This is a genomic window from Herbaspirillum sp. DW155, from assembly GCF_037076565.1.
Taxonomy (GTDB): Bacteria; Pseudomonadota; Gammaproteobacteria; order Burkholderiales; family Burkholderiaceae_D; genus Herbaspirillum.
This window is the reverse complement of the sequence record NZ_AP029028.1, coordinates 3,383,185-3,844,557: the sequence shown is the minus strand read 5'-3', so window position 1 is coordinate 3,844,557 and position 461,373 is coordinate 3,383,185. Positions and strand designations below refer to the sequence as shown.

The following is a 461,373-nucleotide window of genomic DNA, read 5'->3' as shown; positions in this document are numbered from 1 at the left end:
GCCGAAGCCCGCAACAAGCTCTGGCGCGGACGCGGCACGGTGCGCAGCTTGCAGGCGGGATCGCGCTTCGCCTTGATGCAGGGACCGTTGGCCGGGCAGGAACGTGACTATGCCGTGCTCTCGGTGCTCGGTGTGGGCGTCAACAATCTGCCTGCGCAGACCGAAGCGGCACTGGCCGAATTGTTCGGCCCCTTGCCTGTCCTGCTGGACGAGGCCATCGCTGCCTGCCTCAAGACCACCGGGACGGCAGCGACTCTGGCCAGCGATCAGGACTTGATCGCGCTGGCGCGCCGCATGGGATACGCCAATGTGTTCGAAGCAATCCGCGCCGACATCCCCTGGCGCCCCGTGCTGGCCGATGGCACGGGCCTGGAGCGCCGGCCTCATGCATTGGCGCAGGGCAGCCAGAGCGCCATCGTGGTCGGCGACCGGGGGCAGACTCAGCCCAACGGTCCCGATGAACTCTGCTGCGACCGGCTGGGCCGCGTGCGCATCCGTTTCCACTGGCAGGGACGGCACGATGATGCGGCCGCGACCTGCTGGGTACGGGTGGGCCAGCGCTGCGCCGGACCGGGCATGGGGATGCAGTTCCTGCCGCGCATCGGGCAGGAAGTCCTCGTGCAATTCATCGAAAACGACCTGGAGCGACCGATTGTGCTCGGTGCCCTCTACAACGGCCGTGGGGAGGGCGGTGTCGCTGCAACGCCCGGTGGCGAGGTGAAGGTTTCTGCCGAAATCCAGATTTTTCAACAAGCCGGCGATACCGCCATCAGCGGCCAGGGCAATCTGGCGGGCGGTCACGCGCCGACCTGGCATGGTGCCAGTGCCGATCTCGACGGGCATCGCAATTCTGCTGCGCAATGGGGCATCCGCTCCAAGGAGTTTGGTGGCTGGGGATACAACCAGCTGCTCTTCGACGACAGCAACGACCGTGGCCGCATCCAGCTCAAGACCACCCAGGCCGGCACCGAACTGAACCTGGGTCACCTGATCCACAGCGCCGACAATTATCGCGGCAGCTTCCGTGGCACGGGCGTGGAATTGCGTACCGATGCCTATGGGGTGATACGTGCGGGACGCGGCATTCTGTTCTCCAGTTATCGGGTGGAACATCGCGCCCAGCATCGTGACCCCGCTGGAGACAACATGGGCCAGCGGGCGATGGCACGACAGGCTGCACACCTCAGCAAGACCTTCGGCGAGGCAGTCCGCACACATCGCACGGTGGGCATGGCAGAGGGACCCGATGCGATGAAGCAGGCCATTGACGGACAGGCCGAGATCGCGCAGCAGGAACTGCCTGCCACCAGCACGCCGCTGATCCAGATCGCTGCAAAGGAAGGACTGGGCGTGGTGGCCGGACAGCATCTGCAGATGGCCAATGGCGGGGGCGTCAGCCTGATCGTCGGACAGGATGCCCAGCACGTCAGTGGTCAGCAATTCCGGCTGCGCACGCAGCAGGCCATCGGATTGCTGGCCGGGGCAACTGCTGCCGGCGACCAGGGCATCGGCCTGCAGATGATCGCTGCACAGCGCGACATCGATGTGCAGGCACAGTCCGGCGGACTGGCCGTGCAGGCGCGTGATCAGTTGCGGATCGTCAGCGCCAATGCGGGCGTGAACTGGGCAGCGGCCCGCAGGATCACGCTGGCCACGGCGGGTGGGGCCAGCATCGCCATCGAGGGTGGGAACATTACGGTGTTGTGTCCGGGGAAGATCACCATCCATGCCGCGCAAAAGCTGTTTGATGGGCCGATCCGGGGCAACGTCATCTTGCCGCAGATGCCCGGTGAGGTGTGCAGGGAATGCCTCTTGAAAGCCGCCCGTCAGGGCGCACCGGGGGTGTTGAAATGAGCGAGGACATCTTTGGCCTCCTGCATTGGAGTGATTGCTGCATTGAACGTCGGCATTACGCGTATCTGCTCATCGATGGCGCGCTCAACGAGGGCCAGCATCGCAGGCTGCAAGTCATGGGTATCCGTTTCACGTCCTTGTTCGAGGGTACTGCGGAAGAACACTTGCCGGACGTGGCGCCCTGGTTGATCGAGTTGACAGGGCTTGCTCTCCCACAGCGCCAGAGGCTGATCCAATGGGCCAGCGTCCTGGCGCGCAAGCTGCCTTGTCTGAGCTGGTATGAGAGTTCCGGTGCCATCGATGATTTCGCCCGGCACCTCCGTCATTTTCACTGCGTCGGATTGAGTGACCACCAGACCATGCTGATGCGCTGGTATGACACCCGCATCCTGCCGGTCTGGATGGAGGTGCTGACCGGGCCGCAACGCGCACTGTTCACTCGTGGCATGCAGTCGGTCGCCTGTGTCGATGCGGACGGTGCTGTGCGCGATCTCTACGCCAGCCCGACAGGGCAGGCCAGCGGTGCAGCAGGGGTGCCGGACATGCCGATGCTGATGCTGGATGACCGGCAGTTCGCCCTGCTGCTCGAAGCCCGGGCGCTGGATACGCTGATTCATGAGATTGGCTTGCGTGCACCGGGCCGTTGGCATCGCATAGCACAGGCCCGCAAGCTGGATTTTGTGGCCCGTCATCGCGACGCGGCGCTATGTGCCGGCGTAAAGGATTCTGAGCGTCAACTGTATTACGTGCTGCTGGCCGTCTTCACGTCGGGAAAGGCCGCGCAGCATCCGGCCGTGATGGCGCTGATGCAAGCGCCGCCTGAAGCGCTTCCCGATTTCATCGACGCGATCCGGCAACTTCCGGGAGAGGTGTTTCTCACGGGTGAGCCGTTGTGGATGACCGAGCCGATAGAGGACGAAGCGGGAGGGATGGCATGAGCCCTGTCGTGTTGTATCGATGGAGCGCGAGGACGGCAATGCCGTCTTTGTTCGGCAGGCTCTTGCTGGTGATCGTCGCGCTGTGGCTCGCCGCTTGCGATGCTCGCGGACCTGCTGAGCGTGCGCAAGAGCATGACAGCGTGACGGTATCGACCGATGCGGTGAACTACATGCACGATTGGGGCTTGGGCTACACCTTGTTCAATCAGGCGGATAACCAGCCTGTCGGTGGCGGCATCCTTGGATTTCTGGAAGGGCCGGGCGGAAAGGGATGTTGCTTGAAACTTCCGAAGAAATGGAAGCCAGGCATGCAGGTCAGGGTGGAGTGGCAGAAGTCGGACAAGAAGATGACGGAGGAGACCATGCGGATCAAGGTCTTGGAAATTCCTGAGTACGACAAGCCGGGTGATCTGTATGTCGCCTTCTATCCGGGCGACGAGCTTGAGGTGGTGGTTTCGTGGGTTGAACCTGGACATCCAGAATGGAGAGGGCGAGAACGGGAGCTTCCATATGAAGCATGTCTATCGAAGATGCCGAAGAAGGTATGCGAAAAGGAACTTCCTAAATATCCTCCGATGTCGCATGAGCGCATGGTGTCCTCGATAAGGAAATCCTGCCAACCAGAAATGCTTATGAAATCTCCCGATCCAATTGGTTATTCGGCTAGATGCCAGACTTGGGTGCAGGAATGCAAACTTGAAGGAAATGTTGATAGAAAAATGTGCGAGCTTGATTACGTGGAGGAATAAATGAATGCAAGATTTACGGAAGTGTCGAGGGAGAATTTCTCTGACATGCATGTTCCTGAGAGGTTTGAAGAGCGCAAGAACTTGAATATTCCTCTAGAGATAGCCTGCGAAGAAGACCTCTTCCTAGGCTTCTTCTTCGACGGAACCAACAGCAATAAATACCGCGACACCCCCACCTTCGCCAGCAGCAATGTCGCCCGGCTCTACGAGGCTTGCTTCGGCCATCTAATACCACTCCAAATGCGACGCTGTGAGATGAGCGTGCTCGCTCGAATATCGCTCAATCTAAGGATTTCGGTATGAAAATAATTTATAAAGTTTTTTGTCTTCTTCTCCTTGCAGGCTGTGGTCGCGAAGAAGCCAACCTCACAAATTTAGCTGATCCGGAAAGCGTGACGGTATCGACCGACGCCGTGAACTACATGCACGACTGGGGCCTGGGCTACACCTTGTTCAATCAGGCGGATAACCAGCCTGTCGGTGGCGGCATCCTTGGATTTCTGGAAGGGCCGGGCGGGAAGGGATGTTGCTTGAAACTTCCGAAGAAATGGAAGCCAGGCATGCAGGTCAGGGTGGAGTGGCAGAAGTCGGACAAGAAGATGACGGAGGAGACCATGCGGATCAAGGTCTTGGAGATTCCTGAGTACGACAAGCCGGGTGATCTGTATGTCGCCTTTTATACGGGCGACGAGGTTGAGATCGTGGCTTCATGGGTTGAACCTGGACATCCTGAATGGAGGGGGCGAGAACGGGAGCTTCCATATGAAGCATGTCTATCGAAGATGCCGAAGAAGGTATGCGAAAAGGAACTTCCCAAATACCCACCTGGTTCAGCTGAACACGCAGCACTGAGGATGCGACGCGCATGCAAGCCTGAACGACTACAAGCCGAGGCTGATCCAGTTGATGCAGAGGCTATTTGCCAGCTATGGGTAGTGGAGTGCAAAAAAAGAAAATTCGTTGAAGAAAAAATGTGCGAGTTAGATTTTGAGGAGGAATGAAATGTATGCGCGATTTTCCGAGGTATGTCCTACGACTTGTCTTCAGCTCTCATCACGTCAAGATTATGAAAAAAATTTATCTCTCCAATTCTCTCAACTAGGGAAATGCGAAGAAGACCTCTTCCTAGGCTTCTTCTTCGACGGCACCAACAACAATAAATACCGCGACACCCCCGCCTTCGCCAGCAGCAATGTCGCCCGGCTCTACGAAGTCTTCCCCGGTCATCCCACCGTTCCCCAACTGCAACTCGGCAAGGTCGGCACCCCCACGCCCGACCTTCCACCGGCCTGGCCCACCCGTGTTTCGGCAGAGGCCCGGCCTTACTATCGCAAGACCTATGTGCCAGGCGTAGGCACGCCCTTCATCGAACTGGGCGACAGCGGAACGGGAACCGACGAAACCCTGGGCCTGGCCATGGCCGCCCACGGGCAGGCCCGCATCGACTGGGCCTTGCTGCAGGTCGGCAATCACGTTGCCGCCGCCTTGCTCGGCCATCCCATGAGTTCGCCCTTGCAAGACGACAACCTGAAGGTCATTGCGCTGACAGGCAGTGGTATGCACCGCAAGGAAGCGGCCTGGGCGCTCAGGCATGGCATCCACCAGCTGCGCGAAGAGCGACTGCGCCAGCTCATCGGGGTACGCCTGAAGAACAAGCCCACGGTACGCAAGATCCGTCTGTCCGTCTTCGGTTTCTCGCGCGGTGCTGCGGAGGCGCGCGTCTTCTGCAACTGGGTGCTGCGCTATCTCGGCAGCCACTATGCCGGGCTTGCGTTGGTGATCGATTTCCTCGGCATCTTCGATACCGTGGCGTCGGTCGGTCTGGCCCATTCCTTCCCGCTGATGGACGGGCATTTCGCCTGGGCCACCCCGGACGACCTCGCCATCCATCCCGCCATCGGGCGCTGCGTGCATCTGGTGGCAGCGCATGAGGTGCGCGGCTCCTTTCCGCTGGATGCGGCCTCGGGCGAGAACGTCAAGGAAGTGGTCTATCCCGGTGTGCACTCCGATGTCGGCGGTGGCTATCCGCCCAATGACCAGGGGCGCGCCATCGGCGAGGGCCGGGCAGGCGATGCGCGCAAGCTGTCGCAGATTCCATTGGCGCAGATGTACCGCGAAGCACTGATCGGTGGCGTGCCCTTGCTGGATGAGGCCGAGATGATCGATCTGCGCAAGCGTATGTTCCACGTCGATCCCGCCACGCTATCGGCCTTCAACGCCTACGTGGAAGCGACCCGCCAGGGGAGCGGCAAGCCCGAAGGCCCATTGTGGCTGGTGGAGACGCAGCCGCAGGAATCGCTCAAGACCATCATCCGCCGCCACTACGGCATCTACCTGCGCTGGCGCAAGAGCATGCTGGGACAGATGCACCAGTTGCCGGGGCTGACGCAATCCTTTGATCCACCCCACAAGAAAGCCCAGGACATCAACGACCAGAAGATCGTCGACGGCGATCTGCTCAAAGAGCTGGGATTGATGCAGACGATGCGTGTAAGCGGCAGGGATCAGGTCTTGCCCTATCCGGGCAAGCGCAAGGACTGGGAGGACGGCGTATCACAGGCGTGGTACGCCAATACGCCCGTCAAGCCGGCCGAGAAACTGTTGTTCGAGACCCTGGTACACGACTCGCGTGCGTGGTTCAAGCCGCTGGGCGCCGATGACAAATTGAGCAATCTGCGCAAATATCAGGCCCAGACTATGCGCGAGGTTCAGGATCATCTGGATGAAATTTCTCTGGAGATACGTGCGTTGGAAGAGAGGCAGGCCAGCCAGCGGCTGCTCCCCGCACAGGCCGGCAGGCTGGACGAGTTGAAAAAAGAAAGACAGCGCGAGCAGGATCGCCTGAGCGCCCTGCAACAGAACAAGACCTATGTCATCGCCGACGGCGGTCATGAATATCATTGGATGTGGGGCTATCTGCGCTGGCGGATGATCTATTCCGGTAATCATCCCCGATCCCGCGAACAAAAGCCGAAACCCCGTACCTCCTCCGTGAACCGCTCTGCGCGCAGTGCGACAAGCGCTTCCTCTTGATGCAGTCAGCTACCCCAAAACGAAGAGGCCGCCCGCTACTGGCGGCCGGCCTCTTCGGATGACCATCAGGTGCAACGAAGTGAGGCTTACTCCTTCACCGCCCCCGTCATCCCCGACACGTAATACTCCACAAAGAACGAATACACCACCGCCACCGGCAGCGAGCCCAAGAGCGCGCCGGCCATCAGCGCACCCCAGTGGTAGACGTCGCCTTCCACCAGTTCGGTGACGATCCCCACCGGCACGGTCTTGACCTCGGAAGAGGAAATGAAGGTCAGCGCATAGATGAATTCATTCCACGACAGCGTGAAGGCAAAGATGCCCGCCGAGATCAGTCCGGGTACCGCCAGCGGCAGGATGATCTTGACCAGGATTTCCCAGCGGGTGGCGCCGTCGATGAGCGCGCACTCTTCCAGCTCATAGGGAATCGAGCGGAAGTAACCCATCAGCAGCCAGGTGCAGAACGGGATCAGGAAGGTCGGGTAGGTCAGGATCAGCGCCCAGCGCGTATCGAACAGCCCCAGCTTGAACACGATCGCCGCCAGCGGAATGAACAGGATCGAGGGCGGGATCAGGTAGGCCAGGAAGATGCCCAGCCCGACCTGCCTGGAACCCTGAAAGCGCAGCCGTTCGATCGCATAGGCGGCAAAGACGCTGGCGGCCAGCGAGGCGAAGGTCGATACCACCGATACGATCACCGTGTTCAACAGCCAGGCCGGATACTGAGTATCGAACAGCAGCTTCTTGAAATGCGCCAGCGTCGGCGCGACCACCCAGAACGGGTTGCCGGTCTGCGAGAGCAATTCATTGTCCGGCTTGAAGGCCGTGATCACCATCCAGTAGAACGGGAACAGCAATACGAACAGGAAGATCAGCAGCGGAATGTAGATCGTCACCCACTTGCGCGGAGTCGATTGCAGGAAATCCATGCCCTGGGTTTCCTGCTGGTCGTCTTTTTTCTTGGCCATTATTTGTCACCTCCTTGTTGCCAGCCGCGACGTTGCAGGCCGAAATACGAGAACATGATCGCCGCCAGCAGGAAGGGAATCATGTAGGTTGCCAGCGCCGCGCCTTCACCCAGCGCACCGCCCGGAATGGCGCGCTGGAAGGAGAGCGTAGCCATCAGGTGCGTCGCATTGAGCGGACCGCCACGAGTGAGCACATAGATCAGCTGGAAGTCGGTGAAGGTGAACAGCACAGAGAAGGTCATCACCACGGCGATGATGGGTGTGAGCAGCGGCAGCGTCACGTGGCGGAACTGCTGCCAGGGCGTGGCACCGTCGATGGCCGCTGCTTCATAAAGCGAAGGCGAGATCGTCTGCAGGCCGGCCAGCAGCGAAATCGCCACGAAGGGAATGCCGCGCCAGACGTTGGCAAAGACTGTCGACCAGCGTGCATTCCACGGGTCGCCGAGGAAGTCGATGTAGCGGTCGATCAGGCCCATCTTGTGCAGGGCCCAGCTGATGACGGAGAACTGCGCGTCATACAGCCACCAGAAGGCCAGCGCCGACAGGGCGGTGGGCACGATCCAGGGCAACAGCACGATGGCGCGGAAGAAGGTCTTCAGCGGTACGTTCTTGTTGAGCAGGATGGCCAGCCACAGGCCAAGCGCGAATTTCAGGATGCTGGCGCTGATCGTGTAGAACACGGTATTGAACAGCGACAGCTGCGCCAGCGAATCGCCGGCCAGGTAAGTGAAGTTGTCCAGGCCGATGAAGTTGCCTTCGCCGCCGATCTTGGTATCGGTGAAGCCCAGCCAGATGCCCAGGCCCAGCGGGTAGGTCAGGAACACCACCAGCAGGATCACGGCCGGGGCCATGAACAGCATGCCCAGGACGTTACGGTTGTTCAGGAATCGGGATAGCATGATGTGCCTCGATGAAAGGGCTGCAGGCCAGGCCCGCAGCCGGTACTGGAGTAACGCTTCGCGCTGCGCCAGCGCTGCGGTACCGGGCTGGCAGGCCCTGACAACCTGCCCCTTGCCCGCTGTCCCGAGGGAACCCGGTCCGCGTTGCTGACGTTCAGACCGATGGCATCAAGTCTTGTAGTAGCGCTTGGCGCGTTCGGCGGCGCGGTCGATGGCCTGCTGCACGGTCTTGGCGCCGGAGGCCGCCTCGGCCACCATGTCCACCACCACGTAGTCCGCCATGCAGGCCGCCGAGGCTTGGCCCAGCGGGCCTTCGTGGCCATGGTCCAGCATCAGCGAGGCGGCATCGCGGTAGACCGTGGCCTTGGGATCTTCGGTCCAGACCGGGTTCTTCTCGTAGGCCTTCAGCGGTTGGCTGACATAGCCGATGGACGCCTTCACCCACGGGTTGTACTGGTCCGGCTCGAACATGAACTGCACGAAAGCCTTGGCCGCGTTGGGATACTTGGTGTGCTTGAACACCATCATCTGCGTGATCTGCATCAGCTCGGTGGGCTTGCCGACCGGGCCGATGGGGAAGTGCGCGTGCTGGGTATCCCTGGCGATGTCCTGCAGCTTGGGATCGGGCGAGTTCTTGGCGGCGTAGTACACCGAGATACCGTTGGCCGTCATGCTGATCTGGCCATCCAGATAGGCCTTGTTGTTGGATGGATCTTGCCACGACAGTGTGCCGGGTACGAAGGTGGCATAGAGCTGCTTGGCGTATTCCAGCGCGGCGCGGGTCTCGGGCGAGTTGATGGCGACCTGGCCGTTCTTGTCCACCAGCTTGCCGCCGTGCGACCACAGCAGCCAGTGCGCCCAGTTGTTGGCGTCACCGACGGCCTTGCCCAGGGCGAAGCCGACCGGCGTGTCCTTGGCCTTCAAGGCCTGGCACAGCTTGAGGAAGCCGGCCGTGTCCTTGGGAATGGTATCGAAACCGGCCGCCTTGAGCTGGCTTTCACGATAGACCAGGGCATTGCCGATCACGCCCAGCGGCAGGGCGATCCACTTGCCATCCTTGGTGCCGTACTTGCGGCAGACGTCGTACCAGCCGCCATAGCGCTTGCCCAGCGAATCGGCCAGGTCGGTCATGTCGACCAGCTTGGTCGGATACTGCTGCGGATCGTCGAACCAGCCCAGCACGATGTCCGGACCGCTGCCCACGTTGGCGGCCACGGCCGACTTGGGGCGTACGTCTTCCCAGCCTTCGCTGTCGGTACGCACGGCCACGCCGGTCAGTTCGGTGAATTTCTTGACGTTGGCGTTCCACAGGTCTTCGTCGCCCTGGACGAAACGCTTCCATCGCAGGATGCGCAGGCTCGCGCCCTGTTCGATGGGGTACTTGATGCTGTCGGCGCCGGCCGCGCCGGGGCCTGCCGCAAAGGCGTTCACGCCCATGCTGGAAGCGGCTGCGGCGGCAGCACTGGTGACCAGGAATTCGCGTCGTGTCAGCTTGCTCATGTCTCCTACTCCTTCGGTTGAAAGTCGAATGGACCGCTCTCGAACGGATGTTCTTGCGGATGGACTCTTGTTGTTGTGATGCTGCGCTACTGGTGTTGCCTGGGACTGCAGTGATGGTGCGGTGGATCAGCGGGCCGCCAGCGACTTGCCCGATTCGGCATCGAAGAGATGCGTGCGGCTGTGGTCGGGCACCAGGTGGATCACATCGCCCGCGCTGAAATCATGACGCTCGCGGAAGATCGAGGTCAGGCTGGTGTCGCCAAAGCGCGAGAACACTTCCGTATCCGCGCCGGTCGGTTCCACCACGATGACCTTGGTGGCGATGCCTTGCCCGGCCGCGCCGATGGAGAGGTGTTCGGGACGCACGCCATAGGTCACCTTCTGTCCGTCGCTGCCCTGCAAGGCGCTGCCATACGGCGCCGGCACGCGGGTGCCATCGGCGAACTCGACCTCGGCCGCACCGGCGCCCCGGCGCAGGGTGGCGGGAATGAAGTTCATCGCCGGCGAGCCGATGAAGCCGGCCACGAACAGGTTGGCCGGATGGTCGTACAGATCCAGCGGACGGCCGCGCTGTTCCACCAGGCCATCACGCATGACCACGATCTGGTCAGCCATGGTCATGGCTTCGATCTGGTCGTGGGTCACATAGATGGAGGTGGTCTTCAAGCGCTGGTGCAATTCCTTGATCTCGGTGCGCATCTGCACGCGCAGCTTGGCGTCGAGGTTGGAGAGCGGTTCGTCGAAGAGGAACACCTGCGGATCGCGCACGATGGCGCGGCCCATCGCCACACGCTGGCGCTGGCCACCCGAGAGCTGGCGCGGATAGCGGTCCAGCAGCTGGTTCAGGCCGAGGATGTCGGCGGCCTTCTTGACGCGCTCGTCGACGAAGGATTTGTCCTTCTTGGCCAGCGTCAGCGAGAAGGCCATGTTGTCGCGCACGGTCATGTGCGGATAGAGCGCGTAGTTCTGGAACACCATGGCGATGTCGCGGTCCTTGGGCTGGACGTTGTTGACCACGGTGCCGCCGATGAGGATCTCGCCGCCGGTGATTTCCTCCAGCCCGGCCAGCATGCGCAGCAGCGTCGATTTGCCGCAGCCGGACGGGCCGACCAGCACCGTGAATTCGCCATCGGCGATATCGATGTCGACGCCCCGGATGATCTGGGTGCTGCCGAACTGTTTCTTGACTGCGCGAATCTGTACTGATGCCATCAAATGCTCCTCGTCTCTATCCTCGAATCGACGCTGCGGAACCGGTTCCAGACGGAGCCGTTCGCAACGCGCTTGGTTCAGGCACGCCCTGTGGAGGGACGCACGGGAGATCCTGGTGGTCTCCCTTCTTCTGTTGTCTACATTGATGCAGCGCCGGCTGGCGGCCGGCGCGGTGCTGCGTTGGCGCCCCGTTGCCGGGGAGTGTTTTGACTTATTTGTTCTTGCCCTGGACGACCACGTAGGAGGGGCGTCCGTTGCGGTCCCAGTCGATCAGGTTCTGGGCCGCCTTGCGCCGCAGTTCGCGCGCTGCGACATCCGAGAAGAACGCCGCGTGCGGCGACAATAGCACACGTGGATGCTGCACGATAGCCGAGGCGGTCTCGGGCGGTTCCACCGGCAACACATCCAGCGCGGCACCCTTGAGCTTGCCGTTTTCCAGCGCGGTCAGCAGGTCGTCGATCCTGATCAGGCCGCCGCGTGCGGAGTTGACCAGATAGCTCTGCGGCTGCAAGAGGTTCAGCAGCGAGGCGTCGACCATGTTGCGCGTCTCGTCGTTCAAGGGCGTGTGCAGCGAGACCACGTGCGCCTGGCGGAACAGTTCTTCGCGGCCCACGCGCTCCACATAGGCGGGGAAGTCGCCATCGATGATGTAGGGATCGTAGGCAATCACGCGCTTGAAGAGATTGCGCGAGATATGCGCCATGCGCTTGCCGATGCGGCCCAGGCCGATGATGCCGATGGTGAGATCGGATGCGCGCGGAATGATGCCGGCGGTGGTGTAGTGCCATTCGCCCGCTTTCACGGCGCGGTCGTAGACGGTGATGTTGCGGATCAGGTCCAGCGCCATGGCCAGCGCATGGGTGGCGACTTCGCCCACGCCATAGTCGGGCGAGTTGGCGACCCACACGCCGTAGGCGGCGGCGTCGGCGGTGTTGATGGTGTCGAAGCCGGCACCGTAGCGGCTGGCGATGCGGATCTCAGGGCGGGCTGCAAAGACCTTGGCGTTCACCGGTGCGTACTGCACCAGCAGGCCCTGGCAACCTTCCGAGGCGGCGATCACTTCCTCTTCAGTGCGGCATTGCGCGGTCACGACTTCCACGCCGGCTTCCTTGTAGAGCGCAAGCTCCAGGTCGACGTCGGGAAAATCGTAGTCCGTAATCAGTACTTTCATTGCTCGTCTCCATGATGGTTGTCCTGGTCCACCTGATGCAACTAGAACCCATTTCATCAATAGGCGTGAGATGCGTTCTGTCCAGAAAGGGCGCTGGCAAGGCGCGCGACGCGTCGTGTGGCGGTGCCACACGCAAGGAGCGCAACGCGGCCAGCGCCCTTTCTGGACAGAACCCGCAGGGAGCGGCCCGTTTGGGCGAATTGCTGCGTTACGAATTTGGGTCAAGACGCCCAGTCTTGACCCAAATTCGCGCCTTGCACTTCATCCCAAACGGGACTCGCTCGCACTCACGCCTATTGATGAAATGGGTTCTGCTTCCTGGAACACGGCCGCCGCTTGTGTGGCTGTACCGTGGTCCCGGGGTACGACGGATGCTGGTATTAACGTGAATCTAATGCTGTTGTGATGAGCCTTAACTTTTGCTTAATGCTGCTTTTTGACGCCTGTGATGCCTGATGCGTTGCTGCAGGTGGAATTCGGTCTGACCGGTTGGCTTTAAAAAATTCTTGCTGCCCTTGCCGCAGTTGCAGGAGGCAAGGGCGGGCAGTTCAGTGATTGTCCTTGGGCACGTAAGGCCCGCTCTTGCCGACCAGGAAATCGAGGTCCGCCCCCTGGTTGGCCTGTTGCACGTGATCGACGTAGAGCTTGACCCAGCCACGCTGCATCTGCGGCGGCAACTCCGGCTTCTGCCATTGCGCACGGCGGCGCGCCAGTTCTTCGTCGGATACCTCCAGATGCAGCTTGCGCGCCTGCACATCGAGTTCGATGAAGTCGCCGTTCTGCACCAGCGCCAGCGGACCGCCCGCCGCCGCTTCCGGTGAGACGTGCAAGACCACGGTGCCATAGGCGGTACCGCTCATGCGTGCATCCGACACGCGTACCATGTCCGTGATGCCTTTGCGCAAGATCTTCGGCGGCAGCGGCATATTGCCCGCTTCGGCCATGCCGGGGTAACCCTTGGGGCCGCAATTCTTCAGGACCAGCACGCAGGTTTCATCGACGTCCAGGTCCTCGTCGTCGATGCGCTTGTGCAGGTCGTCGCTGTTCTCGAAGACCACCGCGCGGCCGCGATGCCTGAGCAGTTCCGGCGTGGCCGCCGAGGGCTTGATGACGGCGCCGTCCGGGGCCAGATTGCCCTTGAGGATGGCGATGCCGGCCGCTTCCTTGAAGGGCTGGTCGAAGCTGCGGATGACTTCCGGATTCCAGTTCGGTGCGTCCTTGCAGTTCTCCCACAGGGTCTTGCCGTTGGCGGTCAGCGCGGTCTTGTCGATCACGCTTTCCAGCTGGCGGATCACCGCCGGCAGGCCGCCTGCGTAGTAGAAATCTTCCATCAGGAATTTGCCCGAGGGCTGCAGGTCCAGCAGGCAGGGCAGTTGGTGGCCGATCTCATCCCAATCCTTCAGATCGAGCTGGATGCCGATGCGCCCGGCGATGGCCAGCAGGTGGATCACCGCATTGGTGGAGCCGCCGATGGCCGCGTTGACGCGAATCGCATTCTCGAAGGCCTGGCGCGTCAGGATCTTGGACAGCACCAGGTCTTCTTCCACCATCTGCACGATGCGTCGCCCGGCGTTGCGGGCCAGCACGTTGCGGCGCGCATCCACGGCGGGAATGGCGGCATTGTGCGGCAGGCCCACGCCCAATGCCTCGACCATGCTGGCCATGGTGGAGGCGGTCCCCATGGTCATGCAGTGGCCGTGCGAGCGGTGCATGCAGCTCTCGGCTTCAAAGAATTCTTCCTGCGTCATCTTGCCGGCGCGCACGTCTTCCGACATCTGCCACACGCCCATGCCCGAACCCAGTTCACGGCCACGGTATTTGCCCGAGAGCATCGGGCCGCCCGACACGCCGATGGTCGGCACATCAACAGACGCCGCGCCCATCAGAAGTGCCGGGGTGGTCTTGTCGCAGCCCATGAGCAGCACCACGCCATCGAGCGGATTGGCGCGGATCGATTCTTCCACGTCCATGCTGGCGAGATTGCGGTAGAGCATGGCGGTGGGGCGCAGCAGGGTCTCGCCCAGCGACATCACCGGAAATTCCAGCGGGAAGCCGCCGGCTTCCCAGATACCGATCTTGACCTGCTCGGCCAGGGCGCGGAAGTGCGAATTGCAGGGCGTGAGTTCGGAATAGGTATTGCAGATGCCGATCACCGGACGGCCATCGAACTGGTCGTGCGGGATGCCGCGGTTCTTGACCCAGGAGCGATAGATGAAGCCATCGCGGTCCTGGCGGCCGAACCAGGCCTGGCTGCGGCGGGTGGATTTCTTGGTGTCGTCGGTCATTGTCGTTCCCTGGCAGCGACGCGTGCGCAGACGCACAGCGGGCACTGCCTTTCTGATGCGATCCATGAACTGCCGGCCGGATGGGCCCGCAGTGCCGTTCAATGCTTGCTGCCTGCGCCTGCCTGGTCGTGACGATGCTCAGGCGATGTTGCGCGAGGGGACAGGATGACTGTCGCCCTGGTCAAAGAAATAGCGGGAAAAATCAATCAGCAGGAAGGCCAGCAGGGACCGGAATGCACAGCCGCGCTGCAAGGCACGGCGCGCGCGCACGCCCAAGGTCGCCGTGGCGCAGGCGGTGTGCGCCCAGCCAGTCGGTGTCCTGCGGTTCACATGCGGTGCAGTGCCTTGGTAAGCCAATGGGATGTCTCCGTTGCCTGAGGCCGCTGGCATCGACTGTCGCGGCTGGGTCTGTGCCGTCCGTTCTGCAGGCGGGCCATGCCCCGTCTCCCCGACGGTGGCAAGGCACGCTATGCGACGTGACTTGTAGGGTTGGCTGCGAGTCTATTGCAGCCGGATTTGTTTGGTCAAGTGGTAATACCAGATGGCGGGAAAGCATTTTGTCAGGAAGTGAAGAAGCTCACGCGCATGCTGCCGTCGCAGCATCCAGACAGGTCGAGGCAAAAGGCAGAAGCCAGGCGGGGCGAGGGTTTGCGGTCGATGGCTGGGCTGGCTGGAAATGCTGCGGCGCGTAAGAGGTGAAAACTTTTTCACGGTCTTTTCATCCTTGACAGCGGCGATCCGATGTGAAATTCTGGCTCAGCTGGTCTGACCACATGACCGCACTCCGCCACCCTTGCGCAGGGCGGCGCCAGAACAAAAATGACCCCGGAGACCCCAGCTCGCTGCCCGCATCGCGGTCCGTCCCGATCCGTTCCTGAAAGGATGCTTGTCCCATGGCTGCACCCGAACGCTTTTCCGCTGATGCCCTGCGTCAGTTCGCCACCACCCTGCTGCAGCGCGCCGGCCTGGAAGCCGACAAGGCCGATAGCGTCGCCGCCACCCTGGTCGATGGCGACCTGCTGGGCCACGACACGCACGGCCTGGCGCTGCTGGCGCCCTATGTGAAGGAACTGGAAAAAGGCAGCATGGCCACCTCCGGCCAGCCCGAAGTGCTCTCCGAACGGGCCGCTGCGCTGGCCTGGGATGGCCGCCGCCTGCCCGGCCCCTGGCTGGTGCATCAGGGCATCGATGCGCTCATTCCCAAGGCACGCGACTATGGCACGGCCTCGCTGACCATCCACCACAGCCATCACATCGCCTGCCTGGCCGCCTACCTGCTGCGCGCCACGCAGGAGGGCTTCATGATGATCCTGGCCAGCTCCGACCCGGCCGTGCAGAGCGTGGCGCCCTTTGGCGGTACCCGTGCGGTGTTCACGCCCAATCCCATTGCGGCCGGCATCCCGACTTCCGGCACGCCGTTCCTGGTCGATATCTCGGCGTCCATCACGACCAACGGCATGAGCAATCGCCTGCACAAGGCCGGCAAGCAGTTCGAGGAAGAATGGCTCATCGATGGCACCGGCCACCCCAGCCGCGATCCGGCCGTGCTCTCGGCCACGCCGCCGGGCACCATCCTGCCGCTGGGCGGGCTGTCAGCGGGGCACAAGGGCTTCGGGCTGGCCGTGCTGATCGAGGCGCTTACCGGCGGCCTGTCCGGCTTTGGCCGGGCCGATCCGGCGGCGGGCTGGGGGGCCACGGTGTTCATGTCGCTCTATGACCCTTCGGCCTTCGGTGGCGAAGCGGACTTCAAACGCCAGATGGACCATATCGCCCAGGCCTGCCGCAGCAATCCGCCGCGCCCCGGTGTGGGCCAGGTACGCATGCCCGGCGACCGCGGCATGCAGCGCCGTGCCGAACAACTGGCGCAAGGCGTGACCCTGCATCCGACCATTGCGCCCATGCTGCGCGAGGCCGGTGCCGCGTACGATCTGGAGTTTCCCGCCACCCTGGACTGAAGGCCGCCATGCCTATCGAAGCGATCGAACCGCAGCGCTTGTACCGGCAGATCAGCGACCAGTTGCGCAAGCTGATCGTGGACGGTGAATTCGCCGTCGGTTCGCGCCTGCCTTCCGAGCGTGATCTGGCCGTGCAACTGGGCGTGAGCCGGCCGTCGCTGCGCGAGGCCCTCATCGCACTGGAGGTGGAAGGGCATATCGAAGTGCGCATGGGCTCGGGCATCTACGTCTGTGCGCCGCCTGCACAGCGCGAGTTGCGGCATGACCTGTCCGGCGAGGAAGGGCCGCTGGAGCTGATCCGTGCGCGCGAGATGATCGAAGGGGAGGTGGCCTATGCCGCCGCTCAACTGGGCAGCAAGCAGCAGATCGCGGCGGTGGAGGAGGCCTATGCCATGATGATCGCGCATGCCCGGGCCGGCACCGATCCGCTGGAGGCGGACCGCCTGTTCCACATCCGCCTGGCCGAGGCCACCGGCAACAGTGTGCTGGTCGGGCTGGTGACGCAACTCTTCGATGCCCGTCTGGGGCCGCTGTTCGAGCGCCTGCACAGTCACTTCGACGGCACCCGCGTCTGGGAGGAAGCCATCGAGGAACACGGCCTGATCCTGCAAGCCCTGCGTGAACGCAATCCCGAGCAGGCGCGCGCGGCCATGCGGCGCCACATGGATATCGCCTTCACGCGCTACAGCGCCAATCTGATCCGGCAATACGGCAACCGCCAGCAGCAGGAAGGCGGGCCGCGCAAACGGCCGGCCCGCAAGACGGCGCTTTAGGGCCGGTTCACACAGGCCCTAGTTGAAGTAGGTGCGCGCCATTTCAAAGCGGCGCGAGAAATAAGGATTGTCCATGCGCGAGATATGCACCTTGCCATTGGTCGAGGGCGCATGCACGAAGCGGCCATCGCCCAGGTAGATGCCCACGTGCGAGAACGGACGGTTCTGGGTATTGAAGAACACCAGATCCCCCGCACGCAATTGCGAAGGATCGATCTGGCGGCCCTGGCGCGCGATGTCGGCAGCGCTGCCGCTGATACGGTAATTGGCAGCCTGGCCGAAGATGTAGCTGACCATGCCGCTGCAGTCGAGTCCGGCCGAAGGGTTCTTGCCGCCGAAGCGGTAACCGGTATCGATCAGCGAGAGCGCATAGAGCGCCACTTCATTGCCATTGTCGGTGGCTGGGAGCGCCGGTGCCTGCGATTGCGGGGCACCGGGCAGCCGCGACACGGGAGGCGCAGTCGGCGCCGTACCGCACGCCGCCAGGATCAGGGCCGCAGACAGCGCGGCCAGCGCCGACAGGGTAGAGGGAACAGCGGCCCTGCCCATCAATGCCATCCTTGCGCGCCCCGCCATGGCTTACTTCCCGATCTTGGCCAGGACGTCTTCCAGCATGGAGAACATCTGGTCGATCTCTTCCTTGGTCACGTTCAGCGCCGGCATGAAGCGCAGCAGGTTGGGACGCGGGGAGTTCAGCAGCAGGCCCACCGGTTCCAGGTTGCGCGCGGCTTCGACGATCTGCGGGCCGATGTCGCGGCCCAGTTGCAGGGCACGCAGCAGGCCTTCGCCACGCTCGCCTTCAAAGCCATACTTCTCGGAGATTTCCAGCGAACGCTGACGCAGGTACTGGCCGCGCTCGCGCACCGATTCCATGAAGCCGGGCTTCAGCAGTTCCTTGATCACGGCCACGCCCACGGCGGTCATCAGCGGGTTGCCGTTGTAGGTGCCGCCTTGTTCGCCGGCTTCGAAACAGGCGATTTCTTCACGCGCCAGCAGGGCTGCCAGCGGCACGCCGCCGCCGATGCCCTTGGCCAGGGTCATGATGTCAGGTTCGATGCCGGAGTGCTGGTAGGCGAACAGCTGGCCGGTACGGCCCATGCCGCTTTGCACTTCATCGACGATCAACAGCAGGTTCTTTTCCTTGGTCAGGCGGCGCAGGCCTTGCATGAATTCCTTGGAGGCGGGAATGACGCCGCCTTCGCCCTGCACCGGCTCCAGCATCACGGCCACGGTGTGGCTGCCGATCAGCGCTTCGACGCTGGCCAGGTCATTCAGGTTGGCTTTGGGGAAGCCCGGCACCTGCGGTGCGAACATGGTGTCCCAGCCGTCCTTGCCGCTGGCCGACATGGTGGCCAGAGTACGGCCGTGGAAGCTGTGCTTGAAGGTGATGATCTCGAAGCGGGCGCTGCCATCGGCGGCCGGGTTCTTCTTGCCCCACTTGCGGGCCAGCTTGATGGCGCCTTCGTTGGCTTCGGCACCGCTGTTGGCGAAGAACACGCGGTCGAACACCGAGTTGGCCGTCAGCAGGTTGGCCAGTTCGATGGAGGGCGCATTGTAGAAGGCCGGCGAGGGATTGATCAGCTTCTTGCTCTGCGCAGCCAGGGCGTCGGCGATGCATTGCGGGGCATGGCCCAGGGTGTTGACGGCCCAGCCTTGCAGGTAGTCGAGATAGCGCTTGCCGTTGTGATCGGTCAGCCACATCCCCTGGCCTTCGGTGAAGACCAGCTCGGGGCGGTTGGTGACGTACATCAGCTTGTTGGCGTCGGACGGGCTGTATTGCATCGATAGGCTCCTGCAAGAATAGGGTGGTTGGGAGGGTGGTGCAGACCGTTGCCCACACGAACACTAGGCGCTAGGCAGCAGGCACACGACAGACCCGGATGGCGAATAAAAAAAAGCCACAGGGTTTGCCTGTGGCTTCGCGATTCGTTTCACTTCACGCGCGCAGCAGCAAACCTTTCTCAGGTTGGCTGCGGCGTCGTAAGAATGTGGCGTTGGCGATCATGCGGTGCAGTTTATGACCTTTTGCGCAGAGCGTCAAAAAGAAATTTCCCGCCGGACCCGCCAGCGGGCGCTTGCGGCGGGCCACCGTTGCAATTTCATCGCATCTCGCCGGGCCGCGCGGCATCAGGCTTGCGCGGCATCTTCGCAAATGCGCGTGACGCCGGCATGACACCGGCGCTGCGCGCCACCGGCCGTTCAGGCGGCCGGGCTGTCCGAGACCGGTTTGGCCAGGTCGGCTTCGGAAGTGAAGGAATCGGCATAGAACTCGTCTTCCGGCAGGCCGCACTGGGCGCTGAAATCACGCTGTGCCGATTCCACCACGATGGGTGCGCCACAGGCGTAGACCTGATGGCCCGACAGGTCGGGGAAGTCTTCCATCACGGCGCGGTGGACGAAGCCGGTGCGGCCGCTCCAGTTGTCCTCGGCCTGGGCGTTGGAGACCACCGGTACGTACTTGAAGTTGGGCAGGTCCTGTTCCCACTGCCGGCACAGGGCGTTCATGTACAGATCCTGCGGGCGGCGGCCGCCCCAGTACAGGGTGACGGGGCGCCTGGATCCGGCATGTTCCAGCTGCTCGACGATGGCCTTGATGGGCGCAAAGCCGGTGCCTGAAGCCAGCAGGATGATGGGCTTGTCGGAGTCCTCGCGCAGGAAGAAGGTACCCAGCGGGCCTTCGATGCGCAGGATGTCGCGTTCCTTCAGGGTGGTGAACACCTGGTCGGTGAACAGGCCGCCCGGCAGATGACGGATGTGCAGGCTCATGTGCTCATCCTTGTGGGGGGCATTGGCCATGCTGTAGCTGCGGCGCTTGCCGTCGCGCAGCAGGAATTCCACATACTGGCCGGCCTTGTACTGCAGGCGGTCATTGGCCGGCAGCTGCAGCGACAGGATGATGACGTCATCGGCCACCTTCTCCAGCTTGGCCACGCGCACCGGCAGCTTGCGCACCGGGATGTCGCCCACGCCGGCCACTTCGCGCGCCTCGATGGTGACGTCGCTCTGCGGCTTGGCCACGCAGAAGAGGGCATGGCCCAGTTGCTGCTCGTGCGCCGAGAGGGCGCGTTCCTGATGCGGCCCATGCTCGACCTGGCCGGATACCAGCTTGCCCTTGCAGGAGCTGCAGGCGCCGTTCTTGCAGCCGTAAGGCAGGCCGACACCGGCGCGGATGGCGGCGGTGAGGATGGATTCGTCGGCGTCGCAGGTGAATTGGCGACCGCTAGGCTGGACTGTGACTTGGAAACTCATACAATTCTGCTTCTGGATAAATTTGGATTGAACACCGTGAAAAAACTGGGCCTGCCCCGCGTATTGATTCTGGGCTGCGGCGATGTCGGCCTGCGGCTGGTACCGCTGCTGCTGCCGCGCTACCGCGTGCTGGCCGTGACCAGCAACCCCGAGCGCCGCGCTGAACTGCGCGCTGCCGGGGCTATTCCCATCGTCGCCGACCTCGACGCGCCCCTGACGCTGGGCCGCCTGGCGCGCCTGGCACCGACCATCGTGCATCTGGCGCCGCCGCAGTCCGAGGGCCGCATCGACCGCCGGTCCCGCAATTTGGCCGCCATTTTACCCGAGGGCGCGCGCCTGGTTTACATCAGCACGACCGGTGTCTACGGAGATTGTGCCGGGGCAAGCTTCGATGAAACCCGCCGCGTGAACCCGCAGAACGCCCGCGCCGTACGCCGCGTCGACGCCGAAACGGTGTTGCGCGCCTGGGCGCGGCGTCGTCACGGCAAGCTCTCCATCCTGCGCGTGCCCGGCATCTACGCCGCCGACCGCCTGCCGCTGGAGCGTCTGCACAAGGGGCTGCCGGCGCTGATGGCACAGGAGGACGTCCATACCAACCACATCCACGCCGACGACCTGGCCCGCATCTGCCTGGCTGCGATGCGCCTGGGCGCGCCCAATCGCGTCTATCACGCGGTGGACGATACCGACCTCAAGATGGGCGACTACTTCGACGCCGTGGCCGATGCCGCCGCCCTGCCGCGCCCGCCGCGCCTGCCGCGCAGCGAGATGGAACGCAGCGTCTCGCCGATGATGCTGTCCTTCATGTCGGAATCGCGCCGCCTTCACAATGCCCGCATCAAGGATGAGCTGGGCGTGCGGCTGCGTTACCCCGATGTGCAAAGCCTGTTGGGACAATGGCAGCAGCAAAGGCTGACGAAGGGCTGACGCCTTTATGCGTTTTGCCCACCTTTATTATTCGAAATACGAATAAGCATACGATTTTTAAGTAGTTGTTTTGCATAGGCGGCATCAGTACAGTGCATGCCTGACTCAATGGGGGAGGCCCCTGTGACGCCTTTCCCGCTCCACCATCCCTTGCGCGCGGCCCGTCCGCGGACCACATGAAGCTATCTTTCAACAACGTCGCCAAGCGTTTCGGCGACCTGCACGTGATCGAGGAATTCACCCGCGAGATCGCCTCCGGTGAGCTGGTCGCGCTGGTCGGTCCTTCGGGCTGCGGCAAGTCCACCCTGCTGCACATGGCCGCCGGCCTGGAAAAGCCCAGCAGCGGCACGGTTGCGGGCGATGGCCAGGCCATCCGTGGACCGCATCCCGAGCGTACCCTGATGTTCCAGGAAAACGCCCTCTATCCCTGGCTGACCCTGCAGCAGAACGTGGCGCTGGCACTGGAATTCCAGAACATCGACAAGAAGAAATCCGCCGACCAGGCCCGCATCTGGCTGGAGAACGTCAAGCTCAAGGGTTTCGAAAACTATTATCCGCATCAGGTCTCGGGCGGCATGCGCCAGCGTGCGGCCCTGGCGCGCGCCTTCATCTCGCAGCCCAAGGCGCTGTTGCTGGACGAACCCTTCGGCGCGCTCGATGCGCTCACCCGCATGACCTTGCAGGATGCGCTGCGCGAGCTGATCCGCCAGCAGGGCCCGACCGTGGTACTGGTGACGCACGATGTAGACGAGGCGTTGTTCCTGGCTGACCGCATCTTCGTGTTCAGCCCGCGTCCGGCCAGAGTCTTGAAGGAATTCAATCTCGTGCATCACGAAAAGACGCACGACCTGTCCGAATTTGCGGCCACCCGCCGCGAAATCCTTTGCCTGCTGGGCATCCACGCCGAGCAGGACGAATTTGCAAAAAACATTGAAGGGGTTGGAGTATGAAATTCGCACGCATCCTGGCACCGGCCATCGCCGCCGCCGCCCTGGTTTTCTCCGGCAACGCGCTGGCTCTGGAAAAATTCAAGATCGGCTACCTGCGCGTCATGGACGATGCGCAAGCCATGGCCGCCTATGAAGCCGGCCTCTACAAGAAGTACGGCCTGGATGTGGAACTGATCGAATTCAAGTCCGGTACCGATCTGGTCAAGGCCATCGTCGGCGGCCAGTTGGACAGCGGCGTGTTCGGCTTCTCCAATGCCGTGGCCTGGGCCTCCAAGGGCGCGGACCTGAAGGTGGTGGGCGGCGCGCAGCTGGGCTACCACGCTTTGGTGGCGCGCGAGGACTCCGGCATCAACAAGGTCGCCGACCTCAAGGGCAAGACACTGGCCTCGCAAGCCGAAGGCAGCACCGCTGATACCGTGCTTAAGGGCGTGGTCCTGCGCGATGCCGGCATCAAGCCCGATGACGTCAACGTGATGGGCGTCTCGCCGCAGGTGGCGGTGCAGTCGCTGGTGGGCAAGCGCGTGGACGCGGCCTTCCTGTTCGAGCCGCAGGCGCGCATCGCGCAACTGATCGCGCCGGTCAAGCAGGTCTATGAAATCGGCGAAGTCTGGCCCTTCCCCTGCATGGTCGTCATCACTTCCGGCGAAACCCTGAAGAAGAAGCGCGATGCCGTCTGGAAGTCGCTAGACGCGCAACGCGACGCCATCACCCTGCTGCAGAAGAAGCCTGCCGAAGCCTCCAAGCTGATCGCCGGCTACTTCATCGCCGAGCCGACTCTGAAGACCCTGAAGCATGGCGAGATGCTGCGCGAAGACGTGATCCGCGACGCCATCAAGAGCCAGACCTTCACCCCCAAGATCAGCAAGAAGGACCAGGACCGCATGCAGGAGATCGCCGATATCCTGCAATCGCAAGGTTCGCTCAAGACCCGCGACGGCAAGCCCTTCGACGTGAATTCCATCACCGACCTGTCGTGGCAGAACGCGCGCAAGCTGTAAGCGCCGGAGCGTCTTCGATACGGCCTTCTCGGGCCTGCGCAGCCCGAACGGTTTGGGATGTCATGCCGAAGCAGTTCTCATGTTTTTTTAATCTGGCCGGCTCCTGTCCGGCCATTGTCTTTCCTGTCCTCCTGTCCTTATGAGCTCACAGCGTCGCGTTACCGGACTCCGCAAGAAACTGGCCATGGTGCTGGCCATCGTCTTCATCCTTTTGATGTGGCAGATCGCAGCCTGGTCGCTGCCGTCCTTCCTGATGCCCGGCGTGCCCGAGGTGGCCGCGCGGCTGGTGGAGGAAGTGCAGTCCGGCAATTTCCGCGCGGCGCTCTTCGGCAGTCTTTATCGCCTGGGCCTGGGCTATGGTTCTGCGCTGGTGCTGGGTATCGGTTTCGGGCTGATCGGGGCGGTGCTGTTCTTCTTCCGTGAAGTGCTGAAGTCGGCCATCGTGATCCTGCAATCGATTCCCTCGATCGCGTGGGTGCCGCTGTTCCTGATCCTGATGGGCTTCGGCAATTTGCCCATCGTGGTGGTGGTGGCCATCGCCGCTTTCTTCCCGGCTGCGCTGTCGGTGATGAATGCCACCGAGAGCGTGCAGCAGGTGCACGTCTCGGCGGCCCGCGTGATGGGGGCTTCGCGCCTGTCCATGCTGCGCCGGGTGTATCTGCCGGCGGTGATGCCGGAGCTGATCACCGGTGCCCAGCTGGCCTTCGGCAACGCATGGCGCGCGCTCATTTCCGCAGAAATGCTGGTCGGTTTCGGCAAGGGCCTGGGTCGCACGCTGGCCTATTCGGGCGAGACCGCCGACATGATCGGCGTGATGGCCAACATTCTCACCATCGCCATCCTGGCCGCGCTGATCGACCAGGTGATTCTGGAAAACCTCAAGCATCGCCTGCTGAAGTATCAGTACGTTTGAGCGGAGCGATCTCCATGCGCGCCCTGCACCGGTTCATCCTGCTCCTCCCGGTCTGCCTGCCGATGGCGGCAGCGCAGGCCGGCGTGCTCGACGACGCGCGCCGCAGCGATGCGGTGCGCATCGGGCTGGACCACGTGCCGCCACCCTACAAGGGCGGCATGAAATTCCGCACGCCCGAAAACATCGCCACCGTGCTGGCCGACGATCTCGCTGCGCAGTGGAAACTGAAGACCGAGCTTCAGCCCAACACGCCCGAGCGCGCCGCGCTCAAGGGCGTACGGCCGGATGTGATGCTCACGCGGGTCGACCCGGCCCAGGCCGACGCTACGATGATTGCCACCGGCTACAGCGCCGGCGGCATGGCCATCATGCGCACCGACACCACCATCCGCAGCTGGGACGATCTGAAGGGCCGTACCGTCTGCGTCTCCACCGGTTCGCCCTATGTCGGCAGCCTCAGCGGCCGCTACGGTGCCATCGAAAAAGTGATGCCGGCCCCGGCCGATGCGCTGCTGGCCGTGCGCACCGGCCAGTGCGACGCTGCCGTGCATGACGACACGCTCATGAAGGCGCTGCTGAAACTGCCCGAGTGGAAGAAATTCTCCGCGCAACTGGCTCCGGTCAGCCGTCAGGCGCTGGTGCTGCAGGTGCGTGGCAATGATCCCGCCGACCTGGCCAGTGCACGCCAGGCAGCGGCGCGATGGAACGATGCGTTCTGGGCCAGTGCCATCAAGAAGTGGGTCAACAACGTCGCCTTCGAGGTCTACCTCGACCAGAACGTGCCGGATTGCCACTAGAACCTGTGCCAGCGCGATAGAAGTTGCCAGGACAATATCGCCATGACGGCATTTCTTGCCAGGCCAGCAAGCCGCTCTGTATCGGCTGCGCAAAAAAGAGGCGATTTCAAGGATTTCCCTGTGGCAGAGCGCGGCAATGCGCGTAACATAGGCGGCATTCGCACCACTGTAAGGCTCATCCTGTCGCCTGCAGTCTTCATTTCTCAGCCTTCGTTTCAAAGGGAGCCCATCATGGCCATGGACATCGCCTCCGCCGTCAACGGCGTCGTCTCCGACCCCAACAACAATGCACCGACCACCGGCAAAGCCAACGATCCGGTGGCCGTGCGCCGTGCTGAAGAAGCGGCTGCGGCCCTGAAGGCCGAACAGCGCCGCCTGGAAGAAATCCAGGCCGATGAAACCCGCGCCGAAAGCGCCCGTCAGGAACGCAACCGCCGCGAGCAGGCCTCGCGCAATGCAACCGGCGAGATCATCGGCACGACCGTCAATTCGGTGGCCTGATTCCTGTTCTGCCGGCCGGTTGATCTGGCCAAATCGGATTGTTAACCTGGATTCAACAAAGCCCGCAACGCCTGCTGATCAGGCCTTGCGGGCTTTGTCGTTGGTGCCGCCGGGTGCGTCTGTGTCAGTGATGATGTCCCGAGGCATTCAGTGAACCGAGCAGCCAGGTCTCGGCCATGTCGATCTGCGTGATCAGCATCAGGAAGGTCTCGTCATTGATGCGCTGCTCGGCGCGCAGGTAGTGCACTTCCAGCCGCTCGGCGCGGATCGCTTCGAGCCGCAGTTCGCGCTCGAACTGCTTGAAGCGGTTGGCGGCGCGCTGGGTTTCCTCGGAATCGCTCTCGGCATTCATGCGCATGCGATAGGTGGCCAGCAGGCTGCCGCTGACTTCCATCAACAGGGCCAGGTCGTTTTCATCCAGGTTCACGCCGATGCGTTCCTGGGCTTCCTCGATGGTACGCACCGCCGCTTCCGACAGGCGCAGGCGCGCCATCATTTCCTCGGCGCGGCGGCGCTTGACCTCGGCATCGAGCTGCAGGTCCTTCAACAGCCACGGCAGCAGGAAGCTGCCGAACAGCAGCGAGCAGAGAATCACCCCGGTGGCCAGGAAGATCAGCAGGTCGCGCGCCGGGAAGGGCGTATGTTCGCGCAGCATGAGCGGGATCGACATCACACCGGCCAGCGTGATGGCGCCACGCACCCCGGAGAGTGCGGTGATGGTGATGAGGCGCAGGTCGAACTTGCGATTGCGCCCGCTCTGGCCGCGCACGGCCGAGGCGAAGCGGCGCATGCGCAGGTTGATCCAGACCCACACGAAGCGCAGCACGATCAGCGCCACCGTGATGGCCAGGATGTAGACGAACAGATGCCACACGGGCACGTTGCCGGCCATCTGCGCATCCAGATGGGCCAGCCCGATGATGCCCGGCAATTGCAGGCCCAGCAGCAGGAAGGACATGCCGTTGAAGATGAATTCCAGCATGATCATGATGCCGCGCCCCTGCAGCCGGGTCGCCGCCGATTCGCCGCCGGCGGTTTCCAGATACGGCATCAGCATGCCTGCGGCCACCGCCGCGAGGATGCCGGACAGGCCGAAGTGTTCGGCAAAGATGTAGGCCGTGAAGGGGATCAGCATCAGCAGCACCACCTGGATGCCGGGCTCGTCGCCGGACCACTCGATGATCTTGCGCCGGATCAGCCCGAAGCCCCAGGCCACGATCAGCCCCACGGCAATGCCGCCGGCGGCGATCAGCACGAAGGAAATGCTGGCGTCCAGCAGCGAGAAGGTGCCGGTGATGACCGCTGCAATGGCGAACTTGAAGGCCACCAGGCCGGAGGCGTCGTTCATCAGCGCCTCGCCTTCCAGCACGTGCTGCATCGAGGCTGGCAGGCGGCCCTTGCCGACGATGGAGGAAACCGCCACCGCATCGGTGGGCGAGAGCACGGCCGCCAGCGCAAAGGCCGACGGCAGCGAGATCACCGGGATCAGCCAGTGGATGAAGTAGCCCACCCCCACCACCGTGAACAACACCAGACCCAGCGCGAGCGCCAGGATGGGCCGGGCCAGTCGGAAGAACTCGCGCTTGGGCATGCGCCAGCCATCGGTAAAGAGCAGCGGCGGGATGAACAGCAGCAGGAACAGTTCCGGATCGAAGCTGATACGCAGGCCGAACATGGGCATGGCCAGCAGCGCGCCCAGGGCGATCTGGAACAGGGGCAGCGGCAGCTTGAAGGGCGCCAGCCGCGCCACCACGCCGGAGACGGCCACGGCGAGCAGCAGGATCAAAACGGTAAAGACGATTTCCATGAGGCGGCAGTTGATGCTCTTGTGACGGGGGGCGGGTGGGTCAGACCCGCAGGACTGCGGCGAGTTGCAGGGGTTTGCAAAGGCTTGCAACAGGCTTGCAAGTATACGGTACAAGCACGGTACAAGCACTGGACAAGCCTGCAGGTGCTGCATAAGGCGGGGAAAAGAAACGACGATGCCGGCGCGAGGCCGGCATCGGAGAGGTTAGGGCGAGGGCAGACTTACTTGCCGGCCTTGGCCAGATAGCTTGCGCGCCACGGCTTCAACACCATCAGCGCCAGGCAGGCGGTGAGAATGTCCAGCGTGATGGCGGTGCCGAAGACCGGATGCCAGCTGCCGGTCTTCTCATGCATCATGGCCGCCAGCGGGCCGCCGAAGATCGAGCCGATGCCTTGCGACATGTAGAGCCAGCCATAGTTGGCGGTGGCGTTGCGGGTACCGAAGGTGTCCGTCAGGGTCGAGGGGAAGAGCGAAAAAATCTCGCCCCAGCCGAAGAAGACCACACCCGACAGCAGCACGAACAGCACCGCATTCTCGTGCGTGGCCAGCCACAGCGCCATGGCCACGCCTTCCAGCGCGAAGGCGAAGAACATGGTGTTCTCGCGACCGTAGCGGTCCGACACCCAGCCGAAGAAGGGACGCGTCAGACCATTGGTGAGGCGGTCGATGGTCAGCGCCAGCGGCAGCGCCGCCAGGCCGAACACCATCACATTGGCCACGCCGAAGTCGCGCGCGAAGGTGGCCATCTGCGACGTCACCATCAGGCCCGAGGTGGACATCATGGTCATCATCACGAACATCAGCCAGAACAGCGGCGTACGCAGCATCTGGCGCGGTGCCACGTCGAGCTTGCTGGCGGCAATCGCCGGGGCCGGCATGGCAGCGGCATGGCCGGCGTCAGGCGAGCGCAGCGCCTGCGACGCCGCCACCCCGATCACCGCAAACACCAGGCCGAACTGCCACAAGGTGGTTTCCAGTCCGGCGCTGGCTAGCGACGCCGAGATCGGGAACGTGGTCAGGATCGCGCCCATGCCATAGCCGGCCGCCACCATCCCCACCGCAAAGCCACGACGGTCCGGGAACCAGCGCACCATCTGGCCCACCACACCGACGTAGACGATCCCGGTGCCCAGCCCGCCCACCAGTCCGTAGGCCAGATAGAACAGGCCGATGCTGGAGACTTGCGCGGCCAGGATCCACGACAGGCCCGACATGAAGGTGCCGATGGCAATCAGGCGGCGCGCACCGAAGCGCTCGATCAGGCTGCCCTGGAAGGGCGAGAAGAAAGTCTGCAGCACGATCAGCATCGAGAAGGTGATCTGCAGTTGCGACAGCGGCACGCCCAGCTTGGCCGTGAGCGGCTTGGTGAAGAGCGTCCAGACGTATTGCGGGCTGGAGATGGCCATCATGCAGATCAGGCCGATGCACAGCTGGAACCAGCGGTTGTGCAGCAGGCCCTGCGCGCTCGCGGGGGCGGTGTGGGTGAGGGTGGTCATGCGTTTCTCCTGTACAGAAAGCCGTGGGGGAAAGGCCAGCCCTGCCGGATCGGGCAAGGTGCCGCTTGCCGGGATTTATGTATGCATAAATCCTGCGCCCACAAAAGCAGCTTTCATGCCATTTGCCTTGTGGCAAATCCGGCACCCGGAAAATCGGTTCAATTCTTCTTCAGGAGGGGAAAAACCGGCCTGCGACCCGCAGATGACGCGCGAATCTTCACTTCGTCAGCCAAACCGCTTGCGCCGGGCCGGTGCCGGTGACGCGGCGCTGCCTTGTGCCGGTGCAGCCTGCACCGACCCGGCGCGCACCTGTTCCAGGCGGGCGATGGTCATCCGTTCGACCACGGCGTGGCTGCCTTCGATGTGGCGGCCGATGAGTTCGCCGGCCAGGTCACCGTCATTGCGGGCGATGGCATCCAGGATGGCGCGGTGCTCGGCATAGGTGTCGTCGATGCAGTCGCCATAGGCGAAATCGAGCCGGCGCATGATGCGCAGCTGGTTGGTCAGCTGGCGGTAGACGGTATCGGCCTCGGGGTTGCCCGCCGCCTGCACCAGGGCGCAGTGGAAGGCTTCGTCCAGGGCCGCCACGGCCAGCCCGTCGGGCAGACGGTCGCTGGGAGCGCAATGCCAGATCGCGCCCTGCTCGGCCACCAGTTGCTGGCGCACGGATGCGGCGATGCGCGGCGAGCAGAGCTTGCGCACCGCGTGCAACTCCAGCATCTCGCGCAATTCATAGAGGGAGGCGAAGCGTGCCAGATCGATCGGCACCACTTCCCAGCCATTGCGGAAATGACCGCGCACCAGACCTTCGCTCTGCAGGCGCATGAGCGCCTCGCGCACGGGCGTACGCGAGACTTGCAGGCGCTCGGCCACGTCGTTCTCGGCGAAGCGGTCGCCGGGCAGCAGGCGGAAGGCGTAGATGTCTTCGCGCAGGCTGGCGTAGACCGTATCGGTCAGCTTGCCGGCGCGGCGTGTGGCGAGATCGGCGGGCGCTTGGCGGGACGTCATGAGAGCAGTGGCGGGGCGGATGGACGGGGTTGGCGGCTATCTTAACGCGGGCGTGGGGGCGGATGGAAGATGGACCGGCCCTGCTTCACCGGTCTTGCGCTTTGCGCTTGCCCCGCGTACCCAACACCGTGATACGCGATTTGGGCGACGTCCCCGCCAGTTCGCGCGCAATGAAATCCACAAAGCTGCGCACCCGCGTCGACAGCTGCTGGCGCTGCGAATACACCGCGAAGATATCCGCATTGGGCGTCTGCCAGCCCGGCAGCACCTGCACCAATCGGCCTTCTTCCAGATAGCTGCGGATATCCCACTCGGCGCGCATGAGGATGCCATGCCCGTCGAGCGCCCACTTCACTGCGATCTCGCCGTCATTGGTGGTGAGGTTGCCGCGTATCTTGACGCTCTCCGTCTTGCGCGAGGCGCCGCTGCCCGAGGACAGCTTCCACACCCCATAAGCCTCGTCCCCCTGGCGGATACCCACGCAATTGTGCTTGCTCAGGTCATGCGGCGTCTGCGGCATGCCGCGCCGCTTCAGGTAGGCCGGCGAGGCGCACAGCAGGCGCGCGTTGGAGGCCAGCCGGCGTGCTACCACCCTGGTATCGGGCGGCTCGCCGAAGCGGATGCAGACATCGAAGCTGTCCTCGGTCAGCGGCGGCGGCATCACCGACAACTGCAACTGCACCGACACCTGCGGATGGCGCGTGACGAACTTCGAGATCACCGGCGCCACGTGGCTGCGTCCGAAACCCAGCGTGGCATTGATACGCAGCAGGCCTTCCGGGCGGCGCCTGGAACTGCCCAGCAGTTCGGACAATTCACTGATCTGGTCGAGGATGCGGCGCGCGTGTTCCAGATAAAGCTCACCCTCGGGCGTCAACATCATGCGGCGCGTGGTGCGGTTGACCAGCGGCACGCCCGCACGCGCTTCCATCTGCGTGAGGTGCTTGCTGACCGCCGCCGTGGTCAGCCCCAGCTCGCGTGCCGCCGCCGACAGGCTGCCGGCCATGGCCAGTACGGAAAAGAAACGCAGGTCGGCGGGAAGAACGGTGTCCTGCATGAAGACCTCATCAGAGAAAGACAGTTGATTGTTGAATTAAGGTTAAGAATGCTTTAAGTCTAGCACCGCTTCCTTTCCTCGCAGTGCGGGTAAAGTACCCCGCACGCAAAAAGGCGGCGCACGCCGTGTTTTTGCGAGACCCGCTACCGCATCTCATCAAGAAAGGCTGTCGACATGAACACCTATCGCATCGCCACCATCCCCGGCGACGGCATCGGCAAGGAAGTCATTCCCGCCGGCCGCCAGCTGCTGCAAGCTCTGGCCGCCGCCCGCGCCGACCTGGCCTTCGACTTCGAGGACTTCGACTGGGGCGGCGACTACTATCGCCAACACGGCGTGATGATGCCCGCCGATGGCCTCGATGCCCTGCGCGAGAAGGACGCCATCCTGTTCGGCTCGGCCGGTGACCCGCACATCCCCGATCACGTCACCCTGTGGGGTTTGCGCCTGAAGATCTGTCAGGGCTTCGACCAGTACGCCAACGTGCGCCCCACGCGCATCCTGCCGGGCATCGATGCGCCGCTCAAGCGCTGTCGTGCGCAAGACCTGAACTGGGTCATCGTGCGCGAGAACTCCGAAGGCGAATACGCCGGCGTCGGCGGCCGTGTCCACCAGGGCCATCCCATCGAGGCCGCTACCGATGTCTCGATCATGACCCGTGCCGGGGTCGAACGCATCATGCGCTTTGCCTTCAGGCTGGCGCAGTCGCGTCCGCGCAAGTTGTTGACGGTCGTCACCAAGAGCAATGCCCAGCGCCATGCGATGGTCATGTGGGACGAGATCGCGGTGCAGATTTCGAAGGAGTTCCCCGATGTGAAGTGGGACAAGGAACTGGTCGATGCCGCCACCGCGCGCATGGTCAACCGTCCCGCTACGCTGGACACCATCGTGGCCACCAACCTGCACGCCGACATCCTCTCCGACCTCGCCGCCGCGCTGGCCGGCAGCCTCGGTATTGCACCGACCGGCAACATCGATCCCGAGCGCCGTTATCCGTCCATGTTCGAGCCCATCCACGGTTCGGCCTTCGACATCATGGGCAAGGGTCTGGCCAATCCGGTCGGCACCTTCTGGTCGGTGGTGATGTTGCTGGAACACCTGGGCGAACACGCTGCCGCGGCCCAGGTGATGCAGGCCATCGAAGCCGTCACCGCCAATCCGGCGCTGCACACCGGCGACCTCGGCGGCAAGGCGACTACGGTGCAGGTGACCGAGGCCGTGTGTGCTTTCGTTGCCCGGGCGGCGCAGGGGTAGCACGGGGCATGGCGAGGGGATCGTGATGGCATGCCTTGTCGAAAGGGCGCTTTGGCAGCATCCTCTGCAATCACCGCAACGAACGCAGCGACAAGACCGTGCTGGTGCGCCTTGACGGGGCCCTGGTCAGCACCGGTGTCGACAAGTTCGGCGCGCTGGTGGGCGATGCTTGCCGTCTGGGCGCCAACTCGGTGATCGCGCCCGGGGCGCTTCTTGCGGCGGGAACGGTCGTGGCGCGCGCATCCTTGTGGGATGATGAGGCGCAAGCCGCTTAGCTTTCTGCCACCGCAATTCCAACGCATGACATCCCATGACGATCACTCTTCATTTTCTCGATGCCCGCGCCAGACTGACGCCTCTGCGCCCCTGGATCAGCGAAGCCCTGCTGCAGACGCATGCAAGGGCTTCGGCGCTGCTGCCCTTGCTTCCTCTGGATGTGGTCATCCAGGCCGGAAACGAAGTGGTGCCGGAAAAGGGTCTGCTGGGCCATGCATCCAGGCCGGGATTCATCCAGCTGATCGTCGATCCCGACCATCCGCAATTGTTGCTCAACCAAAACGCATCGCTACAACGCATGTTTGCGCACGAGTTGCATCATGCGGCAAGGTGGGATGGTCCCGGATATGGCAGCACGCTGGGCGAGGCGCTGGTGTCCGAAGGCATGGCGGGGCATTTTGCGCAGGAGTTGCTGGGCGGCGACCCGGAGCCTTGGGAGACCCTCGATATCAGCCGGATGACGGAGCACCTTGCGCTGGCCGCACAGCAATGGGGCCGTAGTGACTAGAACCCATTTCATAAATAGGCGTGAGATGCGTTCTGTCCAGAAAGGGCGCTGGCAAGGCGCGCGACGCGTCGTGTGGCGGTGCCACACGCAAGGAGTGCAACGCGGCCAGCGCCCTTTCTGGACAGAACCCGGAGGGAGCGGCCCGTTTGGGCGAATTGCTGCGTTACGAATTTGGGTCAAGACGCCCAGTCTTGACCCAAATTCGCGCCTTGCACTTCATCCCAAACGGGACTCGCTCGCACTCACGCCTATTTATGAAATGGGTTCTATGATCACGGCCTGTGGTTTTTCGGGACGGGGAACCTGCCGCGCTGGCTGGGCTATTCGCTGGGCTATCAGCTCGTGGCGAAGTTTTCCGAGGAGCAGGGCGGGATACGGGCGTCGGCCATGCATGGGCTGGATGCGCAATGCTTGCGCGAGACACTGTGGTGTCTTGTTGAGAATGCCGGGGTGCGCGGGCCGTCATCGGTCGGCGAGTCAGGCGGGGAACGCAAGGGGAACGCAAATTGAGCTATCTCTTTCATGGCAGGCGCAACCGCATGGATGGCGTGATGCTGGGTGGTGATGCGCTGGGACGTGAACAGGCTCCGCTGGAGGTGGCGGCGTTTCTCCAATCGGTATTCGGGCCGGGAAAATGACATCCGGTGTTGTGGTATGCCCCTATCCTGGCAAGCGGCCTGGACCGATGGGAGTCATGCCTGCAGACAGTCGACATAAGGGGGAACGCCATGAAACTCCTATCCATCAGTTTGCTGGCGATGTTGCTGGGCGCGACATTGGTCGGCCCGCATGCCGCGGAAAAAACGCAAGCGCCTGACACGATTGAAAATTCAATCGGGATGCAAATGGTGCTGATCCCTGCGGGAGAATTCCTGATGGGAACGGATGAATCTCTCGCGTCGCTGCAAAAGGCCTACCCGGATTATGAAGCGCGGCGGCTGCGCGATCTCGACGATGAGCGGCCGCGACACAAGGTGGTGATAAGCCATCCCTTCTATCTGGGGAAGCATCTGGTCACCGTTGACCAGTTCGCCCGATTCCTGGCGGAGTCCGGCTATCTCCCCGAATCCGTTCGCGATCAGACCGGCGGCTATGGTTACAACCCGAACTATGATCCCGAAAAGACTGAGCGGAAAGATGCGTTCGAAGGCCGCAACCCACAATACAGCTGGAAAAATCCGGGCTTTCCCCAGGCTGGGAATCATCCGGTGCTCAACGTCACCTGGAATGATGCACAGGCGCTGGCAGCATGGCTCAGCGAGAAAGAGAAGGCGCACTACCGTCTGCCCACTGAAGCCGAGTGGGAATACGCCTGCCGTGCTGGCACGACGACCCGCTATCCCAATGGCGATGATCCGGAGGGCTTGAGCCTGATCGCCAACACCTTCGACGCCGACGCTGCACCCTACTGGCCGCGTTTGGCTTCTCATGCGCTCAAGGGCCATGATGGATTTGCCTTTACCTCGCCGGTCGGCAGCTTCCCTGCGAATGGATTCGGACTGCATGACATGGTGGGAAACGCCTGGGAATGGACCGCAGACTGGTACGGCGAAGATACCTACGCACGCTCGCCCCTGGCAGACCCGCAAGGACCGGCCGCCGGTGAGGTCAAGGTACGACGCGGCGGCTCCTGGCATACCTGGTCATTGTATGCACGCTGCGCCTTCCGTAACTGGAACACCACCAGTACGCGCTATACCCTGGTCGGGATCAGGCTGGTCCGGGATGTGGACGTCAGGCATTGAAGAGACTGGCCTGTGAAATGAGCGTGACGCGGATGTCGCCACCCACCTCCTGGCGCAAGCCTTCCGTTATCGCTGCCACCGCGAACTTGGTCGCGCAGTAGACGGCTGCGGTCGGGCTGGCGGCATAGGCGCCAATGGACGCAATGTTGATGATCTGTCCGCTGCGCTGCTTTTGCATCAGGGGCAGCGTGGCGGCAATACGACGCATTGCAGACCATGAACATGGATGGCCCGCAGCAGCCAGGCATGCGGGCCAAGGTGTCAGCAGCTTGCTGAGTTAAACGATATAAATAATTTTCCGGCGCAAGCTGCAAAGACAGGTCAGACAGAGTTCATGCTGCTATCCCCAGCTCCTTGCCCCGCGTCTCCGGCAAGATCAGGCAGGCCACGATCACCAGGCCATAACACCCCGCCGCCATCCAGCCGATGGTCTGCCCCAGCGGCAGGCTGTTGCTGAGATAGCCCACCAGTGCCGGGCAGATCGCGCCGACTGCACGGCCGAAGTTGTAGCAGAAGCCCTGGCCGGAACCCCGCACGTCGCTGGGGAAGAGTTCCGACAGGTAAGCCCCCATCCCCGAGAAGATCCCCGACAGGAAGAAGCCCAGCACAAAGCCCAGCGCCAGCATCCATGCATCGGTGATGATGAGTTGCGTATAGCTCAGTACCAGCACGATGCCCATCGCGGCAAACAACATGAAGCAGCGACGCCGGCCAATGGTGTCGGAGAGCCAGGCGGAGGTGAGATAACCGCAGAAGGAACCGCCGATCAGCACCAGCAGGTAAGTGCTGGTGCCCAGCACCGACAGATGGCGTTCGGTCTTCAGGAAGGTCGGCAGCCAGGTGGTCACCGAGTAATACGCACCCTGCATGCCGGTGGCCAGCAGGCTCGCCAGCAGCGTGGTGCGCAACAGGTCGGGGTGGAAGATGCGCAGGAAATTGCCGCGCTGGCCGCTTTCGCGCAAGCGTGCGCGGGTCGCCAGATATACCTCGGGCTCGCTGATGGCGCGGCGGATGTAGAGCGTCAACAGGGCCGGCAGTACGCCGATCCAGAACAAGACCTTCCACGCCGTCTCCGGCGGCAGCACCGCATAGACGCCCCAGAAGGCCAGTGCGGAAGCCGCCCAGCCCACCGCCCAGCTGCTCTGCACCAGGCCCGATGCCTTGCCGCGATGGCGTGCCGAGATGGTCTCGGCAATCAGTACTGAACCGACCGCCCATTCGCCACCCATGCCGAAGCCCTGCATGGCGCGGGTAAAGAACAGCTCGGCGAAGGAAGTGGTGAAGCCCGAGAGGAAAGTGAACAAGGCAAACCACAGCACCGTCCATTGCAGCACCCGTACCCGGCCATAGCGGTCGGCCAGCACGCCGGCCGCCCAGCCACCGATGGCCGAGGTCAGCAGGGCGCCGGTGGCGATGTAGCCGGCTTCGGCCTTGCTCATGCTCCACGCAGCCAGCAGCGTGGGGATGAGGAAGGTATAGATCATGTAGTCAAAACCATCCACCGCATAGCCGGTGAAGGTCGCCGTGAGCGTGCGTCGCTCGGATGTCGTTGTCTCTTGCAGCCACATGAGGATCCCCGTATGAAGTATGTCAATCACTGACGTGCGGCATCACACGGCCAGCGGACAGCGCGGCCGGTGATGGAAAACGGTGGGACGTGCAGGCCTAGGTCTGCGCGTCGAGCAGCAGTTCGCTGTTGAGCTTGTCGGTCACCAGCATGTAGCCGGGCGCATGGGTGATGCAGAATTCGGGCCGGGCGGCGACGATGGCGGCCTGGGGCGTGACGCCGCAGGCCCAGAACACCGGCAGTTCATCGGCGCGGATGTCCACCGCTTCACCATAATCGGGCTGGCCGATATCGCTAATGCCGATCAGGGCGGGGTCGCCGATGTGGATCGGTGCACCGTGCACCTGGGGCGTGCGCGCGGTGATCTGGATGGCACGGATGGCGTCGGCAGCCTTGAGCGGGCGCATCGAGACCACCGTCGGCCCCTGGAACACGCCCACCGGCCGGGTGGCGATGTTGGTGCGATACATGGCCACGTTGCGACCTTCGCTGACATGACGCAAGGGAATGCCGGCCGCCAGCAGGGCATGCTCGAAGGAGAAGGAACAGCCCAGCGCAAAGGTGACCAGATCATCGCGCCATACCTCGCGCAGGTCGCTCACCTCAGCCACGCGCTGACCGTGGCGCCAGAGGTGATAGCGCGGCACGTCGCTGCGCACATCCAGGTCCAGACCCAGCGCGGGCAGGGCCGGCGAACCGGGTTCGGAAACGGCCAGCAAGGGACAGGGGACGGGATTGCGTTCGCAGAAGGCGAGAAAATCTTGCGCCAGTGCCGCCGGCAGAATCGCCAGGTTGACCTGCACGTGGGCGCTGGCTACGCCGCTGGTGTGGCCGGTGAAGGCGCCGCTGCGGGCGGCCAGGCGCACTTCCAGTGCGGTCGAGGCCGCTGACAGCGCAGCTGCGGTGGCGGGATGGCAGGGGGCGTCGGACAAGGCAGTGGCAGTCTCTGGCATGGCGGTCTCCTCATGGAATGGAGCCGATGTTAGGAGCGCGCCGGGAGAGCGTCCAACAAAAAATTTATATCTTTTGTTATCGATTTATTCGATGAGGACAGCGGAAAAATCACTATAGCGATTTTCGTGCCAGGGCTTCATTTTTGTGCGGCATGGCCTTTTGCTTGTGTGCGCCGTGCATGGTCCAGCGCCGAATCGAGCACCAGCTCGGCCAGGCTGGAGCTGGGGTCTTCGCGATAGCTGGCGTGAATCTGCAAGGCGGGCAGGGTGGCCTCGCTGCGCAGGATACGCAGCGGCAGGCGGCGCGTGAGTTCGCGCACCGAGGCGCGCGGCAACGTGGCGACACCGAAGCCGCCCTCCACCAGCTGCACCATGGCGGAGATGGACGAGATGGCATGCACGCGCGGATTGAGCACGCCCCATTCCTGGCACAGTTGCAGCAATCCCTGGTGCGGCTGCGAGCCGCGCTGGAAGGTGATGAGATCGTGGGCGGCCAGTTCTTCCAGCGTGTAGGAACGGGTGCCGAAGCGCTCGCGATGGCCGACGAAGACCATCTCCATGGGCGTCATCAGACGCGAGCGCACGGCGGTGTCGCTGCCGACCGTGGAGGTGAAGACCAGATCCTGGGCACCGCACCGGATTTGCTCGGTCAGCACCGGCGAGGTCTCGACGGTGAGTTCGAGGGCGAAGTCGGGATAGCGGCTGCGGATTTCCTGCAGCCAGGCCGGCAGCCAGCTATGCACCACCGATTCGATGCTGCCGATGCGCAGCGCCAGCGGGCCGGCAGGGTTGCCGCCCAGTTCCTGGCGTATCTGGCGCTGCATGTCGAGCAGCCTGACGGCCAGGCGCTGGAAGCGCTGGCCGGCCACGGTGAGGCGGAACTGTTTTTCGCGGCGGTCCAGCAGCACCACGCCCAATTCTTCTTCCAGCGAGGCGATGAGGCTGGACATGGTGGATTGCGTGATGTGGAGCTTTTCAGCGGCGCGGGTGATGCTCTTGAGCGAGGCGGCCCAGTGGAAGGCCTCGACGAATCGCAGGTTCATGAGTGCTTGGCGAAGAGGTTGGCGGCTTGGCGCTAGGCTACCTGCCGAGGGGCGATTGCGCAAATGCGGGCAGCGGACCTGAGCAACGCCCGCCCTCCGGTTCTTGCACGCCGCACCAATCTTCCCGCCGCTTGACACAATCCTCCCCGATACCTATCCTCACCCCCCATTGGTCTGACCCTTCACTGCCCGCAGATGCCGGGCTGGCGGGCCAGAGCGGCGATGCCGATAAGGCAGCGATTCACCCCTACAGGCAGGTATCCAGAGAGCATGTCCTTCGACCCCATCGTCCAGAAATCCATTTCCGAACAGGTTGCCCAGCGGCTGCTGACCATGATCCGCAGCGGCTTGCTCAAACCTGACCAGCAACTGCCGCCCGAGCGCGAACTGGCGGCCATGCTGGGGGTGGGCCGTCCTGCGGTGCGCGAGGCCATTCGCGGCCTGGCGCTCCTGGGTCTGCTGCGTATCCGCCAGGGCGAAGGCACTTTCGTCAGTTCGCTGGAGACACGCGAACTGCTGGAGCCGCTGGAGATGATCATCGATCTCAATCCCGGCACGCTGGAAGCCCTGTTCGATGCCCGCCTCATCATCGAGACCGGCGTGGCCGCGCTGGCTGCCACGCACATGGAAGAGGCCGAACTGGCGCGCCTGGCGCGCAACGTCGAGGACGAGGCCCGGCTGCTGTCGGACCCGGCGGCGTTTTCGGCGGCCGATGTGGAATTCCATGAGGCCATCATCGAGGCCTGCAACAACCCCTTCCTGCAAAGCATCGCCGGCAGCCTCTACATGCTGGGCAAGAAGAGCCGCTCCATCACCTCGCGCATCCCTTCCACGCTGGAACGCAGCCTGCAGGATCACCGCGAGATTCTCGATGCGCTCAAGGCGCGCGATCCGCAGAAGGCGTCCGAAGCCATGCGCCACCACCTGCTGCGCGTGCGCGATGCCTATCGCAGTGCCGGGCGCAGTCAGGACGAATCGGTCCACGACTAGGGCCGGTTCTGGCATGGCTCTTGCGGCTGCAAGGGCATGCATACCGATTCCTTCCTCCCCGTTCCGGCTTCTGCTGCCCTGGCCCCGCCGGGCGGCTTGCTGCGCGACAAGCTGGCGCTGCTGCTGGACTCCACCGGCGAGGGCATCTACGGCATCGATCTGGAGGGGCGCTGCACCTTCATCAACCGGGCCGGTGCCGCGATGCTGGGCTATGCGCCCGCCGAAGTTCTTGGCCGCAACATGCACGAGCTGGTGCATCACAGTCATGAGGATGGCGGCCATTACGCCGAGGCCGACTGCCCCATCCTGAAAGCCTTCCGCAAGGGCGAGTCCTGCCGGGTCGACCAGGAAGTGTTCTGGCGCGCCGATGGCAGCTGTTTTGCCACCGAGTATTCCTCTTATCAGATCGTCGATGCCGGTCAGGTGCGCGGGGCGGTGATTGCTTTCAGCGATATTTCCAAGCGGCGCCAGGCAGAGGAACAGTTGCAGCGCGCCAAGGCCGAGCTGGAAGTGCGCGTGGCCGAGCGCACCCGCGAGCTGTCGGCGGCGCTGCGCCAGGTGCGGCAATTGTCGGCGCATGCGCATTCGGTGCGCGAGGATGAGCGCACCCGCATCGCCCGCGAGATCCACGATGAACTGGGCAGCCTGCTGGTGGCCCTGAAACTGGACGTGAACTGGATGGCCAAGCGTGTGGCCCACCTCGATCCGGTGGCGCGCAAGTGCGAGGCCATGAGCCGCCTGATCGAAACCGCCGTCGACAATGTGGGACGCATCATCACCGACCTGCGCCCCAGCATCCTCGATCACCAGGGCCTGATCGCCGCGCTGGAATGGCAGGTGCAGGAATTCTCCGAAGCCACCGAACTGCCCTGCGAGGTCGAGTTCGATATCGCGCCCGAGGCCTTCGTCCCGGATGGCGCCAAGGCCACGGCGGCGTTTCGCATCTTCCAGGAAATGCTTTCCAACGTGGCGCGCCACGCCCAGGCCACGCAGGTGCGCATCGCCGTCCACCTGACCCCGGCCGAGTTGCGCATGGAAGTGGAAGACGATGGCGTGGGCACGCCCCGCGCCGCGCAGGAGGCGGCCACGTCCTATGGCGTGATGGGCATGCGCGAGCGCGCCTTGCACTTCGGTGGCGCACTGAGCATTGCTGGTGCGCGCCATGCACCAGCCGATGGCAGGCCGGGGACGCTGGTCTGCCTGCGCCTGCCCCATCACACCGGGAGGACGCTGACATGAGTGCGGCCGGCGACAACATCCGCATCCTGCTGTGCGATGACCATCGCATCGTGCGCGAGGGCCTGAAGCAGATCCTGGCCGACACGCCCGATATCGAGGTCGCCGCCGAATGCGCGAACGGGCCGGATGTCCTGCACCGCGCCCGCGTCGAGGCCATCGATCTGGTGCTGCTGGACATCGCCATCCCCCAGCAGGACGGGCTGGACGTGCTGCGCCAGATCAAGCAGGAGATGCCGCGCCTGCCGGTGCTGATGCTGTCCACCTATCCCGAGAAACACTATGCGGCGCGCTGCTACAAGCTGGGTGCGGCCGGCTATCTCAACAAGAGCGCCGATCCCGCGCAACTGGTAGAGGCCATCCGCAAGGCCGCCGGCGGCGGCCTCTACGTGAGCGCGCAGATGGCCGAGACGCTGGCCTCGGGCCTGGCCCAGCGCGCCACGGCACCGCAGCGGGCCGCGCATGAGAGCCTGTCGCACCGCGAGTATCAGGTGTTCCAGCTCATCGCCGCCGGGCGCAGCGTCAAGGAAATCGCCGACCAGCTGGAGCTGAGCCCCAACACGGTGAGCACCTACCGCAGCCGCATTCTGGAAAAGACCGGAGCGTCCAATGATGTGGGCATCGCCATGTACGCGGTGCGCCACCAGTTGCTGCCGGTCTGAGGAGGGCGGTACGGTTGTCGTCGTTTTGCAGCGTGTTTTCGTCATTCTGACGATGTATTCGACGTTGCTTGTAGTGGCAGCACTACAAGATGTCGTGAGCCCATGACGTAATGCAGCGGGCTGGCCAATCCCTTGCAGGTGGTGCAGGTGAACGCAGCAACCCTAACACTCACCAAACGGGGGGAATCATGCCGGACGCACCAGAGACCAATCTGTTCCACACCTATGACGCCGAGCGCGCCGGGCAGGGCTGTTCCTGCGGCCGCCACGGCAGCCAGCAGCAGCACGAGGCCGATGTGCTGGCCGGGCAGCAGCGCCAGCAACGCGGCTGCGATGTGGAAGCGCTGACCAATGACGTGGTGGAAGAAGCCGTGATGCGTTCGCTCTTCCCACGCGTGGCCGAGCGCCGTGATTTCCTGCGGGCGGTGGGCAGGAATGCGGCGCGGGCGGCCATTGCCAGCGTGTTGCCGCTGGGCTCGCTGCAGGCCATGGCGCAGGAAAAGAATGGCGCGCCGGAAAAGAAGGATCTGAAGATCGGCTTCATCGCCATCACCTGTGCGGCGCCGCTGATCATGGCCGATCCGCTGGGCTTCTATCGCAAGCAGGGCCTGAACGTGTCATTGAACAAGACGGCCGGCTGGGCGCTGATCCGCGACAAGATGATCAACAAGGAACACGACGCCTCGCACTTCCTTTCGCCCATGCCGATGGCCATGTCCATGGGCGTGGGCAGCAACGCCACGCAGATGCGCGTGGCCACCATCCAGAACATCAACGGCCAGGCCATCACACTGCATACCAGGCACAAGGACAAGCGCGATCCCAAACAATGGAAGGGCTTCAGGTTCGCCGTCCCCTTCGAGTATTCGATGCACAATTTCCTGCTGCGCTACTACCTGGCCGAACACGGCCTGGACCCGGACCGCGACGTGCAGATCCGCGTCACGCCGCCGCCGGAAATGGTGGCCAATCTGCGGGCGGGCAACATCGATGGCTTCCTCGGTCCGGACCCGTTCAACCAGCGCGCGGTGTATGACGAGGTGGGCTTCATCCACATCCTCTCCAAGGAAATCTGGGATGGGCACCCCTGCTGCGCCTTCGGCACTTCCGAAGAATTCATCAGGCAGAATCCCAATACCTTCGCCGCGCTGTTGCGCGCCGTGCTGACGGCAGCGGCGATGGCGCGCGATCCGGCTAACCGCTCGCTGGTGGCCAAGGTGATCTCGCCACCGGCCTACCTGAACCAGCCGGAGACGGTGGTGGAGCAGGTGCTGACCGGCCGCTTCGCCGATGGCCTGGGCAACGTCAGGAACGTACCGGGCCGCGCTGATTTCGATCCGGTGCCCTGGGATTCGATGGGAGTGTGGATTCTCACGCAGATGAAACGCTGGGGCTACATCAAGGGCGACGTCGACTACAAGGCCATCGCCGAGAAGGTGCTGCTGCTGACCGAGGCCAAGAAGCACATGAAGGAACTGGGCCAGCCGGTGCCGGACGGGGCCTACCGCAAGTATTCCATCATGGGCAAGGAGTTCGATGCCAGCAAGGCCGACGCCTACGTGAACAGCTTCGCCATCAAGAGGAGTGCATGATGCCCTCGCCGCATCTGGGCTGGCGTGCCGCGCTGATCTCGCTGCTGCTGCTGGCCGCACTGCTGATGGTGCTGGACCTGATCTTTGCGCGGCTGCAGAAGTGGGTCACCTATGTCGAATGAGGGGAGCAGCATGGACCACAATTTCCTGAGCGTGCAGGGCCTGTCCAAGCGTTATGCAGCGGGTGCGCCGCCGGTGTTCGAGCAGGTGTCCTTCGGCATCGATCGCGGCGAGTTCGTGTGCGTGATCGGGCACTCGGGCTGCGGCAAGACCACCATCCTCAACGTGCTGGCCGGGCTGGAAGCGGCCAGCGAGGGCGTGGTCATCATGGACCGGCGCGAGGTCAGGGGACCGAGCCTGGATCGCGGCGTGGTGTTCCAGAGCCATGCGCTCATGCCCTGGTTCAGCGTGCTGGGCAATGTGGTCTTCGCGGTGCGGTCGCGCTGGCCGGACTGGTCGCGTGCCAGGGCCGAGGAACATGCACGGCGTTTCATCGAAATGGTGGGGTTGAAGGGCGCAGAACACAAGAAGCCCTCCGAGCTGTCGGGCGGCATGAAGCAGCGCGTGGGCATTGCGCGCGCCTTTTCCATCGAACCCAAGATGCTGTTGATGGATGAGCCCTTCGGTGCGCTCGATGCCTTGACCCGTGGCGTGGTGCAGGACGAATTGCTGAAGATCTGCGCGGCCACGCATCAGACCGTGTTCATGATTACCCACGATGTGGATGAAGCGATCCTGCTGGCCGACAAGATCTTCCTCATGTCCAACGGCCCGCAGGCCTGCATCGCCGAGGTGGTCATCAATACGTTGCCCAAGAATCGCACGCGCGAAGGCATGCACCACGATCCGCAGTTCTATCGCATCCGCAATCACCTGGTCGATTTTCTGGTGCACCGCTCGCGCCAGATCCAGGCGGCGCAGGCCAGCGGCGCGGCGCGCCTGCCGCCCCGTATCGTCATGCCGGGGCTGGAGCAGGCGGTGGCCTGAGGCCGGGCGCGTGGATGGGGCATTTCGTCAGTTTGTATCGTCATTGTGCAGCACCGTTTCGTCAGGATCGATGACAGGGACTGCAAAGTGTCGTCGATATTCTTTTTCGTCCACCCAAGGAGAGAGCGCATGGACCGCAACCAAGTCACCCAGAAGATCGTCACCGCCAAGGTCAGCAAGAAGATGAGCTGGGCCCAGATCGCCGAGCGCATCGGCCAGAGCAAGGAGTGGACCACCGCTGCCATGCTGGGCCAGATGACCCTGACCGCCAGGCAGGCGGCCGTGGCGCAGGAGATGTTTGAACTCACCGATGAAGAGACCCTGTGGCTGCAGATCGTGCCCTACAAGGGATCGCTGCCGACTGCGGTGCCGACCGATCCGCTGATCTATCGCTGGTACGAGATCGTCAATGTCTATGGCAGCACCATCAAGGAGCTGATCCACGAAGAATTTGGCGACGGCATCATGAGCGCCATCGATTTCAAGATGGATATCCAGCGCCAGGCCGACCCCAATGGCGATCGCGTCAATGTGATGCTGTCGGGCAAGTTCCTGCCCTACAAGACCTATTGAGTCACATCGGGTTACAAGGCGGAGCGGCCAAAAGGGAGGTGGCGCGGCTAGAATAGCGCATGCCCAACGACAAGAAACTCTCCGCCTATGCGCCCTCGGCCACCCGCATCCGGGCGCGCTTCGTGGCCATCTCGTGGCGCGATCTGGCCGTCAGCTTCGGTCCCATCATCCTGCTGATCCTGATCGGCGCGTGGCTGGTGATCTGGCTGATCCGGCCGGCCCCGCCGTCTTCCATCACGATTGCCGCCGGTCCCAAGGACAGCAATTTCTGGCGCGTGGCCGAGCGCTACAAGACGCTGCTGGCGCGCGATGGCATCCGCCTTGATATCGTCGAGACCGGCGGCTCGCTGGACAACCTCAAGCGCCTGGCCGACCCGGACCAGAACGTCGACGTCGGTTTCGTGCAGGGCGGCCTGGCCAGTGCCGTGCCGGCCGAGGCACTGGAACCGCTGGTGTCGCTGGGCAGCATTTCCTACGTGCCGGTGTCGGTGTATTACCGCGTCCCGCCGCCGCGCCCGGATGGCCGCCCGGCGCCGCCGCTGCGGCAATTGTCGGAACTGGCCGGCAAGCGCATTGCCATTGGCGGGCAGGGCAGCGGTTCCAGCGTATTGGCCGCGACCCTGCTCAAAGCCAATGGCGTGGAGCCGGGCGGCAGTACCCAGCTGTTGAACATCGGCGGCGATGAAGCCGCACAGGAGCTGACCAGCGGCAAGATCGACGCGGCCTTCCTGATGGGCGATTCGGTCTCGGTGGCGACCATGGGCAAGCTGCTGCGCGCGCCCGGCATCCGGATTCTGGATTTTTCTCAGGCCGAGGCCTACGTGCGGCGCTTCCGCTATCTCAATACGCTGAAGATGCCCATGGGCGTGTTCGACCTGGCGCGCAACCTGCCGGCACGCGATACGCAACTGATCGCCCCCACGGCCGAGCTGGTGGCGCGGGACGACCTGCATCCGGCGCTCTCGGACCTGTTGATCGCAGCGGCGCGCGAGGTGCACGGCAAGGCCAACGTGATGCAGAAGGCCGGGGAATTCCCGGCGCCGCTGGAGCATGAATATCCGATCAGCGACGATGCGGCGCGCTACTACAAGTCCGGCAAGACCTTCTTCTACCGCACCTTGCCGTTCTGGATGGCCAGCCTGCTGGACCGTGCAGTGGTGATCGTGCTGCCAGTGATCCTGTTGCTGATTCCGGGGATCAGGCTGGTGCCGATGCTCTATGGCTGGCGCGTGCGCTCGCGCATCTATCGCTGGTATGGCGAACTGATCGCGCTGGAACGCGGACTCTCGCGCGAGTCGCCGCAAGAGCAGGCCGAGATGCTCAGGCGCCTGGATGAGATCGAGATTGCGGTCAATCGCATGAAGATGCCCCTGGCCTTTGCCGACCAGTTCTACGTGCTGCGGGAACATATCGGCTTCGTCCGCGCCCGCCTGGCGGCGGGTGTGGCCTGAGCGCCACGCGCCATCGGGCCGGGCGGCCGGGTTGTTGTATGCTCGCCATGGTGAATACAGTACTGTATAAAAAATACTGTGTATTCATACAGTACTGTGCTAAAGTGAAGCCTCCTATCGACAAGAAGAGGAATCGCTGCCATGACCCACTTTGATCTTGCTTCCGACGCTCGCTTCGCTGTTGCATCGTCCACCCCGTCTTCGCTGGCCATCCGCCTGGGTCGCCGCGAAATCTTCATCTGCCGTGATACCTACGTGCGCCGTTACCGGGTCAATCCGGTGATCGAGTGCAGCGCCGGCATCGAGCCCGGCCACGTGGAAATCCTGTTGCTGCGCCGCTGGCTGGTGGTGCTGTCGAAGGCGCGCGGCTGATGCGTCGCGCCTTGGACTGGCTGGTGGTGGATGCGCTGGGGAGGGCGGCCGGGGTGGATCAGGCGGTGCTGCCTGCCGCCGCCGGGGTGGTTGCCACCGTGGCGGAGGGCGCCGCCGCCAATGACGATTCCATGCTCGGAAACGTCACCAAATGCGTCACTTCCAGCCTGATTCCTATCCATTCCCCCACCGCGTGATCGTGATGCGAGGGTACCAGCGAGAGCAGTGGCTGGCCGTTCTCCAGCGCCAGGGTGTAGAGGAACTGCGCGCCCCGGAACGACTTGCGTACCACGCGCGCCTGCAATGGCGAGGCGTCGTCGTGCATCACGTCGTCAGCGCGTAGTAGCACATCGACCTGCGTCCCCCCCGCATTGATTGCGCCCTCCAGCGGCAGCCCGCGCAAGAGGCCCGCTGCGGTGCGGACTTCGATTTCCCCTTGCGGCCCGGCATCCGCCGTCGCCTGTACTTCACCCCGCAGCAACACCCCATGCCCGATGAAATCGGCCGCAAAGCGCGTGGCCGGGCGGTGATAGAGCGCGTAAGGCGTATCCCATTGCTCCAGCCGGCCCTGCCGCATTACGCCCACGACATCGGCCACGGCAAAGGCTTCCATCTGGTCGTGCGTCACCATCAAGGCCGTGGTGCCGGTGCGCTTGAGGATGTCACGCACATCGTGCGCCAGGCGTTCGCGCAATTCCACGTCGAGACTGGAAAACGGTTCATCCAGCAACAGCAGGCGCGGTTGCGGCGCCAGTGCGCGCGCCAGCGCAATGCGCTGCTGCTGTCCCCCCGACAATTGGTGCGGAAACTTGGAGGCGGCTTGGGGCAGTCCGACCAGCGCCAGCATCTGCGCCACGATCTCCTCACGCTGCGTCCGCGCCATGCCGCGCAAACCAAAGCCGATGTTGGCCGCCACGTCCAGATGCGGGAACAGCGCGAAATCCTGGAACACCATCCCGATACGCCGCTCCTCGGCCGGTACGCGCACGCCATCGCCTTCCAGCAATTCTCCGTCGAGCCGGATGCGGCCGGACTGCGCCGGCTCCAGCCCGGCCACGGCGCGCAGCAGGCTGGTCTTGCCACTGCCGGAGGGGCCGATCAGGGCGCCCAGCTCGCCCGGCTGCAGGTGCAGCGAGACGGCCTCGACGGCAGGGTGGGTAGTGCGGGGATAACGGATGCTGACGTGTTCGACTTCCAGAAACATGGGCAGGCTCGGTGAAATGGTTACAATTCGCGTTTGTCTCGGAGTGCGCAGTGTAGCGCATGGACCGCCGACTTCCCCTGGCAATTCTTTTTCTGGCCGCTTCTCCTATGCACATCATCGGTTTGCTCGCTGTCCTGATCGCCTTGCCGCTCTTCGGCATCCTCGCTGCCTGGTTCGGGCTGGATGCCGCGGGCCTCGACAATCTGCGCCAGCAGATGCAGACCGTGCTGCCCGGTTACCTCGCCACCTCGGGCTGGCTGGCGCTGATGGTGCCGCTGGGCGTGGTCATCGTCGGCGGTGCGACGGCGGTGACGGTGAGCCTGTTCGAGTTTCGCGGGCGGCGCTGGCTGTCCTGGGCCCTGTTGTTGCCGATGGCCATGCCAGCCTATGTATCGGCCTATGCCTATACCGATTTCCTGCAATACGCGGGTGCGGTGCAGAGCACGCTGCGCGGCTGGTTCCCGGGCTGGCGCATGGACGTGCGCGGCTTGGCCGGCGCGGTGTGCATGTTCGTCTTCACGCTCTATCCCTACGCTTACCTGCTGGCGCGCAATGCGCTCAGCGAGCGCGGCATGCACCTGATGGAAGCGGCGCGCATGCTGGGCACGCCCCTGTCCGAACGCATCCTGCGCGTGGCCTTGCCGCTGGCGCGGCCGGCGCTGGCGGCCGGGGCGGCACTGGCGCTGATGGAGACGCTGGCCGATTACGGGGTCTCGGCCTATTTCGGATTGACCACTTTCACTACCGGTATCTACAAGGCCTGGGTGGTGCTGGACGACCGCATCGCCGCCGCCCAGTACGCTTCGCTGCTGCTGCTCTTCGTGGCGGTGCTGCTGTGGCTGGAACGGCGCGAGCAGGGCCGCATGCGCTTTGCGGCCGCCCGTGGAGCGCGCGGCAGCGAGGGGGCCGAGGCGCGCCTGCCGCAGTTGTCGCGGGTGCAGACGCTGGCAGCGTGGATGGTGTGCGGCTTGCCGGTGGTGCTGGGATTCGTGCTGCCGGTGGCGATCCTGTTGCAGCTGTGGGCGGGGCAGCGGGGCAGCACGGATGGGGCGATGCCGGCCTTCGATCTGCTCCGTTATGCCGGCTGGGTGTGGAACAGTTTCCGCTTCGGTGGCATGGCGGCGGGAGCTGCCATCGTGCTGGCGCTGGGCCTGTGCTTTGCGCTGCGCGCCACCCACCTGCCGCGCCTGCAGGGCGCGATGCTGCGTCTGACCGCGCGGCTGGCCGGCATGGGCTATGCGATTCCCGGTTCGGTCATCGCCGTGGGCATCCTGCTGCCGGTGGCCTGGCTGCAGGCCGTGTGGCCGGCGGCCGGACTGGGCGTGCTCCTCACGGCCAGCTCGCTGGGCGTGATCTATGCCTATCTGGTACGCTTCACGGCGGTTGCGGTGCAGTCGGTGGAGTCCGGCTACACGCGCATTCCGGCCAGCCTCGATGAAGCGGCACGCACCCTGGGCAGTTCGCGCACGGTGATCGCCTGGCGCCTGCATATGCCGCTGTTGTGGCGCTCGCTGGCGGTGGCGGCGCTGATGGTGTTCGTCGATGTGGTCAAGGAACTGCCGGCCACCTTGCTGTTGCGGCCCTTCGATACCGATACCCTGGCCGTGATCGCGCACAACCTGGCGCGCGATGAGCGCCTGGGCGAGGCGGCGCTGCCGGCCTTCTCCATCGTGCTGGTGGGGCTGGCGCCGGTGCTGCTGGTGATGCGGGCGCTCGATGGCAAGCGCCGGACGGACTTGCAAAGCGGCCTTCCGCCCGCATAACGCAAGGACGCAAAGACCAACAAAGACCAACAAAGGGCGTAGCCAGGGGGCTGCGGCCACTCTCTGGAGAAACCATGAGCCAATACGATTACGACCTCTTCACCATCGGTGGCGGTTCCGGTGGCGTGCGCGCGGCGCGCTTCGCCGGCCAGGCCGGGGCCCGCGTCGGGCTGGCCGAGAAGGGCGATCTGGGCGGCACCTGCGTCAACGTCGGCTGCATTCCCAAGAAGCTGATGTCCTACAGTGCGCATTTCCATGAGGATTTCGCCGATGCCGCAGGGTATGGCTGGACCCTGCCCGGCCAGCCGAGCTTCGACTGGTCGGCCCTGATCGCCAACAAGGACCGCGAGATCGCCCACTTGAACGGCATCTACCAGCGTCTGCTGGAGGGCGCCAACGTCAGCCTGCATCGCGGCTTTGCGACGGTGGAGGATGCCCATACCGTCAACGTCGATGGCCAGCGCTTCACGGCCCGCCACATCCTGGTGGCCACGGGCGGCCATCCCGACAAGCCGCAGATTACGGGCAGTGAGCTGGGTATCACCTCCGATGATTTCTTTCACCTGAAGGGGCTGCCCAAGCGCGCAGTGGTGCTGGGCGCCGGCTATATCGCGGTGGAACTGGCGTCCATCCTCAACGGCCTGGGCAGCGAGGTGACGCTGGTGGTTCGCCGTGAGCGCCTGCTGCGCAACATGGATGCGGACCTGGGCATGCATCTGGCCGATGAAATGGGCAAGAAGGGCATCCGGCTGGTCTTCAACGCCAGCATCGATGCCATCGAGGCAGCCCACGCCGGGGAAGAAAGCGTCAAGCAGGTGCGCCTGACCAATGGCGAAACGCTGGCCGCCGAATGCGTGCTGTTTGCCACCGGACGCACACCCAATACGCGCGGCCTGGGGCTGGAGAAGGCCGGTGTGGCCCTGAAGGAAAACGGTGCCGTGGTGGTCAATGAACACTTCGAGAGCAGCGTGCCCTCGATTCTGGCCGTGGGCGACGTGATCGACCGCGTGGCGCTCACCCCCGTGGCGCTGGCCGAGGCGATGGTCGTGGTGTCGCGCCTGTTCGGCCAGGGCGAGCGCAGCATGTCCTATCGCAATATTCCGACAGCAGTGTTCAGTCATCCCAATGTCGGCACCGTGGGGCTGACCGAAGAACAGGCGCGTCGCGAGCATGGTGAAGTAAAAATATTCAGAACGGACTTCAAGCCGCTCAAGAACACCCTCTCGCGCAATACCGAACGTACCTTTATGAAGCTTGTGGTCGATTCGAAGACCGACCGGGTGCTCGGCGTGCACATGGTCGGCGGCGATGCCGGCGAGGTGATCCAGGGCTTTGCGGTGGCCCTGCAATGCGGTGCCACCAAGGCGCAGTTCGATACCACCATCGGCATCCATCCGACCTCCGCCGAGGAATTCGTGACCATGCGCACGCCGGTGACCTGAGCGGTCCTCCATCAGCGGCGCCAGAAGAAACGGGGATGCATGGCATCCCCGTTCAGATTGATGACAAAGCCCTGGCGAGAGCCAAGGCTTTGTTGTTTAATCGGTCATGCTCAAAAAACCGACAGCCGCCCAGCACGAGTTAGAGATGGTGACCATCGAGATGCTCGTGCCCAAGGACCACCTGCTGCGCAAGATCGACGCGGCGGTGGATTTCGAGTTCATCCGCGAGAAGGTGGCGCATCTGTATTGCGCCGACAATGGCCGCCCGGCACTGGACCCGGTGGTACTCTTCAAGCTCTTGTTCATCGGCTACCTCTTCGGTATCCGCAGCGAGCGCCAGCTCATCCGCGAGGTCCAGGTCAACGTGGCCTATCGCTGGTTTGCCGGATTCCGTCTGACCGACAAGGTGCCGGACTCCTCCACCTTCTCCCAGAACCGGCGCCGCCGCTTCATTGATACCACCGTCTATCAAGACATCTTCGACGAGATCGTGCGCCAGGCCATTGGACGCGGCATGGTCGATGGCCGTGTGCTCTACAGCGACAGCACCCACCTCAAGGCCAACGCCAACAAGAACAAGTTCGACTACGTTCAAGTTGCCCAGACACCCTCGGCCTATCTGGCCGAACTGGATGCGGCTGTGGATATCGACCGTGCCGAGCATGGCAAGAAGCCGCTCAAACGTGACGATGATGATGAGCCGCCCACCAAAGAGATCAAGGTTAGTCGCACCGATCCCGAGAGCGGCTACATGGTGCGCGACGACAAGCCCAAGGGCTTCTTCTACCTGGATCACCGCACCGTCGATGCCAAGCATTGCATCATTACCGATACCCATGTCACGCCCGCCTCAGTCCATGACAGTCAACCTTATCTGGCACGCCTGGATCGTCAGCGCCAGACGTTCGGATTTGATGTACAGGCCGTTGGCCTGGATGCTGGCTATTTCACACCGGCCGTCTGCCAGGGACTGGAGAATCGCGAGATCAGCGGCGTGATGGGCTACCGCACACCCAACCACAAGCCGGGGACATTCTTTAAACGGGCGTATGAGTACGATGCCTACCGTGACGAATACATCTGCCCGCAGGGCCAGTCCTTGCACTACAGCACCACCAATCGGCAGGGGTATCGGGAATACAAATCCAAGCCTGAACAATGCCGGGGCTGCAAGGTACGCGAGCAATGCACCAATAGCGCCAATGCGGTCAAGGTGGTGACGCGCCATGTGTGGGAGCGTTCCAAGGAGAAGGTGGATGATCGGCGTCGTACCGAATGGGGCAAGCGCATCTATGCCCGACGCAAGGAAACGGTAGAACGCAGCTTCGCCGACGCCAAGCAATTGCACGGACATCGCTATGCCCGCATGCGCGGCTTGCGCAAGGTCGCCGAGCAGTGCTTGTTGGCGGCGGCGGCCCAGAACATGAAGAAGATTGCCCTGCTGGTGGCGCGCTTGCGCGCGCTTTTACCGGGCTTGAACGCCTATGCCAGCGTACAAAAGTGGCTACAGAGAAAAATGAGCGCATTGCTTGGCTTCTGCGCCATCGACCATCTGCAAATTACCTGCGCCTGAAAAACAAAACCCCGTGTTCGAAAACACGGGGTTCGTCATCAACCTGAACGGGGATGCATGGCATCCCCGTTGCATTTCATGCGCCGGCCAGCGGATTCATCGCCACAGCGCGTAGCCGATGCGCAGTTGCGGGTGATCCTTCTGGTTGTAGGTCAGCAGGCTTTCTCCATAGCCATAGAAGTAGCTGGCCATCAGGTAACCCGCCGTGCCCGGCAGCAGGCGCGAGAGCGGGTAGGTGAGCTGGGTCTGGGCGCTGTACTTGCCCCCCAGCTTGCCCTTGCGCAGCAGCGTCGCCACTTCCACGCCATCGGGTTTGCCGTAGGCCAGCTTCAGGTCCAGATGGCCGCGGTAGTCGGCGATGTCCGGATTGTCGCGGGTAGGGCCGAGATAGGCATAGAGCTTGGGCGCGACCTTGAAGTGATAGTCGTTGAGATTGCCGAAGTTCAAGCTCGGCTCGATGAAAACCGTATTGATGCTGCGCGAGGCCGTGCCGTCGCGGCCATTGGATTCGTGTTCGAGGCCGGTGGCGATGCCGACCCGGCTCAAGACACTGTTCTGGATGCCCACGTCGGGCAGATAGTAATACAGGCTGGGACGATAGCTGGTATCGCGGAAGGGCGCCGAGGGCGCCGACAAGTCCCACAGCGAGAATTGCGTGTAGCCCAGGTAGAGATTGTCCAGCAGGCCGCGCGAGCGCGGATCATCCGGCACGAACAGGCGGAACTTGAAGCTGAGCTGGAAGCGCGCATTGGTATCGCCATTGTTGTGGCCCACCGTGAAATACATCGGCTCATTGAAGGACAGCCGGCGATTGTTGGAGAGGATGTCTTCGGCCGCCGGCGCACTCTCGACGGGCGAGGCATTGGCGCCGGGCGTGAACACGGTGGCCGACGGCGCCACCGGGGCCACCTTGCTGCGCGAGTCGGCCAGCGGCGTATTGATCAGGTCGGGCGACTCCGGCAAGGGTCCCAGCGAGGCATCCGGACGCACCACCGCCACCAGCACCGGCGAGGCATCGATGCCGATCGGTTCGATGCGCACCATGCCGCGCAGGCGCTCGGGCAACTCGCCCCGGTAGCGCACCTTGCGGAATTGGCCTTGCTTCAGGGTCAGGCTGTCTGCGCCATCGACGCGCTGCAGGGCGATCTGCTGCGGCGGGATCATGTCGGCCGATGCCGCCACCAGCAGGGTGGCGGGCAATTCATAGGTGCGCTCGGCCTGTTCATCCTCGGCCACCAGCAGGGTCAGTTCCAGCGGTTTGCTGGCATCGACACGCTTGGGTGGTTGCACCATCGAAATACCGGCGTGGGCCGGGGTCGCCATCCACAGTGGAACGGCCAGGCTGCACAGGGTCAGGGTAAGGCGGCGCGGGAGACGGGCGGGGAGTAGGCTTGGCATGGTTTCCTTGTTGTCGTTTTGCAGCTTGTTCCATCGCGCGCGGGCGGGAAGCGCGCTGTTGTGTGAACAGATAGCCGGCGCCCCATAAAGTTGCCGTTTCATTGACATCTTCTCCCTCCTGGGGGCGCTTCGGCGCACGCTTGTTGACCTGAAAGTATCCATGCGACATCACCCGGCACAAGGAGATGGAGTGAATCCACAAATTGGCCGTGGCATCGCCTGCTATTCCTCGGATTGCCCGGGCTCGCTTGATGCAAAGATCACGACATAGGGAAACGCAAGGCAGGACAGCGTTTCAGGCAGGCTCCTGAGGGGGAGGTTGGGGCGGACGGCTCGTATTGGCGTCCGTCCCTTTTTGTTGTGCGCGCCCGCCCGGTCTTACAGCACCTTGCCCGGATTCATCAGTTGCTGCGGATCCAGCGCCTGCTTGATGGCGCGCATCAGGCGCAGTTCCACCGGCGACTTGTAGCGCAGGATTTCCTCCCGCTTGAGTGCACCCAGGCCATGTTCGGCCGAGATCGAGCCGCCGAAGCGGCCCACGCTGTCATGCACCACGCGGTTGATGTCGGCCTGGCGTGCCAGGAAGTCGGCATCGGCCACGCCCACCGGCGGCGAAACGTTGTAGTGCAGGTTGCCATCGCCCAGGTGGCCGAAGCTGACCATGCGGCAGCCCGGTGCGGCCTGTTGCACCAGGGCATCGGTCACCTCCATGAACTCGGCGATGCGCGAGATCGGCACCGAGATGTCGTGCTTGATGTTCTTGCCTTCGTGCGCCTGCGCCATCGAGATGCTCTCGCGCAGGCGCCACAGGGCCCTGGACTGGGCCAGCGAGGCGGCGATCACGGCATCCTCGGCCAGGCCTTGCTCCAGGGCATCGCCGATCAGGGTTTCGAAGAGGGCGCGGGCGTGCTCTTCCGATTCGCTGTCCGACAGTTCCAGCAGCACGTATTGCGCATGCCCCTGGGCAAAGGGCAGGCGCTGCTCGGGGAAGTGCTTGCAGACCAGTTGCAGGCAGAAGTGCGACATCAGCTCGAAACCGGTGAGCGCCGAACCGCAGCGTGCCTGCGCCATCTGCAGCAGTTGCAGCGCCTGGGCCGGCGTGCGCAGCGCCACCAGGGCGGTCAGCTGCGCGCGCGGCTGCGGGAACAGCTTGACCACGGCGGCGGTGATGATGCCCAGCGTGCCTTCGGCACCGATGAAGAGATCGCGCAGGTCGTAGCCGGTATTGTCCTTGCGCAAGCCTTTGAGGCTGCTCATGATCTCGCCCTCGGCCGTCACCACTTCCAGCCCCAGGCACAGTTCACGGGTATTGCCATAGCGCAGCACGCCGGTGCCGCCGGCATTGGTGGAGAGATTGCCGCCGATGGTGCAGCTGCCCTCGGCTGCCAGCGACAGCGGGAACAGGCGCTGCACCGCTGCCGCCTGCTCCTGCAGGTGCTGCAGCACGCAGCCGGCTTCCACCGTCATCGTGTTGTTCAGCGGATCGACCGCGCGGATGCGGTTCAGGCGGCGCAGCGACAGCACCACGGCATTGCCCTGCTGGTCGGGCACGCTGCCCAGCACCAGGCCGGTATTGCCGCCTTGCGGCACCAGCGGCACGGCGTAGCGGGCGCACAGCCGGACCAGTGCCGCCACTTCGGCGGTATCGGCCGGGCGTAATACGGCCAGGGCGCGGCCGGTGTAGCGACCGCGCTGGTCGGTCAGGTAGCCGGCGGTGTCGCCGGCATCGGTGAGGACATGGGCCGCGCCGATGGCGGCACGGCAGGCGTCGAGGAATTCAGTCATGGAAACGGGGCGCACCACGCGGCTTGGGGGGGCGCCGTAGTCGGGCAGAGGATTACTGGGAGGCCTTCTGGATCGCCTGGCGGGCGATTTCCTTGGCGGCCTTCTTGAACGGATGCAGGTAGGCCAGCGCACAGACGAAATACAGCGTCGTCAGCCCCACTTCGACCCAGGCCAGCAGCACCGAGGCATGGGCGATGTCGCTGGTGGCGCGCACCAGGCCTTCGGCCAGGTACACCAGGATCAGCATGGAGGACCATTGCAGCGTATACACATCGCGCTTCAACACCCCGCGCAGCGGCAGCAGCAGCGGCAGCACCTTCAGCACCATCCAGGAGCCGCCCGGACGCAGCGGCGCCAGCACCAGTTCCCACGCCAGGCAGAGCAGGATCAGGGCGACCAGGCTGGAGCTGGCTCCGAGGTGGAAGTAGCGCGCACTGCTGTTCATGATGGTCTCCGTAATTTGATGGCGTTTTCTGCCAGCCGTTTGCCCAGCGCGATGGCCAGGGTACGCGAGTCGTCCGACAGCGGCCGGTTGCCGTTGACGCCCGCCCAGTGGCTGGCGCCGTAAGGCGTGCCGCCGCTGGAGGTGTTCATCAGTTCGGGATGCGAATAGGGCAGGCCGACGATGAGCATGCCGTGATGCAGCAAGGGCAGCATCATGCTCAAGAGCGTCGATTCCTGGCCGCCATGCAGGCTGCCGGTGGAGGTGAAGACGCAGGCCGGTTTGCCCGCCAGGGCGCCGGAGAGCCATTGCGGCGAGGTGCCGTCCCAGAAATACTTCATGGCCGCCGCCATGTTGCCAAAGCGCGTGGGCGAGCCCAGGGCCAGGCCGTCACACTCCGCGAGATCACTGGCTTCGACGTAGGGCGCGCCGGAGCCGGGCACGTCCGGTTCCACCGCCTCGGTCACGGTCGAGACGGCCGGCACGGTGCGCAGGCGGGCGTCGCAGCCGGGCACGCTTTCCACGCCCTGGGCGATCAGCTCGGCCAGCTTGCGGGTGGCGCCGTGGCGCGAATAGTAGAGCACCAGAATGGTGGCGTTGGGAGCAGCGTTCACGGAAGCAGTGGTGGTTGTCATGTGACTTATTATATTTCTGTTTTTTTGTGCTCAGAGAGAAGGAAAAGGTGGTGTGCACCGGCTTTTTCTTCATCTGCACCAAGAGGAAGCAGAAACTTTGTGTCCGGTATGCCCATTTGCGGGATTTTGCCGCCCGCTTCGGCGATAATCGGCACACATCGCCAATCCTGGCGTCTGGCCGCAGGCGACCCGTGCTGGCCATCTCCAACCCCGGTGGGGCTGCGCTTTGTGGTGCGCGGTCCCGATTGAAGTCGAACGGATGTCTTCTTTGCGTATTTCCTTGTCCCGTATGCGTGGTCTCACCCGTGAGCAGTTCCGCGACCTGTTGCGCTTCGCCAGCCGGCGCCTGCGCGAGGACCGCCTGCCGCAAGTGGCCGGCAGCCTGACCTTCACCACCATTCTCTCGCTGGTGCCGATGCTGACCATCGCGCTGGCGCTGTTTACGGCCTTCCCGCTGTTTTCGACCTTCCGCGCCTCGCTGGAAGCGTATTTCATCGAAAACCTCATGCCCAAGGGCGTGGCCAATACCATCCTGGGCTATCTGAACCAGTTCGCCGCCAAGTCGGCGCGCATCTCGGCCGTGGGCGGCGTGCTGCTGATCCTGACCTCGGTGCTCACCATGTCCACCATCGAGAGCGTGTTCAACCAGATCTGGCGCGTCAAGAAGTCGCGCCCGCTGGTGCAGCGGGTGCTGGTGTACTGGGCCATCATCACGCTGGGACCGCTGCTCATCGGGGTGTCCATCAGCGTGACCTCGTATCTGTCCACCGCCACCGGCGGCGCCGTCAAGAGCCTGCCGTGGCTGGGCGCGAGCTTCTATACGCTGGTCTCGCTGATGCTCTCCACGCTGGCCTACACGCTGCTCTACAGCACCGTGCCCAACCAGACCGTGGACTGGCGCGACGCTGCCGCCGGGGGGCTGTTGGCCGGTGTCGGGCTGGAGATCGCCAAGCGCCTCTTTGCCGCCTACATCCTGCAGTTCCCGACCTACACCATGGTCTATGGCACGGTGGCGGTGCTGCCGATCTTCCTGGTGTGGATCTACATGATGTGGATGATCACGCTCTTTGGCGCCCTGCTCACGGCCGCGCTGCCGGTGGTGCGCTATGAGCGCTGGTGGCACGTGCCCTCGCCGGGGGCGGAATTCATCGATGCGGTCAAGGTGTTGAAGTTCCTGCACGCCGCACGGGTGGGCGTGGAGTCGGCCGTGGTCAGCATGGAAGAGGTGCGGCGCGCCACCCGGCTGGGGCTGGGAGAGCTGCAGCAGCTGCTCGCGCGCATGAGCGAAGAAGGCTGGGTGGCCTCGGTCAAGCCCGATACGGGCAGCGCCCGGCGCGGCTGGAACCGCCGCATCACCGATGACATGGACCGGTGGACGCTGGTGGCCAACCCCTCCACCATCCAGCTGGCGCGGGTCTACCGCCTGTTCGTGTTCGACCCGGCCGTGCTGGCCCAGGCCGGGGAGGAAGAGGCCCTGGTGACGCGCGTGGAAGAAGCCATCAATGCCGTGCTGGCCCAGTCGCTGGACCAATACTGCCAGGCCGGCAGCGCGGCCCAGGAGGAAGTGGCGGCGACGGCGGCCGCCATGCCGCATGCGCCGGTCCCTTTGGAGGCGCGGCGGCGCCTGTGGGAACGCTGAGGCAACGTTGAGCCGGGTCAGGCGTTTTTGGGTCGGATATGAAGATTTCTAAAACGAGACCTGCCCGGTGAGCATTTGCCAGTACATCACCCAATCGCCCATGAAGGAATAGAGCGGATGACGGAAAGTGGCCGGCTGGTTCTTCTCCACCATGAAATGCCCGACCCAGGCAAAGCCGTAGCCGCAGAACAGGGCCACCGCCAGCCACCACCACTGATGCGTGAGCAACAGCAGCATCAGGCTCAACAGCGCCAGCGTCGATCCGAGGAAATGCAGCTGCCGGTTGACCCGGTGCGAATGTTCGCTCAGATAGGTCGGATAGAACTCGCTGAAACTGCCGTAATGGCGTTCGGGCAGGGTGGCGGACATGGGCTTCTCCCGGTGATCCTGACATCTTCAGCGTAGTCAGCGGCACGCAGGATTTCAATCCTGTGCTGACGCAAAGTTCACATGTGTAAGCAAAATGCTGTCGGGAAATACTGCGCAGCAGCGTGTTTGCCGGTTGCCCAAAGGGCGCGCTTGCCCGTACCATGTGGCTTGCATCCCGCCATGGATGGGGCAAACGGGCGGCCGCAGCGGCCAGGCGCAGGATCAGTTATCCTGTCGCCCCCATTCATTGGATTTTCCCGGCGTCATCGCCTACAGTCAAAACAGCTTCATATAACCAGGACGACATCATGAAAGTCTCTGAAATCCTCAAGGTCAAAGGCAACATCCTCTTCACCGTCACGCCGGACACCCCGATTCTGGAGGCGGTCAACGCCATGGCCGAGAAAGACATCGGCTCGCTGGTGGTGATGGAGTACGGCGATCTGGTGGGCATGCTGACCTTCCGTGAAGTGCTGCTGACGCTGCACAAGAACGGCGGCGCGCTGGGCGGCTCGACCGTGCGCAAGCACATGAACGATGCGCCCATCACCGTCACCCCCGATACCGATCTGAACGAAGTGCGTCGCATCATGCTGGAAAAGCACGCGCGCTACGTGCCGGTGATGGAAGCGCGCACCGTGCTGGGCGTGATGTCCTTCTACGACGTGGCCAAGGCGGTGCTGGATGCGCAGGGCTTCGAGAACAAGATGCTCAAGGCCTACATCCGCGACTGGCCGGCCGAGGAAGAAGAGCGCGAAGGCAACAGCTGAGCGTTTTCCGGTTCGCCACTGGCGCCTGCCTGTTCATCTCGGGCGGCGCCATCCTGACCGTTCCTGCCGGAACGGTTTTTTATTGTCCATTGGGATGGTTGCCAATGGGCTGCAGCCTGCGTAGGCTGCGCGTTTCCGTCACGACCTGATCCTGATTGCCCATGCAAAAACACAGCCAGTTCACGCTGTTCGGCCAACGGCGCTTCGCTCCCTTCTTCTGGACCCAGTTCCTCGGCGCCCTGAATGACAACGTGTTCAAGACCGCGCTGCTGACCATCCTCACCTATGATGCGCTGTCCTGGACGAGCATGGATCCGGGCCTGCTCAATAACCTCATTCCGGGTTTGTTCATCCTGCCGTTCTTCCTGTTTTCGGCGACCGCGGGCCAGCTGGCCGACAAGCTGGAAAAGGGCAGGCTGGCGCGCTTCGTCAAGCTGCTGGAAATCGTCATCATGGGTATCGCCGCCTATGGCTGGATGACCCATCACCTGGTGCTGCTCATTGCGGCCGTCATCGGCATGGGCATCCACTCGACGCTGTTCGGGCCGGTGAAATACGCCTACCTGCCACAGCAGTTGAAGCGCGAGGAACTGGTCGGCGGCAATGGCCTGATCGAGATGGGCACCTTCGTCGGCATCCTGCTGGGGGAAATCCTGGGTGCGGTGCTGGTGGTGCACAAGCCCTGGGGCCTGCACCTGGTGGCCGCTATCACCATCGGCTTTGCCGTGCTCGGCTGGCTGGCGAGCCTGCGTATTCCGCTCTCGCCGGCCCCGGTGCCGGAACTGAAGGTGAACTGGAATCCCTTCACCGAGACCGTGCGCAACATCGGTTTTTCGCGGCGCAACCGGCCGGTCTTCCTGTCACTCCTGGGCAATTCCTGGTTCTGGTTCTATGGCGCCATCATGCTGGCGCAATTCCCTGTGTACGCCAAGAATTACCTGCATGGCGACCATAGCGTCTTCGTGCTGTTGCTGGCGGTGTTCTCGGTGGGTATCGGCGTCGGTTCGCTACTGTGTGAACGGCTCTCCGGCCACAAGGTGGAGATCGGGCTGGTGCCCTTCGGTTCGATCGGCTTGTCGGTGTTCGGGCTGGAGCTGTATTTCGCCAGCCAGGCCTATGTCACGCCCTCGGCCATGCTGGACCTGGGCGGCTTCCTGGCGCAGGGCGGCAGCTGGCGCATCCTCTTCGATTGCCTCGGCATTGGCCTCTTCGGCGGGCTCTACATCGTGCCGCTGTTTGCGCTGATCCAGACACGCTGCGATCCGGCCCACGTCTCGCGCACGATTGCCGGGATGAACATCATGAATTCGCTCTTCATGGTGGTGTCGGCGCTGGTGGCGATGGTGTTGTTGAAGGCCGGGCTCACCATCCCGCAGATCTTCCTGGCCACTGCCATCATGAATGGCGTGGTGGCGGTCTACATCTTCTCGCTGGTACCGGAATTCCTGATCCGCTTCCTGGCCTGGATTCTCATTCATACCTTCTACCGCGTGCGCATCATCAATGGCCAGGCCATTCCCGACGAGGGACCGGCGGTGCTGGTGTGCAATCACGTGAGCTATGTGGATGCGATCGCCATCATGGCCGCCAGCCCGCGCCCGGTGCGCTTCGTGATGGATCACCAGATTTTCAGGATTCCGCTGATGTCCTGGCTGTTCCGCAACGTGCGGGCCATTCCGATTGCGCCGGTCAAGGAAGACCCGTGGCTGACCGAAAAGGCCTTCGTCGATATCGCACAGGCCCTGCATGAAGGGGAACTGGTGTGCATCTTCCCCGAAGGCAAGCTGACCCGCGATGGCGAGCTCAATCCCTTCAAAGGCGGCGTGCAGAAGATCATCGACCGCAGCCCGGTGCCGGTCTTGCCGATGGCGCTGCGCGGGCTGTGGGGCAGCCTGTTCTCGCGCGACCCCAGCAACCCGGTGGCGCGCACCTTCAGGCGTGGCCTGTTTTCGCGGCTGGAGCTGGCAGTGGGCGAGCCGATTGCGCCCGAAAACGTCAGCCCGGAAGGCTTGCAGGAACAGGTCAGAGCCTTGCGCGGCGACTGGAAGTAAGCAGCGCTGCCGGTGGGCGGGCCGTGTAGCCTGGCTCGTCGGCGGCGGCCGAGGCTGGTAGAATCGCGGTTTCCCCCATTTTTTGCGCGAATCCCATCATGTCCGGCAATACCTTCGGCACGCTTTTCACCGTCACCACCTTCGGCGAATCCCACGGCCCGGCCATCGGCTGCGTGGTGGATGGCTGCCCCCCGGGCATGGCGCTGTCGGAAGCCGACATCCAGCCGGAACTGGACCGCCGCCGTCCCGGCACCTCGCGCCACGTGACCCAGCGCCAGGAGCCGGATACGGTGGAGATCCTCTCCGGCGTCTATGAGGGCAAGACCACCGGCACCCCGATTGCGCTGCTGATCCGCAATCAGGACCAGCGCAGCAAGGATTACGGCAACATCCTCGATACCTTCCGTCCCGGCCACGCCGATTACACCTACTGGCACAAGTACGGCATCCGCGATCCGCGCGGCGGCGGCCGTTCCTCGGCGCGCCTGACCGCGCCGGTGGTGGGCGCGGCGGCTATCGCCAAGAAGTGGCTGTTCGAGAAATACGGCACCACCTTCAAGGGCTGCATGAGCCAGCTGGGCGAGATCGCCATTCCCTTCGAGTCCTGGGAACACGTGCCCAACAATCCCTTCTTTGCCGCCAACGCCAGCATCATCGGGCGCCTGGAAGAGTACATGGATGCCCTGCGCAAGGACGGCGACTCCATCGGCGCGCGCATCGACGTAGTGGCGCAGAACGTCCCGGTGGGCCTGGGTGAGCCGCTGTATGACAAGCTCGATGCCGAGATCGCATTTGCCCTGATGGGCATCAATGCGGTCAAGGGCGTGGAGATCGGTGCCGGTTTCCGCTCGGTGGCGCAGAAGGGTTCCGAGCACGGTGATGCGCTGACTCCGCAAGGCTTCGTCGGCAACAACGCCGGCGGCATCCTGGGCGGCATCTCGACCGGGCAGGACATCACGGCCTCCATTGCCATCAAGCCGACCTCCAGCATCCGCACCCCGCGCCCGTCCATCGACAAGAACGGCCAGCCGATCTCGGTGGAAACCTTCGGCCGCCACGATCCCTGCGTGGGCATCCGCGCCACGCCCATTGCCGAAGCCATGCTGGCGCTGGTGCTGATGGATCATGCCCTGCGCCATCGCGCACAATGCGGCGATGTGAAGGTGGAGACGCCAGCCTTGCGCTGAGCGGCTGCGCAGCCCTGCCAGCAAGCCGGCCATCGCGCATGCGGTCGCCGGTTTTTTCTTGCGTGAAACAATTTGCAAAGAGCCGGGTCGAAGCGGCTCACGGCTGGCTGGCGGCATCAAGCACGCCGGCAGACCGGCCCCGACATCAAGATCAATTATTCAATGGAGGCGGGCATGACGCTCAACCCTATCATCAAGAACAGCCTGTTGGCCGCAGCCCTGGTGGGCCTGGTGGCTTGCGAAACCGTACAGACCACGCAAGGCGGTGCCGTCGGCATCGACCGCAAGCAGCAGATGCTGGTCTCGTCCGCAGAAATGGAGGCGGCTTCCAGCAAGGAATACGCCCAGGTGCTGGCCGAGGCGCGCAGCAAGGGGCAACTCAATCGCAACGCCGCCCAGGTGCAGCGCGTGCGCGCCATTGCCAACCGCCTGATCCCGCAGACTGGCGTATTCCGTCCGGATGCGCTGAAGTGGAACTGGGAAGTCAACGTGCTGACGTCCGACGAGACCAATGCCTGGTGCATGCCGGGCGGCAAGATCGCGGTCTATACCGGCCTGATCGACAAGCTCAAGATCAGCGACGATGAACTGGCCGCCGTGATGGGTCACGAAATCGCCCACGCCCTGCGCGAGCACGCCCGCGAGCGCGCGTCGCAACAAGTGGTGGCCAATTCGGCCATTTCGCTGGGCGCCGCCCTGCTGGGCCTGGGCGATGTCGGCAAGCAGGGCGGGCAATACCTGTACATGGGCCTGATGGGCTTGCCCAATTCCCGCGCCAATGAAACCGAGGCCGACCGCATCGGTGTGGAACTGGCTGCGCGCGGTGGTTACGATCCCAAAGCCGCCGTGACGCTGTGGCAGAAGATGGCCAGCCTGGGCGGCGACGAGCCGATGAAGTTCATGTCCACCCACCCCTCCAGCAGCGAGCGCATCGCCGACCTGACGGTTTACGCCCAGCGCGTGGAGCCGCTGTACCAGCAGACCCGCAAGCGCTGAGCTGCACCCGCCCGGCCGGCAACGCACCGGCATTTCTTCTGGCCCCGGAAGAAATGCCGGTTTTTTCATGGGCGCCGCACTTGCTGCGCTTTTTCTGCTGCCTTGCAGCATTATTCCCTGTTGTTGCAACGCGGCGGAAAACACGGCAGGGAGGTCAGACCTCTCGCTTTATGGCATAATCAAATGCTATTTTTCCCGTTCAGCATCCCTTTTTCGATTCCGCCGGACCGCAACATGCTCAAGACGCTTTACGACAAACTCTGGGAGTCGCACGTCGTTCATACGGAAGATGACGGTACCGCCATCCTGTATATCGACCGCCACCTGCTCCATGAAGTGACCAGCCCGCAAGCCTTCGAAGGCCTCAAGCTAGCCGGTCGCCAACCCTGGCGGAACTCGGCCAACCTGATGGTGGCCGACCACAACGTTCCCACCACCGACCGCGCCCAGGGCATCGCTGACCCGATCTCGCGCCTGCAGGTCGAAACGCTGGACGGCAATGCAAAAGAATTCAGCCTGACGTACTTCGGCATGAACGACAAGCGTCAAGGCATCGTGCACGTGATCGGCCCTGAGCAGGGCGCCACGCTGCCCGGCATGACGGTGGTCTGCGGCGACTCGCATACCTCCACCCACGGCGCCTTTGCCGCGCTGGCGCATGGCATCGGTACTTCCGAAGTCGAACACGTGCTGGCCACGCAGACCCTGCTGGCGCGCAAGTCCAAGGCCATGCTGGTGCAGGTCGACGGCGCGCTGCCGGCCGGCGTCACCGCCAAGGACATCGTGCTGGCCGTGATCGGCAAGATCGGTACCGCAGGCGGCACCGGATACGCCATCGAATTTGCCGGGTCCACCATCCGCTCGCTGTCCATGGAAGGCCGCATGACGGTCTGCAACATGGCCATCGAAGCAGGCGCCCGCGCCGGCATGGTGGCCTTCGACGACGTGACGCTGGAATACCTGAAGGGCCGTCCCTTCTCGCCCTCCGGTCCGCACTGGGAGCGTGCCGTGTCGTACTGGCGCACCCTGCATTCGGACCCGGGTTCCAAGTTCGACATGGTGGTGACCCTGAACGCCGCCGAGATCAAGCCGCAAGTCACCTGGGGCACATCGCCCGAGATGGTGGTGTCCATCGACGCCCGCGTCCCCGATCCCGACAAGGAAAAGGATCCGACCAAGCGTGACGGCATGGAAAAGGCGCTGGCCTACATGGCCCTGAAGCCCAATACGCCCATCGAAGACATCCGCATCGACAAGGTGTTCATCGGTTCCTGCACCAACTCCCGCATCGAAGACCTGCGCGAAGCTGCCAAGGTGGTGCGCGGCAAGTTCCGCGCCTCCAACGTCAAGCTGGCGATGGTGGTGCCGGGTTCGGGCCTGGTCAAGGAACAGGCCGAACGCGAAGGCCTGGACAAGATCTTCCGCGACGCCGGCTTCGAATGGCGTGAACCGGGCTGCTCCATGTGCCTGGCCATGAATGCCGACCGCCTGGAACCGGGCGAGCGTTGCGCCTCGACTTCGAACCGCAACTTCGAAGGCCGCCAGGGTGCCGGTGGTCGTACCCACCTGGTGAGCCCGGCCATGGCTGCGGCGGCCGGTATCGCCGGCCACTTCGTGGATGTGCGTTCGCTCTGAGCGCTTGCTTGTGAATCTTTTCGAGAGAAAACAACCATGAAAAAAATCTCCGCTCTGGTTCTGCTGGCCGTCACCCTGGGTGCGCTGGCTGGTTGCAATACCGTCAATGGCTTCGGCAAGGATGTCGAAAAGGTCGGCGAAAAGATGCAGGACGCCAGCAAGAAATAAGAAGAAATCAGCAGGATCAGACAGTGCAAGGCTGCGGCCAGCGTGCCGCAGCTTCAGTTTTTGAACAGGAAACAGGAAGGGTAGGGCAGAGCAATCGCCCCACCGACCCGAGGTCAAGCTCATGAATAAATTTATCGTGCATGAAGGACTGGTGGCGCCGCTGGATCGCGCCAACGTCGATACCGATGCGATCATCCCCAAGCAGTTCCTGAAGTCGATCAAGCGCAGCGGCTTCGGCCCCAACCTGTTCGACGAATGGCGCTACCTGGACCACGGCGAGCCGGGCATGGACAACAGCAAGCGCCCGCTGAACCCGGATTTCGTGCTCAACCAGGAGCGCTATCAGGGTTCCTCCATCCTGCTCTCGCGCAAGAACTTCGGCTGCGGCTCCTCGCGCGAGCACGCACCGTGGGCGCTGGATCAGTACGGTTTCCGTGCCGTGATCGCGCCCAGCTTTGCCGACATCTTCTTCAACAACTGCTACAAGAATGGTCTGCTGCCCATCGTCCTGAGCGAACAACAGGTCGATCACCTGTTCAATGAAGTGAAGGCCTTCCCGGGTTACCGCCTGGTCATCGATCTGGAAAAGCAGGTCGTCAGCAACACCAGTGGCAGCGAAGTCTATCCGTTCGACATCAGCGAGTTCCGCAAGTACTGCCTGTTGAACGGTTTCGACGACATTGGCCTGACCCTACGCAAAGCCGACATCATTCGTGCCTACGAAGAGAAACACCTGCACGAACAGCCCTGGCTGAGCAACACGATCTGAAGCGATCGTTGACACAACAGCAAAGGGCGGTCCGATGGCCGCCCTTGTCGTTACTATTTTCCAAGAACGCTGGAAACACTGAGAAAGAGAAGCCATGAAGATTGCTATCCTGCCGGGTGACGGCATCGGTCCCGAGATCGTTGACGAAGCCGTCCGCGTGCTCAACGCCCTGGACGAGAAGTTCGAGATGGAAACCGCCCCGGTCGGCGGCGCCGGCTATGAAGCCCACGGCCACCCGCTGCCGGAGGGCACCCTGAAGCTGGCCAAGGAAGCCGATGCCATCCTCTTCGGTGCCGTCGGCGACTGGAAGTACGACAAGCTGGAACGCGCCCTGCGCCCCGAGCAAGCCATCCTGGGCCTGCGCAAGCACCTGCAGCTGTTTGCCAACTTCCGCCCGGCGATCTGCTATCCGGAACTGACCGGTGCGTCTTCGTTGAAGCCCGAGCTGGTGGCCAACCTGGACATCCTGATCGTGCGCGAACTGAACGGCGACATCTATTTCGGCCAGCCGCGCGGCATGCGCGAGGCGCCGGACGGTCCTTTCAAGGGCGCACGTGAAGGTTTTGATACCATGCGCTATTCGGAACCGGAAATCCGCCGCATCGCCCACGTCGCCTTCCAGGCCGCAGCCAAGCGCGGCAAGCGCCTGTGCAGCGTGGACAAGGCCAACGTGCTGGAAACCTTCCAGTTCTGGAAGGATATCGTCACCGAAGTGGGCAAGGAGTATCCGGACGTCGAGCTGTCGCACATGTACGTGGACAACGCCGCCATGCAGCTGGTGAAGGCACCGAAGAACTTCGACGTCATCGTCACCGGCAACATGTTCGGCGACATCCTCTCGGACGCCGCCGCCATGCTGACCGGTTCGATCGGCATGCTGCCCTCGGCCTCGCTGGATGCCAACAACAAGGGCCTGTATGAACCTTCGCACGGTTCGGCACCCGACATCGCCGGCAAGGGTATCGCCAATCCGCTGGCGACCATCCTGTCGGCGGCGATGATGCTGCGCTTCTCGCTGAACAAGGCCGAGCAGGCCGACCGCATCGAGAACGCAGTGAAGAAAGTGCTTGCGCAAGGTTTGCGCACCGCCGATATTTATGAAGAAGGCTGCACCAAGGTCAACACCCAGCAGATGGGGCAAGCCGTGGTCAAGGCCCTCGCCTGAGATCAACGTCGCCTGGCCGCGCCCCGAGCGGCGCGGCCGGGCGCTTGAAATGCCGGATGGTCCGGCGCAATTGTGTTCAATCTGATTTGTTCACCATGGAAGTTCTAAATAGGGAAAGATGATGAAACTGGTTGGTTTGGTTGGCTGGCGTGGAATGGTGGGTTCGGTCCTGATGCAACGCATGCAGGATGAAGGTGATTTCGATCACATCGAACCGGTGTTTTTCTCGACTTCGAATGCAGGCGGCAAGGCGCCGTCGTTTGCCAAAAAGGAAACGACGCTCAAAGATGCCAACAGCATTGACGAGCTGAAGAAATGCGACATCATCATCACCGCACAAGGCGGCGACTACACCAATGAGATCTTCCCCAAGCTGCGCGCCGCTGGTTGGGATGGCTACTGGATCGACGCTGCTTCCTCGCTGCGCATGAAGGATGACGCCGTGATCGTGCTCGATCCGGTGAACAACAACGTCATCAAGGATGCACTGGCCAAGGGTGTGAAGAACTACATCGGCGGCAACTGCACCAACTCCATCCTGTTGATGGGCGTGGGCGGTCTGTTCAAGGAAGGCCTGGTCGAGTGGGTCAGCTCCATGACCTACCAGGCCGCCTCTGGCGGTGGCGCCAACCACATGCGCGAACTGTTGAAGGGCATGGGCGTCATCAACGCGGCCGTGGCCGACGAGCTGGCAACGCCGTCCTCGGCCATTCTGGATATCGACCGCAAGGTCGCCAAGACCATCCGTGAAGACGTGCCGACCGAATTCTTCGGCGCGCCCCTGGCCGGCGGTCTGATCCCCTGGATCGACGCCCAGCTGGAGAATGGCCAGTCCAAGGAAGAGTGGAAGGGCCAGGCCGAAGTCAACAAGATCCTGGGCAACCAGCAGATCATCCCGGTGGACGGACTGTGCGTGCGTATCGGCGCGATGCGCTGCCACAGCCTGGCGCTGACCATCAAGTTGAAGCGCGACCTGCCCCTGGCCGAGATCGAGTCCATCATCCGTGCCGGCAACCAGTGGGTGAAGTGGGTGCCGAACGACCGTGCCATCACGGTCAAGGAGCTGACCCCGGCGTCCATCACCGGTGGTCTGGAAATCGGCGTGGGCCGCGTGCGCAAGCTGAACCAGGGTCCGGAGTATATCTCCGCCTTCGTCATCGGCGACCAGCTGCTGTGGGGCGCGGCCGAGCCGCTGCGCCGCATGCTGCGCATCATCCTGGGCAACCTGGAGTGATGCCGGTGGCCGGGAAACCCCCGGCCAGTCAGTCTGTTGCAATATGGCAATGCTGCAATGCGATTAAGACTTGCCTTACGCGTTGTCAGTCTGCAACAATAGCCCGCCAGCTTCCACTCGTGTGGAGGCTGGCGGGTTTTTCTCATCTTGAGAAAGTAAGTACACTTGCGGGTGTAAGTACTTGATGATAAGTTGAAAAGCCAATTCATTTCATGAAAGCCAACATGTGGCAGCGTCCTGGTCGGGCGCCTGCTGGATTTGATGAAATGGATCTGCTCCGAGCCGCTGGCCTGCAAGAAAAGGCGACAACAGCAAGCCAGCGCGGACCGGAGTGGCGCAGGCCGTTTGCACAGGCCGCGCGGCACCAGCCCCATTCACGGATCTGTACGGCATTCCCAGGCCAGCACCAGGTGGAACGCCAGCGTGACGGGTTTGACGCGGAACGTTTCTCTAAGCCAAATAAAACATGCCTGTAAATACCAACAAGAAGCTTCCCCGGTCCCAGATGAAGACCCTGAGCGCGGCCATCGCGCTGGCCATGGCCTTGCCGCTGGGCGCGCAGGCTGCCGCACTGGGCAAGCTGACCGTGTTGTCGGCGCTGGGCCAGCCGCTGCGGGCCGAGATCGAGGTCACTGCCGTCGGTGCCGACGAGGCAGGCAAGCTCAGCGCCCGTCTGGCGCCGGCCGAGGCCTTCCGCCGCGCCAACATCGACTACAACCCGGTGCTCAGTTCCTTGTCCATCGTGCTGGAACAGCGCCAGGGTCGCCATTTCATCCGCATCAGTTCCTCCCAGCCGGTCAGCGATCCCTTCGTCGACCTGCTGCTGGAACTGGGTAGCGGCGAATCGCGCCAGCTGCGCGAATACACCTTCCTGCTCGATCCGGCCGACAGCAAGGCCCCGCGCAATCCACAGGTGGCGCCGCTGACACCGGGCAATGCGCCGGAACCGGCTGCGGCTGCTCCTGCTGCTGCTCCGGCAGCAACCGCCGCTGCAGCACCCGCTGCGCCGGCGCCTGCCGCCACTGCAGCGCCGGTCGCACCGGCCGCCGCGGCTGCACCGGCGCCCGCCAGCGCGCCGATTCCGGTCAGCAGCGAAGAGCCGTCGGCCAGCATCGTGCAGCGTCCGGCGCCGTCGGCCCTGGCGGAAGAACTGATCCGCCGCCAGCAGGCCTCTCCTGACAATACCCCGGCTTCGGCCAGCCCGCAGAGCATGGCAGCGGCCGCGCCTGCTGCAACAGGTGCCTCGCCATCGGCCGCAGCACCTGCCGCTCCCGGCAAGACGGGCGATTACCGCGTCAAGCCGGGTGACACGCTGTCCGGCATCGCCACGCGCAACCAGCAGGCCAATGTCTCGCTGGACCAGATGCTCATTGCGCTGTACCGCGCCAATCCGGATGCCTTCCAGGGTAACAACATCAACCGCCTGCGCGCTGGCAAGATCCTGGCCATCCCCGACCAGCCGACCGCCGCCGCAGTGGATCGCGATGAAGCGCGCAGCATGGTGGTGGCGCAAGCCCAGGACTTCAACGCCTATCGCAACAAGCTGGCCGGCCAGGTCGCCAACGCGCCTGCCGGCAAGGCCGGCAGCAACCGCCAGAGCGGCGGCGGCAAGATCACGGCGCGGGTGGAAGAGCGTTCCGGCACCCAGGGTGCGCGCGACCGCCTGGAGCTCTCGCGTGCCAACAAGGGCCGCGGCAAGACCGGCAACGCCGGTGCTGCCGAGGACAAGGCCGCCAGCGAACGCGCATTGGCCGATGCCAATGACCGCGTGAAAGACCTCGAAAAGAACGTCGACAACCTCCAGAAACTGCTGGAGCTGAAGAACAAGACCATCGCCGAACTGACCGCCCAGCAGCAGAAGGAAGCCGAAGCCGCCAAGCCGGCAACACCCGGCGCTACGCCTGCTGCCGACAAGCCCGAGGGCGAGGCCGCTCCTGCCCCTGCTGCCGCACCGGCAACGCCGACACCAGCGCCGGCACCCGCAGCGGCCAAGCCTGCCAAGGCCGAGGGCAGCTTCGTCGACAAGATCAAGGAAAATCCCTACATTCTTGCGGGTGCGGGCGTGCTGGTGGCGCTGCTGGCCGCTGGCGGCGGTGTGTTGGCCATGCGTCGCCGCAAGAAGAAATCCGAGGACGGCCCGGTCGAGCCGGCCAGCGAGCCTGAGCCTGCGCTTTCACCTGAGCCCGTCATGGCGGCCCCGGCCGCCCCACCTGAACCTGAGCCCGCAGCCGCTCCCGAGCCTGCCGTGGAAGCCGCAGCCGCAGCCGCACCGGTGGCGGCTGCAGTGGAAGAGGCCCCGGTCGATCCCATCGCCGAGGCCGACATGTACATCGCCTATGGCCGCGACGAACAGGCCGAGGACATCCTCAAGCTGGCCCTGCAGACCCAGCCCGAGCGGCAGGCCCTGCACGCCAAGCTGCTGGAGATCTATGCCAAGCGTGGCGACGTGGCCGCTTTCAGCCGCGTGGCCCAGAACCTGCATGCCTTGAGCGGCGGCCTCAACGAAACCTGGGTCAAGGCGGCAGCGCTGGGCCTGAGCATCGATCCGACCAATCCGCTCTACGGCGGCACGCCGGCCGAGCCGGAGGAAGCGCCGGCCATGGAGTTCGACCTGTCCGACTTCAAGGCAGCCGAGGTGCAGCCGGACGCCAATCCGGTGCCTGCCCCGGCGGCGGCGCCCATGGACCTGGGCAAGGACATCGATTTCGACCTCGATCTGGAAAACGGCGCCAAGCCGGATGCCGACGAGCCCATCCTGCCGGTCTCCAGCGGGGCGACGTCGGCCTCGGTGCTGCTCGACAGCATCGATGATGCGCCGGCTGCCACCAGCCTGGCCGACCTGGACCTGAGCCTGCCGGAAGAAAACGTCGCGCCCTCGGCCACCAACCTGCTGGAAGAGGACGAGGAATCGGCCTTCGAGCAGGAAATGACCACCAAGCTCGACCTGGCCGCCGCCTATGAAGAAATCGGCGACAAGGAAGGCGCCCGCGAATTGCTGGAAGAAGTGATGCGTGGCGGCAACGACGCCCAGGTGGCGCGCGCCAGGCAAATGATGGCCGCCTTGGGCTGAGCGCTGCGGGCGGTCCTCCTGGCCATTACAATAGCGTCATCTCGCGGGCAGCTCGCATGGGCTGCCCGTTCGTTTTTATCGTGCCGCCAGATGGCGGTGTGCGGCCTGTATGAAGATTCCTGCACACCTCTGCCGGAGAACGGGCCGTTGCGGCAGGCAGTGAACATCCATGACAGAACTTTCTTCCCCAACTGAGGGCCTGCGCCGCGTCGTGCTGGGCGTGCAATACGATGGCGCCAGCTGGCAGGGCTGGCAGACCCAGCCGCACCGCCAGACCGTGCAGGACCAGCTGGAAGCCGCTTTGCAGCGCTTCAGCACGACCACCATTGCCACCACCTGCGCCGGCCGCACGGATTCGGGCGTGCATGCGCTGGAACAGGTCGTCCATTTCGACACGCCCATCGCCCGCGATACCTTTTCCTGGGTGCGCGGCACCAACGCCTTCCTGCCGCCGACCATCGCGGTACGCTGGGCGTGCGAGCTGCCCTGGGTGGATGATGTCGCCATTGCCGGTGCGCACGCCGCCGAGCTGCACGGGGCCGACCGCGAAGGGGCCGAAAGCCTGGCCCGGTTCGGTTTCCACGCGCGCTTTTCGGCCATCGCCCGCACCTATCATTACGTGCTCTACAACCACGCGGTGCGTTCGCCGCTGCTGGCGGGCAAGGCCGGCTGGACGTTCCGCCCGCTGGACGCAGATCGCATGCACCAGGGCGCGCAATACCTGATCGGTGAACATGACTTCACCAGTTTTCGCGCCGTCGAATGCCAGGCCAAGTCCCCCGTGCGCAAGATGGAAAGCATCGCCGTGCGCCGCCACGGCGATATGATCGTTTTTACCCTCAAGGCCAATGCCTTCCTGCATCACATGGTGCGCAACATCGTCGGTTCGCTGATTGTGGTGGGCAGCGGCAAGCAGGGGCCGGAATGGATGGGCCAGGTGCTGGCCCTGCGCGACCGCAGTCGCGCTGCGCCTACCTTCATGCCTGATGGCCTGTATCTGGCGCGGGTCGACTATCCGGATAGCTGGGCGTTGCCGCAGGAGGCGCGCTCCTGGCCCTGGCTGTAAGTGCGTCAGCAGGCAGAGCAGTAGAATTTTTCACCCATGAGGCAATCTCCATGAGCTTTCGTACCCGCATCAAAATTTGCGGCCTGACCCGTGAAGAAGACGTCCGTGCCACCGTGGCCGCCGGCGCCGATGCGCTGGGCCTGGTGTTCTATCCCAAGAGCCCGCGCTACGTGACGCCGCAGCGCGCCGGTGAGCTGGCGCGTGCGGTGCCGCCGTTCGTGAGCATCGTCGGCCTGTTCGTCAATCCGAGTCTGGAAGAGGTCCAGCAGGTGCTGGCGCAGGCGCCGCTGACGGTGCTGCAGTTCCACGGCGACGAAACGCCCGGGCAGTGCGCCGCCATCGCCGCCGCCGTTGTCAGACCCTTCATACGCGCGGCCAGAATAGGAAGTTCGACGCAGCCCGCGGATTTGTTAGAATACGAGCAGGCATATCGCTCTGCCAGTCCGTTATTCACCGGACTGCTGCTCGACACCCTGGTCGAGGAGTATGGCGGCAGCGGAAAGGTTTTCGATTGGTCTCTCATTCCAAAAGAACTCGCGCCTCGGGCCGTTTTGAGTGGTGGCTTGAGCGTACACAACGTCACTGAGGCGGTGGTCGGCGTTCGCCCCTACGCGGTCGACATCAGCAGTGGCGTCGAAGCCGCCAAGGGCATCAAGGATGCCGCCAGGATAGAGGCCTTCATCCAGGCCGTGCGTCTGGCGGATGCTACCGCCGCGTAGCACCCTCCCAACGAGTTTCAGAGGAACACCATGAAAGAATTGAATCCCCTCGGCAGCTTCGCCGAGCGTCAAGCCATTCCCGCCGCCGCCCTGCACCAGACGGCCCATTACAACCTGCCCGACGCCCGTGGCCACTTCGGTCCCTACGGCGGCAGTTTCGTCTCCGAGACGCTGACCCTGGCGTTGAACGAGCTGCGTGACGCCTATGCGCAATACCAGCACGATGAACAATTCCTCGCCGAATTCCATACCGAACTGAAGCATTTCGTCGGCCGCCCCAGCCCCGTGTATCACGCCAAGCGCTGGTCCGAGATCACCGGTGGCGCGCAGATCTACTTCAAGCGCGAAGACCTGAACCACACCGGTGCCCACAAGATCAACAACGTGATCGGCCAGGCGCTCTTGGCCCGCCGCATGGGCAAGAAGCGCATCATCGCCGAGACTGGCGCCGGCCAGCACGGCGTGGCCACGGCCACCATCTGCGCGCGCTTCGGCATGGAATGCATCGTCTACATGGGCAGCGAAGACGTGAAGCGCCAGCTGCAGAACGTCTATCGCATGAACCTGCTGGGCGCCAAGGTGGTGCCGGTGGAGTCCGGCTCCAAGACCCTGAAGGATGCGCTCAATGAAGCCATGCGCGATTGGGTCACCAATGTGGAGACCACCTTCTACATCATCGGCACCGTGGCTGGTCCGCACCCCTATCCGATGATGGTGCGCGACTTCCAGTCGGTGATCGGCAACGAGTGCATCCAGCAGATGCCGGAAATCGCCTCGCGCCAGCCGGACTACGTGGTGGCGGCGGTCGGTGGCGGCTCCAATGCCATGGGCATCTTCTATCCCTATATCGATTACCCGGAGGTCAAGCTGGTCGGCGTGGAAGCCGCGGGCGATGGCCTGGACACCGGCCGCCACTCGGCCTCGCTGACCCTGGGCTCGCCCGGTGTGCTGCACGGTAACCGCACCTACCTGCTGCAGGATGCCAACGGCCAGATCATCGAGACCCATTCGGTCTCGGCCGGACTGGATTATCCGGGCGTAGGCCCGGAACACGCCTGGCTGAAGGATAGCGGCCGTGCCAGCTATGCCTGCATCACCGATGACGAGGCGCTGGAGGCCTTCAACACCTGCTGCCGCATCGAAGGCATCATCCCGGCGCTGGAGTCCAGCCATGCCCTGGCCCATGCGGCCAAGCTGGCGGCCACCTTGCCCCGGGACCAGATCGTCCTGGTCAACCTGTCCGGCCGTGGGGACAAGGACATGCATACCGTGCAACAGCGCCAGGGCTGATCCCCGGCCTGTCCCGCAGGTGCCGGCTGGTCTTGAGAGCCAGCCGGCTGATTCGACAAAAAACTTCACCTCATCATGTCCAGAATCCAGACCACCTTTTCCCAACTGGCCGAGCAGAAGCGCAAGGCGCTCATTACCTTCATTACCGCCGGCGACCCGGCTCCCGAGCTGACCGTGCCGCTGCTGCACGCGCTGGTGGCCGGCGGCGTCGACATCCTCGAGCTGGGCGTGCCGTTCTCCGACCCCATGGCCGAAGGCCCGGTGATCCAGCGCGCCTGCGAGCGCGCCCTGAAATTCGGCATCAGCACCCACGACGTGCTGGGCTACGTGCGTGAATTCCGCAAGACCAACAGCCATACCCCCATCGTGCTGATGGGCTATGCCAACCCCATCGAACGCTTCGGCGTCGATGCCTTCATCGCGGCGGCCAGCGAAGCCGGCGTGGATGGCACCATCGTGGTGGACTATCCGCCCGAGGAATGTGAAGAATTCTCCCAAAAGATGCAGGCCAGGGGCATGGACCCGATCTTCCTGCTGGCCCCGACCTCCTCGGAAGAGCGTATCCGCCAGGTGGCTGCCGTCAGCAGCGGCTTCTGCTATTACGTTTCGTTGAAGGGGGTCACCGGTGCCGGCCACATCGATACGGCCGAGGTCGCCGAGCGCATCGCCGCCATCCGCCAGCATGTGAAGCTGCCCATCGCGGTGGGCTTCGGCATCCGTGATGGCGCCACCGCCCGTACTGTGGGCAGCGTGGCCGATGCGGTGGTGATCGGCAGCCGCATCATCGCCGAACTGGAAAACACCCCGCACGACAAGGCCTGCGAAGCGGTGCAAGCCTTCGTCACCGACATCCGTCAGGCGCTGGACGCCTGATCCCCGGCCGACAGGGCAGGGGAGCCGACAGCCTCCGGCACGCGCCGGGGGCTTTGTTTTTTGAGATGGCGCAAGCGGGTAGAAGGTGTTTTCTTGCCCCGTAGAAAGCATGACCGTGCTTTACGTCTGTCGCCGGTGGGCTCTGGTACAATGCGCGCCACCGGAAAAATCTATGAGGTCTCTATGAGCTGGCTTGAGAAGTTATTGCCACCCCAGATTCAACGCGGTTCCACCAGCCGCAAAGCCATCCCGGAAGGTTTGTGGGTCAAGTGCCCCTCCTGCGAAGCGGTGCTCTACCGTACCGACCTGGAATCCAATCTGCATGTCTGCCCCAAGTGCAGCCATCACATGCGCATCCGCGCCCGCGCTCGTCTCGATGCCCTGCTCGACGAAGGCGGCCGCTATGAGATCGGCCAGGAAGCCCTGCCGGTCGATACCCTGAAGTTCAAGGACAGCAAGAAGTACCCCGACCGTCTCAAGGACGCCATGGAATCCACCGGTGAAACCGACGCCATGGTGGTCATGGGCGGCGCCATCATGACCCTGCCGGTCGTGGTGGCCTGCTTCGAGTTCGAATTCATGGGCGGTTCCATGGGCTCGGTGGTCGGCGAGCGCTTCGTGCGCGGTGCCCAGGCGGCGCTGGAACAGAAGGTTCCCTTCATCTGCATCACCGCCACCGGCGGTGCGCGCATGCAGGAAGGCCTGCTGTCGCTGATGCAGATGGCCAAGACCACCGCCATGCTGACCAAGCTGTCGGAAAAGAAGCTGCCTTTCATCAGCGTGCTGACCGACCCGACCATGGGCGGCGTGTCGGCCTCGTTTGCCTTCATGGGCGACGTGGTGATGGCCGAACCCAAGGCCCTGATCGGCTTTGCCGGCCCGCGCGTGATCGAGAACACGGTGCGCGAGAAGCTGCCCGAAGGCTTCCAGCGCGCTGAATTCCTGGTCACCAAGGGCGCCATCGACATGATCGTCGACCGCCGCAAGATGCGCGAGGAAATCGCCCGTCTGCTGGCCCTGCTGCAGAATCAGGCCGCCGAAACGGTTTCCTGATTAGCCGCTATACTTCAGGCCCGGATTTGCAGAAGTGCAAATCCGGGCTTTGTCTTTTCGACATTCGCAAGCCGTAATCCGTAATCCGTAATCCGTTTTTCGAGCAGCCGCTTCACCGACCGAGACGCGCCATGACTTCCCAAGCCTCCCCGACTCCCGCCACCTTGAACGAATGGCTGGCCCTGCTGGAACAACGCCACTTCAAGCAGATCGACATGGGCCTGGACCGGGTGCTGGCCGTGAAGGAAAAGCTCGACATCCGCTTCGACTGCCCCGTCATCATGGTGGCCGGCACCAATGGCAAGGGTTCCACCTGCGCCATGCTGGAATCGATCCTGTTGCGCGCCGGTTACCGCGTGGGCCTGTACATCAAGCCGCATTTCCTGCATTTCAATGAGCGCGCCCGCCTGTCCGGCGACATGGCCAGCGACGCCCAGCTGATCGCCGCCTTCGAGGCCGTGGAAGCCCAGCGCGGCGACATCTCGCTGACCTATTTCGAATTCACCACCCTGGCCATCATGAAACTGCTGGCTGACGCCAGGCAGGATGTAGTGATCCTGGAAGTCGGCCTGGGTGGCCGTCTGGATGCGGTCAACGTGATCGATGCCGATGTGGCCATCGTCACCAGCATCGACATCGACCATACCGAATACCTGGGCGAGACCCGCGAAGAGATCGGTTTCGAGAAGGCCGGCATCTTCCGCCCCGGCAAGGTGGCCGTGTGCGGCGACCCGGTGCCGCCCAAGTCGCTCATCGCCCACGCCGAGAAGATCGGCGCCGACCTGTGGCTGATGGGCCGCGATTTCAACTACCAGGGCGACAAGCAGCAATGGGCCTACGGCGGGCGCGGCATGCGCCGCAATTCGCTGGCCTATCCCAGCCTGCGCGGCGCCAACCAGCTGCTGAATGCTTCAGCCGCGCTGGCCGCGCTCGAAGCCCTGCGCGAAGTGCTGCCGGTCGGTGCCCAGGAAGTGCGCACGGGCCTGGCCACGGTGGAGCTGCCGGGCCGCTTCCAGGTGCTGCCGGGCCAGCCGCTGGTGATTCTGGATGTGGCGCACAATCCGCATGCGGCGGCCACGCTGGCCCAGAACCTGGACAACATGGGCTTTCATCCCTACACCTATGCGGTCTTCGGTTCCATGCTGGACAAGGACATCGAAGGCGTGATCAGTCACCTCAAGGACAAGATCGACCACTGGTGCGTGACCGATCTGCCGCTGCCGCGCGCGGCCAGCGCGCAACAGCTCAAGGAAGCCCTGCTGGGGGCCGGCGTGCAGCCGGAATTCAGGCGGGACGCGGCACGCAGCATCGAAACCTTCACTTCGCCGGCAGAGGCATATGCAAATGCATTAAGCAGAGCGGGGGAGAATGATAGAATTGTGGTTTTCGGGTCCTTCCTGACCGTAGCCGGCGTGATGCAGGCGCGCCGTCCCGGTCTGCACTGATCCTGACCGCGTTGCGGAGCCGGCCGCCCTGCCCGGCGCCAGGGCCTGAGTGGCCAGGCAGGTTTTCCACGATTTCCAGTTCAATTCAAGACGACTCCGCATGGGCTTGTTCTCGTTTTTCCGTAAAAACAAGCAGGACTCTGCTTCTGACCAAGGGTCTTTCCGTTCGCGTTCCGAGGAGCAATCCGCCGTCATTCGCAGCCGCAGCAGCCGCAGTGCCGCCAATGGCAGCGCCGCCGGCCCACGTAGCAGCCGCAGCAAGGCCGGCAAGGATGCCGCCGCTGATCCGCTGTTGCCGGAAAAGAAACGCGCCCGCCGCCGCCTGATCGGGGCGGTCGCCCTGGCGCTGGCCGTGGTGATCGTATTGCCGATGATCCTCGACTCCGAGCCCAAGCCGCTCAACGACGACATCGCCATCCAGATCCCCTCCAAGGATGAGCCGGCTGCCGCCGTGGCCCAGCCGGGTGCGGCCGCTGGCAAGCAGGCTGCGCTGGACCAGAAGGAAGAAATCGTCGAACCCTCCAGCATCGCCCCCGAGCCCGCCAGTCCGCCGGCGGCCCCGGCCGAGCCGGTGACCCCGCCAGTGGCGGCGGTGGCCCCCAGGGTCGTGGAAAAACCGGCCGAAAAGCCGGTTGAGAAGTCGCCTGAAAAGCCGGTAGAGCGGCACTTAGAGAAAGCACCCGAAAAGCCCGCCCCCAAGGCCGAAGACAAGAAACCCGCCGTGGCCGAGCACAAGGAAGAAGCGAAGAAGGAAGCTGCAAAGCCCAAGGCTGCCGCCGATGACGATGCCGCGCGTGCGCTGGCGATCCTGGAAGGCAAGCCCGGCGCAACCGCAGCCCCGGCACCGGAAAAGAAGCCCGCCGCAGCCGGTGGCAGGTTCGTCATCCAGGTGGCTGCGCTGGCGACTCAGGACAAGGTGACTGAATTGCGCAACAAGCTGAGCGCCGCCGGCATCCATTCGTACACGCAAAAGATTGCAACCGAGGCAGGTGAACGCACGCGCATTCGCGTCGGCCCCTTTGCCAGCCGTGAGGAAGCCGAGCGCATGAGCGGCCGAATCAAGAAGCTGGGCCTGAATGCCACCCTTGTTCCTGCTTGAATTTGGCTACAGATAGCCGCATATTGTTGTCATCGTGACGATATTTGACTACCTGGTGCTGCTGATCCTGGTCTGCTCGGTGATCATCGGCACCCTGCGCGGACTGGTGCGCGAGGTGTTGTCGCTGGCCGGCTGGATTGTGGCGCTGGTGGTGGCCAATACCTATGGCGAGGCGCTCTCGGCGATGTTGCCGGAGGTGGTGCCGGGCGAACTGACGCGGCTGATCGTGGCCTTCATTGCGCTGTTCATCGGCACACGGCTGTTGATGGCACTGGTGGCCAAGACGCTGGGCGAGCTGGTCAAGGCGACCGGTCTGGGTTTCCTGGATCGCACGCTGGGCAGTGTCTTCGGGGTGGCGCGCGGGGTGTTGCTGGTGATCGCGGTGGCCTTGCTGTGCGGTACCACGGCCATTCCGCAGCAGGATTTCTGGAAGCAGGCGCGCTTCAGTCCCTGGGTCGAGCAGGCTGCCGAAGCGGTGCTGCCCTACCTGCCGGGCAAGCTGGCCGAGCATGTGAGTTTTTCCACCCCGGTCTGACACCAGGCTCCGTGGCGGAGTGCATCAGATCGTTTGGACCGGGTTGCAGTCGTGGTTCATTTTCGTTTTCGTTTTTCGTTAGGAGTCCACCATGTGTGGCATCGTCGGTATCGTCTCTCATAGTCCCGTCAACCAGATGCTGTATGACGCGCTGCTGCTGCTGCAGCACCGCGGCCAGGATGCGGCGGGGATCGCAACCAATCACGCCAACGGTTTCTCGATGCACAAGGCCAACGGCCTGGTGCGCGACGTCTTCCGTACCCGTAATATGCGTTCGCTGCCGGGCAACACCGGCATCGGCCAGGTGCGCTATCCCACTGCAGGCAGCTCTTCTTCGGAAGAAGAAGCGCAGCCGTTCTACGTCAATGCCCCCTTCGGCATCATCCTGGCGCACAACGGCAACCTGACCAATGCGGAACAGTTGAAGATCGAGATGTTCAAGAACGATCGCCGCCACATCAACACCGATTCCGATACCGAAGTGCTCCTGAACGTGCTGGCCCACGAGATCCAGCAGGCTACCACCGGCTACTCGCTGGACCCGGCCGCGCTCTTCAAGGCCGTGGCCATGGTGCACAAGCGCGTGCGCGGCTCCTACGCCGTGGTGGCGCAGATCGCCGGTTACGGTCTCCTGGGCTTCCGCGATCCGTACGGCATCCGTCCGATGTGCCTGGGCTTCAACGAGAGCGACAAGGGCATCGAATACATGATGGCCAGCGAATCGGTGGCCCTGGAAGGCATGGGCTTCCGCTTCCTGCGCGACGTCAATCCGGGTGAAGCGATCTTCATCGACAACGACGGCAAGCTGTACAACCAGCAATGCGCCGAGAACCCGACCCTGAACCCCTGCGCCTTCGAATACGTCTACCTGGCCCGTCCGGATTCGATCATCGATGGCGCCTCGGTCTATGCCACTCGCCTCAAGATGGGTGAGTTCCTGGCCGACAAGATCCGCAGCCAGTTCAAGCACGGCGAGATCGATGTGGTCATGCCGATCCCCGACTCCTCGCGTCCGGCCGCCATGGAACTGGCGTTGAAGCTGGGCATCGAGTACCGCGAAGGCTTCATCAAGAACCGCTACATCGGCCGCACCTTCATCATGCCGGGCCAGGCGCTGCGCAAGAAGTCGGTGCGCCAGAAGCTCAACGCCATCGGCAGCGAATTCAAGGGCAAGAACGTGTTGCTGGTGGATGACTCCATCGTGCGCGGCACTACCAGCCGTGAAATCGTGCAGATGGCCCGCGAGTCGGGTGCCAAGAATGTGATCTTCGCGTCGGCGGCACCGCCGGTGAAGTATCCCAACGTCTACGGCATCGACATGCCGACCCGTGACGAACTGATCGCCTTCGGCCGCAGCGATGAAGAAGTCTGCCGCGAGATCACCGCCGATGCCCTGGTGTATCAGGATGTGGAAGCCCTGAAGCGCGCCATCTCCGAGGCCAACCCGGCCCTCAAGCAATTCGAGGCCTCCTGCTTCGACGGTCACTACATCACCGGCGACATCACCCAGGAATACCTGGACCGCATCGAATACGCCCGCAAGAACCCCAAGCCGGCGCTGGAAGATGTGGTGCGTTCGCAGCTGAACCTGAATCTGGCACGGGTGGACTGATCCCCGCTGCCTGACCAGAGGCTGGAACAGTACGCCGGTGGCCGCATTTGCGGCACCGGCGTTTTTCATGGACCCGTCCGGCGGGAATCTGGCTTATCATTTTGCCTTTGGCCGCGCGCTGGCCATGCCTCTCACTTCTGCCTTTCCGATCACGCGATGAACGATAAAAAAACCTACGGCTTCACCACCACCATCCTCCACAGCGACCGCCAGAAGGGCATCGAGCACGGCTCCCTGCACAAGCCCATCCACACTTCCGTGACCTTCGGTTATGAAGATGCACGCCAGCTGGCCGAAGTGTTCCAGGGCAAGCAGCCGGGCTATCGCTATGGCCGCCAGGGCAACCCCACGGTGTCGGCGCTGGAAGACAAGATCACCCGGATGGAAGACGGCAAGTCCACCATCTGCTTCGCCACCGGCATGGCCGCCATCGGCGCCATCGTCCAGGGCTTGCTGCGCGAGGGCGATCATGTGGTGTCCTCGGCTTTCCTGTTCGGCAATACCAACAGCCTCTGGATGACGGTGGGCGCGCAGGGGGCCAAGGTGTCGATGGTCGATGCCACCGATGTGAAGAACGTGGAAGCGGCCATCACGCCGCAGACCCGCCTGGTCTTCGTGGAAACCATCGCCAACCCGCGCACCCAGGTGGCGGATTTGAAGCGCATCGGCGAACTGTGCCGCGAGCGTGGCATCCTCTACGTGGTGGACAACACCATGACTTCGCCTTACCTGTTCCGTCCCAGGACGGTCGGCGCCGGTCTGGTGGTCAATTCCCTGACCAAATCCATCGGCGGCCACGGCAATGCGCTGGGCGGGGCGCTCACCGATACCGGTGAATACGACTGGACCCGCTACCCGCACATCGCCGACGCCTACAAGAAGAACCCGCCTGCGCAGTGGGGCATGGCGCAGATCCGTGCCAAGGCGCTGCGCGACTTCGGCGCCACGCTGGGTCCGGAAGCGGCGCACCACATCGCCGTCGGTGCCGAGACCATGGCGCTGCGCCAGGAACGTGAATGCAAGAATGCCCTGGCGCTGGCGCAGATGCTGGAGGCCGATCCGCGCGTGGCAGCGGTGCACTATCCGGGGCTGGAGTCGCATCCGCAACATGCCTTGAGCAAGGAGCTGTTCCGTTGCTTCGGCAGCCTGATGTCCTTTGAGCTGAAGGACAGCATCGACTGCTTCGATTACCTCAACCGCCTCAATCTTGCCGTGGCCGCCAGCAATCTGGGTGACACCCGCACCCTGGTGATCCCGGTGGCCCATACCATCTTCTACGAGATGGGCGCGCAACGCCGTGCCAGCATGGGCATTGCCGAGTCGCTCATCCGCGTCTCGGTGGGGCTGGAAGATACCGACGATCTGGTGGCGGATTTCCGCCAGGCCCTGGAGGCCTGACGCCCGCTCCCCTGGCGGTTCCAGGCCGAAGTGAAGAAAAAAACACGCCCGTCGCCTCGCAAGAGGGACGGGCGTTGTCTTTGATGGAAGCGAGATGAAGGAATCTGTAAAAATTCGGGAAATCGCTTCCGCTGGAAACCGAGCCCGGGGGGGCTCAGGGCTCAGGGCACCAGGTTGGCCACCGCCTCGCGGTCGGCCCACTTGGTCTTGTAGGTCGGCTTGAAGTTCTGGAAGCGCTCGATCAGCTTGGCCGGGTCGGCTTCATGCATCATCAGCCCCGACTGGTCGGTGCTCACGAAGCGCTGCGACACCAGATGATCGACGAAGGCGATCAGGTTGTCATAGAAGCCTTCCACGTTGTACAGGCAGATCGGCTTGTAGTGGAAGCCCAGCTGCGCCCAGGTCAGCACCTCGAACAGTTCTTCCAGGGTGCCCATGCCGCCGGGCATGGCGATGAAACCATCGGCCAGCTCGGCCATCATGGCCTTGCGTTCGTGCATGTCTTTGACGATGTGCAGGCGGGTCAGGCCGTCGTGGCCCAGTTCCTTGTCCAGCAAGGCCTTGGGGATGACGCCGGTGGCTTCTCCGCCCAGCCGCATGACTTCACTGGCGATGATGCCCATCAGGCCCACATTGCCGCCGCCGTAGACCAGGGCGATGTTGTTCTTCACCATCTCCTGGGCCAGCTTGCGCGCCGCCTCGGCATAGGCCGGGGAAGCGCCGGGGGAAGAACCGCAATATACGCAAATCGATTTCATGTGTCCTCTGCTGTGTCCGTCATTCGCTCGTTACAATGTCTGGGCAGGTACGCAAGATGTTGCCTGTTGGCATACAAATGCCACTCCAACGGGCCGTCTTGCCTTCCTTTTTCTGTTATACCATGATCGTGCAGTGCAGCATAAGCTTATGTGCTGACGCGGGCGTGACAGCCATTTTGGCCGGCAGGCCCTGTCGATGCGACCGAACGAAAAGGACATCATGTCGAACAAGATCGTCAGTCTGGCCCTGCAGGGTGGGGGCTCGCATGGCGCCTTCACCTGGGGCGTGCTGGACCGCCTGCTGGAGGATGGGCGGCTGGACCTGGAAGGCATCAGCGGCGCCTCGGCCGGGGCCATGAATGCCGCCGTGATGGCGCAAGGCTACGTGCAGGATGGCCGCGATGGCGCGCGCGCGGCGCTGGAGCGGTTCTGGACGGCGCTTTCCACCGGCGCGCCGCTGGATTATCTCAATGCCGAAGGCGCGCCGGTTGTCGCCAATCCGGCGCCCATGCCGGGCATGCAGGCGCTGCTGGCGATGACGCGCTTCTTCTCGCCCACGCAATTGAATCCGCTGGATATCAACCCGCTGCGCGACATCCTGGTGGAGCAGGTGGATTTCGAACGCCTGCGCCGCCAGCGCGCGCTGAAATTGTTCATCGCCGCCACCCAGGTCAGCACCGGCACGCTGAAGATCTTCCGCAATGCCGACCTGTCGGTGGAGGTGCTGCTGGCTTCGGCCTGCCTGCCTTCGCTGCACCGGCCCATCGAAATCGATGGCGAAGCCTACTGGGATGGCGGGCTCACGGCCAATCCGCCGATATTCCCGCTGCTGCACGCCTGCGCCGCGCGCGATGTGATGGTGGTGCTGCTGCATCCCAGCCGCCGTGCCGGTACGCCCACCACGAGCCACGACATCGGCCAGCGACTCTCGGAAATCAGTTTCAGTTCGGCCTTCTTCACCGAGCTGAGCGGGCTGGCCCTGGCCAAGCGCGAGGCCGAGAATTCGACGCTGGCCTTCGGTTCGCTGGAGCGGCGGCTGCGCCAGCTCAATGTGCACATGATCGATGCCAATGAACTGATGGAGCAGCTGACCAATCTCTCCAAGCTCAATACCCAGGCCAGTTTCATCGGCAGCCTGTTCCAGCAGGGCCGCGAACGCGCCTCGGAATGGCTGGAGCAGAACTTCGCCCAGATCGGCCATACCTCCACCTTCGACCTTGGGCGCTTCCTGCCCTGAAACCCCGGCTTCGCGCACGATCGTTCTCTTTTGTCTATACTTGGCTGTTAGATTCTTCACAGCAGATACAACAACGACAACGACATGCGCTCAATCATCGCCAAGAAAACTTCCCGCTCCGAATTCCTCGACGTGCGCGGCCTGCGCTATCACGTACGCCACTGGGGCGACCCGCAGGCGCCCAAGATCTTCATGATGCATGGCTGGATGGATATGTCGGCGTCCTTCCAGTTCATGGTCGATGCCATGCAAGGGGAATGGCACGTCATCGCTCCGGACTGGCGCGGTTTCGGGCTGACCCAGCGCAGCCCGGCGCAGTCCTACTGGTTCCCCGACTATCTGGCCGATCTCGATGCCATCCTCGACCACTATGCCGGTGACGAGGCCATCAACCTGCTGGGTCACAGTATGGGCGGCAATGCCGTGACGCTCTATGCCGGCGTGCGTCCCCAGCGCATCCAGCGCCTCATCAACCTGGAAGGCATCGGCCTGCCCACGGCCAAGGCGGAGCAGGCGCCGGGACGCTTCACGCAATGGCTGGACGAGATGAAGAATCGTCCCGTGCTGCGCGGCTATGCGACGCTGGACGAAGTAGCGGCGCGGCTGCAGAAGAACAATGCGCGCCTGTCGGACGAGCGCGCCGGTTTCCTGGCCCGGCACTGGGCGCAGCAGGATGAGAGCGGCCTGTGGCAGATTCTGGGCGACCCGGCGCACAAGCAGGTCAGTCCCATCCTGTACCGGGTCGACGAGATGATGGCCTGCTGGAGCCGCATCACCGCGCCGGTGCTGTGGATCGAAGCCATCGACAGCGACATCTGGCGCTTCTTCGGTCCGGCCTCGCTCAAACGTGAAGAAATCGACCGCCGTATCGCCTGCATTCCCAACACGCAGGTGGAAATGATCGCCGACGCCGGCCACATGCTGCACCACGACCAGCCCGAACGGCTGGCGCAGCTGATCGAGGCCTTCCTGCAGCAGCCGGCCTGAAGTGGCCCGCGCCGTGCGGGAGTGGCGCCAAGCGCGTAAAATGGACGCATTCCAATCCCTCAAGCATGGCCTGACCGGCGGCAGCCACAAGCGATCTGCCCGGTGAGTTGCTGTCATTGCGCATTTTTATGTCTGAACTCAAGTTCGATCTGCATTGCCACTCCAACGTCTCCGACGGCCTGTTGTCGCCGGAAGAGGTGGCCGCGCGCGCCAGGGCTAACGGCGTGGGCGTATGGGCGCTGACCGATCACGATGAAGTCGGTGGCGTGGCCCGCGCGCGTGCGGCGGCCCGTGCGCTGGGCATGGAGCATGTGGCGGGGGTGGAGATTTCGGTCACCTGGGCCGGGCATACGGTGCACATCGTGGGTTTGCGCATCGACGAGAACGACCAGACCCTGATCGACGGCCTGGCCGCTACCCGCAACGGCCGCGAGCGCCGCGCCCGCGAGATTGCCGAGGCGCTGGAGCGGCACGGCATCTGCGGCGCCTACGAGGGCGCGTTGAAGCACGTGGGCAACCCCGACCTGATCTCGCGCACGCACTTTGCGCGCTATCTCGTCGAATGCGGCACCTGCTGCGATACCAAGGAAGTCTTCGCCAACTACCTCACCGAAGGCAAGCCCGGCTACGTGCCGCACCGCTGGGCCACGCTGGAAGAGTCGGTGCGCTGGATCCGCGGGGCCGGCGGGGTGGCGGTGATCGCCCATCCGGGCCGCTACAAGTACACGCCGACCCAGTTCGGCGCGCTCTTCGATGAGTTCAAGCAGCTGGGCGGAGTGGCCATCGAAGTCAATACCGGCAGCCATACGCCGGAGCAGTACCAGGAATATGCCCAGGTGGCCCGCCGCTATGGTTTCCTGGCATCGATGGGCTCGGACTTCCACGGTCCGGGCGAGTCGCGCATGGACCTGGGCGCGTTGCCGCCGCTGCCCTCCGGGGTCAAGCCGGTGTGGCACGACTGGGGGCTGTAAGGGGCAGCCCCGGGCTTGAGGCTCTTGAATTCAGCAGGCCGGTTCCTATCTAATGACCACTTTTCCGATAGGAGTTTTCCCCATGAAACGCATCCTGCTGTTTATCGCCACCAACATCGCCGTGCTGGTGGTGATGAGCGTCATCCTGTCGCTCCTGGGTGTGGACCGCTTCCTCACCCGCGCCGGCCTGAATCTGCCGATGCTGCTGGTGTTCTCGCTGGTGGTCGGTTTCACGGGATCGATCATCTCCTTGCTGATGAGCAAGAGCATGGCCAAGTGGTCCACCGGCGCGCGCGTGATCGAGACCCCCATGAACGGCACCGAAGCCTGGCTGCTGCAGACCGTGGGCAAGCTGGCCCAGCGCGCCGGCATCGGCATGCCCGAAGTGGCGGTCTATGACGGCGAACCCAATGCCTTCGCTACGGGCGCGTTCCGGGATTCGGCCCTGGTGGCGGTGTCCACCGGGCTGTTGCAGGGCATGACGCAGGAAGAAGTGGAAGCCGTACTCGGCCACGAGGTGGCGCACATCGCCAATGGCGACATGGTGACCATGACATTGATCCAGGGCGTGGTGAATACCTTCGTGGTGTTCCTGTCGCGGGTGGTGGGCTATTTCGTCGATTCGGCCTTGCGCCGCAACAACGATGAGTCCGGTCCCGGCATCGGATACATGGTGACGGTGATGGTGTGCCAGATCGTCTTCGGTATCGGCGCCTCGATGATCGTGGCCTGGTTCTCGCGCCATCGCGAGTTCCGTGCCGATGCCGGCGCGGCGCGCCTGTTGGGCACGCCTCAGCCGATGATCAATGCCCTGGCGCGGCTGGGCGGATTTTCGCCGGAAGGCCTGCCGCAGAACATGGCGGCCCTGGGCATCAGCGACAAGCCCGGCATGATGGAACTGTTCTCGACGCACCCACCGCTGGAACAGCGCATCGCGGCCCTGCGTGGCCAGCGCTAAGCCCGGCGGGCAGCGACAACGGCGGTGGCGACACCGCCGTTGTGCTTTTTACGATTTGGAATTGGAATTGGATTTGGAAACGGAAACCGCATCATGAGCCAGTTTTTCGAGATTCACCCCGACAACCCGCAACTGCGCCTGATCAAGCAAGCCGCGCAGATCATCCACAAGGGCGGCCTGGTGGCCCTGCCCACCGACTCCTGTTACGCGCTGGTCTGCCAGCTGGACAACAAGGAGGCGGTCGAGCGCGTGCGCCGCATCCGTGGCGTCGATGAAAAGCACCACCTGACGCTGCTGTGCCGCGACCTCTCCGAGATCGCCCAGTATGCCAAGGTCGACAACCGCCAGTACCGGCTGCTCAAGGCCGCCACGCCCGGTGCCTATACCTTCATCCTGGAAGCCACCAAGGAAGTGCCGCGCCGGCTCTCGCACCCCTCGCGCAAGACCATCGGCCTGCGCGTGCCGGAGAATCGCATCGCCCACATGCTGCTCGAAGAACTGGGCCAGCCGCTGCTGGGCACGACCCTGATCCTGCCGGATGAAGAACTGCCGCTGACTAGCGCCGACGACATTCGCAGCCATCTGGAAAAACAGATCGAGCTGGTCATCGACAGCGGCGCCTGCAGCCTGGAACCGACCACCGTGATCGACCTCACCGACGACAATGAACCGGTGCTGGTGCGCCAGGGCAGGGGGGATGCAAGTCTGTTCGGTTTGCAGGCCGCCTGAGTGAAATTGATGCAACCAGGCCCGATCAGACGCTCAGGCCCGGTCCGATTCCGGGGCAGTGTATTGTCCCTCTGCTAAAATCCCTGCCCATGAACGAACTTATCCAGACTGTCGCGGTATACGCGCTGCCCGTGCTCTTCGCCATTACCCTGCACGAGGCGGCCCACGCCTATGCGGCCAAGTTTTTCGGAGATACCACGGCCTATTCGATGGGGCGCATGAGCCTCAACCCGGTCAAGCACATCGATCCCTTCGGCACCATCCTCATCCCCATCCTGCTGTACTTCGCCACCGGCGGCAATTTTCTGTTCGGCTACGCCAAGCCGGTGCCGATCAATTTCGGCCAGCTGCGCAAGCCCAAGCGCGACATGGCCTGGGTCGCGCTGGCCGGTCCGGCTGCCAATTTCTTCATGGCACTGCTGTGGACGCTGGCCATCTATGCGCTGGTGTTGGGCGGGGTACAAGAAGAATTCTTCATGCTCATGGCCAAGGCCGGGGTGCTGACCAATCTGGTGATGTTCGCCTTCAACCTGTTCCCGATCCCGCCGCTGGACGGCGGACGCATCCTGACCAGCCTGTTGCCGCACAAAGCTGCGTATAAATTCGCCCGGATCGAGCCCTATGGCTTCTTCATCGTCATGGCGCTGGTGCTGCTCAAGGTCATCTACACCTGGTGGATGGCGCCGGTGATGTATGTGGCCAGCAAGTTGCTGCAGTTGATTACCTTGCCCATTACCCTGCTGTTCTGATCGTTCATATCGTTGCTATCGTCCATGTTGAACCGCCAACCGCCAACCATCGCCCAACGCCATGTATCCTGATCGCGTCGTCTCCGGCATGCGCCCCACGGGCGCGCTGCACCTGGGCCACTATCACGGTGCCCTGAAGAACTGGGTCAAGCTGCAGTCCGAATTGCCCTGCCTGTTCTTCGTGGCTGACTGGCATGCACTGACCACCCATTACGACGATCCGTCCGTGATCGAGACCAGCACCTGGGAAATGGTGGTCGACTGGCTCGCCGCCGGGGTCGATCCTGCCCAGGCGACGCTGTTCATCCAGTCGCGCGTGCCCGAGCATGCCGAACTGCATCTGCTGCTGTCCATGGCCACGCCGCTGGGCTGGTTGGAACGCGTGCCGACCTACAAGGACCAGCAGGAAAAGCTGGCCGACCGCGACCTGGCCACCTATGGCTTCCTCGGCTATCCGCTGCTGCAGGCGGCCGACGTGCTGATCTACCGCGCCAGCCAGGTGCCGGTGGGTGAAGACCAGGTGCCGCACATCGAGATCATGCGCGAGATCGCGCGCCGCTTTAATCACCTCTACGGCAAGGAAAAAGGCTTCGAAGAGAAGGCCCTGGCCGCCACCAAGAAGCTGGGCAGCAAGCGCGCCAAGCTGTACCTGGAACTGCGCACCCAATTCCAGGAAAAGGGCGATGATGAAGCGTTGGAACAGGCCAAGGCCATGCTGGACGATGCCCAGAACCTGTCGATGATCGACCGTGAACGTCTGTTCGGCTATCTCGAAGGCAGCCGCAAGTTGATCCTCACCGAGCCGCAGGCCATGTTGACCGAGGCCTCGCGCCTGCCGGGGCTGGATGGCGCCAAGATGTCCAAGAGCTACGGCAATGCCATCGCCCTGCGCGAGGACGCGGCCTCGGTCACCAAGAAGGTCAAGACCATGCCGACCGACCCGCAGCGCGTGCGCCGCAGCGATCCGGGCGATCCGGACAAATGCCCGGTCTGGCAGTTCCACCAGGTGTATTCGAACGCGGAAGTGAAGGATTGGGCCGCCAAGGGCTGCCGTTCGGCCGGGATCGGCTGCCTGGAGTGCAAGCAGCCGGTGATCGATGCCATCCTGCAGGAGCAGCAGCCGATGCTGGAGCGGGCCCAGCCGTACCTGGACGATCCCTCGCTGGTGCGGGCCATCGTCGCCGATGGCTGCGACAAGGCCCGCAAGCTGGCCCAGGACACCATGCGCGACGTGCGCGAGGCCATGGGGCTGGGATATTGATCCATGGCAAGCGGCGACGAGGCGCTCGCCATGTGCTTGCATGGCCCGCGGGGGCGGGTTCGCAGGCTTTTTTACGTCCGCTTTCAACTGTAGCAGCCGCAAATTGACCTGATGAGGCGTCTATCCGCTACAATCAGGCCTTTATTTTGACCATCACTAAAGCACGCACACCATGATCAAGGGTAGCATTGTTGCAATCGTCACTCCCATGCATCCGGACGGCAGCCTCGACTACGATGGCCTGCGCAAGCTGATCGACTGGCATATCGCCGAGGGAACTGACAGCATCGTCATCGTCGGCACCACCGGCGAATCGCCCACCGTCTCGATGGAAGAGCACTGCGAACTGATCAAGGTCGCGGTCGAGCATACGGCCAAACGCATTCCCATCATCGCTGGCACCGGCGGCAATTCCACTTCCGAAGCCATCGAACTGACCGCCTTCGCCAAGAAGGTCGGCGCCGACGCCTCCCTGCAAGTGGTGCCTTACTACAACCGCCCGACCCAGGAAGGCATGTATCTGCACTTCAAGACCATCGCCGAGGCGGTGGATCTGCCGGTGATCCTGTACAACGTCCCCGGCCGCACCGTGGCCGACATGAGCAACGAGACCATCCTGCGCCTGGCCCAGGTCAAGGGCATCGTGGGCGTCAAGGACGCCACCGGCAATATTGCCCGTGGCACCGACCTGATCCGCCTGGCCCCCAAGAGCTTCGCGGTCTATTCGGGTGACGACGCCACGGCGATTGCGCTGATGTTCTACGGCGGCGCCGGTAACATCTCGGTGACTGCCAACGTCGCCCCGCGCGCCATGCACGAGCTGTGCGTGGCCGCCATGAGCGGCAACATCGCCCGTGCCGTGGAACTGAACAACCAGTTGCTGCCGCTGCACAACAAGCTCTTCGTCGAGCCCAACCCGGTACCGGTCAAGTGGGCCATGCAGGAGATGGGCCTGATCCCGTCGGGCATGCGTCTGCCGCTGGCACCGCTGGGCGCGGCGTACCACGACACCGTGCGCGCGGCCCTGCGCGAGTCCGGTGTCTTAAACTGATCGGCTTGGCCGCTTTGGCGCAGGTCTCCTGAAATCCGATTCCGCTTTCAATAGTAACGATATGACTAATAGCAAGAACGTTCGTCCGGTCTCCCGCTCCGCGTACACACTTACCCAACGCAGCATCGTCGTCGCACTGGCGCTGGCCGGACTGGCAGGATGCTCGTCCGTCGGCAGCTTGCTCGAAGGCGACCGTATCGATTACAAGAGCGCTGAAAAGGCCCGTGGCCCGCGTCTGGAAGTGCCGCCCGACCTGACTCAGCTGCAGCGCGACAACCGCTACGCCATTCCCGAAGCCAACAAGGGCGTGGCCACCGCTTCCGGCTATCAGCTGGAGCAGCAGACCAAGCCGACCGCCGAGGTGAGCACCGTGGCACCCGCCAAGCAGGGTGATGCGGTGCGTATCGAGCGCGATGGCTCGCAGCGCTGGCTGGTGGTCAAGCAGACCCCGGAACAACTGTGGCCGCAGATCAAGGACTTCTGGCAGGACAACGGTTTCCTCATCAACATCGAGTCGCCTGATACCGGCGTGATGGAAACCGACTGGGCCGAAAACCGCGCCAAGATCCCGCAGGACTTCGTCCGCAATACCCTGGGCAAGGTGTTTGATTCGCTGTATTCCACCGGTGAGCGCGACAAGTTCCGTACCCGCCTGGAGCGCGGCCCCAACGGCACCACCGAGATCTTCATCAGCCATCGCGGCGCCGAAGAAGTGCTGACCGGTTCGGCCAAGGAAACCTCGGTGTGGACCGCGCGTCCCTCCGATCCGGGCCTGGAGGCCGAATTCCTGTCGCGTCTGATGGTGCGCCTGGGTGCCGAAGAAACCAAGGCCAAGGCTGCCGTGGCCAATGCACCGTCGCTGCAGGCCCGTTCGCGCCTGCAGAAGACCGCCACCGGCACCAGTGTGCAAGTGGATGAAGGCTTCGACCGCGCATGGCGCCGTGTCGGCCTGGCGCTGGATCGCGTGGGCTTCACCGTGGAAGACCGCGACCGCAGCCAGGGCATCTACTACGTGCGCTACGTGGACCAGGACCAGGATGCCAAGGACAAGAAGGATGACGGTTTCTTCTCGCGCATCTTCAGCTCCAAGGACAAGGACAAGAAGGCCGCCAAGTACCGCATCGTGGTCAAGGGCGCCGGTTCCGACAGCAGCAACATCGTGGTCCAGAACGGCGAGGGTGGTCCGGATACCTCGGGTATCTCCGACAAGATCCTCGGTCTGCTCAACGACCAGCTGAAGTAAGCAGGACCCGGGGCTCAGATGAAGTTCGCGAGCCTCGGCAGCGGCAGCGAAGGCAATGCGCTGCTGATCTCGGCCGCAGCCGGCGACCAGCGTCCCTCATCGGGGACCACGGTCATGCTGGACTGCGGCTTTACTTTGCGCGAGGCCGAAAAGCGCATGCTGCGTCTCGGTCTCGATCCCTCCGACGTGTCGGCCATCGTGGTCACGCACGAGCATTCGGATCACGTCAGCGGCGTCTTCAAGTTTGCACGGCGCTATCGCATCCCGGTCTGGCTCAGCTACGGCACCTGGCAGGCGGTGGCCGAACAGGCCGCTGACGTTGACGTGCGTTTCTGCGCCGATGGTCAGAAGATCGCCATCGGTGATCTTGAACTCTCTCCCTATACCGTTCCGCACGACGCCCGCGAGCCCATCCAGTATGTGGCCGGCGATGGCGACCGCCGTCTTGGCGTGCTCACCGATGCCGGACAGCCGACCGCCCATCTGGTGCAGTCCCTCGGTGCCTGCGATGCGCTGCTGCTGGAATGCAATCACGACCGCGAGATGCTGGACCGCTCGCCCTATCCCGCCTTCCTCAAGCGCCGCATCGGCGGCGATTACGGCCACCTGGCCAATGACGCCAGCGCCGAGATCCTGCGCCTGCTTGACAAGAGCCGCCTCAAACGCGTCATCGGCGCCCATCTCAGTCAACAGAACAACACCCCCGAACTCGCGCGTGCCGCCATCGAAAGCGTGCTGGGAAGCACCTTTGGTGATATCGGCATCGCTTGCCAGGAGGAAGGTTTTTCCTGGCTGGAAGTGTGATCGCCAAATGCGAGTGGTCAGCGCTTTGTCAGGCTCGTTCAGGCGCATTAGCAGTAGCGTGCGTTGCGTCAGAAACAATTTGTTTCTCTTTTTATTCAGCTTGCATGACCGTGTTTTCCGATGCCGGCAGGCATAGGTGGTACTCGCTGGCGATATTGTGTCTTCGATAATGAATACGGCCTTTGGTGGCCTGTCAGGCCGCTGTCAGTAGGGGAGTAGGGGCACGACGAGGAAGACTTGCCTTGATGCGTTTCTGGCGCGTCCTGATGCATTTACGCCAGATCAAAAAGCCAGGTGAGGATGGAAAGTCGTGATGCGGGTGCGGGCACGCGGCGACATGAAGGAAAAGGTCACGGCAAAGAAAATGCGGGCGAAAAAAAACCGGTCTTGCGACCGGTTTTTTCGAAAATAATCCGAAGATTACTTGGCCGGAGCTTCAGCCGGCTTTGCATCAGCGGCCGGAGCAGCGTCAGCAGGCTTTGCGTCAGCAGCCGGAGCGGCGTCAGCCGGCTTGGCAGCGTCAGCAGCCGGAGCGGCGTCAGCCGGCTTTGCATCAGCAGCCGGAGCAGCAGCGGCCGGAGCTTCAGCAGCAGGAGCAGCTGCGGGTGCCGGAGCTTCTTCCTTCTTGCCGCAAGCAGCCAGAGCAACAGCCAACAACGAAGCGATCAACAGAGTCTTTTTCATGAATATTCCTTCAATATTTAAAAATTGTGCGATGAATAATTACCGGTAATTATCGCTCTACTGGGAGGCTTTCGCCGCGGGGTAAGACCTCACGGTCGGGCTTCGGTTCTTGCTTCTTTTTGCTGCCGAAACAACGCCTGACAACGAAAACTTTCCAGCCCATCATTATAGCTATTTTTTCCCGAAATCGCACCGCCGCAACGCCGATTCGTAAGAATTTGTAAGAACTTACATCAATGACACTATGGCCGGAATGCCTTGACGGAAGCGACTTCCCGAGACTTTCTCAAGTAATTTCGAGCATCCTCAGCCATAATTTTTCACTGATCGCGAACAATCTCGAGCCAGCCACTTTCATGCCATTGATGCAAGGCTTCCAGCAGATCCTCGGAGGCCTGGTCGAAGTCGGATTTCTCCAGTACACGCGAGTCGGCCAGCCGGGCCAGGATCGCCTTGTCCGTGCGTCCGACCTGGAAGGATTCACCATTGATGAAAACGTGCGAGCCGCGGTACAGCATGCGCGTCTTGCGATGCAATGCCAGACCTCGCTTCTTGGCGCTCTGGAAAAAGCGAGCAAAGGACATTTCCTGCGGCCCTGCCTGGAAGAACACGCTGGGTTTGGGCTCCGACAGATGCTGGCCGAGGAAGATGGTGATGTCGTCATCGGTGAAGCGGATCTTGTTGAGCTCGTCGCGGATGCGCGCCACCATGTCCAGCGGCAATTCGGCGGGCCTGGTCGTGGCCTTCAGGTCGGGATCTTCATAGCGGCCGGGCAGGTCGATGGTATCCATCATGAATTCCAGGAAGGATTCCCCCAGTTCCTGGTAGGCCGGCGAGCGGAAACCGATCGAATAGGTCATGCATTCGCCGATGGCCACACCGTCATGCGCATACTGCGGCGGCAGGTAGAGCATGTCGCCCGGTTCCAGCACGAATTCCTGCTCGGCCTCGAAGTGGCTGAGGATCTTCAGCGGTACGCCTTCTTCCAGCGTCAGGTCATCCTGGGCGCTGATGCGCCAGCGGCGCTGGCCGTGCGCCTGCAGCAGGAAGACGTCGTAGGAATCGAAGTGCGGACCGACGCCGCCGCCATCGGTGGCATAGCTGATCATCAGGTCGTCCAGGCGCGCATCGGGCACGAAGCGGAACTGGCGCAGCAGGGCGTCGGCGGCCGGATGGTGCAGGTTCACGCCCTGCACCAGCAGGGTCCAGGCCTTTTGCTTCAAGGGCGGCAACTTGCTGAAGGGGCCGTGTTCCATGTCCCAGCCGCCGGGGCGATGGGTGATGAGGCGCGATTCGACGTCTTCCAGGCGGGCCAGTTCGAACAGCTCCTGGCGCGGCAGCGGCGCGGTGAAACCGGGGATGGCGTTGCGGATGAGGAGGGGCTTCTTATGCCAGTAGTCACGCAGGAATTGGGCGGGCGTGATGCCGCCGAGCAGATCGAGTTTTTTCATGGTCGCCATTATAGGCGGGCTGGCGCGGCAGCAAGCCATTGGCGGCGATCAAGTTTGATGCAGGTATAATCGCGCAGTCGAGAAACCGTTTTTGAAAGCGTCCTTGCCTCGCGGGAATGGCAAGGGGATGGTTCTTAGGCCCCAACCCGGGTGGCAGGCGTCCCGCGCGACCGCTCCGCAGCGTCTGCCGCTCCCGCACCACTATCGATACAAAGGACCCTTACGATGAAGATCGCGAAGAATACCGTCGTTTCCGTCAACTACAAGCTGTCGGATGCCCAGAACAACCTGATCGAGCAAAGCAGCGAGCCGATGGTCTACCTGCACGGCGGCTACCACAACACCCTGCCCAAGATCGAAGAAGCGCTGGACGGCAAGGAAACCGGCTACAGCACCACCATCCAGGTCGAGCCGGAAGATGCCTTCGGCGAATACGATTCCGAGCTGGTCAAGATCGAGCCGGTCGAGCGCCTGCCGCAACCGCTGGAAGTGGGCATGCAGTTCGAAGGTTCGCCCGACGATGACAGCGAAGAGTCGGTCATCTTCACCGTCACCGAAGTGGCGGACGGCAAGGCCGTGCTCGATGGCAACCACCCGCTGGCCGGCATCGCGCTGCGCTTTGAACTGGCCGTTACCGAAGTGCGCGCCGCCTCCGAAGAAGAAGTGGCCCACGGTCACGTCCACGGTGCCCACGGCCACCACCATCATCACGATGATGAAGATGAAGGCGAAGCCGGCGACCACTTCCGCAGCCAGCCGCTGAACTGATCGCACCCCGCCGCTGGAAAATCCTGAAAATCGGGAAATTCCTTCCGGCGACGTCAAAAAAAACGCCCGCAGATGCGCTCTGCGGGCGTTTTTGTTCATATACACGGAAAAAGGCCCTCAACCAGCCTGTCGGCTGGCCTAACGCCGCTCTCCATCCGCATCGGCCACCGCAAACAGCTGCGGCAGATGGTCATCCACGACGATCTTGAGCCAGCGCTCGCCGACGCCGACATTGCCGAGGTTTGCGCCGGTCCAGAGGATGTGGGCGGGCGTCTTGTTCTTGCCGCCCTGGCCGTGCACCACCAGCACGCGTCCGGGGAATTTGGCGGCCAGCTCGGTGAAGAGCTTGCGCGTCTCCGCAAAGCCGTCGCGCTGGGTGCGGAAGAAGGAATGCCGGGGCGGCGGACCGAAGGGATTGCCATCGCTGAAGAAGACGATGGCCGCGCTCTTCTTCAGCGCGGCGAAGGCGAACAGGTGCTGCAGCCAGTTGCGGTTGGCGATGAGGCGGTCCTCGAACTCGTTGTTGCGTCCACCGTCGAGCAGGAAGTGATTGTTGGCCGCCGGCAGGTTGACGGTGGCAAAGAGCAGGTTGCCCACTTCCCAGCGGGTGTTCTCGGCATAGCTGCGGAATTTGGGGGTGAGTGACTGGCGCAGCATCGGCAGCCTGCTCGCCCCCAGCGAAAATTCACCGGCATAGAAGATCTCACGCATGCGGGCCAGGCGTTCGATGGCGTCGGAGCGGTTTTCGCGGTCGCGGCAGGTGATCCAGTCGCTGCCGGCCAGCGAGACGAAGATGCCGTTCTGCGCCTGTGCGAGCAGGTCACGCCGTTCGGCATAGAGGGCGTCGTCGCAGCTTTCAGAAGGCGACTTGATGCCGTTGACCACCACGAAGGCAAGGTTGTCGGCATCGGTCTCGGCCAGCGCCTGGCGCAGCGCCTCGTCGCCCTTGACACCGGCGGCGGCGTGGTTGATCACGCCAAACGAGAAATCCTGCGCACCGGCCCAGGCCGTACCGGTACCGGCGGCCAACAGGGCTGCTGCGGTGAGGCAGGTACACAGCAGGATGCGTCGGATCGGCAGGATCGGCATGCAGTCTCTCTGCGGGTCAAAGGGGGCCAAAGGGGGCCAAGGGGGCAGCTTGCCGTGGTCTCGTTATTGTCCCCGGCTCAGGGCCTTGAGCTGGTACAGCGCTTCCAGCGCCTGGCGCGGCGTGAGGGCATCCGGATCGATGCCGTCCAGCGAGTGCAGCAGCGCCTGGGCCAGCGGATCGGGTTCGACCGCGCTCGCGGGGTTGCGTTCATCGTGCGTTTCTTCAGGTTCCGCTGCCGGTTCCGTGAAGGATGCGGAGCTGAACAGGTCGAACTGCGGGGTCGCTTGCATGGACTGGCTTTCCAGCGCCGACAGATGCTTGCGCGCGGCCCGGATGACCGGCGCCGGCACCCCGGCCAGCTGTGCCACCTGCAGCCCGTAGCTCTGCGAAGCGGGGCCGCTCTGCACCGCGTGCAGGAAGACGATGCTGTCCTTGTGCTCCACCGCCGAGAGATGCACGTTGGCTGCGGTCGGGTGGATATCTGGCAACTGCGTCAGTTCGAAGTAGTGGGTCGCAAAGAGGGTGAAGCTGCGCGTCACATCGATGAGGTGCTTGGCAATCGCCCAGGCCAGCGCCAGCCCGTCGAACGTCGAGGTGCCGCGCCCGACCTCATCCATCAGCACCAGCGAATGTTCGGTGGCGTTGTTGAGGATGGAGGCCGATTCGGTCATCTCCACCATGAAGGTGGAGCGCCCCCCGGCCAGGTCATCGGCCGCGCCGATCCGGGTGAAGATGCGGTCGATCGGCCCGATCACGGCGCTGGTGGCGGGCACGAAGCTGCCCACGTAGGCCAGCAGCGTGATCAGCGCCACCTGGCGCATGAAGGTCGACTTACCGCCCATGTTGGGGCCGGTGATCAGGAGCAGCTTGCGTTCGGCGGCGAGCTGGCAATCGTTGGCGATGAAGCGCTCGATCTGGTTTTCCACCACCGGATGGCGGCCTTGCTCGATCTGGATGCAGGGCTCGGCCACCAGTTGCGGCGCGCACCAGTTGTTGCGCACGGCATGGTCGGCCAGGGCGACCAGGGTATCGAGCTGGGCCAGGGCATGGGCGATGGCTTGCAGGCGCACGATATGAACGCCCATGTCATTGAGAAGCTGCTCATAGAGGAACTTCTCGCGCGACAGTGAACGTTCCTGCGCGGAGAGCGCCTTGTCCTCGAAGGCCTTCAGTTCGGGGATGATGTAGCGTTCGGCGTTCTTGAGGGTCTGGCGGCGGCGATAGTCTTCCGGCACCTTGTCGGTCTGGCCGTGGGTGACTTCGATGTAGAAGCCGTGGACCTTGTTGTATTCCACCCGCAGGTTGGCGATGCCGGTGCGTTCACGCTCGCGCGCTTCCAGTTCCAGCAGGTACTGGCCGGCGTTTTCCGAGAGGCCGCGCAGTTCATCCAGCTCGGCATCATAGCCGCGCGCGATCACGCCGCCGTCGCGCACCATGGCGGCGGGTTCCAGCATGATGGCGCGTTCCAGCAGGTCAAGGCATTCCACGGGCGTGGCCAGGTCTTCGTGCAGCTGGCCCAGCAGCGGCGCTTCGGCGTCGCGGGCGCACATCTCCACGTAGGCACGCAATGAACCCAACTGCTGCAGGCCGCTACGCAATCCCGCCAGATCGCGCGGACGCGCCGACAGCAGGGCGATGCGGGTAGTGATGCGTTCGATGTCGGGCACGGCCGCCAGCGTAGCCGACAGGCCCGAGCAGGCGTCCGTGCGCATGAGCGCATTGATGGCGGCGTGGCGTGCGCGCGCCACCTGCTGGTCGCGCAGGGCGTGATGCAGCCAGTGGCGCAGCAGGCGCGAACCCATCGCGGTACGGCAGTGGTCCAGCGTGGAGAAGAGCGTGGGGGCCAGCGCATTGGCATCCTGCGCGCGGATGGTTTCGGTCAATTCCAGGTTGCGTCGGGTGGCGGCGTCCAGGCCGATGAATTCGTTCTCGGATTCGACCGTGAGCGTGCGCACGTGCTGCAGGCCGCGTCCCTGGGTCGATTGCGCATAGCGCAGCAGGGCGCCGGCGGCGCAGATGGCCGGGCCCAGGCCGTCGGCACCGAAGCCGTGCAGGGTGGCTACGCCCAGCTGATCGAGCAGGGCCTTCTCGCTGCTGGGCTGGTCGAAATGCCAGTCCGGCACCGTCACGGCGCGGTTCGGCAGCAGTGGCTCGCACTGCTCCAGCTGGCCATCGGCCACCAGCACCTCGGCGGCGGAGATGCGTTCCAGTTCCTGTTTGACGCGGCCATCCAGCAAATGCGCCTCGACCGTGAATTCCATCATCTTCAGCGCGCCGCTGGCCATGGACAGCCAGGCCAGGCCGACCTGCATCTGCTTGCGCGACTTGGAGGGCAGCAGTTGCATGGCCAGCAGGCAGCGCTCGGCCTTTTCGGGCAAGAGGTCGGAATCGGTCAGGGTGCCGGGCGTGACCACCCGCACCACCTTGCGCTCGACCGGCCCCTTGCTGGTGGCCGGGTCGCCGATCTGTTCGCAGATCGCCACCGACTCGCCCAGCTTGATCAGGCGCGCCAGGTATTGCTCCACCGAGTGGAAGGGCACGCCCGCCATCTTGATCGGGTTGCCGTTGGAGGAGCCGCGCTGGGTGAGGGTCACGCCCATCAGGCGCGAGGCCTTTTCGGCATCCTCGAAAAACAGTTCGTAGAAATCGCCCATGCGGTAGAACACCAGCGTGTTGGGGTGGTCCGCTTTGATGCGCAGATACTGCTGCATCATCGGCGTGTGGGCGGCGAGGTCTTTGGTCATGGGTCCGGGTGGCGATGCACAGATCGCTTCTTGCAAGTTCGGGAATGCACTGCCGCGCGGGCTGGCCTGGATCTGCGTGGAGGCCACGGGTTCATCAGGCCACGGCCGGCGGCGGGAAGTCAGCCTGGCGGCCCGACGGGCGGGTCGCCATAAATCAAAAATGCGGACCGTGGTCCGCATGCTTGAGCCGGGATTGTACGCGCATTGTCCCGGTGCAGCCAAGGGTGCGGCATGGTGCTGGCCTGAAGCGGGCAAAGCAGCGGGACAATTTCAAGAAAGTTCGGAAGCCCGGCCATCAGAAAATCCTGCGGCCCCAAAAAAACAGGCGGCCACCGAAGTGGCCGCCTGCCCAGTCCGCAGGGGGAGGACGGACTGTGGGGGAGAAGAGAAGGCGAATCAGTGCGCTGCTGTCGTATCGGCCACCCGGGTCGGCTTGGGCGCCAGCCATACCGCTATGGCCGCCAGCGAGAAGGACACCGCCGCCATCAGGAAGATATGGTTGGTCGACAGCATCACGGCCTGGTTCTGCACCGTTTGGGCCAGCGAGGAGGTGGCCTGTTCGGCGCTCATGCCCGAGGCCATCATGGCCTTGAGCGCATCGCCGCTGCGATCGACCAGGCCGGACAGTTCCGCGTGGTAATAGGTGGCGTCGTTTTCCCAGCTGGTGTTGACGATGGAGGTGGCAATGGCACCGGACATGGTGCGGCAGAAGCTCATCAGGCCGGCTGCCGATGCGGTTTCTTCCTCGTTCACGCTGGACAGCGCCAGCCCGGTCAGCGGCACGAAGAACAGCGGCAAGCCGATGCCCTGCAGGAACATGGGCCAGCCGATCTGGAAGAACGTCATGTCGGTATTGCTGAAGCCGCGCAGGGCGGTGATCAGGCCCAGCCAGGTCACCCCGAAGCAGACCAGCTTGCGCGCATCCACTGTGGTGGAGGCCTTGGCTACCATGGGCGCGGCGACCACTGCCAGGATGCCGCTGAGCGCCGAGATGCAGCCCGACCAGGTGGCCGTATAACCCATGTAGCCCTGCAGCCAGAGCGGCGTCAACACCACCGAGCCGAAGAAGGCGCCGAAGGCCAGACAGATGGTGACCACGCTGGCCGTGAAGCCGCGATGGCGGAACACCCGCAGGTCGACGATGGGCGTGTGCTCGGTCAGCTCCCAGATCAGGAAGGCGATGAAGAACACTACCGCCGTGATGGCCAGCAGCACGATCTCGGTGGAGGCGAACCAGTCCTTTTCCTTGCCTTCATCGAGCATCAGTTGCAGGGCGGCGACCCAGACCACCATCAGGATCAGGCCCACGCGGTCGATGGGCAGCTTGCTGGTCCTGGTCTCGAAACGCTTGAGCATGCGCCAGCCGAGGTAGCCGCAGATCAGTGCCACCGGCACGTTGATCCAGAAGATATAGGGCCAGCTGTACTGGTCGCACAGCACCCCGCCCAGGATCGGGCCGGCAATCGGCGCCACCAGCGTGGTCATGGCCCACAGGCCCACCGCGGCAGGCGCCTTCTCCTTGGGGAAGATGCGCAGCAGCAGGGTTTGCGACAGCGGCATCAGCGGACCCCCGGCCAGGCCCTGCATGACGCGGAAGGCGATCAGCATGCCCAGCGAATTGGCCAGGCCGCACAGCGCCGAGAACAGGCCGAACATGATCATCGAGAGGATGAACACGCGCACCGTGCCGAAGCGATTGGCCAGCCAGCCGGTCAACGGCACGGTGATGGCCTCGGCCACCGCATAGGAGGTGATGACGTAGGTGCCCTGGCTGGTCGATGCGCCCAGGGCGCCCGAGATGGTCGACACGGAGACGTTGGCGATGGTGGTGTCGAGCACCGCGATGAAGTTGGCCGCCGCCAGCAGGATGCCGGCGCCCACCAACTGGCCGCCGCTCAGCGGCGCCTCCAGAGGCCCAGGCTGGGGGGCTGGCAGATCGCCGGCCTCTGCACTCAATGTGGATGACATGATGAAGTTCTCTCTGTCGTGGCCGCCGGCTTACAGCGCGGCAGCCTTGGTATCGGTGTTCTGGGCCGACTTGGCCTGCACGTTACCGGTCTGGACCGGGCCGCGGGTATCGATCTCCACCACCATCGACAGGCCCACCGACAGCGGATGCTGGGCCAGCTCCTTGGGGTCCAGCGAGATGCGCACCGGCAGGCGCTGCACCACCTTGATCCAGTTGCCGGTGGCGTTTTGCGCCGGGATCACGGCAAAGGCCGAACCGGTGCCGCCTGAGAGGCCCGTGACCACGCCGTGGTATTGCACCGAGCCGCCATAGAGGTCGGAGGTCATCGTCACCGGCTGGCCGATGCGTACCTTGGTCAGCTGGCCTTCCTTGAAATTGGCATCCACGTGCATCTCTTGCATCGGCACCACCGACAGCAGGCTGGCGCCGCTTTGCACGTGCTGGCCGACCTGTACCTGGCGGCGGGCGATGACGCCATCGACCGGCGCGCGCAGCACGGTGCGCTCCAGGTCCAGCCTGGCTTGATTGAGCTTGGCGCGGGCCAGGACTACTTCCGGGTTGTCGTCCACCGTGGTGCGGGCGGTCAGCACGGTGCTGGCCATTTCTGCACCTTGGGTGGCCTTGATGTTGGCGCGGGACTGTACTTCGGCGGCTTCGGCGGCCTTCAGATTGGCCTGCGCGGTCAGCAGGGCGGTGCGGGCATTGGTCAGTTCTTCACCGGAGACCGAACCCGACCTGGCCAGCGCTTCGCGGCGCTGCAGGTCGATCTGAGCGCGCTGCAGATCGGCCTGGGCCGACAGCAGCTGGGCGCTGGCGCGCTTCTGGTCCGCTTCGCGGGCCAGCACCTGGGCCGCCAGGCCGGCATCGTTGGCGAAGTAACCGCGGACCTTGCGCTCGGTACGGTCCAGGTCGGCGGCGGCCTGGTCCACGGCCAGTCTGGCGTCGGCATCATCGATGCGTACCAGTACGTCGCCCTTCTTGACGGCTTGGGTATCGACCACATCGACAGCCGAAACAATGCCGTTGACGGCCGGGGTGACGGTGGCCACTTCGGCGCCGGTATAGGCGTTGTCGGTCTCGACATAGCGCGAACCGATCAGGTACCAGTAGGCGCCGTAGCCGACGGCGACGATGGCGATCACGCCGCCGAAGATGGAAAAGAGCTTCTTGCGCTTTTGCGCGGCGGCCGCGCGGGCGGCGGCTTCATTGCGTTGCTGGGTGTCTTCGGCCAGGGTGTGGGCCGCTTGGGAATCACTGTGGGACATGATGTTCAACCTTTCGCTTGCGTGTCGGTGTGGGGCGCGGTGGCGCTGTCTTGGCTGTTGCCGTCATCGGCGGCACGGTAGCCGCCGCCCAGAGCGCGCACCAGCGCGACATCCAGGGTGAACAGGCGCGAGCGCAGATCGGAGAGCTGGCGCAGATTGCTGATGAGCGTGTCCTGCGCATTGAGTACGTCGAGGTAAGTGTTCAGACCGCCCGCGTAGCGGTTGCTGGCGATGCGATAAGCCTCTTCGGCGGCATCGGCGGCGGCCTGCATGTCGTGCAGGCGTCCGGCCAGGGCTTTCTCGCTCACGCCCACGTCGGCCACGTCCTGCAGGGCCTGGGTGACGGCCTGGTCATAGTTGGCTACGGCTTCGTCATAGCTGGCGCTGGCCGAGCGGAACTGTCCGCGCAGACGGCCGCCATTGAAGATGGGCAGCGAGATCGCCGGACCGATGCTGCCGATGTCCGAACCGTTGCGGCTGAGCATGCTCAGGCCCAGCGACTGGAAACCGATATAGGCCGACAGGTTGACGTTGGGGTAGAAGGCAGCCCGCGCCACCTTGATCTGCTTGCCCGCCGCCTCGGCACGCAGGCGCGCGGCCACGATGTCGGGACGGCGGCCCAGCAGTTCCACCGGCAGTTGCGCCGGCAGGCCGAAGGGCTTGGTCATGTCGATCTGCGGACGCGTCAGTTGCAGGCCGCGATCCGGACCGGCGCCGGCCAGTGCAGCCAGCTTGTTGCGTTGCAGGCCGATGGATTCGTCGGTGGCTTTCAGCTCAGCCTGGGCCAGGGCACGACGCGCTTCCATCTGCTTGACCGAGCCGCGCGTTTCCAGGCCGTTGGCCAAACGCTGCTGGAACAGGTCCAGCGTTTCTTCACGCACCTTCAGGGCCGCTTCGTTGGTGTCGCGCTGGGTGTAGAGCTGCGCCAGTTCGGCATAGGCCGAGGCAATCGAGGTGGCCAGGGTGATGCGCGCCTGGGCGGCGTCGGCGCGGCTGGCTTCCAGTTCCGAGGTGGCAGCGGCCAGGGCCGCGCGGTTCTTGCCCCAGAAGTCGATTTCATAGCTGAAATCCAGGGTGGTGCGGGTTTCGTTGTTGTAGCCGTGCGGTACCAGCGCGGGCGGGAAGCCGTTGTTATAGGACTGCTTCATGTGGTCCAGCGAGGCATTGCCGCTCACTTCCGGCAGCAGCGCCGCCCCTTTCTGCTGGGCCGTGCCTTCGGCATTCATCAGGCGTGCCTTGGCCACGGCCATGGAGGGCGCGTTTTGCAGGGCTTCGTCGATGAGGGCGTTCAATTGCGCATCGCCGTACACCTTCCACCATTGATCGCGCGGCCAGGCGGCCTGCACGGCATCGGCGGCCAGGGTCTGGCTGCTCTGGTAGTGGTCGATGGACTTGGGCTCGGCGCGCGGGCCCAAGTCCGTGAAGGAGGCACACCCGGCGGTGAGTGCTGCCGCCAGCACGGCCGCCGAGACCGACGCGGCCCGCCGCCACGGCAGGGTGCGCCGCTGCGGCCGCAGCGCCGGATGAGGCGCGCGCTGGGCGGGGAGGAATGAGTTGTTGTTCATTTGCGTAGATGGTGGAGTGAACGACTGAATCAGAAAATCCAATGTTTTATAACTGTACAGTTCAGTATAGTATTCGGTTTTATGAAGTGTCAAGGCTCGTTGCGAGAAATTACTCGTCTTTCTGCGGCAACGCCGCAACAGTGATTTTTTGCGCGTATTTGATGGTGATCAGGCGGCTTTCGACGGTATCGTCGCCTATAATTCGGGATTGGCCGGCTTTCCGGCCGGCATCACGGGACAACCATGCGCAAGAAGAGTGAGGAACGGCGCCAGCAGATGATCGACATCGCGGCCGAGGTATTCAAGGAAATCGGTTTCGAGGGCGCCTCGATGGCCGAAATCTCGGCCCGTATCGGCGGTTCCAAGGCCACGCTGTACAACTATTTCAGCTCCAAGGAAGAGATCTTCGTGGAGGTGATGATCAAGCAGGTGGGGTGCCAGTTCGAAGAAATGTTCATGTCCTTGCGCAATGAAGACGAACTGCGCAGCGGTTTATTGCGTCTGGCCGAGCATTATCTTGCCGTGGTGTTCCGGCCGGAGATTGTCGCCGTCAAGCGGCTGGCGATGTATTACGCGGGCAGGTCCGAACTGGGGCCGATGCTCTATGAGCGAGGCCCCAAGCGGGGCTGGACGCGCATTGCCGAGTTCATCGAGGTCAAGATGAAGGCCGGCCAGTTGCAGCCGGACGACCCCTGGATCGCGAGCATGCAGTTGCGCGCGCTGATGGAAGCGGAATGGATGGAAATGCGCATGCTCGACGTGGTTACCGATATCCCTGCGGCCAAGCTCAAGGCCTCGGCGCAACGGGCGGTGGATGCGTTCATCTGTCTGTATCAGCCGCGCTGAGCCGCTTCAGAAGCTCAATGCCGCCGCATGGCGGTAGTCGATCAGGGCAGCCATGGGCGTCTGGATCCAGGCCTGCTCGCGGTGGGAGGCCTCTGATATCTCGTTGGCACCCATCTCGGCAAAGCGCTTCTTGATGGCGAGCAGGAGCGCCAGTTCTTCCTCGTCGAAGACGTTGCGATCCGCAGCCCGCAAGGGCCGCACCTGCGTACCTTCGGCGCTGCCCACCTGCACTTCCACCTGCTCGATCACGCCGCGCTGCTCCAGCAAGCAAAACAGCAGCCGGAAAGCCGAGGGGACCGGCCCGTAGGGCAGGCGCTCATAAGCCAGGCCCGAGAGACTGCGGCCATGCTGCTGATAGTGCTTGAAGTCGCTGTAGAACAGCAGCTTGTTGAGTTTGGTGACGAAGACTCCTTCGCCTTCACCCAGCAGCAGCACCAGTTGTTCCAGCTTCTCCAGCCGGATGGTTTCGCCCGGCGCGCTACGTGCGCTGCTGGTGAAGGCCTTCTCCAGGGCCGCCGAGCCGGCCCTTTTTTCCAGTTCGGCCATCAGCCGGGTGCGCACCTGGGCGGGCAGCCCCCGGGCACTGCGGACCAGTTCGATCAGGGTGTCGGCAGAGCGCATGGCCATGCGCATGGACTTGTCGTGGGCGTCCGATTGCAGCTTGCCGTTTTCATAGCGGCTCACCGTGGCTACGCCCCAGCCCAGCACGGCCGCCAGTTCGGCTTGCGACAGCCCGAGCGATTTGCGCCAGGCGGTCAGCTGCTCCGGCCTGACCATGCCGTGCCGGGTGCGATACAGTTCGCGCGCCCTCACCAGGCTGTCTTCCATGTCCAGGGTCTGGAAGCTTTCGCCGCAGCGCTGGCAGGCGAAATAGTCCACCGGGACTTCGAAGTCCTCCTTGTTCACGGTACGGGTTTCCGTGGTGCTGACGAGTTGCACCGTGCCTTCGCCGGCACAGTTCGGACAGATTTCAAAAGGTTTGACCGGCATCACACACTCCATTGCACAGGGGGCTTCTGGTAAGGAAATCTCATCGCTTGTTCGGGCCGGTGGAAGGACATGCACGTGCTCCGGCGTCCCTCGCGCGTGACGGCAAGACAGAGCTTGATGTACACGCGATGGGCCAGCTCCGTCTTGTTCACGCACTGCACCACCGTCTTGCCGAAGTGCCAGACCCAGCCTGTTCCCCAGTCGTTCTGGTTCGGCCCGTAGCTGTAGTCCTCGATCCGGAGCTGTCTCAACTCACGTACCACATCGATCATCTCGTAATCGATCTCTGCCATGAAATCCAGGGTTTTGCGCTGGCGCGACAGGAGGATGTCGCCGGGGTGCAAGGCGGCGAGCTGGTTCAGGAAGTGCTGCACCTGCAATCTGGTCGCTGACATGGCAGAGGCTCCGATATTAAATCAATTGATAAATTCGTCGACATAAAATATCAATTGATGTTGCTTGAGGGATACATCGACACGCGATGTTCGCTCAAGCGGCTGCCCGGCAGTGACGAAAAGATTGGATAAACGCTCACAGAATGACGGCCACAAAAAAGCCAGGCTCACCCCAATGGCGGGCCCGGCTTTCCATCCTAGGGAGCCGATATGAAAGGTTCTTCAGCGCTGGTGTACCCGCACCCCCGCTGAATAGGTCGCGGCGATGGCCCGGTCATCGCCGAGGATGGCCAAGGCGAACAATTGTTCCTCCAGGCTACCGGTGGTGGCGCTGCGGCGTGCCAGCAAGGGCGTGGCCTGCGGATCGAGGACGATGAAGTCGGCCTCGCAGCCGGGCGTGAAGCTGCCAATGCGGCCTTCCAGCTGCAAGGCGCGCGCGCCGCCCAGCGTGGCCAGGTAGAACATGCGCTGCGCCGGCAGATAGGTGCCGCCCATGCGCGCCACCTTGTAGAGCTCGTTCATGGTCTGCAGCATCGAGAAGCTGGTGCCGCCGCCCACGTCAGTGGCCAGGGACAAGGGCACGCGCGCCGCATCGGCACGGGCGAAATCGAACAGGCCGCTGCCCAGGAACAGGTTGGAGGTCGGGCACAGGGTCGCTGCCGATTGCGTGGCCGCCATGCGGGCGCGGTCCTGGTCGTCCAGCCAGATACAGTGGGCATACAGCGCGCGCTGGCGCATGAGGCCATAGCCGTCATACACGTCGAGGTAGCTGCGCGCATCGGGATAGAGTTCCTTGACCCATTGCACTTCATCGGTGTTTTCGGCCACGTGGGTCTGGATGTAGGCGTCCGGATACTGTGCCGCCAGCTCACCGGCCAGCTTCATCTGTTCAGGCGTGGAGGTCGGTGCGAAACGCACGGTGATGGCGTAATGCTGGCGCCCCTTGTTGTGCCAGCGGGCGATCAGTTCCTCGCTCTCGCGCACGCCCGATTCGGCGGTATCACACAGGAAATCCGGTGCATTGCGGTCCATCAGGCACTTGCCGGCCACCATGCGCAGGTTGCGGGCATGGCTGGCGGCAAAGAAGGCATCCACCGACTGCGGATGCACCGTGCAATAGACGGCCGCGCTGGTGGTGCCGTTGCGCAGCAGTTCGGTCAGGAAGAAGTCGGCCACTTGTGCCGCGTGTTCCGGCTGCTGGAAGCGGCGCTCGGCGGGGAAGGTGTAATTGTCCAGCCAGGGCAGGAGACCCGGCGCGGGCGAGCCGATGATGTCGGTCTGCGGATAGTGGACGTGGGTATCGATGAAGCCGGGGCAGAGGATCTTGCCGCGCAGGTCTTCGACGACGGTGCCGGGCGGCAGGCTGGCTGCAAGTCGGGCATGGTCGCCGGCCGCCTGTATCTTGCCGTCTTGCACCAGCAGCAGGCCATCGCTGTGCCATTGGGTGGCGTGTTCGTCGAAGGCCGGATCGTTGGTGAAATACAGCAGGCTGGCGCGGTAGGCTTGCAGGGATGGAGTCATGGTGTTTTCTCGGGGCGCGCGGCGCCGCCCGGGGGCGGGCCGTTGATTCAAAGTTCATCATACTGGAAGGCAGCGACGTGACGCTGCTTTCCGTGAGGGCAGAAGGTGGAATCGCAGGGGAATCAGGCCGGTCGGGCCGATTCCCGGAGGGTGACGGCAGGGTGTTCCTTCAGCCTCTGCCGTCCAGAGCGTGTGTGACCAGACTCAGTGGCCATGCCTTGGGTTTGGGTGGGGTAAAGCGCAATTCCCACAGCTGCATCAGTTGCGCTACCACCGCGATGGCGATGCTGGCGGGTTCCTTGCCATAGATGCCGGGAATGCCGATGGGGCAAGTGATGCGTTCCAGCAGGGCCGCCGAGAAGCCGCGTTCGGCGAGACGATGCTCGAACTGCCTGCGCTTGGTCTGCGAGCCGATCAGGCCGAACCAGGCGGCATCTTCGCGCTTCAAGATGCGTTCGCTCAGTTGCTGGTCGAGGGCGTGGCTGTGGGTCATCACGAGATAGTACGCGCCGGGCTCGGCCAGGTCGACCGCGGCATTGGGCACGTCGGTGGCCTCGATGCGGATCTGTGGCGGCAAGCCTGCGAGGAACATGTCTTCCCGCTCATCCACCCACAACACCCGGCAGGGCAGGGTGGACAAGACCTTCACGATGGCCGTCCCGACATGGCCGGCACCGAACAGCACCACCTGCGGCTGGTGCGCCCGGCACAGGTCGAGCAGCCAGCGGCGGCCTTGATGGTCGCGCACCAGCCGGGTCTGGCGCGACTGCTTCAGGGCCTCCAGCGGCAGGCCGTAGTCTTGCGCATTGCTGTCCAGCAAGCGCAGGGGATCGGCATGATCCAGCGGCAGCGCGCGCCAGCGGTCGGTGCCGCTGGCCCAGGCTTGCTCCAGTGCCTGCCAGGTCTGCAAAGCGGCTTCATCGGCGGTAATCCGCTCGAAGCAGAGAAACACCACCCCCCCGCAGCACTGCCCCAGGCTGGGGCCCAGCGCGATGCGTTCAAGTCGCCGCGAATCGCTCAGCCCTTCGGAGCCGCCCGCCAGCATGGCGCGCGCGATCTGTGCCGCGCGCCATTCCAGATGGCCGCCGCCGATGGTGTCGAACTGGCTGTCGGCGGTATAGAGCATGCGCGCCCCCGGCTCGCGCGGTGTCGAACCCTGGATCTCTGCCACCGTCACCAGCACGGCCGGGACCGTCTTCTGCTGCATCTGGCGCAAGGCCGTCAACCATGTCGTCATGATGGTTCTCCGTTGCGGCTTTACTGGGTGAGCATGGCCGCGCGCACGGCATCGATCGCATCGAGGATGGCTTCGCTGGTGGCCGGCGCACGCAGCGGCGGACTGACACGATGTGCCCCCACCGACGAGATCGCATCGCGGATCGCCAGGAATACCGAAAACGGCAACAACAGCGGCGGCTCACCGACCGCCTTGGAGCGGTGGATGGTGTCCGAGACATTGCTGTTGGCATACAGCGCGGTGCGGAAGGCTTCCGGGCAATCCGAGATGGCCGGGATCTTGTAGGTGGAAGGCGCATGCGTCATCAGTTTGCCGTCCTTGTTCCACCACAGCTCCTCGGTGGTCAGCCAGCCCATGCCCTGAATGAAGCCGCCTTCCACCTGGCCGATGTCGAGCGCCGGGTTCAGGCTTTCTCCCGCGTCATACAGCAGGTCGGCCTGCAATAGTTTCCATTCGCCGGTGAGGGTGTCGATCACCACTTCCGACACCGCCGCCGCATAGGCGAAATAGAAGAAGGGGTGACCATGCATGCGCTTGGCATCCCAATGCACCTTGGGCGTGGAATAGAAACCATCGGACCACAGCTGCACCCGTTGCAGATAAGCCTTCATCACCAGTTCGACGAAAGGCAGCGACTGCTTGCCTGCCAGCACCAGGCCATCGGCAAAGCGCACTTCCGAAGCTGCCACGCCGAAATGCCCGGCCGCCACCTCGGCCAGGCGCGCGCGGATCTGCAGGGCGGCATCCTGCGCCGCCTTGCCGTTGAGGTCGCTGCCGGTGGAGGCCGCCGTGGCCGAGGTGTTGGCGATCTTGCTGGTGTCGGTGGCGGTGCAGCGCACCTTCTCCAGCGGCACGCCCAGCGCATTGGCCACCACCTGCGCCACCTTGGTGTTCAAGCCTTGTCCCATCTCGGTGCCACCGTGATTGACCAGCACCGAGCCATCGGTATAGACGTGCACCAGCGAGCCGGCCTGGTTCAGGTGCGGCACGTTGAAGGAAATGCCGAACTTCACGGGCGTAAGCGCCAACCCCTTCTTGAGTACCGTATTGGCGGCATTGAAGTCGGCCACGGCGCGGCGGCGTTCCTGATAGCGGCTGCTGCGTTCGAGCTGGTCCACCAGGCCGTGGATCACGTTGTCTTCCACCTTCTGGCCGTAGTGCGTGACGTTGCGCGCCTCCGGTCCTTCGGCGTCGCTGGGGCCATAGAAATTGTTGCGGCGGATTTCCAGCGGGTCGCGTCCGAGATGGCGGGCGATGTCGTCGAGGATGTATTCGATGGCCAGTGCCCCTTGCGGGCCGCCGAAGCCACGGAAGGCGGTATTGGACTGCGTGTTGGTCTTGCCGCACAGGGCGCGGATGTCCACGTCCGAGAGATAGTAGGCATTGTCGAAGTGGCAGACCGCCCGCGTGGCCACCGGCCCGGACAGGTCGGCCGAGAAACCGGCGCGCAAGATCATGTCGATCTTTGCCGCGACGATGCGGCCATCGTCGTCATAGCCGATCTCGTAGTCATAGGCAAAGCAGTGACGCTTGCCGGTGACCATCATGTCGTCATCGCGGTCGGCACGCAGCTTGACCGGCCGCCGCAGGCGCGCCGCCGCCACCGCCGCGGCGCAGGCCCACAGGGCCGACTGCGATTCCTTGCCGCCGAAGCCGCCACCCATGCGCCGGCATTCCACCAGCACGTCGTGCGACGCGATCTTCAGGACGGTGGCGATGTGATGCTGCATCTCGCTGGGATGCTGGGTCGAGCAATACACGTGCATGCCACGCCCCTCCTTGGGGATGGCATAGGAGATCTGCCCTTCCAGATAGAACTGTTCCTGCCCGCCCACATCGAACTGCCCGCGCAGCTTGTGCGGTGCCTGCGCCAGCGCGGTGGCCGGGTCGCCGCGCCTCAGGTGCATGGGCGGCAGGACGTAGGACTGCGCGGCATGGGCCTCACGCGGCGTCAGGATCGGGGGCAGTTCTTCGTAGTCGATCACCGCCAGGCGCGCGGCACGGCGGGCCTGGTCATGGCTGTCGGCCACCACGATGAAGACCGGCTGGCCCACGTATTGCACCAGGCCATCGGCCAGCACCGGATCGTCATGGATGATGGCACCGCATTCGTTCTCGCCCGGAATGTCTTCAGCGGTGAAGACGGCGCGCACGCCGGGCGCGGCCTTGACCTGCTCCAGGTCGATGGCGCGCACGCGTGCGTGGGCCTTTTGCGACAGCCCGAGCGCCGCATGCAGCGTGCCGTGCAGCTCGGCGATGTCATCGGTGTAGGTGGCCTCGCCGGTCACGTGCAGGATCGCCGATTCATGCGGATGCGGCTTGCCCACGGTGCTCCAGTCCCTGGGCGGCTGCGCCAGGGTCGTGAGGAATTGTTCGGTTTGCTTGTTCATGCTGTTCTCCTGCGGATGCTGTCCAGGGGCTTCACGCGGCGCTGACCGCGAAGGCGCGCACATCCTGGCGCGCCAGTGGCGCCTCGGTGCGGGTTTCCAGCCAATAGCGATAGAGCAGGTTGCGCGCAGTGCGCAGGCGATAGCCGGCGGTGGCGCGCATGTCCGACAGCGGCGCGTAATCCTGCGCCAATGCCGCCATGGCGGCCTGTACCTGCGCCTCGCTCCAGGGGCCGCCCTGCAGCAGCGCTTCGGCGTGCGCCGCGCGCTTGGGCGTGGCGGCCATGCCGCCGTAGGCGATGCGGGCCTCGACGATGGTGTCGCCATCCATGCGCAGCGCAAAGGCCGCACACACCGCAGAGATATCCTGATCAAAGCGCTTGGAGAGCTTGTAGACGCGCAAACGCACATCCTTGCGCGGCAAGGGAATGCGCACGGCCTGCACCACTTCATCGGGCTGCAGCGCCGACTTCTGGTAGGCCAGATAGAAATCCTCCAGCGGCATCACCCGCTGGCCGCGCACACTGTAGAGCACGATCTGCGCGCCCAGCGCAATCAGCCACGGCATCGAGTCGCCGATGGGCGAACCATTGGCGACGTTGCCGCCCAGCGTGCCGGCATTGCGCACCGGCAGCGAAGCAAAGCGCTGCCACAGTTCCGACAGTTCTTCCGGATAATGGCGCGTGGCTTCGGCATAGGCTTCTTCCAGCGAGACCCCGGCGCCGATCTCCAGCATGCCGTCCTGCACCCGCATGGCGCGTAGTTCTTCGACGCGGCCGATGTAGAGGATGTCGCCCAGCGCGCGCATCTGCTTGGTCACCCACAGGCCCACGTCGGTGGAGCCGGCCAGGATGCGCGCCTGTGGCAGGTCCGCGCGCAGCTGGGCCAGTTGCGCCAGCGTGCGCGGCGCGTGGAAGGTCTGGCCGGCGTGCGTGACAGCCAGCGGCGTTTGGCTATCGATGCTGCGCAGGGCGGCCTTGACGGCTTCGCGGTCGAACTCCGCCCTGGGCAGTTCGCCCATGCGGCGCGCCGCATCGATGATGGGACGATAGCCGGTGCAGCGGCACAGGTTGCCGGAGAGGGCGTCGTCGATTTCGCGCTTGGCGGGCGTGATGCCATCCTTGTCGTGCTTGAGGTACAGGCCCCACAGCGACATCACGAAGCCCGGCGTGCAGAAGCCGCATTGCGAGCCGTGGCATTCCACCATGGCCTGCTGCACCGGATGCAGGCAGCCGTCGGCCTGTTTGAGGTCTTCCACGGTGAAGAGCGCGCGGCCGTCCAGCGTGGGCAGGAATTGAATGCAGGCATTGACCGTTTTCAGTTCCAGCCGGTCATCGCGCAATTCACCCACGACCACGGTGCAGGCACCGCAATCGCCCTCGGCACAGCCTTCCTTGGTGCCGGTGCAGTGCAGATCCTCGCGCAGATGCTGCAGAACGGTGCGGGTCGTCGGGGTAGCTGCTACTTCGTGGGTCTGGCCGCGAAAGTAGAACTGGATGGGGCGGGTTGTCTCTGGCATTTGGCTTTACTCGAATATGGATTGTCTACAAAACAGACTGCTTTATGGCGCGCTCCAGGGCGTATCGTGGGGCGTGCTTCTTATTGTTGGATCTGCTTTCAGGCGGGTCAGGGCGCATGGGGCGCGGCCTGCCTGTGGAGTCTCCCGTGGCCAGATGGCATTCAAGAAACGTGCCGGGGTCGTCAAAAGAGGAAACGGATTGTCTGCGCAATATTGTTGCAGACGATTGTCGGATTTGCTCCGGGGGTTTCCTCTTTTGACAATCCCGAGGAGGCAGCCCGCGCTGGCGGGACCGCCTCCGGAATTTTACAAATCACTTCATCTCATTGATGCGCCGCTCACTCGCCACCCAGGTAGATGAGCTTGAACAGGAACACGGCGGCGATGATCCAGATTACCACTGAAACATCCTTCATACGGCCTGTAAGCAGCTTCAAACCGGCATAGCTGATGAAGCCCAGCGCCAGACCGTTGGCGATGGAGTAGGTGAAGGGCATCACCAGCGCCGTGATGACGGCCGGCACGCATTCGGTGGTGTCTTCCCAGTCGATGTGCACCAGCTCGCGCAGCATCAGGCAGGCCACGAAGAACAGCGCCGGTGCCGTCGCATAGGCGGGGACCACGCCGGCCAGCGGGGCGATGAACAGGCACAGCAGGAACAGCACGGCGATGGCCACGGCAGTGAGGCCGGTGCGGCCGCCGGCCTGCACGCCGGCAGCGCTCTCGATGTAGGCGGTGGTGGAGGAAGTCCCCAGCAGGGAACCGGCGACGATGGCGGTGCTGTCGGCCATCAGGGCTTTGTTGAGTCGCTCCATCTTGCCGTCCTTCATCAGTCCTGCGCGGGTGGCCACGCCCATCAGGGTGCCGGTGGCGTCGAACAGTTCCACCAGGAAGAACACCAGCACCACGTTCAGCAAGCCCGTGGAGAGGGCGCCCTTGATATCCAGTTGCAGGAAGGTCGGGGCAATCGAGGGCGGGGCGGCGAAGATGCCGCTGAAGTGGTTGTCGCCGAAGACGAAGGACAGCAGCGTCACCAGCAGGATGCCGATCAGCAAGGCGCCGCGCACCTTCAGGCGGTCCAGCGCGACGATCACCAGAAAGCCGGTGATGGCCATCACCGCCGCCGGCTGGTGCAGGTCGCCGAGGGTGACGAAGGTGGCCGGACTGGCGGCGACGATGCCGGCGCTTTTGAGCGAGATGATGGCCAGGAACAGCCCGATGCCGGCCGGGATGGCCGTGCGCAGCGAGGCCGGGATGCTCTTGATGATCAGCTCGCGCACCCGCAGTACGCTCACCAGCAGGAACAGGCAACCCGAGATCAGCACCGCGCCCAGCGCCGCCTGCCACGGGAAGCCCATGCCCTTGACGACCGCATAGGCGAAGTAAGCGTTCAGGCCCATGCCGGGCGCCAGGCCAATCGGATAGTTGGCGTACAGGCCCATGATGAGCGTGCCCACCGCCGCGGCCACGCAGGTGGCGACGAAGACGGCATCCTTGGGCATGCCGGCGTCACCGAGGATGCTGGGGTTGACGAAGATGATGTAGGCCATCGTCAGAAAGGTGGTCAGGCCGGCCAGCAGTTCGGTGCGTACGGTGGTGCCGTTTTCTTCCAGGCGGAAGAATGTGTTGAGGGCTTTCATTGTGGGGTGTCTCCGTTGTGGGGCGGGCAATCGGTGGACGGTGCTGATGGAGTGGCTTTTTGCATTGTTTTGGCAGCGTTGCTAATGTCGTTGAAATTCATGGGGGGTATGTATGCGCCAGGAAATAGACATTATTAACCTGGAGTTATAAGTGGCTTGGTCGGGCGCAAACGGGCGTGGATGCTGGTTTGTTGATGAGTATTGTTGACAGGCCGGGTGACCATCTTCTTGTGTCAGGGCGAGATTTTGCCAGTTTTGTCGGGTGGGGGCTTGGTCGGGGCTGCTTTGTTGCTGCAGGTTAATTCCTGATTTTGGGTGGCCTGCCCGGATTGCCGTGCTGCGCTCGGGCTTCGCCCGTCCGTGTTGCACGATGTAAAGGGGCTAAAGTGTTGGCGCAGCTGCGCCGTTATACGAAGAGCATCAAAAGGGGGATGTCATGAATTTCACACAGTTCAAAGTCCAGACGCGCCTGTACATAGGCTTCGGCATTGTCCTGGGGACTCTGGCCGCCGTCGTCATCGTGGCTTTGTTCAAGCTCAGCGGGCTCAATGACGTGCTGACCCAGAATGGCGACTATGGCACGCAGGAAATCAGCGCGGTCGCCAGCGGCATCGGCAAAGCGCAGGGTGCGGCCATCGGTCTTCAGCGGCTGCTGGGCACGGATGATCCGGCGCCAGCTCGGCGGTGAGCCCGGCGATGTCGCTGCCATTGCCTCACGCATTGCCGCAGGAGAACTGGCCGTCGAGGTCGCGCTCAAACATGGCGATCGCTCCAGTCTGTTGTATTCGGTGGCGCAGATGCGCGAGCAACTGGCGATGATCGTCGGAAAGATTCGTACGGCCACTGACAGCATCACCAACGGTGCCAATGAAATCGCCCGGGGCAACTCGGACTTGTCGGCACGCACGGAAGAGCAGGCCGGGTCCATCGAAGAGACGGCTTCGGCGATGGAGCAGCTGACGTCCACCGTCAAGCAGAATGCCGATAATGCGCGCCAGGCCAACAAGCTCGCCGAATCGGCCTCAGGTATCGCCATCGAAGGCGGGCAGGTGGTCGGCAAGGTGGTGGAGACGATGGATTCCATCAACGAATCGTCCAAGCGCATCGTCGATATCATCAGCGTCATCGATGGCATCGCCTTCCAGACCAACATCCTGGCGCTGAACGCGGCGGTGGAAGCCGCCCGTGCCGGCGAGCAGGGGCGTGGCTTTGCCGTGGTCGCCTCGGAGGTGCGCGGTCTGGCGCAGCGCTCTGCGGCGGCGGCCAAGGAAATCAAGGTGCTGATCAATGATTCGGTGGCCAAGGTCGATGCCGGCAGCGAGCTGGTGGGGCAGGCCGGAACGACCATCGGTCAGGTGGTCGATAGTGTCAGGAAGGTCACCGATATCGTGGGCGAAATCAGCTCGGCCACGCTGGAGCAAAGCGCCGGTCTGGATGAAATCAACCGCGCCATCGGCCAGATGGATCAGAGTACACAGCAGAATGCAGCCCTCGTGGAAGAGGCCGCAGCGGCAGCAGAGTCCCTGAAAGACCAGGCGCGTATCCTGTCGGAGGCGATGAGCGTGTTCCGGCTCGGTGCCGAGCCGGCGCAACCGGTGGTGTCACCGGTGACGCCTGCCAGGAACGCAGCCAAGCCCGCCGCTACGCCCCCCGTCAAACCGCGTGTCGTGGACCAACCGCGTCTTGCCGAGAAAGCCAAACCGGCAAAGCGCACCGAACTGATCGGCGATTCGCCTGACAAGGATGCAGATCAGTGGGAACAGTTCTGAGCGTTCTGCTCTGCTGATTCCGCCCGCCGGAAACGACAAAACCGTTCAGTGTTTCATTGAACGGTTTTTTTTCGCCGTGTTTCTTGATGCGGATATCAGCGTGCTGCTTGCGCCAGTTCCAGCGACAGATGATTGTGCCGTTCCAGCACCGCGCCCAGGTCGATGGTGGTGCACTGTCCCTCGCGCACGATCACGCGGCCATTGATGATGCTGGTGTCGACGTTGGCTGGTGTGCAGAACACGAGTGCGGCCACCGGATCATGCAGCGCGCCGGCAAAGGCGATCTGGCGCGTGTCGAACATCACCACGTCGGCCGACATGCCGGGCTTGAGTGCGCCGATGTCGTCGCGGTTCAAGACCCTGGCGCCGCCCAGGGTGGCCACTTCCAGCGCCTGGCGCGCGGTCATGGCGTCGGGGCCGAAGCCCACCCGCTGCAGCAGCATGGCCTGGCGCACTTCGCCCAGCATGTGGGCGCTGTCGTTGGAGGCGCTGCCATCCACACCGAGTCCGACCGGCACGCCGGCATCCAGCATCTTGCGGATGGGCGCGATGCCGGAGGCCAGGCGCATGTTGGAGCAGGGGCAGTGCGCTACGCCCGTGCCGGTGCGGGCGAACAGGTCGATGCCATGTTCGTCCAGCTGCACGCAGTGGGCGTGCCAGACGTCGTGGCCGACCCAGCCGCAGTCTTCGGCATATTGCGCCGGCGTCATGTTGAATTTCTCGCGGCTGTAGGCGATGTCGTTGACGTTCTCGGCCAGGTGGGTGTGCAGCGAGACGCCGTAGTGGCGTGCCAGGTCGGCGGCTTCGCGCATGAGGTCGCGTGAGACCGAGAAGGGCGAGCAGGGGGCGACGACGATGCGTTGCATGGCGTGGCGCTGGCTGTCGTGGTAGGTCTCGATGAGGCGTTGCGTGTCCTTGAGGATGACGGCTTCTTCTTCGACTACGCGGTCCGGGGGCAGGCCGCCTTTGGACTGGCCTACGCTCATGGCGCCACGCGCGCCGTGGAAGCGCATGCCGATCTGGGCGGCGGCTTCCAGGCTGTCGTCGAGGCGGGTCTGGTTGGGGTAGATGTAGAGGTGGTCGCTGCTGGTGGTGCAGCCGGAGAGGATCAGCTCGGCCATGGCGGTGAGCGTGGATACCCGGATCATCTCCGGTGTCAGGCCGGCCCAGATCGGGTACAGATTGGTCAGCCAGTTGAACAGTTCGCCATTCTGCGCGCTGGGGATGGCGCGCGTGAGGCTCTGGTACATGTGGTGGTGTGTGTTGATCAGGCCGGGGATGACGACGTGGTGGCTGGCATCAATGATCTCGTCGGCTTCTTGCTTGAGATCTTCGGTCTTGCCGACCTGCTCGATGATGTTGTTGCGGATGAAGATTGCGCCGTTTTCGATTTCTTCGCGGGCTTCGTTCATGGTGACCAGGATGCGGGCGTTCCTGATCAACAGTGTCTTGGCTGTTGCTTGCTCTTGCTCTTGCATGGTGTTGGACTCCTTGTTGGCTTCCTTGTTGATTTGATTGACTTGCGGGGCGGCGCAGGTGACAGGGGGGAGTCCCTTTCTTGCCCTATTAACGACTGCGGCGGGTGGGGTTGTTGGGAGGGTTTAGGTCCGGTTAATGCTGGTTTTGTTTTTCGTTAAGGTTTGCTTAATGCTGGTGGTTTTGGTTTTTGGGTAGTCTGCACGGATTGCTTTCCTGCGCTCTAGCTTAATTGTGTTCTCTCTCCGGGCGGAACGGAGCGCCGGGGGCGGCCCGGCAGCCGCTCACTTTTCTTGTCTCGCCAAGAAAAGTAAGCAAAAGAAGGCGACCCCAGAGAGCCAGCCCTCCTGCGGAGGGTCCCCGTCGCAGCAGAGCGAAAAGTGGGAAGAATAGAGTCGCTTCGCTCCCACTATTCTTCTGATCCACTTTTCGCTCCGCTGCGACGGCTGGCTCTATGGGGATAACCCCCACTCGGGCTCGCCTGCGGCCTCGCCTTTTTTTGCTCGCCTTCGGCATCGGTCGCGCTCGCCTGCGGCCTCGCCCTTTCCTGCTCGCCTTCGGCTTCGGTCGTACTTGCCTGCGGCTTCGTCTTGCCCTTTGCTTTTTCTTCTTCGCTCTTCCCACTCCCGTTCGGACTGAGTAGCGGCGCAGCCGCGTATCGAAGACGCGCAACCCGCTAAATCATATAAATCATTAACGCTTCGCCTCAAAACTGCGCAGGAAATCCAGCAGAATCTGCCCCGATACCTCCGCATCATCGGCCGTCATCGTCTCCAACGGATTGTGGCTGATGCCGCCATTGCCACAACGCGTAAACAACATGCAGACATCCGTCAGCCTGGCTATCGCCATCGCATCATGCCCCGCTCCGGAAGCCAACTCGAATGGCGGCACGCCCGCACGCTCGGTCGCGGCGCGCAACTGATCCATCAGCCACGGCGCACACGGCGCAGCGGGGGCGCTCAAGGTCTCTTCGAGTTTGATGTCGATGCTGCGGCGGGCGCAGATCTCTTCGATCTTGCCAAGAATGTCCTTCACCGCCGCAATACGCACCCCATCCTCCGCTGCACGAATGTCCAGCGACAACTGGCACGCGCCGGGAATCACATTCGTCGATCCACGCGGTACCTGCAATTGCCCCACCGTGCCTACCAGCGCCGCATGCTGGTCCTGCGAACAACGCTGCTCCACGTACAGGATGATCTCGGCCGCCGCTGCGGCCGCATCCTTGCGCATGTCCATCGGCGTGGTGCCGGCATGGCTGGCTACGCCCTTCAGGTCCACCAGATAGCGCGAGCTGCCGGCAATCGAGGTGACGATGCCCACCGGCAGATCACGGTTGAGCAACACCGGTCCCTGTTCGATGTGCACCTCCACATAGCCCAGGATGTCGGCCGGGTCGCGCGCGATCTGCGGGATGGCGGCCACGTCATGGCCCGCCTGGGTGATGACCTCGCGCATGCTGATGCCATCCTTGTCCTGCAGATCCAGCAGCTGCATGTCGAAATGGCCGGTGACCGCGTTGCTGCCCAGGAAGGTGCTCTTGAAGCGCACACCTTCTTCTTCCGAAAATCCGATCACCTCGACATGGAAAGGCAAGGTCTCGCCACGCTCATGCAGATGCTTCACCACCGCGATGGGCAGCAAGATACCCTCGCGCCCATCGTACTTGCCACCATTGCGCACCGTGTCGTAGTGCGAGCCGGTCAGCAAGGTCTTGGCCTGCGGATCGGTGGAGAGATATCGCCCCACCACGTTGCCCACCGCATCGATGTGGACCTGCATGCCGGCCTCGCGCATCCATTGCGCAATCTGCTTTGCAGTGCGTTGATGCGTCTCGGTGAGATAGGTACAGGTGAGGGCGCCTTCGTCTTCCGATAGCGCGCCGATCTCTTCGGCCCACTGCATCACCCTCGCGCCCAGCGCCGGGCGATGGCCCAGCAGGTCGTTGATGCGCATCTCGGCAATGCGGCCGATCTGGCGCAGGGCTTCGCGCAGTTCGTCTTCGGGCTGGTTGCGCAGGCGGCGGGCAAAGGTGGCGATGATCTGCTGGCGCGTGAGGCCCGCACCGGTGGGGCCCTTCACCGCCAGGATGAAAGGGAAGCCGAACTTCGCGTTGTAGTCGGCATTGAGCTGTTGCAGTCGGGCAAATTCTTCCGGGGTGCACAGGTTCAATCCGGCCTTGGCCTGCTCACCCGTGGACTCGGCGGTCAACTCGCCGGCAATGGCGGCGCGGCCGGCCAGTTCGGGGTGGGCGCGGATCAGGCCCAGCTGCTCGGCGCGACTGGCGTCGGTCACGACCTTGTGCAAGGCCAGTTTGAAGGCGGTGAGATTACGGAAAGGACGTTGCCGCGCAGCCCGCTCGGGAATCCAGGGAGAGTGCTCGTAGATGCCGTGCAGGGCGGCGATGAAGGCCGAAGTCTCGGCGGCGTTCAGTTGTTCCAGTGTCGTCGTCATGTGCTGGCCGGTCGGCGTGCCGCCGGCTCCCTCGCTGTGTTCGTTGGTGATGGCCTGCGCTGGCAATCAGGATTGTCGGTGCTGATTGTTGCCTGCGGATGTCGCCTCATGATCTGCGCGCAGGCCCGCCTGGTGGGCGCTGCGGCGCAGATGAGACTTTAAAACATCTTGGGCCGGATGGCATCAGTGGTCCGAACTTTGCGCGGCAGCCGCTGCGTAGCCGGCCACGTCGCCGTCGCTGCCGCGGCCATTGAAGAACAGGTTCAGGCTCACCGCCATGGCCGAGGCCAGCAGGATGCCGCTGTGGAAGATCGTGCCCAGCAGGCGCGGCATCTTGTCGAAGAAGGTCGGGGCGACGATGGGGATCATGCCCACGCCGATGCTGATGGCGACGATGAAGAGATTGTTGCGGTTGCCGTGGAAATCGACCCTGGAGAGAATCTTGATGCCGGTCGCCGCCACCATGCCGAACATCACGATGCCCGCACCACCCAGCACGAATTGCGGGATCGAGGCGGCCACGTGCGCCATCTTGGGGAACAGGCCGAAGGCCACCAGGATCACCCCGGCCGCCACGCAGACGAAGCGGCTGCGAATGCCGGTTACGCCCACCAGGCCGACGTTCTGCGAGAAGGAGGTATAGGGGAAGGTGTTGAACAGGCCGCCGATGACCGTGCCCAGGCCATCCACGCGCAAGCCGCTGGCCAGCGTGCGGTCGTCGACGCGGCGACCCACGATGTCGCCCAGGGCCATGAACATGCCGGTCGATTCGATCATGGTCACGATCATCACCAGGCACATGCTGATGATGGAGGCCGGGTCGAACTGCGGCAGGCCATAGTGGAAGGGCTGGATGAAGGCGAACCAGTCGGCGGCCTGCAGTCCGTCAAAGCTGATCTTGCCCAGCGCCAACGCAATGACGAAGCCCACCACCATGCCCATCAACACGGAAATGTTGGAGAGGAAACCGCGCGTGTACTTGCTGATCAGCAGGATCGATACCAGCACCACGGCCGCAATCGACAGCGATAGCGGCGAGCCGTAGTCGGGATTGGGCATCTTGACGAAGACCCCATCGACCAGCTTGCCGATCACCGGCTGTCCGCCCGCGGCCCAGTTGATCCCCACGCCCATGAGCGAGACGCCGATGACGGTGATGACGGTGCCCGTCACCACCGGCGGGAAATAGCGCATCAACTTGCTCATGTAAGGCGAAGCCAGGATGCAGAAAACGCCGGAGGCGATCACGGCGCCATAGATGTGCAGGATGTTGAGCTGGGGATTGTTGGCCATCGCCACCATCGGTCCCACGGCGGCAAAGGTCACGCCCATCATGACGGGCATGCGGATGCCGAACTTCCAGATCCCTGCGCTCTGGATGATGGTGACCAGGCCGCAGCAGAACAGGTCAGCACTGATCAGGTAGGCGATCTCGGATTTGGGCAGGTTCAGTGCGCCGCCGATGATGAGGGGCACCGCAATCGCACCGGCATACATCACCAGGACGTGCTGCATGCCCAGTGCAAGGAGCTTGAAGACGGGGAGGCGTTCATCCACCGGGTGGCTGGGGGCTTGCATGGGCTGGTCTCCTGGCATGTTGATCGAAGGGCATGTGACCACGCCCACGTCAACGCGCCCGGGAGAGCGTGCCTTGCCGCTGGACAGAGGGGGGCGCCTGATCCTGGCGATACTAATGCAATCCGGCAGGTGTCAACTATAGTCGGCAGCATATACCACCTGGCGTGCTGCCGATATATGACGTCGGCGTCTTGCCCTCTTCTGGTGCGGCCCGGCGGCGTGTCAGGCGCGCGCCTAGGCCATCATCCTGGCCGCCGCGCTGACCTGGGCGCGCAGCCATTTGTGCTCGGTGGCCTGGTGCGCGCGCTCGTGCCAGAGCTGGTAGAAGCGCAGCGGCGGGAACTTGATGGGCACCGCATAGCTTTTCAGGCCCAGCAGTTTTTCGTAGACGCGGGCGAACTGCTGGCCGGCGGTCAGCACCAGGTCGGTCTGCGCCACCATGTAGGGCAGCATGCGGAAGTGCGCCGATTCCACGACCACGTTGCGATGCAGGTTCTGCTTTTCGAGGAAGGTATCGATGGAGCCGTGATAGCCGGGCAGGATCTGCGAGGGCGCCGCGTGCGGCAGCGACAGGTAGTCGTCGATGCTCATGGCATCGCGCGCGGTGCGCCTGGCGTAGGCGCAGTCGGCGCGCATGAGGCAGACGATGGGATCGTCGAACAGCTTGGAGAGATGCAGGTGGGCGGGCGGTTCATCCCAGTTGGCGATCACCAGGTCCAGTTCGCCATCCGAGAGCCGGCGCACGTAATCGGTATCCGGCCCCAGCGCGTGGATGACGATGCGGCTGCGCGGCGACTCGCGCCGCAGGCGGCCGATCACTTCGGTGAAGAAGGGCGTGTTCATGTAGTCGGGCGCGGCGATGTGGAAGGTGCGCTCTTCCTCCTGCGGCACGAAGGCGCTCTTGGGGATGAACAGGCGCTCGGTCTCGTCGAGGATGCGCTTGGCCGGTTTCAACAGGCTTTCGCCGTGCTGGGTCGGCACCATGCCGCGCGCCCCGCGCACCAGCAGCGGGTCGCCGGTCAGTTCGCGCAGCTTGCGCAGCGAGGCCGAGATCGAGGGCTGCGGCTGATTCAGCTTCAGGGCGACCCGCGAGACGTTCTTCTCGCAGAGCAGGAGATAGAGGATGCGGATGAGGTGGATGTCGAGATGGTCAGGCAGCCTGGACATGAGGATGTCTCCGGGGTCTGGAGGGTGCGGGGCAGGTGGCGGTTTTTCGGTCACTCTGGTGCGGACTGCGGACGAAACTGTCCTGCGTTGGCAGTGCATTTTTGTATATCGTTTATCGTATGTCAAATATATAAAATCTGGCATGTGGTGGGAGGCGCTTGTGCGAACCTCGCGGCTTTTGTTGTCGAAAGAAGATAAAAGATATAAACGATATAAAAATAGATGGAGAAGTGAGGTTGACGCGAAAACTGAGAAGGAAAATAAGAGGTGAAACATCGAACGTGAGCGATGGAGCAAGAGCAAGCTGTCTAGCATCATCTCGGGCCGGACGTGCGCGACGATGGATGTCGCGTTTTTTTTGTGCTCGTGGGGTAATCCATCACTGCTTCAAGGGCAGATTCAAGGAAGGGATGTTGGATGATCTTGTCCAAGTTAAGGTGCAAAACAATATTCAGGCTGCTCATTGTCTTGCTCGCCACCTGGGTGCAATGCAGGGCAGAAGCTGGAGCGCCTGCGCAACCAGAAGAGGCGAAGAAACACTGGGCGATGGTGGCCTACCGTGACCTGGCATTCATGCGGGAAAGTATCGACGCCGCGCATCCCGGTGTGCTGGAAGAGGACGACGAAGAGTTCCACACGTGGCGGGAAGCAGGCTATGTCCAGGCGCAGGCACTGGCGTCAAGGGCGACCAGCGAGCGCGAGGCCATTGCCGCAGTCCAGTTTTATGCCGTGGGTTTCAAGGATGGGCATCTGTGGGTCGCGCAGAATTCAACGCGTCGGCGGCGCAGTGCATGGGCGGGATGGATTATGGAGGAGCACGACGGCCAATACTTCGTCTCTCAGCGTGCCGCGCACTGGCCGGTTGCGCTGCCTCCCGTGGGCGTGCGGGTACTGGAATGCGATGGTCGTGCAGTATCAGACCTGATCCGGGAGGACATCATGCCTTTCGTGGATCGACGCGTTGCATTGCTGGAAGTCCGCCGCAAGTTGGCGGCACATTTGACGGTGGAGATGCCCATTGATCCGCGCTGGACCGACAGGCCGGTCCAGTCCTGTCTGGTCGAGCTGCCCGATGGGCACCACGAGCGCTTCGCTCTGCACTGGCGCGAGGAGAAAGAAGGTCTTCGTCGCGTGTTCGCCAGGGCAAGGCATCCTCTGGGCCTGCATGACATGGGCGACGGGACGTATTGGGTCAATGTTTCCGATTTCCAGCTGGATCAGGCCGGGCTCGGACAACTGGAGCAATTGCTGGCGCAATTGCGCAAACTCGATAAGGCCAAGATGGTGATCCTGGACACGCGTGGCAACCAGGGTGGCAATAGCGCTTTCGGCGATCGTATCCTGCAGGCCTTGCTCAAGCAGGCCATGCCTCCTGGACCCGAGCATGCGAGTGCCTGGTGGCGCGTATCGCAGATCGCCATCGATACCTTGCAGTCACATGTAGATCGCTATCGCCTGCTCGAAGGTGCGTCTGGCCCCGAGGTGCAATGGCTCACCCGGATCCTGGACAAGATGCGCGCCGCACAGGCAAGCGGTGCCAAGTGGGTCGACAACGGCGACGTACCTGAACTGGCGGAGACCGGCTTGCCCTTCCAGGGGCGGCTTGGCTTGGTTACCGATGCCTACTGCGCCAGCGCTTGCCTCGATTTTGCCGATGCGGTGTTGAGCATCCCCGGCGCGCTACACGTTGGTGAGCCCACCAGCGCCGATACCAACTACCTTGACTTGGCACAATTGCGCTTGCCGGGCGGCCTGATGATGGCCATGCCGCTGAAGGTGCATCGTGGACGGCTTCGTCGCAGCAACGAGCCTTTGATTCCCCACTTCGTCTATGGCGGTGACATGAACGACACCGCCCGTCTGCAACAGTGGGTCCTGCAGACCATGCTCCGGTGAGGCCTTGAAAGGGCGGGCTTAAACGTCCGCCCACTGCCTCAGCAGATTGTGATAATGCCCGGTCAGCCCGACCACTTCCTCGCTGTCGCCCAGCTTCTGGCGCAGGCTGAAGATGTTGCGGTCCAGTTCGAAGAGCATGCTGCGTTTCCAGTCATCGCGGATCATGCTCTGGGTCCAGAAGAAGGAGCACACGCGTGCGCCGCGCGTGACCGGTTCGACCCGGTGCAGGCTGGTGGAGGGATAGACGATCAGGTCGCCAGCCGGCAGCTTCACTTCATGGGTGCCATAGGTATCGACCACCACCAGTTCGCCGCCATCGTATTCGTCCGGGTCGCACAGGAAGAGCGTGGAGGACACATCGGTGCGCAGGCTGCCCGCCGCATTGGGCAGGTTGCGCACCGAGCCGTCCACGTGCAGGCCATAGTGCTCACCGCCTTCATAGCTGTTGAAGAGCGGCGGCATGGTCTTCTTGGGCAGGGCGGCGGCGAAGAACAGCGGGTTCTTGCGCAAGGCCGCCAGGATGATCTCGCCCAGCGCGAAGCCCAGCGGCGAATGCTCCGGCAACTGCCGGTTGCGCTTGACGCGCGCCCCCTGGTCGCCCACCGTTTCGCGGCCGTCAACCCAGTCGGCGCGGTCCAGCTCGGCGCGGATGTGGCGCACCTGTTCGGCGCTGAGGACCTCGGGGATATGCAGCATCATGATGAAATTCTCCTATCGCTAATGAAAAGGCCCCTCCCGTGAAGGAGGGGCCGTCAAGTCTGGCTGATGCATGACTGAACTCAGTCGGCGCCACCACTTTAGGCAAAGCCGGCCGTGGCGGGACTGAGGCAGATCAAGTCATGGGCATCATCTGCATCAGAACTTGAAGTTCGCGGTCAGCGCTACCGAACGCGGCGTGCCGGGAGTGTAACGATAGCCGCTCTTGTTGATCGCCGCTACGTAGTCTTTGTCGAAAATATTGTAGATGTTCAACTGAAGATCGACATTCTTGTTCACGACATACCCCACCATGCCATCGAAGACCCAGTAACTGTTGGCGTACTTGGGCGTACCGACCGCACTATCGGTGCCACGCAACAGCGAGCTGACGTAGCGCGCACCGCCGCCGACCGTGAAGCCCTGCGGCAGGCGATAGGTGGCCCAGGAGGTGAAGGCCTGCTTGGGCGTATAGGCCAGGTTGTTCTCGCCGGCGGCGGTAGTGATGGCGCCGCTGTTGACCTTGGTGTCCATCCAGGTATAACCGGCGGCCACCGAGAGATTGCTGGTCACGTCGCCGGTCACGCCCAGCTCGATGCCCTGCACGGTCTTCTTGCCGGTCTGGAAGTATTGCAGCGAGGTCGGATCCTGCTCGACTTCGTTGGTCACTTCGGTATGGAACAGAGCGGCGGTGACGGCCAGCTTCTTGTTCATCAGATCCCACTTGGTGCCCAGCTCGGAGGTCTTGGTCTTCTGGGGCGCGTAGTTGCTGTTGGCCGCGCTGTTGGCCGAGGCCGACAGGGTGAAGTTGCTACCACCCGGCGGCTGCTGCGAGGTGGCGTACAGGGCGTAGATGCTGCTGTAGTCGGTCGGCTTGTAGATCGCGGCCAGCTTCCAGTTGAACAGGTTGCCGGAGGTCGACAGGTTGGTGATGGTACCGGCCGCGTTGGAGTAATACGTGGTGCGGTAGTGGTCTTCGCGGATGCCGGCATTGATCGACCATTGTTCATTGAACTTGATGGTGTCGAACAGGTAGGCCGAGACGGTATCGGTCTTGCCGTCGTTGTAGCCGGTGGCGCGAATCGAATAGGTGCCGCTGCCGAAGTTGGGATCCGGGTTGTACAGGTTGGCCGCCGGCAGGCTGCCGGTGGCGGTGAAGGACGTTGCGTGCTGCTTTTCCTGGGTGATCTCGACGCCGCCCACCAGCGTGTGCTTCAGGCTGCCGCTCTTCAGGTCGGCCGTGATGTTGGTCTGGTTGGTGATGATTTCGTTGGACTGGTCCTTGCGGGTGGGCAGGTTGCGCGCCAGGGTCCAGGTCGACAGGTTGGTCGCCGAAGGCGTCAGCAGACCGGCAGCGCGGGTGCTGCTGGCGGCCGAGGCCATGAAGGAGGTCAGGAAGTAATCCTGGCTGGTCTTGGCATAGCGGGTGGTGTTCTGCAGCTTCACGTCCTGCGAGAAGTCATGTTCCACCCGGGCGGTAAACATGTCGGCGGTAACCTTGTCGTAGTCGTTCACGTTGCCGTAGAAGTTGCTGGAGGACACGCGCGGCGCGCTCGAGATGTAGGGGCGCGCGGCATCCGGCGAGGTGTAGCCCGGCAGGCCGATGGTCGGCACGCCGCCATCGGGTACGTTGTCCTGGTCGATGTGCAGATAGTTCAGGAACACGCGGGTCGGGCTGTTCAGGCCGAACGCCAGCGAGGGCGCCACGCCCCAGCGGTCGTTCTTGACCTCGTGGCGGCCGGGGACGCCGCTGTCCTGCTTCATCAGGTTCAGGCGCAGGGCGATGCCGCGCTCTTCGTCCACCACCTTGTTCCAGTCGGCGGTGGCGCGCTTCTGGTTCCAGCTGCCATAGGTGGCCGAGGAATTGAAGAAGTTGGTCATCTCGGCCTGCTTGGTGACCATGTTGATCGAACCGGTCGGAGAGCCGCGTCCGTTGTCGGTGCCGGCCGGGCCCTTCAAGACTTCCACTTGCTGGATGTTGAACATGTCGCGCGAGATCGAACCGAGGTCGCGCACGTTGTCCACGAAGATCGCGCTGGAGCTGTCGAAGCCGCGCATGTAGATGGCGTCGCCGGTGCTGGTCGAACCGTTTTCACCGAGATAGAAGGTGCCCACGCCGGGGCTGTTGCGCAGCGCTTCGGTCAGCGTGGTGGCGCCTTGCTGGTCGATCAGCTGCTTCTTGATGACGGTCAGGGTCTGGGGCGTGTCGACCAGCGGCTGGCTGTACTTGGCCGAGGAGGCCTTGTCGGCCTTGTAGTCCGATTCCTGGGTGGCGGTCACTTCGACCTTGGGCAGGGTGGCGCTGGTCTGGGCGTGGGCGCCCACGGCGGGCAACAGCAGGGCGCCGGCAACGGCGGCCGACAGACGGGTCGAGGCAAACGCAGGCTGCGCATGCTTGCGGCTCTTGATGTAACTCATGGCAAGGTTCCGAGAGAAATTGTTGAGGGTTCTCTTGGCTGGCTATGAGTCGGACGGGCAATCGCGTGGTCGGTGAGACGTGGCAGGCTCCGCCGAAAATGGCTGGCGAGGTTGTGTTTTTGTGTATCCCGCTTCGGTCTTTTTGTAACGAAATGAGTCAGGATGCTTACAATTATATACACAATGTAAATAACAGTGATTCTTATTTCGAAAAAAATCGAGAGCCTGCCGCGTCGTGCGGCGGGTCAGATTCGGTCAGTAGAGCGCAGGCCCGCACTGGTTCTGGCATGGCGGTTCGTCAATCGGTAGATTGGGATGTGGCGCAAAAAATACGCCGACCTCTCATGTTTTGATAAAAGGTATAAATAATTTGCGGCAGAAGTGCGGGAGGGAAGCGGGTGGCGGCAGAACGCCGCCACCGGAGGGTCAGTTCAGCGTCAGAACTTGAGGTTGCCCGTCAGCAGGAAGGCGCGCTCCGCGCCAGGCAGGTAGCGGTAACCGGACGCGTTGATGGAATTCACATACTCCTTGTTGAACAGGTTGGTCACGTTGAACTGCAGGTCCAGATACTGGTTGACCACGTAGCTGGCCATGGCGTCGGCCACCCAATAGGATCCGGTGCTGGTCGGGGTGCCGATGGTACCGGATCTTCCGCGCAGCAGTCCGCTGGAGTAGCGCAGTCCGCCACCCAGTGTGAAGCCGGGCGCAGCGCGCCAGGTGGCCCAGGAGGTGAGGGAGTCGCGGGGCGCGTAGGCGAGGTGGTTCTCGCCGCTGGCGGTGGCCACGTTGCCACGGGTGACGCGGCTGTCCATGCGGCTGTAGCCGGCCGTCAGAGAGACGTTGCGCGCGACCTCTCCGGTTACGCCAAGCTCCAGTCCGTTCGTTCTCTTCTTGCCGATCTGGAAGTAGGTGTTGCTCACGGCATCGAGTTCGATTTCATTGCTGACGTCGGTGCGGTAGAGCGCGGCGGTCAGCGTCAGCTTGCGGTCCAGCACGTCCCATTTCGTGCCCAGTTCGGCGGTGCGCGTCTTCTGCGGTGCATAGTCGGGATGGGAGGCGCTCCGGCGGCTGGTGCTGAGATTGAAGTTGGCGCCGCCCGGCGGTTGCTGCGATGTGGCGACCAGCGCATAGATGCTGCTGTCGGCGGTGGGCTTGAAGCTGCCGGCCAGCTTCCAGTTCAGCAGGTTGCCGGAGGTCGAGAGGCGGCTGGTGTTGGTCGCTGCGACGCTGTTGAAGTCGGTGCGGTAGTGGTCTTCACGCAGGCCCAGGTTGAGCGACCAGCGCTCGTTGAACCTGATGGTGTGCAGCGCATAGAGCGAGGCTGTATCGGTCTGGCCCAGGTTGAAACCGTTGCGGCTGATCGTGACCCGGGATTCGTCGAAAGCGGCATCGGGCTGGTACAGGTTGGCGTAAGGGCGCGAACCGGTGGCTGTGAAGGAAAGCGCATGCTGCCGCTCGCGCGTGAGCTCCAGGCCGCCTACCAGGGTGTGCTGCAGGTTCCCGGTAGTGAACTTGCTGGTCAAATGGCTCTGGTTGCTGATGATCTCGTTGGACTGGTCGCGCCGCGTCACCAGTTGCCGCCCCAGCAGCCAGGTGGAGCGGTCGGACGCCGAGGGCGTGACGATGCCGGCAGTAAAGCGCGGGCTGTCCACGCCCGTGGCGAGGAAGGAACTGAGGCGGTAGTCCTGGTCGGTGCGGGCGTAGCGGGTGCTGTTCTGCAGCTTCAGCGTGGACGAGAAATCGTGTTCGACCCGCACGGTGTACATGTCGGCATTCACCCTGTCGTAGTCGTCGATATGACCATAGAAATTGCGCGGATTGACACGCGGCGCCGTGCCGATGAAAGGACGCGCCGGGTCGGGCGAGCTGTAGCCGGGCAGCCCGATGGTGACCACGCCGCCGTCGGGACGGTTGTCCTGCTGCATGTGCAGATAGTTGAAGAAGACGCGGGTTGGGCTGTTCAGGCCCCACGCCAGCGAGGGGGCGAAGCCGTCGCGGCGGCTGTGGACTTCGTGGCGGCCGGGCACGCCGCTGTTCTGCGTCATCAGGTTCAGACGCAGCGCCAGGCCGCGTTCGCTGTCGAGCACCTTGTTCCAGTCCACCGTGCCGCGCTTCTGGTTGAAGCTGCCGTAGCTGGCGCTGGCGGAGACGGCATCGGCCAGCTCGGGCTGCTTGCTGACCAGGTTGATGGCGCCGTTGGGCGAGCCTCGTCCGTTGTCGGTACCGGCTGCGCCTTTCAGGACTTCCACCTGCTGCAGGTTGAAGACGTCGCGCGAGATGGCGCCGAGGTCCCTTATGTTGTCCACGAAGATGGCGCTGGAGGCATCAAAGCCGCGCATGTACACCGTGTCGCCGGTGCTGGTGCTGCCGTTCTCGCCGAGGAAGAAAGTGCCTACGCCGGGGGTGTTGCGCAGTACCTCGGTCAGGGTGGTGGCCCCCTGCTGTTCCATCAGCGGGCGCTTGAGGATTTGCAGGGTTTGCGGGGTATCGACCAGCGGCTGGTTGTACTTGGGTGAGGCCGATTGTTCCGCCTTGTAGGGCAATTCCTTGGTGGCATCGACCCGCACGGCAGGCAATGCCGCGCTGGCAGGCTCGGCCTGCGCGGGCAGGACCGGCAGCAGCAGGGCGCCGGCAATGGCGGCCGAGAGGCGGCAATGAGAGGAAAGGGAAGAAGGGGGGGAGCAGGGGTGCTTGCGGCTTTTGATGAAGCTCATGTCAGGTTCCGAGAGTAAGGGTTGCGAAATCTCGTGGCTGGCAATGAGGGATGCGCGGCGCGATATGAAGCTTTGTGCAAAAAAGCTGGAAACGGCTCCGGGCAAGGGCTGGCGATCAGATGTCAGGAATATCCGGCCGGCCGGAGAGGTAGGCCGGCAGCGGATCCGGGCGAGTATAGGAAGGGGGCGCTGAAAAAGAACTCCTATATTTTTCGATTTTTTGCAGGAGTTTTTGAGGCATGCAATCTGAATCGGGAAGCTCGATTTTATTCAATCAGAATTGTCTGAATCTGGAATAAAAAGACAGTTTCCCGATGGCCGTTATAAGCGGGTTCATATAGGCATTTGCGCGCGCCGGTATATCATCGCCGTTCACTCTTCATCACTCATTACAGCGAAAGGACAGCAACATGGGCAAACTGAGCACGCACGTGCTGGATATCACCAAGGGCAAGCCGGGTGCGGGCGTGAAGCTGGCGCTCTATGCGGTGGAGGCGGGCGGCAAGACCCTGCTCAAGAACGCCGTCACCAACAGCGATGGCCGCTGCGATGTGCCCTTGCTGGAAGGTGATGCGTTCAGGCCCGGCAAGTATGAACTGGTGTTTGCGGCCGGCGATTATTTTGCGCAGCAGGGCGTGAGCCTGCCGGAACCGCGTTTCATCGATGAGGTGGTGATTGCTTTCGGTGTGGCCGATGCGTCGCAGAACTATCATGTGCCGCTGGTGGTGTCGCCGTGGGCGTATTCGACTTATCGCGGCAGCTGATGATGCACGGCTGATTCATCGGCTGGCGTGATAATAAAAAATCCGGTCTTCGCAAGAAGCCGGATTTTTTTATGCCCGATGCGATGCAAGACGCAGGTCAGAACTCGTTCTGCAACAGCTTGTAGCCGCGGACCAGTTCATTGTTGGTGCGGGCCACATCTTCCGAGAATTCGGAGGCCGCCACCGTCACGCGCGGGATGGTCGCCAGGTCGGTCTTGGGGCCGATGCGTTCGGTGGAGGGCACATAAAAACCCGGGGGCAGGTCGCAGCCATCGACCACGGCATTGTGGCGCACCACGCAGCCGGCGCCGATGCTGCAATTGAAGAGCACGCTGTTGAAGCCGATGAAGGCGCCATCGCCCACCGAGCAGGGACCGTGCACGATGGCGCGGTGGGCGATCGAGGTGCGCTCGCCGATGGTCACGGCCGCGCCCGACTTGGAGTGGATCACCACGCCATCCTGAATGTTGGAATGGGCGCCGATGACGATGGGCTCCATGTCGCCGTTGTCATCGACTTCATCGGCGCGGATCACGGCATAGGGGCCGATGAAGACATTCTCATGCACGATCACCTTGCCGCACAGGATGGCGGTGTGGTCGACATAGGCAGATTCGTGGACTTGGGGCCGGTGGCCGGAAGGGTTGCGGCGAAGCATGGATGATTTCTCCTGGTGATGCGGGTGAAGCGGATGATGCTGAGGATGCCAATGGTGCTAAGGATGCAGAGGGTGCTGAGGGTGCTGATACGGCACGGGAGTGCAGCGTCTCTGGCTGGCTGCATGCGTTAAACGGCTCGCACTGGCCGGGCGCCGTTCGGGCGGGTAGCGATCATACCTTGTTGTGCGGTGATCGGACAGGGGCCAAGGGGGCTGGCGTTGTAAAGAGACGCCGCCATGCCAGGGCGCGGGAAGGGCGATTGCGCGTGCGCCGCCCTTGCGCCAGCGGATTGTGATCGCCTGGCCAGGTGTTTTGTGCAAGGGTAAATGCGGGCCGATGCGCGCAGCGCGTTTGATTTGGATTAAGGGGGACAGCACGGAAATCGGGTCCAATCTCATCTCCTCTCTGTTGTATTTACGGGCTGCGGCAATATGTCGCAGCCCATTTTTTTTGTCGGCTGGTAGCGCTAACTGCTTGTGCCAAAAGGCTTTTTTCTCCACCCGTCAGGTCCGCCTGTCCGCCAGCAGCAGGGTGGCGCAACCGCATCGCACAGGCTGCGTGATAGATTGCGCCGACCAAAAAAGGGGAGTGCGAACGTCACGGCGGTCGCGGGTGCGGCTGCGCGCGCTTTCCTTCACAACGCCAAGAAAAAACAGGACACCCTCGCCATGAAGCTGCCGTCGCCATCCTCTTTATGCCATCCCGCCCGGCGCAATCCTTCACCCATGCTCCTGGCCGTGCTCTGCGCGTGGAGCGGCAGCACGTGGGCGCAGCAATCCGGTCCCGCTACCGGCAGCAGCGATGTAGCGGCCCTGCCGGCCATCGAAGTGCGCAGCACTGGCTCGGTGGCCGAACGCAAGCAACTGCCGCAGACCAGTGCCAGCGTCACCGCCGACGCCGCTGCCGACAGCATCAACGTCACCGACAGTTCGGATGCGCTCAAGTACCTGCCCAGTCTCTCGGTGCGCAAGCGCTACATCGGCGATACCCAGTCACCGCTGGCCACCCGCACCACGGGCGTCAACGCCAGTGCACGCAGCCTGGTCTACGTCGATGGCATCCTGCTCTCGGCGCTGGTGAACAACAACAACGGCAATGGCTCGCCGCGCTGGTTCATGGTGGCGCCGGAAGAGATCGAGCGTATCGACGTGATGTACGGACCTTTCGCGGCCGAGTATCCGGGCAACTCCTATGGTGCCGTCACCGAGATCACCACACGCATGCCGCAGCAGTTCGAAGCCAGCATCAAGGCCCAATACGCGCAGCAGGATTTCAGCCAGTATGGTGCTTCCGGCACGTACCGCGCGCAGGAAGTCAATGCCAGCCTGGGCGACCGCAGCGGTGCGCTGGCGTGGCGCTTCTCGGTCAATCACCTGGACAGCTATTCGCAGCCGGTGACCTACATCACCGCTTCGGCCATTCCCGCCGGCACCACCGGCGCCGTGCTGGCGCAGGACCGCAGCGGCAAGAATCTCTACGTGCTGGGGGCCGGCAATCTCACGCATACGGTGCAGGATACGGCGCGGCTGAAGGTTTCCTACGACTTCACCCCGGCGCTCACGGCCACCTACACGCTGGGCTTCTGGCAGAACCAGGCCAATGCCAGTCCGCAGAGCTTCCTGAAGAACGCCAGGGGCGCGACGGTCTACACCAGCGGTTTTTCGAGCAATGACGTGGACCAGCAGCAATGGATGCAGTCGCTGGAATTGCGCAGCAAGACCGAGGGGCAATGGGACTGGCAACTGGCGGCCTCCACCTTGTCGGCCTCGCGCGACCTGACCCGCACCTCCACTGCGGCCTTCCCGGCCGGGCAGAGTGGCGGCGCCGGCACCATTGCCGACGCCAGCGGCACCGGCTGGAGCACGCTCGATGCCAAGGGCATCTGGCGTGCGCAGGGCAGTGCCCAGGTCGTCAGCTTCGGCGCGCATCTGGACCGCTACACGCTGGCCACGCCGACCTGGACGACCAGCAACTGGATCAGTGGCGGCAACGGCACGTTGTCCTCCGACTCGCGCGGCAAGACCGAGACCTCGGCGCTGTGGGCGCAGGATGTGTGGCGTCTCTCGCCTTCGCTCAAGGCCACGCTGGGCGCGCGTTACGAATGGTGGCGCGCTTTCGATGGCAGCAATTACTCGACCTCGGGCAGCACCGCCTTTGCAGTGAGCCAGCCCGAGATCAGCCACAGTGGTCTCTCGCCCAAGGCATCACTGGCCTGGGCGCTGACCGACGACTGGATGGCCACGCTCTCGACCGGCCGCGCGCTGCGCTTCCCGACCGTGGGTGAGCTTTACCAGAACGTGCTGGTCAATGGCGTGTATCTGCAGGCCAATCCGAATCTCAAGCCCGAGAAGGTCTGGTCCACCGAACTGGCCATCGAAAAGCAGTTGCGCGAAGGGCAGGGCAAGTGGCGTGTGTCGCTCTTTGAAGAGCGGGTTGCCGATGCGCTGATCTCGCAGACGTCGATCATTGGAAGTGGGGTCGCGTCCTACACGCAGAACGTCGACCGCACGCGCCAGCGCGGCATCGAGGCGGCCTTCGAGCGCAATGATCTGTTGCTGCGCGGCTTCTCGCTCAACGGCAGCGTGACCTGGGTGGATGCGCGCATCCTGCAGAACAACGGCTACGTCGCCACCACTGCCGGCGCCACCTCGGTGGGCAAGCGCACGCCCTATGTGCCCGAGTGGCGCGCCACGCTGGTGGCCAGCTACAAGCCCGATGACCGCTGGACCTATACGCTGGCAGGCCGCTACAGCGGCCGTGTCTATGCCACCGTCGACAATACCGACGTCAATACCCACACCTACACCGGCTTCGATGGCTACACCGTCTTCGATGCGCGCGTGCGCTATCGCATCGACCAGCACTGGAGCGGCGCGCTGGGCGTGGACAACCTGACCAACCGGGATTACTTCCTGTACCACCCCTTCCCGCAGCGCACGGTGTTTGCCGAGCTGAAGTACGACTTTTGAGCGGAGTCGGGCAGAGCGAAGGGAGACTTGCGAGGTGCCGGACGTGTTTTGCGGGGGCGGCAGGCCGGAGGGAATCCGGCTGCCGGATGAGGTGAGATTGAGTGGGGATGAGAGTGAGAGGATCAGGCTGAAGCTCAGCCAGGACTCAGCTGCCGCGGGCCTTGTCGATGGTTTCCCGGGCGGCTTCCATGAGGGCGGCCGTTTCGGGGGCATCGGATTCGAGGAAGGAATTTTCCAGTGTGACCGAAAGATTGCTCATCTTCTCCGACAATTCCGCCAGCGCCACGCTGAGCTCACACATCAGGGCCGAGATATTTTTGGGTTGCGTCATTACGCCTTCCTTTGCAGATGTCGCACCGTGGGCGCCTGGGCAGGACAACGAAGAGCGGGGATTCATCGCACTGCAGGCCGGTACGTATCGATCGATTACGTCGTGAGCTTCGGCTTATTCTAAGCCATGCCGAATGCCGGTACGACTGTACCTTGGTCGAAAAGTGCGACAAAAAGTGAAAGTTCTTTCCGCCATGTTGCGCTGGGGACATGCCGCGGCTACTGCGTTGCCGTCCTGGCATGTCAAAGCTGCAGGGCTTGCGTTAATCCGATGCAGGATTGAGGCCAAGCGCTGGTTCCGTTGGTTCATCAGGGCGGCATTTGCTGCCGGTACCTGATTTCTCGCACGAAAGCGGCGGGAAACGCGGACCACAAGGTGATCTCAGGCAATACCTCGGTGCTTCAGCGCCGCGCCAGCACGACCAGTCCCGGCACGGCCTGTTGCATCTCTACGCGCAGGCTTTCCTCCCGCATCAGCAAAACCTGCATGCCCACTGCCTGCAGGCAGTGCTCGACATAGCTGCGCTGGTGGCGGAAGCGGCCGCTGGCATGCAGATAGTAGGGCGCTGCAGTTTCCTCCCCGGCCAGCTCAACCGTGAAGACCAGATGGCCTTTGTCTTGCAGAGCCAGCTGGGCGGAGGCAAAAAAGGGCGCCAGCTGCCCGCAATAGATCAGCACGTCGCAGGCGGCGATCAGACCATAACGGGCCGGATGCGCCGTCATCCATTCCACCACGTCCGCTTGCGCCAGCGTGCTGTAGTGCGCGTGCTGAGACGGCCCGCCGCGTGGTGGTTGAAGGCCGATGTGAAGCTTTCTTCGATGATGTCAGCCAGGATGCCGGTCTGCGGGCGAGTCATCTTTGCCTCGTTCAGCGCAGACTGAAGCGCCGGTCCAGCGACCACGCACCGCCGCCGCGTGCGACCAGCAACAGCAGCAGGCCGGCCCAGGACAGATGGGTGGGCCAGGCATCGGGATAGACGAAGATTTCGATGACCGCCGTCATGCCCAGCAGCGCCAGCGCCGCGCCACGGGTGAACAGGCCCAGGATGAGCAACAGCGGGAAGAAGTGCTCGGCATAGGTGGCCAGGTGCGCCGCCAGTTCGGGCGGTATCAGCGGCAGGCGATATTCCTCCTGGAACAGGACGTAGGTGCTGTCCTTGATGTCCAGCAAGCCGGTGACCTTGGTGCGGCCGGAGAGAAAGAAGATCGAGGCGATCGCCACGCGCGCCACCAGGGCCAGCAAGTTACCGCTGATGAGGCGGGTGGCGAGGTCGGCAGCGCGCGACCAGAGCGAAGTGCGCGTCTGCTCGGTGGCGTTAAGGGTGACTGGCTGGTTCATGGGGTTCTCCGTTCAGTGAAACGAGGTGAAGGCGTCGGCCTGGACCAGCTGGCCCAGCATGGCGCCGATATCCAGGCCGGGTTCATGCGCCAGTGCCTGGCCGGCTGCACTGGCAATGCTGCAGCCAGCGCGGCAGGCATCCAGAAAGCGGCAGCCTCCCTGGCTCAGCGCTTGCCATTGCACCTGGGCGTGGGGGCGGGTGAGCAGGGCGCCTTCGCCCTGCCATTCGGGGCTCAGTTCGGTATGGCCATCCTCGCTGCGGTTGGCGTCCCAGATGGTGTAGACCGGATGCAGCGGGTCGTGATGCCAGCGGCTGGCGGCATGCGGGACCAGGGTCACGTCATGGCCGGCTGCCAGCGCGGCGTGCAGGGCCGATACGTCCAGCAGGGGCTGGTCGGCTGCCAGGTGCGATTCGGTCCAGCAGCGATCCAGCGCGGCGATGCCGGGCAGGTAGGGGAGTTCGCGCGCGGCATCCAGTGTGCCGAGAAATCCGGCAAAGCCCTCGCCATAAGCGATCAGGCTGGCCTGGCGCGGCAAGTGCAGACGCGCAAATTCCAGTGCGGCCGATGCCATCCAGGCGTTGCCTACCAGACGATGTACGGCAGGATAGTTGGCCAGCAGCGCATCGACGCAGCCCTTGAAGACGGTATTGCGATAGACCGCAAAGGCCGGTTGGGCCAGCAGCGCGTCCACCTCCGGATCATCGCTGCGGCCGTTGAGGAGGGCCTGCAGGAAGGCGTCGTAATAGCGGGTATCGGCGGCGTTCATGCGGCTTGCTCCTCTTGTGCAGCCATCAGCGGTTGCAGCAAGGCGCAGGCCTGCTCGCGCTCGGTCAGCAGCTCGTCGAAGGCGGGGACGTTGCCGTCGCGTTCGATCAGCGTGGGGCGGGCACCGATGCGCGCCAGCAGATGCTGGTACAGCGCCCAGACCGGGGCGGCAATCGGGGCATCATGCGAATCGACCAGCAGGCCGGGCAGACTGGCGTCGGCGCTGTGGCCGGCCAGGTGGATTTCGAGAATGTCGTCGACCGGCAACTGATCCAGATACTGGCGCCCATCGATGCCCAGGTTGCAGGCACTCACGTACACATTGTTGACGTCCACCAGCAAGCCGCAGCCGGTGCGGCGCACCAGCTCCTGCAGGAATTCCGGCTCGCTCCAGCTGTGCTGGTCCATGCGCAGATAGTGGGAAGGATTTTCCAGCGCGATGCGGCGCTTGAGGACCTCCTGGGTCCGGCTGATGTTGGCGTTCAGGCGCGCCAGAGTCGCGGCGGTACGCGGCACTGGCAGCAGGTCGGGCAGGTAATGCCCGCCCGCGCGCGACCAGGCCAGGTGTTCGGAGATCAGCACCGGTTCGATGCGCCCGGCCAGCTGCGCCAGCTGGCGCAGGTGAGCGGGATCGGGCGCGTCGGGACCGGCCAGTGACAGCGACACCCCGTGCAAGGCCACCGGATGCTGCTCCCGGATGGCGTGCAGCCAGGCCAGTCGGGGGCCGCCATCCATCAGGTAGTTCTCCGGATGGACTTCGAACCACAGGCCGGGGGCGGGGCAGGCCAGCGCCGCATCGAAATGCTGGGGCTTCAGGCCCAGGCCGGCGGTGAGGAGGTGCGCTGTCATGGCGACGGATTCCCGTTGGCTCAGAGTGGCTTGAGCGAACCCATGCCGCGTGGGGTCTTGATGGAGGTGCAGGTACCGGCCGGCACGTTCTTCCAGGCGTTGCCCTGGTAATCCATCTTGGCCGTGCCCGCGCAGGTGGTGCCTTCGCCGGCCTTGCAGTCGTTCTGCCCGGCCATGGAGACGCCATAGCACTTCTCGACGGCGGTCTTGTTCATCGGTTGCTTGTCTTGTGCCGTGGCCACGCCCGAAGCGAGGGTGGCGAGGGTCAGGGCGGCGGTGGCGACGAGGCGGTGGTTCATGGTGTGCTCCTAAAAAGTGATGTGGAAGATGACACTGACCGGCGCCAGCCCGTGTACTGCATCCAGGCGGCCGATCTGATGGTTAATTCGCAGGCCGGGGCTGGCCGGTTACAGCGCATCGAAGATTTTCTGAAGGAATATTTTTTGCGACTGCTGTAACCAAAACGCTTTTGTGAACGAATACACAGGAGAGCGCGCCGTTGCGCAGTCCGCCCGCAGGGGCCCCACAGGGGATGTGAATGAAAACGATGGAATTGGTCAACATGCTGGCCACCGGGACCGGTGGACCCGCCGGCCCCGGCCAGCGCACCCTGGTGCGCAATGTGGCTGCGCGCATGGCGATTACGCTGGCTTTCGGCCTGATGGGCGCAGCGCTGTTGCTGGCCATTCTCTATGGGGTTCGCAGCGACCTGCGCGCATTGTTGCAGCAGCCGCTGTTCTGGATGAAGGTCTCCTTCCCGCTGGCTGCCCTGATGGCCGGACAACTGGCCGCCTCCCGCCTGGCACTGCCGGGCATGCGCATCGGTCTGGCACCGGCAGCCGGGCTGTTGTTGCCACCGGCCCTGCTGTGGCTGGCCGGTGGCAGCTGGCTGGCGCTGGCACCGCCCTCGCAGCGGCTGGACCTGCTGCTGGGCAGCAGCTGGAAGGTCTGTTCGGCCAATGTGGCCTTGCTGTCGCTGCCCACCCTGGCGACCATGCTGTGGTTCCTGCGCGGGCTGGCGCCTACCCGGCTGCGCGCGGCGGGCGCGGTGGCCGGCTTGGTGGCGGGGGCGCAGGGCGTGCTAGTCTATTCACTTTATTGCGTGGAGATGGCGCCGCCGTTCTGGGGCGTCTGGTATGTACTGGGGGTGGCGCTGCCGACGGCGGCGGGTGCCTGCTGCGGCCCGTGGCTGCTTCGTTGGTGATCTGGCGGCAATGCCATGACTGAAAGTCCTTTCCTGTTGGCCACTGGCGGTCCGGCCTTGCCGGACGATGTGGCGGGCCGTCCGGGCAAACCGTCGCATCCTGCCGAGGAACGCCTGCGCACGCTGCTGCTGGCCGGTCTTGACGGCGATGCCGTGGCCTATCGCCATTTCCTGGCCGAGTTGAGCGGCCGACTGCGCGCCTTCCTGCGCAAGCGCCTCGTCCATCTGCAGGATGACGTCGAGGACGTGGTGCAGGAAACCCTGCTGGCCATCCACAACGCGCGCCATACCTATCGCCCTGAGCAGCCCTTGACGGCCTGGGTACACGCCATCGCCCGCTACAAGCTGATGGATTTCCTGCGCGCCCGTTCGCGCCGTGAAGCCTTCCACGATCCGCTGGAAGAAGAGCACGACCTGCTGGCCACCTGCGACGACGAACCGGCACAGGCCCGGCGCGACGTCGCTGCCCTGCTGGAGGAGTTGCCCGACAGGCAGCGACTGCCGATCCTGCATGTGAAGCTGGAGGGCCTGTCGGTGGCCGAGACGGCGCAACTGACAGGGATGTCGGAATCGGCCGTCAAAGTGGGTATCCATCGCGGCCTCAAGGCCCTGGCCCTGAAGATCCGGGAGAAATTGCAAGCATGAAGACTGACGACCTCATTTCCATGATGGCCAGCGGCGTGGCGCCGGTGGACCGTCGCATGCCGTTCAGGCAGATGGCCCAGGCACTGCTGCTGGGCGGCCTGGGTTCGCTGCTGCTGATGCTGGCGATCTACGGACTGCGCCCCGACCTGACCGTGATGCTGGGGGTGCCGCTGTTCTGGATCAAGCTGGCCTTGCCGACGACGTTGGCCGTGGGCGCCATGCTGGTGCTGCGGCGTCTGGTACGTCCGGGGCTGCGCGTGGGCGCGCGCTGGGCTGGCATTGCCTTGCCCGGCCTGGCAGTCTGGGCCGGTGGTGCGCTGGTGCTGCTCAGTGCGCCGGTGGCCCAGCGCCTGCCGCTGCTCATGGGCATCAGCTGGCGAAGCTGCCCCTTCAATATCGCGCTTCTGTCCGTTCCGCTGTTCATCGGCATTTTCTGGGCCGTGCGCGCGATGGCGCCGACGCGGCTGCGCCTCACCGGTGCGGTCGCGGGGCTGCTGGCCGGGGCGACCGCGACCATGGTGTATTGCCTGCATTGCCCGGAGATGGGGGTGCCGTTCTGGGGCGTGTGGTACCTGCTCGGCATGCTCATTCCGGCAGGAGCGGGCTCGCTGCTGGGGACGCGCCTGCTGCGCTGGTAAGCACCAACGAAAAACGCCCGCGCAAGGCGGGCGTCGCTGGTCAGCGGCCGGATGGACGGCGAAGGGCGATCAGAACGTCTCCCAATCGCCGTCATCTTCCCCCGCGGGCAGGCGCGAGGCCGGTTTGCCTGTCGGCTTGGCGTCCTCGGCCTTGTCGGTCTTGTCGGCCTTCGGGGTCGCAGCCGGTTTGGCGGGCGCGGCCTTTGGCGCAGCGATGGCTGCGCGGGTGGCCGGCTTGCGGGTGGCCGCTGCGGACGATACCGGCGCTGCTGCCGGCCTGGCCGCAGCTGCAGTGACGGTCGCGGCCGGTACTGCTTGCGCCGCATGTGCCTGGCTGCCATCGATCTGGAAACGCCCGACCAGACCGGCCAGCGTCGCGGCCTGATCCTGCAGCGATTGCGCGGCGGCAGCGGCTTGTTCCACCAGCGCGGCGTTCTGCTGCGTTCCCTCGTCCATCTGCGTGATGGCGCGTCCGACTTCGGCGATGCCGGCGCTCTGTTCCTGGCTGGCCGAGCTGATCTCGCCGACGATATCGGTGACGCGGCGCACGCTGGCCACCACTTCGGTCATGGTGGCGCCGGCCTGTTCGACCAGCTTGCTGCCGGTATCGACCTTGGCCACCGAGTCATCGATGAGCGCCTTGATCTCCTTGGCCGCCGAGGCCGAGCGCTGGGCCAGCGAGCGCACTTCCGAGGCCACCACCGCAAAGCCGCGGCCCTGCTCGCCGGCACGGGCGGCTTCCACCGCCGCATTCAGCGCCAGGATGTTGGTCTGGAAGGCAATGCCATCGATCACGCCGATGATGTCGGCAATCTTGCGCGAACTGTCGGTAATGCCTTCCATGGTCTGCACCACCTGGCCCACCACGCTGCCGCCCTGGATCGCCACTTCGGAGGCCGATTCGGCCAGCTGGTTGGCCTGGCGGGCATTGTCGGCGTTCTGCTTGACGGTGGCGGTCAGTTCTTCCATGGCCGACGCGGTTTCCTCGATGGAGCCGGCCTGCTGCTCGGTGCGGTGCGACAGGTCGAGGTTGCCGCTGGCGATTTCGTGGCTGGCCGTGGCAATGGTGTCGGCCGAGGTCTTGATGTTGGCGATGGTGCCCAACAGCGAATCGCGCATGCTGCGCACCGCATAGAGTAGGCTGCTGCGGTCGCCCGGTGCGGTCTCGATGTTGGGCGTGAGGTCCCCCTGGGCGATCCGGTTGGCGACCTCGGCGGCCTTGGCCGGATCGCCGCCGACGGTGCGCAGGATGCCGCGGTTGATCACGATCACCAGCGCCACCAGGGCGGCGGCCACCACGGCGAAGAGGATCGCCATCTGGGTGAGGGTGCGCATGAAGGCGGCGTTGATGTCATCCATGTACGCGCCGGTGGTCAGGTTCCAGTCCCAGGGCTGGTAGGCGATCACGAAGGAGGTCTTGGGTACCGGCTTGTCGGCGCCGACCTTGGGCCACAGGTAGTTGACGAAGCCGCCGCCGGGCTGGCTGCCGGCCTTGGTGATCTCGACGAACAGGTTGGTGCCGGCCGGGTCCTTGAAGTTGGTCAGGTCTTTGCCATCGAGTTCGGTCTTGATCGGGTGCATGACGATGATCTGGGCCGAGGTGGAAATCGAGAAGTAGCCATCGGCGCCGTAACGCAGGCTTTTGATGGCGGCCTTGGCACGCTTTTGCGCTTCTTCCTTGGTGAGGGCGCCGCTGTCGGCCAGCGTGCCGTAGGCCTTGACCATGGACAGCGCGGTCTGGCCGATGTTGCTGAGGTCGTTCTTGCGCTCTTCCAGACGCACGTTGCGCACCATGAAGGCGCTGAAGACGGAAATAGCCAGCAGTGCAATAAGGCTAAGTACGAGTGGCAGCCACAGCTTTTTGCTGAAGGACAACTGGCCCATGAGGAGATCTCCCAATTTTGTCAGAGTGCCCGTTGGCGTCGTTGCGCCGGGGCGATTGCGCCTTGCCGTGCTGGCTGGACGCATCGCCTTCTGTGAGCATTGTTGTTTCGAAGTCAAACGTGTCGGTCGCGGGTTTCGCAGGCGAAATACTCGCGACTTTCTCACTTTACTGCCGAGTTGCCCGGATGAATGCCTGAACAGGAGGGGCAAGTGTGCTCATTTTTGCGCTTGCCCTGGGCGGCGCTGCACGCTTTCAGCGACCCAGGGCAGCGCGGGCGCGATACCACATCTGTCCGATCCACTCCCGCAGGGCATAACTGGCCAGTTCCAGATTGCCGGCGCGCGGCAGGAGATCGGTCACGCGCGCACGCGCGTTGCCTAGGAACAGGGTGGGGGCGGCCTGCACCTGCAGGCCGGTCTGCGTGAACACGCGCATGGCACGCGCCATGTGGATGCTGTCGGTGACCAGCAGGATGCGCTCGATGCCATCGGCCTTGAGCATGGCGGCCGAATAGAGGGCGTTCTGGGCGGTGGTGTCGGCGCGGGTTTCCTGCCAGCGCACCGGCACGTTGAAATCGCGTTGCAAGACGCGCGCCATCAGTGCGGCTTCGCTTTCCGGCGAACCGTCGGGGTTACCGCCGGTCACCAGGACCGGCAGGCCGGTCTGGCGCGCCAGGTAGGCGCCGTATTGCAGTCGCTTCATGCCGATGGCCGTGGAATCGTCGCTGCCGCCGTATTCCGGGGCCTCGTCCACGCGGCCGGAGCCCAGGATGACGATGGCCTGGGCATGGCCGGGGCTGGTCAGGGCGGGGTATTGCGCTTCCAGCGGCCGGATCACCCAGAGTGCCCCGATGCGCGTACTCAGTACCAGCAGCATCGCCACCCCCAGCAGCATCAAGGCCAGCCCGGCGCGCGGTGCACGACGGCGCAGCCACCCTCCGGCCAGGCACAGCAGCACGGGCGAGACGGGCGGCAGCAAGAGGCTGCTGGCAAGGGCAGAGATCAGGACCGGCAAGGACATGGACATGAACATGAGGCGGCAGCAAGGGAAGACAGCCCGGCATTGTGCGCGATTGCGTGCGCTTGATCCAGCCTTGCAGTATGCTGATTTGCCTCGCCGCAGCGAATCCCCGAGAATGCGGGATCGCAAAGGGAAGGGCGCAGGCCCCAGGGAATGCCGTGATACGACTCGTCTTGTTATTGCTGGGCGCCGATTTCATCCGCCGCAACTGGCACGCCCTCGCCGTCGCCGGCCTGGCTTGGGGCACTATCGGCGTGTCGCTGATGATCGATGCGCTCGACGGCGTGCTCAATTTTCCGCTGGCCCTGTTCGGCTACCTGCTCTTGCTGGAAAGCCTGGTCACGCTGTGGGTGGCCCACAGCGGCATGGGCGCGCAGAAGACGCTGCGCCAGGCCAAGGGCGGGCTGTTCCTGCTCATTGCGGTGCTGGTCATCACCCAGCACCAGGCCAGCAACATGGCGCTGGCCATGCTTTTTGGCATCGCCTTCACCATCGGGGGCGCGCTGCAGATCACCTCGGCGCTGGTGGTGCGCTTCCCGCGCTGGCGCATGGCCATGTTCGGCGGCATCGTGCAGATCGTGCTGGCGATCATCTTCTTCCAGCCCTATCCCACCCATTACAAGGGCACCGTGCCGTATTGCCTGGCGCTGGGCCTGATTTTCGGCGGCTGGAACATGATCTGGCTGGCCCTGCGCAGCCGCGTGCTGCCACAGCAGGCGGCGGCCGACGTGCTGGCCGAACGCAACGGCAGCCACCAGCGGCCCTTCGATGCCGGCCTGCATGATGGTGCCGCCGACCTGCAGACGCTGTTGCATGGTCCGGCTCCGGCCCCGGCAGCGCCAGCAGCCGGGCCGCTGCCGCCCATGACGGTGCATGTGTGGACTCCCACCGGCAGCGCCAGGGGGCCGGCGCGGCGGCAGCCGGTGATCGACCGCTACATTGCCGCCGTCGACATCCACGGCGTCATCTCGACCGGACATGCGGCGCTGGAGATCCTGCCCGATCTGTACATCAGCCTGTACCCCGCCGAGGAAATTGACCGCTCGCCGGATCAGTTCGCCCGCCTTTTGCGCGCCACCGCCGACAATGACGTCAAAGGCCGTTACCTGACGGATTACCGCAGCGAGGCCGCCGCCTGGTGCGAATCGACCGAGAAGATCGTCTTCCGCGACTATCGTCGGGCCTCGCTGGACCGCTTCTGGCAGCATTACCGCCAGAGCGCCATCTACAACCTGACCTACCGCAACTGTTCGAGCACCGTAGCGCATGCGCTGGAGGCGGCGCTGGAGGGTGTCATCGGCGGGCGGGACCGGCATTGGTTCAATGCGGTAAGGATGATGTTCACCCCCGAGATCTGGGTCGCCAGCCAGATCCGCAAACGCGCCGTGACCATGGCCTGGACCCCCGGCATGGTGCTGGATTACGCGCGTGCGCTGCGGGCGGTGGTGCATCCGCGTCCGCTTTCCTGGGCCGCATCGCTGCACCTCGCGCTGCGCCAGAGCCGCCGCTTGCGCAAGGGCTGGCGCGCCCGGCGCGTTGACCGCAACCCGACCCCTTCCACCAGCGAGAGACCATGAGCCACCCTATTGTCGTGCAGGAACACTGGATCGACGCCGCCGACGGCACCCGCCTCTTTTGCCGCGACTGGCTGCTGCCCGGCGCCACCGCCGCCGTGCAGATGGTGCACGGCCTGGGCGAGCATGGCGGGCGCTATGGGGCGCTGGCGCAGCTGTTCAACGAGGCCGGGATGTCGGTACGCATCTGCGACCATCGCGGCCACGGCAATTCCGGCGGGCGGCAGGGCAGCCTGATCGAGTCGGACGACCTGTTGCGCGACCTGAAACAGAGCTTCGATGATTTCAGCCGCCGCACCCAGTGCACGCCGCTGCTGTTCGGCCATAGCATGGGCGGACTGGTGGCGGCGCGGTTCGCTACCGGCGGCTTCAGTCCGGTGCGCGCCCTGGCCTTGTCTTCGCCGGCACTGGCGCTGGATCTGTCAGGCTGGCAGCGGCTGCTGCTGAAGGTTTCCTCGGCCATCGCCCCCGGTCTGGCGCTGCCGACGGCCTTGCCGGCGCAGCGCATCTCGCATGATCCGCATCAGGTGCGGGCCTATCGGGAGGATCCGCTGAACCACGGCAAGATCGCGCCGCGCATGCTCAACTTCATGCTGGACGCCATGCACCAGGCAGCCCGCGATGCCGGGCAATTCACCCGGCCGGTGCTGCTGCAGGTGGCGGGTGAGGATGCCTTCGTGGCGCCGCGCGGCAGCCAGGCTTTTTTCGAAGCCTTGCCGGGACCGCACAAGAGGCTGCACTGGTATGCCTCGGCCTACCATGAGATCTTCAACGAGGAAGCCGGACTCCGTGAGCAGGCCATGCACGATTTGCGGGAGTGGCTGGGACAGCTGCCCTCAGCGGAGTGAACACTGCCGCTGCACTGGCCGACGAGAATAAACAGGCAGACTCCCGCCTAAAGCGGGGCTGTGATTAACCTGGAATTACGCATGTAAAGCGCCATGGCCGGCTCCATGAGGAGCCAGTCTGGCGCTTTTCTTCATTCATGGCTGTCCGCTGGGAACGTTCTTGAACTGGCAGCGGCTGTCCAGGCCGACGAAGCCGGGCGCGCAGGCGCAGCCCTGCAGGGCCATCAGCAGGGTCGAGGCGGCGAGGAGGAAGGCAAGTCGCTTCATGCATCACTTTCGTTGCGTTGGCGAAGCTTGCGAGTGTAATGCTCTGCAGCAGCTTTGCAAGCGAGGGCATACGCTTGAGTCTGGTAAGCGCGCGCCTTTTCAGATATTAATATCGATGATAATGGTGCAAATGTGCGCCAATATGGTGCAAATTGTACGGACGTAACGCCAAAAAGAAAAAGCGGCTTGTCAGCGTTGCAACGCGACAAAGACCGCTTTTCAAGACTGCTCCGTGACCTTGCGCCGCCTCCTCGAGGAGACTGGCAGTGGCCCGGCCAGGGGGCTGCTTACTTGACCGAAATCAGGTAGCGCGCGACCATGGCGCCGATGAGCAGGGTGTACGGGAGGATGTCGGCGACGATGTTCATGGTGAGCTCCGTGAGGAAAAAATTGATCTGTTGCATTGCAATATATTCGCTTCACGGGCGCGCTTCCAATTTTGAATCCCAATACCAGTTATCTATTTTGTGAATAATGTTGGCGTGCAGCGTCGCTGCAGCTGCACTTTTGAAAAAATTTCCTTTTAAATCAACGTGTTGCTTGTTGCTCTCAGGCGGCGGCACACCGCCCCCGGTGGTGCGGTGTTTCATCCGTACGACAGCGGCAGTGTCGCAAAGCAACGTAATCCGGTGCTTTCTGTTGCGGGCGGACGGCGGCTCGGCTTACCTGGCCAGCTGCATCGTCAGTCCGCGCAGCTCGGTGCTGATCTGCACCTGGTAGCTGCCGCCTTGTGACACAGGCAGGGTCAGCCTGGACACGGCGGCGGCCGCGTTGCTGCTCAGCGGTTGCGCACGCTTGACGCTGAAATCATAGCTGCCGGGCTTGAGCCAGATCGAGAGGTGCTCGCCACCGGCGATCTGGGCCAACACCACGTCGTTGATGGCCAGTTCCAGCAACTCATTGTTGAGCAGGCCACCGGCGCGGCTGAAGGTGATCTGCGACAGGCCTGCGGCCTGCTCGGTCATGCTTTTGATATAGACGCGCGCGGGGGGAATGTCCCCGCTGGCGGTACGCTGGATCGGGGTGGTGCAGGCTGCCAGCGAGAGGGCGATGGTGAGGCCGGCGGCGAAGGTCTTGATCATGTTCTTCTTCCTTGTTGAGTGTGCGATGCGGTGCTCAGGGGTGTGGGGCGGACGATAACAGGGCCTGCTGCGGAGCCAGTTGCAGCAGATGGCGTTCGATGGCGAAGACGTGGCTGTCCTCGGCCCCCAGCTCGCGCAGGGCCTGGGCCAGCTTGAGCAGGTATTCGCTGTTGCGCCCGCTGGGACCGGCCGCGCCGGCAATCTGGCGGGCGATCTCCAGCTCGCTGGCCGGGCCGGCGAAGGCTTCGTTGTCCTCGGCGGCGATATAGATCAGGCCCTCGGCCTCCTGGCCGTCTTCGAAGCGCATCGCCGTGACCAGCCGCAAATAGCCGTTCTTTTCCCGGTGATCCAGATGGGCAAAGACTTCCGGCGTGATCAGATAGGCCATGCCGGCGCAGACCGCCCCTTCCTCCGGCACCAGCGTGACCACGCGCCCGGGCGCCTCGGCGGTACCGCGATGATCGTGCGAACCTTGCCAGAAGCGCCGCGCCCAGCCGGTGATGTGCGCCGGACGGCGCTCCAGATAGGGAAAGTCGGCCTTGAAGATGATCGAGCCGTAACCGAACAGCCAGACACTGGCGTGGTCATCGAAACGGCGCATCTGACGGTTGATGGCGATGGTATTGACGGACATGGACACAATGCAGGGCGACGGCCAGGCTGCCGGAAGCCTGCCATTATAGAGGGGACCGGCGACCGCTTTCGAGCGAAAACTTTCACTGAGAGTTGCCGTACGGTGATCTTTTGCGCATAAAATGGCGCCTGCCGGCCCGATATGCTGCCTGCAGAGGCCCATTCTGCGGCGCTGTCCGCCTGCCCTCGGGCGAGGGCGTGCGTGCATCCGGGTCTCATCCGAATTTTCAGGGGAATATCATGCGTGTCGTCGTCATGCTGCTGACGCTGGTCGTCGGCGTTGTGCTGGCCGGTTGCGAAAAGACCGATTTTGAAAAGAAGTCCGAATCCGATGCCAATGCGCGCCGGATCTTCAATCTCAAGAAGGAGTCGTCCAAGGACTGAACGGTGCCCACCGGCGCCCACACGCTCCCGCAAAGAAGAACAGCAGGCACATCGCCTGCTGTTTTCGTTTGTACGCCCCTTGACGGCTCAGTGGTGCGCTGCCGCCGCAACCACCGGCGCCCGCAGCGCCTCGGCGCACTCATGCACCAGCGCCGGTCCCTGGTAGATCAGTCCGGTATAGAGTTGCACCAGCGAGGCGCCGGCATCGATCTTGGCGCGGGCATCGGCACCGCTGAAGATCCCGCCCACGCCGATGATGGGCAGGGCGTCGCCGACTTCGGCCTTGAGTCCCCGGATCACCTGGTTGGACAGCTCCAGCACGGGTTTGCCCGACAGCCCGCCGGCTTCGTCCCCATGCGGCATGCCTTGCACGGCATCGCGGGTGATGGTGGTGTTGGTGGCGATGACGCCATCGATCTGGTGGCGCAGCAGCGCGTCGGCGACGTTCTTGATCTGTTCCAACTCCATGTCCGGCGCGATCTTCAGCACCACCGGCACATAGCGGCCGTGGCGGTCGGCCAGGCGGCGCTGGGCCGATTTCAGCTGCGACAGCAGGGCATCCAGTTCGGAGGCGCCCTGCAACTGGCGCAGGTTCTTGGTGTTGGGTGAAGAAATGTTCACCGTCACATAGCTGGCGTAGGGATATACCTTTTCCAGGCAGTGCACGTAATCCTCGGCGGCGCGCTCGATGGGGGTATCGGCGTTCTTGCCGATGTTCAGGCCCAGCACGCCCTGGCGCTCCTGGTAGAAGCGCGAGGATTGCACATTGGCCACGAAGGCATCCACGCCACCATTGTTGAAGCCCATGCGGTTGATCACCGCGCTGGCGGCCGGCAGGCGGAACATGCGCGGCAGCGGATTGCCCGGCTGGGCGCGCGGCGTGACCGTGCCGACTTCGATGAAGCCGAAGCCCAGCGCGGCCAGGCCGTCGATGTAGGCGCCATCCTTGTCCAGCCCGGCGGCCATGCCGACCGGGTTGGGGAAGGTGATGCCCATGACCGTGCGCGGGTCTGCGGCCGGTTTCCTGGTGATGAAATCGGTCAGGCTGTAGCGCGCGGCGCAGCGCAGCGCGGGCAGCACCAGGTGGTGCGCGGTTTCGGGTTCGAGGGAAAACAGCAGCGGACGCGCGAGCGCGTAAAGGAATTTGTCGGACACGATGGGACGATCAGGAAAGGAAGAGGGCAGAAAAAACTGCCGCTATTCTAACGTGAGCTGCGGCGCATTCCCCACCTGATGCCGTGGTGCAGGTCAATTTGATGCGATTGTGCGCGTTTTTGCATACGCGGCGCCACAGGCGTGAACCCCGCTTCAGCCCTCCAGCAGGCGCCATTCTCCTTGGTGCAGGGCTTCCAGCGGCTGGTAGTTGGTCTTGTAGGCCATCTTCTGGCTCTTCTTGATCCAGTAGCCGAGGTAGACGTAGGGCATCTCCAGCTGGCGCGCCTGCTCGATCTGCCAGAGGATGTTGTAGGTGCCGAAGGAGGCGGCCGGCAGGTCGGGATCGAAGAAGGTGTAGACCGAAGAGAGCCCGTCATTGAGCACGTCGATGATGCTGACCATGCGCAGCGTGCCGTCGGCCTCGCGGAATTCCACCAGGCGGGTGTTGACCTTGCTCTGCAGCAGGAACTGTGCGTACTGGTCGCGGCTGTCCTGGTCCATGCCGCCGCCAGCATGGCGGGCGCACTGGTAGCGCAGGTACAGCTCGTAGTGTTCGTGAGCGTAGGTCAGGTTGGTGACCAGGGTTTGCAGGCCGCGATTGCGTTCCCAGGCGCGGCGCTGGCTGCGGTTGCGTTCGAAGTCGGCCACGCGGATGCGCACCGGGGTGCAGGCATTGCAGCCGTCGCAGTAGGGGCGGTAGGTGAAGATGCCGCTGCGCCGAAACCCTGTCTTGACCAGTTCCGAATACACATCCGCATTGATCAGGTGCGATGGCGTGGCCACTTGCGAGCGGGCCTGCTGGTCATCGAGATAGCTGCACGGGTAGGGCGCGGTTGCATAGAACTGCAACGTGGAGAACGGCAAGTCTTTGAGATGCGTCATGTGCGTCCTGTCCTGTCTTGCGGGAGGCCGGCGGTGAGTGGCTCGAGCGCGCCGGGCGGTCCGTGGAGTCAGGTTCCAATTTACACCATTTTGATGGCCGCAGTGAAGAACGGCGCCGCGCTCAGTCGCGCCGGCCCGACGGGATGCCGGTCTCCAGCAGGTTCAGCGGCGCCCAGCCCCGGATCTGCGGCCGCTGGATGGCTGCGCGCAGATGGCGCAGGAAGTCGCTGCGGGCAATCGGACGTGCGCCCAGCGAGGCCAGGTGGGAGGTTTCCTGTTGGCAGTCGATCATCTCCACGCCGTGGCTGCGCAGGAAGAACACCAGATGCGCCAGCGCCACCTTGGAGGCATCGCTCACCCGCGCAAACATCGATTCGCCGTAGAACATGCGTCCGATCGACACGCCATAGGCGCCGCCCACCAGTTCGCCGTTGAGCCACACTTCCGAGGAATGCGCAAAACCGGCGCGATGCAGGCCGGTATAGCCAGCGATGATCTCAGGGGAAATCCAGGTGCCCTGTTCATGCCGTCGCGGCCCGGCGCAGCCCTGCATGACCTGTTCGAAGGCAGTGTCGAAGCTGACCTTCCAGAGGCCGTCGCCGTGGCGGCTGCGTTCGATGCGGCGCAGGGTTTTCTTGAGGCTGTCGGAGACGATGAAGTGATCGGTGCGCAGCACCATGCGCGGGTCGGTACTCCACCAGAGGATGGGCTGGCCTTCGGAGAACCAGGGGAAGATGCCGTGCCGATAGGCATCCAGCAGCCGCTGCGGCGACAGGTCCGCCCCTGCCGCCAGCAGTCCGGCCGGATCGGCCAGGGCGCGGGAGACATCGGGGAAGGGCGTGTCCAGGTCCAGCCAGGCGATCATGCGTGTTCCTGCGGATCAGATCATGCGGCGGCGGATGTCTTCGGTGTGCAGCGTGAAGCTGCCTTCACCGCTGCGCACTTTCTTCATATCGGCAAAGAAGGCACGCAAGGTGAACTCCACCGTGGGGAAGGCGATGTCCTGCCAGGGGATCTGGTCTTCTGTATAGAGAGCGACTTCGAGGCTTTCGATGCCGGCCTGGTAATCGAGGTCGAGCAGGGTGGCGCGGTAGAACAGGTGGACCTGGTGCACGTGGGGCACGTTGACCAGCGAGAACAGTTCATGCAGCTGGATGCGCGCACCGGCTTCTTCTTCAGTTTCGCGGCGGGCGGCGTCTTCGGTGGTTTCATCGTTTTCCATGAAACCGGCGGGCAGCGTCCAGTAACCCAGGCGTGGCTCGATGGCGCGCTTGCACAGCAGCACCTTGACCTGCCCATCCTGTTCCCAGACCGGAACCGAACCGACCACCATCTTCGGATTCTGATAATGGATCGCTCCGCAATTGCTGCAGACATAGCGCAGCCGCGTGTCATCGGGAGGAATCTGCTGGGATACTGTCTGACCGCACTCGGAACAGAATTTCATAGAGGCTCGGAAGGTGTCTGTCTATTTATATAGTAGGGAAGGCCCGTGGTGCATTTTCCTGCTATAGCAACCGGGCGTCTGAGACGTCGGCCGGGTGCGGCGGGAAGTTGCAATGCGGTTAGGAGTGTATCACTGTAAAAAGATTGCAGAAAATGTTTGCATTCCTCTTTTACCTACCCTATAATTATCTTCTTCAGACGCGGGGTGGAGCAGTCTGGCAGCTCGTCGGGCTCATAACCCGAAGGTCGTAGGTTCAAATCCTGCCCCCGCAACCAGATGCATCAAGGCAAAAGCCTTGCAGATAAAGGCCTCTAGCGTGACAGCGTTAGAGGCCTTTTTGCTTTGCGTGACTTCTGCAGAGCGGCCTGCGTGAGGTGTGCGTGACTGTAATGACCCAGCCAAACCTTCACACCCCAGGCTGCAACAGCAGATACCCTGGCCGGTATCTCCTCCCCCGGCGCCACTCGGCCAGCCCCCACCGTTCGTGATAGCATCCACCCACCTCATTCACCCCAAAGAGAGATGCCCATGTCAGAACAGGATCAGAGCCAGAACCAAGACCAAGATCCCTGGATCATCCGCGCCGAAGAGCTGAAGACACAGATGGAAGCGCTGCTGGTCGCCCAGCTGGAAGAATATGAAAAGATGACCGCCAAGCTGGAACAGTGGAAGCAGAACCCCGGCGGCTCCTGGCTCACCGAAGCGGATTACCAGCCCTGGCAGGATGCCCTCAAGAAACTGGAAGCAGCACAGCGCGACTTCGATGAGCACATCAGTTCGCGTGTGAAGAAATAAACAGCCATCGGTCCGTCCAATGGCGCAGGTGTTCATGAAAATGCCGTGACGGGTGAAGGTCACGGCATTTTTTCATGGGCGTCTGCATTCACGATGGCCTGGTCTGCCCCGCATCCACACCGCCGCCACCACGCCGGCGCCGTCGCTTGCTCCAGCGCCGCGCACGGTCTACTACCACTTCCATGTATTGCTGCGCCGTCTCGGGCTTTAGCAGATATTCCACCGCACCCGCCTCGATCAGCATCGGCATCTCCGGCGGATAATCACTGTCGGGAAATACCACGATCGGTACCCCGCGCGTGTCGCGGCCTGCCTTCATCGCCTGGATGAAATCCAGACCGTTGTTCTCCATCATGCCCGGGTCGAGGAAGATCATGCCCGGCAATTGCGTGTCGCCATCCTGGCGACGCTCCAGCAAACGCTCGATGGCGGCGTCTGCTTCGTCATACCACTGCAATACACAGTGAAAATTCTGGCGCCACAGCGCAAAGCGCGCCAGCTCCACTGCTTCGCCGTTCGACTCAATCATCAGTATGATCGGCGGTTTCATGGTCTTGTCCTTCTGTTGTAGTGACCCTGATCACCATTCCTGTGCCTTGGGAATGCAGGCTGGCCTCTGCGGGCGCTTCTCCAGGCACAAAACTTCAGCCGCAGTCTGACAAAAATGCGTAGAAACTCATAGCAGGATTTTCCTGATACGTCCTGCTTTCCCTGTCTACTAGACCGCCCGACCCCTTGCAATTGCCTCTGGAGGCGAACGCCGCTCGAGCACAAGCGTACGTCCGTGCGTAAAAACTCTTCATCTCCTCAGCCGCCATATGCATTGCGGTGTAAGCTAAGCCCTTCTTGTGCAGAGCAGGCGATCCCCTGGGAGAAGAAAATTCCCGTCAGGCGGGATTCGTCGGTGTCGGGGGAGCGGTCGACAGCCCGGGCATCAGTCCAAGTCCGTCGCCATCCCGGCAGGCATCAGCGGTGGCACGCGGCTTGCTGCACTTCTGCGGGAACACGTAGACGGCCTGTCCTGTTGACGGCTGGCCCGGCGTTCCGGATTTGAATAGGCATACCATCATCATGAACGCATCACTGAACACCGCCGCCGCGGAACCGACCGGGGCGACGCTGGATATCCTCAAGACCCTCATCGGTTTCAACACCATCAGCCGCGAATCCAACCTTGGCCTCATCGAGTGGGTGCGCGACTACCTCGAACGCCACGGCGCCACCACCCGCCTCACCTATGACGGCGAGCGGCGCAAGGCCAACCTGTTCGCCACCCTGGGCGATGCCGGTCCCGGCCGTTTCGGCACGGTCTTCTCCGGTCATACCGACGTGGTGCCGGTCAAGGGCCAGAACTGGGACACCGATCCCTTCGTGGCCCATGTGGCCGATGGCAAATTGTTCGGTCGCGGTGCCTGCGACATGAAGGGTTTCATCGCAGTCTGCCTGGCGCGCCTGCCGGCCATCGCCCAGGATCGCTTGCATACGCCGCTGCACTTTTCCTTCTCTTATGATGAAGAAGTGGGCTGCCTGGGCGTGCGCGAACTGCTGGCCGACCTGCAGCAGAACGACATCAGGCCCACCGGCGTCATCATCGGCGAGCCGACCATGATGCAGCCGGTGATCGCGCACAAGGGCAAGCGCTCCTATCGCTGCTCGGTGCATGGCCATGCGGCGCATTCCTCGTGTCCGCACCTGGGCATCAACAGCATCGACTACGCCGCCATGATGCAGCTGAAGATCCGCGAGATCGCCCTGCGCGTGCGCCATTCCGAGGTGCAGGATTACGACTTCGACGTGCCGTATTCTTCCATCGTCACCACGCTCTCCAACGGCGGCAACGCCCCCAACATCATTCCGGACAAGGCCGAATTCGTCTTCGAGCACCGCTTCCTGCCGGGCATCGATCCGGGTGAGGTATTCGAGGAAGTGAAGCGTTATGCAGAACAGGAAGTGCTGCCGCAGATGCAGATCGAGGGCGCGCAAGGGCGTATCGAATTCGAGACGCTGACCTCCTATCCCGGCATGAGCACGGCACCGGATGATCCGCTGGTGACTTCGGCGTTGCGTATTCTGGGCAGTGAACGCGCACGCAAGGTCGGCTTCGGCACCGAAGGCGGGCTGTTCGGCCAGGCCGGCATGCCGGCGGTGATTTGCGGGCCGGGGGACATCATCCATGCGCACAAGCCCAATGAGTTCGTCACGCTGGAGCAATTGGCACGATGTGAAAGTTTCTTCGACAACTTCATCGCCTCGGCGCATCTGAAGGCGGTCTGAGGTTTTTTACCTCTTCTGCAAGATGAACAAAGGCGCTTGTCCGCGAGGGGCAAGCGCCTTTTTTGACGAGCGTGGCGCGGGTTCAGGCCGTGGCGCGCACGCGCTTGTCCAGCGAGGCCGAGAAGGCCACCGTCACCAATCCCAGCAGGGCGAAGGCCGAGCCGATCAGGGGCAGGTCGGTCAGCGGCAGGCCGGCCGAGATCGCCAGTCCACCGACCCAGGCGCCGGTGGCATTACCCAGGTTGAAGGCGCCCTGGTTGAGAGTCGAAGCCAGGTTGGGTGCGCCGCGTGCGGTATCGAGCACGCGGATCTGTGCGCCGGGCACCACCGCAAAGGCGAAGGCACCCCAGGCGAACATGGTCGCCAGCGTCGGCCACTTGTAATGGCTGGTGAAGGAAAACAGCCCCAGCACGATGGCGATGCAGAGGAACACGCCGCACATCACGGGCATCAGTTTCCAGTCCGCCAGCTTGCCGCCGACCAGGCCACCCACGGTGATGCCGGCGCCGAAGAGCAGCAGCACCCAGCTCTCTTCCCGGGCGCTGAAACCGGTCACGTCCAGCAGGATGTAGGCGATGTAGGTGATCACGCTGAACATGCTGATCGAGGCCAGCGTCGAGGTCAGCAGCGAGAGCTGCACGCGGGTATCGATGATGGAGCGGAACTCCTGGAAGATGTTGCCGCCTTGCATGGGGATCTTCCGGGGCAGCAGGGTCCACAGCATGACGGCGGCCAGCACGCCGATACCGCTCACCACGCCGAAGGTGGAACGCCAGCCGGCCGCATGGCCGAAGGCCGTGCCCAGCGGCACACCGAGGATGTTGGCCACGGTCAGGCCGGTGAACATCAGGGCCACGGCCTGGGCCCGCTTTTGCGGGGAAACCAGTTCAGCCGCCACCACCGAGCCGATGCCGAAGAAGGCCGCATGGCAGAAGGCAGTCACCACGCGCGCCACCATCAGGAACACATAGTTGGGCGCCACCGCGCACAGCACATTGCCCAGGATGAACAGGCACATCAGCCCCACCAGTGCCTGCTTGCGCGGCCATCTGGCGGTCAGGATGGCGAGGATGGGAGCGCCAGCGGCCACGCCCAGGGCATAGCCCGAGACCAGCATGCCGGCCGCCGGGGCCGAGACGCCCAGGTCGCGCGCCACGTCGGGCAGCAAGCCCATGATGACGAATTCAGTGGTGCCGATGCCGAAGGCGGCAACGGCAAGGGCAAACAGGGGCCAGTTCATGCGCAGTCCAGGTGGAGGGTGGAGAGGGAGAGCGCAGTGACGGTGACCGCGCAAAGGCGCAAGTTTACCGTCCTATGCAAATCGCTGCAGGACTCAGGCCGGATCGGCCGCCAGCGGGCGGGCGAACCAGCTCTTCAGAAACGACATCAGCGCGCCATACACCGGCAGGAAAAACAGCAGGCTGATGGCGATCTTGAAGCCGTAATCGACCAGCGCGATCTCCACCCAGTGCGTGGCCATGAAGGGATCGCTGCTGCGCCAGAAGGCGATGGAGAAGAAGGCGATGGTATCGCTGGCATTGCCGAACACCATCGACACCGCCGGCGCCAGCCACCAGTGACGCCAGGCGCGCAGGCGGTTGAAGACCTGCACGTCCAGCACCTGTCCCAGCACATAGGCCATGAAGCTGGCTACGGCGATACGGGCCACGAACAGGTTGAAGTGCGCCAGCGCATCGAAGCCCTGCCATTGCCCCTGGTAAAACAGCGCCGAGACGCCATAGGAAATGAACAGCGCCGGCAGCATCACCGCAAAGATGATGCGGCGGGCCAGCGGCGCGCCGAAGAAACGTACCGTCAGATCGGTCGCCAGGAAAATGAAGGGAAAGCTGAAGGCGCCCCAGGTGGTATGCAGGCCGAGAATGGAAACGGGCAGCTGCACCAGATAATTGCTGGACGTGATCACCAGCAGGTGGAACAGGGAAAGCCAGGTCAGCAGCGCACCGTGGCGGCGCAGGTCGAGCGTTGTCATATGAACCTTTTTGATGAATGGGGGCGAGGGAACCCATGAAATACCTGGCAGCCGCAGACAGACTGCGGTCGCGGCCGGGCAGAAGGGGCAGGATTCTAACATATCGCCGTTGTCGGCCTCCCGTGCAGGGGAGGGCGGACGAGGAATTGCCCCGTTGCGGTACACTTTGGCGCTTTTGGGCAGGCGCAATGAAGAGCAAGCAGGCAACCCTGATCGGACTGAGTGCGGTGGTCTTGTGGAGCGCCATCGTCGGGCTGATCCGCGGCGTGAGCGAACATCTGGGCGCCACCGGCGGGGCCGCGGCCATCTATACGGTGGCCTCGCTGATCCTGCTGGTTTCGGTTGGCTTGCCGCGTCTGTCGGGTTTCCCGCGCAGGTATCTGCTGTGGGGCAGCGGGCTTTTCGTGGCGTATGAACTGTGCCTGTCGCTGTCCATCGGCTATGCCCATAGCGGCCGCCAGGCCATCGAAGTGGGCATGGTCAACTACCTGTGGCCGACCTTCACGCTGGTGGCCGCGATCCTGTTCGGCGGTCAGCGCGCCACGCTGCTGGTGGTGCCGGGTTTCATTCTGTCCATGCTGGGCATCTGCTGGGTGCTGGGCGGGGACCAGGGGCTGGACCTGGCCGGCATGCTGGACAACATCCGCGACAATCCACTGAGCTATGGCCTGGCTTTCGTGGGGGCATTGATTTGGGCAGCCTACTGCACGGTGACCACGCGCATCGCGCAAGGCAAGAATGGCGTGACGTTTTTCTTCATGTTGGTCGCATTGGCCTTGTGGGCGAAGGTTCTGCTGGGCGGGCATGCGGGTGAACTATCCTTCAGTCTGCCCGCACTGGCGTATCTGCTGCTGGCCGCCGCTGCGATGGGGCTGGGCTATGCGGCCTGGAACGTGGGCATCCTGCATGGCAACGTGACCGTGCTGGCGGGGGCGTCCTATTTCATTCCCGTGTTTTCATCGGCCTTGTCGGCGCTGCTGCTGCGCGCACCATTGCCGCCTTCGTTCTGGATCGGGGCGGCGCTGGTGTGTGCCGGATCGATCCTGTGCTGGCGCGCCACCGTAGGGTGCAGAGGCGCCTGAGACTCCCGGTATCGCGTGTTCAATCCCGTCAGTTGATTTTCCTTACAACTATTTACACTTCATCGGGGATTCCTGACGGCGTTGTAACACAAGCGTAACGGCGAGGTCATGAACGCTCCCTAGACTCCTGCTTTTTTCAAAGCGACACCGCTTCGCGCGGCAAGAGTCATGCAGTCCTCCCTCCCTTATTTTCCGCAGCCTGCGGCGCCGGGCGCAGCCATGCTGCGCAGCGCACGGCCGCTGCTGCTGGTGGTCGCGGCCCACATGGGCTTGCTGTGGCTGGCCACGTCCATGCACGTGGCGCCACCCGCAGCCGTTGCGGTACCTGTACCGCCTGCCGTGATGCTGGCGGTCCTCGAAGCTGCGCCGCAGCCGGCTCAGGCGCCCGCGCCACAGCCTGTGCGCACGGTGCCATTGCTGCGTCCCCAGCCGCACCCGAAGGTCGCTCCCTTGCCGACGCCGGTGAGTGCCGCGCCGTCTGCCGTGACCGCGCCGGCAGCGCCCGTTCCCGCTTCAGCTGCTCCGGCCGCCGCTGCCGAACCGGTGGCCCCGGCGTCCCCGGCATTACCGGCACCGGCTGCTCCCGCCAGGCCGGCGCTGGTCACCAGCGGCGTGCAGTACCTCATTCCTCCTCAACCGGTCTATCCCGCTGCTGCACGGCGTCGTGGCGATGAAGGCGAAGTGCTGCTGCGCGTGCTGATCAATGCCCAGGGTGGCGTGGAGCACATCGCGCTGGAGCGCTCTTCCGGCATTGCCAGCCTCGACCAGGCTGCACGCGAGGCCGTCGCGCGCGCTCGCTTCCAGCCCTATGTCGAGCAGGGCAGGGCACAGCCGGCCTACGTCGTGGTGCCGATCAAATTTCAACTGAACCAGTAATCCCCCCAGAAAGGAAGAAACAATGGATGCAAGCCCTTACGGCCTCTCGGCCTTGTGGACGCAAGGCGATGTCGTTACCAAGGCGGTAGCGGTGTTGTTGACGATGATGTCGGTGGCGTCGTGGTATGTCATCTTGACCAAGGCCGTGCAGCTGTGGCGCTACCGTACCCCCGCCCATGCGGCCGGTCACGCCTTCTGGGAAGCCGGGAACGTCGCTGCCGGCGTCACCGTCCTGGGCCGTGACAATCCCTTTGCCGACCTGGCCAGCGCCGGTCTGGCTGCGGTCGATCATCACACCACCCACCAGGGCCAGCTGCAGGATCGCCTGCCAGTCAGCGAGTGGGTCACGCTGTCGCTGCGTCAGGCCATCGACGAGGCGCAGGCCAGCCTGCAGTCAGGCATGGCGGTGCTGGCTTCGGTCGGATCGACCGCGCCTTTCGTGGGCTTGTTCGGCACCGTCTGGGGCATCTATCACGCCCTGGTGTCCATCGGCAGCAGCGGCCAGGCCAGCATCGACAAGGTGGCCGGTCCCGTCGGTGAAGCGCTGATCATGACGGCGCTGGGCCTGGCGGTGGCCATTCCCGCCACCTTCGGCTACAACGCGCTCCTGCGCGGCAACAAGAGCATCCTCGCGCGGCTGAACAAGTTCGGCTTCGAACTGCATGCCTTGTTCGTCACGGGTGCCCGCGCCGACAGCGCCAGCGGCCCGGCCGAGTCGTCCGCATCCATGCGCCTGCGCGCCCAGGGAGCGGCGTGATGGGCATGGGCTCGCTGTCGGATTCGGACGACGACTTCAATCCCGAAATCAATACGACGCCGCTGGTGGACGTGATGCTGGTGCTGTTGATCATCTTCATCATCACCGTGCCGGTCATGAACAACGCCGTCAAGATCGACCTGCCGCACGCCACCGCCCAGCCCGATACGCTCAAGCCGGACAGTATCAACCTGGCCATCGATGCCGACGGCAAGACCTTCTGGAATGATGAACCGGTCGACCAGGCCCAGCTCAGGCAGCGCATCGGCGCGGCCGCCGCCGGGCCGCAGCCGCCCGAGTTGCACTTGCGCGCGGAACGCACCACGCCTTATGAAAAGGTGGCGCAGGTGATGGCCATGGCCCAGGCAGGCGGATTGGCCAAGATCGGTTTCGTCACCGATCCGCGCCCGTAAGGCGGAGCAGATCCAAACCATACCGAAGGCTGATCGGGCATGTCCAAGAATGTCCAAGTTCGGCCCATACAACAACGCAAGACCATTTCCCTCTCTCAACCCTCCACTGCGAGTTCGATATGATTTCCAGACGTATTGCCACCCCTCGTCCTTCCACCATGCGGCGCGCATTGCTGGGCGCCGGTCTCCTGCTGGGCAGCGCCGGTCCGCTGCTGGCGCAGGCCGATGACAGCGTGCTGCCGCAGATCACCGTGACCGGCGACGCCGACAAGAAGAAGCTGGCCGAGAAGGTCAGCAGTGGTGCCCTCGGTGACCGTTCCGAACTGGAGACGCCGTTTTCCACGCGCGCCGTCAAGAGCGACGAGATCGAAGACCGCCAGGCCACCTCCCTGGCCGAAGTGCTGAAGTACGATGCCAGCGTCACCAACAGCAGCCCCGTCAATGGCACGCACCCGGCCACCATCTCGGTACGCGGCCTGCGTCTGGATGACCTCAACGGCTACAAGATCGATGGCCTGGCCAACATCAACCGCGGCACCGAGATGCCGCTGGAGATGTTCGAGCAGGTGGAAGTGCTCAAGGGCTTGTCGGGCTTCATGTATGGCTTTGGCTCGCCGGGCGGGATCGTCAACTACGTCACCAAGCGTCCCACCGATGACACCTTCTTCGCCACCGACATCGGCTATGCCAGCGGTGGCACATGGAAGGAGCATGTCGATGCCGGTGGCCGTTTCGGCCAAGACCAGCGCTTCGGTTACCGCGTCAACCTGGTCAACGAGAACGGCGATACCGAAGCCGATCACGGCAGCATCAACCGCCAGTCCATCGGCGCATCCTTCGATGCCCGCCTGACCAGCGACCTCACCGTCCGCCTGGATGCCCTCTACCAGCGCCGCATCACCACCGGCGGTACCGACGTCATCGTCAGCGGCTTCAAGATTCCCGCGCCGCTGGCTGGCGACACGCGCCTCTACAGCAATGGCTCCTACACCGACGTCGATTACCGTCTGGTGACCCTGAGCGCGGACTATCGCCTCTCCGATGACTGGAAGACCACCGTCGCCCTGCGCCACTCGGAATCGGTGCGTGTCTACAAGAAAGACCAGTACTACATCACCAGCAACACGGCCAACTACCGTGACCGTGTGACCTCCGAATACCACGGCTACGAATTCAATGAGGCGCAGGCCATGGTCCAGGGCAAGGTGCGCACCGGTTTCCTGCAGCATGAGGTGGTGTTCGGCGCGATGGCGCAGAACCTGCTCTCGACTTCCTCGGTGACCACGCCCAAGCCCTACATCGGTACCGGCAATCTGTACTCGCCGACGATCTACTCGGCCGATGCGGTCAACTACAGCGGCGGTACCTACCGCGATGAAAAGACCACCCAGACCGCATTCTTCGCCAGCGATACGATGAAGTTCGACGAGCGCTGGTCGCTGCTGGCCGGCCTGCGCTATACCAACTACATCGATACGGCCTACACCACCACCAACGCGACCAGTGCCCGCTTCACCGCCAGTCCGTGGACCCCGACGGTGGCGGTGATGTACAAGCCACGCGTCGATACCACGGTCTACGTCAGCTATGCAGAGGCTCTGGAGCAGAGCGCTTCGGCACCGACCAGCACCGTCAACGCCAACCAGACCTTCGCGCCCATCAAGAGCAAGCAGGCCGAAGTGGGTGTCAAGACCGAGCATGACGGCTGGAATGGCAGCCTGGCCTTGTTCCGCATCGAGCGCGGTTCGCAGTACACCAACAGCGCCAACGTCTATGTGGCCGATGGCCAGAGCATCTATCGCGGTGTGGAAGCCAATGGATCGCTGCAACTCACGCGCGACCTGAGCCTGGACGGCAGCGTGATGGTGCTGGGTTCGGAGGTCACTCATGCGGCCGCGGGCGTCAATGGCAAGCGCGTCGTCGGTGCGCCCGAGATGCAGGCCGGTGCGCAGCTGAACTATCGCGTGCCGGGCTTGCCGGGCCTGTCGCTGCATGCGGGTGCGCAGTATGTCGGTACCATGGCGCTGGATTCGGCCAATACCAACATGATTTCGCCCTACAGCCTCTTCGATACCGGTCTGAATTACCGCACCCGCATCGGCGGCCACATGACCACCTGGAGCGCCAACATCACCAATCTGGCCAACCGCAAGTACTGGACCTACTATCAGGAAAACTACCTGAACGTGGGCGCGCCGCGTACCCTGAACCTGAACGTGCGTGCCGAGTTCTGAGGGTGACGGGTTCTCGATACGGAAAGGCTGATATCTCATGATCGGTGGCATGACCTCCCATAAAACTGCCAGGGCCTGGGTCGGGCTGGCCGGCCTGTTGCTGGCGGCCAGCCTGGCGCAGGCCGCCGATCGTGACGATCGCCAGACCAAGACGCCTTATGTCCCACGTCAGGCGATCTCCAGCCTGGAGCCGGTACCTGCCGGCTATGCGCCGGTGTTCACCCAGTTGCTGGCGCGCCACGGTTCCCGTGGCCTGACCGGGATGAAATCCGATCTGGCCCTCTATCGCCTTTGGCAACAGGCCGACCAGGAGCACGCGCTGACCCCGCTGGGTCAGACGCTGGGGCCGGCCTTGCAGGCCATGCTGCGGGCCAATTTCCTGCTGGGAGCGGGCGTGGCCGGCATCAGCGAGCCCGGCTATGGCAACGAGACGCTGGTGGGGCTGCAGGAGCACACCGAGCTGGCGCGACGGATGGTGCAGCGACTGCCCGGCTTGTTCGATGAGTCCAAGTCGGACCAGCGCGAGGTGGTCGTGGTCAGCTCGGGCAAGGATCGTGCAGTGGACAGTGCACAAGCCTTCACGCAGTCGCTGCTGGAGGCCAGACCTGGCTTGCGCGGACATGTGAAGGGGCCGTCCCAGGACGCCTACCTGCTGTATTTCCATCGTCTGCCCAAGACCCCGCCGGCAGAGACGGCCACGCTGCGCCTGCAGACCTGGAAGGATAGCCAGGCCTACCAGGCCTATCAGCATGGCGCAGCGCTGCAGGCGCAACTGGCGCGCATCCGCCAGGATCCGCGCTTGCAGGGCGCGGCCGATGCTGTCCTGTCGCGGCTCTTCCGGCCGGATTTCCTTAAGCGCCTTGAGCAGGGGGGCTACCGTTTCAGCAACAGCGGCACGCTGAGCTTTGCCAGCGAGGATGGACGGTATACCAACACCCTGACCGGCGACGGCCGCAGCGTCATCGCCAACGGTGTGCAGGCGGCCTGGGCGCTGTATGACCTGTATGCCATCAGCGCCGGGATGAGCGCCGAACTGGAGCGGGCTGGCAGCAATGTGAAGAGTTTTGCAGGTGTCATGCCGCCCACGGCGGCGCAGGTCTTCGCCGAAGCCGAAGAGGCTGAAGATTTCTACAGCAAGGGGCCGGGCATGGTGGAGCAGGGCGATGTGACCTGGCGCATGGCGCGCATCCTGCTGCAGGATTTCTTTGACGAGGCCGACGCCATTGACCGTGGCCAGCGCCAGCATCTGGCCAAGCTGCGCTTTGCCCATGCCGAGATCGTCATTCCGCTGGCCACCCTGATGGGTCTGCCGGGCGCCGCGCAGCAGGTGGACGAGCGTGAACCCTATGCACCGGCCCGCAATGGCTGGCGCGGCGCGCAGATTGCGCCGATGGCCGCCAACCTGCAATGGGACATGTTTGCCGATGCAGCAGGACGCACCGTGGTGCGCCTGCTGTACAACGAAGCAGAAGTGGATTTCAAGCCGTCCTGTGATGCCGCCAGGATCTCACCCGGCAGCCACTACTACGACTACCACGCCTTGCGGGCCTGTTACGCACAGGCCCTTGCGGGCGGTCAGAACTGATAGCTCACGCCCAGGCGCAGCACGGGGTACAGGTTGTAGCCGTGTACCTTGTCGCTGAGCTGAGCGTTTTCCGCCGCGATGTCGGTAGCCAGACGCGAGCAGATGGCGGCCGGCGCGTTGCAGCCGGAGTTGCTCACCGAGGTGGACGCATTGCCTTGGAACATCACGCCCACATCCGCCGTGAAGCCCCAGCCCGACTTACCCGGCGCAGCCGCATTGCCATAGCCCAGGCCCACGTAGGGCGCGAACTTCTTGAAATCGATGCGGCCATCGACCTGGCCCGCCTGGGAGGCGGTATAGACGTTGCCATTGAACGTATAGACGCCGTTGGCCTTGGGCTTGCCGGTGGCATCGATCTTGTTGCCGTTGTAGATCACGCCGCCGGAGAGGCGGAAACCATTGTCGAACGGGAACCAGTCCAGCAGCGCATCGAAGGTGCGCAGCTTGGCTTTGGCGTCATAGTTCACATCATTGGTGCTTGAATTGAACGAATAATCAAAGTAGTTGACCCCGAAGCGGGCGTTGAGCTGCTGCGCCAGCGGCACGCTCAGGTGGACGCCCACGCCAGTGGTGCCGACTTCGCCGCTCACGCCGAGGTTGGCCGCCTGGGCGGTGCTGCCAAGGGCAGCCAGACTGATGAGACAAGCGCAGGAAAGTTGGAAACGATGCACGAAAAAATCCCCCGGGAGTGATGATGAACTGGTTGGCCAACAGGAACTGGCCAGACGGTCAGGTGCCGTCCATCGCAGGCTAGGGTTTGCCCATCGTTCTGTAAAGCAGAACAATGCCGAAGGGCAACAAAAAACCGGTGAGGGACCGCGTGCAGTGTCATTTGCGCCACGGAACGCGGTCGCAGGTCGGATTTTTGATGTCGTCCCGCCAACGGAATCAGTAGCGCCAACAGCGCCAATACGAGCGACCTGCGGCACGGGCCACCCCCTTTGATGCATATCAATGCGATCCTGCAATGATCTGGCTATCCTGCAAACTCCAGTCAATACCAGCTCGCCCGGTGGGCTCGCGGCCCAGCGCATGTGCGCGCCGCGTCAGTCCGGCGTGGCAGCCGGCCAGGAGCATCGCATGCAAGTCGCCCATCCGTCCACCCTGCACCCATCCGCCAGTATCGCCGGCATGAACAAGGCCGTCCTGCGCAAAATGGACCAGCGTGGCCCGCGTTATACCTCCTATCCGACCGCAGACCGCTTTTCCAGCGACTTCGCCGTCACCGATTACCTGCATGCAGTGTCCGACCGCCGCAACATGAGCGCCTGGCGCGCTTTGTCGCTGTATCTGCACATTCCGTTCTGCGACACCATCTGCTACTACTGCGCCTGCAACAAGATCGTGACCAAGAACCGCGCCAAGGCTGCGCTCTACCTGAGCTACCTCAAGCGCGAGATCAGCATGCAGGGCTCGCTGTTCTCCGGCATGAACCAGGTGGAGCAACTGCACTTCGGTGGCGGTACGCCCACTTACCTGTCCGACGAGCAGATGTCCGACCTGATGGACCACATCCGCCATAGCTTCACGCTGGCACCGGATCATGTCGGCGAATACTCGATCGAGATCGATCCCCGTACGGTGTCGGTGCAACGTGTGCACAAGCTGCGCGAGCAGGGCTTCAACCGTATCAGCCTGGGCGTGCAGGACTTCGACCCGGAAGTGCAACTGGCGGTGAACCGCGTGCAATCCGAGGAGCAGACCCTGCAGATCATAGCGGCAGCGCGTGAGGCCGGCTTCCGCTCGGTCAGCATCGACCTGATCTACGGCCTGCCCAAGCAGAACGTGATATCCATGTCGCGCACCCTGGCCAAGGTCATCGCGGCCAGCCCGGATCGCATCGCCGTCTACAACTATGCGCACATGCCCCAGCTGTTCAAGACCCAGCGCCAGATCAAGGAAGAAGACCTGCCCAGCGCCGACAGCAAGCTGGACATGCTCTCGCTGTGCATCCGCCAGCTGACCGGCGCCGGCTACGTCTACATCGGTATGGATCACTTCGCCAAGCCCACCGACGACCTGGCCATCGCCCAGCAGCAGGGACGTTTGCACCGCAACTTCCAGGGCTATTCCACCCATTCGGAGACCGACCTGGTGGCCTGCGGCGTCTCGGCCATCAGCGCCGTGGGTGGCAGCTACAGCCAGAACGAGAAGACCCTGGACGGCTACTACGCCCGCCTGGAAAATTCCACCCTGCCCATCGCGCGCGGTATCCAGCTGGGCATGGATGATGTGCTGCGCCGGCTCATCATCCAGCGTCTGATGTGCAATTTCGAGCTGTCCATCAATTCGCTGGAGATCGCCTATCCCATCGTCTTCCGCGAATACTTCGCTTCCGAGATGGAGCAACTGAAGCAACTGGCAGAGGACGGCCTGATCAACATCGAACCCGAATGGATCACCGTCGAGCCCAAGGGCCGCCTGCTGATCCGCAACATCTGCATGGTGTTCGACCGCTACCTGACGCAGGACCGCGAGAAAGCCGCGAGCCAGAACAAGGACGCACCGCAGCGCTATTCGCAGACCGTGTGAGCCGGGCGGAGCGCACGTGAACCTGCTGCCGATCTTCCTGGTAGGCCTGATGGGCAGCGTCCATTGCATCGGCATGTGCGGCGGCATCGTCGGCGCACTCAGTTCGGCCGGACCGGCCCGTGCGTCCGCCGTTCCCGTACAGGCGCCGGCTCAGGCCGCGCTGGCGGTGCCGCAGGGCCGTCCCGTTCATCGCATCATTCCGCTTCATATCGCCGGGCCCGCCCAGGTACATGCCTTCGGGCAGGACCTGGTGCGCGTGCTCGGCTACAACCTCGGCCGCCTGTCCAGCTACGCGCTGGCCGGTGCCCTGGCCGGTGGCATCGCCGCCGGCCTGCTGCGTGGTGCCGACGTGCTGGGCTGGATGGCGCCGGCGCAGAAGGTGGCCTACGTCATGACCAACCTGGTGCTGATCCTGCTGGGGCTGTATCTCACCCAGTGGTGGAGCGGCATGTCGCGCATGGAGCAGCTGGGCAGCGGCCTGTGGGCGCGCCTGCGTCCGCACGCGGCGCGGCTGGTGCCGGTCGATACGCCAGCCAAGGCGCTGCTGCTGGGCAGCCTGTGGGGCTGGCTGCCGTGCGGGATGGTCTACAGCGCCTTGCTTACCGCGCTTATGGCCGGCAGTGCCGTGCAGGGTGCGCTGACCATGTTGGCCTTCGGTGCCGGAACCTTGCCCGTGCTGCTGGCGGCCGGACTTTCGGTTGCACGCCTGCGCCAGCTGGCGGCGCGGCCCTGGGTGCGGCGCAGTGCCGGGGTGGTGGTACTGGCCTTCGGCCTGCTGGGCTTGTTGCGCGCCGCCGAGATCGGTGGCCTGGGCATCGCCCGTGGCTGGATCGATGTGTTCTGTGTCAGTCCGGTGCATGGAGGCTGAGCATGGTCAATGAAGAAAATACAAAGGCGAGCCTGTGTTTCCACTGCGGCCAGCCGGTGCCATCCGGCCAGTCCTGGACGCTGGACATCGGCGGCGCTACGCGCGAGCTGTGCTGCGTGGGTTGCCAGAGCGTGGCCCGACTCATCGTCGATAGCGGATGTGAAGATTTCTACCTGCGCCGCACCGTTCCCTCTGCGCGCGTCGATCCCGAACAATTGCTGCCCCCCGAGCTGGCCCTGCTGGATCTGCCGGCGCAGCCAGCCGATGGTGTTGCTGCTGCCAGCGATGACCAGGCCAGCGAGCTGGTGCTCTCCATCGATGGCTTGCGCTGCGCTGCCTGCGTCTGGCTGATCGAAAAATATCTGGCGCGCCTGCCCGGCATCGAAATGGCCGAGCTCAATGTGGCCAGTGCCCGCCTGCATATCCGCCGCGATCCGGATCAATGTTCCACCTCGTCCATCCTGCGCGGCCTGCATGGTCTGGGCTATACCGCCTATCCCTTCGATCCGCTGCGCCAGGGCGAGCAGGCGCGCCGTGCCTCACGCCGACTGTTCCGTCAGTTGTTCATCGCCGGACTGTCGATGATGCAGGTAATGATGTATGCCATCCCGGTCTACATGACCCATGAAGGCATCGATCCCGACATGATGGCGCTGATGCGCTGGGCCAGCCTGTTCCTGACCATTCCCGCCGTGTTCTATTCGGCCCTGCCGTTCTTCACCGGTGCCTGGGCCGGCTTGCGCGCGCGCTCGCCGGGCATGGACCTGCCGGTAGCCATCGGCATCGCCGCCGCGTTCACCGGCAGCGCCATCGCCACCTGGCGCGGCGAGGGCGAGATCTGGTTCGATAGCGTGAGCATGTTCATCTTCCTGCTGCTGGCCAGTCGTTACCTGGAGACGGCGGCAAGACGCAAGTCGGCCGCGGCGCTGGAACGCATGCAGCAGGCTTTCCCGGCCTCGGCGCTGGTGTTGCGTGACTATCCGCAACAACGCGAGACGAGCTTGGTGGCGGCTGCGCAATTGCAGGCCGGCGACGTGATCCTGGTCCGGCCCGGCGATACCATCGCCGCCGATGCCTGCCTGATCGAAGGTGTGGCCGAACTGGACCTGGCGCTGCTGTCCGGCGAGAGCCGCCCGCAGACTTTCCAGCTCGGCCAGGAAGCGCCCGGTGGTGCCGTCAACCTGAGCCAGCCGGTGTTGCTGCGCGTGGTGCGCAGTACCCGCGACAGCACACTGGCCGCCATCACCCGCCTGGCCGAACAGGCCGGGCAGGGCAAGCCGGCCCTGGCCCAGTGGGCCGATGTGGTGGCGTCGCGCTTCGTGGTGGCCTTGCTGCTGTTGGCGGCCATCACCTTCGTGGCGTGGCATATGATCGATCCTTCCCGCGCCTGGGCCACGGCCATCGCCGTGCTGGTGGTGTCCTGCCCGTGCGCGCTGTCGCTGGCCACGCCTTCGGCCCTGGCGGCAGCGACCGACCGCCTGTTGCGCGAAGGTACCCTGGTGGTGCGCGGTAACGTGCTGGAAACCCTGCAGCGCGCCGATACCATCCTGTTCGACAAGACCGGCACGCTCACCCAGGGCCGGCCGCAGCTGACGGCCCTCTGGAGCAGCATTCCCCAAGAGCGCGCGCTGTCACTGGCTGCCGCCATGGAGCGCGGCAGCCTGCATCCGCTGGCCAGGGCGCTGGTGGAGGAGGCCGAGCGCCGCAGCATCGCCGCCTGCGAGGTCGCACAGCTCGGTTCGGTCACCGGCGCCGGCATGCACTGCCTCATCGATGGCGTGCCGTATCGTCTCGGCGCGCGCCGTTTCGTGGCCGAGATCGCCGGCGATGTCATCCCGCCCGCACTGAGCCAGCCCGCTTCGGCGGCAGCCGGTTCGGTCTACCTGGGCAACAGCAGCGGCTGGCTGGCGCGCTTCGATCTGGCCGATGCACTGCGTGCGGATGCGGTACAAACCGTCGCGGCTTTCCGCGCGCAGGGCTTGCGCGTGATCCTGCTCAGTGGCGACCAGCCCGAGGTCTGCGCCGAGGTGGCCGCGACCGTGGGCATCCGCGAAGTGATCGCCGGCTGCACGCCGCAGCGCAAGCTGGAGGTGGTGCGCGAATTGCAGCAGGGTGGGGCGGTGGTGGCCATCGTTGGCGATGGCATCAATGATGCGGCCATGCTGCGCGCCGGTGACGTTTCCTTTGCCATGGGCAAGGGCGCGGCGCTGGCCCAGGTCAGTGCCGATGCCGTCATCATGAGCGACCGCCTCGCGGCCGTGGCGCAGTGCGCGCACATGGCCCGGCGCACCATGCGCATCGTGCGCCAGAACCTGGTGTGGGCCAGCGTCTACAACTTCCTCGCCATTCCGGCCGCCGCCTTCGGTTTGCTCGATCCGTGGATGTCGGCCGTGGGCATGTCGGCCAGCTCCCTGCTGGTGGTCGGCAATGCCTTGCGCCTGAGCCGCGCCACACGCGTGGCGGAGCCGGTGCCTGCCCCCGCTGCTGCAGGCCAGCCCGCGCTGGCAGGAGGAGCCTGATGGAAGCGCTCTACCTGCTCATTCCGCTGAGCACCTTGCTGGTCTTCCTGGCGATCTGGGTGTTCTTCCGCGCCTCCGACGGCGGTCAGTTCGATGACCTCGAAGGGCCGGCCATGCGTATCCTCAACGATGACGATACGACACCCGAGCAGCACCGCCCGGACCTTCCCTGAAGCTTCATTTCAAGCACCGCTGCGTGATGTTTTTTGATCGCGGTCAGTTAGTTTTTGCCCAAGCCCGTTCCCACTTGATACACGTCAATGCCCTGCCGGTGCAGGTTCCGTAAGCTCGCATTGAACAATACTCAACATAGTGGGGAGAGTTTCGTGAGCAAAGAAAATAGCTACAACTACACGGTTGTGCGCCAATTCACCGTGGCGACCATCCTGTGGGGCGTAGTCGGTATGCTGGTCGGTGTGATCATCGCCGCCCAGCTGGCATGGCCCGAACTGAACATGGGGATACCCTGGCTGAGCTTCGGCCGGTTACGTCCCTTGCATACCAACGCAGTGATCTTTGCCTTCGGCGGCTGCGCGCTGATGGCAACCTCGTATTACGTCGTCCAGCGCACCTGCCAGGTGCGGCTGTTCTCCGACTTCCTCGCAGCCTTCACCTTCTGGGGCTGGCAACTGGTGATCGTCGGTGCGGCCATCACGCTGCCGATGGGGCTGACGCGCGGCAAGGAATACGCCGAGCTGGAGTGGCCGATCACCATCCTCATCGCCGTGGTCTGGGTGGCCTACGCCGTGGTGTTCTTCGGCACCCTGATCAAGCGCAAGGTCAAGCACATCTACGTGGCGAACTGGTTCTACGGCGCCTTCATCATCGCCGTGGCCATCCTGCACATCGTCAACGGCATGACCATGCCGGCCACGCTCACCAAGTCGTACTCCATGTACAGCGGTGCGCAGGATGCCATGATCCAGTGGTGGTACGGTCACAATGCGGTGGGCTTCTTCCTGACCGCCGGCTTCCTGGGCATGATGTATTACTTCATCCCCAAGCAGGTCAACCGTCCGGTGTATTCCTACCGTCTGTCGATCGTGCACTTCTGGGCACTGATCTTCACCTACATGTGGGCCGGTCCGCACCATCTGCACTACACCGCGCTGCCTGACTGGACGCAATCGCTGGGCATGGTGTTCTCGCTGATCCTGCTGGCACCGTCCTGGGGTGGCATGATCAACGGCATGATGACGCTCTCGGGCGCCTGGCACCAGTTGCGTACCGATCCCATCCTGAAGTTCCTGGTGGTCTCGCTGTCCTTCTACGGCATGTCCACCTTCGAAGGTCCGATGATGGCCATCAAGACCGTCAACGCCTTGTCCCATTACACCGACTGGACCATCGGCCACGTGCACTCCGGCGCGCTGGGCTGGGTCGGCTTCGTCACCATGGGGGCGATGTATTACCTGATTCCGCGTCTGTCGGGCAAGACCCAGATGTGGAGCAAGGATTTGATCGAGATCCACTTCTGGGTCGCCACCATCGGCATCGTGCTCTACATCGCCGCCATGTGGATCGCCGGCGTGATGCAGGGCCTGATGTGGCGCGCGGTCAATGCCGACGGCACCCTGACCTACAGCTTCGTCGAAGGCGTCAAGGCAACCTATCCGTACTACATCATTCGTCTGATGGGCGGCCTGATGTACCTGTCCGGCATGCTGGTGATGGCCTACAACACCTGGCGCACCATGCGCGGCACCGAACTGGCTGTCGCACCGATTCCTGCCGTGACCAACGCTGCGCACTGATTGGGGGAAAGTATGAAGTTTTCGCATGAATGGATTGAGAAGAACCCCTGGCTGCTTATTGGCCTGGTGCTGCTGGTGGTCAGTGTGGGTGGCCTGGCCGAGATCGTGCCGCTGTTCTTCCAGAAATCGACCACCGAGCCGATCGCTGGCCTGAAGCCCTACTCGGCCCTGCGCCTGGCAGGCCGCGACATCTACATCCGCGAGGGCTGCTACAACTGCCACTCGCAGATGATCCGTCCGCTGCGTGCCGAAACCGAGCGCTATGGCCACTATTCGGTGGCCGGCGAGTCGGTCTACGACCACCCCTTCCAGTGGGGTTCCAAGCGTACCGGTCCGGACCTGGCCCGCGTGGGTGGCCGTTACAGCGATGAATGGCATCGCGCCCACCTGCACAATCCGCGTGATGTAGTGCCGGAGTCCAACATGCCGGCCTACCCGTGGCTGGAGCAGGCCAAGCTGGACAACTACGACATCGTTGCGCGCATGAAGGCACTGAAGCGCATCGGCGACCCGTACACCGAAGATGACATCAAGAATGCCCCGGCCGAACTGGTCGGCAAGACCGAACAGGATGCGCTGATCGCCTACCTGCAAGGCCTGGGTATCCTGATCAAGGCGGAGAGATAAGACCATGATTGAAATGTTGACCGATCCACGCAGCCTGATCACGCTGATCAGCTTCGTCACCTTTGCCGGCATTCTGTGGTGGACCTATGTCGGCCACAAGCCCGCTGACTTCAAGCAAGCCGAGATGATCCCCTTCGCCGATGGCGACATCGGCCAGCCCGCCGCCGCCGACAGCAGCGACAAGGAGGTGCGTCATGGCTGATTTCACCAATGGTTTCTGGAACCTCTGGATCATCGTCCTGACCGTGCTGGGCATCGCCGGCTGCGCGCTGCTGCTGTGGCAGCAGTCCAGCTGGAAGGTCAAGAAGGGCGACCAGCCCGTCGCCGGTTCGACCACCGGCCACGTCTGGGACGAAGACCTGACCGAACTGAACAACCCGCTGCCACGCTGGTGGATGTGGCTGTTCTACCTGACCATCTTCTTCTCGGTGGGCTACCTGATCGCTTACCCCGGCCTGGGCAACCTGCCCGGCACTCTGGGCTGGCATTCCACCAGCGAGCACGATGCCGACGTCAAGCAGGCTGAAGCCAAGTACGGACCGCTCTTCGACAGCTACCTCAAGCAAGACCTGAAGGTGGTGGCTGCCGACCCGCAGGCTCATGCCATCGGCGAGCGTCTGTTCCTGACCTACTGCGCGCAGTGCCACGGTTCGGATGCGCGCGGCAACAAGGGCTTCCCCAACCTGACCGACAACGACTGGCTGCATGGCGGTACCCCCGAGATCATCAAGGAAACCATCCTCAAGGGTCGTCACGGTGTCATGCCGCCCATGGCTGCGGCGGTGGGCAGCGCCCAGGACGTCGATAACGTCGCCAACTACGTGCTGAGCCTGTCCGGTTCCGCCCATGATCCGATCAAGGCCGAGCTGGGCAAGCCCAAGTTCGCGGCTTGCGCGGCCTGCCACGGCGCTGGCGGCGTGGGTAACCAGACCATCGGTGCGCCCAACCTGAGCGACAAGATCTGGCTCTATGGCGGCAGCATCGACACCATCAAGGAAACCATCAACAAGGGCCGCGACAACACCATGCCGGCGTTTGGCGAATTCCTCGGTGAACCCAAGGTGCACGTGCTGGCAGCCTATGTCTGGAGCTTGTCCAACAAGCCCAGCAACGCCGCTGCGAAGTAACACGGCATGTGCAGTTGAACCCGCGCCGGGGCCGACGCAGACACAGATCTGCGCGGCCCCGGCGTTCTTCGTGAAGGCCATCATGACCATGATGGCCGCGCCCGGCCAAGGGGCGCACAACAGAGAGCGAAAGCAGAGCAGGCAAGATCATGAACAAGGCCGCAATGACACCCAGGCAGGGCAAGGAAGGGGACCCGCCGCCCCAGGCTGATGCGCAGCGGGACCAAGGCAGCAAGGACGGCAAGGACGATTACGCCGTCGTGCGCATGTATGCCGCCCGTGAGCAAATTTATCCGCGTGAGATCCAGGGACGTTTCGCCAGCCTGCGCTGGTTGTGCGTGTTCCTGACCCAGCTGGTCTTCTACGGCCTGCCGTGGATCAACTGGAACGGGCGCCAGGCCGTGCTGTTCGACCTGGCCGCGCGCAAGTTCTACCTGTTCGGCCTGGTGCTGTGGCCGCAGGACTTCATCTGGCTGGCCGCGCTGCTGATCATTTGCGCCTTCAGCCTGTTCCTCTTCACGGCCATCGCCGGTCGCGTGTGGTGCGGCTATGCCTGTCCGCAGACGGTCTATACCGAGATCTTCCTCTGGATCGAACGCCGCATCGAAGGCAACCGCAGCGCCCGCATGCGCCTGGACCGCCAGCCCTGGTCGTTCGACAAGCTCTGGCGCAAGTCCGCCAAGCACTTCGCCTGGGCCAGCGTGGCCCTGTGGACCGGCATCAGCTTCGTCGGCTACTTCTCGCCCATCCGTGATCTGCTGCCGGAAATCGGCCGCTTCGCACTCGGGCCGTGGGAGAGCTTCTGGATCGTCTTCTACGCCTTCGCCACCTACGGCAATGCCGGCTGGATGCGCGAGCAGGTGTGCAAGTACATGTGCCCGTATGCACGCTTCCAGAGCGCCATGTTCGACCGCGACTCGCTGGTCATCACCTATGACGATGCCCGGGGCGAGCCGCGCATGCCGGTGGCCAAGGCGGCCAGGTTGAAGGAGGGCAGCAAGGCCGGGGATTGCATCGACTGCACCATGTGCGTCCAGGTCTGCCCGACCGGCATCGACATCCGCCAGGGCCTGCAATACATGTGCATCGGTTGCGCAGCCTGCGTGGATGCCTGCGACAGCGTGATGGACAAGATCGACCGCCCGCGCGGCCTGATCCGCTATTCCACCGAGAACGCCATCGAGCAGGGCTTCTCCACGCCGGAAATCCGGCGCCGCCTGTTCCGTCCGCGCATCCTGATCTATACCGCCATCCTGGGCACGGTCATCAGCCTGTTCCTGGGTTCGCTGGTGGTGCGTACACCGCTGAAGCTGGACGTCATCCGCGACCGGGGCTCCATGGGCCGCGAAGTGGAAGACGGCATCATCGAAAACGTCTACCGCCTGCAGGTCATCAACACCGATGAACGCGGCCATCGCTATCGCATCAGCGCCAGCGGCATCGAAGGACTGACCGTCGATCCGGCCGGCCCCATCGAACTGGCCGCCACCCAGACCCTGATGGTGCCGGTGCGGGTGAGGGCGCCTCATGGCGCAGGCGAGTCAGGCTCCAACAAGATTCATATCGAATTGCAGGCTGAGGATCAGCCCGCATTGCATGTCAGCGAAAAGGCCGTCTTCCTGGTGCCGCGCCGCTGAGGCATGCAGGCGGCGCAATCCACATGAACTTAACGTCATATCGAGAGGAAACCATGCAAACCATCGCCCCCAAGCTTGCCAATGCCGTTCCCTGGTATCGCCACCGCTGGCCCTGGCTGTTGATGTCGGGTCCGGCCGTGGTGGTGGTGGCGGGCCTGTTCACGGCCTGGCTGGCCATCTCGCAGGCCGATGCCCTGGTCGCGGACGATTATTACAAGCAAGGCAAGGCCATCAACAAGGACCTGCGCCGCGACCATGAGGCGCAGCGTCTGGGCGCTTCCATCGGCATTGCCTATGACCCGGCCAGCGCCGTGCTGCGCGGCCGTCTGCAGATGCGCCAGGCACCCGCCGCCGGCGAGGAAGGCCGCACCCTGGTGTTGAACCTGGTCCACCCGACCCAGCCGGCCAAGGACCGCACGCTGATGGTGCGCACCGCCGCCGACGGCAGCTTCTCGCTGCCGCTGGCGGAACTGGAGCAGGCCCGCTGGCGCCTGGTCGCGGAGGATGGCAGCCATAGCTGGCGCCTGCACGGCAACTGGGTGTGGCCGCAACAGCGCAGCATCGAAATGAATGCGGAGGCCTACGCACCGGCCGAATAATGCGCTAAGCTGGAGTGAAGCCGGCTTCAAGACCGGCCATCTGCGGATGAACATTCATGCGTCAAGGAGACAGCCATGCGCAAACAGCAACGCAATCTCGCCATCGTGGTCTGGGTGGCTTTCCTGATGGCCATCGCGGCCGAGGGTGTGTTCTTTTCCCTGTTCAATCCCGAGGAACTGGCCATGGCCTCCGGCCGTGAATGGCATGCGTTGGGCGCTTATACCATCGGATTCTTTTGCTTCTGGGGGAGTTTTGCCGTCTGCGGCCTGCTGGCCGTGCGGCTGACCCGGGCTCTGCCTCGGGAGCGCCTGCGCCATTACGTCCAGGGCTGAGCGCCCCGGACTTTTTCCTGCTCGTTGTGGTTTGCCGGCCGCTGGCTTGCGGCCTGGCCGTTACCTGGTCGCCGCTTAGTTGCCGGCGCGGCCTGCTGCCGCCTGTACCGGCGTGCAGGCATCCACGCCCGCAGCCAGACGCTTGAGGGCGGGCAGGTCGACCACTTCCACGTCGCGCTGTTCCACGGCCAAGAGACCCTGCTTGCGGAACTTGGAAATGAGACGGCTGATGCTCTCGATGGTCAGGCCGAGATAGTTGCCCACGTCCTGGCGCGTCATGCGCAGCTGGAAGCGCGTCGACGAATAGCCGCGTGCAGCGTAGCGTGAAGACAAGTTCACCAGGAAAGCCGCAAAGCGCTGCTCCGCACGCATGTTCCCCAGCAGCATGATGACGTTCTGTTCGCTGGTGATCTCATGGCTCATCATGCGGTGGAAATGGCGCAGCAGATGCGGGATCTGGCCGAACAGCTGTTCCAGGCGGGCAAACGGGATTTCGCAGACTTCGCTGTCTTGCAGGGCCACCGCATCGCACTGGTGATGCTCGGTGCTGATGGCATCCATGCCCAACAGCTCGCCGGGCATCTGGAAGCCGGTAATCTGGCGGTCGCCGTCGAGGTTTTCCTGGTAGGTCTTGAAGTGGCCCACGCGCACGGCATAGAGGGCGGTGAAGCGGTCGCCGATGCGGTACAGGAAGTCATCGCGCGCCACCTTGCGGCGGCCGATGATCTTGTCCAGGCGTTTCATGTCGGATTCGTCCAGACCCATGGGCAGGCACAACTGGTGCATGCCGCAGGCGGTGCAGCTGCGCAGGGCGGAGCTGGCGGCAGCCTCGCGCGCGGCGCTCAGCGGCGAGCATTGGGTCAGGGGCGCGGCAGCGTTGTTGGCGGCAGCAGCGAGCGAAGTGGAGTGGCAAGGCTGGTTCATACGATGTTCCCGGCGGACATGTGTCAATCGAATGCCTCGATTTTAAGTGCGCGGAACGTGATGGGCAGCACAATATTCCTGAATCAGAAGGCATTACTTGTCTCAGATCAAACTTGGCCCAAGTAATCGCCCGGATGGCATGGCAAGGCCGTTGTCTGCAGGGGAATTTCATTGAAGAGCGTCAGAACTGACGACTTCTGACTGCGTGGCGCAAGGGGGAAGAAGCGGCCTTGATGGGGGAAAGTGGGCGGTATCGCGGGGTTACCGGGGACCCGCGAATGCCCTTCCATGCGACCGTCTTGTTATTGAAACCTCAGATTCTTCGTGGCTATCTGAATGGTGCGACCGGAGGCAAGCGGATCAGACTTGCGCCGTGGTCTTGCTGACTTCGGGCAGCGGCAGCGGGGTGCTGGTGGGGCGGCCACGATAGTCGGTCCAGCACAGGCGCTTGAAGTCGTACAGCTTGCAGCGGCGTGCGGTATCGAAATACCAGCGCCACGAGAACCGTTGAATCACGATGCGGCCCGGCAGCATGGTTTCCAGCTTCTTCTGCGCCTGCTTGAGGCGATACAGCGGCACGCTCATGTCCACGTGGTGCGCGGTGTGCTCCATGATGTGATGCAGCAGGGCACCCCAGTAGCGGCCAAAGGTCAGGTGCACCGTGGTGGAGACGAAGGGTTGCGCAGCAGCCCAGGTGATCTTGTCTTCATACCAGGCCACCGAGGTATGCGTATGGTGTACGTACACGACGAAGCCGATCATGGCCTTCCAGAACAGCAGCGGCAGCGCAAAGCCGGTCGCCAGCAGGGTCCAGAAGGATTGGTCAGTGGCTTGCGCAGCCCAGGCCAGGCCGGCGATCCAGACAGCGGCCACGGCGGTCACCAGCACGCCATCCCAGATGAATTCGGCGCGGCGGGTAGGCATCTGCTTCTTCGAGGGGAAGTACATGCGCTTCCACCACATGTCGATCATGTAGTACAGGCCGGGACCGAAGCCGCTGCGGTAGATGCGCTCCAAGCGCTGGCGCCAGCGCGGCAGGGCGCGGAATTCTTCGAGCGAACGCGGCTGCCAGACGAAATCAAAACCCTTCAGGTTGGTATAACCGTGGTGCACCACGTTGTGGCCGACGGCCCACAGGCTATAGGGCGTCAGCGACGGCATGAACAACAGGCGACCCAGCCAGGTATTGAGCTTGCGGCTGGGCGTGAAGGCCTGGTGGCAGGCATCGTGGCCGAGGATGAACAGGCGCCCGATGATGAAGCCATTGACCACGCCCAGCGCGATCTTGGCCAGCAGCCAGGGGGCCCAGACGATAGCCGCCAGGCTGGCGCCGAACAGGCAGAAGTCCAGCACCGACAGCGCCAGGGCGATGGCCGTGCTGCGCTGGCTGATGGGGATCACCCAGGAGCGGATGATCTTGCGATGGGGCATCGGTGCGCCAGGCGCGACCGGAGTGTTGGGGTGTGAAGTCGTCGACATCGAAATTACCTCTTCCTACTTTCAAACGGTGGACGGGGGAGCATGCCGCAGAGACTGCTCCAGCTAACGCTGCAAGGGCGGATGGCATTGCAAGACATGGCGAGCGGCACACGGCCGTCGCGAAAGCGTTAGCGCTGATCCCAAAAAACAACGCGACCGGTCATCAGAGATGACGGATCGCGCCGTTTGGGTGCGGCAAGAATACCTTAGAAACGGTAACCCACGCCAACGCCGATGAGCCACGGATCGATCTTGACGTTGCTGATCTTGGCGCCGGTAGCGTCCTTCACGTCGCTGGAAATCTGCACCTTCTTGATGTCGAAGTTGATCAGCCAGTTCTTGTTGATCTTGTAGTCGGCACCGATCTGCAGTGCGCCACCGACGCTGCTGCTGTCCAGTTGCAGGCCGCCGGGCAGGTCCACGCTGGAAATGCGGGTGTAGTTGATACCGGCACCAACGTAGGGGCTGAAGGCTGCCTCAGGCATGAAGTGGTATTGCACCAGCAGGGTCGGCGGCAGGTGCTTGAAGCTGCCGATGGTGTTGCCGTTCAGGCGCACGTCCTGCTTTTGCGGGTAGGTCAGCACCAGTTCAGCGGCGATGTTGGGGGTGAAGAAGTAGCTGATGTCGAACTCAGGAATCATCTTCTCGTTGATGGTGATGAGGTCCGAAGCGCCCTTGCCGTTGATCGGGTCAGACTTGTTCTCCGGGCTCAGGTCCACGGCGCGCACGCGCACCAGCCACGGGCTTTGCGCTTCTTGAGCGAAGACGGGAGCAGCAGCGAAGGAAGAAGCCAGAGCTGCCACAGCGGCAGTGAAAGTGACGATTTTTTTCACGGTGTTTTACCTATCGAGTGAGGATGTCCGAAAGGTACGCGTGAAGCTTTCTGCAGGCTTTGATGCCGATCAAGCGCGCTGGCACATGGGGCGAAAATGCAGCAAAGCGAAGGAACAAATGATCAAAAACGACACAAGCCCGGCCTGCAGGAACAGGCACGGGCTTGATCTGCAGAGGCGGCGGCCCCTGGCGGGATCGCTGCCTCATCCTGCCGGTACGGCTTACTCCTTGTAGCGTGCTTCGCGGGCCAGCTTGGTCAGGTTTTCCGGGTCTTCGAAGGCCTTGTAATAAGCGTTCAGTGCCGGTGCGCCGCCCAGGTGGGCATACAGCACGCGCTGGCCCTTGAAATGGCCCTTCTTGGCCATGTCGATCAGGCCATCGATGGATTTTCCTTCATACACCGGATCGGTCAGCATGGCTTCCATCTCGGCGGCGGTGCGGATGGCGGCGATGGTTTTCTCGCTCGGCAGGCCATAGGCCGGGCCGCTGTAGTCGGGGATGATCTCGATGTCGGCGTCACGCACGATGACGCGCTTGCCGCCCTTGGAGGCGATCAGCTCGCTGGTGTCATTGGCGATCTTGGTGACGGCGCGGCGGGTCATGGCTTCGTCGTCGGCGGTATCGATACCGATCACGCGGCGGCGCTTCTCCTGCGCGGCAAAGCCGACCACCATGCCGGCCTGGGTGGAACCGGTACAGGTGGCCACCACGATGTTGTCAAAGAAGATGCCCAGCTGCTGCTCTTGCATAGCCACTTCATCGGCGAAGTTGGCATAGCCCAGACCGCCCAGCGGGTGGTCCGAGGCGCCCGCCGGAATGGCGTAGGGCTTGCCGCCTTTGGCGCGTACTTCTTCCAGGGCGCGGGCCCAGGTGTCTTTCTCGGTGGTGGAGTAACCATAGCCGCCCATGATGGGATTGCCGCCCATGATGCGGGTGAGCAGGATGTTGCCCACCTTGTCGTACACCGGGTCATCCCATTCCAGCCAGGTTTCCTGCACGGTATAGGACTTCATGCCCACGGCAGCGGCCGCTGCGCAGACCTGGCGCGTGTGGTTGGACTGGATGTTGCCGATCGAAACCAGGGTGTCGCAGCCCTTGGCCAGGGCATCGGCCACCAGCCATTCGAGCTTGCGGATCTTGTTGCCGCCGAAGGCCAGGCCCGAGGAAACGTCATCACGCTTGGCCCACACTTCCACGCCGAGCATGGCGGAAAGGCGTTCCAGCTTGTGGATGGGGGAGGGGAAGAAACCCAGTGTCTTGCGGGGGAAGAGTTTGTCGAGTGCCAGCATGGAGTGCTCCGGTTCAGGTGGATGGTCGAACATGGTCCGAATCTGGTCCGATTCATATCGAATCGCCGGGATCAACTTTACGCCTGCCGATTAAAATGGTGATTCCGAATTTATGGCATTATTCGTGATGAAAAAGCGATGTAAATTATTTCTGGCAAAGAAAATTGCGATAAATTAGATTTTTGAGAAAGAATCATCATGACGCTCGATCGCATGGACAAGCGCATCCTCAAGGCGCTGCAGAAGGATGGCCGCATCGGCAATGCCGAGCTGGCCAAGAAGCTCGGCATGAGTGCCACGGCCTGCTGGAATCACACCAGACGCCTCATGGACGAAGGCTATGTGAAGGAAGTGCGCGCCATCCTCGACCCCGAGAAACTGGGCCTGCCGGTGCTGGTGACCGTGGGCGTGGTGCTGGACCGTTCCACCCCGGAGAGCTTTGCCGAATTCGAGAAGGCGGTGCGCGAGATTGCCGCCGTGCAGGAATGCCTGCTGCTGGCCGGGGAATTCGATTACTGGATCAAGCTGCGCGTGAAGGATCTGCAGGCCTTCAACCGCCTGCACGCCAATACGCTGCTGCGGCTGCCGGGCGTGCGGCAATTGCGTTCTTTCTTCGTCCTCAACGAGGTCAAGAACAATCCGGAACTCGTGGTCGAGTGAAGGATTGTGATTCCACTCCTATACTTCATGTTTTGCTCTTCACCCTCAAGGACCTGCTGATGACCACTTCTGCTCCCGCCACCCTGCGCAGCCTCTATCCCCCCATCGAACCCCATGACCACGGCCTGCTCGACGTGGGCGATGGTCATCAGGTCTACTGGGAAGTCTGCGGCAACCCCAAGGGCAAGCCGGTGGTCTTCCTGCACGGTGGTCCCGGCGGCGGCTGCGGCCCCACGCACCGGCGCCTGTTCAATCCTGACAAATACCGCATCGTCCTGTTCGACCAGCGCGGCTGCGGCCGTTCGCTGCCGCATGCCAACCTCCACGCCAATACCACCTGGGATCTGGTGGCCGACATCGAACGCCTGCGCGAACTGCTGGGCATCCAACGCTGGCAGGTCTTCGGCGGTTCCTGGGGGAGCACCCTGGCGCTGGCCTATGCGCAGACCCATCCGCAGCGCGTGACCGAACTGGTCTTGCGCGGCATCTTCCTGCTGCGCCAGGCCGAGCTGGACTGGTACTACCAGGAAGGCGCGTCCTGGATGGCGCCGGATCGCTGGGACGAGTTCCTGGCACCGATCCCGGTGGCCGAGCGCGGCAACCTGGTGCATGCCTATCGCAAGCGTCTCACCGGCGACGACGAAGCCGCCAAGCTGCAGGCCGCGCGCGCCTGGAGCCGCTGGGAAGCCAGCACCATCACCCTGGTGGCCGACCAGCGCCTGATCGATTCCTTCAACGATGCGCAATTCGCGCTGGCCTTCGCGCGTATCGAGAACCACTATTTCTTCAACAAGGGATTCATGGAGGAGGGCCAGTTGCTGGCCAATGCCTCGCGTCTGGAGGGCATCCCCGGCGTGATCGTGCAGGGCCGCTATGACCTGGCCACGCCGGCGAAGTCGGCCTGGGACCTGCATCAGGCCTGGCCCGGTTCGCAGCTGCACCTGATCGACAGCGCCGGCCACGCCTACAACGAGCCCGGCATCCTGGACCAGCTCATCGCGGCCACCGACCGCTTCGCCGACCAATGACGGGCTGGCGCTGATCGCGCTCCTGGCGCTCCCCTTGCGGGAGCGCTTTTTTTTATCTGTATTGCCGGTTCAGGTTTTCTTGCGGCTGCGTTTTCCCCCGCCCTGATCCGTGACGGCGGCCGTCGCCGGGCCGTTCGAGGAATACACCTCTTCCAGTTCGGCCAGCCGATGGTTGAGTTTTCCCAATACAGTGGTGAGCGTGGCGATTTCTTCCGCATCCAGGGCAGCGAACAATCCACTGAGGAAGGTCTTCTTCACCGGCTCGGACGCGCTCAGCACTTCTCTGCCCGCTGCTGTCAAAGCGATGTACTTGACCCGCCGGTCGCTGCTGTCGCCACTACGCTGGACCAGTCCATCGCGCTCCAGCGCATCGATCGCCTCGGTGATCGTACGCGGCGCAAAGCCGAAGGCCGTGGCCAGGTCGGCCGCGCGCACCGGGCTGTTGCGCTCGATGTGGCCGAGCATCTTGTTGCGCGCCAGCGACGCCCCTTCACCGGCCATGAGCTTGTCCAGCGTGCGGTGCGAGCGAATGTAGAAGTCCCGCAGCGCGTCGGCGGCCGTACTTCCATACTCGTGTGTAAAGTCTGTAGACATATTTTTTCCAGATGCCATATCATATGGTACCTCATTAATTTCCCCGTTTGCGCGGGTGAAGCTGTATTGATGCCGTATTGCCACTGTATTGGTGCTCTGCGGCCAAGTGTATTGCTCCATATCAACACTGTATTGAGACTGTATTGATTCAGTTTGCCGCTCTTCGCGCCCCGATATTAGGATAAAAAACATGACCGACGCCACACCCAGCAACAAAGAAGCCAGTCCTCCCCAGCCCGATTCCACCTCCGCCGGCAGCCACAAGAACGCCGCCCCCAAGAAACGCATGAGCCCGCGCGCCCGCTTCGTCCTGCGGGCGCTGGGCCTGGTGGTGCTGGTGGGCGTCGTGGCCTGGGTGCTGTACTACCAGTTCCGTGGCAAGTACCTGGAAAGTACCAACGATGCCTTCGTCCAGGCCGACAGCGTGACGGTTTCCTCCAAGGTCACCGGCTACGTCGACCAGGTGATGGTGGCCGACAACCAGATCGTCAAGGCGGGCCAGCCGCTGGTGCGCATCGATGCGCGTGATTACTCGGCCCAGGCCGCCCAGGCCAAGGCCCAGATCGACGCCGCCGCGGCCAGTGAAGAAGCCGCCAACGCCCAGCTGGCCGAGCAGCAGGCCGCCATCGCCCAGGCCAAGGCGCAACTGGCCTCGGCTGAGGAGGATGCGCGCTTTGCCACTGCCGAAGTGGAACGCTACACGCCCCTGGCCGCCTCGGGCGCAGAAACCCGTGAACGCCTGACCACCCTGCGCAACCAGCAAGCCCAGGCGCGCAGCACCGTGGCGGCCCGCCGGGCGGCGCTGGATGCGGCCCAGCTGCGCGTGCGCTCGCTGCAGGCCCAGGTGCGCCAGGCGCAGGCCCAGGGGGAGACGGCCAAGGCGCAATACGACGCCGCCAGCGTCAACCTCGGCTATACCGAGATCCGCGCCAGCACCGATGGCCGCATCGGCGACAAGCAGGTGCGGGTCGGCCAGTTCGTCTCGCCCGGCACGCGCATGATGACCGTGGTGCCGACGCGCTTCTATGTCACCGCCAACTTCAAGGAAACCCAGATCGGCATCATGCGCATCGGCCAGCCCGCCACCATCAAGGTCGATGCCTTGCCGGGCGTGGAATTCCACGGCCATGTGGAAAGCCTCTCGCCGGGTACCGGCGCGCAGTTCTCGCTGCTGCCGCCGCAGAACGCGACCGGCAACTTCACCAAGATCGTCCAGCGCGTGCCGGTGCGCGTGGCCATCGATGCCACGCCCGAAGAAACCCGCGCCTTCGTGGCCGGCCTGTCGGTGACGGTGGAGGTCAACACCATCGCCGCCAAGGATGAACTGCGCGACCTGCGCGAGCGCAGCAGCGAGACCGGCGCTACCCGTAAGGAGCCGCAGTGAGCAGCGCGGCTTCTGCCAGAGCGGTAGCGCCCGGCCCCCAGGGCGAAAAAGCCGATGCCGCCGCCTGGCTGGCGGTGGCGGCCGGCACCCTGGGTGCGCTGATGGCGACGCTGGACATTTCCATCGTGAACTCTTCGCTGCCCACCATCCAGGGCGAGATCGGCGCCTCCGGTACCGAAGGTACCTGGATCGCCACCGCCTACCTGGTCGCCGAAATCGTCATCATCCCCATGTCGGCCTGGCTGGAACGGCTGCTGGGCCTGCGCGTGCTGTTGCTCACTGCGGCCAGCCTGTTCACCCTGTTCTCGGTACTGTGCGGCCTGTCGACCACGCTGCCGATGATGATCGTGGGCCGCGTCGGGCAGGGCTTCACCGGTGGTGCGCTGATCCCCACCGCCATGACCATCATCGCTACCCGCCTGCCCCGTTCGCAGCAGCCGGTCGGCAATGCCATGTTCGGTGCCACCGCCATTCTGGGGCCGGTGCTGGGGCCGGTGCTGGGCGGCTGGCTCACCGAAAACGTCAGCTGGCACTATGCCTTCTTCATCAACCTGCCGGTGGGCGCGGCGCTGATCACCTTGCTGCTGGTGGCGATCCCGTATGAACGTCCCAAGTTCGAGCAGCTCGCCGAGGCTGACTGGTTCGGCATCGCCGGGCTGGCGCTGGGACTGGGCGGCCTGACGGTGGTGCTGGAGGAGGGCGAGCGCGAGCAGTGGTTTTCATCGCCGGACATCCGCTGGATCGCCGCCACTTCCGTGCTGGGCTTCGTCCTGCTGGCCATCGGCCAGGTCCGCGCACACCATCCGGTGATCCGGCTGCGACTCTTGCGTGACCGCCAGTTCGGCTCGGTGGTGATGATGGCCATGATCGTCGGCGTGGCCCTGTATGGCACGGCCTACGTGATCCCGCAGTTCCTCTCCGGCATCGCCGGCTACAACTCGCTGCAGTCGGGCTGGATCGTGCTGCTCTCGGGCGTGCCGATGATCCTGATGATGCCCTTCACCCCCATGCTGATGCGACGCGTCGACATCCGTATCGCCGTGGGCACGGGCTTTCTGCTGCTGGCGACCTCGGCCTTCCTCGAAACCGACCTCAGTCCGCTGTCCTATGGCGGCTCCTTCGTGGCCTCGCAGCTCATGCGCGGGGTGGGCACGGTGCTGGCCATGCTGTTCCTGAACCAGGCGGCGATCCGCTCGGTACCGGCTTCGCAGGCCGGGGATGCCTCCGGCCTCTACAGTGCCGCGCGCAACCTCGGCGGCTCGCTGGCACTGGCGGCCATCGCGGTGATCCAGGACCAGCGCCTGTGGCTGCACAGCCGCCGCCTCGAAGAAAGCCTCAACGCCAATTCCGACCTGGTGCAATCCGGCATCGCCGCGCAGGCGCACCTGCTGGGTGGCCAGGATGTGGCGATCCGGCTCCTGGGCAGCACCATCCAGGCCCAGGCGCTGACCATGACCTATGCCGACCTGTTCTGGATGCTGGGCGTGGCCATCGTCTGCGTCACGCCGCTGGTGCTGTTCCTGCGCCCCTTGCCAACCAACGCCGCACCGGTGGCTTCTCATTGATGATGAAGAACATGAACAAGACCTACTCATTTTTCCCGGCCAGGCGCCTCATCGCCCTGGCGGCGGCTGCGCTGTTGGCCGGCTGTGCGCTCGGCCCCGAGTATGCGGGCCCGCCCGAAGCTGCACCGCAGGCAGCCCACCACGACAAGTTCGTACGCGCCGGTGACAGCGCCACGGCCGCTGCGCCGCTGAACCAGTGGTGGCAAGGCCTGGGTGACGCCGAGCTGAGCAGCCTGATCGAACGCGCCTTGCAGGCCAATCCCAACCTGGGCATCGCCCGCGCCCGCCTGCAGCAGTCGCGTGCCGGCCTGGCGCTGGAACAGGCCAATGCCGCCCCCAGCGTGGGTGCCTCGGCACTGGCCGGGCATGCACGCCTGCCACCGGCCAACCTGGGGGCGCTGACCGGCGGTTCCAGCTCGGGCAATGGCTCGTCCACCAGCGCCAATCTCTACAGCGTCGGGTTTGATGCCAGCTGGGAGATCGATCTCTTCGGTGCCCGCCGCCGCGCCGTGCAGGCGGCCACCGCCACCGCCGATGCGGCGCAAGCCTCGCTGGCCGACGTCCAGGTCAGCCTGGCGGCCGAAGTGGCCAACGCCTACATCAGCCTGCGTGATCGCCAGCAGCGCCTGGCACTGGGCCAGCAGGCGGTACAGGCGCAGGAGCAGATGCTGCAGCTGACCGGACAGCGTGTGGAGCGCGGTACGGCCTCTTCGCTGGACCAGTTGCGCATCCAGAACCAGCTCGACGCCAGCCGCGCCGACCTGGTGCCGTTGCAGGCTGATCGCGATGCCTACCTGAACCAGCTGGCCACGCTGCTGGGCCAGGAACCGGGCACGCTGGATGGCGAACTGGCCGCCACCGCCCCGGTACCGCTGCCGCCGCAGCAGGTCGCGGTGGGTGATCCGGTGGCGCTGCTGCGCCGCCGTCCCGACGTGCGCGCCGCCGAGCGCACGCTGGCCGCCGACACCGCCAAGATCGGCCAGGCCGAGGCGGCGCGTTATCCCAGCCTGAAACTGTTTGGCGTGATCGGGCTGGGTGGCACGCATCCGTCGGACCTCACGCGCCTGGATGATTTCGCCGCCGTGGGCGCACCGATGCTGAGCTGGAATTTCCTCGACTTCGGTCGCGCCAGGGCCCGTGTGACGCAAGCCGAGCGCGTGCGCGATGAAGCCGAGATGAAGTATCGCCAGTCCGTGCTGGAAGCCCTGCGCGATGCCGAGGATTCCCTCTCGCGCTTCCGCTATGGCCGCGTGAGCGTGGCTACCATCGCGCGTACCAAGGCCTCCGCCGACCGCGCGCTGGCGCTGGCGCGGCAACGCTACCAGGCCGGGACAGGCACGCTCATCGAGCTGCTCGATACCACGCGCCAGCAACTGGTGGCACAGCAGAACCTCTTGCAGGCCGAGGCCAATCTCACGCGCAGTTTTGTGGGGATCCAGAAGGCGCTGGGATTGGGGTGGTCGGAGGAGCAGGGCTGAAGTCGCCGTTGCTGACCATGACGCCGGCAGTGCCTTTGGGCGCTGCCGGCGTTTTTCATGCTGCATTTTGACAATTTAATTCATCTAATCGATTTGTGAACTGACGAAAAAAGCGTCACGTTTTCTTTCATAAATCTGCACTAAAAGACAGTGCCCAGAATCCCCCCGGTCCCCGACAATGCGCGTCATAACAAGCGGTGAGCAGCGTCCTTCACAAGGGCGAAAAAAACGAGGATGGGGCGGCCCGGCATGGGAATCGCCCTGATCGATTCCGCAGCGTCGAGGTGGGCAAACAGATGAGCAATCGCGAGAACCTGAGCAAGCATGGCGTGCCGCGTAGTCCGGCCGCTTTTCCTTTCTACTGGCCATGTGCCGCCACGCTGCTGGCCGCGGGCATGGTCTTTGGGCTGGCGGCCAAGGCCCAGCAACGCATCGAGGGCGATGACCGCAGTCTCGCGGCCGGGTTGGGCATCGCCCGGGCTGGCTTTGATGCGGGCCTGCAGTTGGATTCTTTACGCCTGCAAGACATGTTCTTCGGCATCGGCGGGGTGGGTGAAATGAACCTGTCGGCGCCCGGCAAGGGGGGCGAAATTCCGCTCTCTGGCGGGGCGACGCGCATGAATTCGGGCTGGAGCATCGCGGTTGCCCGCCGTACGCATGAAACCAGCCGTTTTGAACTCCTCGCCGAGCGTGACAGCCCGGTCTCCCTGATCGAAAGCGCGCCCGGTACGCCCCGTCCGCCGTGGCCATTCAAGCCCAGCATCAGCTATCGGATCAAGGCTAGCTGGCGCTTCTGAAGCGGGCCGACACAAGCGCGGCGTGCCGCCCGGCTTGTGTCTTTTTTCCTGTTTTTGTGCCTTTTTCTTCCTCTCATCACGCTCTGACGTGATGCCAAAAGCTGCACATTGTCAGCGTGCAAACGGCACTAAAAGACAATGTGCAGAACGCGGTCCGCCCCCGACAATGCGCCCCTACAAAAAGCCGGTATCAGCCGGCACCCGGGGCGACGACAACAAGCTCGGGGGCGGGCAAGCATTCCCGATCTCCTGGCCAATTCCACACGATCGACCTAGGAAGGGAAGATGAAGAAGAACAAGACGCCGCCACAACAAGTCGCGCCGATGCCTGCGGCCGCTTTCAGAAAACAACGCCTCTGCGCCGCCGTATTGCTGACCCTGGGGCCGGCCCTGAACATCCCGGCGACCGCCCAGAGCTACATCAGCTATGACGGCAGCACCGGCACCGATGCCACGGCCGCCCTGGCCAGCTGGACCGGCCATGCCGAGTTCAAGGCCGACTGGGGCCTGGGTGCCATGAATGCCCAGTATGCCTACGTGGCCGGCTACACCGGCCTGGGCATCAAGCTGGGCGCGGTCGATTCGGGTCTGCTGCTGACCCACAACGAATTCGCCAGCCGCGATGTGAAGGCCCTGGCTGTCATCGGTACCTACGCCAACGACGGCTGGCAATACCAGGATGGCAAGCAGGTCTGGAAGGCCGGCGACGCCTTCAGCACTACCGGTGCCCTGAGCAGCCTCAACGACAGGCACGGCAGCCACGTCTCCGGCAGCATTGGGGCGGCCAAGAACGGCCAAGGCATCATGGGCGTGGCCTTTGCCAGCGACTACTACATCACCAATACCAACGGCACCGACAGTTCGGTCTATGGCGTGAACATGGACTACAACTATTTCAAGGCGGCCTATGGCAACCTCGCCAGCGCGGGCGTGCGCGCCATCAACAGCAGCTGGGGCAGCCCCGATTCGCGTGATGATTTCGGCAGCATCAGCGGCGTGGCGGCGGCCTACCAGCGTTTGCAGGGCGGCGGCAAGAAGAGCTGGCTGGATGCGGCGGCCGATGTGGCGCAAGTATCCAATACCCTCATGGTGTGGGCTGCCGGCAATACCGGCAAGGCCAACGTCAACATCCGCTCGGCGCTGCCGTATTTCAGGCCGGAACTGGAACAGAACTGGATCGCCGTCGCCGCCTTGAACAACAGTCTGGTGCTGCCCAGCTTTTCCAACCAGTGCGGGCTGGCCAAGTACTGGTGCCTGTCTGCACCGGGTTCGGCCATCACCAGCCTGAACATCACCTCCGACACCGCCCTGGTCAATTCCTCCGGCACCTCCATGGCCGCGCCGCATGTGACCGGTGCCCTGGGCGTGCTGATGCAGCGCTATCCCGACCTGGACAACCAGGCCATCCGCACCATCCTGCTCGGCACCGCCAGGCACCTGGGTGACGGCCCGGCCGACGCGCCCAACACCATGTTCGGCTGGGGCCTGCCGGACCTGAACAAGGCCCTCCATGGTCCCGGCCAGTTGCTGGGCGTCTTCAAGGCCAACATCGCTGCAGGCAATGCCGACACCTGGAGCAATGACATCTCCGAAGCCGCCCTGATCCAGCGCAAGAGCGAAGACAAGGCGCAACTGGCCGCCTGGCAGGCCCTCTCGGCGAGTACCTTGCAAGCGGCCGTGAACAGCGCCACCGCCCAGGCCACCGCGCGCGTCAACAGCGGCTACGATGCGGCGCTGGCGTTGGTGCAGACACGCGCCCAGCGCAACGCCACCTACCAGGCCAGCAAGAAAAAGGAAGACAACACCGCCTTCCAGAACGCCGACAAGGCCGTGGCCGCCAATCCTCTGGCAGCGGCCATTCTCAAGCAGTCCGGCACGGGCCCCTTGCTGAGCAAGGAGCAATTGCTGAGCTACGTGCTGTCGACCGATACGGATACCGTGGCGGCCAACCTGGCCCTGGGCAATTACAACGGCCAGAGCGCCTACCTCGCCGCCGTCCAGAAAAAGACCGACGCCGACTATGTGGGCAGTCTGGTCAAGACGGGCGAGGGCAGCCTCACGCTCGCGGGCAACAACACCTACTCGGGCGGCACCCGTCTGGAAGGCGGCACGCTGGGCCTGGCCTCGTCCACTGCACTGGGCACCGGCCCGCTCACCATGGCCGAGGGCACCACACTGCGTGCCGCCACCGATACGCTGGCGCTGAACAATGCGGTGAGCATCAGCGGCGTGGGCCGCATCGATACCCAGGCCTTCACGCTCACGCTCAACAGCGGCATCGCTGACGGCAGTGTCGCGGGCAGCCTGTTCAAGCAGGGCGAAGGCACGCTGCGCGTGCTGGGCACGGTGAGCTACAGCGGCAATACCACCATCTCAGCCGGCACCCTGAGTGTGCCGTCCTATACGCAAACGGCGGGCCAGACACTGACCGTCGGGGTGGCCAGCGCCACGCAATACGGCAAGCTGGCCGTCACGGGCGCGGCCGGTTTTGCGCCGGGCGCCGGGCTGGCGGTGGATGTGGCCAAGGCCGCCACGCTGGCCAACGGCCAGACCCTGGCCGGGGTCATCACGGCCGGCAGCCTGAGCGCGCCGCGCCTGAACGTGTCCGACAATTCGCTGCTGTTTGATTTCAAGCCGGTGGTGGCTGGCAATGCAGTGGACCTGAGCATCGTCGATGTGGTCAGCATCCGGCAGGTGGTTCGCGATACCCTCACGCCGGCCAGCGCGTCTGCCGCCAGTACACCTGCTGCAAGCACACAGGTCACCAGTCCACCTGCCACCAGTACACCCGCAGTGAGCACGCCGGTCACCAGCGCACCGGCCACCAGTACAGCGCCTGTGAGCACACCGGTCACCAGCGCAGCTGCCACCAGTACACCTCCCGTGAGTACACCGGTCGCCAGCGCAGCTGCCACCAGTACAGCGCCGGTAAGCACACCGGTCGCCAGCGCACCTGCCACCAGTACACCTGCGATGAGCAAACCGGTCGCCAGCCTGCCTTCCACCGGTACACCTGCTGCAAGCGTACCGGCGGTCCCCGCAGCGGCATCGGTACCCGCACCGGTACCCGCCGCAGTGGCAACGGCACCCGCACCGGCAGCGCCGGTCGTGTGCAGCCCCACGGTGGCCGCCGCCGCCACCGCTGCGGCCGCAGTGGCACCGATACTGGATCGCCAGATCCAGCATCCCTCCAGCAGCGACATGGCCCAGGTCGTCACTGCACTGGGACGTCTGCCCGATGCCGCCAGCGTGCTGCGCGCCGCCAGCCAGACCTTGCCGCGTGACGTCAGCGACAGCGCCATCCGTGGCACCCTGGCCTCGCTCAACCGCGTCATCGCCACGCGCATCGACACCGGCAACCTCGCCGCCAATGGTGCCGGCAGCGGTGCGGGCAGTGGTGTGGCCTATGGCGAGAGCGGCGGCAATCGCCAGGTCTGGCTCATGCCTTTCGAGTCCCGCTCCAACCAGGGCGACCGGGGCGGCGATTCCGGTTTCAGTGCCAGCACCTCGGGCATGGCGGCCGGTGCCGAGATGGAATCGGACAGCGCGCGCGTCGGCCTTTCCTATGCCTATGCCAGCACCAGTGCCAGCGGCAACACCGCCATCACCGGCAGCGGCAGCCGCAGCCGCATCGCGTCCAACATGGTGGCGCTCTATGGCAGCGTGCCGGTGGGCGAACTGGCGCTGTCCTGGCAGGCCGATGCCGGCTGGAACAGCAACCGGCTGGCGCGCGAACTGCAGTTCGGCGGGTTGAACCGCGTCGCCAGCAGTCGTTATCACAGCTGGAGTGCGCATCTGGGCACAAACGTGTCGCACACGCTGCCCTTGAGTGAAGTGTTGAGCCTGATACCTGCCCTGCAGCTCGACTACACCCGCCTGCAAAGCCCGTCCTACGCCGAGAGCGGGGCAGGGGACCTGAGCCTGTCGGTGCAGGGCAAGCGCAGCCAGGCCTTGCTGGCGGGCGTAGCCACCCGCTTGAACTATGCCGTGACGAGCACTTCGCAGATCAGCACCACCCTCGGTGCCAGCTACGATCTCATCAACGACCGCGACGACCTGGTGGCCACCTACGCCGGCACCCCGGGCCAAGCCTTCACCGCACCTGGTGCGGCCCGTTCCCCGTGGCTCTTCAAGGCGGGCGTGAGCTATCGCTACCAGCTCACGGCGGCGGCCGATGTGTCGTTGCGCCTGGACGCCGAAGGTCGCAGCGGTTTCATCAACCAGTCGGCGGCGCTCAGGGCTAGCTGGCGCTTCTGATGCGCGCGGCCGCCATGATGGCGGCCGCGTGGCGATCACAAATCCTTGCTCAGTTCGGCCACCAGATAATCGAGGAAGATGTCCACGCTGCGCGGCAAGGTCCGTCCGGCCAGCGTCTGCACTTCGACGAAACGGCCATCGGCCGGGCAATCGCGGATCGGCCGCATGGTCAGTTCACCGCGCTCGATGCGGTAGCGAACGGTGACGTCGCCGGTGATGGAGAGGGCATCGTTGTCCAGCACGTAGTTGTGCAGCGACTGGATGTAGTTGCTGGTCATCACCGGTTCGATCACCACCTGCTGGCGGCTGCAGGCGATGTCGAACAACTGCCGCAGGGTCGTGGTCGGATCGGGCAGGGCCAGGGGATAGGGTTTGATCTGGCCCAGCGAGACCTGACGGAAACGCGCCAGCGGATGCTCGTTGCGCATCACCAGCGCAATCGGTCCGGGCTGGCGGTGCACCACCTTGATCTCCGGCTCGGGCAGGCGCGCAAAGGTCAGTCCGATGTCGGCATTGCCTTCGCGCACCTGGCGCGACACCGCCGCAGGCGCGCCCACGAAGAGCTGGAACACGAAGCCCGGATATTTTTTCTGGAAGGCATTGATCAGGCGCGGCAGGAAATCGATGGCAAAGCCTTCCGAGGCCGCCAGCCGCACCCGTCCGCTGCGCAAGCCTTTCAAGGCTTGCAGGTCGGCCACCACGCGGTCGGCTTCCAGCGCCATCTTGCGCGCGTGGGCCGCCAGCATCTCGCCCCCGGCCGAGAGCACCATGCCGCGCGGACGGCGTTCAAACAAGACCGTATCGAGCGTTTCTTCGAGGCTGCTGATCTGGCGGCTGATCGCCGAGCTGGCCACGTTCAGGCGCTGTGAGGCTTCGCTGATGGAACCGCAACGCACCACTTCCAGGAAGTAGCGCAACGCGGTGTCTTGCAATTGCTGTGATTTCATCCAGAGACTCCTTCAAACCTGACCCATGCTGACCAGCCCGGTATGCCCGTCCGGCAATAATTCCCGCTTTATTTGGTGCGTCTTTCACGGCTTTGGTGCAGTGCTCGCGGATCTGGCACGCACTGTCATGCTGCACCTGCTCCACCGCCCGCAGCCCAGCAGGGATGCGGGTTTTGCGGGGGTGGTCACATTGTGGTGCAGCATTTCTGCGTTCTGGTATCGGCAACGCAGGCTTAGAAATTTGATGATTGTGGCATCGATAAATCCTAGCCTAGTATGCCCTCGACGTCGCTGTTTTTTCTTATTTCTCTTATCGGAATGAAGGGGCTGGAATGAACGCACTACACAAATCCATCATGGGCTGGTCACGTTGTGCCTTGCTGGTGGCGGGAACGCTGAGCGCAGTGGCGGCGCACGCCAACAAGGCCAATGACACCCTGGTCTATGCCTCGGACACCGAAGTCGAGAACATCAGCCAGTACCACAACAACGTGCGCGAAGGCGTGATCCTGTCGCACCTGATCTGGGACACGCTGATCTACCGCGATCCCAAGACCAACGAATACAAGCCGCAACTGGCCACCTCCTGGAAGTGGGAGTCGCCCACGGCGCTGGTGCTGGACTTGCGCCAGGGCGTGCAATTCCAGAATGGCGACAAGTTCAGCGCCGACGATGTGGTGTTCACATTCAACTATGCGGTGTCGCCGGAATCCAAAGCGGTCACGCGCCAGAACATCGACTGGATCAAGAGCGTGGACAAGCTGGGCGAGTATCAGGTGCGCATCAACCTCAAGGGCCCGTTCCCCGCTGCACTGGAATACCTGGCCGGCCCGCTGCCGGTCTATCCGGCCGCCTACTTCAAGAAGGTCGGGCTGGAAGGTTTTTCCAAGGCACCCATCGGCACCGGTCCCTACAAGGTCACCAGCATCACGCCGGGGCAGGGCGTGACGCTGGTCAAGAACACCAACTACTTCAAGGAGAGCCCGCAGGGCCAGCCTTCCATCGGCAACATCAGGTTCGTGGTGATCCCTGACCCGGAAACCCGCGCTGCGCAACTGATGACCGGTGCCATCGACTGGATCTGGCGCGTGCCGCCCGATCAGGCCGACTCGCTCAAGACCAATCCCAAGCTGACCGTGCAAAGCGGCGAGACCATGCGGGTTGGCTTCCTCACCCTGGATGTGACGGGCAGTTCAGCGCCCAATTCGCCCTTCAAGGATGTGCGCGTGCGTCAGGCAGTCAACTATGCGATCAACCGCAAGGGCTACGCCGACAACCTCATGCGCGGCGGCAGCCAGCCGGTCTATACGGCCTGCTTCCGCACCCAGTTCGGTTGTGACGGCAGTGTCGCCGTCAAGTACGACTACAACCCGGCCAAGGCCAAGGAGCTGCTGGCTGCGGCGGGCTTCCCGAACGGCTTCGATACCGACATCTATGCCTATCGTGAACGCGAAGTGGCCGAGGCCATCATCGGCGACCTGCGCAAGGTCGGCATCCGCGCGCGCTTGCACTACATGAAGTTCCCGGCGCTGCAGACCGAATACCGCAGCGGCAAGACGCCCATCAGTTTCTATTCCTGGGGCTCGTTCTCGGTGAACGATACCTCCGCCTTTGCCGGCAACTACTTCAAGGGCGGCGCCGACGACATCAGCAAGGATCCGCAACTGCAGCAGTTCCTGCAGATCGCCGATACCTCGGTCGATCCGGCGGTGCGCAAGGCCAATTTCAGCAAGGCGCTGGAGTTGATTTCCAAACAGGCCTACATCGCACCGATGTTCTCCTACTCGACCTACTACGCCTACAACGCCCAGCTCAAGTTCCAGGGTTATCCGGATGAGTTGCCGCGTTTCTACGAAGCGTCCTGGAAGTAAGTGCCGCGGGGCGCGCCGCCCGGTGCGCCCCTTCATGCTGTTTTACGACTAGCCTCTTCATGCGAGGGTCGCCATGTTGATCTATCTCCTGCGCCGTCTGGCCATCGCCCTGTGCGTCGCGCTGACGGTCTCCGTCGTCAGCTTCACCCTGTTGCACATGTCGGGCGACCTGGCAGTGTCCATCGCCGGGCCGGAAGCCAGTGCCGCCCAGGTCGAAGCGATACGCACCCAGTTCGGCCTGGACCGCCCCATGACCACGCAATACGTGGACTGGCTGGGCCGCGCCGTGAAGCTCGATTTCGGCAATTCCTTCTACTTCCAGAGCCCGGTGACGGAGATGATCACCGAACGCCTGCCCATCACCCTGAAGCTCGGTGGCAGCGCCTTGTTGCTGGCCATCCTGACGGCCATTCCGCTGGGCGTGCTGGCGGCGCTCTATCGCGATACCTGGCTGGACCGCATCGCACTGCTCATCGCCGTGGTCGGCCAGGCCATGCCCAGTTTCTGGTTCGGGTTGACGCTGATCCTGATCTTCGCCGTCACGCTGCACTGGCTGCCGGTGGCCGGCAATGACGGCTGGCAGAATTTCATCCTGCCGGCCGTGGCGCTGGGCTACTACGCCATGCCGGCCATGATGCGGCTGACACGCTCGGGCATGCTCGAAGTGCTGGGCGCGGATTACATCCGCACGGCGCGCGCCAAGGGACTCTCCCAATCGCGGGTGGTGTTCAAGCATGCGCTGCGCAATGCGGTCATTCCGGTGGTGGCGCTGGCCGCCGTCGAGCTGGGCTTCATGCTGGGTGGTTCGGTGGTCATCGAATCGGTGTATTCCATGCAGGGACTGGGCCAGCTGGCCTGGGATGCGATCTCGCGCAATGACTACCCGGTGGTGCAGGCCGTGGTGTTGATCATCGCCATGTTCTATATCGGCCTGACGTTCCTGGCCGACGTCATCAATGCGCTGCTGGATCCGCGCATCCGCACCCGCTGATTTTTTATTGGAGCCGATATGAGCGCCATTCCTTCCACCCACTTGTCTTCCACTCCTGTGCTCAACGCCGCCTTGCCGCCGCTGCCCGCCTGGCGCCGCAAGCTGCGCCGCCTGCTGGGCCATCGCGGCCTGATGCTGGGTGCGCTGGTGCTGACGCTGATCGTGCTGGCGGCGATCTTCGCACCGCTGCTGGCGCCCCATGATCCTTTCGACCAGGACGTGACGGCACGCCTGATCCCGCCGGTCTGGCAGGCCCAGGGCAGCTGGGAACACATCCTCGGTACCGACAAGCTGGGCCGCGACTATCTCTCGCGCCTGATCTTCGGTGCGCGCGTCTCGCTGACCATCGGCATTGCCGCCGCGCTGATCTCGGGGCTGATCGGCACCACCCTGGGTGTGCTGGCCGGTTACTTCGGCGGACGCACCGATGCGCTCATCAGCTATCTCATCACCACCCGCCTGGCCATGCCGGTGGTGCTGGTGGCACTGGCCATGGCCTCGCTGGTGGGCGGTTCGCTCAAGGTGGTGATCCTGCTGCTGGGCCTGTTGCTGTGGGATCGCTTTGCGGTCGTCACGCGCTCGGCCACGCAGCAGTTGCGCGATGCCGAATTCATTTCGGCAGCCAAGGCCATCGGTGCCTCCACACCTTACATTTTGCTGCGCGAGATCCTGCCCAACATCATGGGTGCGCTCATCGTGGTGGCGACCCTCGAAATGGCGCACGCCATCCTGCTGGAGGCCACGCTGTCCTTCCTCGGGCTGGGCGTGCAACCGCCTACGCCGTCGTGGGGCCTGATGGTGGCCGAGGGCAAGACCTACATGTTCTTCAAGCCCTGGGTGATCGTCATTCCGGGGGTAGCGCTGGCGCTGCTGGTGCTGGCGATCAACCTGGTCGGCGATGGCCTGCGCGATGTGAACGCGCCCGATGGCCGCAACTAACCCCGCACGCAAGGAGAACACCATGAGCGTATTGCTGGACGTGAAGAACCTGAAGGTGGACCTGCCCACCGACAACGGCGTGCTGCATGCCGTACGCGGCATCGATTTCCAGGTCCGCCGTGGAGAGATGCTGTGCCTGGTCGGCGAGTCCGGCTGCGGCAAGTCCATGACCTCGCTGGCCCTGATGGGACTGCTGCCGCGCAAGGCGCAGTGCAGCGCCGACCATATCCGCTTCGATGGCGTTGATCTCAACGGCATGAGCGAAAAGCAGCGCATGCAATTGCGCGGCAAGCGCATGGCGATGATCTTCCAGGAACCGATGACTTCCTTGAACCCCGCCTACACGCTGGGCAACCAGCTGTGCGAGGCGATGTTGCAGCAGCCGGGCGTGAGCCGCAGCGAGGCGCGTGAACGTGCGCTCTACCTGCTCAATCGCACCGGTATCAGCAATGCCGAAGACCGTCTGCGCCAGTATCCGCACCAGCTCTCGGGCGGCCTGCGCCAGCGCGTGATGATCGCCATGTCGCTCATGTGCAATCCTGACCTGATCATCGCTGACGAGCCCACCACGGCGCTGGACGTGACCATCCAGGCGCAGATCCTGCGCTTGATCCGCGAGCTGCAGCAGGAGTTCGGTACCGCCGTCATCTTCATCACGCACGACCTGGGTGTGGTCTCGCGCATCGCCGATCGCGTGGCGGTGATGTATGCCGGTCAGGTGGTGGAGACCACTGACGTCGCGCAACTCTTTGCGCAGCCGCGCCATCCTTATACGCGCGGCTTGCTCAACTGCATTCCGGTGCGTGGCAAGACGCTGCCGGGCAGCCGCCTGCAAGCCATTCCCGGCGTGGTGCCCAGCCTGATCGGAGAGGTCAGCGGCTGCGCCTTCCGCAATCGCTGCACGCTGGCCGACAGCGGCTGCGAGCAGGATCCCCCGATGGTGCAGCAGGGCAGCAGCGCCGCACCGCATGAGGCGCGTTGCCTCAAGCTCGATGCGCCGGTGGCGGCGCTGGAGGTGGCAGCATGAATGCGTCCCTGAAGCCCGAGCCGCCGCTGGATGATATCGCGCTCGAATTGTGTGCGCTGTCCAAGGTGTATCCGCTCAAGCGTGGCCTGTTCCAGCCGCCGGGTGAACTCAAGGCGGTCAACGATGTATCGCTGCACCTGTATCGCGGCGAGACCCTGGGTCTGGTCGGCGAGTCCGGCTGCGGCAAGAGCACGCTGGCCAAAATGCTGCTGGGCCTGTTGGCACCGACCTCGGGCAATGTCCTCATCAACGGCCAGGAAGTCGATCCGACCCAGCGCCGCGCGCATGCACGGCACATCCAGCCGATCTTCCAGGACCCGTATTCCTCGCTCAATCCGCGCAAGACCGTGGGCGAGATCGTTGGCCTGCCGTTGAAGCTGCACGGCATCGGCACGGCCGCCGAGCGCAGCCGTCAGGTCAGGCAGATCCTCGATCTGGTGGGCATGCCCGAACGTACCCATACGCAATATCCCAACCAGCTTTCCGGCGGCCAGCGCCAGCGGGTGGCGATTGCCCGCGCCCTGATCCTGCGGCCTGACATCCTGATCTGCGATGAACCGACCTCGGCGCTGGATGTGTCGGTGCAGGCGCAGATCCTCAACCTGCTGCTGGACTTGAAGGCCGAGTTCGGCCTCACCTATCTCTTCATCAGCCATGACCTGGGCGTGGTGGAGCATCTGGTGGACCGCGTGGCCGTGATGAACAAGGGCAGCATCGTGGAATTACAGCCACGTGAACAACTCTTCAGCGACCCGCAGCATCCCTATACGCGCATGCTGCTGGCCTCGGCGCTGACGCCCGATCCGGGCCTGGGCATTCCGGCCCTGGCCACGGCCGCCTGAGCACATGAACCTTTACGACAAATTGCAAGGAGCAGCAGCATGAGCAGAGCACAAGCCATCGCCGGCGTAGAAGCCTACTTCGACGACGGCCGTTTCATGGAGACCTTGAAGCGCCGCGTGGCCATCCGCACCGAGAGCCAGGAGGCAGCCAGTCTGCCCATTCTCTACGACTACCTCAACGATGAGATCACGCCGTATCTGCAAGGACTGGGCTTCCATTGCGAGGTGGTCGACAACCCGGTCAAGGGTGGCGGGCCCTTCCTCATTGCCGAGCGCAGCGAAGAAGGCGCCGGCTTCACCGTGCTGACCTATGGCCACGGTGACGTCGTGCGCGGTTATGACAATCAATGGCGCCCCGGTCTGAAGCCGTGGGAGATCGTGGTCGAGGGCGAGCGCTGGTATGGTCGCGGCATCGCCGACAACAAGGCCCAGCACACCATCAACTTCGCCGCGCTGGAAGAAGTGCTGAAGGCGCGCGGCGGCCGCCTGGGCTACAACGTCAAGCTGATCCTGGAAATGGGCGAGGAAAATGGCTCGCCCGGCCTGAACGAGGTTTGCCAGCAGTATGCCGAACGGCTGAAGGCCGATCTCTTCATCGCCTCGGATGGTCCGCGCGTCAATGCACCCACGCCGACCATGTTCCTGGGCTCGCGTGGTGGCTGCAATTTCGACCTGACCTGCCACCTGCGCGACGGCGGCCACCATTCCGGCAACTGGGGTGGCCTGTTGCGCAATCCCGGCGTGCGCCTGGCCAATGCGATTGCCTGTCTGGTCGATGAACGCGGCGCCATTCGCGTGCCGGCGTTGCTGCCGGATGCGCTGCCGCAGAGCGTGCGCAAGGCGCTGGCCAGCGTCAAGGTGGGCGGTGGCCCGACCGATCCCGAGATCGATCCGGACTGGGGCGAGCCTGACCTCACGCCCGCCGAGCGCGTCTTCGGCTGGAATACGCTGGAAGTGCTGGCCTTCAAGACCGGCAATCCCGACGCCCCGGTCAATGCCATTCCCGGCCGCGCCAGCGCGCATTGCCAGATCCGCTTCGTGGTCGGCAGCGATGCTGCGCATTTCATCGAGCACATCCGTGCGCATCTGGATGAGCATGGTTTCGATGACGTCGACGTCAGCTTGTCAGGGGTGCAGTTCGCCGCCACCCGGCTCGATCCGGATGACGACTGGGTGCGCTGGGGCCTGGCCTCGATGCAGGAGACCACCGGCAAGACGCCCACGCTGCTGCCCAACCTGGGTGGCTCGCTGCCCAATGACGTGTTCTCCGAGACGCTGGGGCTGCCCACGCTGTGGGTGCCGCACTCCTATCCGGCCTGCTCACAGCACGCGCCCAACGAGCATATACTGGCCAGCGTCTCGCGCGAGTCGCTGCAGCTGATGGCGGGCCTGTTCTGGGACCTGGCCGAACAGGGCCGCGACGTGCTGGCGCGCCGCGCATCCCCTACGGAGAAATGATGAACCACCGCCGCGATCACGGTCTGTGCGAGGTCGCCGACCTGCACGACATCCACGACGAAATCACCGGCATCCGCCGTCACCTGCACCAGCATCCGGAATTGTCCTTCCAGGAAGTCGATACCGCCGCCCTGGTGGCTGCGCGCCTGCAAGAGTGGGGCTATGCGGTCACCCGCCACATCGGCGGCAACGGCCTGGTGGCGACCCTGCGTGCGGGCGCCAGTGCGCGCAGCATCGGCCTGCGTGCCGACATGGATGCCCTGCCGATCCACGAAGAAACCGGGCTGGCCTGGGCCAGCACCAGGCCCGGCGCCATGCACGCCTGCGGTCATGACGGCCATACCGCGATGCTGTTGGGCGCGGCCAAGCACCTGGCGCGCACGCGCCGTTTCGATGGCACCCTGCACCTGATCTTCCAGCCCGCCGAGGAAGCCGGCTTCGACAGCGGCGCGCAGAAGATGCTGGCCGATGGCCTCTTCGAGCGTTTCCCCTGCGATGCCATCTTCGGCATCCACAATCACCCTGGCGTGGAGGCGGGCACCTTCATGTTCCGTAGTGGCCCCTTCATGGCAGCCTGCGATACGGTCAAGATCCGTCTCACCGGTCGCGGCAGCCATGCGGCGCGTCCGCATCTGTCGGTCGATCCGGTGGTGGCGGCGGCCAGCCTGGTGATGGCTTTGCAGACGGTGGTCTCGCGCAATGTCGATCCGATGGAAACGGCTGTGGTCACGGTCGGCAGCCTGCATGCCGGCAAGGTGGCCAACGTGATCCCCGAATTCGCCACGCTGGAACTGAGCGTGCGCTCCTTCAAGCCGGAGGTGCGCGCGCTGCTGGAAGAACGCATCCGCGCGCTGGTGGCGCTGCATGCCGAGAGTTACGGCGCGCGTGCGGAGATCGACTACCTGCGCGGCTATCCGGTGCTGATCAATAGCGAGGCCGAGACCGAGTTTGCCCGCAGTGTGGCCGAGGAACTGGTGGGCGCCGACAAGGTGATCGCCCCCTTCGGACCGATTGCCGGCAGCGAGGACTTCGCCTACTTCCTGCAGCAGCGTCCGGGTTGCTTCCTGCGCGTGGGCAACGGGCAGGGCCAGCCGATGCTGCACAACGCGGGCTACGACTTCAACGATGCCAACATCCCCGTCGGTGCAGCCTTCTGGACGCGACTGGTGGAGCGCTGGCTGCCGCTGCAGGGCGACTGAGGGCAGAGGGGAACGCCTTATGTGCATCGGGCATAAGGGTATGAGCAATGCTTAGTTTTCAGTCCTTGCGCGGCCGGGTACATTGGGCGGGTCTCCTCAGACGTCCCTGGACTTGGACAATTCGAGCCTGAACCCGCCGCGCGCAAGCCTGGCGGGTTTTTTTTCGGCGTTGCCGCTGGTGCATGGAAGCTTGAAATTTACGTAACTTTCAGGAGCGCTTCCACGGCGTTTTCCCAATGCCGGCCTGTTGTTGAGCTACGCAGGCCGGTGCCAGGATCAGGAATTCCCCGATGTTCGCAGTCACGTTCGCTCACTACCATGGGAACCAATGAAACACGGTCTGTGCTCCGGACTCCCGACCACACGGCGAAGTCATTATTTGCACGCAAGACCTTACCCAAGCAGCTTGCCTTTGCCAGGAGTCAGCCATGCAGTTCATTACCGAATCCGTACCGGGTGAGATCACCCTGATGTTCATCAGTTACCTGGTCTTCTGCACCGTGCTGATGTATCTCTTCGTCAAGACCGACAAGGAGTGGGGCAACCTGGAAGTGTCGCTGGACGACATCGGCCAGCGCGACCAGCAGGTGATGGCCTCGGCCATGCGCTACATGAGCGTGGATGCCGATGAGCGCTCGCTGTTCAACAATGGCCTGACCCGGCCGTCCTTGCAGCATTGCGCGCAGTATCACGATGTCAATTGCACCTGTTTCATGCAGGAGCCGGCAAAGCCGGAATGAATGCCTGGGGGAAAGTGCGGGTGGAGTGGGGAAGTGAAGCAGAGGGGAAGTGAAGCAGCAACATTGCAGGGCACTAGGGGTAGTGCCTGCCGCATCAGCGAGCAGTCGTTGTTGTAGTAGCAGTGCGTAGTGGCAGTAGCAGTAGTAGCAGTTGTTGCAGTAGAAGCAGAGTTGAGCAGTAAATTCTCTTGAGGTGGAACGGCAAGTCGTGCAGCCGCTTTTGTTCCAAAGCGCGCGTCACGCAGCGGGAGTGTGCAGTCGGGCATTCCCGTGAAGCGGCCTAGCGGCTTGCCCGTTCTTTTCCATGAGAAAATAGCGCCCATGCAAAGCTCACATTCCTCCGCGCAGAACCTGCGCCCATTGATTCCCCTGGCCGATTACCAACGCATCTTCCGCGTCATCCATTCCGTGCTGCATAGCGTGCAAGCGGATATCCCGGCCGCCAGTTTCTTCTTTTCCGTCACCGCAGCGCAGATCCTCAAGAAGTTCTACAAGCGCAACGCCTTTCCCGTGGCCGGTGCGGCTTTCTACCTGATTCGTGAAGACGGTGGCGGCGCGCTGTCCTTCGGCACGCTGGGCGAAGATGGTCAGAGCGTGTCCAGCAACCAGGATGCCTTTCACGCCTGGGTGCAATGCGATGGCTATGCGCTGGACTTCATGGCCCCGCTGTTCCGGGAATTGCTGGTCTCGGCCGGCCACCCGCTGCCGGTACCGCGCCAGATGTTCCAGAAAGACCTGCAGCGCATGAGCGCCGGTGTGCAGGCGCTGGGCCAGCCGGGCGACTTCTTCCTGGCTTCCAACCTGGAGCTTACGCGCGAGCTGCTGCAGCAGTTCATGGCCAAGAAGGCGCTCACCAATCTCTCGCAACTGTGCCTGGAATGGTTCCGCAAGCCGCCCAAGGCGATGCCGGACGATCTGGCCCTGCAGGGTGCCGATGGCGAAGTCTCGCGCATCAAACTGCAAGCCACCGCCATCGAAGGCGTCTGGTAAGACGTTCAGCAAGTTCTTCAGGGAAAGGTCATGGAGGCGGACGCCTCCGAGAGGAGGGTGTGCTGGACAGATGTCCAACACACCATGCGATCATGCATATCGGTTGCATGTACCGCACTAGGCTTGCTACTTTAAGGCAGCGTTATGACCCCTTGATGACATTGCCTCAACGTTTTCTGCTCCTCTGCTTTTTCCTTCATATCCCGGCGCACTGTCATGGCGTGGTCATACGTGACCGCTAGACTTGCGCCTGTCTCCTCTGAGTCCGTGCAGATGTTTTGCCTGCGATGCGAGCGCGTCGCAGGCTTTTTTCTCCGGCTCAGCCAGTTTCTTCGTGCTCAATGCTTCATGCTTCACGCCCAGGCCGGACAGTGGCGTCGTAACCCGGCAGGTCGCACACGTAGTGGAAGCCGCGGTCCTCCCTTCCCGACAGGCGCAAGCTTGCCGGTGCGCGGCGCGGGGTGCGTCTTCCCTTCAGGGCAGGCTCCGCCAACGGGGCCTGCCCATCGCTTTTTCTCCTCCCTTCCCGGTTCCTGCCCATCCGCTGCTCTGGCGGTGAATCCCCTTTGCAATCAAGGACTTGGATTGCTTACCCAAGGCTTTTCCACAGGCTTGCCACCAAAAGATGTGGATATCCGTCCTTGCTCCGCCCCCGGCCTTGAGGCTGCCTGCGCGCTGATAGGAGGTGAAAAATCCTTTGAAATCAATGATTTGAGTTGCTTGTCCAGCGCTTGTCCACAGGCTTGCCACCAAAAAATGTGGATATTATCCCGCCCGGCCAGTCTGGGCGCGGCTTTGCGCCGGACGCGCGGAACTGCCTCAATCCTGCCCTGGTTTGCATCGGAGCGAAAATATCCTTTGTAATCAAATGCTTGAGTCTATTGCTAAGCCCTTGTCCACAGGCTTGCCACCAAAAAGTGTGGATATCCTCGCAAAAGCGTATTGGGAGGCGTTTTTGGCGGGTTGCGGCAATGCAAAAACGGCCGCGTGGAGTCGTTTTGCAGGACTTTGCATGCGCCTGTTGCGTTATTGAAAAGTTGTTTGAAATCAACGGCTTGAATGGCTTGTCAAGTGCTTCTCCACAAGCTTGCCACCAGAAAATGTGGATATCGTCCCGCACCATGACGCGCCTTCCCGCGAGCGAAGCTTGCCCGTTTTTTGCCTCCTGGCCTCTCGCTGCGGGAAAGTCCTTTGGAATCAAGCTCTTGGCCGACTTGCCCAGCGCTTCTCCACAGGCTTGCTCCCAAAAAATGTGGATATCCGGACAAGTTGCGGGGATAAGCGCGCGCCAGGCTGCGCTGAAGCTGCCGGTCCGGCCGCCTGCACCTCCTTGGAGCGTTGGAAAAAATCCTTGAAGAATCAAGAGCTTGAGTGGCTTGTCAAAGCCTTGTCCACAAGCTTGCCCCCGCAAAATGTGGATAAGGCCTGCGCAGGGCAGGCCTTGTCGGGGGAGGAGGGGAGTTGGGGATAAGCCTCAGCTTTTGTCGGGCGCGGTATAGGGTTCGACGCTGACGGCCTTCATGCTGTAGCTGGAGGCCCCCATGGAAGAATCGGAGCGCTCCACCTTGATCACGCCGCTGATCCACACGGCGTCCATGGTGCGCACGTTCTTGATCGCCTTGGGGCTCTTGACGTGGATGATCTGGTTGGCGGGTGGCGGCGGTATGTGGATGCAGGCGCCGAAGTAGGGCACCAGCAGGAATTCCTTGAGCGCCTCGCCTTCGCGGTCGAGCGCCACCACGAAGCCGGGCAGGCGCACCGGCTTGCCTTCCATGGCGGGGTCGACGGGGGCATCCTTCCAGTATTTCTTGGCCTTCCACAGCGCGGCGGCGGCACGCGGGTCGTCGTCACTGAGCTGGTCCAGCTTGATACCCTTGAAGGGCGCCATCGGGTCCCAGTCCTTGGGGATGAGCGACTCCCAGGCGATCTCCTGGAAGCCGTTGACCATCTTGCCGGAGGCCTGGTACGGCTGCTCGGTGACGGCGGCGCTTTGCTGCAGGTGCTCGCCCACCTGGTATTGGCCGCTGGAGGCCTCGGCCACGCCCGACACGGTGCTGCCGGCCGCGGCGCGCGCGGTCACGGCCGGTACGGCGCCCACCAGCGGGCCGCCAGGCGCGGGGGCGGCGGCCGCAGCAGGGGCCGCTGCCGGTGCTGCCTGGGCATCGCCATGCGCCAGCAGGCGCACGCCGGTGCCTACCAGCAGGCCGGCGGCGACGATGCCACCCATCCAGTAAAGAGTCTTCATATCAGTGCATCCAGATCAGATTTTTGGCGTCAGACCGTCCGACAGGCTCAGGCGATACGCCCGCCAGGCCGGCAAGAGGCTGGCCACCAGCCCGGCCAGGACGGTCCAGAGCAGCAATTGTAATTCGCCGGCACCCGGCCACGCCGGTTGCAGCGCGATGCCGAATTGCTGCGCCAGCAGCGGTCCCAGCGCCCAGATCAGCGCGCTCAGCAGCAACAGGCCCGCCAGCACGCCCGAGAGCATCACGCCCAGGCCTTCCACGCACAGCAGCCACAGCACATCCAGCGGACGCGCGCCCACCGAGCGCAGGATCGCCAGCTCGCGCCGCCGCTCGCCCAGGCTGGCCAGGATTGCCGCCACCAGACCGGCCAGGCCGACCACCACCACCATGCCCGAGACCACCAGCAGGGCGTTTTCGCCGATGCCGACCACATCCCACAGCTGATCCAGCGCCACGCCGGGCAGTACGGCCATCAGCGGTTCCTTGTAGCCATCGCCATCGGCAATGGCGCGCTGCACGGCAAAGACGCGCGCGCGGCTCTTCAGGCCCACCAGCACGGCAGTGATGCTGGTCGGGGTGAGGTCGAATTTCTTCACGAATTTGGCCGGGATATGCAGGCCCGGCATCGGTGCCCCGCCTTCCCAGTCGAGGTGGATGGCCTGCATGCCGTCCAGGCCGATGTGCACCGTGCGGTCCACGGGGGTGCCGGTGCGCGCCAGGATGCCGACCACCTTGAAGGGTTTGTCGGCATGCTGGGTCAGGCCCATGCCGCCCATGCCGTGCGCCAGCACGATGGTGTCACCCAGGTGGTAGTGAAGCTTCTCGGCCACGTCCGCGCCCAGGACGGCCTCGAAGACGTCGGCAAAGGGCTTGCCCTGGGCCAGCTTGAGCGACTGGCCGCTGCCGTAGCGGAAATGGGTGAAATAGTTGCCATTGGTGGCCAGCACCGGGAAACCGCGCAGCGAATCGCCCAGCGAGATCGGGATGGTCCAGGCTACCGCCGGATCGCGCGCCAGGGTCTGGGCGCTGTCCCAGCCCATGTTGTTGGTGGCGCCGCCGATGCGGAAGATGGCATACAGCATCAGCTGGATCGGGCTGGTGCGGGCGCCGACCACCAGATCGGTGCCCGAGACCGATTGCGAGAAACCGGCCCGTACCTCATGCCGCACCCGTTCGATACCCAGCAGCATGGTGGTGGACAGGGCAATGGCCAGCAGCATCAGGCCCAGCGTGAAGCGCCGGTTCCAGGCGCTGCGCGCGGCCAGTCGTAGCAGCAGCTTCATGCGAGCTCCTCGGGACGGGCGGCTTGGTTGAGCTGTTCCAGCGCGATGCGGCGGTCGAAGCGCTCGGCCAGGCGCAGGTCGTGGCTGACGAAGACCAGCGCCGCGCCGCTCTGCGCGCATTCGCGCTGCAGCAGGTCGAGGAAGGCCTGCTGGCGGTCGCTGTCCAGCGCCGAGGTCGGTTCATCGGCGACGATGATTTCCGGCCGGCCGATCAAGGAGCGCGCCGCTGCCACGCGCTGCTGCTGACCGATGGACAGCTGCGTCACCGGGCGCGACCAGAGGCCCGGTGCCAGGTCCAGCGCGGCCAGCAGCGATTGCGCCACGCTCTTGAGATCCGCACCCTGCTGGCCGGCGCGCTCCCTGCGACGCGCCGAGAACTGGCAGGGCAGCAGCACGTTGTCGAGGATGGAGAGATACGGCAGCAGATTGAACTGCTGGAAGATGAACCCGATGTGATCCACCCGGAAGCGGTCGCGGCGCGCCGCCGAGAGCCTCTGCAACGGCTGGCCCAGGACCTCCACCTGGCCGGCCTGCGGCACGATGATGCCGCCGATGGCCGCCAGCAGGGTGCTCTTGCCGCTGCCGCTGGGGCCGCTGACGAAGACATGTTCACCAGGAGCGACCTGGAAATGCGGCAAGGCCAGCGCCGGGTGCGCCTGGCCGGGCCAGGTGAAGCGCAGATCGCGCATGGCGATGGCCGCGGCCGGGGAAGAGTGTTCAGGAAGAGTCATGACAACATGAAGGAAAACGCAGAAGCGACAGCGCGGGGACGATCGCTGCCGATCATAGCGCCGCCGGCTGTCATTGCCCTGACTGGCCCGCCGGGGCGCACAGCCCTGGCGGCTTGGGGGAAATCAGTTCAGGGGGATGATGGCACTGCCGGGCAGCAGCTGCACCGCCCCTTGCTTCTTGGGTGTCGCCAGTTGCACATCGATGCTGTGGAAACCGGGGAAGGCGGCAAACAGGCCGCTCACATCCACCGCCGTGAGCGCGCCCGGACTGGCGCAGACCAGCGTGAAGTCGCCGTCGAGGTCGGCATGGCCATCGGTGGGCGCCGGCTCGCTGCTGACGGCGCTCTTTTCACCCAGCAGGGCAGGCGTGAGGACGGCCGATTCCAGTTGCACTTCGGCCGGCTTGCACTGGGCGGCCGCATCGGTGGCGAACATGCGGCTGACCTCTCGCAGGTTCTTGACGGCGGCGCGCACGGTGTCCTTGTCCTTGCTGCTGTTGGCGGCATGTTCGAAGCCGACCAGGTTGATCAGCGGGCTATCCAGGTGCAGGGTCAGGGTATTGCCTTCCAGCGCCACGTCCAGCTTGCCCACGCCGTGGACGTGGGGCGGATGGTTGCCATGATGGTCATGGCCCTCATCGGCCGCCAGCGCGGGCAGACTGGCCAGGGACAGCAGGATGAGCGGAATCAGGGACAAGGACGGACGGGATCGGAACATGGGCGGCTTTCTTGTGCTTGTTGTGAAGTAAATTCAAGGGGGAGGCGGCAAGTCGACAACGCAAAGAGGCAGACTGCAAAACAGGTCAGAAGATCTGCCCTCAGTGCGGCATTGTGCCCCGGACACCGGCCGAATTTGCAGCCTTGTTACATTCTGCAACAGGGTTGCATTATAATGCCTGCTTTTCCTGTTTCTGCAACTCGGTTGCGCCCAGGGACAAGTCCGCCAGGCCCAGTGCTGCGGGTCAGCTTGTCCGGCCACCGTGTTGCTTCTTCCCGGATTGCCTGCCGTGTCGTTTTTCTCTCGATTCATACTCAAGCAAGGCGTGCTCGCCAGCCCCTGGTGGCAGCGCGTGCTGGCCGTTGCGCCCGTGATCCTGCTGCTGTGGCTGGGCGTGTACTGGGCGCTGGGGGAGGGCTGACATGGATGCAGCCATTTCCCTGGACAACCTGACCGTCAGCTATCGCCGTCATCCGGCCTTGCACCACGTCAACGGTGCCTTCGCGCGCGGTTCGCTCACGGCCATCGTCGGCCCCAATGGCGCCGGCAAGAGCACCCTGCTCAAGACCATGCTGGGGCTGGTGCGCTGCAATGACGGGCGCGTGCATACCCATGTGGATGCGCGCCGTATCGCCTACCTGCCGCAGCAGGCCGAGATCGACCGCAGCTTCCCGATCAACGTGCTCGATTGCGTCCTGCTGGGGTACTGGCAGGCCAAGGGCAACTGGGGTGCCATCGACGCGGGCATGCGCCAGCGCGCGGTGCAGGCGCTCACGGCGGTCGGGCTGGACGGCTTTGCCGCGCGTCCGGTCTCCAGCCTTTCGGTGGGGCAGTTCCAGCGCGTGCTGTTTGCCCGCATCCTGCTGCAGGATGCCGAGGTGATCCTGCTCGATGAACCCTTCAATGCCATCGATGCCCGCACCACCGGCGACCTCTTGCGCATCATCTCGGCCTGGCATGCCGAGCGCCGTACCGTGATCGCGGTGCTGCACGACCATGACCAGGTGCGCCGCGCCTTCCCGCAGACCTTGCTGCTGGCGCGCAACGTGGTGGCCTGGGGCGACACCGCCGAGGTGATGTGCGACGAAAACCTGCAACGCGCCCGCGCCATGGCCGAGGCCGTGGATGAGCATGCCGGGGTGTGCGAGGTCAGCGAGGCCGACGTGCTGGCGTTGTCCCGCACTCACCAGCATGCGCACGACCATGAGCACAACCATGCGCACGATCATTCACATGGGCATGTTTCCACGCCTCGGTCCTCCATCCCCGGAGGCCAGTCATGAGCGCTCTCTCGACTTTGCAGGCGCTGGCAATTTCGCCGTTCCTGGAATTTTCCTTCATGCGCCGCGCTCTCGTCGCCGCCCTGGCCCTGTCGCTGGGCAGTGCGCCCCTGGGGGTGCTGCTGACCCTGCGCCGCATGAGCCTGTTCGGCGAGGCGCTCAGCCACGCGGTGCTGCCGGGGGTGGCGGTGGGCTTCATCTTCTTCGGCCTGTCGCTGCCGGCGCTGTCCATCGGTGGCTTTGCCGCCGGTGTGCTGGTGGTGGCGGTGGCCGGCTGGATCAGCCGTCATACCGAACTCAAGGAAGATGCCAGCATGGCCGCCATCTACGTGGTGGCGCTGGCACTGGGCGTGATCCTGATTTCGCGCCACGGTACCCAGCTTGATCTGCTGCATATCCTGTTCGGCAACGTGCTGGGCGTGGACAGCGAAGGTCTGGTGCTCATCGCCAGCGTGACCAGCGCGAGCGTGCTGGGCATCGCCGCGCTCTATCGCGGGCTGCTGCTGGAGAGTTTCGATCCGTCCTACATGGCCGTGGGCGGCGGACGCAGCGGCGGGGCGATCTACCAGCAGGTGTTCCTGATGCTGGTGGTGATGAATCTGGTGGCGTCCTTCCAGACACTGGGCACGCTCATGGCGGTGGGCCTGATGATGCTGCCGGCGGTCTCGGCACGGCTGTGGCACGACACCTTGCCGGCGCAGCTGTGCAACAGCGTGCTGCAGGCGGCGCTGGCGGGGTATGCCGGCCTGCTCATTTCGTATTACACCTCGGTGCCCTCGGGCCCGCTCATCATCGTCTGTGCCGGCGTGCTGTATGCCGCCTCGCTGCTGCTGGCTCCGCGCGGCTGGCTGCCGCGCCTGTTGCGGCGGCCGCATCTGCAGGCCTGATGCCGGGCTTTCTTCCGTTTTTCTGATTTCTGTACCTTCTGGAGTTTTCATGAAACTGTTTCGTCCTCTCTCTGCGCTGCTGGCCGCTCTGGCCCTGGCAGCGAGCCTGCCGGCGGCTGCCGCCGAGCGCATTCCGGTGCTGGCCAGCTTCAGCATCCTGGGTGACGTGGTGGCCAATGTCGGCGGCGACCGCATCACCGTCTCCACCCTGGTCGGCCCGGATGAAGACGCCCACGTCTTCCAGCCGGCTCCGGATGACATCAAGACCGTCTCGCGCGCCAGGCTGATCGTGGTCAACGGCCTCGGTTTCGAAGGCTGGATGGAGCGCCTGGCGCAGTCGGCCAACTATCATGGTCCCATCGTGGTGGCCTCGGCCGGCATCCAGGCGCGCGAGCGCGTGGGGGAGGAAGAAGAGGGCCATGGCCATGAGCACCACGGCAAGGATGATCCGCACGCCTGGCAAGATCCGCAGAACGTGATCGTCTACGCGCGCAACATCGTCACGGCCCTGGCCAAGCTGGACCCGGCCGGTGCCGAGGTCTACCGCAAGAACGGCGAGGCCTACATCGCCAAGCTGCAGGATCTGGATGCCTGGGCTGCGCGCCAGTTCGCGCAGATTCCCGATGCCAAGCGCAAGGTCATCACCTCCCATGATGCGTTCGAGTATTTCGGCGCGCGCTACAAGGTGCGCTTCCTGGCTGCCCAGGGCGTCTCCACCGATAGCGAACCCAGCGCCCGCGACATCGCCGCCCTGATCCGCCAGATCCGCAGCGAAAAGATCAAGGCCCTGTTCTTCGAGAACATGAGCAACCCCAAGCTGCTGCAGCAGATCGCCCGCGAATCCGGCACCGCGGCCGGTGGCAAGCTGTATGCCGATGCGCTCTCCAAGGCCGGTGGTCCGGCGGCCGACTACCTCTCGCTGATGCGCTACAACATCACGCAATTGCTGGAAAAGATCCGTCTCAACTGAGGCTGCGCAATTCGCGTATGCTGATGGCCCGCGCCGCTGCCCCGGCGGCGTCCGCCACCACGCACAGGAGAACTCCCGCATGAGCATCGTCACCGTCGTCGCCATCATCACCGCCAAGCCCGGCAAGCGTGAAGAACTGCTGGCCATCGCCCGCGCCAACCTGGCCGCCGTGCGGGCCGAAGAAGGTTGCATCGAATATGGTCTGGTGACGGACGTCGAAGGCTTCGGCCCCAACCAGGCGCCGCTGGGCCCCGATACCTTCGCCTTCGTGGAGAAATGGAAGGATGAAGAGGCGTTGCGCCTGCATTTCACCCTGCCGCACATGACCGACTACCGCGAGAAGTCCAAGGATCTGATTGCTGACCGCAAGGTCCATGTGCTCAAGTCGGCGGACTAGGATTTTCCGAACGGATTGCGCCTCTGCTTGCCGTCCGACCTGAGCCCGAGGAAGGGGCTCTCGGTCGGCGCGCCTTCGATACGGCCCGATGGGCCTGTTCAGGTCGAACGGTCAGGGGGTGATCGCGAAACATGCGTTAATACTCGCCAGGGAAGTCCGCCGGCCAGGTCCGCTGCGGATCGAAGGACGAGGCCTGCCCCATCTGCTTCAACCACGTGATGAAGGTCTTCAACGCCGGATTGGTGTCGGCGTTGCTGCGATAGAGCATGTGGTATCCCTCCCCATGCAGCACGATCTCCGGAAACAACCGCACCAGGCGGCCTGCCGCCAGATCGTCATCCACCAGCGCCAGCGTGCCCATGCCCACGCCCTGGTCGGTGGCTGCGGCCTGCAGGCTCAGGAAGGAATGTTCATATACCGTCCCCGGCATCTTGCGCCGCACCGCCACCCCCGCCTTGCCCAGCCACTGCGACCACGCCGATGAACGGCTGGAGAGATGGATCAGCGGCACCTCTACGAAATCGCGCGGAACGCGGATTGGATGCGTCTCCAGGAAATGCGGCGAGGCCAGCGGTACCGAGACGTCATCCAGAAAGCGCGCGCACTCGTAACCGCTGCGCTCCAGCGGGCTGCGCCAGATGATGACGTCGAAAGGATCCTTCACATCCTCGAAATACTCCGACATGGTGGTGGTCACCCGCACCTCGATGCGCGGGTTGTCGATCTGGAACTGCGACAGACGCGGGATCAGCCAGCGCATCGCCACCGAGGGCGCGGCAATCAGGCGCACCACGCGGCTCTTGCCGGCCAGCGACAGCTGCTCGGCCGCCAGGGCGATGCGGTCCAGGCTGGCCTTGACCTCGGCATAGAAGGCCAGCGCGGCTTCTGTGGGTTCCACACCACGCGACTGGCGTAAAAACAACGGTTGTTCGAAATACTCTTCCAGCAATTTGATCTGCTGGCTGACTGCGCTATGGGTGATGAAAAGTTCATGCGCCGCCAGCGTCAGACTCCGCGTCCGGACTGCCGCTTCGAACACTTTGAGAGACTTCAGTGGGGGCAGAGAAGAAGACATTATGTAAGAAAAACTTATAGTGGTGACGGAAAATGTTGCTTTGCAAAAGCCAGGGGCGACCTTATTCTTCAATCACCCAAACGACAAACAGAAGGAATTCATCGTGAACAACGTGAGTATATTGGCAAAAGATGCCGGTTTTTCTAACAATTTGCGCTCGCTGGTCGAGCTGGTGAAGTTTGCTGTCCAGCAAGTCATCGCCGCCCACGCCTTGAAGCCGGTGCGCAACGATGCAAGTGAACTGAATGACGCGGCCTACTTCGACGGCGTGACCGATCACTTCGAGATGGAAGTGCGCCTGCGCCAGCTGGACCACAGCCACCTGCACGCCGTCTGGAAGCTGCAATCGCAGATCTGAGCGCCCTTGCAGCAAGCTTCATGGTATTACAGCAGTAGCTGAAGTATGAGCAAGACCAGGCCCGATGTGCCTGATGAACGATGATGAAGAGACCGGCTCCGCCATTGCGGGGTCGCAGCAGGCAGCCAGCAGTCGCCCACAGAGGCAGACCGTGCCGTGCCAGCATCATCCGGATCGACCCGGCAGTATCCGCAACGGCGGCCCGCCTGGCCGACAGCGCGCCCAACATGGTCAGGCGCACGTTGTATAGAAAGTCCCCATCCCCGCCTTTTGCGGGGATTTGTCGTTTACGGTCGTTTAGGGGCGTTTAGGGCCCTTGTTCAGGCCCGCTTCCTGAGCAGGTGCATGGCGCCGAAGAGCTGTTGCATGCCGCTGTGTTCGATGAAGCTGAGGTTGTAGGGATGTTCGGCCACGGCGCGCGGAAATTGCGTGACCAGCGGCAGGCTGTGCAGCTGTTCAGCGATCTTGCCCCACAGGACCAGCGTAGGCAGCGGCGTGTGCCGCGTCTGGCCATGTCCGGCCAGGGCGCGCAGGATGGTCTCGAAGAAGGGTTTCCAGGCGCGGGCATCCTTGACCGGTGGCACATGCGCGCGGAAGACCAGGCTGGCATTGAGCAGCAGGAAACCCTGCGCCGTCAGGTTGTCCTGCAGATCGGCCAGGGTCTGGATCGTGCCCTGCACGTCCGCCTGGGCCTGAGCCGCGATACCGGCCAGGGCATCGCCGCTGGTCTGCCCGGCCTGCAGGGCGCCATCGGCTACCAGCAGCATCTTCATGAAATTGCGCAGGGAGGTGGCGCGATTGACCTGCTTGGACAAGCCCTTCTCCGACCACAGCGAACCGACTGCCCCATCCATGAAGCACACGCCCGTGGCGCTGGCCGCACGCGGGTAGGGGCCTTCGCCCACCAGCACGTAGCGCACCTTGTCCATCGGCTGCCTGAAGGCGGCGAACAGGCGGCCTTCGGTGGGCAGGTAATCATCCTGGGCAAGCGCAGGGAGATAGGCCGGATCGGCTTGGGCGATGGCCTCCAGGCCCGCGCGCAGGGCGGCGTGCCAGGAGGGGTGGGCCGTCTGGATCAGGTCCAGCAGGGCGACGGGGAGGGCGGCGGAATCGGTGGGCATGAAAAAGGAGGCGAACGGCCGTGGCAACAAAATGGCGGCATTGTATACCGCCCGGGCGGCCTCCCCGCCGAGGGGCGATCAGTTGACCATCACGCCACCGCCGTGTCGCTGCCCGGCGCACCGAACAGTTGCTGCTTCAGCAGATGCAGCTGGTCGCGCGCAGCGGCGGCCTTTTCGAACTCCAGGTTCTTCGCATGTTCCTGCATCTGTTTCTCCAGGCGCTTGATCTCCTTGCTGATCTGCTTCTCGCTCATGGATTCGTAGTTGCGCTTCTCTTCGGCCACCATCAGTTCGGTGCGCGCCTGGGCCGGGTTGAAGACGCCATCGATCAGTTCGCGGATTTCCTTCTTGATGCCGGTCGGCACGATGCCATTGGCTTCGTTGAAGGCCATCTGCTTGGCGCGGCGGCGTTCGGTCTCGGTGATGGCCTTGTGCATGGAATCGGTCACCACGTCGCCATAGAGGATGGCCATGCCGTTCAGGTTACGGGCGGCGCGGCCGATGGTCTGGATCAGGCTGCGCTCGGAACGCAGGAAGCCTTCCTTGTCCGCATCCAGGATGGCCACCAGCGAGACTTCGGGAATATCCAGACCTTCGCGCAGCAGGTTGATGCCGACCACCACGTCGAAGGTGCCCAGGCGCAGGTCGCGGATGATTTCCACGCGCTCGACTGTATCGATGTCGCTGTGCAGGTAGCGCACCTTGATGCCATTGTCGGAGAGGAATTCGGTCAGCTGCTCGGCCATGCGCTTGGTCAGCGTGGTCACCAGCACGCGCTCGTCCTTGGCAATGCGGTCGTTGATCTCCTGCATCAGGTCATCCACCTGCGTGGTGGCCGGGCGCACTGCGATGACGGGATCGACCAGGCCGGTCGGGCGCACCACCTGTTCCACCACCTGGTCGGCGTGGGTGTTTTCATAGTCCGCAGGCGTGGCCGAAACGAAGATGGTCTGGCGCATCTTCTTCTCGAATTCCTCGAACTTCAGCGGCCGGTTGTCCAGTGCCGAGGGCAGGCGGAAACCATAGTCCACCAGGTTCACCTTGCGTGCGCGGTCGCCGTTGTACATGCCGTTCAGCTGGCCGATCAGCACGTGCGATTCGTCCAGGAACATGATGGCGTCCTTGGGCAGGTAATCCACCAGCGTCGGTGGCGGGTCTCCCGGCTTGGCGCCGGAGAGATGGCGCGAATAGTTTTCGATGCCTTTGGTGAAGCCGATCTCGGTCATCATCTCGATGTCGAAGCGGGTGCGCTGTTCCAGCCGCTGTTCTTCGATGAGCTTGTTTTCCTTGCGGAAGAATTCCAGGCGCTCGGCCAGCTCTTCCTTGATGGTCTCGATGGCGCGCAGCACGGTTGAGCGCGGCGTCACGTAGTGCGAGCCTGGGTAGATCGTGAAGCGCGGGATTTTCTGGCGCACGCGGCCGGTCAGCGGGTCGAACAGTTGCAGGCTGTCGATCTCGTCGTCGAAGGTCTCGATGCGCACGGCCAGCTCGGCGTGTTCGGCCGGGAAGACATCGATGGTGTCACCGCGCACGCGGAAGGTGCCGCGTCCGAAATCGACTTCGTTGCGGGTGTACTGCATCTGGATCAGGCGGGCGATGACGTCGCGCTGCGATACCTTGTCCTTGGCACGCAGGGTCAGGATCATCTGGTGGTATTCGTTGGGGTTACCGATACCGTAGATGGCCGAGACGGTCGCCACGATCACCACGTCGCGCCGTTCCATCAGCGACTTGGTGCAGGACAGGCGCATCTGCTCGATGTGTTCGTTGATCGAGGAATCCTTCTCGATGAACAGGTCGCGCTGGGGCACGTAGGCTTCGGGCTGGTAGTAGTCGTAGTAGCTGACGAAGTATTCCACCGCATTGTGCGGGAAGAATTCGCGGAACTCGCTGTAGAGCTGCGCCGCCAGCGTCTTGTTGGGGGCGAACACGATGGCCGGGCGGCCCAGGCGGGCAATCGTGTTGGCCATGGTGTAGGTCTTGCCCGAGCCGGTCACGCCCAACAGGGTCTGGTAGAACAGGCCGTCGTTGACGCCTTCCACCAGCTTGTCGATGGCCGCCGGCTGGTCGCCCGCTGGCGGGAAGACCTGGTAGAGCTTGAAGGGCGAGTCGGGGAAGGTGACGAACTTGCTCTCGTCCAGCTCGGTATTGATGGGGGTCAGTTCAGCCATGGTGGGGATTGCCTTTGTCGCGGGATTGCCGGTGAGCCGCCACGGTGCATACGGATGCGGCCATGCCCGCAGGCGGGGCATTGCACACAGGCAAGGTGGTGGCGTGAATATTCATCAAATGCTGCCAGGATGTGTAAGTTCAAGACGCAATCGGCGTGTCCGAGCCCTGTAAAACCGGACGCAAAGCAGCGTCAGCGGCCAGCTCATCCACGGGGGAGGGCGGCCCGGCCGGGGGCGGGTTATGTCGATTGGACATGGCTCCATGCAGATTCAGCAGGCAATCGGGCCTGTCTGTGTCTGTGATTGGCCATCCACATTTGTTAGAATGCGGTGTTGCAAAAAGGTGCACACCCGATTCTCTCCATGTGCATCCATTTCCTTCTGCAGCGCTTTGTTGCAGCTAACTTTTCATGTTATCACGATGAACGCACCTGTCTCCGCCTCCCTGTTTTCCGCCATCGAAATGGCGCCGCGCGACCCCATCCTGGGCGTGACCGAAGCCTACAACGCCGACCAGAACCCGGCCAAGACCAACCTGGGCGTGGGCGTGTACTACGACGACAACGGCAAGGTCCCCCTGCTGGAATGCGTGAAGAAAGCCGAGGCGGAACTGGCAGCCAAGCTGGCCCCGCGTACCTACCTGCCCATCGATGGCCTGGCCACCTATGACCGTGCGGTGCAGGAACTGGTGTTCGGCGCCGGCAGCGCCGTGGTGACCGAGAAGCGTGCCATTACCGTGCAAGCCCTGGGCGGCACCGGTGCCCTGAAGCTGGGTGCAGACTTCCTGAAGCACTTCTCGCCGGCCGGCACCGAAGTCTGGATCAGCGATCCGAGCTGGGAAAACCACCGCGCCCTGTTCGAGATGGCCGGTTTCAAGGTCAACGCCTATCCCTACTATGACCCGGCCACCCGTGGCGTGGACTTCGCCGGCATGCTGGAGGCCTTGAAGACCATGAAGGCCGGCTCGGTCGTGCTGCTGCACGCCTGCTGCCACAACCCGACCGGCGCCGACCTGACCGACGACCAGTGGACCCAGGTCATCGAGGTGGTGAGCTCGCGCGGCCTGATTCCCTTCCTGGACATGGCCTACCAGGGCTTTGGCGACGGCATCGCCGAAGACGGCCAGGTGGTGCGCCGCTTCGCTGAAGCCGGCGGCCCGCTGTTCGTGTCGAACTCCTTCTCCAAGTCCTTCTCGCTGTATGGCGAACGCGTCGGCGCACTGTCCATCGCTGCCGCCAGCGCTGAAGAAGCGGCCCGCGTGCTGTCGCAATTGAAGCGTGTGGTGCGTACCAACTACTCCAACCCGCCGATCCACGGTGGTCAGGTGGTCGCCACCGCCCTGGCATCGCCCGAACTGCGCAAGCTGTGGGAAGACGAACTGGCCGAGATGCGCGTGCGCATCCGCGAAATGCGTCAGCTGCTGGTGGCCAAGCTGAAGGAAAAGGCGCCGGGTCATGACTTCGATTTCGTCATCAAGCAGCGCGGCATGTTCTCCTACTCCGGCCTGACCAAGGCCCAGGTGGAACGCCTGCGCAACGAGTTCTCGATCTACGCCGTCGACACCGGCCGCATCTGCGTGGCGGCGTTGAACACCAAGAACATCGACGTGGTGGTCGACGCCATTGCCAAGGTGCTGTAATTGGCATGCGCGGCCCCGTCTTCGGATGGGGTCGCGCAGGGTGTTTTCTCCTATGAAAAAATGCCCCTTTCCCTGAAAAAAGTTTTGACATGAAGTAAAAATCGCGTCATAATCTTTTTCTCAGCTGTTCCCTGATAGCTCAGTCGGTAGAGCGACGGACTGTTAATCCGCAGGTCCCTGGTTCGAGTCCAGGTCGGGGAGCCAAAGAATGCGAAGGCCTCGCAAGTGATTGCGGGGCCTTTTCAATTAGTGTGAGGCTGGTGTTTGGGTCTCGCACGAAGGGCGGCAGGGCTATGCCGCCACGATGTAGAACGATGTAAAAAATTTTCGTTTTCCGCTCTGGTAAATCTGAAAAAAATCGTTCATAATCGCGCCCTCAATTGATCCCTGATAGCTCAGTCGGTAGAGCGACGGACTGTTAATCCGCAGGTCCCTGGTTCGAGTCCAGGTCGGGGAGCCAGAATACGAAAGCCTCGCAAGTTTCTTGCGGGGCTTTTTTGTTTTTGGATCCCGGCGGACATCACCACTGCTTCCTTGCGCTAAAATTTAGCTCAATTGAGCTAGAATTGAGCGCATGAGTACCCTCGGCGACGCCTTGTTCTCCAAATCCACCCAAGCCATTCTCGGCCAGCTGTTCCTGCGGCCGGAGGGCATGCATCTGCGCGCACTGATGAACAGCACCGGGATCAGCTCGGCATCGGCGCAGCGCGAATTGGGCAAGCTGACCGCGGCCGGCCTCTTGCTGCGGGAAGAGGTGGGACGCGTCTTGCTCTACAAGCCCAATCCGGACTCTCCAATCTTTTCGGAACTGAGCGCCATTATTCGCAAGACCTTTGGCGTCGCCGATACCATCAAGGCTATGCTTCTGCCTTTTTCGGAACGCATCGAGCGGGCCTTCCTCTATGGATCGGTTGCCAAGGGACTGGATACGGCGGCCAGTGATATTGATTTGCTGGTACTGGCGGATGATCTTGGCAGCGCTGATCTCTACCCTGAGCTGGTGGCGCTGGAGACAAGGCTGGGGAGGAAGATTTCGCTGACCGTGTATCGCCCCGCTGAATTTCGGAAAAAGATCGCGGCGCGGAATCATTTTCTGGTTTCCGTGATGGCTGGTCCGAAAATCGAATTGATCGGAGCACAGGATGGGGCGCAATGAACTTGAAAATCTCCTCAGGTTGGGCCAACTGAAGTCGGAGCCTCCTTCCGCGACTGAAATCGAGACCCATCTCCAGAGCGGCAGGGATCGGCTCAAAGATGCATCGGCACCAGGTCTTTCTTTATCCGGTCGCTTCCTTCTCGGCTACAGCGCGGCGTATGCGTTCTCGCTGGCCGCCCTGCGGCGTCGCGGGTTGCGGCCCGCCAGCCGCTTCGTGGTGTTTCAGTGCCTGCCTCATACGCTGGAGGTCGGTCCCGACATCTGGCGCTTGCTGGCGCGGGCGCATGATGTTCGCAATGGCTTTGAATACGAAGGCAGTGACGAGGTGACTGAAGATCTCGGCCTGCAAGTGATTCGCTGCGCTGAGGTGCTGGAACGCCTCTTGTAATTGCCCGGCTGCCCGCGGCGAGACCTGGGCTCATCCTGCGGCCGCAATCGCTGCTAGAATCGGCATCCCCCGATCAGCCAGGACTTTCCCATGAGCGACCCCATTCGTCTGACCCAATACAGCCATGGCGCCGGTTGCGGCTGCAAGATTTCACCGCAGGTGCTCGAAGTCATCCTCGCCGGCAGCGGCGCCCAGCATCTCGATCCCAAACTCTGGGTGGGCAATGCCTCCCGCGACGACGCGGCCGTCTATGCCATCGATGAAGAACGCGGCGTGGTCTCGACCACCGATTTCTTCATGCCCATCGTCGATGATCCCTTCGATTTCGGCCGCATTGCCGCCACCAATGCCATCAGCGACATCTACGCCATGGGCGGCGATCCGCTCATGGCCATCGCCATCCTCGGCTGGCCGGTCAACGTGCTGCCGCCGGAAGTGGCGCGCGAGGTGGTGCGCGGTGGGCGCGCCGCCTGTGATGCGGCTGGCATCCCGCTGGCCGGTGGTCATTCCATCGATGCCCCGGAACCCATCTTCGGCCTGGCCGTGACCGGCGTGTTGGAGAAGCGGCACATGAAGCGCAATGACACCGCCAGCGCCGGCTGCCTGCTGTATCTCACCAAGCCGCTGGGCATCGGTATCCTCACCACCGCAGAGAAGAAGGGCAAGCTGCGTCCTGAGGACGTCGGCACGGCGCGCGACTGGATGTGCCAGCTCAACCAGCCCGGCAGCCGCTTCGGCAAGCTGGCGGGCGTGGCCGCGATGACGGATGTGACCGGCTTCGGCCTGCTGGGCCATCTGGTGGAAATGTGCGAAGGCAGCGGCGTGAGCGCGCGCATCCAGCATGCGCTGGTGCCCAGCCTGCCGGGCGTGCCGTATTACCTGGCCGAGGGCTGCGTGCCGGGTGGTACCGGGCGCAATTTCGAGAGCTATGGCAGCAAGATCAGTCCGCTCAGCGAAGCCCAGAAGAATCTGCTCTGTGATCCCCAGACCAGCGGCGGCCTGCTGGTGGCGGTGCGGCCTGACGCCAATCCGGAATTCCTCGCCACTGCCGCCGCCCTCGGACTGGAACTGGCCCCCATCGGGGAACTGGTGGAACGACAGCGCTACGCGGTCGAGGTGCTTTGATGGCTGATCTGCAGCCCAGCCGCGCACTGTTCCTCGCCGATACGCCCATGCTGGATGCGCGGGCGCCGGTGGAGTTCGGCAAGGGAGCGTTTCCGACGGCGGTGAACCTGCCGCTGATGAACGATAGCGAACGCCATCAGGTCGGCCTGCGCTACAAGGAGCAGGGCCAGCAGTCCGCCATCGAGCTGGGCCACCAGCTGGTCAGCGGATCGGTGAAGGAGGCCCGGATCGCCGCCTGGGCGGAGTTTGCGCGAGCGCATCCGCAGGGCTGCCTGTATTGCTTCCGGGGCGGCTTGCGTTCGCAGATCACCCAGCAGTGGTTGAAGAGTGAAGCCGGCATCGCCTATCCGCGCATAGCCGGAGGCTACAAGGCGCTGCGCCACTTCCTGATGGAGGCCATCGACCAGGCGCTGGCCGAGTGCGCCTTCGTGGTGGTCGGCGGCATGACCGGTTGCGGCAAGACCGACGTGCTGCTGCAGCTGGACAATGCACTGGACCTGGAGGCCTATGCCAATCATCGCGGCTCCAGCTTCGGCAAGCGCGCCAGTCCGCAGCCTTCCCCCATCGATTTCGAGCATCGTCTTGCGATTGCCCTCATCAAGCTGCAGGCGCAGGGACATCATTGGTTTGCGCTGGAAGACGAAAGCCGCCTGATCGGCGCCTGTGCCTTGCCGCTGGCCCTGCACCAGCGCATGCAGAGCCTACCGATGGTGTGGCTGGAGGATAGCCGGGAAGGCCGGGTGGAGCGCATCCTGCGCGATTACGTCAGCGGCCTGTGCGAGGAATACGTGGCGCTGGACCCGCGCCACGGCTTTGAGCGCTACCGCGCCCATCTGCTGGCAGCACTGGGCAAGCTGGTCAAGCGCCTGGGCGACCAGCGCTACCGGCGCCTGCTGCAGCTGATGGAATCCGCGCTGGCGCGTCAGGAGAAAGACGGCGTGGTCGACCTGCACCGCGCCTGGATCGATGCCTTGCTGGCGGAATACTACGATCCCATCTATGCCTTCCAGCGGGAGTCCAAGCGCTCCCGCCTGCTGTTCGCAGGGCAGCAGGCCGAGGTGGTCAGCTTCCTGCGCCAGTATCGGCCCTGAACGAAATTACAGCAGCACCACCGCCACCAGGCCGCTGACCGCCCCGATGAGCATGGTCAACAGCGCGACGGTCATCAGTACCTTGGGCGTGAAGGATTTGCGCAGCATCAGCAGCGAAGGCAGGCTGATGCTGGGCAGCGTCATCAGCAAGGCTGCCGCCGGTCCCACGCCCATGCCCAGCGACAGCATCGATTGCACGATGGGGATTTCAGCGGCCGTGGGGATCACGAAGAGTGTGCCCACCACCGCCAGGGCCACGATCCACAGCAGGCTGTTGCCCATGCTCGCATCCACCTGCGGGAACAGCCATACGCGCGCCGCACCCAGGGCCAGCACCACCACGATGTAGACCGGCATCGTGGTCCAGAACAATTGCCACAGCTTGCTGCCCCAGCGCACCAGGAAATGACGGCCATCGTCCATCGGTTCATATTCGGCGGCGGCCACTGCATCCAGTGCGGCCTGCGGCAGGGTTTCCGTCTGTGCCACGCGCTGGGCGATCAGCGACACGCCCACCACCAGCAGCACGCCCGCCACCAGCCGCAGGGCAGCGAAATGCCAGCCCAGCACGAAGCCCATGAACACCAGCGTGGCCGGGTTCAGCACCGGGTTGGCGATCCAGAAAGCCAGTGCGGCGCCGACCGAGACCTGCTGGCGACGCATGCCGGCCACCACCGGAGCAGCGCAGCAGCTGCACATCATGCCCGGCAGGGCGAACAGGCCGCCGCGCAGGGTCGAACCCAGCCCGGCGCGGCCGAACACGCGCAGCAGCCAGTCACGCGGCACCAGCACCTGCACCAGCGAACCCAGCAGCACGCCCAGTACGGCCGCTTTCCAGATGGCCAGGAAGTAGACGGTGGCATACTCCAGTGCGGCCGACCACGGGGCGGTGGGGGCATTGGCCAGGATGGAGCCGCCGATGCTGTGCTTGTCGGCGGCCACGAAGGATTTCAGGTAATAGGGGGACCATTTGACGTAATACAGGCCAATGGCAGCCACCAGAACGAACAGCAGCGGTTTGAGCCAGGCGGAGGAACCGTGCGAGCTGCCCGGCAGGCTGGAAGAGAATTTCATGAAAGATCCGGCGAAATGAAGAGTGCGCGCATCATACCTCTGGCGCGGCGCTTCGTCAGTGCTTCCGGGAGACATGTCGTACAACTCATTCCTTGGGGCAGGGGGACGGCCCTCCCGCCCGATGCACCGCACGGCAGAACGCAACGGGCACATTCAGTGCTTGCGTCCGCTTCGCGTCCTGCTATACTCCGACTGACGTTGTATGACGTCTTATAACAAACCACTTCATATCACAACAATACGTCAAGAGACAGTCCAGCCGGCCCCGATGCTGCCTTGTCCGCTTCCCTGCGGACAGCAACCCGGACCCGGCAGGCGGCGCGGATGACGAGAGACCTGGAGAATTCAATTGGCGCAAAGTAATACCCCCAGCGGCGCAGGGGCGGTCAAGCCGACCCATATCCGCTACCTGATCCTGTTCCTGCTGTTCGTCGTCACCACCGTCAACTACGCTGACCGCGCCACGCTGTCCATCGCCGGCTCGGCCATGAAGACCGAACTGTCGCTCGATCCGGTCACCATGGGCTACATCTTCTCGGCCTTCAGCTGGGCCTACGTGCTGGCGCAGCTGCCGGGCGGCTGGCTGCTGGATCGCTTCGGGTCCAAGAAGATCTACATGTGGAGCATTGCATTGTGGTCTTTCTTCACATTCCTGCAGGCCGGTGTGACCTGGATGAGCACCGGCGCAGCCGTGATCGCGCTGTTCCTGCTGCGCTTCATGGTGGGTCTGGCTGAAGCGCCATCCTTCCCGGCCAATGGCCGCATCGTCGCCGCCTGGTTCCCGACCAAGGAACGTGGTACCGCCTCGGCCATCTTCAATTCGGCGCAATATTTCGCCGCCGTGATTTTCACGCCGCTGATGGCCTGGATCGTGCACACCTACAGCTGGCACCACGTGTTCACCGTCATGGGTGTGGTCGGCATCCTGCTGGCCATGATCTGGGGCAAGATCATCTACAGCCCCAAGGACCATCCGCGTATCAACCAGGCGGAACTGCAGCACATCGAATCCGGCGGCGGCCTGGTCGACATGGACAACAAGAAGGTCGCCGCGCCTTCTACCAAGGGCAAAGGCTACATCCGCCAGCTGCTGTCCAACCGCATGCTGCTGGGCGTGTACATCGGCCAGTACTGCATCAACGTGATCACCTATTTCTTCCTGACCTGGTTCCCGGTGTACCTGGTGCAGGAGCGTGGCATGTCCATCCTGAAGGCCGGCTTCGTGGCCTCGATTCCGGCAGTGTGCGGCTTCATCGGCGGCGTCGTGGGCGGGCTGATCTCGGACCGCCTGATCAAGAGCGGCCTGTCGGTCACCTGGGCGCGCAAGATTCCCATCGTCGGCGGCATGCTGCTGTCGATGACCATGATCCTGTGCAATTACGTTGATGCACAGTGGATGGTGGTGGGCATCATGGCCCTGGCTTTCTTCGGCAAGGGTGTGGGCGCGCTGGGCTGGGCCGTGGTGGCCGATACCGCACCCAAGCAGATCGTGGGCCTGTCGGGTGGTCTGTTCAACATGTTCGGCAATGTGGCCGGCATTACCACGCCTATCGTGATCGGCTACATCGTCAAGGAAACCGGTTCCTTCGCCGGTGCCCTGGTGTTCGTCGGCATCAATGCGCTGGTGACCGTGATCAGCTATCTTGTCATCGTCAAGGAAATCAAGCGCGTCGAACTCAAGGACGCCTGATCCGTTTTGTCGGCGGCCACCTGTGCAGTGGCCGCCATTTCATTGGAATTGCAGCATTTTGTCGTATGGGACTTAGCATGAGCACCGATACCGCCGCCAGCCAGGCATTCACTCCGCGCTACATCATGATGAACGACACTGATAATGTCGCCATCGTCGTCAATGACGGCGGCCTGCCGGCCGGCACCGTCTTCCCCGACGGTCTGACCCTGGTCGACCGCGTTCCCCAGGGCCACAAGATCGCCTTGCGCGATCTCAAGCAGGGCGAGGCCATCGTGCGCTACGACGTGGCCATCGGCTATGCCGTGCGCGACATCCCCAAGGGCAGCTGGATCGAGGAGTCGCTGGTGCAGATGCCGCCGGCGCGCGAACTGAACAACCTGCCCATCGCGACGAAGAAGCCGGCGCCGCAGCCGCCGCTGGAGGGCTATACCTTCGAGGGTTATCGCAACGCCGATGGTTCGGTGGGCACGCGCAACCTGCTGGCCATCACCACCACCGTGCAATGCGTGGCCGGCGTGGTCGAACATGCCGTCAAGCGCATCCGCGCCGAGCTGCTGCCCAAGTATCCCAACGTGGAAGACGTGGTGGCGCTGGAGCACACCTATGGCTGCGGCGTGGCCATCGATGCGCCCAATGCCGGCATCCCCATCCGCACGCTGCGCAACATCAGCCTGAACCCCAACTTCGGCGGCCAGGCCATGGTGGTCAGCCTGGGTTGCGAAAAGCTGCAGCCCAACCGCCTGCTGCCGGAAAACATGATCCCCATCCACAAGGAAGGTGAGCCCTATGTGGTCTGCCTGCAGGATGCGGAGCATGTCGGCTTCAACTCCATGATCGATTCGATCATGAAAATGGCCGAAGCGCGCCTGACAGAGCTGAACAAGCGCCGTCGCGAAACCTGCCCGGCCTCCGACCTGGTGGTCGGTGTGCAGTGCGGCGGCAGCGATGCCTTCTCCGGCGTGACCGCCAATCCGGCCGTGGGTTATGCCACCGACCTGCTGGTGCGCGCCGGGGCCTCGGTGATGTTCTCGGAAGTGACCGAAGTGCGTGATGGCATCGACCAGCTGACCTCGCGCGCCGTCAACGAGGAGGTGGCACAGGCCATGATCCGCGAGATGGACTGGTATGACAATTACCTGAAGCAGGGCGGGGTGGACCGCAGCGCCAACACCACCCCCGGCAACAAGAAGGGCGGTCTGGCCAACATCGTCGAGAAGGCCATGGGGTCTATCGTCAAGTCCGGTTCCAGCCCGATTTCGGGCGTGCTGTCGCCGGGCGACAAACTTCAGCAGAAGGGTTTGATCTACGCCGCCACCCCGGCCTCGGACTTCATCTGCGGCACCTTGCAGCTGGCGGCGGGTATGAATCTTCATATCTTCACCACGGGCCGCGGTACGCCCTATGGCCTGGCCGCGGTGCCCGTCATCAAGGTCGCTACCCGCAACGATCTGGCACGACGCTGGCATGACCTCATGGATGTCAACGCCGGCCGCATCGCCAGCGGTGAAGCCACCATCGAACAGGTCGGCTGGGAGCTGTTCCAGCTGATGCTGGACGTGGCCAGCGGCAAGAAGCGCACCTGGGCCGAACAATGGAAGCTGCACAATGCGCTGACCTTGTTCAACCCGGCGCCGGTGACCTGATCCTCCGTTGGGGCCCGCTTGCGGGTCCTTTTTTTGTTCCATCGTGACACCAACAACAATATGATTCGCCAGGAGACAGCATGAGCAAAATCCTTTCTTCACCTTCTTCACGCCTCGCCACCTTGATCGCTACTTCCGCCCTCAGCCTGGCCGCCGCGCACGCCGGTGCGGCCACCGTCGCCTATGTCTCCAATGCCGACAGCCAGGACATCTACGTGCTCCGGCTCAATGGCGATGGCAGCGTCAACCTGATCGAGAAGGTCGATACCGGCAGTACTGTGATGCCGCTGGCGCTGAGCCCGGATCACAGGTTCCTCTATGCCGCCTTGCGCGGCCAGCCGTATTCGGTGGTCAGCTATGCCATCGATCCCAAGAGCGGCAAGCTCAACCCCCTCTCCAAGGCGCCGCTGGCCGACAACATGGCCAACATTGCCACCGACCGCACCGGGCGCTATCTGCTGGCGGCGTCCTACTCGGGCAACAAGATTTCAGTCAATCCCATCGGCAGCGATGGCACCGTGCAGGCGCCGCCGCTGGCGGTGATTCCGACCGGCAAGAATGCGCACTCGGTACAGGTCGCGCCTGACAATGCCTTCGTCTTTGCCTCCAACCTGGGCAGCGACGTGATCCTGCAATATCGCTTCGATCCCGCATCCGGCGCCGTCACGCCCAATACGCCGCCGTCGGTGGCGACCAAGGCCGGCGCGGGTCCGCGTCACTTTGTGTTCTCGCCGGACCAGCGTTTCGTTTATTCGACCAATGAACTCGACGCCACCGTCAACACCTATGCCTACGACCGCCAGTCCGGCACTCTGAGCTTGCAGGGTAGCGACTCGGCCTTGCCCGAAGGCTTCAAGACCAGCGAACAACTGGCGGCCGCAGACCTGCACCTGACCCCCGATGGCCGCTTCCTCTACGCCACGGAACGCACCTCCAACACCCTCACCGGCTATCGCGTGGACCGGGCCAGCGGCAAGCTGACCCGCATCCTCAACATCCCCACCGAAACCCAGCCGCGCGGCTTCAACATCGATCCGCAAGGCCGCTTCCTGCTGGCGGTCGGCCAGAAAGCCGGGCTGACCAGCTACGCTATCGACCGCGACAGCGGTGCACTGACCCCGGTGTTCCGCTACACCCTGGGCCGCAATCCCAACTGGGTCGAGATCATCGACCTGCCTTGATGCCAGTGTGAAGGCGGCTTCATGGTCGCCGCGCTGCATGTGTTGTTTTTCGGGCTTGCCGGATGTCATTCCGGCAAGCCTTTTCATTTTTTTTCCTCGCCATATGAAGCTTGGTTGATCCAGGACAGCCGCAGGACAATGTTGCCGTTGCACAATGGAAAAAATGAAAGCTTCCTGACTACCCCTTACCGGGAATTGGGGTGGTTTTGGTCAGCTTGCGTCCGTTATGGGATCCGTGGCACTGCTGTATCGTCGTGCCGATTTGGTGATTTCACCTTTGTTATTAAAATATTAAGCGGAGAGAGGTAATGCGAAATCTGACGGTTCGCTTCAGCCTGATGAGCGCGCTTGCGCTGTTTTCATGCATGATCGTAGTGGGTGCCGGTGTGGGCATCTTTGCGCTGGGCCGCGCCAACCACGCCACCGAGTACGTCCATGAGCTGAGCGTGCGCACCTTGTTGATCAATGATGCTTACAAGGACACGACCCGGACCCGGGCCGCGCACTCGCGCATCTATTCGACGTTGATGGAGAAGGGCGATGCCGCCGTCATCGAGGCAGCGTTCAAGAGCGCCCAGACGTCCTATGACCGTAGCCTCAAGTATCTGGATGACTACGCCAGACTCCCCGACCTGGAAGGCCAGGACCCGGCGATCAAGACTGAACTCATCGAGTCGGCCAAGGCGTTGAACGATGTCCTCAAAAAAGCCACGGATACCCTCAAGGCCGGCGATGCGGCGGGATACTCGCAGCTCAACAACAATTTCATCAGCAAGGGCGGTGCGCGCTTCTCCACAGCGCTGGATGCCTACCAGAAGCGCGCCATGGAACTCAACGACAAGGCCACCCAGGAACGCCAGCGCGAGTACAGCCTGGTGGTCTGGCTGGTCGTGACCGGCCTGATCGGCGCCATGTTCCTGGTGATCGGGGTGCATTTCCTGCTACGCAACATCGTCCTCACGCCGCTCAACCGTGCTGTGGATCTGCTGGATCAGGTGGCCAATGGTGACCTGACCGCCAAGGTCGACGTCCGCAGCAACAACGAGATCGGCCGCCTGTTCTTGGCCATCCGCAGCATGCAGCAGGCGCTGCTGACCACGGTGTCGCGGGTGCGCAGCAGCTCCGACAGCATCGATACCAGTGCCAAGGAAATCGCCGCGGGCAACATGGACCTGTCCTCGCGTACCGAGCAGCAGGCCAGTTCGCTCGAAGAAACCGCCGCCTCGATGGAAGAGCTGACCGGCACCGTCAAGCAGAATGCCGACAATGCGCTGCAGGCCAACCAGCTGGCGCATTCGGCTTCCTCCACCGCCAGCAAGGGCGGGGAAGTGGTGTCGCAGGTGGTCGACACGATGCAGGCCATCAATGAATCCTCGCGCAAGATCGTCGACATCATCAGCGTGATCGACGGCATTGCCTTCCAGACCAACATCCTGGCGTTGAACGCCGCCGTGGAAGCCGCACGTGCCGGCGAACAGGGCCGTGGCTTTGCCGTGGTGGCGTCCGAAGTGCGTTCGCTGGCCCAGCGTTCGGCCGCCGCCGCCAAGGAAATCAAGTCGCTCATCGATGACTCGGTGGAGAAGGTCGAAGCCGGCAGCCAGCTGGTGGAGCAGGCCGGTGCCACCATGAGCGAAGTGGTCACCAGCGTGCAGCGGGTCACCGACATCGTGGGCGAGATCGCCGAAGCCAGCCGCGAGCAGAGCACCGGCATCGAACAGGTCAACCGCGCCATCACCCAGATGGACGAAGTGACCCAGCAGAACGCCGCGCTGGTGGAGCAAGCCGCCGCTGCCGCCCAGTCCTTGCAGGCCCAGGCTACCAACCTGGTCGGCGCGGTCAGCATCTTCAAGATTGATGCCCATCAGGTCGCCAGCCATGCGGCCAAGCCGCGCCCGGCGCCGATGGCGCCGCCCCGCGTGACCCCCGCACCTGCACCGGCCCCCGCAGCGGCACCGGCCGCGCCGGTGGCGGCAGTCGCCGCTGCGCCGGCTGCCGTCAAGGCTGCGCCCAAGCTGCCACCGGCCAAGCCGGCCAAGGCCGCCCCGCCGGCCCCCAGCAGCCGCATCAAGGATGATGCACAGGATTGGGAAGAATTCTGAGTTTCGGCCTTTTCCTTCACGCAAACCTCCGTCGCCTGGGCCACGGAGGTTTTTTTTCGGCCTGGGTCTGCATTAAGGTTCACATCATGCAAAAAGGGCCACAGTTTCCTGTGGCCCTCAGGTTGATGACGAACCCCGTGTTTTCGAACACGGGGTTTTGTTTTTCAGGCGCAGGTAATTTGCAGATGGTCAATGGCGCAGAAGCTAAGCAATGCGCTCATTTTTCTCTGTAGCCACTTTTGTACGCTGGCATAGGCGTTCAAGCCCGGTAAAAGCGCGCGCAAGCGCGCCACCAGCAGGGCAATCTTCTTCATGTTCTGGGCCGCCGCCGCCAACAAGCACTGCTCGGCGACCTTGCGCAAGCCGCGCATGCGGGCATAGCGATGTCCGTGCAATTGCTTGGCGTCAGCGAAACTGCGTTCTACCGTTTCCTTGCGTCTGGCATAGATGCGCTTGCCCCATTCGGTACGACGCCGATCATCCACCTTCTCTTTGGAACGCTCCCACACATGGCGCGTCACCACCTTGACCGCATTGGCGCTATTGGTGCATTGCTCGCGTACCTTGCAGCCCCGGCATTGTTCAGGCTTGGATTTGTATTCCCGATACCCCTGCCGATTGGTGGTGCTGTAGTGCAAGGGCTGGCCCTGCGGGCAGATGTATTCGTCACGGTAGGCGTCGTACTCATACTCCCTTTTAAAGAATGTCCCCGGCTTGTGGTTGGGCGTGCGGTAGCCCATCACGCCGCTGATCTCGCGATTCTCCAGTCCCTGGCAGACGGCCGGTGTGAAATAGCCAGCATCCAGGCCAACGGCCTGCACATCAAATCCGAACGTCTGGCGCTGACGATCCAGGCGTGCCAGATAAGGTTGACTGTCATGGACTGAGGCGGGCGTGACATGGGTATCGGTAATGATGCAATGCTTGGCATCGACGGTGCGGTGATCCAGGTAGAAGAAGCCCTTGGGCTTGTCGTCGCGCACCATGTAGCCGCTCTCGGGATCGGTGCGACTGACCTTGATTTCTTTGGTGGGCGGCTCATCATCATCGTCGCGCTTGAGCGGCTTCTTGCCATGCTCGGCACGGTCGATATCCACAGCCGCATCCAGTTCGGCCAGATAGGCCGAGGGGGTCTGGGTAACTTGAACGTAGTCGAACTTGTTCTTGTTGGCGTTGGCCTTGAGGTGGGTGCTGTCGCTGTAGAGCACACGGCCATCGACCATGCCGCGTCCAATGGCCTGGCGCACGATCTCGTCGAAGATGTCTTGATAGACGGTGGTATCAATGAAGCGGCGGCGCCGGTTCTGGGAGAAGGTGGAGGAGTCCGGCACCTTGTCGGTCAGACGGAATCCGGCAAACCAGCGATAGGCCACGTTGACCTGGACCTCGCGGATGAGCTGGCGCTCGCTGCGGATACCGAAGAGGTAGCCGATGAACAAGAGCTTGAAGAGTACCACCGGGTCCAGTGCCGGGCGGCCATTGTCGGCGCAATACAGATGCGCCACCTTCTCGCGGATGAACTCGAAATCCACCGCCGCGTCGATCTTGCGCAGCAGATGGTCCTTGGGCACGAGCATCTCGATGGTCACCATCTCTAACTCGTGCTGGGCGGCTGTCGGTTTTTTGAGCATGACCGATTAAACAACAAAGCCTTGGCTCTCGCCAAGGCTTTCCAAGGCTTTGTCATCAATCTGAGGGCCACAGTTTCCTGTGGCCCTTCGCGGGGAACGTCTGGCTGGGGTTTATTGCGGGCCCAGCTTCTTGATCAGGGCTGCCAGTTCTTCGTGCTCTTCCGGAGTGCAATCGGTCAGGGGCGTACGCACCGGGCCGGCATCATGGCCGACGATCTTGGCACCGGCCTTGACGATGGACACTGCATAACCGGCCTTGCGGTTGCGGATGGCCAGGTAAGGCAGGAAGAAGTCGTCGATCAGCTTGCCCACGGTATCGTGGTCATCCTTGGCAATCGCTTCGTAGAACTGCACGGCGGTCTTGGGGATGAAGTTGAACACGGCCGAGGAATAGACCGGCACGCCCAGCGCCTTGTAGGCGGCGGCATAAACTTCTGCGGTCGGCAGGCCACCCAGGTAGGTGAAACGGTCACCCAGCTTGCGGCGGATATGCACCATCGGTTCGATCTCGCCGATGCCATCCTTGAAACCGATCAGGTTGGGGCAGCGGTCGGCCAGCTTTTGCAGGGTGTCGGCGTTGAGCTTGCAGACGGCGCGGTTGTAGATGATGACGCCGAAGTTGACCGACTTGCAGACTGCTTCCACGTGGGCGGCGATGCCGTCCTGGCTGGCTTCGGTCAGGTAGTGCGGCATCAGGAGGATGCCGTGCGCGCCCAGGCGTTCGGCTTCCTGGGCATAGGCGATGGCTGCGCGGGTGGAACCGCCGGCGCCGGCGATGATGGGCACCTTGCCACGGCAGGTGTCGACGGCGGTGCGGATGATGTCCGAATATTCACCCGGCACCAGCGAGAAGAACTCACCGGTACCGCCGGCCGCGAACAGGGCGCTGGCGCCATAGGGGGCCAGCCATTCCAGGCGCTCGATGTAGGTCTTGGGGCGGAAATCGCCTTGCTCGTCGAAGTCCGTCAGCGGGAACGACAGCAGGCCGGAAGAGAGGATCTTTTTGAGGTCTTGGGGTGTGTACTGGGACATGGTTTCGCTCGACGCCGTTAGGAATGGGTTGGAAAACGAGGCAAGTGTGTTGAATGTTGTCTCTGATCTTCTTGTATCCGATTGGGATATCAGTCATCGTACAACATAAGAATTCAGAAAGCCAGTAATTTCTGTGATGGCTTGTGTGAGGTGTCGGGGAGTTGTGGGAGGGGGCCGCAGCGCAGAGCAACATGCAGCGGCGATGGCAGGTACTGCCAGAACGGAGCGGGCCGAGCCGTATGTCCGGATCGGCCCGTACGGCGGCAATCAGGCGGACCCGGCTGCGCTCGATTCGGCTTCCTGCTCGGCGCGGCGCAGGCGCTCGCGGCTGTTGGTGAGGTGATTGCGCATGGCGGCGCGGGCGGCCTCGGCGTCGCCCCGGGCGATGGCTTCGTAGATATCTTCGTGCTCGCGCTGGACCCGCTCCAGATAGCTGGACTGCTGGTCATGGGCCAGCTCGGCGGTATTGATGCGCTTGCGCGGGATCACGCCCATGCCGAGGTGGCTGATGATCTCGATGAAGTAGCGGTTGCCGGTGGCATTGGCGATGGCGAAATGGAAGCGGAAGTCCGGCCCCACCGTGTCGCCGCTCTGCTGGTTGGCGCGGAACAGGTCCAGCGCCTCGCGGATGTCCTGCAGTTGCGCCTCGGTGCGGCGGGCGGCGGCCAGGCCGGCGGTTTCGGTCTCCAGGCTGATGCGCAGTTCCAGCAGCGCCAGCAGGTCGCGCATGGTGGTGATGGTGGCCGGATCGATGCTGATGTTGCCGCTCTTCTTGGCTTCTAAGACGAAGGTGCCGATGCCGTGGCGTGTCTCTACCAGTCCGGCCGCCTGCAGGCGCGAGATGGCTTCGCGCACCACGGTGCGCGAGACACCTTGGGTCTGCATGATCTCGGATTCGGTGGGCAGTTTGTCGCCGGGGGTGAGGCTGCCGTTGCTGATCATCGCCGTCAGCGCCGCCACCACTTCCTGCGACAGGCTCTGGGGCTTGCGGCGCGGGCGCAGCAGCGGATTGGGGGTATCGCTTACATCCATATCGTTTTATTTCTCGGGGGCGCTGGCGGACCTTCGTGCAAGAGGTGGTCGGTCCGTATCAGGCGAGGTGAACATTGTCGCCGCATCTTACCAGATCGCTAAGCCGCCACGACGCCAATACCAGCCGTAGACCTCAGATTAGCGCACTTTGGGCAAGAGGTCAGACAAGTTTCGGCAGAATTTGCCACTGGCTTGATCGCGGCCAGCTTTTTAGCGATATGAAGGAAAAGGCGTGGTACCTGACAGAATTACTCGGGTTTGCTATACTTGACTCAAATATTCGGGAATTCAGGGTAACCGGCTCCGCCGGTTCATTTGATTCTGGAGCGAACTCCATGCGTCTTACCACCAAAGGCCGTTTTGCCGTGACCGCCATGATTGACCTGGCCCTGCGCCAGGGCAAGGGGCCTGTCACGCTGTCGGCCATCAGCGAGCGCCAGGAAATTTCTTTATCATATCTGGAGCAGTTGTTCGGCAAGTTGCGGCGTCACCAGATCGTCGAGTCCGTGAGGGGGCCTGGCGGTGGTTACAATCTCGCCCGCAAGGCCGCCGATGTATCGGTCGCCGACATCATCATCGCCGTGGACGAACCCCTGGATGCAACCCAGTGCGGTGGCAAGGAAAATTGCCACAGCGCCGCGCATCCCGGCGGCGCACGCTGTATGACGCATGAGCTGTGGTCCACCCTGAACGAAAAGATGGTCGAGTACCTGGATTCGGTATCCCTCCAGGATCTGGTGGACCAGCAAAAAGAACCCAAGGCGGCCGAACACCGTGCCGCCGACTCGCAAAGCGTGGTGGTGATGCACCGCCCGCAAGCCGCAGCCTGATTTGGAGCAAGGACCTTATGAACGCACCCCTGGAAAAAAGCCTGCTGGAGACCATCAAGGCTCCGCACTTCCCGATCTACATGGACTACTCGGCGACCACCCCGGTCGATCCGCGCGTGGCCGACAAGATGATCCCCTACCTGCGCGAGCAGTTCGGCAATCCCGCTTCGCGCAGCCACATGTACGGCTGGACCGCCGAAAAGGCTGTGGAAGAGGCGCGTGAAGAAGTGGCCAGGCTCGTCAATGCGGATTCGCGCGAGATCATCTGGACCTCCGGCGCCACCGAGAGCAACAACCTGGCCATCAAGGGTGCGGCGCAGTTCTACAAGTCCAAGGGCAAGCACATCATCACCGTCAAGACCGAGCACAAGGCGGTGCTGGACACCTTCCGCGAGCTGGAGCGCGTGGGCTTCGAAGCCACCTACCTGCAGCCGCAGGACAACGGCCTGGTGACAGTCGAGCAGATCGCCGCCGCCGTGCGTCCGGATACCATCCTGGTCTCGGTCATGCTGGTGAACAATGAAATCGGCGTCATCCAGCCGGTGCCGGAAATCGGCGAATTCTGCCGTTCCAAGGGCATCATCTTCCACAGCGACGCCGCCCAGGCGACCGGCAAGGTCAAGATCGACCTGGAGAACTGGAAGGTCGACCTGATGAGCTTCTCGGCCCACAAGAGCTATGGTCCCAAGGGCATCGGTGCCCTGTACGTGCGCCGCAAGCCGCGCGTGCGCATCGAAGCGCAGATGCACGGCGGTGGTCATGAGCGCGGCCTGCGTTCGGGTACTCTGGCCACGCACCAGATCGTGGGCATGGGCGAAGCCTTCCGCCTGGCGCGTGAAGAAATGGACAGCGAGCTGTCCCGCATCCGCGCCCTGCGCGACCGCCTTGCCAAGGGCCTGCAAGAGATCGAAGAAACCTACATCAACGGCGACATGGACCACCGCGTGCCGCACAACCTGAACGTGAGCTTCAACTACGTGGAAGGTGAATCGCTGATCATGGCCATCAAGGACATCGCCGTCTCTTCCGGTTCGGCCTGCACCTCGGCCAGCCTGGAGCCGTCCTACGTGCTGCGTGCCCTGGGCCGCAGCGACGAACTGGCGCACAGCTCGATCCGCTTCACCATCGGCCGCTTCACCACCGAGGAAGACATCGATTTCACCATCGACCTGATCAAGAGCAAGGTCGGCAAGCTGCGCGAGCTGTCCCCGCTGTGGGACATGTACAAGGACGGCGTGGACCTGTCCACCATCCAGTGGGCGGCCCACTAATCAGGATCCTGCCAGCCATCGCCAGCAGCCGCCGCAGGGCAGGGCGATGGTCGAAACCATCATCTAGGGAGCAAAGAACATGTCTTATTCGGAAAAAGTACTCGACCACTATGAAAACCCCCGCAACGTCGGCGCCTTTGAAAAGGGCGACGAGACCGTGGGCACCGGCATGGTCGGCGCGCCGGCTTGCGGCGACGTGATGAAGCTGCAGATCAAGGTCGGCGCCGATGGCGTCATCCAGGATGCCAAGTTCAAGACCTATGGCTGCGGTTCGGCCATTGCTTCGTCGTCGCTGGTGACCGAGTGGGTCAAGGGCAAGACCCTGGACGAAGCGCTGTCCATCAAGAACACCCAGATCGCCGAAGAACTGGCCCTGCCGCCGGTGAAGATCCACTGCTCCATCCTGGCCGAAGACGCCATCAAGGCAGCAGTGCAAGACTACAAGGCCAAGCACGGCGAACAGCAGAAGGCCGCCTGAGAGCGGTTTCAGAGGTAATCAGCAAGGCCGTTTTCGATTTCGTAAGGCAAGCATCATGGCAATCACGTTGACAGAGAAGGCAGCAAAACACATCAGCCGCTACATGGAACGCCGTGGCAAGGGTATCGGCCTGCGCCTGGGGGTGCGCACCACCGGCTGCTCCGGCCTGGCCTACAAGCTGGAGTATGTGGATGAGCAATCGTCCGAAGACACCGTCTTTGAGTCGCATGGCGTGCGCGTCTTCGTCGATCCCAAGAGCTTGCCCTACATCGATGGCACCGAGCTGGACTTCGCCCGGGAAGGATTGAACGAAGGTTTCAAGTTCCAGAACCCCAACGTCAAGGACGAATGCGGCTGCGGCGAGAGTTTCCGCATCTGAGCTGTTTCTGAGCCGCATCCTGAATTTCTGACGATGCCGTCGCGCCGGCTGTGTGGTGTGCGGCCCCAGTGCTTAGCCGATACCGTGACAGCCTCGTGATCGCTCCATCCGGGGCCCCCCGGTCACCGCGCCGTCCCTGATGTGCCAAGCCTGTTGCAGTCCGACAGGCTTTTTATTTTTCAGCCATGCAAAACCACTACGATCTGTTCCAGTTGCCGCAACGCTTCGCCATCGACCAGAAGGCGCTGGAGCAGGCTTTCCATCGCGTGCAGAGCCAGGCCCATCCGGACAAGTTTGCCCATGCCAGCGATGCCGAGAAGCGCGTAGCGATGCAATGGGCCACGCGCGCCAACGAGGCCTATCAGACGCTGAAGAATCCCTTGAAGCGTGCCCGTTATCTGTGCGAGCTGCACGGTGTGGACCTGCAGACCGAATCCAACACCGCGATGGCGCCGGCCTTCCTGATGCAGCAGATGGAATGGCGCGAGACCCTCGACGATGCCAAGGCCGGCAAGGACATCGACGCGCTGGACAAGCTCAACACCGAATTGCTGGCCGAAAAAAAGGCCGAGATCGCCCGCATCGAAGCCTTGCTTGATGCCGGTGACTACGCCGCTGCCGGCAAGCTGGTGCGCCAGCTGATGTTCCTCGACAAGTTCGGGGCCGAGATCGGCGATGCCTTCGCCCTCATCGAAGGCTGATCCCGGGAGCCGCCCATGCCTGATCTGTTGCTGTTCCTGCTGGCCGCGATGACCCTGACCCTGGCACCCGGCCCGGATAACATCTACGTGCTCACCCGTGGCATCGCCCAAGGTCGCAAGGCTGGCCTGGTGGCTGCCGCTGGTTTCTGTTCGGGGTTGATCTTCCATACCCTGCTGGCGGTGCTGGGCTTCGCCGCCCTCATCAAGGCTTATCCGCCGGCCTACCACGCGCTGCAGTACGCGGGTGCGGCCTATCTGGCCTATCTCGGCATCCGCACGCTGCGCTCGGCTTCCAGCGGCATTGCCTTGTCCGCAGACGGGCAGGGCGCTGCCGCCGTGCCACTACGCCGCATCTACTGGCAGAGCGTGCTGGCCAATATGCTCAATCCGAAGGTGACGCTTTTCTTCATTGCCTTCCTGCCGCAGTTCGTGCAGCGCGAAGCCGGTCATGAAGCGCTGCAGATGCTGGTGCTGGCCTTGGTCTTCATTGCCCAGGCCTTCGTCATCTTCAGCGCCATTGCACTTTTTTCCGGCGCCGTCGGTGCGGTTTTCCGCCGCCGTGCGTCTGCTTCCGTCCATCTGAACCGTCTTGCAGGCTGCGCCTTCATCGGCCTGGGCATCCGGATGGCCTTACCCGAATAACAGCGAGTCACTTCGCCAAAACGTTCCACGACGAGTCCACACCTTATGGCTTTACTGCAGATTTCCGAACCGGGCATGTCCACCGCGCCACACCAGCGTCGTCTGGCCGTCGGCATCGACCTGGGTACCACTAATTCGCTGGTGGCGACCGTACGCAACAGCATTCCCGAAGTCCTGGCCGATGATGACGGCCGCGTGCTGCTGCCTTCGATCGTGCGCTACCTGCCCAACGGCCATGCCAACATCGGCTACAAGGCCCAGGCTGCGCAGACCATCGATCCGCGCAATACCATCGTCTCGGTCAAGCGTTTCATGGGCCGTGGTCTCAAGGACATTGCCCACGCCGAGAACATGCCTTACGACTTCCAGGACCAGCCCGGCATGGTGCAGATCAAGACCGTGGCCGGCGTGAAGAGCCCGGTGGAAATCTCGGCCCAGATCCTTGCCACGCTGCGCCAGACCGCCGAGGATGCCCTGGGTGACGACCTGGTGGGTGCCGTCATCACCGTGCCTGCCTACTTCGACGATGCCCAGCGCCAGGCCACCAAGGATGCGGCGCAACTGGCCGGCATCAACGTGCTGCGCCTGCTCAACGAACCCACTGCGGCAGCGATTGCCTATGGACTGGACAATGCGTCGGAGGGCATCTTCGCGGTCTATGACCTGGGCGGTGGTACCTTCGATATTTCCATCCTCAAGCTCACGCGCGGGGTCTTCGAGGTGCTGGCCACCGGCGGCGATTCGGCCCTGGGGGGTGACGACTTCGACCATCGCCTGTTCTGCTGGATCAGCCACGAAGCACAACTGCAGCCGCTGTCGGATGAAGACACGCGCCTGTTGATGGTCAAGGCGCGCGAGGTCAAGGAACTGCTCTCCAGCAAGGATGAAGTGCAGATCGACGCCGTGCTCAAGTCGGGCGAAGAAGTGCATTTGTCGATCACCGCAGCGCAATTCAACGAGATCACCCAGCATCTGGTGGCCAAGACCATGGCGCCGGTGCGCAAGGCCCTCCGCGATGCCGAGTTGACGGTGGAAGACGTGGATGGCGTGGTGCTGGTCGGTGGCGCCACCCGCATGCCGCACATCCGCCGTGCGGTGGGCGAGTTCTTCAAGACCAATCCTCTGTCCAACATCGATCCGGACAAGGTGGTGGCGCTGGGCGCGGCCGTGCAGGCCAATCTGCTGGCCGGCAACCGTGCGCCGGGCGACGACTGGCTGCTGCTGGACGTGATCCCGCTGTCGCTGGGTATCGAGACCATGGGCGGCCTGGCCGAGAAGGTCATCCCGCGCAACTCCACCATTCCCTGTGCCCGTGCCCAGGAATTCACCACCTTCAAGGATGGCCAGACCGCCATGGCGATCCACGTGGTGCAGGGCGAGCGCGAGCTGGTGGCGGATTGCCGCTCGCTGGCGCGCTTCGAGCTGCGCGGCATTCCGCCCATGGCGGCCGGTGCGGCGCGCATCCGCGTGACTTACCAGGTCGATGCCGATGGCTTGCTGGCCGTGTCGGCGCGCGAGATGACTTCCGGCGTGGAAGCCTCCATCACCGTCAAGCCCTCGTATGGACTGGGTGACGATGAAATCGCCCGCATGCTGCAGGAATCCTTCAGCTCGGCCGATGAAGATATGCAGCGCCGTGCCCTGCGCGAAGAACAGGTCGAAGCCGAACGCATCGTCCTGGCCACGCGCTCGGCACTGCAGGCCGATGCCGCATTGCTGTCGGAAGAGGAGCGCGCGGCCATCGAAGCCCAGATGGAGGCCGTGACCGCTGCCGCGCAAGGCAGCGACCATCTCGCCATCAAGGCGGCGGTGGATGCGCTGGCGCATGGTACCGAAGAATTCGCCGCCCGCCGCATGGACCGCAGCGTCCACGCGGCACTGGCCGGCAAGAAACTGGATGAAGTCGCCTGAGCGATTTCCTCACCCGAATACTGTAGACAAGACCCGAGAGCCACCATGCCCCAGATCGTCATCCTCCCCCATCCGGTCCTCTGCCCTGAAGGCTCGGTGATCGATGCCCCCGCCGGCAAGACCCTGTGCGATGCGCTGCTGGACAGCGACATCGACATCGAACACGCCTGCGAGAAGTCCTGCGCCTGTACCACCTGCCACGTCGTCATCCGCGAAGGCTTCGAGACCCTCGATGATCCGACCGACAAGGAAGAAGACCTGCTGGACATGGCCTGGGGCCTGGAAGCGACGTCCCGCCTGTCTTGCCAGGTGGTGCTGGGCGAAGACGACCTGACCGTCGAGATTCCCAAGTACACCATCAACCACGCTTCCGAAAACCACTGAACCCGGTTTCATCACCGTGCCAGGGAGACTCACATGAAATGGACTGATACCCAGCAGATCGCCGAGGAACTCTACGACAAGTTCCCCGATGTTGATCCCAGGACCATCCGCTTTACCGACCTGCATCGGTGGGTGATGGAGCTGGAGGGTTTCGAGGATGATCCCAATCGGTCGGGTGAGCGCATTCTGGAGGCGATTCAGGCGGCGTGGATTGCTGAGGCGGAGTGATATCAGCCGGATTGGCAATCGTGACCAGGCTGGGTTCAAAACAACGGCAATCTGGCTCGAATCCAACCTGGAAATTTCCTGCACTGTCTTAGACAAAGAGCGCAGGCACACCTTTAGAACCCGCCGCATATTGGGGAAAAATCTTCTCCAATGCCTGATCCGAAATGCGCATATGCCGCTCCGACAGTGCGCACAGCACCGCGCGGAAATCGGTCGTGATGGCCAGGTCGCGTCCCTCGTTCAGGGCCGTCTGGTTCAGCCCCGGCCACTGACCGTAGATTTTGCCGCCGCGCAGATTGCCGCCCATCAGCCACATCGCATTGCCGTGCCCATGATCGGTACCGCCATTGCCGTTTTCGCGGAAGGTCCGGCCGAATTCGGACATCACCACGATCACCGTGTCATTGAAGGCCGGCCCCAGTTCGCGCGCCAGCGTGGCCAGGCCTGTGCCCAGCGGCGCAAGCCCGCCGGCCAGCTTGCCGGTGCCATTACCCTGGCCTGCGTGGGTATCCCAGCCGCCTACGGCCAGGAAAGCCAGGCGGATGCGCGGATCATGGCGCATCAGCCGTCCCAGTCGCGCCGTATCCATCGAGAGGCCATTGGGCAGCGGTGCGCCATTGTTGGCCATCTGCTGTTCCTGGCTGTTGATCTCGGCCATGAGCTGCTTGCGCGCAGCCATGCCGTCGCGATACGCCTTGCCCAGCGCGTCCTCGCCGCCGTAGAGCGGATCGAAGACCTGGCTCCAGCGCGGCTGGTCGATCATGCTCGGACGCGCAGCCTCACGGCCGGTCTGCAGGTTGGCTGCCACATTGTGGCCGCTGAAGATGCGCGGCGTGGCGCTGCCGACGTTGATGGCCTGCAGCGGCGACTGCTCCGCCGGCAGGTAATCCATCAAGCGGTTGAGCCAGCCATCACGCGTGTTGTGCTGGCCGGGCGTGCCGGTTTCCATGTAATCCTGGGCCTCGAAATGCGAGCGTGAACCATCGGGCGATCCCGAGGCATGCACGAAGGCCAGCTGGCCACTTTCCCAATACGGCATCAAGGGTTGCAGTGCCGGATGCAGGCCAAAGTAACCGGTCAGGTCCAGTGCGCCATTGGCCTGGCCCGGAGGCGCCACGGCAATGGTGGGACGGGCCTGGTAATAGAGCGGATCGCCATGTGGCACCACCACGTTCAGGCCATCGACTGCACCGCGCAGGAACACCACCACCATGCGCGGTGCTCCATCGCCTTGTGCGTGCGCACGCGCAGCGGGGGAGCCGTAGGCCACCTGGCCGGGTGCGTGGCTGGCGCGGCTGATGGTCTGGTCGCCGCGCGGCACGACGGCACAACCGGACAAGCCGATCGGCACCAGGATGGCGCCGCTGCCGGCAGCGCCGAGGTAACGGAGAAAATGGCGGCGGTTCATGCTGACCTCTGCGATAAGGGAATCAACGCTTCATGAAATCGGGACTGCCCAGGATCAGGCCGGCGCGCTGGTTGGCGGGCGCGGCATCGATCTGGGCGGCGGCCTGCGGCGTGATGGCCGGGCCCAGCGTGCGCAGCAACTGCTGGGCATCCAGCGGCGGGGCTTCGGCGTTGGAGGGGGCCGGCGCGCCTTCAGCGCGGGCAATCGGTGACTTGCCACCGGCCAGGCTGCCGGCAAAGTTGATCCGCCGCAGCAGCGCTCCCGGATTGAGCCAGGCCGCCTGCGAATACTTGTAGCCTTCCGGCGTGAGCCAGCCATAGAGCGGCATGCCGAATTGACCCAGCTCGCCATTGACCGGCTTGCTGTTGCGCACCGGGATATCGCCTGCACGCAGGGCTGAAACCACGAACTGGTAGGGTGTCTTGAACTGCGTCTGGTAATTGCTGCGCGCCCAGAATTGCGGGCTGTCGAAGAGCGTCTGCAACACTGCCCGGATATCGCCATGGCTGGCCAGGAATTTTTGCGCGAGTTTGTTCACCAGTGCCGGATCGGGCTGGTCCGAGACGAAATATTCCACCAGCTGGGTCGAGATGAAACGGGCCGTCGAGGGGTGGCTGGCCAGGATGTCCAGCGCCGCTTCACCTTCCTGATAGCCGCTGGCCTGCAACGGCTTGCCCAGGAAGACCTTCGGGCCATCGTCATGGCGCTGGGCGACGAAGCGGAAGGGCGAGGCGCCGGCCTTCATGGCATCCACGTCGATGGTCCAGCCGGAGAGGATGCGCGCCAGCGTGATCACGTCCGCCTGCTGATAGCCGCCATCCACGCCCAGGGTATGCAGCTCCATCAGCTCGCGCGCATAGTTTTCGTTGAGGCCCTTGAAGCGCCCGCGCGCACCGGGCGTGCCGGTGCCACTGGAGAGCCAGTTGTCGAGGTAGTAGAGCATGGCCGGATGATGCGCCACCGCACCCAGCAGATCGCGGAAATTGCCCAGCGCGTAGGGACGGATGGCGCTCTTTTCATAATCGCCGACCCAGTAGAGCACCCACTCTTTGCCCTCGAAGACGTTGAAGTGATTGGCCCAGAACTCGGTCATCACTTCTTCCAGCTGGCGCGGGCTTTGGGTGGCCTGCAGCAGGCGCGCCATGTGGAATTGCGGTGGCAGTTCTCGCGATGCACGCTGGCGCGCGGCCTGCTGTTCTTCCTTGCTGGCGTCGCGCTTGAAGGAGGGCGGACCATACTCGTTGAAGACCTGCATGGACGTCATCTGCAAGGCCGGCAAGGCAGCCAGGCTGGCCTGCAGGTCCTCCGGCAGCGGAATGCGCTCGGGATGCAGCTGCTCATCGATGTAGCGCTTCACCCCCATGCGTTCGACCTGCTCCAGATCGCCCGGTCGCGGACCATAGGCCAGGCGGTTCAGCACGTGCAATGCGCGTTCCTGTTCCGATAGCGGTGCGCTGGCGCCAGCAGACGTTGCCGCCCGGGCCTGCCCCATCAGGCCGGCCAGCAGGGCGAGCGCCAACAAGGCAGTGCGACAGGAGGGCAGGGCGGGATGGGAGGGGAGCATCAACAAGCCTCGCTGTATCAAAAAAGTGGAGAAAAGCCGCAAGCCAGTATCCTCAACGGGTGCGCCACGGGCTGTAAGAAAGTGTAATGCGCCCTCCAGCGAGCGGCGGCGCCGCTGATCCGGGCCAATGGGCGCCACTGTAGCGCAGCAAGCATGTTCCTTCATACAGCGTGTTACAAAGCTGACGCTATCGTCAGCATCCGGCAAGGGCGGTAAAGTAGTGAACGCTGCGATTTCTCTTGGTTTTTCAGACGATTCTTATGCGCTTGCTGGCTGCCCTCGACCACAATAACGCCTTTGCCAGCGCTCGTATCGTGCGTCCGGGATGACGCACCGCAGCAGCTTCATGAGATCAATATTCGGAGGGGAGAGCGCATGACCTGGACCTTGGCATCGGCGATGCGCATCGCCTTGCTCGATGACCACGCCGTGGTGCGTTATGGCCTGGCCAAGCGCCTGGCCGAGGAACCGGACTTTGCCGTCGTCGGCGCCTTCGCCACCAGCAAGGAGCTGATGACGGCGCTGCGCGCCTCGCCGGCCGACCTGTTGCTGATCGATTATTCGCTGGGCAGCAATGACATCGATGGCTTGAACCTGATTCGCGCCCTGCGGGTCCGTTTCCCGCGCAGCAAAATCCTGGTGACCTCGGCCCACAGCAGCCCGGCCACCGTGGCCATGGCGATGAAGGCGGGCGCGCGCGGCTTTGTCGGCAAGTCGCAGGAATTGACCGAATTGATACAGGCCATTCGTATCGTCAGCCGTGGACGTGAATATCTCAACAGCGCCATGACCCGCGAACTGGCCGCCATGCAGGCCGCCGAGGCCACCACCCGCAGTCAGCCCGAGCCACGACCGAAACGCCCCCGCACCGGCAACGTACAGGCTTGTTCCGATACGCTGTCAGACATGCCCAGCCTGTCGCCACGCGAACGGGAAGTCTTGCGTTGTTGTCTCGATGGGATGTCCGTCACCGAGATCGCCGAGAAATTCGCCCGCAGCATCAAGACCATCAGCGGGCAGAAACAGTCGGCCTTCCGCAAGCTGGGCGTGCGTAGCGACCACGAATTGTTCAAGATCGAATACCAGATCAAGGAGCTGTAAATGCCGCACCAGAGGGAAAGCGTAATGACCTGCCCGAATGACACCGGCGTGCTGCTGGTCGATGATTCGGCCACCATCCGATATGCCATTCAAAATCGCCTGCAAAGGCTGGGCTGCCAGGTCGATTGCGTGGCCGATGGCAGCAGCGCCCTGGCTGCCATTCAGGGTCGGTCGTATGGATTGGTGCTGCTGGATTGCTTCCTGCCCGACATGCCGGGTCAGGAAGTGGCGCGTCAGGTGCGGCGCCTGGAGCAGCAGGAGCCCAGTCGTCCCTACACACCCCTGATCGGCATTTCCGCCGAGACCGATGCCCAGCACGTGCAACGCTGCCTGGACAGCGGCATGGATGGCATGCTGGGCAAGCCCCTGCAGACCCAGGCCATCCGCCGCCTGCTGGTGCTCTGGTGCGATCACGACAGTGACGACGTGGGCAATGCCGGCACGCCGCAAGAGGAGCACAGCCGCGACCTGGACCGGCTCTTCCTGCAGACCACGCTGCGCGACCTGCAAGCCCTGGAGCAGGCCAGCCTGGAGGCAGACCGCGCGCGCATGGCGCAACTGGCCCATCGCATGAAGGGTGCAGCCCTGACCATGGGGCGGCTGGAGATCGTGGCCTTGCTCGATTGTCTGGAAGAAGCGCTGCGCGCCGGTGCTGATGGCCTGGAAGCCATCAGCCTCTTGCTGCAGTCGCTGGGCAGCGCCTTGCAGGCGCGCAGCCTGCATGGATGAAGGTGCCCGCCGTCGCGTTCAGGCGCCGGTCCACGGCAGACCGGCCTTGCACCAGCCTTCGATGGTCTTGCGGTGGCCGTTGGCGTCCTTGTTGCCTTCGAAGCCTTCGAGGATGTCGAAGCAGCGGGTGTAGCCGTTCTCGGTGGCCAGCTTGGCCGCATGCTTGGAACGCACGCCCGAGCGGCACAGGAACAGCAGTACCTCGCCCGGCTGGGCGACTTCCTTCAGTTGTTCCAGGAATTGCGGATTGGGCTTGCCCTCGGGGTAGAGATTCCATTGCACCGCCAGGTGCTGCGCCGCCGGGATCTGGACCACACCCACCCAGTCGCGCTCGGCGCGGGTGCGCACGTCGATCAGCTTGACGGCGGGATCGGACTGCAGCAGGGCCAGCGCTTCCTGCGGCGTGACGGCACCGGCGTAGGGGAGCTGGCCGTCGGCGGCGCGTTGGGTGGCGGTACGGAGAATGGAGTCGTTGCTCATGGGAAAGTCTCTGAAGGGCGAGGAAATAGTCTGGAATTCAATAAGGTCGAGGAAAAGCAAAGCGGCGCAAGACCGCTGATTTTAAACAATATAAACAGTTAAGCCATTTTCCCAGGCCGGTGCATGCTGCTCCATCCCGGATAGTCGTGCCCCAATATGAAGCATGCACATGATTGGTGCAATTCGCCTCTCGCGTTGAAGGTATGCATTATTGCGGTGCATTTTGAGTAAATTGCACTAAAAAAATGCACTTCGGCCGTCGCTCTGCACCGCTCCCAACGCCGCGTCTGGCGCGTGCTCCCTAAAATATTCCATTATTGGCGCACCTGAAAGGTTGGTGGCATGGAATCTGCTATCATCCGCGACTGAGTTCGGCGCAAGACCGTTGTATCAAATGCAAAGATCCAGTCGCAGAAAACGGCTCAACAACCCAATTTATACTACTTCCTCGTTTTAGGAGATTCGCATGGCAAGGACGGCCGCAGAGGTTTTGAAGATGGTCAAGGACAACGAAGTCAAGTTTGTCGACTTCCGTTTCGCTGACACCCGTGGCAAGGAACAGCACGTTTCCGTGCCTGTTTCGCATTTCGACATCGACAAGTTCGAATCCGGTCACGCCTTCGACGGTTCGTCGATCGCCGGCTGGAAGGGTATCGAAGCCTCCGACATGCTGCTGATCCCGGACCCGAACACCGCCAACATCGACCCGTTCATGGAAGAGACCACCCTCTTCATGCAATGTGACGTGATCGAGCCGTCCGACGGCAAGGGCTACGACCGCGATCCGCGCTCCATCGCCAAGCGCGCTGAAGCCTACCTGAAGTCCTCCGGCCTGGGCGACACCGCCTACTTCGGTCCGGAACCCGAATTCTTCATCTTCGACGGCGTGCGCTGGGGCGCGGACATGTCCGGTTCCTTCGTCAAGATCGACTCCGAAGAAGCTTCCTGGAGCACCGGTGCCAAGATCGAAGGCGGCAACTCCGGCCACCGTCCGACCGTCAAGGGCGGCTACTTCCCGGTTCCCCCGGTCGACAGCTTCCAGGACATGCGTTCGGAAATGTCCCTGATCCTGGAGTCCCTGGGCATCCCCGTCGAAGTGCACCACCACGAAGTGGCCGGCGCTGGCCAGAACGAACTGGGCACCAAGTTCTCGACCCTGGTCGAGCGCGCTGACTGGACCCAGACCCTGAAGTACGTGATCTGGAACGTCGCTCACACCTACGGCAAGACCGCGACCTTCATGCCCAAGCCCCTGGTCGGCGACAACGGCTCCGGCATGCACGTGCACCAGTCCGTGTGGAAGGATGGCAAGAACCTGTTCGCTGGCGACGGCTATGCCGGCCTGTCCGAGTTCGCGCTGTACTACATCGGCGGCATCATCAAGCACGCCAAGGCATTGAACGCCATCACCAACCCCGGCACCAACTCGTACAAGCGTCTGGTTCCCGGCTTTGAAGCACCGGTCAAGCTGGCCTACTCGGCCCGCAACCGTTCGGCGTCGATCCGTATTCCGCACGTGGCCAACCCGAAGGGCCGCCGTATCGAAACCCGCTTCCCGGATCCCCTGGCCAACCCGTACCTGTGCTTCTCGGCCCTGCTGATGGCCGGTCTGGATGGCGTGCAGAACAAGATCCACCCGGGCGAAGCTGCCACCAAGGACCTGTACCACCTGCCGCCGGAAGAAGACAAGCTGATCCCGACCGTCTGTGCTTCGCTGGATGAAGCCCTGGAACACCTGGACAAGGACCGCGAGTTCCTGACCCGTGGCGGCGTCTTCACCGACAGCATGATCGATGCCTACATCGAGCTGAAGATGCAGGAAGTCCAACGCTTCCGCATGACCACGCACCCGATCGAATTCGACATGTACTACTCGCTGTAATCGAATCCGCATCCGGAGAAAAAGGGGAAGCTTGCTTCCCCTTTTTTTTATGCGCGGCGCGATCGATCTCAGCGTGCAGTGCGCCCGAAAATTGCTAGTCAGGATGCATCAACGACTGCGCAAGAGCGAGCAAGAAGACATGACCCCAGGCATCACGAATCCTCCCATGAAGACACCGCTTCCTTCCCTCGATGGCCTCGACCTGCTGGCCTCGGCCGTGATCATCCTCGACGCCAACGGCGGCATCGTCTATGCCAATGCCGCTGCGGAGAACCTGCTGGAGAGTTCCTTCAAGGTGCTCTCGCAACAGAAGCTGTCGGAACTCTTCCTCAATGGCAAGGAGCTGACTGCGCTGTTCTACCAGGCCATCGAACACCAGTTCGCCGACAAGCGCCTGGACCTGGTGTTGGAGCGCGCCAACCGCGAGCCGCTGCAGGTGCATACCATCGTTACGCCCCTGGACAGCAGCGACTGGCCGGTGCTGCTGGAGCTGCGCGAGAACGTCCAGCAACTCAAGCTGGATCGCGAAGAACGCATGTTCGACCAGAGCCAGGCCAACAAGGAACTGATCCGCAACCTGGCTCACGAGATCAAGAATCCGCTGGGCGGCATCCGCGGCGCGGCGCAGTTGCTGGAGCTGGAACTGCCGGAGCGCCACCTGAAGGAATTGCGCGAATACACCCAGGTCATCATCAAGGAAGCCGACCGCCTGCAAACGCTGGTGGATCGCCTGCTGGCACCGCACCGCCATCCGCACATCGTCGGCGACGTCAACATCCACGAAGTCTGCGAACGCGTGCGCAGCCTGGTGATGGCTGAGTTCCCGCAGGGGCTGACCATCAAGCGCGACTATGACCTGTCCATTCCCGAATTCCGGGGCGACAAGGAACAACTCATCCAAGCGGTATTGAACATCGTGCACAACGCGGCACAAGCGCTGGCCGACCGCATCCGTGCCGGCGACGGCGAGCTGATTCTGCGCACCCGCGTCTCGCGCCAGGTGACGCTATCCAAGGTCAGGTACCGGCTGGCACTAGACTTGCATATCATCGATAACGGTCCGGGCATTCCCCCCGACATCCAGGAAAGAATTTTCTATCCCCTGGTCTCGGGTCGGGAAGGTGGCAGCGGATTGGGGCTGACCCTGGCGCAGACCTTCGTGCATCAGCACATGGGTGTCATCGAATGCGAGAGCCGGCCCGGTTGTACCGATTTCAGAATACTTATACCGCTGCCGTGAGCATGGCCGCAGGCAGCGCGCCAAAGCCGAGTGGACGCAGGGCATCCGGTCCACCAAGGGGGCGCGGACACGATGCCAGAAGCGCCGTGATTCGCGGGAGCATTAACAGCATGACCAACGCAGGAAGAAGTTATTTATGAAGCCAATCTGGATTGTTGACGACGACGAATCGATACGCTGGGTGCTCGAAAAAGCACTGGCCCGAGAAAATCTCGCCACGCAGAGTTTTTCCAGCGCCCGCGACGCCATGGCGGCCCTGCAGAACGGCACGCCGCAAGTACTGGTGTCGGACATCCGCATGCCCGGCGCGTCCGGCCTGGAACTGCTGCAGACCATCAAGGCCAAGCATCCCGGCATTCCGGTGATCATCATCACCGCCTTCTCCGACCTGGATTCGGCGGTCTCCGCCTTCCAGGGTGGGGCCTTCGAATATCTGGCCAAGCCCTTCGACGTCGACAAGGCGGTCGAACTGATCCGCCGCGCCCTCGATGAGAGCCTGCGCGAGACCGACATCGAGCAGGGCGCCGCCCAGACTCCCGAAATTCTCGGCCAGGCACCGGCCATGCAGGACGTGTTCCGCGCCATCGGTCGCCTGTCGCAATCCAACGTGACCGTGCTGATCACTGGTGAATCCGGCTCCGGCAAGGAGCTGGTGGCGCGTGCCCTGCACAAGCACAGCCCGCGCGCCAGCCAGCCTTTCGTGGCGCTCAATACGGCGGCCATCCCCAAGGATCTGCTGGAATCCGAACTGTTCGGCCATGAACGCGGCGCCTTCACCGGCGCGCAGGCCATGCGCCGTGGCCGCTTCGAGCAGGCCGAGGGCGGCACGCTGTTCCTCGATGAAATCGGCGACATGCCGCTGGACCTGCAGACACGCCTCTTGCGCGTGCTCTCCGACGGTCACTTCTATCGTGTCGGCGGCCATCAGTCGTTGAAGGCCAATGTACGCGTCATTGCGGCCACCCACCAGAATCTGGAGCAGCGTGTACGTGAAGGTTTGTTCCGCGAGGACTTGTACCATCGCCTGAACGTGATCCGTCTGCGCCTGCCCAGCCTGCGCGAACGCAGCGAAGACATTCCCATCCTGGCCCGCTACTTCCTGGCGCAAAGCGCGCGCCAGCTGGGCGTGGAAGCCAAACGGCTGTCGCCGCAGGCGATGCAGTTCCTGTCGCAGCTGGAATTCCCCGGCAACGTGCGCCAGCTGGAAAACCTGTGCAACTGGATCACCGTGATGGCCCCGGGCCAGACCGTGGAGATCAAGGATCTGCCGCAGGATCTGGTGGAAGAACGCGTCCACGCACCGCAACCGGCGCAGACCGTTTCTGCGCCCGCTTCGGCATCGGCGGCCGCGCTGGTCGCACCGGTGGCGTATGCCGATCCTGCTGCAGGTGTTGCTGCGGCCGATACGGCAGGCGGTACCTGGATCTCGCTCCTGGAAACCGAAGCGGCCCAGATGCTGGCTTCCGAACAGCCCGAGGTGATGGATATCCTCGGTCGCCAGTTCGAGGCCGCGCTCATCAAGATCGCCCTGAAACACACCCACGGCCGCAAGAATGATGCTGCCGTGCGCCTGGGCATCGGCCGCAACACCATCACCCGCAAGATTCAGGAACTGGGTATCGGCGGCGCGGAAGACGACTGAGGCACGGCCTAACCATCAAGCAGGGGAGGCCTGCCCGCGTGCCGCCGCGTGGGCAGGATCAGCAAGGGGAAGAGGCGGCGGCCCATAAAAAGGAAATGGCCTGGATCGCGAGATCCAGGCCATTTTTATTGGTGGTCCGATGCCGGAGAAGTGCTGCGATATAAATCGTTTATACGATTTATATTATTTACCATGCTTTCAGTACGAGGCGGAGGTGGCCAGCAGGCGGGTACGTGCCACCGCACCCGATGGCGCGCCCAGGCTGGGCGGCTGCGCTCCCGGCAGGGTGTTGAGCCGTTCCGCTTCCAGCTGGAACACCGAGACCGCCGTGGTCAGCGCCTGCGCCTGCTGCATCATGGACTGCGCTGCGGCAGCGGCCTGTTCGACCAGCGCGGCATTCTGCTGCGTCATCTGGTCCATCTGCACGATGGCGGTGTTGACCTGGCCGATGCCGGCGCTCTGTTCTTCCGAGGCGGAGGCGATGTCCTGCATCAGTTCGGTGGTGCGGCTGACCGAACGCATGATCTCCGCGATGGTGCCGCCGGCCGCTTCGACCAGCTGGGTGCCGCTCTGGATGCGGCCCACCGAGCTTTCGATCAAGTCCTTGATCTCCTTGGCGGCGGCCGAGCTGCGTTGTGCGAGTGCGCGCACTTCGGTGGCCACCACGGCAAAGCCGCGCCCGTTTTCACCGGCCCGCGCCGCTTCGACGGCGGCATTGAGCGCCAGGATATTGGTCTGGAAGGAGATGCCTTCGATGACCGTGATGATGTCCGACATCTGGTGCGAACTCACACTCATCTCGCGCATGGTCTTGACCACCTCGGCGATCTCGGACTCGCCACGCTGCGCCACGGTCGTGCCGTCGCTGGCCATGCGGCTGGCCTGACGCGCACTGTTGGCGTTCTGCTGCACGGTGCTGGTCAGTTCTTCCATGCTCGAAGCGGTCTCTTCAAGGGAGGCTGCCTGTTCTTCGGTGCGCTGGGAGAGGTCGGTGTTGCCTTGCGCGATCTCCTGTGCGGCCACGTGGATGGCGCCGCTGGTCTGCTTGATCTGGGCCACCAGGCCGGAGAGCTGGTCGCGCATGATCATCAGCGAATGCATCAGGCTGCTCTGGTCATTGGATTTCAGTTCCAGGCGCGCGGCCAGGTTGCCGGCGGCGATCTGGCCCGACAGCCACATGGCCTCAGCCGGTTCGCCACCCAGCTGGCGCGTCAGGCGGCGGCTGATCAGCAGTGCGATCAGCAGACCGATCAGCGCCGACGTCGCGGTCAGACCGATGATCAGTGCGCGGCTGCTGGCATACGCATCGCGTGCGTGGGTGGCGGCCTCGGCCACCGCCTTTTCGTTGACGCTGATGATGCGCTGGATTTGTACTTCCATTGCGGCGCGTATCGGGAAGAGCTGGTCCTTCATGAGGTCCACGGCCTGCTCCTGCCTGCCTTGTTCCACCGCAGCGAGCATCTGCTGGTTCAGCGCCAGATACTTGGGCAGCAGATTCTGCAGTTCATCGTAGGCCGCCTTTTCCTCGGGCGCGCTGATGAGCGCACGATACTGGTCGACCGCAGCGGTATAGCGTCCCAGCGAAGCGGTCAGTCGCGTGCGGGCATCCTGCATGCGCTGTGCGTCGTTCGCGGTGAGCGCGCGATACTGCGCCAGATTGAAGGCGCGGATCTCGGCCTGCATGGTCTTGGCGGTAGCAACGCCGGGCATGAGGTTGCTCTGCACCTCGTTGAGCTGTTCGTCCACGGTATTGAGCCCATACCAGGCCGCTGCACCGAGCACGGCCATGAACAGGATCAAAACGGAAAAACCCAACATAAGCTGGGTGGCAACTTTGGTATGTCTGAAATTCACGATGTCCCTCGGGGGAGGTGGCCTGCCGCCGCTAACGGCAGGCGAAGGTGGGGGGGGATACCTGCGCGGCAGCGCCGTCAGGATGAGCTTCGGGGCGGAAGCGCCCTGAACTGTAAAGGCAGTCTTGCCCGAATTCAAGATGAAATTGACGACATGACGCTAAAGCGAAACACAATTCCAATTATGCTTATCAAGGCATAAATCATCCCTTGCAACAAGTTGTCAGAGCTGAGCCAAAACAGGGTGGAAATTGTCAATTCACACAGCATGAACGAACTGTCATGACATAAAAAAATGGCCAGGATCATGTGATCCTGGCCATTTGCCATTTGCCATTTGCCTCGTGCCGGATGAACCGCCGGTAACGCTGAGGCAGACTCCTTATTTGATATAAATGATTTATATCATTGGCATGCCGGCGAGTCAGCGCAGTCGCAACACGAAGCGTGCCGCCAGCGTCGCCATCAGGCTCACTACCGCACCGAAGATGACGAAGTAGCTCACCGACAGCTTGTTGCCGGTGAAATCGATCAGCCAGGTGATGATGAGACCGGCGAAGCCGCCAAAGATGGTCACGGCGATGTTATAGGCCAGCGACATGCCGGTGCCGCGCGTGGCCACCGGGAAGATGTCGGCCAGCAGCGCCGGCATCGCGGCGAAATACATGGTCATGAGCACGCCGATGACGGTCTGCAGCAACAGCAGTTGCAGGAAGCCCGGCGAGTTGGTCAGGAACACGAACATCGGATAGGTCAGCACGATGTAGAGTGCGCTGCTGGCGATCATGAAGGGGGTGCGGCCGATCTTGTCGGAGAGCGCGCCCACCAGCGGCGAGCCGAGGAACATGATCAGGCCGGCCACCGACATCGCGGCAAACGAGGACCAGGCCGGCAGGCCCAGTTGCTTGACCGCGTAGGTCGGGATGTACAGCGACAGATACACCGAGACGGTGGCCATGACCACGCTGCCGGCACCGATCAGGAGACGCATCTTCTGCTGCGCGAAGGTATCGCGCAGGGGCGCATCGGTCTTCTCGCTCGATTCCTTGAACTCGGGCGCTTCATCCAGGTGGCGGCGGATGTAGATGCCGGCCGGCGCGATCAGCAGACCAAAGATGAAGGGCACGCGCCAGCCCCAGGAGGCCAGCTGTTCCGGCGTGAGCATGTTGTTGAGCACGGCACCGAAGACCGCCGCCAGCAACAGGCTGATACCCTGGCTGGCGACCTGCCAGCTGGAGAAGAAACCACGGCGGTGCGGCGCATGTTCCACCAGGAAGGCGGTGGAGCTGCCGAACTCGCCGCCGGCCGAGAAGCCCTGGATCATCTTGCCCAGCGCGATGCCGGCCGGTGCCAGCAGGCCGATGCTGGCATAGCTGGGCATGAAGGCGATCATGGCCGTGCCGATGGTCATCAGGGTGATGGACAGCATCAGCGCCGCCTTGCGGCCGGCGCGGTCGGAATAGGCGCCCAGCACCACCGCACCCAGCGGACGCATGAAGAAGGACACCCCGAAGGTGGCGAAGGTCAGCAGCAGCGAGACACTATCGTCGCCAGTGGGGAAGAACTGCTTGGCGATGACCACGGCGAAGGCGCCATAGATGAGGATGTCGAACCATTCGAGCGCATTGCCGATGGAAGAGGAGATGATCGCACGCCGCGCTTGCGGATGCGTGGTGCCGGCGCCGGGCGCCGTGGTGTTGCTGGTCATGGAGACTCCTGATGGATACGTGAATGGAGGAGCGGCGCGCCTTTCTGGCCCGGGGGCAGGCGGCGTGGCTGTGCTGGGGTGGCGGCAGGCTCCCCTGTGACGGCCGCAGCCGTTACAGCGGGCGAGGATAGGCGGCGCGGTGCGGCACTGTCAAGGCGCAATGCGGGGGATTATCAGAGGGCAGGATGCCAGCGGGATATTGCTAAATTATTTTCTTAATTCGGTGTGCGGCAGGCTCACTCCTGAGCTGTGCTCGGCGTCTCCTTGAGCTTGCGCCACAAGGTCGTGCGGCTGATTCCCAGATGGCGCGCAGCAGCGGCGCGATTGCCGCGGAAACGGCGCAGTGCGGCGTGGATCTCGTCCAGGTCGGGAATGGATTCACTGGCCACCGGCAGGTCCGCAGCGGAGCTGTCCGCTGCAGCAGCGCCAGCCTCCAGCTCAGGCGCCACACGCAAGATCAGCGCCGCCGTCAGCGCCTGCAGCGGTTCGGCCGCGAGGAACAGCGCCAGCCGCTCCATCAGGTTGCGCAGTTCGCGCACGTTGCCCGGCCAGTCATACGCACACAGCAGCGGCGCGCAACGCAGGATCTCGGCCCCCAGATTGGCGTGCGCTCGCGCATCGAGTGCGGCCAGTGCATGCTTGAGATGCCACTCGGCCAGTGCCGGGATATCGTCGCGGCGCGCGCGCAGCGGCGGCAGTTGCAGGCGCAGTACGCTCAGGCGGTAATACAGGTCGGCACGGAAACGCCCCTCGCGCACGCGCGCTTCCAGATCGCAGTGGGTGGCGCTGATGATGCGCACCTGGACCGCAATGGGCCGCGTGCCGCCCACGCGCACCACCTCGCGTTCTTCCAGCACGCGCAGCAGACGAGTCTGCTGCGGCAGCGGCATCTCACCGATTTCATCGAGCAGCAGGGTGCCGCGATGCGCTGCTTCAAATACACCGGCGCGTCCGCCACGGCGCGAACCGGTGAAGGCGCCTTCCTCATAGCCGAACAGTTCGGATTCGAGCAGCGACTCGGCCAGCGCCCCGCAATTGATGGCCACGAAGGGATGCGCCCCCTGGGTCTTGCCCTGCATGCGCGGATGGGCGCGGTGGATGGCTTGTGCCGCCAGCTCCTTGCCGGTGCCGGTCTCGCCCTGGATCAGTACGTTGGCGGGCGAGCGCGCAAAGAGCGTGATCGACTGGCGCACCGCCTCCATCACCGCCGAGTCGCCGCGCAAGTCCTTCAGGTGATGCCGTGCGCGCAGGCTGTCGGCCACAGGCAGGCTGGGTCCGCGCGTGCTCTCCAGTTGCGTCAGGCGCGCCAGTTCCAGCGCATCGTCGAAGGCCTGCCGCACCGCGGCCGCTGAGTACAGGAAGATGCCCTGCAGCCCCGCTTCCTCGGCCAGGTCGGTAATCAGGCCCGCACCGACCACGGCCTGGATGCCGCTGGCCTTCAGTTCCTGCACCACCGCCCGCGCATCTTCCTCGGTGGCATAGGTGCGCTGGGCGATGTCCAGTCCGAACATCTGCTGGAATTCGGCCAGGGCCGGCATGGCTTCCTGATAGGTGACCAGGCCGATGCGCGCGCTGATCTGCCTCGCGCGGGCCAGCGCCTGCATCACGTCGAAGCCGCTGGCGCGCGCCACCACCACCGGCACCGGCAGGCGGCTCTTGAGGTAGGCGCCGTTGGAGCCGGCCGAGATCACCACATCGCAACGCTCGCTGGCCAAGCGCTCGCGGATGGCGCGCACGGCCTCGTCGAAGCCCAGGTGGATGGGCTCGATGTCGGCCACCTCGTCGAATTCCAGCGTGATGTCACGGAACAGCTCCGACAGGCGGGACACGGAGACGGTCCAGATCACCGGTTTGTGGGCGTCGCGGTCAGCGGGGGCAGGGCGTTTCATGGTCGGCGTTCGTGCTGTTTCGGTGAAACGTTAATGTAACATCCGTGAAACGGTTCCGGTTGCGCCGGATCAATGCCCGGGCACCGTGGCCGCGCTCTTGCGCACGTGCAAGGGCCAGCCCAAGTCCTTGATCTGACGGCGCTTCCAGGCGATATGAAGCTTTATTCCGGCAACTGGCCAGCCCATGCTGCACTGCGGTGGCACGGCCGTTGCAATGATGAAGGCATGTGTCGCAGAACGGGATTTTTTCCGGCGCTGCCCAGCTTTGTCGAAATCTCCAGCCACCCCACTTACCGAGAAGGTGTCCATCATGGCTCTCCACTCCGCAGGCGCAGCGTTCCGCCAGGCCGTTCAGGAAGAATCCCCCTTGCAAGTCATCGGCGCGATCAACGCCAACCACGCCCTGCTGGCCAAGCGCGCCGGCTTCCGCGCGATCTATCTCTCTGGCGGCGGCGTGGCGGCCGGTTCGCTGGGCCTGCCCGACCTGGGCATCTCCAACCTCGATGACGTGCTCACCGACGTGCGCCGCATCACCGACGTGTGCGACCTGCCGCTGCTGGTGGACATCGACACCGGCTTCGGTGCCTCGGCCTTCAACGTGGCGCGCACCGTCAAGTCGATGATCAAGTTCGGCGCGGCGGCCGTGCATATCGAAGATCAGGTCGGTGCCAAGCGCTGCGGCCATCGTCCCGGCAAGGAGATCGTCAGCAAGCAGGAAATGGTGGACCGCATCAAGGCTGCCGTCGATGCCCGTACCGATGAGAACTTCGTCATCATGGCGCGCACCGATGCGCTGGCCGTGGAAGGACTGGAGGCCGCCATCGAGCGCGCCGTGGCCTGCGTCGAAGCCGGGGCCGACATGATCTTCCCGGAAGCCATCACCGATCTGGCCATGTACAAGCAGTTCGCCCATGCCGTGAAGGTACCGATCCTGGCCAACATCACCGAGTTCGGCTCGACCCCGCTGTTCACGGTGGACGAGTTGCGGGGCGCTGATGTGGGCCTGGTGCTCTATCCGCTGTCGGCCTTCCGCGCCATGAACAAGGCCGCCGAAAACGTCTACCAGGCGGTGCGCCGCGACGGCACCCAGAAGAACGTGGTCGATACCATGCAGACCCGCATGGAACTGTATGACCGCATCGATTACCACAGCTACGAGCAGCGCCTGGATGCCTTGTTCGCCCAGCAGAAGAACAGGTAAAAAAAGTAAACCATCCCTTCCGATAATGAGTTTTCAACGAATACCGAATACGAGGAGAACACGATGAGCGATCAGCAAGCCCCCGGTTTCAAGCCCAAGAAATCCGTTGCCCTCTCTGGCGTCACCGCCGGCAACACCGCCCTGTGTACCGTCGGCAAGACCGGCAATGATCTGCACTATCGCGGCTACGACATCCTGGATGTGGCCGACAGCTGCGAGTTCGAGGAAATCGCCCACCTGCTGGTGCACGGCAAGCTGCCCACCGCGGCCGAGCTGCGCGCCTACAAGGCCAAACTGAAAGCCCTGCGCGGGCTGCCGGCCAACGTCAAGGCGGCACTGGAATGGCTGCCGGCCGCATCCCACCCGATGGACGTGATGCGCACCGGCGTGTCCGCCCTGGGCTGCGTGCTGCCCGAGAAGGATGACCACAACACTCCCGGCGCGCGCGATATCGCCGACCGCCTGATGGCTTCGCTCGGTTCCATGCTGCTGTACTGGTACCACTACAGCCACAACGGCAACCGCATTGAAGTCGAGACCGATGACGATTCCATCGGCGCGCACTTCCTGCACCTGCTGCACGGCGAGAAGCCCTCCGAGGCGTGGGAAAAAGCCATGCACACCTCCCTGATCCTCTACGCGGAACACGAATTCAACGCCTCCACCTTCACCGGCCGCGTCATCGCCGGCACCGGCTCGGACATGTACTCGGCCATCACCGGCGCCATCGGTGCACTGCGCGGCCCCAAGCATGGCGGCGCCAATGAAGTGGCCTTCGAGATCCAGAAGCGCTACGACAATCCCGACGAAGCCGAAGCCGACATCCGCCGCCGCGTCGAGAACAAGGAAGTGGTGATCGGCTTCGGTCACCCCGTCTACACGATCTCGGACCCGCGCAACAAGGTCATCAAGGAAGTGGCGCGCAAGCTCTCCAAGGAAGCCGGCTCGACCAAGATGTTCGACATCGCCGAACGTCTGGAGACCGTGATGTGGGACATCAAGAAGATGTTCCCCAACCTGGACTGGTTCTCGGCCGTGTCCTACCACATGATGGGCGTGCCCACTGCGATGTTCACGCCGCTCTTCGTGATCGCCCGCACCTCGGGCTGGGCCGCGCACATCATCGAGCAGCGCATCGACAACAAGATCATCCGTCCCTCGGCCAACTACGTCGGACCGGAAGATCTGAAGTTCGTCCCGATTGGCAAGCGCAAGTAAGCAGGCACACAGGTGGCCGCGAAGCCCGAGGAGCAAGAGAGGGAGAGGGAGCAGCAAGAAGAGGGAAGCGGCGGCCGGCGCGTGTCGGCCGCCCCGTTCCTGACATTTGTAACATGTGTGGTTTGTGGTCGAGTCAAGTGAAAAAACTTGTTAAGATGCGATCGAATCATTTCCGAGCCGCCTCTATACCTGACTCTCCATGGATCATCCGATGATTGCTGCCTTTGTTTCCGCTGTTGCTTCCCGCTGTGTTTTGCGCTGTGTTTTGCGCCGTGGTTGCGCCTTGCCCCTGAAGTCGCTGGCCCTGGGCGGTGCCGTTGCCTTCGCGCTGTCTGCCTGCTCCTCCACGCAGGAGGCGGTTCCGGTCACCGAGACCAAGCCGCTACTGCCGCAACTGCTGCAGGCCCCCGCCGCCACGCAACCGAGCTGGGCCACCCAGTTGAAGACCGGCGCCTTCAGCTGCGAGATGGGCAACAAGGTGGAAATCCGCATGGAAGGCCGTGTCACCGATGGTGTCACGCTGGTGTGGAAGGGCAGCAGCTACATGATGAACCCGGTCAGCACCTCGACCGGTGCAGTGCGTCTGGAGAACAAGGGCGAAGGCCTGGTGTGGATCCAGATCCCGTCGAAGTCCATGCTGCTCAATTCCAAGATCGGGCAGCAACTGGCCAACGACTGCCGCACGCGCTGATTCTGCAGCGCATCGCGCCGTCGTGATGGTCTGAGACCGGCGCGTTCTTTCCACTTTCCGTTTCCTCTCTTCCCTTGTCATGCCGATGGCCTCAGCGTCATCGGCATCGGCATCGCTCCTGACGTTGTTCGTCTGCGCACTTGATCTGCATCATCCGCCCCTGCGAGAAGCGTTGGCAGAGGCGGCCGATTCAGTGAACCGTAAGCTTCAGGTGCAAGACTGAATTTACCGTCGCATTTTACCGTCGCATGAGGGCCACGCATGGCAGAACGCGTTCTGCACATGCTCCAGAGCCACGCGACCATCGACCTGCAGGGCAGGCAGTATCAGGTCGAGCGCAGTTTTCCAATTCGAGAGACATGAGGAGACGTCATGCAATACGAGGATTTTCATCGCCGTTCCATCGAGCAGCCGGATGCCTTCTGGGCCGAAGAAGCGCAGCGCATCTATTGGGACAAGCCCTTCACCCGCACCCTCGATTATTCGCGTGCACCCTTTGCGCGCTGGTTCATCGGCGGCACCACCAATCTCTGCTACAACGCGGTGGACCGTCACCTCAGCGAGCGTGGCAAGCAAGCCGCACTGATTGCCATCTCCACCGAAACCAATACCGAACGCGTCTACGACTTTGCCGAACTGCACCGCGAGGTGCAGGCCATGGCGGCCACCATGCTGGCGCTGGGCGTGCAGCGCGGCGACCGGGTGCTGATCTACATGCCCATGATCGCCGAGGCGGTCTTTGCCATGCTGGCCTGCGCACGCATTGGTGCGGTGCATTCGGTAGTGTTCGGCGGCTTTGCCTCCAACAGCCTGGCCTCGCGCATCGATGATGCGCAGCCGCGCCTGATCGTCTCGGCCGATGCCGGTTCGCGCGGCGGCAAGGTGATTCCTTATAAGGGCTTGCTGGACGAGGCCATCCATCTGGCCGGGCACAAACCGCAGAAGGTCTTGCTGGTGGATCGCGCTCTGGCCGACATGGCCCGCACCACAGGGCGCGACGTCGACTACGCCCCCTTGCGCCAGCAGCACCTGGACCAGCCGGTACCGGTGGCCTGGCTGGAATCGAATGAAACCAGCTACGTGCTCTACACCTCCGGCACCACCGGCAAGCCCAAGGGCGTGCAACGCGATGTCGGCGGCTATGCGGTGGCGCTGGCTTCGTCCATGCAGCACATCTTCTGCGGCAAGCCCGGTGAGACCTACTTCTGCACCTCCGACATCGGCTGGGTCGTGGGTCACTCCTACATCGTCTACGGCCCGCTGATTGCGGGCATGGCCACCGTGCTTTATGAAGGCCTGCCGATCCGGCCCGACGCCGGCATCTGGTGGAGCATCGTCGAGAAATACAAGGTCACCCGCATGTTCTCCGCGCCTACCGCCATTCGCGTGCTCAAGAAGCAGCCACCCGAATGCATGGAGCGTTACGATACGTCCTCGCTCAAGGCGCTCTATCTGGCGGGCGAGCCCCTGGATGAAACGACCTCGAGCTGGATTTCCGGCGCGTTGAAGGTACCGGTCATCGACAATTACTGGCAGACCGAATCGGGCTGGCCCATCATCTCGATTGCCAAGGGCATCAGCGACAAGCCCACGCGCCTGGGCAGTCCGGGCGTGCCCATGCCGGGCTATCGCCTGGCCATCCTCGACGAGGCCACCGGCGAACCCTGCGCGGCCGGCGAGAAGGGCGTGGTCGCCATCGAAGGACCGCTGCCGCCGGGCTGCATGCAGACCGTCTACGGCGACGATGAACGCTTCGTGAAGACCTACTGGCGCAGCCTGCCGCGCGAGGTGTATTCCACCTTCGACTGGGGTATCCGTGATGCGGACGGTTACTACTTCATCCTCGGCCGTACCGATGACGTCATCAACGTCGCCGGTCACCGTCTCGGTACGCGAGAGATCGAGGAGAGCATCTCCAGCCATCCCAACGTTTCCGAAGTGGCGGTGGTGGGTGTGGAAGACAAGCTGAAGGGCCAGGTGGCCATCGCCTTCGCCATTCCCAAGCAGGCCGATGCGATGGCCACGCCCGAGCAGCGCAAGGCGCTGGAGGCCGAGATCATGGCCGTGGTCGACAAGCAGATCGGCGCAGTGGGCCGGCCGGCGCGGGTGTTCTTCGTCAGCGGCCTGCCCAAGACGCGTTCGGGCAAGCTCTTGCGCCGGGCCATCCAGTCGATCTGCGAGGGACGCGATCCGGGCGACCTGCCGACCATCGAGGATCCGGCCGCGCTGGAACAGGTGAGGGCGGTCATCAAGGGCTGATGCATGCGCGTAACCGCGGCCCTGCTTTGGCGCAGGGCCGCCGTCTCCTGCGTAATTTGGTTACACTGACGGATTGCGTTTTTCCTCGATTGCGTCCCGCTCATGCAGACTTCCATCCGCCCGGCCACCGCCGCCGATGCGCCCGCCCTCTGCGGCATCTACAACCACTACGTGCAGACCACCGCCATCAGCTTCGAGACCGAGCCGGTCAGCGACGAGGCCATGGCCGCGCGCATTGCCGAGGTGCAGGCGCATTTTCCCTGGCTGGTCTTTGAAGAGCAGGGCCAGGTGCTGGGCTATGCCTATGCCAGCAAATGGAAGCCGCGCGCGGCTTACCGGCATTCGGTGGAAAGCTCGGTCTACCTGCGTCACGATGCTGGCGGACGCGGCATCGGCAAGCAGCTCTATCGCGCGCTGATTGCACAGCTCAGGCCGCTGGGCGTGCACCTGGTCATCGGCGGCATCGCCCAGCCCAACCCGGCCAGCGTGGCCTTGCATGAGAGCGTGGGCTTCGTGAAGTGTGGCGTCTTTACCGAAGTGGGTTACAAGATGGGCCGCTGGATCGACGTGGGATACTGGCAACTCAAACTGCAAGAGGCCCATTGATGCGATCCACCCGAGCCGCCAGCGCCATCGAGCGCCTCAACAACCGTACCGAGTCGCGCGAGTATTCCATGCTGCGCACCTCCGATGAACGTTTCATCCTGACCCGGCGCGTGGCCGGCCAGCCGCTGGAAAAACTCAATGAAGCCATGGAGCTGGACGAGTTCGTCGCCTTCGTCAATGCCCAGGGGCCGCAGAAGCCCAGGCGCGTGAGCAAGCTGGATGTGCAGTTCGAGAAGAACATGCGCAACAAGAAAGAAGAAACGCCACCCGAAGGTGGCGCTCAGTAACATCCGCTCAGCAAGATCCGCTCAGCAAGATTTTTCGTAAATGATATAAATCATTTACGCGAGACCTGCGCAAACATCAGTCCGCCAGCGTGGCAATCACGGGCGCGTGATCCGACGGCTGTTCCCACTTGCGCGGCACCTTGTCGATGACGCAGGCGGTGCAGCGCGGCACCAGTTCTTCCGACAGCAGGATGTGGTCGATGCGCAGGCCGCGATTGAGGCGGAAGCCCATCTGGCGGTAATCCCACCAGCTGTACATTTTTTCCGGCTGTTCGAAGAGACGGTAGGCGTCCGTCAGGCCCAGCGCCTGCAGCTTGCGGAACGCTGCGCGCTCGGGTTCGGACACCAGCACCTGGCCTTGCCAGGCCACAGGATCGTGCACGTCGCGGTCTTCGGGGGCGATGTTGTAGTCGCCCAGCAGGGCCAGGCGCGGGTTCTTGGCCTTTTCTTGCGCCAGCCATTCGTGCAGGGCGGCCAGCCAGTTCAGCTTGTAGGGATATTTCTCGGACTCCAGCGACTGGCCGTTGGGAATATAGGCGCAGACGTAGCGCACGCCTTCGATGGTGGCGGCGATGATGCGTTGTTGCTCGTCGGGGAAGAGCGGATTGTTCTTGACCACATCGTTCATCGGATGGCGCGAGAGGATGGCCACGCCGTTGTAGGTCTTCTGGCCGGAGAATTCGACCAGGTAACCGGCGGCCGCGATCTCGGCGGCGGGGAACTTGTCGTCGGTCAGTTTGGTTTCCTGCAGGCAGAGTACGTCGACCGGGTTTTCTTCCAGCCATTTCAGCACTTGCGGCAGGCGGACCTTGAGGGAGTTGACGTTCCAGGTGGCGATTTTCATGGGGACAATGCGATGGTGAATCGGAGGCCGGCCCGGGCGCATCAACGCAGATACGGCACGGGCAACGGGCGCCATCTTACCGCATTCGCGCCTGCGGCAGGTTCGCCGCACCACCGGCACCAGCCCTGATCCCTCAAGACAGAAGGGGAACGCCCTCTCAGGCCAGGAAGGTCAGCCCGGTGGTGCCCTCGCCGTAGCGTGCATTGAAGGTGGACGTGGCGTCGGTCCACACCAAAGCGCGCGTGCGCTCGAGGTCGGCCGCGCTTGCCGAGGAAGCCAGGGCGACGAACGCGGACGCGACAAGGAAACTGCTCAACAGTTTTTTCATAACACACCTCTTTTCAGTTCGATTGATTGGTATTTGATTGCGAAAGCACTGCAAGGGGAAATGTCTTCCGGCAGGATTTTTTGTTGGTGTTGGCAAGGCCGGAAGTGTGCGTCTCGGTTTGTGATTTTTGTTCAAAGAGACGGAGTGAGAGTAATGGATAAATACTAAGACTAGCAATAAATTATTACGTTTTTCTGGTAACTCCTGTTGCGACGTAGGAATCCGTGAAGTCGCGCTGGTAAAGGATTTCAGGCGATATATGGGTTATATTGAGGCAATATATTTGGTTTCAGAAACTAAGTTTTTCCGGCAACTGTTTTTATTCTCGCGCGCTGAAAAACAGGACAAAATTTGCGTCGGAAAAAGTGATGCATGAAAACATTCGGGAATAGTTTGCGCATTGAAAGCGCGGCTGTAGCGGCCAGCTCTACATTAAAAAAATTAGCAAGCGGAGCAGGCTCATCGTTGCATCGTCGCGGGTGGCCTGAAGAGCTGCGCCCTCGACGGGCACATGACGACCTGCATCAAGACGCGAAGCAAAAACCGGGGAAGGAAAACGAAAGGTATGCAGGTAGGGCAGCAGCGCCGAATCGCTGCCGCCCGAAGCCGGCCAGGCGGCCCGCCTCAGGAGGAAAAGGAACACGGATTACTTGAAGTGATAGGTCACTGCCAGGATGGCGGTGTCATCGGTGTGGCGGCGGACCAGCGGGCTGTCGGCCAGCGCATTGTCGAGCCATTTGCGGTACCACTGCAGATTGAGGTGCCAGTCACCGGTCAGCGGGACGTCGGCCGCCAGTCCCAGCATGGGACTGGTGGAGGCACCGGCGCTGTACTGGCGCAGGCCGCTGGCCGCCGCTTCGCTGGGGGAGATGCCGACGAAGTAATCGTTGTAGCTGCCGCTGCGGTATTGCACGCCGGCTTGCGGATAGAAGTTCACCGGACCGACAGTGAACTGGGCGGCATACATGGCCTCGGCCAGGGTACCGTGCGACTTGTTGAAGTCACGGAAGACGTTGAAGAAGAAGGCGCCGACAGGTGTTTCCTGATAGGTGCCGATGCCCAGCGGCAGCGCGTGCGAGCGGCGCTCCACGCCGCGTTGGGCATCGAAGCCGTCCGAGGTCGCGCGTGCGGCCAGTTCCAGATAGCCGTAGCCCACGCGCACGGTCTTGACACCGAAAGTGTCCAGGCGCGCGAAGAAGCGACCATAGTCGAAGTAGGCATAGGGCAGCACCTGATCACGGCGGTGCGGATCGGGGCCGTTGCGGTCGACACTGAACACGCCCGCGCCAAGGTCGCCGGTGAGGCGGTCTTGCAGTTGCAGGGGATCGACCGGGCCGGCCGTGACCCCGGTTTGCTGGGCCAGGGCGGGCAGGGCGCAGCCGGCCAGTGCGAGAGCGGCGAAGAAGGTTTTCATGATGAGCCGTGGAGATGAAAGCAAGTCGCATTGTAGCGGGCGGGGCCGCATCCCGGTCTCATAACGCATCGGGTCTGCAACAGGGCAGCGTAAAAAAATGGCCTGCCACTCAGGCAGACCAATTTTGCAGACCAATTTTGCAGCCCCTCCTTGCGGAACGTTCCGTTCCGGCTCAGGACTGCTGCAGAGTCGGATAGTCGGTGTAACCTTCCGCGCCGCCGCCATACAGCGTGGCCTGGTTGATCTGGGCCAGCGCGGCGCCGGCCTTGAAGCGTTCCACCAGGTCCGGGTTGGCGATCCACGGGCGGCCGAAGGCCACCAGATCGGCCAGGTTGCGCTCGCGTGCCTGCACGGCCATCTCCAGGTCATAGCCATTGTTGGCGATATAGAGGCCCTTGAAGAGATCGCGCAGCACCTGCAGGTCGAAGCCGCCCTCGACCTCGCGCGGGCCGCCGGTGGCGCCTTCCACCACGTGCAGGTAGACCAGCTTGTAGCGGTTCAGCTGTTCCACCACGTAGCTGAACAGCGCCTTGGGGTCGCTGTCGGCGATGTCGTTGGCCGGGCTGACGGGCGAGAGGCGGATGCCGACACGCTCGCCTGGCACTACCGACGTGACGGCTTGCACCACTTCCAGCAGCAGGCGGGCGCGGTTTTCGATACTGCCGCCGTAGGCGTCGGTGCGCTGGTTGCTCTTGTCGCGCAGGAACTGGTCCAGCAGGTAACCGTTGGCGGCGTGGATTTCCACGCCATCAAAACCGGCCTGCATCGACAGCTGCGCGGCAGTCTTGTATTGCTCGACGATGCCCGGCAACTCGGATGCCTCCAGCGCGCGCGGTTCGACGAAGGGTTTGAAACCGCTCTCGGTGAAGGCATTGCCCTCGGGCTTGATGGCCGAGGGTGCGACCGGCAGCGCATTGTCGGCTTGCAGGTCCGGGTGGGAGATGCGGCCCACGTGCCAGAGTTGCAGGAAGATGCGGCCACCCTTGGCGTGCACGGCATCGGTGATCTTCTTCCAGCCGGCCACATGGGCCTGGTTGTAGATGCCTGGCGTCCAGGCGTAGCCCTTGCCCTGCGGCGAGATTTGCGTGGCCTCGGCAATGATCAGGCCGGCGCCGGCGCGCTGGGCATAGTATTCGGCGGCCAGTTCGCTGGGCACGTCGCCGGCCTGGGCGCGGCTGCGGGTGAGCGGGGCCATGACGATGCGGTTCTGCAATTGCACGGCGCCCAGTTGAACGGGCTTGAAGAGGTCGCTTTGAAGATGGGCATTGGCGTTGGTCATGCTGATCCTTTCTTGTGGGCATTCATCGGGATTGCTTGCGTCGAGCTGATTACCGACCACGATGGGTTGGCAGTGTTCCGGCAAAGGAGCATCAGTCTAGACGGGAACGGGCGGGCTTGCAGGAAGCCCGGCGACTTTGCTGCGGGGCAAGCTTCAGGGCGCCAGCTGATCGAGCCAGGGCCCCAGCCGCGCCAGCGCATCCGCGCGGGCGATGCGGTTGGCTTCGACCGCCTGGCGCGCACGGCCGGGGTCGTCGAAGTCATGGGTGGCACCAGCATAGAGCGTGACCACGGGAGCGGGCGCTTCGCGGATGCGGATGGCCTGGCGCAGCACGCGCTGGCAGGTCACCGGGGAGACTTCTTCATCGGCGCTGCCCAGCAGCACCTGCATGGGTTTGTCGATTTCGGGATGGGAGGACAGCAGGGCTTGCCGTCCGCAGCCCGGATAGAACACCAGCGCGGCGGCAAACGAGGGCCCCTCGCCCGCAGGCCGTGTGGCCTGGCGTTGCATCACGTTCAAGGCCGTGCTGGCGCCATTGGACCAGCCCTGCAGCATGATGCGGCGGACATCGACCTCGCTGCGCGCAGCCAGCCATTGCAGCGCGCCTTCGGCATCGAGCGGACGCACGGTGAGTTCATTGACGGCGGCGCGTTCGGGCTCCCCGTGCGTGTAGCGCCCGAAGCCACGGGCCACGCCGCGTGGGCCGAAACTGTCCACCAGCAGCACCACGTAGCCGCGCGCGATCCAATAGGCGGCCCAGGCGCGATGGCGCGCGGTGAGGGTATCGGCATCGCAGGGGGAGGGGATGGCCGGCCCGATCTGGGTGCAGCTGGCGTTCACGCGCGACGAATACAGGCCGGCCCGTCCGTGCAGCAGCACCACGGCGGGATGCGGTCCGGCGCCGAAGGGGGTGTAGAGATAGCCGGTAAGGGTGGTTTTACCGTCAGATGAAGGAAAACGCACGGTCTGTGCAGGGGGCAGCGGCGCGTCCTGCGCCACGGCCTTTCCCGGCGTGCTCAGGAAGAAGCTGCCCAGGGCCAGTAAAAAGATGAAAAAAAACCACCGCAAACCGAAAGGCTGCGGTGGCCGGTGCAGGACAGTAAGTTGCTGCCGCTGCGGCAGCCGGGCGGTCAGGAGCTTGTCGATCCCGTCCATCTGCCGCAGGCCGATCAGGCGCGTGCCGGCTTGGCGCGGGCCTGGTTGAGCAGCCAGGTGGTCAGCAGCGGCACCGGGCGGCCGGTGGCGCCCTTGGCGGCGCCGCTCTTCCAGGCGGTACCGGCGATGTCCAGGTGGGCCCAGGTGTACTTGCGGGTGAAGCGCTCCAGGAAGCAGGCGGCGGTAACGCTGCCGGCCGGCTGGCCACCGATGTTGGCGATGTCGGCGAAGTTGGACTTCAACTGCTCCTGGTAGACATCCTGGATCGGCATGCGCCAGGCGGTGTCGCCGCTTTCGCGGCCGGCGGCCAGGAGGGCGTTGGCCAGCTGGTCGTGGGCCTCGTCTTCGCGGGTGAACAGGCCCGAGTTGTGATGGCCCAGGGCGACGATGCAGGCGCCGGTCAGGGTGGCGATGTCGACCACGGCGGCGGGCTTGAAGCGCTCCACGTAGGTCAGGGCGTCGCACAGGATCAGGCGGCCTTCGGCATCGGTGTTGAGCACTTCGATGGTCTGGCCGGACATCGAGGTCACGATGTCGCCCGGCTTGGTGGCGCGGCCCGAGGGCATGTTTTCGCAGGTCGGGATGACGCCGATGACGTTCATCTTCAGGCCCAGTTCGGCGATGGTACGGAAGGTGCCCAGCACCGAGGCGGCGCCGCACATGTCGTACTTCATTTCGTCCATGTTCAGGCCCGGCTTGAGCGAGATGCCGCCGGTATCGAAGGTGATGCCCTTGCCCACCAGCACCACCGGCGCATCCTTGGCCTTGCCGCCCAGGTGCTTCAGGACGATGAACTTGGGCGGCTCGTCGCTGCCATTGGTGACCGAGAGGAAGCTGCCCATCTTCAGGGCCTCCAGCTGCTTGCGGTCCAGCACTTCCACGCCCAGCTTGAATTGCTTGGCCAGCTTCCTGGCGGTATTGGCCAGGTAGGTCGGGGTGCAGACGTTGCCGGGCAGGTTGCCCAGTTCCTTGGTCAGCGCCATGCCGTTGGCCAGCGCCACGGCTTCGCCCAGGGCGGCCTTGGCGGCGGCGCCATCGGCCACGTCCACCAGCAGGGTGATCTTCTTCACGCCCGTGGGCGCGGGGTCTTTCTTGCTCTTCAGGGTGTCCGAACGGTAGACCGCTTCGCGGCCGGCCAGCACCACGTTGCGCACGGCCCAGGCCAGGCCGCGGCCCTTGATGCCGTCGAAGGGCAGGGCCAGGGCGGCGTCGTCGCAGCCCAGCGTGGCCAGGGTACGCACCAGGGCGCTGCTGGCGGCGGCAAAGTTCTTGTCGCTGAGGTCGTCTTCGGCGCCCAGGCCGAGCAGCACGATGCGTTCGGCAGCGATGCCGGTGACGCCGCGCAGCAGCAGGGTCGAGCCCGGCTTGCCGGAAATATCGCCCGACTTCAGTGCGGCGCTGATGGCGCCCAGCTTGTCGAGGGCGCCGGCGGCCTTGGTCAGCTTGCGGTTTTCATGGATGCCTACGACCAGCGCGCCGGTCTTGACGCCCGTCAAGGCGTTTTTTGCGTCCAATGTTTTTGTGCTAAAGTCCATCGTTCGTCCTTTATATGAATTACCTGGCGATTATAGAGCCCATTTCGACGCCACGGGCGCATGCGTTCAGCCAGGCAAGCCAGTCTCGGACACCATGCCGGGCGCCGGACATCCGCGCAGGCCATCCGTTAATGACCCCGACACCAGAAACCAAGCCAGCCTTCCCATGATTTTCCAACGCGCCCTCAGACGCGAACTGACCAGCACCGCAGGTGGGGTCTTCACTACGCTGTTCACCATCACGCTGACCGTGATGCTGATCAAGATCCTCGGCCAGGCCGCCGGCGGCGAGGTGGCGTCGCAAGACGTACTGGCCCTGATCGGCTTCCAGTCGCTGAACTACATGCCCATCATCCTCATTCTCACCGGCTTCATCTCGGTGCTGCTGGTGATGACGCGCAGCTACCAGGATTCCGAGATCGTGGTCTGGTTTGCCTGCGGCATGTCGCTTACACGCTGGATTGCCCCGGTGCTGCGTTTCGGCTGGCCCATCATGGCCCTGGTGGCGGTGCTGTCCTTCGTGGTGACGCCCTGGGCCAATGAACAGAGCAGCGAATACCGCAGCCGCTTCGAGCAGCGCCAGGACATCGCCCGCGTCTCACCGGGCAAGTTCCAGGAGTCGGCCGCTGCCAACCGGATCTTCTTCGTCGAAGGCATTTCCGGGGATGCTTCCAAGGTCCGCAACGTCTTCGTCAACACCATCAACAGCGATGGCAAGAACAGCGTGGTGGTGGCCAAGGAAGGCGAGACCCAGGTCGATGCCGATGGCGAGAAGTTCGTGGTCATGAACCAGGGCCGCCGCTACGATGGCTCGCCCAGCCTGCCCGATTTTCAGATCGTCGATTTCGAGCGCTATGGCCTGTTGATCGGCAACCAGTCGCAATCTTCCGCCGGCGAGCGTTCGGCGCGGGCGCTGCAGATGGGTGAGCTGCTGACCAAGCAGGATGGCTATGCGCGCGGCGAGCTGCTGTGGCGCATCGCGCTGCCGCTCATGGCGCTGGCCCTGATGCTGCTGGCCATTCCGCTGTCGTTCGTGAATCCGCGTGCGGGCCGGTCGCTGGGGCTCCTGGTGGCCCTGCTGCTGTTCGTGGTGTACAGCAATACGGTCAGCGTGTTCCAGGCCTCGGTGGCGCAGCAGCGCATGAGCTTCATGATGGCCTGGTGGCCGGTGCACGTGATCGTGGCGGCGCTGATCGTGGGCATGTTCGCCCTGCGCCTGAACATCAACCATCCCTACCACCCATCCCGGTTGTGGAGCCGAGTGCGCCGTGCCATGACGTTCCAGCGCGAGGCCTGAGATGAGAGTCATCCAACGTTACTTCACCTCCGAGATCACCCGCTCGGTGCTCTTTGCACTGGCGGCCTTTCTTGCGCTGTTCGCTTTCTTCGAGCTGATGGGCCAGCTGGAGCAGGTCGGCCGCAATGGCTACAAGCTGCAGCAGGCGGTGTTCTACGTGCTCATGGGCTTGCCCGGCAATGTCTATGAGCTCATGCCTACAGCGGTGCTGATCGGCACCATCTATACGCTTTCGCAACTGGCGGCACGCTCAGAATTCACCATCATGCGCGTTTCCAGCATGTCCACCGGCATGGCGGCCAAGGTACTGCTGCGCATCGGCGTGGGCTTTGCGGTGCTGACCATCGTGTTCGGCGAGCTGATCGCGCCCAAGGCCTCCGAATGGGCCGAGAAGCTCAGACTCCAGGCACAGGGCGCGTCGATGTCTTCGCAGTTCCGCTCGGGCATGTGGGCCAAGGACGTGATCAAGGACAACGGCCTGGAAGGCAATGTGATCGGCAGCCGCTTCATCAACATCCAGACGGTGCAGCCGGACGGCCGCATCGAAGGCGTCAAGCTCTACGAGCTCGATGCCGAATTCCACATGGCGCGCATGGTCGCGGCCAAGAGCGGCGTCTATGAGGGTAACCATCAATGGGTGCTCAACGACGTGGTGCAGTCCGATTTCGCCGGCGGCAAGGATCGCAAGATCACCGAGCCGGTCAAGACCGTCAAGCTGGCGCAGATGAAGCTGGTGTCGGAGGTGACGCCGGAAATCCTCTCGGTGCTGTTTGCCGATCCGGATCGCATGTCGGCCTATGATCTGCTGGCCTACACCAAGCACCTGGAAGCCAACAACCAGCGTACCGACCGCTATGAGATCGCGTTCTGGAAGAAGCTCGTCTATCCGCTCTCGATCTTCGTCATGCTGGCGCTGGCCTTGCCGTTTGCCTACCTGCATTTCCGCGCGGGTGGCGTGAGCCTGAAGATTTTCACGGGCATCATGATTGGCGTGTGCTTCCAGCTGATCAATAGCCTGTTCTCGCATCTTGGCCTGCTCAACACCTGGCCGCCTTTCATCACTGCGGCCTTGCCCAGCCTCTTGTTCATGGCGCTGGCCATCGGCTCGCTGTGGTGGGTGGAGCGGACCTGAGCCGGCGCGGTGAAGGTGCGACGATTGTCCTTTTTAGCCTGAAAGACTGCTGTACATCATGAGCCAAGCCACTTCCCAAAGCCTGATCCTGTTCGCCCACGGCGCCCGCGACCCCGCCTGGGCCGCGCCTTTCGAGCGTCTGCGCGCGCTCACGCAAGCGGCCATGCCGGGGACCAGCGTGGAGCTGGCCTTCCTGGAGCTGATGCAGCCGGACCTGCCGACCGTGGCGGCGCGGCAGATTGCCGCTGGCAGCCGGCGCGTCACCGTCATTCCGGTGTTCCTGGGGCAGGGCGGCCACGTGCGCCGCGATTTGCCGGAATTGCTGGAACAGCTGCGCCAGGCGCATCCGGGAGTGGAAGTGCGCACCGTGCCGGCGGTAGGGGAGGATGAGGCGGTGTTGCAGGCGATTGCGGCTTATTGCGTGGGGATGGCGAAGGGCTGATCCGAACGCTTGTCGCGGCAAAAGCAAAGATGGCCCGGAAACGGGCCATCGGCTTTTGGGCAAAGCAAAACCTGGCTCGCAATGGTCAGGCCGCCTGCGGCGCTTGTCAGGCTGGGGCGGCGTTCCGATCCGCCAGCGCCGGCCCGATCATCACCAGCACCGGCCCGCTGCAGGCTTGCAACCCGGCTTCCAGGCCGGCCAGTTGCAGATGGTAGATGTGCTGGTCAGCACGGCTGCAGTTCTCCACCACCACCACCGGCGTATCGGGCGCATGGCCCAGCGCCAGCAGGCGTTGCGCGGTGGCCGTGGCTTCGCGCCCGCCCATGTACTGGACCAGGGTATCGCCATTGGGCATGCGCACTTCATCCGGCTCGTCCACACCCGTGCTGGAGGTGAACAGCGAAACGCTGCGCGCAATCCCGCGCCGCGTCAGCGGCCGCTTGGCGGCCGAGGCGGCGGCCAGCGCGGCGGTGATGCCGGGGACGATTTCGTAGGGAATGTGGTGTTCTTCCAGCGCCCGCATTTCTTCATCGGCACGGCCGAAGAGCATGGGGTCGCCGCCTTTCAGGCGCACCACGCGGCGATACTGCCGGGCCGCTTCCACCAGCTTCTGGTTGATCACGGGCTGGGCCGTGGAGCGCTGGCCGCTGCGCTTGCCCACCGGGACCAGCACGGCCTGCGGGCAGAGCGCCAGGATGTCCGGGGTGACCAGGGCATCGTGCAGTACGATCTCGGCTTGCGCCAGCAGGCGCGCGGCACGTACCGTCAACAGGTCAGCGGCCCCCGGGCCGGAGCCGACCAGCCACACCATGCCCGGATGTTCCGGGCCGGGGGCGGGTGAATCGGAAGAATGGGAAGTTGCTGCCTGTTGGGTGGCCATGGCCTGTACGAAGAGACGATTGCGGATCGAAGGAAAATCAGTCGATCCGAATCATACCAGCGGCGACAGTCTGGTGGCTCACTTCGTCGATCAGGATGAAGGCACCGGTGGCGCGAATATCCTGGTAGGCATCGGCCGCGATGGGCTGCTGCACGTTCACGCTGATGCGGGCGATGTCGTTGAGCTTGAGCGTATCGGCCGGACGGCGTTCCTGGGTATTGATGTCCAGCAGCGTATCGACCTTGGCCACGCGCGCAGCGACCTGCTTGGTGGTGTGCTTGAGCCAGTACTTGCGGCGCAGGTCCAGCGGTTCTTCGGAGAGCCAGCACACATCGGCATCGACGGTCTTGAGGATGGTCGAGGGCTGGGCCGCCGATGCCAGCAGATCGCCGCGGGAAATATCCAGATACTCGTCCAGCAGGATGGTCACCGACTGTCCGGCCGAGGCCGATTCCAGCGAGCCGTCCAGAGTCTGGATGTCCTTGACGGTCGCGCTCTGGCCGCTGGGCAGCACCACCAGCTTGTCGCCCTTGGCGACCTTGCCGGCTTCGATGCGGCCCATGTAGCCACGGAAGTCATTGGCTTCGTGGCCGTTGTGGCGCGCCACCAGCTGCACCGGGAAGCGGAAGGCTTCCTCGTGCGCATCTTCATATACGGACAGCGATTCGAGCAGCATGATCAGCGTCGGACCCTGGTACCAGGGCATGCGCGCGCTGGCTTGCACCACGTTGTCGCCGGCCAGGGCCGACAGCGGAATGGCGTGCACGTCCTTCAGGCCCAGTTGCTGCGCGAACTGCTGGTAGGCACCGACGATGCGGTCATAGACGGTCTGGTCGTAATCCACCAGGTCCATCTTGTTGACGGCCACGATCACGTGCTGGATCTGCAGCAGATGGGCGATGGTGGAGTGGCGCTTGGTCTGGGTCAGCAGCTCGACGCTGCCATCGTCACCGAGCTTCACCTTGGAGACATCCACCAGGATGATCACGGCGTCAGCGGTCGAGGCACCGGTCACCATGTTGCGGGTGTACTGCTCATGGCCGGGGGTATCGGCGATGATGAACTTGCGCTTGGGCGTGGCGAAGTAGCGATAGGCCACGTCGATGGTAATGCCTTGCTCGCGCTCGGCTTCCAGGCCATCGGTGAGCAGCGACAGGTCCACCGTGTCGCCCACGGTGCGCTTGTGCTTGGCGCGCGAGATGGCGTCGAGCTGGTCGGCGAAGATGCCCTTGCTGTCGAACAGCAGGCGGCCGATCAGGGTGCTCTTGCCATCGTCCACGGACCCGGCGGTGATGAAGCGCAGCAGGCCGCGTTCGTGTGGTTGCGCGGAGGCCTGGGCCAGTTGTGCTTGGGTTGCGGCGGCGTTCATCAGAAATATCCTTCCTTCTTGCGTTTTTCCATTGAGGCTTCGGACGTCTGGTCGTCCATGCGGGTCGCGCCGCGCTCGGTAATCTGGGTCACTGCGGTTTCGGCGATGATGGCTTCGACCGAAGCGGCATCGGAGGCAACCGGGCAGGTGCAGGAGATGTCGCCCACGGTGCGGAAGCGCACGACCTGCTTTTCCACGGTCTCGCCTTCGCGGGCCGGGGTGAGGTCGGTCAGCGGCACCAGCAGGCCATTGCGCGGGATTACCTCGCGCTCATGGGCGAAGTAGATCGAGGGTAGGGCCAGCTTTTCGCGGGCGATGTACTGCCACACGTCCAGCTCGGTCCAGTTCGAGATGGGGAAGACGCGCATGTTCTCGCCCGGATGCACGCGGGTGTTATACAGGTCCCACAGCTCGGGGCGCTGGGCCTTGGGATTCCACTGGCCGAATTCGTCGCGGAAGGAGAAGATGCGTTCCTTGGCGCGGGCCTTTTCTTCATCGCGGCGCGCGCCGCCGATACAGGCGTCGAACTTGAATTCCTCGATGGTTTCCAGGAGCGTGACGGCTTGCGCGGCGTTGCGCGAATCGGTTTGCGGATTGCGCAGGCGCACGGTGCCGCGCTTGATCGAATCTTCCACCGAACGCACCACCAGACGTTCGCCCAGTTCGGCGGCGCGGCGGTCACGGAATGCGATGACTTCCGGGAAGTTGTGGCCGGTGTCGATGTGCACCAGCGGGAAGGGGAACTTGCCGGGGCGGAAGGCCTTCTCGGCGATGCGCAGCAGCACCACCGAGTCCTTGCCGCCGGAGAACAGCAGCGCCGGGTTGCTGCACTCGGCCGCGACCTCGCGCATGATGTGGATGGCTTCCGATTCCAGCCAGTCGAGGTGACGGTTGCTGGCGTTGTCCAAAAAGAGGGTGTCTACCGCAGTGTTCATGCCGGACCTTCCGATGCTTTGCTTGTTGTTGCTCTGGTTGAATTCTGGTTCAGCTCGCCGCATGCGCCTTGATGCGCACCAGCTTGCCATCGACCACGTGCAGGCCGCATTCCTTGGAGTCGGGGTTCTCCCACCACCAGCGGCCGGCGCGGATGTCCTCGCCGGGCTGGATGGCGCGGGTACAGGGCTCGCAGCCGATGGAGGGGTAACCCTGATCGTGCAGCGGGTTGTAGGGCACGCCGTGGGCGCGGATGTAGTCCCAGACGTCCTGTTCCGACCAGTCGGCCAGGGGGTTGAACTTCTCCATGCCGTGGGCTTCGTCACGTTCCTGCACATGCAGCTCGGCGCGTGTGACCGATTGCGCACGACGCTGGCCGGTCACCCACGAGGCCTTGCCGGCCAGGGCGCGGTTCAGCGGCTCCATCTTGCGGATGTGGCAGCACTCCTTGCGCAGTTCCACGCTGTCGTAGAAGGCATTGGCGCCATTCTTCTGCACGTAAGCCTCGACCGCCTCAGGCTGGGGACGATAGGGCGCGACTTCGTAATCGTAGGTCGCGCGGATGCGGTCGATCATGCCCAAGGTTTCCTTGTGCAGCCGACCGGTTTCCAGGGTGAAGATGCTGATGCGATCCTGCAGCTTGCCGCGCAGGATCAGGTCGGTCAGCACCATGTCTTCGGCGGCCAGGCTGGAGGCCAGCGCCGCCGGGGCGTACTCGGCGGCGATGCGTTCCAGGGTGGCCTGGGTCTTGGCGATGAGTTCTTGCAAGCCTGGGTTGGCCATGGGCTGTCCTTCCTTCTTCACAATCGCCGTTCAGTCAGCGGCCTGCACGGTTTCGCGCTTGACGCGGCGGAACAGCGGGTTCTTTTCGTCCCAGGAGCTCTGGTACTTCTCGGAGAAGTCGGTCAGACCCTTGACGGCATCGTGGATGTTCTTGTCGGCACGCACGGCGAAGGCGTCGAATCCCACGCGCTGCATGTAGAACAGCTGGTCGCGCAGCACGTCGCCGATGGCACGCAGCTCACCGGTGTAGCCCAGGCGGGCACGCAGGTTGTAGGCGATGGAGTAACCACGGCCGTCGGCGAACTTGGGGAAGTCGACAGCGACGACCTTGAAGTTCTCCAGCTGGCCCTTCAGTTCTTCCGGACGCTCATCGCTGGCCAGCCACACGCCGACTTCGGCGCGCGCCTTGAGGGCATCGCCCTGTGCCTGCCACACCTTCAGCGGTACGATCACGCGGCCTTGCGGCACGGTCACGGTCTCTGCGGTCTCGCCTTCAGCCAGGCGCAGGACGGTCCAGTCGTCGCTCACGACGGTCTTGTTCTTGATGATTTCAGGCATTTGCGTCTTCTCCTGCGACATACTCGGCCGAACGGATCGGCGTTGCGTAAACGAATTCCTTGAACGGGGTCACACCGATGCGGCGCACGGTGTCGATGAAGCGTTCTTCCTCGGTGCGCTGCTTGACATACACCTGCAGCAGACGGTCGATCACGGTGGGCATCTGGGTGGCCGAGAACGAGGGGCCGATGATCTTGCCAATCGAGGACTCGTTGCCCTGGGCGCCGCCCAGCGAGACCTGGTACCACTCGGAACCATCCTTGTCCACGCCCAGGATGCCGATGTTGCCCACGTGATGGTGGCCGCAGGCGTTGATGCAACCGGAGATGTTCAGTTCGATGTCGCCGATGTCATGCTGGAAGTCGATGTTCTCGAACTTCTCTGCAATGGCCTGGGCGATCGGGATCGACTTGGCATTGGCCAGCGAGCAGAAGTCGCCGCCGGGGCAGCAGATGATGTCGGTCAGGAGACCAATGTTGGGCGTAGCCAGGCCATGCGACTTGGCGGCTTTCCACAGCGCATACAGTTCGGATTGCTTGACGTCGGCCAGCACCAGGTTCTGTTCGTGGGTCACGCGCAGTTCGCCAAAGCTGTATTGATCGGCCAGGTCGGCCACGAAGTTCATCTGGTCGGCGGTGATGTCACCCGGCGGCACGCCCGGCTTCTTCAACGACAGCACGACAGCCGCATAACCGGCCTTCTTGTGCGCCTTGACGTTGCGCTTGATCCAGTTGGCAAAGCCGCGGTCTTCGGCTTTCAGGCGTTCATATTCGGCATCCACGGCCGGCAGGGTTTCGTAGGCCGGATCGGTGAAGAATTTGGCCACGCGCTGCAGTTCTTCTTCGGTCAGGGTGGAGGGGCCGTCCTTGATGTCGGCCCATTCCGCTTCCACCTGGCGAGCGAATTCCTCGGCGCCGATGGCCTTGACCAGGATCTTGATACGGGCCTTGTACATGTTGTCGCGGCGGCCGTACTGGTTGTAGACGCGCAGGATGGCTTCCAGATAGGACATGGCGTGCTTCCACGGCAGGAAGTCACGGATGACGCTACCCAGGATCGGGGTGCGGCCCATGCCGCCGCCGACCAGCACACGGAAGCCCACTTCGCCCGCCTCGTTCTTGATGACATGCAGGCCGATGTCATGCACGGCGGTCGCGGCACGGTCTTCGGCGGCGCCGCTGATGGCGATCTTGAACTTGCGCGGCAGGTAGGCGAACTCGGGGTGGAAGGTGCTCCACTCGCGGATCAGTTCGGCATAGGGGCGCGGATCGACGATTTCGTCGGCGGCCACACCGGCCAGTTCGTCGGAGGTGGTGTTGCGGATGCAGTTGCCGGAAGTCTGGATGGCGTGCATTTCGACGCTGGCCAATTGCTCCAGGATCTCGGGCGATTCTTCCAGCTTGATCCAGTTGAACTGGATGTTCTGGCGCGTGGTGAAGTGGCCATAGCCGCGGTCGTACTTGACGGCGATCTCCGCAAATTTGCGCAGTTGATTGGAGGCCAGCATGCCGTAGGGAATGGCGATGCGCAGCATGTAGGCATGGCGTTGCAGGTACAGGCCGTTCTGCAGGCGCAGGATACGGAATTCGTCTTCGGCCAGCTCGTCCGACAGGCGCCGACGCACCTGGTCCCGGTATTGTGCGACTCGCTCTTGGACGATCAGGTGATCGTATTGGTCATAGCGGTACATCTTCTCTTCCCTGTTAACGTCTTATGGGCGCCCGGATCAGGGTGCGCCCGATTGAAAATCAGCCTACCAAATCAGCTTGACTGCAACGCTCGTCAGCGTAATGGCCAGCAGGCCGCGCAAGAATTTCTCCGGCACCGCCCGCGCGGCGAGCGAACCGATGGTGATACCCGGCACCGAACCCAGCAACAGGGTGGCCAGCAGTTCCCAGTTGATCGAACCCAGCCACCAGTGGCCGAGCGCCGCAATCGCGGTCAGCGGGACGGCATAGGCGATGTCGGTGCCGGCGATTTCCGCCGGAGACAGGCGAGGATACAGCAACACCAGCAAGGTCGCGCCGACGGCACCGGCACCGATGGAAGAAATGGTCACCAGCGTGCCCAGCAGGGCACCGGCGGCGATGGTGGCACTGGCCAGTTGGCTACCCTGCAGCTGCGCTTCCGGATGGGCATTGAGCCAGGCTTGCATGCGCGCGCGAAACAGCAGGGCCACCACGGTCAGGAACACCGAAATCGCAATCGAATAGCGGATGGTGAGGGCAATGCCGTCGCTGACGGCACCGAAATGCTTGAGCAGCAGGGTGGTCACTAGCGCAGCGGGCAGGGCGCCATAGGACAGGCGGCGCACCACGTCCCAGCGCACGGTGCCCTTGAAGCGGTGGGCCAGGGTGCCGGCCGTCTTGGTGGCCGAGGCAAAGGCCAGGTCGGTGCCTACCGCCACCGAAGGATGAATGCCGAACAGCAAGGTCAGCAAGGGTGTCATGAGCGAGCCGCCACCGACCCCGGTCAGTCCGACCAGCAGTCCTACGGCAAATCCGCTTACTACATAAGAAACAGTCATAACACCTCGCCCATTAGTCTGCGAATCGTAATAAACTTATGCTTCAAACCAAACTACATAGTATTTATTTGCTTATATACGCCTTTGGCATATGGAAATGCGGCGAATGAAGCAGGCAGGGCCGGCGCCGGGCGCCGCCCGCTTACTACGTAGAAGCGAAGGAATTCCCTCATGAATCTTCATCAATTCCGTTTCGTTCGTGAAGCGGTACGGCAGAACTTCAACCTCACCGAGGCCGCCAAGGCCCTCTATACCTCGCAGCCAGGCGTCTCCAAGGCCATCATTGAGCTGGAAGAAGAGCTGGGCGTGGACATCTTCACCCGCCACGGCAAGCGCATCCGTGGCCTGACCGAGCCGGGCCGGGCGGTGCTGCGGTCGGTGGAACTGATCATGCAGGAGGTGGATGGCTTAAAGCGCATCGGCAAGGAATTCGCCGCCCATGACAGCGGCAGTTTCACCATCGCCACCACCCACACGCAGGCGCGCTACGCCTTGCCCAAGGTGGTGCAGGCCTTCACCCAGAAGTATCCCAAAGTGCATCTTTCCTTGCTGCAGGGTAATCCCAAGCAGATCACCGAGATGGTGCGCAATGACCAGGCCGACATCGCCATCGCCACCGAAGCGCTGGCCTCAGGCGAGGGGCTGGTCTCGCTGCCGTGTTATCAGTGGGAGCACGTGGTGGTGGTGCCGCCCGACCATCCGCTGTTGCAATCGAAGAGCCTGACGCTGGAAGAGATCGCCGCCAATCCGCTGATCACCTATGACTCTGCCTTCAGCGGCCGCAGCAAGATCGACCATGCCTTCTCGCTGCGCCAGTTGAAACCCGATGTGGTGCTCGAAGCCATCGATGCCGACGTCATCAAGACCTATGTGGAACTGGGCATGGGGGTGGGCATCATTGCCGGCATCGCCTTTGATGCCGAGCGCGACCGGGGCCTGCGGGCGATTCCGGCCGGCCACCTGTTCGGCACCAACGTCTCGCGCGTGGCCTTGAAGCAAGGGGCGTATTTGCGGGGATATGTCTATACCTTCATCGAATTGCTGGCACCGACCCTCAATCGCAAGCTGATTGCGCAGGTCATGGAGGGCGAGAAGGACATGTATGAACTTTAAGTCCCGGCGCTAAAAAAGCGCGCCAGGCTCAAGCAAAACGGCCGGATCCTTGCAGATCCGGCCGTTTGCGTTTGCAGCTTCTGACGCCAGTCTTATGCCACCGCCGTACGCTCCAGATCCCGGCAGCCGTCCAGCAGGAAGGACAAGCCCACCACCAGCACCAGCTCACCTTCAGCCGAACGGGCCGTACCGGTGATGCCGGCAGTATGGATCGCGGTCAGCGGCTTGATCACCAGGTCGGCCGTACCTTCCACCGATTCCACGCCCAGGATGTAGGGGTGCGGCACCGCCATGACGATACCCACGCGCTCATTGCCCGGCTCGTAGCCCAGCACGCCGGCCAGCGAGTTGACCGGCAGCGGCCGGCCCTGGTCGCGCAGCACCGGGGCACCGCCCACTTCGTCGAAGGTCTCGGGCAGCTCGACCACACGTTCGACCACGGCCATCGGCAGGGCCAGCGGGGCGCCTGCACAGCGTACCAGCATGGTCGGGATGATCGACAGTTCGATGGGCAGGCGGATCGAGAACTTGGTCCCCTTGCCGATGGTGGATTCGATGCGGATGGTGCCGCGATGCTTTTCCACGGCGGTCTTTACCACGTCCATGCCCACGCCGCGGCCGGAGACGCTGGAAGCCACTTCCTTGGTCGAGAAACCGGGCAGGAACACCAGCTGCAGCGCCTCGTCGGCGGTCAGCGCCTGGTGTTCGTTGATCAGGCCCTTGGCCAGCGCCTTGTTGCGCAGCATGTCCGGGTCCATGCCCTTGCCGTCGTCGAACACTTCGATCATGACGCTGCTGCCGGCCTGCCAGGCGTTGAGCGAAATGGTCGCCTTGTTGGGTTTGCCGGCAGCGGCGCGGTCCACTTCGATACCGTGGTCCAGCGAGTTGCGCAGCATGTGCACCAGCGGGTCGTAGAGGCTGTCCACCACCACGCGGTCGACTTCGGTTTCGGCACCGGTGATGACCAGATCGACGTCCTTGCCCAGGTCCTTGGCCAGTTCACGGACCAGTCGGGGGAATTTCTGGAACAAGCGCCCCACCGGCTGCATGCGCGTGGACAGGGTGGCGCGTTGCAGTTCGCTGGAATAGCGCGAGGCGCGGCCCAGGGTTTCAGCCAGGGTCGACATGAGCGCGGCAGCCGTGCCTTCAAACTTGAACTGTTGCAATTTTTCCAGCAGCACGGCGGCCTGGTTGGCCGCCTGCACCGATTCGCCGGCCACTTCCAGCAGCGCGTCCAGCTTGCCGGCATCGATACGGATGCTTTCTTCCTTGGCGCCGCCAGGGGAATCGGTGGAGCGGCGGTTTTGCTGGACCGGGGCGGCGGCCTTGGGCTCGCCATCGGCTGCGGGAGCGGGCGCAGCGGCTGCAGCGGCCACCGGTGCGGCCTCGGCCGGGCTGTCGGCCACCGGCGCGGCAGCGGCTCCCGGCACCACCGCCTGGTAGAGCGCGGGCCAGTCCAGTTCGCCATTCTTCATGACGCTGGCACTGCCATCGACGCTGGCAGCCGATGCCACCGGGGCGGCCGCCACGGCAGCGGCGACCGGGGCCGCAGCGGCGGGGGCGGCAGCAGCCGGGGCAGGCGCAGCGGGGGCCGGAGCCTCGCTCTTGCCTTCGATGGCCTGGGTCAGGATGTCCTTCAGTTCGGCCGGCATCGAGGCCAGGCTGTCGGGCGCGGCACCGTTGGACAATTCGTTCAACTGGTCGGCCACGAAGCCGCTGGCTTGCAGCGCCGCTTCGATGGCCAGCGGCGTGACCGGTGCCTTGCCGGTGCGCAGCGCATCGAACAGGTTTTCGGTCAGGTGGCAGGCCGACACCATGGCCGGCAGGTTCACGAACCCGGCGCCACCCTTGATGGTGTGGAATGCGCGGAAGACCGCATTGAGGATTTCAAGGTCATCAGGATGTCGTTCCAGCGTCAGCAGGTGCTCTTCCACGTTGGTGGCGAGCTCCAACGCTTCAACGACAAAATCCTTGAGCATTTCGTCATCCATTAGAACCCCAGGCTATCGAGTAAGTCGTCCACGTCGTCCTGCGCCATGGCCGTACCTCCCACGGAGGGGCCATTCATCAGGGTTACCGGTTTGTCTGCATCGATCTGCGCCTTGACTTCCGGCGGCGCGTTGTCGCGCAGCAATTGCGCCAGCTCGCGCTCGGCGGCGGCGGTGATGGCCACGATCTTCTTGATCAGCTGGCCGGTGATGTCCTGGAAGTCCTGGGCCATCATGATTTCCAGCATGCGGGCCTTTTCCGCTTCGGTCGATTCCAGCACCGAGTTGGAGAACTTTTGCGAGTCGCCCGCCAGCGCCTTGAATTCGTCGATGTTCATCTGACCGGCATAGAGCCGGGTCCAGCGGGCGTTGATGTCCTTGGCTTGCTCCTGCAGGCGGTCCTGCGCCGGCATGCCCGAATCGAGGGCATTGAGCACCTTGTTGGCGGCCTGTTCGGTCAGGGTGGCGATGTGTTCCAGACGGCTCTGGGCGTCGCCGATCTGTTCGGCCACGTCGGTCAGCGAGCGGTCATACCCCAGTTCGCGCATGGAGTCATGCAACAGGCGAACGATGCCGCCCAGGCGTTCGTACATGGGCTTGTCGCTCTGGTCCTCCTGTTCGCCGGCCGCGCCCGCGTCCGTGCTCTGGGCGGTGGCATCGGCGGCTGGTTCGCCGGCGGTCATGCCCGGTAGTGTCTGCGAGGAAATTTCGTCAAACAATGCTTCCAGATCAACGTCGTCGCTCATGATTACTGATTCTCCCAACAAAGGTGTGCGCTCGTCGGCGCACTGCTGTGCAAAGTTGCCCGTAGGCGGATCAAATGCGTCGTTCCAAGAGGCACAGCAACCACCTCGCCCCCGTTATCAGACAGATATCGGCAGCCCGAGGCGAAGTCTGAAGGCTCGCAGACCACGACAACGATTCAGGGATGACAGGTGAGGCCGGCAGAACAGCAAAAGTCCCCCTCGACCATGCCATGGCGCCGAGTATAGGACCGCTTGCGGCCATCTCATCGGCCAAACAGCGAGTGAAATCCCCCATTTGTTTCGATTTTTCGACCGTCGTCAAAGAACTGACAGGGGCCGCGATTCAAATGTTTTCGATAAAGAAATCGAATTTATTCTATATAAAAATACGCTGGCCATGATTCTATCCGGCTTTTTCCTGAAAGCAATTGTGCAGGCGCAGGCTTGTGCCGATTTACATCATCCGGGCTCCCCAGCTTGTGGCCGCTACGCTGCACGCCTACAATGGCGCGGTTTTGGTGCCCGCCGGCGTGTCCTCGCCGGCAGTTAAACGGGAAACACGCACCAGGCCCGCTGCAAGGGGGACTGGTCAAGGTGTACTGCCCCCGCAACGGTAACCAGGCGCCGGCTGCCGCGAGACGATTGCGTGTGATTCGTTGAGTATTGCCGGCAACGCCATCTTCCACGCCACTGTGTTTTTGCGCGAACCTTCACTTCGCCGCATGGGAAGGCCGATGGTCACGCCTGCAGTCCGGAGACCGGCCAGAACAGGAGGAGGCCGCACAGGCAATACCAGTGCGGTTTTCCGTTGAATGCAGCTTGCGGGGAGGCAGGCTGTACACCTTCATCACCTGGCTTTTTCATGCATATCGCTTATTTCCGGGCCTGCCACGGCGGCCCCCGTCCCCGTTTTGCCCTGCGCGCCGGTTCGGCGCTGATCCTGGCCGCTCTGGCGCATACGGCGCTGGCTGCCCGCCCTGACGCCGACCCGCCGTTGTCGGCCGTGGTGGTGTCGGCCTCGCGCTTTCCCAATGATCCGGCCTTCCCGCCGGTGGCCGCCACCGTCATCACCGCCGAGCAGATCCGCGCGGCCGGCATCGGCGATGCCAACGAAGCCATCCGCAAGCTGGGTGGCGTCTACGGGCGTCAGAGCCTGGCCGGTCCGCGCGACTTCCCGCTGGACCTGCGCGGTTTCGGCGCCAATGGCGACCAGAACATGGTGGTGCTGGTCGATGGCGTCCGTATTTCCGAGAATGAGCTGACCACGCCGCTGCTGTCCTCGATTCCCATCGAGACCATCGAACGCATCGAGATCGTGCGCGGCGGCAGCAGCGTGCTCTATGGCAGCGGCGCCACCGGCGGCGTCATCCAGATCATCACGCGCCGCCCGCAAGCCAGTGCGGCGCACGGCACCGTGGTGGCCGAGGTCGGCAGCAACGGCCAGCGCGCCGGCCGGGCGGCGGTTTCACGCGGCTGGGAGAACATGTCCATCGACGCCAGCTATGCCAGATCGCACGCCGACAACTGGCGCGACAACAGCCGTGCCAACCAGGAAAACACCAGTACCACGGTGCAGTGGTTCGCCAGCGACTGGCGCTTCGGCTTGCGCGCCAACCTCTCGCGTGCCGATTTCGGCCTGCCGGGCAGTCTCAGTCAGGCGCAATACGAGGCCAATCCGCGCCAGAGCAGCAATCCGCTGGACCACGGCTCCTATGACAACGACAGCATCACGGCCTTCCTGGAACGCCGCTTCGGCGATGTCGACCTGGCCGCCGAGCTGTCGCATCGTGAAAAGATTTCGCGCTCCACGTATGTCAGCAGCGGCTCGTCGGCACAGACCAACGTGCGTGTGACGCAGTTTTCGCCGCGCCTGCGCCAGGTGCTGCAGAGCGGCCTGTGGAAGAACGAAGCCATCGTCGGGGTCGACCTGTCCGAATGGAGTTCGGCCACCAACGCCAGCTATGGCAACAGCGATGCTGCCCAGCATTCGAAGGCCCTGTACCTGCGCGATGAAATCGAGTTCGACCACAATGCCCGGCTGGCCGCCGGCGTGCGCCGCGAGCAGTTCACCCAGCTCAGTGGCTCCGGCGCCTATGACCGCAGCAGTGCCGTCAACGCCTGGGACCTGCAGGCCAGCTACGCGCCGCTGCCGCTGCTGCGCGGTTTCATCAAGACCGGGCAGAGCTATCGCCTGGCCACGGCCGACGAGAACGGCTTCACCGCCTTGCCCGCCGGCGTGGTCTTGAAGCCCCAGGTCTCGCATGACCTGGAACTGGGCGCGACCCTGGGCAATGCGGCCCGCCAGGTGACGCTACGCTGGTTCCGCCATCGCGTGCGCGACGAACTGTATTACGATCCCACCGCCAATGGCGGCTTTGGCGCCAACAGCAACCTGGCGCCGACCCGCCACCAGGGCGTGGAGCTGGAAGGACGCGTGCAACTGACCGAGACCCTGAGGGCCAGCGCCACCTACCAGCACGTCAATGCGCGCTTCGACGCGGGCGACAACAGCGGCAAGCAACTGGCGCTGGTGCCGGCCAATACGCTGTCGGCGCGGCTGAACTGGACTTCGGGCCAGCAGAGTGCGGAGATGGGCGCACGCTGGGTGGACCGCCAGCGCATGGGCAATGACTTCGCCAACACCTGCGCGCGCATGCCGTCCTTCACTACCTTCGATGCCCGATATGCGCTGCGGGTGAGCGCCTGGGAGTTTGCGTTGACCGGCACCAACCTGGCTGACCGCAAGTACTACTCGCAGGCCTATGACTGCAGTGGCGGTGCTGTCTCGGGCATCTATCCGGAAGACGGCCGGGCAGTAAAATTCACGGCCCGTTACGACTTCTGAAACCCATCCTGATCCCGCTGCCGATGCGACCTTGCCTGCCCGTGCTGTGCATCTTGCTTCTGCTGTCCCTGCTGGCCCTGTCGGCGGCGGCGCTGTGCGGCAGCACTGGCTGCCTGCGTCCCTCGGCTTCGTCCGATAGCGTGGCCTTGCTGCTGTCGCTGCGGGTACCGCGCGCGCTGACGGCCTTTGCGGTGGGCGGCGCGCTGGCGCTGGCGGGGGCGCTGATGCAGGTCTTGTTGCGTAATCCCCTGGCCGATCCTTATGTGCTGGGCCTGTCCGGTGGCTCGGCAGCGGGCGCCTTGCTGGCCATGCTGGCGGCACTGCGGCTGGGATGGCCGCTGCAGGCGGTGACCGCGCCCGGCGCCTTGCTGGGGGCCGGACTGGCCATGCTGCTGCTGTTCGCACTGGTGCGCCAGTCGCTGCGGCATCTGGCCATGTCGCCCTTGCTCTCCAGCCAGCGGCTGTTGCTGACCGGAGTGATGCTGGCGGCCGGGTTTGGCGCCCTGATTTCGCTGGCCTTGTCGGTGGCACCCGATGCGCAATTGCGCGGCATGGTGTTCTGGCTGATCGGCGACCTCGATGATGCGCGTCTCCTGCCGGTGACGGTGGTGGTGCTGTTGCTGGCATTGTTGTGGAGCTGGCGCCATGCCCCTTCGCTGAACCTGCTGGCGCGCGGCGACGCCTTTGCGCAATTGCTGGGCGTGCCGGTGATGCGGCTGCGCGTGATGTTGCTGTGCGTGGCGGCCGCCTGTACGGCCGGCGCGGTGGCCATGGCCGGGACCATCGGTTTCGTCGGTCTGGTGGTGCCGCACGGTCTGCGGCTGGTGATCGGCAACGACCAGCGCCTGCTGTTGCCGTCCTGCGTGCTGGCGGGCGGTGCCGCGCTGACCCTGGCCGACCTGCTGGCACGCACGGTGGTGGCGCCGGTGCAGCTGCCGGTCGGGGTGATCACGGCGCTCATCGGAGTGCCGGTGTTCCTCTGGCTGCTGGCGCGGAGCCGCGTATGAAGATGTCTTCACCTGTCCTCCTGCAGGCGCGCCAGCTCACGGTGCGTGCCGGATTACGGATCTTGTTGCAAGGGCTGGACTGGCAGCTTGGCGCCGGTGAATTCTGGTGCGTGCTGGGCCGCAACGGGGTGGGCAAGAGCAGTCTGCTCCACGCGCTGGCGGGCCTGCATCCTTATGAAGGTCAGATTGTGCTGCAGGGACGAGAGCTGTCGTCGCTGTCGCCGCTGCAACTGGCCCGACAGCGCGGGCTGGTGTTGCAGCATCAGCAGGATGCGTTTTCCCTGCCGGTGCTGGAGGCCGTCATGGCTGGCCGCTTTGCGCATGGTGAGGGCTGGGCTGGACAGTCTGGCGACATGGCCCTGGCACGCCAGGCGCTCGAGCAGGTCGGACTGGCCCATCTCGGCGCAGAGGACCTGCTGCGCCTGTCGGGCGGCGAGCGGCAGCGCGTGGCGCTGGCGACCTTGCTGGTGCAGGCGCCAGCGCTGTATCTGCTGGACGAACCGACCTCGCATCAGGACATTGCCGCGCAATTACAGGTCATGCAAGTGTTGCAGGGGCTGGCGCGGGAGGGCAAGACGGTGGTGGCGAGTTGTCACGATATTAATCTGGCGAGACGTTTCGCTTCCCATATCCTGCTGCTCGATGGCGCATCGGCCCAGGCCGGGCCGGTGGAGAGCGTCATGCAGCCGGCGTTGCTGGAAGCGGCCTTCGGATGCCGCTTTGTCATCCTCGGGAGCCCGGGCGGAGTGATCTTCGTGGCGGGATAGAGGGTGCCGCAAAACCTCAGGAACTGTAAAGATCTTCACATTCTCATGTGCCGATATGTGGTATTTCGGCAAAAAATCGCCAAAAGTTACTTGAAAGTCCTTTACCGAGATTTACAAGTTCTCATCCCTCGATATAATTGCTGCCGGGGAATACCCTGACGTAGTGCTAACAAATAACATCTAGGGATAATCAGGAATGAAGAACAATATCGCAGCAGCAATCGCAGCAATCGCAGCAATGATGGCAGCCGGTTCGGCCGCCGCCCAGAGCGCCGACAGCGGCGTGTACGTGGGCGTCGAAGGCGGCATCGCCTCGATCAACGCCATCGCCACGCCGACCAACGGCGTGAAGACCTCCGAAACCAACGAAGCCGCAGCGCTGCGCGCCCTGGTTGGTTATCAGTTCAATAAGAACTTCGCCGTGGAACTGGGCTACTTCGGCACCGACGATTTCAAGCAGGACGGCACCAACCGCACCGGGACCGTGCGTTACAACGTGAAGGCCAACGTCAAGGGCGCGGATCTGTCCGTGATCTACAAGTTCACCGAATTCGTCCCGGGTCTGTACCTGAAGGCAGGCGCTACCCGTTCCAAGGTTTCTCTGGAACTGAGCCAGCCGTCCGGCACGAGCTCCTTCTCGCAGACCGGTACGGGCTACCTGGTTGGCCTGGGCTATGAATTCAGCGTTTCGCAGAACGTTGGCATCAACGTCGGCTACACCCACTTCGAAAAGCTGGGCGGAGAAAGCGACAACAAGATGAACCTGTATTCGGCTGGTGTGAAGTACAAGTTCTAAGAAGCACTTGTCTGCAGTTTGCAGGTCTAGAAAATCCCTCCCTGGCGGAGGGATTTTTTTTGGATGTTGCCTGAAAGGGAGGTGTCTTATGGCGCAGGCGCTATCGACCGCGCTTGCTCCAGTTTCCCGCATACCTCTTGCGTCGCCTCCAGCACGCGGGGCCCGGCGCGGTTCAGCCAGTCCGCATTGACCGTATAGAGCTGCCCGTCGCGCACCGCGCGCAGGCGGGGGAATTGCTTCCAGCGCTCCAGCGGCTGGTCGCGGGCATCACCGGCCGTGAGGATGACTTGCGGATCGGCCGCCAGCACGGCTTCCATGCTGACGGTGGGCGCCAGTTGCGGCAGGTCACTGAATATGTTGCGGCCGCCGCACAGGCGCAGCACGGCAGAGACCATGTGTTGCCCGTTGAGCGTCATCAGTGGCTGGCTCCAGATCTGATAGAACACGGTGACCGGGGCGCGTCCCCGGTATTGCGCCGCCAGCTGCTGCCAGCGCGAGCGGAAGGCTGCGGCGGCGGACTGTGCGGTGGCATCGGTACCGGCCAGCTGGCCCAGTCTTTCCAGCGATGAGGCGATCATGCCGAAGTCGGTCGGCTGACTCTCGAAGACGGGAATGCCCAGGCTGCGCAGACGCGCCAACTGCGAGGGCTTGTTGCCGCTGTGCCAGGCCACGATGAGGTCGGGCTTGAGGCTGGCGATGCGCTCGATGTCGAGCGCGTTGTAGCCGCCCAGGCTGGGCAGGCGTGCGGCTTGCGGAGGATAGTCGCTGTGAAGGCTGGCGCCGACGATCTGCTCGCCCGCACCGGCAGCGTAGAGCAGCTCGGTCACATGCGGCGCCAGGCTGATGATGCGGCGCGCCGGCTGGGCCAGGGTGACGCGCTGGCCCAGGTCATCCTGGATGGTGATGCTGGCGTGGGCGGCATCGGCGGCCAGCAATGCCGCCAGGGACAGCAGCCAGCCTGCCGGCCTGCGCATGGCTCAGATTTCCAGATTGTCGATCAGGCGGGTGGCGCCCAGCTTGGCCGCCGACAGCACCACCAGTGCTGCGCCTTGCTCCATGTCGGTCGGCGTTGGCGGTTGCAGATCGATGCGCTTGCGCACGGCCACGTAGTCGGGCTTCCAGCCACGCCCGGCCAGACGTTCCATGGCCACGCGCTCGGCCAGGGCGAGGTCGTGCTGGCCGCCGCGCACTTCATTGGCGACGTCGTTGAGCACCTGGTAGAGCAACGGCGCCTCGGCGCGTTCTTCAGGCGACAGGTAGCCGTTGCGCGAGGACAGCGCCAGGCCGTCTTCGGCGCGGTAGGTTTCGGCGCCGACGATTTCGGTAGGCAGGGCAAACTGGCGCGCCATGTTGCGCACGATCATCAACTGCTGGTAATCCTTCTTGCCGAACACGGCCACGCGCGGCTGCACACAGGAGAACAGTTTCATCACCACGGTGGAGACGCCGGTGAAGAAACCGGGACGGAATTCGCCCTCCAGGATGTTGCCCAGGTCATTGGGCGGCTGCACGCGGTATTCCTGCGGTTCCGGGTACATGTCCTTTTCGGTCGGGGCGAAGAGTACGTAGACGCCTTCCTTTTCCAGTTTCTCGACGTCGGCCTGGAAGGTGCGGGGATACTTGTCGAAGTCCTCGTTGGGGCCGAACTGCAGGCGATTCACGAAGATCGAGGCCACCACCGGGTCGCCGTGGGTGCGCGCCAGGCGCATCAGCGAGAGATGGCCTTCATGCAGATTGCCCATGGTGGCCACGAAGGCGGTGCGCAGCTGGCCGCGCAGGTGGTCGCGGAGTTCTTCGATGGAGGAAATGATTTTCATGCGGATTCTCTGGTTGCGGGCGGACTCAGGCCCGGTTGCCGGTCTGCTGCGCCCGTTCAGCTGGGCGAGTAAGACAGTCTGACATAGATCGGAGCGAAGGCTTCGGCCTGGGTGATTTCGATCAGCGTTTCCTTGGCCAGCTCAAGCAGGGCGATGAAGTTGACCACCACCACCGGCACCCCGCGCGAGGGATCGAAGAGGTCCGAGAACTCGACGAAACGCGCCGATTGCAAACGCCGCAGGATGCCCGTCATGTGCTCGCGCACTGACAATTCTTCACGGCTGATGTGGTGATGCTGGGTCAGCTTGGCGCGCTTCAAGATATCGGCCCAGACCGCCTTGAGGTCATCGATGTCGACCTCGGGCCAGCGCGTGACCACGGTCTGCTCGATGTGAACCTGGGTGCGCACGTAGTCGCGGCCGACTTGCGGCAACTGGTCCAGCTCCTGGGCGGCCAGCTTGATCTGTTCATATTCCAGCAGGCGGCGCACCAGTTCGGCGCGCGGATCTTCCGGCTCCTCGCCGGGCTCGGCCTTCTTGGCCGGCAGCAGCATGCGCGACTTGATTTCGATGAGCATGGCGGCCATCAGCAGGTATTCGGCGGCCAGTTCCAGGTTCTGCTTGCGGATCTGCTCGACGTATTCCAGATACTGGGCGGTGACTTGCGCCAGCGGGATATCGAGGATGTTGAAGTTCTGCTTGCGGATCAGGTACAGCAGCAGGTCCAGCGGTCCCTGGAAGGCCTCCAGGAAGACTTCCAGCGCATCCGGCGGGATGTAGAGGTCGTTGGGCAGCTGGAACAGCGGCTCGCCGTACAGGCGCGCCAATGCCACGCCGTCGATCACGTCGGGCGTGGTGTCCTGCTGTCCTGCGGGAGTGATGTCGATGGCGTCGGCGCTAGGCTCCGCGCCGGGCTGGCCGGCGGGATCGGCGCCACCTGCTTGAACCGTCATGCCAACAGCTTAGTGGCTCTGGTAAACGTAGGGCTGCTGGGCCACGCGGGAGGCTTTCTCGCGGGCGGCCTTGTCCAGATCCAGCGGTTCCTTGTCCCACAGCAGGGCGCGGCCGGCGCGTTGGGACTCTTCCAGCTTCGGGTTCTTCGTCTTCAGTTCGTCGATGAACTGGGTGATTTCAGATACGTAGGTGGTCTTTTTTCCGAAGAGCATGATATTTTCAGGCCAAATGTTACACAGAAGCCGTATTTTACCTTGTCTTCATCAGGGATAATCAATTCCTATGCATGAACCCATCTTCACCCGCCTGCGCCGCCACGCCGGTCATTTCGGCGCTTTGCTCGCTGCTTTGGCCCTGTTCGGCTGCGACCGCAATGGCAATCCCATCGAGGAGTTCGGTTTGGACAAGCTGCAAAAGGGTGTTTCCAGCGAAGCCGACGTGCGCGGCGTGATGGGCCAGCCCGATACCGTCTGGGAAGACGGTGGCGGGGCCCGGACCCTGGAATATCCCAAGGGGCCGGAAGGCATCCGGACCTGGATGTTCCGCATCGGAGCCTCCGGTACCTTGATCGATTACACACAAGTGCTGACTCAAGAGCATTTCGACACCATCCGCGCGGGTATGACGACTGAGCAGATCCGCCGCGAATTTGGCCGGCCGCGCAGCGTGGTGCAGTTTGCCCGCAAGAATGAGGAAGTGTGGGACTGGAAGTATCACTACGTGCACGAGGACCGGCTCTTCAACGTGCATTTCGACATCACGACCAAGAGGGGCGTGCGGACTTCGATTTCGGAAATCTCTGGTCACTAGGACGGTTTGCCTTAGCAAGTAAAAGCAGCACCGAGCATGGATACAGCTTTGCATTCTTGCCGGTTTATTGTTCCCCTCCCCCCAATATCTCGCCTCGTCATCTCCTGACATTCAGGTCATCCAACAGCATGGGTTGAATGCGGGTTAGCGCTATTCATTTTCCCATGTCAGCGTAAGCAGTTTCTCTTCTGCTTTTTTGGGGCCAGAATCAACGTTGCGATTTCTGACATCGATCATCTGTTGGCCCAGATTGCGGTTCAGCTTGCACGAGTGAGTCATTGATCTGAAACCAATCTCTTCAGCGTATCCCCGCCCGCATGAACGACTGCACAAACTGCCGCTGAAACAGCAGGAACGCCAGCAGCAGCGGCGCAGAGGTCATCAGCGTGGCCGCCGTGATGATGGACCAGTCCACCCCCTGGTCGGTGGAGGAGAACACTTGCAGGCCCACCGTCAGCGGGCGCGATTCCACCGAATTGGTCACGATCAGCGGCCACAGGAAGTTGTTCCAGTGGGTGCTCACCGACACCAGCCCGAAGGCGATATAGATCGGCCTGGCCAGCGGCACATACACCTGCATCAGGATCTGCCAGGCCGATGCGCCCTCTACGGTGGCGGCTTCATCCAGTTCGCGCGGCACCGTCTTGAAGGTCTGGCGCAGCAGGAAGATGCCGAAGGCCGAGGCGAAGTAGGGCAGGCCAATCGAGAGGATGGTGTCGCGCAGGCCCAGCAGGTTCATGGTCTGGTAGTTTTCCACGATGAGGATGTCGGGCATCACCATCAGTTGCAGCAGTACCAGCATGAACATCACATTGCTGCCCCGAAAAGTGAAGCGGGCAAACGCATAGGCCGCCAGGGTGGAGAGGATCAGCTGCGCCACCAGGATCAATGTCACCAGCAGGAAGGTATTGAGGAAATAGCGCGGAAAAGGCGCGGCCTGCCAGGCGTTGACGAAATTCTGTAGCGTCAGCGGGGCGTCCGGCACGAACCTGGTAGCGAAGGCGGCCGGATGAAAGGCCGTCCACAGCGCATACAACAGCGGCAGCAGCCACAGCAGCGCCAGCACCCAGGCAGAGACGGTTTCCAGCGCGCGATGGCGTTCGGCGAAAGGCGAGGTGGGCGCGATCATTGGTAATGGGTCCGGCGATCAAGTACACGAAACTTCACCAGTGCAATCAGTCCCAACAGGGCCAGCAGCACTACCGTCAGGGCTGCAGCGTAGGAAGAATCCCAGAAGGCGAAGCCAACTTCATAGATGTAATAAAGCAGCAGGGAACTGGCGTTGTCCGGCCCGCCCTTGGTCATTACCACGATGTGGTCCACCAGGCGGAAGGCGTTGATGAGCGCATTGATGAGCACGAAGAGCGTGGTGGGCATCAGCAGCGGGAACTGCACGCGCCAGAAGTATTGCCAGCGCGATGCTCCTTCCAGTGCCGCGGCTTCGGCCAGCACCGGCGAGATCTGCTGCAGCGCGGCCAGGTAGAAGATCATGAAGAATCCTGCTTCCTTCCATACCGCCACCACCATCAGCGCACCCAGCACGGTCTGCGGATTGCCCAGCCAGTTGTGCGAGGGCAGGCCGAGCGCGCCGGTGATCTGCTCCAGCAGGCCATATTGCGGCGTATAGAAGAACAGCCAGATATTGGCCACCGCGATCATCGGCAGCACCGTCGGGGTGAAATAGGCCAGGCGCAGCACGCCGCGCCCGGCCAGTTTCTCATTGACCCACAGCGCCATCAGGATGGCCAGGGCAATGGCCAGCGGGATGGTGCCCAGGGCAAACCAGAGGTTGTTGCACAGGGCCTGCCAGAACACCGGATCGTCCGCCATCAGCCGGTAATTCTCCAGTCCGACGAAGACCGATGGCCGGGCTCCCTTGGGTGTGGAAAAGAAGCTGTGCCAGAGCGTCGCCAACGCCGGGTAGTGCGTGAAGGCAATCAGCAGCACCATCGCCGGCGAGAGCAGCAGCCAGGGCAGCACGGAGGAGGGCAGGCGTTTCATCGGCAGGCCTTGTGCAACGGAGCGCTTAGCGGCCGTAGGCGCGCAGGATGCGCTCGGCTTCGCGCTGGGCATCCTTCAAGGCTGCTTCCGGCGTCTTGGTGCCGGACAAGGCGGCCTGCAGGTTGTCGTTCAGGGCCTTGGTCACGCGCTGGTTGTCGTGGGTGGACAGTTCGGCCACGCCGTACTTCATCTGCTCGCGTGCGACATCGGCGGCCGGCACGTCCTGCAGATATTTCTTCATCTCCGGGGTATCCCAGGCATCCTGGCGCGGCGCCACGTAGCCGGTAGCAATCGACCACTGCGCCGCGCGCGCCGGCTCGGTGGCGAAGCGGATGAACTTCATGGCGGCCTGCTGCTCGGCCGGCGAGGTCTTGTTGAAGACGTAGAAGTTGCCGCCGCCGGTGGGGCTGCCCGGATGCCTGATGCCCGGCAGCATGGCCACGCCGAAGGGGAAGCTGGCGTTGGTGCGGATGTTGGTCAGGTTGCCGGTGGTGGTCCAGACCATGGCGGCCTTCTGCTCCAGGAAGTCCTTGGGCGTGGTGCCCCACTCGATGGAACCGGCCGGCATCACCTTGTCACGGGTGGTCAGGTCGACCCAGTGTTGCAGGGCCTGCACCGCGCCCGGCTTGTCGAAATAGGTCTTGGTGCCAGTGCTGTTCATGAGGAGGGTGTCATTGGAGGCGGTCATGGCCTGGAACATCCAGTAGCCGAAGCCGGTGGAAGGAATCTTCACGCCCCACTGGGTGACGTTGCCGGCAGCGTCGCGCCTGGTCAGCTTCTTGGCGGCTTCGACCATTTCGTTCCAGTTGGCCGGGGCCTTCTCCGGGTTCAGGCCGGCTTCCTTGAACAGGGTCTTGTTGTAGTACATCACGATGGTCGAGCGCTGGAAGGGAATGCCCCAGGTCTTGCCATCGGTCTGGCTGTTTTCCATGAAGCCCTTGTAGAAGCCATCTATCCACTTCTTGTCTTCAGCGCTGCCAGCCAGGCTGTCGATGGGGACGATGGCATTCTCGTCGATCAGGGTGAAGAGGTCGGTCGAGAGGAGCACGGCCAGGGTCGGCGGGGTGCCGCCCTTGAAGGCGGTCAGCGCCTTGACGATGCTTTCCTGGTAGGTGCCGGCATAGATGGCCTTGACCTTGATGTCGGGATTGGCCTTCTCGAAGTCAGCCACCATGCTGTCGATGGTCTTGGTGACTGCGCCGCCCACGGCGACCGGGTAATAGAAGCTGATCTCGACCGGATTGGCGGCCAGCACCGGCGCACAGAAGGCGGCTGAGACAGCCAGGGCGGCCAGGGACTTGAGGAAGGTTCTACGCATGATGCATCTCCATGAGGTGGATGGGTTGGCTTGCTGCGGAAATCATCGAGGGGATCAGGCGCGGCGCAGACCGCTTTCCTGATCGAAGAAGTACTGGTCGCGGGCGTCCCAGGCCAGGTGCACCGGTTGGCCTGCGTTGAACCGGTGTTGCCCGGCAGCGCGCACCAGCAGCGAGGCGCTGCCAATGCGCGCGCCAATGATGGTGTCTGCACCGAAGTATTCGACCGTCTCGACCACGGCGGGCACGCACGACTCGCTGGGAGCGGCCAGGCGGATGTGTTCCGGACGCAGGCCCAGTTGCAAGGGCGCCTGGCCGAGGTCACGCAGGATCACATCGCTGCCGCGGATGACCAATCCTTGGGCGTGGGGGGCCAGCGGCAGCAGGTTCATCGGCGGCGTGCCGATGAAGCGGGCCGCAAAGGCCGTGGCCGGCTGGGCGTAGAGATCGGCGGGGGCGGCATCCTGTTCGATGCGGCCTTCGCGCAGCAGGATCACCTGGTCGGCCATGCTCATGGCTTCGGTCTGGTCGTGGGTGACGTAGACCATGGTCATGTTCAGCTGCTGTTGCAGGGCGCGGATTTCGCGGCGCATTTCCTGGCGCAGCTGGGCATCGAGGTTGGAGAGCGGCTCATCCATCAGGCAGACCGGCGCATCTGCAATGATGGCCCGGCCCAGCGCCACGCGCTGCTGCTGGCCACCGGAGAGCTGCGCGGGGCGGCGCTCCAGCAGGTGCGACAGGCCGAGGATATCGGCCACGCGCTTCAGGCGTGATTCGTAGCCGGCGCGCGGCTCCTTGCGCACGCGCACGCCGAAGAGGATGTTGTCGCGCACGCTCAGGTGCGGGAACAGCGCATACGACTGGAACACCATGGAAATCTTGCGCTGGGCCGGGGGCAGTTGCGTGACATCGCGTCCGCCGATGTGGATGCTGCCGGAGGTGGGTTTGTCCAGTCCCGCGATCAGGCGCAGGGTAGTCGACTTGCCGCAGCCCGAAGGCCCCAGCAGGACGGTGAACTGCCCCGACTTGACCTCGAAATCGATGTTGCTCACCGCCTGGGCTTGACCCCAGTGCTTGCAGACGCCCTGCAAGGAGATGGCTGCCATGCTTGGTTCCTCGTGGTGATGCGATCACGCCGCGCCGCTGCGGATCTGCTCCACCAGCAGGCGCGCACTCGGTTCGTCGATGATCAGTTCGTTGATGAAGCCGCCGCGCAGCGCCGCTTTGAGGCCCGGCAGCTTGCCGGTGCCGGAGACCACGCACAGCGAGTGCGCGGCGCGGGCGAAGCAGTCCATGTCGGGGCCGCTGTTGCGGGCATTGATGGCGACGTCGCGCCAGCTGCCATCGGCGCGGAAGAAGACGGTGGCGATGTCGCCGACCAGGCCGTCTTCGCGCAGGATCCGGCGTTCTTCTTCACCCAGATAGCCAGCGGTATGAATGTAGCTTCCGGTCGCCTCGGCCCCGATGGAAAACAGCAGGATGGAAGCCCGCTCCTGCAGGTCGCGGATGGCCTTGATGCTCTTTTCCCGCCACAGCGCGCTGCGCGTTTCGGGGTAGTCGAAGAAGGCCGGCACCGGCAGGTGATGGGCACGCGCACCATAGTTGTGGGCAAAGCGCGAGACGATGGATTCGCTGAAACTGTTGATGAAGCTGGCCCCGCTGCCCGAGCCATTGAGCGCCACCACATCGACATCATGCACGTGGCGCGGCAGCAGCTGGTCGGCGATCTGCGCCACCGTGGTGCCCCAGGCCAGGCCGATGATGGTGCCGGGTGCGACCAGCGAATTGACGCAGGCGGCGGCGTGGCAGGTGACGCGCTGCAGGGTTTCCTTGTCGGTGGCGGCGGCGGCCACCGGGACCACCTGGATGGAGCGCAGCCGGTAATGATGGGCGATGGCGGCTTCCAGACTGCCGGAGACCTGCTGCGGATCGTGAACGCGGATTTCCACCAGGCCGCGCTCGAGCGCGAAGGACAGCAGGCGCGAAACGGTCGCGCGCGAGGTGCCGATTTCATCGGCGATGGCGGCGGTGGTCATGTTCTGGAAGTAATACAGCCGCGCCACCCGCACCGCCAGGTAGGCGGTTTCCTGTCTATCCCCTTGGGCCATTGTTATTGTGCTTACCGGTGAATGTGAATCTTCAGCACCTGCCCCTGGACTGCCCCCCGGCAGGCCAGGCGGACAGGGCCTCCTGACAACGTTTTCACGATGGTAGCGAGCGATTGTTACCGCATGATGAACAAACGTTCCGATTTACAGGGAGCCGGGCGAGGCAAAAGAAAAGCGACGCACCAGGCGTCGCTTTCAGGAGGAGGGGGACAGGCTCAGTGCCGCATGATCCGCCGCATCACGATGGGCGGGGCTTCCAGTGGATTGGCGCGGGTGTATTCCAGCTCCGGCGCGATCTCGAAGCCGAAGGCGGCATACAGGTCCACCAGTTGCGCCTGGTCGGTACGTACCGCCAGCCGCAGTTCGCGTACATCGGCCGACTGGGCGCGGTGGATCAGGGCTTCCATCAGGTGCTGGGACAAGCGCTCACCCCGGAAGGCCGGGGCGATGCCCATGCGGCGGATTTCCCAGACATCGCTTTCGGTATCGAGCGGCAGCCAGCGCACCGAGCCGGCCGGTGTCTCGCCACGGAGCAGGATGAAGGCGCCGCCATGCTGCAGGTCTTCCTGCACATCGTCGGGGGCCTCGCGGTGACCCGAGGAACTGGGTGCCACCTTGTTGGCCCAGCTGTGACGGGTCAGTTCGGCGATCAGGCTGGCATCTTCCGAGGTGGCTTCACGTATCACCAGGTTCATGACGATCTTTCCTCCTGCACAGGCTATCGGCGGCGCGTGGCTTAGCGCACGCGCATGCCCGGCTCGGCACCCGGCCAGGGGTTGAGCACGTAGATGCCCGGATTGGCCTTCTCATCCTTGGCCGAGGCCGCCAGCACCATGCCTTCGGACACGCCGAACTTCATCTTGCGCGGCGCCAGGTTGGCCACCATCACGGTCAGCTTGCCGACCAGTTCTTCCGGCTTATAGGCCGAGGCGATACCGGAGAAGACGTTGCGGGTGCGGCCTTCGCCAGCATCCAGGGTCAGGCGCAGCAGCTTGGTGGAACCTTCCACGGCTTCGCAGTTGACGATCTTGGCGATGCGCAGGTCGACCTTGGCGAAGTCATCGATGGAAATTTCCGGGGCCAGTTCTTCGATCGCGCTTTCAGCCGCCGCAGGTGCGGCCGCAGGCGCTTCCGGCGCTTCGAACAGGGCATCCAGCATCTTGGGATCGACCCGCTGCATCAGGTGCGAATAGGCATTGATGACGTGGCCATCGGCCAGCGGTACGGCCACATCGGTCCACTGGAACGGCTGGACCTGCAGGAAGGCTTCCACCTGGGCGGCCAGTTGCGGCAGCACCGGTTTCAGGTAGACGGTCAGGATGCGGAAGGCTTCCAGCAGGCGGCTGCAGACTTCATGCAGTTGCGCGTCCTTGCTGCTGTCCTTGGCCAGTTCCCAGGGCTTGTTGGCATCGACGTAGGCGTTGATGGCGTCGGCTTGCTCCATCACCAGGCGCAGGGCCTTGCCGTATTCGCGCTGCTCGTAGAGGCTGCGGATCTCGTCGGCCACGCCGCGCAGCCTGGTCAGGAAGGCGTCGTCAGCGCTGGCCCACTGGGTCGACACGCGGCCTTCGAAACGCTTGGCGATGAAACCGGCGGCACGGCTGGCGATGTTGACGTACTTGCCGATCAGGTCGGCATTGACGCGGGCAACGAAGTCGTCCGGATTGAAGTCCACGTCTTCCACCTTGGCGTTCAACTTGGCGGCGATGTAGTAGCGCAGCCATTCCGGGTTCATGCCGATGTCCAGATAGCGCAGCGGCGAGATGCCGGTGCCGCGCGACTTGGACATCTTCTCCCCGCTGACGGTGATGAAACCGTGCGCAAAGACGTTGGTCGGCGTCTTGCGGCCGGCGAACTTGAGCATGGCGGGCCAGAACAGGGTGTGGAAGTAGGTGATGTCCTTGCCGATGAAGTGGTACTGCTCGGTCTTGTCGTCGGCCATGAAGGCGTCGAAGTCGCGGCCGGTCTTGGCGAAGTAGTTCTTCAGCGAGGCCAGGTAGCCGATGGGGGCGTCCAGCCAGACGTAGAAATACTTGCCCGGTGCATCCGGAATCTCGATGCCGAAGTAGGGCGCGTCGCGGCTGATGTCCCAGTCGCCCAGGCCGCCTTCGCCATCCAGCCATTCCTTGGCCTTGTTGGCCACCTCCGGTTGCAGGCGGTTGTTGTCCAGCGCCCATTCGCGCAGGAAGGCCACGCACTTCGGGTCGGACAGCTTGAAGAAGAAGTGCTCGGAGGACTTCATCACGGGCGTGGCGCCGGAGAGGGTCGAGTACGGGTTCTTCAGGTCGGTGGGCGCATAGACCGCGCTGCAGTTCTCGCAGGAGTCGCCGTACTGGTCCTTGGTGCCGCACTTGGGGCATTCGCCCTTGATGTAGCGGTCCGGCAGGAACATGTTCTTCACCGGATCGTAGAACTGGTCGATGGTCTTGGTGGAGATCAGCTTGGCCTCGTCGCGCAGGGCGCGGTAGATCTCTTGCGACAGTTCGTGGTTTTCCGGGCTGTCGGTGGAACTCCAGTTGTCGAAGGCGATGTGGAAGCCATCCAGGTACTGCTTGCGGCCGGCGGCGATGTTGGCCACGAACTGCTGCGGCGTGATGCCGGCCTTTTCGGCGGCGATCATGATGGGCGCGCCGTGGGCGTCGTCGGCACCGACGAAGTGCACCTCATTGCCCTGCATTCGCTGGAACCGGACCCAGATGTCGGCCTGGATGTATTCCATGATGTGGCCGATGTGGAAAGCGCCGTTGGCGTAGGGGAGTGCGGTCGTGACGAAGAGTTGGCGAGGTGCGGAAGTGCTCATTGGCGATACGGACGATGCAAGTGGGTTAAGGCGCAGGCGCGCCGAAATAGCAAGAAAACTGCAATAAAACTGCCATGAAAGAGGGGCATTCTATCAGCCAGCGGGCCTTGGGCGCAGTAGTTGCTCCGTTGCAATCAATATGAAGGGTTTTGCAAGGGGCGCTTTGATCGCCGCACAGGGCGGCGCTGGCGCGATTGGTTTAGACTTGCGGGTTCTGAGCAAGGAGAACCAATGAGCATTACCGTGGAAGAGATCAAGGCGGCCCTGTTGCAGGTGATCGACCCTAATACCGGCCGTGACCTGATCCGGGGCAAGGAAGCCCGCAACATCCGCGTCGAGGGCGGTCGTGTGCTGCTGGACGTGGAGCTGGGCTATCCGGCGGCCAGCCAGATCGCGCCGATCCGCCAGCTGGTCGAAGCGGCGCTGGGCAAGCTGCCGGGCGTGAGCGCTGTCGAGGCCAACGTCTATTTCAAGATCGTGGCGCACGCGGTGCAGCGCGGCATCAAGCTCAAGAGCAACGTCAAGAACATCATCGCCGTGGCCTCGGGCAAGGGCGGGGTGGGCAAGTCCACCACGGCCGTCAATCTCGCGCTGGCGCTGTCGGCCGAGGGCGCGCGCGTGGGTATTCTGGATGCCGATATCTATGGTCCTTCGCAGCCCATGATGATGGGCATCTCCGGTCAGCCTGAAACCAAGGATGGCAAGACCATGGAGCCGCTGGAGAACCACGGCCTGCAGGTGTCGTCCATCGGTTTCATGATCGATCCGGACGAACCCATGGTCTGGCGCGGCCCCATCGTCACGCAAGCCCTGCAGCAATTGCTGGACCAGACCAACTGGCGTGACCTGGATTACCTGATCGTTGACATGCCGCCGGGCACTGGCGACGTGCAGCTGACTTTATCGCAGAAGGTGCCGGTCACCGGTGCGGTCATCGTGACCACCCCGCAGGACATCGCCCTGCTGGATGCGCGCAAGGGTTTGCGCATGTTCGAGAAGGTCGGCATCCCCATCCTGGGCATCGTGGAAAACATGAGCATGCACGTCTGTTCCAACTGCGGCCATGCCGAGCCCATCTTTGGCGTGGGTGGCGGGGAGAAGATGTGTGCGGACTTTGGCGTGGATTTCCTGGGCGCCTTGCCGCTGACCATGGAAATCCGCCAGCAGACCGATTCCGGCAAGCCCACCGTGGTGGCTGATCCGGACGGCAAGGTGGCCGAGATCTACAAGACCATCGCCCGCAAGGTCGCCGTAAAGGTGGCCGAGAAGGCGCGCGACATGACCAGCAAGTTCCCCAGCATCGTGGTGCAGAACGACTGAGGTCCGCCTCGGGGCGGCCTGCCGGCATGGCGTGCCGCCCTGCAAAGGCGTTAAAATGACGCCTTTCCGAATTTCTTTGCTTGACCGATGGCCGGCCCTGGCACTCCAGGACCGGCCTGATTTTTACTCGCTATCATGACTGCCACTCAAGTTCGTACCCGTTTCGCTCCCAGCCCCACCGGCTACCTGCATCTGGGCGGCGCCCGCACGGCGCTGTTCTCCTGGGCCTACGCCCGTCGCTTCGGCGGCACCTTCGTGCTGCGCATCGAAGATACCGACGTCGAGCGTTCCACCCCGGAAGCGGTGCAGGCCATCATCGAGGGCATGCAGTGGCTGGGGCTGGAGCATGACGAAGGTCCGTTCTACCAGATGAAGCGCATGGATCGCTATCGCGAAGTGATCGCGCAAATGCTGGAGCAAGGCACCGCTTACTACTGCTACTGCACGCCGGAAGAAGTGGAAGCCATGCGCGAGCGCCAGCGTGCAGCCGGCGAGAAGCCGCGCTACGACGGCACCTGGCGTCCGGAGCCGGGCAAGACCCTGCCGGCCATCCCGGAAGGCCGCAAGCCGGTGGTGCGTTTCAAGAATCCGCAGGATGGCGAAGTCAGCTGGAACGATGTGGTCAAGGGCCCTATCACGATTTCCAACCGCGAACTGGACGATCTGGTGATCGCCCGTCCCGACGGCACCCCCACCTACAACTTCTGCGTGGTGGTGGACGATTGGGACATGAAGATCACCCACGTCATCCGTGGCGACGACCATGTGAACAATACGCCGCGCCAGATCAACATTTTGAAGGCCCTGGGCGGCACGCTGCCCGAATATGGCCATGTGCCGATGATCCTGGGTGCGGATGGCGAGAAGCTGTCCAAGCGCCATGGCGCGGTCAGCGTGATGGATTACCCGGCCCAGGGCTATCTGCCTGAAGCCATGCTGAACTATCTGGCGCGCCTGGGCTGGAGCCATGGCGACGACGAGATTTTCTCGATGCAGCAATTCTGCGAATGGTTCGACCTGGATCACCTGACCAAGGCGCCGGCGCAATTCAATCCGGAAAAGCTGAACTGGCTCAACAACCACTACATCAAGCTGGCTGACAACGCCCGCCTGGCCGATCTGGTCCGCCCGTTGCTGCAGGCACAGGGTGCGGTGTTCGAGGGCGCGCCTGATCTGGCGGCCGTGATCGCTTTGCTGAAGGACCGCGCCAATACCGTCAACGAGATTGCTGCTGCGGCGCTGATGTTCTATCGCCAGCCGGCCCCGGATGCGGCGCTGGTAGCGCAGCACATTACCGAGGCGATCAAGCCGGCGCTGGCCGACTTTGCCCAGCGTGTGGCAACGGTGGAATGGACCAAGGAAGCCATTGCCCCGATGATCAAGGAAGTCCTGGCTGCGCACGGCATCAAGATGCCGCAGCTGGCCATGCCCTTGCGCCTGATCGTGGCGGGGCAATTGCAGACCCCGGCCATTGACGCCGTGCTGCAATTGTTTGGTCGTGAGGCTGTTAAGGCACGTTTGGCGGCATATCTTTGAAAAAGAGAAATTATTTTTCAAAAACATGTTGTCTTTTGAAAATAGGTATTGCATAATCTCGCTTCTTCGCAACGGGGGTATAGCTCAGCTGGGAGAGCGCTTGCATGGCATGCAAGAGGTCAGCGGTTCGATCCCGCTTACCTCCACCAGCGACCCGCAGATGTTTGGCGGTGATATTTCAGGCGAAGCTTGAAGTGTAGAAACAAGAAGTAATGTGAAGTACCTGCTTGTCCCCTTCGTCTAGAGGCCTAGGACATCACCCTTTCACGGTGAGTACGGGGGTTCGAATCCCCCAGGGGACGCCAGATTTCGATATCTGTGCTGTCACCCAGCAGGCAGCGCAGGTAAGTAGCGGTACAGTGTCCCCTTCGTCTAGAGGCCTAGGACATCACCCTTTCACGGTGAGTACGGGGGTTCGAATCCCCCAGGGGACGCCAGGTAGCAAAATAGTCCGATCAAGGTTGGATTATAGAAGTCCAGCGATGTGCTTGAGCACATCGCGTGGGGATTCGAAGGGAATCGCTTGCAAGCGATTCCGCGGCCCGCAGAATGTGGGCGAATCCCCCAGGGGACGCCAGGTTGTAAGTAGTCTGATCTGACCGGTCAGGCTACCTTGAGGTTGGATAGTCCGGAGTTTGGGACTTTTCCTTTCGCAGGGGGTATAGCTCAGCTGGGAGAGCGCTTGCATGGCATGCAAGAGGTCAGCGGTTCGATCCCGCTTACCTCCACCAGCGACCCGCATGGAAATGTGGGGTGAATTGGCGGAAGAGCTGATTCGAGGAATTTATAGTTGTGACCGTTTTGTCCCCTTCGTCTAGAGGCCTAGGACATCACCCTTTCACGGTGAGTACGGGGGTTCGAATCCCCCAGGGGACGCCAAATAAAAAAGCCCGCGCAAGCGGGCTTTTTTGTTTGGTGGCCGCTGGCGATGTGCTTGAGCACATCGCGGGGGGATTCGAAGGGTTTCGCTTGCAAGCGAAACCGGGCCCGCGGCACGTGGGCGAATCCCTCGCTCGCACAGCGAGCGTTAGAGGGCAGTGGAGCGCGCACCTGACGCGATCCAAGTCAACCCAGTCAACCGAAAGCCCGCGCAAGCGGGCTTTTTTATTTGGTGGCCGCTAGCGATGTGCTTGAGCACATCGCGGGGGGGATTCGAAGGGTTTCGCTTGCAAGCGAAACCGGGCCCGCGGCACGTGGGCGAATCCCTCGCTCGCACAGCGAGCGTTAGAGGGCGGTGGGAGCGCGCACCTGACGCGATCCAAGTCAACCAGTCAACCGAAAGCCCGCGCAAGCGGGCTTTTTTGTACATCCATTGCCAATAAACAGCCGCCCCGAACCCCGAGAAGTTCATCGCACCTGCATTTGTCTCTCGCGCAACATTTTCCCCGAGAATTTTGCGCTATGCTCCCCCATCTGTTCCCGACCTCGTTGCAAGGCCCCACTGATCGCAGGAGCGTAAATGACCGCAGCCGCCCATCTCGACATCGACCCCCGTGGCCTGGCCACGATCACCCTCAATCGTCCTGACGTCCACAATGCCTTCGACGATCAGCTGATCGCCCACCTGATCGACCTGATCACCCAGGCGCGCGAGGATGCGCGCACCCGCGTGCTGCTGCTGGCCTCGACCGGCAAGTCCTTCTCCGCTGGTGCCGACCTGGCCTGGATGCGCCGCATGGCCGATGCCTCGCGTGAGGACAATCTGCGCGATGCCCGCAAGCTGGCCCTGCTCATGGAAACGCTCAACAGTTTCCCGGCCCCGACCCTGGCCAAGGTGCAGGGCGCGGTGATGGGCGGCGGTGTCGGGCTGGTGTCGTGCTGCGATATCGTGGTGGCTTCCGAGGCGGCGTTCTTTGCGCTCTCCGAAGTCAAGCTGGGCCTGGCCCCCGCAGCCATCAGCCCATATGTGATCGCCAAGATGGGCGTGGCGCAGGCGCGGCGCTTCTTTGTCTCCGGCGAGCGTTTCACGGCCATCCGCGCTGCCGCCATCGGACTGGTGCATGAAGTGGTATTGGCCCAGGAACTCGATGCCAAGGTCTTGCAGATGATCGACGGCTTGCTGGCCAACGGACCACAGGCGATGCGCGCCGCCAAGCAACTGGTACAGGTAGCCAATCCGCTGCAGGTTACGCCTGAGCTGGCCGAATACACGGCCGGCGTCATTGCCGACCTGCGTGCCTCACCGGAAGGACGGGAAGGCCTGCGCGCCTTCCTCGAAAAAGATGCGCCCGCCTGGACGCGCGCTTCATCTTCAGCAGGATAAGCATGAAACCCATGCACGTCGCTATCGCCGGTGCCGGCCCGGCCGGATTGGCCATGGCGCTTTATCTCAAGCGCGCCGGCCCTCGGCCCCGGGCTGAGCGCGTTCAGCGCGAGCAGAGGTTTTTCTTCACTTGCGCTCTTCGCGGCAGAACATGCGGCTGTGCAGCTGGCAACGTTCGCGTTCCTCGGGTGTCATCGCTTCCCAGCGTGCGCGCATGAAGCGGCGCTTCTCGCGCCAGCCGCCATGCCGCCCGCGAAAGCCGCCGAACAGTATCCGGCACAGCACCAGCAATCCCAGCGCCCGCCAGAAGCCGATCTCGGCCACACCCGGGAAGATCGGCGGCATCACCCAGTTCCACAGCAGCATCACTACCGCGCCCAGGACCGGCACGCACAGCAGGCAAAGCAGCAGCTTCACGCCCCAGCGGCGCGGACCACGCCCGTCGCCGAAGCCACGAACGCGGCGCGCCGGGGCGGGGGGATTTTGGGGCATTTCATTCTGATCCATTACATCTCCAATTCGTCATAAACCGCCTGCAAGCGCTCGCGCAGATGCAGGACTGCATAGCGCTTGCGCGCCAGCAGGGTATTTAAGCTGGTACCGCTGGCAGCGGCCATTTCCTTGAAGCTGAGGCCATCGAGTTCATGCGCGATGAAGACCTCGCGCTGCGCCTCGGGCAGTTCGTCCAGTGCCTCCTGCAGGGCTTCGATCAGGGTGGCGCGGGCATAGGCCGCTTCCGGGCCGCCATCGCTGGCCGGCAGGACCAGATCGAGGCGCCAGGCCTCATCGGCACCCTCGATGTCCTCGATGTCGCGCGCCTCGGGCAGGGGTTCTTCCTTCTTCTTGCGGAAGCGGTCGATGATGCGGTTGCGCGTCACCCGAAACAGCCAGGCGCTGACCTGCTCGATGGGCTCGGGCAGGCGATAGGCCTGGACGAACTCGTAGAACACTTCCTGCAGGATGTCTTCGGCCTCGCCCGCATCGGCCACGCGGCGACGGATGAAACCGCCCAGCCGGCCGCGCTCGCGCATGACGGTGGCGGTAATCTCGCGGTCCTGGTCGCTCATCGGGGAGAGGGTGGAAATGGGCTGCATGCCCTGAAGACGGTTGATCTCAGGGCATATTGTGTGCCAGCAGCAAAAAAAGGGGGAAAACCGGGAAGGGAAATGAAGAAAAAAGCAAAATCAGCGGCCTTGCGCGGGGAGCCTGCGCCTGGCAGCCGCTCCCCGCCCGAGGCTCCAGCCCTTACAACTCGATACGCGTGCCCAGCACCTGCAGGAACTGCGCGAGCCACGCCGGATGCGCCGGCCAGGCCGGTGCGGTCACCAGCTTGCCATCGGTGATGGCCGCATCCACCGCGATATCTGCGAACTGGCCACCGGCCAGCTTCACTTCCGGGGCGCAGGCCGGATAGGCCGAGACCTTCTTGCCTTCCAGCACGCCGGCCGCGGCCAGCACCTGCGGGCCGTGGCAGACTGCGGCGATGGGCTTGTCGGCCTTGGCGAAGGCTTGTACCAGTTCGATCACCTTGGGGTTCAGGCGCAGGTATTCCGGGGCGCGGCCACCGGCCACCACCAGGGCATCGTAGGCGGCAGCGCTGACCTCATCGAAGCTGGCGTTGAGGGCAAACTGGTGGCCCGGCTTTTCGGTATAGGTCTGGTCGCCTTCGAAATCGTGGATCGCGGTCTTCACCTTGTCGCCGGCTTTCTTGCCGGGGCAGACCGCATGAACGGTGTGGCCGACCATCTGCAGGGCCTGGAAAGGCACCATGGTTTCATAATCCTCGGCGAAATCACCGGTCAACAGCAGGATCTTCTTTGCAGCCATCGTCATCTCCTTGGGGTAAGACCGTCGGCGCGGGGAAGGCCGGCGGCCGGGTTGAAACGCATCTCGTTGCGGATGGGCTGGTCGCCACCCTCATGCCAGCCAGCGCATCCGGCGCGACTGGCCCATCAGGAAGTCGCGGTTCAGTTCCACGCACTCGCGCAGGTAGCTCCACAGGGCCGACACCCGCGCCACGTGGCGTTGTTCGCTGGAGGCCACCAGCCAGAAGGTGCGGGTGATGGCGATCTCCTCGGGCAGCACCGGCACCAGCTCTTCGGACTGCTGCGCCAGGAAGCAGGGCAGGATCGCCAGCGCCCGGCCGGCACAGGCCGCCGTGTATTGCGCCACGACGCTGGTGCTGCGGAAGGCCCGGAAGGCATCGGGCGCCACCGTATCCTTGTAGCGCAATTCTTCACTGAAGACCAGATCATCGATGTAGCCGATGAAGTTGTGTTGCGCCAGGTCATCCATTGTATGAATGGATGCGTGCTGCGCCAGGTAGTCACGTGAAGCATAAAGCTTCAGAACATAGTCGGACAGTTTTGTGACCACGTAATTACCCGACAAGGGCCGCTCGATCGAGACGCTGATGTCGGCCTCATGCTTGGAGAGGTTCACGAAACGCGGCATGGGCAGCATATCCACCGTGATGTGCGGGTTGCGGGCGCAGAAGTGGGCCAGATGCGGCGCCAATACGAAGGTGCCGAAGCCCTCCGTGGCGCCCAGCCGCACCTGGCCGGAGAGCTTGCTGTTATGCCCGCCCAGCTCTTCGGTGGCGGCATAGAGGGTGCTTTCGACCTGCTCGGCATATTCCACCAGCCGGTAGCCGTCGGCGGTGAGCTTGTAGCCGTGGTTGTTGCGGTCGAAGAGCTGGCTGCCCACCTGTTCCTCGAAACGTTTCATGCGCCGCGAGACGGTGGAGTGGTCGATGCCCAGCTTCTTGGCCGCATCCACCAGGCCCTGGCTGCGCGTGAGTTCGAGAAAGATCCTGAGGTTGTCCCAGTCCAGCATGCGGTCTCCGTGGTCTGCGATTTGCATCAATGCAAAAGCGTTTTGTCTTTGTGGTTATTGTATCGATAAATACGCACATGCAGAATAGCGGGGCCGTAACGGCACCCCGCGTAGAGAGGAGCGGTGACGCACGGCAGGAGACAACGGCAAGACCCGGCGTCCATGAACGCGGGCAGGTCCGACAACAATCACAAGATCAAGGAGACAAGATGCGCAAGAACGCTTTGGGCCGTTCCCTCACGGCTGCGGCCGTGGCCTGTACGGTGTCGCTGGCTGCCACCACCATCCCCGTCCAGGCGCAGGATGCCAACACGGTCAAGATCGGCGTGCTGACTGACATGTCCGGCCCGTATTCGGCCATGGGCGGCCAGGGTTCGGTGGTGGCCGCCAAGATGGCCGTGGAAGACTGCCTCAAGAATGAGTGCCGTGGCATGAAGATCGAGATCCTCTCGGCCGACAACCAGAACAAGCCCGACGTCGGCGTGACCCGCGCCCGCGAGTGGCTGGACCGCGACAAGGTCGAGGCCATCGCCGACCTCACCAATTCCTCGGTGGCGCTGGCGGTACAGAAGCTGATCAAGGAGAAGGGTGGCATCGCCATGTACAGCGGCCCGGCGACCGGTGCGCTGACCACGGCCGAATGCGCCACCAATGGCTTTCACTGGATGTTCGATACCTATTCGCAGGCCGCCGGTGCGGCCGCTGCGCTGACCAAGCTGGGCAACAAGTCCTGGTATTTCGTGACGGTGGATTATGCCTTCGGCCATTCGCTGGAGAAGGATGCCTCCGATGTGGTCAAGGCCAATGGCGGCACGGTGGTGGGCTCGGTGCGGCATCCGCTGAACGCCTCCGACTTTTCTTCCTTCCTGCTGCAGGCACAAGCTTCCAAGGCCCAGGTGATCGGTCTGGCTGATGGCGGCACCGATGTGGTCAATGCCATCAAGCAGGCGCGCTCCTTTGCCGTCGGTGGCAAGGACCAGCGCCTGGTGGCGCTGCTGGTGTTCCTGTCGGATGTGCATGCGCTGGGGCTGGAGGCCGCGCAAGGCCTGGTCTATACCGATGGCTTCTACTGGGATTACGACGAGCAGACCCGCGCCTTCTCCAAGCGCTTCGAAGCGCAATTCAAGAACATCAAGCCGACCATGGTGCAGGCCGGTGTCTATTCCAGCGTCTACCAGTTCCTGAAGGCGCGGGCGGCAGCCAAGACCTCCGACTGGAAGGTCGTGGCGCAGAAGATGCGTGAAATCCCGATCTCGGATGCCGTCATGCGCAATGCCTCCATCCGTCCGGATGGCCGCGTGATCCACGACATGTACCTGTACCAGGTCAAGACCCCGGCCGAATCCAAGGCGCCGTGGGATTACCTGAAGCTGCTGTCGGTGATCCCGGCCCAGCAGGCCTTCCGTCCGATGGACGCGGCCTGCCCGCTGGTCAAGCAGTAATGCCTGTGGCCGGGAGTCGTGCTTCCGGCCTTGCTCTCCCCATCCTGTTCACCTCTTCACAATGGAAATTGCAATGAGCCAAGCCAACATCCCCAGCGTTCCCCTGTATCTCAACGGTGAAAAGGTGCAGTCCACTTCCAAGGAGTGGCGCGACGTATTGAACCCGGCCACCCAGGAAGTGGTGGCGCGCGTGCCCTTCGCCACCAAGGAAGAAGTCGACCGGGCCGTAGCCAACGCCAAGGAGACCTTCAAGACCTGGCGCAATACTTCACTGGCGCAGCGCATGCGCATCATGCTGAAGTTCCAGCAACTGCTGCGCGAGAACATCGCTCCGCTGGCCGAACTGATCACCCGCGAACACGGCAAGACCCTGCCGGATGCGGAAGGTGAAGTCATGCGCGGTTTGGAAGTGGTGGAGCACGCCTGCTCGATCACCTCGCTGCAACTGGGCGAGCTGGCCGAGAACGTGGCCGGTGGGGTGGACGTCTACACGCTCTACCAGCCGCTGGGCGTAGGGGCCGGCATCACCGCCTTCAACTTCCCGGTGATGCTGCCTTGCTTCATGTTCCCCATCGCGGTGGCCTGCGGCAATACCTTCGTGTTGAAGCCCTCCGAGCAGGATCCAAGCTCTTCGCTGTTCCTTGTCGAGCTGGCCAACCAGGCCGGCCTGCCGCCGGGTGTGTTGAACGTGGTGCATGGCGGCCCGGAGGTGGCCAACATGATCTGCGACCATCCCGACATCAAGGCGGTGTCCTTCATCGGCTCCACCCATGTCGGCACCCACATCTACCGCCGCGCCAGCGAGGCTGGCAAGCGCGCCCAGTGCATGATGGGCGCCAAGAACCACTGCATCGTGCTGCCCGATGCGCCCAAGGACCAGGCCATCAACAACCTGCTGGGCGCGGCCTTCGGTGCGGCCGGGCAGCGCTGCATGGCCAATTCGGTGGTGGTGCTGGTCGGCCAGACGCGTGAATGGATTCCCGAGATCGTCGAACGCTCCAGGGCCATGAGGGTCGGCCCCGGTACCGACCGCAAGGCCGATGTCGGTCCGCTGGTTTCCAAGGCGGCCAAGGAGCGTGTGGAACGCCTCATCGCCAGCGGCGTGGAACAGGGCGCCAAGCTGCTGCTGGATGGCCGCAACTGCAAGGTGGCTGGCAGCGAGAACGGCAACTTCGTCGGGCCGACCGTCTTCACCGGTGTGAAGCCGGAGATGGACATCTACACCCAGGAAATCTTCGGCCCGGCCATGTGCATCGTCGAACTGGAGACGCTGGATGAAGCCATTGCCTTCATCAATGCCAATCCCAATGGGAACGGTACTTCCATCTTCACCAGCTCGGGCTATGCCGCGCGCAAGTTCCAGAACGAGATCGACGTCGGCCAGGTCGGCATCAATGTGCCCATTCCCGTGCCGGTGGCCTACTTCAGCTTCACCGGTTCGCGTGCTTCCAAGCTGGGCGACCTCGGCCCCAACGGCAAGCAGGCCGTGACCTTCTGGACCCAGACCAAGACCGTCACCGCACGCTGGTACGCGCCGGACGAAGAAGCCGGCCAGGTCAACACCACCATCACCCTGAAATAAGGAGAGCAGCATGAGCGCCAACATCGTCTTCATCGGCCTGGGCAACATGGGCTTGCCGATGGCGCAGAATCTGGTCAAGGCCGGTTTTTCGGTCAGCGGCCACGATCTGGTCAAGGCCAGCGTGGACAAGTTGGTGGAAGCCGGCGGCAAGACCGAGGCCGACGCCATGGCGGCCGTGGCCAAGGCCGATGTGGTCATCACCATGCTGCCGGCCAGCCGGCATGTGGAATCGCTCTACCTGGGTGATGCCGGGGTGCTGGCCTCGGCCAGGCCGGGGGCGCTCCTGATCGACTGCTCCACCATCGCTCCGGAAGCGGCGCGCAAGGTGGCGGCAGCGGCCAAGGCGCGCGGCTTCGAGATGCTGGATGCGCCGGTCTCCGGCGGCACCAACGGTGCCGCTGCCGGTACGCTGACCTTCATGGTCGGCGGCAGTGCGCAGGCATTCGAGGCGGCCCAGCCTTACCTGCAAAAGATGGGCAAGGCCATCTATCACGCCGGTGAGAGTGGTAGCGGCCAGACCGTCAAGGTCTGCAACAACATGCTGCTGGGTATCCTCATGATCGGGACGTCGGAAGCCATCCGCCTGGGCATGGCCAATGGCATGGACCCCAAGGTGCTGTCGGAAATCATGTCCAAGAGTTCCGGCCGCAACTGGACGCTGGAAGTCTACAACCCTTGTCCCGGCGTGATGGATACGGCGCCGGCCTCCAAGGGCTATGCCGGCGGCTTTGGCGTGGATTTGATGTTGAAAGACCTGGGACTGGCCGTCGAGAATTCGCTGGCGACCAACTGCGCCATTCCGCTGGGCGCCACCGCGCGCAATCTCTACGATATCCACAGCATGAACGGTGCCGGCAAGCTGGACTTCTCCAGCATCTTCAACATGCTGGGCAAGGCGAAGTAAGGGCAGGGCCATCGGGCAGCAAAAAGGGACAGCCTCTTGCGGGGCTGTCCCTTCGTTTTTCTGCATGTTGATGTGCAGCTTATTTCTTCACTTCATCCTCGATGTGCGCGCGGATGATGTCGGCGAAGTTGGCATCGGCCGTAAAGCCCAGCGCCTTGGCGCGCTTGGCTTCGAAGGCGCCGGGCCAGGAATTGACGATGCGCTTGATGGCTTCGTCTTCCTTCCATTCGATCAGCTGCACCACTTCCTTGCCGGCCACTTGTTCCAGCGCATCGACCATCTCCCTGACGGTCACGCACAGGCCGTCGATGGAGAGGAAGCGGGCCAGGCCCAGGTCGGCGCCGTTGATTTCATGGCCGTGGATCAGGTTGGCGATGGCCTGGCGCGGCGACATCAGCCACATGCGGGTGTCCGGCGTGACCGGGCAGACCGAAGGCTGGCCGTTGAGCGGCTCGCGGATGATGCCCGAGGCGAAGCTGGAGGCCGCCTTGTTGGGCGCGCCCGGGCGCACCGAGATGGTCGGCATGCGCAGCGCACGGCCGTCGATGAAGCCCTTGCGCGAGTAATCCTGCACCAGCAGTTCACCCATCACCTTCTGCGCGCCGTAGGAGCTTTGCGGCATCAGCAGGGTATTGTCGGGGACCACGGCCGGCAGCTCGCCGCCGAACACCGCCACCGAGCTGGTGAAGACCACGCGCGGCTTGGTGCCCAGGGCGCGGGCGCGTTCCAGGATGACGCGGGTGGCGTCGAAGTTGATCTTCATGCCCAGGTCGAAATCGGCCTCGGCGTGGCCGCTGACGATGGCGGCCAGGTGGAAGATGGAGTGCGTCTCAGGCGTGATGACGCGCTCGATCACGGCGGCATCGGCGATGTCGCCGGTGACGGCTTCGATGCGCGAATCATTGAAACCCTGGGCCGGCACCACGTCCAGCAGTGTGATGCGCCTGATCTGTTGCGGCTGGCCGTCGCGGCCGGTGAGGGTGCCGCGCTGCAGCAGCTGGCGCGCCAGTCGGCTGCCCAGGAAACCGGCGCCGCCGGTGATGACGATATGCATGTGTTCTCCTCGTGATCTGTCGTCGGAATAGGGGGATATGAACGCTTGAGCGAAACCCGCGCAGCGGATTATAACAGAAGTTGTCATACAACTTTGGGAATATGAAGCGGAAGTCACAAAAGCCCATGCCTGCGCGGTATCATGCGCGCCATGAAGACTTCCTCCTCCTCCAGGCCGCAGGGTTCAGCCCTGGCTTCGCTGGCCGCCGCCTCGCGCGGCAAAACTACGCTGGCCGATCATGTCACCAGCGTATTGGCGCAACAGATCCGCAGCGGCGAATTTGCGCCTGATGCGCGGCTGCCTTCGGAGATGGAGCTGACGGAACGTTTTTCGGTCAGCCGCACGGTGATCCGCGAAGCGATTTCGCGCCTCAAATCCGAGGGGCTGGTCGGTTCGCGCCGGGGTAGTGGCACCGTGGTGCTGCCGGTCACGCCCGCCACGCCGTTCCGGCTGGACCTGAACATGGACGATGGCCGCGACTCCATCCAGGCGGTGCTGCGGGTGATCGAGCTGCGGCGCGGGGTGGAAGGCGAGATGGCCGCTCTGGCGGCGCAGCGCCGCACGCGCGCGCAGAACCTGGCGATCCAGCAGGCCTTGCAGGCCATCGATGCGGCGGCAGCGGCGGGGCGCGATGGCGTGCAGGAGGATTTCGCCTTTCATGCCGCCATTTCCAACGCCGCGCACAATCCGCTCTACACCTCGCTGGTGCAGTTCCTGAGCCAGTTCCTGCACGCCGCCATTCGCGTGGCGCGCATGAACGAGGCACGCAGCAACGAGTTCGTGCAACAGGTGCGCGCCGAGCATGCGGCGCTGGCGCAAGCCATCAGCGACGGCAATGCCGAGGCCGCACGGGCAGCGGCGTTGCGCCATATGGAAAATTCGGCCCAGCGACTCCAGGCCGCCGACAGGGCCTTCTGGGCCAGTGCGGAAGGGCAGGCGGCAGCGCGCGATCTGGCGCGGGTCAGGAGTGGCGGGTGAGAGGGGAAGCGGAGAAGCTAAGAAGCTAAGAAGCGAGCTGTCTACCCGTTCGCCCTGAGTAGACGCGCAGCGTCGTATCGAAGGGTTCACTGGCCGTGAAACTGCGGTGCGCCTCTTCAGGGCGATCAGGACGGGCTTGGGCGCGCCTTCGATACGCGGCGATGCCGCTACTCAGGACGAACGGGGAGTGGATCGCCAGGCAAAGAGCCATCACACAGGCATCACACAGGCATAAAAAAACGCTGCACCAGGCAGCGTTTTTTATTGGCATCAGCAACGATCAGCCGCGCACGACCTTCTTGTACTCGTTGGTACGGGTGTCGATTTCGATGTCGTCATCCTGGCTCACGAACAGCGGCACCATCACGGTGATCTGGTTGGCTTCGATGGCGTTTTCGATCTTGGCTTCCTTCAGGACGTTGCCCGAGGTGTTGCCCTTGACGGCCGGTTCCGAGTAGGCAACCTTGCGCACGATGGTGGTCGGCATTTCGACCGAGATGGCCTTGCCGTCGTAGAAGACGGCTTCGCACTGCATGCCATCCTTCAGGTAGCCGATGGCGTCGCCCATGTTCTCGCCTTCGATTTCGTACTGGTTGTACTCTTCGTCCATGAAGACGAACAGCGGGTCAGCGAAGTACGAGTAGGTCACCGGCTTCTTGTCCAGTACCACGACGTCGAACTTGTCGTCGCCACGGAAGACGCTTTCCTGCGGGCTGTTGGTCAGCAGGTTCTTCATCTTCCACTTGTAGGTGAAACCGGTACGGGAAGAACCGTTGACGTCCGAGCGCAGGACGATCATGGGCTTGCCGTCGACCATAATGATGTTGCCGACGCGGATTTCTTTTGCAAATTTCATAGCGATGTGTCGTGAAAAGTAGGTTTTTTCAAACTGTCAGTAGCCCACTGGTAAAACTTCTAAAACTTCACCGCAAGCCCACGTACGATTGAATTCCAAATTGCGTTAGTTAAAACGATAGCCCGCTATTTTAACTCATTTTCGGCAGTCTTCCAGTCTTCGGCTGCCCGGCGCGCGGCGAAGTCCAGCAAATTGTCCATCCAGTCGCCATTTGCCAACATCTTCTGCACCCATTGTTCTGCTTGTCCGTTCAATGCCGGCAATTGCGCTTGCAGGGTTTGCCACGTCGCGTGCCAGTCCGGCTCACCCGGACAGGCGCCGTTCCAGGCGCGGTTGAGGTCGATGACGGCGGGTGTGGCCGGGTCGTAGATCTTCAGGAAGGCATTGAGCTTGGTGTGGTGCAGGTTCTTGTCCTGGTGGTAGATGTTCCAGATGAAAGGGCGACCGGCCCATTGCGCCCGTACGAAGGAATCTTCACCCCGGACGAAATTGAGGTCGCAGCTCCACAGCAGCTTGTCGTAATCCGTCTGCGGCACGAAGGGCAGCACGCGCACGCTCAGCGCGCCGCGCGTGGCCACGCTGCCGGCAGTCATGGGCGCGGCCAGGAAGGACTCTACGGCCGTGCGCCCGACTCCCTCCGGCACCAGGCAGGTGACCGGGACGGGCGAGGCTTGCCAGGCCGAGAACAGTTCGTGGACCGGGGCATAGTCGTAGCAGAACAGCGAGACCTTGCAGGCCTGGGCCTCTGCCGGCGTTACCCCCAGCCGTGCCAGGAAGGCGGGGCCTTCATCGGCGGCCAGGAAGGCTTGCCGCCGGGCTTGCAGATCGGCCTCGAAGCTGAGGCCCCCGGTGCGTTCGTTGAAACCGGGGAAGAAGAAATACTTGGTCAGCTTCAGCGAGCGGTGCGGCGAGGGGAGCGTATGGCAACCTTCGACCCAGGCCTCGGCTGACAAGCCTTCCAGATTGAACCAGACCGGTTTGGGCGTGCGCCGGGCCATCGCTTCCACGTAGCCGGGCGGGATCTCGCAGCCGAAGAACTCGATCACGATGTCGGCCACCCCGGCGGCAGTGAACTCACCCTCCTGGCTGCGCCAGTGCTGCACGGTCACGCCGTTGATCTGCTGGACTTGCGCCTGCGTGTCCACCGTCGGCCAGATGCGCCGGAAGCTCACCAGATCATCCACCCACAGCCGCACGGCCAGACCGTGTTCGTGCGCCAGCTGCCGCGCCAGACGCCAGCAGATGCCGATGTCGCCATAGTTGTCGACGACCTTGCAGAACAGGTCCAGGGTGCGCAGGGGATTGGGCTGGGAATTCATCGATATGCAGGAAAATGCCTAAGCAGGGCGCATGATACCGGCTTGCCGGGCAGGCTGACGAATGCACATGAACAAGAAGGTCAAATTTTTTCAAATTAAATAGCTTGCAATTCAATTTTGAGCGGTTTAATATGCAGCCCATGGACACGACGCACACCACGAATCTTCCGGACGCACTGATCGATGAAGCCCTGCTTCTCGACAACCAGCTGTGTTTTGCGATGTATTCGGCGTCGCTGGCGATGACCAAGGCCTACAAGAAGATCCTGGCCCCGCTGGAGATCACCTATCCGCAATATCTGGTGATGCTGGTGCTGTGGGAAAGGGATGGCGTTACGGTCTCGGAACTGGGCACGCGCCTGTTTCTGGATTCTGGTACGCTGACCCCGCTGCTCAAGCGCATGGAAAGCATGGGCTTGCTGCACCGCAACCGCGATGCCGGCGATGAGCGCCGGGTGGTGGTGAGCCTGAGCGAGTCCGGCCGCGCCCTGCGCAACAAGGCCAGGGCAGTGCCGCAGCAGATGAGCTGCATGCTGCCTGCGCTGGATCAGATCAAGAGCCTGGTGCTGGCCCTGAAGGAAGTCCGCACGGGGCTGGTCAACGCCGAGGATGAATGAAAAGGCAGCAGGTTTTTACGCTTTAAATTGTGCGCAATAATATAGTGAATTATTTATACCGTTGGCGCCGCCGTATCGAAGACCGCCACACCGCAAGTGAAGCAGCACATCAGTAGCAGAGAAGCAGCAAGACAATCTGGCAAGCCAGTGGTGAACGAAAACGAATCTTTCGGCACCACGCCCCTCAAACGTAGCCCGCAAGGGTGACGACAACCTGAACTTTGAAAGGAAATACCATGCCCTCGAACAAGATCGAAAAAGCCCTGTACACCGCCACCGCTACCGCCACTGGCGGCCGTGAAGGTTCGGCCAAGTCCTCCGATGGCGTCCTGGACGTCAAGCTGTCCACCCCGAAGGAATTGGGTGGCGCCGGTGGTAATGGCACCAACCCGGAACAACTGTTCGCCGCCGGTTACTCGGCCTGCTTCCTGGGCGCGCTGAAGTTCGTCGCCGGCCAGGCCAAGATCGCCGTACCCGCTGACGCCAGCATCACCGGCAAGGTCGGCATCGGCCAGATCCCGGGCGGTTTCGGCATCGAAGCCGAACTCAACATCTCGCTGCCGGGCATCGACCGCGCCGTGGCGCAGGATCTGGTGAACAAGGCGCACCAGGTGTGCCCGTACTCCAACGCCACCCGCGACAACATCAACGTGACCCTGAACCTGGTGTAATGCGTTCAGGCGGGCAGGAGCGATCCGCTTCCTGCCTGCGTTGAGAGTGTGAAAGAAAACGCCGCTGCGTCCCCGAGGTCGCAGCGGCGTTTTGTCGTTTGAGGCGCATCAGTGCGCAGTCCGTTCCGGCCGCAGCAAACCTTGCAGCAAAGTCCGCGCGACGCAGCGATGGAAGGGCAGGATGGCGGCCAGGTAGAACTCCCCCAGCAAGCGCTTGGTCCGGACCACGGTAGTGACGGTGACCCAGGGGCCATCGGTCGCCTGCGCCATCTCCGTCCCTGCGGGCGACTTTTCCACGCACAGGCGGAAATCAAGATGGCTGTCATCCAGCCCCATCACCACCCGTGCCGGTTCGGCCAGCAGCAGCGGAAAACCCGCCGGGGCGCCGTGGTCACCGGCGCGCTTGAATCCCAGCGGCGCCACCAGGCGGTCTCGCAGTTGCATCAGCGTACTGATCCACGCGGGTTGCGAGGCCATCATGCGCTCGGCGATTTCGGTACTGTTCAATTGCGCCAGCTGCGGCGTAAGGCGGATGCGGTAACTGTCGGCGAAGCCGGCACCCGGTAGCAGGGCCCAGTGACGGGCTGCGGGCGCGACTTCTTCGGCGTGCGGGGCAGGGGAGGCAGGCATGATGGTCTCCAGGCAAGTTGAAAAAAAGGCCGACAGCGACGCTGCCGGCCTTGCTCACCGGATCACAGGATCACGCGAGCCTACCTGCCGTTGCGCCGCTGCTTTTCCGCCGCGCGGGCGCTGGCGAAGCGCTCGTGGGTTTCCTCGGCCTTGCGGCGGCCGAAGGCGTAGTTGGCTTCCAGCCACATGACGTTGATGATGCCAAAGGCCAGGGCCAGGCCGATGCCGAGTATCCAGGCGAAATACCACATGATGTTCTCCTCGTTGCAGATTGCGATTGCGCGTAATCAATACGCAGTGTGTTCGTTCTCGTGAATGTCGCGGGCGGTGACCTTGCCCTTGACCACGCGATAGACCCAGCCGGTATAGACGAGGATGATCGGCAGGAAGATCAGCACCATCCAGAACATCAGGCCCAGGGTCTTGTGGCTGGAGACTGCATCCCACATCGTCAGGCTGCTCTTGGCATCCAGCGAGGAGGGCATCACGAAGGGGAACAGCGACATGCCGGCCGTCAAGATGATGCCGGTCACCGACAGGCCGCTGGCGATGAAGGCCAGGCGGGCACTGCGCACCAGCGCCAGCAGCGCAGCCAGCACGGCACCGGCCACACCGAGTGCCGGGAACAGCTTGGTCACGGGCCACTTGGCGTAGTTGTCGAACCAGGCGCCGGTGACCACTTCCACGGTCTTGGCCAAGGGAGTGAAGGCCGTGTTGACGTCCGGCATCGCGGTGATGCGATAGCCCGGCATGTGGGCCACCCAGAAGCCGCCGGCGATGAACAGCAGCACGGTCACCAGCGCGGCGCCGATGACGGTCTTGCGCGAACGTTCAGCAATGGCTGCATCCGTCTTCACGAAGGCAAACGCCGCGCCGTGCATCAGCAGCATGGCCACCGACAACAGGCCCGCCAGCAGGCCGAAGGGGTTCAACAGGGCGAAGAAGCTGCCGGTGTATTCCACCCGCATGGAATCGTCGTAGTGGAAGGGCACGCCCAGGAGCAGGTTGCCGAAGGCCACGCCGCAGATCAGGGGCGGCACGAAACCACCGATGAACAGGCCCCAGTCCCAGGCATTGCGCCAGCGCGGATCGGCCACCTTGCTGCGGTAGTCGAAGCCGACCGGACGGAAGAAGAGCGAGAACAGCAACACCATCAGGGCGATGTAGAAGCCCGAGAAGGCCGTCGCATAGACCAGCGGCCAGGCTGCGAAGGTGGCGCCGCCGGCGGTGATGAGCCAGGTCTGGTTGCCTTCCCAGGTGGGGCCGATGGAGTTGATCAGGATGCGGCGCTCGGTATCGTCCTTGGCGGCGAAGGGCAGCATGATGCCCACGCCGAAGTCGAAGCCATCGGTCAGTGCAAAACCGATGATGAGTACGCCCACGAAGGCCCACCAGATCAGTTTGAGTGTTTCGTAATCGAAGATCATTTTGCTTTCCTCTTTTTTCCGGGGGCTTAGTGGCTGCCGGCGTTGGCGGCCGGATTCAGGGGCGGCGGCAGGACGTCGCCGGGGCTGCTTTCATGGCCCTTGTTCTCCCAGTGGTACTGGCCGGTGTGCAGGCTGCTCGGGCCCAGGCGTGCGTACTTGAACATCAGGATCATCTCCACCACCAGCAGGAAGGTGTAGAACAGCACGAAACCGGCCAGGCTGAAGTAGAGGCTGCCCGGTTGCAGCGAGGAAGCCGACAGATGGGTCGGCAGGATGCCGGCGATGGTCCACGGCTGGCGGCCATATTCGGCCACGACCCAGCCCAGTTCGGCGGCGATCCAGGGCAGCGGGATGGCGATCACGGCCAGGCGCAGCAACCAGCGTTGCGGGGCCAGCTGCTTCTTGGCCAGGAACCAGAACGAAGCCGCGAAGATGAACAGGAACAGGAAGCCCAGCCCCACCATGCCACGGAAGGACCAGAACATGGGCGCTACCTTGGGGATGGTGTCATCCACGGCCAGGGCGATCTGTTCGGGCGTGGCATCGACCACGTTGTTGGTGTACTTCTTGAGCAGCAAGCCGTAGCCCAGATCCTTCTTGAGCTTGTTGAACTCGGCGCGTGCCTCGGGCGACTTGTCGCCGGACTTCAGCCTGGTCAGCGCGGCATAGGCCAGCATGCCGTTGCGGATGCGGACTTCGTTTTCCTTCTTCAGATCCTTGATGCCCAGCACCTGCATATCGACCGAGCGTGTCCCGATCAGGCCCAGCACATAGGGAATCTTGACGGCGTAGTCGGTGCGTTGCTCCTTCTCGTTGGGCAGGCCGAACAGGGTCAGGCCGGCCGGGGCAGGGTGGGTGTCCCACTCGGCTTCGATGGCGGCCAGCTTGACCTTGTTGACTTCACCGGCGGTATAGCCCGATTCGTCGCCCAGCACGATCACCGAGAGCGTGGCGGCCAGGCCGAAACCGGCGGCCACTGCAAAGGAGCGCAGCGCAAAAGCGGTGTCGCGCGCCTTGAGCAGATACCAGGCGGAGATGCCCAGCACGAACATGGATGCCGTGACATATCCGGCCGCTACGGTATGCACGAACTTGACCTGCGCCACCGGGTTGAAGATGACGTCGGTCATGCTGACCAGCTCCATGCGCATGGTCTCGAAGTTGAATTCGGCGCCCACGGGATTGTTCATCCAGCCGTTGGCGATCAGGATCCACAGCGCCGACAGGTTTGAACCCACCGCCACCAGCACGGTGACGATCAGATGCTGCTTGCGCGAGAGCTTGTCCCAGCCGAAGAAGAACAGGCCCACGAAGGTCGATTCCATGAAGAAGGCCATCAGGCCTTCGATGGCCAGCGGGGTGCCGAAGATGTCGCCCACGTAGTGCGAGTAATAGGACCAGTTGGTACCGAACTGGAATTCCAGCGTGATGCCGGTGGCCACGCCCATGGCGAAGTTGATGCCGAACAGCTTGCCCCAGAAGCGGGTCATGTCTTTGTAGATCTGGTTGCCGGTCATGACGTAGACCGACTCCATAATGACCAGAATCCAGGACAGGCCTAGCGTCAAGGGGACGAACAGGAAGTGATAGAGCGCCGTAACGGCAAACTGCAGCCGTGACAGCGAGACGACTTCATCGATGGGAACCATGTTGTGTTACTCCGGTTGTTGTTTGGCGGATAGGTCTTGGTGTTGTGCGGTTGCCGCAGGCGAGGTGAAGGACAGCATGCGCTGCTCCACGCTTTGCACCGGCATCTGCATGTGCTTGGCTTCGGGATGTGCGAAGAAGGTCTTGGCCAGCACCGTGATGAGGGCGATCTTGATCACCAGCAGCACGGTGATTTCCACCCCCAGCGGCAGCCGGGTCAGGCGTGGCCATTGCCACGGCCGTTTGCGGGACGGGTGTGTGAGTTGCATCTGGCTTACTCCTTTTCACTGGCGCCGCCGACGACGCGGAACTTGTCGCGCACGTCCAGCAGCTTCTTGACCTTGGAACCCATCTTCATGAGCGATACCAGCGTTTGCGGCGACAGGCGCTGCACGTCGTCGAACCAGGAACTGGAGAGCTCAATCAGTTCATACATCTGGCGCATGCGCTTTTGCGCCTCCTTGTCTTCCTTGTTGCCGGGTGCTTCCAGCAGGGCGTCGCGCAGCATGGAGAGCGTCGGCTCGATCTCGCGGCGGCGGCGTTCCTCCAGCAGCACCTTGAAGATTTCCCAGATGTCGCCTGGCGGTTCGAAATATTCACGGCGGTCATTGGGTTTGTGCAGCAGTTTCACCAGTCGCCAGGACTGCAGTTCCTTGAGTCCCATGCTGACGTTGGAACGCGAAAAACTGAGGTACTCGGCAATCTCGTCGGCATTGAGCGCGCGCCCGCAGATATAGAGCAAGGCATAGATCTGGCCGACGGTGCGATTGATGCCCCAGCGGCTGCCCATCTCGCCGAAATGGCTGATGAAACGCTGCATCATGGGCGTGAGTACGGTGTTTTCCATGTCAAAAAACTTTCGAAATTTCAGTAATTGCTGAAATTTAAAACAAATGCTTGACCCATCGCAATGCTACGCACCTACGTATTTGCTGATAACAGACATCACGGATGAGAATGACGCACGCCCGGCGCGCTCGCGCAGGCGATGGTCGTTGGCAGGCTCAGAGGGATGACAGGGGAGAAGAACGGTGGACCGTTTCTGACTCACGACATCGCGTCTTTGCGGACTTCCCGGTTCCACAAGGACGCAGCCCTGTTCGGCATCATGTTGCGCTGCGTGAACGTATTTTCACGCTTTCCTGTGTCAGGCAGAAGCTTTTGGCTCGCAGGAAACATGATGCGGATCAAACCAGCTGCATTTGCGTCCCGGTCGCGGCAGGGAACACCAGGCTGAAGCGGATCCACCCCGGTTGCGGACATTGCACCGTCGCCGTGCCGCCATGCAAGGCCATGATGGCCTTGACGATGGCCAGCCCCAGGCCGTTGGATTCGGTGAAGGCGCTGCGCGAGCGATCGCCGCGATAGAAACGGTCGAACATGCGCGCCATCGCATGGGGCGTGACGCCCTCGCAGCGGTTGTCCACCAGGATGCGGCAGCCGCTGGCATCGCCTTCGGCCTGGATGCGGATGATGCTGTGGGCCTGGCCATAGCGCACCGCATTGATGACCAGGTTGCTGACGGCCCGGCGCCACATGTCGCGGTTGGCGTGGCAGCTGCCCTGCGCCTGCAGTTCGAAGCGCAGGCCGCGTTCGTCGGCGATGCCTTCGAAGTATTCGGTCACCTTGCCCAGTTCTTCATGCAGGTCCAGCGCGCTGCACTCCACGGCCAGCGTGGCATGGTCGGCCTGGGCCAGGAACAGGATGTTCTCGACGATGCGGGCGAGGCGCTGCAATTCCTCCACGTTCGATTCGAGCAATTGTTCATATTCGTCCAGACTGCGACGCTGGCCCAGCGCGACCTGGCTCTGGCCCATCAGCACATTGATGGGGGTGCGGATCTCATGGGCCAGGTCGCCCGAGAACTGCGTGAGGTGATCGTAGCCGGCCTCCAGCCGATCCAGCATGGCATTGAAGGACAGCGCCACGCGCCGCAGTTCGGCCGGCATGCCGTCCTGCTCCAGGCGGGTGGACAGACGATCCGGGGTGATCTGGGCGGCGCGCTGGCTCATCGCCTCCAGCGGCTGCAGTCCGCGCCGCAGCAGCAGGAAGCCCAGCAGCGAGGTCAGCAGGATCGCCGCCCCGGCCGCGCCGGCGATGCGCCAGCGGTAGCTGTGCATCATGCGGTCTTCCTGCACCATCACGTAGGCCGCCACGATTTCCACCCGGTCGCCGCCCTGGCCACCCTTGCCCACATCGGCCAGCGCCGACACCCAGCGCACCCGCACGCCATCGGGACGATGGCTGGTCTGCAGGCTGGCCGCGCTGACCGGGCTGCCCACCGGCAGCGGTGTCATGGGCGGGGGCAGCAGATGGTCGGGATTGCTCTGGATGAAGGGGGCTTCACCTTGGCGGCGGAAGATACGCACATCCTGCTCGTTGCCCATCATGCTTTCGAACAGCGCCGGACGCTGCTCCATCTGCTCGACGTTGTAGAGGTCGTGCATCAGGTTGCGGAAGTGTTCCACGCGCCCGATCAGCGCCTGGTCGGCGCGCTGGGACAGGGCATCGTTGGCGGCGCGGTCCAGGTAGAAACCCAGGCCGGTCACCACCAGCGCGGTCATCAGTGCAAACAGGGCGGTGACGCGCGAGGTCAGGGTCCAGCCGCGCACGGCAGATGCATCGGCGTTCATGGATCTTCCGAAAACATGTAGCCCACGCTGCGCACGGTGTGGATCAGTTTCTTCTCGAAGGGCGCGTCGATCTTGGCGCGCAGGCGCTTGATGGCGACGTCGACCACGTTGGTGTCGCTGTCAAAGTTCATATCCCAGATCTGCGAAGCGATCACGCTGCGCGACAGCGCTTCGCCCTGGCGTTTGATCAGCAGATGCAGCAGCATGAATTCCTTGTTGGTCAGGGCGATGTTGACGCCCTGGCGCGTGACCTTGTGGCGTACATGGTCCAGCTGCAGATCGGCGATCTCGTAGACTTCCGCTTCACGGGTGACGCCCCGACGCAGCAGGGTGCGGATGCGCAGCACCAGCTCGGTGAAGGAAAAGGGCTTGACCAGATAGTCGTCGGCCCCCAGCTGCAGGCCGCGGATGCGGTCTTCCACCTGGTCCTTGGCGGTCAGGAACAGCACCGGCAGGTCGCGCTTGCTGCGCAGCGCGCTCATGACCTGCCAGCCATCGAGGCCCGGCAGCATCACGTCCAGCACCACCAGGTCGTAATCCTGTTCCAGCGCCATGTGCAGGCCATCGCTGCCGGTGCGGGCGAGGTCGACGGCATAGCCGGATTCGCGCAAGCCTTTGCGCAGGTAGTCACCGGTCTTGGGGTCGTCTTCGATTACCAGAATGGCCATGCTGTGAGCAGTCGTGTGGGATGGAGTGCCGCTGCAAAGGCAGGCGGGATCGGGGAGAATGGCTTGAAAATGCACTCGATTCTAGCAATGGAGGGATTTTTCTTCATGACAAAATTGTCATCCGATTGCCACTCAAGTGTCACCGCGGCGCTTTTACCATGGCGTCAATCCGGCAAGGTCCATGCCCTGCCTTCGCTTTGCATCTCTCCTTTTTTTCGCTGGAGCGCACCATGCTGATCAAGATTCGTCCCGACCAGATCGATATTCCGACCGCCTCCGAGATCACCCCGCGCGACCTCTACCTGTCGCGCCGCAGCTTCATGGCGCGCGTGGCGGCCGGCACGGCGCTGGCCGGCGGCCTGGGCGCGCTGCCCCAGGCCTTCGCGCAACAGGGCCGGAAGCTGCCCGCCCAGCTCAACAAGGCCTATGCGGTCATGGACAAGCAGACCGCCTACAAGGACGCCACCACCTACAACAATTACTACGAATTCGGCACCGACAAGGCCGATCCGGCCAAGTATGCCGGTTCGCTCAGGACCAGCCCCTGGACCATCGACATCGAAGGCGAAGTCAAGAAGCCCATGACCCTGGACCTCGATGCCCTGACCAAGCTGGCCCCGCTGGAAGAGCGCGTCTATCGGATGCGTTGCGTGGAAGGCTGGTCGATGGTGATTCCCTGGATCGGCTATTCACTCTCGGCCCTGATCAGGAAGGCCGAACCCACCGGAAATGCGCGCTATGTAGAATTCGTCACCCTGGCTGACCAGAAACAGATGCCGGGCTTGTCCACCCCGATCCTGAACTGGCCCTATCGTGAAGGTTTGCGCATGGACGAGGCCAATCACCCGCTCACGCTGCTGACCCTGGGCATGTACGGCGAAGTGCTGCCCAACCAGAACGGCGCGCCGGTGCGCATCATCGTGCCTTGGAAATACGGCTTCAAGTCGGCCAAGTCCATCGTCAAGATCCGCTTCGTCAAGGACGAGCCCAAGACCGCGTGGAATCTCTATGCGCCGCAGGAATACGGCTTCTATTCCAACGTCAACCCGAACGTGGACCACCCGCGCTGGTCGCAGGCCACCGAGCGCCGCATCGGTGAGGACGGCTTCTTCACGCCCAAGCGCAAGACGCTGATGTTCAACGGTTATAACGAAGTGGCCAGCCTGTACACCGGTATGGACCTGCGCAAGTTCTTCTGATTCGACCGGACCGCCCATGCCGCTTGCCCCCGCCGCCTTGCGCAATCTCAAGCCCCGCAGCGTCACCGTGCTGTGGTGGCTGTTGCTGGCCCTGGCCTTCGTCCCGCTGGCGCGGCTGGTGGTGCTGGCTGCCACGGGCGGGCTGGGCGCCAATCCGCTGGAATTCATCACCCACAGCACCGGCGACTGGACGCTCTACCTGTTCTGCATCACCCTGGCCGTCACGCCCCTGCGCAAGATCACGGGGATGAACTGGCTGGTGCGCATGCGGCGCATGCTGGGGCTGATGGCCTTTTTTTATCTGTGCCTGCACTTCACCACCTTCGTCTGGTTCGATCACTTCTTTGATCTGGGCGAGATCTGGAAGGATATCGTCAAGCGCCCCTTCATCACCGTGGGCGTGCTGGCGCTGGTGTTGTCGATTCCGCTGGCCATCACCAGTGCCAACGGCATGGTGCGGCGCCTGGGCGGCAAGCGCTGGCAGGCCTTGCACCGGCTGATCTATGTGATCGTGCCGCTGGGCGTGCTGCACTACTGGTGGGACAAGGCCGGCAAGAACCTGATCGCCCAGCCGCTGCTGTTTGCCGTGCTGGTCGGGGTGCTGCTCGCTGTGCGCCTGCTGTGGCGGCGTAGCGGCGCATCGGCCGCGCCGGGAAAGCCCGTGCGGCGCTGAAAGCTTCATATCCCTTTTGTTTGAACTGATCGTCTGAGCCGATTTTCAGGATTTTTCCGGAGCCTTGCCATGTCCCTGCTGAAACCTGCCGCCTTGGCCGCCAGCCTCTGTCTGGCGCTGGCCTGTACCGCCCCCGCGTTTGCCGCCGAGGCCGCCGTCGCCGTTCCTGCGCCCAGCGGCAAGGCCGTGCTCAACTCCACGGCCAGCAGCGCTACCGTGGTGTTGGCAGGGGGATGCTTCTGGGGCGTGCAAGGGGTGTTCCAGCATACGCAGGGCGTGTTGCAGGCGGTGTCCGGCTATGCCGGTGGCAAATCCGACACGGCGAACTATCCGATGGTGAGTTCCGGGACCTGACGCGCCGGGCCGGCAGGGATGAGACAATAGCCGGGTTTGTCTCATCCCGCCTGCCATGAACGCCACTGATACCCTGCGCCTCGCCCTCGACCATTTCAATCAGGACGACTACGCCGCCGCCGAGCAATTGCTGTTTGGCCTGCTGGAGGCACAGCCTCGCCACAAGGATGCCCTGCAACTGCTGGGCAGCGTGGTGGCCCAGCAGGGACGCTTCGAGGAAGCCGCCCTGGCCTGGCAGCAGGCCTTGCCGCTGGTGGACCCGGACAGCGAGGAAGCCCTGGCCCTGCGCTATCGTCTGGGACGCGCTTTCTACGAACAGGGGCGTTTCGAAGATGCCTTCCTCTTGTATCGGGACCTGATCGAAGCCGGGCATGAACGCCCTGAATTCTTCGTCGCCGCCTCCGCCGCCCTGCTGGGCATGTCGCCGTCCGGCAAGAACGATGCCCAGGCGCTGGCCTTGCTGGAGGAGGCGCTGCGGCGCAATCCCGATGTGCCCGATACCTGGCATCGCAAGGCGCGCCTGCATGAGCGCGCCGGCCAGTGGGAAGCTGCGCGCCAATGCCTGCGTGAGGTGTTGCTGCGCTTCGATCAGCGGGCCCAATACTGGCTGGACGCCGGTCTGATCGAACACGCCCTCGGTGAGTATGAGGAGGCGTTGCGCTACTACGACCAGGCCCTGATCCTCGACCCCGATCTGGTCGATGCCCACGTCAGCCGCGGCACCACGCTGGCGCGCCTGCGCGACCACGAAGAAGCCATCGATAGCTTCCGCCGCGCTCTGCGCATGGATGACAAGGATGCCGATGCCCACGTCAACCTGGCGCTGTCCCTGCTGGTGCTGGGGCGCCTGGAAGAAGCCTGGCCGCTCTATGAATGGCGTTGGGAAGCGGGCGATGCCGATCCGTATCGCCATGCCGCCATTCCGGCCTGGAATGGCGGCAGCTCGCTGGCCGGCAAGCGCATCCTGCTGTGGGCCGAGCAGGGGCAGGGCGATACCATCCAGTTCAGCCGCTACGTGCAGCAGATCGTCGAGGCCGGGGCGCAGGTGGTGTTCGAGATTCCGGAAAGTTTGTTCACCTTGATGCAGGGCTTGCCGGTGGCCGCACGCATCCAGCTGCTGCCCTTCGGCGCCGCACTGCCCGCAGTCGACTACCAGCTGCCGCTGATGAGCCTGCCGCTGGTGTGCAATACGGTCAGGGACAACATCCCGGCACCGGTACCTTACCTGAATGTTCATATCGGCCTGAAGCAGCAGTGGGAGCAGCGCATCGCCACGCTGGCCCCGCGCGCGCCGGGGCGCTTGCGGGTGGGCATCGTCTGTTCCGGTAACCCCGGCAACGTCAACGATGCCCGTCGCTCCATTGCGCTGGCCCGCTTTGCAGAGCTGGAGAAGGCGCGTGGCGGCTTGTCCTTCTTCGCGATCCAGCCCGATCTGCGGGCGCAGGATGCGCAATGGCTGCAGCAGGCAGGCGGGCAATGGCATGCGTTGGGCGAGGGCATCCGTGACTTCGCCGATACCGCCGCTGCGCTCGCGTGCATGGATCTGGTCATCAGCGTCGACACGGCGGCAGCGCACCTGGCCGGCGCCCTCGGCCTGCCGGTCTGGATCGCCTTGCCCTATGCCGCAGACTGGCGCTGGTTCCTGCAGCGCCATGACTCGCCCTGGTATCCGTCCGCACGCCTGTTCCGCCAGCAGCGCGCGGGTGACTGGGACGAGGTGATCACCCTGCTGCGCGCCGCACTGGCGGTGGCGTCCTTTTCTCCGCAATGACAGGCAGCAGACGTTGCTGGCAGCGTCTGTCCTTGTTCTTCATGAATCTTCGCTGGTTTTCTCGAATGTTTTCGAGTTGATATGAAGCTTTCTACACCAACGGACAATTAGACCCTTCTGTCGTTTCCGCGATCATCCAAAGTCAATTCTCGTCTTCCGTCTTCGCATGCTGGCGCACGCTGTTCTCCTGCCTGGTGCGCGACGCCCCTTCCCGGACGAGATCAACCGAAAATGAACGCAGATGAACGACAACCTCCCCCTTGGCGGCGCGTGCGGCCCGCAGTCGATTTGTACTTTGCCCGGCCCACGCTGGCGGACCCGCCTGGCGGCCGTGCTGGCAGTTTCCCTGGGCCTGCCGAGCCTGCCGGCCGGGGCCATCACTCTGGGTGAACTGGTCAGGCAGGCCGCCTTCAACAATCCTGCTGCCGTGGCGCGCCAGCGCGCCGTCGAGGCTGCTGCCGACAGCATCTCCTCGGCCCGATGGCAATTCTTTCCCACCCCCTCGGTGTCGGTCGAACGCGCCGGCATGACCAATGCGCGCGATGTGTCCTACAACGGCGACGACACCGTGGTCACCCTGCGTCTGCAGCAGACGCTGTGGTCCGGCGGCCGCCTGACGGCGCAGCTGGAACAGGCCGGGCACAACCACCAGTCGGCCGAGCAGGCGCTGCGTGAACAGCGCTTCCGCCTGGCCGAGCAGGTCATCTCGCAATATAGCCTGTGGGTGCGTTCGGACCTGGCTAGCGAAGCCAACCAGAAGAACCTCAAGGCATTGGAGGATTTCCTTGCCCAGAGTCAGCGCCGCGAGAAGGAAGGCGCGGCTGCACGGGTGGATGTGACCCTGGTGCGTGGCCGCCGTGACCAGGCGCTGACCGACCTGCTGGCCGCCAAGGCCAGCCGCCAGTCGGCGCGCCTGCAACTGGAACAGCTGGTGGGCCTGCCGCTGAGCGATGAGCAGTTGCGTGCCGACGTCACCCGGGTAGCGGTCAGCGAAGACCTGCCCATGCTCACCGAGAGCATGCTCCAGAGCAGTCCGCTGCTCATGCGCCTGCGCGCCGATGCCAAGGTGCAGGAGTCGGCCATCCAGATCCGCAACGCCGCCTACTGGCCGGAAGTCTACGCCCGCGTGGAACACCAGCGCGGCAACTTCAGCGTGCCGCACCTGCCCAGTGCCAACCGCGCCTTCATCGGCATGCAGATGCAGCTGGGCGCCGGCCTCTCGCTGGGCTCCGAAGTATCGGCTGCGCAAGGCCGCTACCAGGCGGCGCTGTTGGCGGTGGATGCGGCGCGCCTGGAACAGATTTCGCAGATCGCCGCCACCTACACCGAGTACCAGCAGGCCGAAGCCCGTGCGCGCAATCTGGAAGAGGTGGCACTGTCGGCCGAGGAAGTGCTGGCCTCCTACAACCGCCAGTATCTTTCCGGCCGGCGTTCCTGGCTGGACGTGATGAATGCCGTGCGGGAAGTGGTGCAGACCGATCTGCAGAAATCCGACGTCATCGCCATGATCATCGCCAATGGCCGCAAGCTGCAGCTATGGGCCTACGGTCTGGATCAGGTGCGCTGAACGGGATCGGCGCGGGGAGGGCGTAACCAAAGGCGCTGCGATGTCACTGTGGCGGAGAAGATCATGAACAATAAAGCGCAGTTCAGGCGCGCCATCCAGCGCAATGAATTCATCGTTGTCTATCAGCCCATCGTGGCCCTGGCTGATGGCAGCTGCGTGGGCGCCGAGGCGCTGGTGCGCTGGCAGCGCGAGGATGGCGCCTTGCTCGCGCCCGACCGTTTCCTGCCCGACGCGCAACGGCACGGCTACCTGGAGGCCATCACTGATCGGGTCGTCACACAGACCCTCGCTGACCTGGCGCCGACGCTGCGTCGGCATGCCGTCGATACCAGCGCCGGCCTGCTGCAGGCCGAACTGCTGCAAAACGGCGACGTCAGCGACAACGAAGCGCCGCTGACCGGTGTGAGCGTGATCAGTACCCACGGCGCGCGCGACACGGCCTGGAGCTACACGGCCGAACAGACCGATGTGGCCGGCAATAGCAGCTCCAAGGCCAGCCTGAACGTGTTGGTCGATACCACCACGCCGCCGCTGCTGGACATGGATGCGCTCACTGAGGGCATCCAGTCCAATGTGCAGCGGCAAGCCCCGAGCAGTGAATTGCGCTCGGGCACGGCCTTCGTGGCCAACGTGGTGCCGCCTGCCAAGACCACGGCCTCGGCCATCGATGTGGTCTTCAGTGGCAGTGGTCTGGATGTGGTCAACGACCGTCTGCTGCTGGACGCCCTGGTCGCGTTCGATGCCGACCTGGCAGCAGTCAGTGGCAAGACCGTGGGCGGCGTGGACGATCTCAGCTACGTCTACACTGCGGCCACCAGCACCTTGAACATCACCAAGGCCAAGGGCGGCACCTTCACTGCAGCTGAAGTCCAGGCCGTGCTGGAAAACATCAAGCTGCAGAACCTCACGCCCACGGCCGGCAGCCGGGTGATCACCGTCACCCTGCGCGACGAAGCCGGTCTGGTCAGCCCCTCCATGCAGGCCACGCTCAACGTGGGCAGTGACAACCTGTTGGTGGACCTGGACCCGAGCACGCCCGCAGTACAGCTCACCTCCAGCCAGAGCATCACCGATGCGGCCCGTCTGGCGGCCGGTGTGGCCTTCGATGCCAGCGTGGGCGCGCCCGCCTCGACCCAGGTCGTTGCGGTGAAGGTAGCGCTGGGCGGCGCCGGGCTGGATGTGCTCAATGATCGCCTGATCCTGGATACGGCGCTGGTGCTCAATACCGATCGGGCCGTGAGCGGCGGCAAGACGGTAGGCGGCGTGGCTGGCCTGAGCTATGGCTACAACAGTGCCAGCCGGACGCTGACCCTGAGCAAGGCCGGGGGCGCGCTGTGGAGCGGCAGCGAGGTGCAGTCGGTCCTCCAGGCCATCAAGCTGGCGGGCAGCAGTAGCCACGATGGTATGCGCACGGCCAGTATCAGTCTGGTCTCCAGCAGCGGCGAGACCGGCAACTTGTCGACGGCGGGCATTCTGTTCGACACCCATGCCCCCACGCTGGACACCGATGCCACCCTGGTCGCGCTGCAAACGACTTCACGCAAGGCGCTCACGGCGGCCCGGGCGGCGGCGGGTGAAGGCTTGTTTGCGCACGACATTGCGGTCTGGCCGACCAATGACATCAGCAGCATTGCCCTGCGGCTGGACGGCCCGCAACTGGACCTGTTCAAGGACAAACTGGTGCTGGACGTGCCGCTGGCCCTCAACGCCAGCCTGGCAACCGTCAGCGGCAAGAGCATCGGTGGCGTCGGCGGCTTGAGCTATGGCTACGATGGCAGCACGCATGTGCTGACCATCAGCAAGAGCTCGGGCGCAGCCATGAGCGGGCTGGATGCGCGTGCCATTCTCAATGCGATCCAATACCAGAATGCCGCACCGAGCGCGGGCGAGCGCAGCGTCAACATCACCCTCACCGATCAGGCCGGCAACAGCAGCAATGCCAGTGCGAACCTGTTGGTGGACATGACGGTGCCCGGCAGCATCACGGGCACGCTGGTGAGCGACAAGCAGATCAGCTACAAGATGCTGAGGATTCCCGACATCATGAGCACCACCCATCCGCACAACCTGCAATCGGGCGAGAGTGTCAATCTGGCCAGCCTGCTGCCGGCCGGGATGACGCCGACCAGCTTCCTGTCCTCGCTCAAGGGGCTGTATACCGAATGGGGCGGTGTGTCCATTACCGGCAATGCCAACACCACCTCCAGCAAGTACACCACGGTGTTCTCCTTCCCCGATGGATTCGGGCTGGGTACCCCATTTACGCTGGCGCACCAGGGCGGCGGGGCGGTCAAGGGCGAGAACTTCACGTTCACGTCCCCGGATGGCAAACAACTCTTGCTCAATGCCGTCAGCGGCTTCTTCACCATCAATACCGACGTCTATGCCTTCGATGAAGCGAATTCGACGATGGACTATGACATCGGCAATGTGCGCCTGCTATACCAGGTGACCACGGAGAACCCCAACTCGCTGCCGACCATCCGTGTCAGCTATGACGGCACCAAGGCCAGCGCCGGTGACATGATTGGTCTGTACGAGGGAGGCAAGTTGCTGGGCAGCCGCACCTTGGGTGCGGCCGATGTCGGCCGCGCTGGGGCAAGCCTGGAGGTGACGGTCGCCGGCAGCCTGGCCACGGGCGAGCACGTGATTACGCCCAAGTTCAGCGACCCGGCGGGCAACGTGGTGGCGGGCAACGAGATCCGGATCTCGCTGGCCAGCGGGGCGGTGGCGCCGGTGCTGAGCAATCTGCGCGTCAATGGAGAAACCCCGGATACCCAGCCCATCAATGCCTCGCCGACCAAGTACGCCATGATCGCGGAAACCCCCACCAGCCCGGTGACCCTGGTCGGTATGGACCAGAACCTGACCTTCTCCGGCACCGTCGGTGGTGCAGGTTCGGGCGACAGCTACCTGATCTCGGTGAGCATGGGCGGCAAGGTGATCCTGTTTGACGAGGTGAAGGCCGGTGACTTCTCGCTGACCACGCCGGCCAACATCCTGGCGCCGGGCATGTATCACGACCTGACCATCACGGCCACCAACATCAGCAATGGCCTCAACAACGGCCAGACCACCATCCTCCAGAACCAGACGCTGGGCTGGTACTGGGTGCCGCAGAAGCTCGACAGCATCAGCGGCGGTGCCGGTGACGACCAGATCCAGCTGGCCGTCACCACCGGCGGCATCAATACCGTGGTGCAGACCGGCCAGGGCAAGGACACGCTCACGCTGGGAGGATTCGGTACCACCGATTCCTCGAAGCTGGTGGCTACCGTCTCCGACTTCACGTTGGGGCAAGACAAAGTGAAGGTATTTGGGAAAACGGTGAACAAGGGCAACCTCGATAGCTTCGTCAAGGCCTCTGCCTATGACACCAGCTCCACCAAGCTGGTGGTGGACCTGGATGGAGCCGGGGCGGGGACGACGAGTTACACCCTGTACCTGCAGAACGTCGCCTACAACCCCAATAACACCCACACGATCTTCGGAGTGTGATGCCCCGTTGAACCGGGATCGTTGACCTGCAAGCGTATCGGCGCAGTACGGCCGATACGTTGGCGCAGGCCAGCGGGCGGTCCGGCAGGGCCGCGTCCGCAATTTTTAAACTAGATGAAGGAGAAAAAAATGGCAGCCCCATCCGCAGAGACCGATGAACAAAATTTCTGGCCGGGTTATGTCGATTCCATGGTCAACATGGTCATGTACCTGTTGCTCTTGATCGCCATCCTGGCCATGGCAGTGATGTATTTTTCCATGCGCGCCCGCGACGAGGCCAAGGACAGCAAGGCCACCGAACTGGAAATGCCGGGCAAGCCTTTCGCCAAGGCTTTACCGGGGCCCAACGCGCTCACGCCAGTGAGCCCGAGTGCCGAGGAACTGCACGCGCAGATCGAGCAGATGCGCCAGACGCTCAATAACAACGAGGTCCGCTACAAGGCCGACGTGGCCGAACTGAAGGAAAAGCTGCGCGAGAGCGACCAGCGCTTCAAGGCCTCGGGCCTGGCCAAGGTCGAGAAGCCCAACCAGAAGGAACGCGGCAACAACATGAAGTCCACCCCTGAGGCTGATCTGGCCCAGGACGGCGCTTCGGACCGCGTGGTCGATGCCAGCGGCAGCGCCGGCTCCCTGCCCAAGGGCGTGGAGCAGTTTGCCCTGCGACCGAGCGTGCTGATCGTGCGCTTCCGTCCGGGGACCGTGGATCTGAACGCCAATGAAGCCAAGCGCATGAACGAAACCTTCCTCAGCCACTTCGACTGGAACAACAACCGCGAACAGAACTTCACCATCTCCTCGGCCGCCGTGGAGGGCTTGTCGGAGTCCAACCGCATGGCCTTCTATCGCGTGGTGGCGGTGCGTAATCACCTGCTGTCCATCGGCGTGCCGGCCGCGCGTATCCGCCAGCGCATCGAACCGGTGCCGGCGGCGCGTCAGAGCGGCACCGAAGGCCTGGAAATCCGCATCCAGAAGACCGAGTGAGGAGGCCCGATGTCTGAAGCCGCAAGTTCCATTGAGGAAGCCCTGGTCGGCAAGACCACCTATACGCTGGACGTCACGCAAGCCGGTACCGCCCTGCGCAAGATCTCGATCGAAACGATCAAGGACGTGCGCAGCCTGGGCATCGATCTCTTGCTGGTGCTGCGCAGCGGTGGCCAGATCTTGCTGCGCGAAGGCGCGCTGGATGCGCTGGTGAACCCCAACCGGCGTCTGGAGTTCAGTGATGGCGTACTGACCTTGCAGCAGATCTTCATGCAGAGTGAACAGTTCGACTTCCTGAACCAGTCCGGTTCCAGCGTCGGCGCGCAACTGCATGTGGCTGACGTGGAAGGCAGGCCGCTACCGCAATGGCATCATGGTTCCACGTTTCCGTTCGGAGGTTGAGCATGGATGAGTCAGCTGACCTGCCCATGCCGACAGACGCGCCTGCCGCCGCGCACGGGGCCGAACCCGCGCGCAGCTGCAAGCAGGCCATCGGCGAGCGCCTCAAGTCCACGCGCATGATGAGCGGCCTGAACCAGCGCGACTTCGCCAGCCGCCTGGGGACTTCGGGGGCCTACATCAGTTGCGTGGAACTGGGACACAGCATGCCCGGCGGGCGCTTCCTGCGCTCGTTGCACCGCGAGTTCGACGTCAACATCAACTGGCTGCTGACGGGGCTGGAGCATGAATTGCCGCCGCGCCACGGCTTTCACGTCAAGGTGCTCATCGGGGATTACATCCGCGCGACAGAACGCGGCAAGTCCCTGGTGATGGCAGTGGCCAGTTTCCTGGTGAGCAGGAATGGCTGAAGACAGGGGGCCCGGCTGGCCGGCGACTGCCGTGGGCAGTGGCTGGCAGCCGTCCGACTCACAGGGTTGCGGGCAGAACACACGGGCAGGCCCGTACAGAGGAGAGGATATGTTCAGTGAAGAAATCGGCGGCCGGATCAAGGAGATCCGGCTCGCACACGGCCTGAGCCAGCGGGAACTGGGACAGCGCCTGCATACCTCCACCGGCCACATCAGCTGGCTGGAAGCCGGCAAGGCCATGCCGGGTGGCGAGCTGCTGCTGCAGCTCTATCGCGAATTCGCCGTCGACATCAACTGGCTGCTCACCGGCAGCGAACCCGAAGTGCTGCCGCAGGAGAGCGATGCGGACGTGCGGCAACTGGTCGATCACTATTGCCGCGTCGATTTGCAGGGGCGCGAAATCATCCGCAGCCTCGCCAGTTATGCCGCTCGCACTACCTCCTGAGCGTGCAGCGCTGCGTCAGTGACCGGCAGCACCGGCCGGTTCGGCGGCGGCCTGTGCGCTGGCCGCTGCACGTGCCTGTACATCGCGATTGAGCCGCCACACCAGCAGCGAGGCCAGCAGAGTGGTCCCCACGATCACGTAACCGACCACATCGAAATGCTGCAGGCGACCGTCCGCACCGAGCGTGACGATATGGCCGGCCACGACCGAGGCCACGCCACCAGAGAGCTGCTGGATCGAAGCGCTGATGGCGTTGAAGGAGCCACGCTGCTGCGGGGCGGGCACGGAGGCCACCAGCGCCTGGAACGGGATCATGCGCGAGAAGATCCCCAGGAACAGCACCGCATTGATCAACACGATCATGGGCACCGTCACCGGCCCCAGGTGCGTATAGATCAGCACCATGATGGTGGAGAGCGTGGCGCCGAAGAGGAAGACCCGGAATTTGCCCACCTTGTCGGCGGCGCGTCCGATCAGCGGACCGAAGACGATGGTGCACATCCCGGTCACCAGATAGACCGTCGGCAGATGGTGCAGATTGATGCCGAGGTTGCCCACCAGATAGGCGCTGCTGAAGGGCATGAGCATGAAGCCGCCCGTCATCAGCAGGGCCGTAGTGGCAAAGGCGACCAGATAGCGCGGCTCGGTGATGGTGTGATACAGGTGCATCCAGGCCGAGTGTTCCTGCCTGAGCTTGAGGTGGCCGTCCACCGGCTGCATCTTGATACTGACCACCAGGCCACCCACCAGACCCAGCCCAGCCATGGCCAGGAAGGGGACATGCCAGTTCCAGGTATTGGACAGGTAGAGCCCGATCGGGATGCCGAGCACCTGGCTGGCCGCGAAGGAAGTCTGGATGATCCCCATGACGCGCCCGCGCAGGTGCGGTGCAAACAGGTCGGTGGCAATGGCCAGGGTGATGGAGCCGATCACGCCGCCGAAGAGCCCGGTGGCGATGCGCGCCACCAGGAGGCTTTCGAAACTCTGCGCCAGCCCGCACCACACGGTGCCCAGCACGAAGCCGCTGTAGAAGAACAGCAACAGCCGCTTGCGGTCGAAGCGATCGGCGAAGCCGGCCGTGAGCAAGCCTGAGGCGCCGGCGCTGAAGGCATAGGCCGACACCACCAGCCCGAACTGCTGCGGCGTGATCGCCATGGCCGGCATGATCACCGCACCCAGCGGCGACATCAGCATGAAGTCGAGAATGACCGCGAATTGGAGGAAGGCCAGCAGACCTGCCACGGTGGTCTGGTAGCGTGTGAAACCCGTCTGGCCGGAGGCGCTGGCGGGTGGGCGGACAGGGGGCTGACTCAAAGGGACTCCTTGGCGTATCGGCCGGCGAACCGGCGGGTTCATCGCGCCCGATGTCGCTGCGGGGCGCTGTGTCTGCGCAGACGGATGAGCGTGCGCAATATTGTGTCGCCATCGCCCGGCAGGCGCATCCGGATCAATGCGGCAGGTCGGGCAGGGCGGGCCTGCAAGAGTAGGGGCAAGAAGGGAGTTAAGCAATATGCAGGCTGTAAAGACAGCACAGATGGTCAGGTATTGCCCTGGCGCTATCCGCAGGCTCCCCTCACATGGATCAACTTGCTGGCCGACAGGGGCCGTCAGATTTTGTCCTGAATCTTCACCCCGGCATTACGGCTTGAGCCTGTTGAAGGCCGAATTGGTCACCCTGGCGAAGCTTCGTTCATATGGCTCATTTCCCCGCCCCTCAAGGCCATCCACGCTGGGGCGAGGCGATGTCGCGTTGCCCGACCAACAGGGATGAGGCGAGCGGTTTCCCGTGCTTCGGGGCAGGCGCGCCAGGCTTTCCCCTTGCAGGGGAAGAGAGCCGCCAATGCACATCTGTTCAGCGTTTAGCTGACTTGTCCTGACCGACCCGGCGTGCCATAGTGCAGAGCAGCGGCGGTCGGGGACTGTCGCGGTGACAACAATAATCAAGATAACAATTCGGGCTTCTGCGCTGGAAGCTTCGGTAGGGGCGGACCTCACATGAATATCCTTGGCAACATGAACATTGGCAAGCGCCTTACGCTGGGCTTTGCCGTCATCCTGGCCTTTTCGGTGGTCGTGGCGGGTATCAGCCTGTGGCGGCTGGAGCAGGTCGCCACGGCCACGCGCGAGATGATGAATGATCCGCTCAAGACGGAACGTATCATGGCCGACTGGTATACCAACGTCACCGCCGGTATCCGCCGCACGCTGGCCATCGCCAAGAGCAGCGATCTTACGCTGGCCGCCTATTTCGCCGAGGAGGCAGCGGCATCGAGCAAGATCTCGGGTGAGTACCAAAAGCAGGTCGAAGCCTTGCTGGTCACTCCGGAAGAGAAGTCGCTGTTCCAGAAGATCAGCGAGCAGCGCAAGGTCTACCTGTCTTCGCGCGACGAGATCGTCAAGCTCAAGGCCGCCGGCAACCTGGACGAAGCCATGCGCGTGCTGGAGAAGGTGTTTGTACCGGGATCGGCGACATACCAGCAGTTGATGCGTCAGATGGTTGACATCCAGCGCAAGGCCATCGATGACACCGCCAGTGAGATCGACAACATCGCTGTCCAGAGCCGCGTCCTGATCCTGGTGCTGGAAGGCCTGATCCTGCTGCTGGGCATCGTGCTGGCGCGCTATCTCACGCTGGGCATCACCAAGCCCTTGCAGAAGGCCGTGATAGTGTCGCGCAAGGTCGCCGAGGGAGACCTGGCGACCCAGGTGCAAGTCACTTCCACCGACGAGACCGGCCAGCTGCTGCAATCGCTCAAGGACATGAACGACAGCCTGCGCGGCATCGTCTCCAACGTGCGCACTGGCACCGATACCATCAGTACGGCCTCGGCCGAGATCGCCGCCGGCAACTTGGACCTGTCCGGCCGCACCGAGCAGCAGGCCAGTTCGCTCGAAGAAACCGCCTCGGCCATGGAGGAGCTGATCTCCACCGTGCGTCAGAACGCCGACAATGCGCGCCAGGCGGCCCAGCTGGCGCAGTCAGCCTCCAGCGTGGCCGAACAGGGCGGCGGGGTGGTCAGCCAGGTGGTCGATACCATGGGTGCCATCAATGCGTCCTCGCGCAAGATCGTGGACATCATCAGCGTGATCGACGGCATCGCCTTCCAGACCAATATCCTGGCGCTCAATGCGGCGGTGGAAGCGGCACGTGCCGGCGAGCAGGGACGCGGCTTTGCGGTGGTGGCCTCGGAAGTGCGCTCGCTGGCCCAGCGCTCGGCCTCGGCGGCCAAGGAAATCAAGGAATTGATCAATGACTCGGTGGAGAAGGTCGGCGACGGCAGCCGCCTGGTCGAGCAGGCCGGCACCACCATGCAGGAAGTGGTCAGCAGTGTGCGCCATGTGACCGATATCGTGACCGAAATCAGTGCCGCCAGCGCCGAGCAGACCACCGGCATCGAACAGATCAACCTGGCCATCACGCAGATGGACCAGATGACGCAGCAGAATGCGGCCCTGGTGGAACAGGCTGCAGCGGCAGCGGCGTCAATGCAGAACCAGGCAGGGCGGCTGGCGCAGACGGTCGGCGTGTTCCGGCTCAGTGAAGCCGAGGTGCTGGTGCGCCCGGAGATCGATGTGACGCCGGCCAGCCCGACGCTGCCGCGCTGAGCTGAACATCCGCCTCACCGGAGCGGGCTCAGACCCGCTGTTTCCAGTACTCCGGCTGCGCATAGGCATGCCGCAGAAAATCCACGAAGGCGCGAATGCGCAGCGGCAAATGGCGCCGCTGCGCAAATACCGCATAGATGGACGGCGCCGGCGCGGCAAACTTGTCCAGCACCGTCACCAGCTCGCCGGCCTCGATGGCCGCACCGACTTCCCACATCGAACGCCAGGCCAGGCCACGCCCGGCCAGGGCCCAGTTGTGCAGCACTTCGCCATCGTTGCAGACCATGTTGCCCCCGACCTTGTAGACGCTCACTTTGCCTGAGTGCTTCAAGGTCCAGCCGCGCTGGCTGCCCTCGCTGCTCATGGCCAGGCAGTTGTGACGCACCAGTTCATCCGGGGTTTGCGGGGTGCCATGACGTCGCAGGTAGGACGGCGCGGCGACGATGACGCGATGGTTCTCGGCCAGTTTCACGCTGACCAGGTTGGAATCGGTCAGCGTGGCGATGCGGATGGCCACGTCGATGCCTTCGCCGATGACGTCGGCGATGCGGTCGTTCAGGTTCAGCGTGAGCGTGACGTCGCGGTGCTCGGCCAGGAAGGAGGGGACCAGCGGCGCCACGTGCTGGCGCCCGAAACCGGCCGGGGCCGAAATCAGCAACTGCCCGCTGGCGCGTGCGCTGCGTTCGGAGACGGCCGATTCGGCATCCTCCAGGTCGGCCAGGATGCGCTGGCAGTCTTCCAGAAAGGCCGCGCCCTCGTTGGTGAGCACGATCTTGCGCGTGGTCCGCTGCAGCAGTTTGACGCCCAAACGTTCCTCCAGCGCATCCAGCCGGCGGCCGATCATGGCCGGGGCGATGCCCTCGGCGCGTGCAGCGGCCGAGAGACTGCCGCGGGCGGCCACCTCGGCAAAGGTGGAAATCTGTTTGAACTGGTCCATGCGCTACCCCCTGAAAACGCCCTGAAACGGGCAGCAAAGCCGCGCCGGCCTTGGCTGGGCGCGATGTCGGCATTATCCGCTCACTTGTGACTAAAACGCAAAGATAAATTGATAAAAGCTTTCACTCATATCGATTTGGTTTAAATATACTGCGTACATAAAGTGTCTGATGCGATGCAAAAAGCTGCACGCTCTCAGGCACAATCATGAAAACAATATCACCCAGTCCATTTTTCTTTTTGAGGAGTCCAGCATGACGCAACTGAAGCTGCCCACCGGCATGGAAATCTCCGGCGAGATCAAGCCGGGTTACGAGAACATCCTGACCTTTGAAGCCCTGTCGCTGGTCGCCAAGCTCTCGCGCGCCTTCGAAGGCCGCCGCCAGGAACTGCTGGCCGCCCGTGCCGAGCGCGTCAAGCGCCTGGACGCCGGCGAGCGCCCCGACTTCCTGAAGGAAACCGAATCCATCCGCAGCGGCGACTGGAAGATCGCTCCCATCCCAGAAGCCCTGAAGTGCCGCCGTGTGGAAATCACCGGCCCGGTCGAGCGCAAGATGGTCATCAACGCCTTCAACTCGGGCGCCGACAGCTACATGACCGACTTCGAGGATTCCAACTCGCCGGTGTGGGACAACCAGATCAGCGGCCAGATCAACCTGTATGACGCGATCCGCCGCACCATTTCGCTGGAGTCCAATGGCAAGAGCTACAAGCTCAACGACAAGATCGCCACCCTGGTGGTGCGTCCGCGCGGCTGGCACCTGGATGAAAAGCACGTCACCCTCGACGGCAAGCGTATCTCCGGCGGCATCTTCGACTTCGCCCTGTTCCTGTTCCACAACGCCAAGGAACAGCTGGCACGCGGCGCCGGTCCGTACTTCTATCTGCCCAAGATGGAATCGCACCTGGAAGCCCGTCTGTGGAACGATATCTTCGTGATGGCCCAGAACGAGATCGGCCTGCCGCAGGGCACCATCAAGGCCACCGTGCTGATCGAGACCATCACCGCCGCCTTCGAGATGGAAGAAATCCTGTACGAACTGCGCGAGCACAGCGCGGGCCTGAACGCCGGCCGTTGGGATTACATCTTCTCCTGCATCAAGAAGTTCAAGAACGACAAGGACTTCTGCCTGGCCGATCGCGCCAAGGTCACCATGACCTCGCCCTTCATGCGCGCCTATGCACTGCTGCTGCTGAAGACCTGCCACAAGCGCGGCGCCCCGGCCATCGGCGGCATGAGCGCGCTGATCCCGATCAAGAACGATCCGGAAAAGAACGCCATCGCCATGCAAGGCATCATCAACGACAAGCGCCGCGATGCGACCGACGGTTACGACGGCGGCTGGGTGGCTCACCCGGGTCTGGTCGAGGCCTCCATGAAGGAATTCGTGGCCGTGCTGGGCGACAAGCCCAACCAGTTCGAAAAGCAGCGTCCGGACGTCGAAGTGAAGGCGGCTGACCTGTTGAACTTCCAGCCGGAAACCCCGATCACCGAAGCCGGCCTGCGCTACAACATCAACGTCGGCATCCATTACCTGGGTGCCTGGCTGGCCGGCAACGGCTGCGTGCCCATCCACAACCTGATGGAAGATGCGGCCACCGCCGAAATCAGCCGTGCCCAGGTGTGGCAGTGGATCCGCAGCGCCAAGGGCAAGCTGGAAGACGGCCGCAAGGTCACTGCCGACATGGTGCGTGCGATGATCCCGGAAGAGCTGGCCAAGGTGAAGCAAGTGGCAGGCGATGGCCCGACCTATGACCGTGCCGCCAGGATCTTTGAAGAAATGTCCACTTCGGAGACCTTCGCCGAGTTCCTGACGCTGCCGCTGTACGAAGAAATCTGATTCAGATTCGCTTCAGTCCAAATGAAGATCCCCGCCGCTCGCAAGAGGGCGGGGATTTTTTCGAGGTCTGTTTCTTCACATTGGCAAAGCTGCAGACGAAAAAAATCCCCGACGTGTCGGGGATTTTTTATCAGCTTGAAAAGCTTAAGCAGCCGGAACGATGTTCGAAGCTTGCTTGCCCTTCGGGCCGGTGGTCACTTCGAAGGAAACGCGTTGGTTTTCCTTCAGGGACTTGAAACCATTCGATTGAATAGCCGAGAAGTGAGCGAACAGATCTTCGCCGCCTTCATCGGGGGTGATGAAACCAAAACCCTTTGCATCGTTGAACCACTTGACGGTACCAGTTGCCATTACGGACTCCTAAATTTAATTGATTGGGGCTTGCGCCCGGCTCTTTATCGTTACTCGGGAGGAATGACAGCGAAGAACCGCACTACCAGCTCGAATCCTAACGACGCGACGATTATACTCATTAAATCGAGAATGCAAGCCATTTTCGGCGCGAAAGTTCAATTAAAAGTTTTAATGGTTTTTTTCGGTGCTTTAGATTTCCATGCATGCCGGAAACTGGTGCATGACGTCGCCCGCAATCCCTTGTCTGGTGCGGGTTGCAGCGTGTCGGCGAGTGTCCTACGCAAGCTTGTCGGACGGTTTCTGACAGGCCTTTTCAGCCGTTTTGGCGGTGGATCAACACAACCGCTTCGGTCGCAATTCCTTCTTCACGTCCCAAAAATCCCATTTTTTCGTTGGTTTTCGCCTTGATATTGACTTGCTCCCTGGAAATGCCCAGGTCGGCGGCCACATGGGCCACCATCGCAGGAATATGCGGTGCCATCTTGGGCGCCTGGGCGATGATGGTGGCGTCCACGTTGCCGATGGCGTAGCCGGCTTCGGTCAGGCGTCTGGCGGCTTCGCGCAGCAGCACGCGCGAATCGGCACCCTTGAACTGCGGGTCGGTATCGGGAAAGTGGCGGCCGATGTCGCCCAGCGCGGCCGCGCCGAAGAGCGCGTCGGTGATGGCGTGCAGCAGCGCATCGGCATCTGAATGGCCCAGCAGGCCTTTCTTGTGGGGAATGGTGACGCCGCCCAGGATCAGGGGGCGGCCTTCCACCAGGGCGTGGCAGTCATAACCCTGGCCGATGCGGAAAGGGAAGGGGGAAGAAGCGTTCATGCGTGCGGACCTTTCAGGAAGAATTCGGCCAGCGCGGCGTCCTGCGCCAGCGTGACCTTCAGATTGCGGGGGCTGCCCTCCACCAGGCGCGGGCGCAAGCCCAGCATTTCGATGGCGCTGGCGTCGTCGGTGATCTCGCCCAGCCGGCCTTGCGCCTGCGCCTGGCGCAGGGCGCGCTGCAGCAGGGCGTAGGGGAACATCTGCGGCGTCTGCGCCGCCCACAGGCCGGCGCGCGGCACGGTTTCCTGCGAGCGGGAGGGTGCGCTGCCTTCGCCGCGCTTGAGCGTGTCCACCACCGGCAAGGCCAGCAGGCCGCCGACCGCATCGCCGGCCAGGGCATCGAGCAGACGGTCCAGCAGTGGCGCGTCCAGTCCCGGGCGTGCGGCATCATGGACCAGTACCCAGTCGGCATCGTCCACCCTGTCGCGGATGGCGTTGAGCCCATTGAAAACGCTGTCCTGGCGCGTTGGCCCGCCGACCCGCAGGATGCTTACGCGCTGCAGCAGGTCCGCCGTCATCAGGGCATCGATCCAGCCATCCTCGGCACTGACCACCACGAAGGTATGGGCGATGCGCGCATGGGCGGCAAAGGTCTGCAGCGCATGCAGCAGCATGGGGCGGCCTGCCAGCGGCATATATTGCTTGGGGATCTGGCCGCCCATGCGCGCGCCAACGCCTGCGGCGGGGATGAGCGCGAAGTGGCGGGGCGGGGAAGAAGCGGACTGCGAAGGGTTCATGCCATGGACCTGGCCCGGCGCCCGCCTGGCGGCGGCTTGCGATGGGGCCTTCGTTTATAATGAGAGGCTGAATTCTAATGCCAATCCCTTGCAAGCGACCGGCATTTTGCGGCGCTGCCAGCACGGCCGCCGCCGCCGGGCCTGCGGCCGAATCAAGTCGAATCAAGTCGAATCAAGTCTCAACCAAGCCGATCCTCCCGATCCTGATGTCTTTTGACCCGAAAAAAAGCCTGCCCAAGGCAGGTGTGCGTTTCCAGCCTCCCGCCGTGCACGGTTCCGCCGATGCCTATCTGCTGGCCCAGGCCGCGCTGGCCCTGAAGGCCGAAGGCCGCATGCTGGCCGTGGTGGTGGCCGGGGCCACCGATGCCCAGCGCCTGCTGGCCGAGATCCCCTGGTTCCAGCCCAAGGAGGGCGAGCGCCTGCGCTGCCACCTGCTGCCGGACTGGGAAACACTGCCCTATGACGCCTTCTCGCCGCACCAGGATCTGGTGTCCGAACGGCTGGCCACGCTCTATGAAGTGCAGTCCGGCCAGTGCGACCTGCTGATCGTGCCGGCCACCACGGCCTTGCTGCGCATGGCGCCGCCGCAGTTCCTGGCGGCTTATACCTTCTTTTTCAAGCAGGGTGAAAAACTCGACGAGGGCAAGCTGAAGTCCCAGCTCACCCTGGCCGGTTACACCCACGTGGGCCAGGTGATGTCACCGGGCGAATATTCGGTACGCGGCGGCCTGATCGACATCTTCCCGATGGGCTCGGTGCTGCCGTACCGGCTGGACCTGTTCGGCGACACCATCGAGACCATCCGCACCTTCGATGCCGATACCCAGCGCTCGCTCTATCCGGTGCCTGAAGTGCGCCTGCTGCCGGGCCGCGAATTTCCCATGGACGAGGCTTCGCGCCTGGCCTTCCGCAATCGTTGGCGCGAAGTGTTCGAGGGCGATCCGTCGCGCTCGGCCATCTACAAGGACATCGGCAACGGCATCGCTTCGGCGGGTATCGAATACTACCTGCCACTGTTCTTCGAAGAGACGGCGACGCTGTTCCAGTACCTGCCGGCCAACGCCATGTTCGCCACCGTCGGCGACATCGAACAGGCCATCAAGCGCTTCTGGAGCGATACCCGCTCGCGCTGGAATTTCCTTCACGCCGACCGCGAGCGCCCGGTGCTGGAGCCGCGCGCCATCTACCTGGACGATGAAGATTTCTTCACCCTGCTGAAACCCCACGCCCGTTGGGTGCTCAAGACCGATGATGCGCCTTCGGCCGTCTCGGCCCCGCTGCCCAACATCGCCGTCAACCGCCGCGCGGAAGACCCGCTGGTCAATTTGCGCGGCTTCCTGTTGAAGGGTGCCGAGCGCGTGCTGATCTGTGCCGAGAGCAATGGCCGGCGTGAAACCCTGCAGCAATATTTTGCGGAATACGACCTGCATCCGGCGCTGTGCGATGACTGGAACGATTTCCTCTCCAGCAATGAGCCGCTGATGCTGGGCGTTGCCCCCTTGCATGCAGGCTTCGTCAGCGCCGCTGGTCTGGCGCTGATCACCGAGACCGAACTCTACGCCGGCAGCGGTCGCCGTGTCGGCAGCCGCAAGCAGCAGGCCGCCACCGACGTCGAATACATGGTGCGCGACCTGTCGGAGTTGAAGATCGGCGATCCGGTGGTCCACAGCAGCCACGGCATCGGCCGCTACATGGGCCTGGTCAGCATGGACCTGGGGGAGGGCGAGACCGAGTTCCTGCATCTGGAATACGCCAAGGAGACCAAGCTCTACGTGCCGGTCTCGCAACTGCACGTGATTTCGCGTTACTCCGGCGCTTCGCCCGAAGATGCGCCGCTGCACGCGCTGGGCTCCGGCCAGTGGGAGAAGGCCAAGCGCAAGGCCGCCCAGCAGGTGCGCGATACCGCCGCCGAACTGCTGAACCTGTATGCCCGCCGCGCGCTGCGTCAGGGTCACGCCTTCCAGTATTCGGCGCATGACTATGAAGCTTTCGCCGACAGCTTCGGCTTCGAGGAAACCGCCGACCAGGCCGCCGCCATCAATGCCGTCATCAAGGACATGACCGGCGGCAAGCCCATGGACCGCCTGATCTGCGGCGACGTCGGCTTCGGCAAGACCGAAGTCGCCTTGCGCGCCGCCTTCGTGGCGGTGATGGGCGGCAAGCAGGTCGCGATCCTGGCACCGACCACGCTGCTGGCCGAACAGCATGCCGCCACCTTCGCGGATCGCTTCGCCAACTGGCCGGTCAAGATTGCCGAACTGTCGCGCTTCCGTACCGGCAAGGAAGTCACGCAGGCCATCAAGGGCCTGGGTGATGGCACCATCGATATCGTCATCGGCACTCACAAGCTGCTGTCGGACGAAGTGAAATTCTCGCGCCTGGGCCTGGTCATCATCGATGAGGAACACCGTTTCGGTGTACGCCAGAAGGAAGCCCTGAAGTCGCTGCGCGCCGAGGTGGATGTGCTCACGCTGACCGCCACGCCTATCCCGCGTACGCTGGGCATGGCGCTGGAAGGGTTGCGCGATTTCTCGGTGATCGCCACCGCGCCGCAGAAGCGCCTGGCCATCAAGACCTTCGTACGCGCCGAGCAGGAATCGACCATCCGCGAAGCCTGCCTGCGCGAGTTGAAACGCGGCGGCCAGGTCTACTTCCTGCACAACGAAGTGGAAACCATCGCCAACCGCAAGGCCGCGCTGGAGCAGCTCCTGCCGGAAGCCCGCATCGGCGTGGCGCACGGCCAGATGCACGAGCGTGATCTGGAAAAGGTGATGCGCGACTTCGTGGCGCAGCGCTTCAATATTCTGCTCTGTACCACCATCATCGAGACCGGCATCGACGTCCCCACGGCCAACACCATCATCATGCATCGCGCCGACAAGTTCGGCCTGGCGCAGCTGCACCAGTTGCGTGGCCGCGTCGGCCGTTCGCACCACCAGGCCTATGCCTATCTGCTGGTGCAGGATGTGCAGGGCTTGTCCAAGCAGGCGCAGCGCCGGCTGGAAGCGATCCAGCAGATGGAGGAACTGGGCAGCGGTTTCTATCTCGCCATGCACGACCTGGAAATCCGCGGTGCCGGCGAGGTGCTGGGCGATCATCAGTCGGGCGAGATCCACGAGATCGGTTTCCAGACGTATTCGGACATGTTGAACGAAGCCGTGCGTGCCCTCAAGGATGGCCGCGAACCCGACCTCGCCGCGCCGCTCTCGACCACCACCGAAATCAACCTGCATGCGCCTGCGCTGCTGCCCAACGACTTCTGCGGCGACGTGCATGAACGCCTGTCGCTCTACAAGCGCTTGGCCAACTGCGAGAAGGCCGATGCCATCGATGCCTTGCAGGAAGAACTGATCGACCGCTTCGGCAAGCTGCCCGATGCCGCCAAGGCCTTGATCGAAACGCACCGCCTGCGCATTGCCGCCAAGCCTTTGGGCATCATCAAGATCGATGCGCATTCGGAAGCGGCGCTGCTGCAGTTCGTGCCCAATCCGCCGGTTGACGCCATGCGCATCATCGAGCTGGTGCAGAAGAACCGCCAGATCAAGCTCAACGGTCCCGACAAGCTGCGCATCACGGCCAGCATGCCCGATCTGAATGCCCGCGTGCAGCAGGTCAAGGCGACCATGAAGGCACTCACCGGCTGAAGCGTTTCCGGCCGCGTATTACCGAATCCAACTGCATCCATGAATCAACAGAACAACATGAACCTGATCCTGCAAGCCCCCAAACACCACGCCGTTTCTTCTTCCGCCATCGAGTCCATCGCCGCCCTGGCCGGTGGCCGCGCTGAACGCATTGCAGGCGACCGCGTACCCGATGTCGATGCATGGCGTGTGGCTGGCGTGAGCCAGAGCGATGCACTCAAGGCCAGCATCGATGCGGCTTGCCTGCAGGCGCGCCTGGACTATGCCTTCATTCCAGAGGGCCGCAAGCTGTCCGATTTCCGCCTGGTGGCGATGGACATGGATTCCACCCTCATCACCATCGAATGCATCGACGAGATCGCCGACATGCAAGGCTTGAAGCCGCAGGTGGCCGAGATCACCGAAGCCGCCATGCGCGGCGAGATCGAGTTCAACGAAAGTCTGACCCGCCGCGTGGCATTGCTCAAGGGGCTGGATGCGGGCGCGCTGCAGCGTGTTTACGATGAGCGCCTGCAATTGTCGCCGGGGGCGGAGAACATGTTGAAGGCCGTACAGGCTGCAGGACTGAAGACGCTGCTGGTCTCGGGTGGTTTCACCTTTTTCACCGACCGTATGAAGGCGCGTCTAGGTCTGGACTACACGCACGCCAATACGCTGGAAGTGGCCGATGGCAAGCTCACCGGCAAGGTGGTCGGCGGCATCGTCAATGCCGACGAGAAACGCGCGACGGTGGAGCGCATCTGCCGCGAGATTGGCGCGGAGCCGAGCCAGGCCATCGTCATGGGCGATGGTGCCAATGACCTGCGCATGATGGGTATCTCCGGCTTGTCGGTGGCCTTCCGTGCCAAGCCGGTGGTGCGTGCGCAGGCCAGCGTGGGCTTGAATTTCGTCGGACTGGACGGCATCTTGAATCTGCTGGCCTGATGCTCAGGGCCGGTTTTCCCTCACTTCAGGAGACGCGATGAACCAGGAACTGGTATTGGATCCACAGACGCAAACCGGCCGTGATCTGGTGTGGTGGCTCTACCTTGCGCATGCCGCCTGTCTGGTGTTTTCCCTGGGCATGCTGTCGTGGCTGCCGCTGATCGTCAATTACCTCAAGCGCGGCGACGTGCGCGATACCTTCCTCTATACCCATCATCGCTGGCAGATCCGTTCCTTCTGGTGGTATCTGTTCTGGCTCTTTGCCGGTGGCGTGCTGTGGGCCACGGTGATCGGCATTCCGCTGGCCATTCTGGTGTTCTCGCTGGCCTGGATCTGGAAGGCCTATCGTCTCATCAAGGGCTTCCTCGATCTGCAGGACAACAAGCCCATGCCGGTGTGATCCAACCGTCGAAGCTCATCCGGAACGGCGCCTGCGGGCGCCGTTTTTCATGCCCCGGCGAAAAGAGATCGCGCAAGGGATAATGGTTATATTGAAAGATTTCAATGATAATCTCGGAGTATTACTAAATGCGAACTTTCGTTCATGCGCTACCGGAACGGGGCAGAGCGGGAGCGCGTATTCCAAAAGGGGGGAAACCTGCGTATGAAGAACTGGACGATCAAGCACCGCATCCTTGGCAGCTTCGGGCTCATTCTGCTGCTCATGGCGCTGATGGCCGGCATTTCTGCGGTTAACCTGAGCCGCATCGAGAAGAGCGCCACGGCCCTGCGCGAGGATTCCACGCCCGGCCTCTACTACAGCACCCAGATCAACGCCGCCTGGTACGAAAACCTGCTGATGACACAGCAGATCATCCAGATCGACAGCAATGAAGTCGAGCGCCAGGCCGACGTGATCCTGCTGCGCCGCAATGCCGAGCGGCTCGACCGGCTGCAGGAGGAGTACGACAAGACCATCTTCAGCGACGCCGACCGCAAGCTCTTCGAGCAATTCAAGCAGACGCGCCAGAAGTATCGCGCCATCGTCAGCGAAGTGCTCAAGATGGATTTCAGCCAGCGCGCCGCCATCGACAAGATCGTCAATGAGCAGATCCGTCCGCAGTGGCGCGCCGGCTACCAGTTCACGCAGCGCATGGTCGATACCAACAAGGGCATTGCCGACGACGCCGCCAGCCGCATCAGCGATGCCGTCACCTCCGCCCAGTTCGCCATGACGACTTCGCTCATGGCGGCCTTGCTGGTGGCGCTGGTGTGTGGTTTCTTGCTCATGCGGGCCATCAACGAGCCGTTGCAGAAGCTGGTGGGTCTGCTCGACATCATGCGCTCGGGCGATTTTTCGCGTCGCGTTGCGTGGGACCGCAATGATGAGTTCGGTGTGCTCGGCAATGGCTTTGATCGCATGACCGATGAGCTGACCAGCCTGGTCTCGCAGGCGCAGAAGTCCTCGGCGCGGGTGGCCACCTCGGTCACCGAGATCGCCGCCACCGCGCGCCAGCAGCAGGCCACTGCCGCCGAAACCGCGGCCACCACCACCGAGATCGGCGCCACCTCGCGCGAGATTCACGCCACCTCGCGCGATCTGGTGCGCACCATGAATGAAGTCTCGGTCGTCTCCGAACAGACCTCGGCCCTGGCCGGCAGCGGCCAGGCCGGCCTGAACCGCATGGGCGACACCATGCAGAACGTGATGGAGGCGGCCGGTTCGGTCAGTGCCAAGCTGGCCATCCTCAACGAGAAGGCCGGCAACATCAACCAGGTCGTCACCACCATCACCAAGGTGGCGGATCAGACCAACCTGCTCTCGCTCAATGCGGCCATCGAGGCCGAAAAGGCGGGTGAACACGGACGCGGTTTCTCGGTGGTGGCCACTGAGATCCGCCGCCTGGCCGACCAGACCGCCGTGGCCACCTATGACATCGAAGTGATGGTCAAGGAAATCCAGTCGGCGGTCGCCGCCGGCGTGATGGGCATGGACAAGTTCTCCGACCAGGTGCGGCGCGGCATGCAGGATGTGCAGACGGCCGGCAGCCAGCTCTCGCAGATCATCGCCCAGGTGCAGGCGCTGGCGCCGCGCTTCCAGATCGTCAACGAAGGCATGCAGGCCCAGGCCAGCAGCGCCGAGCAGATCAACCAGGCGCTGGTGCAGCTCTCCGAAGCGGCCCAGCAGACCGTGGAATCCCTGCAGCAATCGAGTCAGGCCATCGACGAACTGAACGTGGTCTCCAATGAATTGCGCAATGGCGTGTCGCGCTTTCGCGTGACGGACTGAGTGCGGTCCTGGCGGCGCCGACCATGATGCAACCCCTGTACCTGCTTTTTTCCCTGGGTGAAGAACGCTATGCCCTGCCCACCGCCGAGGTGGCGATGGTGCTGCCGCTTTCGCCCTGCAAGGCCCTGCCTGGCGCGCCCGCCTGGGTGGCCGGCCTGCTGCCGCACGGCGGCGGCCATGTACCGGTGATCGACCTGTCCATGCTGGCACTGGGCCGGCCCGCGCCGGCGCGCGTGAGTACGCGGTTGGTGCTGGTGCATTACCACAACGGCGCGGCCGCGCCAGTGCTGCTGGGCCTGATCCTGGAGTGCGCCACCGAGACCTTGCGCGTCGACCCGGCCCGGTTCGTGCCGGCCGCCATCCGCAACGAGGGGGCGCCTTACCTGGGACCGGTCATGCCCTACCAGGGTGGATTGTTGCAGCGTGTGCAGGTCGGCGACCTGCTCGATGCGGCCACCCGCGCCTTGCTCTATCCCGAGGTGGCCGCATGAAGACCTTGCCGCTGATCGCCGACAAGCTCAAGTGCGCCATGGGCATGGACATGGCCACCGTCGGCAGCAGTCTGATCGAGCGCGTCGTGCGCGAGCGCATGGCGGCACTGGAGATCGATGACGATGGCCGCTATCTGGCGCGTCTGCATGGCTCGGCCGCCGAACTGCAAGCCCTGATCGAACTGGCGGTGGTGCCCGAGACCTGGTTCTTCCGCGACCGCGAAGCCATCCTGGCTGCGGCCCGTCTGGCATATGAGCGCCTGGCGTTGCAGCCGGAAGTGCCAGTGCGCATCCTCAGCCTGCCATGCTCGAGCGGTGAAGAACCGTATTCGCTGGCCATGGCGCTGCTGGACGCGGGCGTCCTGCCGGGACAGTTCGTCATCGATGCCTACGACATCCGCACCCGCTCGCTGGAGATCGCCGCGGCCGGCCTCTACGGACGCAATTCTTTCCGTGGTCATGACCTCGATTTTCGTGATCGCCATTTCACCCCGCTGGCGCAGGGGTGGCAACTGCATCAGGCGATTCGCCAGCAGGTCCGCTTTGCGCCCGGCAATCTGCTGGCGCCGGATTTCTTGCGCTACGCCGCACCTTACGATTTCATCTTCTGCCGCAACGTGCTGATCTATTTCGAGCGCGAAGTGCAGCGCCAGGTGGTTGCGCTGCTGGAGAGCCTCATGAAGCCCGATGCCCTGATCTTCGTCGGGCCGGCCGAAGGGGGTATCCTGCTCAGCCCGCGACTGCAATCGGCGGGTATTGCACTGGCCTTCGGTTTTCGCAAACGGGTGGCGCTTGAGCGGCCGGCCCGGCGCGAGCTTGTCGGGGTCGCAGCGCTGCCGCCTGTTACGCTGCCCGGCGCCGCGCGCCAGGCAGGTTCGGTGCAGCCGGCGGCGTCAGCGGCGTCAAGCCGGCTCCCCTTTACACCGGGCGAAGCGGCCGTGTCCGGCGCGGCTTCTCCCTCCTTGCTGGAGCAGGCCCGCCTGCTGGCCGATCAGGGACAGCTCGCCCAGGCCGCAGCCTTGTGCGAACAAGCCATCGGCGAGCAGGGGGCGAGTGCCGAGGCCTTCTATCTGCAAGGTCTGATCCACGATGCCGACGGTGACGCTGAACTGGCCCAGCGCTGCTATCGCAAGGTGTTGTATCTGGAACCTCAACACCAGGCGGCCTTGCTGCATCTGGCGGCCCTGCTGCAAGCCACAGGCGATGCCGCCGGCGCCGAGCGCATGCGCCAGCGCGCCGGGCGCGTGAGCCCGGCTGAGGAGAACCATCGTGACTGAGCCGACCATGACACCCTCCCGTGCCGACCTGCATGACTGCTGGAACCGCATCGGTATCAAGGGCGATGCCAGTTGCCCCGAGCTGGCGCATCACATCCGCTGCCTGAATTGCCCCACGTTTGCCCGCGCCGCCTTGCAACAGCTTGATCGGGCGCAGGCCTCGGCCGAGGTTGCGCAGCAGTGGCAGCACGCCGGCGTGGCCGCACATGAGCAGGAACAGGACCGCAGCGCCTTGGCCTCGGCCCTGGTGGTGCGCGTGGCCGGTGAATGGCTGGCCATCGCCACGTCGGTGGTGCAGGAGGTGACCGAGAGGCGCCTGCTGCACAGCCTGCCGCACCAGCGCAATAGCGCCATTGCCGGGGTGGTCAATGTCCGTGGCGCATTGCGTATTTGTGTCTCATTGGCACAGCTGTTCCAGTTACCCACCGGGGCGCCGGCGCCGCATCTGCTGGTGGCCTCGCTGGAAGGGCAGGTCCTGGTGTTCCCGGTGGAAGAGGTGGCGGGCGTGCATCGCTACGCCCACGACAGCCTCATGCCGGTGCCGACCACGCTGGCCCAGTCGGCCATCCAGTACACGCGCGGCATGGTGGAATGGCGGGGCCAGCCGATCGGCCTGCTGGACCATGAATTGCTGTTCTACGTACTCAACCGGAGCATGACATGAGTACGCCCGATCTCAGCCAGATGTCCATGCTGGACCTGTTCCGCTTCGAGGCGGAAAGCCAGATCGCCCAGCTCAACACCAGCCTGCTGGCGCTGGAGCAGCAGCCCACGGCCGCCGAGCATCTGGAAGCCTGCATGCGCGCCGGCCATTCGCTCAAGGGCGCGGCCCGCATCGTCGGCCTGGAAACGGCAGTCAAGGTGGCCCACGTGCTGGAGGACTGCTTCGTGCTGGCCCAGCAGGGCAAGCTGCAGCTGGAGAAAAGACACATCGATGTGCTGCTGCGCGGCGCCGACCTGCTGGGACGCATCGCCGCGCCGCCCGATGGCGACGAGGCCTGGGCCGATCAGGCCGGCAGCGCCGAAGTGCAGGCCTTCCTGCAGGCCTTGCCGGCCGTGATGAGCGGGGACGAAGTGGCGCCCTGGTCGGCACCGTCCGTGGCGATGCAGGCGGCGTTGGCGGCCGAGGCAGCAACGCAGACACCGGCACCGGTTCCCGCGGCGCCCCTGCAGCCGGGGCTGTCAGGCGCGGAGGGGACGCCCGTGCAGCCAGCTTCCCAGGCCGCTGCCGCACGCGCCGTGCGGGTCAGCCCGGAGAGCCTGGACCGGCTGCTGAGCCTGACTGGCGAATCGCTGGTGGAGTCGCGCCGCCTGAAGCATTTCTCGGCCAGCATGTTGCGCATGAAGCGGGTGCAGCGCGAGGCGGTGCAGGCGCTGGACCTGCTGCAACAGAAATTGTCGGGCAGCCAGCTCGATGAATTCGCCCAGACCACCCTGGCGGAATTGCGGACCCTGATGCAGACCAATCAGCAACTGCTGGGCGAGCAACTGATTGCGGTGGATGCCTTTGACCGGCGCTCGGTCAATCTTTCGCAACAACTGTACGACGAGGCATTGGCCTGCCGCATGCGGCCCTTCGCCGACGGCACAGCCGGGTTTGCCCGCATGGTGCGCGATGTCGGCCATGCGCTGGGCAAGTCGGTACGGCTGGAGATCAGCGGCAATGCCACCCAGATCGACCGCGACATCCTGGAGAAACTGGAAGCGCCGCTAGGTCACCTGCTGCGCAATGCGGTGGACCACGGTATCGAGGACTGTCCCACCCGCCGCGCCGCCGGCAAGCGCGAGCAGGGCGTGGTGCGGCTGGAGGCGCGCCACAGCGCCGGCATGTTGTTGATCGAGGTGTCCGACGATGGTGCCGGTATCGATCTGGAGGCACTGCGCCGCACGGTGGTCGCGCGCGGACTGGCCAACGAGGAGATCGCCGCGCGCCTGTCCGAGGCCGAACTGCTGGACTTCCTGCTGTTGCCCAGCTTCAGCCTGCGCGAGACCGTCACCGAGATTTCCGGACGCGGCGTCGGCCTGGACGTGGTGGCGGACATGCTCAAGCAGGTGCGCGGCACCATCCGTATCACCACGCGCGCCGGTCAGGGCAGCCGCTTTCTGCTGCAGCTGCCGTTGACGCTCTCGGTGATCCGCAGCCTGCTGGTGGAGATTGCCGGTGAACCTTATGCGTTTCCGCTGGCCTATGTGAATCGGACCCTGCGCTTGCCGGCCGAGACCTTGCAGACCCTGGAGGGTTACCCGCACTTCAGCCACGAAGGTCGCCAGGTCGGTCTGGTCAGTGCGCACCAGGCGCTGCAGCGTGGTCAGTGGCGCGCGCGGGATGGCAACGTCTGCGTGGTGGTCATCGGCCAGGACGAGCACAGCTATGGCGTGGCCGTCGATGCTTTCCTGGGCGAGCGCATGCTGGTGGTGCAGCCGCTGGATGCGCGCCTGGGCAAGATCCCCGACATCCTGGCCGGGGCGCTGATGGAAGATGGCGCGCCGTTGCTGATCCTGGATGTGGCCGACCTGCTGCGCACGGTGGAAAAGCTGACCGCTTCCGGGCGCCTGCAGACGGTCGATCAGGACGGCACCGACACGGCAGCGGTGGCCGTACGCAAGAAGGTGCTGGTGGTGGACGACTCCCTCACCGTGCGCGAACTGGAACGCAAACTGCTGACCAACCGGGGCTACCAGGTCACGGTGGCGGTGGATGGCATGGATGGCTGGAACGCCGTGCGTGCCGAGCATTTTGATCTGGTCATCACCGATATCGACATGCCGCGCATGGACGGCATCGAACTGGTCACCCTGATTCGCAGTGCCGTGCAACTGCAGTCGCTGCCGGTGATGATCGTGTCCTACAAGGACCGTGAAGAAGACCGGCAGCGCGGCCTGGCGGCCGGCGCCGATCATTATTTCACCAAGAGCAGTTTCCATGACGAAAGCCTGCTGCAGGCCGTCACGGATTTGATTGGAGAGGCCACAACGTGAAGATCGGCATCGTCAACGACACCCCGATGATGGTGGAAGTACTGCGCCGGGTGATTGCCGAAAGCGCCCGCCACGAACTGATCTGGATCGCCCGGGATGGCGAGCAGGCGGTGCAGATGTGTGCCTGGCAGTTGCCCGATGTGGTTCTGATGGATCTGCTCATGCCCCGGATGGATGGCGTGGAAGCCACCCGCCGCATCATGCAGGCCACGCCTTGCCCGATCCTGGTGGTGACCTCGGACATGGATACCAGCGCCGGCATGATCTACGAAGCCATGGGCCACGGTGCGCTCGACGCCACCCAGACCCCGGCCCTGATCGGTGCGGCCGGCAGGCGCGACGCGGCGGCCCTGATCGAGAAGATCGACAACCTCGGACGTCTGAGCCCGGAGGAAGTGGCGGCTCCCATCAGGGCGCCTTTGCGCGCACTGCCGCCGGTAACACATGGCGACCTGACGCCGCTGGTGGCCATCGGTGCGTCAGCGGGCGGGCCTTCGGCGCTGTCGACCTTGCTCAGACAGCTGCCGCGCGAGTTTCCCGGCAGCATCGTGATCGTGCAGCACATCGATGCGGCCTTCGCCCCCGGCATGGCGCAATGGCTGCAGCAACAGTCGGTACTGCGCGTGCGGCTGGCCGTGGAAGGCGACCTGCCCGGACGCGGCGAAGTCTTGCTGGCGGGCAGCAATCATCACCTGGTTTTCAAGGAGGGCTGCCGCCTGGGCTATGTCGAAGGCGCGCCTACGGATGTCTACCGGCCCTCGGTAGACGCTTTTTTCCACAGCATCGTGAGGCACTGGGACGGCCGTGCTACCGGCGTACTGCTCACCGGCATGGGCCGCGATGGCGCAGCCGGCCTGAAGGCGCTGCGCGAGAATGGCTACCACACGCTGGCGCAGGACCAGAAGAGCTGCGCCGTCTACGGCATGCCCAAGGCGGCCGTGGCGCTCAATGCCGCCGTCGACGTGCTGCCGGTCGGTGCCATGGCAGCGCGGCTGCAAGCCCTGTTGGCGCAGGCATGATGCCATTGAACAGAAGGAACGCATGATGAGTTTGGTGCCAGCGACTGACACGACGGGCGGCGGCCCCGGATTGCCAGCCGACGACTACAAGATCATGGTGCTGCTGGTGGACGACCAGGCTATGGTGGGCGAGGCGATCCGCCGTGCGCTGCTCAAGGAAGAGCATATCGACTTCCATTTCTGCACCCGTGCCGACGAAGCCCTGGCCGTGGCCGAAAAGACCCGTCCCACCGTGATCCTGCAGGACCTGGTGATGCCTGGGGTGGACGGCATGAGCCTGGTGCGCCAGTATCGCGCCAGTCCGGTGCTGGCCAATGTGCCCATCATCGTGCTGTCCTCGCGCGATGATCCCGAGGTCAAGCGCGACGCCTTTGCCGGTGGCGCCAATGATTACATGGTCAAGTTGCCGGATGTGATCGAACTGGTGGCGCGGCTGCGCTACCACTCGCGCTCCTACATCAATCTGCTGCAGCGGGACGAGGCATATCGCGCCCTGCGCGAGAGCCAGCAGCAGTTGCAGAAGACCAATTTCGAACTGCAGCGCCTGACCAATACCGATGGCTTGACCGGCATCGCCAACCGTCGCTACTTCGACGACTACCTCGGCGCAGAATGGCGCCGTGCGCGGCGTGACGGCTTGCACCTGTCGCTGCTGCTGATCGATGTGGATTTCTTCAAGCTCTACAACGACAGCTACGGCCATGTCGCCGGCGATGCCGTGTTGCGCCGGGTGGCGCAGACGCTGGACCACAGCATCCAGCGTCCGGCCGATCTGGCGGCGCGCTTCGGTGGCGAGGAATTTGCGATGATCCTGCCGCGCACATCCATCGAGGGCGCTCACGCCCTGGGCGAGAAACTGTGCCGGCTGATCGAGGCGAACCAGGTGCCGCATGCGGGTTCGCGGATCGGCCCCTGGCTCACCGTGAGCGTCGGCGCCGCCAGCATGGTGCCGTCAATGGAGCAGGACATCAGCGAATTGGTCGAGATGGCCGACTGGCGTCTCTACCTGGCCAAGCAGCGGGGCCGCAACCGGGTGGTCGGGCAGGATGGCTGACACAAGATCGAATGGAACTGAACGCAAGATTGAACCCAATGCTGCCTGCATCTGCATCTGCATCTGCAGCGCGCAGCGCTCACGATAACCCCAAGGGAAAGAAGCCAACATGCGCACCATCGCCAGTCTGGAAGAACTGAAATCACTGGCGGGCCAGGAAGTGGCCTGCAGCGAATGGATCACCATCACGCAAGAACAGGTGGATCGCTTTGCCGATGCTACCGGCGACCATCAGTGGATCCACGTCGATGCCCAGCGTGCGGCGCGCGAGCTGCCCTATGGCGGCACGGTGGCGCATGGCTTCCTGACGCTGGCGTTGCTGCCGCGCATGCTCTCCGAATCCATCAGTCTGGGCCCGGATGTGCGCATGCTGCTCAACTACGGTTTGAATCGCGTGCGTTTCCCGGCACCCCTGCCGGTGGGACGTCGGGTGCGCGGCGTGATTCGTCTGGAGTCCACCGAGGACATCCCCGGCGGTGTCCAGCTGGCCTGGCTCATCACGGTGGAGTGCGAAGGATCGGACAAGCCCGTGTGCGTGGCCGAATTTCTGGTGCGTCGCTATTGAGTGCATCCGTCTATCGCGCCTGCGCCGAAGTGATGTCTTTCTCACCGAAGCTCATGACGCTGTAGCTTGAGAACATCGTCCGGCATTGTCTGCACCGATTTTGCAGGAGGCCATGGCGCGAAGTTGTCATAAGGTGCTAATGTGCCATCATCCGGCAGCGGCAGTATGGTGTTGCCGCCGCGCACTTGCTGATCCTGTCGCTCATGATGTCAGAACGTCCGCCCCTATCCGTCGACGCCGATACCGAATCTTGCCGCAAGGCGCTCGCCTTTAACAACCAGACGCTTTCCTATATCGCGCGTGGCGCGCCGCTTGCGCAATTGCTGGACCGCATCGCCCGCGGCTTTTCGGCCAGCTATCCAGAGCGCGCGCTGGCCATCTTCCTGTTCGACCGCCACAAGCGGCGCATGAGCGTGGGCGCGGCACCGAGCCTGTTGCCGGCATTCCTGGCTGATCTGGTCGAGCTCGATGGGCTGGAGCCGGACACCCTGCCATTCTGGAATGGCTTGTCCGCGCTGGCTGCGCGTCATGGCTGTCGCCTGCTGGAAGTGCTGCCGCTGCGTTCCTTTGCCGGAGAACTCGCCGGCGTGCTGACCGTCTGCACGCCGGTCGATGCGCCGGCGGATGCATCGCATCTGGAGCAGGCCTACCGCGATACGGTCGGCGCAGCCGTGTCGATGGCCATGTTGTCCATCGAGCGCGCCCTCGTGCCATCCCATGCGCAGGTCAGCACTGAGCCCCCCGACGAGGCCAATGAACGCATGGCGCTGGCCATCGAAGGTAGCGGTACCGGCATCTGGGACCGCAATGCGGTCACTGGCGAGATCTACTATTCGCGCGGCTGGAAGGCCATTCTCGGCTATGAGGACTGGGAACTCTCCAGCCATCTGGAGGACGCCTACCTGCGCATCCATCCGGATGACCTGCCTTATGTGCAGGAGACGATCCGCCAGCATTTTGCTTCGCGCTCCGACACGTATCAGGTGGAGCACCGCATTCGCTGCCGCGATGGCAGCTACAAGTGGATCAGCAGCCGCGGCAAGGTGGTAGCCCGCGATGACCAGGGCAATGCCTTGCGCATGATCGGTACCACCACTGACATCACCGAGGTCAGGCAGCTCAACGAAAAACTGGCCAAGAGCAGCCGCATGCTCGATTACCTGACCAGTGAAATTCCCGGCATGGTGTTCCAGTTCCGGGTGCCGCCGGGCGGCCGTGGCTACTTCACCTACGTCAGCGAAGGCGCGCGCGAAACCTTGGGACTCTCGCCCCAGCAGTTGCTGGAGAACCCGACCATCGTGGATACCATGATCCATCCGGAAGATCTGCCGCGCTATGAAGCGGCGCGCCAGATGGCAACGGCCACAGGCTCGCACTGGATGCTGGAGTTTCGTGTCATCGTGTCCGGTCAGGGGGTGCGCTGGTTGCGCGGACAGGCGCGTCCGCGTCGCCTGGAGGATGGCACCACGCTGTGGCATGGCTTCATCAGCGACATCAGCCAGAGCAAAGCCTTTGAACTGGAACTGCGGGAATACGCCCTCACCGATTACCTCACCCAACTGCCCAACCGCCGTTGTTTCATGCAGCGCCTGCAGGAAGAGCACAGCCGCATTCAGCGCGGGGTGTGCGATACCGCAGCGGTGCTGATGTGCGATCTGGATCACTTCAAGCGCATCAACGACAGCCTGGGCCATGCGGTCGGGGACCAGGTGCTTAAGCATTTTGCACAGGTACTCCAGCGCCAGTTGCGCAAGTCGGATGCCGCCGGGCGCCTGGGGGGAGAAGAGTTCGCGGTGATCCTGTCCGGCGCCAACCTGCAGGCCGCCGCCGAATTTGCGATGCGCCTGCAGGCCAGCTGCGCCAGCCAGCCGCTGCTGCACGAAGGGAAGAAAGTCGAGGTCACGCTCTCCATCGGCATCTCACTGATGCAGGTGGACTCCGGCAGTCAGGAGCAGGTCCTGCGCGCCAGCGACGACGCCTTGTACCGCGCCAAGGAAAAAGGGCGCAACCGTGTGGAGTTTGCGCCCTTCGCCGATCCTTGACGGGGGATGCCGAGGCGGGCTGCGGCCCGCCTTCAGCGATCATCCGTCAGCGTTTTTCATACTGGCTTTTGCCGAACAGCAATTCCTTGGCCTTGTCGTCGTGCAGCGGCTTGCGCTTGTCGGCCAGCACGGTCACGCCGCGTTGCACGGCCGGACGGGCGTTGATGGCATCGAACCAGCGTTTGACGTTGGGGAAGTCCGCAAGATCGATGCCCTGGTTCTTGTGCGAACGGGTCCAGGGGAAGCAGGCGATGTCGGCGATGGTGTAATTGTCGCCGGCCAGGTAGGCATGCAGGCCCAGCTGCTTGTCCATCACCTGGTACAGGCGGCGCGCTTCATTGCTGTAGCGGTTGACGGCGTACTCGATCTGTTCCGGCGCATACAGGCGGAAGTGGTGCGCCTGGCCCAGCATCGGCCCCAGGCCGCCCATCTGGAACATCAGCCACTGCAGCACTTCATACTTTTCGCGCACGGTTTCGCCCAGGAAGCGGCCGGTCTTGCCGGCCAGGTAGACCAGGATGGCGCCGGACTCGAACAGAGAGATCGGCGCACCGTCCGGACCCTCGGGATCGACGATGGCGGGGATCTTGTTGTTGGGCGAGATCTTCAGGAATTCGGGCGTGAACTGGTCGCCGGCGCCGATATCGATGGCATGCGCGGTGTAGGGCAGTCCGCATTCTTCCAGCATGATGTGAACCTTGTGGCCATTCGGGGTGGCCCAGCTGTAGACGTCGATCATGGATTTCCTTTTTTGCGTGTCGTGTTGAGGGGGGAGGTCACGGAACGTAAAACGATATAAATGCTATGAATCATTTGTGCGCCGACGGCATTACAGCCTGGCCAGCCGGTCCAGCGCCAGTTGCAGCGTCTCTTCCTTCTTGGCGAAGCAGAAGCGCACGATGCCCGATTCCCTGGGCGTGTTGTAGAAGGCCGATACCGGGATGGCGGCCACACCAATCTCGCTGGTGAGCCACTTGCAGAACTCGGCCTCGGGCAGGTCCGAGATGGCGCCGTACTTCACGCACTGGAAATACGTGCCCTGCGAGGGCAGCAGCTCGAAACGGGTGTTGGCCAATCCTGAGCGGAAAAGATCACGTTTCTTCTGATAAAACGCCGGCAAGTCCAGGTACGGTGCCGGATCCTTCATATATTCGGCCAATGCGTACTGAACCGGGGTATTGACGGTAAAGACGTTGAACTGGTGGACCTTGCGGAATTCAGCGGTCAGCGCAGCAGGCGCTGCCACATAGCCGACTTTCCAGCCGGTGACGTGATAGGTCTTGCCGAAGCTGGAATTGATGAAGCTGCGCTCGGCCAGTTCCGGGTGGCGCGCCAGCGATTCGTGCGGCTGGCCGTCGAAGACCATGTGTTCGTACACCTCGTCGGAAAGGATCAGGATGTCGGTGCCGCGCACGATATCGGCCAGCGCCGCCACGTCGGCCGCGCGCATGACGCTGCCGGTCGGGTTGTGCGGGGTGTTGACCATGATCATGCGGGTCTTGGGCGTAACGGCAGCCTGGACCTTGGCCCAGGGAATGCTGTAGCCGGCCGCGCCCACTTCCATCTGCACGAACACCGGCACACCGCCGGCCAGCTCGATAGCCGGGACGTAGCAGTCGTAGACCGGTTCGATCACGATGACTTCATCGCCCGGATGCACGGCGCACAGCACCGAGGTCAGGATGCCTTGGGTGGCGCCGGCGGTGACCGTGATTTCGGCGACCGGATCATAGCGATGACCGTACAGCCGCTCGACCTTGGCGGCGATGGCTTCGCGCAGCGGCAGCACGCCGGCCATGGGGGGATACTGGTTCAGGCCGTCCTGCATGGCCCGGGTGACGGCATCCACCAGCGCCGGATCGCAATGGAAATCGGGGAAACCCTGCCCCAGGTTGACCGCGCCTTTTTCGCTGGCCAGGGCCGACATGACGGTGAATATGGTGGTGCCGACCTTGGGCAGCTTGGTGACGATGTTGGGGGTGCTCATTGCAGCGGGCTCGTTCTTGTGATGATCGCAAGCCCGTTATTCTAGCCGGATTCGCCGCACCGTTCAGGTCGCCGGATCAAGGAAGGCATCGGCGCGCCAGAGCTGCGGCGGCACGATGGCAAAGAGGCCGCGCTTGACGGTACGCTTGCCCAGCTTCAGGACCGCCTTGTCCTTGCTCACCAACACATGCGCCTGGCATTGCAGGGCCAGTTCGAGGAATTTCTGGTCGTCGCGGTCGGTGCAGACAGGCAGGCCGAAGGTGTTGACCTGAGCCAGCGGCAGGCATTGCAGCAGACGGTCGAATTCGGCGCAGATGGCCGGCTTGGTCTCGGGCGTGACCGGCAGGTGCGGATAGTCCAGCACGGCCAGCCACTCGCTGCGGCAATCCTCGCGGGTATAGGCCTGGACCGTGCCTTGCTCCAGCGCCGCCTGCAAGGCGGCCCAGCGCGGGTCGCGGAAGACGAACAGGTCCAGGCAGACGTTGGTGTCCAGCACCACGCGCTGGCGCCCGGCAGGGGCGCCGGCGGATGTGGCGGCGGGAAGGGGAAGCGGGGAGGTGAGGGAAGGTGTTGCCGGGATGCTCATTGAAGAAGTGAAAACTAATTGTCGATGCCACGTTGGCCGGGCGGTGGCGCTTCTTTCTGGCTGAAGAGGTCGCCGCCTGCCTCGAGCGCATCATACCCCTGATCGGTGACGCGCCAGAAATTGTGCATGTCCACCGCCGCCAGTCCGCGGTCATAGAGCAGGCGCAGATGATGCAGGATCACCTCCGGCGCCACCTGCCCGGGCAGCGCGCTCTGGATCTTTTCCACGTCGCCGTAGAGGGTGCCGAAGGATGCCAGTTGCTTCAGGATTTCGCCCATGAGGGCTTTGTCGCGTTTCATGATCTCCTCCTTGCCGGTGCATTGTAGACAGCAAAATCTGGGCAAAGTGCCGACATTGTGTCAACGCAAGTTTGCTGTTGGCCGGCTGCAGCTCACTTTGGGCATGTCTCGTCCGTGTTGGCTTGTTGATTAACGGCAAGTTGGCTGGCGAACTTGAATCCGCCGCCTTGGCGGCCTTGGGAGCGGGCGCGGCCGGCAGTGCTGGCGCCACGGCCGCGCGGGAGACGGGCTTGCTCATTGGCTTGCTCATCGGTTTGAGTTGCGGCCTGGCCTGGGGGGCGGGCGGCGGCGCCAGTGGTCGCGCCGCCGTCGAGGACGGGGCTGAGGCTGCGTGCGGGGCGTGCTGAGAGCGGTCCAGCTTGAAGATGCTCACCAGATCCGACAACCTGGCCGCCTGCTCCTGCAGCGATCCGGCTGCGGCAGCGGCTTGTTCCACCAGCGCCGCATTCTGCTGGGTCACCTGATCCATTTGCGTGATGGCCAGGTTGACCTGTTCGATGCCACCGCTTTGCTCGGTACTGGCCGAGCTGATTTCGCCGACGATATCGGTGACCCGGCGCACGCTGGCCACCACTTCGGTCATGGTGCTGCCGGCCTGTTCCACCAGGCGACTGCCGGCATCGACCTTGGTCACGGAATCATCGATGAGCGCCTTGATCTCCTTGGCCGCGGCAGCCGAGCGCTGGGCCAGCGAACGCACTTCCGAGGCCACCACGGCGAAGCCGCGTCCCTGCTCGCCGGCCCGCGCCGCTTCCACGGCGGCGTTGAGCGCCAGGATATTGGTCTGGAAGGCGATCCCATCGATCACGCTGATGATGTCCACGATCTTGCGCGAGGACGCATTGATGGCGCCCATCGTATCGACCACCTGCGCGACCACGCTGCCGCCCTGGGTCGCCACGTCCGAGGCCGAATGCGCCAGCTGGTTGGCCTGGCGGGCGTTGTCGGCATTCTGCTTGACGGTGGAGGTGATCTCTTCCATGGCCGAGGCGGTCTCTTCGAGCGAACTGGCCTGTTGCTCGGTGCGGGTGGACAGATCGAGGTTGCCGCTGGCGATTTCGCGCGAAGCGGTATTGATGGTATCGGTGCCTTCGCGCACCTGCGTCACGATGCGCAGCAGGCTGTCGTTCATGGCCTTGAGCGAGCGCATCAGGTGGCCGGTTTCATCGCGCCCGCCGGGCCGGATCTGCACCGTCAGGTCGCCCTCGGCCACGCGTTCGGCCACGTGCATGGCATCCTGCAGCGGCCGCGAGACGATGCGCGCCACCCACGTCGCCAGCAGCAGGCCCAGGCCGATGCAGGCCACCAGCAGCAGGCTGATCAGCAGGCGCGAATTCTCGTAGCGGAGCTGGGCATCCTGGTCGGTTTTCTCACTGGCCGCGATGTTGATGGCAACGGCCTTGTCCATGTTGTCGAACAGGCGCAGGTAGACCGGTGTCATTTGTTTCATCAGAAGATCGCGCGCCTCCTCTGTCTTCTGGGCGCGCACCAGCCCGGCCAGCTCCTGATGCTGCCGGGTGAAGGCCGCCAGGTCGGTCTTGATGGCAGTGAAGTAGCCGCGCTCGGCCTCCATGTTGACCAGCGGCTCGTACTTCTCCAGCGTCTTGTTGAGGCCATCCAGAAGCTCGCTGACCATCTTTTCGTTGGCGTCCACGCTGCCTTCGTTGCCCGGCAGCATGTGCTGCAACTGCAGGGTGCGAATGCGCGCCAGGGCGACCTTGGCTTCCAGGGGATAGCGCACGCTGGGCAGGGAGTTGGTCGCGATCTCCGTGGAGGCGTCATTCACGCGCGACAGTTGCACGATGGAAAAAATGCCCTGGATGGCGGTCAGCAGCAGGATGGCGGTGAAGGTCAGCAGCAGTTTGCGGGCGATGCGCAGATCATGGAACCAGTTCATGGCGTGTCCTCGTTGTGAGAGCGGATCGGATACGGCGCGCGGCAAGGCAGGCGGGAAGCCGGACGCGGCAGGGCCGGTAGCGGTTACCTGTCATCACGTCCAACGCTTCAGTGTAGGAGCCGCATGGCAGAGATCAAAGGCCCAACAGCCGGCTTTTTGCCGTCCAACTGTTCATATCGCCTCCAAACCGGGCGTGTGCGCGCGCAAGCGCCGCGCTTTGGGTATCATGACGGCCACCTTGTCTGAACCTGATCATTGGATGACCCCCTCATGCTGATTGTTTTGTCTCCCGCCAAGTCGCTGGACTATGACACGCCTCCCACTACCGACATCCACACCACACCGGCTTTCGTGCCGCGCTCGGCTGAGCTGATCGAGGTCCTGAAGACCAAATCGCCGGCCGAGATCGGCAGTCTCATGGGTATTTCCGACCAGTTGGCGGTGCTGAACGTGAACCGCTATGCCAGCTGGTCGCGCAAGTTCACCACCAAGAACGCCAAGCAGGCGGTACTGGCCTTCAATGGCGACGTCTACGAGGGCCTGGATGCGGCCTCGCTCAACGCCACGCAGCTGGATTATCTGCAAGGCCACGTGCGCATCCTCTCCGGCCTCTACGGCATGCTGCGCCCGCTGGACCTGATGCAGCCGTATCGCCTGGAGATGGGCACCAAGCTGGCCAATCCGGGGGGCAAGGATTTGTACGCCTTCTGGGGCAACGAGATCACCGAGGCGCTCAACGCCGAACTGGCCGCGCAGAAGGCGCCGGTGCTGGTGAACCTGGCCTCGGAAGAATATTTCAAGGTCGTCAAGCCCAAGCTGCTCAAGGCCCAGGTGATTTCCCCAGTGTTCGAGGACTGGAAGGGGGGCAAGTACAAGATCATCTCCTTCTACGCCAAGCGCGCGCGCGGACTGATGGCGCGCTATGCCGCCCAGAAGAACATCAGCCAGCCCGAAAAGCTCAAGGCCTTCGACGTGGAGGGCTATGCCTTCGCGCCCGAGGCGTCCACCGAGAGCCAGTGGGTGTTCCGCCGCAGGCTGGAAGGCTGAACGCGCCGCCCGCCGGGATCAGGCGGGCTGCTTCGACTGGCCAATAAAAAACCCTCGCCATCTGCATGGCGAGGGTTTTTTGTTGAGGCTTGCGTATGCGTGTATGCGCGTGTGCCGGGCTTACCAGACCTTCCACCACGGCTTGGCCTTGGGCTTGGGACCGCCGTTGTACCAGGGGCTGTTGGGGTAGGTGGCCTGGATGATGCGTTCGGTGTCTTCCTTCAGCTTGGTCTGGCCCAGGGCTTCGTAGGAGCGCATCAGGATGAACAGGGCCTCTTCGTTGGCCGGCGAATCCGGATACTGCTTGATGGCGGCCTGGGCGCGGTTGGCCGCTGACACGTAGGCGCCACGACGGAAGTAGTAGTTGGCCACATGGACGTCGTACTGGGACATGGCATTGACCAGGTATTTCATGCGGGCAATGGCGTCCGGGGTGTACTTGCTGTCCGGGAAACGTTCGGCCAGCAGCTTGAACGAATCGAAGGCGTCACGCATGGCCTTGGGATCGCGTTCGGTGTTGTCCTGGTCGGTGAAGGTGTCGAAGATGGTGGTGCGATCATTGAAGTTGATCAGGCCACGCAGGTAGTACATGTAGTCGACATTGGGGTGGTTCGGGTGCAGCTTGATGAAGCGATCCACCGCCGCCAGGCCCTGTGCCTGCTCGTTCTGGCGGTAGTAGGCGTAGGCGATGTCCATCTGCGCCTGCTGGGCGTAGGTACCGAACGGGTAGCGCGATTCCAGCTTCTCGAAGTACTTGATGGCCTTGTCGTAGCCGCCGGCATTCAGTTCATCCTTGGCTTCCGAGTATAATTTCGCGGCAGACCAGCCGACCGTCTCGTCTTTTTGTTCCGGCAAGAGGCCGCAGGCGGTCAGCGAGAGGGCAAAACCGATGATGAAGAACTTCAATAAGATTTTGTGCATGACTCTTGTGTGCTTGTCTGGGACTATCAGTTGTGCATGGCGCCAAGCGCCTACCCGAGCCGGCTGCATCGATACCCGAAATACAATCAACCCGATCCGGCGATTATAGCTGATGTCACGTAAGAAACCCCTTCCGATTACAAATGGCGATGAGCCTGTAAAGAACGCCCTCCCGCCAGAGGACGATTTCGATGACGGCGAGCAGGCCGACGAAAGCGCCACTGGCCTGGAGCGCCTGAGTTTCCGCCTCGACGATGAGGTCATCGGCCAGCGGCTGGACAAGGTATTATCCGGCCTCATGCCCGAATTTTCGCGCAGCCGCATCCAGCAATGGATCGAGGACGGCCATGTGACCGTCGACGGTGCCCCCGCCAAGGGCAAGATGACCATGCTGGGCGACGAGCTGGTGGAGGTCGCCCCCCAATCGGTGCCGGCCGAGCAGCCCTATGCGCCCGAGGCCATGGAGCTGGACATCCTGCATGAGGACAAGTCCATCATCATCCTGAACAAGCCGGCGGGTCTGGTGGTGCATCCCGCCGCCGGCAACTGGAGCGGCACGCTGTTGAACGGCTTGTTGCATCATTGCCCGGCCCTGGTCAATGTGCCGCGCGCGGGCATCGTGCACCGGCTGGACAAGGAAACCAGCGGCCTGATGGTCGTGGCCAAGACCCTGGCCGCCCAGACCGACCTGGTGCGTCAGTTGCAGGCGCGCAGCATGAAGCGCCAGTACCTGGCTCTGGTGTGGGGCCTGCCCCAGCTTTCCGGCACCATCAACGCGCCGATGGCGCGCCACCCGCGCGACCGCATCAAGATGGCGGTATCCCAAAGCATGCGGGCCAAGCCGGCCGTGACCCATTACCGTCGCCTGGCCACGGGCGAGATCGACCGCAAGCCGGTCAGCCTGGTGCATTGCCGCCTGGAAACCGGGCGTACGCACCAGATCCGCGTGCACCTGCAATCGCTGGGCTTCGCGCTGGTGGGCGATGCGCTCTACGGCAAGCAGCACCTGGCGTCCATCTTCCCGCGTCAGGCACTGCTGGCGGGGCGCCTGGGACTGGTGCACCCGACCTCGGGCAAGTTCCGTCAATGGGCCGCGCCCTTGCCGGAAGACATCGTGGCCTTGCTCCAGCGTGCCAGGATCGACCCGGCTCTGGCGGTGATCCCCGAGATGAGCGAAGAAGCCGATCCCGTCCTGGGCGACTATGACGAAGACGATGACGACTATTGACCGGGTCCGCCCATGGAGCTGCTGATCCCCGACTGGGCGGCACCGGCCAACATCGGTGCCCTGACCACCCTGCGTGCCGGCGGCTTCAGCCCCGCGCCTTACGGCGACGGGCAGGGCGGCCCGGGTCTGAACCTGGGCACCCACGTGGACGATGACCCGGCGCTGGTCGCCCGCAATCGCGCGCTGTTGCGCCGCCTGTTGCCGGCCGAGCCGGCCTGGCTGACGCAGGTGCATGGGGTGAACGTGCTGGACGCGGCCGCGCTGCCCGCTCAGCCCACCGCCGATGCCTGCATCAGCAGCACGCCCGGCGCGGTGTGCGTGATGATGACGGCCGATTGCCTGCCGGTCCTGTTCTGCGACCGCGCCGGCACCGTGGTGGGTGCGGCCCATGCCGGCTGGCGCGGGCTGGCGGCCGGTGTACTGGAGCAGACCGTGGCGGCCATGCGCGCGCGTGGCGCCCACGACATCCTCGCCTGGCTGGGACCAGCCATCGGGCCCGGGCATTTCGAGGTCGGCGGCGAGGTGCGCGAGGCATTCCTGGATCAGCAGGCCGGGGCGCAAAGCGCCTTCCGGGCTTATCCGGGGCGCCCCGGCAAGTATCTGGCCGACATCTATGCGCTGGCGCGCCAGCGGCTGGCGAAGGTGGATGTGCATGAGGTCAGCGGCGGCGGCCTGTGTACTGTGGCCGATCCGCGGTTCTATTCCTATCGCCGCGACAAGACCACCGGGCGCATGGGCTCGCTGATCTGGCTCAAGTGAATCAAGTGAAATCGGGCGAAAACTTCACCTCGAGATGATCCTGCTTGGCCTCGACGACGCAATGGCGGCTTAATGGCGGCTTTCCTGAGCCGCCATTTTTCATGATGCTTCATATGTGCCCTTGCAAAGCCAGGATCAGTTCGCGCGTATGCCCCGGCAAGCCTTCCAGCCCGCGCACGCAGATGAGCAGCTGGCGCCGGCTCCAGCCGTCGGTGAGCGGGATGGCGCGGATGTCCATGTGGGTGGCACAGGCCCGGGCGGCCGTTTCGGGTATCACCGCCACCCCGACCTGATGCTCCACCATGCGGCAGATGCCGTCGAAGCTGCGTAGCCGCACGCGGTATTGCAGGCGCGGCCCGGCACGCGTGGCGTGGCCCGAAAGGTGCTGCTGCAAGGCGCTGTCACCGGACAGCCCGACGAAATCCTCGCCCAGCAATTCACTGAAGGCCAGCGATTTGCGCCGTGCCAGCGGATGTTTCTTCGAGAGCACGGCCACCAGGTGATCCTGGCGGAAGGGATAGGTCTGCAAGGGACCGCTGTCGGCCGAGTCGGCGATGATGCCCACATCGGCGATGCCGTCGACCACCGCCTGTACCACTTCATAGCTGAGCTTTTCTTCCAGTTCGATATCGGTGTGGGGATGCCGCGCCAGAAAGCGCGCCAGCACCTCCGGCAGGAATTCGGTCATGGCCGAGGTATTGCAGAGCAGCCGGATATGACCCTTCAGGCCCTGCGTATACTGGCCCAGCTCATCGCGCAGTTGCGCCATCTGCTGCGCCATCATGCGCGCGTGATGGGCCAGCGCGCGCCCGGCGTCGGTGGTCTGCACGCCCCGCCGGCCTCGCTCCAGCAGGGGCGTGCCCAGTGCATCCTCCATGTTGCGGATGCGAGCACTGGCCGATGCCAGCGCCATGTGGGCGCGTTCGGCGCCCGCAGTAATGCTGCCGCTTTCGACGATGTGCAGGAAAAGACGCAGGTCGGACAGTTCGAAGCGTTGGCTCATCGGCGTGCAGGGGCAGGGGGGAAGGAAAGGGGCTCGGTGTCACACTGAGCCTTCGGCCAGGCCGAAGGCTGGCTAAGTGTATTCCACATTTCCAGCGCGGGCGAGGACTGGCAGACTGGGAAACCTTGCTATCCCGCTGTCCCGTCATCCGGTCTTAGTCCTGCCATGCCCAGCCTGCTTTCCCTTGTCGACATGAATGCCACCGTGCTTGCCGTGAGCCTGGCGGTATTCCTGCTGGCCGGCTTCGTCAAGGGCGTGATCGGCCTGGGCCTGCCGACGGTGGCGGTCGGATTGCTGAGCCTGGTGATGCCGCCGGTGCAGGCGGCGGCGCTGCTGATCCTGCCTTCCATGGTGACCAATGGCTGGCAACTGGCCACCGGCGGTGCCTTGCTGACGCTGGTGCGTCGCCTGTGGAGCCTGCTGGCGGGCATCATCGCCGGGACGCTGGCCGGTGCCGGATTCATGGGCGCCGATGGCGGCCGCCGCGCCATCATCGGGCTGGGCCTGGCGCTGATGCTGTATGCACTCGCGGGCCTGGCGGCGTGGACGCCCACGGTACGGCCTCGTCATGAGCCGTGGTGGTCACCCGTGGTAGGTCTGCTCACGGGGCTGGTCACTGCCGCCACCGGGGTGTTCGTGATCCCGGTGGTGCCTTACCTGCAGGCGCTGGGGTTGCCGCGCGACCAGCTGATCCAGGCGCTGGGGCTGTCCTTCACGGTCTCCACGATCGCCCTGGCGGTCAACCTGGGGCAGGGAGGAGCCTTCAGTACAGGCGTAGGCTGGGCCTCGCTGGTCGTGTTGCTGCCGGCCTTGCTCGGCATGGCGCTGGGCACCCGCGTGCGCGCGCTGGTGCGGGCTGCTACCTTCCGTCGCTGCTTCTTCATCGGCTTGCTGCTGCTGGGGCTGCATCTGGCCTGGCATCTGCCTGATCTGTTCGGGGCGGGCCGATGAGATTCCCGTGCGAGCGCCCTTGCGGCTGGCAGATCGAAGGGCCCAGGCAAGGCCGGGCCAATGAGGTGCATGTCTACGCCTGGCTTGACGGCGGCATGATCGCCATGCTTGATTGTGAGTTACGTGAGTGTGGCGATCTGAAGTTACGTATGGCCTATGTGTCGCCACCCTGGCGCGGATCGGCCGTGCTGCGCGACATGCTTGCCGTACTGAAACCCCGGTATCGACAGATCGCCTTGCGGCGGTCAGTGCGGCGCGCCGGGGCGCGCAGCTGATTTGCTGAGTTTTACAGCGCACCCACAGCGCATGATGCAGTGCGCAAACCTGCGCTGCTGAAGGTTTCCGGGCTCACGACAATAGGGCGCGGTGATAGGGTTTTCTAAGTTTTCGGGAGCGCTGCTGACGCGCTCCCGGCGTCATGGCGCGGGCCTGCGCGGCTTGTCGTCGGTGATGTCGGGCTCGTGTTTAGCGGAACGGTCATCTTTGTTTTCTTCCTTGCGGGCCGCTGTCAATTTCTTCATCTTTTGACGATTCCGCTTGCGTTGCGGCGTACCCATCAGGTATAAAACGATGGTCAGCGGAATTATCCCGTACAGCAGGAAAGTGGCGATGCCAGCGATCGCTGACTGTTCGGTGATCGACATCATGAAGACGACGTAGAGCCATGCGATAGCGACGATGATCATGGTGAAATGACGCTTCGAGACAAACCATAACGATACGCGAAAATTGCAGATCCGAGCATGAACAAGCAGAATCCGCAGCAACCCTCTCCCGATGTATCCGCGTGGCTGGCACAGATGTCCGATCCCAAGTTCTGGACCTCGCTGCAGTCCCAGTTCCAATCCCAGTTCGACCAGTTCAAGTCGCATTTGCCACCCATGCCCGCGATGGCCGGGATGCCGCAGATGGCAGGCTTCCCGGGTGGCGCCGTGCCGCCGGGCGGCGGACAGATCGATCCTTCCGCGTTGCTCAGGCAGCTCGGCGAGATGGGCGCCACGCTCGATCCCGCCGACCTGCTGCGATTGCAGCAGGACTACACCCGCGAGTTCGGCGAGCTGTGGCAATCGATGCTGGCCGCCAAGACGCCGACCATCACCGATCGCCGCTTGTCGGCGCCGGCCTGGCACGAACATCCTTACTTCGCATTCCAGGCCGCCGCCTACCAGTTGAATTCGCGCTTCCTGCTGGCCCTGGCCGATGCGGTCAAGGGCACCGAGAAGGTGCGCCACAAATTGCGTTTTGCGGTGCAGCAGATGATTGATGCGATGTCGCCCGCCAACTTCCTGGCCACCAATCCGGTAGCACAGCAGAAGATCCTGGAGACGCGCGGCGAGAGCCTCACCCAGGGCATCGCGCAATTGCTGGCGGACCTGCAGAAGGGCCACATCTCGCAGACTGATGAAACCGCCTTCGAGGTGGGCCGCGACGTCGGTGCCAGCGCCGGGTCCGTGATCTTCGAGAACGAACTGTTCCAGCTGATCCAGTACACGCCGCTGACCAAGACCGTGCATGCGGTGCCGCTCCTGATCGTGCCGCCGTGCATCAACAAGTTCTACATCCTCGACCTGCAGCCGCAGAATTCGCTGGTGCGCTATACGGTGGAGCAGGGCCATACGGTGTTCCTGATTTCCTGGCGCAATGCCGATGCGACGGTCGAGACCGCCACCTGGGACAATTATGTGGACGACGCCGTGGTGCGCTCCATCCACATCGTCCAGGAAATCAGCAAGCAGCCACAGATCAATGCCCTGGGCTTCTGCGTGGGCGGCACCATCCTCTCCTGCGCGCTGGCCCTGCTGGCCGCGCGTGGCGAAGATCCGGTGTCGAGCCTGACCTTGCTGACCACGTTCCTGGATTTTTCCGATACCGGCGCCATCGATGTCTATATCGACGAGATGCAGCTGGCCTTGCGCGAACAGATGATCGGCCAGCGCGGCCTGATGGCCGGGCGCGATTTTGCCAGCGCCTTCTCCAGCCTGCGTCCCAACGACCTGTTGTGGAACTACGTCGAATCCAATTACCTCAAGGGCGAGAAGCCCAGCGCCTTCGACCTGCTGTACTGGAACGCCGACAGCACCAACCTGCCCGGGCCGATGTTCTGCTACTACCTGCGGCACATGTACCTGGAGAACGCGCTCAAGGAACCCGGCCGCCTCACCGTGGGCGGCGAGAAGATCGACCTGCGCAAGATCAGCGCACCGGCCTTCATCTACGCCTCGCGCGATGACCACATCGTGCCCTGGAAATCAGCCTATGCCTCGCTGGAGCTGATCAATACCGGCAAGCGCAGCAACAACCGTTTCGTGCTGGGCGCTTCGGGCCATATCGCCGGCGTGATCAATCCGGCGTCCAAGAACAAGCGCAATTACTGGGTCAATGACAAGGCCAAGGCGGGCAGCGATGCCGATACCTGGATGGCCGGCGCGACCGAGCATCCAGGCAGCTGGTGGGGTGAGTGGGCGGCGTTCCTGGCCAAGCATGGCGGGCGCAAGGTGGCTGCACCCAAGAGCCCGGGTTCGACGCGCTACAAGCACATCGAACCGGCACCGGGGCGTTACGTGAAGGTCAAGGCCGACCAACTGGTGGGCTGAAGAAATCTGCCAGCCGGCCAGGGGGCATGACAGAAGCCGGCGGCATCGATAAAAAGAGGGCGGTGACCCACGCGGGACTGCCGACAGAGAGAGACGGCCAGCAGCGCATCCGCGGCGCGGCCCGGCCTGACAAGATAAAGGAGCGCCCTTCGCGCGAAGGGCCTCCACCAATGCGGCGCAAAGCAGACGCGAAAGAGGGGAGCAGGGCGTACCCCAACAAATCACCATCCCTATAGGAGGCAACATAATGAGCAAGCGTATCGCATATGTGACCGGCGGCATGGGCGGCATCGGAACCGCCATCTGCACTCGTCTGTGCAAGGACGGATATACCGTGGTGGCCGGCTGCGGTCCCAATTCCACCCGCAAGGACACCTGGCTGGCGACCATGCGCGGCCACGGCTTTGACATCCACGCTTCCGAAGGCAACGTCTCGGACTGGGAATCCACCAAGGCCGCCTTCGAGAAGGTGCGCGCCGAGATCGGCGAAGTGGACGTGCTGGTCAACAATGCCGGCATCACCCGTGACGGCCAGTTCCGCAAGATGAGCAAGGCGGACTGGGATGCGGTCATCGACACCAACCTGAATTCGCTCTTCAACGTTACCAAGCAGGTCATCGAAGGCATGTGCGAGCGCGGCTTTGGGCGCATCATCAACATCTCCTCGGTCAACGGCCAGAAAGGCCAGTTCGGCCAGACCAACTACTCGACCGCCAAGGCCGGCATCCACGGCTTCACCATGGCGCTGGCGCAGGAAGTGGCGACCAAGGGCGTGACCGTCAACACCGTCTCGCCGGGCTATATCGGCACTGACATGGTGCGTGCGATCCGTCCGGAAGTGCTGGAGAAGATCGTCTCGGGCATTCCCGTCAAGCGCCTGGGCGAGCCGGAGGAAATCGCCTCCATCGTCGCCTGGATCGCTTCGGCCGAAGGCGGTTACGCCACCGGTTCGGACTTCTCGCTCAACGGCGGCCTGTACATGGGCTGATGCCGTAGCGCAGGGCCACGCTTGCGGTGCAGCGCCGCATCCGTGGCCATTTTTTTGTGCTGTCTTTGCGCTGTCTTGTATTGCGGGCTGGGATTTTGTCACTCTTGCACGATAGCGCTCCCCTTTTGGTGGTCTTCGCCCCTATAATGGCCTGCGTTGCTGCCCTGCAAAATGCAGGACGAACACAGTAGAAGAAGCAAGGAGAGGACAGCGCAATGTCCCGGACGCCTGCGGGTGAGGACTGCATCGAAGCCACCCGCCACCGCTGCAAACCAAGGCCGGCAAGACGGCTGCAATGAGAGAGAGACTGGACTTCAGATGACTACTGCAAAAAATTCGGCAGATCGCTTGATCAAGAAATACCCCAACCGCCGTCTGTACGATACCCAGACCAGTTCCTACATCACGCTGACTGACGTCAAGCAACTGGTGCTGGACAATGAAGAATTCACCGTGGTCGATGCCAAGAGCGGCGACGACCTGACCCGCAGCATTTTGCTGCAGATCATCCTGGAAGAAGAGTCGCATGGCGTGCCGATGTTCTCCAGCAGCGCGCTGTCGCAGATCATTCGTTATTACGGCCATGCCATGCAGGGCATGATGGGCAACTACCTGGAAAAGAACATCCAGACCTTCATCGACATCCAGAACAAGCTGGCCGAGAATTCCAAGGGCTTCTATGAGGGCAAGCCCTTCAGCCCCGAGATGTGGACCCAGTTCATGAACGTACAGGGTCCGATGATGCAGGGCATGATGAGCAACTACATCGAGCAGAGCAAGAACCTGTTCATCCAGATGCAGGAGCAGATGCAGAGCCAGACCAAGAACATGTTCGGTACCTTCCCCTTTGGCAATCCGGGCACGCCGCCGGATCAGAAGAAGTAAGCGGCGCTTCTGTCGGGAGGCTCATGCCTCCCCACTTTCAGTATCCCATTGGGACAATTCATGATGCAGGATTAACTAGAACCCATTTCATAAATAGGCGTGAGTGCGAGCGAGTCCCGTTTGGGATGAAGTGCAAGGCGCGAATTTGGGTCAAGACTGGGCGTCTTGACCCAAATTCGTAACGCAGCAATTCGCCCAAACGGGCCGCTCCCTGCGGGTTCTGTCCAGAAAGGGCGCTGGCCGCGTTGCGCTCCTTGCGTGTGGCACCGCCACACGACGCGTCGCGCGCCTTGCCAGCGCCCTTTCTGGACAGAACGCATCTCACGCCTATTTATGAAATGGGTTCTAGCTAGGATCACGACCATCTTTTGGCATCTGCCAATTCCTAAGGTGGTCATGACTAAAGTTAGAAAAGTTCCTTACTACGCGATGAAACGCTCTTTGTTTCGCGACGAAGTTTGGAGGGAATATATTGGTTCAGCGGGCGCTGTTCCTATCATTACATCCCAGACAGTATCTTATGAGCGGCTTGCTCCTGGTGAGCCGCTTCCTTCCAGTACACCAAAATCTGCCAACCCACCGAAGCAAACAAAACAGCAATTGAGGGAAGCGAAAGTGGATGCAGCACGTCAGCAAGCTCTTGCTGGCGTCCAAAAAAATCAACAGTCTCCAAAACAAAAATACGTTAAAGAATTGATGCCTAAGCTTCTCGAAGCTGAGGAGAGTGAGAATCTTCCTGAATTTGATCTTCAGGATGTCCCGGGCGCAATGGATAAAAAAGGGTGGGTTGTTGCTGCAAAGCTCGCACGACGTTGGTTCGGCAATCCAAAGCTGATCTGGAACAATGATAAGAAAGCTGAATTGTTCGTCGATGATGCTTCCGTCACGCTAGATTGGGTTCGCACCTTTGGACTTGTTGAATGGGAATACCAAAGCCTGCTCTCCGATAAGATTTACAACGACTCTGCCCTTAACGAACTGAAAATAAAATTAAAACCAATCCTGGAGAAAAATTTTCAGGCCGTTACCAGCTTGGGATTTGAAACGGCACTTTGCCTGAACAATTTGCATCGCTTTCATTTGGACTGGAATTTCCAGCATGTTGATATCGCGAATTACAAAACGCTGACTAAATCCCTCGCAATGACTGATTTAACAGCGGCTTTTGGCAAACTTCGGCATTTATGTCGCCATTGGACGGGTAGAAGTCACAGGAGAAAAATACTTTAGATATGACAATAAAAACAAAATAAAAACTTACTGTATTGATCCACGAGTGTTTGTTACTCATCTCTATGTCTACGTCAAAGACAATTACTCATTTAATGATGATCCACACTCGCAGAAAACCCAATATCTTGGTCATTGGAACAAGAACGGGATGATTGTCACCATCGGCGGAAAAGTCAGTGATTTCATTGATGGTAAACAGTCGCTGGTTCATACCGATATGGGCAATTCAAAACATGTCGAGACCATCATTCATTGGGACTACCTCGTTGAAAAAGCGCTGGACAAGGTTGTCGATGCAAGGCGAGGAATAATCCGCAAATTCAAAGAGGAAGATATCTACTTCCCGGTCTTTAATCAAAACTTCAATGAGTGGAGGGAGAAACACAATCGCGGTGGTGATTTCTGGATATTTTCCAAGCCTAAATACATAAAGCTGGCAAATCCCATTGAATTCTCACTGGAGACCTTATGCAGGCAACCAGAAAAAATGTGAAGAGATATTGGAATAGCCCCTTGAATCTCAGGACACGAAGACTCTCTTAAAATAGAGGATAGTCTTATGACCAGTTTTACGACTAGGCAAACCGTGGAGCACATCGAGATTCTGACCGAGCCGGAGCGTCGCAGAAGACGCACGCCCCAAGAAAAAATAGCCATCGTCCAGGAGACCTTGGCTCCTGGAGCTTCCGTATCAGCCGTTGCCAGGCGACACGGGGTGAACGCGAACCAGGTGTTTGGTTGGCGCAAGCAGTACCAGGAAGGCAGTCTGACCGCCGTCAAGGCTGGCGAGACGGTAGTCCCGGCCTCGGAGCTGGCCGCGGCCATCAAGGAAATCAAAGAACTGCAGCGGCTGTTGGGCAAGAAGACCATGGAGAACGAGATTCTGCGCGAGGCCGTCGAATGGGGCCGGTCAAAAAACCTGATTGCGCGCTCGCCCTTGCTGCCGGAGGACGACCAATGAAAGTGGTCTGTGACGTTCTCGGTGTGGCGCGCTCTGCAGTGGCAGTAAAACGAGCCCGGAGCCCGGAATGGCGAGATGGCCGTAGTGCTCGCAAAGTCGGCGACAGCGGCTTGCTCGAAGAGATTGAGCTGTATGTCGCGAGCTTGCCGAGCTATGGCTATCGCCGCATCTGGGCTTTGCTGCGACGTAGCCGGGAATCTCTGGGGCAAGCGTGCGTGAACCATAAGCGGGTCTATCGCGTCATGCGAGAGCACGCGTTGCTGCTGCGCCGACCTGGTGTGAGACGCGACAATCGACGCCACGATGGTCGCGTAGCGGTCAAGCAAAGTAATGCGCGCTGGTGTTCGGACGGCTTCGAATTCCGTTGTGATGACGGGGCTGCATTGAGAGTGACGTTTGCACTGGATTGTTGTGACCGTGAAGCCATCAGCTGGGCGGCCACTACCGGTGGGCATAGCGGGGATGTCGTGCGCGACGTGATGCTGGCCGCCGTGGAGCAGAGGTTTGGAAGCACGCAGACTCCACAGGTGATTGAATGGCTCAGCGACAACGGCTCGGCCTACATCGACCATCGCACACGCAGCTTCGCTCGCGAGCTGGGATTGGAGCCCTTGACCACGCCCGTGCGCTCGCCACAGAGTAACGGCATGGCGGAGCGGTTCGTAAAAACGATGAAGCATGATTACATCGCCTTCATGGACAAGCCCGATGTGCCTACGGCGCTCACGCATCTGGCCTCTGCCTTCGAGCAATACAATGAGCGCCATCCGCACAAGGCCCTGAAATACCGCTCGCCTCGCGAGTTCAGACGGGCTGCAGCATCAGTAACTTAACGATGTCTGAGTGTCCTGAATTGCGGGGGCAACTACAGATATGTTGTAAAGGCTTTTTATGGCCTTTCGATAATGTTGTTGTTCCCGATTACGATATTTATTCTCCCCAATGAAATCGGAGTGAGAATTTTATTTCTGTTCTCACTTGTTCAAAAATGGGTCGGCTACGTACTATTAGTCGTCTTGGTCGCTTGGTTGCTGTACTGGATATTCAAGGAAAAACGGAAATTCAGACAACGATCTTGTGTCATCCTCTGCGGCGCGGCTACGTCATATGGATTGGTTTGCCTGATTTCGCTCTGGCATGACACCTCATATGGCGCTTGCGACTATTACACAAAATTGCTGAATGGCGGTGTCAAAGAGTTCAACGGGCGCCAATACAGAATCAGCATGTGCAGTACGAATTTCTTTTGGGGGGATGGTCGTCAGGTCAGATTGCAAATCTTCGATCAGGCAGGAACCCTTCAGGCGCTGCGCTATTTCACTTTTTATTGGAATGATGGCTCCGAAAAAGAGCTTGAATATGGTGACAATGTCATCCTCTACTACGACAAGTCCGCTAGTCAGGCACTTCACTCAATCCCAATTCCGCCGACTAGACTAGATTGGATTAAAGCACGGCTTCCTCTTGCCAATTGAAGTGGGCTAAAACTGCCTCCATAGCTGTCGAGCCGGACCTGAAGCAGGCAAAAAACAGCGGCAGCCAGCGGACGATGTACAATAGCGCCCTGATTTTTAAAGCATTTCCCGCTTTTTCCCGTACGTCCGGCCGTTTTCGGCCCGTCTCACTGAGCCTTCTGCCATGTCCAACCCGTCTTCTCCCGCCACCCCGGTCCTGCCCAAGGTCGGCTTCGTCTCCCTCGGCTGCCCCAAGGCGCTGGTCGATTCCGAACAGATCCTGACGCAGTTGCGCGCCGAAGGCTACGATACCGCCAAGTCCTATGACGGCGCCGATCTGGTGATCGTCAATACCTGCGGCTTCATCGATGCCGCCGTGCAGGAGTCGCTGGACGCCATCGGCGAAGCCCTGAACGAAAACGGCAAGGTCATCGTCACCGGCTGTCTGGGCGCCAAGAAGGATGCCGAGGGCGAAGACATCATCCAGAAGATTCACCCCAAGGTCTTGGAAGTGACCGGTCCGCACGCCGTGGGCGAAGTCATGCAGGCCGTGCACAAGCACCTGCCCAAGCCGCATGCCCCCTTCATCGACCTGGTGCCGCCGCAGGGCGTCAAGCTTACCCCCAAGCATTTTGCCTATCTGAAGATTTCGGAAGGCTGCAACCATCGCTGCAGCTTCTGCATCATCCCGTCCATGCGCGGCGACCTGGTGTCGCGTCCTATCGCCGATGTCATGCTGGAGGCCGAGAACCTCTTCAAGGCCGGTGTGAAGGAATTGCTGGTGATCTCGCAGGACACCAGCGCCTATGGCGTGGATGTGAAGTTCCGTACCGGTTTCTGGAACGGCAAGCCGATCAAGACCCACATGACCCAGCTGGTCGGGGCCTTGGGCGAACTGGCCCAGCAGTACGGCGCCTGGGTGCGCCTGCACTATGTGTATCCGTATCCGCATGTGGACCAGATCATCCCGCTGATGGCCGAAGGCAAGATCCTGCCGTATCTGGACGTGCCGCTGCAGCACGCCCATCCGGACGTGCTCAAGCGCATGAAGCGTCCCGCCAATGGCGAGAAGAACATCGAGCGCATCCAGGCCTGGCGCGCCCTGTGCCCGGACATCACGATCCGCTCCACCTTCATCGCCGGCTTCCCCGGCGAGACCGAGGCCGAGTTCGAGTACCTGCTGGACTTCCTGAAGGAAGCCGAGATCGACCGCCTGGGCTGCTTCGCCTATTCCCCGGTGGAAGGTGCGACCGCCAACGAGATCGCCAACCCGGTGCCCGAAGAAGTGCGCGAAGAACGCCGTGGCCGCGTCATGCAGCTGCAGGAAGAAATCTCCAAAAAGCGCCTGCAGGCCAAGGTCGGCAAGACCCTGCGCGTGCTCATCGATGAAGTGGACCGCAATGGCGGCACCGGCCGCACCTATTCGGATGCGCCCGAGATCGATGGCGTGGTCTACGTCAAGCCGCCTTTCGAGCCGCACCGCAAGCTGGAAGTCGGCCAGTTCGTCGACGTGCGCATCACCGCCGCCGACGCCCACGATCTGTGGGGCGCGGCTGAGTGATGCGCGCCAGGATGATGCGCGGCCTGCTGGCGGCTGCGCTGGTGCTGTACAGCGCTACCGTGCTCGTGCCGGCACAGGCTGCGTCTTCCGGTCCCGCCGCCAACGCCCCGCAAGGCTCGCTGCAGCAGACCCTGATGACGCACGCCCTGGTGCTGCGCGGCCAGATCGACGGGCGCGAGATCCAGCTCTCGCTGCAGCCCAAGAAGAATGAAGATGGCCTGGAAGGGCGCTACTTCTTCTTCGGCGGTGCGTCCGAAATCCTGGTGGCCGGCGAGGTCGACAAGGACGATTTCCTCATGGAAGAGTCGCTCAACGGCAAGGACGTGTCTGGCCAATGGGAAGGGCATCGCGAGGGGCAGTCCATTATCGGCACCTGGTCCAATGCCGACGGCAGCGTCAGCAAGCCCTTTACCTTGCAACTGCCCTGATTGCCTGCCGTGTCGTGGTGCTGGACAGAGGCGCTAAACAGAGCCGCTAAACAAGCGATATGAAGCTCAGTTCACTCTGTTCTGACATGGCCTCCAGTACTGGAGGCTGTCCGGCTACTCCTGTCGCTTTCGATGTGAACAAGCTGCGCGTATAGTGAGGCTTTTGCGCCCCGCCTCCTGGGGCGCCATCGTTTCCAGAGGCAGATCCGTGTCCGATTCCAAAGCAACGCCCCCCGCATCCTCCCTTCCGCTCGATCCCCAGACCGCACTGGTCCACAGCAGCTACCGCGCCCCGGACGGCTTTGAAGCCTTCCCGGTGGGCATCCATCACGCTTCCACCGTGCTGTTTCCGAATGTGGCGGCCATGCGTTCGCGCGACTGGCGGGAAAAACTCGGCTATACCTATGGCCTGCACGGCACCCCGACCAGCTTCGTGCTGGAAGCCCGGCTGGCCGAGATTGAGGGCGGCACCTATTGTCGCGTGACCCCCAGCGGCCTGGCGGCCATCGCCATGGTCAATTTCGCTTTTCTCAAGAGCGGCGACGACGTGCTGTTGCCCGATAACGTCTACGGTCCCAGCAAGGACCTGGGACGCTGGCTGGAGCGCGATTTCCAGATCAGTGCACGCTTCTACGATCCGATGATCGGTGAAGCAGGCCTGGCCGAACTGATCCAGCCCAATACACGCCTGGTCTGGACCGAAGCGCCGGGTTCGGTATCGATGGAAGTGCCCGACATCCCGGCCCTGTGCCGTGCCGCGCACGCCCGGGGCGTGCTGGTGGCCATCGACAATACCTGGTCGGCCGGCCTGGCCTTCAAGGCCTTCGAGCATGGCGTGGATATCGTCATGCAGGCCGTCACCAAGTACCAGTCGGGCGGCTCGGACGTGCTGATGGGCGCGGTCATCGTGCGCGACCAGGCACTCAACGAGAAACTGGAACTGGCGCACATGCGCCTGGGCTTTGGCGTGGGCATGGATGACGTCTATCTGGTCCTGCGCAGCCTGTCCTCGATGCGCCTGCGTTTCGAGGCGCACGATGCGGCGGCCCGCAAGGTCGCGGCCTGGCTCAAGCAACGCCCGGAAATTGCCGCAGTGCTGCATCCGGCCTTCGAGGATTGCCCCGGCCATGCCCACTGGAAGCGCGATTTCACCGGGGCAGGGGGCTTGTTCTCGGTGATCTTCGATGCCCGTTACAGCGAAGAGCAGACCGACCGTTTCGTCGACAGCCTGCAGATCTTCAAGATCGGCTACAGCTGGGGTGGGGCGCACAGCCTGTGTGTGCCTTACCGCATGCAGGGCATGCGCCACCAGTGGCAGCGCGAAGGCATCCTGGTGCGCTTCAACATCGGCCTGGAAGCCCCGGAAGACCTGATTGCCGATATCGCGCAGGCATTGCGTCGCCTGTAAGCCGGGAGCCGTCCATTTCCAAGGCTCAGTTTGCCGACAAGAAATTGAATAAAGGTAAATGCCTCGTCTGTTCAGCGTTTTGAGACAGCGCGACGGGTCATAGAATGCTAGCGATTCTTGATACGCCTGAAAGCTGGCTGAACGGAAATGTGAAGATGTTGCGCAAAATTCATCAAGCGGCGTAAATATCTGCAAGTTTTCTGTGGCCGCCGGCAAAAGGAAACTACAGTTAAACGCGGCGATATCGTGATAAATCTTGATGAGCTAGTCGTCCTTGAGCAACAACGAGGGTGAAAAGCCCCAAGATTTACAAAATTTTTTGTTTCTCTTGTGACAACTTTGTTCCTTCATTTCAGGCAAGAAACCTTTTGATCAGGAAATTCCTGATTGGCGCGGAAAGTCGCAAGAATACTGGCTCTTCTGTGCATAGCAGCAAAAACTTCCCCGCTGTCTTGCCGTGGTGTAAGACAAACTCCTACAGCTGATACAGGCTGTTTTCGGTCGAAAAATACCGATCAAGTCTAATTTCCCGCCTGTCCTGCCCCCCTCAGAATTGGCTTGCAGTCAAGTAAATGTAAGCGATTGTAAGCAGCTCGATGTGGCCTCCGGCCGCGTGAGCCTGTAGGAAGTTCTTACCGAGGTGGGGTGCCAATGAATACCAACGACATGATGGCGGAGATCCGCGATGCCAACCTGAGCTATCTCATGCTGGCGCAGCAAATGATCCGTTCGGACAAACCGACCGCAATCTTCCGTCTGGGCATCAGCGCCGAGATCGCCGATCTGATCGAAGGCCTGTCCAACGTGCAGATCATGAAACTGGCGGCAACCAACATGATGTTGACCCGCTTCCGTTTCGACGACGGCGCCATCCTCGGCATGCTGACCAACTACAACAAGGACAAAAGCCTGGCGCAGTCGCACGCCGCCATCCTGATGGCCTGTCAGCCCAGCGAACAAATTTCGTAAAACAACAAGACAAAGCAGGGCCGGCGTGTTCAGGGGAAGTCAACGCGCCGGAGGGGAGTTCGTTCTAAGCAGTCATCAGTTTGTGTCTTGAATCATGTCTGAGAGTCCGCCCGCCTGGGGCCTGCGGACTGGGGTCAGGCAGTTTTACTACGAAATCACCGGGGGGTAGCACCATGGCTAAGAAGAGCGTTGTCACAGAAGCGCAGGAAATTCAGTTGGCCATTGAATTGATCAACCTGGGGGCGCGCCTCCAGTTGCTGGAATCGGAAACTTCGCTGTCGCGCGAGCGGCTGTTGAAGCTGTACAAGGAATTGAAGGGGGTTTCGCCGCCCAAGGGCATGCTGCCGTTCTCGACGGACTGGTTCATCACCTGGCAGCCCAACATTCATTCTTCGCTGTTCATCAACATCCACCGCTATCTGGTGGAGCATGCGCGCATCAGCGGCATCGAAGCAGTCATGAAGGCCTACAAGCTCTATCTGGAGCAGGTCGGCTACAACGACGCCGGTGAGCCGGTCCTTTCCCTGACCCGGGCCTGGACGCTGGTGCGCTTCTTCGAAAGCAAGATGCTCATGACCACGCCGTGCTGCAAGTGTGGCGGCCACTTCGTGGTGCATCGTCTGGACCTGCATCAGGATTACCTGTGCGGCCTGTGCCACATGCCTTCGCGTGCCGGCAAGACCAAGAAGGCCAAGGATGCCGTGGTCATGGGTCTGGTCGAAGCGGCCATGCCGCTGCCGGCAGCGGCGTCCGTGGCAGCCGTGCCCGTGCTGGCTGCGGTGGCCTGAGCAGGCTGCCTGGGCGGTCGTATTGATGCGTTAATGGGCCGGGTCGGTCAACCACAAGAACAAGGCCGATAGCCTCGATGTCCGAAGATCAGAACCACGCCGGTGTACCGCGCAGGCCTCTGCGGCAGGCGCCGGCGATCCAGGCCCTGCTGCTGTTCGTGCTGGGCCTGGTCGGCGCCAATGTGCTGGATGTGTTGGGCCAGCGCGCCGGTCTTGCTCCTCTTTCCCCCCTCCAGACTTCGCTGCTGCATGGCGTGCTCGCCGCGCTGCTGGCGCGCCTGCGCCGCATGGCAGTGTGGTGGTGGCTGATCCTGCTGGTGTTTCCGGTGGCCGCACTGGCGGTGGGGCAGCTGCACCTGCCGTCGTGGGTGTTCCTGGCGGTGTTCTTGTTCCTGCTGGTGTTGTTCTGGTCGACCTTCCGCAGCCAGGTGCCGTTCTATCCTTCGGGCCAGAGCGCCTGGGATGCGGTGGCCGGCTTGCTGCCGCAAGGACGGCCGATCCGCTTCATGGACATCGGCAGTGGCCTCGGGGGCGCCGTGCTGGACCTCTCGCGGCGCCGGCCGGAGAGCGCCTTCACCGGTATCGAGATCGCTCCCTTGCCGTGGCTGATCAGCCGCGTGCGGGCCGCGCTGGCGGGCAACCGCTGCCGCTTCGTGCGGGGCGATTATCTGCTGCTCGATTTCGGCGACTACGATGTCGTGTTCGCCTATCTGTCACCGGCGGCGATGGTGGCGCTGTGGCAGAAGGCACGGGCCGAAATGAAGCCGGGCACGCTGCTTCTGAGTTACGAGTTTCATATCCCGGGGGCCACGCCTGATGTCGTGGTCCGGCCACCCCAGGGAGGCAGGGTGCTGCACGGGTGGTACATGTGAAGAAGTTGTAAAGGGCGAGAGGTGAAATTGCCTTGTAGAGGGGCGGCGAGACGTGACGTATCAAGTTTGCGTGAATTCAGCCGTAAATCGAAAAGGAAGGGCGTTTTTCGGATATGTATTCCCCCATTTGCTCGACTGGAATACCTGTAATCTGATGAACGTGAAAATACACTCAACGCCACAGGGACGGGAGTAGGCACTTGTTAGTCATCATTGGATATATCGTGGTCATGGCGTCCGTCTTTGGCGGCTTTGCCATGGCGGGGGGGCACCTCGGGGCGCTGTTCCAGCCTATCGAACTGCTCATGATCGGTGGTGCCGCCGGGGGCGCATTCCTGGTCGGTAACAACAACAAGGCCATCAAGGCCACCCTGAAAGCCTTGCCCACCGTCTTCAAGGGCAGCACCTATACCAAGGCGCTGTACATGGAGCTGATGGCGCTGCTGTTCGAAATCCTTACGAAGTCTCGTAAAGAGGGTTTGATGTCGATTGAAGGCGACATCGAAGAGCCGGAGAGCAGCCCCATCTTCAGCAAGTACCCTGGTGTGCTGGCGGACCATCACCTGATCGAGTTCATGACCGACTACCTGCGTCTGATGGTGTCGGGCAACATGGATGCCTTCCAGATCGAAAACCTGATGGACAACGAAATCGAGACCCATCACCACGAGGGCGAGATTCCGGTGCACTGCATCGCCAAGCTGGGCGACGGCATGCCGGCCTTCGGTATCGTGGCGGCGGTGATGGGGGTGGTGCACACGATGGAATCGGTGGGGATTCCGCCTTCCGAGCTGGGCATGCTGATCGCGCACGCGCTGGTCGGTACCTTCCTCGGTATTCTGCTGGCCTACGGTTTTGTGGGGCCGCTCTCCAGCTTGCTGGAACAGAAGCTGCACGAATCGACCAAGATCTACCAGTGCGTGAAGGTGACGCTGCTGGCGAGCCTCAATGGCTACGCACCGGCGCTGTCGATCGAATTCGGCCGCAAGGTCCTGTTCTCGACCGAACGTCCGACCTTCCTCGAGCTGGAAGAGCACGTCAAGCAGGCCAAGAGCAAGTAAGCGGTACAGGATGCAGCGCGATTCACACAGACAGCAGTATTGAAGCAGGAGCACAGGCATGGCCGACGAAGGGCTACGTCCCATTATCGTAAAGCGGATCAAGAAGGGCGGCGGGGGTCACCACGGTGGCGCCTGGAAGATCGCGTACGCCGACTTCGTGACTGCGATGATGGCGTTCTTCCTGCTGATGTGGCTGCTGGGTTCTACGGCCAAGGGTGATCTGAACGGTATCGCCGAATACTTCAAGACGCCGCTGAAGGTGGCCATGGCCGGCGGTTCCGGCAGTGGCGACGCCAACACGGTGCTGCCCGGGGGCGGCAAGGACCTGACCCGCCAGGATGGCCAGTTGCGCAAGGGCGAAACCGATATCACGGCGCGCAAGCAGAGTTTGAAGCAGGCGCAGCAGGAGCTGGAGCGGGCCGAACGCAGCCGGCTGGAAGAGTTGAAGGCGCGCATCGAAAAGGCCATCGATTCCAATCCGACGCTCAAGCAGTTCAAGAACCAGCTGTTGATCGACATCACCTCGGAAGGCCTGCGCATCCAGATCGTGGACGAGAAGAACCGTCCCATGTTTGCCCTGGCCAGTGCCCAGTTGCAGCCCTATACCAAGGAAATCCTGCATGAGATCGGACGCACCCTCAACGATGTGCCCAACAAGATCAGCCTGTCGGGCCACACCGATGCGACGCCGTATTCGCGGGGTGAGAAGGGTTACAGCAACTGGGAACTGTCGGCCGACCGCGCCAATGCGTCGCGGCGCGAACTGATTACCGGCGGCATGGATGAATCAAAGGTGCTGCGCGTGGTGGGCTTGTCCTCGGCGGTGTTGCTGGACAAGGAAGATCCGTTCAACCCGATCAACCGCCGCATCAGCATCATCGTCATGAACAAGAAGGCCGAAGAACTGGTGGAAAAGGATAGTGGCTCGCTCAATGTGCCCACCGACGCCACCGATGAAGATGTGCAGCAGGGGCTGAGTACGCCGGCCAAGAATTGATAGAGGGGTGGGCGACCTGCGCAGTTGCGCGGGGCGTGTCAATGAAGCAGAAGTGTTCCAATTGAACAGGGGAAGAGAGCCGGATATGCCGACCAAGACCATGCTGCAGGAGCTCAAGCGCTTGTTGCTCGATACTGCCAGCGGCGGCAGCCGCCAATTGACGGAAGTGGAGTCGGACCTGGTCCAGACCAACATCCTGTTGGGGGAAGCCATTGGCAAGCTGGGTAACAGCTTCATGGAGCTGCATCGTTCGGTACAGATGCAGCAGACCATTCTGGAAAGCCTGATGAATGGCACAGGCCAGTTCGACAGCGACAGCATCGAGCAGCTCAAGTCCACGCAGGGGGAAGTCAGTCACCACGTCAATGCGGCCGTGACCGGCCTGCAGTTCCAGGACATGACTAGCCAGTTGCTGGAGCGTATCGTGCGCCGCGTGATCGGCCTGCGCGAAGCGCTGGGGGTGCTGAGTGCCAACAGCTTCGAGATCGTGCCCGAGCAGGGGCAGACCGATGAAGAGTTGAAGGAACTGCTGGCCAGTACCGTGCAGGCCATGGAAGAACGCCTGACGGTGCTCGATTCGGGTCTGTGGAAGGCGGTGCGCCAGACCCGCATGGAAAGCGGCGATATCGAGTTGTTCTAGGCGGTGGCGGGCAGAGTGGTACAAGATTGAACTAGGTCATTCCGGTCAGACTGGGCGTTAGGTCGGATACCAATGGTGCGGCATAATGCATACGCGCATGAGCCTTATTGAAGAAACAGGGAGTAACGATGTCCAAAACGATTCTCGCAGTAGATGATTCCGGGTCACTGCGTCAGATGGTGGTATTCAGTCTGAAAGCTGCAGGTTACAACGTGACCGAGGCGGTCGATGGGGTGGACGCGCTGGAAAAGGCCAAGACGCATACCTTCGACCTGGTGCTGACCGATCAGAACATGCCGCGCATGGACGGCCTGACCCTGATCCGCTCCCTGCGCGAACTGAGCAGCTACGCCCGCGTGCCCATCCTGATGCTGACCACCGAGTTCAGCGACGAGATGAAGGCCAAGGGCAAGGCCGCCGGTGCCAATGGCTGGCTGGTCAAGCCGTTTGATCCGCAGCGCCTGACCGAGGTGGTGCGCAAGGTAATCGGCTGACCTTGCCGTAATAATAAAAAGACACGTACAGCATCCAGCATGGAGCCCAGGCATGAGCATTGATATGAGCCAGTTTTTCCAGGTCTTTTTCGACGAGGCCGAGGAAGGGCTCGCGGAAATGGAAAAGCTGTTGTTGGCCGTCAATGTGGCGTCTCCCGATCCGGAAGACCTCAATGCGGTGTTTCGCGCCGCGCATTCGATCAAGGGTGGTTCGTCCACCTTCGGCCTGACCGATATTGCTGAGGTCACCCACGTCCTGGAGTCGCTGCTGGATCGTATCCGCCAGGGCCAGATGAAGCTGACCTCGGAACACGTGGATGCCTTCCTGGCCGCCAAGGATGTGCTCAAGTCCATGCTGGACGGGCACAAGCACGGCGCCGAGGTGGACCAGGACGCCGTGGGTGATGTGCGCATGCTGCTGGAGGCCCTGTCGCAGGGCAAGAGTTCGGCGGCTGCGCCCAAGGCCGAGGCGGCTGCCCCGGCCGCTGCGGTGGTCGGACCGGATGGTCAGCGCCGCTACCGGCTGGACATGCCGGAGATCAGCGACAAGGATGCCGAAGCCCTGGCCGAGGAACTGGCCATGCTGGGCAAGCTGGAGAAGTCCAGGTCGCCCGAAGGGAAGTGGATTTTCATCCTCGATACGGCCGAGCCGATTGATGATGTCGTCGCCATCTGTGCCTTCATCGTCGATGTCGCCGACCTGAAGGTTTCGCAAGCGGTCGATCCGGCTCCGGGCAGCGAGGAAGAACGCGGCTACGGCTTCTTCGACAATTTCGTCACCCAGGAAGAGCGCGAGCGCACCCAGGGTTACGGTTTCTTCGACAACCATACCGCCATCGAAGACAAGGAGCGCGAGCAGGGCTACGGCTTCTTCGCCCCCTTCGTGCCGCTGGACATCAGTGCCAGGAAGAGCGAGGGTGAGGCGCAGGCTGCCGCTCATGGCGGTGGTAATGGCAGTGGCAATGGCAATGGCAACGGCCATCATGACGACGGCCATCTGCATGGCGATCACGGCGGCGAAAAGAAGGCTGCCAAGGGCGGCAGCGGTCCGGAATCGTCCTCGATCCGGGTCAGCATCGAGAAGGTCGACCAGCTCATCAACCTGGTCGGTGAACTGGTCATCACCCAGGCCATGATCGAGCAGCGCGTCGGCAAGCTCGACCCCATGCACCATGAACACCTGCTCAACAGCGTGAGCCAGTTGAGCCGCAATACCCGGGATCTGCAGGAGTCGGTGATGTCGATCCGGATGATGCCGATGGATTACGTCTTCTCGCGCTTCCCGCGCATGGTGCGCGATCTGGCGCACAAGCTGGGCAAGCAGGTCGAGTTCGTCACCCACGGCGCGGCCACCGAGTTGGACAAGGGCCTGATCGAGCGCATCGTCGATCCGCTTACCCACCTGGTGCGCAACAGCATCGACCACGGTATCGAACTGCCCGAAGCCCGGCGTGCCGCCGGCAAGGGCGAAGCCGGCGTGCTGTCGCTGTCGGCCGAGCACCAGGGCGGCAACATCATCATCGAGGTCACCGACGACGGTGGCGGCCTGAACCGCGAAAAGATCCTGGCCAAGGCCAAGCAGCAAGGCATGCCGGTGACCGACAGCCTCTCCGACGCCGAAGTCTGGCAACTGATTTTCGAGCCCGGCTTCTCCACCGCCGAGCAGGTCACCGATGTCTCGGGCCGTGGCGTGGGCATGGATGTGGTCAAACGCAACATCCTGGCCATGGGCGGCGCGGTGGATATCCGCTCCAGCAAGGGCTTTGGCACCACGATTTCGATCTCGCTGCCGCTGACCCTGGCGATCCTGGATGGCATGTCGATCCGGATAGGTGAAGAAGTTTACATATTGCCGCTAGGATATGTGGTTGAATCTTTGCAGCCTTTGTCGCAAGATATCAAGGAAATCTCCGGTCAGGGCCAGGTGCTGCGCGTTCGCGGCGAATATCTGCCGCTGATTCCGCTTTACCATATTTTCAACATCGAACCTTCATTTACCGATCCCTCGCAAGGATTGGTGGTGATTCTGGAGTCAGATGGGAAAAAAGCGGCACTTTTCGTGGATGACCTGATTGGACAACAACAGATCGTTGTCAAGAATCTGGAATCCAATTACCGGAAGGTCGCCGGCATTTCCGGTGCTACCATTCTGGGCGACGGCGGCGTCGCCCTGATTGTCGATGTGGCAGCCTTGCTGCGATCCAGCCGCCAATTGAATGACGAATCTGTATTTTCCTGATTTTTAAAGGGCCTCAACATGTCTGACAATGCAACCAAGAATCTTTCCGGCTTCGGCGAAAAGACCGACAGCAACGGAAACGAATTTCTTGCCTTCACCCTGGGTAAGGAAGAATACGGCATCGATATTCTGAAGGTGCAAGAAATCCGCGGCTACGAAGCCGTCACCCGTATCGCCAATTCGCCTGACTTCATCAAGGGTGTGGTGAACCTGCGCGGCATCATCGTCCCCATCGTGGACATGCGCATCAAGTTCCAGCTGGGCGAGCCGACCTATGACCAGTTCACCGTGGTCATCATCCTCAACATCGGCGGTCGCGTCGTGGGCATGGTGGTCGACAGCGTTTCCGACGTGATCACCCTGACCCAGGAACAGATCAAGCCGGCTCCGGAGATGGGGACCACCTTCGATTCCGACTACCTGATCGGTCTGGGTACCCTGGAACAGCGCATGCTGATCCTGGTGGATATCGACAAGCTGATGTCCAGCGCCGAAATGGGCCTGATCGAAAAGCTGGCCGCCTGAGCCACTGAGGCTCTTCAGGCAGGACTGCGAGCAATCCGGAGGAGACGCATCCGGATCTGGCGTTCATGGGCCATCCGGTCGCGCTGGAAAAGCGGGCAGGATAGCCCGATACAGAAGAGAAAAAGGCATCCGCCGTGTGGTGGATGCCTTTTTTATTGGCGCCGGGTTTGTCTCTGCGGGCGGGCGGCGCGCGCCTTTTTGCGCATATGAAGCTTTGTGCGGCCCGGCCGGCGGCTCCTCCCTTCAGGCCGCGCATTGCTTCACTTCTCAGTGGAAGTGCTCGACCGGAGGAGGCGTATCTTCGGGCATTTCCGCGTGGACCAGTTCACCCTCGCGGTCCGGGAAGAGGGGCGCGCCGCAGTCATCGCAGAACTCCATGGTGAAGCGTTCTGCATGATGCTTGATATGCACGATGCCGCACTCGCGCAGCACGGTCAGGATCTGCTGCAGCGGACTGGCCGGCAGGCCTTCCAGCAAGCCGGCACCGGCCGGAATCATCATGGGCAGCTCTTCGCCGCTTTCCTGTTCGTACAAGGGCCAGACGGTGCCGTAGACCACGGTCGGATCGCCGCCGATGGAAAAACCGATGCGGTATTCATCGATCTGGCCATTGATGTCTTCGGAGAAGCCGCCGATGCTGGCGTGCAGCTCGGAGGAGGAGATGTCCAGCGTCTGGGTCAGGAAGTAGTCGGCGGCGCGGATGGAGGCCGGGCGGATGCGCTTGTCGGCTTCCCGGCAACCGAAGAAATACGCTTGCGGCAGCAGCAGTTCCACGCTGCAGCCGGGCAAGAGGCGGGTGAAGAGCGGGGTAGCCTGTTGGGTCCAGGCTTCGAAGGCGGCGGCTTTTCTGGCCGAGAAGTGGCTCTGCTGGTCGCTTTCCTGCCAGTGGAAGAGGGCGCCGCCAGCCGGGACCACCACGGCCGCGATCACGTAGCGGGTATCGGCCAGGAAGGCGGCGGTGGGCGGCTGTTCGCCGCGCAGCTGCACCGGACCGGTCTTCAGGGCGGTCTGGCCCATCTGGCGGGTCAGGGCGAAGACATCGGCGTGCATGCGCGGCAGTTGTTCGATGGAGAACAGGGCCGGCGCCAGCGCCAGGCGTGCATCCTTGGCCAGGACATGGGCGTGCAGATGGGCGCCGATGGCGGTGAGCAATTCGCTGCCGATGGGGCCGGAGGCGATGGCAAAGCGGGTCCACGCCAGTACCGGCAGGACCAGCAGCTGCACGTCGTAGTCCTGGCCTTGGTGTTCCAGCGAGGTGGCTTCGCTGCCAGCCTCGACGGCTTCGATCAGGATGTCATAGGCATCCAGGTCGGCTTTGAAAAGGTGATCCAGCGCGGCATCGATCAGGCCCTGCTGGCCGGCCCGCAGCAGCTTGTTGAGCAGGGCGTCCAGAGGCTTGAGCCAGGCGCGCTCTTCGAGCCGGCTGGAGGCCTGCGCGATGGCTTGCGCAAAAGTCACCAGATGCTGGCTGTCGGCAGAAAGCTTGGAGGAGGAACGTTTTGCAGGACGACGCATGTGGGCTATCTGTAATCTGTGGGAACGAAACCGCCTATTGTAGTTGATTTGACAGGGCTGTCAGCCGCGGCAGCGGCTGCACCGCTCCAAGGGGCAATAAAAAACGCCGGACATGTCCGGCGTTCAGGTTGATGACGAACCCCGTGTTTTCGAACACGGGGTTTTGTTTTTCAGGCGCAGGTAATTTGCAGATGGTCGATGGCGCAGAAGCCAAGCAATGCGCTCATTTTTCTCTGTAGCCACTTTTGTACGCTGGCATAGGCGTTCAAGCCCGGTAAAAGCGCGCGCAAGCGCGCCACCAGCAGGGCAATCTTCTTCATGTTCTGGGCCGCCGCCGCCAACAAGCACTGCTCGGCGACCTTGCGCAAGCCGCGCATGCGGGCATAGCGATGTCCGTGCAATTGCTTGGCGTCGGCGAAGCTGCGTTCTACCGTTTCCTTGCGTCGGGCATAGATGCGCTTGCCCCATTCGGTACGACGCCGATCATCCACCTTCTCCTTGGAACGCTCCCACACATGGCGCGTCACCACCTTGACCGCATTGGCGCTATTGGTGCATTGCTCGCGTACCTTGCAGCCCCGGCATTGTTCAGGCTTGGATTTGTATTCCCGATACCCCTGCCGATTGGTGGTGCTGTAGTGCAAGGACTGGCCCTGCGGGCAGATGTATTCGTCACGGTAGGCATCGTACTCATACGCCCGTTTAAAGAATGTCCCCGGCTTGTGGTTGGGTGTGCGGTAGCCCATCACGCCGCTGATCTCGCGATTCTCCAGTCCCTGGCAGACGGCCGGTGTGAAATAGCCAGCATCCAGGCCAACGGCCTGTACATCAAATCCGAACGTCTGGCGCTGACGATCCAGGCGTGCCAGATAAGGTTGACTGTCATGGACTGAGGCGGGCGTGACATGGGTATCGGTAATGATGCAATGCTTGGCATCGACGGTGCGGTGATCCAGGTAGAAGAAGCCCTTGGGCTTGTCGTCGCGCACCATGTAGCCGCTCTCGGGATCGGTGCGACTAACCTTGATCTCTTTGGTGGGCGGCTCATCATCATCGTCACGTTTGAGCGGCTTCTTGCCATGCTCGGCACGGTCGATATCCACAGCCGCATCCAGTTCGGCCAGATAGGCCGAGGGTGTCTGGGCAACTTGAACGTAGTCGAACTTGTTCTTGTTGGCGTTGGCCTTGAGGTGGGTGCTGTCGCTGTAGAGCACACGGCCATCGACCATGCCGCGTCCAATGGCCTGGCGCACGATCTCGTCGAAGATGTCTTGATAGACGGTGGTATCAATGAAGCGGCGGCGCCGGTTCTGGGAGAAGGTGGAGGAGTCCGGCACCTTGTCGGTCAGACGGAATCCGGCAAACCAGCGATAGGCCACGTTGACCTGGACCTCGCGGATGAGCTGGCGCTCGCTGCGGATACCGAAGAGGTAGCCGATGAACAAGAGCTTGAAGAGTACCACCGGGTCCAGTGCCGGGCGGCCATTGTCGGCGCAATACAGATGCGCCACCTTCTCGCGGATGAACTCGAAATCCACCGCCGCGTCGATCTTGCGCAGCAGGTGGTCCTTGGGCACGAGCATCTCGATGGTCACCATCTCTAACTCGTGCTGGGCGGCTGTCGGTTTTTTGAGCATGACCGATTAAACAACAAAGCCTTGGCTCTCGCCAGGGCTTTGTCATCAATCTGAACGCCGGACATGTCCGGCGTTTTTTATTGCTACAGGCGACGCTGCCTTGGAAGGCGGCGCCGCCGGCCCACTGCTCAGGCTGCCAGCAGCTGACGCAGCACGAACGGCAGGATGCCGCCATGCTTGTAGTAGTCCACTTCGATCGGGGTATCGATACGCAGCAGCAGCTTGACTTCCTGGGTCTGGCCGTTCTTGCGGTGGATCACCAGGGTGGCTTCCTGTTGCGGCTTGATTTCGCCTTCCAGGCCCTTCAGGTCGAAGCTTTCTTCACCGGTGATGCCCAGCGACTGCACGCTGTCGTTGCCCAGGAACTGCAGCGGCAGCACGCCCATGCCGACCAGGTTGGAACGGTGGATACGCTCGAAGGAACGTGCGATCACGGCCTTCACGCCCAGCAGCTGGGTGCCCTTGGCTGCCCAGTCACGGGAAGAGCCGGTACCGTACTCTTCGCCACCGAAGACCATGGTCGGGGTGCCTTCGGCCACGTACTTCATGGCGGCGTCGTAGATCGACATTTCTTCACCGGAAGGCTGGTGAATGGTGATGCCGCCTTCCACGCGCGAGCCGTCTTCCTTGGCCGGGATCATCAGGTTCTTGATCCGCACGTTGGCGAAGGTGCCGCGCATCATGATCTCGTGGTTGCCGCGGCGCGAGCCGTAGGAGTTGAAGTCCGCCTTCAGCACGCCATTGGCTTGCAGCCACTTGCCGGCCGGGCTGGATTCCTTGATGGAACCGGCCGGGGAGATGTGGTCGGTGGTGATCGAGTCGCCGAACACGCCCAGGGCGCGGGCGCCGCTGATGCCGGTGGCAGCAGCCTTGGGTTCTTCGCTGAAGTTCTCGAAGAACGGCGGCTCGGCGATGTAGGTCGAGCTGGGCCAGTTGTAGACTTCGCCCTTGGCCACGCCCTTGATGGCTTCCCACAGCTTGCCGGGAGCGCCCTTCACATCGGCGTAGTTTTCCTTGAAGGTCTTGGCGTTCATGGCGAACTTCAGCAGCTTCTCGATCTCTTGCGAGGTCGGCCAGATGTCGCCCAGGTAGATGTTCTTGCCACCCTTGCCCTTGCCGACCGGTTCGGTCATCAGGTCACGGGTGACGTTGCCGGCGATGGCGTAGGCCACCACCAGCGGGGGCGAAGCCAGGAAGTTGGCGCGGATGTTCGGGTGGATACGGGCTTCGAAGTTGCGGTTGCCCGACAGCACGGCGGCGGCCACCACGTCGTTCTTGACGATGGCTTCGTTCATGGCCGGGGTCAGGTCGCCGGCGTTGCCGATGCAAGTGGTGCAACCGTAGGCGGTCACGCCAAAGCCCAGCTTTTCCAGGTACGGCAAGAGGCCTGCCGCTTCCAGGTACTTGGTCACCACGCGCGAGCCGGGAGCCAGCGAGGTCTTGATGTGCGGAGCGACCTTCAGGCCGGCTTCCACGGCCTTCTTGGCCAGCAGGCCGGCAGCCAGCAGCACGCTCGGGTTGGAGGTGTTGGTGCAGGAGGTGATGGCAGCGATCAGCACGTCACCGTTGTGCAGCTCCACGCCGTCGGCGTTCTTGTAGGAGGCGGTCAGGTCTTCGGCCTTCTTGTTGAAGCCGTTTTCTGCGGTCGGCTTGGTGAAGAGTTCCGAGAAGGTGGACTTGACGTTGCCGATCTCGATGCGGTCTTGCGGACGCTTCGGACCCGCCAGCGACGGCGCCACGGTGCCCAGGTCCAGCGAGACTTCCTGGGTGTAGTCGATCTGGCCGGCCTTGGGCACGCCGTACAGGCCTTGGGCCTTGAAGTAGGCTTCGAAGGCATCGATCTCGGCCTTGGTGCGGCCGGTACCCTTGAAGTAGTCGATGGTGGCGTCGTCGACAGGGAAGAAGCCCATGGTGGCGCCGTATTCCGGCGCCATGTTGGCGATGGTGGCGCGGTCGGTCAGCGACAGCGATTCGGTACCTTCACCGAAGAATTCGACGAACTTGCCCACGACCTTGGTCTGGCGCAGCAGTTCGGTGATGGTCAGCACCAGGTCGGTCGCGGTGACGCCTTCGCGCAGCGCGCCGGTCAGGTTCACACCCACCACGTCCGGGGTCAGGAAGTAGACCGGCTGGCCCAGCATGCCGGCTTCGGCTTCGATGCCGCCCACGCCCCAGCCGACCACGCCGATGCCGTTGATCATGGTGGTGTGGGAGTCGGTGCCGACCAGGGTGTCAGGGTAGTAGACGCCGCTCTTGTTGTGCACGCCGCGTGCCAGGTATTCCAGGTTGACCTGGTGGACGATGCCGAAGCCCGGGGGCACCACGCCGAAGGTGTCGAAGGCTTGCATGCCCCACTTCATGAACTGGTAGCGCTCGTTGTTGCGCGAGAATTCCAGCTTCATGTTCAGGTCCAGGGCCTTCTTCTCGCGGAAGTGGTCGATCTGCACCGAGTGGTCCACCACCAGGTCCACCGGGACCAGCGGTTCGATGTTCTTGGGGTTCTTGCCCAGCTTGCTGGCGACGTTGCGCATGGCGGCCAGGTCGGCCAGCAGCGGCACGCCGGTGAAGTCCTGCAGCACCACGCGGGCCACCACGAAGGGGATCTCATCCACGCGGGCGGCCTTGGCGCCCCAGTTGGCCAGTTGCTTGACGTGTTCTTCGGTGACCTTCTGGCCGTCGCAGTTGCGCAGCACCGATTCCAGCACGATGCGGATGGACACCGGCAGGCGCGAGATATTCACGCCCAGCGACTTTTGCAGGGCGGGCAGGGAGTAGAACTTGCCCTTCTTGGAACCCGAAATCTTGAATTCCTTCAGGGTGTTCAATGTGTTGCGAGACATGGCCTCTTCTCCTTATTTGGCAATTTAGTGATGCTAGCTAGTCGAATCCGGTTTGCGCTGCAATGGTGAACTGCGGGGTGCTGCCTGATTCTGTGATTCTTTGTTACTCAAACTTGCTGGACCGGCAGATGCTGCCTGACCGGTTCAGTTCTGGTGCGCTGCGGCGGCCAGGGGCGAGGCTGGCGCTGCGGGGGTGGCAGCAGCGGCCTTGATCTGGTCGGCGTTCTTGCATTCGTTGGCCAGTTGCTGCCCCTTCTTCGAATCCAGCAGCAGTCCCTTGGCCGGGATGCCGATCCAGACCAGGCCCATCTTTTGGTTTTCGAAGCGGTTGGCGCCGGTGGTGGTGGCCACGCGGGTCAGGCGGTGGATGCGCTTGTTCCAGCGGATGGCGATGTGCTTGTCATCGGCATCGTTCTTCCAGATGGTCAGCTTGTTGCCCATTTCGCACTGGAAGTCGGCGGACTGGGTACCGCTCAGTTCGGGTTCGCTGTCGTCATCCTCGGCATCCGAGGAGAACGGCATCTTGGCGGCGGGCGCTGCTGCAGCCGCTGCAGCGGCTTTCTTGGTGTGCGCCTTCTTGGCCACCTGCTTTTTCTTGGTGGCGTGCGTGCTGTCGGTGTCGGCGTGTGCCGGGGCGATGCCGGCGACGGCGAACAGGGCGCCCAACAGGGCGAGGAGGCTCAGGTGCTTTTTCATATACGTCTGTCGAAACGATCTTTACGGCTGGGTTGAAGGGGAGTCGCCGGAGGCGAACCATGCTGCAGTCTGCGGCGGCAGCGCAATGCCGGTGGCGTGCGCGCGTTGCAGGATACTCCAGTAATAACGATAGCTGGCGCGGTCGTGCAGGTTGCCCAGATGCTGGATCGGGCCCCATTGCACCGCCTGCGCCTTGAGCAAGATCTGTGCCGCCAGTTCGGCTTCTTCGGTGGCCGGCGACATGGCCTGCACGATGGGGCCGATCTGGTCCGGATGGATGCTCCACATCCGGGTATAGCCAAACTCCTGTGCCGCGCGGCGTGCATCGTCGGCCACGGCGGCGGGATTCTTGATGTCGGTGCTCACGTTGTGCGAGGGCACCTTGCCGTGCGCATGGCAGGCAGCGGCAATCTCCAGCTTGGCGCGACGCACAAGCGGATGGTCGAATTGTCCGGGTGAGCGCATGGCGCTGCCGGGAATGGCGCCATAGTGGGCCGAGACAAAATCCATCACCCCGAAGGACAGCGACTGCACCTGGGGCAGGGCGGCGATCCTGGCGGCGTCGGCCAGGGCGCCATGGGTCTCGATGAGTACCTGTACCGGCAGGTCGCTGCGACCGGCGGCGCGCGCGGCACGGTTGATGCTCTCCAGGGCTCGCAGGACGTCATCGATGCCTTCGGGCTTGGGCAACATCACATAGGCCAGCTCGCGCGCAGCGGCGCCGCAGATGATGGCCACGTCCTGCTCGAAATGCGCATGGCCCACGTCATGCACGCGCGCGCCGATGCGGCGGTGGACGTTGGCAGGGCTGGCGATGAGCGAGGCGACCAGTTCGGCGTGCGCGGTTTCATTGCCGGCGGCAGCGCCATCTTCGCAGTCGAAGGTGATGTCGAACAAGGGACCGAGTTCCTGCTGCAGGGCCATCGACTTGCGCATCAGCTTTTCGGAGCCGGCGTAGTGATCGCATACCGGAAGCGAAACCGGCTGCTGGGCACCTGGGAACAAGACCTGGGAAGGATGCATTGCTGCGAATGAGAGCGGGGTAGAGGTTGTCGAAACGTTCGGTATCACGGGTGCAAGGCGGCAGGCGCGGCAAGCCTGGTGGGTTGCCGCGCCCTGGTCAATCAGCCGACCAGATGCTTGACGCCTTCGCGCTCTTCCATCAGCTCCTTGAGCGTGATGTTGATGCGCTCTTGCGAGAACTCATCGATCTCCAGACCCTGGACGATCTTGTACTCGCCGTTTTCGGTGGTCACCGGGAAGCCGAACATGGTGCCTTCGGGGATGCCGTAGGAACCGTCGGAGGGGATGCCCATGGTGGTCCACTTGCCGTTGGTGCCCAGCACCCAGTCACGCACGTGGTCGATGGCCGCGTTGGCTGCCGAAGCGGCCGAGGACAGGCCACGGGCTTCGATGATGGCCGCGCCGCGCTTGCCGACGGTGGGCAGGAACACGTTCTTGTTCCATTCCTGATCGTTGATGGTGTCCTTGACCGACACGCCATCGGCGGTAGCGAAGCGGTAGTCGGCGTACATGGTCGGCGAGTGGTTGCCCCACACGCACAGTTTTTCGATGGCCGAGACCGGCTTGCCGATCTTGGCAGCCACTTGCGACAGCGCGCGGTTGTGGTCCAGGCGCAGCATCGCGGTGAAGTTCTTGGCCGGCAGGTTCGGGGCCGACTTCATGGCGATGTAGGCGTTGGTGTTGGCCGGGTTGCCGACCACCAGCACCTTGACGTTGCGCGAGGCCACGGCGTCCAGTGCACGGCCTTGCACGGTGAAGATCTGGGCGTTGGCTTCCAGCAGGTCCTTGCGCTCCATGCCGGGGCCACGGGGACGGGCACCGACCAGCAGGGCGATGTCGGCATCCTTGAAGGCGGTCATCGGATCGCTGTGAGCGGTCACGCCAGCCAGCAGGGGGAAGGCACAGTCATCGATTTCCATGATGACGCCCTTCAACGCCTTCTGTGCCTTCTCATCGGGGATTTCCAGCAGTTGCAGGATGACCGGCTGGTCTTTGCCCAGCAGGTCGCCGTTGGCGATGCGGAACAGCAGGGAGTAACCGATCTGACCGGCGGCGCCGGTGACGGCAACACGCATGGGGGCTTTAGCCATGTTGAATCTCCAAAAGAGGTGATGAAAAAAAGCATTCAGACTGCATCGAAGCGCACGTTGCGGTCACGTCGCGCAAGGCGCGGCAGGGCCGTGTAGCGGTTGCTTCAGGGGTGCGCATGATAAATGCGCGGTTTTCCTCGAATTCTTGTTAGGCCGCCATGATACCGTCGAAAATGCAACCAGTCAGTTGCTTTCGGTCCGGCCCCTGCCGACAAATCAAAAACCTGTCAAACTTGCGTTCTGCCTGCAGAAAATCGCCGCGCCGGAGGGGTCTGGATGAGAGTGATTCTCGTTAGCGTCTTCCGGGCTGTAAATCGCACCCAGCCTGCCTTGCGGGTCTTCAGGTTGCACGCGAGTGTAGGCTTGCGAAAGACTGCTGTCAATCAATATCTTATGTCTTATATAAGACATATTATTGCCTAGTTTTTGCTGGACGCCGTGAGGAGTTTTGTGGTGAAATTCGAGGTTATGAGCTCGATCCTGCCCAATTCAAACAACGTCGACGCGCAAGGCGCGGGGGCGGGCGTTGCCAGTCCGGCGCCCACCTTCAGTCCGTTGTACCAGCAGATCAAGGCGCTCATCATGCAGCGCCTGGAAGCCGGCGAGTGGAAGCCGGGCGAGCTGATCCCCAGTGAAGTGGAGCTGGGCAGTCGGTTCAAGGTCAGCCAGGGCACGGTGCGCAAGGCCATCGATGAACTGGCGGCTGAAAACCTGGTGGTGCGCCGCCAGGGCAAGGGCACCTTCGTCGCCACCCATCATGAGACCCAGGCGCAGTTCCGTTTCCTGCGGCTGATGGCTGACAGCGACGAGCCGCAGCGTCCCGAAAACAAGATCATCGAAGTCAAGCGCGTACGCGCCTCGGCCGAAGTGGCCCGTCAGCTCGACATGAAGTCGGGCGACTCCGTGATTTTCATTCGCCGGGTAAAATCCTTCAATGGCACTCCCATCATCCTCGAAGACATCTGGCTGCCCGGCGCCATCTTCAAGGGCCTGACGGCCGAGCGTCTGGTGGAGTACCGCGGGCCACTGTATGGCCTGTTCGAGTCCGAGTTCGGCACCCGCATGATCCGTGCCGAAGAACGCATCCGTGCCGTCGGGGCGGATCCGGATGCCGCAGAGTTTCTGGGCGTAGCGCCCCAAACGCCGTTGCTGAGTGTGGAGCGGGCTTCATTTACCTATGGCGACAAGCCGGTGGAAATGCGGCGCGGTCTGTACCTGACGACGAATCATCATTACCAAAGCGAGTTGAGCTGAGCAAACCGGAACCGGTCATTGTCGCGTGCTGGCGGCGGCTGCCTGCCCAGCGGAGAAGGGCTGGTGTCAAGCCTTTTCGGCTTGCTGCGAAGCGCAATAAAAGTTGATGGCGATTTCGAAAATCGGCGAAAATTGCATGATTGTTTTAAACTGAGGAGAACCTTGTATGTCTGAAGCCGCTAAACCACAACGGCCGCAATTTCGTAACATACACCTAACCCAAATTGCCGGCTACCGCATGCCTTTGGCTGCCATCGTCTCGATCATGCACCGCATCAGCGGTCTGTTCCTGTTCCTGATGCTGCCTTTCATCCTGTTCATGCTGGACAGCAGCCTGCTCTCGGAAGGTACTTTCGCCTATCTCAAGGGTCTGGCATCGGGCTGGTTTGTCAAGCTCGTCATCCTGGCGCTGTCCTGGGCCTATCTCCACCACTTCTGCGCCGGCATCCGCCACCTGATCATGGATAACCACATTGGTCTGGACAAGGACAGCGCACGCAAGTCCTCGGCAACTGTCCTGGTGATCAGCATCACGCTGATGGTCCTGGTCGCACTGAAACTGTTCGGAGCATTCTGAAAATGGCTGATAACAACATCGGACCCAAGCGCCTGGTCGTGGGCGCCCACTATGGCCTGCGTGACTGGATGGCGCAACGCGCCACCGCCGTCGTGATGGCTGTCTACACCGTGATCCTGCTGGTGTGCTTCTTCACCTCGACCCACTTCAGCTACGAAGGCTGGGCAGCGCTGTTCTCGCATCAATGGTTCAAGGTGGCCACCTTTGCCGTGTTCATGTCGCTGTTCTTCCACGCCTGGATCGGCGTGCGTGATGCGCTGATGGACTACGTCAAGCTCGTTGGCCTGCGCCTGGTCCTGCAAGTTGCCACTATCGTGTGGCTGATCGGTTGCGCTGGCTATGCCGCGCAGATTCTGTGGAGAAACTAATCGTGGCTGCAATCAAATCCGCCATCACTACCCGCCGCTTTGATGCGGTCATCGTCGGCGCCGGTGGCTCCGGCATGCGTGCCTCGCTGCAGCTGGCCGAAGCTGGCCTGAATGTCGCTGTCCTGTCCAAGGTCTTCCCGACCCGCTCGCACACCGTGGCTGCCCAAGGCGGCATCGGCGCTTCGCTGGGCAACATGTCCGAAGACAACTGGTACTGGCACATGTTCGATACCGTCAAGGGTTCGGACTACCTGGGCGACCAGGATGCCATCGAATTCATGTGCCGCGAGGCACCGAAGGCCGTCTACGAGCTGGAACACTTTGGCATGCCCTTCGATCGCAACCCGGATGGCACCATCTACCAGCGTCCGTTTGGCGGCCACACCGCCAACCTGGGTGAAAAGCCGGTGCAGCGCGCCTGTGCTGCGGCTGACCGTACCGGTCACGCCCTGCTGCACACCCTGTACCAGCGCAACGTGCGCGCCAAGACCCACTTCTTCGTGGAGTGGATGGCGCTGGACCTGATCCGCAACGAAGAGGGCGATGTCCTCGGCGTGGTGGCGCTGGAAATGGAAACCGGCGAAATCATGATGCTGCACGCCAAGACCACCCTGTTCGCCACCGGCGGTGCAGGACGTATCTGGGCGGCATCGACCAATGCCTTCATCAACACCGGCGACGGCATGGGCATGGCCGCACGTGCCGGCCTGCCGCTGCAGGACATGGAGTTCTGGCAGTTCCACCCGACCGGCGTGGCCGGCGCGGGCGTGCTGATCACCGAAGGCGTGCGCGGCGAAGGCGGCATCCTGATCAACAGCAATGGCGAACGCTTCATGGAGCGCTATGCGCCGACCCTGAAGGATCTGGCCCCGCGTGACTTCGTGTCGCGTTCGATGGACCAGGAAATCAAGGAAGGCCGCGGCGTCGGTCCCCACAAGGATCACGTGCTGCTGGATCTGCGTCACATCGGTGCCGATACCATCAAGAAGCGCCTGCCCTCGATTCTGGAAATCGCCCACAAGTTCGCCAACGTCGATGCGACCAAGGAACCGATCCCGGTCGTGCCGACCATCCACTACCAGATGGGTGGTATCCCCACCAACATCCACGGCCAGGTGGTCGCGCCCAAGGGCGGTTCGATGAAGGAAGTGGTGCAGGGCATGTACGCCATCGGCGAATGTGCCTGCGTCTCGGTGCACGGCGCCAACCGCCTGGGTACCAACTCGCTGCTGGACCTGGTGGTGTTCGGCCGCGCTGCCGGTAACCACATCGTCGGCACCCGCCTGCAGGACCAGAGCCACAAGCCGATCCCGGCCGGCGCCCTGGACCGCTCGCTGGAACGCATCGCGCACCTGGAAAGCAGCACCGGTTCCGAGCGCGTGCAGGACGTGGCCAACGACATTCGTGCCACCATGCAGAAGTACTGCGGCGTGTTCCGTACCGACGCCCTGCTGCAGGAAGGCCAGAAGAAGATCATGGAGCTGGACGAGCGCCGCAAGCACGTCTCCTTCAAGGACAAGTCCAAGGTCTTCAACACCGCCCGCGTGGAAGCGCTGGAGCTGGACAACCTGATCGAAACGGCCAAGGCCACCATCACCTCGGCAGCAGCTCGCAAGGAATCGCGCGGCGCCCACGCGCACAGCGACTACGAGCAACGCGACGACGTGAACTGGCTCAAGCACACGCTGTGGTTCTCCGAGGGGAATCGTCTCGACTACAAGCCGGTCAACATGCAGCCGCTGACCGTCGAGACTTTCAAACCTAAAGCACGTACTTTCTAAGAGGTCGCAACATGACTCGCACCCTGAAATTCAAGATTTATCGTTACGATCCGGACAAGGACGACAAGCCGTACATGCAAGACCTGACGGTGGAACTCAAGCCCACCGACAAGATGCTGCTGGACGCCCTGCAGCGCATCAAGTCCGACGTCGACGATTCGCTGGCGCTGCGCCGCTCCTGCCGCGAAGGCGTGTGCGGTTCCGACGCCATGAACATCAACGGCAAGAACGGCCTGGCCTGCATCACCAACCTGAACGAGCTGACCGAGCCCATCGTTCTGAAGCCGCTGCCCGGCCTGCCGGTGATCCGCGACCTGATCGTGGACATGACCAACTTCTTCAAGCAGTACGACTCGATCAAGCCCTACCTGATCAACGACAGCATCCCGCCCGAGAAGGAGCGCCTGCAGTCGCCTGAACAGCGTGAAGAACTGGATGGCGTCTACGAGTGCATCCTGTGCGCCTGCTGCTCGACTTCCTGCCCGTCGTTCTGGTGGAACCCTGACAAGTTCGTCGGCCCGGCTGGCCTCCTGCAAGCCTACCGCTTCATCGCCGACAGCCGCGACGAAGCCACCGGCGCGCGTCTGGACAACCTGGAAGACCCGTACCGCCTGTTCCGTTGCCGTTCCATCATGAACTGCGTCGATGTCTGCCCCAAGGGTCTGAACCCCAACAAGGCCATCGGCAAGATCAAGGAACTGATGGTGCGCCGTTCGGTGTAAGCCGCTTCGGTTGACAGCCCTGCCAGACCCGCCGTCCCTGGCGGGCTGCAGCGAGGGGAGGTGGCTTGCAAGCCGCTTCCCCGACCGGTCCGGTCAGTTTTGGTCCGGTTGAAGTGAATGGAAAGACAAGAAATGAGCGAGTTCATGACTGAGCGTCACCAGGATGATCCGGCCAAACGGGCGCGCCTGCGCTGGCGTGCACGCCGCGGGTTACTGGAGAACGACCTGATCCTGACGCGCTATCTCGATGCCCATGAGGCCGAGATGAGCGACGATGAGGTGGATGCCTTCTCGCGCCTGATGGACCTGACCGACAATGACCTGATGGACTTGTTGCTGGCTCGCAAGGAGCCCGAAGCGGCGGTCGATCTGCCCCAGGTGAATGCGTTGCTGAAGAAACTGCGTACTGCCTGACTGTTGCACGAATATTGCGCCTGGCCGCAAGCCAGACGGATTTTGCCCGATCGCTGCCGGCTCCAACTCGCCCCCGGCGCATCTGCACCACGATGCAACCCGGTTAGCGGTCGCGGCGTTTGATTAACGGTTTCACCATCCCAGCCAAAGGAAAAGCTATGTCCAATACCGATATCAAAGCTACCCTGTCGTTCTCCGACGGGTCTCCGTCCGTAGATTTTCCTATCTACAAGGGCAGCATCGGCCCTGATGTGATCGATATCCGCAAGCTGTACGGCGCCACCGGCAAGTTCACCTACGACCCGGGCTTCATGTCGACCGCTTCCTGCAATTCCTCCATCACCTACATCGATGGCGACAAGGGCGAGCTGCTGTACCGTGGCTACCCGATCGAACAGCTGGCGGTGAACTGCGACTTCCTGGAATCCTGCTACCTGCTGCTGCACGGTGAGCTGCCCAACGCCAAGCAGAAGGAAGAGTTCGTCCAGACCGTGACCCAGCACACCATGGTGCACGAGCAGATGAACTTCTTCTTCCGTGGCTTCCGCCGCGATGCGCACCCGATGGCCGTGCTGACCGGCTCGGTGGGCGCGCTGTCGGCCTTCTACCACGACTCGCTGGACATCTCCAACGCCAACCACCGCGAAGTCTCGGCCATCCGCATGATCGCCAAGCTGCCGACCCTGGTGGCGATGGCTTACAAGTACAGCATCGGCCAGCCGTTCGTGTATCCGCGCAACGACCTGTCCTACACCGCCAACTTCATGCGCATGATGTTCGCCAACCCGTGCGAGGAGTACAAGGTCAATGAAGTGCTGGTGCGCGCGCTGGACCGCATCCTGATCCTGCACGCCGACCACGAGCAGAACGCCTCGACCTCGACCGTGCGTCTGGCCGGCTCCTCCGGTGCCAACCCGTTCGCATGTATCGCCGCCGGTATCGCCTGCCTGTGGGGTCCTGCCCACGGCGGTGCCAACGAGGCTGCACTGAACATGCTGGAACAGATCGGTTCGGTCGACAAGATCCCCGAGTTCATCAAGCAGGTCAAGGACAAGAACTCGGGCGTGAAGCTGATGGGCTTCGGTCACCGCGTCTACAAGAACTATGACCCGCGTGCCAAGCTGATGCGCGAAACCTGCTACGAAGTCCTGAACGAACTGGGCCTGCACGACGACCCGCTGTTCAAGCTGGCCATGGAGCTGGAAAAGATCGCGCTGGAAGACGAATACTTCGTGTCCCGCAAGCTGTACCCGAACGTCGACTTCTACTCCGGCATCGTGCAGCGCGCCCTGGGCATCCCGACCTCGATGTTCACCTGCATCTTCGCCATGGCCCGTACCATCGGCTGGATCGCGCAGTGGAACGAAATGATCTCGGATCCGGAACAGAAGATCGGTCGTCCCCGTCAGCTGTTCGTTGGTTCGCCGCGCCGCGACGTGCCGCCGATCGACAAGCGCTGATCGCAGTCTGTTGTCCGTCTGCCTAGCCGGACGGACAACAAAGCCAGCCGGCGGTCCCCGGTTTCCCGTCTGCCGGGATGCTTGGGGGCGAAAAAGCCCGTCCGGCAAGGCTTTGCGGGCAAGCGTTGGTGGCGGGAAACGCCTGTTGCTTCATGTTTCAAATAAAAAAGCGAATCCCTTAGGATTCGCTTTTTTATTTGACATTAGGAGATATAATTCCGATGCGCTGACTGGATGACGTACAGAAGTTCAGGTAGACAAGGTCCTTCCCCCACAACTTGATGCAATCCGCTAACCGGTCAGGCCGTGTCGCGGAAGGTGTAGAAACCCGCTAATCTCGCGAAGCGCGAAGAAAGGTGAGCAAATGACAAAGCTCTACGAGCAATACAACATCAACTCCTACCTGTTCGGTGGGAATGCTCCGTACATCGAAGAACTGTACGAAGCCTACCTGAACAATCCCGGCTCCGTCCCCGACAACTGGCGTGCTTACTTCGACGCCGTGCAACACGTTCCCGCTACCGACGGCTCCACCCGTCCCGATGTGGCCCACGCTCCGGTGATCGCTTCCTTCGCCGAACGTGCCAAGCAAGGCCCGATCCGCACCGTCATCGCTTCCGCCGACTCCGACATGGGCCGCAAGCGCGTCGCTGTTACCCAGCTGATCGCCGGCTACCGTGACCTCGGTTCCCGTTTCGCCAACCTGGACCCGCTGCAGCGCCAGGAACGCCCCAACATCCCCGAACTCGATCCCGCCTTCTACGGCTTCACCGATGCCGACATGGACATCGTGTTCAACATCAACAACACCTACTTCGGCCCGGAAACCGCCTCCCTGCGCGACCTGCTGCAGATGCTGCGCGACACCTACACGCGCTCCATCGGTGCCGAGTTCACCTACATCTCGGACATGTCCGAAGTGCGCTGGCTGGAAGAGCGTCTCGAGCCGACCCGTGCCGTGCCCAGCTTCTCGGCCGAGAAGAAGAAGCACATCCTGGAACGCCTGACCGCTGCTGAAGGCCTGGAACGCTACCTCCACACCAAGTACGTCGGCCAGAAGCGCTTCTCGCTGGAAGGCGGCGAATCCTTCATCGCCTCCCTGGATGAGACCATCCAGCGCGCCGGTGAAAAGGGCGTGCAGGAAATCGTCATCGGCATGGCCCACCGTGGCCGCCTGAACGTGCTGGTCAACATCCTGGGCAAGACCCCGCAGGAACTGTTCTCCGAATTCGAAGGCCGTCACGCTGACGACCTGCCGGCAGGTGACGTCAAGTACCACCAGGGCTTCTCCTCGGACGTGTCGACCCCTGGCGGCCCGGTCCACCTGTCGCTGGCCTTCAACCCGTCCCACCTGGAAATCGTCAACCCGGTGGTCGAGGGTTCGGTCAAGGCACGTATGGATCGCCGCGGCGACAAGGATGGCTCGCAAGTGCTGCCGATCCTGGTGCACGGCGATGCCGCCTTCGCCGGCCAAGGCGTGGTGATGGAAACCCTGAACCTGGCACAGACCCGTGGCTACGGCACCGGTGGTACCGTTCACATCGTCATCAACAACCAGATCGGCTTCACCACTTCCGATCCGCGCGACTCCCGTTCGACCCTGTACTGCTCGGACGTGGTCAAGATGATCGAAGCCCCGGTGCTGCACGTCAACGGCGATGATCCGGAAGCTGTCGTGTTCGCCACCCAGATCGCTGTCGACTACCGCATGAAGTTCAAGAAGGACATCGTGGTCGACATCATCTGCTTCCGCAAGCTGGGCCACAACGAGCAGGACACTCCCGCTCTGACCCAGCCGCTGATGTACAAGAAGATCGCCCAGCACCCCGGCACCCGCAAGCTCTACGCTGACAAGCTGGTGACCCAGCAGACCATCCCCGCTGATGGCGGCGAAGAGCTGGTCAAGGCCTACCGCGCCGCCATGGATGCCGGCAAGCACGCCATCGATCCGGTGCTGACCAACTTCAAGAGCAAGTACGCCGTCGACTGGCTGCCGTTCCTGAACCGCAAGTGGACCGACGCCGCCGAAACCGCCGTGCCGATGGCCGAACTGAAGCGCCTGGCCGCCAAGATCACCACGGTGCCGGAAGGCTTCAAGGTGCACTCGCTGGTCGAGAAGGTCTTGAACGACCGCGCCGCCATGGGCCGTGGGGAAATGAACCTGGACTGGGGCATGGGTGAACACCTGGCCTATGCCAGCCTGGTCTCCTCCGGCTATGCCGTGCGCCTGACCGGTCAGGATGCCGGCCGTGGCACCTTCACCCACCGTCACGCCGTGCTGCACGATCAGAACCGCGAGCGTTGGGATGCCGGTACCTTCATTCCGCTGCAGAACGTGGCGGAAAACCAGTCCACCTTCACCGTGATCGACTCGGTGCTGTCCGAAGAAGCCGTGCTGGCCTTCGAATACGGCTATTCGACCGCTGAACCCAACACCCTGACCATCTGGGAAGCCCAGTTCGGCGACTTCGCCAACGGTGCCCAGGTCGTCATGGACCAGTTCATCAGCTCCGGCGAAGTGAAGTGGGGCCGTGCCTCGGGTCTGGTGCAGATGCTGCCCCACGGCTACGAAGGCCAGGGTCCGGAACACTCCTCGGCACGTATCGAGCGTTACCTCCAGCTGTGCGCCGACAACAACATGCAGGTCGTGCAGCCCACCACCGCTGCGCAGATCTTCCACCTGCTGCGTCGCCAGATGATCCGCCTGTTCCGCAAGCCGCTGATCATCATGACGCCGAAGTCGCTGCTGCGTAACAAGGATGCCGGTTCGCCGCTGTCCGACCTGGCCAAGGGTTCGTTCCAGACCGTGATTCCGGAAGTCGACGAAACCATCGACGCCAAGAAGGTCAAGCGCATCATCGCCTGCTCGGGCAAGGTGTACTACGACCTGGTCAACGCCCGCAAGGAACGTGGCCAGACCGATACCGCCATCATCCGCGTCGAGCAGCTGTATCCGTTCCCGCACAAGGCCTTCGCGGCCGCGTTGAAGCAGTTCCCCAACTTCAACGAACTGGTGTGGGCACAGGACGAGCCGCAGAACCAGGGCGCATGGCTGCAGATCCAGCACAACATCTTCGAGAATCTCTCCGAAGGTCAGAAGCTGGCCTATGCAGGCCGCCCGGCCAGCGCCTCGCCGGCCGTCGGTTACTACGACAAGCACTACGCACAGCAAAAGGCACTGATCGAAACCGCCTTCGCCAAGCTCAAGGGCTTTGTGCTGACCAAGTAATCATCGATGCAAACGGGACGCGCTGCGAGGGCAGTGCGTCCCTGTTTCCATAAGAACGAAATCACCCGAAAATCGGAGAATCCTGAAAATGGCTCAAATCGAAGTAAAAGTCCCGCAGTTGTCGGAATCCGTCGCCGAAGCGACCCTGCTGCAATGGCACAAGAAGGTTGGCGAACCCGTTTCCCGTGACGAAAACCTGATCGACATCGAGACCGACAAGGTCGTGCTGGAACTGCCCTCGCCGGACGCCGGCGTGATCACCCAGATCATCAAGGCCGACGGCGCCACCGTCGTGGCCGGTGAAGTGATCGCCATCCTGGACACCGACGCTTCCGCCCAAGTGGCCCCGACCGAAGTCAAGGCTGCCCCGGCACCACAAGCAACCAACGAACCGACCCCGGTTGCCGCTCCCGAGCTGGCCTCCAAGGGCGATGTCGCCATGCCCGCCGCTGCCAAGCTGCTGGCCGACAACAACCTGTCGACCTCGCAAGTCACCGGCACCGGCAAGGATGGTCGCGTGACCAAGGGTGACGTGCTGGGTGCCCTGTCGGCTCCCGCCGCTGCACCTGCTGCTGCCGCCAAGCCGGCCCTGGCGCAAGTGGCCGCACCGGTCAAGGCCGGTCTGGAAAGCCGTCCGGAACAGCGCGTGCCGATGAGCCGCCTGCGTGCCCGCGTGGCCGAGCGTCTGGTGCAATCGCAATCGACCAACGCCATCCTGACCACCTTCAACGAAATCAACATGCAGCCGGTCATCGACCTGCGCAACAAGTACAAGGACAAGTTCGAGAAGGAACACGGCGTCAAGCTGGGCTTCATGTCCTTCTTCGTCAAGGCGGTCGTGCATGCCCTGAAGAAGTACCCGATCATCAACGCCTCGGTCGATGGCAATGACATCGTGTACCACGGCTACTTCGACATCGGTGTGGCCGTCGGTTCGCCGCGCGGCCTGGTGGTGCCCATCCTGCGTGATGCGGACCAGATGTCGATTGCCGACATCGAGAAGAAGATCGGTGAATTCGGCCAGAAGGCCAAGGACGGCAAGCTGTCCATCGAAGAACTGTCGGGCGGTACCTTCACCGTCTCCAACGGCGGCACCTTCGGTTCCATGCTGTCGACCCCGATCATCAACCCGCCGCAATCGGCGATCCTGGGCATCCACGCCACCAAGGAACGCGCTGTGGTTGAAAACGGCCAGGTCGTGGTGCGTCCGATCAACTACTTCGCGCTGTCCTATGACCACCGCATCATCGACGGCCGCGAAGCCGTCCTGTCGCTGGTCGCGATCAAGGAAGCGCTGGAAGATCCCGCACGCCTGCTGCTGGATCTGTAAGCAACCGGCCATCACGGCGTGAGCGAGGCGCTGAACGGCCCCCAGGCATTCAGCGCCTTTTTGCATCCGCTTTGGACCAAGAGATCAGAGCGGATGCGCACAACGAATCAGGAACACACACATGAGCAAGAATTTTGACGTGGTCGTCATCGGTGGCGGCCCCGGCGGTTACATCGCCGCCATCCGCGCAGCGCAACTGGGCTTCAACACCGCCTGCATCGACGAATGGAAGAACGAAAAGGGCGGCCCCGCACCGGGCGGTACTTGCACCAACGTCGGTTGCATCCCCTCCAAGGCGCTGCTGCAATCCTCCGAACACTATGAACACGCCAGCCACGGCTTCGCCGAGCACGGCATCGAAGTCAAGGGCCTGGGCCTGAACCTGGAAAAGATGCTGGGCCGCAAGAACACCGTGGTCAAGCAGAACAACGACGGCATCCTGTACCTGTTCAAGAAGAACAAGGTCGCCTTCTTCCACGGCCGTGGCTCCTTCGTCAAGGGCGATGCCAATGGCTACGAGATCAAGGTCGCCGGTGCCGCCGAAGAAACCATCACTGCCAAGCACGTGATCGTGGCGACCGGTTCCAACGCCCGTGCACTGCCGGGCGCCGAGTTCGATGAAAAGCTGATCCTCTCCAACACCGGCGCACTGTCGATCACCGAAGTGCCGAAGAAGCTGGGCGTGATTGGCGCCGGCGTGATCGGCCTGGAAATGGGTTCGGTCTGGCGTCGCCTGGGCGCGGAAGTGACCGTGCTGGAAGCGCTGCCGACCTTCCTTGGTGCCGTGGATGAACAGATCGCCAAGGAAGCCCAGAAGCTGCTGACCAAGCAGGGCCTGGCCGTGAACCTGGGAGTGAAGATCGGTACCATCAAGACCGGCAAGAACAGCGTCTCCGTGGAATACACCGATGCCAAGGGCGAAGCCCACACCGGCGAATTCGACAAGCTGATCATCTCGATCGGCCGTACCCCCAACACCATTGGCCTGAACGCCGAAGGCGTGGGCCTGAAGCTGGACGAGCGCGGCTTCATCGCCGTGGACGGCGACTGCAAGACCAACCTGCCCAACGTGTGGGCGGTGGGTGACGTGGTGCGCGGCCCGATGCTGGCCCACAAGGCCGAGGAAGAAGGCGTTGCCGTGGCCGAGCGTATCGCCGGCCAGCACGGTCATGTCAACTTCAACACCATTCCCTGGGTCATCTACACCTCGCCGGAAATCGCCTGGGTCGGCAAGACCGAGCAGCAATTGAAGGCCGAAGGCGTGCAGTACAAGGCCGGTACCTTCCCGTTCCTGGCCAACGGCCGCGCCCGTGCGCTGGGCGATACTTCGGGCATGGTGAAGTTCCTGGCCGATGCCAAGACCGATGAGATCCTGGGCGTGCACATCGTCGGTCCGATGGCTTCCGAGCTGATTTCCGAAGCCGTGGTGGCGATGGAGTTCCGCGCTTCGTCCGAAGACATCGCGCGTATCTGCCACGCTCACCCCTCGCTGTCCGAAGCAACCAAGGAAGCGGCCCTGGCCGTGGACAAGCGCGCATTGAACTTCTGATGCGCGATCGGTGCGACAATACGGGTCGCCGACGCCTGGCCAGCCCTCGGGGCTGGTCGCGTCCGAGTTGCCCGCATAGTGCGCATTGAGATGCCAACCCAATGGGCGAGCCTGGCTCGCCCATTGTCGTTTTACAAGACCACACCATGGATGTCCGTCAATTCTACGAACACTCGCTGTCCCAGCGCGGTTATCAACCTGATGAAGCGCAGTTGCGCGCCATCGAGCGCCTGCAGCGCGCCTATGAGGAATGGGTAGCCTACAAGGCACAGCGCGCCTCCACCTTCAAGCGCCTGATCAGCCGCCCGGCCGTGCCGCGTGGCGTCTACATGTGGGGCGGGGTAGGGCGCGGCAAGTCCTTCCTGATGGACAGCTTCTATTCCGTGGTGCCGGTGGTGCGCAAGACGCGCCTGCACTTCCACGAATTCATGCGCGATGTGCATCGCCAGCTCGATGAATTGAAGGGAATCTCGGACCCCCTCGATGAAGTCGCCAAGCGCATTGCCAAGAAATACCGGCTGATCTGTTTCGACGAGTTCCACGTCTCCGACATCGCCGATGCGATGATCCTCTACAACCTCTTGAAGGGCCTGTTCGATCACGGCGTGTCCTTCGTGATGACGTCCAACTACGAGCCGAGCACGCTCTATCCGGATGGCCTGCACCGCGACCGCATGCTGCCGACCATCGCACTGCTGAAGGAAAAGCTGGACGTCATGAACATCGACGCCGGCATCGACTACCGCAAGCGCGTGCTGGAGCAGGTGAAGGTGTACCACACCCCCCTGAACGCCAAGACCGATGAAGAATTGCGCAGCGCCTTTGCCGCCGTGGCCGAAGCCGCCGATGAAGACCCGCGCGTACACATCGAAGCCCGCGAGATCCGTGCCCTGCGCCGTGCAGGCAGTGCGATCTGGTTCGACTTCGCCACGCTGTGCGGCGGCCCGCGCTCGCAGAACGATTACCTGGAACTGGCCAGCCGCTTCCAGACGGTGATCCTGTCGGGCATCCCGCGCATGTCGGCGGCCATGTCCTCGGAGGCGCGCCGCTTCACCTGGCTGATCGACGTTTTCTATGACCACAAGGTCAAGCTGATCATGTCGGCCGCCGTGGAGCCGGATGAGCTTTACACCGTCGGCACGCTCTCCAACGAATTCCACCGTACCGTTTCACGTATCATTGAGATGCAGTCGAAAGAATATCTGGAGGCGGATCGCCGCTCGATTGCCGACAGCCTCTCCTGAACAACCACTTGATGAACAAGAAATCCATGCAAGGTCTTTTTGCCGATGCCAAGGGCGTCACTACTTCCCTGTGCGGCCTGATGCTGGCCCTGGTTACCGGTGCCTGCGCGGCGCAAGGGCAGGCGTCGGCCAGCGCCGCCTCGGATGCCCAGCCTGGGCAGGTCGAGGCCCAGGCGCAGGCTTCCGAGGACCAGGCCAGCCCGGCGCAGCAGGCTGCTCCGTCGGCCCCGCAGGCCGCCACCCCGGCCCCGGCTATGAGCCGCGAGCGTTTTGATGAAATCGAGGCCCGTGCGCCGATTACCCAGCGTTATCCTGCCGGTTCCATCAAATCCGACGAAACTGCGCAAAAGGCCCTGGACGAGGCCGCCGAAGAACGCCAGGCGGCCGAGTTGCGCTACATTCTGGATCAGCGTGCCTGCTATCCCAAGTTCCTGGTCTCGGACTGCCTGGAAGCCGCGAGAGACCGCAAGCGTCTGACCGAAAAGGGCATCAAGGCAGTGGAGTATGAAGCCAAGGTGTATCAGCGCCAGGCCACCGTGGATGACCGCGATCGTTCCCTGGCCGAGCAGCGCGCCAAGGATCAGGAAGATTCCGCTCGCCGCCTGGCCGACCAGAAGCAGAAGGAGGCCGATTCTGCGCGCAAGGTCGAGGAAAGCCGCTCCAAGAACAGCGAAGTCCAACAGCGTATCGACCAGAACAAGAACGTGCCGGCCGATTACCGCGTGCGCCAGCACGACGCCGAGGTACAGCGCCAGAAGGCCGAGGACGCTGCCGGCGCTCCCGCCCGTGCTGCCAATGCGGCCGAACGCCAGCGCCGCATCAAGGAGGCCGAAGAGCATCGCCAGGAAGTGGAGCGCAAGAAGGCCGAAAACGAACGCGAGCGCGCCGAACGCAAGCAGAAGCAGCAACAGCAGCAACAGCAGCAACAGCAACAGCAGGATCAGCAGCAGAAACCGGCCCAGGCTACACCTGCGGCCAATTGAACTGGCGCACGCTGGCCTTCTTCCCGCTTGTGCATGCCGATTTGGCGTGCGCGAGCGGGTGCATTACACTAGCAAGCACATCAGCAACCAGCCGCCATCATGACCAGTACGCCTCGCGAAGACATCCAGCGCCGCATCATCGAACTCGAAGTCGAGCATCGTGATCTCGATAGCGTGATCGACATGCTCATCCGCGATGACCGTTCTGAAGACCTGCAACTGCGCCGCCTCAAGAAGCGCAAGCTGCAATTGAAGGACCACATCGCGCTGCTGAAGATGCAGCTGGTCCCCGATATTCCCGCCTGAATCCCGCTGTGCGCCTGCCCGTGCAGGCGACCGTCCCGCAGTCTGACTGTCCGCTGCAGGGAGTCTTTCATGCGAGTCGGGGGTACATCGCCGACTCCGCGTAAAATAGCGCCTTGTTCCCAATGACGTGCAAAGAGCCCGGGTGTCGTCCACCCCTGCGCCGCACGTGTTTTCCTACAGGTTTGCCGCAGTGACAGCTCCCGAAGCCCCCGCCGACATCATCGACAGCAGCGCCCGCACCATTCCCGCCGGGGCGGACGGCGCCGCACCCGAAGAACCTGGTGTCCATGATGCGGAGATCGAGCGCCTGTTCGGTGCCGGCGGTCCCTTGGGCGGGGCGGTCGGCAGCTATCGTCCGCGTCACGCCCAGACCGAAATGGCCAAGGCCATTGCCGCTGCCATTGCCAGCCAGGGCACGCTGATCGCCGAGGCCGGTACCGGCACAGGCAAGACCTTTGCCTATCTGGTCCCGGCCCTGCTGTGGGGCGGCAAGACCATCGTCTCCACCGGCACCAAGACCCTGCAGGATCAACTGTTCAATCGCGACATCCCGACCGTGCGCAAGGCCTTGCATGCGCCTGTTTCGGTGGCACTGCTCAAGGGGCGCAGCAACTACGTCTGCCATTTCCATCTGGAGCGCACGCTGCAGAACGGCCGCCTGACCGCGCGCGAGGATGTGGGCTATCTGCGCGAGATCTCGCGCTTCGTCAAATCCACCTCCTCCGGCGACAAGGCCGAGCTGACCAGGGTGCCGGAAACGGCCTCGGTATGGAATCTGGTCACTTCAACGCGCGATACCTGCTTCGGCGCCGAATGCCAGTATTACCAGGATTGCTTCGTCATGAAGGCGCGCAAGGAGGCGCAACAGGCCGACGTGGTGGTGGTCAACCATCACCTGTTCTTTGCCGACGTGGCCTTGAAGGACACCGGCATCGCCGAACTGCTGCCCTCGGCCAATACCGTCATCTTCGACGAGGCCCATCAGTTGCCGGATACGGCCACGCTCTTCTTTGGCGAAACCATTACCACCTCGCAGGTCCTGGAACTGTGCCGCGACGTGCTCGCAGAAGGCCTGGCGCATGCCCGCGATGGCGCGGACTGGGCAGGCCTGGTCGCGCCCGTGGAACGCGCGGCGCGCGACCTGCGGCTGGCGTTTCCGGAGGAATCGGTGCGCCTGGCGCTGAACCAGATCGCGCCCTCCAGCACCTTCTTCCCGGCGCTGGATACCTTGAAGGACTGCATGGATGGCATGATCGCCGTGCTGGAAAAACAGGCGGAGCGCGCCGAGACCATCGAACAGTGCCGTGACCGCGCCAATGAATTGCTGCGCCAGCTGGAAAACTGGGGCACACCCGAGGAGCTGGCCAAAATGCAGGCTCAAGCCGCTGCCAAGGCAAGCAAGCCCGCCGAGACCCAGCGCGCAGGCGAGGGTGATGTGGAGGAAGAAGCGCCCGCCCAGAAGCCGTTCTACGTGCTGTGGATAGAAGCGTTCCAGTCTTCGCTGCAATTACACCGCACACCGCTGTCGATCGCGCCCATCTTCAACAAGCAGCGTGAAGGTACGCCGCGCTCTTGGATCTTCACTTCGGCAACGCTGGCAGTGAAGAAAGATTTCAATCACTATGCCGCGCAGATGGGCTTGTGGAATGCTCCGGCGCAGTCCTGGCCCAGCCCCTTCAATTACGGTGAGCAGGGTCTCCTGTATGTGCCGCAGAACCTGCCGCAGCCCAATTCCTTCGAGTACACCGATGCGGTGATCGACGCTGCGCTGCCGACCATCGAGGCCGCAGGCGGTCGCTGCTTCTTCCTCTGCACTACGCTGCGCGCGGTCAACCGTGCCGCCGAGCGTCTGCGTACCGAGTTCAAGGCCCGTGGCCATGACTTCCCGCTGTTCGTCCAGGGTGAAGCCGGACGGACCGAATTGCTGGACCGCTTCCGCGCCGCCGGCAACGGCGTGCTGATCGGTAGCCAGAGTTTCTGGGAGGGCGTGGATGTGCGCGGTGATGCGCTGTCGCTGGTCATCATCGACAAGCTGCCGTTTTCTCCCCCGGACGACCCGGTGCTGGCCGCCCGCATCAGCGAGATGGAAAAGCAGGGCCTGAACGGTTTCGTGCACCATCAGCTGCCGGCAGCCATCATCAACCTCAAGCAGGGCGCAGGGCGCCTGATCCGTGATGAGGGCGATCGCGGCGTGCTGATGATCTGCGATCCGCGCATCATCACCAAGAACTACGGCCGCCGCATCTGGCAGAGCCTGCCGCCTTTCAAGCGCACACGCGAGCTGGAGGTGGTGCAGGCCTTCTTCCGCGAGCAGGATGCCCGCCGTGCCGCTGCAGCTGCAGCCGCGGGCGAGGACGCTGCAGCGGAGGGTTGAGATGGCCGATCATACGTCTCTGGTGCCGGTGCGCGCCTCTGAACTGAGCCTGGGCCGGCCCGCGCCCTGGCCGATCTACAACGAGGGCGGAAAGCTGCTGCTGGCGCGTGGTACCCGCATCGATACGCCGGATCAGCTGGCCGGCCTGATCGAGAACGGTCTTTACCGCAATGCCCGCTGGATTGCCGAGCCCGATACCGAATCGGTCCCCTTGCCGCAGGCACGTGACGTGCTGCGCAAGAAACATGGCGGCAAGAAGCCCGCGAAGCGTGCCGCCGCCGTGCGCGGCCAGGAAAGCGTGATTGCGCTGGACGAGGTGCGCTGGCGGATCGGCGATACCGTCTGGCTGCAATTTGCCGATGATGCCAGCCAGCGCTATGCAGTCTCGCTGGTGGGCTGTCTGCCCAACCGCAGCATCCTGGTCACGGCGCCGCAAAAGGAGGGCAAGCAACTGTTCGTGCGCGAGGGCCAGACTTTCGTGGTGCGCGCCCTGACCGGCCGACGTGCCTATGCTTTCGCCGCGCAATTGCTGAAGTACCAGCAGACGCCCTTCGTCTACCTGCATCTTTCCCAACCCAAGGAAGTGCGTTCCACCGTGATTCGCCAGGCCACCCGCGTGCCCGTGGGTGCCGAAGGCTACCTGGCGGTCGATGGTGCCTCCCCACTGGCGGCCAGCGTGATCGACCTGAGCCTGGCCGGTGCCTCGCTGGTAGCGACCTCGCTGTCGGGCAAGGTCGCGGCCAGCAAGGGCGTGACCGGCAAGCTGCGCTTCGTGGCCTCGGTGGCAGACCAGCAATTGCCGCTGGAGCTGCCGGTGGTGCTGCGGGCGGTGAAGTCGCTGGGCGAGGCGGATTTTCATCAGTACGGCGTGGAATTCGGCCAACTGACCGTGCGCGACAAGCTGGTGCTGTCTGCCTATGTCTACCAGGAACTGACGCTGCAGGAATAGGCGGCACAGCAGGGCAGGATAATGTCTGGCGGAGGGGCTGTCCAAGGTCCGGCTTCGGTTAAAATTCAGCCCATGAAAATCCTCATCAGCAACGACGACGGCTACCTTGCGCCCGGCATCAATGCCCTGGCCGAGGCACTCGCACCCATCGCCGACATCACCGTGGTGGCGCCCGACAGCAACCGCTCGGGCAGCTCCAATTCCCTGACGCTGGATCGTCCGCTGTGGGTGGAGCAAGCCGCCAACGGCTTCTACTACCTCAATGGCACGCCCTCCGATTGTGTCCATGTGGCATTGACCGGCCTGCTCAAGGAACGGCCCGACCTGATCGTCTCCGGCATCAATCAGGGCCAGAACATGGGTGACGATACCCTCTATTCCGGGACCGTGGCGGCGGCCACCGAGGGCTTTCTGTTCGGCATCCCTTCCATTGCGTTTTCCCAATTGCACAAGGGCTGGGCGGAGCTGGACGCGGCCGCCCGCATCGCCCGCGAGATCGTGGAGCGCCGCTTCGACAGCCTGCCCAAGCCTTACCTGCTCAACGTCAACATTCCCAATCTGCCCTATGGGCAGATCAAGGGCAGCGTCGCTACCCGCCTGGGCAAGCGTCACGTCTCCGAGCCGGTGCACAAGCTGACCGACCCGCATGGCCGCGACCTTTACTGGATCGGTCCGGCCGGGGCCGCCAAGGACGGCGGGGAGGGTACCGATTTCCATGCGACGGCCAATGGCTACGTGTCCATCACGCCGCTGCAGATCGATCTGACCCATACCGCGCAACTGGACAATCTCAAGAAAGCGCTTGCATGAGCGACAAGCCCAGCCGCTTTCCGCTGAGCCTGTCCTCGGTGGTCGACAAGAAAAAGACCGCCGCTGCCGGCCGCGATGCGGCGGGCCGTCCCCAGGCCACCACCCAGACGGCGGCCAAGAACGCGGCGGCGCAGTCCTCGCAGCGCGCAGCTTTGAAACCGGTCCAGCAGGGCCTGGCCCAGGCACTGCGCCCGCCCCCGGCCGCACCGCGCGCCCCGCTGGCCTCGGCCCAGCCGCTGCTGAGCGCTGCTCCGGTGCCGCGTACTGCGGTCAAGAACGTCATGTCGGTGACCCAGACCAATGCCTCGCACCACGCCTCGCCGCTGGCTTCCGAAGCGGTACGCAAGGCCATGGTGGCGCGGGTGGCCAAACAGGGGGTGGCCGATGCCAAGGTGCTGGCCGCGCTGGAGGCGGTGCCGCGCCACATGTTCGTGGAACCCGGACTGGCCAGCCAGGCCTATATCGATGCCTCGCTGCCCATCGGTCATCACCAGACCATTTCGCAGCCCTACATCGTGGCGCGCATGATTGAACTGATGCGCCAGAACCGCCATGGCGGCCGCCTGGACCGGGTGCTGGAGATCGGCACCGGCTGCGGCTACCAGGCTGCCGTGCTGTCGCGGGTGGCGGGCGAGGTGTATTCCATTGAGCGCATCAAGCCCTTGCATGAACTGGCCAAGACCAATCTGCGTCCCTTGCGCGTGGCAAACATCCGCTTGCATTACGGAGATGGTATGCTTGGCCTGCCGCAGGTGGCGCCTTTCGATGGCATCATCCTGGCGGCGGCCGGGCTGGAAGTGCCGCAGGCGCTGCTGGAGCAACTGGCCATCGGCGGCCGGCTGGTGGCCCCCGTGGGCGAGCGCCAGCAAGTACTGGAGCTGATTGAACGGGTTGGTCAGCGCGACTGGCGGCGTAGCACGTTGGAACAATGCCATTTCGTGCCCCTGAAGCCAGGAACGGTGTGACCGCAAGACACGGCAGGTGCAGGACGAAACGAGCAGCACCGGTGGATATCAGGTCCGCCACGCATCATCGAAACAGGGACGGGCGGCAACAAGCACAAGCATCCAAGCCGCAGGTCGATGACAAGAGCGGATGGGCAGGCGAGGGGGCCGCATTTCCCTGATGAACTTCTGGCGCTGGCTGCGTGTCAACTAGCGTCGTACAAAATCTAACGTAAGAGCATGAAGAAAATTCGTTTGGCTGTATTGGGCAGTGTCGTCAGTTTGCTGGCCGCCTGCGGCTCGACACCGAATCAGCAGCCGGCGCCCGTCGTCGAGCGCACCACCAGCACCGCCAAGCCGGCTGAGGCTGTTGCCGCGCCGGCCGCGCCGGTTCCCTCGGGACGTGGCTATTACACCGTCAAGAAGGGCGATACCCTGTATCGCATCGCCCTGGACGTCGGGCAGAACTGGCGCGATATCGTCGCCTGGAACAACCTGACCAATCCGAACGACATCAAGGTCGATCAGGTGCTGCGTGTGGCGCCGCCGGATCGTGCCGGTCCGGCGCAGACGGCTGCGGTGGTGGCCGCGCCGGGTGCGGGTCTGGACGTCAAGCCGCTGGGTGCACCTGGCGCTGCTGCACCGGCAGCCGCGCCGATGGCCTCGGGCAGCAACAAGACCGGCCCGCGTGGCGACAAGCGTGCCTACTCCGAAGGCGCTCTGGCTGAACTGGAAAAACCCGATGCCGCGCCCGCCGTCGCCCCCGCTGCGGCGCCGGCTGCCACGGCCAAGCCGGAAGCGCCGCATGCGGCTGACAAGCCGGCGGCCGCCAGCCAGTCCGTGGCCAGCGACGACGAAGGCGTGTCCTGGATGTGGCCGGCCGAAGGCAAGGTGGTGGGCACCTTTGACGGTGGCAAGAAGGGCGTGGACATCGCCGGCAAGGATGGTCAGGCCGTGCTGGCGGCCGCCGGGGGCAAGGTCATGTATGCCGGCAGCGGCATTCGCGGCTATGGCAACCTGGTGATCATCAAGCACACCAACAACCTGTTGTCGGCCTATGCCCACAACAAGACCATTCTGGTCAAGGAAGGCCAGAGTGTGACCAAGGGACAGAAGATCGCTGAAATGGGCAAATCCGACAGCGACAGCGTTAAATTGCACTTCGAGATCCGTCAGCAGGGCAAACCTGTTGATCCTTCAAAATACTTACCGCCCCGCTAGCGTATGACAAGCAATCGCCGCGATCACTTGCCAGACCAGGACCCTCGCGAAGAGGACATGGACGATCCCATTGATGAGATCGACGAACCGGAAGTGATCGACGGCGATGCCGCCGACCAGCCCCAGGAGCCGGCGCCAGCCGAAGGCGTGGACGAGCTCAAGAAGGTGCTCGCCGCCGAACTCTCTACCGACACCACCCAGCACTATCTCAACAAGATCGGCGCCAAGCCGCTGCTGACGGCTGCCGAGGAATTGCACTTTGCGACCCAGGCCAAGGCCGGCGAATTCATCGCGCGCCAGAAGATGATCGAGCACAACCTGCGGCTGGTGGTGTCGATCGCCAAGCACTACATCAACCGGGGCGTGGCCCTGCTGGATCTGATCGAGGAAGGCAACCTGGGCCTGATGCGCGCCATCGACAAGTTCGAGCCCGAGCGCGGTTTCCGCTTCTCCACCTACGCCACCTGGTGGATCCGCCAGAGCATCGAGCGGGCCATCATGAATCAGGCCCGTACCGTGCGGCTTCCCGTGCACATGGTGCGCGAGTTGAACCAGATATTGCGCGCAAAGTATCACCTGGAGGCCCAGCAACGTGACGGAAGAGACGCCAGCGCGGAAGACATCGCGCACCTCGTCGGCCGCCCGGTCGAGGAGGTACAGGATGTGCTTGCCCTGTCCGAGCATGCCGCCTCGCTGGATACGCCGCTGGACAACGACCCCCAGGCCAGCCTGATGGACCTCTTGCCCAGTGCCGTGGAGGAGCATCCCGATACGCGGGCCGAGGGGCAGGAAATGGCCTTGCTGATCCGCGAATGGCTCAAGAGCTTGTCTGAAAAGCAACGCGTCGTCGTGGCCCGGCGCTTCGGCCTGGACAACGATGATCCCTCGACGCTGGAGCAACTGGCCGGCGAAATGGGCATCACGCGGGAGCGTGTGCGCCAGGTGCAGCAGGAAGCCCTGGTCAAGCTCAAGCGGCTGCTGGCCTCTCGTGGCGTGAGCCGGGATGCCTTGTTCTAGGGCTTAGCGCCTCCACTGCTGCGGTTTTCTGCGTGCCGGCCACGCCCGGACTCGCTTGCTGCTTCCCTCCCGGTCCCGGATCGCGGACAATACCGCTTTTGTTTTCGGCAGCGGGCTTCGGTCCTACCCTGTGGTTTCCCTCATGCAACAAGACATCATCATTGAAATCAAGTCGCTCGACATGGACGGGCGCGGCGTTGGTCATCTCGAGAACGAGGATGGCACGCAAGGCAAGGTCATCTTCGTCGAAGGCGCGCTGCCGGGCGAACGCGTCAGTTTTGCGTCCTATCGCAAGAAGCCCAAGTGGGAAGCCGGCGTGATGACCACGCTGCACCGCGATTCTTCGCTGCGCGTGAAGCCCAAATGTGACTATTTCGGCACCTGCGGCGGCTGCGCCATGCAGCATCTGGAGCCCTCGGCCCAGGTCGCCATGAAGCAGCGCGTGCTGGAAGACAACCTCTGGCACCTGGGCAAGACCAAGGCCGAGGTGATGCTGCGTCCCATCTACGGGCCGACCTGGGGTTATCGCTATCGCGCCCGTATTTCGGTGCGCCACGTGGCCAAGAAGGGCGGAGTGCTGGTGGGCTTCCACGAAAAGCGCTCATCCTTCATCGCCGATATGAAGACTTGTGAAATTCTGCCGCCCAATGTCTCGGCCATGCTGGTGCCGTTGCGTGAGCTGGTGGCGGCGCTGTCGATCCGTGACCGCATGCCGCAGATTGAGCTGGCCGTGGGCGAGGGCGATGACGGCAACAAGGTCACGGTGCTGGTGTTGCGCATCATGGAGGCGCTGAGCGCAGCCGATGAGTCCCTGCTCAAGACCTTTGCCGACGAGCACAAGATCGAATGGTGGTTGCAGACCAAGGGCCCGGATACGGCAGCACCTTACTATCCGGCCGAGTCGCGCTTGCAATACACCTTGCCTGAGTTCGGCATCCGCATGCCGTTCAAGCCGACCGACTTCACCCAGGTGAACCACCAGATCAACCGCGTGCTGGTGGCTCGTGCACTACGTTTGCTGGATGTGCAGCCGCACGATCGCGTGGCCGACCTGTTCTGCGGCCTGGGCAACTTCACGCTGCCCATCGCCACGCTGGCGCGCGAGGTGGTGGGGATTGAGGGCAGCACGGCCCTGACGGAACGCGCGCTGGACAACGCCAAGGTCAATGGCGTGGATGCCAAGACCAGTTTCTATTGCCGCAACCTGTTCGAAGCCAAGCCTGAGGATTTCGTGGCGCTGGGCAAGTTCGACCGCATGCTGATCGACCCGCCGCGCGAGGGCGCCATGGAGGTCTGCAAGGCGCTGGTGGAATTGCCGCCGGAACAGCAACACCTGAAGCCCAAGCGCATCGTCTATGTGTCCTGCAACCCGGCTACGCTGGCGCGCGACGCCGGCATGCTGGTGCATCTGGGCGGATATGCCCTCAAGTATGCCGGTGTGGTGAACATGTTCCCGCATACGGCCCACGTTGAATCCATCGCCGTGTTCGACTTGCCGGAATAAGAGCGGACGAGGATGAAAAAAAGCCGGCAATGCCGGCTCAGGTTGATGACGAACCCCGTGTTTTCGAACACGGGGTTTTGTTTTTCAGGCGCAGGTAATTTGCAGATGGTCAATGGCGCAGAAGCTAAGCAAGGCGCTCATTTTTCTCTGTAGCCACTTTTGTACGCTGGCATAGGCGTTCAAGCCCGGTAAAAGCGCGCGCAAGCGCGCCACCAGCAGGGCAATCTTCTTCATGTTCTGGGCCGCCGCCGCCAACAAGCACTGCTCGGCGACCTTGCGCAAGCCGCGCATGCGGGCATAGCGATGTCCGTGCAATTGCTTGGCGTCGGCGAAACTGCGTTCTACCGTTTCCTTGCGTCTGGCATAGATGCGCTTGCCCCATTCGGTACGACGCCGATCATCCACCTTCTCCTTGGAGCGCTCCCACACATGGCGCGTCACCACCTTGACCGCATTGGCGCTATTGGTGCATTGCTCGCGTACCTTGCAGCCCCGGCATTGTTCAGGCTTGGATTTGTATTCCCGATACCCCTGCCGATTGGTGGTGCTGTAGTGCAAGGGCTGACCCTGCGGGCAGATGTATTCGTCCCGATAAGCATCGTACTCATACGCCCGTTTAAAGAATGTCCCCGGCTTGTGGTTGGGTGTGCGGTAGCCCATCACGCCGCTGATCTCGCGATTCTCCAGTCCCTGGCAGACGGCCGGTGTGAAATAGCCAGCATCCAGGCCAACGGCCTGTACATCAAATCCGAACGTCTGGCGCTGACGATCCAGGCGTGCCAGATAAGGTTGACTGTCATGGACTGAGGCGGGCGTGACATGGGTATCGGTAATGATGCAATGCTTGGCATCGACGGTGCGGTGATCCAGGTAGAAGAAGCCCTTGGGCTTGTCGTCGCGCACCATGTAGCCGCTCTCGGGATCGGTGCGACTAACCTTGATCTCTTTGGTGGGCGGCTCATCATCATCGTCGCGCTTGAGCGGCTTCTTGCCATGCTCGGCACGGTCGATATCCACAGCCGCATCCAGTTCGGCCAGATAGGCCGAGGGTGTCTGGGTAACTTGAACGTAGTCGAACTTGTTCTTGTTGGCGTTGGCCTTGAGGTGGGTGCTGTCGCTGTAGAGCACGCGGCCATCGACCATGCCGCGTCCAATGGCCTGGCGCACGATCTCGTCGAAGATCTCTTGATAGACGGTGGTATCAATGAAGCGGCGGCGCCGGTTCTGGGAGAAGGTGGAGGAGTCCGGCACCTTGTCGGTCAGACGGAATCCGGCAAACCAGCGATAGGCCACGTTGACCTGGACCTCGCGGATGAGCTGGCGCTCGCTGCGGATACCGAAGAGGTAGCCGATGAACAAGAGCTTGAAGAGTACCACCGGGTCCAGTGCCGGGCGGCCATTGTCGGCGCAATACAGATGCGCCACCTTCTCGCGGATGAACTCGAAATGCACCGCCGCGTCGATCTTGCGCAGCAGATGGTCCTTGGGCACGAGCATCTCGATGGTCACCATCTCTAACTCGTGCTGGGCGGCTGTCGGTTTTTTGAGCATGACCGATTAAACAACAAAGCCTTGGCTCTCGCCAAGGCTTTGTCATCAATCTGAAAAGCCGGCAATGCCGGCTTTTTTATTGCTCTTGAAACAATGCTGTCTGTCTCAGTCGCGGTTGCCGCCCAGGATGCCCAGGATGGACAGCAGGTTGGCGAACACATTGTAGACATCCAGGTAAATCGCCAGCGTGGCAGAGATGTAATTGGTTTCGCCGCCGTTGACCACCTGTTGCACGTCAAACAAGATGTAGGCCGAGAAGATGGCGATGGCGACCACCGAAATGGTCAGCTGCAGCGCCGGCAGGTGAAGGAAAATGTTGGCCAGCGAGGCCACCAGGATCACCAGCACGCCTGCGAAGAGCCACTTGCCCAGGCCGGAGAAGTCGCGCTTGGACACGGTAGCGATGGTGGCCATGCCGCAAAAGATGATGGCCGTGCCGCCGAAGGCCGTCATGATCAGGCCGGCGCCGTTGGAGAAGCCCAGCGTGTACTCGATCAGGCGCGACAGCATCAGCCCCATGAAGAACGTGAATCCCAGCAGGAAAGCTACGCCCCAGCCGGAGTTCTTGGTCTTCTCGATGGCGAAGAAGAAGCCGAAGGCGATCGCCAGGAACAGCACGAAGCCGATCATCGGGCTGGCGGCGAAGAGGCTGAAATGCATCTGCACGCCCAGCCAGGCGCCCAGCACGGTCGGGATCATCGACAGCGCCAGCAGCCAGTAGGTGTTGCGCAGCACGCGGTTGCGGGTGGCCAGGCTCGTGGTTGAGTGGCCGAAGGTCGTGTCCAGTTGATTCATATGTCCTCCGAAGCGTTGAATGCGAGCCAGAGAATAGCATGATGGCTCATCCTTAAGACAAGTCTTCCCTCGCTCTGGTTCGAGATGCGCAGACATTATATGAACCCTGTGTCCGGTCCGCCATGGCCCTGAGTGCTGTGCCATTGCCCGCATGTGGCGTCAAAGGAGGTGAATTGACGTGATATGTGATGGTTTCATGATAAAATACAAGGTTCATTGAATTATCAATTCTTGGCTTTAAGCCATTATTTTTATTGGAGTTTTTCTCATGGCAATTGAACGCACCCTGTCGATTATCAAGCCCGATGCCGTCGCCAAGAACGTGATCGGTCAGATCTACAGCCGTTTCGAAAACGCTGGGCTGAAGATCGTCGCTGCCCGCATGGCGCAACTGTCGCGCGCTGAAGCAGAAGGCTTCTACGCCGTGCACCGCGAGCGTCCCTTCTTCAAGGATCTGGTGGACTTCATGGTCTCCGGTCCGGTGATGATCCAGGTGCTGGAAGGCGAAGGCGCCATCCTGAAGAACCGTGACCTGATGGGCGCTACCGATCCGAAGAAGGCTGAAAAGGGCACCATCCGCGCCGACTTCGCCGACTCCATCGACGCCAACGCCGTGCACGGTTCGGACGCCGAAGAAACCGCCAAGGGCGAAATCGCTTATTTCTTCCCGGCACTGAACGTTTATTCGCGTTAATCTGTTTCTGTTTTTCATCGGTCTCCCGGGCTCGGGTGGAAACCGGCGCCGCAATTCCTGCAGCGTCTTTCTGTCCTGGTCCCGACCGCAAGCATCATGACTACAGCTCTCACCAATCTGCTGGATATGGATCCCGCGCAACTCGTCGCCTACTGCGGCGAGTTGGGTGAGAAGCCGTTTCGTGCAAAGCAGTTGCAGCGTTGGATACACCAGTTCGGCGTATCTGATTTCGATCAGATGACCGATCTGGCCAAATCGCTGCGCGACAAGCTGAAGACCCGCGCCGAAGTCCGCGCGCCGGCCATCATCAGCGACCATACCTCCAGCGACGGCACACGCAAGTGGCTGGTCGACGTGGGTCAGGGCAATGCGGTGGAAACCGTGTTCATCCCTGAAGAAAACCGCGGCACGCTGTGCGTTTCGACGCAGGCGGGCTGTGCCGTGAATTGCCGCTTCTGCTCGACCGGCAAGCAGGGCTTCAACCGCAATCTGACCGTGGCCGAGATCATCGGCCAGCTGTGGATGGCGGAATTCGAATTGCGCAAGACCAAGGGTATCGAGGGTGGTCCCAAGGGCGAGCGCCAGATCACCAACGTGGTCATGATGGGTATGGGCGAGCCGCTGCTCAACTTCGAGCCGACCGTGACCGCCTTGCGCCTGATGCTGGACGACAATGCCTATGGCCTGTCGCGCCGCCGCGTAACACTGTCGACCAGCGGCGTGGTGCCGATGATCGACAAGCTGTCCCAGGAATGCCCGGTGGCCCTGGCCGTCTCGCTGCACGCCTCCAACGATGCGCTGCGCGATTCGCTCATTCCGCTGAACCGCAAGCACCCGCTGCGCGAGCTGATGCTGGCCTGCAAGCGCTATCTGGAATTCGCGCCGCGCGATTTCATCACCTTCGAGTACTGCATGCTCGATGGCGTCAACGACACCGACACCCATGCGCGCGAACTGGTCGCGCTGGTGAAGGAAGGCGAGACCGCCATTGCCTGCAAGTTCAATCTGATTCCCTTCAACCCCTTCCCCGAGTCGGGCTTGAAACGTTCGCACAATCCGCGCATCAAGGCGTTTGCGCAGATCCTGATGGATGCCGGTATCGTGACCACCATCCGCAAGACCCGTGGCGACGATATCGATGCCGCTTGCGGTCAGCTGGCCGGCGAAGTGAAGGATCGTACCCGCGTGCAGGAGCGCATGCAGAAGATGGCCGAATACCAGGCCAAGTTCGGCCGCGACTTCGGCCGCATCGTGGAGATCTCCGGGTGACGGCAGGGCAGTGCCACTTTCTTGCTGGTCCTGCGGTACCAGCCTTTGCCGCCAAGGCGAGGGAGGCTGCACCGTTTTTTACAGAATGCGTAGCGGGGGCGTCGATGTTGCGCTGGGGCGCAGGCATCGTACGTCCTTTTTGTGTTTTCACTGAAGTTATCGCCCGTCTTGCCGATGTCTGTCAGGGTAGGCTGAAGTTATCGAATTTCCCCGAAGGGACGCGGCAGATGCCGCGCAGGGACGCTCCCAAAGAATCCGGCCAGCGCCGGCTAAAAAAAGCTTTTCCATGTGGAGCATTTGATGAGTGATCAACAAATGAACGAAATGTCGTCGCAGCAACCGCAAGACCCCGGCCCATCGTCCCCGGCCCAGGTCTTGCCCGGTGCCTTGCTGGCTGGGGCGCGGCAGAAGAAGGGCTGGTCCGTCGAGCAGGTGGCCAGCCTGGTCAAGCTGGCTCCGCGCCAGATCCAGGCCATCGAGGCCGACAACTACGCCGCCCTGCCTGGCCTGGCGGTGGCACGCGGCTTCGTGCGCAGCTATGCCAAGGTACTGGGGCTGGATGCCCATGCGCTCGCGGCTGCCATGCCGCAGGAGTCGGCAGTGCAGCAGCGCGACCACATCGTGCCGCAGCATTCGCTGTCCACCCCCTTCTCCGAAGGCCCGCTGCCGGCCATGATGATGAGTACGCGCGGCAACAGCTCGGCGCTGCCCATCCTGGCAGGCGTGGTGGTGTTGGCGCTGCTGGCCGGTGCTGCTGCCGTGCGTTGGACCGAACTGGGCACCAACGTGCCGCAGCTGGCCTTCCTGAAGTCGCACCATGTGGAATCTGCCGCGGCGCCGGACGCTGCTGCGGAGCCTGCGCCGGCCACAGAAGCGGCTTCCAGCGACACACCCGTCAATGCGCGCGTAGAGACCATCACGCCCGCGCCTGCCGAGGAAGCCTCCAGGCCGGCTGCTCCGGCAGCAGAGGCCCCGGCGCCCGCGGCGTCCAGGCCGGAGCCGGTCCAGGCGGCCACCCCTGCGGCCAGCCAGCCGGCGTCGGCCTCGGTGTCGGCTGCGCCTGCCGCTTCTTCTGCTGCGCCGTCGCAGATGTCCTCGACCAGCGTGCCCAGCGGCTTGAACATCGTCAACAGCAAGGATTTGCTGCGCCTGACCTTCCGCGAGGATTCGTGGGTGGAAATCCGCCGTGCTGACAAGAGCACCATCATCTCGCGTCTGCTCAAGGCGGGCACCACCGAGAGCTTCGATGTGTCGGACGCCGCCACCCTGATCATCGGCAACGCGGCCGGCGTTGATGCTACCTTGCGCGGCCAGCCGCTGGACCTGAAAACCCCAGGCGGCAGCAATGTTGCCCGCCTGAACCTGAACTGAACCGACTGTCCATCATGTCTTCCTCCCCGATCGCCTCCGGGCCGCTGGCCCGCCGCAACAGCCGCCGCGTGGTCATCAGCCATGGGGCGCGCGAGATCATCGTTGGCGGTGGCGCCCCGGTCATGGTGCAATCCATGACCAATACCGATACGGCCGACGCCATCGGCACGGCGATCCAGATCAAGGAGCTGGCGCGCGCCGGCTCCGAAATCGTTCGCCTGACCGTCAATACGCCCGAGGCTGCGGCAGCCGTGCCCGCGATCCGTGAACAGCTCGACCGCATGGGGGTGGATGTGCCGCTGGTGGGAGATTTCCACTACAACGGCCACACCCTGTTGACCGACTATCCGGAGTGTGCCCAGGCGCTTTCCAAGTACCGCATCAACCCCGGCAACGTCGGCAAGGGCGCCAAGCGCGACACGCAGTTCGCGCAGATGATCGAAGTCGCCTGCAAGTACGACAAGCCGGTGCGCATCGGTGTCAACTGGGGCAGCCTGGACCAGGCCCTGCTGGCGCGCATCATGGACGAAAACGCCGGGCGCGCCGAACCCTGGTCGGCCCAGGCGGTGATGTATGAAGCCTTGGTCACATCGGCCATCGAAAACGCCCAGCGTGCCGAAGAACTCGGCATGGCAGGCGACAAGATCATCCTCTCCTGCAAGGTCTCGGGCGTGCAGGACCTGATCGCGGTCTACCGTGAACTGGCGCGCCGTTGCGACTATCCGCTGCACCTGGGCCTGACCGAGGCCGGCATGGGCAGCAAGGGCATCGTCGCCTCCACGGCTGCGCTGTCGGTGCTGCTGCAGGAAGGCATCGGCGACACCATCCGCATCTCGCTGACCCCCGAGCCGGGCGGCGACCGTACCAAGGAAGTGGTGGTCGGCCAGGAAATCCTGCAGACCATGGGCCTGCGCAAGTTCACCCCGATGGTGATCGCCTGCCCGGGTTGCGGTCGCACCACCTCGACCGTGTTCCAGGATTTGGCGGACAAGATCCAGACCTTCCTGCGTGAGCAGATGCCGGTGTGGAAGGGCAAGTACCCCGGCGTGGAAGCCATGAACGTGGCCGTGATGGGCTGCATCGTCAATGGTCCCGGTGAATCCAAGCACGCCAACATCGGTATCAGCCTGCCCGGCACCGGCGAATCGCCGGCGGCACCGGTGTTCATCGATGGCGAGAAGAAGATGACCCTGCGCGGCGAACGCATCGCCGAGGAATTCCAGAACGTGGTGCTGGAATACGTCGAATCGCATTACGGTCAGGGCCGCCATGCCTGATCGCCGCGTGGCCCGCTACCAGAGGGTGTTGCGGGCCATGCAGTACACTTGCGCTGGCCCGTCGCACGAAAGATGCGACATATTCCAGCTTCCAAAAATGAAGTAAAAAGCAAAATTCCGGATTTCGGTATGTCAGAACAAAAGAAAGTCGAAAAAATCGTTGGCGTCAAAGGCATGAATGACATCCTGCCGGCCGACGCACCGCTGTGGGAACTGTTCGAGAACACCGTGCAATCGGTGCTCAAGAGCTACGGTTTCCAGCAGATCCGCACCCCCATCGTCGAGCCGACCGCGCTGTTTGCGCGTGGCCTGGGCGAGGTGACCGATATCGTCGAGAAGGAGATGTATTCCTTCACCGATTCCATGAACGGCGACAACCTGACCCTGCGTCCGGAAAACACCGCCGGCGTGGTGCGTGCCGCCCTGGAACACAACCTGACCTACGACGGCCCCAAGCGCCTGTGGTACGTGGGCCCGATGTTCCGCCACGAGCGTCCGCAGCGCGGCCGTTATCGCCAGTTCCACCAGGTCGGTGCCGAAGCCGTGGGCTTCAGCGGCCCGGACATCGATGCCGAACTGATCATGATGTGCCAGCGCCTGTGGGATGACCTGGGCCTGTCCGACATCCGCCTGGAACTGAACTCCATCGGCAACGCGGAAGAGCGCAACAAGCACCGTGCCGACCTGATCGCCTATTTCGAGCAGCACAAGGACTTGCTGGACACCGACGCCCAGCGCCGCCTGCACGCCAACCCGCTGCGCATCCTCGATACGAAGAATCCTGCCATGCAGGCGATGGTGAACGCCGCGCCCAAGCTGCTGGATTACCTGGGTGAAGAATCGCGCGCGCACTTCGAGGGCGTGCAGAAGATCCTGCGCCACAACAATATTCCCTTCACCATCAACCCGCGCCTGGTGCGCGGCATGGACTACTACAACCGTACCGTATTCGAGTGGGTCACCGATCAGCTGGGCTCGCAGGGCACGGTCTGCGGCGGTGGCCGCTACGATCCGCTGATCGAAATGTTCGGCGGCAAGCCGACCCCGGCCTGCGGCTTCGCCATGGGCGTGGAACGCCTGCTGGAGCTGATGAAGGCCAGCGGTGAACAGTACGCACCCAATCAGTGCGACGTCTATCTGGTCCATCAAGGCGAGGATGCACAATTGCAATCTTTCGTTCTGGCTGAACGTTTGCGGACTGCCGGGCTCGATGTTGTGCTACATTGCGCATCGTCCAATGGTGGTGGTTCGTTCAAGGCGCAGATGAAACGCGCCGATGCCAGTGGTGCTGCCTTTGCCGTGATCATCGGCGAAGACGAGCTCAAGGCCGGTACCGCCACCGTCAAGCACATGCGCGAAGGCAATGCCGAGGAAGGGCGTGCCAACCAGAGCAACATGGCCTTCGACGGCGTGGTCGACTACATCGTGGAACAGATCGTGGGCGATCATGACCATGATCACGACCACGTGCACTATCACCCCTGAAGACCCGTTCACCTCGACCGTCAACTTATCTAAACGCAGAGTTACATGGCATACGATCTCGAAGAACAAGAACAGCTGGATTCCATCAAGGCCTGGTGGGCGAAATACGGCAACCTGGTGACCTGGGTGCTGATCATCGCGCTGGCCGGCTATGCCGCCTGGACCGGCTGGAATACTTACCAGGGCCGCCAGTCGGCGCAAGCCTCGGTGCTCTATGAAGAACAGCAGAAGTCGCTGGCCGCCAAGGACAATTCCAAGGTGCAACGTGCCGCCGCCGATATCCAGGACAAGTTCAGCGGCACCGCCTACGCCGAGATGAGCGCGCTGGTGGCGGCCAAGTCGGCCTTCGATGCCAATGATCTGGACGCGGCCAAGAAGCAGCTGCAATGGGTGATCGACCATGGCCGTGGCAAGGAATACAAGGCCATCGCGGCGGTGCGTCTGGCGGGCGTGCTGCTCGATGCCAAGTCCTATGACGAGGCGCTGAAGGTCTTGTCGGGCGATTATCCGGCCCAGTTCGCCGGTGCCATCGCTGACCGCAAGGGCGATGTGCTGGCGGCCCAGGGCAAGCGTGACGAAGCCCGCAGCGCCTACAAGCTGGCACTGGAAAAGAGCGACGCCAAGGACCCAGGCCGCCAGCTGATCCAGATCAAGCTTGACGCCATCGGCGGCGAAGCCCCCAAGGCCTGAGCTGCTACCGAACGTTTGCGTCCATGAATTGACGGGGCCATGATCCGCTACGGCGGATCATCTGCCCGGGAATGGAACCGCAATCCCGCGCGAACCCATCCATCGCTTAGAGGAAACAGAATATGCGTAGTGTGACAGCCACTGCTGCCCAGGCAACATCCTTTGCACGATCCCGCCGCGCCGGCAAGCTGGCGCTGAACGTGGCCGCCATGGCGGCCGTGGTGGCCTTGTCCGGCTGCTCGCTGTTCTCCAGCAAGAAGGATCCAAATCCGCCTGCACCGCTGGTCGAATTCACCCAGAAAATGCGCGCCCAGGCTACCTGGACGGTCAGCGTCGGCAAGTCCGGCAATTACCAGTTCACCCCGGCATTTGCCGCCGGCAGCATCTTTGCTGCGGCCAACGATGGCACCGTGGTGCGCATCAATGCCCAGAACGGCCAGACCCTGTGGCGCAGCCGCGCTGAGGGCGAACTGACGGCCGGCGTGGGCAGCGATGGCAGCACCGTGGTGGTGGTCGGCGAGAAGGGTCGCATCCAGGCCTTCGATGCCGCTACCGGCAAGCCGACCTGGAGCGCCCAGGCGCCCAGCGAAGTGCTGTCGGCACCGGCCGTGGGCGAAGGCCTGGTGGTCATTCGCAGCATCGATAACCGCGTGACCGCGTACGATGCCGACAATGGCAGCCAGCGCTGGATGGTCCAGCGCAACCTGCCCTCGCTGACCTTGCGCAATGCGCCGGGTATCGCGATCGGTTCGCAAACCGCTTTCGTCGCATTGCCGGGTGGCCGTCTGTCGGCGCTGGCACTGAACAACGGTGGTCCGCGCTGGGAGGTGCCGGTGGGCGATCCGCGTGGCACCACCGAACTGGAACGTATCTCCGATGTGTCGGGCGTGCCGGCACTGGGTTCGCGTGACATCTGCGCGGCATCCTACCAGGGGCGTATCGGTTGCTTCGACTTGCTCAACGGTAATGTGCGCTGGATCAAGGAGTTTTCCAGCGATGTGGGCGTCAATCTGGATGACGCTTACGTCTATGCGGCCGATGTCGGCGGTGCCGTCACCGAGTTTGCACGGGATACCGGTGCCGTCATCTGGCGCAACGACCGTCTGAAGAACCGCGTGCTTTCCAGCCCGATCGGCGTGGGCAAGGCGGTGGCGGTAGGTGACTTCCAGGGTTATATTCACTTCCTGTCGCGGGAAGACGGCGCCTTCGTGGCCCGTCTGGCTACCGACGGCAGTGCTATCCAGGCGCCTCCGGTCTCTACCGGCTCGTCTGTCGTTTTCCAAACCAAATCAGGAACCGTGGTCTCCGTCGTCGCCGAATAAGCGGCAGTGACGAACGACCCCCAAGAAAAGAAATGAAACCGGTAATTGCACTTGTAGGCCGTCCCAACGTCGGCAAATCGACGTTGTTCAACAGGCTCACCCGCAGCCGCGATGCGCTGGTGGCGGACCTGCCCGGCCTGACGCGCGATCGTCACTACGGCGAAGGCCGGGTCGGCGAACGTCCGTTCCTGGTGATCGATACCGGTGGCTTCGAACCCGTCGCCAAGGACGGGATCATGTATGAGATGGCCAAGCAGACCAAGCAGGCAGTGGTCGAGGCCGACATCGTGGTGTTCATCGTCGACGGCCGCCAGGGATTGACGCCGCACGACAAGACCATCACCGACTTCCTGCGCAAGTGCGGCCGTTCCGTGCTGCTGGTGGTCAACAAGTCCGAAGGCATGAAGTACACCTCGGTCACCGCCGACTTCTACGAGCTGGGCATGGGCGATCCTTATGTGATCTCCGCCGCTCACGGTGACGGCGTGGCCGACCTGGTGCAGGAAGCCCTGGATCAGGTCGAAGCCCAGCGCGCCCAGGAGCCTGAAGCGGAAGAGCCGGCCGTGCGCGGCACCAAGATCGCCATCGTCGGCCGTCCCAACGTGGGCAAGTCGACCCTGGTCAACACGCTGCTGGGCGAAGAGCGCGTGATCGCCTTCGACATGCCGGGTACCACGCGCGACTCGATTGAAATTCCGTTCGAGCGCGAAGGCCGTCACTACACGCTGATCGATACCGCCGGCATCCGCCGCCGTGGCAAGGTGTTCGAGGCCATCGAGAAGTTTTCCGTGGTCAAGACGCTGAAATCGATTTCAGACGCCAACGTCGTGCTGCTGCTGCTGGATGCCCAGCAGGATATTTCCGAGCAGGATGCCCACATCGCCGGCTTCGTGCTGGAGTCGGGCAGGGCGCTGGTGGTCGGTGTGAACAAATGGGATGGCATGGAAAGCGACCAGCGCAACCAGATCAAGATGGATCTGGAGCGCAAACTGAATTTTCTTTCCTTCGCCAAGTTCCACTTCATCTCGGCCCTGAAGTCGACCGGCATCGGTCCGCTGATGAAGTCGATTGATTCGGCCTACGCTGCCGCCATGGCCAAGCTGAGCACCCCGCGCCTCACGCGTGCGCTGGAAGAAGCGCTGGAACACCAGCAGCCGCGCCGCAAGGGTTCGATCCGTCCCAAGCTGCGCTATGCGCACCAGGGGGGGCAGAACCCGCCGGTGGTGGTGATTCACGGCAATGCGCTGGAAGCCATCGACGACAATTACAAGCGTTATCTGGAAAAGCACTTCCGGGAAACTTTCTCCCTGGTCGGCACTCCACTGCGTATCGAGTTCAAGTCGGGCAAGAATCCTTTCATCCGGCAGGAAAAATAGTCGTAAATCCTGCTATTCGATCAATGTTTTTTGGCGTTGGAGCGAAAATCGTTTAAATTGAATAGCATAAAGTTGGTCAAGCACTTGATATTCCTTGAAGTGCCTCCAAGTCCTAATCACAACAACACCGTGGAGCTGCCATGAGCAACAAAGGGCAATTGTTACAAGACCCATTCCTGAACGCATTGAGAAAAGAGCACGTTCCCGTCTCTATCTATCTGGTCAACGGCATCAAGCTGCAAGGCCATGTGGAGTCTTTCGATCAATATGTAGTTCTGCTGCGTAACACCGTTACGCAAATGGTTTACAAACACGCCATCTCTACCGTCGTGCCTGCACGCGCGGTCAATCTCAGTCTCGAATCCTCGTCCGACGAATAATGGTCTACCTGGCCGGCTTGACGCCGTGGGCATTTTGACATGCGTGCCGCGTTAGTCGGCCTGGACTTCGGCAAGAACGATTTCGCCGCTAGTCTGGATGAGCTCTTCCTGTTGGCAAAATCGGCTGGTGCGGAACCGGTGATCACCATCACCGGCCGCCGTGCCAGTCCGGATGCCGCTCTCTTCGTTGGTACCGGCAAGGCGCAAGAAGTCGCCGAAGCTGTTGCCGATCTCCAGCTCGAACTGGTCATTTTCAATCACGCCTTGTCGCCGGCCCAGCAACGCAACCTGGAGCGGGTGTTGAAGGTGCGTGTGCTCGACCGTACCAGCCTGATCCTCGATATCTTCGCGCAGCGTGCCAAGAGCCACGAGGGCAAGGTGCAGGTCGAACTGGCCCAGTTGCAGCATCTGGCGACCCGCCTGATCCGCGGCTGGACCCACCTGGAGCGCCAGAAGGGTGGTATCGGCCTGCGTGGCCCCGGTGAAACCCAGCTCGAAACTGACCGGCGCCTGCTGGGCGAGCGCGTCAAGGCCTTGCGGGCGGTGCTGGCCAAGCTGCGCCGGCAACATGCTACGCAGCGCCGTGCGCGCGGCCGCAGCGAAACCTTCTCAGTCTCGCTGGTGGGTTATACCAACGCCGGCAAGTCGACCATCTTCAATTCCCTGGCCAAGGCCGGGGTGTATGCCGCCAACCAGCTCTTTGCCACGCTGGATACGACTTCCCGTCGTGTCTACCTGGGCGAGGTCGGGCACGTGGTGATTTCGGATACCGTGGGTTTCATCCGCGAACTGCCTCACCAGCTGGTCGAAGCCTTCCGCGCCACCCTGGAAGAAACCATCCATGCCGACCTGCTGCTGCACGTGGTGGATGCCGCCAGCCCGGTGCGGATGGAACAGATCGAGCAGGTCAATCTGGTCTTGAAGGAAATCGGCGCTGACCACGTGCCGCAAATCCTGGTCTGGAACAAGATCGACGCCGCCGGTCTGGAACCGGCGGTCGAATATGACGAGTATGGTAAAATCCAGCGGGTTTTCGTCAGTGCCAAGTCTGGTGCTGGCCTGGATCTGCTGCGCGAAGCGATCGCCGCTTCGCTCAAGGCCGCCTTGGAGGCCAGGGGTCGCAGCCGTTCTGAGCCAGTCGATTCCGAAGACATGCACGCTTGAGCCGTTCGAGGGGACGGCTCGTTGCTCGTTCCTGGCGCGCATTCCTCCTAGATTCTCTTAATCCATCACTTCAGCCGGAACGCAAACGCATGCTTGTGTCTTTATTCAGGAAAATCGGTGTCAAGTTTTCGTTGAACGACCCCCAATGGGGACGTGGTTCGCAAAACGACAACCGCGAGAATCAGAATAACGGAAGTAACGGCGACAAACGGCCCGAAAAACCGTCCGGCAACAATGACGGTCCGCCCGACCTCGACCAGCTCTGGCGCGACTTCAACCAACGCATCGCCGGCCTGCTCGGCCGCAAGGGTGGTGGTTCCGATGGCGGCAACGGTGGCGGCGGTTTCAATCGTGGTGACGTCAAGGGCGCCGGCATCGGCGTGGGCGTCATTGCCGTCATCGTCGTCTTCCTCTGGCTGGCCAGCGGTTTCTTTATCGTGCAGGAAGGCCAGACCGCCGTGGTGACCACCTTCGGCCGCTACAGCCACACCACGCTGCCGGGCTTCAACTGGCGCTGGCCCTATCCCATCCAGGGTCATGAGATCGTCAACATGTCGCAGGTGCGCACCGCCGAGATTGGCTATCGCGGCAACGTGCGCAACAAGCAGTTGAAGGAATCCCTGATGCTCACCGATGATGAAAACATCATCGACATCCAGTTTGCCGTCCAGTACAAGCTCAAGAACGCGGCCGAATGGCTGTTCAACAACCGTGACCCGGATGATTCCGTGCGCCAGGTTGCCGAAACCGCCATCCGCGAGATCGTCGGCCGCAGCAAGATGGACTTCGTGCTCTATGAAGGCCGTGAAAAAGTCGCATTGGACGTGAGCCAGCGCATGCAGCAGATCCTGGACCGCTACAAGTCCGGCGTGCAGATCACCAACGTCACCATGCAAGGCGTGCAACCGCCCGAACAGGTGCAAGCCGCCTTCGATGATGCCGTCAAGGCCGGCCAGGACCGCGAACGCCTGAAGAACGAAGGCCAGGCCTATGCCAACGACGTGATCCCGCGCGCTTCCGGCGCCGCCTCGCGCCTGCTGGAAGAAGCCGAAGCTTACCGCTCCCGCGTGGTAGCCAATGCCGAAGGTGACGCCTCGCGCTTCACCCAGGTGCAGGAAGCCTACGCCAAGGCCCCGGCCGTCACCCGTGATCGCATGTACCTGGAAACCATGCAGCAGATCTTCGCCAATACCACCAAGGTCATGGTCGATGTGAAGAATGGCAGCAACCTCCTGTACCTGCCCCTGGACAAGCTGATCCAGCAAAGCGGCGCCGATGCGGCCCCGGCCAGCGGCAAGCCGCAGGCGCCGGCGGCCAGCCAGGCCCTGCCCAGTGCCGCGTCCACCAATTCGACTGCAGGAAACGACACCGTGTATTCTTCCGAGCTGATGCGAGATTCGAGAAACCGCGATCCCCGTGATGCGCGTGAAAGGGAGGTGCGCTGATGGGCCGCCTCGTTACTTCCGTGATCGTCGCCGTGGTGGCGATCTGGCTGGCTTCGTCCACCATCTTCGTGGTGGACCAGCGTTCTGCGGCCATCGTCTTCGCCCTCGGTGAAGTCAAGCAGGTCATCACCGAACCGGGCCTGCACTTCAAGCTGCCGCCGCCGTTCCAGAACGTGATGTATCTGGACAAGCGCATCCAGACCCTGGATACCCCCGACGCCGACCGCTTCATCACCGCCGAAAAGATGAACGTGCTGGTCGATGCCTACGTCAAGTGGCGCATCGTTGACCCGCGCCTGTACTTCGTCAGCTTCGGCGCCGACGAGCGCCGTACCCAGGACCGCCTGTCGCAGATCGTCAAGGCCGCGCTGAACGATGAGATCACCAAGCGCACCGTGCGTGAAGTCATCTCCAGCCAGCGCAACAGGGTCATGGACGCCATCCAGGCGCGCGTGGCCAACGAAGCCAAGCAGATTGGCGTGGAAGTCATCGACGTGCGCCTGCGCCGTGTGGACTACGTGGACCAGATCAACAACTCGGTATTCGAACGCATGAAGTCCGAGCGCGTGCGGGTGGCCAACGAACTGCGCTCCACCGGTGCCGCCGAATCCGAGAAGATCCGCGCCGACGCCGACCGCCAGCGTGTGGTGATCCTGGCCGAAGCCTATCGCGAATCCGAAAAGATCCGTGGTGCCGGCGATGCCAAGGCATCCCAGATCTACGCCCAGGCTTTCGGCCAGAACCCGGACTTCTACAAGTTCTATCGCAGCCTGGAAGCCTACCGCGCCAGCTTCAAGAACCGTCACGATGTCATGGTGGTGGATCCGAGTTCGGAGTTCTTCAAGTACTTCAAGGGAGTCGGCGGCGGCACTGCCAGCGCTGCGAAGAAGTAAAAATCCGCTTATCAGGCGATAATGTGAACAGTTCTGCGCCGCCGTGCATTTCCGGCGGGCAGGGCGAACCGGATGGATGCCGCTGGTAAAGGGCATCTTTCCTTTTTTTGGGTCGGACATCATGTTCCGGGATGCAATTTTCCCGGTTCGCAAGAAGAGGGGCGGCAGGCATTCCCGGACCGCCCCGATTGTTCGTCTGGACGCCTGCTTGCCTCGTTGTCGTTCGCGCCACGCAAGTACGCAAACCGTTTTTTTCTGCTTTGACTTTTGTTTATGCCTAACTGGCTTCTCCCCGAAAACATCGCCGACGTCTTGCCCTCGGAAGCGCGCAAGATAGAGGAACTGCGTCGGCGCCTGCTCGACAATTTCCGCCTGTACGGCTACGAAATGGTCATGCCGCCGCTGCTGGAGTATCTCGAATCGCTGCTCACCGGCGCCGGCCAGGACACCGACCTGCGCACCTTCAAGCTGGTCGACCAGCTCTCCGGCCGCACCCTGGGCGTACGCGCCGACATGACCACGCAAGTGGCGCGCATCGACGCCCACCTGCTCAATCGCGCTTCGGTCACCCGCCTGTGCTATGCGGGCAGCGTGCTGCATACGCGCCCGACAGGCCTGCACGCCACCCGCGAACCGATCCAGATCGGCGCCGAGATCTATGGTCATGCCGGCCTCGAAGCCGATGCCGAAATTCAGGAACTGGCCTTGAATTCGCTGGCCCTGGCCGGCATGCGCACCATCCGCCTGGACCTGTGCCACGTCGGCGTGCTGCGTGCCATCATCGCCAATGATGCGGCCGCCAAGCGCGATGAAGCGCAGCTCTTCGGCCTGCTGCAGGCCAAGGATGTGCCGGGCCTCAAGGAAATCACTGCCTCCTATCAGGAAGGTACCCGCGCCGCCTTGCTGGCGCTGCCCAACCTGTACGGCGACATCGCGGTCATCGCCCGCGCCCGTATCACCTTGCCGGCGCTGCCCGGCATCGGCCAGGCGCTCGACGAGCTGCAAGCCCTGGTGGAACTGGCGGCCGGCCATGAAGGCGCGGCCGTCACCATCGATCTGGCCGACCTGCGCGGCTACCATTACCACAGCGGCGTGATGTTTTCCGCCTATGTGCCGGGCCTGCCCAATGCGGTGGTGCGCGGCGGCCGCTACGACCATGTGGGTGAAGCTTTCGGCCGTGCACGGCCGGCTACCGGCTTCTCCCTGGACCTGCGTGAACTGGCACGACTGATGCCGGGCGCAGAACGAAAACGCGCCATCCTCGCCCCTTGGGGCAGGGACGCCGGTCTGCGTGAGAAAATAGCGCAATTGCGGCAAGCGGGAGAGATCGTGATCCAAAGCCTTCCCGGCCACGAAAACGATCAGGACGAATTCGATTGCGATCGCGCACTCGATTTCAGCAATGGAAACTGGATTATCAAAAACTTGGGTTGAGTCATGTTACAGAACAGCAATGCAAAGAATGTCGTCGTCATCGGTACGCAATGGGGCGACGAAGGTAAGGGCAAGATCGTCGATTGGCTGACCGATCACGCCCAGGGCGTGGTGCGTTTCCAGGGCGGCCACAATGCCGGCCACACGCTGGTCATCGGCGGCAAGAAGACTGCGCTGCAACTGATTCCCTCGGGCATCATGCGCGAAGGCGTGGCTTGCTACATCGGCAACGGCGTGGTGCTGTCGGTGCCCGACCTGCTGCGCGAGATCGACAAGCTCGAAGCCGCCGGTGTGGAAGTCTGCTCGCGCCTGAAGGTCTCGGACGCCTGTCCGCTGATCCTGCCGTATCACGTGGCGCTGGACGTGGCGCGTGAAGCCGCCCGTGGCGTCGACAAGATCGGTACCACCGGCAAGGGCATCGGCCCGGCCTACGAAGACAAGGTGGCCCGTCGCGCTATCCGCGTGGCTGACTTGCTCAACGAAAAGCGCTTCGCCGAAAAGCTGCTGGCCAATCTGGACTACCACAACTTCGTCCTGACCCACTACCTGAAGACCCAGCCGGTGGACTACCAGAAGACCCTGGACGAAGCCCTGGCCAACGTGCCGCGCATCAAGCCCATGGTCACCGACGTCTCCAGCGACCTGTATGCCATCCACAAGGCCGGCGGCAAGATCCTGTTCGAAGGCGCGCAAGGCAGCCTGCTGGACGTGGACCACGGCACCTACCCGTTCGTCACCTCCAGCAACTGCGTGGCCGGCAATGCCGCCGCCGGTGCGGGCGTGGGGCCGGGCATGCTGCACTACATCATGGGCATCACCAAGGCCTACACCACCCGCGTCGGTTCGGGCCCGTTCCCGGCCGAACTGCCGACGGACGCCGGCACCGGCAAGCACCTGGCCTCGGTCGGCCATGAATTCGGTACCGTCACCGGCCGTGCGCGCCGCTGCGGCTGGTTCGATGCTGCCTTGCTGAAGCGCTCGGTGCAGATCAACGGCGTCTCCGGCATGTGCCTGACCAAGCTGGACGTGCTGGACGGCCTGGAGTCGTTGAAGCTGTGCACCGGCTACAAGCTCAACGGCAAGACCGTCGACATCTTCCCGGTCGGCGCGGAAGAAGCCGCTGCCTGCGAACCGATCTACGAAGAAATGCCCGGCTGGTCCGAGACCACCGTCGGCGCCAAGTCGCTGGACGCGCTGCCGGCTAACGCCCGCGCCTACATCAAGCGCATCGAGGAACTGGTGGGCGTGCCCATCGACATGATCTCCACCGGCCCGGACCGCGAAGAGACCATCGTCTTGCGCCATCCGTTCAAGTAATTCACTACGCAATCGCCCGCAAGGGCAACAAGGCACTACGAAGCAATCAAGAATATGAAGATCTCTGACGACAAAGACCTCTGGGTCTCCTGGGACGACTACAACCGCCTGATCGAACGACTGGCATTGAAGGTCTACGAGTCCGGCTACCAGTTCGACCAGGTGCTGTGCCTGGCGCGCGGCGGCCTGCGCCCGGGTGACGTGATGTCGCGCATTTTCGATGTCCCGCTGGCGATCCTCTCGACCAGCTCCTACCGTGAAGCCGCCGGCACCATCCGCAGCTCCCTGGACATCGCCAAGTACATCACCATCACCAAGGGCAGCCTGGGTGGCCGCATCCTGCTGGTGGACGATCTGGTCGATTCCGGCGTGACCCTGCAGAAGGTGATGGTCCACCTGAAGGAACATTATCCTTCCGTCACCGAGATCAAGAGTGCCGTGTTGTGGTGGAAGGCCTGCTCGGTCGTGGAACCTGATTTCCACATCGACTACCTGCCGACCAACCCGTGGATTCACCAGCCGTTCGAAGAATATGACGGCCTGGGGCCGCATCAACTGGCGGCCTGGATCAAGAAGGGTGCCTGATCGTTCGCTTTGGATTCATTGAAGCTGATGTCAGACGTGAAAAGAGCTTGCCGCGGCAAGCTCTTTTTTTCGTCCGTTGATGACCGGCTCAGCCCTTCAGGACGACGGAATGATCTTGCGTTCGTTGAAGGTATCGTAGCGCAGGAAACCCCCGTCAGGGCGATGTGGGCGCGGTGGCGTTTGCGGAATGGCTCATGGCGCTCTCCGGGGATCAGCAGCTGGTGGTGCGTTCGCGCGGGACAGTGCGGCCGGGCTGGCGTCCATCTTCCAGCTCATCAGCGCCACCACGATGCCTGCCAGCGGCAGCAGTGCTGCAACGTAAGGCACCGCATGCAGCCCCGGTCCATGATCGATGGTCACACCACCCAGCCAGGCCCCGGCCGCATTGCCCAGGTTGAAGGCGGCGATGTTGGCCGACGAGGCCAGGTTGGGCGCACCGGTCGCCTTTTCCAGCACGCGCATCTGCAGCGGCGGCACGGTGGCGAACGCTGCTATGCCCATCAGGCCCACGCCGATGATGGCGGCGATCTTGTTTTCATTGGTCAGTCCGAACAGCACCAGCACCACCGCCAGCAGCACCAGGCTACCCAGCAGGGTGGCCATGAGCTTCCGGTCAGCCAGCTTGCCGCCGGCCAGGTTGCCGATCACCAGTCCCAGGCCGAACAGCAACAGGATGGGCGAGACCGCAGAGGGCGGAAAACCGCTGATGTCCGTCAGGATCGGGGCGATATAGGTGAAGGCCGCGAACACGCCGCCAAAGCCCAGTACCGTCATCAGCAGCCCCAGCATGACCTGCGGGCGCATCAGCACGCGCACTTCCTGGCCGAAGTCGGCTTCGTCTCCGCCTTGCGAGCGCGGCACCAGCACGGCCGTGGCGGCCAGCGCGATCACGCCGATGGCGGTCACCGCCCAGAAGGTAGCGCGCCAGCCATAACTCTGGCCCAGCCAGGTGCCGAAGGGGACGCCCAGCACGTTGGCCACCGTCAGGCCGGTGAACATCAGGGCGATGGCGGAGGCCTGCTTTTCCTTGGGCACCAGGCTGGTGGCCACCACCGAACCAACGCCGAAGAAGGCGCCATGGGCGAAGGAAGCCACCACGCGCCCGATCATCAGCGTGGCATAGCCCGGCGCGATGGCGCAGGCCAGGTTGCCCACCACGAAGACCACCATCAAGGCGATCAGCAAGGTCTTGCGCGGCAGGCGTCCGGTGGTCGCCGTGACCAACGGGGCGCCCACGAATACGCCCAGCGCATAGCCGGTTACCAGCAGACCGGCCGAGGACAGGCTCACGCCCAGATTGGTGGCGACCTGCGGCAGCAGACCCATGATGACGAACTCGGTAGTCCCGATGGCGAAGGCGCTGATGGTCAGCGCCCAAAGTGCAATTGGCATGGCAATCCTTGTGGAGTGAGGGGTTCAGGCTGGTCCATCGGTGATGGATTGCCAGCGATATGAAGGATTGTGCGCGCCGTCTTTGTTGAGAAAAATGCCCTTACAATCAAAGAATATTTGATCTGGAGTCAACAATGACGATTCAATCGGAGGAATTGCGTACCTTCGTCGCCGTCGTGGAAGCCGGCACCCTGTCGGCTGCAGCCGAAGTATTGGAACAGACCACCTCGGGCGTGAGCCGCGCATTGTCGCGTCTGGAAGACAAGCTGGGGGCCAGGCTCCTGACCCGCACCACGCGCCGCATGGAGCTGACCGAAGAGGGCGAAGCCTTCCTGGAGCAGGCGCGCGCCATCCTGGCCGCCATGGAGCAGGCCGCAGACACCGTACGCATGCGCAGCCGCAAACCGGTCGGCAAACTGCGCGTGGACGCCGCCGTGCCTTTCATGCTGCACTGTGTGGTACCGCATGTGGGCGCCTTCCGCGCCGCCTATCCCGACATCGAACTGGAGCTGACCACCCATGACCGCTTCATCGATCTGGTGGAGCAGCGTGTGGACATTGCCATCCGCATCGGCGAATTGCAGGATTCCACCCTGCATGCGCGGCCCCTCACTTCGTCCCGTCTGAACATCGTCGCCAGTCCGGACTACCTGGCCCGTCATGGCGCCCCCGAATCGGTGGAGGCGCTGGAACAGCACCAGCTGATCGGCTTTTCCCAGCCCGACAGCCTCAACCACTGGCCGTTGCGCCACACCGCAGGTGACCGCTACCAGGTAAGGCCGGCGATCCGCGCCTCCAGCGGCGAAACCATCCGCCATCTGGCGCTGCAGGGACAAGGCATCGCCTGCCTGTCCGCCTTCATGACCGATGCCGACCTGGCGGCGGGGCGTCTGGTCCGTGTGCTGGATCACTACGACAGCGGCTTTCGCCAGAAGATATCGGCGGTGTATTACCACAACACCCGCCTGTCACGCCGCATCAGTTGCTTCCTCGATTTTTTGCAATGCAAGCTATAAATCGGAAACGTTTTGCCGTTATTCCAGTCTGAGCGCCAGCATCGCCGTCAGGGGGAAGGAACCTGTGGCCGTCATCAAGACAAGATTGATCCGGAGAGAACAAGATGAAGCAAACGGAAAACGGCACGGCCACAGGCCGCCCATGGAGATCGGCCCTGCGCGGCCTGCTGCTGGCAGGCGCAGCCCTCACCAGCCTGGTGACGGCCTCCGCCCTGATCGCACCTTCAGCCCTGGCCGCCAATGCCAGCGTGCTGTCGTTCTCGCCGCAGGGTGAGGTCCAGCGCATCCGCCAGGTGCGGGCGCGCTTCTCCGAACCGATGGTCAGATTCGGCGATCCCAAGGCGGCTTCACCCTTCGAGGCCGATTGCGCCATCGCCGGCACCGCGCGCTGGGCCGATGACAAGAACTGGGTCTACGACTTCGAACGCGATTTGCCGCCCGGCACCCGCTGCAGTTTCAATTTGCGCGCGGATATGCGTTCCGTCGCGGGCAATACGGTCAGCGGCAAGACCCGCTTCCAGTTCAGCACCGGCGGTCCGGCAGTGAGCCGGGTCCAACCCTATAGCGGCGCGCAGATCGCCGAAGACCAGGCCTTCATCCTGTTCCAGAACGGGCCGGCCACTGAGACGTCGGTGCGCGAACATGTGTATTGCGAAGCCGAAGGCATCAACGAACGCATTCCCGCCAGGGCGGTTGGCGAAGCCGACCGCAAGGCGCTGCTGCATGAGTTCGCCAAGGGCGTGGACCCGGCTGCGGTGACCATCGTGCAATGCCAGCAGCGCCTGCCCAATGACGCCCACGTGAAGCTGGTCTGGGATCGCGGCATCGCTGCGGCCAATGCGCCTTCCATCCTCACGTCCAAGCCGCAGGTATTCAATTTCCAGGTGCGCAGCGAATTTGCCGCCAGCCTGTCGTGCCAGCGCGAGAATGCCAATGCGGCCTGCTCGCCGATTCTTCCGGTGACGCTCTCGTTCTCGGCGCCGGTGCCGCGCAAGCTGGCCGAGCAAGTGGTGATGAACGCCACCACCGGCAAGATCAAGCCCACGCTGGAAGGCGACAAGGACGAAGCGGTGCGCGAGCTGCGCTTCAAGCCGCCCTTCCCGGAGAAGTCCGAATTCACCATCAGCCTGCCGTCCGGCTTCAAGGATGAGGATGGCCGCACGCTGGCCAATGCGGGCGCTTTCCCGCTCAAGTCGGCGCTGGCCGGTTTCCCGCCGCTGGCCAAATTCCCGGCGGCCCCGTTCGGCATCATCGAACTCAATGCCGACCCCACGCTGCCGGTGACGCTGCGCCGTGTGGAAGCCGGTCTGCAGGTGCGTGGCAAGGATGGCCGCGCCATGCCGGGGCAGGTGGCCGACCTCAAGGTCGATGGCGACAAGGCGGTCATCGCCTGGCTCACGCGCCTGAACAAGTATCACGAAAAATGGGGCGATCCCAAGAAGGTGGATACCCGCAGCATCAGCCTGCTGGACAAGGAGCCGGGCGCAAAGAAACTCGATCTGCCCGCGCAGAAGGATCTCAAGGACGGCGAGTGGCCTTTCGAAGTGATCGGCATTCCGTTGAAAGATCCCGGCTTCTACGTGGTCGAACTGGAATCGCAGAAGCTGGGTGCGTCGCTGCTGGGCAAGCCGCAGCCCATGTACGTGCGCACCAGCGCCTTGGTGACCAACCTGTCGGTGCATGTCAAGCTGGGCCGTGCCAATGGCGCAGTCTGGGTGACCCGGCTGGATGATGCCAGGCCGGTGGCCGATGCCGACGTTCGCGTCTCCAATTGCGACGGCACCCAGCTCTGGCAGGGCAAGACCAACGCCAATGGCGTGGCCATGATGCCGGCCCTCGACGACGCCTGTGCCAGTCGTGGCTACAGTGCCGACAACGCCGACAAGATCACCGGCCTGTTCGTGAGCGCCCGCAAGACCGATGAGAAGGGCCGCCAGGACATGGCCTTCGCGCTGACCTCCTGGAACGAGGGCATCGAATCCTGGCGTTTCAACCTGCCCACCGACATGGACAAGTCGCTTACCACGCGCGCCACCACCATCTTCGACCGCACCCTGTTCCGCGCCGGGGAGACGGTCTCGATGAAGCACGTGATCCGTACCGAGACCCTGCAGGGCTTCGGTCTGGTGCGCAAGGAAGACCTGCCCACGCGCATTCGCATCAGCCATCTCGGCAGCGGCCAGCAATACCAGTTCCCGCTCACCTGGCGCGCCAACAAGAGCGCAGAGTCCACTTTCGTCCTGCCCAAGGAAGCCAGGCTGGGTACTTACGAGGTCGTACTCGACCACGGCAAGGTCAATGCGAATACGGGCGGCCAGTCCGATGCGGGCGAGGACGAGGGTGGCTATGGAGGCCCCAGCTACGCCACCGGTACTTTCCGCGTGGAGGAATTCCGCCTGCCGCTGATGCAGGGACGCATCACCCCGCCCAAGGGCGCACAGGTGGCCATCAAGGAACTGCCGCTGGACCTGCAGCTGAACTACATCAATGGCGGCGCCGCGGCCAACCAGGCGGTGCAGGTGTCCTCGTTGTTGCGTTCGCGTTCAGTCAATATCGCGGGCTACGATGGCTTCTCCTTCGATGCGCCGCGCAGCGATGACGACAGCAATGCCGATGACCAGAAGATCGTCGCCGACAAGCTCGCCGTCACGCTCGACAAGAATGGCGCCGGCCGCGCTGTCATCGGCAAGCTGCCCGCGCTGCAACGCCCGCAGGAATTGCTCACCGAGATGACCTACAGCGATCCCAACGGCGAAGTACAGACCATCTCCACCGTCACGCCGCTGTGGCCTGCGGCGGTGGTGGTCGGCCTACGTACCGGCAACTGGGTCTCGGTGAAGAAGAAGCTCACGCTCACCGCTGTCACCCTCAACACCAGCGGCCAGCCACAGGCAAACGTGCCGGTGGAAATCCGTGGTCTCGCGCGCAAGACCAATTCACATCGCAAGCGTATGGTGGGTGGTTTCTATGCTTATGAAAACGACGAGAGCAAGCAGGACCTCGGCAAGCTGTGCGCGGGCAAGAGCGATCAGCACGGCATGTTCACCTGCGAGACCGAACTGGCCGAAGCAGGCAATGTGGACCTGATCGCCAGCGCCAGGGATGGCAATGGCAACGCGGCGTCCGCGCGTTCCTCGGTGTGGGTGACAGGCCGCGGCGAAGTCTGGTTCGATGGCGAGAACCAGGACCGCATCGATATCCTGCCCGAGAAAAAGAATTACCAGCCGGGCGAAACCGCCACCTTCCAGGTGCGCATGCCCTTCCGCTACGCTACCGCCCTGGTAGCAGTGGAGCGCGAGGGTGTGATCGATACGCGCGTGGTCCGGCTGTCGGGTCAGGATCCGAGCATCAGCGTGCCGATCAAGGCCGAATACGGTCCCAATGTTTATGTGTCGGTACTGGCCGTGCGTGGCCGCATGCGCGAGGTGCCATGGTATTCCTTCTTCCTCTGGGGCTGGAAGGAGCCGATCAACTGGTGGCATGAATTCCGCGAGTACCAGGGACCAGGTCCCATCGTCGATCTCTCCAAACCGGCCTGGAAATTCGGCATCGCCGAAATCAACGTCGGCGATGCGGGCCATCGCCTGCAAGTGGCCGTCAGTACCGACAAGCCGGCTTATCCCATCCGCGCCACGGCCAAGGTACAGGTGCAAGTGAAACTGCCCAACGGCAAGCCCGCTGCCGGCGGCGAATTCGCACTGGCTGCGGTCGATGAGGCCCTGCTGGAGTTGCAGCCCAACGGCAGCTGGGATGTGCTGCGCGCCATGCTGCAACGGCGCAGCTATGGCGTGGAGACCTCGACAGCCCAGATGCAGGTGGTCGGCAAGCGCCACTACGGCAAGAAGGCCACGCCTGCCGGTGGTGGCGGCGGCCGTGCGCCCACGCGAGAACTGTTCGATACCCTGCTGGTCTGGAAGCCCAATGTCACGCTGGATGCCGAGGGCAGGGCGCAACTTGATGTGCCGCTCAATGATGCGCTGACGTCCTTCCGTATCGTCGCCATCGCCGAAAATGGCGTCAGCGATTTCGGCACCGGCAGCATCAGCATCCGCTCCACGCAGGATGTGCAGGTCATCTCCGGCCTGCCGCCACTGGTGCGCGAGGGCGACAGTTTCAACGGCAGCGTTACCGTGCGCAACACCACCACGCACGATATGACGATCAAGGTCGCTGCACGCGCTCAGGGCGGCACTGCCACGAGCACGCTGACGCTGCCCGAGCGTGAGGTGAAGATTGCGGCCGGACAGTCGGCCGAAGTCATGTGGCCGGTGCAGACGCCGGAAGGCATCAGCCAGCTCGCATGGGAAATCAGCGCCCAGGAGCAGGGCGGCCAGAACGCCCGCGATGCGATGAAGTTCACCCAGCGCGTGGTTCCTGCGGTGCCGGTCACGGTGCAGCAGGCCACGCTGTTCCAGCTGGACAAGAGTGCCGCCATCAATGTGGCGCGTCCCGCCGACAGCCTGCCGGGACGCGGCGGACTCGCGCTCTCGCTCAAGCCCAGCCTGGCCGGTGGCAGCGATGCGTTGACGCGCTATTTCATCAACTATCCCTTCGCCTGCCTGGAGCAGAAGACCTCCAAGGCCATCGGCCTGCGCGATGAGGCCGCCTGGCAAAAGATCGCGGCTGACCTGCCGACCTATCTGGATGGCGATGGCCTGGCGTATTACTTCCCGCCTGCCGATAGTGGCGCACGCCGCGGCAGCGATACGCTGACGGCCTATCTGCTGGCCGCCACCAACGAAGCCGGCTATGCCATTCCGCAAGCCAGCCGCGACAAGATGCTCGATGGTCTGGCGGCCTTCGTGGAGGGCAAGGTGATGCGCGATTTCTGGTCACCGCAGAAGGACCTCGACGTGCGCAAGCTGGCCGCCCTCGAAGCGCTGTCGCGCTACAACCGCGTGCAGCCCGCAATGCTGGGCTCGCTGCAGATCAATCCCAACACCTGGCCCACCTCGGGCCTGCTGGACTGGATCGGCATCCTGCAGCGTGTCGCCAACATTCCGGAGCGGCAGAAGAAGCTGGACGAGGCCGAGCAGATCCTGCGCGCCCGCCTGAATTTCCAGGGCACGCGCATGGGTTTCTCCAATGAAGAGGGCGATTACTGGTGGTGGCTCATGAGCAGTGGCGACGCCAATGCCAACCGCCTGATCCTGCTGGAGTTGAACAATCCGGCCTGGCGCGAGGACATGCCGCGTTTGATCGCCGGCGCCATCGGCCGCCAGCAGCGCGGCCACTGGAGCACCACCACCGCCAACGTCTGGGGCAGCCTCGCGCTGGAGAAATTCGCGCGCAAGTTCGAATCCGAAGCGGTCACCGGCATCACCCGCGCCACGCTGGAACAGAACGGCGCCAGCACCGCTACCCAGAGCCTGGCCTGGAGCGGCGCAGCCAATGGCGGCAAGCTGCAGTTGCCCTGGCCGGAAGGCAATGCGCAAGGTGGCAGCGTGCGCCTGGCGCAAGAGGGCAACGGCAAGCCGTGGGTCACGCTGCAGAGCCTGGCGGCGGTGCCGTTGAAGCAGCCTTTCGCCGCCGGCTATCGCATCACCCGCAAGGTCGAGGCCATCGAGCAGAAGCAGGCCGGTGTCTATACACGCGGCGATGTGCTGCGTGTGACGCTGGACATCGATGCGCAAGCCGAGATGACCTGGGTCGTGGTGAGCGATCCGGTACCGGGTGGGGCGACCTTGCTGGGCTCCGGACTCGGCCGCGATTCTGCTATTGCCCAAGGCAAGCAGGATGCCCCGCGTGACCGTGGCATGGGCTGGCTGGCCTATGAAGAGCGCAGCTTCGAAGCCTATCGCGCGTATTACGAAGCCATGCCCAAGGGCCGCACCAGCATCAGCTACACGGTGCGCCTGAACAATGCGGGTGAATTCAATCTGCCGCCCACGCGGGTGGAGGCGATGTATGCGCCCGAGATGTTCGGTGAAGTACCCAATGGCAAGCTGGTCGTGAAGGCGGCGCAGTGATGCGCATGAGCGTCTGCAGCGTGCGGTCCGGCGCGCTTGTTTCGATGAGCGCGCTGGTGCTGGCCTTGCTGATGCCGACAGCGGCCAGTGCCCTGCCCTCGTTCAGCGAAGTACAGCGCGACTTCCTGCCGTCCGAGGCCAGTCTGCTGGACCGCAACGGCGAGCTGCTGCAGCGTATGCGCGTGAACATGGACGAGCGCAAATTGTCCTGGGTCAACGTCGAGGATGTGTCTCCGGCGCTGCGGCATGCCCTGATCGCCTCCGAGGACCGGCGCTTCTACCAGCACAGCGGCATCGACTGGAGCGCGGTCGCCGCCTCGGCCTGGGGCAATCTGTGGAATACGAAGACACGCGGTGCCTCCACCATCACGATGCAACTGGCGGGTTTGATCTATGACGATCTGCGCCGCAAGTCCGGTGCGCGTTCGCTCACGCAAAAGCTTTCGCAGGCGTGGATCGCACAATCGCTGGAGCGCAACTGGCGCAAGGACCAGATACTGGAGGCCTACCTCAACCTGGTGGCCTTCCGGGGTGAGCTGGTGGGCGTGCATGCCCTGTCGCGCGTGATGTTCGGCAAACATCCGAGTGGACTCGATCAGGGTGAGGCCGCCATCGCGGTCGCCTTGATCCGTGCGCCCAGCGCGACGCCGCGCCGTGTGGCCGAACGCGCCTGCGCCATCTTGAAGGAAGAGGGCGCAGGCGAGCAGTGCAACGGCATGGATGGCCGCACCGAACTGGCGTTGGCGCGCGTGTCGGCCAGGCGTGATTTGCCTGGTACGAGTGATTCGCCGCAGCTTGCGCCGCATCTGGCACGCAAGCTGTTGAATGCACCCGGACAGCAATTGCGGTCCACGCTGGACGCGCAATTGCAGCGCTTTGCCACTCAGGCTTTGCGTCATCAACTGGCCGGACTGGCCGAGCGCAATATCGAGGATGGTGCCGTCATCGTCATCGACAATGCCACTGGCGAAGTATTGGCTTGGGTCGGTTCCAGCGGCCCGTTGTCGGCAGCCACCAATGTGGATGGGGTCGTGGCGCAACGACAGGCGGGCTCGACGTTGAAGCCTTTTCTCTATGAACTGGCCATCGAAAAAAAGTGGCTGACGGCCGCGTCCCTGCTGGATGATTCACCCGTCAATCTTGCCACCTCGGCCGGGCTCTACATTCCGCAGAACTACGACAAGCAATACAAGGGACTGGTCAGCCTGCGCACCTCGCTGGGCTCCTCGCTCAATATCCCCGCTGTGCGCACGCTGGTGATGGTCACGCCCGAGCGTTTCTTCCGTCGCTTGCAGGCGCTGGGTTTCAACCTGCGCGAGAGCGGCGATTACTACGGCTACAGCCTGGCACTGGGCAGCGCCGACGTCACGCTGGCCAACCTGGCCAATGCCTATCGCGTGCTGGCCAATCAAGGACGCTATACGCCCTTGCGCACGCGCCTCGATGAAGCACGCACGCCAGCGCGCGCCGCGCAGGTGATGGATGCCGATGCGGCCTGGATCGTCGGCGACATCCTCTCCGACCGCAGCGCCCGCGCCCGTACCTTCGGGCTGGAGAATGCGCTGTCCACGCGCATCTGGACGGCAGTCAAGACCGGCACCTCCAAGGACATGCGCGACAACTGGTGTGTCGGCTACTCCTCGCGTTATACGGTGGGCGTATGGGTCGGCAATGCCTCCGGGGCGCCGATGTGGGACGTGTCAGGCGTGACCGGTGCGGCACCGGTGTGGCAGGAGGTCATGCAATATCTGCATGAGCGCGGGCGCAGCGCCAGCCGGGCTGCCGGGAACGGGCCGCCCGCCCGACCTGCGGGTGTGCAGGCGCAGACGATCCGTTATGAACAGGATGTGGAAGCGGCCCGCACCGAATACTTTTTACCGGGCACAGCACAGGCGGAGATCCGGCTGGCGCATGCGCGCGATATTCGTCCGGCCATTATTTATCCGACCGCAGGGCTGCTGGTGGCGCTTGATCCCGATATCCCCCCCGCGCGTCAACGCATTCGCGTCCGTGCCCAGGGCGCCCCGGCGGGCAGCCGCTGGGTGCTCGATGGCAAGCTGATGCCGCAGGCGGTCATGCAGGCGGGGCGGGTGAAGGCGCAGAAGGCGGCCGTCGGCGCATCCGCCTTGGCAGAAGAAGAGATGGACTTCGACTGGATGCCCTGGCCGGGAAAGCATGTGCTGGTCTTGCAGGATAAGGGCGGCAAAGAACTGGCGCGCGTAGGGTTTGAAGCGCGGGGAGCAGTGGAGCGGCCAGGGCGCCGATAGAAAAGTCAATACCGTCTTCCTGCTTGAATGACCCGGCGTCAAAAGGGAAAGAAAACACAGTAGTCGTTATCGATCCCGGGAGATTGTTCATTAATCTGGTCCAGAAAAACCGGGCAGGTCAGCCCCTCCCCGGCCCCGATCTCGATTTTTTTCGAAGTTAAGTACCGGCCTAGGCGCTTATAAGATTCGTCTTATAAAAATGCTTTTGCTTAAGGTTCATATTCCTGTCTTCAATATTTTTCGGCTTTTTAGCCCAATTCAGCGCTCAGCGATGTGCACGGAATTGAAATTGAGGACAGGTTTTTATGAAAACAGAACGCAACTCTCGCAAGCTGCCAAGGCGCACACTGGCGCTACTGATCGGAGCAATGTCCTCGGCTACGGTACTGGCGGCGGAGCCCGGTGCCGGCGTCATTGGCAACACCATGACCAGGCCCGAACCGATGCCTGGGGTGACGCAACCGAATCTGAATATGGATGTGCCTGTAGAGAAGCGCGTGCGTAGCGGCAATGAGGCCACCGTGGTTGTCGAGCGTATCGTCGTGGACGATGTGGATGGGATGGGCAACTACATGGGCACTGCTGTACGGCAGGAGAGAGTCAAGGCCATCACTGCTGACTACACCGGCAAGCCCGTCACCTTCGATCAGCTTGAGGAAATGACCGAGCGCATCACGGCCTATTACCGTAGCGAGGGTTATCTGCTGGCGCAGGCCTATCTGCCGCCCGAGGCGCTGCAAGGCGGTGTTCTCGGCGTGCGCATCGTGCCGGGACGATATGACAAGCCGGCGGTGCAAACCGAAGGCAAGGTCGATGCCGAGCTGGTGGCGCGTCTGTCCAGGGAGCAGCTTGTGCCGGGCCAGATTGTCCATCGCGCGGAACTGGAGCGTCTCTCCATGCTGCTCAATGACGTGCCGGGCATGACGGCGTCGGTCACCATGAGGCCGGGCACGCAAAGCGGTACCTCCCAGATGGAGGTGATAGCCAGCCAGGCCGAGCGCATCGGCGGCTATGCCGGAGCAGACAACCAGGGGATGAGCACCACCGGGCGCTGGCGTGCACTGGCGGGTGGCTATGCGAACAATCTGCTGGGTCGTGGCGATCAGTTGCGTCTGGATATGGTCGCCTCCACGGTCGGTGGCGAGCACACCCTTGCCGGCGCGCTCGACTACAGCGCGCTCATCGGGGGCGATGGATGGCGTCTGGGCGGCATTCTGGCGCATCTGAACTATCAGTACAACGTGTCCGGCAACCTCTACACGGGCGATTCGACCACCGCTCTTCTCTACCTGAACTACCCGCTGCTGCGACGTGCCAATGCGGTCGTGGACCTGCGTCTGGATGCCGGTATCGACCGCCTGACCGACCGCTATCCCGCGGTCATTTCCGATCTCCTTGATGGCCCGGCGGATAAGAGCATCACTCGTGGTTCGGTCTCCCTGCGAGGCTCGGCCGCACTGGTCGCCGGCGGCGTGACCAGCTTCAATGCACAGCTGACCTATGGCGATATCGATTACAGGAATGACAGTTCGTCCTTCATCAACTATGCCGATCTGACGGGTACGCGGGGTGAGTTTGCCAGGTTCAATTACCTCTTGAGCCATGAGCAGAGCGTGTCGCCCCAATGGTCTTTGTACGGCAGCGTCAACGGCCAGTACGCCAACAAGAATCTGGATGGTTCCCAGAAGATGCTCATGGGTGGTCCCTACGCCGTCAGGGCCTATGACACTGGCACCGGTGCCGTGGCGGAGGCTACGGTCCTGACCGGCGAGCTGCGCTGGAAGACGGGACTGCCGGACCTCAGCTGGCTGGGGGCGGGTCATCAGGTCACCGTAGCCGCTTTCTATGACCAGGGCTGGGGCCGGCAGATGATCGACAACAGCAGCCCGACCGGTGCTGTGCTGGTGAACGACAACGCAGTCAATTTCGCCGGGGCCGGGCTGTACGTGAAGCTCACACGCGCCAAAGACTACACCCTGGCGCTGAGCTGGGCGCATCGTACCGGCCAAGCCGGGCCGGTATCGGGGAGCGGATCGAAGGATCGCCTCTGGTTTACCGCCGCCAAGAGCTTCTGAGCCAGGTCGCACTCCGCGCATACCTCATGTAAAGGCAGATAAAGGTCGCCCCTATGAACCGCATATTCAAAACGATTTATAACAAAAAGCTTGGCCGGATCGATGTCGTCAGTGAAATCGCCTCGAACTGCGCACTGACCAGCAGCGTCAACGAACAAGCGGGCCGCAGCGCCGCAGCGAACGGTATGCTGCTTCTTGCGCTCAAGCCGCTCACGGTTGTCTTGTGGGCGGCCTTCGGTCTGATCGCCCTGCCGGTCATGCAGGCGGTGGCGGGCGGTCTGCCGACCAATGGCCAGGTCGCGGTGGGGCAGGGCAGTATCGCCAGCAATGGCAATGCCATGACGGTGAAGCAGGCGACCGATCGCATGGCCATCAACTGGCAGAGCTTCGATATCGGTGCGAAGAACTCGGTCACGTTCATTCAGCCGGCAAGCAGCTCGGTCGCCCTGAACCGGGTCATCGGTGGTGGCTCGGCCTCGCAGATCATGGGCGTGCTCAACGCCAATGGCCAGGTCTTCCTGCTCAACCCCAACGGTGTTCTGGTCGGTAAAGATGCGGTCATCAACACCGGTGGCCTGCTTGCCTCGACCTACAGCATGTCCGATGCCAACTTTGCCGCAGGCAAGTATGAACTGCGCGCCAGCGCCGCGAGCGTCGGCCAGGTCATCAATCAGGGGCATCTTCGCGCTACCAGCGGTGGCTTTGTGGTGCTGGCTGCCAACCAGGTGGATAACCAGGGCGTGATCAGCACGCCGGGCGGAACCACTTCCCTGGTGGCCGGGCAGCAGATCACCTTGCAGGTGGATGGCAACGGAACGACCGTATCAGTGGATGGCAGCGTGGTCGATGCACTGGTCAAAAATCAGGGCCTTATCACCGCGCAGGACGGCCGGGTCTACCTGACCGCACGCGGGCAGCAGCAGGTGCTCAATGAAAGCGTCAACAACAGCGGTGTGATTCGCGCCAACTCGCTGAGCAGCCTGGGTGGTCAGGTCACGCTCGATGGCGGCAGCGCCGGTATCGTGACGCAGGCGGGAAGCATTGACGTCTCAGGCCTCAGAGGCGGCAAGGTGGTGGTGACCGGCCAGAACGTCCATCTGGTGACCGGCAGCACCATCGATGCGACTGGTCAGCAAGGTGGCGGGCAAGTCAATGTCGGCGGTGGCTGGCAGGGCAAGGACGCGAGCATTGCCAATGCGCAGGCCGTCGTGATGGATCGCGGCGCGGTCATCGATGTCTCTGCCAGACAGAAAGGGGACGGCGGTACCGCTGTCCTCTGGTCCGACAACTACACCAACTTCCAGGGCCTGATCCTGGCAAGAGGGGCTCAGCAAGGCGGTAATGGCGGCCAGGTCGAGACCTCTTCCCACGGCAACCTGCAGGCCTTCGGCAGCGTCGACGCGTCGGCCGTGAATGGCCTGGCGGGTAACTGGCTGCTCGACCCGACCGATGTGACCATCGTCAGTTCCAGCACGGTCAATAACACCGATAGCGGTTCGGCGATCTGGCAGCCCACCGGCAATGGTTCGCAAATCCTCAATACCAGCATCAACAGCCAGCTCAACGCGGGCACCAACGTCACCATTCTGACCAATGGCTCGGACGTCACCGGGCAGTTGGGCAACATCACGGTCGGTGCCGATATTGTCAAGAGCACTGGCAATACGGCGACGAGCCTGACGCTCAAAGCCGATGGCAACATCGTCATCAGCAACCACAACATCACCTCGACGGCGGGTGCGCTGGATGTCAACCTCTGCGCAGGCCAGTCATCGGCGGTCACGTCCATCCTGGTCAACAATGCCAACATCACGACCAATAACGGCAGTCTCAGGATGGGGCAAGCCAACGCCAGCAACAACGTCAGTATCAATGTCACCGCTTCGACCATTGATGTTGGCAGCAGCACGGGCAGCAATATCATCGGTCAATCGGCGACCGGTCCGGCCGTCCTTCTCAACAACAGCGTGATCCGGGCCACAGGCGGGGCGCCTGTGGCAATCAACGGTCAATCGGGCACGGGTATCGGTGTCTATGTTACCGGCACCAGCAATCTGACGAACACGGCCATCACCGCAGGTTCCCAGACGACAACAGGCTTCAGGGAAGACGTCGCTGCACGTGTTGCGGATAGCACCATCGTGGCAACGTCGAATTCAGGACAGACAACGACGGCGGCACCGGCTGCTGACATCTATGGAACGATCGTCAACTCAACGATCAACGGTACGACCAACCATACCAATACCGGGCTGGCTATGTCTGCCGGTGTGGTCGTGGGAAATGGCGCGAAGATTATCGATTCAACGCTGACGGGGCGAGCCAAGGCGTGGGATGCAGGGCTTCTTCTTTATAACGCCACACTGACCAATTCGACCCTCGTCGGGTATGGCGGGCCGAACGACGGCGTGACGAACAATTTGACCGGCATTCAGGTGCGTGGCAACTTCACCGGTACCAATGTCACATTGCAGGGTAGCTCTCCCAACACGAAGCAAGGTATCTGGTTCACTAATGGCGGAACGATCACTGTTGCCGGCTATTTCAACATTTCGGGATACTCGGCCAAGGGAACCGGTGTCGATCTGAGCAATTCGGCGGTGACGATTTCTGCTGGCACTCTCAATATCTGTGGTTCGTCTTCGTCAGGCAAGGGTTTCAATCTCAACTTCACCAAAATTGGGGGAATCGCCAACGCCGCTAACATCACCCTGTCGTCCAAAGGCAGTCCGGATATAGTTCGCAACGTCATCGGCACCAAGACGTTTACCCCGGTTGAGTTGATGACTATCGTCATGCCTCGTGGCATCGAGAATCTGACCAGCGTCAATGCGACCAGTTTCAATCTCAGTGCGAACGGCGATTTCGTGTTGGACTATACGCAGCCGGGCAGGTTGGGCGGCTGGTTGTTGTCTGGCGCGAATGTCAATGTGACGGGAGGGAATGCCTCTTTCAAAGGTGTCAGTTTTGAAAACGGAAATATCACCGTTACCGGCAATCTGAATTTGGGGGCCGCCGATAGCAATATCACCCTGAGCAATGAACAGATATCGGCCGGGAATGTCACGATAAACGCAAATACAGCGATCATCAGCAATGGCACTATCACCGCCACCAACAATGTCCTGTTGGGGGGTACCAATATCACCCTGAGCAATGAACAGGTATCGGCCGGGAATGTCACGGTAAACGTAAGCAACAACGGGACCATCAGCAATGGCACTATCACCGCCACCAACAATGTCCTGTTGGGGGGTACCAATATCACCCTGAGCAATGAACAGGTATCGGCCGGGAATGTCACGGTAAACGTAAGCAACAACGGGACCATCAGCAATGGCACTATCACCGCCACCAACAATGTCCTGTTGGGGGGTACCAATATCACCCTGAGTAATGAAAATGTATCGGCCGGAAATGTCTCGGTCAGTGCAAGCACGGTGACCATCAACAGTAGCAATATCACTGCCAGCAACGCGATCAAAATTGACGCGAGCGCGAATTACAGTAATTTGTCCTACAAAAACAGAGCGGTCAGCCTCAACAACTCGAAATTCAAGGCGAGCACGCTGGATGTCAATGCGACCGCCAATTCGCTCAACGGGACTGCTGCGGGTGGTAGTGGTGTCACCTTGAACAACGATATCTTTGATCTGTCTGGAAGCGGCCAGATCACGGGCGTGTCCAACGGCGGTTTCGATATCTATTATGACGGCACCCCCGGGGTGGTGCTGACAGGTACCATCACCGTGCTTAACGGAAACCTGGCGATTAGCGGCGACGGTGGAGAATATACCCCGGGTATCCGCGCCAATACCGGCATCGTGCTCAACGTGGCGGCGGGTGCTTCGTTGAACCTGGATGCCAAGTCGAATTTCGTTAAGACAACAGGTCTGTACGCACCCTACTCTGCGGCGTTCACGGTTGTGGACATAAGCAGTGACAGTCCCCAGGCTCTCACTGTGACCGGCGGCGGTAGCGTCACCCTGACAGGTACGAGCAGTGGCGGAAGTTCCGGCGCGATATTTTCCGACCTGAACGTCGGAAATAACACGACAGTTACCGTCAATGCCACGGCCAATAATGGTTCTGGTCTGGCATTTAACAATATCAGCACTCAGAGCGGAGCCGTCGTCAACCTGATCGGTACGTCAGTGAATGGATCTGGCGTCCAGATTGGCAACCTGCCTGCGGGAGGAACACGCGCCAATACCTTGACCGAGGCCAGTGGGGCAAGCGTCAGCATTCAGGGTAGCTCCACCAACGGCACAGGCGTGAACGTGACCAATACAACGTTAAATGGCGTCAATGTCACCGGTGGTACCACCGGTAACGGTTCCGGTGTGACCATCAGCGGCACGCTGACCGAGACCAACGGTGCCAGCGTGACGGCCAATGGTGGCGCGAACGGCACGGCGGTAACACTCAACAACGCGACCCTGAGCAACACCTCCCTGGGCAGCAACAGCCTGAATGCCACGGCGCAGAATGGTACGGCCATCGCCGTCACCGGCAATACGACGCTGACCAATCTCACGCTCAACGGCAGCAGCAATAACGGAACGGGCGTTTCGGTCGCGGGCAACCTGACTCAGACAGGTGCGAGTGCGACCAATGGTACGTCGGTCAACGGCAGTGGTGTGAATGTCAGCGGCAATGTAACGGGCGGTAACGTCACGGGTAATTCGACCAATGGCACAGGTGTGAACGTGACTGGTGCGAATGTGACCGGCACCAACGTGACGGGCAATTCGAGCACGGGAGCTGGCGTCAACGTCAGCGGCAATACGACGCTGGATGGCACGAGCATCACGGGTAACTCGACGCTTGCCGATGGCGTCAACATCAGCGGTAACCTGACCAACATCAACGGCACCACCATCAACGGCACGGGTAACACGAGCGGTGTGAACGTCAGCGGCAATGTGACGGGCGGCAACGTCACGGGTAATTCGGCCAATGGCACAGGCGTGAATGTGAACGGCTCCAACGTGACCGGCGCCAACGTGACGGGCGATTCGAGTGCGGGAACAGGCGTGAACATCAGCGGCAACACCACCGTCACGAACGGAAAGACCGAGGGCAATTCGGATAGCGGTACCGGCGTGCAAGTCAATGCTGGCGCGCAGGTGACAGGCGGTAGCGTGAACGGGAGCTCTATCAGTGGTGTGGGCGTGAGCAATGACGGCGTGATCGTTAATGCGAATGTCATCAGCAGTTCCCGTGCCGGTGGTGCAATCGGAGGGGGTGGCAATATCTCCGGCAGTACCGTGCAGCAGACGACGCTGAGAAGGAAGCCAGGTGTGGTGACCGGAGGCCCGGATTCCGTCTCGGGAAGATCGACTTACCTGACCCTCGGCAAGACGTTCATGTCTTCCTTCCCGCGCAGAAAG

At 63.0% G+C, this 461,373-nt stretch carries 406 protein-coding genes, 8 tRNA genes, 3 pseudogenes and 1 riboswitch (2 of these 418 cut by a window edge); of the genes and pseudogenes, 259 read left to right on the top strand and 158 right to left on the bottom strand.

Annotated features, from left to right (window positions below):
• The 6 genes in view from AACH55_RS17480 to AACH55_RS17455 are tightly spaced (at most 1 nt apart) and all read left to right on the top strand, a layout consistent with a single transcriptional unit that may run on beyond the window.
• Nucleotides 1–1,854, top strand: the 3' portion of a protein-coding gene (locus AACH55_RS17480; RefSeq protein ID WP_338715929.1) for a type VI secretion system Vgr family protein. 933 nt of this gene lie to the left of the window's left edge; the window shows 1,854 of its 2,787 coding nt (coding positions 934–2,787); its start codon lies beyond the left edge, outside the window; its stop codon occupies nt 1,852–1,854.
• Nucleotides 1,851–2,792: a DUF4123 domain-containing protein gene (locus AACH55_RS17475; RefSeq protein WP_338715928.1), complete on the top strand. Its 942-nt coding sequence runs from the start codon at nt 1,851–1,853 to the stop codon at nt 2,790–2,792. The genes AACH55_RS17480 and AACH55_RS17475 overlap by 4 nt, the downstream gene beginning before the upstream one ends.
• On the top strand, nt 2,789–3,541 hold the full coding sequence (locus AACH55_RS17470; protein ID WP_338715927.1) for a DUF3304 domain-containing protein: 753 nt from the start codon (nt 2,789–2,791) through the stop codon (nt 3,539–3,541). Before AACH55_RS17475 ends, AACH55_RS17470 begins: the two co-directional genes overlap by 4 nt.
• A complete protein-coding gene (locus AACH55_RS17465; protein ID WP_338715926.1) occupies nt 3,542–3,844 on the top strand; it encodes a hypothetical protein in 303 nt (100 codons plus the stop codon). It begins immediately after the preceding gene.
• A complete protein-coding gene (locus tag AACH55_RS17460; protein WP_338715925.1) occupies nt 3,841–4,542 on the top strand; it encodes a DUF3304 domain-containing protein in 702 nt (233 codons plus the stop codon). The genes AACH55_RS17465 and AACH55_RS17460 overlap by 4 nt, the downstream gene beginning before the upstream one ends.
• A gap of 1 nt (nt 4,543) precedes the next feature.
• Nucleotides 4,544–6,574, top strand: a complete 2,031-nt coding sequence (locus AACH55_RS17455; RefSeq protein ID WP_338715924.1) for a DUF2235 domain-containing protein — start codon at nt 4,544–4,546, stop codon at nt 6,572–6,574.
• 86 nt (nt 6,575–6,660) lie between these two features.
• Here AACH55_RS17455 and AACH55_RS17450 read toward each other — a convergent pair whose 3' ends face one another.
• The 7 genes from AACH55_RS17450 to AACH55_RS17420 form a co-directional block, all read right to left on the bottom strand.
• Nucleotides 6,661–7,542 (bottom strand): carbohydrate ABC transporter permease, encoded by an 882-nt coding sequence (locus tag AACH55_RS17450; protein WP_338715923.1) that lies wholly within the window; start codon nt 7,540–7,542, stop codon nt 6,661–6,663.
• On the bottom strand, nt 7,542–8,441 hold the full coding sequence (locus AACH55_RS17445; RefSeq protein WP_338715922.1) for a sugar ABC transporter permease: 900 nt from the start codon (nt 8,439–8,441) through the stop codon (nt 7,542–7,544). Before AACH55_RS17445 ends, AACH55_RS17450 begins: the two co-directional genes overlap by 1 nt.
• Nucleotides 8,442–8,609: 168 nt before the next feature.
• On the bottom strand, nt 8,610–9,941 hold the full coding sequence (locus AACH55_RS17440; protein ID WP_338715921.1) for an extracellular solute-binding protein: 1,332 nt from the start codon (nt 9,939–9,941) through the stop codon (nt 8,610–8,612).
• A 126-nt stretch (nt 9,942–10,067) separates the two neighbouring features.
• Nucleotides 10,068–11,153 carry a sn-glycerol-3-phosphate ABC transporter ATP-binding protein UgpC gene (gene ugpC, locus AACH55_RS17435; RefSeq protein WP_338715920.1) on the bottom strand — a complete coding sequence of 362 codons (1,086 nt, stop codon included), beginning with the start codon at nt 11,151–11,153 and terminating at the stop codon, nt 10,068–10,070.
• 211 nt (nt 11,154–11,364) lie between these two features.
• A complete protein-coding gene (locus AACH55_RS17430) occupies nt 11,365–12,324 on the bottom strand; it encodes a C-terminal binding protein (protein ID WP_338715919.1) in 960 nt (319 codons plus the stop codon).
• 548 nt (nt 12,325–12,872) lie between these two features.
• A complete protein-coding gene (locus AACH55_RS17425; RefSeq protein WP_338715918.1) occupies nt 12,873–14,609 on the bottom strand; it encodes an IlvD/Edd family dehydratase in 1,737 nt (578 codons plus the stop codon).
• Between the two features lie 138 nt (nt 14,610–14,747).
• On the bottom strand, nt 14,748–14,966 hold the full coding sequence (locus AACH55_RS17420; protein WP_338715917.1) for a hypothetical protein: 219 nt from the start codon (nt 14,964–14,966) through the stop codon (nt 14,748–14,750).
• Between the two features lie 536 nt (nt 14,967–15,502).
• Between AACH55_RS17420 and AACH55_RS17415 the strand changes: the two genes are divergently transcribed.
• Nucleotides 15,503–16,564, top strand: a complete 1,062-nt coding sequence (locus tag AACH55_RS17415; RefSeq protein WP_338715916.1) for an Ldh family oxidoreductase — start codon at nt 15,503–15,505, stop codon at nt 16,562–16,564.
• 8 nt (nt 16,565–16,572) lie between these two features.
• Nucleotides 16,573–17,337, top strand: coding sequence for a FadR/GntR family transcriptional regulator (locus tag AACH55_RS17410; protein WP_338715915.1), 765 nt, complete (start codon nt 16,573–16,575; stop codon nt 17,335–17,337).
• Nucleotides 17,338–17,355: 18 nt separating this feature from the next.
• On the opposite strand, the gene AACH55_RS17405 is transcribed toward AACH55_RS17410, so the two are convergent.
• The 4 genes from AACH55_RS17405 to AACH55_RS17390 form a co-directional block, all read right to left on the bottom strand.
• Nucleotides 17,356–17,886 (bottom strand): C40 family peptidase, encoded by a 531-nt coding sequence (locus AACH55_RS17405; RefSeq protein WP_338715914.1) that lies wholly within the window; start codon nt 17,884–17,886, stop codon nt 17,356–17,358.
• 30 nt (nt 17,887–17,916) lie between these two features.
• Complete coding sequence (locus AACH55_RS17400) at nt 17,917–19,119, bottom strand: acetylornithine transaminase (RefSeq protein ID WP_338715913.1); 1,203 nt, start codon at nt 19,117–19,119, stop codon at nt 17,917–17,919.
• A 154-nt stretch (nt 19,120–19,273) separates the two neighbouring features.
• The gene (locus AACH55_RS17395; RefSeq protein ID WP_338715912.1) at nt 19,274–19,426 is read right to left on the bottom strand and encodes a hypothetical protein; all 153 of its coding nucleotides are present in this window, start codon (nt 19,424–19,426) and stop codon (nt 19,274–19,276) included.
• A gap of 110 nt (nt 19,427–19,536) precedes the next feature.
• Nucleotides 19,537–20,586, bottom strand: a complete 1,050-nt coding sequence (locus AACH55_RS17390) for a CDP-6-deoxy-delta-3,4-glucoseen reductase (RefSeq protein WP_338715911.1) — start codon at nt 20,584–20,586, stop codon at nt 19,537–19,539.
• A 36-nt stretch (nt 20,587–20,622) separates the two neighbouring features.
• On the opposite strand from AACH55_RS17390, the gene AACH55_RS17385 reads away from it, so the two are divergent.
• The 6 genes from AACH55_RS17385 to AACH55_RS17360 all read left to right on the top strand — a co-directional run bounded on the left by AACH55_RS17385 (nt 20,623) and on the right by AACH55_RS17360 (nt 25,672).
• Nucleotides 20,623–21,513: an NAD-dependent epimerase/dehydratase family protein gene (locus AACH55_RS17385; protein ID WP_338720332.1), complete on the top strand. Its 891-nt coding sequence runs from the start codon at nt 20,623–20,625 to the stop codon at nt 21,511–21,513.
• A gap of 176 nt (nt 21,514–21,689) precedes the next feature.
• Complete coding sequence (locus AACH55_RS17380) at nt 21,690–22,463, top strand: ABC transporter ATP-binding protein (protein ID WP_338715910.1); 774 nt, start codon at nt 21,690–21,692, stop codon at nt 22,461–22,463.
• Nucleotides 22,460–23,461 carry an ABC transporter substrate-binding protein gene (locus AACH55_RS17375; protein WP_338715909.1) on the top strand — a complete coding sequence of 334 codons (1,002 nt, stop codon included), beginning with the start codon at nt 22,460–22,462 and terminating at the stop codon, nt 23,459–23,461. Before AACH55_RS17380 ends, AACH55_RS17375 begins: the two co-directional genes overlap by 4 nt.
• 139 nt (nt 23,462–23,600) lie before the next feature.
• A complete protein-coding gene (locus AACH55_RS17370; RefSeq protein WP_338715908.1) occupies nt 23,601–24,374 on the top strand; it encodes an ABC transporter permease in 774 nt (257 codons plus the stop codon).
• Between the two features lie 14 nt (nt 24,375–24,388).
• Nucleotides 24,389–25,171: a transporter substrate-binding domain-containing protein gene (locus tag AACH55_RS17365; protein ID WP_338715907.1), complete on the top strand. Its 783-nt coding sequence runs from the start codon at nt 24,389–24,391 to the stop codon at nt 25,169–25,171.
• 231 nt (nt 25,172–25,402) lie between these two features.
• Nucleotides 25,403–25,672 (top strand): hypothetical protein, encoded by a 270-nt coding sequence (locus tag AACH55_RS17360; protein ID WP_338715906.1) that lies wholly within the window; start codon nt 25,403–25,405, stop codon nt 25,670–25,672.
• A 124-nt stretch (nt 25,673–25,796) separates the two neighbouring features.
• Here the strand turns inward: AACH55_RS17360 and AACH55_RS17355 are convergent, their stop codons facing one another.
• The 4 genes from AACH55_RS17355 to AACH55_RS17340 all read right to left on the bottom strand — a co-directional run bounded on the left by AACH55_RS17355 (nt 25,797) and on the right by AACH55_RS17340 (nt 31,040).
• Nucleotides 25,797–27,479, bottom strand: a complete 1,683-nt coding sequence (locus tag AACH55_RS17355) for a Na+/H+ antiporter (RefSeq protein ID WP_338715905.1) — start codon at nt 27,477–27,479, stop codon at nt 25,797–25,799.
• Between the two features lie 221 nt (nt 27,480–27,700).
• On the bottom strand, nt 27,701–28,975 hold the full coding sequence (oxlT, locus tag AACH55_RS17350) for an oxalate/formate MFS antiporter (protein ID WP_338715904.1): 1,275 nt from the start codon (nt 28,973–28,975) through the stop codon (nt 27,701–27,703).
• Nucleotides 28,976–29,200: 225 nt separating this feature from the next.
• The gene (locus tag AACH55_RS17345) at nt 29,201–29,983 is read right to left on the bottom strand and encodes a GntR family transcriptional regulator (protein WP_338715903.1); all 783 of its coding nucleotides are present in this window, start codon (nt 29,981–29,983) and stop codon (nt 29,201–29,203) included.
• An 85-nt stretch (nt 29,984–30,068) separates the two neighbouring features.
• Nucleotides 30,069–31,040 carry a LysR family transcriptional regulator gene (locus tag AACH55_RS17340; RefSeq protein WP_338715902.1) on the bottom strand — a complete coding sequence of 324 codons (972 nt, stop codon included), beginning with the start codon at nt 31,038–31,040 and terminating at the stop codon, nt 30,069–30,071.
• A gap of 174 nt (nt 31,041–31,214) precedes the next feature.
• Here AACH55_RS17340 and AACH55_RS17335 point away from each other — a divergent pair, with 174 nt between their 5' ends.
• The 5 genes from AACH55_RS17335 to AACH55_RS17315 all read left to right on the top strand — a co-directional run bounded on the left by AACH55_RS17335 (nt 31,215) and on the right by AACH55_RS17315 (nt 34,823).
• On the top strand, nt 31,215–32,294 hold the full coding sequence (locus AACH55_RS17335) for a tartrate dehydrogenase (RefSeq protein WP_338715901.1): 1,080 nt from the start codon (nt 31,215–31,217) through the stop codon (nt 32,292–32,294).
• A gap of 35 nt (nt 32,295–32,329) precedes the next feature.
• Nucleotides 32,330–32,569 carry a hypothetical protein gene (locus AACH55_RS17330; RefSeq protein WP_338715900.1) on the top strand — a complete coding sequence of 80 codons (240 nt, stop codon included), beginning with the start codon at nt 32,330–32,332 and terminating at the stop codon, nt 32,567–32,569.
• Between the two features lie 35 nt (nt 32,570–32,604).
• Nucleotides 32,605–33,078: a DUF2268 domain-containing putative Zn-dependent protease gene (locus AACH55_RS17325; RefSeq protein ID WP_338715899.1), complete on the top strand. Its 474-nt coding sequence runs from the start codon at nt 32,605–32,607 to the stop codon at nt 33,076–33,078.
• Nucleotides 33,079–33,584: 506 nt separating this feature from the next.
• Nucleotides 33,585–33,716 carry a hypothetical protein gene (locus AACH55_RS17320; RefSeq protein WP_338715898.1) on the top strand — a complete coding sequence of 44 codons (132 nt, stop codon included), beginning with the start codon at nt 33,585–33,587 and terminating at the stop codon, nt 33,714–33,716.
• A gap of 90 nt (nt 33,717–33,806) precedes the next feature.
• Nucleotides 33,807–34,823 carry a formylglycine-generating enzyme family protein gene (locus AACH55_RS17315; protein WP_338715897.1) on the top strand — a complete coding sequence of 339 codons (1,017 nt, stop codon included), beginning with the start codon at nt 33,807–33,809 and terminating at the stop codon, nt 34,821–34,823.
• A 13-nt stretch (nt 34,824–34,836) separates the two neighbouring features.
• Here the strand turns inward: AACH55_RS17315 and AACH55_RS17310 are convergent.
• The 4 genes and pseudogenes from AACH55_RS17310 to AACH55_RS17295 all read right to left on the bottom strand — a co-directional run.
• Nucleotides 34,837–35,031: pseudogene (locus AACH55_RS17310) on the bottom strand (SDR family NAD(P)-dependent oxidoreductase); the annotation flags it as partial.
• Nucleotides 35,032–35,155: 124 nt separating this feature from the next.
• Nucleotides 35,156–36,391: an MFS transporter gene (locus AACH55_RS17305; protein WP_338715896.1), complete on the bottom strand. Its 1,236-nt coding sequence runs from the start codon at nt 36,389–36,391 to the stop codon at nt 35,156–35,158.
• A gap of 97 nt (nt 36,392–36,488) precedes the next feature.
• The gene (locus tag AACH55_RS17300; RefSeq protein ID WP_338715895.1) at nt 36,489–37,343 is read right to left on the bottom strand and encodes a putative hydro-lyase; all 855 of its coding nucleotides are present in this window, start codon (nt 37,341–37,343) and stop codon (nt 36,489–36,491) included.
• A 137-nt stretch (nt 37,344–37,480) separates the two neighbouring features.
• Nucleotides 37,481–38,386, bottom strand: a complete 906-nt coding sequence (locus tag AACH55_RS17295) for a LysR family transcriptional regulator (RefSeq protein WP_338715894.1) — start codon at nt 38,384–38,386, stop codon at nt 37,481–37,483.
• A gap of 270 nt (nt 38,387–38,656) precedes the next feature.
• Between AACH55_RS17295 and AACH55_RS17290 the strand changes: the two genes are divergently transcribed.
• From AACH55_RS17290 to AACH55_RS17250, 9 genes are all read left to right on the top strand, one after another.
• Nucleotides 38,657–39,376, top strand: a complete 720-nt coding sequence (locus tag AACH55_RS17290) for a FadR/GntR family transcriptional regulator (RefSeq protein WP_338715893.1) — start codon at nt 38,657–38,659, stop codon at nt 39,374–39,376.
• 36 nt (nt 39,377–39,412) lie between these two features.
• Nucleotides 39,413–40,615, top strand: coding sequence for a PAS domain-containing sensor histidine kinase (locus tag AACH55_RS17285; protein ID WP_338715892.1), 1,203 nt, complete (start codon nt 39,413–39,415; stop codon nt 40,613–40,615).
• Nucleotides 40,612–41,274, top strand: coding sequence for a response regulator transcription factor (locus tag AACH55_RS17280; protein ID WP_338715891.1), 663 nt, complete (start codon nt 40,612–40,614; stop codon nt 41,272–41,274). The genes AACH55_RS17285 and AACH55_RS17280 overlap by 4 nt, the downstream gene beginning before the upstream one ends.
• A gap of 188 nt (nt 41,275–41,462) precedes the next feature.
• Entirely contained in the window at nt 41,463–42,866 is a 1,404-nt protein-coding gene (locus tag AACH55_RS17275) for a CmpA/NrtA family ABC transporter substrate-binding protein (protein ID WP_338715890.1), read from the top strand.
• Complete coding sequence (locus AACH55_RS17270) at nt 42,866–42,988, top strand: hypothetical protein (RefSeq protein ID WP_338715889.1); 123 nt, start codon at nt 42,866–42,868, stop codon at nt 42,986–42,988. The genes AACH55_RS17275 and AACH55_RS17270 overlap by 1 nt, the downstream gene beginning before the upstream one ends.
• A gap of 10 nt (nt 42,989–42,998) precedes the next feature.
• Nucleotides 42,999–43,853, top strand: a complete 855-nt coding sequence (locus tag AACH55_RS17265) for an ABC transporter ATP-binding protein (protein ID WP_338715888.1) — start codon at nt 42,999–43,001, stop codon at nt 43,851–43,853.
• 129 nt (nt 43,854–43,982) lie between these two features.
• Nucleotides 43,983–44,426 carry a cyanase gene (gene cynS, locus AACH55_RS17260; RefSeq protein ID WP_338715887.1) on the top strand — a complete coding sequence of 148 codons (444 nt, stop codon included), beginning with the start codon at nt 43,983–43,985 and terminating at the stop codon, nt 44,424–44,426.
• A gap of 59 nt (nt 44,427–44,485) precedes the next feature.
• Nucleotides 44,486–45,877, top strand: coding sequence for a TAXI family TRAP transporter solute-binding subunit (locus tag AACH55_RS17255; protein WP_338715886.1), 1,392 nt, complete (start codon nt 44,486–44,488; stop codon nt 45,875–45,877).
• Between the two features lie 141 nt (nt 45,878–46,018).
• A complete protein-coding gene (locus AACH55_RS17250; protein ID WP_008330905.1) occupies nt 46,019–46,249 on the top strand; it encodes a hypothetical protein in 231 nt (76 codons plus the stop codon).
• A 58-nt stretch (nt 46,250–46,307) separates the two neighbouring features.
• Here the strand turns inward: AACH55_RS17250 and AACH55_RS17245 are convergent, their stop codons facing one another.
• The gene (locus AACH55_RS17245; RefSeq protein WP_338715885.1) at nt 46,308–47,453 is read right to left on the bottom strand and encodes an ABC transporter ATP-binding protein; all 1,146 of its coding nucleotides are present in this window, start codon (nt 47,451–47,453) and stop codon (nt 46,308–46,310) included.
• Nucleotides 47,454–47,560: 107 nt separating this feature from the next.
• Here AACH55_RS17245 and AACH55_RS17240 point away from each other — a divergent pair, with 107 nt between their 5' ends.
• From AACH55_RS17240 to AACH55_RS17230, 3 genes are all read left to right on the top strand, one after another.
• On the top strand, nt 47,561–49,216 hold the full coding sequence (locus AACH55_RS17240; RefSeq protein WP_338720330.1) for an iron ABC transporter permease: 1,656 nt from the start codon (nt 47,561–47,563) through the stop codon (nt 49,214–49,216).
• A 74-nt stretch (nt 49,217–49,290) separates the two neighbouring features.
• The gene (gene gorA, locus AACH55_RS17235; protein WP_338715884.1) at nt 49,291–50,658 is read left to right on the top strand and encodes a glutathione-disulfide reductase; all 1,368 of its coding nucleotides are present in this window, start codon (nt 49,291–49,293) and stop codon (nt 50,656–50,658) included.
• A gap of 106 nt (nt 50,659–50,764) precedes the next feature.
• A complete protein-coding gene (locus AACH55_RS17230) occupies nt 50,765–52,231 on the top strand; it encodes an IS1182 family transposase (protein ID WP_338714814.1) in 1,467 nt (488 codons plus the stop codon).
• 96 nt (nt 52,232–52,327) lie between these two features.
• Here the strand turns inward: AACH55_RS17230 and AACH55_RS17225 are convergent, their stop codons facing one another.
• The 5 genes from AACH55_RS17225 to AACH55_RS17205 all read right to left on the bottom strand — a co-directional run bounded on the left by AACH55_RS17225 (nt 52,328) and on the right by AACH55_RS17205 (nt 56,646).
• Nucleotides 52,328–53,629: a phospholipase A gene (locus AACH55_RS17225; RefSeq protein WP_338715883.1), complete on the bottom strand. Its 1,302-nt coding sequence runs from the start codon at nt 53,627–53,629 to the stop codon at nt 52,328–52,330.
• A 378-nt stretch (nt 53,630–54,007) separates the two neighbouring features.
• A complete protein-coding gene (locus tag AACH55_RS17220) occupies nt 54,008–55,414 on the bottom strand; it encodes an FAD-binding oxidoreductase (RefSeq protein ID WP_338715882.1) in 1,407 nt (468 codons plus the stop codon).
• A 52-nt stretch (nt 55,415–55,466) separates the two neighbouring features.
• The gene (locus AACH55_RS17215; protein ID WP_338715881.1) at nt 55,467–55,859 is read right to left on the bottom strand and encodes a DUF2069 domain-containing protein; all 393 of its coding nucleotides are present in this window, start codon (nt 55,857–55,859) and stop codon (nt 55,467–55,469) included.
• Nucleotides 55,856–56,491, bottom strand: a complete 636-nt coding sequence (gene wrbA / locus AACH55_RS17210; RefSeq protein ID WP_338715880.1) for an NAD(P)H:quinone oxidoreductase — start codon at nt 56,489–56,491, stop codon at nt 55,856–55,858. Before wrbA ends, AACH55_RS17215 begins: the two co-directional genes overlap by 4 nt.
• 8 nt (nt 56,492–56,499) lie before the next feature.
• Nucleotides 56,500–56,646, bottom strand: a complete 147-nt coding sequence (locus AACH55_RS17205; RefSeq protein ID WP_338715879.1) for a hypothetical protein — start codon at nt 56,644–56,646, stop codon at nt 56,500–56,502.
• 134 nt (nt 56,647–56,780) lie between these two features.
• Here AACH55_RS17205 and AACH55_RS17200 point away from each other — a divergent pair, with 134 nt between their 5' ends.
• Nucleotides 56,781–58,130: a YihY family inner membrane protein gene (locus AACH55_RS17200; protein WP_338720328.1), complete on the top strand. Its 1,350-nt coding sequence runs from the start codon at nt 56,781–56,783 to the stop codon at nt 58,128–58,130.
• A 48-nt stretch (nt 58,131–58,178) separates the two neighbouring features.
• Here the strand turns inward: AACH55_RS17200 and AACH55_RS17195 are convergent, their stop codons facing one another.
• Nucleotides 58,179–58,499 (bottom strand): DUF962 domain-containing protein, encoded by a 321-nt coding sequence (locus AACH55_RS17195; RefSeq protein ID WP_338715878.1) that lies wholly within the window; start codon nt 58,497–58,499, stop codon nt 58,179–58,181.
• A gap of 308 nt (nt 58,500–58,807) precedes the next feature.
• Between AACH55_RS17195 and AACH55_RS17190 the strand changes: the two genes are divergently transcribed.
• The 20 genes from AACH55_RS17190 to AACH55_RS17095 all read left to right on the top strand — a co-directional run bounded on the left by AACH55_RS17190 (nt 58,808) and on the right by AACH55_RS17095 (nt 82,634).
• Nucleotides 58,808–59,269, top strand: a complete 462-nt coding sequence (locus tag AACH55_RS17190; RefSeq protein WP_338715877.1) for a CBS domain-containing protein — start codon at nt 58,808–58,810, stop codon at nt 59,267–59,269.
• Nucleotides 59,270–59,430: 161 nt separating this feature from the next.
• Nucleotides 59,431–61,320: an MFS transporter gene (locus tag AACH55_RS17185; RefSeq protein WP_338715876.1), complete on the top strand. Its 1,890-nt coding sequence runs from the start codon at nt 59,431–59,433 to the stop codon at nt 61,318–61,320.
• A 98-nt stretch (nt 61,321–61,418) separates the two neighbouring features.
• The gene (gene aroC / locus AACH55_RS17180) at nt 61,419–62,507 is read left to right on the top strand and encodes a chorismate synthase (protein ID WP_338715875.1); all 1,089 of its coding nucleotides are present in this window, start codon (nt 61,419–61,421) and stop codon (nt 62,505–62,507) included.
• Nucleotides 62,508–62,681: 174 nt separating this feature from the next.
• Nucleotides 62,682–63,503: a M48 family metallopeptidase gene (locus AACH55_RS17175; RefSeq protein WP_338715874.1), complete on the top strand. Its 822-nt coding sequence runs from the start codon at nt 62,682–62,684 to the stop codon at nt 63,501–63,503.
• 234 nt (nt 63,504–63,737) lie between these two features.
• Nucleotides 63,738–65,138: a 3-isopropylmalate dehydratase large subunit gene (gene leuC / locus AACH55_RS17170; RefSeq protein ID WP_338715873.1), complete on the top strand. Its 1,401-nt coding sequence runs from the start codon at nt 63,738–63,740 to the stop codon at nt 65,136–65,138.
• 36 nt (nt 65,139–65,174) lie between these two features.
• Nucleotides 65,175–65,306 carry an entericidin A/B family lipoprotein gene (locus tag AACH55_RS17165; protein WP_008330868.1) on the top strand — a complete coding sequence of 44 codons (132 nt, stop codon included), beginning with the start codon at nt 65,175–65,177 and terminating at the stop codon, nt 65,304–65,306.
• Between the two features lie 121 nt (nt 65,307–65,427).
• Nucleotides 65,428–66,075, top strand: a complete 648-nt coding sequence (gene leuD, locus AACH55_RS17160; RefSeq protein WP_338715872.1) for a 3-isopropylmalate dehydratase small subunit — start codon at nt 65,428–65,430, stop codon at nt 66,073–66,075.
• 94 nt (nt 66,076–66,169) lie between these two features.
• The gene (gene leuB, locus AACH55_RS17155) at nt 66,170–67,240 is read left to right on the top strand and encodes a 3-isopropylmalate dehydrogenase (RefSeq protein ID WP_338715871.1); all 1,071 of its coding nucleotides are present in this window, start codon (nt 66,170–66,172) and stop codon (nt 67,238–67,240) included.
• A 121-nt stretch (nt 67,241–67,361) separates the two neighbouring features.
• The gene (gene asd / locus AACH55_RS17150) at nt 67,362–68,474 is read left to right on the top strand and encodes an aspartate-semialdehyde dehydrogenase (protein ID WP_338715870.1); all 1,113 of its coding nucleotides are present in this window, start codon (nt 67,362–67,364) and stop codon (nt 68,472–68,474) included.
• A 466-nt stretch (nt 68,475–68,940) separates the two neighbouring features.
• Entirely contained in the window at nt 68,941–71,544 is a 2,604-nt protein-coding gene (locus AACH55_RS17145; protein ID WP_338715869.1) for a FimV/HubP family polar landmark protein, read from the top strand.
• Nucleotides 71,545–71,713: 169 nt separating this feature from the next.
• On the top strand, nt 71,714–72,610 hold the full coding sequence (locus AACH55_RS17140) for a tRNA pseudouridine synthase A (RefSeq protein WP_338715868.1): 897 nt from the start codon (nt 71,714–71,716) through the stop codon (nt 72,608–72,610).
• 50 nt (nt 72,611–72,660) lie between these two features.
• The gene (locus tag AACH55_RS17135) at nt 72,661–73,329 is read left to right on the top strand and encodes a phosphoribosylanthranilate isomerase (RefSeq protein ID WP_338715867.1); all 669 of its coding nucleotides are present in this window, start codon (nt 72,661–72,663) and stop codon (nt 73,327–73,329) included.
• A 30-nt stretch (nt 73,330–73,359) separates the two neighbouring features.
• Nucleotides 73,360–74,619 carry a tryptophan synthase subunit beta gene (gene trpB, locus AACH55_RS17130; RefSeq protein WP_338715866.1) on the top strand — a complete coding sequence of 420 codons (1,260 nt, stop codon included), beginning with the start codon at nt 73,360–73,362 and terminating at the stop codon, nt 74,617–74,619.
• 75 nt (nt 74,620–74,694) lie between these two features.
• Nucleotides 74,695–75,492, top strand: coding sequence for a tryptophan synthase subunit alpha (gene trpA / locus AACH55_RS17125; RefSeq protein WP_338715865.1), 798 nt, complete (start codon nt 74,695–74,697; stop codon nt 75,490–75,492).
• Between the two features lie 183 nt (nt 75,493–75,675).
• Nucleotides 75,676–76,545: an acetyl-CoA carboxylase, carboxyltransferase subunit beta gene (gene accD, locus AACH55_RS17120; RefSeq protein WP_338715864.1), complete on the top strand. Its 870-nt coding sequence runs from the start codon at nt 75,676–75,678 to the stop codon at nt 76,543–76,545.
• Nucleotides 76,546–76,676: 131 nt separating this feature from the next.
• A complete protein-coding gene (gene folC, locus AACH55_RS17115) occupies nt 76,677–77,990 on the top strand; it encodes a bifunctional tetrahydrofolate synthase/dihydrofolate synthase (RefSeq protein ID WP_338715863.1) in 1,314 nt (437 codons plus the stop codon).
• Nucleotides 77,991–78,090: 100 nt separating this feature from the next.
• On the top strand, nt 78,091–79,089 hold the full coding sequence (locus AACH55_RS17110; RefSeq protein ID WP_338715862.1) for an SPOR domain-containing protein: 999 nt from the start codon (nt 78,091–78,093) through the stop codon (nt 79,087–79,089).
• A gap of 34 nt (nt 79,090–79,123) precedes the next feature.
• Nucleotides 79,124–79,624: a CvpA family protein gene (locus AACH55_RS17105; protein WP_338715861.1), complete on the top strand. Its 501-nt coding sequence runs from the start codon at nt 79,124–79,126 to the stop codon at nt 79,622–79,624.
• 91 nt (nt 79,625–79,715) lie between these two features.
• Entirely contained in the window at nt 79,716–81,236 is a 1,521-nt protein-coding gene (gene purF / locus AACH55_RS17100) for an amidophosphoribosyltransferase (protein WP_338715860.1), read from the top strand.
• Between the two features lie 156 nt (nt 81,237–81,392).
• Nucleotides 81,393–82,634, top strand: coding sequence for a cystathionine gamma-synthase family protein (locus AACH55_RS17095; protein ID WP_338715859.1), 1,242 nt, complete (start codon nt 81,393–81,395; stop codon nt 82,632–82,634).
• Between the two features lie 161 nt (nt 82,635–82,795).
• Here AACH55_RS17095 and AACH55_RS17090 read toward each other — a convergent pair whose 3' ends face one another.
• Nucleotides 82,796–83,392: a TIGR00730 family Rossman fold protein gene (locus AACH55_RS17090; protein WP_338715858.1), complete on the bottom strand. Its 597-nt coding sequence runs from the start codon at nt 83,390–83,392 to the stop codon at nt 82,796–82,798.
• Between the two features lie 220 nt (nt 83,393–83,612).
• Here AACH55_RS17090 and AACH55_RS17085 point away from each other — a divergent pair, with 220 nt between their 5' ends.
• The 10 genes from AACH55_RS17085 to AACH55_RS17040 all read left to right on the top strand — a co-directional run bounded on the left by AACH55_RS17085 (nt 83,613) and on the right by AACH55_RS17040 (nt 93,382).
• Nucleotides 83,613–84,629, top strand: a complete 1,017-nt coding sequence (locus AACH55_RS17085; RefSeq protein ID WP_338715857.1) for a patatin-like phospholipase family protein — start codon at nt 83,613–83,615, stop codon at nt 84,627–84,629.
• Nucleotides 84,630–84,713: 84 nt separating this feature from the next.
• A complete protein-coding gene (locus AACH55_RS17080; protein WP_338715856.1) occupies nt 84,714–85,616 on the top strand; it encodes an alpha/beta hydrolase in 903 nt (300 codons plus the stop codon).
• Between the two features lie 128 nt (nt 85,617–85,744).
• Complete coding sequence (locus tag AACH55_RS17075; protein ID WP_338715855.1) at nt 85,745–86,587, top strand: 3',5'-nucleoside bisphosphate phosphatase; 843 nt, start codon at nt 85,745–85,747, stop codon at nt 86,585–86,587.
• A gap of 82 nt (nt 86,588–86,669) precedes the next feature.
• Nucleotides 86,670–87,545, top strand: a complete 876-nt coding sequence (htpX, locus tag AACH55_RS17070; protein WP_338715854.1) for a protease HtpX — start codon at nt 86,670–86,672, stop codon at nt 87,543–87,545.
• A gap of 93 nt (nt 87,546–87,638) precedes the next feature.
• Nucleotides 87,639–88,274 (top strand): L-threonylcarbamoyladenylate synthase, encoded by a 636-nt coding sequence (locus AACH55_RS17065; RefSeq protein ID WP_338715853.1) that lies wholly within the window; start codon nt 87,639–87,641, stop codon nt 88,272–88,274.
• 89 nt (nt 88,275–88,363) lie between these two features.
• Complete coding sequence (locus tag AACH55_RS17060) at nt 88,364–89,023, top strand: site-2 protease family protein (RefSeq protein ID WP_338715852.1); 660 nt, start codon at nt 88,364–88,366, stop codon at nt 89,021–89,023.
• 61 nt (nt 89,024–89,084) lie between these two features.
• A complete protein-coding gene (locus AACH55_RS17055) occupies nt 89,085–90,284 on the top strand; it encodes a tryptophan--tRNA ligase (RefSeq protein WP_338715851.1) in 1,200 nt (399 codons plus the stop codon).
• 172 nt (nt 90,285–90,456) lie between these two features.
• Nucleotides 90,457–91,335 carry a 4-hydroxy-tetrahydrodipicolinate synthase gene (gene dapA, locus AACH55_RS17050; RefSeq protein WP_338715850.1) on the top strand — a complete coding sequence of 293 codons (879 nt, stop codon included), beginning with the start codon at nt 90,457–90,459 and terminating at the stop codon, nt 91,333–91,335.
• Between the two features lie 61 nt (nt 91,336–91,396).
• On the top strand, nt 91,397–92,578 hold the full coding sequence (gene bamC, locus AACH55_RS17045; RefSeq protein ID WP_338715849.1) for an outer membrane protein assembly factor BamC: 1,182 nt from the start codon (nt 91,397–91,399) through the stop codon (nt 92,576–92,578).
• A gap of 18 nt (nt 92,579–92,596) precedes the next feature.
• The gene (locus AACH55_RS17040; RefSeq protein ID WP_338715848.1) at nt 92,597–93,382 is read left to right on the top strand and encodes an MBL fold metallo-hydrolase; all 786 of its coding nucleotides are present in this window, start codon (nt 92,597–92,599) and stop codon (nt 93,380–93,382) included.
• 420 nt (nt 93,383–93,802) lie between these two features.
• Here AACH55_RS17040 and AACH55_RS17035 read toward each other — a convergent pair whose 3' ends face one another.
• Both AACH55_RS17035 and AACH55_RS17030 read right to left on the bottom strand, forming a co-directional pair.
• Nucleotides 93,803–94,066: a hypothetical protein gene (locus AACH55_RS17035; RefSeq protein WP_338715847.1), complete on the bottom strand. Its 264-nt coding sequence runs from the start codon at nt 94,064–94,066 to the stop codon at nt 93,803–93,805.
• Nucleotides 94,067–94,386: 320 nt separating this feature from the next.
• Entirely contained in the window at nt 94,387–95,517 is a 1,131-nt protein-coding gene (locus AACH55_RS17030; protein WP_338715846.1) for a cupin domain-containing protein, read from the bottom strand.
• Nucleotides 95,518–95,742: 225 nt separating this feature from the next.
• Between AACH55_RS17030 and AACH55_RS17025 the strand changes: the two genes are divergently transcribed.
• Entirely contained in the window at nt 95,743–96,285 is a 543-nt protein-coding gene (locus AACH55_RS17025) for a peptidylprolyl isomerase (protein ID WP_058896266.1), read from the top strand.
• 138 nt (nt 96,286–96,423) lie between these two features.
• Here the strand turns inward: AACH55_RS17025 and AACH55_RS17020 are convergent, their stop codons facing one another.
• From AACH55_RS17020 to AACH55_RS17000, 5 genes are all read right to left on the bottom strand, one after another.
• Nucleotides 96,424–97,374 carry a hypothetical protein gene (locus AACH55_RS17020; protein ID WP_338715845.1) on the bottom strand — a complete coding sequence of 317 codons (951 nt, stop codon included), beginning with the start codon at nt 97,372–97,374 and terminating at the stop codon, nt 96,424–96,426.
• Nucleotides 97,375–97,437: 63 nt separating this feature from the next.
• Nucleotides 97,438–100,119 (bottom strand): DNA mismatch repair protein MutS, encoded by a 2,682-nt coding sequence (gene mutS, locus AACH55_RS17015; RefSeq protein WP_338715844.1) that lies wholly within the window; start codon nt 100,117–100,119, stop codon nt 97,438–97,440.
• 396 nt (nt 100,120–100,515) lie between these two features.
• Nucleotides 100,516–102,087, bottom strand: coding sequence for a DHA2 family efflux MFS transporter permease subunit (locus tag AACH55_RS17010; RefSeq protein ID WP_338715843.1), 1,572 nt, complete (start codon nt 102,085–102,087; stop codon nt 100,516–100,518).
• A gap of 30 nt (nt 102,088–102,117) precedes the next feature.
• Complete coding sequence (locus AACH55_RS17005) at nt 102,118–103,353, bottom strand: HlyD family efflux transporter periplasmic adaptor subunit (RefSeq protein WP_338715842.1); 1,236 nt, start codon at nt 103,351–103,353, stop codon at nt 102,118–102,120.
• 5 nt (nt 103,354–103,358) lie between these two features.
• Nucleotides 103,359–104,918: an efflux transporter outer membrane subunit gene (locus tag AACH55_RS17000; protein ID WP_338715841.1), complete on the bottom strand. Its 1,560-nt coding sequence runs from the start codon at nt 104,916–104,918 to the stop codon at nt 103,359–103,361.
• A 243-nt stretch (nt 104,919–105,161) separates the two neighbouring features.
• On the opposite strand from AACH55_RS17000, the gene AACH55_RS16995 reads away from it, so the two are divergent.
• On the top strand, nt 105,162–105,764 hold the full coding sequence (locus AACH55_RS16995; protein WP_338715840.1) for a TetR/AcrR family transcriptional regulator: 603 nt from the start codon (nt 105,162–105,164) through the stop codon (nt 105,762–105,764).
• A gap of 6 nt (nt 105,765–105,770) precedes the next feature.
• On the opposite strand, the gene AACH55_RS16990 is transcribed toward AACH55_RS16995, so the two are convergent.
• The 7 genes from AACH55_RS16990 to AACH55_RS16960 all read right to left on the bottom strand — a co-directional run bounded on the left by AACH55_RS16990 (nt 105,771) and on the right by AACH55_RS16960 (nt 115,453).
• Nucleotides 105,771–106,754: a type II TA system antitoxin MqsA family protein gene (locus AACH55_RS16990; protein ID WP_338715839.1), complete on the bottom strand. Its 984-nt coding sequence runs from the start codon at nt 106,752–106,754 to the stop codon at nt 105,771–105,773.
• The gene (locus tag AACH55_RS16985) at nt 106,754–107,149 is read right to left on the bottom strand and encodes a hypothetical protein (protein WP_338715838.1); all 396 of its coding nucleotides are present in this window, start codon (nt 107,147–107,149) and stop codon (nt 106,754–106,756) included. Before AACH55_RS16985 ends, AACH55_RS16990 begins: the two co-directional genes overlap by 1 nt.
• A 222-nt stretch (nt 107,150–107,371) precedes the next feature.
• Nucleotides 107,372–108,670: a guanine deaminase gene (gene guaD, locus AACH55_RS16980; protein WP_338715837.1), complete on the bottom strand. Its 1,299-nt coding sequence runs from the start codon at nt 108,668–108,670 to the stop codon at nt 107,372–107,374.
• Nucleotides 108,671–108,839: 169 nt separating this feature from the next.
• Nucleotides 108,840–109,907 carry a xanthine dehydrogenase accessory protein XdhC gene (xdhC, locus tag AACH55_RS16975; protein WP_338715836.1) on the bottom strand — a complete coding sequence of 356 codons (1,068 nt, stop codon included), beginning with the start codon at nt 109,905–109,907 and terminating at the stop codon, nt 108,840–108,842.
• A gap of 20 nt (nt 109,908–109,927) precedes the next feature.
• Nucleotides 109,928–112,297 carry a xanthine dehydrogenase molybdopterin binding subunit gene (gene xdhB, locus AACH55_RS16970; protein ID WP_338715835.1) on the bottom strand — a complete coding sequence of 790 codons (2,370 nt, stop codon included), beginning with the start codon at nt 112,295–112,297 and terminating at the stop codon, nt 109,928–109,930.
• Nucleotides 112,298–112,328: 31 nt separating this feature from the next.
• A complete protein-coding gene (gene xdhA / locus AACH55_RS16965) occupies nt 112,329–113,813 on the bottom strand; it encodes a xanthine dehydrogenase small subunit (protein ID WP_338715834.1) in 1,485 nt (494 codons plus the stop codon).
• Nucleotides 113,814–114,151: 338 nt separating this feature from the next.
• Entirely contained in the window at nt 114,152–115,453 is a 1,302-nt protein-coding gene (locus AACH55_RS16960) for an NCS2 family permease (protein WP_338715833.1), read from the bottom strand.
• A gap of 436 nt (nt 115,454–115,889) precedes the next feature.
• On the opposite strand from AACH55_RS16960, the gene AACH55_RS16955 reads away from it, so the two are divergent.
• On the top strand, nt 115,890–116,141 hold the full coding sequence (locus tag AACH55_RS16955; RefSeq protein WP_338715832.1) for a hypothetical protein: 252 nt from the start codon (nt 115,890–115,892) through the stop codon (nt 116,139–116,141).
• A pseudogene (locus AACH55_RS16950) lies at nt 116,113–117,222 on the top strand (methyl-accepting chemotaxis protein); the annotation flags it as partial. The gene AACH55_RS16955 and the pseudogene AACH55_RS16950, both read left to right, overlap by 29 nt.
• 95 nt (nt 117,223–117,317) lie before the next feature.
• Here the strand turns inward: AACH55_RS16950 and AACH55_RS16945 are convergent.
• From AACH55_RS16945 to AACH55_RS16930, 4 genes are all read right to left on the bottom strand, one after another.
• Entirely contained in the window at nt 117,318–118,700 is a 1,383-nt protein-coding gene (locus AACH55_RS16945; RefSeq protein WP_338715831.1) for an 8-oxoguanine deaminase, read from the bottom strand.
• A gap of 691 nt (nt 118,701–119,391) precedes the next feature.
• Nucleotides 119,392–121,155 (bottom strand): allantoate amidohydrolase, encoded by a 1,764-nt coding sequence (locus AACH55_RS16940; RefSeq protein ID WP_338715830.1) that lies wholly within the window; start codon nt 121,153–121,155, stop codon nt 119,392–119,394.
• 183 nt (nt 121,156–121,338) lie between these two features.
• Entirely contained in the window at nt 121,339–122,733 is a 1,395-nt protein-coding gene (locus tag AACH55_RS16935) for a nucleobase:cation symporter-2 family protein (RefSeq protein WP_338715829.1), read from the bottom strand.
• 234 nt (nt 122,734–122,967) lie between these two features.
• On the bottom strand, nt 122,968–123,900 hold the full coding sequence (locus AACH55_RS16930; protein ID WP_338715828.1) for a LysR substrate-binding domain-containing protein: 933 nt from the start codon (nt 123,898–123,900) through the stop codon (nt 122,968–122,970).
• Between the two features lie 417 nt (nt 123,901–124,317).
• Between AACH55_RS16930 and AACH55_RS16925 the strand changes: the two genes are divergently transcribed.
• A complete protein-coding gene (locus AACH55_RS16925; RefSeq protein ID WP_338715827.1) occupies nt 124,318–125,796 on the top strand; it encodes a hypothetical protein in 1,479 nt (492 codons plus the stop codon).
• An 18-nt stretch (nt 125,797–125,814) separates the two neighbouring features.
• Here AACH55_RS16925 and AACH55_RS16920 read toward each other — a convergent pair whose 3' ends face one another.
• The 3 genes from AACH55_RS16920 to AACH55_RS16910 form a co-directional block, all read right to left on the bottom strand.
• Nucleotides 125,815–126,495, bottom strand: a complete 681-nt coding sequence (locus tag AACH55_RS16920; RefSeq protein ID WP_338715826.1) for a Fe2+-dependent dioxygenase — start codon at nt 126,493–126,495, stop codon at nt 125,815–125,817.
• A gap of 156 nt (nt 126,496–126,651) precedes the next feature.
• Entirely contained in the window at nt 126,652–128,910 is a 2,259-nt protein-coding gene (locus AACH55_RS16915; protein ID WP_338715825.1) for a catecholate siderophore receptor Fiu, read from the bottom strand.
• 437 nt (nt 128,911–129,347) lie between these two features.
• Nucleotides 129,348–131,624, bottom strand: a complete 2,277-nt coding sequence (locus tag AACH55_RS16910) for a catecholate siderophore receptor Fiu (protein WP_338715824.1) — start codon at nt 131,622–131,624, stop codon at nt 129,348–129,350.
• A gap of 410 nt (nt 131,625–132,034) precedes the next feature.
• On the opposite strand from AACH55_RS16910, the gene uraH reads away from it, so the two are divergent.
• A complete protein-coding gene (gene uraH / locus AACH55_RS16905) occupies nt 132,035–132,388 on the top strand; it encodes a hydroxyisourate hydrolase (protein WP_338715823.1) in 354 nt (117 codons plus the stop codon).
• Between the two features lie 97 nt (nt 132,389–132,485).
• Here uraH and AACH55_RS16900 read toward each other — a convergent pair whose 3' ends face one another.
• Entirely contained in the window at nt 132,486–133,046 is a 561-nt protein-coding gene (locus AACH55_RS16900; protein ID WP_338715822.1) for a carbonate dehydratase, read from the bottom strand.
• 669 nt (nt 133,047–133,715) lie between these two features.
• Between AACH55_RS16900 and AACH55_RS16895 the strand changes: the two genes are divergently transcribed.
• Nucleotides 133,716–136,016, top strand: a complete 2,301-nt coding sequence (locus tag AACH55_RS16895; protein WP_338715821.1) for a TonB-dependent receptor — start codon at nt 133,716–133,718, stop codon at nt 136,014–136,016.
• A gap of 145 nt (nt 136,017–136,161) precedes the next feature.
• On the opposite strand, the gene AACH55_RS16890 is transcribed toward AACH55_RS16895, so the two are convergent.
• From AACH55_RS16890 to AACH55_RS16860, 7 genes are all read right to left on the bottom strand, one after another.
• Nucleotides 136,162–136,347: a hypothetical protein gene (locus AACH55_RS16890; protein ID WP_338715820.1), complete on the bottom strand. Its 186-nt coding sequence runs from the start codon at nt 136,345–136,347 to the stop codon at nt 136,162–136,164.
• Between the two features lie 401 nt (nt 136,348–136,748).
• Nucleotides 136,749–137,069 carry a hypothetical protein gene (locus AACH55_RS16885; protein WP_338715819.1) on the bottom strand — a complete coding sequence of 107 codons (321 nt, stop codon included), beginning with the start codon at nt 137,067–137,069 and terminating at the stop codon, nt 136,749–136,751.
• Entirely contained in the window at nt 137,066–137,203 is a 138-nt protein-coding gene (locus tag AACH55_RS16880; protein ID WP_338715818.1) for a hypothetical protein, read from the bottom strand. Before AACH55_RS16880 ends, AACH55_RS16885 begins: the two co-directional genes overlap by 4 nt.
• 11 nt (nt 137,204–137,214) lie before the next feature.
• Nucleotides 137,215–137,685, bottom strand: a complete 471-nt coding sequence (locus AACH55_RS16875; protein ID WP_338715817.1) for a DoxX family protein — start codon at nt 137,683–137,685, stop codon at nt 137,215–137,217.
• Nucleotides 137,686–137,697: 12 nt separating this feature from the next.
• The gene (locus tag AACH55_RS16870) at nt 137,698–138,453 is read right to left on the bottom strand and encodes a DNA-binding domain-containing protein (protein WP_338715816.1); all 756 of its coding nucleotides are present in this window, start codon (nt 138,451–138,453) and stop codon (nt 137,698–137,700) included.
• Nucleotides 138,450–139,301 carry a DUF692 domain-containing protein gene (locus tag AACH55_RS16865; protein WP_338715815.1) on the bottom strand — a complete coding sequence of 284 codons (852 nt, stop codon included), beginning with the start codon at nt 139,299–139,301 and terminating at the stop codon, nt 138,450–138,452. The genes AACH55_RS16870 and AACH55_RS16865 overlap by 4 nt, the downstream gene beginning before the upstream one ends.
• A 20-nt stretch (nt 139,302–139,321) precedes the next feature.
• Complete coding sequence (locus tag AACH55_RS16860) at nt 139,322–139,600, bottom strand: DUF2282 domain-containing protein (protein WP_338715814.1); 279 nt, start codon at nt 139,598–139,600, stop codon at nt 139,322–139,324.
• A gap of 248 nt (nt 139,601–139,848) precedes the next feature.
• Between AACH55_RS16860 and AACH55_RS16855 the strand changes: the two genes are divergently transcribed.
• Genes AACH55_RS16855 through AACH55_RS16845 form a run of 3 tightly spaced genes read left to right on the top strand, consistent with a single transcriptional unit; the run spans nt 139,849 to nt 141,788 of the window.
• Complete coding sequence (locus AACH55_RS16855) at nt 139,849–140,505, top strand: DUF1109 domain-containing protein (protein ID WP_338720326.1); 657 nt, start codon at nt 139,849–139,851, stop codon at nt 140,503–140,505.
• A gap of 15 nt (nt 140,506–140,520) precedes the next feature.
• Nucleotides 140,521–141,150, top strand: coding sequence for a sigma-70 family RNA polymerase sigma factor (locus AACH55_RS16850; protein ID WP_338715813.1), 630 nt, complete (start codon nt 140,521–140,523; stop codon nt 141,148–141,150).
• On the top strand, nt 141,147–141,788 hold the full coding sequence (locus AACH55_RS16845) for a DUF1109 domain-containing protein (RefSeq protein WP_338715812.1): 642 nt from the start codon (nt 141,147–141,149) through the stop codon (nt 141,786–141,788). Before AACH55_RS16850 ends, AACH55_RS16845 begins: the two co-directional genes overlap by 4 nt.
• A gap of 69 nt (nt 141,789–141,857) precedes the next feature.
• Here AACH55_RS16845 and AACH55_RS16840 read toward each other — a convergent pair whose 3' ends face one another.
• A complete protein-coding gene (locus tag AACH55_RS16840; protein WP_338715811.1) occupies nt 141,858–143,672 on the bottom strand; it encodes a methyl-accepting chemotaxis protein in 1,815 nt (604 codons plus the stop codon).
• Nucleotides 143,673–143,925: 253 nt separating this feature from the next.
• Nucleotides 143,926–144,693, bottom strand: coding sequence for a YdcF family protein (locus AACH55_RS16835; RefSeq protein ID WP_338715810.1), 768 nt, complete (start codon nt 144,691–144,693; stop codon nt 143,926–143,928).
• A gap of 158 nt (nt 144,694–144,851) precedes the next feature.
• On the opposite strand from AACH55_RS16835, the gene AACH55_RS16830 reads away from it, so the two are divergent.
• Nucleotides 144,852–146,270, top strand: a complete 1,419-nt coding sequence (locus AACH55_RS16830; protein WP_338715809.1) for an MFS transporter — start codon at nt 144,852–144,854, stop codon at nt 146,268–146,270.
• On the top strand, nt 146,267–147,115 hold the full coding sequence (locus tag AACH55_RS16825; protein ID WP_338715808.1) for a lysophospholipase: 849 nt from the start codon (nt 146,267–146,269) through the stop codon (nt 147,113–147,115). Before AACH55_RS16830 ends, AACH55_RS16825 begins: the two co-directional genes overlap by 4 nt.
• A gap of 135 nt (nt 147,116–147,250) precedes the next feature.
• Here AACH55_RS16825 and AACH55_RS16820 read toward each other — a convergent pair whose 3' ends face one another.
• From AACH55_RS16820 to AACH55_RS16805, 4 genes are all read right to left on the bottom strand, one after another.
• Entirely contained in the window at nt 147,251–147,382 is a 132-nt protein-coding gene (locus AACH55_RS16820; RefSeq protein ID WP_338715807.1) for a hypothetical protein, read from the bottom strand.
• A 419-nt stretch (nt 147,383–147,801) separates the two neighbouring features.
• The gene (locus AACH55_RS16815; RefSeq protein ID WP_338715806.1) at nt 147,802–147,972 is read right to left on the bottom strand and encodes a hypothetical protein; all 171 of its coding nucleotides are present in this window, start codon (nt 147,970–147,972) and stop codon (nt 147,802–147,804) included.
• Between the two features lie 72 nt (nt 147,973–148,044).
• A complete protein-coding gene (locus AACH55_RS16810) occupies nt 148,045–148,464 on the bottom strand; it encodes an NAD-GH domain containing protein (protein ID WP_338715805.1) in 420 nt (139 codons plus the stop codon).
• A 34-nt stretch (nt 148,465–148,498) separates the two neighbouring features.
• On the bottom strand, nt 148,499–149,098 hold the full coding sequence (locus AACH55_RS16805; RefSeq protein WP_338715804.1) for a gamma-glutamylcyclotransferase: 600 nt from the start codon (nt 149,096–149,098) through the stop codon (nt 148,499–148,501).
• A gap of 239 nt (nt 149,099–149,337) precedes the next feature.
• On the opposite strand from AACH55_RS16805, the gene AACH55_RS16800 reads away from it, so the two are divergent.
• Nucleotides 149,338–149,481 (top strand): hypothetical protein, encoded by a 144-nt coding sequence (locus AACH55_RS16800; protein WP_157845704.1) that lies wholly within the window; start codon nt 149,338–149,340, stop codon nt 149,479–149,481.
• An 87-nt stretch (nt 149,482–149,568) separates the two neighbouring features.
• Here the strand turns inward: AACH55_RS16800 and AACH55_RS16795 are convergent, their stop codons facing one another.
• The 4 genes from AACH55_RS16795 to AACH55_RS16780 all read right to left on the bottom strand — a co-directional run bounded on the left by AACH55_RS16795 (nt 149,569) and on the right by AACH55_RS16780 (nt 152,965).
• Nucleotides 149,569–150,636 (bottom strand): quinone-dependent dihydroorotate dehydrogenase, encoded by a 1,068-nt coding sequence (locus AACH55_RS16795; protein WP_338715802.1) that lies wholly within the window; start codon nt 150,634–150,636, stop codon nt 149,569–149,571.
• A gap of 153 nt (nt 150,637–150,789) precedes the next feature.
• A complete protein-coding gene (locus AACH55_RS16790; RefSeq protein WP_338715801.1) occupies nt 150,790–151,518 on the bottom strand; it encodes an arginyltransferase in 729 nt (242 codons plus the stop codon).
• Nucleotides 151,519–151,639: 121 nt separating this feature from the next.
• A complete protein-coding gene (gene aat, locus AACH55_RS16785) occupies nt 151,640–152,383 on the bottom strand; it encodes a leucyl/phenylalanyl-tRNA--protein transferase (RefSeq protein WP_338715800.1) in 744 nt (247 codons plus the stop codon).
• Between the two features lie 15 nt (nt 152,384–152,398).
• Nucleotides 152,399–152,965, bottom strand: a complete 567-nt coding sequence (locus AACH55_RS16780; protein ID WP_338715799.1) for an NUDIX hydrolase — start codon at nt 152,963–152,965, stop codon at nt 152,399–152,401.
• A gap of 198 nt (nt 152,966–153,163) precedes the next feature.
• On the opposite strand from AACH55_RS16780, the gene AACH55_RS16775 reads away from it, so the two are divergent.
• Together AACH55_RS16775 and AACH55_RS16770 are read left to right on the top strand one after the other, a co-directional pair.
• A tRNA-Met gene (locus AACH55_RS16775) sits at nt 153,164–153,240 on the top strand.
• A 247-nt stretch (nt 153,241–153,487) separates the two neighbouring features.
• Complete coding sequence (locus AACH55_RS16770; protein WP_338715798.1) at nt 153,488–153,760, top strand: hypothetical protein; 273 nt, start codon at nt 153,488–153,490, stop codon at nt 153,758–153,760.
• An 88-nt stretch (nt 153,761–153,848) separates the two neighbouring features.
• On the opposite strand, the gene AACH55_RS16765 is transcribed toward AACH55_RS16770, so the two are convergent.
• Nucleotides 153,849–154,310, bottom strand: coding sequence for a response regulator (locus AACH55_RS16765; RefSeq protein ID WP_338715797.1), 462 nt, complete (start codon nt 154,308–154,310; stop codon nt 153,849–153,851).
• 521 nt (nt 154,311–154,831) lie between these two features.
• Between AACH55_RS16765 and argE the strand changes: the two genes are divergently transcribed.
• Nucleotides 154,832–156,034: an acetylornithine deacetylase gene (gene argE, locus AACH55_RS16760; RefSeq protein ID WP_338715796.1), complete on the top strand. Its 1,203-nt coding sequence runs from the start codon at nt 154,832–154,834 to the stop codon at nt 156,032–156,034.
• An 82-nt stretch (nt 156,035–156,116) separates the two neighbouring features.
• On the opposite strand, the gene AACH55_RS16755 is transcribed toward argE, so the two are convergent.
• The gene (locus AACH55_RS16755) at nt 156,117–157,274 is read right to left on the bottom strand and encodes an MFS transporter (protein WP_338715795.1); all 1,158 of its coding nucleotides are present in this window, start codon (nt 157,272–157,274) and stop codon (nt 156,117–156,119) included.
• Between the two features lie 93 nt (nt 157,275–157,367).
• Complete coding sequence (locus AACH55_RS16750; RefSeq protein WP_338715794.1) at nt 157,368–158,024, bottom strand: 7-cyano-7-deazaguanine/7-aminomethyl-7-deazaguanine transporter; 657 nt, start codon at nt 158,022–158,024, stop codon at nt 157,368–157,370.
• A 188-nt stretch (nt 158,025–158,212) separates the two neighbouring features.
• Between AACH55_RS16750 and yddG the strand changes: the two genes are divergently transcribed.
• From yddG to AACH55_RS16720, 6 genes are all read left to right on the top strand, one after another.
• Nucleotides 158,213–159,106 (top strand): aromatic amino acid DMT transporter YddG, encoded by an 894-nt coding sequence (gene yddG, locus AACH55_RS16745; protein WP_338715793.1) that lies wholly within the window; start codon nt 158,213–158,215, stop codon nt 159,104–159,106.
• 168 nt (nt 159,107–159,274) lie between these two features.
• Nucleotides 159,275–159,982, top strand: a complete 708-nt coding sequence (locus AACH55_RS16740) for an energy transducer TonB (protein ID WP_338715792.1) — start codon at nt 159,275–159,277, stop codon at nt 159,980–159,982.
• A 22-nt stretch (nt 159,983–160,004) separates the two neighbouring features.
• Entirely contained in the window at nt 160,005–160,739 is a 735-nt protein-coding gene (locus AACH55_RS16735; RefSeq protein ID WP_338715791.1) for a MotA/TolQ/ExbB proton channel family protein, read from the top strand.
• On the top strand, nt 160,739–161,152 hold the full coding sequence (locus AACH55_RS16730) for a biopolymer transporter ExbD (RefSeq protein ID WP_338715790.1): 414 nt from the start codon (nt 160,739–160,741) through the stop codon (nt 161,150–161,152). Before AACH55_RS16735 ends, AACH55_RS16730 begins: the two co-directional genes overlap by 1 nt.
• A gap of 119 nt (nt 161,153–161,271) precedes the next feature.
• Nucleotides 161,272–163,386 (top strand): TonB-dependent siderophore receptor, encoded by a 2,115-nt coding sequence (locus tag AACH55_RS16725; protein WP_338715789.1) that lies wholly within the window; start codon nt 161,272–161,274, stop codon nt 163,384–163,386.
• 49 nt (nt 163,387–163,435) lie between these two features.
• The gene (locus AACH55_RS16720; protein ID WP_338715788.1) at nt 163,436–164,971 is read left to right on the top strand and encodes a histidine-type phosphatase; all 1,536 of its coding nucleotides are present in this window, start codon (nt 163,436–163,438) and stop codon (nt 164,969–164,971) included.
• Here AACH55_RS16720 and AACH55_RS16715 read toward each other — a convergent pair.
• Complete coding sequence (locus AACH55_RS16715) at nt 164,962–165,516, bottom strand: hypothetical protein (RefSeq protein WP_338720324.1); 555 nt, start codon at nt 165,514–165,516, stop codon at nt 164,962–164,964. The genes AACH55_RS16720 and AACH55_RS16715 overlap by 10 nt on opposite strands.
• A gap of 535 nt (nt 165,517–166,051) precedes the next feature.
• On the opposite strand from AACH55_RS16715, the gene hemN reads away from it, so the two are divergent.
• The 11 genes from hemN (at nt 166,052) to AACH55_RS16660 (ending at nt 176,967) form a co-directional block, all read left to right on the top strand.
• A complete protein-coding gene (gene hemN, locus AACH55_RS16710) occupies nt 166,052–167,503 on the top strand; it encodes an oxygen-independent coproporphyrinogen III oxidase (RefSeq protein ID WP_338715787.1) in 1,452 nt (483 codons plus the stop codon).
• Between the two features lie 16 nt (nt 167,504–167,519).
• Nucleotides 167,520–168,371, top strand: a complete 852-nt coding sequence (locus AACH55_RS16705) for a sulfite exporter TauE/SafE family protein (RefSeq protein ID WP_338715786.1) — start codon at nt 167,520–167,522, stop codon at nt 168,369–168,371.
• Nucleotides 168,372–168,373: 2 nt separating this feature from the next.
• Nucleotides 168,374–170,890: a heavy metal translocating P-type ATPase gene (locus tag AACH55_RS16700; protein ID WP_338715785.1), complete on the top strand. Its 2,517-nt coding sequence runs from the start codon at nt 168,374–168,376 to the stop codon at nt 170,888–170,890.
• Nucleotides 170,890–171,063: a cbb3-type cytochrome oxidase assembly protein CcoS gene (gene ccoS / locus AACH55_RS16695; RefSeq protein ID WP_338715784.1), complete on the top strand. Its 174-nt coding sequence runs from the start codon at nt 170,890–170,892 to the stop codon at nt 171,061–171,063. The genes AACH55_RS16700 and ccoS overlap by 1 nt, the downstream gene beginning before the upstream one ends.
• A 153-nt stretch (nt 171,064–171,216) precedes the next feature.
• Nucleotides 171,217–172,644: a cytochrome-c oxidase, cbb3-type subunit I gene (gene ccoN / locus AACH55_RS16690; RefSeq protein ID WP_338715783.1), complete on the top strand. Its 1,428-nt coding sequence runs from the start codon at nt 171,217–171,219 to the stop codon at nt 172,642–172,644.
• Between the two features lie 12 nt (nt 172,645–172,656).
• Nucleotides 172,657–173,271, top strand: a complete 615-nt coding sequence (ccoO, locus tag AACH55_RS16685; RefSeq protein WP_338715782.1) for a cytochrome-c oxidase, cbb3-type subunit II — start codon at nt 172,657–172,659, stop codon at nt 173,269–173,271.
• A gap of 4 nt (nt 173,272–173,275) precedes the next feature.
• Entirely contained in the window at nt 173,276–173,473 is a 198-nt protein-coding gene (locus AACH55_RS16680; RefSeq protein WP_338715781.1) for a CcoQ/FixQ family Cbb3-type cytochrome c oxidase assembly chaperone, read from the top strand.
• Nucleotides 173,466–174,398 (top strand): cytochrome-c oxidase, cbb3-type subunit III, encoded by a 933-nt coding sequence (gene ccoP / locus AACH55_RS16675; protein WP_338715780.1) that lies wholly within the window; start codon nt 173,466–173,468, stop codon nt 174,396–174,398. Before AACH55_RS16680 ends, ccoP begins: the two co-directional genes overlap by 8 nt.
• A 149-nt stretch (nt 174,399–174,547) precedes the next feature.
• On the top strand, nt 174,548–176,035 hold the full coding sequence (ccoG, locus tag AACH55_RS16670; RefSeq protein ID WP_338715779.1) for a cytochrome c oxidase accessory protein CcoG: 1,488 nt from the start codon (nt 174,548–174,550) through the stop codon (nt 176,033–176,035).
• A 53-nt stretch (nt 176,036–176,088) separates the two neighbouring features.
• Nucleotides 176,089–176,634, top strand: a complete 546-nt coding sequence (locus AACH55_RS16665) for a FixH family protein (RefSeq protein WP_338715778.1) — start codon at nt 176,089–176,091, stop codon at nt 176,632–176,634.
• 75 nt (nt 176,635–176,709) lie between these two features.
• On the top strand, nt 176,710–176,967 hold the full coding sequence (locus AACH55_RS16660) for a hypothetical protein (protein ID WP_338715777.1): 258 nt from the start codon (nt 176,710–176,712) through the stop codon (nt 176,965–176,967).
• Nucleotides 176,968–177,042: 75 nt separating this feature from the next.
• On the opposite strand, the gene fnr is transcribed toward AACH55_RS16660, so the two are convergent.
• From fnr to AACH55_RS16640, 4 genes are all read right to left on the bottom strand, one after another.
• Nucleotides 177,043–177,891 carry a fumarate/nitrate reduction transcriptional regulator Fnr gene (gene fnr, locus AACH55_RS16655; protein WP_338715776.1) on the bottom strand — a complete coding sequence of 283 codons (849 nt, stop codon included), beginning with the start codon at nt 177,889–177,891 and terminating at the stop codon, nt 177,043–177,045.
• Nucleotides 177,892–178,251: 360 nt separating this feature from the next.
• The gene (locus AACH55_RS16650) at nt 178,252–179,322 is read right to left on the bottom strand and encodes a fatty acid desaturase (RefSeq protein ID WP_338720322.1); all 1,071 of its coding nucleotides are present in this window, start codon (nt 179,320–179,322) and stop codon (nt 178,252–178,254) included.
• A 254-nt stretch (nt 179,323–179,576) separates the two neighbouring features.
• A complete protein-coding gene (locus AACH55_RS16645; RefSeq protein ID WP_338715775.1) occupies nt 179,577–180,203 on the bottom strand; it encodes an OmpW family outer membrane protein in 627 nt (208 codons plus the stop codon).
• 222 nt (nt 180,204–180,425) lie between these two features.
• Nucleotides 180,426–181,490, bottom strand: coding sequence for a 1-aminocyclopropane-1-carboxylate deaminase (locus AACH55_RS16640; RefSeq protein WP_338720320.1), 1,065 nt, complete (start codon nt 181,488–181,490; stop codon nt 180,426–180,428).
• A 201-nt stretch (nt 181,491–181,691) separates the two neighbouring features.
• On the opposite strand from AACH55_RS16640, the gene AACH55_RS16635 reads away from it, so the two are divergent.
• Nucleotides 181,692–182,153 carry a winged helix-turn-helix transcriptional regulator gene (locus tag AACH55_RS16635; protein ID WP_338715774.1) on the top strand — a complete coding sequence of 154 codons (462 nt, stop codon included), beginning with the start codon at nt 181,692–181,694 and terminating at the stop codon, nt 182,151–182,153.
• 59 nt (nt 182,154–182,212) lie between these two features.
• Nucleotides 182,213–183,181: a prolyl aminopeptidase gene (gene pip, locus AACH55_RS16630; protein ID WP_338715773.1), complete on the top strand. Its 969-nt coding sequence runs from the start codon at nt 182,213–182,215 to the stop codon at nt 183,179–183,181.
• A gap of 69 nt (nt 183,182–183,250) precedes the next feature.
• Here pip and AACH55_RS16625 read toward each other — a convergent pair whose 3' ends face one another.
• On the bottom strand, nt 183,251–183,775 hold the full coding sequence (locus AACH55_RS16625) for a MarR family transcriptional regulator (RefSeq protein WP_338715772.1): 525 nt from the start codon (nt 183,773–183,775) through the stop codon (nt 183,251–183,253).
• A gap of 190 nt (nt 183,776–183,965) precedes the next feature.
• Here AACH55_RS16625 and AACH55_RS16620 point away from each other — a divergent pair, with 190 nt between their 5' ends.
• From AACH55_RS16620 to AACH55_RS16600, 5 genes are all read left to right on the top strand, one after another.
• Complete coding sequence (locus AACH55_RS16620) at nt 183,966–185,159, top strand: HlyD family secretion protein (protein ID WP_338715771.1); 1,194 nt, start codon at nt 183,966–183,968, stop codon at nt 185,157–185,159.
• On the top strand, nt 185,156–186,724 hold the full coding sequence (locus tag AACH55_RS16615) for an MDR family MFS transporter (protein WP_338715770.1): 1,569 nt from the start codon (nt 185,156–185,158) through the stop codon (nt 186,722–186,724). The genes AACH55_RS16620 and AACH55_RS16615 overlap by 4 nt, the downstream gene beginning before the upstream one ends.
• Before the next feature lie 2 nt (nt 186,725–186,726).
• Complete coding sequence (locus AACH55_RS16610; RefSeq protein WP_338720318.1) at nt 186,727–188,202, top strand: efflux transporter outer membrane subunit; 1,476 nt, start codon at nt 186,727–186,729, stop codon at nt 188,200–188,202.
• Nucleotides 188,203–188,498: 296 nt separating this feature from the next.
• A complete protein-coding gene (locus AACH55_RS16605; RefSeq protein ID WP_338715769.1) occupies nt 188,499–188,999 on the top strand; it encodes a hypothetical protein in 501 nt (166 codons plus the stop codon).
• A gap of 285 nt (nt 189,000–189,284) precedes the next feature.
• Nucleotides 189,285–193,256 (top strand): S8 family serine peptidase, encoded by a 3,972-nt coding sequence (locus AACH55_RS16600; protein ID WP_338715768.1) that lies wholly within the window; start codon nt 189,285–189,287, stop codon nt 193,254–193,256.
• A gap of 35 nt (nt 193,257–193,291) precedes the next feature.
• On the opposite strand, the gene AACH55_RS16595 is transcribed toward AACH55_RS16600, so the two are convergent.
• Nucleotides 193,292–194,203, bottom strand: a complete 912-nt coding sequence (locus AACH55_RS16595) for a LysR family transcriptional regulator (protein ID WP_338715767.1) — start codon at nt 194,201–194,203, stop codon at nt 193,292–193,294.
• A 332-nt stretch (nt 194,204–194,535) separates the two neighbouring features.
• Here AACH55_RS16595 and AACH55_RS16590 point away from each other — a divergent pair, with 332 nt between their 5' ends.
• The 9 genes from AACH55_RS16590 (at nt 194,536) to AACH55_RS16550 (ending at nt 204,260) form a co-directional block, all read left to right on the top strand.
• On the top strand, nt 194,536–196,074 hold the full coding sequence (locus AACH55_RS16590) for an ABC transporter substrate-binding protein (RefSeq protein WP_338715766.1): 1,539 nt from the start codon (nt 194,536–194,538) through the stop codon (nt 196,072–196,074).
• A gap of 73 nt (nt 196,075–196,147) precedes the next feature.
• Nucleotides 196,148–197,065 (top strand): ABC transporter permease, encoded by a 918-nt coding sequence (locus AACH55_RS16585; RefSeq protein WP_338715765.1) that lies wholly within the window; start codon nt 196,148–196,150, stop codon nt 197,063–197,065.
• An 18-nt stretch (nt 197,066–197,083) separates the two neighbouring features.
• Nucleotides 197,084–198,004, top strand: a complete 921-nt coding sequence (locus AACH55_RS16580; RefSeq protein ID WP_338715764.1) for an ABC transporter permease — start codon at nt 197,084–197,086, stop codon at nt 198,002–198,004.
• 22 nt (nt 198,005–198,026) lie between these two features.
• Complete coding sequence (locus AACH55_RS16575; RefSeq protein WP_338715763.1) at nt 198,027–199,031, top strand: ABC transporter ATP-binding protein; 1,005 nt, start codon at nt 198,027–198,029, stop codon at nt 199,029–199,031.
• On the top strand, nt 199,028–199,873 hold the full coding sequence (locus AACH55_RS16570; RefSeq protein ID WP_338715762.1) for an ATP-binding cassette domain-containing protein: 846 nt from the start codon (nt 199,028–199,030) through the stop codon (nt 199,871–199,873). Before AACH55_RS16575 ends, AACH55_RS16570 begins: the two co-directional genes overlap by 4 nt.
• 39 nt (nt 199,874–199,912) lie before the next feature.
• Nucleotides 199,913–201,331 (top strand): M20 family metallopeptidase, encoded by a 1,419-nt coding sequence (locus tag AACH55_RS16565; protein WP_338715761.1) that lies wholly within the window; start codon nt 199,913–199,915, stop codon nt 201,329–201,331.
• A complete protein-coding gene (locus AACH55_RS16560; RefSeq protein WP_338715760.1) occupies nt 201,331–202,530 on the top strand; it encodes a M20 aminoacylase family protein in 1,200 nt (399 codons plus the stop codon). The genes AACH55_RS16565 and AACH55_RS16560 overlap by 1 nt, the downstream gene beginning before the upstream one ends.
• Nucleotides 202,531–202,958: 428 nt before the next feature.
• On the top strand, nt 202,959–203,270 hold the full coding sequence (locus AACH55_RS16555) for a hypothetical protein (RefSeq protein ID WP_338715759.1): 312 nt from the start codon (nt 202,959–202,961) through the stop codon (nt 203,268–203,270).
• 321 nt (nt 203,271–203,591) lie between these two features.
• Nucleotides 203,592–204,260, top strand: coding sequence for a DUF2026 family protein (locus tag AACH55_RS16550; RefSeq protein WP_338715758.1), 669 nt, complete (start codon nt 203,592–203,594; stop codon nt 204,258–204,260).
• 703 nt (nt 204,261–204,963) lie between these two features.
• Here AACH55_RS16550 and AACH55_RS16545 read toward each other — a convergent pair.
• The 5 genes from AACH55_RS16545 to AACH55_RS16525 form a co-directional block, all read right to left on the bottom strand.
• Nucleotides 204,964–205,623 (bottom strand): hypothetical protein, encoded by a 660-nt coding sequence (locus tag AACH55_RS16545; protein WP_338715757.1) that lies wholly within the window; start codon nt 205,621–205,623, stop codon nt 204,964–204,966.
• Nucleotides 205,624–205,734: 111 nt separating this feature from the next.
• Nucleotides 205,735–206,505, bottom strand: a complete 771-nt coding sequence (locus tag AACH55_RS16540; protein ID WP_338715756.1) for a DUF3299 domain-containing protein — start codon at nt 206,503–206,505, stop codon at nt 205,735–205,737.
• A gap of 15 nt (nt 206,506–206,520) precedes the next feature.
• Nucleotides 206,521–207,789 carry an ABC transporter permease gene (locus AACH55_RS16535; RefSeq protein WP_338715755.1) on the bottom strand — a complete coding sequence of 423 codons (1,269 nt, stop codon included), beginning with the start codon at nt 207,787–207,789 and terminating at the stop codon, nt 206,521–206,523.
• Entirely contained in the window at nt 207,786–208,520 is a 735-nt protein-coding gene (locus tag AACH55_RS16530) for an ABC transporter ATP-binding protein (RefSeq protein WP_338715754.1), read from the bottom strand. Before AACH55_RS16530 ends, AACH55_RS16535 begins: the two co-directional genes overlap by 4 nt.
• Before the next feature lie 123 nt (nt 208,521–208,643).
• The gene (locus AACH55_RS16525; protein ID WP_338715753.1) at nt 208,644–209,237 is read right to left on the bottom strand and encodes a DUF2796 domain-containing protein; all 594 of its coding nucleotides are present in this window, start codon (nt 209,235–209,237) and stop codon (nt 208,644–208,646) included.
• 289 nt (nt 209,238–209,526) lie between these two features.
• Here AACH55_RS16525 and AACH55_RS16520 point away from each other — a divergent pair, with 289 nt between their 5' ends.
• The 5 genes from AACH55_RS16520 to AACH55_RS16500 all read left to right on the top strand — a co-directional run bounded on the left by AACH55_RS16520 (nt 209,527) and on the right by AACH55_RS16500 (nt 212,771).
• Nucleotides 209,527–209,658, top strand: a complete 132-nt coding sequence (locus AACH55_RS16520) for a hypothetical protein (protein WP_338715752.1) — start codon at nt 209,527–209,529, stop codon at nt 209,656–209,658.
• Nucleotide 209,659: 1 nt separating this feature from the next.
• A complete protein-coding gene (locus AACH55_RS16515; RefSeq protein ID WP_338715751.1) occupies nt 209,660–210,520 on the top strand; it encodes an ATP-binding cassette domain-containing protein in 861 nt (286 codons plus the stop codon).
• Nucleotides 210,517–211,404: a metal ABC transporter permease gene (locus AACH55_RS16510; RefSeq protein WP_338715750.1), complete on the top strand. Its 888-nt coding sequence runs from the start codon at nt 210,517–210,519 to the stop codon at nt 211,402–211,404. Before AACH55_RS16515 ends, AACH55_RS16510 begins: the two co-directional genes overlap by 4 nt.
• A 49-nt stretch (nt 211,405–211,453) precedes the next feature.
• Nucleotides 211,454–212,374, top strand: coding sequence for a metal ABC transporter substrate-binding protein (locus AACH55_RS16505; RefSeq protein WP_338715749.1), 921 nt, complete (start codon nt 211,454–211,456; stop codon nt 212,372–212,374).
• A 79-nt stretch (nt 212,375–212,453) separates the two neighbouring features.
• Nucleotides 212,454–212,771 (top strand): putative quinol monooxygenase, encoded by a 318-nt coding sequence (locus AACH55_RS16500; RefSeq protein WP_338715748.1) that lies wholly within the window; start codon nt 212,454–212,456, stop codon nt 212,769–212,771.
• Nucleotides 212,772–212,907: 136 nt separating this feature from the next.
• Here AACH55_RS16500 and AACH55_RS16495 read toward each other — a convergent pair whose 3' ends face one another.
• The gene (locus AACH55_RS16495) at nt 212,908–213,846 is read right to left on the bottom strand and encodes a LysR substrate-binding domain-containing protein (protein ID WP_338715747.1); all 939 of its coding nucleotides are present in this window, start codon (nt 213,844–213,846) and stop codon (nt 212,908–212,910) included.
• A 103-nt stretch (nt 213,847–213,949) separates the two neighbouring features.
• On the opposite strand from AACH55_RS16495, the gene AACH55_RS16490 reads away from it, so the two are divergent.
• Nucleotides 213,950–214,204 carry a hypothetical protein gene (locus AACH55_RS16490; protein ID WP_338715746.1) on the top strand — a complete coding sequence of 85 codons (255 nt, stop codon included), beginning with the start codon at nt 213,950–213,952 and terminating at the stop codon, nt 214,202–214,204.
• Nucleotides 214,205–214,524: 320 nt separating this feature from the next.
• On the opposite strand, the gene AACH55_RS16485 is transcribed toward AACH55_RS16490, so the two are convergent.
• Both AACH55_RS16485 and uvrB read right to left on the bottom strand, forming a co-directional pair.
• A complete protein-coding gene (locus tag AACH55_RS16485; protein WP_338715745.1) occupies nt 214,525–215,325 on the bottom strand; it encodes a uracil-DNA glycosylase in 801 nt (266 codons plus the stop codon).
• Nucleotides 215,326–215,414: 89 nt separating this feature from the next.
• On the bottom strand, nt 215,415–217,496 hold the full coding sequence (gene uvrB / locus AACH55_RS16480; protein ID WP_338715744.1) for an excinuclease ABC subunit UvrB: 2,082 nt from the start codon (nt 217,494–217,496) through the stop codon (nt 215,415–215,417).
• 421 nt (nt 217,497–217,917) lie between these two features.
• Here uvrB and AACH55_RS16475 point away from each other — a divergent pair, with 421 nt between their 5' ends.
• The 7 genes from AACH55_RS16475 to mnmH all read left to right on the top strand — a co-directional run bounded on the left by AACH55_RS16475 (nt 217,918) and on the right by mnmH (nt 222,895).
• Nucleotides 217,918–219,135 carry an amino acid aminotransferase gene (locus tag AACH55_RS16475; protein ID WP_338715743.1) on the top strand — a complete coding sequence of 406 codons (1,218 nt, stop codon included), beginning with the start codon at nt 217,918–217,920 and terminating at the stop codon, nt 219,133–219,135.
• A gap of 128 nt (nt 219,136–219,263) precedes the next feature.
• A tRNA-Asn gene (locus tag AACH55_RS16470) sits at nt 219,264–219,339 on the top strand.
• A 180-nt stretch (nt 219,340–219,519) separates the two neighbouring features.
• Nucleotides 219,520–219,595: transfer RNA gene (locus tag AACH55_RS16465), tRNA-Asn, on the top strand.
• Between the two features lie 114 nt (nt 219,596–219,709).
• Nucleotides 219,710–220,291: a nucleotidyltransferase domain-containing protein gene (locus AACH55_RS16460; RefSeq protein ID WP_338715742.1), complete on the top strand. Its 582-nt coding sequence runs from the start codon at nt 219,710–219,712 to the stop codon at nt 220,289–220,291.
• Entirely contained in the window at nt 220,278–220,679 is a 402-nt protein-coding gene (locus AACH55_RS16455; protein ID WP_338715741.1) for a hypothetical protein, read from the top strand. Before AACH55_RS16460 ends, AACH55_RS16455 begins: the two co-directional genes overlap by 14 nt.
• Before the next feature lie 90 nt (nt 220,680–220,769).
• The gene (selD, locus tag AACH55_RS16450; RefSeq protein ID WP_338715740.1) at nt 220,770–221,804 is read left to right on the top strand and encodes a selenide, water dikinase SelD; all 1,035 of its coding nucleotides are present in this window, start codon (nt 220,770–220,772) and stop codon (nt 221,802–221,804) included.
• The gene (gene mnmH / locus AACH55_RS16445) at nt 221,804–222,895 is read left to right on the top strand and encodes a tRNA 2-selenouridine(34) synthase MnmH (protein WP_338715739.1); all 1,092 of its coding nucleotides are present in this window, start codon (nt 221,804–221,806) and stop codon (nt 222,893–222,895) included. The genes selD and mnmH overlap by 1 nt, the downstream gene beginning before the upstream one ends.
• Nucleotides 222,896–222,901: 6 nt before the next feature.
• Here mnmH and AACH55_RS16440 read toward each other — a convergent pair whose 3' ends face one another.
• The gene (locus AACH55_RS16440) at nt 222,902–223,969 is read right to left on the bottom strand and encodes a permease (RefSeq protein WP_338715738.1); all 1,068 of its coding nucleotides are present in this window, start codon (nt 223,967–223,969) and stop codon (nt 222,902–222,904) included.
• 349 nt (nt 223,970–224,318) lie between these two features.
• On the opposite strand from AACH55_RS16440, the gene AACH55_RS16435 reads away from it, so the two are divergent.
• From AACH55_RS16435 to AACH55_RS16415, 5 genes are all read left to right on the top strand, one after another.
• Nucleotides 224,319–225,659, top strand: a complete 1,341-nt coding sequence (locus AACH55_RS16435; protein ID WP_338715737.1) for an MFS transporter — start codon at nt 224,319–224,321, stop codon at nt 225,657–225,659.
• A gap of 77 nt (nt 225,660–225,736) precedes the next feature.
• Nucleotides 225,737–227,305, top strand: a complete 1,569-nt coding sequence (gene garD / locus AACH55_RS16430; RefSeq protein ID WP_338715736.1) for a galactarate dehydratase — start codon at nt 225,737–225,739, stop codon at nt 227,303–227,305.
• Nucleotides 227,306–227,385: 80 nt separating this feature from the next.
• Nucleotides 227,386–228,486: a beta-propeller fold lactonase family protein gene (locus AACH55_RS16425; protein WP_338715735.1), complete on the top strand. Its 1,101-nt coding sequence runs from the start codon at nt 227,386–227,388 to the stop codon at nt 228,484–228,486.
• A gap of 21 nt (nt 228,487–228,507) precedes the next feature.
• The gene (locus tag AACH55_RS16420) at nt 228,508–228,795 is read left to right on the top strand and encodes a hypothetical protein (RefSeq protein ID WP_338715734.1); all 288 of its coding nucleotides are present in this window, start codon (nt 228,508–228,510) and stop codon (nt 228,793–228,795) included.
• Nucleotides 228,795–230,585 carry a methyl-accepting chemotaxis protein gene (locus AACH55_RS16415; RefSeq protein WP_338715733.1) on the top strand — a complete coding sequence of 597 codons (1,791 nt, stop codon included), beginning with the start codon at nt 228,795–228,797 and terminating at the stop codon, nt 230,583–230,585. The genes AACH55_RS16420 and AACH55_RS16415 overlap by 1 nt, the downstream gene beginning before the upstream one ends.
• Nucleotides 230,586–230,749: 164 nt before the next feature.
• Here the strand turns inward: AACH55_RS16415 and AACH55_RS16410 are convergent, their stop codons facing one another.
• The 3 genes from AACH55_RS16410 to AACH55_RS16400 form a co-directional block, all read right to left on the bottom strand.
• On the bottom strand, nt 230,750–232,216 hold the full coding sequence (locus AACH55_RS16410; RefSeq protein WP_338715732.1) for an IS1182 family transposase: 1,467 nt from the start codon (nt 232,214–232,216) through the stop codon (nt 230,750–230,752).
• Between the two features lie 111 nt (nt 232,217–232,327).
• Entirely contained in the window at nt 232,328–233,248 is a 921-nt protein-coding gene (gene kdgD, locus AACH55_RS16405) for a 5-dehydro-4-deoxyglucarate dehydratase (RefSeq protein WP_338715731.1), read from the bottom strand.
• A 267-nt stretch (nt 233,249–233,515) separates the two neighbouring features.
• Nucleotides 233,516–234,280 carry a FadR/GntR family transcriptional regulator gene (locus tag AACH55_RS16400; RefSeq protein ID WP_338715730.1) on the bottom strand — a complete coding sequence of 255 codons (765 nt, stop codon included), beginning with the start codon at nt 234,278–234,280 and terminating at the stop codon, nt 233,516–233,518.
• Between the two features lie 335 nt (nt 234,281–234,615).
• Between AACH55_RS16400 and iscR the strand changes: the two genes are divergently transcribed.
• The 9 genes from iscR (at nt 234,616) to iscX (ending at nt 241,104) form a co-directional block, all read left to right on the top strand.
• A complete protein-coding gene (iscR, locus tag AACH55_RS16395; protein ID WP_034331344.1) occupies nt 234,616–235,110 on the top strand; it encodes a Fe-S cluster assembly transcriptional regulator IscR in 495 nt (164 codons plus the stop codon).
• Nucleotides 235,111–235,127: 17 nt separating this feature from the next.
• Nucleotides 235,128–236,381: an IscS subfamily cysteine desulfurase gene (locus AACH55_RS16390; RefSeq protein ID WP_338715728.1), complete on the top strand. Its 1,254-nt coding sequence runs from the start codon at nt 235,128–235,130 to the stop codon at nt 236,379–236,381.
• Nucleotides 236,382–236,460: 79 nt separating this feature from the next.
• Nucleotides 236,461–236,859: a Fe-S cluster assembly scaffold IscU gene (gene iscU, locus AACH55_RS16385; RefSeq protein WP_338715727.1), complete on the top strand. Its 399-nt coding sequence runs from the start codon at nt 236,461–236,463 to the stop codon at nt 236,857–236,859.
• Between the two features lie 55 nt (nt 236,860–236,914).
• On the top strand, nt 236,915–237,238 hold the full coding sequence (gene iscA / locus AACH55_RS16380) for an iron-sulfur cluster assembly protein IscA (RefSeq protein WP_006712826.1): 324 nt from the start codon (nt 236,915–236,917) through the stop codon (nt 237,236–237,238).
• A 185-nt stretch (nt 237,239–237,423) separates the two neighbouring features.
• A complete protein-coding gene (hscB, locus tag AACH55_RS16375) occupies nt 237,424–237,939 on the top strand; it encodes a Fe-S protein assembly co-chaperone HscB (RefSeq protein WP_338715726.1) in 516 nt (171 codons plus the stop codon).
• 15 nt (nt 237,940–237,954) lie between these two features.
• The gene (locus AACH55_RS16370) at nt 237,955–238,581 is read left to right on the top strand and encodes a LysE family translocator (protein ID WP_338715725.1); all 627 of its coding nucleotides are present in this window, start codon (nt 237,955–237,957) and stop codon (nt 238,579–238,581) included.
• A 45-nt stretch (nt 238,582–238,626) separates the two neighbouring features.
• A complete protein-coding gene (hscA, locus tag AACH55_RS16365; RefSeq protein ID WP_338715724.1) occupies nt 238,627–240,492 on the top strand; it encodes a Fe-S protein assembly chaperone HscA in 1,866 nt (621 codons plus the stop codon).
• Nucleotides 240,493–240,537: 45 nt separating this feature from the next.
• The gene (gene fdx / locus AACH55_RS16360; RefSeq protein ID WP_013235088.1) at nt 240,538–240,876 is read left to right on the top strand and encodes an ISC system 2Fe-2S type ferredoxin; all 339 of its coding nucleotides are present in this window, start codon (nt 240,538–240,540) and stop codon (nt 240,874–240,876) included.
• Between the two features lie 33 nt (nt 240,877–240,909).
• Nucleotides 240,910–241,104 carry a Fe-S cluster assembly protein IscX gene (gene iscX / locus AACH55_RS16355; RefSeq protein ID WP_338715723.1) on the top strand — a complete coding sequence of 65 codons (195 nt, stop codon included), beginning with the start codon at nt 240,910–240,912 and terminating at the stop codon, nt 241,102–241,104.
• An 88-nt stretch (nt 241,105–241,192) separates the two neighbouring features.
• Here the strand turns inward: iscX and AACH55_RS16350 are convergent, their stop codons facing one another.
• Both AACH55_RS16350 and AACH55_RS16345 read right to left on the bottom strand, forming a co-directional pair.
• Nucleotides 241,193–242,512 (bottom strand): DUF1501 domain-containing protein, encoded by a 1,320-nt coding sequence (locus AACH55_RS16350; protein WP_338715722.1) that lies wholly within the window; start codon nt 242,510–242,512, stop codon nt 241,193–241,195.
• A gap of 22 nt (nt 242,513–242,534) precedes the next feature.
• Nucleotides 242,535–244,076, bottom strand: a complete 1,542-nt coding sequence (locus tag AACH55_RS16345; protein ID WP_338715721.1) for a DUF1800 domain-containing protein — start codon at nt 244,074–244,076, stop codon at nt 242,535–242,537.
• A gap of 375 nt (nt 244,077–244,451) precedes the next feature.
• Here AACH55_RS16345 and AACH55_RS16340 point away from each other — a divergent pair, with 375 nt between their 5' ends.
• Entirely contained in the window at nt 244,452–245,177 is a 726-nt protein-coding gene (locus tag AACH55_RS16340; RefSeq protein ID WP_338715720.1) for a response regulator transcription factor, read from the top strand.
• 24 nt (nt 245,178–245,201) lie between these two features.
• A complete protein-coding gene (locus AACH55_RS16335) occupies nt 245,202–245,906 on the top strand; it encodes a response regulator (RefSeq protein WP_338715719.1) in 705 nt (234 codons plus the stop codon).
• 18 nt (nt 245,907–245,924) lie between these two features.
• Here AACH55_RS16335 and AACH55_RS16330 read toward each other — a convergent pair whose 3' ends face one another.
• Nucleotides 245,925–246,386 (bottom strand): rhodanese-like domain-containing protein, encoded by a 462-nt coding sequence (locus AACH55_RS16330; RefSeq protein ID WP_338715718.1) that lies wholly within the window; start codon nt 246,384–246,386, stop codon nt 245,925–245,927.
• Nucleotides 246,387–246,852: 466 nt separating this feature from the next.
• On the opposite strand from AACH55_RS16330, the gene glnA reads away from it, so the two are divergent.
• The 3 genes from glnA to ntrC all read left to right on the top strand — a co-directional run bounded on the left by glnA (nt 246,853) and on the right by ntrC (nt 251,150).
• Nucleotides 246,853–248,268, top strand: coding sequence for a type I glutamate--ammonia ligase (gene glnA, locus AACH55_RS16325; RefSeq protein WP_034331334.1), 1,416 nt, complete (start codon nt 246,853–246,855; stop codon nt 248,266–248,268).
• A gap of 166 nt (nt 248,269–248,434) precedes the next feature.
• Nucleotides 248,435–249,508 carry a nitrogen regulation protein NR(II) gene (gene glnL / locus AACH55_RS16320; protein WP_338715717.1) on the top strand — a complete coding sequence of 358 codons (1,074 nt, stop codon included), beginning with the start codon at nt 248,435–248,437 and terminating at the stop codon, nt 249,506–249,508.
• Between the two features lie 136 nt (nt 249,509–249,644).
• Nucleotides 249,645–251,150: a nitrogen regulation protein NR(I) gene (gene ntrC, locus AACH55_RS16315; RefSeq protein WP_338715716.1), complete on the top strand. Its 1,506-nt coding sequence runs from the start codon at nt 249,645–249,647 to the stop codon at nt 251,148–251,150.
• A gap of 198 nt (nt 251,151–251,348) precedes the next feature.
• Here the strand turns inward: ntrC and AACH55_RS16310 are convergent, their stop codons facing one another.
• From AACH55_RS16310 to AACH55_RS16295, 4 genes are all read right to left on the bottom strand, one after another.
• Complete coding sequence (locus tag AACH55_RS16310) at nt 251,349–253,004, bottom strand: methyl-accepting chemotaxis protein (RefSeq protein WP_338715715.1); 1,656 nt, start codon at nt 253,002–253,004, stop codon at nt 251,349–251,351.
• Nucleotides 253,005–253,427: 423 nt separating this feature from the next.
• Nucleotides 253,428–254,711 (bottom strand): MFS transporter, encoded by a 1,284-nt coding sequence (locus tag AACH55_RS16305; protein ID WP_338715714.1) that lies wholly within the window; start codon nt 254,709–254,711, stop codon nt 253,428–253,430.
• A 236-nt stretch (nt 254,712–254,947) separates the two neighbouring features.
• Complete coding sequence (gene prpR, locus AACH55_RS16300) at nt 254,948–256,600, bottom strand: propionate catabolism operon regulatory protein PrpR (protein WP_338715713.1); 1,653 nt, start codon at nt 256,598–256,600, stop codon at nt 254,948–254,950.
• 69 nt (nt 256,601–256,669) lie between these two features.
• Nucleotides 256,670–256,912, bottom strand: a complete 243-nt coding sequence (locus AACH55_RS16295; protein ID WP_338715712.1) for a hypothetical protein — start codon at nt 256,910–256,912, stop codon at nt 256,670–256,672.
• Between AACH55_RS16295 and prpB the strand changes: the two genes are divergently transcribed.
• The 6 genes from prpB (at nt 256,911) to AACH55_RS16265 (ending at nt 262,862) form a co-directional block, all read left to right on the top strand.
• Nucleotides 256,911–257,801, top strand: a complete 891-nt coding sequence (gene prpB / locus AACH55_RS16290) for a methylisocitrate lyase (protein WP_338715711.1) — start codon at nt 256,911–256,913, stop codon at nt 257,799–257,801. The genes AACH55_RS16295 and prpB overlap by 2 nt on opposite strands.
• Nucleotides 257,802–257,864: 63 nt before the next feature.
• Nucleotides 257,865–259,019, top strand: a complete 1,155-nt coding sequence (prpC, locus tag AACH55_RS16285) for a 2-methylcitrate synthase (RefSeq protein ID WP_145603944.1) — start codon at nt 257,865–257,867, stop codon at nt 259,017–259,019.
• A gap of 283 nt (nt 259,020–259,302) precedes the next feature.
• Complete coding sequence (locus AACH55_RS16280) at nt 259,303–259,710, top strand: hypothetical protein (RefSeq protein WP_338715710.1); 408 nt, start codon at nt 259,303–259,305, stop codon at nt 259,708–259,710.
• A 372-nt stretch (nt 259,711–260,082) separates the two neighbouring features.
• Nucleotides 260,083–261,969, top strand: coding sequence for a propionate--CoA ligase (locus AACH55_RS16275; RefSeq protein ID WP_338715709.1), 1,887 nt, complete (start codon nt 260,083–260,085; stop codon nt 261,967–261,969).
• 102 nt (nt 261,970–262,071) lie between these two features.
• A complete protein-coding gene (locus AACH55_RS16270; RefSeq protein ID WP_338715708.1) occupies nt 262,072–262,575 on the top strand; it encodes an arsinothricin resistance N-acetyltransferase ArsN1 family B in 504 nt (167 codons plus the stop codon).
• Nucleotides 262,575–262,862, top strand: coding sequence for a hypothetical protein (locus AACH55_RS16265; protein ID WP_338715707.1), 288 nt, complete (start codon nt 262,575–262,577; stop codon nt 262,860–262,862). Before AACH55_RS16270 ends, AACH55_RS16265 begins: the two co-directional genes overlap by 1 nt.
• Nucleotides 262,863–262,938: 76 nt before the next feature.
• On the opposite strand, the gene xth is transcribed toward AACH55_RS16265, so the two are convergent.
• The 6 genes from xth to AACH55_RS16235 all read right to left on the bottom strand — a co-directional run bounded on the left by xth (nt 262,939) and on the right by AACH55_RS16235 (nt 269,417).
• Nucleotides 262,939–263,706 (bottom strand): exodeoxyribonuclease III, encoded by a 768-nt coding sequence (gene xth, locus AACH55_RS16260; RefSeq protein ID WP_338715706.1) that lies wholly within the window; start codon nt 263,704–263,706, stop codon nt 262,939–262,941.
• 157 nt (nt 263,707–263,863) lie between these two features.
• The gene (locus AACH55_RS16255; protein WP_338715705.1) at nt 263,864–264,034 is read right to left on the bottom strand and encodes a hypothetical protein; all 171 of its coding nucleotides are present in this window, start codon (nt 264,032–264,034) and stop codon (nt 263,864–263,866) included.
• Nucleotides 264,035–264,680: 646 nt separating this feature from the next.
• On the bottom strand, nt 264,681–265,448 hold the full coding sequence (locus AACH55_RS16250; RefSeq protein ID WP_338715704.1) for a MipA/OmpV family protein: 768 nt from the start codon (nt 265,446–265,448) through the stop codon (nt 264,681–264,683).
• A gap of 172 nt (nt 265,449–265,620) precedes the next feature.
• Nucleotides 265,621–266,727: an alkene reductase gene (locus AACH55_RS16245; protein WP_338715703.1), complete on the bottom strand. Its 1,107-nt coding sequence runs from the start codon at nt 266,725–266,727 to the stop codon at nt 265,621–265,623.
• Between the two features lie 153 nt (nt 266,728–266,880).
• A complete protein-coding gene (locus AACH55_RS16240; protein WP_338715702.1) occupies nt 266,881–267,882 on the bottom strand; it encodes a dienelactone hydrolase family protein in 1,002 nt (333 codons plus the stop codon).
• A gap of 14 nt (nt 267,883–267,896) precedes the next feature.
• Nucleotides 267,897–269,417 (bottom strand): leucyl aminopeptidase, encoded by a 1,521-nt coding sequence (locus AACH55_RS16235; protein WP_338715701.1) that lies wholly within the window; start codon nt 269,415–269,417, stop codon nt 267,897–267,899.
• 166 nt (nt 269,418–269,583) lie between these two features.
• Between AACH55_RS16235 and lptF the strand changes: the two genes are divergently transcribed.
• From lptF to AACH55_RS16220, 3 genes are read left to right on the top strand one after another with little or no spacing between them, the layout of a single operon-like run.
• Nucleotides 269,584–270,714 carry an LPS export ABC transporter permease LptF gene (lptF, locus tag AACH55_RS16230; protein WP_338715700.1) on the top strand — a complete coding sequence of 377 codons (1,131 nt, stop codon included), beginning with the start codon at nt 269,584–269,586 and terminating at the stop codon, nt 270,712–270,714.
• Nucleotide 270,715: 1 nt separating this feature from the next.
• Nucleotides 270,716–271,846: an LPS export ABC transporter permease LptG gene (lptG, locus tag AACH55_RS16225; protein ID WP_338715699.1), complete on the top strand. Its 1,131-nt coding sequence runs from the start codon at nt 270,716–270,718 to the stop codon at nt 271,844–271,846.
• A gap of 58 nt (nt 271,847–271,904) precedes the next feature.
• Nucleotides 271,905–272,288 carry a CbiX/SirB N-terminal domain-containing protein gene (locus AACH55_RS16220; RefSeq protein ID WP_338715698.1) on the top strand — a complete coding sequence of 128 codons (384 nt, stop codon included), beginning with the start codon at nt 271,905–271,907 and terminating at the stop codon, nt 272,286–272,288.
• 106 nt (nt 272,289–272,394) lie between these two features.
• Here AACH55_RS16220 and cobA read toward each other — a convergent pair whose 3' ends face one another.
• From cobA to AACH55_RS16185, 7 genes are all read right to left on the bottom strand, one after another.
• Nucleotides 272,395–273,168: a uroporphyrinogen-III C-methyltransferase gene (cobA, locus tag AACH55_RS16215; protein WP_338715697.1), complete on the bottom strand. Its 774-nt coding sequence runs from the start codon at nt 273,166–273,168 to the stop codon at nt 272,395–272,397.
• A 37-nt stretch (nt 273,169–273,205) separates the two neighbouring features.
• Nucleotides 273,206–274,537 (bottom strand): GTP-binding protein, encoded by a 1,332-nt coding sequence (locus AACH55_RS16210; protein WP_338715695.1) that lies wholly within the window; start codon nt 274,535–274,537, stop codon nt 273,206–273,208.
• On the bottom strand, nt 274,537–275,472 hold the full coding sequence (gene cysD / locus AACH55_RS16205) for a sulfate adenylyltransferase subunit CysD (RefSeq protein WP_338715694.1): 936 nt from the start codon (nt 275,470–275,472) through the stop codon (nt 274,537–274,539). Before cysD ends, AACH55_RS16210 begins: the two co-directional genes overlap by 1 nt.
• Nucleotides 275,473–275,521: 49 nt before the next feature.
• Complete coding sequence (locus AACH55_RS16200; protein ID WP_338715693.1) at nt 275,522–276,253, bottom strand: phosphoadenylyl-sulfate reductase; 732 nt, start codon at nt 276,251–276,253, stop codon at nt 275,522–275,524.
• A gap of 30 nt (nt 276,254–276,283) precedes the next feature.
• Nucleotides 276,284–276,811, bottom strand: coding sequence for a DUF934 domain-containing protein (locus AACH55_RS16195; RefSeq protein WP_338715692.1), 528 nt, complete (start codon nt 276,809–276,811; stop codon nt 276,284–276,286).
• On the bottom strand, nt 276,804–278,501 hold the full coding sequence (locus AACH55_RS16190) for a nitrite/sulfite reductase (protein ID WP_338715691.1): 1,698 nt from the start codon (nt 278,499–278,501) through the stop codon (nt 276,804–276,806). Before AACH55_RS16190 ends, AACH55_RS16195 begins: the two co-directional genes overlap by 8 nt.
• Before the next feature lie 63 nt (nt 278,502–278,564).
• Complete coding sequence (locus AACH55_RS16185) at nt 278,565–279,338, bottom strand: sulfite exporter TauE/SafE family protein (RefSeq protein WP_338715690.1); 774 nt, start codon at nt 279,336–279,338, stop codon at nt 278,565–278,567.
• 171 nt (nt 279,339–279,509) lie between these two features.
• Between AACH55_RS16185 and AACH55_RS16180 the strand changes: the two genes are divergently transcribed.
• The gene (locus AACH55_RS16180; RefSeq protein ID WP_008330266.1) at nt 279,510–280,451 is read left to right on the top strand and encodes a CysB family HTH-type transcriptional regulator; all 942 of its coding nucleotides are present in this window, start codon (nt 279,510–279,512) and stop codon (nt 280,449–280,451) included.
• 92 nt (nt 280,452–280,543) lie between these two features.
• On the opposite strand, the gene AACH55_RS16175 is transcribed toward AACH55_RS16180, so the two are convergent.
• Both AACH55_RS16175 and AACH55_RS16170 read right to left on the bottom strand, forming a co-directional pair.
• Complete coding sequence (locus tag AACH55_RS16175) at nt 280,544–282,442, bottom strand: chemotaxis protein CheA (RefSeq protein ID WP_338715689.1); 1,899 nt, start codon at nt 282,440–282,442, stop codon at nt 280,544–280,546.
• Nucleotides 282,442–283,185, bottom strand: coding sequence for a protein phosphatase CheZ (locus tag AACH55_RS16170; protein ID WP_338715688.1), 744 nt, complete (start codon nt 283,183–283,185; stop codon nt 282,442–282,444). Before AACH55_RS16170 ends, AACH55_RS16175 begins: the two co-directional genes overlap by 1 nt.
• A 499-nt stretch (nt 283,186–283,684) precedes the next feature.
• Nucleotides 283,685–283,967: riboswitch (cobalamin riboswitch) on the top strand.
• Nucleotides 283,968–284,047: 80 nt separating this feature from the next.
• On the opposite strand from AACH55_RS16170, the gene AACH55_RS16165 reads away from it, so the two are divergent.
• From AACH55_RS16165 to AACH55_RS16150, 4 genes are all read left to right on the top strand, one after another.
• The gene (locus AACH55_RS16165; RefSeq protein WP_338715687.1) at nt 284,048–286,030 is read left to right on the top strand and encodes a TonB-dependent receptor; all 1,983 of its coding nucleotides are present in this window, start codon (nt 284,048–284,050) and stop codon (nt 286,028–286,030) included.
• A gap of 23 nt (nt 286,031–286,053) precedes the next feature.
• Nucleotides 286,054–287,037 (top strand): iron ABC transporter permease, encoded by a 984-nt coding sequence (locus AACH55_RS16160; RefSeq protein ID WP_338715686.1) that lies wholly within the window; start codon nt 286,054–286,056, stop codon nt 287,035–287,037.
• The gene (locus AACH55_RS16155; protein WP_338715685.1) at nt 287,034–287,804 is read left to right on the top strand and encodes an ABC transporter ATP-binding protein; all 771 of its coding nucleotides are present in this window, start codon (nt 287,034–287,036) and stop codon (nt 287,802–287,804) included. The genes AACH55_RS16160 and AACH55_RS16155 overlap by 4 nt, the downstream gene beginning before the upstream one ends.
• Nucleotides 287,805–288,000: 196 nt before the next feature.
• Entirely contained in the window at nt 288,001–288,600 is a 600-nt protein-coding gene (locus tag AACH55_RS16150; RefSeq protein ID WP_338715684.1) for an outer membrane beta-barrel protein, read from the top strand.
• 86 nt (nt 288,601–288,686) lie between these two features.
• Here AACH55_RS16150 and AACH55_RS16145 read toward each other — a convergent pair whose 3' ends face one another.
• The 4 genes from AACH55_RS16145 to AACH55_RS16130 are packed head-to-tail and all read right to left on the bottom strand — an operon-like array spanning nt 288,687 to nt 291,583.
• On the bottom strand, nt 288,687–289,574 hold the full coding sequence (locus AACH55_RS16145) for a cobalamin-binding protein (protein WP_338715683.1): 888 nt from the start codon (nt 289,572–289,574) through the stop codon (nt 288,687–288,689).
• A gap of 3 nt (nt 289,575–289,577) precedes the next feature.
• Nucleotides 289,578–290,417: a pantoate--beta-alanine ligase gene (gene panC, locus AACH55_RS16140; protein WP_338715682.1), complete on the bottom strand. Its 840-nt coding sequence runs from the start codon at nt 290,415–290,417 to the stop codon at nt 289,578–289,580.
• A gap of 56 nt (nt 290,418–290,473) precedes the next feature.
• Entirely contained in the window at nt 290,474–291,370 is an 897-nt protein-coding gene (locus tag AACH55_RS16135) for a ScpA family protein (RefSeq protein WP_034337179.1), read from the bottom strand.
• 9 nt (nt 291,371–291,379) lie between these two features.
• On the bottom strand, nt 291,380–291,583 hold the full coding sequence (locus AACH55_RS16130) for a DUF3460 family protein (protein WP_338715681.1): 204 nt from the start codon (nt 291,581–291,583) through the stop codon (nt 291,380–291,382).
• Nucleotides 291,584–291,653: 70 nt separating this feature from the next.
• On the opposite strand from AACH55_RS16130, the gene AACH55_RS16125 reads away from it, so the two are divergent.
• Nucleotides 291,654–292,181: a hypothetical protein gene (locus AACH55_RS16125; protein ID WP_338715680.1), complete on the top strand. Its 528-nt coding sequence runs from the start codon at nt 291,654–291,656 to the stop codon at nt 292,179–292,181.
• Nucleotides 292,182–292,479: 298 nt separating this feature from the next.
• Here AACH55_RS16125 and AACH55_RS16120 read toward each other — a convergent pair whose 3' ends face one another.
• The 7 genes from AACH55_RS16120 to metG all read right to left on the bottom strand — a co-directional run bounded on the left by AACH55_RS16120 (nt 292,480) and on the right by metG (nt 300,406).
• The gene (locus tag AACH55_RS16120) at nt 292,480–293,310 is read right to left on the bottom strand and encodes a carbohydrate ABC transporter permease (RefSeq protein WP_338715678.1); all 831 of its coding nucleotides are present in this window, start codon (nt 293,308–293,310) and stop codon (nt 292,480–292,482) included.
• Nucleotides 293,307–294,182: a sugar ABC transporter permease gene (locus AACH55_RS16115; RefSeq protein ID WP_338715677.1), complete on the bottom strand. Its 876-nt coding sequence runs from the start codon at nt 294,180–294,182 to the stop codon at nt 293,307–293,309. The genes AACH55_RS16120 and AACH55_RS16115 overlap by 4 nt, the downstream gene beginning before the upstream one ends.
• 25 nt (nt 294,183–294,207) lie before the next feature.
• Nucleotides 294,208–295,500, bottom strand: coding sequence for an ABC transporter substrate-binding protein (locus tag AACH55_RS16110; protein WP_338715676.1), 1,293 nt, complete (start codon nt 295,498–295,500; stop codon nt 294,208–294,210).
• Nucleotides 295,501–295,554: 54 nt separating this feature from the next.
• Nucleotides 295,555–296,604, bottom strand: coding sequence for an ABC transporter ATP-binding protein (locus tag AACH55_RS16105; protein WP_338715675.1), 1,050 nt, complete (start codon nt 296,602–296,604; stop codon nt 295,555–295,557).
• Nucleotides 296,605–296,628: 24 nt separating this feature from the next.
• Nucleotides 296,629–297,606: a sugar-binding domain-containing protein gene (locus tag AACH55_RS16100; protein WP_338715674.1), complete on the bottom strand. Its 978-nt coding sequence runs from the start codon at nt 297,604–297,606 to the stop codon at nt 296,629–296,631.
• Between the two features lie 215 nt (nt 297,607–297,821).
• The gene (locus AACH55_RS16095) at nt 297,822–298,301 is read right to left on the bottom strand and encodes a GNAT family N-acetyltransferase (protein ID WP_338715673.1); all 480 of its coding nucleotides are present in this window, start codon (nt 298,299–298,301) and stop codon (nt 297,822–297,824) included.
• Nucleotides 298,302–298,342: 41 nt separating this feature from the next.
• On the bottom strand, nt 298,343–300,406 hold the full coding sequence (gene metG / locus AACH55_RS16090) for a methionine--tRNA ligase (RefSeq protein ID WP_338715672.1): 2,064 nt from the start codon (nt 300,404–300,406) through the stop codon (nt 298,343–298,345).
• A gap of 231 nt (nt 300,407–300,637) precedes the next feature.
• Here metG and apbC point away from each other — a divergent pair, with 231 nt between their 5' ends.
• The 8 genes from apbC to AACH55_RS16050 all read left to right on the top strand — a co-directional run bounded on the left by apbC (nt 300,638) and on the right by AACH55_RS16050 (nt 305,525).
• Nucleotides 300,638–301,726, top strand: coding sequence for an iron-sulfur cluster carrier protein ApbC (apbC, locus tag AACH55_RS16085; protein ID WP_338715671.1), 1,089 nt, complete (start codon nt 300,638–300,640; stop codon nt 301,724–301,726).
• Between the two features lie 135 nt (nt 301,727–301,861).
• Complete coding sequence (gltX, locus tag AACH55_RS16080; RefSeq protein ID WP_338715670.1) at nt 301,862–303,262, top strand: glutamate--tRNA ligase; 1,401 nt, start codon at nt 301,862–301,864, stop codon at nt 303,260–303,262.
• Between the two features lie 73 nt (nt 303,263–303,335).
• Nucleotides 303,336–303,411, top strand: a tRNA-Ala gene (locus AACH55_RS16075).
• Nucleotides 303,412–303,491: 80 nt separating this feature from the next.
• Nucleotides 303,492–303,567 (top strand) — tRNA-Glu (locus tag AACH55_RS16070).
• 56 nt (nt 303,568–303,623) lie between these two features.
• Nucleotides 303,624–303,699: transfer RNA gene (locus tag AACH55_RS16065), tRNA-Glu, on the top strand.
• 218 nt (nt 303,700–303,917) lie between these two features.
• A tRNA-Ala gene (locus AACH55_RS16060) sits at nt 303,918–303,993 on the top strand.
• A 72-nt stretch (nt 303,994–304,065) separates the two neighbouring features.
• A tRNA-Glu gene (locus AACH55_RS16055) sits at nt 304,066–304,141 on the top strand.
• Nucleotides 304,142–304,721: 580 nt separating this feature from the next.
• Nucleotides 304,722–305,525 (top strand): enoyl-CoA hydratase-related protein, encoded by an 804-nt coding sequence (locus AACH55_RS16050; protein WP_338715669.1) that lies wholly within the window; start codon nt 304,722–304,724, stop codon nt 305,523–305,525.
• Between the two features lie 126 nt (nt 305,526–305,651).
• On the opposite strand, the gene AACH55_RS16045 is transcribed toward AACH55_RS16050, so the two are convergent.
• The 4 genes from AACH55_RS16045 to AACH55_RS16030 all read right to left on the bottom strand — a co-directional run bounded on the left by AACH55_RS16045 (nt 305,652) and on the right by AACH55_RS16030 (nt 308,360).
• Nucleotides 305,652–306,017: a hypothetical protein gene (locus AACH55_RS16045; RefSeq protein WP_338715668.1), complete on the bottom strand. Its 366-nt coding sequence runs from the start codon at nt 306,015–306,017 to the stop codon at nt 305,652–305,654.
• Nucleotides 306,018–306,031: 14 nt separating this feature from the next.
• Complete coding sequence (locus AACH55_RS16040; RefSeq protein ID WP_338715667.1) at nt 306,032–306,619, bottom strand: sigma-70 family RNA polymerase sigma factor; 588 nt, start codon at nt 306,617–306,619, stop codon at nt 306,032–306,034.
• Between the two features lie 151 nt (nt 306,620–306,770).
• Nucleotides 306,771–307,352: a DJ-1/PfpI family protein gene (locus AACH55_RS16035; protein WP_008330196.1), complete on the bottom strand. Its 582-nt coding sequence runs from the start codon at nt 307,350–307,352 to the stop codon at nt 306,771–306,773.
• A gap of 90 nt (nt 307,353–307,442) precedes the next feature.
• The gene (locus AACH55_RS16030; RefSeq protein ID WP_338715666.1) at nt 307,443–308,360 is read right to left on the bottom strand and encodes a LysR family transcriptional regulator; all 918 of its coding nucleotides are present in this window, start codon (nt 308,358–308,360) and stop codon (nt 307,443–307,445) included.
• A 209-nt stretch (nt 308,361–308,569) separates the two neighbouring features.
• On the opposite strand from AACH55_RS16030, the gene AACH55_RS16025 reads away from it, so the two are divergent.
• The 3 genes from AACH55_RS16025 (at nt 308,570) to mmsB (ending at nt 312,288) form a co-directional block, all read left to right on the top strand.
• Complete coding sequence (locus AACH55_RS16025) at nt 308,570–309,802, top strand: ABC transporter substrate-binding protein (RefSeq protein WP_338715665.1); 1,233 nt, start codon at nt 308,570–308,572, stop codon at nt 309,800–309,802.
• Nucleotides 309,803–309,875: 73 nt separating this feature from the next.
• The gene (locus tag AACH55_RS16020; RefSeq protein ID WP_338715664.1) at nt 309,876–311,384 is read left to right on the top strand and encodes a CoA-acylating methylmalonate-semialdehyde dehydrogenase; all 1,509 of its coding nucleotides are present in this window, start codon (nt 309,876–309,878) and stop codon (nt 311,382–311,384) included.
• Between the two features lie 10 nt (nt 311,385–311,394).
• Nucleotides 311,395–312,288, top strand: a complete 894-nt coding sequence (mmsB, locus tag AACH55_RS16015; RefSeq protein WP_338715663.1) for a 3-hydroxyisobutyrate dehydrogenase — start codon at nt 311,395–311,397, stop codon at nt 312,286–312,288.
• Nucleotides 312,289–312,367: 79 nt separating this feature from the next.
• Here mmsB and denD read toward each other — a convergent pair whose 3' ends face one another.
• A complete protein-coding gene (denD, locus tag AACH55_RS16010; RefSeq protein WP_338715662.1) occupies nt 312,368–313,342 on the bottom strand; it encodes a D-erythronate dehydrogenase in 975 nt (324 codons plus the stop codon).
• Between the two features lie 141 nt (nt 313,343–313,483).
• Between denD and AACH55_RS16005 the strand changes: the two genes are divergently transcribed.
• On the top strand, nt 313,484–314,320 hold the full coding sequence (locus tag AACH55_RS16005) for a FadR/GntR family transcriptional regulator (RefSeq protein ID WP_338715661.1): 837 nt from the start codon (nt 313,484–313,486) through the stop codon (nt 314,318–314,320).
• Between the two features lie 280 nt (nt 314,321–314,600).
• On the opposite strand, the gene AACH55_RS16000 is transcribed toward AACH55_RS16005, so the two are convergent.
• Complete coding sequence (locus tag AACH55_RS16000; protein WP_338715660.1) at nt 314,601–315,176, bottom strand: elongation factor P; 576 nt, start codon at nt 315,174–315,176, stop codon at nt 314,601–314,603.
• Between the two features lie 125 nt (nt 315,177–315,301).
• Complete coding sequence (gene earP / locus AACH55_RS15995; protein WP_338715659.1) at nt 315,302–316,495, bottom strand: elongation factor P maturation arginine rhamnosyltransferase EarP; 1,194 nt, start codon at nt 316,493–316,495, stop codon at nt 315,302–315,304.
• 131 nt (nt 316,496–316,626) lie between these two features.
• Between earP and AACH55_RS15990 the strand changes: the two genes are divergently transcribed.
• Together AACH55_RS15990 and AACH55_RS15985 are read left to right on the top strand one after the other, a co-directional pair.
• Nucleotides 316,627–317,112, top strand: coding sequence for a MarR family transcriptional regulator (locus tag AACH55_RS15990; RefSeq protein WP_338715658.1), 486 nt, complete (start codon nt 316,627–316,629; stop codon nt 317,110–317,112).
• A gap of 236 nt (nt 317,113–317,348) precedes the next feature.
• The gene (locus AACH55_RS15985; RefSeq protein WP_338715657.1) at nt 317,349–317,783 is read left to right on the top strand and encodes an organic hydroperoxide resistance protein; all 435 of its coding nucleotides are present in this window, start codon (nt 317,349–317,351) and stop codon (nt 317,781–317,783) included.
• Between the two features lie 108 nt (nt 317,784–317,891).
• Here AACH55_RS15985 and AACH55_RS15980 read toward each other — a convergent pair whose 3' ends face one another.
• From AACH55_RS15980 to AACH55_RS15945, 8 genes are all read right to left on the bottom strand, one after another.
• Nucleotides 317,892–318,413, bottom strand: a complete 522-nt coding sequence (locus tag AACH55_RS15980; RefSeq protein WP_338715656.1) for a DUF2867 domain-containing protein — start codon at nt 318,411–318,413, stop codon at nt 317,892–317,894.
• 80 nt (nt 318,414–318,493) lie between these two features.
• Entirely contained in the window at nt 318,494–318,664 is a 171-nt protein-coding gene (gene cydX / locus AACH55_RS15975) for a cytochrome bd-I oxidase subunit CydX (RefSeq protein WP_008330178.1), read from the bottom strand.
• Nucleotides 318,665–318,700: 36 nt separating this feature from the next.
• Complete coding sequence (gene cydB, locus AACH55_RS15970; protein ID WP_338715655.1) at nt 318,701–319,840, bottom strand: cytochrome d ubiquinol oxidase subunit II; 1,140 nt, start codon at nt 319,838–319,840, stop codon at nt 318,701–318,703.
• A gap of 26 nt (nt 319,841–319,866) precedes the next feature.
• Nucleotides 319,867–321,489, bottom strand: coding sequence for a cytochrome ubiquinol oxidase subunit I (locus AACH55_RS15965; RefSeq protein WP_338715654.1), 1,623 nt, complete (start codon nt 321,487–321,489; stop codon nt 319,867–319,869).
• Between the two features lie 6 nt (nt 321,490–321,495).
• Nucleotides 321,496–321,756, bottom strand: coding sequence for a cytochrome oxidase putative small subunit CydP (cydP, locus tag AACH55_RS15960; protein WP_044528720.1), 261 nt, complete (start codon nt 321,754–321,756; stop codon nt 321,496–321,498).
• Between the two features lie 5 nt (nt 321,757–321,761).
• Nucleotides 321,762–322,334: a GbsR/MarR family transcriptional regulator gene (locus AACH55_RS15955; RefSeq protein ID WP_338715653.1), complete on the bottom strand. Its 573-nt coding sequence runs from the start codon at nt 322,332–322,334 to the stop codon at nt 321,762–321,764.
• Nucleotides 322,335–322,674: 340 nt separating this feature from the next.
• Nucleotides 322,675–324,120 (bottom strand): heavy metal sensor histidine kinase, encoded by a 1,446-nt coding sequence (locus AACH55_RS15950; protein WP_338715652.1) that lies wholly within the window; start codon nt 324,118–324,120, stop codon nt 322,675–322,677.
• Nucleotides 324,117–324,788 (bottom strand): heavy metal response regulator transcription factor, encoded by a 672-nt coding sequence (locus AACH55_RS15945; protein WP_338715651.1) that lies wholly within the window; start codon nt 324,786–324,788, stop codon nt 324,117–324,119. The genes AACH55_RS15950 and AACH55_RS15945 overlap by 4 nt, the downstream gene beginning before the upstream one ends.
• Nucleotides 324,789–325,018: 230 nt before the next feature.
• On the opposite strand from AACH55_RS15945, the gene msrP reads away from it, so the two are divergent.
• The 10 genes and pseudogenes from msrP (at nt 325,019) to AACH55_RS15895 (ending at nt 336,085) form a co-directional block, all read left to right on the top strand.
• Nucleotides 325,019–325,987 carry a protein-methionine-sulfoxide reductase catalytic subunit MsrP gene (msrP, locus tag AACH55_RS15940; RefSeq protein ID WP_338715650.1) on the top strand — a complete coding sequence of 323 codons (969 nt, stop codon included), beginning with the start codon at nt 325,019–325,021 and terminating at the stop codon, nt 325,985–325,987.
• A 16-nt stretch (nt 325,988–326,003) separates the two neighbouring features.
• The gene (locus AACH55_RS15935) at nt 326,004–326,660 is read left to right on the top strand and encodes a protein-methionine-sulfoxide reductase heme-binding subunit MsrQ (protein ID WP_338715649.1); all 657 of its coding nucleotides are present in this window, start codon (nt 326,004–326,006) and stop codon (nt 326,658–326,660) included.
• Between the two features lie 69 nt (nt 326,661–326,729).
• Nucleotides 326,730–327,011, top strand: a pseudogene (locus tag AACH55_RS15930) (peptide-methionine (S)-S-oxide reductase); the annotation flags it as partial.
• A gap of 58 nt (nt 327,012–327,069) precedes the next feature.
• Nucleotides 327,070–328,785 (top strand): tetratricopeptide repeat protein, encoded by a 1,716-nt coding sequence (locus AACH55_RS15925; protein ID WP_338715648.1) that lies wholly within the window; start codon nt 327,070–327,072, stop codon nt 328,783–328,785.
• 241 nt (nt 328,786–329,026) lie between these two features.
• Nucleotides 329,027–330,352, top strand: a complete 1,326-nt coding sequence (locus AACH55_RS15920; protein ID WP_338715647.1) for a TolC family protein — start codon at nt 329,027–329,029, stop codon at nt 330,350–330,352.
• Nucleotides 330,353–330,415: 63 nt separating this feature from the next.
• Nucleotides 330,416–333,850, top strand: a complete 3,435-nt coding sequence (locus AACH55_RS15915; RefSeq protein WP_338715646.1) for an EAL domain-containing protein — start codon at nt 330,416–330,418, stop codon at nt 333,848–333,850.
• 129 nt (nt 333,851–333,979) lie between these two features.
• Nucleotides 333,980–334,831: a vesicle formation protein gene (locus AACH55_RS15910; protein ID WP_338715645.1), complete on the top strand. Its 852-nt coding sequence runs from the start codon at nt 333,980–333,982 to the stop codon at nt 334,829–334,831.
• A gap of 9 nt (nt 334,832–334,840) precedes the next feature.
• Nucleotides 334,841–335,233, top strand: coding sequence for a hypothetical protein (locus tag AACH55_RS15905; protein WP_338715644.1), 393 nt, complete (start codon nt 334,841–334,843; stop codon nt 335,231–335,233).
• A 2-nt stretch (nt 335,234–335,235) separates the two neighbouring features.
• On the top strand, nt 335,236–335,640 hold the full coding sequence (locus AACH55_RS15900) for a helix-turn-helix transcriptional regulator (RefSeq protein ID WP_338715643.1): 405 nt from the start codon (nt 335,236–335,238) through the stop codon (nt 335,638–335,640).
• 109 nt (nt 335,641–335,749) lie between these two features.
• On the top strand, nt 335,750–336,085 hold the full coding sequence (locus AACH55_RS15895; RefSeq protein ID WP_338715642.1) for a helix-turn-helix transcriptional regulator: 336 nt from the start codon (nt 335,750–335,752) through the stop codon (nt 336,083–336,085).
• 15 nt (nt 336,086–336,100) lie between these two features.
• Here the strand turns inward: AACH55_RS15895 and AACH55_RS15890 are convergent, their stop codons facing one another.
• Nucleotides 336,101–337,399, bottom strand: a complete 1,299-nt coding sequence (locus AACH55_RS15890; RefSeq protein ID WP_338715641.1) for an MFS transporter — start codon at nt 337,397–337,399, stop codon at nt 336,101–336,103.
• 681 nt (nt 337,400–338,080) lie between these two features.
• Between AACH55_RS15890 and AACH55_RS15885 the strand changes: the two genes are divergently transcribed.
• Complete coding sequence (locus tag AACH55_RS15885; RefSeq protein ID WP_338715640.1) at nt 338,081–339,691, top strand: methyl-accepting chemotaxis protein; 1,611 nt, start codon at nt 338,081–338,083, stop codon at nt 339,689–339,691.
• Between the two features lie 28 nt (nt 339,692–339,719).
• Here AACH55_RS15885 and AACH55_RS15880 read toward each other — a convergent pair whose 3' ends face one another.
• Nucleotides 339,720–340,628, bottom strand: coding sequence for a LysR family transcriptional regulator (locus tag AACH55_RS15880; protein WP_338715639.1), 909 nt, complete (start codon nt 340,626–340,628; stop codon nt 339,720–339,722).
• Nucleotides 340,629–340,881: 253 nt separating this feature from the next.
• Between AACH55_RS15880 and aceB the strand changes: the two genes are divergently transcribed.
• Entirely contained in the window at nt 340,882–342,468 is a 1,587-nt protein-coding gene (gene aceB, locus AACH55_RS15875; RefSeq protein ID WP_338715638.1) for a malate synthase A, read from the top strand.
• Nucleotides 342,469–342,612: 144 nt separating this feature from the next.
• Here aceB and AACH55_RS15870 read toward each other — a convergent pair whose 3' ends face one another.
• The 3 genes from AACH55_RS15870 to ispD form a co-directional block, all read right to left on the bottom strand.
• On the bottom strand, nt 342,613–342,819 hold the full coding sequence (locus AACH55_RS15870; protein WP_006464465.1) for a cold-shock protein: 207 nt from the start codon (nt 342,817–342,819) through the stop codon (nt 342,613–342,615).
• 316 nt (nt 342,820–343,135) lie between these two features.
• Nucleotides 343,136–343,639, bottom strand: a complete 504-nt coding sequence (gene ispF / locus AACH55_RS15865) for a 2-C-methyl-D-erythritol 2,4-cyclodiphosphate synthase (RefSeq protein ID WP_338715636.1) — start codon at nt 343,637–343,639, stop codon at nt 343,136–343,138.
• Nucleotides 343,636–344,376 carry a 2-C-methyl-D-erythritol 4-phosphate cytidylyltransferase gene (gene ispD / locus AACH55_RS15860; RefSeq protein ID WP_338715634.1) on the bottom strand — a complete coding sequence of 247 codons (741 nt, stop codon included), beginning with the start codon at nt 344,374–344,376 and terminating at the stop codon, nt 343,636–343,638. The genes ispF and ispD overlap by 4 nt, the downstream gene beginning before the upstream one ends.
• Nucleotides 344,377–344,582: 206 nt before the next feature.
• Here ispD and mfd point away from each other — a divergent pair, with 206 nt between their 5' ends.
• The 12 genes from mfd (at nt 344,583) to AACH55_RS15800 (ending at nt 360,601) form a co-directional block, all read left to right on the top strand.
• Entirely contained in the window at nt 344,583–348,020 is a 3,438-nt protein-coding gene (gene mfd, locus AACH55_RS15855) for a transcription-repair coupling factor (protein ID WP_338715633.1), read from the top strand.
• Between the two features lie 39 nt (nt 348,021–348,059).
• Complete coding sequence (gene serB / locus AACH55_RS15850) at nt 348,060–348,944, top strand: phosphoserine phosphatase SerB (protein WP_338715631.1); 885 nt, start codon at nt 348,060–348,062, stop codon at nt 348,942–348,944.
• Nucleotides 348,945–348,981: 37 nt separating this feature from the next.
• The gene (locus AACH55_RS15845) at nt 348,982–349,344 is read left to right on the top strand and encodes a hypothetical protein (RefSeq protein WP_338715630.1); all 363 of its coding nucleotides are present in this window, start codon (nt 348,982–348,984) and stop codon (nt 349,342–349,344) included.
• A 204-nt stretch (nt 349,345–349,548) separates the two neighbouring features.
• Nucleotides 349,549–351,174: a methyl-accepting chemotaxis protein gene (locus AACH55_RS15840; RefSeq protein WP_338715628.1), complete on the top strand. Its 1,626-nt coding sequence runs from the start codon at nt 349,549–349,551 to the stop codon at nt 351,172–351,174.
• A gap of 23 nt (nt 351,175–351,197) precedes the next feature.
• Nucleotides 351,198–351,665 (top strand): chemotaxis protein CheW, encoded by a 468-nt coding sequence (locus AACH55_RS15835; protein ID WP_338715627.1) that lies wholly within the window; start codon nt 351,198–351,200, stop codon nt 351,663–351,665.
• Nucleotides 351,662–352,942, top strand: coding sequence for a CheR family methyltransferase (locus AACH55_RS15830; RefSeq protein WP_338715626.1), 1,281 nt, complete (start codon nt 351,662–351,664; stop codon nt 352,940–352,942). The genes AACH55_RS15835 and AACH55_RS15830 overlap by 4 nt, the downstream gene beginning before the upstream one ends.
• Nucleotides 352,935–353,606, top strand: coding sequence for a chemotaxis protein CheW (locus tag AACH55_RS15825; protein WP_338715624.1), 672 nt, complete (start codon nt 352,935–352,937; stop codon nt 353,604–353,606). The genes AACH55_RS15830 and AACH55_RS15825 overlap by 8 nt, the downstream gene beginning before the upstream one ends.
• The gene (locus AACH55_RS15820; protein WP_338715622.1) at nt 353,603–355,921 is read left to right on the top strand and encodes a hybrid sensor histidine kinase/response regulator; all 2,319 of its coding nucleotides are present in this window, start codon (nt 353,603–353,605) and stop codon (nt 355,919–355,921) included. Before AACH55_RS15825 ends, AACH55_RS15820 begins: the two co-directional genes overlap by 4 nt.
• Nucleotides 355,918–356,940 (top strand): chemotaxis response regulator protein-glutamate methylesterase, encoded by a 1,023-nt coding sequence (locus AACH55_RS15815; protein WP_338715619.1) that lies wholly within the window; start codon nt 355,918–355,920, stop codon nt 356,938–356,940. Before AACH55_RS15820 ends, AACH55_RS15815 begins: the two co-directional genes overlap by 4 nt.
• A gap of 22 nt (nt 356,941–356,962) precedes the next feature.
• A complete protein-coding gene (locus tag AACH55_RS15810; protein ID WP_338715617.1) occupies nt 356,963–357,994 on the top strand; it encodes a diguanylate cyclase in 1,032 nt (343 codons plus the stop codon).
• 109 nt (nt 357,995–358,103) lie between these two features.
• A complete protein-coding gene (locus AACH55_RS15805; protein WP_338715615.1) occupies nt 358,104–358,559 on the top strand; it encodes a MaoC family dehydratase in 456 nt (151 codons plus the stop codon).
• A 203-nt stretch (nt 358,560–358,762) separates the two neighbouring features.
• A complete protein-coding gene (locus tag AACH55_RS15800) occupies nt 358,763–360,601 on the top strand; it encodes a diguanylate cyclase (protein WP_338715614.1) in 1,839 nt (612 codons plus the stop codon).
• Nucleotides 360,602–360,647: 46 nt separating this feature from the next.
• On the opposite strand, the gene AACH55_RS15795 is transcribed toward AACH55_RS15800, so the two are convergent.
• The 5 genes from AACH55_RS15795 to AACH55_RS15775 all read right to left on the bottom strand — a co-directional run bounded on the left by AACH55_RS15795 (nt 360,648) and on the right by AACH55_RS15775 (nt 365,369).
• On the bottom strand, nt 360,648–361,340 hold the full coding sequence (locus AACH55_RS15795) for a glutathione binding-like protein (RefSeq protein ID WP_338715613.1): 693 nt from the start codon (nt 361,338–361,340) through the stop codon (nt 360,648–360,650).
• 90 nt (nt 361,341–361,430) lie between these two features.
• Nucleotides 361,431–362,588, bottom strand: coding sequence for a pyridoxal phosphate-dependent aminotransferase (locus AACH55_RS15790; RefSeq protein ID WP_338715611.1), 1,158 nt, complete (start codon nt 362,586–362,588; stop codon nt 361,431–361,433).
• Between the two features lie 63 nt (nt 362,589–362,651).
• Nucleotides 362,652–363,173 carry a putative toxin-antitoxin system toxin component, PIN family gene (locus AACH55_RS15785; protein ID WP_338715610.1) on the bottom strand — a complete coding sequence of 174 codons (522 nt, stop codon included), beginning with the start codon at nt 363,171–363,173 and terminating at the stop codon, nt 362,652–362,654.
• Between the two features lie 14 nt (nt 363,174–363,187).
• Nucleotides 363,188–363,430: a hypothetical protein gene (locus AACH55_RS15780; RefSeq protein ID WP_338720316.1), complete on the bottom strand. Its 243-nt coding sequence runs from the start codon at nt 363,428–363,430 to the stop codon at nt 363,188–363,190.
• Nucleotides 363,324–365,369 carry a methyl-accepting chemotaxis protein gene (locus tag AACH55_RS15775; protein WP_338715608.1) on the bottom strand — a complete coding sequence of 682 codons (2,046 nt, stop codon included), beginning with the start codon at nt 365,367–365,369 and terminating at the stop codon, nt 363,324–363,326. The genes AACH55_RS15780 and AACH55_RS15775 overlap by 107 nt, the downstream gene beginning before the upstream one ends.
• Nucleotides 365,370–365,639: 270 nt before the next feature.
• Between AACH55_RS15775 and yaaA the strand changes: the two genes are divergently transcribed.
• A complete protein-coding gene (yaaA, locus tag AACH55_RS15770) occupies nt 365,640–366,416 on the top strand; it encodes a peroxide stress protein YaaA (RefSeq protein WP_338715606.1) in 777 nt (258 codons plus the stop codon).
• Nucleotides 366,417–366,536: 120 nt separating this feature from the next.
• Here yaaA and AACH55_RS15765 read toward each other — a convergent pair whose 3' ends face one another.
• Complete coding sequence (locus AACH55_RS15765; protein WP_338715604.1) at nt 366,537–367,337, bottom strand: outer membrane protein assembly factor BamD; 801 nt, start codon at nt 367,335–367,337, stop codon at nt 366,537–366,539.
• A 112-nt stretch (nt 367,338–367,449) separates the two neighbouring features.
• On the opposite strand from AACH55_RS15765, the gene AACH55_RS15760 reads away from it, so the two are divergent.
• Nucleotides 367,450–368,565: an RluA family pseudouridine synthase gene (locus AACH55_RS15760; protein ID WP_338715602.1), complete on the top strand. Its 1,116-nt coding sequence runs from the start codon at nt 367,450–367,452 to the stop codon at nt 368,563–368,565.
• 12 nt (nt 368,566–368,577) lie between these two features.
• Nucleotides 368,578–369,324, top strand: a complete 747-nt coding sequence (pgeF, locus tag AACH55_RS15755) for a peptidoglycan editing factor PgeF (protein WP_338715601.1) — start codon at nt 368,578–368,580, stop codon at nt 369,322–369,324.
• A 109-nt stretch (nt 369,325–369,433) separates the two neighbouring features.
• Here the strand turns inward: pgeF and AACH55_RS15750 are convergent, their stop codons facing one another.
• Nucleotides 369,434–370,327, bottom strand: coding sequence for a LysR substrate-binding domain-containing protein (locus AACH55_RS15750; RefSeq protein ID WP_338715599.1), 894 nt, complete (start codon nt 370,325–370,327; stop codon nt 369,434–369,436).
• Nucleotides 370,328–370,492: 165 nt separating this feature from the next.
• Here AACH55_RS15750 and AACH55_RS15745 point away from each other — a divergent pair, with 165 nt between their 5' ends.
• Entirely contained in the window at nt 370,493–371,278 is a 786-nt protein-coding gene (locus AACH55_RS15745) for a sulfite exporter TauE/SafE family protein (protein ID WP_338715597.1), read from the top strand.
• Between the two features lie 416 nt (nt 371,279–371,694).
• Here the strand turns inward: AACH55_RS15745 and AACH55_RS15740 are convergent, their stop codons facing one another.
• Entirely contained in the window at nt 371,695–371,964 is a 270-nt protein-coding gene (locus AACH55_RS15740; protein ID WP_338715595.1) for a hypothetical protein, read from the bottom strand.
• A gap of 57 nt (nt 371,965–372,021) precedes the next feature.
• Between AACH55_RS15740 and phaC the strand changes: the two genes are divergently transcribed.
• The 19 genes from phaC to AACH55_RS15645 all read left to right on the top strand — a co-directional run bounded on the left by phaC (nt 372,022) and on the right by AACH55_RS15645 (nt 391,375).
• The gene (gene phaC / locus AACH55_RS15735; protein ID WP_338715594.1) at nt 372,022–373,872 is read left to right on the top strand and encodes a class I poly(R)-hydroxyalkanoic acid synthase; all 1,851 of its coding nucleotides are present in this window, start codon (nt 372,022–372,024) and stop codon (nt 373,870–373,872) included.
• Nucleotides 373,873–374,119: 247 nt separating this feature from the next.
• Nucleotides 374,120–374,860 carry a 3-ketoacyl-ACP reductase gene (locus tag AACH55_RS15730; RefSeq protein WP_338715593.1) on the top strand — a complete coding sequence of 247 codons (741 nt, stop codon included), beginning with the start codon at nt 374,120–374,122 and terminating at the stop codon, nt 374,858–374,860.
• 318 nt (nt 374,861–375,178) lie between these two features.
• Nucleotides 375,179–375,745, top strand: a complete 567-nt coding sequence (phaR, locus tag AACH55_RS15725; protein ID WP_338715592.1) for a polyhydroxyalkanoate synthesis repressor PhaR — start codon at nt 375,179–375,181, stop codon at nt 375,743–375,745.
• 396 nt (nt 375,746–376,141) lie between these two features.
• Nucleotides 376,142–376,975, top strand: coding sequence for a DUF6402 family protein (locus tag AACH55_RS15720; protein WP_338720314.1), 834 nt, complete (start codon nt 376,142–376,144; stop codon nt 376,973–376,975).
• Nucleotides 376,911–377,471: a DUF6402 family protein gene (locus AACH55_RS15715; protein ID WP_338715591.1), complete on the top strand. Its 561-nt coding sequence runs from the start codon at nt 376,911–376,913 to the stop codon at nt 377,469–377,471. Before AACH55_RS15720 ends, AACH55_RS15715 begins: the two co-directional genes overlap by 65 nt.
• Nucleotides 377,472–377,537: 66 nt before the next feature.
• Nucleotides 377,538–378,772 (top strand): IS3 family transposase gene (locus AACH55_RS15710; protein WP_338715475.1). Its coding sequence is split into 2 segments (ribosomal slippage): nt 377,538–377,898 and nt 377,898–378,772, totalling 1,236 coding nucleotides; the frame shifts between segments, so codons are not numbered across the junction.
• 120 nt (nt 378,773–378,892) lie between these two features.
• Nucleotides 378,893–379,414 (top strand): hypothetical protein, encoded by a 522-nt coding sequence (locus AACH55_RS15705; RefSeq protein ID WP_338715590.1) that lies wholly within the window; start codon nt 378,893–378,895, stop codon nt 379,412–379,414.
• 163 nt (nt 379,415–379,577) lie between these two features.
• Nucleotides 379,578–380,954: a 30S ribosomal protein S12 methylthiotransferase RimO gene (rimO, locus tag AACH55_RS15700; protein ID WP_338715589.1), complete on the top strand. Its 1,377-nt coding sequence runs from the start codon at nt 379,578–379,580 to the stop codon at nt 380,952–380,954.
• Entirely contained in the window at nt 380,954–381,382 is a 429-nt protein-coding gene (locus AACH55_RS15695) for a hypothetical protein (protein WP_338715588.1), read from the top strand. The genes rimO and AACH55_RS15695 overlap by 1 nt, the downstream gene beginning before the upstream one ends.
• A gap of 208 nt (nt 381,383–381,590) precedes the next feature.
• Nucleotides 381,591–382,790, top strand: coding sequence for a cystathionine beta-lyase (locus tag AACH55_RS15690; protein WP_338715587.1), 1,200 nt, complete (start codon nt 381,591–381,593; stop codon nt 382,788–382,790).
• A 651-nt stretch (nt 382,791–383,441) separates the two neighbouring features.
• On the top strand, nt 383,442–383,759 hold the full coding sequence (gene flhD / locus AACH55_RS15685) for a flagellar transcriptional regulator FlhD (RefSeq protein ID WP_008329990.1): 318 nt from the start codon (nt 383,442–383,444) through the stop codon (nt 383,757–383,759).
• A gap of 173 nt (nt 383,760–383,932) precedes the next feature.
• Nucleotides 383,933–384,547, top strand: a complete 615-nt coding sequence (gene flhC, locus AACH55_RS15680; RefSeq protein ID WP_338715584.1) for a flagellar transcriptional regulator FlhC — start codon at nt 383,933–383,935, stop codon at nt 384,545–384,547.
• A 77-nt stretch (nt 384,548–384,624) separates the two neighbouring features.
• A complete protein-coding gene (locus AACH55_RS15675; RefSeq protein ID WP_338715582.1) occupies nt 384,625–385,419 on the top strand; it encodes a class I SAM-dependent methyltransferase in 795 nt (264 codons plus the stop codon).
• Nucleotides 385,420–385,619: 200 nt separating this feature from the next.
• Nucleotides 385,620–386,480 carry a flagellar motor stator protein MotA gene (gene motA, locus AACH55_RS15670; protein WP_338715580.1) on the top strand — a complete coding sequence of 287 codons (861 nt, stop codon included), beginning with the start codon at nt 385,620–385,622 and terminating at the stop codon, nt 386,478–386,480.
• Nucleotides 386,481–386,538: 58 nt separating this feature from the next.
• The gene (motB, locus tag AACH55_RS15665) at nt 386,539–387,477 is read left to right on the top strand and encodes a flagellar motor protein MotB (RefSeq protein ID WP_338715579.1); all 939 of its coding nucleotides are present in this window, start codon (nt 386,539–386,541) and stop codon (nt 387,475–387,477) included.
• 85 nt (nt 387,478–387,562) lie between these two features.
• Entirely contained in the window at nt 387,563–388,117 is a 555-nt protein-coding gene (locus tag AACH55_RS15660; protein ID WP_338715578.1) for a chemotaxis protein, read from the top strand.
• A gap of 128 nt (nt 388,118–388,245) precedes the next feature.
• Entirely contained in the window at nt 388,246–388,611 is a 366-nt protein-coding gene (locus tag AACH55_RS15655) for a response regulator (protein ID WP_338715577.1), read from the top strand.
• Nucleotides 388,612–388,663: 52 nt separating this feature from the next.
• Nucleotides 388,664–390,850, top strand: a complete 2,187-nt coding sequence (cheA, locus tag AACH55_RS15650) for a chemotaxis protein CheA (protein ID WP_338715576.1) — start codon at nt 388,664–388,666, stop codon at nt 390,848–390,850.
• A gap of 18 nt (nt 390,851–390,868) precedes the next feature.
• Nucleotides 390,869–391,375 (top strand): chemotaxis protein CheW, encoded by a 507-nt coding sequence (locus tag AACH55_RS15645; protein ID WP_338715575.1) that lies wholly within the window; start codon nt 390,869–390,871, stop codon nt 391,373–391,375.
• A 267-nt stretch (nt 391,376–391,642) separates the two neighbouring features.
• On the opposite strand, the gene AACH55_RS15640 is transcribed toward AACH55_RS15645, so the two are convergent.
• The 6 genes from AACH55_RS15640 to AACH55_RS15615 form a co-directional block, all read right to left on the bottom strand.
• Nucleotides 391,643–392,890, bottom strand: a complete 1,248-nt coding sequence (locus tag AACH55_RS15640; protein ID WP_338715574.1) for a DUF2863 family protein — start codon at nt 392,888–392,890, stop codon at nt 391,643–391,645.
• A gap of 170 nt (nt 392,891–393,060) precedes the next feature.
• Entirely contained in the window at nt 393,061–394,527 is a 1,467-nt protein-coding gene (locus tag AACH55_RS15635; RefSeq protein WP_338714814.1) for an IS1182 family transposase, read from the bottom strand.
• Between the two features lie 128 nt (nt 394,528–394,655).
• A complete protein-coding gene (gene acnA, locus AACH55_RS15630) occupies nt 394,656–397,367 on the bottom strand; it encodes an aconitate hydratase AcnA (protein WP_338715573.1) in 2,712 nt (903 codons plus the stop codon).
• A gap of 144 nt (nt 397,368–397,511) precedes the next feature.
• Nucleotides 397,512–398,063, bottom strand: coding sequence for a hypothetical protein (locus AACH55_RS15625; protein WP_338715572.1), 552 nt, complete (start codon nt 398,061–398,063; stop codon nt 397,512–397,514).
• Nucleotides 398,064–398,084: 21 nt separating this feature from the next.
• Nucleotides 398,085–399,086: an aldolase/citrate lyase family protein gene (locus AACH55_RS15620; protein WP_338715570.1), complete on the bottom strand. Its 1,002-nt coding sequence runs from the start codon at nt 399,084–399,086 to the stop codon at nt 398,085–398,087.
• Between the two features lie 101 nt (nt 399,087–399,187).
• Nucleotides 399,188–400,177 carry a malate dehydrogenase gene (locus tag AACH55_RS15615; RefSeq protein ID WP_338715569.1) on the bottom strand — a complete coding sequence of 330 codons (990 nt, stop codon included), beginning with the start codon at nt 400,175–400,177 and terminating at the stop codon, nt 399,188–399,190.
• A gap of 468 nt (nt 400,178–400,645) precedes the next feature.
• Here AACH55_RS15615 and AACH55_RS15610 point away from each other — a divergent pair, with 468 nt between their 5' ends.
• From AACH55_RS15610 to rlmD, 20 genes are all read left to right on the top strand, one after another.
• The gene (locus AACH55_RS15610) at nt 400,646–401,431 is read left to right on the top strand and encodes a GntR family transcriptional regulator (protein ID WP_338720312.1); all 786 of its coding nucleotides are present in this window, start codon (nt 400,646–400,648) and stop codon (nt 401,429–401,431) included.
• Nucleotides 401,432–401,597: 166 nt separating this feature from the next.
• Nucleotides 401,598–402,008 carry a succinate dehydrogenase, cytochrome b556 subunit gene (gene sdhC, locus AACH55_RS15605; protein ID WP_338715568.1) on the top strand — a complete coding sequence of 137 codons (411 nt, stop codon included), beginning with the start codon at nt 401,598–401,600 and terminating at the stop codon, nt 402,006–402,008.
• 2 nt (nt 402,009–402,010) lie between these two features.
• Nucleotides 402,011–402,376: a succinate dehydrogenase, hydrophobic membrane anchor protein gene (gene sdhD / locus AACH55_RS15600; protein WP_338715566.1), complete on the top strand. Its 366-nt coding sequence runs from the start codon at nt 402,011–402,013 to the stop codon at nt 402,374–402,376.
• Nucleotides 402,377–402,378: 2 nt separating this feature from the next.
• Nucleotides 402,379–404,157: a succinate dehydrogenase flavoprotein subunit gene (gene sdhA / locus AACH55_RS15595; protein WP_338715564.1), complete on the top strand. Its 1,779-nt coding sequence runs from the start codon at nt 402,379–402,381 to the stop codon at nt 404,155–404,157.
• A gap of 11 nt (nt 404,158–404,168) precedes the next feature.
• Entirely contained in the window at nt 404,169–404,879 is a 711-nt protein-coding gene (locus AACH55_RS15590) for a succinate dehydrogenase iron-sulfur subunit (RefSeq protein WP_006463281.1), read from the top strand.
• A 132-nt stretch (nt 404,880–405,011) separates the two neighbouring features.
• Entirely contained in the window at nt 405,012–405,293 is a 282-nt protein-coding gene (locus AACH55_RS15585; RefSeq protein WP_338715560.1) for a succinate dehydrogenase assembly factor 2, read from the top strand.
• Nucleotides 405,294–405,451: 158 nt separating this feature from the next.
• Nucleotides 405,452–406,753, top strand: a complete 1,302-nt coding sequence (gene gltA, locus AACH55_RS15580) for a citrate synthase (protein ID WP_338715558.1) — start codon at nt 405,452–405,454, stop codon at nt 406,751–406,753.
• Between the two features lie 364 nt (nt 406,754–407,117).
• Nucleotides 407,118–409,982, top strand: a complete 2,865-nt coding sequence (locus tag AACH55_RS15575; protein ID WP_338715557.1) for a 2-oxoglutarate dehydrogenase E1 component — start codon at nt 407,118–407,120, stop codon at nt 409,980–409,982.
• Nucleotides 409,983–410,070: 88 nt separating this feature from the next.
• Nucleotides 410,071–411,312 carry a 2-oxoglutarate dehydrogenase complex dihydrolipoyllysine-residue succinyltransferase gene (gene odhB, locus AACH55_RS15570; protein WP_338715556.1) on the top strand — a complete coding sequence of 414 codons (1,242 nt, stop codon included), beginning with the start codon at nt 410,071–410,073 and terminating at the stop codon, nt 411,310–411,312.
• Between the two features lie 121 nt (nt 411,313–411,433).
• The gene (gene lpdA, locus AACH55_RS15565) at nt 411,434–412,861 is read left to right on the top strand and encodes a dihydrolipoyl dehydrogenase (protein WP_338715555.1); all 1,428 of its coding nucleotides are present in this window, start codon (nt 411,434–411,436) and stop codon (nt 412,859–412,861) included.
• Between the two features lie 146 nt (nt 412,862–413,007).
• Nucleotides 413,008–414,105, top strand: a complete 1,098-nt coding sequence (gene zapE / locus AACH55_RS15560) for a cell division protein ZapE (protein ID WP_338715553.1) — start codon at nt 413,008–413,010, stop codon at nt 414,103–414,105.
• Nucleotides 414,106–414,116: 11 nt separating this feature from the next.
• Entirely contained in the window at nt 414,117–415,088 is a 972-nt protein-coding gene (locus AACH55_RS15555) for a hypothetical protein (RefSeq protein WP_338715552.1), read from the top strand.
• Between the two features lie 99 nt (nt 415,089–415,187).
• Nucleotides 415,188–415,394, top strand: coding sequence for a YdcH family protein (locus AACH55_RS15550; RefSeq protein WP_338715551.1), 207 nt, complete (start codon nt 415,188–415,190; stop codon nt 415,392–415,394).
• A gap of 241 nt (nt 415,395–415,635) precedes the next feature.
• A complete protein-coding gene (locus AACH55_RS15545; protein ID WP_338720310.1) occupies nt 415,636–417,768 on the top strand; it encodes an ATP-dependent DNA helicase in 2,133 nt (710 codons plus the stop codon).
• Nucleotide 417,769: 1 nt separating this feature from the next.
• Nucleotides 417,770–418,717, top strand: coding sequence for a flagellar brake protein (locus AACH55_RS15540; protein WP_338715549.1), 948 nt, complete (start codon nt 417,770–417,772; stop codon nt 418,715–418,717).
• A gap of 72 nt (nt 418,718–418,789) precedes the next feature.
• On the top strand, nt 418,790–419,527 hold the full coding sequence (gene surE / locus AACH55_RS15535) for a 5'/3'-nucleotidase SurE (RefSeq protein WP_338715547.1): 738 nt from the start codon (nt 418,790–418,792) through the stop codon (nt 419,525–419,527).
• Nucleotides 419,524–420,492: a protein-L-isoaspartate(D-aspartate) O-methyltransferase gene (locus tag AACH55_RS15530; protein WP_338715546.1), complete on the top strand. Its 969-nt coding sequence runs from the start codon at nt 419,524–419,526 to the stop codon at nt 420,490–420,492. The genes surE and AACH55_RS15530 overlap by 4 nt, the downstream gene beginning before the upstream one ends.
• A gap of 219 nt (nt 420,493–420,711) precedes the next feature.
• Complete coding sequence (locus AACH55_RS15525) at nt 420,712–421,692, top strand: peptidoglycan DD-metalloendopeptidase family protein (protein ID WP_338715545.1); 981 nt, start codon at nt 420,712–420,714, stop codon at nt 421,690–421,692.
• 3 nt (nt 421,693–421,695) lie between these two features.
• On the top strand, nt 421,696–422,709 hold the full coding sequence (gene rpoS, locus AACH55_RS15520) for an RNA polymerase sigma factor RpoS (RefSeq protein WP_338715544.1): 1,014 nt from the start codon (nt 421,696–421,698) through the stop codon (nt 422,707–422,709).
• A gap of 142 nt (nt 422,710–422,851) precedes the next feature.
• Nucleotides 422,852–424,213 carry a 23S rRNA (uracil(1939)-C(5))-methyltransferase RlmD gene (rlmD, locus tag AACH55_RS15515; protein WP_338715543.1) on the top strand — a complete coding sequence of 454 codons (1,362 nt, stop codon included), beginning with the start codon at nt 422,852–422,854 and terminating at the stop codon, nt 424,211–424,213.
• Nucleotides 424,214–424,297: 84 nt separating this feature from the next.
• Here rlmD and AACH55_RS15510 read toward each other — a convergent pair whose 3' ends face one another.
• Nucleotides 424,298–425,764, bottom strand: a complete 1,467-nt coding sequence (locus AACH55_RS15510; protein WP_338715542.1) for an IS1182 family transposase — start codon at nt 425,762–425,764, stop codon at nt 424,298–424,300.
• 105 nt (nt 425,765–425,869) lie between these two features.
• Nucleotides 425,870–426,559, bottom strand: coding sequence for a Bax inhibitor-1/YccA family protein (locus tag AACH55_RS15505; RefSeq protein WP_338715541.1), 690 nt, complete (start codon nt 426,557–426,559; stop codon nt 425,870–425,872).
• A 268-nt stretch (nt 426,560–426,827) separates the two neighbouring features.
• Between AACH55_RS15505 and ndk the strand changes: the two genes are divergently transcribed.
• From ndk to AACH55_RS15430, 15 genes are all read left to right on the top strand, one after another.
• On the top strand, nt 426,828–427,253 hold the full coding sequence (ndk, locus tag AACH55_RS15500) for a nucleoside-diphosphate kinase (protein ID WP_338715540.1): 426 nt from the start codon (nt 426,828–426,830) through the stop codon (nt 427,251–427,253).
• A gap of 96 nt (nt 427,254–427,349) precedes the next feature.
• A complete protein-coding gene (rlmN, locus tag AACH55_RS15495; RefSeq protein WP_338715538.1) occupies nt 427,350–428,522 on the top strand; it encodes a 23S rRNA (adenine(2503)-C(2))-methyltransferase RlmN in 1,173 nt (390 codons plus the stop codon).
• Between the two features lie 300 nt (nt 428,523–428,822).
• Entirely contained in the window at nt 428,823–429,893 is a 1,071-nt protein-coding gene (locus AACH55_RS15490) for a helix-turn-helix domain-containing protein (protein ID WP_338715537.1), read from the top strand.
• A 14-nt stretch (nt 429,894–429,907) separates the two neighbouring features.
• Nucleotides 429,908–431,170 carry a flavodoxin-dependent (E)-4-hydroxy-3-methylbut-2-enyl-diphosphate synthase gene (gene ispG / locus AACH55_RS15485; RefSeq protein ID WP_338715535.1) on the top strand — a complete coding sequence of 421 codons (1,263 nt, stop codon included), beginning with the start codon at nt 429,908–429,910 and terminating at the stop codon, nt 431,168–431,170.
• Nucleotides 431,171–431,299: 129 nt separating this feature from the next.
• Nucleotides 431,300–432,655 (top strand): histidine--tRNA ligase, encoded by a 1,356-nt coding sequence (gene hisS, locus AACH55_RS15480; RefSeq protein WP_338715534.1) that lies wholly within the window; start codon nt 431,300–431,302, stop codon nt 432,653–432,655.
• Nucleotides 432,656–432,700: 45 nt separating this feature from the next.
• A complete protein-coding gene (locus AACH55_RS15475) occupies nt 432,701–433,345 on the top strand; it encodes a tetratricopeptide repeat protein (RefSeq protein ID WP_338715533.1) in 645 nt (214 codons plus the stop codon).
• 122 nt (nt 433,346–433,467) lie between these two features.
• On the top strand, nt 433,468–434,667 hold the full coding sequence (bamB, locus tag AACH55_RS15470) for an outer membrane protein assembly factor BamB (protein WP_338715532.1): 1,200 nt from the start codon (nt 433,468–433,470) through the stop codon (nt 434,665–434,667).
• Nucleotides 434,668–434,699: 32 nt separating this feature from the next.
• Nucleotides 434,700–436,043: a ribosome biogenesis GTPase Der gene (gene der / locus AACH55_RS15465; RefSeq protein ID WP_220407178.1), complete on the top strand. Its 1,344-nt coding sequence runs from the start codon at nt 434,700–434,702 to the stop codon at nt 436,041–436,043.
• Nucleotides 436,044–436,183: 140 nt separating this feature from the next.
• Entirely contained in the window at nt 436,184–436,423 is a 240-nt protein-coding gene (gene hfq / locus AACH55_RS15460) for an RNA chaperone Hfq (protein ID WP_006463311.1), read from the top strand.
• 39 nt (nt 436,424–436,462) lie between these two features.
• A complete protein-coding gene (gene hflX, locus AACH55_RS15455; protein ID WP_338715515.1) occupies nt 436,463–437,587 on the top strand; it encodes a GTPase HflX in 1,125 nt (374 codons plus the stop codon).
• An 89-nt stretch (nt 437,588–437,676) separates the two neighbouring features.
• A complete protein-coding gene (gene hflK / locus AACH55_RS15450) occupies nt 437,677–439,032 on the top strand; it encodes an FtsH protease activity modulator HflK (protein ID WP_338715513.1) in 1,356 nt (451 codons plus the stop codon).
• Nucleotides 439,032–439,925, top strand: coding sequence for a protease modulator HflC (gene hflC / locus AACH55_RS15445; RefSeq protein WP_338715511.1), 894 nt, complete (start codon nt 439,032–439,034; stop codon nt 439,923–439,925). The genes hflK and hflC overlap by 1 nt, the downstream gene beginning before the upstream one ends.
• A 273-nt stretch (nt 439,926–440,198) precedes the next feature.
• Nucleotides 440,199–441,359, top strand: coding sequence for an ATP phosphoribosyltransferase regulatory subunit (locus tag AACH55_RS15440; RefSeq protein ID WP_338715509.1), 1,161 nt, complete (start codon nt 440,199–440,201; stop codon nt 441,357–441,359).
• A gap of 3 nt (nt 441,360–441,362) precedes the next feature.
• A complete protein-coding gene (locus tag AACH55_RS15435) occupies nt 441,363–442,676 on the top strand; it encodes an adenylosuccinate synthase (protein WP_145603602.1) in 1,314 nt (437 codons plus the stop codon).
• A 54-nt stretch (nt 442,677–442,730) separates the two neighbouring features.
• On the top strand, nt 442,731–443,261 hold the full coding sequence (locus tag AACH55_RS15430) for a phosphoribosyltransferase family protein (protein ID WP_338715507.1): 531 nt from the start codon (nt 442,731–442,733) through the stop codon (nt 443,259–443,261).
• Between the two features lie 192 nt (nt 443,262–443,453).
• On the opposite strand, the gene AACH55_RS15425 is transcribed toward AACH55_RS15430, so the two are convergent.
• A complete protein-coding gene (locus AACH55_RS15425; RefSeq protein WP_338715505.1) occupies nt 443,454–444,653 on the bottom strand; it encodes an MFS transporter in 1,200 nt (399 codons plus the stop codon).
• Nucleotides 444,654–444,787: 134 nt separating this feature from the next.
• On the opposite strand from AACH55_RS15425, the gene AACH55_RS15420 reads away from it, so the two are divergent.
• The 5 genes from AACH55_RS15420 to AACH55_RS15400 form a co-directional block, all read left to right on the top strand.
• On the top strand, nt 444,788–445,669 hold the full coding sequence (locus AACH55_RS15420; protein ID WP_338715503.1) for a LysR substrate-binding domain-containing protein: 882 nt from the start codon (nt 444,788–444,790) through the stop codon (nt 445,667–445,669).
• Between the two features lie 104 nt (nt 445,670–445,773).
• A complete protein-coding gene (locus AACH55_RS15415) occupies nt 445,774–451,638 on the top strand; it encodes an MG2 domain-containing protein (RefSeq protein WP_338715502.1) in 5,865 nt (1,954 codons plus the stop codon).
• Nucleotides 451,638–453,905 (top strand): penicillin-binding protein 1C, encoded by a 2,268-nt coding sequence (pbpC, locus tag AACH55_RS15410; protein WP_338715500.1) that lies wholly within the window; start codon nt 451,638–451,640, stop codon nt 453,903–453,905. Before AACH55_RS15415 ends, pbpC begins: the two co-directional genes overlap by 1 nt.
• A 368-nt stretch (nt 453,906–454,273) precedes the next feature.
• Nucleotides 454,274–455,980 carry a ShlB/FhaC/HecB family hemolysin secretion/activation protein gene (locus tag AACH55_RS15405; protein ID WP_338715498.1) on the top strand — a complete coding sequence of 569 codons (1,707 nt, stop codon included), beginning with the start codon at nt 454,274–454,276 and terminating at the stop codon, nt 455,978–455,980.
• 53 nt (nt 455,981–456,033) lie between these two features.
• Nucleotides 456,034–461,373 carry the 5' portion of an ESPR-type extended signal peptide-containing protein gene (locus AACH55_RS15400; protein WP_338715496.1) on the top strand. It continues 78 nt past the right edge of the window, so the window shows 5,340 of its 5,418 coding nt (coding positions 1–5,340); the start codon lies at nt 456,034–456,036; the stop codon falls past the right edge of the window.

Coding starts and splice junctions, on each gene's coding strand:
- AACH55_RS17475 (WP_338715928.1), top strand. CDS start 1,851: ATGAGCGAGGACATCTTTGGCCTCCTGCATTGGAGTGATTGCTGCATT.
- AACH55_RS17470 (WP_338715927.1), top strand. CDS start 2,789: ATGAGCCCTGTCGTGTTGTATCGATGGAGCGCGAGGACGGCAATGCCG.
- AACH55_RS17465 (WP_338715926.1), top strand. CDS start 3,542: ATGAATGCAAGATTTACGGAAGTGTCGAGGGAGAATTTCTCTGACATG.
- AACH55_RS17460 (WP_338715925.1), top strand. CDS start 3,841: ATGAAAATAATTTATAAAGTTTTTTGTCTTCTTCTCCTTGCAGGCTGT.
- AACH55_RS17455 (WP_338715924.1), top strand. CDS start 4,544: ATGTATGCGCGATTTTCCGAGGTATGTCCTACGACTTGTCTTCAGCTC.
- AACH55_RS17450 (WP_338715923.1), bottom strand. CDS start 7,542: ATGGCCAAGAAAAAAGACGACCAGCAGGAAACCCAGGGCATGGATTTC.
- AACH55_RS17445 (WP_338715922.1), bottom strand. CDS start 8,441: ATGCTATCCCGATTCCTGAACAACCGTAACGTCCTGGGCATGCTGTTC.
- AACH55_RS17440 (WP_338715921.1), bottom strand. CDS start 9,941: ATGAGCAAGCTGACACGACGCGAATTCCTGGTCACCAGTGCTGCCGCC.
- ugpC (WP_338715920.1), bottom strand. CDS start 11,153: ATGGCATCAGTACAGATTCGCGCAGTCAAGAAACAGTTCGGCAGCACC.
- AACH55_RS17430 (WP_338715919.1), bottom strand. CDS start 12,324: ATGAAAGTACTGATTACGGACTACGATTTTCCCGACGTCGACCTGGAG.
- AACH55_RS17425 (WP_338715918.1), bottom strand. CDS start 14,609: ATGACCGACGACACCAAGAAATCCACCCGCCGCAGCCAGGCCTGGTTC.
- AACH55_RS17415 (WP_338715916.1), top strand. CDS start 15,503: ATGGCTGCACCCGAACGCTTTTCCGCTGATGCCCTGCGTCAGTTCGCC.
- AACH55_RS17410 (WP_338715915.1), top strand. CDS start 16,573: ATGCCTATCGAAGCGATCGAACCGCAGCGCTTGTACCGGCAGATCAGC.
- AACH55_RS17405 (WP_338715914.1), bottom strand. CDS start 17,886: ATGGGCAGGGCCGCTGTTCCCTCTACCCTGTCGGCGCTGGCCGCGCTG.
- AACH55_RS17400 (WP_338715913.1), bottom strand. CDS start 19,119: ATGCAATACAGCCCGTCCGACGCCAACAAGCTGATGTACGTCACCAAC.
- AACH55_RS17390 (WP_338715911.1), bottom strand. CDS start 20,586: ATGAGTTTCCAAGTCACAGTCCAGCCTAGCGGTCGCCAATTCACCTGC.
- AACH55_RS17380 (WP_338715910.1), top strand. CDS start 21,690: ATGAAGCTATCTTTCAACAACGTCGCCAAGCGTTTCGGCGACCTGCAC.
- AACH55_RS17375 (WP_338715909.1), top strand. CDS start 22,460: ATGAAATTCGCACGCATCCTGGCACCGGCCATCGCCGCCGCCGCCCTG.
- AACH55_RS17370 (WP_338715908.1), top strand. CDS start 23,601: ATGAGCTCACAGCGTCGCGTTACCGGACTCCGCAAGAAACTGGCCATG.
- AACH55_RS17365 (WP_338715907.1), top strand. CDS start 24,389: ATGCGCGCCCTGCACCGGTTCATCCTGCTCCTCCCGGTCTGCCTGCCG.
- AACH55_RS17360 (WP_338715906.1), top strand. CDS start 25,403: ATGGCCATGGACATCGCCTCCGCCGTCAACGGCGTCGTCTCCGACCCC.
- AACH55_RS17355 (WP_338715905.1), bottom strand. CDS start 27,479: ATGGAAATCGTCTTTACCGTTTTGATCCTGCTGCTCGCCGTGGCCGTC.
- oxlT (WP_338715904.1), bottom strand. CDS start 28,975: ATGACCACCCTCACCCACACCGCCCCCGCGAGCGCGCAGGGCCTGCTG.
- AACH55_RS17345 (WP_338715903.1), bottom strand. CDS start 29,983: ATGACGTCCCGCCAAGCGCCCGCCGATCTCGCCACACGCCGCGCCGGC.
- AACH55_RS17340 (WP_338715902.1), bottom strand. CDS start 31,040: ATGCAGGACACCGTTCTTCCCGCCGACCTGCGTTTCTTTTCCGTACTG.
- AACH55_RS17335 (WP_338715901.1), top strand. CDS start 31,215: ATGAACACCTATCGCATCGCCACCATCCCCGGCGACGGCATCGGCAAG.
- AACH55_RS17325 (WP_338715899.1), top strand. CDS start 32,605: ATGACGATCACTCTTCATTTTCTCGATGCCCGCGCCAGACTGACGCCT.
- AACH55_RS17315 (WP_338715897.1), top strand. CDS start 33,807: ATGAAACTCCTATCCATCAGTTTGCTGGCGATGTTGCTGGGCGCGACA.
- AACH55_RS17305 (WP_338715896.1), bottom strand. CDS start 36,391: ATGTGGCTGCAAGAGACAACGACATCCGAGCGACGCACGCTCACGGCG.
- AACH55_RS17300 (WP_338715895.1), bottom strand. CDS start 37,343: ATGCCAGAGACTGCCACTGCCTTGTCCGACGCCCCCTGCCATCCCGCC.
- AACH55_RS17295 (WP_338715894.1), bottom strand. CDS start 38,386: ATGAACCTGCGATTCGTCGAGGCCTTCCACTGGGCCGCCTCGCTCAAG.
- AACH55_RS17290 (WP_338715893.1), top strand. CDS start 38,657: ATGTCCTTCGACCCCATCGTCCAGAAATCCATTTCCGAACAGGTTGCC.
- AACH55_RS17285 (WP_338715892.1), top strand. CDS start 39,413: ATGCATACCGATTCCTTCCTCCCCGTTCCGGCTTCTGCTGCCCTGGCC.
- AACH55_RS17280 (WP_338715891.1), top strand. CDS start 40,612: ATGAGTGCGGCCGGCGACAACATCCGCATCCTGCTGTGCGATGACCAT.
- AACH55_RS17275 (WP_338715890.1), top strand. CDS start 41,463: ATGCCGGACGCACCAGAGACCAATCTGTTCCACACCTATGACGCCGAG.
- AACH55_RS17270 (WP_338715889.1), top strand. CDS start 42,866: ATGCCCTCGCCGCATCTGGGCTGGCGTGCCGCGCTGATCTCGCTGCTG.
- AACH55_RS17265 (WP_338715888.1), top strand. CDS start 42,999: ATGGACCACAATTTCCTGAGCGTGCAGGGCCTGTCCAAGCGTTATGCA.
- cynS (WP_338715887.1), top strand. CDS start 43,983: ATGGACCGCAACCAAGTCACCCAGAAGATCGTCACCGCCAAGGTCAGC.
- AACH55_RS17255 (WP_338715886.1), top strand. CDS start 44,486: ATGCCCAACGACAAGAAACTCTCCGCCTATGCGCCCTCGGCCACCCGC.
- AACH55_RS17250 (WP_008330905.1), top strand. CDS start 46,019: ATGACCCACTTTGATCTTGCTTCCGACGCTCGCTTCGCTGTTGCATCG.
- AACH55_RS17245 (WP_338715885.1), bottom strand. CDS start 47,453: ATGTTTCTGGAAGTCGAACACGTCAGCATCCGTTATCCCCGCACTACC.
- AACH55_RS17240 (WP_338720330.1), top strand. CDS start 47,561: ATGCACATCATCGGTTTGCTCGCTGTCCTGATCGCCTTGCCGCTCTTC.
- gorA (WP_338715884.1), top strand. CDS start 49,291: ATGAGCCAATACGATTACGACCTCTTCACCATCGGTGGCGGTTCCGGT.
- AACH55_RS17230 (WP_338714814.1), top strand. CDS start 50,765: ATGCTCAAAAAACCGACAGCCGCCCAGCACGAGTTAGAGATGGTGACC.
- AACH55_RS17225 (WP_338715883.1), bottom strand. CDS start 53,629: ATGCCAAGCCTACTCCCCGCCCGTCTCCCGCGCCGCCTTACCCTGACC.
- AACH55_RS17220 (WP_338715882.1), bottom strand. CDS start 55,414: ATGACTGAATTCCTCGACGCCTGCCGTGCCGCCATCGGCGCGGCCCAT.
- AACH55_RS17215 (WP_338715881.1), bottom strand. CDS start 55,859: ATGAACAGCAGTGCGCGCTACTTCCACCTCGGAGCCAGCTCCAGCCTG.
- wrbA (WP_338715880.1), bottom strand. CDS start 56,491: ATGACAACCACCACTGCTTCCGTGAACGCTGCTCCCAACGCCACCATT.
- AACH55_RS17200 (WP_338720328.1), top strand. CDS start 56,781: ATGCGTGGTCTCACCCGTGAGCAGTTCCGCGACCTGTTGCGCTTCGCC.
- AACH55_RS17195 (WP_338715878.1), bottom strand. CDS start 58,499: ATGTCCGCCACCCTGCCCGAACGCCATTACGGCAGTTTCAGCGAGTTC.
- AACH55_RS17190 (WP_338715877.1), top strand. CDS start 58,808: ATGAAAGTCTCTGAAATCCTCAAGGTCAAAGGCAACATCCTCTTCACC.
- AACH55_RS17185 (WP_338715876.1), top strand. CDS start 59,431: ATGCAAAAACACAGCCAGTTCACGCTGTTCGGCCAACGGCGCTTCGCT.
- aroC (WP_338715875.1), top strand. CDS start 61,419: ATGTCCGGCAATACCTTCGGCACGCTTTTCACCGTCACCACCTTCGGC.
- AACH55_RS17175 (WP_338715874.1), top strand. CDS start 62,682: ATGACGCTCAACCCTATCATCAAGAACAGCCTGTTGGCCGCAGCCCTG.
- leuC (WP_338715873.1), top strand. CDS start 63,738: ATGCTCAAGACGCTTTACGACAAACTCTGGGAGTCGCACGTCGTTCAT.
- AACH55_RS17165 (WP_008330868.1), top strand. CDS start 65,175: ATGAAAAAAATCTCCGCTCTGGTTCTGCTGGCCGTCACCCTGGGTGCG.
- leuD (WP_338715872.1), top strand. CDS start 65,428: ATGAATAAATTTATCGTGCATGAAGGACTGGTGGCGCCGCTGGATCGC.
- leuB (WP_338715871.1), top strand. CDS start 66,170: ATGAAGATTGCTATCCTGCCGGGTGACGGCATCGGTCCCGAGATCGTT.
- asd (WP_338715870.1), top strand. CDS start 67,362: ATGAAACTGGTTGGTTTGGTTGGCTGGCGTGGAATGGTGGGTTCGGTC.
- AACH55_RS17145 (WP_338715869.1), top strand. CDS start 68,941: ATGCCTGTAAATACCAACAAGAAGCTTCCCCGGTCCCAGATGAAGACC.
- AACH55_RS17140 (WP_338715868.1), top strand. CDS start 71,714: ATGACAGAACTTTCTTCCCCAACTGAGGGCCTGCGCCGCGTCGTGCTG.
- AACH55_RS17135 (WP_338715867.1), top strand. CDS start 72,661: ATGAGCTTTCGTACCCGCATCAAAATTTGCGGCCTGACCCGTGAAGAA.
- trpB (WP_338715866.1), top strand. CDS start 73,360: ATGAAAGAATTGAATCCCCTCGGCAGCTTCGCCGAGCGTCAAGCCATT.
- trpA (WP_338715865.1), top strand. CDS start 74,695: ATGTCCAGAATCCAGACCACCTTTTCCCAACTGGCCGAGCAGAAGCGC.
- accD (WP_338715864.1), top strand. CDS start 75,676: ATGAGCTGGCTTGAGAAGTTATTGCCACCCCAGATTCAACGCGGTTCC.
- folC (WP_338715863.1), top strand. CDS start 76,677: ATGACTTCCCAAGCCTCCCCGACTCCCGCCACCTTGAACGAATGGCTG.
- AACH55_RS17110 (WP_338715862.1), top strand. CDS start 78,091: ATGGGCTTGTTCTCGTTTTTCCGTAAAAACAAGCAGGACTCTGCTTCT.
- purF (WP_338715860.1), top strand. CDS start 79,716: ATGTGTGGCATCGTCGGTATCGTCTCTCATAGTCCCGTCAACCAGATG.
- AACH55_RS17095 (WP_338715859.1), top strand. CDS start 81,393: ATGAACGATAAAAAAACCTACGGCTTCACCACCACCATCCTCCACAGC.
- AACH55_RS17090 (WP_338715858.1), bottom strand. CDS start 83,392: ATGAAATCGATTTGCGTATATTGCGGTTCTTCCCCCGGCGCTTCCCCG.
- AACH55_RS17085 (WP_338715857.1), top strand. CDS start 83,613: ATGTCGAACAAGATCGTCAGTCTGGCCCTGCAGGGTGGGGGCTCGCAT.
- AACH55_RS17080 (WP_338715856.1), top strand. CDS start 84,714: ATGCGCTCAATCATCGCCAAGAAAACTTCCCGCTCCGAATTCCTCGAC.
- AACH55_RS17075 (WP_338715855.1), top strand. CDS start 85,745: ATGTCTGAACTCAAGTTCGATCTGCATTGCCACTCCAACGTCTCCGAC.
- htpX (WP_338715854.1), top strand. CDS start 86,670: ATGAAACGCATCCTGCTGTTTATCGCCACCAACATCGCCGTGCTGGTG.
- AACH55_RS17065 (WP_338715853.1), top strand. CDS start 87,639: ATGAGCCAGTTTTTCGAGATTCACCCCGACAACCCGCAACTGCGCCTG.
- AACH55_RS17060 (WP_338715852.1), top strand. CDS start 88,364: ATGAACGAACTTATCCAGACTGTCGCGGTATACGCGCTGCCCGTGCTC.
- AACH55_RS17055 (WP_338715851.1), top strand. CDS start 89,085: ATGTATCCTGATCGCGTCGTCTCCGGCATGCGCCCCACGGGCGCGCTG.
- dapA (WP_338715850.1), top strand. CDS start 90,457: ATGATCAAGGGTAGCATTGTTGCAATCGTCACTCCCATGCATCCGGAC.
- bamC (WP_338715849.1), top strand. CDS start 91,397: ATGACTAATAGCAAGAACGTTCGTCCGGTCTCCCGCTCCGCGTACACA.
- AACH55_RS17040 (WP_338715848.1), top strand. CDS start 92,597: ATGAAGTTCGCGAGCCTCGGCAGCGGCAGCGAAGGCAATGCGCTGCTG.
- AACH55_RS17035 (WP_338715847.1), bottom strand. CDS start 94,066: ATGAAAAAGACTCTGTTGATCGCTTCGTTGTTGGCTGTTGCTCTGGCT.
- AACH55_RS17030 (WP_338715846.1), bottom strand. CDS start 95,517: ATGAAAAAACTCGATCTGCTCGGCGGCATCACGCCCGCCCAATTCCTG.
- AACH55_RS17025 (WP_058896266.1), top strand. CDS start 95,743: ATGAAGATCGCGAAGAATACCGTCGTTTCCGTCAACTACAAGCTGTCG.
- AACH55_RS17020 (WP_338715845.1), bottom strand. CDS start 97,374: ATGCCGATCCTGCCGATCCGACGCATCCTGCTGTGTACCTGCCTCACC.
- mutS (WP_338715844.1), bottom strand. CDS start 100,119: ATGACCAAAGACCTCGCCGCCCACACGCCGATGATGCAGCAGTATCTG.
- AACH55_RS17010 (WP_338715843.1), bottom strand. CDS start 102,087: ATGTCATCCACATTGAGTGCAGAGGCCGGCGATCTGCCAGCCCCCCAG.
- AACH55_RS17005 (WP_338715842.1), bottom strand. CDS start 103,353: ATGTCCCACAGTGATTCCCAAGCGGCCCACACCCTGGCCGAAGACACC.
- AACH55_RS17000 (WP_338715841.1), bottom strand. CDS start 104,918: ATGAACAACAACTCATTCCTCCCCGCCCAGCGCGCGCCTCATCCGGCG.
- AACH55_RS16995 (WP_338715840.1), top strand. CDS start 105,162: ATGCGCAAGAAGAGTGAGGAACGGCGCCAGCAGATGATCGACATCGCG.
- AACH55_RS16990 (WP_338715839.1), bottom strand. CDS start 106,754: ATGCCGGTCAAACCTTTTGAAATCTGTCCGAACTGTGCCGGCGAAGGC.
- AACH55_RS16985 (WP_338715838.1), bottom strand. CDS start 107,149: ATGTCAGCGACCAGATTGCAGGTGCAGCACTTCCTGAACCAGCTCGCC.
- guaD (WP_338715837.1), bottom strand. CDS start 108,670: ATGACTCCATCCCTGCAAGCCTACCGCGCCAGCCTGCTGTATTTCACC.
- xdhC (WP_338715836.1), bottom strand. CDS start 109,907: ATGACGACATGGTTGACGGCCTTGCGCCAGATGCAGCAGAAGACGGTC.
- xdhB (WP_338715835.1), bottom strand. CDS start 112,297: ATGAACAAGCAAACCGAACAATTCCTCACGACCCTGGCGCAGCCGCCC.
- xdhA (WP_338715834.1), bottom strand. CDS start 113,813: ATGCCAGAGACAACCCGCCCCATCCAGTTCTACTTTCGCGGCCAGACC.
- AACH55_RS16960 (WP_338715833.1), bottom strand. CDS start 115,453: ATGAAAGCCCTCAACACATTCTTCCGCCTGGAAGAAAACGGCACCACC.
- AACH55_RS16955 (WP_338715832.1), top strand. CDS start 115,890: ATGAATTTCACACAGTTCAAAGTCCAGACGCGCCTGTACATAGGCTTC.
- AACH55_RS16945 (WP_338715831.1), bottom strand. CDS start 118,700: ATGCAAGAGCAAGAGCAAGCAACAGCCAAGACACTGTTGATCAGGAAC.
- AACH55_RS16940 (WP_338715830.1), bottom strand. CDS start 121,155: ATGACGACGACACTGGAACAACTGAACGCCGCCGAGACTTCGGCCTTC.
- AACH55_RS16935 (WP_338715829.1), bottom strand. CDS start 122,733: ATGCAAGCCCCCAGCCACCCGGTGGATGAACGCCTCCCCGTCTTCAAG.
- AACH55_RS16930 (WP_338715828.1), bottom strand. CDS start 123,900: ATGTCCAGGCTGCCTGACCATCTCGACATCCACCTCATCCGCATCCTC.
- AACH55_RS16925 (WP_338715827.1), top strand. CDS start 124,318: ATGATCTTGTCCAAGTTAAGGTGCAAAACAATATTCAGGCTGCTCATT.
- AACH55_RS16920 (WP_338715826.1), bottom strand. CDS start 126,495: ATGATGCTGCATATCCCCGAGGTCCTCAGCGCCGAACAGGTGCGCCAC.
- AACH55_RS16915 (WP_338715825.1), bottom strand. CDS start 128,910: ATGAGTTACATCAAGAGCCGCAAGCATGCGCAGCCTGCGTTTGCCTCG.
- AACH55_RS16910 (WP_338715824.1), bottom strand. CDS start 131,624: ATGAGCTTCATCAAAAGCCGCAAGCACCCCTGCTCCCCCCCTTCTTCC.
- uraH (WP_338715823.1), top strand. CDS start 132,035: ATGGGCAAACTGAGCACGCACGTGCTGGATATCACCAAGGGCAAGCCG.
- AACH55_RS16900 (WP_338715822.1), bottom strand. CDS start 133,046: ATGCTTCGCCGCAACCCTTCCGGCCACCGGCCCCAAGTCCACGAATCT.
- AACH55_RS16895 (WP_338715821.1), top strand. CDS start 133,716: ATGAAGCTGCCGTCGCCATCCTCTTTATGCCATCCCGCCCGGCGCAAT.
- AACH55_RS16890 (WP_338715820.1), bottom strand. CDS start 136,347: ATGACGCAACCCAAAAATATCTCGGCCCTGATGTGTGAGCTCAGCGTG.
- AACH55_RS16885 (WP_338715819.1), bottom strand. CDS start 137,069: ATGACGGCGCATCCGGCCCGTTATGGTCTGATCGCCGCCTGCGACGTG.
- AACH55_RS16880 (WP_338715818.1), bottom strand. CDS start 137,203: ATGACTCGCCCGCAGACCGGCATCCTGGCTGACATCATCGAAGAAAGC.
- AACH55_RS16875 (WP_338715817.1), bottom strand. CDS start 137,685: ATGAACCAGCCAGTCACCCTTAACGCCACCGAGCAGACGCGCACTTCG.
- AACH55_RS16870 (WP_338715816.1), bottom strand. CDS start 138,453: ATGAACGCCGCCGATACCCGCTATTACGACGCCTTCCTGCAGGCCCTC.
- AACH55_RS16865 (WP_338715815.1), bottom strand. CDS start 139,301: ATGACAGCGCACCTCCTCACCGCCGGCCTGGGCCTGAAGCCCCAGCAT.
- AACH55_RS16860 (WP_338715814.1), bottom strand. CDS start 139,600: ATGAACCACCGCCTCGTCGCCACCGCCGCCCTGACCCTCGCCACCCTC.
- AACH55_RS16855 (WP_338720326.1), top strand. CDS start 139,849: ATGGAATTGGTCAACATGCTGGCCACCGGGACCGGTGGACCCGCCGGC.
- AACH55_RS16850 (WP_338715813.1), top strand. CDS start 140,521: ATGACTGAAAGTCCTTTCCTGTTGGCCACTGGCGGTCCGGCCTTGCCG.
- AACH55_RS16845 (WP_338715812.1), top strand. CDS start 141,147: ATGAAGACTGACGACCTCATTTCCATGATGGCCAGCGGCGTGGCGCCG.
- AACH55_RS16840 (WP_338715811.1), bottom strand. CDS start 143,672: ATGGGCCAGTTGTCCTTCAGCAAAAAGCTGTGGCTGCCACTCGTACTT.
- AACH55_RS16835 (WP_338715810.1), bottom strand. CDS start 144,693: ATGTCCTTGCCGGTCCTGATCTCTGCCCTTGCCAGCAGCCTCTTGCTG.
- AACH55_RS16825 (WP_338715808.1), top strand. CDS start 146,267: ATGAGCCACCCTATTGTCGTGCAGGAACACTGGATCGACGCCGCCGAC.
- AACH55_RS16820 (WP_338715807.1), bottom strand. CDS start 147,382: ATGAAGCGACTTGCCTTCCTCCTCGCCGCCTCGACCCTGCTGATGGCC.
- AACH55_RS16815 (WP_338715806.1), bottom strand. CDS start 147,972: ATGAAACACCGCACCACCGGGGGCGGTGTGCCGCCGCCTGAGAGCAAC.
- AACH55_RS16810 (WP_338715805.1), bottom strand. CDS start 148,464: ATGATCAAGACCTTCGCCGCCGGCCTCACCATCGCCCTCTCGCTGGCA.
- AACH55_RS16805 (WP_338715804.1), bottom strand. CDS start 149,098: ATGTCCGTCAATACCATCGCCATCAACCGTCAGATGCGCCGTTTCGAT.
- AACH55_RS16800 (WP_157845704.1), top strand. CDS start 149,338: ATGCGTGTCGTCGTCATGCTGCTGACGCTGGTCGTCGGCGTTGTGCTG.
- AACH55_RS16790 (WP_338715801.1), bottom strand. CDS start 151,518: ATGACGCATCTCAAAGACTTGCCGTTCTCCACGTTGCAGTTCTATGCA.
- aat (WP_338715800.1), bottom strand. CDS start 152,383: ATGATCGCCTGGCTGGACCTGGACACGCCCTTCCCCGATGTCTCCCGC.
- AACH55_RS16780 (WP_338715799.1), bottom strand. CDS start 152,965: ATGAAATTCTGTTCCGAGTGCGGTCAGACAGTATCCCAGCAGATTCCT.
- AACH55_RS16770 (WP_338715798.1), top strand. CDS start 153,488: ATGCCCATGTCAGAACAGGATCAGAGCCAGAACCAAGACCAAGATCCC.
- AACH55_RS16765 (WP_338715797.1), bottom strand. CDS start 154,310: ATGAAACCGCCGATCATACTGATGATTGAGTCGAACGGCGAAGCAGTG.
- argE (WP_338715796.1), top strand. CDS start 154,832: ATGAACGCATCACTGAACACCGCCGCCGCGGAACCGACCGGGGCGACG.
- AACH55_RS16755 (WP_338715795.1), bottom strand. CDS start 157,274: ATGAACTGGCCCCTGTTTGCCCTTGCCGTTGCCGCCTTCGGCATCGGC.
- AACH55_RS16750 (WP_338715794.1), bottom strand. CDS start 158,024: ATGACAACGCTCGACCTGCGCCGCCACGGTGCGCTGCTGACCTGGCTT.
- yddG (WP_338715793.1), top strand. CDS start 158,213: ATGAAGAGCAAGCAGGCAACCCTGATCGGACTGAGTGCGGTGGTCTTG.
- AACH55_RS16740 (WP_338715792.1), top strand. CDS start 159,275: ATGCAGTCCTCCCTCCCTTATTTTCCGCAGCCTGCGGCGCCGGGCGCA.
- AACH55_RS16735 (WP_338715791.1), top strand. CDS start 160,005: ATGGATGCAAGCCCTTACGGCCTCTCGGCCTTGTGGACGCAAGGCGAT.
- AACH55_RS16730 (WP_338715790.1), top strand. CDS start 160,739: ATGGGCATGGGCTCGCTGTCGGATTCGGACGACGACTTCAATCCCGAA.
- AACH55_RS16725 (WP_338715789.1), top strand. CDS start 161,272: ATGATTTCCAGACGTATTGCCACCCCTCGTCCTTCCACCATGCGGCGC.
- AACH55_RS16720 (WP_338715788.1), top strand. CDS start 163,436: ATGACCTCCCATAAAACTGCCAGGGCCTGGGTCGGGCTGGCCGGCCTG.
- hemN (WP_338715787.1), top strand. CDS start 166,052: ATGCAAGTCGCCCATCCGTCCACCCTGCACCCATCCGCCAGTATCGCC.
- AACH55_RS16700 (WP_338715785.1), top strand. CDS start 168,374: ATGGTCAATGAAGAAAATACAAAGGCGAGCCTGTGTTTCCACTGCGGC.
- ccoS (WP_338715784.1), top strand. CDS start 170,890: ATGGAAGCGCTCTACCTGCTCATTCCGCTGAGCACCTTGCTGGTCTTC.
- ccoO (WP_338715782.1), top strand. CDS start 172,657: ATGAAGTTTTCGCATGAATGGATTGAGAAGAACCCCTGGCTGCTTATT.
- AACH55_RS16680 (WP_338715781.1), top strand. CDS start 173,276: ATGATTGAAATGTTGACCGATCCACGCAGCCTGATCACGCTGATCAGC.
- ccoP (WP_338715780.1), top strand. CDS start 173,466: ATGGCTGATTTCACCAATGGTTTCTGGAACCTCTGGATCATCGTCCTG.
- ccoG (WP_338715779.1), top strand. CDS start 174,548: ATGAACAAGGCCGCAATGACACCCAGGCAGGGCAAGGAAGGGGACCCG.
- AACH55_RS16665 (WP_338715778.1), top strand. CDS start 176,089: ATGCAAACCATCGCCCCCAAGCTTGCCAATGCCGTTCCCTGGTATCGC.
- AACH55_RS16660 (WP_338715777.1), top strand. CDS start 176,710: ATGCGCAAACAGCAACGCAATCTCGCCATCGTGGTCTGGGTGGCTTTC.
- fnr (WP_338715776.1), bottom strand. CDS start 177,891: ATGAACCAGCCTTGCCACTCCACTTCGCTCGCTGCTGCCGCCAACAAC.
- AACH55_RS16650 (WP_338720322.1), bottom strand. CDS start 179,322: ATGCCCCATCGCAAGATCATCCGCTCCTGGGTGATCCCCATCAGCCAG.
- AACH55_RS16635 (WP_338715774.1), top strand. CDS start 181,692: ATGACGCTCGATCGCATGGACAAGCGCATCCTCAAGGCGCTGCAGAAG.
- pip (WP_338715773.1), top strand. CDS start 182,213: ATGACCACTTCTGCTCCCGCCACCCTGCGCAGCCTCTATCCCCCCATC.
- AACH55_RS16625 (WP_338715772.1), bottom strand. CDS start 183,775: ATGTCTACAGACTTTACACACGAGTATGGAAGTACGGCCGCCGACGCG.
- AACH55_RS16620 (WP_338715771.1), top strand. CDS start 183,966: ATGACCGACGCCACACCCAGCAACAAAGAAGCCAGTCCTCCCCAGCCC.
- AACH55_RS16610 (WP_338720318.1), top strand. CDS start 186,727: ATGAAGAACATGAACAAGACCTACTCATTTTTCCCGGCCAGGCGCCTC.
- AACH55_RS16605 (WP_338715769.1), top strand. CDS start 188,499: ATGAGCAATCGCGAGAACCTGAGCAAGCATGGCGTGCCGCGTAGTCCG.
- AACH55_RS16600 (WP_338715768.1), top strand. CDS start 189,285: ATGAAGAAGAACAAGACGCCGCCACAACAAGTCGCGCCGATGCCTGCG.
- AACH55_RS16595 (WP_338715767.1), bottom strand. CDS start 194,203: ATGAAATCACAGCAATTGCAAGACACCGCGTTGCGCTACTTCCTGGAA.
- AACH55_RS16590 (WP_338715766.1), top strand. CDS start 194,536: ATGAACGCACTACACAAATCCATCATGGGCTGGTCACGTTGTGCCTTG.
- AACH55_RS16585 (WP_338715765.1), top strand. CDS start 196,148: ATGTTGATCTATCTCCTGCGCCGTCTGGCCATCGCCCTGTGCGTCGCG.
- AACH55_RS16580 (WP_338715764.1), top strand. CDS start 197,084: ATGAGCGCCATTCCTTCCACCCACTTGTCTTCCACTCCTGTGCTCAAC.
- AACH55_RS16575 (WP_338715763.1), top strand. CDS start 198,027: ATGAGCGTATTGCTGGACGTGAAGAACCTGAAGGTGGACCTGCCCACC.
- AACH55_RS16570 (WP_338715762.1), top strand. CDS start 199,028: ATGAATGCGTCCCTGAAGCCCGAGCCGCCGCTGGATGATATCGCGCTC.
- AACH55_RS16565 (WP_338715761.1), top strand. CDS start 199,913: ATGAGCAGAGCACAAGCCATCGCCGGCGTAGAAGCCTACTTCGACGAC.
- AACH55_RS16560 (WP_338715760.1), top strand. CDS start 201,331: ATGAACCACCGCCGCGATCACGGTCTGTGCGAGGTCGCCGACCTGCAC.
- AACH55_RS16555 (WP_338715759.1), top strand. CDS start 202,959: ATGCAGTTCATTACCGAATCCGTACCGGGTGAGATCACCCTGATGTTC.
- AACH55_RS16550 (WP_338715758.1), top strand. CDS start 203,592: ATGCAAAGCTCACATTCCTCCGCGCAGAACCTGCGCCCATTGATTCCC.
- AACH55_RS16540 (WP_338715756.1), bottom strand. CDS start 206,505: ATGAAGACTCTTTACTGGATGGGTGGCATCGTCGCCGCCGGCCTGCTG.
- AACH55_RS16535 (WP_338715755.1), bottom strand. CDS start 207,789: ATGAAGCTGCTGCTACGACTGGCCGCGCGCAGCGCCTGGAACCGGCGC.
- AACH55_RS16530 (WP_338715754.1), bottom strand. CDS start 208,520: ATGACTCTTCCTGAACACTCTTCCCCGGCCGCGGCCATCGCCATGCGC.
- AACH55_RS16525 (WP_338715753.1), bottom strand. CDS start 209,237: ATGTTCCGATCCCGTCCGTCCTTGTCCCTGATTCCGCTCATCCTGCTG.
- AACH55_RS16515 (WP_338715751.1), top strand. CDS start 209,660: ATGGATGCAGCCATTTCCCTGGACAACCTGACCGTCAGCTATCGCCGT.
- AACH55_RS16510 (WP_338715750.1), top strand. CDS start 210,517: ATGAGCGCTCTCTCGACTTTGCAGGCGCTGGCAATTTCGCCGTTCCTG.
- AACH55_RS16505 (WP_338715749.1), top strand. CDS start 211,454: ATGAAACTGTTTCGTCCTCTCTCTGCGCTGCTGGCCGCTCTGGCCCTG.
- AACH55_RS16500 (WP_338715748.1), top strand. CDS start 212,454: ATGAGCATCGTCACCGTCGTCGCCATCATCACCGCCAAGCCCGGCAAG.
- AACH55_RS16495 (WP_338715747.1), bottom strand. CDS start 213,846: ATGTCTTCTTCTCTGCCCCCACTGAAGTCTCTCAAAGTGTTCGAAGCG.
- AACH55_RS16485 (WP_338715745.1), bottom strand. CDS start 215,325: ATGCCCACCGATTCCGCCGCCCTCCCCGTCGCCCTGCTGGACCTGATC.
- uvrB (WP_338715744.1), bottom strand. CDS start 217,496: ATGGCTGAACTGACCCCCATCAATACCGAGCTGGACGAGAGCAAGTTC.
- AACH55_RS16475 (WP_338715743.1), top strand. CDS start 217,918: ATGAACGCACCTGTCTCCGCCTCCCTGTTTTCCGCCATCGAAATGGCG.
- AACH55_RS16460 (WP_338715742.1), top strand. CDS start 219,710: ATGAGTACCCTCGGCGACGCCTTGTTCTCCAAATCCACCCAAGCCATT.
- AACH55_RS16455 (WP_338715741.1), top strand. CDS start 220,278: ATGGGGCGCAATGAACTTGAAAATCTCCTCAGGTTGGGCCAACTGAAG.
- selD (WP_338715740.1), top strand. CDS start 220,770: ATGAGCGACCCCATTCGTCTGACCCAATACAGCCATGGCGCCGGTTGC.
- mnmH (WP_338715739.1), top strand. CDS start 221,804: ATGGCTGATCTGCAGCCCAGCCGCGCACTGTTCCTCGCCGATACGCCC.
- AACH55_RS16440 (WP_338715738.1), bottom strand. CDS start 223,969: ATGAAATTCTCTTCCAGCCTGCCGGGCAGCTCGCACGGTTCCTCCGCC.
- garD (WP_338715736.1), top strand. CDS start 225,737: ATGAGCACCGATACCGCCGCCAGCCAGGCATTCACTCCGCGCTACATC.
- AACH55_RS16425 (WP_338715735.1), top strand. CDS start 227,386: ATGAGCAAAATCCTTTCTTCACCTTCTTCACGCCTCGCCACCTTGATC.
- AACH55_RS16420 (WP_338715734.1), top strand. CDS start 228,508: ATGGTCGCCGCGCTGCATGTGTTGTTTTTCGGGCTTGCCGGATGTCAT.
- AACH55_RS16415 (WP_338715733.1), top strand. CDS start 228,795: ATGCGAAATCTGACGGTTCGCTTCAGCCTGATGAGCGCGCTTGCGCTG.
- AACH55_RS16410 (WP_338715732.1), bottom strand. CDS start 232,216: ATGCTCAAAAAACCGACAGCCGCCCAGCACGAGTTAGAGATGGTGACC.
- kdgD (WP_338715731.1), bottom strand. CDS start 233,248: ATGTCCCAGTACACACCCCAAGACCTCAAAAAGATCCTCTCTTCCGGC.
- AACH55_RS16400 (WP_338715730.1), bottom strand. CDS start 234,280: ATGGATGTAAGCGATACCCCCAATCCGCTGCTGCGCCCGCGCCGCAAG.
- iscR (WP_034331344.1), top strand. CDS start 234,616: ATGCGTCTTACCACCAAAGGCCGTTTTGCCGTGACCGCCATGATTGAC.
- AACH55_RS16390 (WP_338715728.1), top strand. CDS start 235,128: ATGAACGCACCCCTGGAAAAAAGCCTGCTGGAGACCATCAAGGCTCCG.
- iscU (WP_338715727.1), top strand. CDS start 236,461: ATGTCTTATTCGGAAAAAGTACTCGACCACTATGAAAACCCCCGCAAC.
- iscA (WP_006712826.1), top strand. CDS start 236,915: ATGGCAATCACGTTGACAGAGAAGGCAGCAAAACACATCAGCCGCTAC.
- hscB (WP_338715726.1), top strand. CDS start 237,424: ATGCAAAACCACTACGATCTGTTCCAGTTGCCGCAACGCTTCGCCATC.
- AACH55_RS16370 (WP_338715725.1), top strand. CDS start 237,955: ATGCCTGATCTGTTGCTGTTCCTGCTGGCCGCGATGACCCTGACCCTG.
- hscA (WP_338715724.1), top strand. CDS start 238,627: ATGGCTTTACTGCAGATTTCCGAACCGGGCATGTCCACCGCGCCACAC.
- fdx (WP_013235088.1), top strand. CDS start 240,538: ATGCCCCAGATCGTCATCCTCCCCCATCCGGTCCTCTGCCCTGAAGGC.
- iscX (WP_338715723.1), top strand. CDS start 240,910: ATGAAATGGACTGATACCCAGCAGATCGCCGAGGAACTCTACGACAAG.
- AACH55_RS16350 (WP_338715722.1), bottom strand. CDS start 242,512: ATGAACCGCCGCCATTTTCTCCGTTACCTCGGCGCTGCCGGCAGCGGC.
- AACH55_RS16345 (WP_338715721.1), bottom strand. CDS start 244,076: ATGCTCCCCTCCCATCCCGCCCTGCCCTCCTGTCGCACTGCCTTGTTG.
- AACH55_RS16340 (WP_338715720.1), top strand. CDS start 244,452: ATGACCTGGACCTTGGCATCGGCGATGCGCATCGCCTTGCTCGATGAC.
- AACH55_RS16335 (WP_338715719.1), top strand. CDS start 245,202: ATGACCTGCCCGAATGACACCGGCGTGCTGCTGGTCGATGATTCGGCC.
- AACH55_RS16330 (WP_338715718.1), bottom strand. CDS start 246,386: ATGAGCAACGACTCCATTCTCCGTACCGCCACCCAACGCGCCGCCGAC.
- glnA (WP_034331334.1), top strand. CDS start 246,853: ATGGCAAGGACGGCCGCAGAGGTTTTGAAGATGGTCAAGGACAACGAA.
- glnL (WP_338715717.1), top strand. CDS start 248,435: ATGAAGACACCGCTTCCTTCCCTCGATGGCCTCGACCTGCTGGCCTCG.
- ntrC (WP_338715716.1), top strand. CDS start 249,645: ATGAAGCCAATCTGGATTGTTGACGACGACGAATCGATACGCTGGGTG.
- AACH55_RS16305 (WP_338715714.1), bottom strand. CDS start 254,711: ATGACCAGCAACACCACGGCGCCCGGCGCCGGCACCACGCATCCGCAA.
- prpR (WP_338715713.1), bottom strand. CDS start 256,600: ATGAAACGCCCTGCCCCCGCTGACCGCGACGCCCACAAACCGGTGATC.
- prpB (WP_338715711.1), top strand. CDS start 256,911: ATGGCTCTCCACTCCGCAGGCGCAGCGTTCCGCCAGGCCGTTCAGGAA.
- AACH55_RS16295 (WP_338715712.1), bottom strand. CDS start 256,912: ATGATGGACACCTTCTCGGTAAGTGGGGTGGCTGGAGATTTCGACAAA.
- prpC (WP_145603944.1), top strand. CDS start 257,865: ATGAGCGATCAGCAAGCCCCCGGTTTCAAGCCCAAGAAATCCGTTGCC.
- AACH55_RS16275 (WP_338715709.1), top strand. CDS start 260,083: ATGCAATACGAGGATTTTCATCGCCGTTCCATCGAGCAGCCGGATGCC.
- AACH55_RS16270 (WP_338715708.1), top strand. CDS start 262,072: ATGCAGACTTCCATCCGCCCGGCCACCGCCGCCGATGCGCCCGCCCTC.
- AACH55_RS16265 (WP_338715707.1), top strand. CDS start 262,575: ATGCGATCCACCCGAGCCGCCAGCGCCATCGAGCGCCTCAACAACCGT.
- xth (WP_338715706.1), bottom strand. CDS start 263,706: ATGAAAATCGCCACCTGGAACGTCAACTCCCTCAAGGTCCGCCTGCCG.
- AACH55_RS16255 (WP_338715705.1), bottom strand. CDS start 264,034: ATGAAAAAACTGTTGAGCAGTTTCCTTGTCGCGTCCGCGTTCGTCGCC.
- AACH55_RS16250 (WP_338715704.1), bottom strand. CDS start 265,448: ATGAAAACCTTCTTCGCCGCTCTCGCACTGGCCGGCTGCGCCCTGCCC.
- AACH55_RS16245 (WP_338715703.1), bottom strand. CDS start 266,727: ATGACCAACGCCAATGCCCATCTTCAAAGCGACCTCTTCAAGCCCGTT.
- AACH55_RS16240 (WP_338715702.1), bottom strand. CDS start 267,882: ATGGACGGGATCGACAAGCTCCTGACCGCCCGGCTGCCGCAGCGGCAG.
- AACH55_RS16235 (WP_338715701.1), bottom strand. CDS start 269,417: ATGGACTTTAGCACAAAAACATTGGACGCAAAAAACGCCTTGACGGGC.
- lptF (WP_338715700.1), top strand. CDS start 269,584: ATGATTTTCCAACGCGCCCTCAGACGCGAACTGACCAGCACCGCAGGT.
- lptG (WP_338715699.1), top strand. CDS start 270,716: ATGAGAGTCATCCAACGTTACTTCACCTCCGAGATCACCCGCTCGGTG.
- AACH55_RS16220 (WP_338715698.1), top strand. CDS start 271,905: ATGAGCCAAGCCACTTCCCAAAGCCTGATCCTGTTCGCCCACGGCGCC.
- cobA (WP_338715697.1), bottom strand. CDS start 273,168: ATGGCCACCCAACAGGCAGCAACTTCCCATTCTTCCGATTCACCCGCC.
- AACH55_RS16210 (WP_338715695.1), bottom strand. CDS start 274,537: ATGAACGCCGCCGCAACCCAAGCACAACTGGCCCAGGCCTCCGCGCAA.
- cysD (WP_338715694.1), bottom strand. CDS start 275,472: ATGAACACTGCGGTAGACACCCTCTTTTTGGACAACGCCAGCAACCGT.
- AACH55_RS16200 (WP_338715693.1), bottom strand. CDS start 276,253: ATGGCCAACCCAGGCTTGCAAGAACTCATCGCCAAGACCCAGGCCACC.
- AACH55_RS16195 (WP_338715692.1), bottom strand. CDS start 276,811: ATGCCTGAAATCATCAAGAACAAGACCGTCGTGAGCGACGACTGGACC.
- AACH55_RS16190 (WP_338715691.1), bottom strand. CDS start 278,501: ATGTACCGCTATGACCAATACGATCACCTGATCGTCCAAGAGCGAGTC.
- AACH55_RS16185 (WP_338715690.1), bottom strand. CDS start 279,338: ATGACTGTTTCTTATGTAGTAAGCGGATTTGCCGTAGGACTGCTGGTC.
- AACH55_RS16180 (WP_008330266.1), top strand. CDS start 279,510: ATGAATCTTCATCAATTCCGTTTCGTTCGTGAAGCGGTACGGCAGAAC.
- AACH55_RS16175 (WP_338715689.1), bottom strand. CDS start 282,442: ATGGATGACGAAATGCTCAAGGATTTTGTCGTTGAAGCGTTGGAGCTC.
- AACH55_RS16170 (WP_338715688.1), bottom strand. CDS start 283,185: ATGAGCGACGACGTTGATCTGGAAGCATTGTTTGACGAAATTTCCTCG.
- AACH55_RS16165 (WP_338715687.1), top strand. CDS start 284,048: ATGCATATCGCTTATTTCCGGGCCTGCCACGGCGGCCCCCGTCCCCGT.
- AACH55_RS16160 (WP_338715686.1), top strand. CDS start 286,054: ATGCGACCTTGCCTGCCCGTGCTGTGCATCTTGCTTCTGCTGTCCCTG.
- AACH55_RS16155 (WP_338715685.1), top strand. CDS start 287,034: ATGAAGATGTCTTCACCTGTCCTCCTGCAGGCGCGCCAGCTCACGGTG.
- AACH55_RS16150 (WP_338715684.1), top strand. CDS start 288,001: ATGAAGAACAATATCGCAGCAGCAATCGCAGCAATCGCAGCAATGATG.
- AACH55_RS16145 (WP_338715683.1), bottom strand. CDS start 289,574: ATGCGCAGGCCGGCAGGCTGGCTGCTGTCCCTGGCGGCATTGCTGGCC.
- panC (WP_338715682.1), bottom strand. CDS start 290,417: ATGAAAATCATTTCCTCCATCGAAGAACTCCGCGACCACCTGCGCGGC.
- AACH55_RS16135 (WP_034337179.1), bottom strand. CDS start 291,370: ATGACGGTTCAAGCAGGTGGCGCCGATCCCGCCGGCCAGCCCGGCGCG.
- AACH55_RS16130 (WP_338715681.1), bottom strand. CDS start 291,583: ATGCTCTTCGGAAAAAAGACCACCTACGTATCTGAAATCACCCAGTTC.
- AACH55_RS16125 (WP_338715680.1), top strand. CDS start 291,654: ATGCATGAACCCATCTTCACCCGCCTGCGCCGCCACGCCGGTCATTTC.
- AACH55_RS16120 (WP_338715678.1), bottom strand. CDS start 293,310: ATGATCGCGCCCACCTCGCCTTTCGCCGAACGCCATCGCGCGCTGGAA.
- AACH55_RS16115 (WP_338715677.1), bottom strand. CDS start 294,182: ATGAAACGCCTGCCCTCCTCCGTGCTGCCCTGGCTGCTGCTCTCGCCG.
- AACH55_RS16110 (WP_338715676.1), bottom strand. CDS start 295,500: ATGCGTAGAACCTTCCTCAAGTCCCTGGCCGCCCTGGCTGTCTCAGCC.
- AACH55_RS16105 (WP_338715675.1), bottom strand. CDS start 296,604: ATGGCAGCCATCTCCTTGCAGGGCGTCTGCAAGCACTGGGGTCAAGCC.
- AACH55_RS16100 (WP_338715674.1), bottom strand. CDS start 297,606: ATGGCCCAAGGGGATAGACAGGAAACCGCCTACCTGGCGGTGCGGGTG.
- AACH55_RS16095 (WP_338715673.1), bottom strand. CDS start 298,301: ATGAACCTGGTGATACGTGAAGCCACCTCGGAAGATGCCAGCCTGATC.
- metG (WP_338715672.1), bottom strand. CDS start 300,406: ATGAGCACTTCCGCACCTCGCCAACTCTTCGTCACGACCGCACTCCCC.
- apbC (WP_338715671.1), top strand. CDS start 300,638: ATGAGCATTACCGTGGAAGAGATCAAGGCGGCCCTGTTGCAGGTGATC.
- gltX (WP_338715670.1), top strand. CDS start 301,862: ATGACTGCCACTCAAGTTCGTACCCGTTTCGCTCCCAGCCCCACCGGC.
- AACH55_RS16050 (WP_338715669.1), top strand. CDS start 304,722: ATGACCGCAGCCGCCCATCTCGACATCGACCCCCGTGGCCTGGCCACG.
- AACH55_RS16045 (WP_338715668.1), bottom strand. CDS start 306,017: ATGCCCCAAAATCCCCCCGCCCCGGCGCGCCGCGTTCGTGGCTTCGGC.
- AACH55_RS16040 (WP_338715667.1), bottom strand. CDS start 306,619: ATGCAGCCCATTTCCACCCTCTCCCCGATGAGCGACCAGGACCGCGAG.
- AACH55_RS16035 (WP_008330196.1), bottom strand. CDS start 307,352: ATGGCTGCAAAGAAGATCCTGCTGTTGACCGGTGATTTCGCCGAGGAT.
- AACH55_RS16030 (WP_338715666.1), bottom strand. CDS start 308,360: ATGCTGGACTGGGACAACCTCAGGATCTTTCTCGAACTCACGCGCAGC.
- AACH55_RS16025 (WP_338715665.1), top strand. CDS start 308,570: ATGCGCAAGAACGCTTTGGGCCGTTCCCTCACGGCTGCGGCCGTGGCC.
- AACH55_RS16020 (WP_338715664.1), top strand. CDS start 309,876: ATGAGCCAAGCCAACATCCCCAGCGTTCCCCTGTATCTCAACGGTGAA.
- mmsB (WP_338715663.1), top strand. CDS start 311,395: ATGAGCGCCAACATCGTCTTCATCGGCCTGGGCAACATGGGCTTGCCG.
- denD (WP_338715662.1), bottom strand. CDS start 313,342: ATGCATATCGTCATCACCGGCGGCGCCGGTTTCCTGGGCAGCCGACTG.
- AACH55_RS16005 (WP_338715661.1), top strand. CDS start 313,484: ATGCGCGCCATGAAGACTTCCTCCTCCTCCAGGCCGCAGGGTTCAGCC.
- AACH55_RS16000 (WP_338715660.1), bottom strand. CDS start 315,176: ATGAAATTTGCAAAAGAAATCCGCGTCGGCAACATCATTATGGTCGAC.
- earP (WP_338715659.1), bottom strand. CDS start 316,495: ATGAATTCCCAGCCCAATCCCCTGCGCACCCTGGACCTGTTCTGCAAG.
- AACH55_RS15990 (WP_338715658.1), top strand. CDS start 316,627: ATGCAGCCCATGGACACGACGCACACCACGAATCTTCCGGACGCACTG.
- AACH55_RS15985 (WP_338715657.1), top strand. CDS start 317,349: ATGCCCTCGAACAAGATCGAAAAAGCCCTGTACACCGCCACCGCTACC.
- AACH55_RS15980 (WP_338715656.1), bottom strand. CDS start 318,413: ATGCCTGCCTCCCCTGCCCCGCACGCCGAAGAAGTCGCGCCCGCAGCC.
- cydX (WP_008330178.1), bottom strand. CDS start 318,664: ATGTGGTATTTCGCCTGGATACTCGGCATCGGCCTGGCCCTGGCCTTT.
- cydB (WP_338715655.1), bottom strand. CDS start 319,840: ATGATCTTCGATTACGAAACACTCAAACTGATCTGGTGGGCCTTCGTG.
- AACH55_RS15965 (WP_338715654.1), bottom strand. CDS start 321,489: ATGGTTCCCATCGATGAAGTCGTCTCGCTGTCACGGCTGCAGTTTGCC.
- cydP (WP_044528720.1), bottom strand. CDS start 321,756: ATGCAACTCACACACCCGTCCCGCAAACGGCCGTGGCAATGGCCACGC.
- AACH55_RS15955 (WP_338715653.1), bottom strand. CDS start 322,334: ATGGAAAACACCGTACTCACGCCCATGATGCAGCGTTTCATCAGCCAT.
- AACH55_RS15950 (WP_338715652.1), bottom strand. CDS start 324,120: ATGAACGCCGATGCATCTGCCGTGCGCGGCTGGACCCTGACCTCGCGC.
- AACH55_RS15945 (WP_338715651.1), bottom strand. CDS start 324,788: ATGGCCATTCTGGTAATCGAAGACGACCCCAAGACCGGTGACTACCTG.
- msrP (WP_338715650.1), top strand. CDS start 325,019: ATGCTGATCAAGATTCGTCCCGACCAGATCGATATTCCGACCGCCTCC.
- AACH55_RS15935 (WP_338715649.1), top strand. CDS start 326,004: ATGCCGCTTGCCCCCGCCGCCTTGCGCAATCTCAAGCCCCGCAGCGTC.
- AACH55_RS15925 (WP_338715648.1), top strand. CDS start 327,070: ATGAACGCCACTGATACCCTGCGCCTCGCCCTCGACCATTTCAATCAG.
- AACH55_RS15920 (WP_338715647.1), top strand. CDS start 329,027: ATGAACGACAACCTCCCCCTTGGCGGCGCGTGCGGCCCGCAGTCGATT.
- AACH55_RS15915 (WP_338715646.1), top strand. CDS start 330,416: ATGAACAATAAAGCGCAGTTCAGGCGCGCCATCCAGCGCAATGAATTC.
- AACH55_RS15910 (WP_338715645.1), top strand. CDS start 333,980: ATGGCAGCCCCATCCGCAGAGACCGATGAACAAAATTTCTGGCCGGGT.
- AACH55_RS15905 (WP_338715644.1), top strand. CDS start 334,841: ATGTCTGAAGCCGCAAGTTCCATTGAGGAAGCCCTGGTCGGCAAGACC.
- AACH55_RS15900 (WP_338715643.1), top strand. CDS start 335,236: ATGGATGAGTCAGCTGACCTGCCCATGCCGACAGACGCGCCTGCCGCC.
- AACH55_RS15895 (WP_338715642.1), top strand. CDS start 335,750: ATGTTCAGTGAAGAAATCGGCGGCCGGATCAAGGAGATCCGGCTCGCA.
- AACH55_RS15885 (WP_338715640.1), top strand. CDS start 338,081: ATGAATATCCTTGGCAACATGAACATTGGCAAGCGCCTTACGCTGGGC.
- AACH55_RS15880 (WP_338715639.1), bottom strand. CDS start 340,628: ATGGACCAGTTCAAACAGATTTCCACCTTTGCCGAGGTGGCCGCCCGC.
- aceB (WP_338715638.1), top strand. CDS start 340,882: ATGACGCAACTGAAGCTGCCCACCGGCATGGAAATCTCCGGCGAGATC.
- AACH55_RS15870 (WP_006464465.1), bottom strand. CDS start 342,819: ATGGCAACTGGTACCGTCAAGTGGTTCAACGATGCAAAGGGTTTTGGT.
- ispF (WP_338715636.1), bottom strand. CDS start 343,639: ATGAACGCTTCTTCCCCCTTCCCTTTCCGCATCGGCCAGGGTTATGAC.
- ispD (WP_338715634.1), bottom strand. CDS start 344,376: ATGAACCCTTCGCAGTCCGCTTCTTCCCCGCCCCGCCACTTCGCGCTC.
- mfd (WP_338715633.1), top strand. CDS start 344,583: ATGTCTTTTGACCCGAAAAAAAGCCTGCCCAAGGCAGGTGTGCGTTTC.
- serB (WP_338715631.1), top strand. CDS start 348,060: ATGAATCAACAGAACAACATGAACCTGATCCTGCAAGCCCCCAAACAC.
- AACH55_RS15845 (WP_338715630.1), top strand. CDS start 348,982: ATGAACCAGGAACTGGTATTGGATCCACAGACGCAAACCGGCCGTGAT.
- AACH55_RS15840 (WP_338715628.1), top strand. CDS start 349,549: ATGAAGAACTGGACGATCAAGCACCGCATCCTTGGCAGCTTCGGGCTC.
- AACH55_RS15835 (WP_338715627.1), top strand. CDS start 351,198: ATGATGCAACCCCTGTACCTGCTTTTTTCCCTGGGTGAAGAACGCTAT.
- AACH55_RS15830 (WP_338715626.1), top strand. CDS start 351,662: ATGAAGACCTTGCCGCTGATCGCCGACAAGCTCAAGTGCGCCATGGGC.
- AACH55_RS15820 (WP_338715622.1), top strand. CDS start 353,603: ATGAGTACGCCCGATCTCAGCCAGATGTCCATGCTGGACCTGTTCCGC.
- AACH55_RS15810 (WP_338715617.1), top strand. CDS start 356,963: ATGATGAGTTTGGTGCCAGCGACTGACACGACGGGCGGCGGCCCCGGA.
- AACH55_RS15805 (WP_338715615.1), top strand. CDS start 358,104: ATGCGCACCATCGCCAGTCTGGAAGAACTGAAATCACTGGCGGGCCAG.
- AACH55_RS15800 (WP_338715614.1), top strand. CDS start 358,763: ATGATGTCAGAACGTCCGCCCCTATCCGTCGACGCCGATACCGAATCT.
- AACH55_RS15795 (WP_338715613.1), bottom strand. CDS start 361,340: ATGATCGACGTCTACAGCTGGGCCACCCCGAATGGCCACAAGGTTCAC.
- AACH55_RS15790 (WP_338715611.1), bottom strand. CDS start 362,588: ATGAGCACCCCCAACATCGTCACCAAGCTGCCCAAGGTCGGCACCACC.
- AACH55_RS15785 (WP_338715610.1), bottom strand. CDS start 363,173: ATGAGCATCCCGGCAACACCTTCCCTCACCTCCCCGCTTCCCCTTCCC.
- AACH55_RS15775 (WP_338715608.1), bottom strand. CDS start 365,369: ATGAACTGGTTCCATGATCTGCGCATCGCCCGCAAACTGCTGCTGACC.
- yaaA (WP_338715606.1), top strand. CDS start 365,640: ATGCTGATTGTTTTGTCTCCCGCCAAGTCGCTGGACTATGACACGCCT.
- AACH55_RS15765 (WP_338715604.1), bottom strand. CDS start 367,337: ATGCACAAAATCTTATTGAAGTTCTTCATCATCGGTTTTGCCCTCTCG.
- AACH55_RS15760 (WP_338715602.1), top strand. CDS start 367,450: ATGTCACGTAAGAAACCCCTTCCGATTACAAATGGCGATGAGCCTGTA.
- pgeF (WP_338715601.1), top strand. CDS start 368,578: ATGGAGCTGCTGATCCCCGACTGGGCGGCACCGGCCAACATCGGTGCC.
- AACH55_RS15750 (WP_338715599.1), bottom strand. CDS start 370,327: ATGAGCCAACGCTTCGAACTGTCCGACCTGCGTCTTTTCCTGCACATC.
- AACH55_RS15745 (WP_338715597.1), top strand. CDS start 370,493: ATGCCCAGCCTGCTTTCCCTTGTCGACATGAATGCCACCGTGCTTGCC.
- AACH55_RS15740 (WP_338715595.1), bottom strand. CDS start 371,964: ATGATCATCGTCGCTATCGCATGGCTCTACGTCGTCTTCATGATGTCG.
- phaC (WP_338715594.1), top strand. CDS start 372,022: ATGAACAAGCAGAATCCGCAGCAACCCTCTCCCGATGTATCCGCGTGG.
- AACH55_RS15730 (WP_338715593.1), top strand. CDS start 374,120: ATGAGCAAGCGTATCGCATATGTGACCGGCGGCATGGGCGGCATCGGA.
- phaR (WP_338715592.1), top strand. CDS start 375,179: ATGACTACTGCAAAAAATTCGGCAGATCGCTTGATCAAGAAATACCCC.
- AACH55_RS15720 (WP_338720314.1), top strand. CDS start 376,142: ATGACTAAAGTTAGAAAAGTTCCTTACTACGCGATGAAACGCTCTTTG.
- rimO (WP_338715589.1), top strand. CDS start 379,578: ATGTCCAACCCGTCTTCTCCCGCCACCCCGGTCCTGCCCAAGGTCGGC.
- AACH55_RS15695 (WP_338715588.1), top strand. CDS start 380,954: ATGCGCGCCAGGATGATGCGCGGCCTGCTGGCGGCTGCGCTGGTGCTG.
- flhD (WP_008329990.1), top strand. CDS start 383,442: ATGAATACCAACGACATGATGGCGGAGATCCGCGATGCCAACCTGAGC.
- flhC (WP_338715584.1), top strand. CDS start 383,933: ATGGCTAAGAAGAGCGTTGTCACAGAAGCGCAGGAAATTCAGTTGGCC.
- AACH55_RS15675 (WP_338715582.1), top strand. CDS start 384,625: ATGTCCGAAGATCAGAACCACGCCGGTGTACCGCGCAGGCCTCTGCGG.
- motB (WP_338715579.1), top strand. CDS start 386,539: ATGGCCGACGAAGGGCTACGTCCCATTATCGTAAAGCGGATCAAGAAG.
- AACH55_RS15660 (WP_338715578.1), top strand. CDS start 387,563: ATGCCGACCAAGACCATGCTGCAGGAGCTCAAGCGCTTGTTGCTCGAT.
- AACH55_RS15655 (WP_338715577.1), top strand. CDS start 388,246: ATGTCCAAAACGATTCTCGCAGTAGATGATTCCGGGTCACTGCGTCAG.
- cheA (WP_338715576.1), top strand. CDS start 388,664: ATGAGCATTGATATGAGCCAGTTTTTCCAGGTCTTTTTCGACGAGGCC.
- AACH55_RS15645 (WP_338715575.1), top strand. CDS start 390,869: ATGTCTGACAATGCAACCAAGAATCTTTCCGGCTTCGGCGAAAAGACC.
- AACH55_RS15640 (WP_338715574.1), bottom strand. CDS start 392,890: ATGCGTCGTCCTGCAAAACGTTCCTCCTCCAAGCTTTCTGCCGACAGC.
- AACH55_RS15635 (WP_338714814.1), bottom strand. CDS start 394,527: ATGCTCAAAAAACCGACAGCCGCCCAGCACGAGTTAGAGATGGTGACC.
- acnA (WP_338715573.1), bottom strand. CDS start 397,367: ATGTCTCGCAACACATTGAACACCCTGAAGGAATTCAAGATTTCGGGT.
- AACH55_RS15625 (WP_338715572.1), bottom strand. CDS start 398,063: ATGAAAAAGCACCTGAGCCTCCTCGCCCTGTTGGGCGCCCTGTTCGCC.
- AACH55_RS15620 (WP_338715570.1), bottom strand. CDS start 399,086: ATGCATCCTTCCCAGGTCTTGTTCCCAGGTGCCCAGCAGCCGGTTTCG.
- AACH55_RS15615 (WP_338715569.1), bottom strand. CDS start 400,177: ATGGCTAAAGCCCCCATGCGTGTTGCCGTCACCGGCGCCGCCGGTCAG.
- AACH55_RS15610 (WP_338720312.1), top strand. CDS start 400,646: ATGAGCTCGATCCTGCCCAATTCAAACAACGTCGACGCGCAAGGCGCG.
- sdhC (WP_338715568.1), top strand. CDS start 401,598: ATGTCTGAAGCCGCTAAACCACAACGGCCGCAATTTCGTAACATACAC.
- sdhD (WP_338715566.1), top strand. CDS start 402,011: ATGGCTGATAACAACATCGGACCCAAGCGCCTGGTCGTGGGCGCCCAC.
- AACH55_RS15590 (WP_006463281.1), top strand. CDS start 404,169: ATGACTCGCACCCTGAAATTCAAGATTTATCGTTACGATCCGGACAAG.
- AACH55_RS15585 (WP_338715560.1), top strand. CDS start 405,012: ATGAGCGAGTTCATGACTGAGCGTCACCAGGATGATCCGGCCAAACGG.
- gltA (WP_338715558.1), top strand. CDS start 405,452: ATGTCCAATACCGATATCAAAGCTACCCTGTCGTTCTCCGACGGGTCT.
- AACH55_RS15575 (WP_338715557.1), top strand. CDS start 407,118: ATGACAAAGCTCTACGAGCAATACAACATCAACTCCTACCTGTTCGGT.
- odhB (WP_338715556.1), top strand. CDS start 410,071: ATGGCTCAAATCGAAGTAAAAGTCCCGCAGTTGTCGGAATCCGTCGCC.
- lpdA (WP_338715555.1), top strand. CDS start 411,434: ATGAGCAAGAATTTTGACGTGGTCGTCATCGGTGGCGGCCCCGGCGGT.
- zapE (WP_338715553.1), top strand. CDS start 413,008: ATGGATGTCCGTCAATTCTACGAACACTCGCTGTCCCAGCGCGGTTAT.
- AACH55_RS15555 (WP_338715552.1), top strand. CDS start 414,117: ATGAACAAGAAATCCATGCAAGGTCTTTTTGCCGATGCCAAGGGCGTC.
- AACH55_RS15550 (WP_338715551.1), top strand. CDS start 415,188: ATGACCAGTACGCCTCGCGAAGACATCCAGCGCCGCATCATCGAACTC.
- AACH55_RS15540 (WP_338715549.1), top strand. CDS start 417,770: ATGGCCGATCATACGTCTCTGGTGCCGGTGCGCGCCTCTGAACTGAGC.
- surE (WP_338715547.1), top strand. CDS start 418,790: ATGAAAATCCTCATCAGCAACGACGACGGCTACCTTGCGCCCGGCATC.
- AACH55_RS15530 (WP_338715546.1), top strand. CDS start 419,524: ATGAGCGACAAGCCCAGCCGCTTTCCGCTGAGCCTGTCCTCGGTGGTC.
- AACH55_RS15525 (WP_338715545.1), top strand. CDS start 420,712: ATGAAGAAAATTCGTTTGGCTGTATTGGGCAGTGTCGTCAGTTTGCTG.
- rpoS (WP_338715544.1), top strand. CDS start 421,696: ATGACAAGCAATCGCCGCGATCACTTGCCAGACCAGGACCCTCGCGAA.
- rlmD (WP_338715543.1), top strand. CDS start 422,852: ATGCAACAAGACATCATCATTGAAATCAAGTCGCTCGACATGGACGGG.
- AACH55_RS15510 (WP_338715542.1), bottom strand. CDS start 425,764: ATGCTCAAAAAACCGACAGCCGCCCAGCACGAGTTAGAGATGGTGACC.
- AACH55_RS15505 (WP_338715541.1), bottom strand. CDS start 426,559: ATGAATCAACTGGACACGACCTTCGGCCACTCAACCACGAGCCTGGCC.
- ndk (WP_338715540.1), top strand. CDS start 426,828: ATGGCAATTGAACGCACCCTGTCGATTATCAAGCCCGATGCCGTCGCC.
- rlmN (WP_338715538.1), top strand. CDS start 427,350: ATGACTACAGCTCTCACCAATCTGCTGGATATGGATCCCGCGCAACTC.
- AACH55_RS15490 (WP_338715537.1), top strand. CDS start 428,823: ATGAGTGATCAACAAATGAACGAAATGTCGTCGCAGCAACCGCAAGAC.
- ispG (WP_338715535.1), top strand. CDS start 429,908: ATGTCTTCCTCCCCGATCGCCTCCGGGCCGCTGGCCCGCCGCAACAGC.
- hisS (WP_338715534.1), top strand. CDS start 431,300: ATGTCAGAACAAAAGAAAGTCGAAAAAATCGTTGGCGTCAAAGGCATG.
- AACH55_RS15475 (WP_338715533.1), top strand. CDS start 432,701: ATGGCATACGATCTCGAAGAACAAGAACAGCTGGATTCCATCAAGGCC.
- bamB (WP_338715532.1), top strand. CDS start 433,468: ATGCGTAGTGTGACAGCCACTGCTGCCCAGGCAACATCCTTTGCACGA.
- der (WP_220407178.1), top strand. CDS start 434,700: ATGAAACCGGTAATTGCACTTGTAGGCCGTCCCAACGTCGGCAAATCG.
- hfq (WP_006463311.1), top strand. CDS start 436,184: ATGAGCAACAAAGGGCAATTGTTACAAGACCCATTCCTGAACGCATTG.
- hflX (WP_338715515.1), top strand. CDS start 436,463: ATGCGTGCCGCGTTAGTCGGCCTGGACTTCGGCAAGAACGATTTCGCC.
- hflK (WP_338715513.1), top strand. CDS start 437,677: ATGCTTGTGTCTTTATTCAGGAAAATCGGTGTCAAGTTTTCGTTGAAC.
- hflC (WP_338715511.1), top strand. CDS start 439,032: ATGGGCCGCCTCGTTACTTCCGTGATCGTCGCCGTGGTGGCGATCTGG.
- AACH55_RS15440 (WP_338715509.1), top strand. CDS start 440,199: ATGCCTAACTGGCTTCTCCCCGAAAACATCGCCGACGTCTTGCCCTCG.
- AACH55_RS15435 (WP_145603602.1), top strand. CDS start 441,363: ATGTTACAGAACAGCAATGCAAAGAATGTCGTCGTCATCGGTACGCAA.
- AACH55_RS15430 (WP_338715507.1), top strand. CDS start 442,731: ATGAAGATCTCTGACGACAAAGACCTCTGGGTCTCCTGGGACGACTAC.
- AACH55_RS15425 (WP_338715505.1), bottom strand. CDS start 444,653: ATGCCAATTGCACTTTGGGCGCTGACCATCAGCGCCTTCGCCATCGGG.
- AACH55_RS15420 (WP_338715503.1), top strand. CDS start 444,788: ATGACGATTCAATCGGAGGAATTGCGTACCTTCGTCGCCGTCGTGGAA.
- AACH55_RS15415 (WP_338715502.1), top strand. CDS start 445,774: ATGAAGCAAACGGAAAACGGCACGGCCACAGGCCGCCCATGGAGATCG.
- pbpC (WP_338715500.1), top strand. CDS start 451,638: ATGCGCATGAGCGTCTGCAGCGTGCGGTCCGGCGCGCTTGTTTCGATG.
- AACH55_RS15405 (WP_338715498.1), top strand. CDS start 454,274: ATGTCCTCGGCTACGGTACTGGCGGCGGAGCCCGGTGCCGGCGTCATT.